Source organism: Paenibacillus sp. BT-177 (assembly GCF_025846815.2).
GTDB lineage: Bacteria > Bacillota > Bacilli > Paenibacillales > Paenibacillaceae > Paenibacillus > Paenibacillus polymyxa_C.
The window spans coordinates 519,043-947,988 of sequence record NZ_JAOYTP010000002.1; the positions used below are offsets into that span (position 1 = coordinate 519,043).

Below are 428,946 nucleotides of genomic sequence, written 5' to 3' on the forward strand. Positions count from 1 at the left end.
TGGCAACAAGAGGTAAATCAAAGAACAACTACGAGGAATGGGGGACAAAAACATAAAACGTATTCAAGGCGGTACGGTCCGCCGAATGCGTATGTTTTTCAATAATTATGCAATGGCTTGACTTGAAAAACACGTCGATTCCACTGATGAATCTAATTAGTTCTATCATTTTATCATTGACCTATTGTGTTAGCAATTCAAAGTTTTTATGATTGTGATAATAAATCTTTTACATTACAGCTTCAACGTATCAATGCAAGAATATATCATTTTTATGTATAAATATTCATTAAAAAAGTCAGCCTTTTCTATCCCTTAAAGAATAGAAAAGGCTGACAAAGGAATTCTGATGTACATACGGACCATCATGTATATTCCCGCAAAGCGATAAACCGTATTAAAATTCGAGACTTTCGCCGGGCTTCAATGCTTTCCCTTCAATACCTTCTTTATGAAGACGGTCACAGAAGCCATCTCCGTCCTGCTCTATACCAGGAAAAGTATTGTAATGCACCGGTATCACGCGGCTTGCCCGCAGCCATTTCGCTGCCAGCAAGGCATCCTCCGGTCCCATTGTATAACCATCTCCGATCGGCAATACTGCGGCATCGATGGAGTTGGTTTCTCCAATGAGACGCATATCGCCAAACAAGCCAGTATCCCCTGCATGGAAAAATGTTTTGCCTCCCATGGTCAATAAAATCCCCGCTGGCTCTCCCATGTAGATGGTTTGTCCGTTCACTGTCAAAGAGGAGCTGTGGAACGCCAGCGTAAATTTCACATGAAAACCGTCAAATTGGTGACCACCACCCAGGTTCATACCGTGAGCTTTGGTTCCCAAGGATGAACAATATTCAGCCAGTTCCGCCACCGCGATCACGGGGCAATCATTGCGCTTGGCAATTTCAACTGCATCCCCAAAATGATCGGCGTGACCGTGTGTCAACAGCACTGCATCCACCTGAATATCTTCGGCCTGTATGGTTGCTTTAGGATTCCCCGTCAAAAAAGGATCGATAATAATCCGTTTCCCCTCTGCCTCCACCAACACAACTGAATGTCCATAATATGTGATTTTCATAACATTTACGCCTCCTTTATCACTTTCATTATTTAGGTTACTTTCCTTTACCAATTATACCTCTTTTGCATACTGGCTTCACCTGCGCACACAAAATACGCTCACAAAGCTGAACCCTGTTGTTTAGAAAGGGCTGTTATTTGTCGCTCATGGGATTTATACAAAATGCTCATTTATAAAAGGTATGATGACCGATTGTCTTCACCTTGGTACGCGAATGATGAACCGTAAGGTCCTGGGCCAACGTAAGCGAAAGGAAAAAACAGGTGTTATCAGGCACGGCTTTATGGCCATTCAAAGCAGCTGTAACTGCACGGATGCTGTCCTGATTAGGCTGAACACGACGAAGACGCCCGTTCGCAACCGGACTAAATTGCGCTTTTTGATAAATCACTGCCTGAATCGTATCGGGAAATGAGGCTGACCGCAGCCGGTTTAAGACAACGTTGGCAACTGCCACTTTGCCTTCGTACGGTTCGCCTTCTGCTTCTGCCATTACTATTTTTTGCAGCAGGAGCAGTTCTTTAGCGGAGACAGGATAGCTCCAGGTAGACAACGCCTTGTCGTTCTGAGTGAGCATTTTTGTCTTCGTAAAGTAGATGGTTGTAGGAGGGGTTAGGATTGCGGACTTGCTATGCTGGACCTCAGGCTTTTTCTTGCCTGTAACAGCGTTATTCCGAGCTTGTTCCACCTGCTTCATCTGGGAAACGGGTAACGGAGTCGGCATGATTTCTTTCCAGCTTGGCTGCCCATGAGCAGCGACAAAGATGGGGCTTGTCCTGTTTGACCCGTTACGGGTCCCCATCCTGTCGCCATATGTAGGAATCGAAGTGTTCCCTGACCAGCTCAGAGATTGCATAGGTGCATTTTTATGATTATTCTGTGTTTGCTGAACCTCAGCGTAGAGGCCTATCCCCAATATACAAACAAGCAGCACACTCAAAAGAGGTGCAAACCAACGATGTTCTTTAACGATTTCCATAATGTTCCTCCCGTTAACTTTAAGCACATTCCTCAGATATGTAACCCAAAATGCGCTTTTTGAATAACGCTGAAACACTATATCACTAAATTTGCTGATAGATCAAGGGTTTCACCTCATTAATGGGAATGTTTGAATTATTTGGTACATTGGTTTTTGCCCCATTCGTGTTGCATATAACACAAATCCCCCCACTTCCCAAGGCTCGCCGCTTCGGTCATTTGACTGCCACACAGACGCTGAAACAGGCTCCCCTCCTGTATACGAACGTGCTACGGTGATATGGGGTCGATAAGGTCGTTCCTCGGGTTTAAAACCCAGCGGCTCGGTAGCTCGAAGTATCGACTGGTGCAACTGATCCAGCGACTCTCGCTGTCCGGTCACCCCCCTCCACAGTACACGCGGAAAGTCTTCACGTCCAAAAAAGCCCGCTTCACCCATGCCAAGCGTGAACGGGCGATGCTCAGCTGCAGCATGAACTAAAGCCTGCTCAAGTTTTGGAATAACCGAGATCTCCACATCACCCAGAAACTGAAGTGTCACGTGATAATCTCTGAAGTCACTCCATTTGCGAAAAGACAAATTGTTTAAATCCTGCTCCACCCAATGACGTAACTTCTTCTTGTGCTCGTCCGGGAGAGCGATCGCTGTAAAGAGCCTTTGCGATTCATCTTTCACCAACCTCTTCTCCTTTCTTATAAATATCCTGTACCTATCCCAAAAAGTAGCTGTATGGTTGGTCCCTGATCAGGTTAAAGCCACTTGTTGTTATATATAATGACACCGCGAGCTTGTTTCTACCCTTATTATGCAAATTTTCCGGCAATCTGTTATCCTTGAAGGGATGGTTCGCCAGAATATATTGGAAACTCCAAGGAATCAAACATCGAGGAGGCTATGAATCATGGGAAGCATTTTAAGTTTACATCAACTGACGGAAGATCAAAAAAAACAGGTTCGTGCAGCGGCTCCGGGCTACGAGTTGATTATTGGCAAAGCCCAGGAATTGGAGTCTGAACAAATCCGTGAGGCCGAGGTTATTCTAGGCTGGTCCAAGCATATTGCCGAGGAGGCATTACATCCAGACAGCAAGCTGAAGTGGATACAAACCTGGTCGGCTGGGATTGATAAGCTCCCGCTTACCGAACTGGAAAAGCGCAACATAGGACTCACGAATACGAGTGGTGTGCATGCAATTCCAATCACAGAGCAGATCTTTGGAATGCTGCTATCGCATACCCGTTATTTACAGCAAGCGGCTCTCTTACAGCGTCAGAAAACATGGCAGCCACCGGAAGGTCAACTGACGGAATTACGTGGCAAAACGCTATTGATTACAGGTGTTGGCGAAATTGGCCGTGAAACCGCTCGGATTGCAGAAGCCTTTGGCATGCGAGTGATCGGGGTTCGCCGTTCCGGCAAGGAAGCTCCCCATGTAGAACACATGTACACAAACGAACAACTACATGAAGCATTGGGCGTTGCGGATATTGTGGTTAATATTTTGCCATTCACTGAAGAGACCCATCACTTCTTTGACGAAAAAGCATTTGCAGCGATGCGTAAAGGCGCCTTCTTCATTAATGTCGGTCGCGGCAAGACTGTTCATACAGATGCGCTGGTACGCTCGCTGGAACAAAAACATATTGCCTTTGCCGGACTGGATGTATTCGAGGAAGAACCGCTACCTGCGTCACATCCACTATGGAGCCTGGAGCATGTCCTGATTACGCCGCATATTGCAGGGGATACAGACCAATATGCTGAACGAGCGGTAGATATTTTTCTTACTAATTTGAAAGCCTATGCTACTGGTCAGGAGCTACCGCTGAATTTGGTTAACTACAAAACCCAGTATTAACAAGCTACTTACAGATCCAGATTTCCCGACTCATACCTGTCTTATAGATACGGCATTGCTCCGTAACGGTCCAGCCTGACTCGGATAGCAATGTTGCCATCGGCTCCGTGCTCACGATCACTGCCCGCGCGGCCAGGCGTCTCAGACTGAGCAGCATTTTTTTTTGTTCGTCAGCAGGGAGCACGGAGCACAGGTTATAGGGCATGTCCAATATAGCCGCATCGTATGTGCCTGCGAGCATATTCATATCTCCCAGTTTCACCAGATCTTCTTCATACCCATAATGACGTAAATTTACTCGTGCCCCACGTACCGCCAACGGATTGATATCACAGCCGCGAATATCCTTGTCCATACTCAATGCCTCAATCATCACATTGCCCATCCCACAACACGGGTCCAGCAGTTTCAAGGAGTTTGACTTTCCCTTAGATGCAAATTGATCATTTGCTGCCAAATTCACAAGTGCTCTAGCTACCAGAACGGGTAGGCCAGTAGAATAGTTTTGCGGTTTCTGACGACGTTCCTGCCACGATCTGTCGCTATACTCGCATATGCCCATTAGCCATCGCTCTCCTACTCGTATGACTCCTAGGATTACATCCGGTGTCTTCATTTGCGCCTGCCCCTGAATACGTGCGCCAATCCGGCGTTCTATCCCACGCCGCTCGTCATAGTCAGCCTCATTGTCCCCTTCTTTAAGGCACAGCACCTTAAAGGTCTTTCCTTCCTCAAGCTGTAACCTGGAAGCCGCTTCGCATAGCTCTTCCAGCGTGTCCGCATCGGTGACGATATCCAGACGAAGATGGATAAACGGACTGGTCCCCGGCTCCAGCCGAAGATGGGACAACAGCATGGAACTATGCACAGGCTGCTGACCGAACAAGCATTTTAGTTCCAATAGACACAACTCACGCTCGGTTTCATGACACGCATAGGTATATATGTAGCTTGGTTTCATTTCATCTGTATTAATTTTGTGTTTATTCATGTCAGATCTCTTTTCATCTTTTCATTTGGAATCAAGACTACAATTCACAGCCTCCGCTATCAGTTGGTAGGAATGAAGCCGCTGCTCATAATCGGGAATGGGCGTGACCAACAGAAACTCATCATTATCATATTTGACCTGCAAGCTACGCAACCGTTCGGCAATAAGCGATGGTGTTCCCACCAGCCAACTGGCCCGTATCGCCGGATCGCCTAATGAAATCTGAGCAGCCCATTGCTGCGCCAACTCATCTGTCGAGGCACATACTGCTCCTACAGCAACCATAGTACGTGGTTTGTCCATCCGTGTGGATGGCTGAAAGCTGGAGCGGTAAATACTTAGCATTTCTTCCGTATGTTGTTCACTCATAAATTGACCGAATACATAGCCCGTTGAATACTGCGCAGCATATTCGGCACTTTTTCGATTGGTACCCAGCATCCACAGCGCTGGCGGCTGTTCTGGCATTGGACGGGCAAACACGGGGGCCTGTTCATATTCATATGTGCCTTCCAACAAAGCCAATAGAGCTTCCATCTTCTGTGGCAGCTCGGTCACATGTTGAAGAAAATTGCCGCTTAGTGCCATCGAAGCATGAGGTCCCCCGCCAGGGGCCCTCCCCAGGCCCAATTCGACTCTGCCCGGATAGAGAGCTGCCAGCAGATGGAACCATTCGGCGACCTTGACTGGACTATAATGCGGGAGCAAAATAGCACCCGCACCCAGTTGGATGGTCGTCGTCACCGCCCCGATATGAGACAACAGCACTTCTGGACTGGAAGAAGCCAGCCCCTCCATGTCATGATGCTCGGAGGTCCAGTAGCGTGTATATCCCCATGCTTCCGCCTGTTTCGCCAGCTTTACCGCCCATTGAACTGCTTGCTCCGGGCGATTGCCAGACAGCAGCGGTACCATATCAAGCACACCGAGATTCAACGAGTTAGTAGCTAAAGACTGAGGTTGCATGTGCGCCTTTTTCTCTCCCTTCTATCCGTTCTAAACAAGTTTCTTCTACTATATAGGGTTAAATTAAAACGTTAGTCCAGGTCATAGATAGAACCTACCTTCAGGCCATATAACTCATTATAAATTTTTTCAGCAAAAGCATCGGTCATGCCTGCAATATAGTCAATGACCATATGCTCCCAAGTCCAAATCGGTTTCGCCTTGGCCTGGTCGCGCTCATAGCGCTGGAGCCAATCGGTCGGAATAATGGACTTGGATGTCTCAGGGTCCAAAAAAGCCAGCCATAGCCGTCTGAGCATCCATTCACTGCGTTTTTGCAGACGCTGTACGCGCAGATCGCGGATCATGGTGACCCAAGCAAAGCTTTTCAATACACTCACCGTGCGCAGCATATCCAAATCTTCGTTTCCATCCCGTACGAAGGTCACCTTTTTCCAATTTCCATCATCAATTACACCTAAGCTGCTGACAAACAGGCTAACCCAGTATGCCTTCACTTCACGGCGGGTGCGAGAATAATCGTGTTCACACATCGGCATCTTGCCATTCCACACCTTCAAAAATTCGCTCAGCACTGCCGCTACCTTCTGCTCAATCTCAGCCAGCTGCCAGCCTTGCCAGAAGCTATCCTCCAACGTGGTGATTTTCTCCGTAATCAGACGAATCAAATATGGATCATATAAGAAATGCTCGTGTACCTCAATTTTCCCTGCCTTAATCCCATCCTCCAGATCATGCGCGGAATAAGCAATATCGTCGCAGAGATCCATGAGCTGGGCCTCCAGCGTTTTTTTTCCGTCAGGGATGCCCCAATCCTCGCGAATAGAACGTATATATTCCCACTCATGCAGGTACAACCCTTTTTTGTTCAGAATTCCTGGGTACGGGTATTTGTTAATCCCGAGCAGCACAGCGTCCGACAAATTCAAGCCATCCACATTCTCACGCTTCTCCAAAAACATAATCAGCCGGAAATTGTGTGCGTTCCCTTCAAAATGCTCATAGATTCGTCGCTCACGCGCATAGGCCTCCTGTCCACGCTTGGACTCTGGCGTGAAGCCTCCGGCGGATGATATCTTTTCTACCTTCGTCTCAATCAGTTGATCCAAGATCCCGTCCAGCACCTCTTCTCCCTTGTGTCCGAACGGTGGATGGCCAAAGTCATGTGCAATCGATGCACACTCCACCACCTCAGGGTCAATGATCAGTCCTGCGTTATCCGCCTGTTCCAACTCTACCTCTGGATGACGGCGCAGCAAGCTTCGTGCTGCCTCACGCGCAATTTGCGCTACCTCCAAAGAATGTGTCAGTCGTGTGCGGTAATAATCGCCTGTGCCTGCGCCAAATACTTGTGATTTCCCCTGCAATCGACGGAAAGTCGGTGAATGGATCAATCGGGAGTAATCCCGTTCATATGCTGCCCGTGAAGCGTCGCTTCGTGTCTGTTCAGCGAATTGCCGATGCTCTCTTTTGTCCTGCCATGTCATAAAGCCCACTCCCTACGTACTCAATTGGAGTGATTATACATTTTTTTCACGCTTCAGGAAAGCTCACATAAGTTTCATTTATATGTAAGCGTCAAACTATCCCCACCTAGCGCATTATCGCCTATGAAGCCAAGCCAGTGGTCAGACGATTGAGTAATAAAAAAACAAGTCCAAAAAAACTTAATATAGGGTAAATAGTATAATAAAATAAAACTAAACTTTATATTTAATGGTTTTGAGTTTGATTATTTTCTACAGCGTTACTTCATAAACGCGCCCGATTGTTGAAGATTATTTATTAACTAAGACCTGTTGAATTGCCCCCTAATGCTATCATTTTAATTATGTACCTAATTATCAGGCTTGTTGTTGAGAGAGATTCTGAAAAATTAAAAACGCCTATCTAGCAAGATAGACGTAAAGTATAACAAGCTTTAAAGAGGTTGATAACTCGCCTCACGCGTTTTTACTTTCACACTAATTTTTGTAATATAATCTTTTTCCTCTTTTGCTGCAATCGAGTGCAGTAAATATTCCTCATAAATATCACCATCTAACGCCAACTGCTCCTCTTCTAAATAAGCGAGTAGCGTATTATAAGTCTCAGTCTGTGAGATTTCATCATAAGGTCCTTGATGATAAATGACCGCGTAGTGTCCAGCTGGTTTCATTCTTGCTGACGGGTCATCTAGGCGACAAAATAGGTAGCTTACGCCTTCAAACTTCTTATTTAAAAAATCTCCTTTTGTATACACAGTACCGTATGCGGCTGTACTTTTAATCCCAAGCTTTTTTAAAAATGGTGTAGTTTGCTCGTAAAGTTCCTCCATTGATAACGACGACCAATCTATTTTCTCGTCGCTATACACAACAGGTTCGGCTGGTAATTGCTTCACCAATACTTCTCCAAATGATACTTCTTCCATCTCTTTTGTCAGGGCAACCGTTCGTTCTAGGAAAAACTGAATATCTTGTAACTTTTGAATTTCCATTGCCACTTTTTCTTGCTGTTCCATTGCTAATTGTTGTAACGCTTGTACGTTAGGCGCGTCAAAATACGTTTTGAGTTCTTTAATCGGTACCTCAACTGCACGAAGCGATTGAATCGCTACAAATTGATCGAACTGCTCAAATGTGTAGTAGCGATAGCCATTATCAAAGGTGCCTGCAGGCTTAAATAAATCGATTTTATCGTAATAAAGCAATGTATCTTTATTGATTTCAAGTAACTTGGCAAATTCGCCTGTCAAATATGTTTTTTCGAATGTATTTTTCATCTCTTTTCACTTCTTTCTTTACTCTGGAGTTACTCCATACCTTACACTATTCCTTGCGAACATAACACGAAAACATAAATGAGACAAGCAATTACTAAGGAGTTGAACGCACTTAGGTTGATGAGGAAGAGTGCCCTGGGGTATATTGATCAATTAATTGAAAACTACGGGTACGCAGCGGTTTTTATTGTGCTTGCCCTCGGGTTATTTAGCCTGCCGATTCCCAATGAAGTGATGGTACTATTTGTTGGCTATTTTACGAAAATCGGGCTGTTACATTATAGTTTTTCTTTCTTAGCTGTTTTTAGTGGGTCACTGATAGGCATGCTTGTTAGTTATGAAATAGGTAAAAGAATCGGTAGTCCACTACTAATTTGGCCTGGTAAATGGTTTGGTTTCTCACTGAAATGGCGTAATAAGGCAGAACGCTGGATTCAAAAATACGGATCCCCGGCCATTATCGTCAGCTATTTTGTTCCTGGCATGCGCCATGTTACGGGGTACTTTTGTGGCATTTCGCATATGCCTCTAAAATCGTACATGCTATATGCTGGGGTGAGTGCTTTACTTTGGAGTCTACTATTTTTAACAATCGGACGAATATTTTAATCAGTTTAAGAGAAAGGTGTTTTAAAGATGACAAAACAAAATGAACAAATTACGATAGCCCCTGTACCGCAGGAAGAGCTAGCAATATTTAAGGAAGAATTACAAGAGGCATTTATGAAAGGGTTACAAGATAGTTTTCAAGAAGCAGAGGATCCAACAGAAATGGGACCAATCCCATCCGATGAGGATTTCGAGCATTCACTTACTGCAAAAGATTCAGTTGTGCGTCAAATTGTACTAAATGGCGAAAGAATCGGCGGCATCGTATTAAAAATTAATCCCGACACACAGCGAAACGAAGTGGACTTCTTGTATACAAAGGCTAATGCACACGGCAAAGGTCTTGGTACAAAGGCATGGGAAGCGATAGAAGCAGCGTTCCCAAAGACGAAGGTTTGGGAGTTACATACACCGTATTTTGAAAAGCGGAACATCCATTTTTATGTGAATAAATGTGACTTTAAAATTGTGGAGTTTTATCACCGAGGCAATCCAGGACCGAGTATTGAAGGAGAAGAGCCTGAATCTGATGCAGATTATGAGTTTTTCCGTTTTGAAAAGGTCATGACAAAAGAAAGCAGTGAAGCGTAATGCAAGGAAAGGTCTCACAGCTTTGGGCATTGATGAATCGCAGTCAAATGGCGAAGGGGCAATTAGTCTTTTTATTTTTCATTAGTTTAGTGGAGGTTGCAGCTGGGCTTGCTGTCCCCCTGTTAACGATGAAGCTCATTAATCAAATTTCAGATGCGGGTTTTGCCGTAACATCACTCTTGCCAGTCATTGCGATTTTAATTGTGCAAGCGATGTTAAGTGCCATTGCGTTTTATCTGATGCGCCGTTTAGGTGAAAAGGTTGTCGCGAATTTAAGGACAGAAGTATGGGAACATATGCTGCATTTACGTTTATCGTATTATGATGCGCATGAATCAGGCGAAACGATGAGCCGCATTACGCAGGATACAAATGTCGTGAAGGAGTTTGTGACCGAGCAGCTCGTGTCCTTTGTGTCAGGACTATTTGCGATCCTCGGTGCCGTTGTTGTTTTACTATGGATTGACTGGAAAATGACATTGCTACTCCTGATTGCTGTGCCACTGACAATTTTTGTGAAGTATCCATTAGGCGAAAAAATGTATGCCATCTCAGTAGAAAATCAGGATGAGCTAGCAGGCTTTGGCGGACGATTAGGACGTATTTTATCGAATATTCGTCTTGTGAAAGCGTCGCAAACGGAGCAGCAGGAGCTAGCAGGCGGTAAAAAGCAAATTCAGCAGCTGTACAAGTACGGTTTAAAGGAAGCGAGGATTGTTGCGATTCTTTCGCCACTGATGACGCTACTCATGATGGTCGTATTGATTGCGATTTTCGGCTATGGCGGCTCACAGGTAGCAACAGGAGCAATCACTTCAGGCGAGCTTGTTGCCATTATGATTTATTTAGTGCAAATTATTATGCCATTTACACAAATGGCGACGTTCTTTACCAATTTACAAAAAACACTTGGTGCGACAGAGCGTATTGTTGAAGCACTCAATGTGAAGCGTGAAGTACAAGACGGGAAACCAGTATCTGCTACACCACTACCTATCCACTTCCAAAACGTATCGTTTAAATATAATGAAAAGTATGTATTAAATGACATGACATTTACGTTAGAACCGAATGAAACGACCGCCTTTGTCAGCCGAAGTGGTGGTGGGAAAACGACGATGTTCTCCCTTATTGAACGATTTTATGACGTGACATCAGGTGCGATACTGTATGGTAACGAAAACATTGAGCAATTTAACTTAACAGAGTGGCGTGGGCTGTTTGGCTATGTAAGTCAAAATGCACCGTTATTAAATGGAACGATTCGTGACAACGTCATGTACGGGACGAATGGAGCAAGCGAACAAGAGGTACTTGCCGCATTAAAAGCAGCCTATGCCTATGATTTTGTCATGCAGCTGGACAAATGCCTCGATACAGAGGTTGGTGAAGGAGGTATTAAGCTTTCAGGTGGTCAAAAACAGCGTATTGCGATTGCTCGTGCGATTTTACGAAATCCGAGAATCTTATTACTTGATGAGGCGACATCGAACTTAGATAACGAATCAGAGCGTGAAGTGCAGCTTGCCCTTCAAGCGTTAACGAAAAACCGGATGACGATCATCATCGCCCATCGATTATCCACGATTACAAGTGCAGACCAAATCCTTGTCTTTGAAGAAGGACGCCTGTCAGGTCAAGGCACACATGAAGCATTACAAAAAACACATCCGTATTATCAACAACTTTGGCATAATGGTCGTTTGACTGAAGATTAGACTATAGGATCATTGCTTCCTTCCATTCCCATACGCTGCGAAGCAGCGGGGAGAAGGTTAGTAGCGTCTCCAGTCGGGTACGGCTCTCCTCTACCAGCGATTCCGCAGGCGGATTGAGTAAGCGATGGTGGGCTTTTAGGTAAGTCCTTCATCCTCCCACTATGGGATGGTCGTCAAGGTAGATATAAAAAGGGATGTACGCCGCTATTCAAGTCCGCACCGAGATACGCAACGTTGGAAAGAACTATACAACAAAAGAACGAGCGTGGAACGTTGTAATTCTCGGATGAAAACCTATTTGACCGCAGATGCCATGCACATCTGGGGAATTCAAAAGGTGACCACTCACCAATACCTAAATGCCATTGTGTTGCTTGCTTCTGCGTTAGCCCTGGCCCGTCCATTAAAGAAAGCTACCGCTTAAATTTTTGATTCAACAGAAATTCTGCAGGTCTGTCCATTTTTGGAATTCAAGGAGAAACCGAGCTAAAATGCTGTTCGCTCAGGCTTAATATACTGATGCCTAATTTTCAAAAACGAAATTATGCAAAATGCTCATGTAAAAAGGTGTCCCCCAGCCATTTGATTCAGGCCAGAGAACACCTCTTTACTCAACTTTATATACCTCACCACTTTTGCCCTAACGCTTCGCTCTTGGGTCCAAAACATCCCGCAGGCCATCCCCCATCAGATTAAAGCCCAATACGGTCAGCATGATAGATATGCCTGGGAAAATAACTGTCCACGGCGCATTTTGGATATATTGCCGCGAATCGGACAACATTTTGCCCCACTCGGGTTCAGGAGGTTGTGCACCCAAGCCCAGAAATCCGAGCGCTGCCGCTTCAATAATGGCCGTTCCGATCCCCAACGTCCCCTGTACGATGATCGGCGTCAGGCTATTAGGCAAAATATAACGGAGTATGATTCGTCTATTATTAGCTCCAAGCGCTCTGGCAGAAGTAATATACTCCTCCGTTTTGACACTCAGCACCTTGGAGCGAACCAATCGCCCATACGTTGGTACATTGACAATGGCAATGGCGTATAACGCATTTTCCAACGAAGGCCCCAGAATGGCCACAATAGCAATTGCCAGCAAAATCCCCGGAAATGCCAGTAAGATGTCGAATAGGCGCGAAATGATCATATCAGCCCATTTTCCATAAAATCCGGCAATTAATCCTAAGGCCGTTCCTACAATCATTGAACCAATAACGGACAAGAAACCGACCCACAACGAGATTCTGGCGCCATACAGCGTACGGGTCAATAAATCTCGACCAAGATCATCGGTACCGAACCAATGCTCTGCGGAAGGAGGCTGCAAGCGGCTCACCAAATTTTGCTCTTTATAGTCAAAAGGAGCAATCCAGGGCGCGATCAAAGCAATGATGACAAAGAAGATAATAATGCTCAGACCGACGAATGCCATTTTATTGTGACGGAAAGCTCTCCACGCATCTCTCCAAGGGCCTGACACCACAGGCAAATGCGCCAATGTACTACGTGTCGTCGGTATGTTATTGGGTTCGATTGAAAATTGTGACATCGGACATGCTCCCCCTTGACCAATTGACGACTTGATTACTGATAACGAATACGCCGGTCGAGAACAGCGTACAGCAAATCGACAATCAGATTAATGATGACGAACAGGAACGCAATGATTAAAATTCCGCTTTGGATAACCGGATAGTCACGCGAGCTGATCGCTTCAAAAATGTACCGTCCGATGCCAGGCCAGGCAAATATGGTCTCTGTCAGTACGGCGCCTCCCAGTAACGATCCAGTCTGAAGACCGATGACAGTAAGCACAGGGATCGCAGCATTTTTAAGCGCATGTTTGTACACGACTTGAAAAGATGCCAGCCCCTTCGCCCGAGCCGTGCGGATATAGTCCGCATCCATAACTTCCAGCATGCTGGAACGGGTAATACGCGCTATGACCGCCATTGGAATCGTCCCCAGTGCGATACTGGGCAGGATCAAATGCTTGATGACGGTCCACACCTGATCCATACGTCCACCTATGAACGCATCAATCACAGCTAGATGTGTCACAGCTTCCACTGGATCACGGGAATTCATGCGTCCGATGGAAGGGAGCCAATGCAGCTTATTAGCAAAGATCCATTGCTCCATCAAGCCTAACCAAAAAATCGGCATCGATACTCCGACTAGGGCAATGACCATGCTGACATAGTCAAACCAGGAATTTCGCTTCCAGGCACTCACGATGCCTGCATTCATACCCACGACAACGGCAAAAAACATGCTTGCTACCGTCAACTCCAGCGTAGCCGCCAGATAAGGGACCATTTCCCGGGCAATCGGCTGCCGGGTGCGAATGGAATCGCCCAAGTCCCCTCGTGCCAGTTCACTTAGATAGGTCCCATATTGCTGTAACCACGGCTTATCCAGCCCTAATTGCTCACGCAGCGCCTGTTTGGACTGTTCCGTGGCCTTGTCCCCGAGTATCGTTTCTGCCGGATCACCGGGAATAGCATGAATAATCGAAAACACGATAAGCGTCATCCCCAGCAATACGGGAATCAATATGGCCAGCCTTTTTACAATATATGAATTCATATGCTTTCACCGCCTGCTTGCGTTTAGGCTATTCAAAATAAATATTACCGTACGCTTCAATACCTGCCGGAGAAGGTACAAAACCCTTAAGATTGGCTTTGCCTGCCATCAACGGTGTGCTGTGAACCAAGGGAATCCAAGGTGCATCCTGTTTAATAATGACTTGTGCTTGTTTATACAATTCCGCACGCTTATCTTGATCAACCTCAACCTGCGCCTTCACCAGTATTTTGTGAAGTTCCTCATTCACATAAAAACTGCGGTTATTGCCTGGGATCGTATCCTTGTCCAGCAATGTGTAAAGGAAATTATCCGGGTCGCCATTGTCCCCATTCCATCCCAACATGTACAGATCATCCTTCTCTCCAGCTTTAAGATCATCCAGATACGTAGCCCATTCTGGAGATTGGATGTTGACTTTGACTCCTATTTTTTCAAAATCAGCTTGAATGGCCTCTGCTACCTTTTTGCCGTCAGGCATGTATGGACGAGATACAGGCATTGCATAGAAGGTTAACGGCTCTGGAAGTCCGTTAGGGAAACCCGCTTCCGCTAGCAAAGATTTAGCCTTATTCAGATCATAAGTGTAGTCCTGAATGCTTTCGTCGTATCCCCATAACGTAGGTGGCATCGGATTGATCGCAGGCTTGGCCTCCCCCGCAAACAATGCATCAATAATGGCCTGTTTGTTCACTGCGTGATTCAGCGCCTGCCGCACCTTGGGATTATTAAATGTCTTTTTCTTTAAATTAAATCCAATGTATGCCACATTAAAGGAGGGACGTTCGATTTTTACCAACTCGCTGTTACCTTCCAACTGCTTCGCATCATCTGGATTCAAATCTTCCATCAGGTCAATTTCCCCGTTTTGCAGAGCATTAAATCGCGCAGTGTTGTCTGGGATAGAACGAACGATGACCTTAGCCAGCTTTGGCTGTCCTTCTTTCCAATAAGTTGGATTCTTTTCTAATGTGATCGTATCGTTTCGTTTCCATTCCTTAAATACAAACGGCCCTGTGCCGACCGGATTACTCTTAAAATCAGCCTTTTTCTCCTTAATAGCCTTGGGACTTGCAATACTAAAGGATGGCATAGCGATATTTTGTAAAAAAGGAGCCTGCGGCTTGTTCAGTGTAAACTGAACGGTACTCGCATCCACCGCTTTAACCTCCTTAATCACTCTACTTCCATCGGGCCCGAACATAGAATCATAATAGTCAAACGAGTCACCCTCAAATTTGTATGGACTTTTCGGATCAACCCAGCGGTCAAAGTTAAACACAACCGCTTCTGCGTTAAAGTCACTTCCGTCATGGAATTTTACGCCCTGACGCAGCTTGAACGTATAGACAAGTCCGTCCGGTGATACTTCCCAGCTCTCTGCGAGCCCCGGCTGAATCTCCGTGGTACTTTCCTTGTATTCCAGTAGTGTATCAAACACCTGCATTCCGATTTTTAACGACTCACTTTCAGTCACAATGGCAGGATCTAGCGCCACGGAATCCCCGCCACGCCCATAAATCAACGTGTCCTGCGCGCCTTCTCCCGCTCCACCTGAAGGTTGTCCTGCTTCTGGTTTTGCTCCTTCACCTGATCCCCCACAACCGGAAAGCACCAAAACAGTTCCTAGCGCAAGTACCAGCAATACGGTCCAGATTTTGTGTTTTACGTACTTTTTGCTCATGCAGCGAACCCCTTTCACACCTTATATATTGTTAATTCGTTGATACCGGATAAATGCCAATTCTTTGGATTGGCATGACAAGCTTGTCCTCAAGCTGTAGCCCCAAGTTCCGAGTTCATCAAATAGGTGTAGTAGTAGGGAAGGTATGAAGGTTCTGGACAGGCTTTTATTGAAGAATACAGGCACAGACAGCATTCATAATCTAGTGGTGTTAGAGGTGCAGTAGGGTAATGGAATAGATGTAATGTCATAAAAGGGAAGAGGATTGTGTTAGGTCATGGAGAATGTGTGATAAATACTCACAGATAGTGAATATTAGTTTCATACAAAGTTGATTATTGGATACTTTACTATAAAATCTGGAAGCAGACAAGGGGGTTTTTCATACATTACCATATGTTTTTATACATCATGTTAATTAATATTACAAATAAACTCACATGTTCATATGAAACAAAAACTCCTGCGTACACATTTCCCCTTTACAATACAATTCCCATCCTTTATATCCTAATTCCCAGGTATGTTCTGAAATAAACAAACATACAGGGGCTGTTACAGCTCGATCTGGCTGGTAGATATGCTGCAGTGACAGCGTGTCAGAATTACCAAAAGCTCAACGCGTTCTTCTTGCTCTTCCAATTGGCGGGTCATTTCAAAAACAATCGTCCTCATTCCGAATATGTATGTCCAAGCTATAATTCAAATCATTGATTTTACGGTTCGTCAGCAGAATGTTCATTTCACACCTTCGGACTTTGAAACTGCTCAGATTAGTCAGGAGGATATTGAGTTGCTTTTCGAATAAAGGTACATTTTGCATTTACCCTTTTTCGGGATTCAGCATATTTGGAGGTCATGAAGAACATCACTTAGCCATAAGGGCAGGCGGCCGCATTTAACCGCCTGTTTATTTAGGCTTCGAACGTAGCTGTTTTACTCATTTTATTTAAAAGTGGGATGGGCAGTGATGAGGTCCTTCGAAGATTACTTGGTTGTTTTAAACGCACCCAGACGGTTCAGCACGACCAGTAAGCGATAAAAATCATAACTGCTTGGCAGCTTCGCATCCACAATCGGACTTGCCGGATTAAATGCAACGGCAGCAACCATCGCTTCCTTGGCCCAGGCCGGTACAGGCATAGCCTGACGCGCCTCCAGTTCAGCTACTCGCTGATCCACCTTTTTAATATAAGCACTCTGTTCATTTAATATTTGCTTGAGCACATCTCTGCTATTTTCAAGGGCAGCGACCTGCTGCTGCAGGGCCTTAAATGCCGCTTTTTCCTCTGCTGTCATTGGCTCTTCCCCCTCTTCTCCTGCAAATGCTTGGCGTAGCTCAGCCTCTGTTCCGGCATATACATTCAGATCAACAGGCCCTTGAATGCCATCAACCCGTCCACTGTCGCTGTATTGCCAGAAGTCCCAGCGCCTCCATGCTGTTGTATCACTGGGTACCCGTGTACTATAACGCGCAATCCACAGCTTATAACTACCCAGTAGGGCTTTAAAATGGGCAGCAAAAGCATTGCCCGTATATACCATCGGCTTGAGGCCGCTTACTCGTTCAAATTCCGTCAAAAATGCCAGCGCTACCTCATGAATCGCGGCCGAATTAAGCTTTCCCGGATTATTTTCATAATCCATCACCGCTGGCAAGTCCAGCGCTTTCGCGCCTCCCACCTGATCCAGCACCTCGGCGAAATGTCTGGCTTCCGCTTTGGCTGCGTTTACACTGGTCGCATCTACAAAATGGTAAGCTCCCAGCAGAAGCCCGGCTGCCTTGATCCCTTTTGCATTCGTAATAAACGTCGGATCAACGTAACGCTGTCCTTGACTTGCTTTAATAAATGCAAACGATTTACCATCGGCTCGCACACGTTTCCAATCAATCGTTCCCTGATATCGGGATACGTCAATGCCTTCGGCAGCATTAGGGCTGCGATTTTGCATAAGGCGCTCCCTCCTTGTCATTCATAATGTTGTAGCACTCTGTCTCTGTTGTATATGCTTGGACCATGGAAACGGTATGGGCTTTTCCACTTTTACGCCGAAAAAAGGCGAAAAGGTAGTCTTCCTTTTTTGTAATGGCGACGGTCAGCACTTTATGAGGCTTTATTTTCTTTGTCGGAGGGGTCGGTTGGCTTTATCTTTTTCCCACTCGATTTGGACTCAAAAATGGCTACCGCATTCCGCAAAATATCCGGCATCGGCACTCCCATTCTGCCCACATTTTCTATAATGGACAACAGCTCGTTCGCCAAATAAAAGAAAACGACGGCATCCCGGAAGTAATGTGCATCCCCGAGAATACCGTCGATTAGATGGGCTACCGTAATGAGCAAAAACACGGTAACCTTGCGAAAAATACCGTAATACCCTTGGCGGCTTTTCAGCTCCCCATTAATCCAGGCCGCTGCCCATCCGGTGAAAAAGTCGATCACGACCATCCACCACAGCAACGTCAACATTGTAGTCCACCCCCCGAAAAAATAACCGATCAAGGTCCCCGTGGAAAACCCCAGCCAAATCTGATCGATCTTTTCATGCATGTTTGTCCCCCCGTATCTGTTGGTCAGGAAAAATTTCCTGACGTAATATAAGCCCCCGATCACGGTGGGGCAGAAAAAAAGCGTATCCAAATTGGATACGCTGGTTAATCTTTTACTCATAACAACCACCTACCACCCGATAGCTGTAAGATAACTTTGATAGTACCAAGTGATGCTGCCCGTAATATCACAGCGCAATTTGACCCCACCTTTTAAGTTAAAGTCTCCTGGGATGTTGATTGATATCGTCGGGCCACCAGTCCCCTGCTGTGCCGATCCCGTATAAAAAATAACACTAGCTGTTCCTACTGCCTTGTCGATTTTGAATCCAGTACAGTAGTAGGTAGAACCACTTTTCCAAGGTTCACGGTGTACTGGAAAGTCAAACCGTCTACCGGAACCATCCAGCATGTAGAATAAAACAGTAGCGTCCTGACTCATGGACATATAAAAAGCCGAACTGAGCCCGGGGCCATATGACAGGAGTGAACCGGAAGCCAGGCTGTTAAACCCAGCAGGCATCGTGAATAGGTCGCCGTTAGCCGTTCCCCGCTGAATCGTTTGAACCTTATATTTCATTTGTGCAGATTGTGCTATTTTCGAGATGAGACTATTAAAGTCCTCTGACATTGTAGCCGATCCTCCATTGGCAATGATTTCGGCTACCAAGCGTTGCTTGTAGTCATTGCCAGATTGAAAAGCCTGTTCGGCCCGATTGTAAGCTTCATTCGCTCGATCATTAGCAGCTTTTACCGCACTAGGCGTTGCTGCCTGATCTGTAGCTGTACTCACTGTGGAAGTATTAAGCTGCACAATCCCTCTCGCCTGTGTTGACGCAGAAGGCAAATCTGATGCAGGGTGACTATGCTGCTTAGGAGCTGCATATTGCTCTGTATACTTCTTGGCATTTCCCTCTGCTGCGCTCCAGGCCGCTTGTTTGGCTGCCGTAACATGGATCTCTGTATTGCTGGCATGATTGTCTAGCGCTTCCTTGGAAGCAACCCCGTTTCCAGCCAGGTCCTTTTTGATATTTTCAACCTGTGCGGCCAATTCCTGATCGTTTGCATAAAGAGTATCAATGGGGACATTCAGAACGTCCGCATGTCCTTGGTCGGTAGTAACAAATCTGCGTGGTTGCTGTATACTCATTATTTTTCATCCTCCTTAATAAATGTCGTCAATTTCGAAAATAAACTCCATGTCACTATCTTTCACTTTATTAGTCATCGTACGGACAGCTGTTAATTTACCAGCTGAATCTACCAGCGCAAGCTCATTAATAGCCTCGCCCACCAATTCATTTTCTGCCAGTGAGCAGGTATAACGGATGGTTGCAGGAGCAATGAATTCTGAATTGGTAATATCCTTCTGAATCAGTTCCTTTTTCAACACCTGTTCTGTTCCCTCCAATGGCAGTGGCTTCCCCGCTTGATCCACACCCCCACTACCAAACGCCATTTTTACCACTTTTGTCAGCATTCCTCCTTCAGCGCGGGCACGTGCCATTTGTTCCCTTGCGTAAGCAGTTGTAACTGTCAGAACTTGTTCTGCCATACTTATCATCCCTTCTATCTTTAAGATAATTTTTTATATATTTAAATTGAAATGACTTCCTCGGTTGAGCTTAACATCTGACTCCCATCCAGCATCATGCTGCCATCTAATTTCCAATAATGGTTTCGAATTTTCACGTTGCCTTCCTGATGATGATCCATTCGATGCTTGATGACTAGTCTCGTACGGTTGAAATATCGCATAGGTTCCTCTGTCCATCCGGACAAAGAGGCTATCCCGTCCAGTAGCTCGACACCATCTAAGTACCATGGCTTCCCACCAAAAAAGCGGACTCTCGAAAGTAATCGAATACGAGAAACCATTTCATTCTCATGAAGAAATGCAAGCCTAGTTTTGTTATTCATATAAAATGCAAGATGAGCAGGCTTAATATCCTCGATGATCTTTTTGAAATCCATCATATTTTCAGGAATACGGTTTTCAAAACTTATACCAAACTTATATTCCATCGGATGAAAGTCTACTTTCCCTTCCACACCAAAAGAGTTCATGATTTTCCGTACTAAGTCTCCTGAAAATTTACCGCTTCCACGGAGTTTCGACTCCACAACAGAACGTCGCTGTTCCAACGGTTTTTCCAAATCGACCAGGATACCTAACTCCATCTCCCAGCTTTCCAGCGCCCAAGTGGCTGTGCGAACAAAAAATTGCGCCAATGTTTCATCCAGCGCGAGATATAGAGCATCTAGTTCGCTACCCTTTGCATTCATATCTGCATACATTACGCGAGAGGTTTCGTAATAGGTTGGCAGATAGGAGAATAGCTCTTGTCCACGCGAACTGCACATTAGATCCATTCTTTCATACATACTCACTCCTCCTTTGAGTACAGGCATTTTTGCTCTGTGCTCTATACCGTCTTACGGAAAATAGAGCTATACCATTTAACCGTTTCTCGCTGTGCACTAGAAACCTCCATAGATGGTGAATACTCTACGCTATCCGATCCCAGATCAGAACGATGGGACAAAATCATTTCCTTCACTTGTTTACGTTGTTTTTCATCTAAAGCGTAGCTTCCAATAATAGTTGCTATATTACCTTCTCCCCGATCATAGCGGGTAACACAAGCATAAGCACAGATACGCAATTGAGTCTCTGTTACAGCAGTCATAGTTATGACTTCACCTCATTTGTATAGATTTTTACAGCTAAACAGGAGTCAGTACTTGGTTATTTTCCTGTGTTACCAAGCATGAGTTGGGTCAGCGTTACTTCGAGATCTGCAATACGCTGCTTCAATTGATCTGTCTCACTTGGTTGTTGCTCTGCTTTTTGTGTCAGTTCCTTAATCGTCTCGGTACTTAATCCTTCACTCCAGAACGTCGTTGGATCTCTTCGTTCTGGAGCTGTAAATGTCTGAGCAAGATATACAGGCTCGTTCCCACGCTCATTTTGCGACGTGTTTTGCCATTCATCATACAGCTTCTGATATGCAGCTTGAGATTCCCTACTAATTTTCTCGTACTTCTTTTGGGCCTTCAACAGTTCTTCAGAGTATGCCCCTTCATAGGCCAGCCAGCCTTGGATATCAAAAAAAGGTTGATATAGACCTGGTGGTACTGGGATTGCTACCGTGTAGCCAGCAGGAATGTTTTCTGAATTCGTTTCACCATTGCTACTAGAACTACTGGCATTAAGCTGGTAGATTTCTAGCTGCTCGTCAGTGTCAGATAGTATGAGTGAAGTTGGGGCATAAAAAGGGACGACACCCGAAAAGGCATCGTCCACTAGCTTGTCCTCCAGATAGAGGCCATCCACATTTACTATAGGTGCTACTTTCATATATTATCCTCCTTAAACTTCTCCTATAAATTGGACAGCATCTAAACGTATCCAACCATAGCCCCCTCTGCCTACTACTTCAACACGTCCGTCAGGGGATATTGCAATTACGGCGGTTTTGTCAGCGGAGACCGCATCAGATGCTGCGCAGGTTAATACCGTTAGGATTTTGGGCCTGTATCCTTCCGGTAACCTAAAAAATGTGACAGTTGCATTTGAAATCGGTACTTTTATTGACCCGTGCATCTTAATAAGATTATTTGACATTTTTAGGTACTGAGGCCACATATCCACTGACGACGTTTCTGCTGTAACGCCATTAAGCAGTGTAGGTGTAATCCACGACGGGTTATCCTTGTCTGCTTTTTTGTTCTCCAGCACTGACACACGCGATGTATTCTGATGTACGCTATCTACCAAGTCAAGTAGTAACGTCTTTTCGTTTGCGGCAAAGAAGCCTGTGAATGGAATAACATGTGAACGATCAAACATTAAGTAGGTAGTACTATAAGACGACGATAAATCGAAATTAGCAGCTAATGTATACACTTGCTCTTTACCATAGGTGGATTGGTATTGATCTGAAACTGTAGCAGTTCTCCATGACAAATCTTTTTTACCATCTTTATAAACGGCTAGGATTTTATTTACTCTATTTTTTAAAATACTCGGATCATCTGTACGACCATTAATATAATAGGCCCCATTTGTGTAAACAGCCTTTGACCGTTCACGTAATATAATTCCCGTCCCGACTTCAACCTGATTCTCACCCTCTATAAAGGTTAACTGTCCCTCGCTAACGATAGGTTCAACAATAGGCGCCTCAAGCTGATAAATGAGTTGTTGCGTTGTCCAAATTCCATACCTTGTGTATGCCAAGGAAGCTATCCCTGTTGTTGGTAATGTTGTAACGAAAAACGTTGCAGATGGCGTACCGTTAGCCACATAAATAGAATCTATTGGGCACCACGCCTTGCCTGCTGCTTCGTTATTAAAGGGTTTGCTTACATCCCCTTGTCCCGCAAGATACATCTTCCAACCATTAAAATATGCTTTAATTTCGTCCGGTGTCGGTATATAGCCGTCCCCCCATCCGCTATCTGCAACCGACACGCCTATTTGAAAATTATCGTACGTGCCATTACTACTCGAGGAACCTATATTGAGACTGTCAGATTGACTAGTAACAGTTGCGTAATCCGATTCTTTAATAACCTTGCCGTTAAATTTAACAAATACCCCCGTACCGTCAATCGCCGGGGTGATTCCGTTGTTTGGTGAACCTACCGTTTTAATCCCGTTTACCGCTGTGTAAAACGCATACTCCCGGTTATCATCCAGCACTAGGGTTTTCCACTTCTTAGACTTAAAGTATTGGCCCTCCCGCTCAAATACCGTATCCGCATTTTCGCCCGTAACAGGATCGGCATAGAGGTCCGTTTGTAATGCCAGTATGGAGTCTTCACGGGGTTTGAACGGTTTTGCAGTACTTCCGATGTTAAGCATCATTTCTGAAAAGACAAACGTACCAAAAACACCTGTGTCCGCTCCAACTATAATACGCAATCCATGTGTCCCCGCAGGAGTTGTAAACGTCTGTGACAAAGTGTACTCACCGTTAGCTACTGCGTATGGACCAGTGTCTAAGGGTTCCCCAACATAATTCCCGAAAGCATCTAGTGCGCGAATATTATAGTATCCACCTGCACCAATAACTCCACTGATATTAGATACTGACACTTTCATAGATAAGGTGTAAACTTTACCAGCTGTAGCAGGAAGGTTCCAAGCATACAAGCTATATCCCGCCGTACTCTTAGTGATAGTGGCAGCATATGAAGCAGTAATTTTTTTCGAACCTGTGTTCACACTGTGTTCAGCTTCATAAATGCTAGGCAATAAATTCTCCCCATACCGAATCGCATACGGATTACACACAGGCATTATGCTGTCTACATATGGATATTTGATAGCTACCTGTTCAGGTGGCATATTGTTAATTGCTATGGCCTCAGAAGGACTCAGTTCGTATACAGCTATTTCATTAAAGTAAGCATACTGCCCAACAGATCCGCGAGAAACGGCATAAGGGATAGGTGCTTTAGTCGCTTTTCTAGCATCATATACTGCATAACAAAAAGTAAATCCCTCTGAATCCGTAGTACTCATATCTACCGCATATGCAATTTCGTCAGTCAATTGAATATACGCTCTAGCATCATTGCCTGAAAGATTCCCATTTTTAACATAACCACGGATCAAATAAAACGGCGCCCCCTCTCCAAATTTAAGAGGCACACCATAAGCTCCAGCTATCCCAACTGGTGTTGAACCTACGATAACCTTAAGAGCATTGTTACCTGAAAGATTATTACTTGAGCTTAGTTCCAGCTTTGCTGTGTTGTTTACAACTGACCAACCTGTCAGGCTTTCCATCCCTCCAGAGCGTCCCAACAAATTCACCAACGTACGCCCGCTCAGCCCCGTCAATGAAAATGGGGCAGCCTTTTCCGCATGAACAATCTGTACCCCAGGTTCCAAAGTTACCGCCTTGCGTTCCGTCGTATCGAGACGCTTCTTAATCTCATTTACACTGTTGTTCACACCACCAGCAAATTTATCAATAGCCCGCCAGTTTTGATCCAAATACTTTTCCAAATCAAAATATGTGGTTTTGGGTGATGTGCGGTCAATTTGATTTAAACCAAGATTCGGTGTTTTTTCGCTTGCCATGTTATGCGCCACCTCCTAAATACCTATCCTGTGTTGTATGTTCATTTTCATAGAGGGTCATAGACTCTACTTCGGCAATGGTCAGGTAGCGTAATTTGTACTCCACCGCCATATGAGCAGGCTTGATCTCCTCAATGGCTGCTTTAAGATCCTCCACGTTGGGTGGAATCCCAATGGTATCTATAAATTTGACCGTAAATCCCCATTCGGCGAGGTGAAAAGTAACATCTACCGTGCCTCCGTCATACGCTTCAGCTACGTTTTTTACAAGACGGCCGGAAAAAGTTCCTGCCCCTCGCAGCTTTGATTCCACCACTGCACGCCGTTGATCCAATGGCTTCGCCAGGTCGATTTCGATCCCCAGCTCCATTTCCCAGCGTTCCAACCCCCAGGTGGCAGTACGTACGAAAAACTGTCCCACCGTTGCATCCATTGCAAGATACAAGGCGTCCAATTCGCTTCCTTTAGCATCCATATCGGAACGCATCACACGTGAGGTTTCATAATAGGCGGGCAAATAGGAAAGCAGCTCGCGTCCCCGCTCGCTGCTCATTTGATCCACTGTATCTCCCGCTATTGCTACCCTGTTAGCAAAAGTGCCACTACGGTTTGCGCGTTTTCCCTGGTCTGTGTTATTTAATAAATCTTCAAAACTGTTCGTTTCATCGTTACTCACTGACGCTCACCGCCCCCAGCACGGCTACCTGACCTGATCCAATCTCAATATTCTGATTGCTCAGTCCATTGATTTTCAGTTCAGAGAAATCAATAATAATTGGAATGTCCAGCAGCACAGCGGAAATCCGGGTGTACCGTACCAACGGATCTGCCTTATAAAAAGCAAGCTGCTTCAAATACGTCCGCACACCGTTTTCGATCAGCTTTTTGATTTCATCCAGCGTGGATGGCTTCTCTTTGGTGCGCTGTACCTTGACCGAAATGTTTATTTCTACTTCAGCCGCTGGCATGACTGTCACCACGGGGCCCGCTGGTGCTAGCCCTTCGCCTTGCCCATCCTGGGTCGGATCAATATACTTTTGCACTGCAGCCACGATATCCAGACTGGCTGCTCGTTTATCCGTATCCAGCACATATAACCCCACTGTTCCTGGCCCTTTCCAGAGCGGAACAACCTCCACGCCACCAACGCCAGCTATCTCATTCGCCCACTGGGTATACTGCGCCTTGTTACCGCTTGTGCCCTGATTCCGCACCTTGGCATAAAAACGCTCCAGCAACAGTTGGTCGCTCTCAACGTCTGTGCCGCTTTTGGTTTCCTCCGTATTGATCACGGAGGAAACCCCGCTAATCGGAGTGGCCATTACCTGGATGACACCCGCTGGCACGTTGCCGCTACGTCCGGGATTGACCGCCCGAATGATTGCTTCTCCTGTACCCTGTTCATCCAGCGTGACCGATGCCGTGGTCGTATACTCAATGGAGGCTTCCCCGGATACATCATCTGCCGGAGTCGCCACCAACGTTCCCGCTGGGACAGTTGTTCCCGCTGTGCCTGTGAACCTGACCTTACCTGAAGCCGCAACGGCTTCCCGCCGTGTCACTCCATGTTCTGCTGTCCGCAAATCCAGCTCCGGCGAGCGAAAGTCCAGGTTGTCACTGGCTGCTGTGCTGGCAAAACCCCGACGCAACAGCTCCTGTGCCCAGATCGCCGCTTCAGAGAGCATAAATGCCACCGGCGCCTGCGCATCCCAAATAAAAGAGCCCTCAGACTTATCGATGTCCGAGGGCACTTTTTCCAGCATCCGATTTAAAATTTCTTCTTCCGTCTGGTCTACCAAATATTCCGGCAAGTCTGCCATTAGATCACCACACTTTCCACAATTTCCATTTCATCCCGCACGTTCGTAATCTGGCAGCTAAAATAGCATGCCTCGCCTTCCCAGCGAAACGTGAATTGATCCACACTAGCCGTACGTGCATCTGCTAGCAACGCCTCTGTGACCATGCGTTTAATTTCACTTTCCTGCACAGCGTGCCCATAGCTGCTGCCAATCAGCTCCTCCAGCTCACTTCCATAGTCAGGTGAATAGATCACATGACGGTAGCGAGGAGTGCGAATCGCTTTTTCACACCACTGTACCCAGGCTTCTTTCTCGCCTGTAGTCACGATTTTACGGCTAGGGCTCATAACAAACTCGCCGGCTTCAAAATCAAACCTCCAGCTTCGCCCAAATACCGCACGATTATCCTCCAGCACATCTGGATCGGTCACATCTGTGTCTGTCCAAATCATATCGTCTGTTTCTGGAAACAAATTAGCCACGTCCATTCACCACCTTGCACACGACCACCACATCGTTGCCACTATTCACTCGCACCGCCAGTACACGATCCCCAGGCTTAAGTCCTTTGTTCAGACTCAGATTTACATCCTCCAGCTCATCTTCCCCGATATAAAAGGAAGTTTTCAGCTCTTTGCCTTCCCAATTTTCTGATTCCACCGAGGTTGAGGTACCTTTGTACATATGACGTGGTACAGATAGCAGTCCCGGCAGCTCGGCGACTAGATAATCCTGAAGCTCATGTTTAAAATCGTCCAACTTGAGTCCTGTGGAGGTGATGGTACCTAATACTGCACCTACTCCACTCAACGCTTGCTTGGTATGTTTATGAAATGAAGATTGCAGCGCAGTGGCTAAATGCCCGTAGGGGTCCTTATTCAAGGTAAAACCTCCTTTTTACATCGTCATACGTTCCGAGCTCCAGCGACATACTGCCAGGGTTGCCCAATTCCCTGCTTACTGAAATTACCAGCAGCTTCATGGTCCCTAACATTACCGCGTCTCCTGCTCGAATCGTGTTCATATCTGGCGCATTTACCGATATCGTTTGTTGTATGCCTCTCAGCTTACTTTTGGCCAACTCACGTGCCGCCGCACCCGATTTCACCTCGTCATCCTGTACGATCACCTGAAGTGTTCCATATTTGGCAATGTCCTTTTCCTCAAGCGCCATCACCTTGGAAGGAACCTCTTTCCCTGTTTCACTGGCCGCCGTAGCCAACACCTTTACTCTCGTGGCTGCGCCTTCCAACGTTCGGGATTGTGTCGTATCGGTCACTCTCTCCAAGACGTACACATCTTTGTTCGTGCCCAGTTCGTACAGCTCCAAGCCGGAAGAAATCATACGTGGATGATACAGCTTCCCCCCCGCCTTGGCTGTCTCCCGCAGATCGCCCAGCATCATGGAGTAAATGGACTGTGTTCGGTATACAGCGCGCCCGAGCTGCTTTTTTGTGTCCGGCAAAGAAGCGATTTTCAGCTTCCAATCCCTCGCATATTTCTGAAAACGCTGGGTAGCCGTCTGCTTGGCAGGGAGCAAATATTCATCCTCTGACTTGTCTAAATACACCGTACGGTCATATAGCGTCAGCGTCATACGCTTGAGTCCGTTGTTGGAGGTTTCCACTTCCCAGATCACCGCTGGAGACAACAGAGGAACATAGTCTTTTTTACCATAAGGAATACCGCTAACCCGGATTGACATCCCTGGAGAAATGGCAGGCATATCGGACGTAACGACCAAATTGACCGTCCCCTGATAGGCGATTTGCTCCAGCGAATCCCTCAAATTAATGTTCTCCACAAGCGGCGACAGATCATATTTATCTTGTAAAATGACTTTATAGCTCATGATAGCACCAGCTTTTGCCCCGGTTTAATCGCATTCGGATTTTTCCCGATGATCTTTTTGTTAAGCTGATAAATACGACTCCATTGGGAGCTGTCTCCCAGCTCCAGTTTGGCAATTTTGGACAAGGAATCTCCCGATTTAACCGTGTAAGTTTTCTTTTTTTCTTTCATATCCGTGCGAGGCTTTTTGTTGACTGTCGTGGACTTCGAGCCAGCGCCAGCTTTTTTGGCTACTTTCATTTCACTCCAGGTTCGTAGTGACAAATCAAAATTCACATCCCCATATTCCCCGCCCCGAAAGGTTGAATTATGAGAAGCCACAATTACCGGCACATTCACGGCTGTCTCCGTAATGATAAAGCGTAGCGGGCTCTTGGATAACAAAAAGCCATTCAACGTATTCATGGCCTCCTGCGGATCAGGGATGTCTTCGTATGTGCAATACGCTGGATTGTATTCTTTCGGAAAAAAAGAAGAGAAGGAGATTTCCTTCACCTTCTCTCCTTGTGGGAAGTCAAACTCCCCATAGGATAAAATCGTCGTTGTATCAAATCCCTTTTGCCGTGAGATCGTCACTTCCTCAGGATTTACTGGAAACTGAAACTTTTTTCCCTTACCATCCGTCAAACTAAATTCCATCTTTCTCCTCCTTCCCTATTGCTACCATCTACTGCATTACATAGCTCCAGCGCCCGTTGGCTTGGTGTTCTGCGTTGCACGCAAAATTTCAGCTTTGAGACGGTAGCCAATCTGCGTAATAAGCCCATCTACATCCAGCTTGTTCTCATGCACAGTGACCTGTACAGCCCCCGCAGGAAGATTAAATTGATTGGTGGTTTCGGTTTTAAAATCCTTCAAAAAGCCAGACAATGTTCCCATTTGTTCAGGACTGATCTGTACTACTTGATGAGTGGGATTACCGTTGGCCTTACCTTTAGCTTTGGCGCCATTGTTAGCATGCGCCGCAGTGTTCAATAATGGACTTGGGTTTACACCCTGGTTAGCGATAGCCATCGGTCCATAAGGATTAGGGACGCCTTTGGCACCCGGTTGTGGAGGTCCATACATTACTTGAGAGCCGGGTGGTAACCCCGGAAAAGGTGGCATAGGTGTTAACGGTTTGGTAACCACAGCCACAGCAGGTTGAGGCGGTACGACAGGTTTAGGAGCCTCAGGTGGCTTAGCTGGCTCTTTCTTAGGTTCATCTTTTTTACCGAAAGAAAAGAAATTAGAGATGCTATCACCAAAGGCTTCGCTCTTCTCAGAAAGCCAACCGGTTACTTTGGATGCCTTCTCCTTAATTTCAGAACCATGGTCTGATATCCAGCCGCCCACTTTTCCCCCTAAAAAGTCACCCGCTAAACCGCCTACATATGAGCCAACGGCAGTACCAACACCCGGAAGCAAGAATGTTCCTATAGCTCCGCCTACCGTACTCCCAACCGCTCCACCTACGGTGGAACCAATCGCTTGTGCACGTTCCTTGCCCGGAGCTGCTGTAGCTATGCTTGCTGCATCTGCCAGAACCCCAAGAGGCCCACTAATGAACTTTTTGCTTACACCAAGACCTTTACTCACTTTTTCAACTAATCCGCTATCACTTACCATATCCAGAACAGAAGAAGCATCTATATCTGTTCCACCAGCTAGCAAGTCGCCTGCAAAGCTAAGAACGCCACGCGACTTGGAAGAGCGGCGACCATGAGGACTTCTCGGATTATTTCTTGGACTTGGGACTCTTCGGTTAGGATTAATTCGTGGATTGGATTCTGCAGAACCTGCGCTTCGTCGTCCGTTCCTGTTTCCTGGTGTTGAGCTCCGATCTCCAGTATTAATCCTTGCAATCTCTCCGGCTCTTGAATTAAAATCTCCTTGACCACCTGAGGATCGACGACCACCGCCTCTATTTCCGGACCTTCTGCCCCCTGAACGTTTGTTCCTTCTTCCCGGGCTATTTCCGCCGCCACCGCCAAACCCGCCAGTAGATTTATCAGAGGTAACTTGAATTAATTTCTTTATTAATTCTTTAATCTCCGAAAGGTCCGTGTTACCTGTCGCACCTTCCGTGTTACCTTCTGCAGCTTCTTCTTTTTTTGAAGAAAAGAGAGTTTTTATTGCACCTTTTGCTCCACCTTCTCTCCAGGCGTCTTTTGTTGCCGTCCACTTCTCTTTTCCTTTTGAAATTGTTTCTGGAATTTTTAGGATGGTTTGAGCACTTAAATCCTCACCTGTCACCCCTTTGTATACTTCCTGTACAACCTTGGCTGGTTCATTATACTTTTGCAGCGCCTCAGCCCAATCAGGAAGCTTTTTCTCCTCTGCTTTAGGCTTGTCTTCTTTAAAGAAAGCATTAAGTTTAACTGCTTTTGTGTTATCTTCTAGCGCCTTTTTAAGATCAGCAATGCCGTCAATGGAAACACTACTGCTGCTCTTCACCTTTAAATCTACATTCCCCGAGGCGTTAATAATCTGGGATTTGACCCGATTAATTTTGTTCAACAGATTATCCAAGCCTTTGGAGGCCATATCGTTCAGTACAATTTCCGGAGCCATTCGGGTACGTCCGATTTTCAAAACACGGCCTTGAATCCGCTCAAAATAACGTTCCATTGCACGCAATTCTCTGTTCGCCTTAATGACGTTTTTGGGATCGATCACAAGATTCATGCGGTAATTTAATGCTTCTGCCATTTATTATGTTCACCTCCTTGTTTATGCTTTTGAAGCTGCTATGCTATCCATTTCCTGTTCGGCAAACGCCAGCAGCAGCATGCGCTCACCGCGGGGAAGCCGCCAAAAGTCTCCGGGACGGAGGTGGTGCCGGACCCACAAGTGGTACAGCATCGTCGTCATTCCCCCGGAGCCGATTAGTTTTTTAGATCAGCAATCTCAACTCCAAAACCGGACAGTTCCAATACCTTATCCCCTACTGCGTCCAGTTCACCCGCCAGCAGCATACGGCGGACAGACTGTTCGCCACCGGACAGCTTCAAGCGACTTGTAATCCGGGGATCTCCCCAACCGTTAAGAGACAGGCCCTTCACTTCCAACTTTCCGGTAGCTTCCGAAATCAACAAGGCGTTGAACGTCTCGGTATCTACCTTTTCATCCACAGCACCCTTCACGGTACGACGAATCGTGCAACGTTCACGAATGCTGTCTACTTTGCTAGAGGTCAGTCCGTGCAGCACAATTTTCATATCCAGGCGCTTGATACGAACGGTTTCCTCGGGCAGTTTTTCAGCGGCTTCAAACAGACTGTCCAAAATTTGTTCTTCTGTCATATTCTCATTCAAGCTCATAAGTCATTCTCCCTTATTGTTAATTTCAGAATTTCGCAAATTCTTATTTGTATTTGGGGAACGGGACACCTGACAGTATCCCATTCCCCGTTAACCAATTTAGTTCGCTACAATCGGATCCAGCAGCTCATATCCTTCGAAAGTGAAGGTCGTTTCTTCCTGCACTTCCTCGCCTGCTGTCCAGTTGGCCAGCTGGATTTTGTCAGCAGTGCAACGGATGAGACGAATACTTTCATGTCCAAAGGCTTCTGGATCATCTAGTTTGGTAATAATCTCAAAACGATTAAAGCCACGACGAATCATGTCGGACGTAACCTTGTAGCCACTCATCGTTCCTGTTCCCTTTTTGATACCACGCTTGTGCACCTTCCACTCATTGCCCACGAGATTCAACTCACGTTTTTCCATTTCCACGCTGGCTTCCAGCTTATTGATATTCGTCTGCCACACCCCATCCACATGCGCCTGACCAAACGTACCTAAAATAACTCTTGAAGCATCCAACATTTCTTTTTCCTCCTCAAAATAATTCATAATGTAGTTCGGGATTTCACAAAATCCTCGTTATTAAAAAGCGACTTTAATCCTGCTGATCGCCTGCGAAATGCTTATACACGTAAAATGCTTATTTATTGCACGTAAAATGTGCCGAACAGCTGCTCCATCACGTCGGTGAGCTTCACATTCCATTGCAGGAACACTTGATCCGGCTCCGGTTTGATGACTGGCGCATCACCGTAGTAGGCTGGGTCGAGAATGACATCGTAGCCATCTGCCTCGATCACGTTGCTCAGCGACAGCTGTGCCAGGTATTCTTTGATAGCACCGATGAGTGCCAGACGGCCTTCCACCGTGTTGTTGATTTTGCCAATGTAAGTCTCTTCGGCTGCACGCTGCAAGTCAGCGTTAATGGCATCCATGACACGGATGGAACGAATTTTCTTCCATGCGTTGTTTTGTCCGGCAGACGGGTTCACCAAGCTGTTGATTCCACGCAGCGCTTTGACCTGACGGCCGTCGAAGAACAGGAGGAACACCCCGTTACGGACAGCCTGTTCCTGCTCGGAACGTGTCCAGCGGCGGGTTACATCCTCAAAAGGCGTAACCGCGTACGTTGCGGATTGGTTCAAACGTTGGCCTGCAATCAGCCCGGCTACATAGGCAGCCGTTTGGGCGGAGCTGTAGTCCGTACCTGCCAGGCGTACACCTGTACCCACATTCACGATGCCTTCATGGTTCAGCGCCAGGGAACGTGCAGAGGCCAAGCTGACAGCTGTTTTGGACACATCGTCTGCCGCAGAACCGCCGAATACAGCGATGACGCCTTTGCCTTCGCTCCGCACACGTTTGATCCAGGCAGCAAAGCTTTGCAGCAATGCCAGATCGGCTGCATAATCGAGGGCCAGCACATTAAACTCCTGTCCTTCAAGTGCTTCCTGCATGGCGATGTAATCGGCATTAACCAGCTTGCTATTGCCGCTATTGCCGCCTGTCAGATGCACGCCGCTAACATCCGCTGGAATGCCACCTTCGCCGACAACCTCGGCCTTCACCCATACGTTTTCGCTATTTTCGTTCAGCGCTTTGGCAATCGAAGCAGCCGTACCGTCACTGCCTTTGTACGTACCCAGCAGCTTGGTTCCTTCATAAAGGCGCACCTCACGAGCTTGCTCGTCACCCAAAGTTGGCTGTACCGTTACGGCAAAACCATTACCGCGGCTTCCTGTGTACAAAGCCTTCAAACGCAGCACGTCGGTCGGGGTCTCGCCACCGCTTTTCAGCGTTACAGACGCTTCAGCAGCCGTGTCATCTGCCAACCGGTAAGCGAGCAGTTTTTTCGGACCTCCCAGCAAAGCCAGATACAATGTGGAATATGCTGTCGCACCGTTCTCACTGTCGCCGGAGAAGATTTGGCTAATAGCCGTTTCACTGCCAACCTCTACAAACTCACGTACAGGGCCCCAATTTGCCTTGACAGGTACAACGACCGTACCACGTGATCCACCTTGAATCGCTGAAGCTGCTGCTGCCTGAAAATTCATATACAAACCCGGCAATACCGGTTTATTCGTGTTTTCCCATGTTCCGCCTGCCATAATTAATCCACCTTCGCTTTCATAAATTGTTCGATTTTAGTGTGTGCTTCTGCTACCGTGAACAGCTTGTCTTGTGCGCCAAAAAAGGCGCCTGCCAGCACTTCTTCTTTCACAGAAAACAATGATTCTGCGTGCTCCTTTAGTTCCTCCAGCGTGTAGCGTGGGCCACTCGCTTCCTGCCCGTCATGTACCGGGGCCTTTTCTTGGTTTTCCAAGGTCACTCGGACCACCTCATTTCAAAATAGGATGAATTTCCACTCTGCGAATCAATGCCGCTTCCTCAGCCGGACGCATACGCCGCTGTACCAGCGTCAGCCGAAGCTGACCGTCTAAAATGGCATCTGCCTGCAAATCGGCTGATGCTTCAGCCGTAGACATATAACGGCCCTTGTCCTGCTCCAGAGGAAGCTGGATTTGAGCGGCAAAGCCTTCGACCAGCGCGGAAGCTGCGCGATTCTCTTCGGTTGTATCCGGGGCGGTAATATGCCCGATGAACCGTTTGCGGAGCTCATACATGGAAGCTCCCGCCATCCGGGTTTCGCAGCCGCTCAGCCGCCATAATACCGCGTGGCTTCCCGGCTGTGCAGGCCATGCGTCGGCGTATACCGACCACGATTCGCCCAGTTGCTTCTGCGTCCAGCGGACCAGCGCTGCCAGCCATTCTTCTGGCTGTGCTGCACCAGGTGCTGGAGTAGCCGAACCGCCTTCCGTTTCAGGCACATACACGCCAAAACGCAGCGTTCTATAGGCCTTGCCCGTAACCGTGTCCAGCTTTTCTGCATCCCGCACGCCCAAATAGTGTGCGGTAAAAGCCGACGTGTCCTCACCTTTGCCTGTCACCGATGCCCGGTGCAGTCCGGCAATCAAGGCATTCGCCCATACATCGGCCTGCGCCAGCCCCGCTTGTCCTGCGTACAGCTTGATGCGGACAACCTGCCGGTAACCGGCCCAGGAAGACTTCCAGATTTCCTCGCCTAGCGCCATAACTGCATACGGCTCCTCTGCCGTCTGTGATGGGGGCTGAACATCGTATACACGCCCTTGCAGTGCTGGAATAATGTCAATGAGCTTTTGCTTAAAGGCTTGTCTCATCCTGTGGCATGCCACCCTTGCGTATCCTGCGCTCGCATGTTGTGACTGTTTAGCCAGGCTTTTTTCCACTTCCATGTTCTCATCCGGCGCAGTCTTGTACTCATGCATTGCAGCATCCCTTGCTTAGGCAACACGACTCCTCCTTTCTATCAACGAATTCCCGGGAAGTGACAGAGACGATCACCGCATGAAAAAACCGGCCCTATTGGCCGGCTAACGTTTGACTGTGTGTGTCTTCGGTATGTCCTCTTGTCTTGATTCCCGATGATATAATCTTACACCCTTATAACGAATGCGTTGCCGGAGAACTGGACGATAAAAGTAGAGACTAGGGATGAAGTTAGGCGACATTTTGCGAACGTTTGTTCCTATGTTTAAAAATGCGTTTAATCTGATTATTGATGCTGTACACAAAAAAATAACCGCCCTTTAAAAAGGCGGTTATTATATCGTTCAATTCAATGAATTATAAATATTTACAGTGTACCTAGTAATGGCTTCATCGTATTCTGGATACTCATATTTCAAACTGCTTGCCACAGCCTTAGCGTATGTTCTAAACAATGAATAACAAGTAAGTAAAGACTGCCACATTTCTTGATAGCCGTTCTCTGAGTAAGTCGATAGTAGGCTTTTCCAATCTTCATTAGGAAGATACTGATTTATAAATTTATAGTTTTTTCCTACACTAAAGGTGTACCCTTGCTCTGATCCAATCTTCCAAGCCATCATTCGCAACAAATTAGGTCGTGCAATCTCGTTCAAATGGTCAATAGCAAACAGGATTTCTTTTCTCGCCAATCCTTTTACGATATAAGTTGAAACCATCCAAAATTCATTACAGCAATCATCAAATTCCCTTGCAGTGGGCTTTTTAATCCAATATTGATGATCGTTTGCGATCACTTCCTCTTGGATCAGCACATCCTTGTCGAGCAGAACCTCAACTAAACCATCGCTATTCGTAAAATAATCCTCTACCTCGTTTATAGGGATCAGTGTCAGATCTAATTTGTTTCCATCCTCAAAAAGAATGATATATGAAAACCAGTTACCTAGTTCTGATGGAAAAAGCTCCATATCCTCGGGTTTTTGCATCATAAGCCTATCCCCAAACACGTTCAGCCATTGATCACTTTCCTTGAAAGAATCCATATTTGTTACAAAGTAAGAAATATCATAATCTTGAAATGAATCAGGAGGAACATTGAAGTTTGTACGTGATCCTTCCATCGTGACCAATCGTATTCTTTTATCGTTCATAGCAAACTTTACAAGCATATTCATCATTTCTGGTTCACTTCTCACTACATCCGTCCTCCGTTCCCATTTTAATTGAGACCTATGCTTCTTATTCACCTTTATGGTTCATACTCCTTGCTGTCTAAGTTAATAGAGCCACAGACTGTGACCCCTATGCATTTACCGAACCCAGTCTTCGATCCGCGCCCTTCTGCAAGCTTGCCAGATTCAAAACGCCTTGGTCTGCCAGCGCTAGCGCCATTTTATAAAAAGCACGCGTGCGAAGCTTCGTATACGTATCCTTGCTGACTGGTGGGTCCAACACATAATTATAAACCTTGTAATCGAACACATCGTCATCTTTTAAATAACGTTCACGGATGAGTAGCTGTTCACGTTCATTCAAGCGGCTCACTACAGCATCCACCATTTGGCAATAGGCCAAGCGGGCTGCAGGAGCATCTACATTATATACAGCAGTCCGGGCCGTTGGATCGCTTGTCACATTCGTGGGTCCGTTCGGGCGGTCCGTATAGCCAGCAGTAATAAAGCTTTCCCGATCCATAAAGGTTATTGTTTTATAAATCCGGTATTTCTCAAATACACCCTCCAATGCATTCTGCGTTTTGCGACGGTCTAATTCGGGTAAGTTATTTCTCATGAAAAGCAACACTCCTTATATTATGCCTTTTGACAATGATGTATTTTTAAATAAAAAACGCACTTGTTTACATTTTGTTCCCCTTTTGTTCGTATCTTGAGTATAACATAACATTATTTAGGATAGGTATCCATCGTGAAAAAAAGCAATATAGCCCCAAAATCAGGATATTCGCTCTACTTTTCTATGCCTTTTGGCATATTACGTGCTTTTACTATTTACCTAATGGTATAATAGAGCTGAATCTATGATTCTATTGCAGAAAGGAGCTCCATTGTGGAACAGCCAGCATTCGGAACCTACCTAAAACAGCAGCGTGAGCACAAGCAATTGAGCATCAACCAATTGGCAGATGCCGCAGGTATTAGTAATTCACAAATTTCCCGCATCGAAAATGGACTGCGTGGAGTTCCCAAACCCTCCACCCTCCGCAAAATAGCGGACGCGCTCAGCGTATCCTATACCGAAATGATGAAGGCCGCCGGATATTGGGCAGATGATGATTCTATAGAGCAAAATCCGCATGAGCTTTATCGTTCTACTGTACCAGAATGGGCAAACTCCAAAGACCGCCGCGATTTTAAAAAAATGCTGGAGGAAGACGACGAATTAATGTTTGATGGCATTCCGCTCGATGAAAAAGACCGTCAACGGATCAAGGACGTACTGACAGGCCTGTTCTGGGAAGCCAAGCAAATGAACAAACATAAAAAGCCCGCAGACCCCGGGGCGAGCAAAGATCAGGGATAGCAGGTGAACGCATGAACGAACTCATTCACAAACTTGTCCGAAAATACCGTACCAATTGTCCCTTCGATATTGCGAAAGCCCTAGGCATCCATATCCGATATTGCGATCTCGGTTCCACAACCAAAGGGTTGTATTATCACAAGCTGCGCAGAAGATTTATCGTCATTCACAACGGCCTTACACCAGAATGGGAACGGTTCGTCTGTGCGCATGAATTGGGACATGACCGACTGCATAAAGGCTTTAGCCGCTTTTTTATGGAGGAACATTCCTACTTTTCTCCAGGAAAATTTGAACAACAGGCTAATCGCTTTGCCGTGCTGTTGCTGAGTGCAGGGAATCCACCGTTGGCTGACGAAACATTGGATCACTATTTACCCCGGATCGGGCTGCCCAAAGAGACTGCCCTTTTTTTTAATCATAAAACAGAACAATAGTTCCTATTCTATGAGTTGCTGTCTATTACTGCCTCTACAATATAGGTAACTAGATGGTGGATTTAACAACCGATATCTCAAAAAAATGTAGTGCTTTGATATAAAATAAGAGTTATTTTTACAATCATCTGATAAAATGTGGACGTAAGCGGTTTCTCTAATTCATTCATTTTATGGGAGGTTGAAGGAACAACATGAACTCATGGAAAAAACTCTCGTCGATCTTGACGACCGCCGCGCTTCTACTTGGTTGTCTCGGCACAGCAGCAGCGGACCCAGTTGCTAATGCGGGAACAGCAGGAACCGGAACAACACCGTCTCCAGTCAGCGGTAAACACATCACCATCCTACATACGAATGATACCCATGCCCACGTGGTCGCCAACGACAAGGAAATGGGCTTCGCCAAGCTGGCGGGCATTATCGATCAATATCGCGCCGCCAATCCTAATACATTACTGCTGGATGATGGGGATACCGTTCATGGAACAACCTTCGCTACTTTGGTCAATGGTGAAAGTATCGTAAAAGTAATTAATAAGCTGCGCTATGATGCAATGGTTCCGGGTAACCATGAGTTTAATTACGGCTGGAAGCATCTGGTTGAGCTGAGTAAAGAGATTCAGTTCCCTGTACTGAGCGCCAACATTAAGCAAACGGACGGAACACGTTTGTTCCAACCGTATACTATTAAAGAAGTGGATGGCGTTAAAATCGGTATTATCGGCCTAACTACGCCTGAAACGGCATATAAAACCAATCCTAAAAATGTGGAAGGCATTCAATTCACCGACCCTGCGGCTGAAGCCAAAGCGGCCGTAGACGAAATCCGCAGCAAAGTGGATGTCGTTGTTGCTCTGGGTCACCTGGGACAAGATGCATCCAGTAAAGACACCAGCCTCAAGGTCGTGAAGGAAGTGCCTGGCATTGATATTTTCATCGACGGACACAGCCATACCGTGTTGGAAAAAGGCTTGATCGGTGACAATGGCACGTTGATCGCTAGTGCAGGTGAATACACCAAGTATCTGGGTGTAGTGGATCTATGGGTAGACGGCGGTAAGGTTGTCCAAAAGCAAGCGAAGCTGATCGATTCGACTCAAGCTGCTGACGTTCAGCCCAACGCTGAAATTGCTGCATTAATCGCCTCCATTCAGAAAGAACAAGAACCTATTCTTAAAGAGGTTGTAGCACAAACAAGTGTAGGTCTGGAAGGGGCGCGCGAAAAGGTACGTGCGGGTGAAACCAATCTCGGCGACCTGCTCACCGATGCTATGCGTGACGTTTCGGGAGCAGACGTAGCTTTAACAAACGGTGGCGGCATCCGGGCTTCCATCAAAGCAGGCACGGTTACCAAGGGAGACGTCATCACCGTACTGCCTTTCGGTAACCAAATCGTTACCCTGAAAGTGAAAGGCTCTGACCTTCAGGCCGCACTGGAAAATGGCGCAGCCTCCTACCCGGAACCGAGCGGGGGCTTCCCACAAGTATCCGGCATCTCGTTCAAAATAGACACCTCAGCAGCCAAAGGCAGCCGTGTTCACTCCATCCTGATTGGTGGAAAGGCCCTTGATCCTGAGGCAACATACACATTGGCTACCAATGATTTTACTGCTGTAGGCGGTGACCAATATACGATGTTCGCTAAATACCCACAGGCAGGTATGTTCGGATCGCTGGATGAAGCGTTAATCCGCTATATGCAAAAAGTGGGCTCTGCTAGCCTGCAAGCACAAGCGGCCGGCCGTATTCAAGAAGCCAAGGCAGACGGAAAAACTTCTGTCCCTGCCACACAAGCTGTGCCGTCTGCTCCGACCACGACGCCAGCACCTCTGCAGGAGATACCGCAATCCGATTCCATAGCGGCTGCGAAACCAGCACCTGCAAAGTCTCAAACTAGCAAACCACAGCAGGCATCGACCACTGCACAAGCTGCAAATAGCCATGTGTATGTTGTGAAATCCGGGGATACACTGTATGACATTTCCCGCAAACACGGCACTACCTGGCAACAGCTTCAGCAGTTGAATAAGTTGAAGAATCCTCACCGCATTTATCCGGGGCAAAAGTTAGACCTCCCGGCCTAATTCAATAGCTAGCAACAGCAGCGTTCGGAATCCAAGTGGTTTCGGATGCTGCTATATGTTAGGAGTTTTTAGATATGCGATAGTCCAAGCCCATTTGGACATCGCATATTTTTTTTGAAAGCAAGCCTTTTAACCGCTGACAAGTTGTGAACCGAGAGGTATGATGGAGAAGAGTTATTCGGGCAGAGAACATTTGTCCCGGTATCCATCGGGATCAGTTATGTGTGTGGAAGGAGTCCTTTAAATGCAATACATTATTTATGATCTTGAATTTACCGTTAGCCGTAACGCCAGATATTCCTCTGAAATCATTGATATCGGTGCCGTCAAAGTTATTCATGGAGAAGATGGTCTATTCGTGGCGGATACGTTTCACAGTTTTGTGAGACCATCGAATCGGCCTGTAATCTCTACAGATACTGTTCAATTTACGGGTATTACTCAACGAGACATTGATGCCGCTCCACTCTTTCCTGAAGCTGTGAAGCAATTTATTGCCTGGCTAGGCACGGATTCGACCTATTATTTATGCGCATGGGGCCCGGATGACCGTCAGAAGCTGGTATCCCATTGTCGTACCCATCATGTAGATCTCGGTTGGATTCATAATACAAATGATATACAGAAGCAAATTTCCCGTCTGTTTAGTTCCAATGGAAAGTATCGTCAGTTGAGCCTGTCTCAGGCGTTGGAATTGTGCAACATTGACTTTGACGGTCAACAGCATCGGGCACTGGATGATGCTGTGAACACTGCTCAGGTTTTCATGCACCATTTTGATCGTCTTACATTAGTTCATAATGCTGCCGATGATGAAGAAAGTCGCGGCTCGAAGCTCGTCTACTCTTCACCAGAAGAAGAACAGGAGCAGTACAGTCCCTTCGGCAATCTCGCCAACCTGTTTAAGGACCGTTAAGCAGATAGCTCCCCGGCTCGTTCCGGGGGATCTTCCCCCCTGTTATTCTTGATTTCCAGCCTTCTTATCGAAGTAAAACGCCCCCCAGGTTCGCAGCATTTCTTGCATACGTTTGCGGTACCGTAAAGGTTCCAGAATCTCGGCTTCAGCTCCATAGGATGTGAGCCAATCCAGAAATTCACGGTCATGATTGACCGTCACCTCAAACAACAAACTTCCATCCGGCAAATCCTTGAGAAGAGGCTTGATGAACAGTTCCTCTTCTTTGACCCGATATACAGAATCGGCAGAAAAACGTACCACAAACCGAATATTTTGATTTCCTTTGGTCACCGACCAGGTACCTTTAAAAAACATTTCCATTTCAGATGTATTTTTTTGAAACGTATACGGCAAAATCCTCATATTCCGAAAGCGGCTGATCCGAAAGGTTCTCATGGCGGATTGCTTATGACAAAAACCAAGCATATAGAACCGCCGGTCTTGAGGAACCAAACAATAAGGATCTACTTGCACCAATGATACATCTTCATTTTGAGGCGAGCTGTATTCCGCTTCAATTGTCTGCTGCGTAAGACTCGCCAAAACAATCAGCCTGAGCAGATAGGGCTGGTTTTCCCGATCAAGTGTCGAGCCGAGCCGGATGATATTTTTCATTTCCTGCGCGAAGCTCGTCTGGTCCATCTTTTTTTTCTGACTAGAGGCCATCACTTTCTCATAAGCACTTTCAAAAGCTGGCGGTAAAAGAGGCTTTATCGTTTCCATCATCTCTCCCAGCTTGGTAAAAGCCTCTGCCTCTTCTTCTGTCCAATTCAGAGGATACAAAGCAAAATTGCTAATAAAAATGTACCCCTTGCCATGCCCCATATTCGCGATCGGAATATGCATAGCGCTTAGCGCCTCCATATCTCGGTATATGGTACGTTCTGATGTTTCACAACGTTCGGCAAGCTCTCTTGCCAATATCCCCGGATTTGCCTGAACAATAGTAATAATCCGCATTAAACGTATCAACCGATCAGTCAAGGAAGTCTCTCCTTTACAAAAAGATAGTAAATTAGACTCACTAATTTGCTCAAATAAACTAGCATAATTATCTATCTCAGCCTATCATTCTCCGTAAAATGAACATCTCCTATCGATATTTCCTTATTAAAAAAGACCTTAGAGCTATACGCTTTAAACGATACAAAAGGCCCACTCCATTTATTGCGTAGGGACAAAAGTAACTCGGCTTCCTCCAGATAGTCCATGTCTTCGCTTCTGGCTGCACATATAAGCAATTCATCTGCTTGTCTCGTAAGGATGAACGCTCCTCGCTCAGGTTCCCCTTTCTCGTACATACGCAATGCCTTTTTCACAATTGGGGACGTCTCATTCAGCTTTATGTATTTTTCCACCTTCGGGTTGGATGGCATGCTCAGCAAACCAAGATGATGTGTGTAATGGATATAGAGCTGGTCCGTCCGGATCAGCGTTCGCTTTTCCTGCGATGGCTTGCGCCAGCTCCACTCGATCATTCCAATCGTATGTCTTCCGGACGCGTGAGCAGGGATAGAAAACGTCAAAATAGCTTGTCTATATTTTCCCCGCCGTACATCACCACAGTGAACAAACATGCAATCACCGTTTTCTGATTCTTTAAACCCGAGTCTCACCCCTTCAACTTTTAATAGATTTACCCCGTTTTCTGGATTGAACTGAAGTTGAAGGTCACATCCCGCTGCCTTCGGTATTAGGTTCCCTTTTCTTTTACGTATAGCTCCATAGCCCCATTCTATCAGTAGATTTACTTGTTTGGACCCATTCGCCGATATAGACTCTCTGTCCCATGTATACGTTACATTGAGCATTGACTTCACCACTGGTAAATTCCCCCTAAAAGAACATGTAACTCTAAATTAACAGTGTTATCTGACACTATATTGTCAGGGAACATATGTTTGATTGTGAAAATTATACATGGTAATCTTTATGAAAGGGGACCTAATTCGCGAAATAACATTTTAATCCTTTCCAATTGCATAAATACGCAAAAATAGCCCGGCGTATGCCGGGCTACATGATAGTCTACTTCATATATTTAAACTTATGAAATTGAAGTTTCCGTTAAAGAAACATTCGTCTTTGTGCAAACATCGGATATAGGAGCAAAAGTAGTGCTGTCCACGATGAGCTCCTTTGATAATGGCTTTCCATTAACAGTAATTTTTAAAATGGTATAGTTTTGCTCTCTGTCGTTCATCTTTCAAAATCTCCTTCTATATCTATTTTTAATATATTTCAGCTCATATATTCCTATTCAAGCCCTGATCAGGTGCGGGTTGTTCTTTACTCGTTTGTTGTGAAAACTGCCGGAATGTTGCCGCTTCCTTGATATACCCGTTTTAAGGTACACTTAAACTAATATATCGAGTTTTTTTGATAATCTTTTCCCGTATTTGTCGTCTGTATATTCTAAAACCTGCATCCAAATCATTATATTGTACGTAACCATGTGATATGGGTAATGATCTGTAACATCTAACATCTTGGTTTATCAAAAGGGGGACATCTCTTGGCACGAGCAACTTGTCGCTTGGCTTTGTACCGCCGCATTGTCTGCGCTGCTATAGTACTTTTGTTTATTTTTGGGGTAACTCGTGTACCCGAAGTTCATGCTGCTTATTGGGATGATGTATATCAAGGCTTTGAGCAGTTTTCGCGGTTGCCCGGCGATGTGTACCAGCTCAAGGAAAGCTACCGACAAACACAGGAAGATCTGGAAAAGGCCCGCACCAGCATTGAAACCTATCAGAAGCAGAACGCCCAACTGCTGGAGCAAAACCGCAAACTGAACGACACTGTTACAGAATTAAAAAATCTTCAAATCCAGCGCGATCAGGCTTCACACCGAAATAAAATGCTCATCATCACGGCTATCATTCTGCTGGCCGGTTATTTTATCGGTATCCGACTGTTGCGTTACGGGATGCGTCGACGTTCGGGAAGATACTAACTGCCTGAAAGGATGAAAGGTCTGAATGGACATACAAGCAGGACAACACCATGATGAAAGCGTCGGTTCAGTCGTAACGCTCGACCTGACTGAAGGGGAAAAGCTGCACGTTCTGCATCCGCAGCAAATTATCGCCTATCGCGGCCCCAGTGCAGGCCGTAGTGATAAGCTGATGAATATTAAAGGCATGTACCGCAAGCACAAACTGATTCAGGCCGATTTCACAGGGGCTTGCCGGCTAATTGCCGCACTCCCTCCTGGCTTTAGTCTGAAGATGATCAAGCTTGAAGGAAGCGATGATCTGTTATACGATTTTCGCAACCTGTTCTGGTACAGCGCCGGCATCCAAATGCGTACCAAGCTACTAAGCATGAAAAACATGTTGTTTAGCCGTGATGTCATTAAAATGAAATTTGACGGTATAGGTTACATTGGTATTTTGACACAGGGATTGGTATGTCAAGAACAACTTCATCCCTCAGAGCCGATCTATGTCGATGCGAGCAGCGTCATAGCCTATCCAGAAAATGCCAAGCTGGAGTTAACCGTATACGGTAACCATCTGGCCAGCCAGCATATGAACTATCATTTTAAAATGACGGGGCACGGTACCGTACTATTTCATGCCGGTGAGCATCATCGGCGGCTTCAGCAGGATATGAACGACGATGGCGTAATCAAACGACTTTTAAGGGAAATCATTCCGTTTGGTGGAGTGTTTATCAAATAGTCCTGCCATGCTATAATGGCAATGCTATCAATGAAGCTGTCTGTCCTCGTGGCAGATGCTAATGAAGAAAATCCATGCATAACGCATGGGAGAGGTTCGCGAACTCCCTCTATAAAAAACTAACGATGCTTTGTCCTCCGCATATGAAAATGAACTTGCGGGGCAAGGTCTGTTTTTTGTTGAAGCCGGTTCAAGAACTCTCTTTCTTCCACGTGACAAGACGCTGTGTCTTACACCATTCCAAGAAGATCGAGAGGTTTTTTTATGTTTACAAACGAAAAAGCAGTCGTCGTATTCAGCGGCGGCCAAGACAGTACAACCTGTTTATTTTGGGCAAAAAAACATTTTGCCGAAGTAGAAACTGTGACGTTCGATTACGGTCAACGCCACAAGCAGGAAATCGAAGTTGCCGCCGGAATCGCCAGCGAGCTGGGTGTTCCGCAAACGGTACTGGATATGAGCCTGCTCAACCAACTTGCCCCGAATGCCCTCACACGCACCGACATTGACATTACTCAAGAGGAAGGCGAACTGCCTAGCACATTTGTAGACGGTCGTAATCTATTGTTCCTGAGCTTCGCAGCAGTTCTCGCCAAGCAAAAAGGAGCGCGCCACATCATTACAGGCGTTTGCGAGACAGATTTCAGCGGCTATCCCGATTGCCGGGATTCCTTTATTAAATCGCTGAACGTCACACTGAACCTTTCGATGGACTATCCCTTTGTGATTCATACCCCGCTCATGTGGTTGAACAAGGCCGAAACCTGGCAAATGGCCGATGAGCTAAAAGCTTTTGAATTTGTAAGAACCCGTACACTAACGTGCTATAACGGCATCATTGGCGATGGCTGTGGTGAATGTCCTGCTTGCAATCTTCGTCGTGCCGGACTCGAGCAATATCTCGCGGTGCGCGGAGCTTCGTCCCAAGGAGCTGAAGGCCATGCGTGAGCCAGGTACCTTTCGTATTGTCGACAAGCTCCAGCAGTTCGGAACAGACATTGAGCGTTCTCAGCTGCGTTATCACCGCAAGCGTGTACTCGTTAGCAAACAATTTACGTTCGATGCAGCACACCATTTGCATTGTTACGAAGGCAAATGCAAAAATCTGCACGGACATACTTATATCGTCGTATTTGGCATAAGCGGTATACCGGGCGAAACAGGTCTAACGCTGGATTTTGGAGATATCAAAACGATCTGGAAAGAGCGAATTGAGCCTTTTCTGGACCACCGTTACTTGAATGAGACGCTTCCTCCAATGAATACAACGGCGGAAAATATGGTCGTCTGGATCTTTGAACAAATGGAGTCTGCCTTGACCTCGGATGCATACTGCAATCGTGTTGAAGGTGGACGTACCGAATTTGTAAGGTTGTTCGAGACACCTACCAGCTACGCCGAGTTCCGACGGGAGTGGATGTTCGATGAGTAATACTGTAACTGCTAATACCGTAAATGCTAATACCGTAACTACTCACCAACCTACGATAACCCTCGATAGGGCTAAAGCAGCCCCTATTCCTGTGCTTGAGGTGTTTGGTCCCACCGTTCAGGGCGAAGGTATGGTCATTGGTCGTAAAACGATGTTTGTTCGTACCGCAGGTTGCGATTACCATTGCTCATGGTGCGACTCCGCCTTTACCTGGGACGGCAGCGCCAAGGATCAAATCCGTCGTCTCAGTGCCACAGATATTTGGCAGGAACTAAAGTCCATCGGCGGCGAACGGTTCTCGCATGTGACCCTTTCCGGAGGCAATCCTGCCCTGCTGCCACAGCTCGGGACGCTGATTACCCTGCTACGCAGTCAAGGCATTGCCACCGCTGTCGAAACACAAGGCTCCCGTTGGCAGGAATGGCTGTACGATATCGATGAAGTGACCTTATCCCCGAAGCCGCCCAGCTCTGGCATGACGACCAACTGGGAGGTGCTGGATGATATCGTAACCCGTCTGTCAAACCAAAAGATGGCTGGAGCATGCAGCCTGAAGGTCGTCATCTTCGATGACACCGATCTTGCCTATGCCCGCACCATTCACGAGCGCTATCCACATATACCGTTGTTCCTCCAGACGGGTAATCCAGATGTGAACACGGAGAACACCGGACAGATTGCGGAGTCCCTACTCCATCGTTATGAATGGCTTATCGGCCGTGTCATGGACGATTCTCGACTAAACGATGTAAGAGTACTCCCGCAGCTCCACACCCTCGTATGGGGCAACAAACGCGGCGTATAACACGTATATACAATATATTCCATGCGAGCTGTATGTGATACACAAGCTACACCAAATTAGTCGAAGTACACCCTCGACACCCAAAGCTATAAAACAAGAGAAACCCTCGTCCCAAGGACGGGGTTTCTCACAGTATATCGCTCCTTTCATATAGGAGCGCACATTATTCTCTTCTGCCCAACCCACAGGTAAACGAACAGGGACTTTATGGTGATGACGGCGGTCGGCCAGCGGAGCGGAGGATTTGAAGCTGGAGAAGCGTTAGCGTTCGCCTTTGAAATGGGATTCTAACCTATAGATCTTTTATCAGAAAGAATCCCATTTCAACAGCGATTGGAAGCTCAAATCCTTCGCGAAGCGTCGCCTAACCGAACCGAACCTCCCCACCATAACTCCCTCTCCCTTTTACCAAACTAAACTAACTTTAAGGAGCCTCACTCAACATGACCGGAAGAAAACCTGAAGAAATGACCGACGTTACCCTACTTGGCAATCAAGGCACACAATACACTTTTGCCTATGATCCCGCCATTCTCGAAAGCTTTGATAATAAACACCCGTACCGCGATTATTTTGTAAAATTCAATTGTCCAGAGTTCACCAGCCTGTGCCCGATCACAGGACAACCTGATTTTGCAACCATCTACATCAGCTACATTCCTGATATTAGAATGGTTGAAAGCAAGTCCCTTAAGCTGTACCTGTTCAGCTTCCGCAACCACGGTGACTTCCATGAAGACTGCGTCAATATCATTATGAATGACTTGATTAAGCTGATGGACCCTCGCTACATTGAAGTATGGGGCAAATTCACGCCACGCGGCGGCATCTCGATCGACCCGTATACCAACTATGGCAAACCGGGAACCAAGTATGAGCAGATGGCAGAGCATCGTATGATGAACCATGATATGTATCCAGAGACGGTGGATAATCGTTAGGCTGATCCTCTCTGTGCACTTGCATACAAATAAACAAGGGGCTGTCCCAAAGGTCACAAAATGACTCAGGGACAGCCCCCATTTTCTAGTCTATTGAAATCATCCATAAAAGGATTACGCTTGTGTCGTTTACACACTCAGATCAAATTTTGATTTTTTATATTCATAAGGGGTTTTCCCCATAACTTCCTTAAAAGCTTTTCTAAACGATTTTTCGTTGGGAAAGCCCGCCTCGTAAGAAATTTCTGTAAGTGACTTATTCGTTGTTTCCAATAAATCGATTGCCTTTTCCAAACAAAGAATTTGCTTGTACTCCGTAAACGTCTGACCTGTATATTCATGAAACATTCTCGATAGATACGCCTCCGAATAGCCGCAGATTCGGGCTGTTTTCGCCAGACTAATATTTTCGGCGTAATGCTCTTTAATAAAATCCATGATCGTCTTTATCTTTCGCTGCTTTTCGCTAAATACCTCTGGCTGTATGTCTGCTGCCTGACTAAAATGATTAACGAGCAAATACTTAAGTTCAATAATTCGGCTTTGCTCTAAAATATAGTCATATTTCCCTATGGAAATATGCAGGTTATATATATCCATAAATAACTCTCTTAATTTAGAAAGTATAGTATGTTCAACTTGTCTCTCTTGCGTGTTTAATTGGATGAATACTTGTTCATTGGCAAAAAAGGTAGTTGGAAATTGCAATACAACGACTTGGTTTTCCGTAATACTTTGTGTGGAGTGCGGTACATTGCTATTAATAAACAGTGCATCCTTTTCCATCAAAATGGTTATCTTTCCTTCATGCCACACCTTGAGGCTTCCACTTGTACAATAGATTAATTCCATATTGCTGTGAAAATGCATGGGGATGACTCTTTCTGTATCTGTCGATTGAAACATAAAGAGGTTAATCATTTTTCTTCTGTCTATTTCAATATGTTCATAAATTTTTTTCATACGACACCTCATCAACCAGCTATGAGTAATCAACAGTAATTTATATTCAGTCATATACTCTAATACTCATACTATACCGATAGTAAAATGCCTACACAAGCAGAAATCTCTTCAGCCGACTAAGACAAAAAAAGGCAGTTCTTCTCGCAAACGGAGAATGAACAGCCTTTCCTTGCCTGTTTGTAGCTCTGCAGGTAAAAGATAAAGAATATCGTTTTAATGATTGATTATGGCTCCACATTCCTGCAGCTGATAAAGCTCAATTTCCCCTTCATTGTCTCCTGCGTCAAGCATCACACTGCGCTGTTCCGTATCTTCCAAGAAATAACGCAGAGAAAATACTTCCTCGCCTTCGTTCACAAAAATCTCCAGACTTGAGCTTTCTATAAATATTTGCATGTCTACAAGTTGATTGGCTAATGTTGCTTTTCTGTACTCCCTCTGGTTCGTCAACCAGTTGGTTCTCCATACGGTTAAACTGTTTTCTTCTGAATCATAGTCAATTTCCACCGCATTTCTGACTATCATTTTGAAGTTCTCTGTAAGCTTCGAAAAATGAGCAATGCATTCCACCTGCAAGGAAGGCAGCATCCAAACCCCATTTTTGTGAATGTTCTCCTTAGAATGCACACCATCCAATCTTAACAACTGTAATTCCGGCAATGGTTTCTGGTATAGCACACCGTTAGACAACACTATTTCTCTAGGAAGGGTCAGCGCATGAATCCAGCCTTCCTGAATGGTTGGAACAGCCCTCTCTGCTTCTTCATTCATGGCGCTCATCCATCCGAACATAATGGTTCTATCATTCACCTTAAATGATTGTGGCGCGTAGAAATCAAACCCCCGATCGAGCTCTTTAAAATGGGCAAAGTTCCCGCTGAATTTTCCTGTATCCATGAATTTCCCAACAATATATCCCGATTGGTTAGGGTTTCTATAATATTCGCCTGCCTCTGGTAAACCCTGAGGAGAGAAGACAAAAATATCATTTTCCGCAAATTGAAGTAGATCAGGACATTCCCACATATATCCGAATTCATGACCATGATCCAAAAATGATCCTTGGTATTCCCAATCAGACAAATCTGTAGATTTGTAGATAAGCGTATCTCCAGTCAAATCCTCTCTTTGAGCGCCAACGATCAGCCACCAGCTCCCGTTCCGGTCTCTCCATACTTTCGGGTCTCGGACATGTCTGGTATAGCCTTGTGGATGTTCAAACAAAGGACCTATTTTATGGAAATTATCCCCATCTTCCGAAATGGCTGCGCATTGATAGCTTTCCTTGACTCCATCATTTCTAATTACATTTCCTGTGTAAAACAGATACAGCTTTTCATCATGAACTATAGCGCCTCCAGAATAAATGCCATCCTTGTCATACCATTCCGAAGGCTCCAGCGCTACACCCTTTCTTTGCCAATGCACCAGATCGCTCGAAACAACATGGCCCCAGCATTTATTTCGATGTTCGGTTCCTTTGGGGTTCCACTGATAGAAGACATGATATTGTTGATTGAAAAAGGCAAGTCCATTAGGATCATTTAATAGTCCGTAAGGAGGAGTAATATGATATTTAAGATGATAAGCGTCGCTTTTATTCATGTCTATCCTCCGGTAACAAAGTAAAACTAAAGCTTAGCAAAATGTCTTGTGAGCTTGAACCGATATAAACCTCAAATTCGCCTGGCTCACTCTTATACTCCATTTCACGTCCATAAAATTTAAGCATGTCCTCATCCACTGAAAATTCCACAATTGTAGTCTCGCCGCTTTGTAAAAATACTTTTTTAAAGTCTTTTAATTCTTTAACGGGTCTTGCAACACTTGCAAATTTATCGCGAATATATAATTGAATCGTTTCTTTCCCAGCATACGTTCCAGTATTGGATATAGAAATACGGATATCCACTGACTCATTTGTTTTCATTTCCTTTTGGCTGACGGTTAACAGACTGTATTCAAATGAGGTATAGGATAGGCCATAGCCAAACGGATACAAGGGTTCGTTCACTTCATCTATATATCGGGACGCAAAGCGATAAGAGCCATTTTCCTTTAAATTCGGTCTTCCTGTATTCAGCTCATTGTAGTATACCGGAATTTGTCCAACGCTACGTGGAAAGGTCATCGCTAATTTCCCAGACGGATTTACTTCCCCATACAGTATATTGGCCAGCGCTTCTCCGCCCATCGTTCCCGGATACCAGGCCTGAACAATGGCGTCCACTTTTCCAGCAACATCGGTAAGGATCAAAGGTCTTCCACTATATACGATCAGAACAATCCTTTTGCCCAATAAGCTTAATTCATGAAGTAATCTCAATTGTGGCTCTGGCAGCGTCGGATTCGTTCGTGATCCACCTTCTCCGCTCTGATATATACTTTCTCCCAAGGCAAGGACTATGACCTCTGCTTCATTTGCATTCCTAATGGCTTCTTGCAGTAGAACTTCCTCAGAGCTTGTTTCAACCGCCAGTTTGTCCGCATATTTATCGAAGGTTTCCCTTGCATCAAGAGGTAGCAGATAACTTCCTCTACATACCGAGAGATTGTCGGGGCCAACAAGCTGTAACAACCCCGTTTTCAAATTAATAGTGTCTGTCTGCTCTCCCTTAATCGCCCACATGCCCAAGGTAGAATTTTCTTCTGCATAGGGACCCATTAAAGCTACCTTCGTTTCCTTTGACAACGGCAATACATTATTTTCATTTTTCAGCAGCACAACGGATTCTTCTGCCAAGGACAGTGCCGCTTGTTTATGTTCGTCTGACAGAATACTGCTTGTTGAACGTTTAACGATTTCCTGTAATCCGCGGTATGGGTCCTCGAACAGCCCCAAATCATTTTTCAGCTTTAAGACACGATATACAGCTTCATTCAGAAGCTCCAGCATATAGCTATTATCAGATATTACATCTTTCAATTGATTTGCGTACACTGCCGTCTTCATATCCACATCTACACCTGCCAACAGTGCCAGCCTAGCGGCGGAAGCCTCGTCTTCGGCATAACCATGCATGATTAACTCTTCAATAGCGGCGTAATCCGAGATCAATACACCGTCAAAGTTCATTTCCTGTCTTAATACACTACGGTTAAGCCACTCGTTTCCAGTCGCAGGGATACCATTCAACGTATTAAAAGCCGTCATAACAAGCTTGGCACCCGCTTCTATTGCAGCTTGATATCCAGGCAAATAATATTCTCGCAATGCATGCTCCGATAGATCCACGGCATTGTATTCACGTCCAGCGACAGGCGCTCCATAAGCAGCAAAATGTTTGACGCAAGCGGCAATTTTATTGGTTGGCACGGCTGTACCTTTCAAGTTGCTGCCCTGGATTCCCAGAACTACCCTCTGGGCATATTTCTTTGCCAACAATGTATCCTCTCCTGGCGATTCCATCACCCGCCCCCAGCGAGGATCTCTAACCATATCTACCATAGGGGAAAAGGTTACATGAATGCCTTCATCGTAGCATTCCTGAGCAGCAATCGAAGCCGCATTCTCTATCTCCTCATAGTTCCAACTACATGCTTGAGCAATCGGAATCGGAAAAATGGTTCGATATCCATAGATAATATCTGCCATGAATAACAGCGGAATTTTATGAACCGATTTTTCCAAATAATCGGTTTGCAACCGGATTATTTTTTCCGGGTTGGTGATGTTTAATATGGAGCCCGTATTATAAATATTATAATCCGTATTTAGCCCTAGTTTTTTCAAAGGGCCAGTCACAACCGTATCCATGTCACCTTCAAAAAAATCACCGGTTAGTTGGATGAGCTGGCCAATTTTCTCTTCTATTGAAAGACTGTTCAATTTTTCAAGCAATGTTTTGTTGTCCATGATTTTCTCCACTAAATTTTATTTGTTCTCTATTTTTTCTTTAAATCCAAAGATCCACGTCAACGCAAATGCTACACCAAAACCGATTACACAAACTAAAGCATACAGAAAAATCTGATTATTCAGATACAATAACAAACCAGGTATAGCTGTAATCGACATGCCTGTTGCTTGAACATTAAAGATACGTGCGAAGAATCCTCCAACCGCTCCCCCAATCAAGCCCATCACGAATGGTTTGCCATATCGAATGTTCACCCCAAAAATAGCGGGTTCTGTAATGCCGAGCAGAGCAGACACGGCAGACGGGTAGGCAATAGATTTGGTTTTTAATCTTTTGGATTTCAAGCCGACAGCTAACGCCGCACCCGCTTGTGCACAAATAGATGCCGAACTGATCGGGTTAACCATATTCCAGCCGCCATCCACCAGCATCTGTATTTCGATCAGGTTCAACGCATGGTGCAGTCCGGTAACGACAATAATCTGATTAATGCCTCCATAAATAAATCCGCCAATGCCAAACGGCAATTTCAAAATAGCTGTAACTGCCGATAATATTAAAACCTCTACTTCATGGAAGATGGGACCAATCACGAACAAGCCCAGTACCAGTGTGAGCAATAATGTCAGAAACGGTGTCAAAATCAAGTCCAGTGCTTCGGGAACGGATTTCCTGATTCTCTTCTCCATCATCGCTCCCACGATCCCTATAATGAACGCCGGCAGAACTGAACCCTGATAGCCTGCGATTTTGATGAAGCCCAAAAATAAAAGAGGTTCCTTCACATGTTGAGCGACATCCCAGGATGTAGGTAAAGAAGGACTTACCAGCATGAGTCCGAGCAATATCCCCAAGATCGGCGACCCGCCAAATACTCTGAACGCTGACCAGCATACCAGCACAGGCAAAAAGGCAAACGCGGTATCGGTCAGTATTTGTGTAAATAATATGAAATTCGCAGAAATATCATCCGGTGTAAGTCCAAATAACTGAAGCAGTGCAGGCTGAGTTACCAAGCCCCTAACTCCCATAAACAAACCGGTAGCTACCAATGCAGGGATAATAGGAACGAATACATCCCCAAAAACCCGGATCATTCTTTTGAAAAAGTTATCATCTTGTGTTGAGGCCTTCTCTTTCAGCTCTGCCTTTGATGTCGCAGATACGTTCTGGCCGACCATTGCTTCGTAAACCTTGTTCACGGTACCGGTTCCAAAAATAATTTGATATTGTCCGGAGGTAAAAAACACCCCTTTTGCCTTATCAATATTCTCAATAAATTCATCATCAATAATGTCCCTGTCTTTTACAATCAATCTCAACCGTGTAGCACAATGTGCCATAGAAATAATATTGTCTTCTCCGCCAAGCCCTTTAATGACATCCTGGGCTATTTTAACGTATTCTTTCTCAAGACTCATCAGTCTTCTTCCTTTCCTCTGTTCCTCTTAGTTAGTCTGTACCTTTAAAACTTGGACTAATATGCTTCTTAAGAATAACATGACTGCGCTTTCAAACAGCGCGATTATTTTACTACATTAAGGTCAAATTTTGACCTCTTTATACCCTTGGCTATAAATAACTCTGAGAAATGGACTTTTTACGGGAACAAAAAATGCACCTTAAGAATGGGCACTGGATAACTTCATGGTTTATCCGGTGTATTCCAAAGGTGCACCTTAAATTGTCCTATTTGGTTACTTCGTGACTTTTAACTGAACACTATTGGCTGTATAGACAACCTTCACTTTATAATTGCTTGGTAGACCTGCTGCTTCAATGGAAGAAAATGCCCCATTGCGTTTACCGTAGGTTAAAATGGTGGCACCGCTAGCTGGTACATATTTGTTAGAAAAATTCAGACGTAATTTACCGTTAAGTTGGGCTGTTCCCTTAATTTTAAGTACGTCATTTTTACTGCCTAGGTTGAGTTCAAGTTTTCCCTTGGCAGTTTGTTTGTAATTCCCGCCAACAATCAGCTTTCCAGAGTTGTTTTTAAGAAGAGTTCCCCCGTTATTTGTAATTGCACCACTTCCGAAAGCTGTCTCCGAATTACCTTCAAGTATGCCTTGATCGATCTGTGTACCGCCGGAATACGTATTGCTACCCATAAGCTTCAACGTACCTGTTCCCTTTTTAGCCAGCATTCCAACACCGGAAATATTGTTGCGCCAGCGATCCAATGCGTTGAAACCACCTTTGGAAGCATCCATATTCACCGTAACATGATTGACGAAAGCACCATAGCCATCCGCGGCGGAAAACAGGTTTAATCGTCCCCATCCTTCGGCATCGTCAAGCACAGGATAGCCGGAAGGAATCCCCGTGGTAGCCAATACCCAACGACGTTGTGTGCTGTCAAGGTAGGGTAGGCGTGTCTCCAACAGCACCTCCGCTCCCTTAGGCACTGTCATTGGCTTCGTCGTTGGATTAATCGGGCTGAATCCGTACGTTAATCGTTGATTATAATTTTTCTTATTTGTAGCATAGTTGCTGAAACGATCTGGGGCTGTACCTTTTTGGGACAGCAATTGTGTATGAGCATCCTGATAAGCTGCTTTCTTCAAGCTGCTATTGGCTGGATCAGACAGGATAGCAGCAGCCATCGCTGTTGCCATGATACGCCCTCCCATGACATCAAGCGGGGAATGCATACCAGCAACAACACGATTATTGCCCAGCTCCGAAGCTCGTGTCAGCAATTCCTGATAACGCTCCGGCATGGCATAGGCCATGGCAATAGAACTGAGATACGCAGCATTGGTATGACCGCTTGGAAAGCCGCCATCATTAGTAGCATCAGATTTGAGCGCAGGGACCAGGCTCGGGACAACCACTGAATTATCGCTCCAGCGAAACGGACGAGGATAACTAAAGTAAGACTTAGCCGGGTTCGTCGTAGAGTAGTCCCCGCGCAAGGTATTGACCAAATTCACGACGTTGCTGAGACTGGAGCTTGTATCCCCTGCATTTGTTCCCTCATCTTCATATTTTTTAGTTGTAGCATCGGCCGGGACGTCGTTGATTGTTGTCGTGGCGCCTGCCTTCTTTCGATATACATCAGTGAGCGAACCCAGACCGTCGATTACACTGTAGCTCTGATTTCGACGATCATCCAAATAAGCCGCATCGGCCTCACTGGAAGTGCGACGGGCAGCGATATCAATTACCTTTTGAATATTAGCATCCAGTACACTGCTGTTTAATTTGGTGCCCGTGTCCCAGGTAGCACCGGGAGTCCAAAGCTTATTAAATTCAGAGAGCAGCCCGAGAGTCGGATTGGAGCTTTCCGTCTTATTAGCAGCACTATTATTTTTATAATGATCTACAAAATATCCCCATGACGGTTCTGTTGGAGTTACTGTCGTTGGCAGCGTGGCCGCACTCGCATAACTTCCACCTAGAGAACCTAGAAGTAAAGGTAAAGATAATAATGCAACTGATAGTGGTTTCCTTAGCAATTTCATTCTCAAATCAGATCCTCTCTTCTCTTGTGCTCTTCATACTGTTTCTACGGAGCTATTGTCTATACAACAAGTTGTATGACATAAAGAATCATATCTTAAGTTTGTTAAATAAAGAGCTTAGTTTTGTTAAATTCTTCTTGTTTATTTATATGTAAAAGGAATATCAGCAACATTCAACATAGAAATAGTTTTATGGTGTTTGTAATACTTCCACCATATTGATATGTCCTTATGATCAATATAGTTGGAGCAGTAGAGCATAAAATTTAATTAAGGTAGGTTGTCTTATGAACGAGGAAACTATTGCTTTCAAGTGTGGAGCGTGTCAACAGGTACCAGATAAACCCCTATTAGAAAACAAAGATTTTGAGATTGTAGCTATCGAAGATGCTATGGACTGGGCAGATTTCAAACATGATATTCCAGATCTAAATAGTGAAATATGGGAAAGAGCATTGATACCTCCCACAAAAGGTGACTTAAGAAAAGTACAAGTAAATTTTCCTTTTCATATGTCCGTTGGAGAAACTTTTTGGACTTTATTCAGACCTGCTTATTCACATTTTAATGGTTGGGAAGAGCAACCTGATGAGATCAACTTCTCTGCGTTTATTAAATGTAGATTTGAAGACATCATATCCAAAAATGAAAAAAGAGCTTGGATCCATGTCAGAGTGGAGCAAGTCCTTTTTTTGAAAAATGTATGTAATGAAATGCCGCCCCGTGATGGAACAGGCTATTTGGATTCATTTCATATGTTTGGAGAGGCTCAGCTGTTTCAATACAAGGATTGGATTCTTCTTGATGCAAACGCACAAAGTAATCTTGGGATTTGGGCATTAATTAAAAGAGTTAAGGATGATAACCATTTACCCATTTATGCATGTTAGAGAGTAAAATGATAAGTAAAGGATATCTTATACAGATACAATGCACTCAGAGCAAGATAATCTATTGTGAATTAGAGGATCGAGTAATAAAGAGTATCCAGCAGAATGGGCAAGCAGCGATGAGTAAAGGGGGACTTTATCCCACTTTCAGCCATTTGCTGCAAACGGATTGCTTCCTATATCTTAAAATATACATACATATCCGGAGGTTGCCATGACTACTAAATCTGCTACAAAAAAAGAAACGGGCCAATCGCTCCCCCTCCCCGGGCCGCAAGCGAAAGGCACCGTTTTTGCGATTCTGATTGCAATCAGTTTCGTCCATCTGTTCAATGACTCGATTCAATCGGTCATTCCAGCGATCTTTCCGATCTTGAAGGAATCTATGAGCCTGAGCTACACGCAGATCGGCTGGATTTCATTCGCCATCAACTTTACAGCATCAATTATGCAGCCTGTAATTGGCTTGTTTTCGGACAAACGGCCTACACCCGCTATCCTTCCTATCGGTATGGGCTTTACGCTCACTGGTATGCTGCTTCTCGCCTATGCAGCCGATTATAAAGCGGTGCTGATCGCAGTCATCTTCGTGGGTCTGGGCTCAGCCGCCTTTCACCCCGAAGGCTCGCGCGTATCCCATATGGCGGCAGGATCACGCCGGGGATTGGCACAATCCATTTTCCAGGTCGGCGGCAATGCAGGTCAATCGCTGGCACCGATGCTCACAAGCTGGATTTTTATCCCGTTGGGGCAATTTGGCGCCATCTGGTTCACGGGTATTGCGGCAGCCGGAATTGTAGTGCAATCATTCATTGCCCGCTGGTACGGTAACGTCCTGCGTACAGAAGGCATTGCACGCAAAAAAACGGTGACACGCCGCATGAAACCCGAAGTGCGCAGCCGTATTATGTTTGCCATGATTGTCCTCATTCTGCTGGTATTTGTTCGTTCATGGTATTCGACCTCGGTCGGCAGTTACTATTCGTTTTACCTGATGGAAGTATTTAAAATGCCATTGGCTGACGCACAGCTGTACATTTTCCTGTTCCTCGGAGCTGGAGCGCTGGGCACCTTTTTTGGCGGCCCGCTGGCAGACCGTTTTGGTAAACGCAATATGATTTTTCTGTCCATGGTATTAGCTGCACCGCTGGCGCTGCTATTGCCTTATGCCAACCACTTCTGGACGGCGATCCTGCTGGCGATTATCGGATTTATTATGTTGTCCAGCTTTTCGGTCACAGTCGTATATGCACAGATGCTCGTGCCTGGCAAAATCGGGACGGTGTCCGGTCTCATTACAGGCCTGGCTTTTGGTCTGGGCGGTGTGGGCGCACTCGTGCTCGGCAATTGGATCGACAAAGTAGGCATCACCAACATCATGTTCCTGTGCGGCTTTTTGCCACTGCTCGGCATTTTAACCTTCTTACTTCCTACAGACAAAACCCTGAATCGCTGGGCGGAAGAAAATGGAGCCGAAGTGTAACAGGCAACCGTGTGGCGGCCATCATTGGCCGCTGCACACCTTCATAAACAACTAACTCAAGCTCCATTCCTCATTTCTACCCCACTCTTCATCTCTCCTCTATTCCTTACTTCTACTCCAACCCATTCTCTACTTCTGCTAAACGCATTAAAATACGACGCTTCCGATACAGCATTTTCCCCGCTTCAGCTACGTCACTAATCGCACTTCGATTGGCAATGGAGCCAAACAAAATGCCTGCAATCGGGACCATTTGCAGCAGCTTTTTCCATCCAAACTGATCGCGATAGGTGTTAATGACCTCTTTCCATCCCTGCATCTGGGAAAAAACCTGTGCCTGACGTGAAGGATCATCGAACAAGGCCAGTTCCTCTAATACAGCCTTTTTACCCACAATATCGGATGAAGCAAATTGCATACATTTAATAATAAAAATGCGTTCCTGCTTATCATGGGGGTTAAAGCCATAGCACAAAGCGATTTCCTGAAGCACCTTGAGTGACAAGCCGAGCAAAATAGGGATATCCGCCGCAATCGTAAACACACCGCCAATCCCCGTGGTTGCTCCTTGAGCAGTGGCAAAGGCAATGCGACCCGACGTCATATCGTCCGCAGTCTGATCCATGATCGTTAACGGGAGCTCAGCCGTCTGCTTCAAAACCCACGTGGATTCGGCGCTATGTTCTGCATCTGCGTTTTCCCCGGCACGGAGCTGATCCTCCGTATCCGAGGCGGAATCTGCACCATTTGGCTGAATCATATATTCACGGGCCGTCTTGTTCAGCCTGCTCAGAACTGTTTCTTCTTTCACCAAATATTTACCGCCATTTTGAATGAAACTACCCATCTCATTAAGCAGTTGCTCCAGCTTGTCTTTAATGATTTTGGGCGTCAGCCGATCCAGCAGCATAAAGGGCCATCTACCGATTTTTTCCCAGAAAAAAATATCCTTCTGCTCCTTCTCCCACTTCTCAATATGCTTCAGCTCTTGGTGCAATACATCCTGACTTTCCCGATATTCTATAAGCGGCTTCATAAGCGTAGATGTCTCCTTTTGACTATGCTAGTTTATGTATGGATAATACGTAAGTAAGGCGAGTTCAGGTTTCTTTTTTTAGTAAACGAGATTGATATAGTAGATTAAAATTTGTCCAGATCGGAGTGTAATGATGAATAATGTAGAGCTTGTCCCTTACCATTGTGAGCATGATGCTATTTTACATACCTTTTATTTGCCTGAGGAGCAGAAGCAATTTACTGGAATGCCAGCTGAAATGCTGACACTAGCCAAGGAAGATCCACACCGCCATCCCGTCGTCATTACGGCTACTGGAAGACCGGTTGGATTTTTCATTTTATACGATGGAGATGAATTAGCAGACTATACGAATACTTCTGAGGCACTGTTGCTACGTGCGTTTTCTATTCATTATGCAGATCAAGGACAAGGGTTCGCTAAACATGGGCTGCTTCTGCTACCACAGTTCATCTCTAGACACTTTCCACATATTCGCGAGATTGTACTGGGCGTCAATGCCCGTAATCAAGCTGCCCAAAATCTGTATCTCAAATGCGGCTTTATCAATGAAGGTAACACTAAAATGGGACAACACGGCTTACAGCATATTTTTAAAATGAGCCTATAACGCTGACTTCAATTGCCCTCGTAAACAAAAGCTTTCGGCACAAATGCCGAAAGCTTTTATTATTAAATTACGCCAATTGAAAAGCTCAATTTGTAGTTACCAAACTTCGTAAGTTCATCCAGCATGGTATTTAACTCTGACTGTGATGACATGCGAACCCGCATCCAATAACAGCCCTCCCCACTTACCCGATGGATTTCGACAATAGAGGGATGCTCCCGTGCAAAAGTCTGAAAAGCACTGTGAGTCGTGCCTGAATTCAGAAAAACCGTAATAAAGGCATGAATCGTCTGCCCAATTTTCTCAGGGTTCCAGCGCAGTGTATAGCCTTCAATAATACCTGCATCCTGCATTTTTCGAACACGTGCCCCTACTGCTTGGCCTGTCAAATGAACAAGCTGACCAATCTCCTTGTGCGTTAAAGAGCTGTCTTCAATTAAATGATGAAGAATGCGCAGGTCGGTCTCATCAGGTACGGTTAGTTCCATAGTTATTTTTCCTTTCATGATGAAACGAGAATGCTGGTTTTCCTTTCAGCAGGCCGTAGCCTGCATCTTCTTGCGTCAGATATGATTGTAGCAGAAACAAAGAACGGCCGAAAATACATTCGGTCAAAAAACATTTACGATCAAAGGAGCTGACCATATATGAAAATCACACTAATCCGCAACGCAACCTTATGGATCGAATACGCAGGAGTAAAATTTCTGATTGATCCGATGCTGAGTGATGCTGGCGCAAATCCACCGGTTCCCAATACGGAAAACACTCTCCGCAATCCACTGGTTCCCTTACCACCACAATGGCAGTCGCTTGGACAGCCTGACGTGGTCATCGTCACGCATTTGCATCCAGACCATTGGGACCCGGCGGCAGTACGCTGGCTGGACAAACAAATTCCTGTCTTCTGCCAGCCCGGAAATGAAGAACAAATCATGGCTGACAGTTTTACACAGGTTACTCCGATTTCGGTGGCTGGCTCAGTCGGGAAAATCGAGATTACCCGTACAACCGGGCATCACGGTACCGGAGAAATCGGGGAACAGATGGGACCCGTATCTGGCTTTGTATTTCAGGCTCCAGGTGAGCCTGTCGTCTATGTGGCCGGGGATACCATTTGGTGCAGTGAAGTCGCGGAAGCACTGGATAAATTCCGCCCTGACTGGACGATCGTGAACGCTGGAGGAGCGCGGTTTACGGTGGGTGATCCCATTATTATGACTGCCCAAGATGTAACGGCTGTTGCACAGCATGCCCCTTACACACAAGTCGTTGCTGTCCATATGGAAGCCATCAACCATTGTGTACTGACTCGCTCCGAGCTTACGGAACATATCAATCATGAAGGTCTGGAGAAGCGTGTCCATATTCCGGCAGATGGAGCGACGATTTCGGCATAAGGTGATAACTCCCGATTCACCGTTTGCGCCCATTTCGAATATATTGGATTTCAAAACGCCTAAAAGAAGGGATTATTAAATGAATTGCCAATATCAATATCCTTATTATGGTACAGAAACCCAATGTAAAGAAGTTCCGATTGCTTTTCCTCCCCAGCATCAATATAGACAGCCGGGGTTGGAATACCTGGTGGTTCCACGCCCTATATTTGATAATCCAAAGTATATCGGCACGGGAAAGCTTCAGGATCGGGTGGCTATTATTAGCGGCGGGGACAGCGGCATTGGTCGCGCGGTTGCAGTCGCTTTTGCCAAGGAAGGAGCCGATGTGGTCATTGCCTATCTCGATGAGCATCGAGATGCTATGGAGACCCGTGATGTCATTCACAGGCTTGGCCGACGTTGTTTGTTAATTCCGGGTGATCTAAGGCTAAGAAGCAACTGCTGTCTGGTTGTTCAAAAAACGATGGAAACCTTCGGTCGTATTGATATCCTCATTAATAATATGGGTGTTCAGTTTGTGCGCGAATCGTATCTGGATATCAGTGAACAGCAGCTTCGTGACACGTTTGACACGAATATTATTTCGTTCTTCCATATGACTACAGAAGCATTGCCGTATATGCGGGCTGGGGCCAGCATCGTTAATACGGCATCGGTTACAGCCTATGTTGGACAAAAGAATCTGATTGACTATTCAGCTACCAAAGGCGCTATTGTCAGCTTCACGCGCGCTTTGGCTAATAATCTGGTCGATCAGGGCATTCGCGTGAATGCCATTGCTCCCGGTCCGATCTGGACTCCGCTGAATCCGGCCACACAGTCGCCTGAAGTCATTCGTACCTTCGGCAGCAATACACCAATGAAGCGTGCCGGGCAGCCTTATGAATTGGCTCCTGCCTATGTGCTGTTGGCTTCGGATGACGGATCCTACATTACGGGCCAAACGCTGCATGTGAACGGCGGACAAATGGTGACGACTTAGTTGGGCTGGCTAATAGCCATAAGGCCTAACATACAACAAACCTCCAGCATCCACAATTTCAAGTGGGACTGGAGGTTTGTTTATTTTACAATATTGAATATAAGCTTAGACTGATCTTTTGTTTTTGTTGTAAATATCGAAGGCAACCGCCAGCAGCAGTACCAAGCCCTTGATGCCTTGCTGCCAGTCAATACCGAGGCCGATCAGAGACATACCGTTATTCAGTACGCCCATAACCAAACCACCGATAATCGCTCCAAAAACCGTGCCGATCCCGCCGGACGCCGAAGCTCCACCGATAAAGCAAGCTGCGATGGCATCCAGTTCAAAGTTCGTACCCGCTCTCGGCGTAGCCGCGTTCAGACGTGCAGCAAAGATGAGACCGGAAATGGCAGCCAGTACACCCATGTTGACAAATACCCAGAATGTCACTTTTTTCGTTTTGACACCGGACAGACCCGCTGCCTTTTCATTTCCACCCAGCGCATACACATGACGACCCATAATCGTACGGTTCATGACAAAGGAGTATACCACGATCAGAATGAACAGCAGGACAAGAATATTCGGTATCCCCGCATAGCTCGCGAGCATGAAGGTGAACAGATTAATCACAGCAGCCACTACGATCAATTTGAGTATAAATAACGCCTGTGATGGAACCTCAAATCCATATTTAAGCTGAGAACGGCGTTCACGAATTTCATTCACGATAAACCATACTGTAAGTGCAATGCCGACAATGATGGATACCAGGTTATAACCGGTAGCTGAGAAATCCGGCAGGAAACCTGAACTGATTTTCTGAAATCCTCCCGGGAAAGGAGAGATCGACTGGCCTTCCAACACGATCATTGTTAATCCGCGGAAGAGCAGCATCCCTGCCAAGGTAACGATAAATGCCGGAATCCGTACATAAGCGACCCAGAACCCTTGCCATGCCCCAATTAACGCTCCGACCAGCAAAGCTGCAATCACTGCAATCCACGCTGGAAGCTGCCAATCGACCATCATAATGGCGGCAACCGCACCGACAAAAGCGGCTATGGAGCCGACGGACAAGTCAATATGCCCAGTGATGATAACCAGCACCATCCCGATGGCCAGCACGAGAATGTAGCTGTTTTGCAAAATCAGATTGGTAATATTGATCGGCTTCAACAGCAAGCCGCCTGTCAGCACCTCGAACAAGATCATAATGACGACCAGCGCAATCATCATTCCATATTGGCGGATGTTATTTTTAAATAGTTTAGTTATGGTTTCCATGCTTCACGCCTCCTGACTTGGTCATATATCTCATCAACGTTTCCTGCGATGCGTCCTCACGGCTAACCTCTCCGGTGATCCGCCCAGCATTCATGACATAAATCCGGTCACACAAGCCTAGTACCTCTGGCAGCTCAGACGAAATGACCAGCACACCCTTACCCTCAGCAGCAAGTCGATGAATGATCGTATAGATTTCATATTTAGCACCCACATCTATGCCGCGCGTCGGTTCATCCAGAATCAGAATATCCGGTCCGGAAAAAATCCATTTGCTCAGTACTACCTTCTGCTGATTGCCGCCACTCAGATTACCGGTTTTCTGTAAAATGCTCGGCGCTTTGATGTTCATGCTTTTTTTCATTTCCTCTGCAACGACGACTTCCTCCTGCTCATTGACCACAGCGCCCTTCGTCAGCTTGCTCAGACCAGTTAACGAAATATTACGCTTGATATCATCCATTAAAATGAGGCCATACTCCTTGCGATCCTCCGTCACATAGGCAAAGCCGTTGTTAATCGCGTCCGTAACCGTGTTGTTCTGGATCGGCTTACCGTCCTTAATCAGTTGACCCGAGATATTGCGTCCGTATGACTTGCCAAAGATACTCATCGCCAGCTCGGTCCGTCCTGCTCCCATCAGCCCGGCAATACCGACAATTTCACCGCTGCGAATATTCAGATTCACCTGATCCAGCACCTTGCGGTCTGCATGATGCTCGTGATACACCGTCCAGTCCTTCACTTCCAACACAACTTTGCCAATCTCGGCATGACGCTCTGGATAACGGCTGGTCAAATCGCGTCCAACCATCCCGCTAATGATCCGATCCTCTGTTACCTCATCCTTTTTCATATCCAGCGTCTCAATCGTCTTCCCATCCCGCAAAATCGTAATCGAATCCGACACCTTTGCGACCTCATTCAGCTTGTGGGAGATGAGAATGCAGGAAATGCCCTGTTTTTTAAACTCCAGCATCAAATTAAGCAGATTTTCACTATCATCCTCATTCAATGCCGCTGTTGGTTCATCCAGAATAAGCAGCTTCACCTTTTTAGAGAGCGCTTTCGCAATTTCGACTAGCTGTTGCTTGCCGACCCCGATGTTCGTAACCAATGTATTGGGATTTTCACTCAAACCGACCTTAGACAGCAGATCGCGTGTCCCCACAAAAGTCTCTTTCCAATCAATCACGCCGCCGCTAGCGCGCTCGTTACCCAGATAAATATTTTCCGCAATCGAGAGATACGGGATCAATGCCAGCTCCTGATGGATAATGACGATGCCCAATTCCTCACTCTGCTTGATATCCTTGAACTCACACGTTTTGCCTTGGAAAATAATATCCCCTTCGTAGGTTCCATGCGGATATACACCGCTCAGTACCTTCATTAGCGTCGACTTGCCCGCACCGTTCTCGCCGCACAGCGAGTGAATCTCGCCTTCCTTGACCTTGAGATTTACATTTTCCAATGCCTTTACGCCAGGAAAGGTTTTGGTAATTCCCTTCATTTCCAAAATGATTCCAGTCATGGGATACGCTCCTTTCGGTTGGATTCTTACTCTTATTTGAGACCAATTTGCTCTTTGGTGTAATAGTGACTGCCGACAATATCCTTCTCCACATTCGTCCGATCCACCGAGATCGGATCAAGCAAGTACGCAGGAATTACCTTTTTACCGTTGTTATATGATTTAACGTCATTCACTTCCGCTTGCTTGCCCTGTAAAATGCTGTTGGCCATCACGACCGTTTGCTCAGCCAGCTTGCGGGTGTCCTTAAATATGGTTTGGGTCTGCTCACCAGCCACAATAGATTTAATTGAAGCCAGTTCTGCATCCTGTCCCGTGATGATCGGCAGTGGCTTATTCGCAGATCCATATCCGACCCCTTTCAGGGATGAAATGATACCGATGCTAATGCCGTCATACGGGGAGAGCACCGCGTCCAGATTGGCCCCTGAATAGTAGGCACTCAGCAGATTATCCATCCGCGATTGTGCTAAAGCTCCATCCCATCGCAGTGTAGCGATCTGCGCCATCGTCATCTGTTTGCTGCGCACAACCAGCTTACCGGAATCAATGTATGGTTTAAGTACAGACATCGCACCATTAAAGAAGAAATAGGCGTTATTGTCATCCGGCGATCCGCCGAACAGCTCGATATTGAAAGGGCCCTTGCCATCCTTGAGACCCAGCTTTTTCTCAATATATGCCGCCTGTAGCACGCCTACCTTGAAGTTATCAAAAGTCGCATAATACGTCAGATACGGTGTGTTGCGAATCAGACGGTCGTAAGAAATGACTTGAATCCCTTGGTCGTGTGCCTTCTGAATTACATCCGTCAGCGTGTTTCCGTCGACCGAAGCGATGACCATAACATTGACGCCCTTGGTGATCATATTTTCGATTTGGGAAATTTGATTTTCCACCACGTCCTCGGCATACTGTAAATCCGTTTTATAGCCTTGCTCCTGAAACAACCGAACCATATTCTCCCCGTCCCCTACCCAACGCTCGGACGATTTGGTCGGCATGGAAATACCCACATAGCCTTTTTCCTTGCTGCCCGTTCCACTCTCCGCCAGATTGCAGGCCGAAAGCATCAGGGCCAAAATCAGAAGCCAAACGACAACAGCTCCTTTTTTCATATGAAGTTCCCCTTTCCTCATGTGATGCAGGTCATTTGAAGGTAAGGATTTTGTAAAATCCTCAGTCAGTGCTAATTAGACTAGAAGTTAGATAGCGCTTACATAAGTGAGGCAATGAGTACCTCTCCTTTTTTTATGTGCAAACACATGGTATCATTCCAGGCCGGGAAAGGTCTTTGCAGGTTTTGAACTTTTTTTATAAAATTTTAACCTTTGTGTGGGGGAAGGTATTACTTTAATAAAAAACAATGAGGGGCAATGGAGGGTAGTTGCAATTGATTGAAAAGCTATTTTAGATGCGGAGCCAACAGATTTACCCCGAAGGCATGTTGTATTCCAGCTATAAGCTCATCCGCTAAGTTATCCGAATGAGCTTGACGTTAAACTTCATCGACATCAATTAAGAACACCCGCTCCTGGAATCCGCCTCGGGCCTCGGCTTTGTCCGCCCGCAGCTTGTCCAGCTCGGGTACGTTCGCTCCATGTACTTCTGCCAGCGCTCGGATGACTTCCAGCATATCCGCCAGCTCTTCCAGCGCATCCTGATCTTTATCTGCTGTAAAATATTCCTCAGTCTCTTCACGAAGCTTCGTTCGCAGTTCCTGCTTATATTCCTCTGGGTCCAAAATGCGTGTCCGACATTCCTTGCCCTGAGACATAATGATATGCGGAATCCGGTCCCGCACCAGCTTGTTGTATGTAGACATATCAAATAACATCTTTTCTGATGTGGAGATTAAAAAATTTAACAATTTAATTGAACGGGTTTTCTTTAAAAATAGACGGATACCGCTTCGATGGATTAGCTACAATGCGCCGCGACAGACGCTCTAGAATAGAGTCTGTTTTATAAAGCAACATGTCTACTTCCTCCAGCTTCATCGTCTCCCTGGATGCTTCTTCCTCTCCGGAAACCAGATAATGCATGGTACCCATAAACAACACCATATCTAAACACGGCTCAGCATCCGAGCGAATTAGCCTGAGCAGATCGTTCATGGATAGGCTGATGGATAAAGGTATGATTTGATTTCGATGTACATAAATGGCCTTCGCCATTGAAAACATGGCGCGATCACAAAGAATGAGGCAGTTTTGCCATTGATCATGATCACGCATCATCTGGGCAAGCTGCATTTGGTATTGGGCAAGCTTTTGAAAGTCCATCATGCAATTCAATATGTGGGTGTCACTATACTTAGGCAATTTGAAATCAGCTTCACTATGTAGTTGGTTGCTTAAGGAGTAGTGTTTCATGGGGGAATCAACTCCTGAATTAGAATTTCATCAACAATGTGAGCAACGTAGCATATCATTAGACCACTAAAATGTATAATTTTCTAGCTATCGGACAAGCTTCATAATGAATATTACTATATAGTAGTTTTTAATTCAATTTACTTACTAACGCATATTAATTAGATGTAACTCTTTCTCTACACTTCTAACTATAGAGAGGTGTATTCATGTCAGAACTTTTAGAATTAGTTGGTACACGTATCCGAGATATTCGAAAGTCCAAAGGGCTTTCGCAAGAAGCTTTAGCCGAACAAGCAGGATTCAATTCGAGTTATATTGGTTTCATCGAGCGTGCGGAGAGAAATATATCTTTGAAAAATCTGGAGAAAATAGCGAAGGCATTGAACGTGGGCGTCTATCAATTGCTTACATATGTGAAGGAAAATGATGAGCTTACCGAAGAAGACTCGAGTATAAAAGCCATTTTGTCTCTCCTAAGAACTCGTGAATCCAAAGATACTGAGCTGGCCTTAAAGATTCTTACGGATATATTTATTAGAATGGATGAACGATGAAACAAAAAAAAGGAACTGCACTCTGCAGTTCCCTACCTACCTCTTAAGACAACGCCAGCATCGCTTTCATATCTTCCTCTGCGGTCGTAATGAGCTTCAAGCCAAACATCTCCACCAACACATCCAATACACCAGAAGAAATAAACTCAGGCGGTTTCGGTCCGATGCGAATATCCTGGATGCCAAGACTGAACAAGCCTAGCAGGATGGCAACCGCTTTTTGCTCAAACCAGGACAGCACAATGCTGACAGGCAGCTCATTCACTGTGCATCCGAAAGCATCGGCTAATGCCAGAGCGATTTTCACAGTAGAACCGGAATTATTGCATTGTCCCAAATCAATATAACGCGGAATGCCAGTATCCCCAACGGTGCCGTAGTCCACATCATTAAAGCGGAACTTACCACAAGACGTGGTCAAAATGACCGTGTCGTTCGGCAAGGATGTAGCCAGCTCGCGGTAATAGTTACCGCCTTTGCCTGGTGCGTCGCAGCCTGCGATGACGAAGAAACGGCGGATATGTCCATCTTTGACTGCCTGAATGATCTCAGGTGCCAGCCCAATGACTGTCTCATGATGGTATCCTGTCGTAAGCACCTGTTCAGAGTCTACATCTGCGGCTGGCAGAGCCAACGCGCGTTCAATCAGTGGAGAGAAATCGTCGTTCACAATTTTGGCAACACCCTCCAGCCCTGCTACTTCATAAGAGAAGAAGCGGTCTGCATATGTGCCTTTAATCGGCATAACACAGTTCGTCGTGGCAAGAATCGCACCTGGAAATTCTTCGAACAATCTGCGTTGATCGTACCAGGCCTTGCCGATATTGCCCTTGAGATGTGCATATTTCTTCAACGCCGGATAACCGTGGGCAGGCAGCATCTCCGAGTGAGTGTAGATATTGATGCCCTTTCCTTCGGTCTGACGCAGTAATTCTTCCAGCGCGTACAAATTATGTCCGGTCACGACGATGCATTGGCCTTCGATTTTATTTTGGCTGACGGTAATCGGCTGTGGAATGCCAAAACGATCCGTATGCGCACGATCCAGCACATCCATGATCCGTACAGCTGCATTTCCGACCTTCATCGCCATTTCCAAATGCTCTTGTACATTAAAGTTAGAATTGGTTAAGGTCATATATAACGCTTCATGCGTGATCCGATCCACCTCAGGATCGGTATATCCCAACTGACGAGCATGTGTCGCATAGGCAGCAATCCCTTTTAATGCAAAAATCATTGTATCTTGCAAGCTTGCTACCGTCTCATTTTTCCCACATACTCCGATGACTTTACACCCGCCGCTCGGCGTCTGTTCACACTGATAACAAAACATATCGTTTTCCTCCAAATATTGATAGATATTTGTTCGTTATCTACAGGGTAACAAACCCCTGAACGTGCGGGTGTGATTACACACACACTTTTTAGTACAGATTATAATGAGACGGTGCAGGCACTTCGCAATCCAATCATTCCTATTCCGACGAATTTTCCTGAATTCCCCCGCCCTTACGGTACTGCACAGGGGACACGCCCATGGTCTTTTTAAAAGCAGTGCTAAAATAGTGCTGGCTGTCGTATCCCGTACGTTCTGCTATTTCAAGCACAGACAACGTCGTAGAGTCCAGCAGCTGCACTGCTTTGCGGATACGGGCACGCGTGACGAGGGTCACGAAGCTGTCATTGAGCTCCTTTTTGAGCACACGGCTGAGATATACAGCGGACACCTGTAGACGCGAGGCAAGAGCTTCCAGCGTCAGCTCCCGATCAGCATAACCTTCCTGAATAAGCTGCCGGGCCCGGCGTACGATGGGAGATAGCTGCGATTCACCATACACCCGATCCCGGCTCACCCGGTACGCATCGATTGCGCCTTCCAGCCCACCCGTGTTGGACTCCACATGTGTGTGAACCGCTATATTCAGATAGCGGCCAATGGCCTGCTCTATGGAAGCGCCGATCGTCTCGGGTGCCTCCTGCCACAGGCATATGCCGATCAGCCCGTTCGCATCGCGGAACAACACATGCGATCGGTTCTCCAGCAGTTCGCCAATAATATTTTCAGCGGCGAAAAGAAACAACTGGCGATCATTCTCGCGCATAATCGTCTGCCGCGCCTCTGCCGCTGGCCACCGTACCACACCGATCTGAGCAGGTGGCCGGGATGGAAGACGTAAAAACGTCAATTGCTCCATAACGTCCTTTCCCGTGTGCTGTCCTTCCAGCCATTCCAGGCAAAATCGCTGGCGCAGCAGCGGAATATTCCGTTCAATCTGCCCTGCGGCTTGTTCTACATAGGCGGCACGTTTGTACTCCTCGTCCAGTCGCTGACGAAGGCGCGCCAACGCAGCGTGAAGCTGATTCGCATTTACCGGCTTCAGAATATAATCCTCTACGCCAAGTCGGACAGCCTCCTGCGCATAAGCAAACTCATCATGCCCGGAAATGATCAGGCAACGGCATTCCGGACGTTCTTCCCGCAGCCGCCGAATCAGTTCAATCCCATCCATGAACGGCATATTCATATCGACCAGCAAGATGTCGATGCTAAGCTGATCAACCAGCTCCAGCGCTTCTTCACCGTCCTCGGCCTCGGCTACAACCTCCATGCCCAGAGCTGCCCAGTCGAGGCAATCCCGAATCCCCTCACGAATGATCGGCTCATCATCTGCGATCAATACTTGATAACATTTGGCCGTGGCTATGCTTACTTCTGGTATGGCCTGGTCAATCAGACTCGCCGTTGTCGCGTTGTCTGTTCCCTTGAATTTCGTCATCCTGACCCTCTCCTCTGTCATAAGGCTTCTTCAGTTGCGCCATATCCAGCAGCAACGGATGAGTGATTGTAACGCAGGTACCTGTCCCTTCTTTACTGTCCAATGTAATTCCATATTCCTCGCCAAAAGACAATCGGATACGCGCTTGTACATTCAGCATGCCGTAACTTCTGCCATTTGTACGAACTCCCTTTTGTTTCTGTCTTCCTTCCATCGCCTCCAGTGGTCTTTCCAGCCATTCACGCAGCTCACACAGACGTTCCGCCGTCATCCCTGCACCGTCGTCACGTACCGACAGCAGCAGCTTGCCGTCCTCGGCTTTAGCTTCTACCCAAATTGTGCCTGGACCGCGTCTGGCCTTAATACCATGGTAAATCGCATTTTCCACTACAGGTTGAAGCATCAGCTTCAATACAAACAGATCCTTCAGCTTGTCGGGAACATTCAATTCCCAGCGAAGTCGATCACGATAACGGGTTTGCTGGATTTGCATATAGCTCGTGATATGCTCAACCTCAGAGCGCAGCGGAATAAAGTCATCCCCTTTGCTGAGTCCAAGGCGGAACAATCTCGATAACGCCCCCACCATGTCGGATACGTCGTCTGCTCCATTTTTCCGAGCCATCCAATGAATTGTATCTAGCGTATTGTATAGAAAATGCGGCTTAATATGCTCTTGGAGACTGCGCAGTTCGGCATCCCGTTTTTGCCGTTCCCTCAGTTCACTAAGCAACATGAGACGGCGGATCTGCTCCAGCATCCGGTTAAAGCTACGGCCCAGCATTCCGATTTCATCCCCGCGCTCACTCCACTGGCGAACCGTAAGATCCCCTGTCTCTGCCTTACGCATATAAGACATAAGCCGGAAAATCGGCTGCGCGATGGAACTGGACAATCGCAAGGATGCCGTTAAACCAAACAGACATACAATGAAAACAAAACAGACGACGTAGAACTGAATTTGCCGCACTTCCAGTGTAGATTCGCGTGCCGGGAATACTCCCACTGTTCTCCAGCCCGTGAACTCGGAAGCCTGGAACATGAAGAGCAATTCCCTACCTCCGGCTTCACGGGTAAACATTCCGCTATCCTCTGTCCCGAACCATTGCGGCGGAATGCGCTCAATCAAAGGCATATCTGGCATATATACACTGCGTCCCTTGGCATCTGTCACCATGACATACCCGCTTTTGCCCAAGGTTACATCTCTGGCGGCTTGCGACACAGCCCGCAGCTTGAGATCGATCATAATCACGCCCAGTACATGTCCTGTCTCTGGGTCCGTGACCGAGCGAACGACAGAGACAATTTCACTGTCCTTATACCGGACATGAGTGGTCACATTACGGTGACTTGGCTGTCCCAGCACCGTGAATATACCTGCATGCTGCGCCGCTTGTGTGTACCAGTCTTCTTCCGTTAGGCTGCGCGTGCTTCGAGCATACATTTCATTGCTGATATAATCGCCTTTTTCGTTCACGATCAGAATCCCTGCAATTTCAGGATATAAGGTGGTAAACCCCTGCAAAAATTGCTTCATTTTATACAGCGTATCCTGCTCCTGTACGGAACTTACTGCCTGCTTGGAGCCGGGAGCCTGGTTTTGCAGAGGCTTCTGGGCTCGCTCCTCCTGATTTTCTGGCATTACACTACTCGTATGAACCGCGTGGCCATCGGCCAGCGTCCGCCCTTTCCAAAACTCGCCAATATCAGGATTAAAGGCAACCAGATACGTCATGTTCTGCAAATTTTCCATTTTGGTATCCAGTGCTTCGTTCACCTTGCCAATCAACTGCATCGTATGATTTTCCACCTGCCGCTCAATAATCCGTTCCACCGTCCAATTCACCAGCAGGCCTAGTCCCAGCGAAGGCACGATGCCAAACAGCAAGAACAGCACCATGAGCTGATAACGTAAAGGCATATTAAGCAAGCGAAGCCGTGGCATCATTTGGTGCAATCCTAAGTAGAAACGCTTCCAAAATTTATTTTGCATAATAATCATCTACATTCTCTCGGGTGACGACGGAAATCCCAGTATCTACCCGCACGGGCAGCGGAGTATTGTCTCCAGAGGAAGAAGGTGCAGGAATCGTCAAATGATGATGCAGATGGAACAGATATTGAAGTGACCAATAGCCCATATTCCATGTCCCTTGGGCAATTGTGGCCGAGATCGTCCCATCACGAATCATATCCAGTGTCGCTTTATTCGTATCAAAAGAAATAATCTTCAGCGGATGACTGCTTTTTTGGCTCAGTGCTGCCTCACCCACACCTGTTCCTCCGGTGGCTTCGGTCACAAAAATACCCGCCAGTTTCGGATAAGCTTTCATCAGCCTTTGCGATTCATCCCTAGACACCATCACGTCAGCACGACCATCTACCACTTCCACCACCTTCATGGCAGGATACTGCCGCTGAATGGTATCGCGAAAGCCGCGCGAGCGTTCCTCATGATTTTGCTGCCCAGGCAGTGTGAGAACAGCGACTTGGCCTTCACGTCCCAACAGCTCTGCCATTTTTTCCGCAGCGGTCACGCCCGCCTTATAATTATCTGTGCCCAAAAAAGTATATGCCCGGCTCCCCGGCGCTCCGGCGTCAAACAGCACTACAGGGATGTCGGCATCCAGTGCCTTATTAATGACCGGGATCAGGGAGTGGGGATCAATCGCTGATATGGCAATGCCTGCGGGTTTACGGGCAATCGCCTGCTCAATGACCGTCGTCTGCTCCTGTGCATCATACCGGGTAGCCCCCCGATACTCCACTGTCACCCCCAAGGCATCCCCAGCATCCTCGAAGCCCTTGAGCCCGCTTTTCCAATACTCCAAACCGGACTGGAAGGTAATCATCATATACGTTTCTCCGATACTGCCTCGTAGCCCTTTTTCCTCCCAAGCTCCATTCAACCGCCCGGTTTGTTCATATCTGAACACATAGAGAGCAAAGGCTGCAATCAGCAGCATGTACACCAGCAGCGTTTTCTTCATCCTTCCTCTCCTCTTCCTGTGCGTATCCTTAAGTTATAAATTCACTTTAATTTATTCTGGTTTCACTTAGATTGTAAACGCAATCATATTAAATTGGAACTACTTACTCTTCTTACTTTCAGGTGGCGTTAATCCTGCACTAATGTTTCTACGTTACAATACCTACAATTGTGCTAGGGAAAACATGTGCGAATCTTGAGGAAAAGGAGTGATATGGATGAGCAAGCCACGTATTGCGGAATGGACAGAACTACGGGGTCTTGCCTACCTCGCTGTCGTGCTTCAGCATTGCATTGGCGAATATATTTATCGCAGCGACATCCAACAGCCGGATTCCGTTATGCTCGCGATGCTGTACCATTTGACACGTTTTGGCACACCCACGTTCGTCTTCCTGTCTGCGGCGCTGCTATTTTATAATGGTAACAAACCGATTGGCTATTCCCGTTATATTGGCAGACGGTTTCGAGATATTTATGTTCCTTTTCTCTGCTGGACCATTGTTTATTGGGTATGTACTCAGAACTGGTCAACGGCGCAGTGGGGAAATATATATTTTTACAAAGGCATGTTTGAAGAAATGATCATCCCCGTCAGCGGATATCATCTATGGTTTGTGGTCATGATCTTTCAGTTTTATATTTGGTTTCCTTTATTTGCAAAAGCAACTGAACAGATTCGGACGTTTCTACGTCGTTATAGCACCAAAAGACGCAAGCAGCTTGTTTTGGCTGTGATGCTGATTGCCGCTGCGGCTTACGCTTTGCTGTTACAATGCTCCTACTATGACATGTCTGCATGGAGCACTGGGTTGCCGTCCTTTTGGCAGACTCTGTTAGATTACCGCACTTATAACTTTGTTATGTACTTTTTCTATTTTATGCTGGGCGCAGTATGCGCCTATATGACGGACACCTGGCGGGGATTGGCCCAACAGACGTTGCCGTGGAATGTATTTGTCTTTATTGGTCTGTTCATGCTCATGGGTCACACGATGCTGATCCAGTCTGGCGATACAATCAATCTCAATATTTCTACCTATCTGAAGCCAAGCACTTTCGTGCTGATTGTCTCGCAGTTACTTTTGTTGTACGGACTACTGCTTCATTTGCAAAAAGACCAGCGATCCGAGCCGTTTCGCCGTATGCTTAACTGGATTGGACGCTACTCATTCGGAGGATATCTGGCCCATGCACTCGTGCTATCCTTCATATCCTATTACACTCGTCCGCTTGCACTGGGTGATCATCATTTTACAGCTACGCTCATTACGTTTGTCGTCGTGGCAAGTGTTTCTCTGGGCATCAGCTGGCTCTTTGCCCATCTGCCTGGTGGCAACTGGATTGTTGGCTCCAAAGGCAGACAGCGCTTGAACTGGCGGCCTAATTTTCAGTTCCTTTCCTCCAAACGTGCTTCCAAAAGCACACAGGAGCTTGGCTAATCTTCTGCTTCAGCGTTCAATATGGGGGATTCGAACACCCTCAAGGACTTTCGCAGGGCTCACATATTGAGCTCTGCTTTTTTTTGTTGTCTAAGCATGCTGAATCATGTCCGTAACTGATTAACATTTTATGACATGGATATGTATTTTGTTTTAAAATAAGTCATTATATAGAATAATTATAAGCATTACGTGGGAGAAGTCACAGTTTTGCATAATAAGAATGGGGGGATAAACTGAACATACCATCGTCGTTGTTAAGGATCTGGTCCAAAACTGGGTGAGGCTGCTTCCTGGTCTGAAACATACGGTTGAACTGATTAATCAGTTCATCCAAAAGCATAGACTGCTCCAGTACACAAGCATGTCCTAAGCCATACTCTGCGTAAAGATCAAGCAAGTGTTGTCTGGCATGTTCGATTTGTTGAGTTAACGTTACCGTTTCATCCTTGTTCATCCTACATACCTCCTACTGAATCTCATTTTAAGAAGGGATGTACAAATACGTCAGGATCAATTTTGAAGCAAAAAATTACAAAATAATACAAAAAGAGACCAGCAATAAGCTGGCCTAAATTAAATGAATTAGTGCTCGATCAAGATCCACCAACGTGTCCTTGAACTTGGATCGTGCCATGGCTTAGATTTGCAGTTTGAGCTGGTACTGTGAATACCAGTAAAAAACTAGTTACTACCAAGCAGAAAGCCATCCTTTTGATCATTTTTCTCCCACACCTCCTCATAAATAGATTGGAACTGAGCTTGTGTTTTAGGAGCCGCATGTGTTTTGAAATGAAGAAATAATCCAAAACAATTGGCAATAAGTAGTACATGATTAATTGTAACAGCTTTTTCAAAGGCGATTAATAAACATTTGAAACCATATGTATATCTGCCTTTATTTAGGCTGTACTTGGCTATCTTGTACCAGAATCGTACGTATTCTTCTGGTAACACTTGTTGTGTGTACATGTCCGAAGAAGATGACTCCTGATACGCTGCAATTTGCGATTCAAACCGCCGGAGAATATGATCTACATCTACATTATAGCGATTAGCCACTTCAAGGACGTTTAGTAGCTCGGAAAAGATCTCTTTTTCGGCAGCTATATGCTCTACGTAATCTGGCAGAACACTAATATCACCAGACATAAGCCTGTTGACGTAAGTATTAATTTTTGCCCATTGTTGATACTTCTGTTTCCAATAAAGTGTATCAGGGTCCTGCTCTTTTACCCAATTTAAATCAGCATAACCACGAATATGTTCTAATGCCTGTGCATGATCTCCTTTTGCATCACAAGCGTTAGCACACAACAATTCGGCGTAAACTATGTATACAAACAATGGTCTGCTTAGCTTTTTTCGTGGCTCTGTTCCTTTTCGCTTGGAATTGTGAACCAAATGATATTGGAGTTGTCCTAACTGACCCATCTGATGTGCAAATTCATACACCTTGTCCCACATACTTAATGACCTATAGACATTTGCCAAATCTTTTAAAGCATCCAATTGCTCTATCTCGTCTAAACGATCCACAAAAGGGGCAAATTCGATGGCGGCCTGAAGGTTTACAGCCCGATCCTGTCCGACGTTGATTTGGAACAAGCGATACTGGCAGATTGCCAATCGCTCTGAATGCTGCTGCTTCTCACTTTCAGCTACCTTTTTGTATAAGTAAGCGGCTGCTTCGTTGTAACCGTCTTTGTATACATTTTCGGCGACTTCAAAAAGCGATGGCAGATAATTAGGGTTATCCAATAACAGTATGACAACTCGCTGCAAGCAGTCCAATCGCCCTAGCTCAATGCATCGGTACAGGAACGGACTGATTTTTTTCCAGTTGAGCGGACATTCTTCAATGCATTCTTCAATGTATCGTTCGTAAAAATAATCCGGTGGTAAATTCATTCCCGCAGTAATACTATCCAGTTGGTGAACAGACATAGACCGGTTGCCCGTCACAATACCACTAACTGTACCTACATTCAAATCGATCGTGTGACCAAATTCGGTCATGGTTAAGCCTTTTCGTTTCAGATAGGTTTGAACTTCTGCCTGTATCGTAGGTGTGATTTCCATGGATAAACCACCCTTTCAGCATCTTCATAGATTCCCATTTTCAATAATTCATATAGTTTTGAAACAAATAGTATAATTACTGTTTTTTCATTCATGATAATACCATCTTTTGGAACATCAATAAATACTTTTACTTTATAGATTTTTATATTTTTATTAGGAGATCATTGGATGATAGATTATTATGATAGGAGAAGGTCACTTGAAAAATACAGGTATGACACGTCCCTTGGACACGTTAGGCCGGATTGTTATTCCAAAGGAATTGCGAACCTCTATGGGTATTCAAGCTGGCGAGTCTTTAGAATTTTATTTGGATGTTGAAACCGGATTGTTAAGTATGCGGAAGTATATTGGAGTCTGCTGCCACTTATGCCATTCGGTCCAGGATTTAAGCTATTTCAGACATTCATTTTTATGTAAAAAATGCATACAAGATTTGAAGGGAAACATCGAGGTATGTTCAGTACCTGTTCCTGCTGTCAACGAAGCTGTGGGCAAGGAAAATAGTCTGAACCGATCGTCTTCACAACATTTGGTTGAACATCTAAGAAGACTTATGCGTGAGTATCCAACAGCCCAGCAAGGCGAATATGCTGAATGGCTTGGCGTGTCACAAAGCCGTATTTCCCAGCTTAAAAAGCTATTATAGGTGTTGATTAACTTGATCCCAGTAAACTCCAATAACCAGTCGCTGTTTATTTCAAGGCGACTGGTTATTTTTTAACTTCGAAACCATACTTATCAAAATTAAACAAGTTAAAATCACCAAAACTTCTAAATGATATTGCTGTAAAATATGGATTTAAACTCGTCAAGATGATATATTCGGTCTATATACAAACTTTCTAAACAGGCATTTCCCAGACTCGAAGCTAAAAAAATTAACGTTGTGAGTAGGTGTTCAATGAAGTCACATGTTCTAATTTATGATGGTTATGTTAGTTTTGAAATTATGCTAGCAACCTATTTTATGAAAACCAAAGGGGATATTGTTACGATTGGAGTAACCAAAGATCCTGTCATTTCCTATGAGGATTTTAAAGTTACGCCTTCAGTAGCCCTTGATGAAGTGTCTGCGGAGGACATTCAACTCCTAATTATACCTGGTGGAGATAACACTCAATTAAAGACAAACAAGCAACTTCTAGCTCTCATTAAAGCACTAAATAATGATCATAAAGTGATCGCAACCATTTGTTCTGCCACTGAACTGCTAGAGCTAGCAGGTGTTTCCCCTAAAAATCATGTGAGTCATCCATCGGGCCTGGAAATACACAAGAATATCATATCTGCTAAACCCAATAAGTATGTAGATTTTGCAATCGAAATAGGCAAGGTCATGAACATTTATACGGATGATGAAGATTTTAATGAAACCATCGATTTTTTTAAGCTCTTTAAAGATAGCTGATTCTCCTCACAACAATCACTTTATGCATGGTGGTATTTGGGATATTATTAATAAATAAATTTACATACATAAAAGGGGTAATTAGAATGAATGACAAATTAAAGGGGCTATTCGTGGGCTTAACCGTAGGTATGATGATTACGGGTGCAACCGCAATGGCTGCATCTGGAACAAGTGTACATGCTGTTGTGAAAAAGTTTGATGTATTTTTAGAGGGTACAAAAAAGAATACTGCCGAGGGCTTAATTTACAACGGAAACACGTACATCTCTGTTAAGGATATTGGAATTGCAGAAAGCAGACAAATCAGCCTCGTTGGTAACAAACTGTATTTAGGTAGACAACAAAATATTATTACAGAAAATCAAGCACTCGATATTCTTTTGGATAAAATAAAAAATGAAGCCGCTAAATATAATTTACACGTAATGGTTGAAGGGATCGAAGGAACAAAATACTCTTTAAGAGCTTTCGAAGATTTCCCTGATCACATTGCAACTTATGGATTCTATTACGTAGACAAATACACTGGTAAAGTAACTAAATATGACATCGTAAATGATAAGGAAGTTGAAATATAAGGATGGGTTCTCCCCATCCTTTTTTATTGTAAAACAATTTTACTCCCAGACTATTGCTTCAATTGAGCTTCATTCGAAGTTCCAGATTTACGGTCAAATGTAATCGGACCTTTACGGTTCACAAGCCGTTTCAAATCCACGGTCATTTCGTTCTTCAATTTATCAATGAGCTGATCCTCTTGAATGCCTTTGCTTTTAGCAACCTCGGCTAACGATTTCCCCTGTCCTAGCTCTTTCTCTAACTGGACAGGAGTGATGCCCAGCAGCCTAGCTACTTTCTCGTTGAGATGGTGATTCAAGCCGCCAGGCCTTTTGCCATGTCTATGTCTATGTCTGTGCACATGTCCGTGCCCGTGATCGTCCTGTGGTTCAACATTCCACTGTTGGGCTTCCCCTTGGACTGAATTATTGGGAGTGCGAGCTTGCAACGAATGCTCTGATTCCATACTGGATGCTCCTGCGGCACTTGTAGCACCAAACATCATTACTCCTCCATATAGGATAGCAGCGGTCAATTTCCATTGTTTTTTCATGTTGTGGACCCTCCTTTCACCCTTTTTCATCTATATTTTCTCTTTCAGCTTTTTTTATTCGTATTTCGCCTGTTAAGTAACCATAAGACGGGAAAAAGAGCTCATGAGCATTGCTATCACAATTACACCCAACCTTCGATCTTCACGCGCTCCTTGAGAACCCTATCGTGTAGAGTGAGCAAAAATAAACAACTAAACTTTCTACAATATAACTTGAAGTTTTTCAGGTTAAATATGAAGGGTAACATGATAATATTAATTTGTAATCGATTACAACTATATTTTTGGAAATAAATGGTGTATCAAGCTACTACAGAATGCATTGCATCACCGTCAGACTACACGCATTTACACATAAGGAGGAAAGTCCAATGAAACAAAAAGAATACGGTTATTTTTATCCATTTTGATTTGTTTTTCGCTTATCTTACCCGCATGCACAGGCGGCAACAACGATTACCTCTAACCAAACCGGTACCCAAGACAACTACTACTTTGAGTTGTGGAAAGATTTCGGGAACACAAGTGTGACTCTTAATAGTGGGGGTGCGTTCAGTGCCCAGTGGAGTAACATTGGAAATGCATTATTCCGTAAAGGCAAGAAATTCGACGAAACCAAGACACACCAGCAAATCGAAAATATTTCTGTAACTACAGCGCCAACTACCAACCAAATGGTAATTCTTATTTATGCGTCTATGGATGGGCAGTTGACCCGCTCGTAGAATATTACATCGTCGATAGCTGGGGAAGCTGGCGTCCACCTGGTGCAACACCAAAGGGCACCTTTACCGTTGACGGGGGAACATATGATATTTATGAAACCACTCGGGTTAACCAGCCTTCTATTAAAGGAGACATTACAACTTTTCAACAGTATTGGAGTGTCCGGACATCCAAACGCACAAGTGGAACCATATCGGTCAGCGAGCACTTCAAAAAGTGGGAAAGCATGGGCATGATGTATGAAACTTCACTTACTGTAGAGGGATACCAAAGCAGCGGCAGTGCCAATGTAACTAATAATACCATTACGATTAACGACAGATAATCCTAAGGGCGGAACGACTCTAAAATCAACTAACCTTACTGTTTATTAAAATTGTTAGGAGGAAGAACCTTGTCTATAGCTAAATTAGGAAAATGGACGGCGATTATGTCAATCACCGTGTCTTTATTCACAGGGTCGCTGGTAATCTCCAACAATCAGGCGCATGCGGCTGATTGCTCGAACGGTTATGTAGCGTTAACCTTTGACGATGGCCCCAATCCCTCTAATACCAGAGCACTGCTTAGTGCCCTGAAGCAAAACGGATTACGCGCAACGCTCTTTAATCTTGGACAAAACGCGCAGAATAATTCTTCGCTCGTACGTGAACAACAAGCAGCAGGCATGTGGATCGGTAACCATTCATGGTCACATCCGCATATGACGCAACTGAGCGCATCACAGATGTCATCGGAAATTACACGCACACAGCAAACAATACAGTCTATTACTGGCACGGCACCAAAGTTGTTCCGTCCTCCGTATGGCGAGACCAATGGAACCCTCAAATCCATTGAGAACCAAAACGGTCTTACCGAAGTGTTATGGAACGTTGACTCCCAGGACTGGAACGGCGCCTCCACCGCACAGATCGTAGCTGCCGCAAGCAGACTTAAAAACGGCGATGTGATCCTTATGCATGATCAGTATCAGACTACACTCCAAGCGATCCCACAAATCGCACAGAATCTCAAAAACCGTAACCTTTGCTCTGGTATGATCTCTCCAAGCAATGGCCGGGCGGTAGCGCCTGACGGCAAAAACAACGAAACACCGCCAAACACGAGCACAAAAATCGAAGCAGTAAATATGACGAAGAGCGGTCAGTACACTTCAAATATCAGCTCGCCGTTCAACGGAGTGGCTTTATACACGAACAATGATTCGGTGAAATTCACACAGAATTTCACCAGCGGTACCCATAGTTTTTCACTCCGGGGTGCTTCAAATAATTCCAACATGGCCAAAGTTGACTTGAAAATTGGTGGACAAACGAAGGGTACCTTCTACTTCGGCGGGAGCAGTCCTGCGGTCTATACTTTAAAAAATGTCAACCATGGCACCGGAAATCAAAAGATTGAGCTTGTTGTAACAGCCGATGATGGGACATGGGATGCTTATCTTGACTATTTGGAGATCATCTAATTTTAAAAAAACAAAATCCCGGCGGGATCTTCCCGACCGGGATTTTTGTTGATATCTTTTTCACATAATTCTCAATGTAAAAATAACATAATATTGCAATATCGCAATCTCTTATATAATGGCGGGTAACAACTAGAAGTCGCTACAAAAACATTTATAAGAGATGCGGGTGGTAGCCATGGAATGGTATTTTGCATACAAAGAAGAATTGGAAAAGGTATTCCGCCAAGCGGAGGAACGGACGGCCACATTTCCGGTTCCCTTTCAGCAAGAGGGGTTAGACTACCTGGCGCGGTTTAATCCGTTGCGGGAAGACAGTACGCGTAATTACATATGCTATTTGCTTCCATTTTGGCTGCAGGAACTGACCGGACTGTCTCCCGAAACATGTCGCAAGCTGTCACTCGGCAACGTGTTCGTCATGGCTCATTATTTAATTCAAGACGACGTGATGGACACAACAGTAGACAACCGCAAAACGCAACTTGCCTTAAGTCAGCTTTTCTATACCGAGTGTCTAAACATTTATCAGGAGCTTTTTCCGGCAACCTCTCCTTTTTGGTCATATGCCCGGACGTATGTGGACGAATGGGCCGTTAGTGTGATATCCGAAGGAACAGAGGACTATTTTCAAGGTGAAAGAAATAAGGTCGCACTAAAAGCCAGCCCATTAAAAATGGCCGGGACGGGTGCCTTATTGCTCGCAGGTCATGCCAATCTGATCCAGACTGTTACCCATATGACAGATTTGAGCTTGCTCGTGCTCCAAATGTCGGATGATTGGGCAGATTGGTCAGAAGACTTGGTGGAACATAGCTATAACTGCCTATTGTCCCATATCAGCGCCGAACAAAAGACGGCGTACTGTGAAGGACTAGGACCACAACAAATTCAGGAAGCGATTTATGTACGCGGGGCGCTCGCCAGCTATGTGAACATTGCGAATCAATCAGTCCAGGAGCTAGAGACGATGGAGCCTTCCATCCACGGTCTGCATAGGTTCGCACATTCCATCGCAACAGAGCTCAGCGAAGAGGCAGCAGAAATTGAAGGCGGACGCTCACATTTGCGAAGAGGCGGGCTTGATTATTGGCTCTCCAAAAATATGAAATAATGCTAGATTTTTCTGAGTCTTACGTGGTATACTGACTAGGTAATTATAACCAATTGAATGAGAGGGTGATTTTTGATGGCTACTGAAGTTCTTCAAACACAAGTCATTCAAAAAGCTTGGGAGGATGCCAGTTTCAGGGAGAAACTGATGGCAGATCCCAAATCTGCAATTCGTGATGTGTTAGGAGTCGTGATCCCCGATCATATCCAAATCAAAACGGTAGAGGAAACGTCTGATCAATTTTATCTGGTTATCCCTCCAAACCCTTCAGGCGTGCTCGCTACATCCCAGAAACCTCGCGCGATGTGGTAGATTGGTTCTTGTAGCTTATTTAATCTATACTTTTTAATCTCAAGCGGGTGGGCTCAGCAAGCTTCCCTCCGTTTTCTCCGAACGCAAAAAAGCCGGATGTTATCCGGCTACGGGGAAGCGGATGGTCGCTTCTGTTCCCACCCCTTTTGCACTTGTAAAAGATATTTTACCATTCATCGTTTCAATAATCCGAAAGGTCACCATCATCCCCAAACCCGTGCCTTTAGTCTTATTCGAAAAATAAGGCTCACCTAGTCTGGATAAGGTCTGAGCATCCATCCCTTCACCATTATCCCGAATATGAATGACTGCTTCTCCATTGTCCACATAAGCCCATATATGAATATGTCCCTGTTCTCGCAACGCTTCAATACTGTTTTTGATAATATTGATAAATGCCTGCTTGAATTTGGAGGAATTCCCGCGCACTTTGATTTCCTGGGGAATATCCAGCGAAATTTTACCACCTTGCAGATTTGCCATTGGACTGATAATTCCTTCAATATGCTTGAACTCATCCAATATGGTCAACGTTTTGGTATGGTCAAACTCCGGCTTGGCAAAAGTCAGAAAATCGGTAATAATTGCGGACGCTCGATCCAACTCCTCCAGAGCGATATGCAGATAGTCTTTGTTCTTACCATCCTCCTGCTTGCTCATCAACTGAAGAAATCCACGTGTAACCTGAAGCGGATTGCGTACCTCATGAGCTACAGATGCAGCCAAATCGCTAATAATCTCCATTTTCTCTGAACGTTGAAGCTCATTATTGAACATCTCCAGTTCTCTGGAATACCGAACCACCTGCTTGTGCTTTTCCGCCAGCCTTCTGCCCAAGATCGCAATCAATGCCAGGACAAAACCGAACACGCCCCATTTCCATAAAAACATATTGTAGTGTCCGTCCCGGATAAAGAACCAGCTGAGTTCTGCGATCGTGATGACTGCAAAAAATGCAAAGCCTGTCGATAAAATGATCGCTTCGTGGTCTCCCTTAAGCGCCATGCGAATCGAAGCAAATACCAAAAGTACCATCAAAGCTACAAGCAATATACCGAGGACGATTACACTGAAGAAATAATATACATCGTTGAGTCGCTCCTGTGCTCCTAAATTCACAATCATGATGATGAAGCAGAACAAAGAGTAGGCGGTTAACAATTTTCTGAATTTCCGAATCAGTAAAATTGAATTGATATTTTGCTCAAAAAAGAAGGCTAATGAAGGCAACAGAATAAATAGCGCCACATCAAAAAGTTGTAAATACAGCTTGCCATAGCCGCGATAGAACGTATATAAAAACGGTGAATACGTTACAATCATCAGACCGATCGACAATACAATCGCGCTTAGGGACAGCCACATGGCCATACTTGGACGGAACAGGAAAAACGAGCAGATCAATAGCACCAGGGCGATAAAGATAAATGTACTGCCCAGTACAATATCCAAGACATCCATTCTGACCAAGTTTCCTAACAAGTCACGATAATCACCAGTCATCACATTTCCGATAATGCCCAGTCTATTTTTACTGCTTTCCGTCCATATGTATAATGTTTTACCACTGTCTTCTGGCTTCAGCGGAATCAGAATACGATTATTCTCATAATTATAGCCACGGTACGATTCATAAAAATTGGTGCCATCCTTATACAGTGTAATGTGCCTGCCATAAATATTTTCAAAAAGCACCGCTGGTGTTTCATCATTTAACGAAGGTAGCTTAATACGAATCCAGGCGGTGCCTCTATTGCCCAGCTGCTTGAGCAGCTGTGTATCATCTTCAATATGCATCCAGACCTTACTGTGATCAGTTACCTCATCTAAAGAGCCATCCTCGTCTTCTGCTCCCCATCTCATATCCCAGGAGGGTATCTTATACTCCCTTTCCGGGGTCATTTTGGCCGCATAGCCGATGTGGTCCAGCGACAATAGTATCACAATGACCGCTAGCAGAGCGGCGACAGCTTTGGGCACATGCCTCATATTAAGCACCTCAAAGTTACGTAGTAGGATTTACAAATTTGTATATGTTTTAACATTTTTATCTTCCTGAAACTATATTATTCTATACGATGATGTTCATACCTTCTTCAAAATAAGGGTATCATGTTCTTTTTAATCATTATTTGTAAAATCTTCATATTGGTTAATGATCATTTCCTGTTCGCGTTGCTCCATCTGCTCTCTAAGCCCTATCCAAGGTTCACATTCTTCATCCTCATAGATCGTCCAAATATCGGAGAATAAATAATCGCGTATTTCTACTATTTTTCCGGCCTGTCCGCCGTCTGTCCAGTATAAACCATCCGGACACCGAATAACGGTACGCGAATAGCCTGGGGTAGATGCCTTTTGACCTACTCGGATTCGACTAATCATCGGACCAAACATGTACCATTCCAATTCATATCCCTCCAACTCCTCTTTATCATATCACAGCAGTTACCAAAAAAACGCTTATTGGGAAAGAGCATATCCCTATTCGCATGATTTTAACTTTTTACAGACACACTAACTCTAAGTTTAGCCGTTCTGCGGTTTGGGTAAGGTCGAAATAAGCAACAAAAAGCAAAGGAGCTGAGTTAGATGGCAAATCGCGACAATCAAAAGACTGAGCTACAGGATCATGATTTTGAGCCTTCCCTGCAAAATGCAGAAACAAACTGGGAGAATCTGATCGAGGGGCCTGATACTCCTCTGGAGGACGTACCTGATGCCGATGAACTGACACCGAACAGTCCTGTTGATCCCTCTGCGCCTGCTGAATTCCTGCATGGTACAGATTTGCTGAATGGTACCGATGGGGATGAAGAGGAGCAACTGGATAGTGACGAAATTCTGGATTAATTACTGCATGTTATAGGAGATAAGAAAGCGGTTTCTCATCTTGCTATGCGGGTAATGAAGTGTATATACCGAAAGGAGTTGACTAATCTCCTATGTATAAAGATCCGATGTCTCAAGCTGATATGGAGTACAAACGCTATAAAGCCTTGAATCCTGTAGAAGAGGATGACCGCAGGACTGCGGACAAGATCCATACGGACGATGGCATAGCCGAAGATAACCCACGAGGAGTCGCATCAGCGAAGCCCGAACCCAGAGATCAAGCAAGATGATAGCACAGATAGGGAATGCAAAAACTAGAATCGGAAATCAGGGCTTGCCTTCTGCATCCACTTTGTTTAAAATAAGGTCAAATCTTTTGAATACCATGAACAAAGACATAGACGGAGACAAGTAAGCGTCATCGGATTCCCACAGAAAGGTACGTATTGCTGAGAGCGTGCCGCAATCCCGCGTTGAAATTCACTCCCGAGTCGAGCCTTGAACCGACGACAGAAGGATTCATTCCTTTGACCGCAGTAGAGGTTTCCGGAAGCCCCCGTTACGGGCATCAAGCTCAGAGGTTACTGCCGTCGATTGAATAACGTTGACGACTTGCATGTATACTTCTGTAATTAGGGTGGTACCACGGCATTCGTCCCTTGCGACGAGTGCCTTTTTGTGTTATTTTCTGCAAAAAGTCTATGGGCTGAAAGAAAAACAATTTTTAAATCGGGAAGGGTGTACTGTATGTCAACCAATGAAAATTCTTTGGAGCTGTTGCGGGAACAGCTCGATGCTACAAACTTGCAATTGCTGGAGCTGCTGTCCCAACGCGCTGAACTGGCAGGACAGCTAGGAAAATTGAAAGAAGCTCAAGGAGTACCTGACTTTGATCCAGTGCGCGAGCAACAAATGCTGGACAAGCTGATCGCAGCTAATCGCGGACCTTTCGACGATGCTACGATTCGCCAGCTGTTCAAAAATATTTTCAAGGCTTCTCTGAACTATCAAAAAGAAGAACACAAAAAACATCTGATTGTCAGCCGCAAAAATCAGCCGGATAGCACGGTTATCAAGGTTAAAGATACACTGGTGGGCGGCAAAGCCTCCATCATGGTTGCAGGTCCTTGCTCGGTGGAAAGCTACCAACAAACTCGCGAGGTAGGTGCGGCTCTCAAGGAAGCCGGTGTGCCGATTCTGCGTGGTGGCGCGTTCAAACCGCGTACATCTCCGTATGATTTCCAAGGGCTGGGTATTGAAGGCCTGCAAATTCTCAAACGCGTTGGCGACGAGTTCGGGCTGGCTACAATCAGTGAGATCGTCGATCCAAGACATTTGGAGGAAGCCATCCCGTACATCGATATCATTCAAATTGGCGCGCGCAACATGCACAACTTTGAATTGCTTAAAGCTGCGGGTGAAACCAGAACTCCGGTTCTGCTCAAACGCGGATTGGCTGCCACAATGGAAGAGTTCCTTCATGCTGCTGAATACATCGTTTCCCGTGGCAATACACAAGTCATGCTGATTGAACGCGGTATTCGTACGTATGAAAAATGGACACGTAACACGCTGGATATTTCCGCTGTTCCGATTTTGAAAAAGGAAAGCCATCTGCCTGTACTGGTGGACGTAACTCACTCTACAGGACGTAAGGACATCCTGGCTCCTTGCGCCAAGGCTGCCCTGGCAGCTGGTGCCGACGGCATCATGGTAGAAGTTCACCCGAACCCGGCAGTCGCTTTGTCCGATGCTCAGCAACAGCTGAACATACCTGAGTTCCACAACTTCCTGTCTGAAGTTAAAGAATCCGGTTTATTCAAAGCGTAAAACTAGTTTTATGCCAAGAGTCATAAACCGCTTTCATTTTCTCGGATTATGATGTAGAATTTAATCAGGATTGTGACTGATCATGCAGGCAAAACCTAAATATATATATGCTCGACTCTTGTTGAGACATATATATGTTTAGGTTTTTTTTATGCCAAAAATCTTGCATAAAAAGAATACGTTCATAGTTATAATCCTAAAAATCATCATAGGAACGTTCAGAGAGGGGAACAGAAATGAGAAAAAGAAAAGGGTTAAGCATTTTTTTATTAGCTATGATATGTATTTTGATCATAAGTGGTTGCGGTGCTAAGGCCCCAGCCGTCGTAAAGAATGAAAGCGCTGCTCCAACAAAACAACCAGCGGAAAATAAAGTGGAAAATAAAGCGACCAAGGCTAGAACGGTTATTACTACTGACGGAGAAGTAGATGATATGAACTCAGTCATACGCTTTCTTCTCTACTCTAACGAAATGGATTTGTCCGGGATTGTACTGACTAGCTCCGTATATCATTATGCAGGTGATGAAAAGGCCGGCATCAAGCCATTCAGATGGACTGGAACCCAATGGGTAATGGATATGATTGATGCCTACGGAGATATTTACCCCAACCTAATCAAACATGCTGAAGGGTATCCAAAACCTGAATATATTAAAAGCGTTACCAAGATAGGAAATATTTCAAACAAAGGTGAAATGGACAAGGAAACGGAAGGTTCGAATTTCCTGAAAACACTTTTCATGGACGATGACAAAAGAGATCTGTATGTACAAACTTGGGGTGGAACTAATACCACAGCCAGAGCTCTAAAGTCCATTGAAGACGAATATAAAAATACAGATCAATGGGAAACGATTCGGAAAAAAGTAAGCGATAAACTCGTTCTGTACATCATTTTGGACCAGGACGATAGCTACAATAATTACATCGCCAAAAATTGGCCTGACATCAGAATTATCAATGATCAATCTAACTTCTGGCATTTCGCTTATGCTTGGAAAATGCACACGGAAGAAGTAAACAGCAAGTTGCACGGGGAATGGAACTTCAAAAATATTAAAGACGGTCATGGCAAGCTGCTGAATATGTATGCCTTGATGGGCGATGGCAATATCATCAAAGGTGAATTGGATGAAGAACAAAGAGGCAGTGAAGCCTACTTAAAGAAAAATCCACAATACGACAAGTATGACTTTATTTCTGAAGGAGATTCTCCATCCTTCTTCTATTTAATTGATAACGGATTGCGGAGCATGGAAAACCCAACCTATGGTGGCTGGGGAGGTCGTTTTGGTGTCGTTAATGATAAATTATTTAGAAATACCGTACTAGATTATGATGTGCATACGAAAAAATTCGAAGCAGAGTATTCTCTGATGCGTTGGTTTGATGATATTCAAAATGACTTTGCTGCCCGTGCAGATTGGGCTATTGCATCCGACTATAAAGATGCCAACCATAATCCAACATTGACCATTAAAGAAGGATTAGATCTAACAGCTAGTCCAGGGGAGAAAATAACCCTGCATGCAGAAGGAACAGATCCTGACGGTGATGCATTGACCTATAAATGGTGGAGATATTTTGAAGCTGACACCTATGAAGATTCTAAGGTCGAACCCGCGCAAGTTAAACCTGAAATGCTGGGTGATATGCAACTTGGGCTTCACCGAGAATTAGCTAAAGGCGAGAAAGTAAACACAATTGATTTGCAAGGTAGCGGCACAAATACTGCAAGTTTCACAGTTCCGGCAGATGCGAAGTCTGGAAATACGATTCATATCATTGCAGAAGTACAGGACAATGGTAAACATTCTTTGAAACATTATCAGCGTGTGATTGTAACCGTAAAATAACAGAAGACAGCATTCAATAAATTAGGCTCATGGAAAATACTCCATGGGCCTTTTTATTTTTGCATATCGGACCTCGAACAATCTCTATACACGTTTAATGCTCTTTTCAGTCAAAGGAACATAATATCCTTTTCCATTCGGACCCATAGCAAATTTATTGCGAAGATGGATTAGATTAGGGCCGAATTTTGCCTCCAATTCTTCACGGAACTCATATAGGATTTCCATGATATAAATATCATGAATAATCACTTCCGTAATCGGCATTACAAGGCCTGGGTGTAGCGTCCATGCAGCGCGGCTGTCATCACCAAGTGAAAGTATGCCAGCTACAACCTCCCGGTCATCCACGCTAAGCACAATCCACCGACCACCGATTTCGGATGTAATCTCCTCACTCATATCATGGCGGTAAACAGTAGCAAAATCAAAGTTAAGATCACCATATGCTACAAGGATCACCTCAATTCCTTGTTGAGCAGCTTGCTCTAAGGCATCTCGGAACACCTCGGCATCCTCTTTCCAAATTTCCAGTAAAATTCGGTGTTTTGCCCCCTTCACACCTTCGTTGATGCGATTGATAATGGCTTCATAACCCGAAATATTCCAAATATTCTCTCTATTTTGAAACGATGCTGTGTACTGCTCCAAACTCTCTTGCGCCACATTAAAAATCTGTTCTGCTTTGCGTTTTCTCTGGGCAATCAATTCATGTGGAGGAAGCGGCACATACAGAGGTGTATTTTCTTGACTTACCATGATGTCCCCACGGTTGACCATCCCCGACAAAACCTCATAAATTTTGGATCTCGGTACTCCAGAGTTCAATGAAACGGCATATCCCGAAAGTGGAGAGCTTTCCAATAAGGTCACATAAGCCTTGGCTTCATATTCACTAAAATTCAAATCACGTAGAATTTCTAATATGTTTGGTTTTGATTTCATGACGTCTTCTCCTCAATTCATGTTCTTCCTTACTATATCACTTCCCCTTGACAAAAACTGATATACAAATTATCTTTTTAGTAGTATTTTCATAGTAGTAACTATAGTAGCTACTATGATACTTTCATAGGGGATGAACTCAGGGAGGATACAACTTGAACAAAGTCATAGCTCATCACAGCGAAAGCAACCGGATTTACTATACTTCTACGATTCTAGCCCTATTGATCTGGAGCACATCGTTTATTGCCACCAAAGCAGCCTATACGACGTTCCCTCCTCTTACCTTGGGTCTATCCAGATTTATCATAGCTTCCATCGTACTAGGTATCGTTTTGCTAATCAAAAAAGAACATATCAAAGTAAAGCCAAAGGATTTGGCTACGATTTCGTTTAGTGGGGTTTTGGGAATCACTCTTTATTTTGCAATGGAGAATATAGGGGTTAGCCTGACAACCGCTTCCAACGCAGCATTAATTGTCGCATCGTATCCGGCAATTACATCGCTGCTTGAATTTATTTTGTATAAAGTTAAATTATCCAAATATAAAATCTGCGGCATAGCACTGGCCATGATCGGGGTATATTTCTTAACCTCAGTTGGCGAAAGCTCGGATGGTAAGAATCAACTCATCGGAAATTTAATCTTGATTGGAACCGGATTTGCGTGGGCGTTTTACACTTTCATGACGCGCAAGGTTGTGGACAAATATCCGCCGGTGACGTTATCTTTTTATCAAACCGTTGCAGGTAGTATCTTTTTCATACCGTTAGCCTTATTAGAAAAGGATAGTTGGCAAGCTCCGACAACAGGATCGTTTATGTTGCTCATGTATCTGGGTGTGTTCTGCTCTGTTATCGCATTTTTGCTTTATAATTACGGATTAATCAAGCTGTCACCGAGCAGTTCCGTTTCTTTAATGAACTTGGTTCCGATATTTGGGGTGTTGTTCTCTGTCTTACTATTGCACGAAACGATTACATGGCGCCAAATCATTGGCGGTTTGGTCGTTATTATAGGGGTCTTGATGAGTGCACATCAAACAAGCCGTACCTAAAGATATTGCAGTCCTACAATACTAGAGCGAGTAGCCTTTCTAAAAGTTCTCGCCCAGTCGGCTATATCTAGGCAGTCGGCTTTTTTTCTTTTATATAAAAAAGGTGGTTATATTGATTGATGAGGTTATCCATAATTACAGACTGTTTGAGCACACTAGCATGATTAAAACCATGTTTTGCTTGCAAAATATACAGCTTTTGACGAGCATTCTCAAGCTGTTGACGCAAAATGTCGTCTCTTATCATAATATATCCCTCCCTGTCATATGATCAGTGTAAAGGGTTATGAATAATATACTAAAAATAAGGGTTTGGGATAATTATCTAATTGGCCTAACCGGCAGAATGAATATTCTGCTCCGTAGCGTTATTTTTGGCTGAAATCGGGAAAACGTTTTTTCCCTTCGCCCATAGCAACAACGCTGCAACCAGCAAGATGCCACCGTTTAATACGAAGATCCAGCGAATGGGCATCCAGCTACCAAGCATGCCGCCAATCAGCGGTCCCGCCATCGTCGCGAGCTGGGTAGCTGATTGATTCAGGCTAAAGGCTCGTCCGCGAAACTCCGGCTTGGTTACTTCCACAGTCATTGCATTGATCGCCGGCATGACAGACGCATAAAACAATCCGTATCCAAACCGAAGCGCACCAAAACCAATAAAGTTGGTTACAAAAAACTGCAAGATGTTCCCGATCCCCGAACCGATCAGCCCAATCAGCAGCACTTGGGCAAAGCCGATTTCCCCTCCAATCCGGCCCCATCGGGGAGCCATCAGCACCGCCGCGATGCCTACAGCTGAGAATACAATCCCGGAACTTAAAGACGCATGGCTGCGATCCACGCCCATTTCAAGCACATACACCGTAATTAACGGTTCCAAGATCATGACGGAAAAGGTACTTAATCCAGCCAGAATAAGCAAAAAGTACAACGGCCGATTAGCAATAGCCTCTTTGATATCATCACGAACATGCGAGCGGGTACTGGTGCCCTTGAAGCTATCCTCTCTAGCGCCAAATGTCGCGATGAACGCAGATACCAATACAAGAGCCGCAGAGAAATAAAAGGCATTCCGATTGCCATAATAATGACTCACCACACCGCCAATCAGCGGCCCTATAATGCTGCCCGTCGCTCCAGCAGTCGCCATAATGCCAAGGGCGTAGCCCGTTTTTTCTTCAGGCGATCCCGTCCCGACCAGCGCAATCGCCGCAGGAATAAATCCGGAGAGGAGTCCTTGAAACAAGCGAACTCCTACAAATACATATGGGTCTGTCACCAAAGCACATACCAGATACAATACAGCCAGGCTAAAGCCTGATCGAATCAACATCGGCTTACGCCCATACTTATCTGCCAGCGAACCCCAAAACGGAGCAATCAACGCGCTCGCTAAAAAAGTAACTCCAAAGGCAATCCCCGACCATAGTTCCAGATGATCGTTAACACCCAATTCCGTATTCAGAAAAATAGGTAAAAACGGAATCGACACGGAATAGGCCATGCTGCAAAACAATACTCCGATCCACAAAACAATCAGGTTTCGCTTCCAATATAGATGCATGCTGCCACACGTCCCTTCTGTTCATTCCATTATTACCCTCTAAATTAGAAAAGTCTATCGTAGACCTTAGCCTTTCATCGTGGAACAACCACGAAGAAGCTGATATAATCGAATGGAATGGAGATGATGACATGGCTAAAAAGAGAAATTCGTCTTTCGCTGCTCCTGCGGCTCAGGACAAACCTGCTACGTTAAAGGATCTGTTGAGTCAGGACGTGCTGAACAAGCTTAAGGCTCAAGCCAATGAAGCGCAAGCAGAACAGGACAAGCGTAAAGAAGACGAACGGCAACGTGCCCTCGAAGCAAAAAAAGCTGAACAAAAGAAGCTGGACAACAACTTTGAACACCTGTTGAATAACAGCGATTTGGACTGGCACAAATATAAATAAGCCAAAACCATTGCGGTTTTGGCCTATCTTTACACTTTATGTTATAGCCAGTCACGAATATGTTGTACTGAATACAGCACCCCTACCCAAACCGGCAGACTGAACGCCATACCCCATATGAGACCTTTAGCCAGTTTTTTGTCTACCTCCATCATGATCCTGCCCCTTTCCTTGGGAATAGCAGCAGTATGGGTCAAGAATACGGCTTTCAAACCCGTATTTCCTTATCCCCAACAAAAAAGGTATGATAGTAAATGGAAAAGTGTTCTGCGCTGTCCCCAAACTATAAATTAGGATGTTACACCATCCAACCTTTCAGGAGGAATATTAATGAACCGAAAATCGATACGCCCATGGTACACATTGTGCCTGCTGGCCATCATGCTCGTGCTGGTTGCCGGATGTGGCACAAAAGCGGCCGACGTGGAAGCCGCAAGCCGGACAAGCACTACAACGCCCGCTGCAACTAAAGACAAAAGCAAGACTGTTTCACATCCAGTTGTCACGATTGTCATGAACGATGGCAAGAAAATCAAGCTTGAGCTGTATCCGGAAGTAGCACCGAACACGGTTAACAATTTCATCTCCTTGGTGCAAAAGGGAGCTTATAACGGTACCATTTTCCACCGCGTCATCCCAGGCTTTATGATTCAGGGTGGTGATCCGCAAGGTAACGGTACAGGCGGCCCCGGCTACAGTATCAAAGGGGAATTCAAGAGCAACGGCGTTAACAATACACTCAAACATACACGTGGCGTATTATCCATGGCCCGCTCGGCAGACCTGGATTCGGCCGGATCGCAATTTTTTATCATGGTTGCCGATGCGGACTACCTCGACGGTCAATATGCCGCTTTCGGTAAAGTAACGTCCGGAATGGACGTGGTCGACGCTATCGTCAACTCCAAACGGGATAGCAATGACAAACCTACCAAACCAGCTACAATGAAAAAAGTTACTGTAGATACGCTGGGTAAAAAATATCCAGAACCCGTCAAAGTAAAATAACCTGTTTTTCAAAACGGGATAACAGCAACGACCTTGTGCATACGCATGAGGTCGTTGTTGCTTATCCCCTGATGCTTTCTAAGCTGCTGACTCTGTGATGTAGTAAGAGTATATACACAAAAGGAAGCGTTTTCAATCATTATTTTTAAAGTATTTTACTGTTAAATGAGTCTGTCAGCGTTCGACAAAAAAGATACTAAATGAGCCGTAAAGTCGTCTAATTGGATTTGGTCTCGACTGAACGGATACCTTCCATCTCTTGCAGCAGTGACAACAATTCCTCCACTCCCTCTGACCGGGACAGCTTTAGAAGCATATGAACCATCAACTGCTCACCGTTATTGATACGCTCGGCGTGAAAGCTGTGAATGGTCAGTTTTTTGTTCTCCAGCAGTTCTTTAATTTGATTCAGTACGCCCGGCCCATTTTCAACCTGAACAACTACTTGCCGTGTGGACGGGGTAGCCATCTGATAAAAACGACTATGGAGCAAGGACTGAGCCGCCAAAATAAACAGCGTTACACCCGCGCCAAGCCCATACATTCCTGCACCGACAGCAATACCAATCCCGGCGGTAGTCCAGATGCCCGCAGCGGTGGTAAGCCCTTTGATTCTATTTTTTTGTGTAAAAATCATTCCTGCGCCGATAAAGCCGACTCCACTTATAACCTGTGCTGCTATTCTGGAAGGGTCCAGCGACAGGTTGGACCATACAGTCTGATCCTGAAAACCGTATTTGGATACCACCATCATAAGTGACGCCCCGATCCCGACAATGAAATGTGTACGAATGCCGGCCTCCTTCATCCGACTTTTGCGTTCATAGCCGATTAACGCGCCGCACAATCCGGCAAACATGACCCGAATCAGGTAATCCCAATCCCACATACCTTTTTCACTCCACTATTGTTTAAGTTATGAAAAGATGTTGCCTTAATATATATAATTCATGATGCTCCGGCAAATGAGCCGTTATACAGCTGTTATTTTGTTATTACCCAAATTTTAAGGAACCTTCACTTCATGTTCGGGAAGATTGCGATGTGCCTTTCTCCCCTTGAATAGCCACAGCTCTGGTGTATCCTGTACACCGTCTATACGCATACTAAATGCCCTTGATGGTAAATTGCGTATACGGAGCAATAGACGGTTTCCGTCTGCTGCTGCATCCACAAGCTCTAGCAGTGTTAGTGAATCATTTGTTAGCTTGCGGTTCAAAGCGCGAGTTAAATCTGCGTTGTCCTCCCGGCTCCAAATACGCAGCTCATCTAAAGACGGCGTAGTAATTCGCTTACTGAAAGAAATAACCACCTCATCTTCGGCTGAACGTTCCGCCCTAAGAGGTACTGGAGGATCATCGTACATGTAGCCTCCCAGATGGTATTCATAGGCAGTCCAGGCGGTATAGTCGCCCTCCAGGGCGGTAGCCCCGAACTGCCGCGTCCACTTGCGGTTCCGAACCATCCGCGCAAGTGAACCGATATCCGCCTGCACTCCGAGGGACAGGTCCGGATAAGCGGCGCGTATGGACTGCGCGATGCGAGCATAGCCGCGAATATACTGTGGCGGCAGACGGCGGCGCATCCAGTCCGGCCAATGGGTCTGGAGTACGTGCATATCCGGAGCTACGCTCCCGATCATGGCTACCGCATCCAGGCCCTGCCATTCCCGCAGCTGACCGGGAATATCGCCACGCCCGCTCACAGCGAGCGACCATGTCGCCACGCAGATGTCCGGCCGGACATCACGCACACCGCCTGCGCCGTTCACCAGCTCATTGATGAGACCATTCACGGCGTCCACGCGCAGATCGACCCACTGCACGTACAGCTTCGGGACCTTCCGGTAGTAATTCCGCGCATGCTTATCGCGGAAATTTGGAATGTCCTCACCGCAGCGTGCACGGAAGACACGCTGTGCATGTGGTCCAATATCCCCGTACACTCCACTGCGCAGCCCGTTCCATTCGGGGAAATAAGGCTCCGCCACCTCAAAGCCGTCAAACGGAATATCGGTGACGAGCCGGGCAGCGGCTTTCTTTTTCCATTCCACATATTCGTGGGCAAAATGCGAAAGCCGCTGAAAGCCGTCGTTGGGCTCGCGCAGCAACTCCATACGCCATTCCTTCCACGCTGGCGGCAGCTGGGACACGCCAAAAGAACCGTTGCCCAGCACCATCGCCCAGACTGCGATGCCTCTACGCTGGAAAGCAGCAACAAGGGCTCCATCCACTTCATTTTCACGTACAACAAAATAATGCACGGTCTGGTAGCCCGCAAGGGCGATCTCATCCGCTATGCTATCCCGCGACCGATTGGCGTAATAGGGAAACAACGGATCAATTTGAATACTGGGACCGTTCAGAGCCCAGGGTTTCATTTTTCCGATTCGTGCTATAGAGTCTGTCGATCCGGATCGCTCCTCTCTCTTATTGTCCAATTCGATCCACCTCCGTCACTCACGTTTTTCCGATACTTGCTCAGAATCTACAGGTTTGGGCTATATGTTCCTACTGGTTCGCCTATGTTACCATATTTCGCAAATGGGGTGAAATGCAGCAGCTACTGTTTCATCATTAGCGTTCAGAGGTATTGGAATAACGAGTCAGGTTTAGCTTATGAACGGAATGGGAGGAATAGTCAATAGCAGAGCAGAGATTGCAAGGAAAGATAGCAGTGGTCAGTGGTGGAGGTTCAGGAATCGGTAAAGCAACTGCAATTCGTTTTGCAGAACAAGGCGCCAAGGTGGTCTTGCTGGATCGGACACCCGAGCATGCAGAGGAAACCAAAGCAATCATTGAACAGGCTGGCGGTGAAGCATTTGTGCTGGAATGTGATATTTCCAAGCCAGACATGATTCAGCAGGGGTTCGCTAAAGTCGCGGAGACATATGGAAAGCTGGATATCGTATTCGCCAACGCAGGCATTAATGGTACTATGGCCCCTATTGAGACCATGGAGCTGGAAGAATGGGACCGCACGATGAACATTAATCTACGCGGCACCTTCGCTACCGTTAAATATGCCGTTCCATACCTGAAGGAACGAGGCGGCAGCATTATCATCACCAGCTCCATCAACGGTAACCGAACCTTTTCGGGTATTGGGTTCTCAGCTTACGCTTCCACCAAAGCGGCTCAGGTTGCTTTTATGAAAATGGCAGCGCTGGAGCTGGCACGTTACAAAATTCGGGTTAACGCGATATGCCCAGGAGCCATCGACACGAAAATTGATGATAACACGTACCCTACCGAAGACTTGAAGAAGGTACAAATTCCAGTCGAATTTCCGAAGGGCGGAGAGCATCCGCTGGAGGATGCTCCCGGTGAACCAGAGCAAGTCGCTAATCTGGTTCTGTTTCTCGCCTCAGATGAATCATCTCATGTATCGGGTACGGAGATCTATGTAGACGGAGCAGAATCGCTGCTGCGCTAAGCATAAAGGGGATCGTTCTCCCCATATAAACTACTGTTTAGGCATTCCTAGCAGCCTTATCCCAAGTCATTACTAGTGGAAAAGGCTGCTTTTGCATGACTTGTGCATCGTTTCACAACAATTCTATAGCGCCCTGTCAGCACCATGCACAGCTCCTTTGCGAAGGCGGACATACAATCTCCCTCCTGGCAGCACCTCAAACAACAACATCAGAAGAGAAAAAAACAGCAGTGCAATGGCCTCTTCTGCCAAAATATAAACAGGGTATGGTCCCAAAACATCCAGTATCGATGGTGTCGACGGCTTTCCGGTCAGAAACATGTAGTTGGCACCGAGAGCACGATCTACAATCCACACCATCAACGCCAAGCCATTGAGAAATAGCATAACTTTCCCTACACCCTTCCACGTCGGTCGGAGCCCTGCGATCCAGGTCATATATAGGGCAGCCAAAATAATAGCACTATGAGCTACAAAAAAATGGATAAAACGATAGTGAGGAAAGGCATAAGCCAAATTAGGCGTGAGTACGGCTTGAAGCGCTCCTCCAATTCCGGCAAAAAGGACCACCGGGTATAACCAGCGGCTGCGGAAAATAAGCATGAGGATGGACAACAGCAGTGTCACACTGCACAGCTCTAAGGGCAATGATGTCTGGACATCCCAAATATGCTGTGCCACATACCATATATTCAAAGTCACCTCTGAGAGAACGAGGACCGTAATTAATAGCCAGCGAATTCCCTCACTTACAGGCTTATTCGACCGAATCCAGCCCCGCGTTAGCCACTGCAGCACAGCGCATACAATGAGTCCCAGTATAGCCAAGCCATGTGACGGAGTAAAAGCCTCGAATCCTTCCGGCGCGTACGCATCGAACCAAGACCCTGACCATAGCCAGTCCATAGAAAGCCCCCTTCGATCTCTTTCTTTTTTCGCACCTTCTATTTTATACCAAATAGTCGAATATGTTCTAGCCATCTTTCTTGCTTGTTCAATACCTTAACCTTTATGATAAAAGATATTATATTCAAAGGAGAACACTCATGCCGATTAATCGCCGACTAATTACAGATCAGGATTTCAGCGAGGCACTGGAACGTCATCTTCGTATCCGGGTATTTCAAGATGACCAATTGATTGGCTCAGGCGGGACTATAATCCGTTTTGACGATCAAACCATCGTTGTGCAGTCTAGCGTCAGTGATCTGGCTTACCATCCCAGAAAACAATGTGAGTTTTTTGAAATTAAAAAATAGCCACCACGCACCGGAGAACCCGTTTGCTTCGTTTTCCGGTGTGTAGCGGCTAAGTTTTATGGGTATGCATCATGCCTCACATGACGGTTTTAGTTATAGTTGATTCCACGTGTCTTCATCATGAGTTTATTCGTAAGCACTTTCAAGTCCTCGGAAGAGGATGAAATTTCCTGCATAATAGCCGTCTCCTCATGAGCAGCCGTATAAATTTTGTGAGCACCTTCAGAGAATGCCCCTGACATTTGCTGAATACGATGAATCTGCTCAAAGGTTTGATCCACCCGATTCGTCTGCTCTGTTACGGCTTCTTCCATGGTACGAATGCTTTCGACAAATTCACGTACAATAGCGTTCAAACGGTTCAGCGTCTGATCGACAGAGCTTGTCCGTTCCGCCTCAGCACTGACCAAAGACGTTTGCTGATGCATCAACTCCACAGTCTCTACGATTTGTGACTGTACACGGCTAACGATAGCATTAATTTGCTGTACAGACTCCGTACTTTGGGCGGCAAGTGCGCGAATTTGGTGCGCTACTACAGCAAAGCCGTTCCCTTCTTCTCCCGCACGTGCCGCTTCTATGGAAGCATTCAGCGCCAACAGATGGGTCTGTTCGGCAATATCCTTCACGGTGCTTGTAATCGCTTCAATTTGTGAAGCTTCTTTTTCCAGTCGTGCAATCACCTGCTGCGAACGACTATGTGAAGCTGTCAGCTCTCCCATTCCATCCATCAGGGATGAAAATACAGTCTGCGTCGAATCCACTGAATGCTCCATATGGCCTGACAATTCCAGCATATGTCCTGATTTGTTACGCATCATTTTAAAATCGCCCAGCATTCGATCCGCTGTTTTAATTGATTGGGCAGATGCTTGCTTTTGCTGCTCCACGCCATCCAAAATATCTTCTACCACCGTAGACATGGACTCGATTTGCGCCGTAGCTTGTACAATAGCCAAGCTCAGATTTTCTGCACTTTGCGAAGTTGTTCTGGTGCTATACGAGATCTCATTGAACATATCTTTAATGTTCAGCATCAGATGCCGAAATGCATCGTACAGCACTTTGATTTCATCATCTGAACGGCGCTCTGGAATTACGACAGACAGGTTGCCTGACGAAGCTTCCTCTGCCGCCTTGGCCAATCTAACAATTGGCCGTGTAAGTAATTTTGAGATCAACCAGCCCAAAATGCCACTCCACAGGACACCCAATAACAAAATGATCGAGGTGTATACCCATTCCTGTGTACCATGAGCAAGCCAGTCCTTGAGTACAAAAATAAAAAAAGCGCTTGTTCCATAGGTTATTGCTGAAATTGAGACAAATGCAGTAACCATTTTCGTACCTAGTGACATCTTCATGTACTGTAGCCCACCCCAAAAAACTCAAATTTGATTCCATTTTACCATAAAATTGCTACATTTCTAGTAGTATTTTTCACAGACACCTATATTTATAAGCATAAAGATGCAGAGCCTTAAGTCTCCTGACCTAACTACAAAAACAACATGCTATTCAGGCAGCAAACTGCGTCAAAAAAAGTGGACGAATCGCGCTGCCGCTTACGTTGCAGGCCCATTCGTCACATCTAAATCGATCTATTTCTTTGTAATCCCATTTTCCATTATTGATAATAACTGCAATTCTTTTGTTCAACATCCGCCTTTTTAACCGCTTCAATTGTGTCTATTTGGTGACTGTTTTTTTCCAGTACAGTAAACTCCCATGATCCGCTGGTCAGCTTGTCTCCTTGCTGGATATCAAAACGTTCTGAAAGCATCCAACCGCCAATCGTATATACGTCCCCGGCCTCAATATCTGTCTCCAAGCGCCGATTGACCTCATGGATAAGCGCCTGTGATTTGAGTATGTAACGATGATCATCTGTTTTTGTAATGAGTGGTGTTAGCGCTGCGGGGGTTTCGGTATCCGTATAGGAAGGAATGTCTCCAACAATCTCTTCCATAATGTCCTCTAGGGTGACAAGCCCAGACGTTCCACCATATTCATCCACCAGCACCGCTACTGGAATACGTCGTTTTTGCATCTGAATCAGCAGATCCCGAGCCTGTACCGTCTCAATCACCTGAAGTACCGGATGAATGTAAGAAGCCATCGTTGTATTTCCTGTGCTATGCCCACGGGCCAAATCATGCAGAGCTTCCTTAACGCGAATCATCCCGATAATACGATCCCGGTCCCCATGTTCAGCTACAGGCAGAAAATTGTAAACCTTGTCCTCGATCAGCTCCATAAACTCGGCTACTGTTGCCTGATGAGAGATGGAACGGATGTGGATGCGTGGTACCATAATTTCCTGCGCCGCACGGTCATCAAAATCAAATACATTATTCAGGTATCGATATTCTGTCGGTGTAATTTCACCACTACGAAAGCCTTCAGATAACGCTAGTCGAAGCTCAGCTTCACTGAGTGCTGCATCTTCTTCAGATACCTTTTTCAGCCCAAAAAGCCCCGTAATGACACGTGAAGAACGACTGAGCACCCAATTCAGGGGATACGTTATTTTATAGAATACCGTAATCGGACGGGCAAAAAACAATGCCATCGGTTCGGCAATTTGTATGGCGAAGGTTTTGGGTACCAGTTCCCCGACGACCACCTCGAAATAAGTCAAAATCAGAAACGCCAGCAAAAAGGAGAGTACTCCCGTTAGTCCAGCCGGAATATGCGCCAACACAAACAGGGGATGTAGCAGCTTCTCAACTGTAGATTCCCCTAACCAGCCTAGCGCCATTGAAGTTAGTGTTGTACCAAGCTGACAAGCGGATAAGTACTCATCAAGCCGAGACAGAATATTTTTAACGGCTTTCGCGTTTTTATTGCCCTCTGAGGCCAATTGATTGATACGAGATACCCGCACACGAATAATGGAATACTCTGAGGCCACAAAAAAAGCAGTTAAGGTGATAAGTAAAATAACTAGAATGATATTTATCGTTTCCATAGCCCTCTCTTACTCCGTTGATGACGAAGCAAGAAGCACCCCCTTTGACATTCATTTTTGGATGGAATCATAACAAGAGTAATGATGTCCATAATCGTGTATTACCCAAAAATGACAAGGATGTAGACTATGTACGACTTGGTTAACGAATCGCCAGTGGACTCTTTTGCACAATATCTATCCATTGATCAGCTATCAACTGATGCCCAACCGCTGTCGGATGAACCCCGTCATGCAGCCAATAGGAGGCGTCCGCCTTGGTAGCAGCTTCGTTCAACATGCTCTGGAGCGGCACAAATACGGCCCCATATTTGTCGGCAAGTTGACGTACAATACGCTGGTAGCCCGTTATTTTTTCTTGCCAAATGTCCCAGCGCGCCTCGGTAGCTCCCGTTTTCAAAATAAACGGCTCACACAGCACCAGCCCGGTATCAGGCATCACTTCACGTGTCTCCTCCAGCAGGTGGCAATAGGCTCGTTCAAATCGGTCCGTCACCCCGGACGGCTCCTGCTCCACGATCCGCCAGGCATCGTTCACTCCGATTAGAATACTGAGCAAGTTCGGCTGTAGACTAAACGTGTCTTCATTCCAACGTGCATACAAATCCGAAACCCGATCCCCCGAAACTCCCCGGTTGACAAATTCCGGCTGTGTATCAGCCAGTCGACTCCCAAGTGCCCCAGCGATCAGATACACATAGCTCTGACCCAACCAATGGTTCGCGTCCTCATTCCGTCCCCTTCCTCCGTCTGTAATGGAATCTCCTTGAAAAAGAATACGTGTGTGTCCTGTACTCGACATTTTCGATTGTCCTCCTCATAATTTCCAATAATACCCTTATCATACCTTGTATTCTCCAAATTGGAAAGCGGTTTCAGGAATTGGGAGAGTTATAGACACTACTCAGGTGGATGGTGCTTCCCATTGCTTGTACAGCACCATTCCACCTACTCCGTTTTTATGTTGATTTTTCGATTTCAGACCGCTCGGTACTTACACACCTCGCGAAAATTACAACCCCCGCATACTCTGCGAGAAGGCATCGGTGTGAAGAAAGACTCGGGCTTGGGTCGATTATAGTAATCGTCATCAAGGCAGGACTTCATTTCCTCGATGTAACGTCCTACATTGCCAACTACCTTGTCGATATCCTCTGGTGTGGGGCGATATACTTCATGCTCTCCTGTCATCAAATACTCCACACGTACCTCGATCTTCTCCAAAGGAAGCTGATAGTGCTCCTGTACATAGGAAGCATACAAAAAAAGTTGGTCGGAAAAATCGCCTTCCTTACCTGTTTTCCAATCCACGATGACCATGTCTCCATTGTCTCTACGGTAGAGCAAATCCATTTTGACATATACTTTCGTCTCATGAAGGAGCATCGTATCCCACTTCTCCACTTCTACAATTCGAGCCTTTCCCTGTTGCAGTTCACGCCAAACCGCAGTACGGTACAAATTGTGTACCACCGCGTGCTGTCGCTCCTTAATCCGGGCAATCCGTTCCGGAAGCACTTCATCGTCGTAATAAATCTCTGCCAGCATAACCCGATTTTTGGGATCTTGCAGCCATACCTCACGGTGTAATGATTCCTTGTAGCTGTCATTCAACATGTTCTTCATAGCTGTCTCCAGAAATGCTGTGCGCGGGACAGCCCCTTTTTCCATCCACCCGCGGATGACCGATTCACACATTTGGTGCGTAATATTCCCGAATAAAATATATAAGTTGCTCAGTTGCTTAAGCCGATACAACGTAACTTGCTCTTCAGTGCCCTGTGCCGAATTCCAGCCGTTATGCGAGCCGTAATAATGATAATAGTATTTGCGTAAGCATTCGTCGAACGTTTGGGCCCTCGATTGTGAATAGGACCAGGACGGATATATTGCCATGACAGGCCCTCCTACATTAGAACTTCCATCTCTTTATTATAACGCATGCCTAAGCTGTATCGGTCATAAAAACGACAAAAGACTTTAACCCATAGGTTAAAGTCTTTGACTGACTAGTTAGTATTCTCGCTACGAGTCCGTTCAGCATTGATCAATTCACTTACATTAACAGCACCATCCTCACGGACGTTGACTACGAGTACTGGAGTTCCCAGCATTCCGCTGATCCACTCCTTGTAATCATCCACATGATCATTGGGAAGAATCGTCAAGATCACACCAGCAAAGCCACCACCATGTACCCTGCATGCGCTATTATCAATTGATTTTAAATACATTTCCGTTAAAGCCAGGGCAACCGATACGTCTTGTTCCCGATCCATCGCACTTCTATATACATTCTGTAGCCATTTCCATGAAGAATTACCGGATTCGGTAATGAGCTTTAAGAAATCAGAAAAGCGCCCTTCCTCCAGCGATTTCACCTGCTCATCCACACGCTTATTTTCTTCAAAAAAATGCAAAGCACGAAGCACTGCCCGATCCCCAGCCTTTTCCCTGACCATCTTGAGATTGGCATACAGATTCTCAGGCGATAAGTCACGGCAAACCGAAGCGCCCAAAGACTGAGCCACTGCACGCATTTCGTTCGGCACCGCTGCGTAATCATCGGTTAAATCAGCATGATTTCCACCTGTATTTACAATAACCAGGGAGTAGCCGTTTTGTTCAAAATTCCAATGGACTGGATTGATGATCGGTTCCTTGGGATTTTCAAAATCAATGGAAATCAAACCGCCATATGCGCAAGCCATCTGATCGAGCAGCCCTGAAGGCTTGTTCCAATAGACGTTTTCCGCATACTGGCCAATTTTGGATTTAGCAACAGTATCTAACGCTCCCTCGTTATAAAAATGATTTAATATCGTGCATATCAACATTTCAAACGAAGCGGAAGAGCTTAATCCTGAAGCAGAGAATACATTACTTGATATATAAGCTTGGAAGCCTCCGATGCGATACCCGAATTCAAGCAAACCAGCTGCAATACCACGGATCAGCAACATCGTACCGTCATCCTCCGGTTTTGGCGCCAAGTCGTTTAAATCAATGACGTATTTCGTTTTGTAGCCTTCAGAAAAGAATGTTATAACGGATTCCTCTACTTTAGCAGCTACAGCGATCGTATCAAGTGTAATACTGCCTGCCAGCACCTTCCCGTGGTTGTGGTCTGTATGATTCCCTCCAATTTCGCAGCGCCCCGGAGCACTAAACAATTCAATATCCCCTACACCAAAATGCTCCTGATACGCCTGTATAAGTGATTGATATCGAGAGGTTTGCTCGGAAATTTGTTGTTGGCCGTACATCCGTGCGAGAACAATCTGTCCCTCGCTAGAATTCAATAGCTCCATATCTTTCATCGTATATCCCCCTACTTGTATGTCTGTTTCCACGCAGAATGATGCTTTAATTATCTCAATTTTTCCTGTGTAAAAGTATGGCACAATTTCAATCTGTAAGCGCTTATTTTAATCGCTTTTATGAGCATTTTACCAATATAACTAAAAAAGAACCAGCCCCTAATCCGGGCTGGTTCCTGTATTTACACCTGATTCATTCCATACACTAACCGTTAAGAAGAAGAATGGTGTTCTGGATTTCTTTTTTAATCGCGTTTCAGCACATATTCTCCAGCATTGTTACGAGTTACAGTAGCGCCAAGTGCCTCTGCAACAGATTTGAAAGGAACATACAATGTGCCATATTCATCCGTATATGGAGCTTGCGGCAACGTCAATGTGCTTCCTTCCAGTACAGCCTGCTTGGAGCCACTTTTCAGCTTAATCGTCTTACCAGTAATATCATCAATTACAGTTGTTTGTTTGGCAGCCGCATCCCATTTTAATTCTGAGCTCAATTCGCCTGTCAGTTCACGCAATGGGATGAAAGCCGTACCTCCACGATTCTCCAATACGTAGTAATCGTCTTTAGGATCGAAAATTGTTTCTACTTTTGTAATTTCCAAATCATTTTTTAAAATGTTGTAGATCGGAGAATTCGCTTCAAAATTGCGCAGTGTCGCTCCCGGTGTTAATTCAGCTTGTGCATTCAAGTCAATAACGCCGTTAGAAAGATCTACTTTATCGGCCGTTACACTACCATTGACGTTCCATGATTGGGTCTCGGTCAGAACGGTAAAGGACTTCACCGGAAGATCGTCTACATCTGGCAATGCAACTGTCAGGTCTGTCAGCGCTTTGCGAACATTTCCTTTTTCATCAAAATACATGTCGCTTTTCAGCACAGTGTTTGCACTCAAAACTGTTTTGATTTCAGGTGCCTCTGCATACATAGTGCTGACTCCTACATCATACTGTGCCACAGCCAGGTCCAAATACTTTTTAACTTCAGTGTAAGCCTCGTTGACCAGCTTTTCTTTGTTTTCATTCAGTTCCGTTGTTACTTTATCACTACCCTCAATAGCTATGCTGGAAGCGATAGTTTTAGTCATATCAATAGCTTGACCGATCAATTCTTTTAAGCCAGCTTCATCCTTGGCCAGATTCGCCAGGAATGGTTTTACCAATGCAACCAGTTCATCACCGCGCAGTTCTGTATGGAGACGAGTCAGTTTCACCTTGTCTTTTTCACCGTATACTTCTTCGGTTACAGACGTTGCAGAAATGGTCGAAGGGTTAGGAGCATGCTTGAGCATAAGTGCAGCAGCTGTTTTGGTCAGATCTCTCACGTCTTTGGAATATACATACGGATCAAACCCGGCAGGCAGACCACTCAAACTCTCTTGCGAGTTCAAAGATATGTAATAAGGTTTTTTGGCACCTTCCAGATGAATAGCCATACCTTGGCGATCCAAAGCAAGCTCAAATGGCAAATTATACTTATCAATGTGCAAAGTACCCTTGGCGGAAGCAACTTCCTCCGATTGTACCTTGGCTTCATCTACAGTCACCGAAATCGAATTAATCAAATCTATGATTTGTTGATCTCCTTGCGTGATACCTTCTTTTGGAGTCAATTTAAGAGAAATTTTCTCCGTTGACTGCTGGGATTTCACATCAAGTGTTCCCAATAAATTTTTACTTACATCAAATCCGCCTACTGCCTGGCAACCTGTCAAAGCTACCATTAACAGAATAAGAGGGACGGCAATCCATTTTTTTATATTCATATTAATCCCCTTTCAAGATATTTCCGTTATCTCTTCTATTATCTCAGTGTTAATACGCATTGTAAATGAGTAGATTGGAAAATAGAGCTAGTTATTTAGGATCAATTTTCAGCCTGAAGCATCCGGTAAGCCAGAAGTGCCATTTCCAGACAGCGACGTTTGTCAGAGTCTGCCAAATTGCCTTCTACGATTTCATTAATTTTATCTAGTCGATTATAAAGAGTCTGCCTATGAATATACAAAATTCCGGCGGTATCACGCTTGGAGCCATGGCATTGAAAGTAGGCATCCAGGGTATCCAGAAGCTGCATATGATGCTCACGATCATGCGCAATCAACTCACCCAAATGGTCCTGTACAAATTCTTGTAGAAAAGGAATTCGAGGCACCGCCTTCAACAATTGATAGATTCCGATGCTGTCGTAAAATAGCCGATCCTTCATGACCGGGACGCTTCGCGCGACTTCAATGACCTGATATGCCTCTTCAAAACTGCGGTCCGTCCCTGTCATGCGGTGCCTTACCTTACCAAAGCCTGCATGAATGCGCACTTTATCAAGCTGTCCTGCGGCATAGTTCTGAATATATTGGACCGTATGGGCCAGCACTTTTTTCATCTGCGCTATGGAACGCAGTGTTAATTCCTCCTTTGCACAAAGGATGTAGCATTGACTTCCCTTCATCATCAACAGATTGTGCAACGCTTCTTTTTTCAACAGAGAACGAAGCAGCACTAATACATCCTGATTGATGGATTCCTTGCGCACCTGACTTGCTTCCTTGTCCTGATGCTCTACCTCGATAACCCCTGCCCAAAATAAATACCGCCCCTTCGTTAACAATCGCAGTCCCATCCGGGTCTGGGCCTGTTCTTCATTGGGAAGCTGGCCGTTCAATACATCCTGAATCAGTTCATTTTGATTACGTAGCAACCGGTCTTCAAGAAACTGTGTTCTCAGTACCAATGTAGCGGCCGCCTTGGCTGTGTAATCAATGAGCAGCGACATTTCTTCCGTCGGCATTTCATTATGCAGTACCACACCTACAGCGGAAAACACCTGACCGAAGCATACAACAGGCTGAAACAAGACAGCAGTGGATTCATTCAGGTGAAACAGCAGGTGCCCTTCACGATCGGCAGTCATACTTGTTTCCACTTCATTGGCATAAAAATCTGCAATATGGTCTGCCACATCCGGCTGGACGGAGGGCACAAATCGATTGGTATCAATGGAGGACATGTAGATGACCTGCCGGGCAGCATAGTCATGAAGCACACGCAAGAGGGCGTTCATATCGGTGCTGCGTAGGGTTTCCTGCTGAAGCTGACGTGAAAATCGCTCCAGATCTTTTAATAGTTCATGATGTCGGTTAATAAGTAGAGAGTGAATATCTTGTGTAATTTCAACAAAACGCACCGGCTGCTCAAATACGATGACCGGGAAGTGATGCTGTTCCGCCAACTCCAGTATTTCAGGGGGGATCTCATAGATGCTCGTGCCCAGCTCCACACACAATCCCGCGGCTTCCGAGCGGATCAGCTGCTCCATATACTCGGCGCGCTCTTCCCCCTTCCGGATCAACCACAGGCCGGTCGTCAAAATCAGGTCATGACGGCTCACAAAGGGGGATACATTTGTGATTTCTAGCACATGGACCCAACCCACACGGCGGTTTACGCCCTGTTCCCCCGCTGCCAGCTTCGCCCGCCGGAAAACAGGACGTTCCAGCACATCCGCAATGGTAAATGTTTTTTTACCTTTCATCGGCATTCTCCTTATGTGTATGTTTCTATGTCATTTTATATGACATATATTCATCAAAAAGTCGAGCCTTTAAGTCAGATAATCCGACAAAATGTATGATGCGAAGGAGTCGCTCCCCTTGTAAACTGTACCTAATCTAACACGAATTGCATTTATCGGCTTGAGTCCATGTAACTAATCAGCAGACTGCATACAAATGATAGTGCCATTTTCTGCACTCGTTTGGTCGCATCCAACACTAAAACATAGCAGGCATAGCTGCCCTAGAACAATGCTTGGCTGTTGGACAACACGATCAACAAACATTGATTCTGCAGCGTAGCTGCCCTAAAAACAATCATTTGCCGTTGGATAACAATTATTTTTAGGAGAGGTGAGACGAATGAGAATTGGGATTCCAAAAGAGATTAAGAACAATGAAAATCGTGTCGCTCTGACACCTGCGGGTGCTGCTCAAATGATTCAACACGGACATCAAGTGTTTGTAGAAAGCCATGTAGGGGTTGAAAGCGGCTTTACAGACGGAGATTATGCCACTGCGGGTGCAACCCTTGTACAGCAAGCCGCAGATGTGTGGTCCCAGGCGGATCTGATCATCAAAGTAAAAGAGCCGCTCCCCTCTGAATACGGGTATTTTCGGCCAGGTTTGATTTTGTTCACCTATCTGCATTTGGCTGCCGAGCCCGCACTGGCCCGGGCTTTAACAGACAACGGCGTAGCCGCCATTTCCTATGAGACGCTAGATGTGGAAGGAAGCTTACCGTTGCTTACCCCCATGAGCGAGGTTGCAGGCCGAATGGCTGTACAAATCGGAGCACAGCTGTTGGAAAAACCAAAAGGCGGTAAAGGCATCCTACTGGCAGGTGTGCCGGGGGTCAAACGCGGTAAAGTGACTATTATTGGAGGAGGGGTGGTCGGCACCAATGCTGCCAAGGTCGCTATCGGTCTCGGGGCAGATGTGACACTAATCGATCTGAGCCTGCCAAGATTGCGCCAACTGGACGATATTTTTGGCAATCAGCTCCATACGCTGGTGTCCACCCCCTCCAACATTGCTGAAGCCGTGGCGCAAAGTGATTTGCTGATCGGTGCTGTCCTGATTACCGGTGCCAAAGCCCCGCGGCTTGTCACAGAGGCCATGGTGCAGACGATGCAACCCGGTTCAGTGATCGTCGATGTCGCCATTGACCAAGGTGGCATTGTTGAGACGGTTGACCACATCACGACACATGATCAGCCAACCTATGTAAAGCATGGCGTCATTCACTATGCAGTGGCGAACATGCCAGGCGCGGTACCGCAAACCTCTACGCTCGCTCTGACCAACGCAACGCTCCCCTTTGCTCTCCAACTTGCAGATCTTGGTGTGCAAGAGGCGCTTCGCAGAAGCAAGCCGCTGCTTAGCGGTGCCAATGTCCTGAATGGACATATTACCTACGAAGCAGTTGCCCGTGATCTGGGGTATCCTTATGTTCCTGTGGAACAGGCATGGCAGACTAAAACCTTGCAATAGAAAAAAAGCAGCACAAAGAACCATACACTTTTCCCAGTAGGGATTGAAGTGTATGGTTCTTTGTATGCTAACTGCATCTAACATATTTAACCGCATTTAGATGGCTTCTGACGAAAGGAACGTTTGGAGACGGCGATAAATATCCGTGATTTCTTCCAACGACATGCGCACCAGTCCACTAGACGAAGGTGCCACAAATTCATGCATTTCGGGGATTAGCGGTTCAGGCTGGAATCCCCAATCCGCTTTGGATTTTTACTATATTCGGTGTACACGCCTTTGCCGACAAAGCAAGCGACCTTCGGGCGGTATTCCATTAGCTTTGCATGCAGCTTCAGACGTCCTTTAGCGTATTCCTCACGGGTAATGTCCTCCACTCCCCTGGTGGGGCGGGAAACAATGTTTGTAAAACCGAAACCCAGCTTCAACAGCTCCCGATCTTCCGATGGATCGTATAAGCGAGGCGTCAAGCCGGCCCCCTCCAGTATGCGCCAAAAGCGGTTGCGCGGATTAGCGTAATGATGTCCTACCTCGCCTGATTTCAAGCTGGGATTAAAGCCGATAAATACAACGGATAATCCATAGTCGAGATGATCATCTACCTCGTGTAGTTCTGTCTCTGGTTCTGTCATCGGGCCCCTCCTTCCTCAAACCATATCCAGCGGCTGCTTCCTCGTTGGCGGAGGAAAAGCTTCGTCTATTTGTTGAAGTTGCTCAGGGGTGAGCTGAATGCTCGCCGCCGCTGCATTTTCTCGTACATGCGATTCTTGTACCGCCTTGGGAATTGCCCATACATCACCGTCCCGTATGACCCATGCGAGTGCGATTTGCGATGGAGTTACTCCATGGCTGGCAGCAATGTCTACCATAACAGGATGGTCCAGCAGTCCTCGTCGCAGGCGTCCCCCTTGAGCAATCGGGCAATAGGCCATTACAGGTACTCCATGCGTACGGCTCCAAGGAAGCAGATCATATTCGATACCTCGCGAAGCCGCGTGATACAACACTTGGTTGACAGCACAGGCTTCGCCATTACTCAGGCTCCATAGCTCCTCCATATCGGACTTGTCCAGATTGGACACGCCCCAGCTACGGATTTTGCCTTGCTCACGCAGTTTTTCCATGCCTTGTATTGTTTCTTGCAGTGGAATATTTCCGCGCCAATGCAGCAGATACATATCCACGTATTCGGTTCCCATTCGGGTTAGGCTCGCTTCGCAGGCTTGAGCCAATCCTTGACAGTCCGCATGATGAGGGTAGGCTTTGCTGACGAGATACACATTATCCCGGCGGCCCCGAATGGCCTCCCCGACGATCTCTTCTGCGCCGCCCTCCGCATACATTTCAGCCGTGTCCACCAGCGTCATACCCAGCTCGAAGCCAAGTTGAAGCGCACGCACCTCCTCCTGCCGAAGTGAGGCTTTTTCGCCCATATTCCAGGTCCCCTGCCCGATGAGTGGTACTTCACGACCGTCCGTCCATGTAATCGCACTTTTCTTATGTTGACTCAACTACATTCCCTCCTTAGGAGCCTGGTGTCACAGGCTTGTCAAATACATGACTCTGCGTCCAGTGCTGACCGCCATCCGAGGTGGTATATAGGATCGGGGCCTGCTCTGAATCCGAGAAAATAGCCCAGCCTTCCTTGGCATTGGCCATCCCGATTTGCTGATTGCCATAACCCTCAAAGCCTTGCTTGCCATTGTTCCACGTCTTGCCACCGTCAGTTGTCCAACCAATCGTATTAGGCTTGTCGCACGGTGCACAATAGCCTCCCATCAATGCGGTACTGCTGTTAACTGCATAGAGCATACCTGGTGCCGTCCCTTCATTTTTGGGAACCTGATTGTCTTGCTGGCCAATACCCGGTGCCGGACCGCCGCCAGCGGTGGAATTTGCCAGTACAGTGCGCCAGCTTTGTCCACTATCAGCCGTATGCCAAAGCGAATACGACGTCTGATTCATCCCCGTGTCTCCAACCAGCTCAATCCATGCGTTGCCCCGTTCTACCGAACGAATAGTTACTCCGTTCAGAGGCCCTTCGGTTGTTCGTGACATGACAGGGGTCCAATTTTGGCCCCCGTTAACGGTGTGTAAAATCTGGAATGAGCGTTCTGTGCTCTGAGTTACCGCCCAGCCGTTTTGCCGATCATGATAATATGGCTGTCCTACTATGTGGCTAGGTACGGGGAGCGAAGACCAGCTTTGTCCACCATCTTTGGTATATTGATTGCCACTGAATCCTTCCTTGGATGATACAAAGTGTAAAAAGCCCGCTTGTCCTTGCTCAGGCACAGTCCCGACAGCTTCCCAACGCTTGCCGCCATCGAGAGTTGCCAGCAGTGAACCGCTATCTTCCATAACAGCCCAGGCCTGCTGTCCATTCAAGGCAAAAATCTGTTGAACCGTACCTTTTCCTTGATACTGCACATTCCAAGCTGAACCGACTGAACCGGATGGAGCCGCATCTGTTCGGGCAATCCATCCATTACCGCCGATCCAGCCGGATTGGCCGTCGATTAATCGCAGCGCGGTAATATTGTCCATGCGGACGTTCGCTATACTAGCATCTGTCGTTGATTGCCCTCCTGTCTCCACTGATTTGTCAGTGCTGGACGGAGATGTGCTATTTTTACCGTCAGAAGTAGTCTGTTGTTCCCGTGTATCCACAGTGGCTCCCGAACCATTGACTTGTGACGCTGCAGAATCCTTTGGTTTGTTCTGAGCTGTTTGTCCTGTTTGTGAATTTGATTCACACCCCGCTGCTACTAGGGCTACGGCGAGCAAAAGCACCCAAACCGATGTTTTTTTCTTCATTTTGTTCATCCCCTTATGTTGTTGATATACTTGCTGCGCGGGTATGGTACTCACAGCAAAGCATATTCTATGTATTACTCTGCTGTATTGGTTTCACTCTTGCGGTGAATATACGATACTGACTGCATGCGAATCCTGTATGCGAATCGTTATAGGATTACGAGTTTACAGGAACAAAGCCGCCTTTTTCAATAGCCCGAGTTCCTTCTTCGCTTTGCAGCCATTCAAGTAATCGTTGCATCGAAGCACGTGGTTTCTCACCTTCGCGTGTAACTACAAACAGTTGGGCTGTGAATGGATATTGTTTCGAACGAATGTGTTCTTTGTCAGGCTCCACTCCATCAATAGATAAAAATTTGACCTCTTGACGATTATGCATCACATTTGCGAAATAATAAAATGAATAACCGAGCGCATTGTGATCCTTGTTAAAATCAGCAACTGCATTAATCATTTCACCCATTATACCAATTCGGAGTTCCCGAGGTGGTTCAGCCATGTCATGACCTTTCATCACTTTCTTCTTCATATATGTTTGACTTCCTGAATTTTCCTCTCGCTGATAAGCAACGATCGGCTGATTCTTTCCCCCTACTTCACTCCAGTTACGAATAGATCCTTCATATATGCTGCGTACCTGCTCCGAAGAAAGTCCGTTAACCGGATTGCCTTTATGAACGAGAAAAATAAACGCATCCCACCCGATGGGTGTGAGCTTCATTTGAATTCCCCGACTTTTCGCCAGGCGCAATTCCTCATCGGATGGACCCGCCACCAGTATCAGATCCGCCTTCTTTTCAATCAGATTGACATAAGCCTGATGTGTTGTGTTGAATCTCAGTTCGTGAGCCGCACGAACCTTGCTCATTCCGGTCAATTCATGCAGCATATCCTGCGCGAATGGAATGGCCGCTGTAGCTCCATCTACTACCGGGAAATCCCTTTCCGCAATGTACGGACGTTGAGGAAGCATGAGCGTAATCGTCAGTACAATGATGAGCGCAGCAGATATCGCGGCAACAACCCATTGCCATCTATGATCCACCTTACCATTCTTGTCGGTTAGCGCTGGATAACGATTCACCCCAACTCCTACTACCATGCCAACTATCGGCAGCAGTGCAGCCAGTAGAAACCAGAATTCACCATGCTGTGTATATGGGCCCAATACCTCTAACACAGGCTCCGCCCAAGCATGATAGAGTGAAAAGAGCCTCCACGCCCCTCCCGACACTTCAGCAGGTTGACCACCTGACCCTTGTATTCCTACAATCCACAACCACAGCCCACATAATAATGATAATAGCCCTGTCAGCATCAACGGAAGCTTGCCCATGTTGCACATACGCGCACTCAAGGCACCATAAGCTGCAAAGATGAGACCGATAATCCATGCATATAGAAGCAGTATTACAATCACAGTTGTATCCGTTACACCTTCATGCCTCAGCAGAAGCTGCACTTGGGGTGCCACAACCATACTCCAAACTACATTAAACATGACTGAAAACAATCCAAACATAAACGTACCGCCCAGCCATGGCCAAAACCATGCGAACCGCACAGACTCATCCTTTTTCGGCTTGCTTATAACTTCCTTTGGTTCAGACATGTACATCCCCCTATATCTTAAAAATGAAAATGAGACTGTAAGCCATTGCTTCTTCATTGTACAATTATGGTAAAGATTAGTATACGAAAGGATGGTAAACATGGCAAAAAGGCCTCCCCTACAGGAAAGGCCTCTTTGGTATCGAATCTTCTCTATATCGCTCTGGCATGGATCAAAAAACGATGCTGCTTCACGTCCCAATACCCATCACGTTTAATGTCCAAATACAGACCATACAGCTGTTCTATATATTTCTCTGGCTGGAAGTCTGCAATCTGCCATTCAATGACTTTTAAGTAATAGACAATCGCTCCAATATCGTAAAATCGCTGTATCGGAAACTGTTCCCGCTGCTCTACGATTTCAAAACCATTGCTTTTCAAACCTGCAAGTGCCCGAGGAAGAGTCCAGTCCGCATACACGTAATCAGGTGCTCCCAAGCGAGCGTTAAGGCCTGCACAATCCAGGCCTCCCGCCTGTTGAGTCAAAAACGTACCTCCAGGACGCAAAATACGGCGCACTTCCGCTGGCGAAAATGACTCATGCTTGTTCAGCACAAGATCGAACCCGGCATCGCCAAACGGAAGGGAATCGTCATCATGTATAGCCATCACGTGCACACCCAGCGGCTCCAATCTTTGCTTGGCAATAGATATGTTCGGTGCATATGCCTCTGTCGCACATATGATCTCTGGAAAAGGGCGAAACTGCGACAAGAGCTCTCCCCCGCCTGTTCCCATATCCAGCATCGCCTTGGTGGAATGGATCAACGCCAAAGCCTTGCTGGCATAAGACCAGTCCAAAGGCTCGCTCGCCACTCGTCCCGTATCCGAGATGAATGAAAAATCCCATCCGGAAAACGACTGTTTATGATGCTCCAACAACTGTAGAAATTCATGATCTTCTGTATATTTCATATTTTTTGCTCCTCCACTATTGAACTGTACACGCATTGGTCTCTATTTATATCAGTTCTAATGTGGAGGAGCTCTTGCCAGTCGATCAGGTTGTTATATGTCGTGTCCCAACCATCCCATGTTCATCTACCTCCGTCCATTTGCCATCTAAACCAGACGCTCTCCCTCGTTAGAGCTTAAGGAATTGCCGGTAAAGCCTTTGCAAGCTCCGGTGTCATGTCGCTTGGAGTTAAATAGTAATAGCCTGTGTGGGGATCTGAGCTAAATAAAGGTTTGATCTTGACCTGAAGCAGGTAAGTACCCTTCGCCATATTAGGAGTAAAGTTATAGGATCTACGCTTTTCCAGTACAGTACTCCAGAGCTTCGGATCTTCAATCGTTATTGCTTTGTGCTTCTGTTGGATTCTTCTAAATAGCTTATAGTCTTCAATATACTGATTGGGTTGATAAGGTTCAAGCTCTTCAGTAATAATAGGAACAGCCCGTATCGAAAAAATATCCTTGGCATCAATGATCACCTTATCCGCATAACCTTTTTGCTCTAGCCAACCTGTAAGCTTGTGATAGGAAGCCGGCCAACTAAATGAAATTTCACGCTTCCAGCTCGGTTCGTTATTGGTAGAGGATGACTCTTTATTTGTAATAGAAACATTCCCCAGAGGATATCGATGTGATTGCATTTCGCTATAACTCATATTTAATACTTCTTCTCTGAGTATATCTTCAAATTCACGAGTTTCTTTGGGATTGGTCAAAACCACTCGTCTTTCATTATCATCTATGGATTGGATATTAATCGTCTCTGCTTTTCCTTGCAGCTTATCCAGTTCATATCTTACCGTTTTATAAGGCTCTGCTTCCATCACCTTAGTAAGTTCTGTCCTGAAAGGCTTTTCCGGGAATGTATAACGCCTAGTCATAGTGGAACCATCATCCAAACGGTAGACTATGACTGCCCTTTCAACGGCCAGGTTTTTGGACAACGATTTCTCGCCAGCTGCATGTGCACGTACGAGTTCACGATGTAAATTCAGCACAGAGGCGATATAGGCCCTGTCTTGGGAGTAATAAGCTTCTTTTTCTGCATCTCCCCCTAGAGGCTCCTCTTGCCCCACATAAACTTTTTCTACGGAGTGTGCTGTTGGAATCCGTCCCTCATAACCCAACCAACCTGAAATCGGGATATATAGTACTAGCCCCATGATCACACCGTAAACGACCATTTCCACCAAAGCACGAACACGCACAATTTGCCACGTCTTGCGGACGACCGTCTCTACAACGATATAGCCTAGAACAGCTCCAAGTGCATACCCAAAAATCGACCAATTTGCTCCTCTTGTACCTGCATTATAAAAATAATCGCCTATTACAAGCATGGCGCATAATGTGACTCCTGCCTTGAACAAAGGCTGTAAGAAAGGAAATGCTATGGCCTGAGTCGCCTTCTCGACCAAGCGTTTACGATACAAACCATAACTCAAGGCAACAAATAACAGAGAGACACCTAAATAGGCAAGTAGCTCCATGTAGGAAAAGGCGCGCTGCGGCAAATTGTCCATAATGCGTACAAACGGCGATAAGTTATCCCAAACATTATTACTGCTGCGAAACTCTCCACCATTAATATATTGAACAACGGTTTCTCGCACTTGCACATAACCGTATAAATTACGTTCCAGAAAACGCCCTATCATCATGGATAGAAACTGAGGCAATAGCAGCAAAACATACACTACTACGGTCTGTAGCAACGATTGCCCCACACAAATCCCTACAAACACAGTAAAAGTAAACAGGAAAATCGTAAGGACAGATACGACCAGTGCCCATGATCCAATATCATTAATATGAAAAATATAAGGCAGTTCGACTGACGTGTTAACCCAAGCAGTTACTCCCGCAGTCAGCCATACAGGTACAAGTAAAAGAATAAGACCGCTAATTACATGTGATGTTAATAAATGCTCCCTACGCAAAGGTAGGCTGTGATACAAATCGGATGGCCCCTGTCGCTGAACAAAACGAAGCAGCATCACACCTGCCAGCACGGGTACGGTCGTTAAGATTAATTTTTGCAATTCATTACCTGAGCTTGTGCTATCAAACAAGCTTTTTAAAACCACTCGTGGTTGTTCATCACCAATGCTCATAAACAATGGCAGCAGTACTGTAAACAGCAATCCTACCAAGTACAATAGACCGATCCAGCCATGCTGTCTCAGGCATTGGCGAATTACGCCGCCGCTACAGAAGAATCGGTTGGATGTCATAACCTGCGTCCTCCATTTCATAAATGAAAATTTCTTCAAGCGTCAACGGCAGCAAATCGAATACATGCGGCTCATACGCTTCAATCGTCTCCGCAATCCGCTCTCGCTCACCCCGGATAATAAGCAGCAGAACACTGCCCCTTCGCTCCTTATGTACGACCGAAAGTTGGCTACAGACAGCTTCCTCATGCATGCTGTCCCGAAAAGCAACCTGTACCTTATGCGTATCGGATTTGAGGTCGTCTACCTCTTTTTCCAATAGCATCCGACCTTGGTGCATAATGCCGACATGATCACACATGTCTTCAATCTCACGCAAATTATGCGATGAGATCACGACGGTCATCTCACGTGCAGCGGTTTCTTGGAACAAGAGATTTTTGATCATTCTACGCATCACCGGGTCCAGACCATCAATGGGTTCATCCAAAACCAGCAGCTCAGGCATGCAGCTCAAGGCAAGCAAAAAAGCGGCTTGGCGCTTCATCCCTTTGGAAAAACGGTGAAGTTTGCGCTTCGGGTCCAGCTTGAAAATATCCGTAAGCTGTGTGTAGCGTTCCTCACTCCAACTTGGATAAATGGAGCGGTAAAACCGGGCCATCTGACGAATTGTCGCTTGCGGGAAAAAATAAGGGGTATCCGGTAAAAACAGAATGTGCTGCTTGACTTCAGGCTGCTCATACACTGGCTGACCACCGATTAGCACCTTGCCAGTATCCGGTCGGTAAATCCCGGCAATGATTTTGAGCAAGGTCGTTTTCCCTGCCCCGTTCGAGCCCAGCAGTCCAAAAATGGAGCCCTTCTTTACCGTAAGGGCAAGCTGATCGACAGCCTTTTCTTCTGTAAATGTCTTTGTGACTTCCCTTAATTCAATCAAGGGACATCCCCCTTTCCTTTGTTTGCATAGCTTCCACGTATATGTCGTCCACTTCCTGCTGTGTAAAACCGAAATGGACAGCTTCGATCATCAGTTTTAACAATGCCGCCCGAATCTCATCCCGCTTTATTTGTTGCGGCTGCTGCTGGGTAGGCGTGACAAAGCTGCCTTTGCCCTGAACGGAATAAATATATCCTTCGCGTTCCAGCTCGCGGTACGCCTTCTGAATCGTATTCGGATTCACCGTAAGTTGAGCGGACAATGCCCGTACAGAAGGCAATTGCTCATCCGGCTGAAGCGATCCGTACACGATCATTTCCTTGACCTTCTCCATAAGCTGTTCGTAGATCGGCTTACGGCTGCGGATATCCAGCTCGAACACATGGACTTCCTCCTTTCAACACTGGCTCAAATTCATTTATACATGTTCAACTGTTCTAACTGTACTATCATTAATAGTACAGTTAGAACAGTTTGTCAATCTTTTCTTTGGACATTTCTTACAAAAATAGCCGTGATGCAGGATGCATCACGGCTATGTCTTTTTAGCCTTCCTTTGAATCATAAGGCTGATCACGGCTTATATTGGCAAGCTTTTGCCCTTCCGGCAGTTTAAGATCCAGCTGGAACCGGAATGTTGCTCCTCTGGCCTCGTCGCTATCCACACCAATGGAACCTCCCATTAGCTTGACCAGGTTTTTGCAGATGGACAAGCCTAGGCCTGTCCCTCCATATTTCCGGTTCAATGCCGGATGAAGCTGGGAAAAAGGCTGAAACAACAAATGCTGACGGTCTGCCGGGATGCCGATTCCAGTATCAGTTACACTAAACTCAATCAGGCATTTCTTTTTACGGCGGCTGTAAGCCTTTCTCTCCACAAAAATATTTACATGCCCTCGCTCCGTAAATTTGATCGCATTGCTCACCAAGTTCACCAATATCTGTCGGATACGCACATGATCACCGACCAGCATCCCTGGCATTTCCTGATCTACATGCCATTCTAGCTGGATGCCTTTTTCCATAGCCTGTGTCATAAATAGGTCAGCTACACTGCCAACCACATCCTCCAGTCCAAAAGACTCATGCAGCAACGACATTTTGCCAGCTTCGATTTTGCTCAAATCCAGTATCTCATTCAATATCTGCATTAAAGCGTTGCTACTGCTGGTAATAATATCGATATAGCTACGTTGCTCCTCATCTAATTCCGTGTCTGCCAGTAACCCGGCCATGCCTATAATGCCGTTCATCGGTGTACGGAGCTCATGACTCATCACAGAAAGGAATTCTGACTTGGCCCGATCGGCGCGTTCGGCAGACTCCTTGGCCCGAATAATCTCCTTTTCATTCGTCCTGTCTACAAAAACCATCACAGCTCCTTTTCGCTCGCCGTTATCCATCAAAGGGCTGATTCGATAAGAGGCCAGAAAACTGGACCCGTCTTTTTTCCAAAATACAGCTTCCTCTGCCTGATAAGAAGCGCCGCTGCGAATCGCTTGGAGAATAGAAGCCTGCTCGTCCGGAAAATGGCTGCCTATTTCGTCAGCATGGCGAATCACGTCTATACATGAACCGTTCAGCGGGTTGGCTGATCCTATGCCGAACATCTCAACAGCTGCCGGGTTCATAAAGCGGACATGTCCTTCGGTATTCAAACCCACAATTCCTTCGGATACTGCATTCAAAATAAGCGAATGCTCGTTACTGAGCTTTTCAATCTGAGCAATGTAGTTTTTAAGAGGGGTAACATTTTCTATAATCCCGTAGCAGCCTACAATTTCTTCTTGCACGAAAATCGGGATATTAGTCATTTTGATGAATAGACGCTCCCCCTCCTTATGTATGAATTCCGATTCATAGGTCTGTGTCTCCCCCTGCTTGGCCATTTCGATATGTCGTTTGATTTTGTCCTGTTCCTCAGAGGAAGCCATTACAAGTATTTCAGCTCCAAGCAGCTCATCCCTCGTATAACCCGTAAGCTTCTCCAGACTCGGATTCACGCTCAAAATATGACCTTCCATATTCATGGCGCATATCCCGAGTGGATTATGCTGAAATAGTGACTTATAACGGTTTTCACTTTCACGAAGACGCTGCTCGATTTCCCGGTGCTCTGTAACATCCTGTATCATCCCGACTACTTGAACAGGCTTGCCTGCATGCTCGTCCATCTCAGCTTCCCAGATCGAACGCAGTACCTTCTGTTCCCCATTGGGCAATACAATCCGGTAAAAGGTTTCTTCGTGAATTCCCTTTAGGATGACGTTGTTGATAATCTGCTTCATCCGTTCAGTATCTTCGGGATGAACTGCTTTCATGAAAGCGTCAATACTTGTTTCAACCGGCTTGACACGATAGCCAAATATGCTGCGAAATTCCTTGGAAAAATGCATAACATTGTTGACCAGATCCCAGTCCCATGAGCCGAACATCGCCAACTGTTGAGCTTTTGCCAGGTTCTCCTCGCTCTTCTGGCGCTCTGTGATATTTCGTCCGATGGATAGAACTCGCTTGATCTTGCCCTGTTCATCCCGAATAATACGGTACGATACTTCCAGCCACAAATAATGCCCGTCCTTATGACGTACACGCCGCTTCATGATGCCTGTTTCCTTGAACATTCCATGTACACGCATGTAATCGGCATCTTCGATATGGTAAAATTGAAGCCGTTTTTTGCCGAGCATTTCCTGCTTCGTATAGCCAAGGAGTTTTTCCACCGAAGGGGAAATATATTGAAGTATGCCGTCTGCCGTGCTGTAAGAGATGACATCCGGCGTATTTTCGGTAATCAACATGTACAAATCCTCATTGTCCGAAAGCACCTGCTCCATGTCCTTTTTCTCCGTGACATCCATTGCATACGCAATCAAATAAGATTGTTCGGTAGCCTCATCATCAAATATGGTTAATTCCAGCGATAGCCAGACAGTTGTTCCCCGTTTATGCTTTAAACGCAGCTCTGTCTTGTAGACTTGATCCGTAGCCTTTAGCCAACCTGCATAGGCTTCCCTCAGCCCTTGCTGATCCTGAGCCTCATTATACAAGAGATGGTAATATCGGATATCCAATAATTCCTCCTGCTCATATCCGACCATTTTGCAAAAGGCGGGATTGACATACAGACACTTCCCCTCCCTTGACAAAATCACGATTCCTGTCGGGGCATGATTATACATATGTTCCAGCAAAGGCAGTCGTTGAGCAGCAGAAAACACAATGAATCTCCTCCTCTGTGGTCCGGCAGTTTTTCTAACTATACCTATTCTAACATGATATGGGATTTTTACTGAGGAGAGCCCTCCTCTAGATGAAAGCCCTTAAAAACATGTATGCACAAAAGATTGCCGATGCAGGTTCATCGGCAATCTTTAGATTATTTTTTTATACCACCCGGCTAAGAAAATGACGCAAAAATCGCTCAGCGTCTACTTTAAGTGCCACATCAATCGTAGTCAGCGTTTGAGCTTCAGTCTCATTTTGTACCTCTCGGGTGCGACCAACCTCGGTGGAATCCCCTACCTCAACGGCAATGTGCATTGGACGCGTCTCCACAAAACTGGAGTCAATAGCTAACCCTACGGCTAGTGGATCATGCAATGCACAGCCTGCAATACCAGGTCTGAAATTGCGATAGGCTTCCATATAAAAGTCGGTCATATCCGCCATAAACATACCAAGCTCAGTCCCTTGCTCACGCCACTTGTCCACTTCCTGCTGGGGAAGCAGGGTTTGCATGGTAACGTCCAGCCCAACGAGCGTAAGCGGAAAACCTGCTCCCAGCACATAGGCTGCTGCCTCTGGATCGGCATAAATATTGGCTTCTGCCGTTGGAGTTACATTCCCTTTCACCGTGACCGCGCCGCCCATAATAATGAGGCGGTCAAGTAATTGAGGCAATTCCGGACAACGATCCAGAGCAATCGCTAGATTGGTGAGCGGGCCCACAGCTACAAGTGTAAGCTTGCCTTCATAGCGACAAGCCTGTCCAATGATAAAATCAGCCGCATCTCCAGACGCTGCCTGACGGGACGGCGCTCCTTTTAGCTGGTTGCCAATGCCGTCTTCACCATGAATATGACGGGAATATGGCTTGAACAGCTCACGGGCATACGGCTTGTGAGCGCCCGACACGACCGGAGCCTCTACCCCCAGTTTTTCCAGCAGGATCAGTGAGTTACGTGTTGCCTCCTCCACCGAGATGTTGCCAAAGGTGGTTGTAATACCAAGTAGCTCCAATTCCGGCGAATGGACCGCGTACGCAATAGCAAGCGCATCGTCAATGCCAGTATCTACATCTAAGATTAACTTTTTGCTCATGATGACCTCCACAGTAGAACAGCATTCTTTTTTTCATTATACACAATTTGAATGCTTATTCCCTTGGTCATCGAATTCTTTATTTGAAGACGTTAAAAAAAGGCTACGACAGTTATGCCGTAGCCTTCTTTTACCACTTTTTAATCACTCAAAGGCACATGTTCTGGCCAAATCCTAAGGCTCGATTCCCCATACCAGCTTATCGTTGTGGAACAACGTTACTTTGTTCCATTCAGCATAAGAGGTTTTGGTTGGATCGAAGGAATAGTCATTGGATTCGTTCAGATTAGACCAGTCGCTATTGTTCATGCGGATCTGAATATCACCTGTTTGCGCTCCAGCAGCAAGCGTGCCGGCTGCCGCACTGAATCCAATTTCAATATAGTTGTCTTTAATGGTGCGCAGCACATTATCATTACCTACTTGCGCCCAGTCTACCGCAGATTGCAGCTCTTGGCTGCCATCTTTCGTGAAGTAATAGCGGATTTTCAGCTCGCTCAGCTTCACGGGTGTTGTACCTTTATTTTTCAGGTTAAAGAAAGGCTTGGCAGCGTTATTCGCTGGATCCGTATCCCCAGCACGATACATTACAACCAAATCACCCGCTGGATCTGTAGGGTCGGTTGGATCTGTCGGCGTACCTTTTGGTTCAGCGCTTACCGTTGCTGAATCCTTACTTGTTCCTTTCGCATTCGTAGCACTTACAACATAGAAGTACGTTGTTCCGTTCGTCAGTCCCTTATCCGTGTACTCTCTTGCCGTTACAAGAGGCGCCACGGCTGTAAAAGGGCCTGCTTCGCTAGTGGCGCGTTTTACGGTGTAGCTGTCGGCACCCGTAGACGCATCCCAAGTCAGCGTTACTTGTGCATTACCTACAGTAGCCTTTAAGCCTGAAGGTACAGCTGGAGCTGTAGGCGCTGGGTCCACACCACCACTGGAAGGCACGATTGCAGGGTACGCATTTTGTACCAGCATCACAAACTGATCATGGAACCATGCTCCTGAAATAGGTGCATTCGGCAAAGCATCTGTTAATGTGCCATCCTTGGTTGTATAGGTAGGATCACACATACGATCAAAGCCTTTACCCTCATCGTTCGGAATGAGTGAGCTGGAACCATCGGAATCACCCGGAGGTTTCGCCCAGACATAGGCATCGATATGGCCAGCTGGAGCCGTTTGTGGCGGTGTTCCCATCCCTGCTCCGCTGCTATTACACCAGTTACCACGGTGCGAACGTTTGTCCACACGACCTGAGTTTACATAGGAGTTAATATCATTGCCGACTGCGGAAGTCGGACGGTTAGGTCCTCCCCATCCATTACGGCCGGTATCAATTAACATGCCGAGCGAGCTTGGCCAGCCTGCATTGACAAAATCTCTATGCAAAGACTCAGCGAAATCCGATTCATCGAAATTAGGATTCCATTCGTAGAATTTGGACGATTTGATCGGCTGCCCGCCAATATTCAGGTTGGGATCAGGCAGATTCGGTTCTGTCAACGGTGAAGTATTGGCTGTATTCGTGATAAAGCCATCCACACTGGCCAGACCTTTGCTAGTATCTTTGAAGATAGTTGTAAACAGAGATACCGTTGCTGCACGGTTGTTATCCCAACCTAACCAGCCAGAGTGACCGATATCCACGTATTTGTACACATTCGGAATCTCGTTCAGCTTATTCATTGTGTATTTAACGCCAGCCTCATAAATTCCTGTAGATTTGGCTTGTCCACATTGGGGAGTATCCAGATTGGTTACCAGATTTGGCAAACTGTCCGGTTCAATGATCGCTACGATGCGAATATCCTTATATTTGGGATTCGCAAAAATAGAAGCGATTTTGTCAATATAATCTTTTTTGTACGTTTCCAGACCTGCCTGGGTCAACGGCAATTCACCATTGGAAGCCAAGGCATGACAATCTCGTCCGGGCAGATCATACACAATGAATTCCGCCGTAATCGGTGTGTTGCCTTTCTTTTGCGCCAATACTTGGTCCAAATGCGCTTCCAAGCCAAGCTTGCCCCCACCGCCGTTAATAGCAGCAATACGATCAAGCCATACGGCTGTCGGGAACGTTTTGACCGTTTGCATTTTTGCCTTCAGGTTCGCATCCGTAACCTTGGCAATCGATGTGTCGACACTAGCCGCATAATCAGGGTTAACGTATTTTGTCGCTCCTTGGTAAGGATTATCGACATGGGATTCTGCATGTATTTTATCCGTAAATCCTGCACCTGGTAGAAAGCTGCTTGCGACGAGTGATAGCGCAAAAGCATACTTCATTCCTTTACGAAGCACTTGCTTTGTTTTCAATTGCTTCACCTATCTTTCCGTAGATTTTATTGAATCTTCCTATGTCGGCACCTGATTGTTATATGATTAAATGTGTGTTACGCCTACTCTCTCCCTAGAAAAAGTAGCGTTCATAGCTGTGAAAGGTAAGCGCTTTCTATTTGTTCATGCGCTCACATTTTCCCCTTTTTGTCACCTCCTATGTTAGATTATAGTGAGCTGGAAATCTGCTGTAAATTGAATAAATTAAGGACTACAATTATTAATTAGGCATTTGAATTGCCACAACGACGGTCCGGCAGGGTGCCTTTTTTTCTAAGATCGGTTCTATCACTTGTTGAACTTCCCTGCTATGACAAGCTCTCAGGAGATTCAGAGTCGACAGTAAAAGAGTGGATTCATAAAAAACAAGACTGTATTCTTTAATTTCCGCCAGCCCAAATCGACAATGATAAACCTCAGGTTGCCAGCTACGCCAAATCGTTAAATCTATCGACAGCAAAAAGGGTGTTCCAGACCTACGGTCATGAAAACACCCTATTATTGTTGTTCCATCCGTCTCTGCTCATTAACAGGCCATAGAATGAGCGTTACTGCAATTGTACCAAGTAGCTGTTACGCCTTGCTGTTCTGCACTTTTTCGCGATCCTTGCCTTTGTCGGATTGTCCTGCATTTTTATTAGCAGCATCCCGGTCCAGCTGCATTTCTTCAACCGTCTTCACCTTAAGCCGCGCTGCTCCCTCATAAGGTCGGGTTGGAATCAGATCGCCTGCAGCCAAACGTTGGCGCGCCTCGGCAATCGCTGCTCCATATTGCGGCAACCATGCCTCCTGTACCACCAGCATCTCATCGACCATCTGCCAAATTTCTTTCGGATTACACACCGCACCCACTAACGGGTCCATCATAAACGCTTGGCGCAGCAGCTTGTCGTCTCCATGTACAGCCGCTTCGACAGCCAAACGCTGAACGGAAATACTAACATTGCACACGGCAGCAGGACCCAGCGGGAGTTCTCCAACTTGCGGCATAGAAATACCGTTCCGATCCACATATCCAGGAGCTTCAATAATCGCATCTTCCGGCAAGTTATAAATTACACCGTTATTCACAACATTAAAGTGCCCCCGGTATATACGTCCTGTTTCCAGGCTTTCGATAATGTATGAGCCGTGCTCTTCACCGCGATTTTCCGCCTTGTACTCCAGTGGGTCTTCCTTCATCCAGTTGGGGAAATCTGTTTCAAACCAGTTGCGCCCTTCCGTACATACACGCAGATAACCGCCCGTTTCTCCGTTGATCCAGCTACCCAGATCAATCCAGTCCAGAATTTCATTCGGACGCTTCCGATACCAAGGCACATATTCACTAAGATGACCATTCGATTCTGTGCTGTAGTAGCCAAAACGACGAAGCATATCGATGCGTACCTTTTCGGTGCGGCTAAATTCAGGATGTTGTTCAAATGCCTCCAGCAGTCCGGCTGTCAGATCCTTGCCCTTATGTGAGGCCTGAATGTACCATGTTTGGTGATTGATTCCGGCGCATACGATGTCCACATCCTGCTTCTCCAGACCGTACACCTCGGCAATTTGGTGATGCCCATTCTGGACGCCATGACATAGACCAACCGTGCGCACGCCGCCGTACTTGTTGCAGGCCCAGGTCATCATTGCCATGGGGTTCGAGTAGTTCAGCAGCAGCACATCCGGTGCACTTAACTCGCGGATATCCTTGCAAATCTCCAGCATTTCAGCGATACCACGCTGACCATACATGATGCCTCCTGCACATAATGTATCGCCCACGCATTGATCCACACCGTATTTTAGCGGAATATCCACATCGGTCGCAAAAGCTTCCAGACCGCCGACACGGATTGTACAAATGACGTATTTGGCATCCTTCAAAGCTACTTTTCGATCCGTAGAGGACTGTATTTGTATGGACAAACCATTCTCACGAATATCCCGTTGACACAGTTCAGTAACCATATCCAGATTGTGCTGACTGATGTCCGTAAAAGCCACTTCAATATCGTTAAACTCCGGTACCGATAACAGATCTCGCAAAATTCCACGGGTAAAACCGATGCTCCCTGCTCCAATAAAAGCTACTTTAAATGACACGGCATTCAACCTCCGGTAATTAGAATTGTAATATACCGTCATTTTAACAATATGCCTGTAGAAAGCGTTATCAAAATCATGACCAGTTTCGTACTTAAGTGTCAAAAATCCTAACTTTCGCGTTAGCAGAGGGTTTCCCTTTTCCACTTCGTTCCATCCCGTTTCTCTCTTTCTGTGTAATGTTTCTTCAGTTCAGTATGTACTTTAAGTGCGGTAAATGTAGTAACATAAAAGAAAACATTGGAGAGCAAGGAGCAGCCCTAAAATGAACAAAAAGATTATCTTTTTAGATATAGATGGAACGCTAGTGGATGATGACGGTATGATTCCCGAATCTGCAAAAACAGCATGTATCGAAGCGAGAAAAAACGGACATCTGATTTATTTATGCACTGGCCGATCCAAAGCGGAGATTTATGATTTTATCATGGAGATCGGTTTTGACGGGATCATCGGAGCTGGCGGTGGCTTTGTAGAAATTGAAGGTGAGATGTTATATCACCACAAAGTATCGGATGAAGATGTTAGACATATGGTCGATTACTTTGATGAGCATGATTTGGACTTTTATTTGGAATCGAACGGGGGGTTGTTTGCGAGTAAAAACTTTTTGCCCCATGTAGAACGGCTTATCTATGGAGATGTGGACAATGATCCCGTAGCCAGAGAAAAAAAAGAACAACGCCCGCATCCTTTTATCACCGGCCTAACTATAGGCGAGGACAACCTATACCGCAGTGACGTGAACAAAGCATGTTTTTTGGAAAACAAAAATGTTCCTTTTGAACAAATCAAAAAGGAATTCGCAGGGAAATTTGAGGTTATTCAATGTACTGTATCTGCTTTCGGGCAAGACAGTGGTGAGCTAATGATTCCCGGTATTCATAAAGCCGTAGCTATTGAAAAGCTTATTGAGCATTTGGGAAGATCCCAAGAAGACACCATTGCTATCGGAGACGGGATGAACGATGCTGAAATGATTGAATATTGTGCGCTAGGAATTGCCATGGGAAATGCCAAACCGGGCCTCAAAGCCATTGCAGATGACATTACGGATGCTGTGGATGAAGATGGACTGTTTCACAGCTTTAAAAAGCATAGTCTGATTTAGCGATGTTATTTTTTAATGAGTTGTGTCTCTAAATATTCCCAAAGGAGCAAGACATGTCAAACCGTAAATGGACATTTATCCTTATTCCCGTCTTCCTGCTATTTGCCTGGCTGCTCTTTCAGTTCACTCTGTCTTCTCTTCAAATTCACCAATTTACAGAACAATTGAAGACGGTTTCACCAAACGACAGGGGTTCCGATACAAAAGTGGTATTGATATCGCAAGAGCTGGACAATTATTACTGGCGGTCAATCGAACAAGGAGCTCGAAAGGAAGCGGAGCAGTACGGTATGCGGCTCGATTATATCGGACCGGACCGCATTAATCCGTCCGAGCAGATCAAACTGCTTGATAAAGCGATCGCCGCCAAGGCGGATGCGATTCTGGTTCAAGGGATAAATGATCCGGAGTATCGCCGATTAATCGACAAAGCGGCCGGCCTTGGCATACCTGTCATCACGATCGATACGGATGAGCCGGACTCCCGAAGACTGGCTTACGTTGGAACAGATAACGAAGGAGCAGGAAAACAGATGGGCATGCTGTTGGCGAAAGCCTCTGGGGAGCGTGGCGATATTGGAGTGATGATCAGCAGCGAGCGCGTCGAGAATCAGCGGCTCAGGCTTGCCGGATTTCGTTCCGTGATCAGACGCTATCCCAAGCTCCGCATTGTGGAGATTCGCTCCTCAAATATTTCACGGCTTCAGGCAGCCCAGCAAGCTCAGAACATGCTCACCCATTATCCGCAGATTCGCTACATGGTCGGATTCAGTGCGCTGGACGGCCTTGGCATTCTGGAGGCTTCGGAACGGCGCGGAGCACAGAACTTGCAAATTTTCGCTTTTGACGATATGGCCGAAACGTTGAAAGCTATTAAAGATCGCAAAATCGAACTGACCATTGTGCAACAGCCAGAGGAAATGGGGGCCAAGGCCATAAAATCGCTGAATGATTATCTCAAGGGGAGTCATCCTCAGGAATTAACATATACCAGAGTTTATGAAGTGCATGCAGACACTCCCGATGACATGTCTGGAGATGACAGGCGATGACGATCAGAACGAAGCTGCTTCTGTTCATCCCTCTTCTAGTTGTGTTTGCCAATATCATCGCTTATTTCGTATTCCAAAGTGGAAAGGTTGTACAACAGAGCTACGATGAAATGCTTGGCCGCATTCTCCTCATCGAGCAAACCTCCGAATCGGCGGAGGGCAACTTAAATCTCCTATATGCCTATCTGCTCAATCCAAGAGACGATAAGGATGTGCAGGGCCTGACAGAATACCAATTGAAACAGCTAAAAGGCAGAATCCAGGAAGTCTCCGACTCAACCGATCCTTCTTTTGCCGAGGAGGACTACATGAATCTGTTAGCCACATTTCTTGAACAGAAACAAGCCGCAGTTCTGGATGCAAAGGCACAAAATCCTCAATCGGCTTTTGAACATTATATTGAAGCGGAGAAAACCGTCAGCTATATTCATGAGGAGGGCCAGCGACTGATCGATGCTGAACTGGCTTATTACCGACCGATCATCGAGAACATCCGGAACAAGAATGAGCAAATGAATGGATTGGGAGTGGCGTTGTTCGGCATGAACGCGCTGATGGGTGTTTTGCTTGCCATCTGGATCTCGCGCAGCATTACTGGCCCTGTCGGCAGACTTGTCGGACTGGCGAAGCGAATCGCCACAGGTGACCTGAATATCGAGCCCCAACCGCGACGGGATGACGAGCTAGGCGTATTGGCGGACGCCATTTCGCAAATGTCTGCTGATTTGAGCATCCTTATCGAAAAAGATAAACAGAGTCTGGAAATGCGGCGGCTTGTGAAGGAGCTAGAACTTTTGGCTCTGCAAAATCAAATTAACCCGCACTTTTTATTCAATACCTTAAATGTGCTCTCCAAACTGGCGATCCTGGAAGGGGCGGAGAAGACCAGCGACCTGATCGTTTCGCTGTCCAATCTACTACGGTACAGTCTGCAAAAGCTGGACAAACCCGTAACGCTCCGGGAGGAACTGGATCATATAAACGAATACGTGACCATCCAGCAGGCGCGCTTCCGGGACAGAATTCGCTTTGATCTTCACTTTGACGCTTCCGTACTTCAGCAGCAAATTCCGGCCTTGACGATCCAGCCGTTTATTGAAAACGCCTTTCTTCATGGTGTAGCAGATATGGAAAACGGGGCCATTATCACATTGACGCTGTCGAGAGCGGGCGAGGATGTGCAAATTGAAATTTCGGACAACGGAAAGGGCATGACAGAAGAAACCCGACTGTCCGTGCTCCGTCTTGAAGGCGGAGCTGAAAGCAGCAGTTCAACGGGACTTGGAATGCAAAACGTGTTTAGGCGGCTGCAGTTGTTCTACGAAAAGGAAGGAATGGTTGAAATCCGTAGCCATACCGGACTAGGTACTACCATAACAATACGAATCCCAGTCAAGAAGGAGAGTGAGCAGACGAATGTATCGGTTGTTGATCGCGGATGACGAAGCTTTGGAGAGGGAAGGACTGGAATTGATAGTGGAACGCGCGATGCCGGGAGTATTTCGGTTTATTCATGCCGACAACGGCCGCATGGCGATCGAATGCGCAGAAGAGCACCGTCCCCATATTGCCATTCTGGATATCAATATGCCCGGAATCGATGGACTTGAAGCGCTTCGTGAATTAAAGGAGCGTCTTCCCGATACCCGCTTTGTGCTTGTCACCGCCTATGATTATTTTGCTTATGCACGTGAGGCGCTCTCTTTGGGTGTAAAAGAATATATTCTGAAGCCGGCGAAGCGGGAACTCATCATCGGTACACTGAAACGACTGATTGAAGAAATTGAATGCGAGAAGCGGGCACGCACGGAAGAATTGGAGCTTAGACACAAAATCTCACAGCTGATGCCGCTCGCAGAAAATGAACTGGCTTTAATGCTTATGGTCGACCAGACGGTGGATTCGAGCGCTTCTCAGCTATCGGAATGGCTGGGCTTTCCTCTTGATCAGGGAAGCGTCATCATTGCTGCCTTTGAAGGATATGCAGACGAGCAGGACAAAAAGAAAATTTACGATCATTTCCGAAGCTATGTAAAAACACATGGTCCAAATTCCATTGTGAGCTCCCTGATTGACCATCATGTAGCCACTTTTTTACAAAAGCCAGCTGCCACCAGCGAAAACGACTGGCGCCAACTGATTAAACACCTTGTTCAGCAGCTCTCCGAGCTGGCCCAGCAGCAATTTGGCATGAAGACGGCTATTGGAATCGGCTCATTGCATAGCGGCGAGGAAGGACTTCGCAAGTCCTATTTTGAAGCCGTTTTTGCCTCCACACTACGCAAGCGTGATGGAGGTTACTGCCACTTTGACGAACTGAAGTCGTCAGAGGCTGGAAACGCCTCTGAGCTTGCCGTCAAAGCGGAGAATGGAATGCTTCAGCAGACGTACGTCATGTCAGCACTGCAACGGATACGCGAACAGCGGGAGGTTCAAACACTGACTATGCTGGGCAGAGCAAAAATGTATATCGAGGAACGCTTCAACGATGAACTTTCGTTGGAAGAGGTGGCTGATTTCGTCCATTTGAATCCCCACTACTTCAGCAAAATCTTCAAACAGGAATACGGAGAAACGTTCATCGACTTCGTAACCCGGCTACGGATTAATAAAGCTATTTCTCTGATCAAGGAGGGCAACCTTGCTCTGAAGGAAATCAGCTTTGAAGTGGGTTATAAGGACCCGAACTATTTTAGCCGCGTCTTTAAGAAGATCACGGGCGTTCCTCCCACAGAGTTCAAAGGCCAAAAATAGCAGAGATTCATCCATGTCGACCATCGACATGGATTTTTTTAAGCTCGAATGACAAGGTAATGCTAGGTTTAGCCCCTTCATCTCCAATTCGGGAATCGAAGTCAAAATCGTGCATGAAAAGGTCCGTTTATTGAAGACGATCACCGACCTTTCTTTTACAGGTGCATGTTATACTTCTCCTCGAAGAACGGAATGAGGTTCTGGAATCTGAGGGGAGATGATCATATGGGAGTAATCATCCATAATGAAAGCGCTCAACAGAAAGCGCTTCAATCAGAAAAACCCAGTATGCTGTTTGTGACGTTGGTATCCATCGTAGCCGCGCTTGGAGGCATACTGTTCGGTTTTGATATCGCGGTAGTTTCGGGAGCAGTTGAATTCCTACAGCAGCGTTTTTCGCTGAGCGAATTTCAGGTTGGTTGGGCGGTGTCGAGTCTGATTGTAGGGAGTATCACGGGAGCGGCTCTCTCCGGCTACATGAGTGAAAGGATCGGTAGAAAAAAGGTATTGCTGGCCGCCGGATTTTTATTCGTCGTCGGCTCAATCTGCTCTGCACTTCAAGATACGTTCACCGGGTATGTTATCTTTCGCATGATCGGCGGCGTCGGCATAGGAATCACTTCCACCATTTGTCCGGTATACAATGCGGAGATCGCTCCTGCCAAATACCGAGGCCGTTTGGTTGCTTTAAATCAGCTGGCGATCGTAACGGGCATTTTCCTGGTTTATTTTCAAAATTCATGGATCGTCAGCCTGGGAGATGAAGCTTGGGGTGTCTCAACAGCCTGGCGCTGGATGTTCGGTGTGGGAGCTGTTCCGGGACTGATCTTTATGCTCCTGATGCTCTTCATACCCGAAAGCCCGAGATGGCTTATCAAAAAGAATCGGCCTTATGAAGCGCTGCCAATTCTGCTGAAAATTCACGGTGAAGAAGCCGCTAAACAGGAAGTACTTGATATCAAGGAATCGTTCAAAAATGAGAACGACTCATTAAAACAATTGTTCGCTCCCGGTATTCGGGTCGCTCTCTTTATCGGTATTATGCTCGCCATTATGCAGCATATTACCGGCATCAATGCCATTTTGTATTATGCGCCGGTTATCTTTAAAGGAATGGGACTCGGTACGGACGCGTCTTTGACCCAGACCATCTGGATCGGGTTGATCAATGTGTTGTTTACCATCGTATCCGTATGGCTGATCGACAAAGCGGGACGAAAAGTTCTGCTGATGATCGGTACCTCGTTGATGACCCTCTGCTTGGTCATTATTGGAGCCGCATTCAAAATGGGTTTAACTACCGGACCGCTCGTGCTGATCATGATATTAATCTACGTGGCCTCCTACGCTATATCGCTTGGGCCAATCGTATGGGTCATGATCTCGGAGATCTTTCCGAACCGCATTCGCGGCAAAGCTGTCGCCATTGCTTCGATGGCATTATGGGCCGGCGATTATCTGGTCTCCCAGGCATTCCCTCCCCTGCTAAGTTCAGCAGGTCCCTCCAATACCTTTTGGATATTCGGAGCCATCTCGTTGTTCGTCGTAGTCTTTATATGGCGCAAGGTCCCCGAAACCAAGGGGAGATCACTTGAACAGATGGAAAATATGTGGCTCGGAAAATAATCCAACTTTAGCTCTCAAGAAGCCCAGCACCTGTTATAATGCTTCAAAACATACGACCTCTGAAGCCATACCGACCTAAATCGGCAATGGTTCAGAGGTTTTTTATGATCAGCTCCCACCCTCCTCCGCGTAATTCCTCACATCGCGCTCCACAGCAGAGCGGTATTCAACAGGGGTTTGACCAGTGTGCTTTTTGAACAACATATGAAAATACTGTCTGCTGGCCACGCCAACATAATCGGCAATTTCTTGAATGGGAATGTCCGTTTGCTGAAGCAGCATACGGGCCTTGTCCATTCGCAACATCGTTAAATACGCGGTAAGCGTTAGCCCCGTATGTTTTTTGAAAATTCGATGCAAATACCCCGGATGCAGATTGACGGCTGCGGCCATGTCCTTGACTGCAATATCCCGGTCATAGTTCAGATGGAGAAATTCAATGCATCGCTTGATGTATACATCTGTTTGCTGCGTATTGCTGCGCTCTGCCTCTTCCCGCAGACGTGCAATTCGTACTAGCAATTGCATAAAAAGCATTTCTGCCATGGCACCCGGCTGTTCTTTTCGTTGATCCAGCTCCAGCACGAGACTTTTCAGCGCATAATATACCTCTTCCGGGTCCGATAGCACCAGATACGGGAATGGGCGGGACATAAAGGCCGTGACCTCCTGTTCCTCCGCTGCTATTTGTTGGATAGACGGTCCTACCCTCACCCCTTCCTTAAATCCAAACTCTACATTCAGCATCCGGCACGGTTGTTCACCTTCCACCACCAATCGATGTGGGATGCCTGCATCCAGCATAATAAACTCGCCTTTGCGCAGCGTAATGCTTTCTTCCGTATCTTCTCCGGTTTGTACATCTACCCTGCACAAACCAGAAATCATATACATAATTTCAGTGGAATAATGATCGTGGTAAGACATCGTATAGTCACGCCATTGCTTGTAATAGTAAGCAAAAAAACGGGGAATATAATCCCCGTCCCGCAGTCCTGGCTCAAACAGACTTCCGTTCATCCCCGCACCTCCGCGAAATAGATCAAGCTAATATGGCAACGTATATGTAACCCGTTCTATTTTCACAGTTTAACAGACTGAGCCGTGTTATTCTATTTCGCTTTATCGGACACTGAAATCCCTTGGAATACGGTGAGCGACTCCTACCTAATCACTTTCTGGACTTAAATACTGAATCAGCATCCCTACAAATCGGTTTGCAATTTGTACATCCTGAAATTCACTATTCCAATCTTCCTTGGAAGTTAGGCTCATTTTCTGGAGTAAACCCATCATAGACGTGAAGATAAAATGCGCAGTCTTTAGGGGTTCAGCATCCGACTTTAATGATCCATCCTGGATTCCAGCTTCCAGAGCATCTATCAGGAAATGTTGTTCCTTTTCGCGGCTAACAAAATTTTTGTACTGTTCTTTGAGTTCTTGATTTGAATCATAAGCTTCATAATGCAGATCGAATAACAGAATAAACTTGATGTAATCTGGATGTTGCCAAGCATAATCAATCCATGCATCAAGCATCGAAGTAAGCATCTGCTTACCATTCATTTCGGCTGAAGGTGCTCTTCTAACAAATTCGGTCATACTCTCAAGGATTTCCATTTGGACCTCAAAAATCAGTTCGTTCATGGACTGAAAGTGCTTATAAAATGTAACCCGACTTACACCGGCCACATGGCATACATCCTTAATATTAACTTTGAGAAAGCTCTGCTTCATAAAAAGTTCCTTCGCAGCCGCAATGAGTTCTTCCCGATTTTTGTTTTTCAAATTCTGGTGCCAGTTCTCAGTCATTAGCAACCATCCCTTTCTCATTTTTTGATTTTTGAAAGGTTAAGAAAAGGGCAGATGCAAGGATTAGTGCACCAAAAATATAAGGAATATGAATGTGTTTGTCAAACAATAAACCTGCTAAAATGGGTCCCAATATATTGCCTAGGCTGGTATACGTCGTATTCAGTCCGGCGGCATACCCTTGACGATCTCCAGCCGAGTTAGCGATCATTGTACTTACTGTTGGCCTTAAGAAAGCATTAAAGGCAAAAAACAGAGCCGATACCACCAGCAGATAACCTAAATTGATCTTAATGAGCATGAACAGTAAAGCAATGGCTGTCATGATCAAAGAGAGGCGTATGAGCTTCATCTCGCCAAGTCTCTTGATGAGATAATCAAGCAGCCATACTTGCACCACGATGCCTATTACGGCACCAACCGTAATGATCATTGAGATTTTAGTGGCATCAAAACCGTATTTTCGTTCCACAAAAAGAGCATACACCGTTTCGTAATTCATCAAACCTAATGTCATGATCAATATGAGGAGAAGATAACGAAAATAGGACGTCCGAAATGAATCCAGTATTTGCTTTCGAATGGGCTCCCGTCGGACCCATTGGTCAACTGATTTTCGTTGTTCCTTAGGCAGTGTCTCTGGCATATATAAGCTAAGCAGCGTTGCTACAAGTCCAAGTCCACCAGCAAAAAAATAGGGCACCCTTATACCAAACTCAGCGATCATACCGCCTAGCCCCGGACCAAGCACCATCCCCAAATTCATGGAAGCACCCAAGTACCCCATTCCTTTAGCGCGGGTTTCAGGAGTGGTAATATCAGCGACATAGGCCATATTGGAAGGTACCATTAATCCAATACCCATCCCCCCAATAAACCTGGCAATATATAGAAGGGGCAATGTCGTAGATACCGCAAACATCAAATCCGAAATAACGGTTAAAAACAGACCAATAATAATCATCGATTTTCGCCCGTATCTATCCGAAAGCTGACCACCTAAAGGTGAAAAAATAAACTGTGCTGCTCCAAAAGCGGCAATAAGATACCCCGCAGCAGCTCCTGCCGCATTAAATTGTTTCAGATATTCAGGCAAAATGGGAATCACCATGCCTTGACCCAATAAAGCAATAAACAGATTCAGCATCAAAATGAAAAGTGGAAATTTAGCAGACTTAGGTAAGCTGCTCATGTTTGTAGCCCCCTCCAACGATTTACACCGTGTAATCCTTTACTATGTGTAAACCATATTAGTTGAACTAGGGGCCATTGTAAATAAATATATAACCTAATTGAGCCAAGCTAATATGGAAAGAGACCTTTTTATGCTGGATTTACACATGAGGCTCCCGTTTTGCAAACTCTTGCAGCATACCTCTTATTTGTTCTACCAATATAGCAGGTGCTTTCTTGGGTGAACCTGTGTCAAACGGAGGCTGAGGATCGTATTCCAAAATCAACTGGACTCCCTTACTCATATCTTCTCCCAGTTCCCATGCGATTAGCTGGAGTGCCATATCGATACCAGAGGAGACACCGGCTGCTGTAACGATTTTGCCCTGACGAACTACTCTCTCATCTGTTGGAATGGCTCCAAGATATTGGAGCAGGTCTAAGGAACCCCAATGACTTGTGGCTATGATTCCATCTAACAAGCCTGCGGCGCTTAAAATCAGAGAGCCATTACAAACCGACGTGGTCCATCTTGTAGTTTCATGTATTTGACGAATCCAATTTAGCGTTTCTTCGTCATTCATTGGAGTTTTATAATTTGGCGGACTGCAACCTGGAACAACAAGAATGTCAGCTGAAGGTACTTCAGAAAAACTGTAATCGGCATGCAAATAACCCATGTTTGAGTCCAGTTTGACTAACCCTTTTTTCTTAGCGACAAACTTCACTTCACATTTCAGTGTAGCAGCAAATACATCATATGGACCTATGGCATCTAATGCTGTGATTCCATCGAAAAGCATGATTGCGACTTTCATGATGCTATCTCTCCTTTGATATAGTATTTTATTTTTACACCTCAATTCTAACATACATATACGGGGTATGGGTATATTTAACGTTACGTAGCTGTAAAAAAGGCATACTTAGAAAAGGAGCCCCAGAGTAGTCCTTTCTAAATATGCCTGTAAATCTGTTGATCAAGCCAGCTTATGAGCTTTGTTTTCTCAACTGACCATAATATAAATTACTGTAAAAGCCTTTGTGAGCCAGCAACTCCTCATGAGAACCTTGCTCCTCCAAACGACCGTCCTTTAAGACCAAAATCCGGTCAGCCTGACGAATGGTATTCAACCGATGTGCAATAACGAAACTTGTTCGCCCCTGCATGAGCCGTTCCAGTCCTTCTTGAATTTTCATCTCGGTGATGGTGTCAATGCTGCTGGTCGCCTCGTCGAGCACCAGGATAGAAGGGTTGGCCAAAATCGCACGAGCAATCGCCAGCAACTGCTTTTGCCCTTGACTGATGCCGCTACCGTTCGCTTCCAGCACCTTGTCGTACCCGTCCTTCATCCGCATGATAAAGGAGTGGGCGTTGGCCAGTTTCGATGCTTGTTCAACCTCCTCATCAGTGGCATCCAGCCTGCCGAAGCGGATATTTTCACGAATGGTCCCCTGAAACAGGAAGGTGTCCTGTAGCACAAACGCCATACGGGAGCGCAAGCTTTCACGCTCTATGGTCGTAATGTCACGCCCGTCCAGCGTAATCGTTCCCTTGTCTGGGCTATAGAATCTGGAAAGGAGCTGGATCAGTGTCGTTTTTCCTGCCCCGGTCGGGCCGACGAGCGCGATCATTTCACCAGGTTTAGCTTCAAAAGAGATGGCTTCCAGCGTAGCGTTTCCCTCATCATAACCGAAGAAAACATCCGTAAACTGTACAGCTCCCTCCACATGCTTCACCTTTACTGCGCCGCGTTCATCCTTGGACTCTTCGTCTTCGTCCAATATTTCAAATACGCGCTCAGCTCCGGCAATGGCGGACAACAGTGTATTCCACTGGTTAGCCAAATCGTTCAGCGGTCTAGTGAACTGACGAGCATATTCTACAAATACGATAATCGTCCCTATCGTAATCGAGCCGCGAATGGCTAAAATCCCGCCAATCCCTGCTACAATAGCAAAGCTGAGATTATTCAGTCCGTTCATCAGTTTAGGGATAAAGCCTGAAATCGTTTGTGCCCAGAAACCCGACAGCCGAATACGGTCATTACGCTCACGAAAACCACGGATGACTCTCTTCTCCTGTGAAAATGCCTTGATAATCTGCTGACCGGACAGCGTTTCTTCAATGTATCCGTTCAGTTCGCCCAAGTTCTTCTGCCGTTCCTTATATAAAGGCCCGGTGCGGCGTGTAATCCAGCGCATCCCGGCTGCCATTAACGGCACCACGATAAAGGTTAACAGGGTCATCAGCGGGCTTAACCACAGCATCACAGTGAGTGTACCGATTAACGTCAATATGCTCGAAAAAATCTGAATGGCTGAGCTGTTCAGCGTAGAACTGACATTTTCGATATCATTGGTCAGACGACTCATAATTTCTCCCTGCTGACGTTTGCCGTAGAAAGGAATGGGGAGTCGATGCAAATGTGAAAACAGATCGAAACGCATGCGGTACACCGTCTCTTGGGCAATCTCGATCATCCAAATATTTTGCAGCCAGGAGGTCAGCGAGTTCAGTAGATACACAGCCCCTAAACCTATGAGAAAATAAATCCACGTGCGTCCACCCGGCCCTTCGAGAAAATCATCCACCGCTACACCGACCAGATATGGAGCCAACAGCGACAGCCCGGAGCTGAGCAACACCATGAACAGGACCAGCATTAGCTTGGCCTTGCGACGGGCCAGATAAGCCCATATTCGCCCTACCGTGCCAGACCAGTTCTTCGCTTTGGCCTTGCGTCGTCCTTCAGCGCCAGCCGGGTTTCGCAGCACACCGGACGGCGGTGTAGGCTGACGGAACGGTTCAATGAGTTCCTTGAACATGCGACTCCTCCTTTCCGTATTGTGATTCAAAGATTCGTCGATACAAATCCGAGCTATCCATGAGATGATCATGGTTTCCACTAGCTATCAGGCGCCCTTCATCCAGCAGTAAAATCTGATCTGCTGATGCAGTTGAGCTGATCTTCTGCGTGATGAGAAATGTCGTACAGGACAGGCCATCGAGTGCATTCAGCAATGCGGTTTCCGTCCCCACGTCCAGCGCACTTGTGCTATCGTCCAGAATCAGCACTGCCGGCTGGCGCACCAGTGCGCGGGCAATCGACAGCCGCTGCTTCTGTCCGCCAGACAGATTAACGCCACGCTGTCCGAGCATGGTGTCATAGCCTTGTGGCAAGCGTTCAATCATATGATGGATTTGCGCCATGCGCGCGGCTTCCTGAATCTGCTCCAGACTGGCATGCTCCAGCCCCCAGGCAATATTATCCAGAATCGAGCCAGTGAATAGCAGTACCTCTTGAGGGACATAGCCAATCGCCTCACGTAGTATGGAACCATCCAATTCACGAGCGTCCTTTCCGTCAAAACGCACATGACCTTCATCTTCTTCATACAGACGTGTAATCAACTGTACAAGTGAGGATTTGCCCGAACCAGTAGCTCCCATAATAGCGATCCGCTCACCCGGCCGTGCCTTAAAGGATATATCCTTTAATACAGCCAAATCACTGCCCGGATAATGAAAGCTCACCCCATCCATTTCCACCTGTCCCTCAATCCGTATGTTAGGTGTTGGAACAGCCTCCAGCTCACGCCCCTCTTCATTAGGTGTTTCCAAAACCTCTCGAATCCGTCCTGTGGATGCAGTAGCCCGGGAAAATACCACAACGATACCGGACAAGGCAGACAAAGCTCCAATCGTCCGCAAGGAATAATTGACGACTGCCACCACCTGTCCTACACTGGCATCTCCAGTGAAAATTTGACCGCGCCCAAACCAAAGTACTGCAATGATCCCTGCATTCATCGTAAACAAAATGAACGGCATCGTCGTTTCTGTCCAGCGTAAAGCGGACACCGTCCCTTTCATCAATTCGCTTCCATAATGGGCAAAGCGTTCAATTTCATGCCGCATCCGCACAAAAACCCGGATAAGCCGAATGCCTGTCAGATTCTCCTGAATTACTCCATTAACATCATCCAAGCGCCGCTGGACACCCTTAAACAAAGTGACAGTCCTCCGCATCGTCACCAGCACAAATACGAACAGCACCGGGGCCATAACCGCCAGTAGCAGCCCAAGCCTAAAATGTACAATCAAGGCCATCACAATACTGCCGATGACCACCAACGGAACCCGTGTCATAAATCGCAAGCTCATAAACACCGTATCTTGTACTTGCGTGACATCTCCCGTCAGGCGCGTAATCAGCGACGAAGTAGCAAACCGTTTGAATACCGGATAGGAAAAGGATTGCACCTTTTGATACAGCTTTTCCCGCACATCATAGCCAAAACCCTGACTTGCATGCGAAGCAAAAAAGGAGCTCGATATCCCTGCCATAAAAGCGATAACGGCACTGCCCACCAGTACACCGCCCCATAACCAGACGACAGGCAAATCCTGCTGCCGAATGCCCTCATCTATGATTTTGGAGATCAAATACGGCTGCGATAACTCTACCGTCAATTCCAGTAACATCATCACGAGCGCCGCGATGGCTGGAACCCGATATTTTTTTAGAAAAGAGAACATCATCCCCACAAGCATTCCTCCAATTGCCTTAGCCGTCCTTCCAGATCAGCGTCTAATGGTTATATCAATCAAAACCTGCTGTAACACCATATATACGCACTTTATATAGCACTATATTTTATTATACCCTCCTGCAGGTCTTCGTTTAACCAGCAATTTGCAGGCTCCGGCTAAAAAAGACGCAAAAAAGAGAGCTCGTAAAATACAGCTCTCTTTCAAAAATACGAAATTCAAATCAGACTTTTTCGACCCTTACATTTTGGTAAAAAGCTTGCCCTCCAAATACATTAATGCCAAAATGCCCTGCGGCAAACGTACCATCTTCCAAGTCGATTACCTGTTCATCGTCTATCTCTATACGAAGGCGTAATCCTTTTGCTTGGATTTTGATATGATAGGTTACTCCCGGAAGTACAAATCTTGGAACCTTGCTCAGCACCTGCTGCTGCTCAAATCGACCCTCTTTTTTATAAAAAAGACGAATCGATTTCATGTTCGGATCCAAATTGAAATAATAGCCACTCGACCCGTCCGCGTTGGCACGGAAAATCATGGAGCCAGCACTCCCATTTCCATGCAGCTTCATATCAGCCTCATACGTAAAATCTTCCGCCTGCTCAGAAGCCATATAATTCGCATCGCTGATATAGCTTCCGCGCATACCATCTGCCGTCACCATCCAGCGGGATGCAGAGACATCCGGCTTCCAACCTGAAAGGTTGGTATAAAACATCCCGCCGTGTACGGTAACAGAGGTACTTGCTCTTACCGTATCTCCCGGGATGGAGGCTGTAACAACGGCTTCTCCAAGGGAAAGTGCCTCAACGATCGCGCTACCCTCATTTGACACGATCACCTTGACGACTGCAGGATTGCTGGATTCCCAATTCAGCAAATGTCCTTTTCTCCCGGAATGGTCCTCCACACTCGCATACAGACGTTTGGACTGTCCTTCCGCAAGCTCCAGCTGAGTGTAATCCATCATCAGTCTGATGGGTGAAGCCTCTGTAACCCTCCAGCTATTGCGTAGCGCATACACTCGAAGAGAAACAACTTTTACTTCACCACCTTGGGTATAGAAGCTCATCCCTCTACGCGCCGAATCTGGAAAAATGAGATCAGAAAATACGACTTCCCCATGATTACCAAACACCTCAACTGAGGATTCGTCCACAAATATACGCATTTGAATCCGATTCCCGACGGGTGCCAGCGATGCTTCATGAAACGTTGAAAACAGGGGAGAGAAATCGGCAAGCCCTGAATCAGCACGGTTTACAAACATCTGTTGTACATCTGTTTTATAGCCGACTGCCGTTCTTTGCTCACCGCCTTCCCGTACGTAAAATCCAAAAGTCGATGCCATCCCAACGGAAGGGAATTCGAACTCTGCTTCAATCTCATAGGCCCCCGCATTCAAGCCTTCCAGTATATTCGGAGAAGATTCCGTGATACTCTCATGGTCTAGTGAAAATAAATGGGAACGCAGCGAAGTCAGTTCGGATATCGGATGCTGTATCAAGCGGATACCTTCACGGGTCGTTTTTAGCGATAACTCTCTCGGGATGCTGAACTGCCCCTTCCAGGGCGAAGTAGGAAAGCTGAACGGGTAGTCCCAATTCGTCATCCATGCCAGCATGATACGCCGCCCGCCAGGTACATTGGTGAAGGACATCGAGGCATAGAATTCCTTGCCCCAATCGGTTTTCAGCACCTTCCCCGGCGGAAGATCATTTTGAAATTTTCCATCAGACGTCAGTTCACCGATAAAATATTCCGCATCCGAGCCTTGAGTGTTCGTGCTGGCTCCAGTGCTAATCATCAGCACCCATTTAGAGGTGTTGCCTTCGTCTACCGGAAGCGGGAATAAATCAGGACACTCCCATACCCCACCCCGTATATAATCACCGTAGCCAAAGTTATCCGTCCAATTCCAATCTATCAGGTTCGTGGAAGTAAAAAAACGAATATGATCTCCTCCGGACACCACCATGATCCAGCGCTGATGGGTTTCGTCCCATACTACTTTCGGATCACGAAAATCCCAGTTGCCAGGATCGTTTTCACTTTGGCCCGGATTCTCTACTACAATCGAACGGTCTTCTGAGTATTGCCATGTCCGTCCTCGGTCTGTGCTGTAAGCAAGGCCAATTCTCTGGTTTCCCTTGGGCTGATCGGGATTATAGGAGGTGTAATAAGCAACCAGCCCTTTCCCGCCATAGTCGCTGAACAAGCCGGAAGTATTGGTGAGATCAGCTACAGCCGAGCCGGACCAGATATGGCCCAAATCATTCCACTTTAATGCCAAAGGAAGCCTTCTCCAATTCAGCAAATCCACACTGACCGCATGTGCCCACTGTCCACCATCCTGATGGAACAGGTGATATTCCCCCTCAAAATAAACCAATCCGTTCGGATCACTGGCTGAACCTCTGGCAGGAGAATAATGATACTGCGGACGATATTTTTCGGTATAGTAATTCGAGACAGGGGTAAGGTAGATATCCTGAAAATAAGCCGTTCCCCCAGTTGCCTTTATACCTATAAAACCACTGGAATAACTGTTATCCACGATGTCAATCGCCGCAGGCGTGTAGCCATCTACAAACACGCGAATCCGCTCTCCATGTGCGATGATTTCCAAACTGTGTTTACTGCCCAATGTATCCAGATACGGCATGGCCGAGCTTGCAACCAACGTTCCGTTCGCCTTTTTCAGATGTATCCGAACCTGATGACCCTCACCTTGCACAGAAGTAACATAACCCTTTGTTCCCTTCTGATTCCCTCTGAAAAATAGTCCCGCTTCCATTCCCGGTTGAGAAGAATTCAGCGTCACACTGCCTTCCATCACCAGGTCAGCAGCTGCGGTATCGTATATTTTGAGCGCACCTTCCATACTTGTTTCCTCGGCTCTCTGCCCTTTTAGGTCCGGTTGCCATTTCCCACGGATCAAAAGCAGTTCACCTACATTCGTATCCATATCACTGACTTGAATGTTCTGAAATAATGCCGCCCCATTCCAGACATTCAGTCCCAAATATCCTGATGCATACGTCGTATCGACCACATCTATAATCGGGTGATATCCTTCATCCCAGTACACTTTAAGATGAGGACCTTCCACCTTCACCTTGAGATGGTAAATATCCCCTTTTTGTAATTCTACTGGCCGTTCCTCTTTGAGCCTTTCGATATCTCCAGCAGCATCCCGTAGCCGCACCAACCCGGCGGACGGCACAATTTGAAGCATATAGGAAAAACATCCATCCCTACTGGAACGAAATACTAGGGCAGCATCCGCCTGTAGGTCTGTGACCATTACATCTGCTTCAAAAGTAAAATCCTCAGACATGGTTGCAGACATAGCCAGCACATTTTCCTGTGGCTCCGATCTTAGCAACAGTCCCTGAACGTTATCTTCAATATGTCCCTGTCCTTTAATCTGCCAGTCCGTCAGGTTCGTTCGCGTGTTTGTGAGCTTTATCCTCATCGCCAATTTCCTACCTTCCAGTATGGATTATGAAGAAAATCTCATTTCAGCGCATAAAGCTCCAGCGAAAATAAAGTTACCTGCTCTTCCGATGGGAATATTTCAAGCCCCTTAGCTTCTGCGTCAGGAAATATTAAATCGGTAATGGCTACCTGTCCGCGATCGAAAAACACTTCAATAGACGAGCGATCCACATAGAGGCGGATGTCCATTCGATCTGGTAAGATTCCTAGTGAGGTCCCATGTCTGACTGCAAAGTCTTCATGAAAATCCGAACAGCCTGACCGTGTCCGGTCGACGTATACTTCCTGCGTGGCGGAAGTATAACCGACGAGTGTCTCTTGTTCATCCGATACCCGCACCTTAAAGCCAAAGTCTCCGGTAGTTGCAAATTCAGCCACAAGTTCGTAGCAATCCAGTTGCAAAGCAGACAATGCGTTCCGCACTTCCTCCCAAGATGGCTCTGTGAGTGACAGGACAGGAGTTCTTAATCCCTCCAGTTCCCGAACAGGGCGCTGAATAAGTGCCACTGTGCCCTTTCTCGTTTCCAGTGCGAGTTCACGCGGAATGGACATGGCACCTCTCCAGCGTTCCGTCGGGGTCTGATTAGCATATCTCCAGTTGCTCATCCAGCCCATAAACAGGCGTCGTCCGTCCTCTGCCGGGATATCCGACCAGCACACACCTGCGTAGTTATCTCTGCCATAATCAAGCCAGCGGACTCCTTCACTTTCCACATCCGCCACAAATGTCGTCCCATCAAATTCACCCGTAAAATACTGTGTTCTCGACCCTTCCCGAATCTCCGGATGATCACCGATACTTACGAGCATAACCCACTTTACCTGTGACCTCTCCCCATCAACCCATAACGGAAATAAATCCGGACATTCCCACACCCCGTCATGGCTACCGATGCCGTGTCCAAATTCACTGGCAAACACCCATTCCTTCAGATTCGGAGAATGATAGATTCGAACCGTCTGACCGCAGGCCAGCACCATCACCCACTGCTCTGTAGGCTCATGCCAGAACACTTTGGGGTCACGAAAATCAATGCAATGCTCATCCTCCAGTACCGGGTTGCCCGCATATTTAATCCAGCTTTCACCTGAATCTGTACTATAGGCGAGGCTCTGGTATTGGCGTATCTGATCCGTGTTTGGAAGCGAATAATGATGAGTGAAAATAGCTACCAAACCCGGCTTGCCTTCAAAAAAACCGGACGTATCCTGCTCATCCACCACGGCGCTCCCGGAAAAAATCGTTCCTAGCCCATCCGGCTCCAAAGCAATCGGCCGCTCCTCCCAGTTCACCAAATCAGTACTGACCGCATGCCCCCAATGCATAGGACCCCACGTTGTGCCGAATGGATGATGCTGATAAAACAAATGATAACGTCCTTCAAAATAAACCATTCCATTCGGATCATTCATCCATCCGTTTTTCGGTGAAAAGTGATAGGATGGGCGGTATTTCTCTTGCCTAACAACGTTCATATATTCCATCTCCCTCGAAAAAAGAATCATTTACTTGCGTTTCTGTCATAGCCCGCCTGTTTGATTTGCAACCATTCCTGTAATCCCAAACTGTTCAGTTCCTGCAAATATTCCGGCCACTCCTCTTCGACCTTGCCATTCTGGTACCATTCCGTACGTTTGCGGAGAACGTAGGCGAATAGATCGGTTTCAATGGTCGATAAGCGGTCCAGCTCATCTATAGAGAAAAACACTTTAGGGTAATTATGATCTGCTTGCATATGGGGAACCATCACCTTTTTGAGCAAACCCAATCGCCATGTCGCATCTTCTGGCTGGGTTGTGTATTTTCCGTAGTATTCATCCAATACAGCTAACGGTCCGCCAATGTTCGTCTTTTGTCTGATTTCCACCGGAGCCGAGCCTTCCAGCGGCAGATGCTTCAACATTCCCTTTGCCTCATCATACTCAAAGATATTTTTCTGCTTCGTATCCCCATAAGTTCCCCAGTTGTTCTGTATGGACTGGATCGGATCATACAGCTGGTCAATCCACTTGGCGGTCGCTTCCAGCTTCTTATTGGCACTGGTGATCACCATGCGCCCGCGATCGAAGCCGATGCCATTCGTCCGTGTAACATTCACATGTCCATTCGGTCCAGCCAGCGGCGGCATGAGATCGTATTTTTTATTCGGGCCTGTAATATTAGCCTTATCCCATGTAAAGTACAGACCATAGCGGTGATCCTTCCCTTTGGCCAGATAAGTGTTCCAATCCTGCTGGGAAGACTCTATGTCCACCAGCCCTTCCTTGTATAAGTCATGAATATATTTGATGGCTTCCTTATATCCGTTATCCGCTGCCGTAAATACGACTTTCCCATCGTTCGTCACTACTGTATGATCCCAGTTCTCTCCAAGCCCAAACGCCCCGTATAAAAAGGCCAAATCCTCGCCGCCGGGTTTATCTATAAACGATAACGGAATCTCGTCCGCCTGCCCGTTGCCGTTGGGGTCCTTTGTTTTAAAGGCAATCAAGACCTGCTTCAGCTCTTCGGTCGTTGTTGGCATGGACAAGCCCAGCTTGTTCAGCCACTCCACATTAATCCACGGCAAATCATCTACGGACTGGATCGCTTCTTTTCCTGTTCCCAATTCTTCAATCCACGGAAAGGAATAAATATGTCCATCCGGCGCAGTCAACATCGCTTTATATTCCGGGGATTGCTCCAATACCTTTTTAAAATTCGGCATATGTTGTTCAATCAAATCCTCCACCGGAATAATGACACCGTCTTTGGCCAGCTTGAGTAAGTCATAATCCGAGTAGCCCGCGTCGAACACTGCATCCGGTAAATCACCGCTGGCAATAGCCAGATTCCTTTTTTCCACAAACTGATCACTGGTAAAATTCTTCCAACGAATATGAATGCCTGTTTTTTCTTCCAGCCGTTTGTTGATCAGCTTGTCGTTCGGGTCTGCCGGAGCGAGTGGAGAGCTTTGGGTTAAAAAGTTGAGCGTCACTTTTCCATTCACATCTGTTGCATCGCTCTCATTAGAGGAATTGCTGCTGCCGCAACCGGAAAGAACTAAGATCGCCGCCAGTGCGGCAAATGAGGCAGTTTTGACTGTTTTCATCTGGATGACCTCCATCGGATAAAGGTAAAATGCACGTGTAGCAAATAAAGTTCGCGGCATCTTTTATTTTAAGGAGCCGACCATAACACCCTTTTCAAAATACTTTTGGAAAAAGGGATACATCACAAGTAGCGGAAGACTGGAGATGACAATTGATGAATATTTGATCATTTCCGAAAGACGTTTCAGTTCTGCCATTGCCAATTGATCACTAATCATGCCAGGCATCGTCTGATTTTGGATCAGGATGGATCTCAGCACCAATTGAAGTGGATGCAGCTGTGCATTATCCAGATAAATCATGGCATCAAAATAAGAATTCCACTGACCGACAAAGGCATATAGCGCAATGACAAAAATAATGGGTTTGGACAGCGGGAGCACGATTCTGAAAAATATGGTCCAGTCCGAGGCTCCGTCCACGTTGGCAGCTTCTTTTAATTCATTGGGTACACCTTTAAAGAACGTTCGGGCCAAAATCAGATCCCACACATTGATCGCACCGGGAAGAAGGATGGCCCATACGGTATCCAGCATCCCTAAATTTTTGACCAGCAAGTAAGTTGGAATCAGCCCTCCACTGAAAAACATAGTGATGATAAACAATGTCATAAAGAAATTCCGCCCTACCAAGCTGTTCACCGATAAGGCATAGCCAGCACAAATCGAAACCGTCACAGAGATCAAGGCGAAGCATGAAGAATAGAACACCGAATTGGCAAATCCACGGAGCATCGCCGGGTTGGACAAAATTTTCCGATATCCCTCCACACTCCAATCCGAAATACGGAAGGATAGCCCTTTGCTTAACAAAACGGTCGGGTCCATAAACGATGCTATGACGATATAACCTAAGGGAACTACGATAATCAATACAGCTAGAGTGAGTACAATATAATTCACACCTAGGATGAAGCGGTCCAGATTAGAATGTTTGACATGCATAAAGAGGCTCCTTTCCTAATAAAGCCCTTCTCCCTCATTGAGCTTCTTGACGATAAAGTTAACGGTCAGCAGCAAAACCACATTAATCACCGAATTGAACAGCCCGACCGCTGCAGAATAGGCGTAATTACCGGATTGCAAGCCGACTTTATACACATAGGTGGGAATGATTTCAGATGTAGGCAAATTCATGGATGTCTGCATGAGATACGCCTTCTCAAACCCGATCGACATGATTCCTCCTGCTGCCAAGATAAAAACAATCGCCATAATGGGTTTAATCGTCGGCAAATCAATATGCCATATGCGCTGAAGCAGGTTGGCTCCGTCCAGACTTGCTGCATTATGCAGCTCGGGATCAACATTAGCTAGCGCAGCTACATAAATGATTGAAGACCACCCCGCCCCCTGCCAAATTCCAGACAGGATATATATCCAGCGAAAATATTCAGGCTCTGTCATAAAGATCACAGGGTTGCCGGTCACCGACGCAATGATTTGATTCAGGGGCCCTGTCGGAGACAAGAAAATAAACAGCATACCCACAATGACAACGACCGAAATAAAATTAGGAGCGTACAAAACAAGCTGGATATTCTTTTTCAATCCCGCCTTGCGGATTTGATTCAGCATGACCGCCAATAGGATCGGTACAGGAAATCCGAGTACAAGTCCATAGAAGCTCAGTTTCAGCGTATTGAGGAAAATATCCGTAAAATTGGGCGAGTCTAAAAATTTAGTGAAGTATTTTAGTCCAACCCAGTCACTTCCCCATATCCCTTTAAGCGGGCTAAAATCCTTGAATGCAATAATGGCCCCATACATCGGAACATACTTGAAAAGAATCGTAAGAATCAGTGCAGGCGCCAGCAGTACGTAAAGAAAATAGTTTTTGCGAATATAGTCTAACTTGCTGCGAATGGACTTTTGCTCCCCCAGTGCGGCATTCCTCTGAGCTGCCTTAGCCAAGTTTGCCATTTGCATTCCCCCCATCTGTAATAGCCGTCTGTACAACATATTTGAAAAGGCTTACAATTTTCATCTTCAATTTACCAAATTGATTTATCATTCGTCAACAACTTTTGTAAAATAATTTATTTACATTTGAACAAAATAATATTGTCAATTTGAATCTTTGTAACAAAAAATAAAATAATCATACCCAATAATCCAAATATGAAAGTTCCCCATTCACAATGACCGCTTCACTTATACGGCACTAATCTCCCCTCTATGTTTCAATGAGCATTTTTTTATCCAGCTTATATAAATTTGAATTTCAGTTCATTTTTTGATCCGATGAAGATAAATATAGGCTATTAAGCAAACTTCACAAATGTAAAAATAATTTAGTCATTTGCAATGTTAACATTGCTATTTTATGCGAACTATTATACATTTAGGATACATTTTAGGTCTGAACGGAGAGCTGGCAGAGGCAACTGTACCTCTCAGGCAATCCATTTATTAAGTGAAGGTGGAACCTGTCTATGAAGAAAGAAAAAGTCACCATTCAAGACATTGCTGACGCTTTGGGAATCTCCCGAAATACCGCCTCCAAAGCGATTAACGGTAGTGACAGCATCCCGGTTGATACTCGGAACAAGGTCATTAAAAAAGCGATCGAGCTCAAATATAAGCAATTTGCCTATGTGGAAACAGACAGCATCATCCCTAAGAACCAAGGTAACATTGCCCTGTTTACATGCAATCTGCCGAACAGCTCGCATTTTGGCTCCTTTCTGATCAGTGGGCTGGAAAAAAGAATAAGTGCAGAAGGGTATAATTTGTCAATTCATATTGTGCGGGAAAACGAAATCCAAGCGAGAACACTTCCTAATAATTTTGAGGCCTCCAAGGTTGACGGAATCATTTGCATTGAAATGTTCGATCCACAGTATAGTGAGCTCGTTACGAGTTTGGGACTACCCACAATCTTTATTGATTGCTCGGTGGACATTTTTTGTCCTGATTTGAAAGCGGATTTATTGTTGATGGAAAATGAACATAGCGTTTATTCTGTTACCAAAAGCCTGATTGATCGTGGATTTGCGCGGATTGGTTTTGCTGGGGATTATAAACATTGCAAAAGCTTCAACGAGCGGTGGGTTGGATATAACCGTGCTTTAATCGAAGCAGGTCTAAGTGTGGATTTATCTTGCTGCATCGTTGATCAGGACCGAAATTTTTTCTCCGAATCGGATTGGATGGATAAACAATTGGAAGGTATGAGCGCGCTTCCGTCCGCGTTCGTATGCGCCAATGATTTTATCGCCGTCAGTGTCATGAAAGCGCTCAAAAATAAAAACTTAAAAATCCCTGAAGATATTGCTGTGTTTGGGTTTGATAACGCTCCTGAATCCCGGATTGTGGAGCCTCATTTATCCACCGTGCATATCTACAACAACGAAATGGGGATTACGGCGGCTGAGATGCTATTAGCACGGGTCAAAGATCCTTCCAGACCTTATCAGATTACGCATATCAGAACAGAGCCGATATTTAGAGAATCGACTCCGACATTGCAGTAGATGGTGAGTGTAAAAGAGGTATTCTTGCGAGGCTCCGCGAACGGAACGTTGCTTCAATCGCCGTTGTATCTGGATTTTATTGAATAGCTTAGTGGTAAAATACGGATACAACGGCGACCCTGACGCTTTTTCGCAATCGTTCCGTCCTCTCCGCTGCTTTCAGCAGATTGCTATTTTAAAGATGTTCTAAAAACCATCCATACAGACCTTAGATAAACCTTCTATACTCTTAAACTTTAATAATACAAAATGGCAAGCCTCTAAATCATCAGAGACTTGCCATTTTTCTAAGTCTATTAAACTGATAGATGCGGAGATAGAGTCTTAGTCTTCAGCTAGTCGTTTATAGACCCTCTGCTGGAACTACAGGAACTACTGGAGTTGCTGACTCTCCCTCTATTTCCTTCGCTCCTATTTCCGTTTCATCAACTTTCGTTTCATCGATGCTCGTTTCTTCAACTTTCATTTCATCGACTTCTTTTTCATCTACCTCCGTTGCCTCTACCTCATCCGCTTCGTCACTGCTCTCTTCATTCATCAAGGCTCTTGGTGTGTAGAGCTTGGGAATGGGCACGTTCGCCCAATCCATATCGGATGCAAAGTAAAAGCTTGTGTAGGACGGCTGGTTATAGCCGGTATTTTGACGCGCCACATCCGCACGATACTGCGGGTCATGCATCAACGTGTACAATTTATGCGTTGTGGGCTCGGTGCTCAAATAGATACGAATCGCCGAGCTATCCGCTGTACGGACAAGCATTTCCTCACGCCAATCTCCGAAAATGTCAGCGACCAACGATGGCGTTCCTTTGGTATAATTGTTCGTTTTGGTGCCTGATGCGGTTAGTAATGTGCCTCGTTTCCAATCTTCAATGGTTGGGGTTACGTCGATCGCCCCGTTCACGATTTGTGTGGTCATATCAGCCGCCCATTTGATACTCATATTGGTACCCGGCATCTTCGTATCCAATTGTTTGCCCGCAGCGGTCCACAAGCCTATGGCCCAAGTCTCCAGTCCTCGCTGTTCAGGGTCTACGTCCCCAACCATCCCCCGGCCTGTATCCTTGCCGGAATATCCACCGTAGATGACTTTGCCCGTTTTGGCATCCCGCAGCGAATAACCATACGGGGCATAGGTGCCGCCTTCATGCACCATAAAGATTTCTTTTCCTGGCCGATCAGGGTCAATATCGGTCACATGCAGTGCGTCGCCGTGTCCCAATCTGGCGGTTTGGCCCGGAATTGCGCTTTCAGGAGGCATAACATCAAATGAGCTGTACAGTAGGCTACCATCATGGTCAATCGTGGCGGAGCCATATACAATTTCGTCTTTGCCATCTCCATCCACGTCTGCGACACTCAGCGAATGTGCTCCTTGTGTAGTCAAAGTGCCGAATTTCGGGTCCGTTCCATCCCGTCCGTGTGGGCTATCATTAAACGGATTGGTCATTGGCGCCCAACCACTGTCCACCATCCAATGTTTTTGGAGATGACGACCATCCCACGTGTAAGTGACCAAGGTGGAACGCGTATAATAGCCACGTGCAAATACGGCATATGGTTTACGTCCGTCCAGATATGCTACCCCTGCCAGAAAACGATCCACGCGGTTAGCAGGTTCAATCCGGGCCATAGCATAGTCTCCCCACATAAGACCGTCGTCATGGCGCTCTGGCTCATAGCGAATCGTCTCCAGCTCAGTCCCCGTTTTTCCTTTGAAAATGGTCAAATACTCCGGCCCATCCACAATGAAGCCTTCAAATTCTCTCAGCTTGTTTTTGTCGCTCCGCGCAGGAGCATACACATCCATAAAGTAATCCGTCAGGCTTTCCGCATCCTTTCGGGATAACGGGTAGCTGTACTTTGGAGAAATACCAAAGCACTCCTCCAGCGTAGCAGGCCACTGCCCCTTGACCACTTCTTCATGCTTCGTCCAATTCATAAACATGTTCACCACATGCTCATAATAATCCGTGCGGCTCAAACGATAATCATCCTTATGTGTAATTCCAGCTTTGCGATCCTCACGGGGCAGGGTAATATATTTTTCTTTCTTGGGTTTGCCCTTTTTATCAAAAGTAATCGTTTTGGTCCCTGGAGCCGTCTTGAACATCAGCTCGGCTTTGCCATCGCCGTCAAAATCATACACCATCATCTGTGTATAGTGCGCACCTGAGCGAATATTCACACCGAGGTCAATTCGATAGAGCAGCTTGCCCTCGAACGTATACGCATCGACATACGTATTTCCGGTATAACCCTTCTGAGATACATCTTTGGAGTTAGATGGGTCCCATTTTACAAAAAATTCATATTGGCCGTCTCCGTCTACATCCCCCACACTCATATCGTTGGCCGAATACGTATAGGATTCACCTGCAGGTGTTACGCCATCAGCAGGCTTTTGCAGAGGAAGCTCATAATAACCCTGCTGCCATGGCTTCACTTTGGCACTGCGATCCTTCTCTTTCCCTTTAACGACTGAAGCGACCCTGTACACCGCATTTCCGGTTCCTTCCTTATCCAGATAATTGGTGCTGTCCGTCACCGTTGCGATTTTCTTGCCATCACGGTATACGTTAAAGTCCGCTCCTGTCAGCCCTGTTGAACCGTAGCCGTTCACTTCTTGGGCCAATAACCGCCAGCTTAAAAATACACCCTCTTGCGTCGCCGCAGCCACCAGTCCGCGATCTAGCTTTTCCAACTGAATGCTGCCGCTACGATTCTGTTCTACTGCAATTGATGATTCTGCCTGCAGCGTGGGTTCGGACAAGTCTTCCGCAGCCACTCCTCCAGTCGTGCCCGTCATCGTCAGCATCGCTGCCAACGCGGCGGTCAAGGTTCCCTTTCGCCATGCGCCTTTCCTTTGAGCCATCCAATTCGTCCTCCTCAATTGTATTGTGATGACAAGCAAATACAGAAAATGATTGCGCTTACATAATTTAAATTCCTTATTATTATAGTTTTGCTGTTCCTCCAAACGCGTTTAAATATCCGTGCATTTCTCTACACAAATCCGTGTTATTGTTCGTTTTCATTGAAATGTCCCCATTAGCCCCCGTACTAACGGTTCATTTCGTGAAACGACCATGTTAGTTGAAGTGGGCATATCCGAATATCATAAGATGATAAAATGGACGAGCTGTGATCAAAACATACATACCTATCAAGGTTTCACAAAAATGATGTCACAAAACGCCCCGTTGCGATTGTTATATAGACATAAATACAAGGAGGTGAGCTCTTGCAGGCAACCATCCCCGGGGATCAACAGGATAAACACAGCCAGATTGAGCTGGCCGTAGAGCGCGTCAAGGCTGGTGAACAGCAGGCTTACGAAATCATTATTCGACAATTCGAGCGGCAGATGTACACCTACTGCTTCTATATTTTGAAGAATCATGAAGCCACAGAGGACGCTGTTCAGGACATTTTCATCAGAGCCTATGAGAATCTTCATCAATACAGCAGACAAACCAGCTTCTCGGCATGGCTATACAAAATGGCCTACCATCACTTAATGAACATCAAAAAGAAGCACAGCCGCTGGCTCAGACTGGTTCAACAAGTCAAGGAACAAAATCCAATCGTCCAAGCATCACCTTATAAAAGCGTAATTGAAGAACTCCTGACTTATCTTACACCGGAAGAGCGTCATATTCTGCTACTGAAGGCTGTTGAGCAATACAGCTTTGAGGAGATTAGCAACATCATGGGTTTGAAGTCGGCAACCATCCGCAAAAAATATGAGCGGCTTCGGCGCAAGCTGCTGGACCACAGAAGCAAAGGAGGACTTGTTAATGGACAAACGCCCAACACCACCTTATGAACGCGAAATGGACCAGTTGGAGGATTGGATCAATGAATCAGTCATGCCCAGAGGCAGTATGAGTGATCAAATTATGAAGCAGATTGAAAAAAGAGCCATGCAAAGAAAGACGACGAAATCGAAATTTGCAAAACGGGCTGTTCTGGCGGCATCCGTAGTTGGCATATTAGGGGCAGGAGTGGTAGGCGCCGGGTTTGTATCACCCACAATGGCGGCCACACTCAAGCAAATTCCCGGAATCGGCAGTATTTTTTATGGATTGAGCTCGGATGAAATTCAGACTGCTGTAGATAAGGGCATTCTCAGTCATCCTAATGAAAGTGTGACGCATGACGGAATTACGCTGACATTAAGCGATGTTTTGTATGACGGTACACGCCTGTCCTTCTCCATTGAGCGTCAAGGCGAGAATATGCCGGAAGGCTCTGTGAGTCCCTATCTGCCTACAGATGTCAAAACTGAAAGTAACGATAAGGAATGGTTAAAGAAGCATAAAGTGCCTGAGAAGGATCAGCTTAAGGGGTACTTTAAATACTTCCCCGAAGTCTTGATTAATGGAAAAAAAATAGACTCTCACCTAAACTCGTATGGTGATGATCCGGAAAAAAAGAATTCAGTCGTAGGGGAATTCATGCAGTTGGACTCCCTGCCGGACGAGTTTGAGTTGACGATCAAAACTTCGATGACGGGTGTTGACGAGCCCTATGAATTCAAGGTTCCGGTGAAAATAGACAACACCATGATTACTGTCCAGCCGAATGAGACAAAAACCAGCGGCAACTTCAGCTATACCGTGAAGGAGCTGAAATCCACCTCAACAACGACTCGTCTGGTGCTGGACAGTAAAGGTGAAGTGCCTGCTTCTCCGGAGCAAACGGGAGAGTATGCGCCAACAATGATGTATTACGACATTGTAGATGATCAGGGCAACATGCTTAAGCAGCGCCAATTCGGTTATTTCCACAGCAAGCCTAGGACAGAATACCATGTGGATGAGCTGTATGATGCTCTTAAGCCGGGTACGAAATACGTGACGATTAAGCCATTCACCTTGACCGTCAAGCCGGCTGATTGGAGCATTGTTGGTGAAGGCATGGGATCTGACGGCAAGCATAAAAGAGGAGATAAAACGTACATCAAGGAACTCGAAATGAAGATTCCCCTGAATAACTAATCACCAATTTTTCAATACATGAATTTCATTTCATGAGAGGAGAACATATCTAATGAAACAAACAAACTTAAAATTAACATTCCTAAAACGGGTATTACTTACAACTTCGGCTTTCGCGATAATAGGAACAGGAGCAGCCATACCAAAAAACATATCCCCCATTGCAGCAGCCACTAGTGACGCGAAATCCGCGCAAGCCGCTTCTTCCAATCTGAGCCTAACGCAGGACGGGGTTACACTGAAGCTTGGCGATGTGTTTTATGATGGCACACGCTTGTCCTTCTCCATCGAACGTGAAGGCAAAAATTTACCTGAGGGAGTCATGAGCCTGTACCTCCCAGTAGATGCCAAGGCCAGTAAAAGCCTCAAGAAGTATATGGTTCCTGAGAAAGATCAAAAGAAGGGCTATATCAAGAGGCCTGAAATTCTGATTGATGGGAAGGCATTTAAAGGCTTTGGCTCGTTCGGAGACAAAGTATCTCAAAAGAACGCCGTAGAAGCTGAATACAATCAGTTGGATGCACTTCCAGACGAGTTTGAAATGACTATCCAGGTAGGGGTTACCAGAATCAGCAAGCCTTTTGAGTTTAAAGTCCCTGTTAAAAAGGACGGTAATATGGTGAGTATCAAGCCGAATAAAACCCAAAAGAGTGGGGATTTCAGTTATACAGTCAAACAGCTCGATATTACCTCCCATACAACCCGGCTGGTGCTGGATAGCGAAGGTCAAGTGCCTGCATCTTCCAAGCAGACAGGAAAATACGCTCCATCCATGATGTATTATGACATCGTAGATGATCAGGGGAAAACGCTTCAGCAACGGAAAGTCGGCTTTTCAAACAGCAAGCCTAGAACGAAGTACCATATTGATGAACTATACAATGCTATAGGCAGCAGACCCCAATATGTGACGATCAAGCCATATACATTTACAGTCAATCCCACTAATTGGAGTATTATAGGTCAAGGTAAAGGAGCGGATGGCAAATTTAAAAACGGAGATAAAACATACATCAAAGAACTAGAAATGACCATTCCCGTGCCAGCCCAATAACATCGATGCAAGAAGCGAGCAAGCCTGAAAGAGAATCCAGGCTTGCTCGTTTTGTTTACTTTACGTTAAGCCATTCCTTCCCCTGCTTACTTTACTGGTTCTACTGAGTATACTAGTGCTGAAGTGGCTTCAATTATCCGCTCACATTGCACCTGCACAGTAAGGGAGCATCGGTAAAAAAGCTGGAAAGCGACCGAGCGCTCTACACAGGAGCTTGTCAAGCTTGTACAACATCGTCAAAGATAAGTTTAGGTTATCCTTAATTTGTATACCCCAATTAGTGAGGGACAAAGGAATTGAAGTCGTCCCGACTAGACTGGTCTGCATGATAAAATACTATATCCCCATCCTGTAAATGAAAGGTGTGTCCGTATGGGTCCTTTATCTCTCTGCGATATCCTTCCAGTTGCCATTGGTTCAAGAGCGGGCCATTGATATATTGCAAATGTGGATGCTCGGTGTCCCCCTGACGGAGCGATTCCAAATTAAAACGAACCACTATAAAGCCTGTCTTCTTGAATAGATCTGTATGTTCGTTTAGCTCCCTTTCTCGGCTTACATTACGTAAATCCGTTCCTTTGGTGACCGCGTACACATCGGCAGGCAGACTATACTCGCCATACCAGCGCTGAATCGCCGCATTCGCACGATCGGCATCCACCCCCTCCGGCAGGTCTGTCTTTGGACCGATCAAGGTACGTACAGCCGCAGGCAGCACCAGCCAGTCGTAGCGCCCAACCCAGGTCTTGCTGCGTGTGATACGCTGGGCATACTGCGCCACATAACGTTCCAGCGTTAACTGACTCCGCTCTGCTTCTCTCAGTCCATGTTGATATTGGTAGGCTGCTGTATCCTGCATTTCCTCCATCGGGACATTGCGTAGCCGTTCGTTCAAAATAACATATCGCTTCTCCCGGTCCTCCGCCGATCCTACACGGATAAACTTTCGGCTGCCTGCATGTGTATACAGATCTACCTCTTCCCGCTGTCGCCCATCTTTGCTCACCCAATAAAATGAAGGGGTAATACGGATCCCATCCTGGGCGCTGAACATATTGCCTTTGGTTTTGAGGTCAAACTTGAAATGATAGCCTGTCTTGACCGCCACATTTGCGTAACCTTCAAATGGGTGACTGCCGGGGCGAATGGGCAATGTGAAGGGCTCCGGGTTCCCTCTAGGCAACCCGTCAATATTGCCAAGCCCTGTCCAATAGGACAGGCCGCTATGCAGTGGGCTTCCTTTTTGCAGTCGAAATACACGCTCCCAATGGTAATCTGCAATATCCGTGATATGAAAATCATACATCCGTCCGATGACCTCAATATTCACCACATCATTGGCAACATGATGAGCGAGATCCGTGTTGGCATGGCGCTGCTCGGTGAATCCATCCGGTGCATTTTCGGCAATGGTGCGGAACTCGACTGTATAATTGCCTTCATCGACCCATACGGGCAAATAAAAGTCTGTGTCCAGTTGTAGCACCGGAATGTCGATCCAGGTACCTCGCGGATAAAAATGCGTCTTTCCTTTGTTGTACACATCGAACGGAAAGCGCACCTGCTTGATTCGTACATATTTGGCATACTCCCGATCACCATAGCCGGGAATATTCAAATGCGGACCTGCTGTCGAAATCGTCACCCGGAAAGGACGCTCCAAAATAAGTGCGGATCGTCCCTTCGTAGGTTGGGTTTTCTGATTATGAGCAGCATCATCCGACACTGTAGACAGATTCACTACGGGAGTGTGGACAGTCACTGTATTGATCCCCTGTATCGGCAACGTTTTATCCGCACCTCCATTGATATTTCCTTTGAGAATAGCGTAAGTGATGTCACCACTGCTGGGCGTGTTGGGCTTATTCATCTTATGCTTATCAATCACATGATTCGGACTGTACAGCACATCGGCCCCAATCGCTCCAGAAGAGGGAATCACACCTGGTTTAGGGCCATTTACCTTGACGCGCTCTGGATTCATAATAATCTTGTTTTCAAAGGTCAGAGTATCGTTCTCCACTTCGATTTCCTTAACTGCCTCCACTGCCTTAGATTTCAGTACACTGCGATCATCAGGCACACTGGGCTTGCTGCTGCCGCCGTTTTTGCTACGACTCCCTCCATCCACTGTCCCTGGTGCAGGGGGCGGATAAAAGTTACCCTGGGTAGCCGCAATATAGGAAGGGGGAGTATAGGATTGCGGAAGCAGGGTGATTGCTTCATTGGGTAACGCATAGTTTCGGAGCGTAGCCTCTTTAATGCCATATACCTCCAAATTGTCTATCTTCCAATAGGAGTACGGACGGACGATTTGGTAAGTATAAGTTCGCTTCACCGTCTCATTCCGCCGAGACTTTTTCTTAGGCCGCCAGGTCAACCGATATTCCCGTTTTACGTTCACCGTATATGTACACTGACCCGTCATGTTTACAAACTTATGTTGAAAAAGATATCTCTTGGCTTGCACATGACCATACAGGCTTTCAGAGGTAGGAATACCTTTGGATACGTCAAATCGTTCCCGACCACGCTGGTCCGCTTTGATCACGGCAGATACTACTGGGTCCAACTCGGTAGTTTCCAAGCGCAGACCTGGAACGGGACGGGAGCAGACAACACCTTTCGTTGGCTGTTCATTATCTTGGCAACTTGAGGGCGCTCCCTCTTGGCTTTCTCCAGGCTTCGGACAGCCCTGAGCTTCTTTGTAATACAAATAAGCGGTAAACTGCTCAAAAGAACCGTCATAGGTAAACCCGGGTACAATCCCAGGCAAAATATCTCCGCTTGGCGGTTTACCTGTCGTGCTCTTCTTGTAACCTACATACTCATATTTCGGGTTGGTTGGCGGGATGAAATCATATGGTTGATTAGGTTTTAGCTCATCTTCTATTGGTGTAAATACGTTGTTAAGTGATTTCCCGTCAATTGTAAAATGCTTGACGATGAGTGCGCTCTCTAGTTCGATTTTGAACAGGATGGGTTGGTAGATGCGGTATGCTTCTACTTCCTTGGCACAGGTAGGGCAGCTCTCTTCCTTGATGTTTTTAGGTTGAGTTATCGCATTCAATTTTATATTCACCGTGATTGGAATAATAGTTGTATCCGTTCCAATTCCATTTATTTTGAAGGCACGAATGTCGTCTTCCTTCGTGCCATCACTTACATAATCTACATACTCAATGTATTCATCAGACCGAGACTTGGAAAAATACTTTTTATAATCAGGATTATTTTTGTTGACTTCTGCTGCTGGATTATACAATTTTGCTGCTACGCTCTTAATCTTACGACCAGGAAAATTAAATTTGTACGTGAACTTCGCCTCACCGTGCATCCCTTTTCCTGGCTCTTTGCCACCATCGGTAACCCATTTACCAGCAGTGTTCATCCACATGTCGAAGTACATCATGCCAACAAAGTAGCGAGCATTCCTGTCTGCATAGTAGGACAGCGGTGTTATTTCTGTTTCGGCTACTGCCTTATCTGCGGGAAAAGAAAAAGGTGGGAGCTGCAAGAACAGCAGTACCCCCACCAGCAATACGGCCAAAATGCGTTTTGTGTTCTTCATTTGCCTAATTTCCCTTCCACGGGTTAACCATCAGCGGAATATAACCATTGCCTTGCAAGCGAAATCCTATGTACTCAATGTCTTCCAACTTGAAAGACTTATAATCTTTAATTCCCTGGAAAAGCTCATCTGCAGACGAATAAATCGGGTAATAAATCATTTTTGTACCATCACCGTTGTCCTCTGTCAGCTCATCCAATGGAGGACGAAGACGTGCATTCTTGTTCTTAGTCAGGTAGAAAATACTGGATGCTGTACCCGAACTTGTTTTTACTCTCATTCGTAGATAAGGAACACTTTTAGGTGTCGTGTAAGATTCAACAGAATAAATTTCTCGTAGAAGCTTAGTAGGCAGATCAGATTGTTTGAAAATAACCACTTTCTCGTATCTAGTACCATTAACCACGTTCTTCATAAGATTGGGAATGGTCCCAATCGCCTTTTTATACGGCTCAATACTCACCGCCTGATGCCCTGTATCCTCTAACGCAGCGATTTCCTTCTTCCCAATCCAGACCCAGCGGCTGACCTTATCCCATTCTACCGACTGTCCCAAACCCTCACTCACTAACCGCAGCGGCACAAAAGTACGGTTTTGCTTCAAAATAATCTTCGTTTCATACGTTTTGGTCTGCCCATCCACGGTAGCGGTGTTTTGCCCCACTGTCATGTTAACGGCATGTGCATCATTTTTTATCGACACAGCTAATTGGCCGCCTGTTTTCTCCCAGCCCACCTTAGCACCCAATGCCTCGGATACAAACCGGATGGGAACCATTACATAATCGTTACCATCCGGTTTGTATCCGGGAACTGTATTTTTTTCGCATTTAATAAGACTTCAATTGGTTTGGTGCTACTTGCCGCCTCCGTCGTTGGAATCGTACTTGTCCCGCCCCATAGCAACGCGACTGCGGTCAAACTCAACACCCATTTTTTCATACTCATCTCTCGATCCCCTTTGCCTGCTTAAACTTTTAAACTATGTATATCATCTCTAATCTCATAAACTTATCGCATCCCCACTTTCGGAAAATACTGGATACAATTTATATATTATAGGGTTTCCCAATTACAAAATCTATAAGAAAAATAACTAATATAACTACTCTAAAAATGATTTCTTATGAGAAATCTCCCGCTCTAAATCATAGAATTGCCTCCTTATATAACTTATATTTTCTGCAAAATCTCATCAAAAAAGGGCTGCCTCTCCCCTCTGAAGGAAGAAACAGCCCGTGTGCTTCACGCGCAAAAACTATGAATATATCAGTTCATATCCTATGGATTGTTCCAGCATCATCCAATATTTCTTACATTCTAAATCATTATTGATTAAAAATCAAACGTTACTTTTTTCTCACGAAATAGCCAAAAAATCACCCATGTGCACCTGGACTCCCAGCTTGATATAGCTGCTCATACACATCCTGTTTGACCATCCTCAGCCCAAACAATCTGCGGATACGCTGTCCAGGCTTGGCTTTGAAGGTCACTGTGGCTATATCCTTACCCTCCAGATATGCAGCCGGAATAGCGGCGTTCACGTTGTAAAACTTGTCAGCCTCATCAAAGCCTTTACTAAAATGCTCAAGCAGATGACCGTTAATCAAAATGTCAAAATCGCAGTTTGGCATTTCTAGCGTAGCCGTGTAGGTGATCACCAGCAGCATTGGAGCAATCGGATCTGTCTTCAAATCGAAAGAGAACCAGCCGTCAATTCCCGCATTCCGGTAAGGTCGGTTATTCACATATCCGGTGCGAGTCGAAGCATCTCCTTGAAAGTTATGATCCCGCTCCGGCTGCATTTCTCCGGGTTGGGCAAAGTCAATCGTGCACTGCTCCAGAATCGCCAGCTTTTCGCGTGCTGCTGTGTATTCCTTTTCCGCCTCCTGCCATGCTTCCTTCGTAAAAATGTCCCAATAGACTGAATAGGTACGGTCATAGATTTTATACAGCGGAGACAGTTCCACATCTCGGGGATGCCCTGTATTTAAGGTACGGAATGTATTCTTTTTGCCCTCCACGGGCTGTATCCAATCATCCAGTTCTTCTGTTGGAGGGATGAATACCGGGGTGTACAGGAACTCTTTGGCTTTAGGATCTTCTAAGGGGCCCAGATCACCTGCCAGCACCAGCGGTCCATACATGACAGCCGCCCGATCCGGGTTATCTGGCATCTGCTCCAGTCTGAGCGACATCGGAATTGTCACCTCAACAACATCACCATCAAGCCAGGTTCTAGCGATAGAGACAAAGCTGCCAGGTTCTGATTCAACCGACTGTTCCTTGCCGTTTACACAGATAGTGATCCCTTTTTCAGCCCAATAAGGATAGCGGATGAGCAGCATAAATGGTGCAGGTTGATCACATTGAATTTCCAGCGTGGTATGATCCGTGTCTGGATAGGACGTAGTTTGTTTTAGCGTAACACCTGTGTCCTTCCATGCCAGCGTAGAAGCAATGAACTGATTGACATACAGCTTATCGTGATCGTGAAAATATATGCCACTGCCGTAGCTCGCATGGTTTTCCATTCCTGTGCCGACACAGCACGTAAAATCATCGAATTTACTTTCAAAATGCTTGTGTCCGCCCATAGCGAGCGACAGAAAATAAGTAACGCCCCCGTGGACCGGGTCCTGCGAGGCTAAAATATGATTGAATAGACCCCGCTCATAAAAGTCCGCTTCCTTGGCGGAAACATTCCACTGGAACAGATGATTAGTCAGCTTTAGCATGTTATAGGTGTTACACGTCTCCGTCGTATGCGGTCCGATTCGATCATTCAAGCCATCTGGCGCGCCAAAATATTCCCCAAAGCTATTGCCCCCAATGACATATGAATGATGATCCACCACCCGCTTCCAAAAAAACTCCACTGTCTTCCGGCGCTTCGTGTCATTCGTGAGCTCATATTCCTTGGCAAGTCCGATTAGCTTCGGAATCTGTGTATTGGCGTGAATGCCCTGTAAACAATCCTCCTGTGAGCTAAGTGGGTCCAGCACCAGCTTGTGCCAGAAGCTCTCAGCCAGCTGCAAATAGCGCTCTTCCCCGGTATCTGCATACAAATCCGCCAATACCTCATTCATGCCTCCATATTCGCAAAACATCATCTGCTGCATTTGCTCATTGCTCATCGGCTTCAAAATTCCTTCGAGCCAGTCCGCCAGTTTGCGCTCTACACCTAATGCCTTGTCACAGCCTGTCAAATGATACGCGTCACGCAGGCCAGCGAATAACTTGTGTAATGTATACAAAGGAGCCCAGGCACCGTTCAGGTCAAATCCCTTCGAACGAATATTTCCGGCAGATACCTCTTCAAAAAGTTCCTTTCCCCCGGGAATACCGGATACATATCCGTCACCATGCGCCGCCTGGCAAACATTCAGTTCATCCGTAATGTAATGTGCGATCTCCTTAAAACGCTCATCGCCCGTTGAAGCAAACATCATAGAGCAAGCGGACAAATAATGTCCCAGCGTATGCCCGGAAATAGTCATCGCTTCCCAGCCTTCATATTGAGGCGCTTTGGGCGCAAGCCCGGCATATTCCCGAAACCGCGCCAGCAGACGATCAGGCTGAAGCTCCAACAGATAAGATCGGTTGAGCTCCATCGCCTGTTTGAATGGACCTTCAGCCAATACCACCTCGTTCAATGCGAACGGCCTCGCTTTCATATGGGCCTTTGCTTTAAGAGTCATCTTCCGTTCCTCCCTTTAAGGCGAATTTGGGATAAAAAACGTATATCCAACCTCACGAGCCGTTACGCACCGCTGCCAGAAGAGAAGTGCTCCCACTGCTGGTACAGCTGTGTTCTCGCTTCTGTTATGCCGGGATGAAACTGAATCAGCGCATGTTTCCGTGCAAAATGAACCCCACGGATCGCTTCCTGTAGCCGTTGTTCCCCGCCTGCTACGCCAAGTCCAGCGGCATGGATCATAGAAGCGGCTGCTAATCGCCCTTGAGCCATGGCGACCAGCCCGCTTTCGATACCGGTAATATTGCCGGCAACGTACAGCCCTTTGAGCGAGGTTTCCATTCGCTCACCATGTAGTGGAACATGCCCGCCCAGTTCAGGGCTGTACACGAATTTGCATCCAGCTACCGCCGCCAGCTCGGCGAGCGGATACAAACCGCCGCTCAGCGCCACAAAGTCGGCGGGTTCGACGCGCTCGCTGCCGGCAATCGGCGAGCCATCTGGTCTTACATGGACCAGGGTCACGGATTCGACCCGGTCTTGCCCGTTGACGGACTTCACTGCTGTCCGCAAACGGATCGGGATATCCCACAGACGGAAACCTCTGTGGGGATAGCAGCGCGCGATGAGCTTCTCCATCCGCATCGTCGCTGCCAGCTTGCCGCCGGCGCGCATCCAGGCGGCCGGGGCCAGCCCCGACAGCTGAAGCAGCAGCTTCGCGGAGGCTGTCGGATCTGCTGCTGCACCAGCCAGCGGACCCGCGCACGGCAGTGTAATCGCCGCCACCTTCACCCCGGCGACGGACAGCTCGCGGGCAATCGCCATAGACAATACGTTCATTCCTACGATGATGCCGCGCTCTCCTGGTTTGACGTAATGAACGTTAGTCAGCACCTGCGCAGCCCCGATGGACATTACACCCGGCAGCGTCCAGCCATCCAGCGGAACAGGAATCTCAGCAGCTCCGGTCGCCAGCAATACGTACTCAGCAGTGAACAATCCATAGGAAGTGGATATTTCCCACGTAGTCGTATATTCCATACCATGTACGGACACGCCACAGCGAATGTCCACCCCAAGCTCCTCGCAACGGGTAATCAGCTCATCTGAAACATGCTTTCCGATCCACCAGCCTTGACTGCCTTCCTCATGATATTGCCCGGGCATACGTCCACCCGGCTCAGTAAACTCATCCAGTACCGTGACTGGCAATCCTTGTTCAGCAGCCGATGCCGCTGCGGATAGTCCTGCCGGACCTGCGCCAATGACGATGAGATGTGCCATTTTATTCATGTCACAATTCTCCCTGTGATTTCATTCGAAAGCTGCCGTCCGGTTTCCACCACCATACCTTCTTCCAGCTTGGTCAGGCAGGAACGAACCGTACCGAACGGATGAACCGTCAGACGGCATTCGTTACAATGCCCAATGGCGCAGTATACGCCCCTGGCTGTACCGGATTCCTCATGCCTTCTCAGCAAACGGACACCGCTGGCGAGGAGCGCTGCCGCTAGCGGTTCTCCAGCCAATCCCTGCATGGGACGACCATCAAACATGAAAGATACCTGCCGCCGCTCTGGCTTGGGTCCCAAAATCGGATGATTTACGATACGTGCACGGCTCATGGGGAACCTCCTTCTGCCAGCTGACCGAACGTTACGGGACGCACCGGAGGCCTTTGTGATAACAGCTCTGCCTCCCGGCGGGCGGCAGGAACCTGATTGTAAAACCATGACTCCACCAATTGTCGGCATACCCTGCCCTGGCATGCCCCCATGGTCACCCGTGTAACCATTTTAAGCTGACGCACGGTGTCCACGCCCATGCGGCAGGCCTGCTCCATCTGTGCAATACTCACTTCTTCACATCGACACACAAGCACATGACCTGACGCGCCAAACGTTTTTGATTGCACATCCGGAGATTCAGCATACTGATTTTCTGCGTATTGATTTTCTGCATACTGGGTCTCTTCCCCCTGCACTTCCGTCCCAACCGTTTCACTTTGTCCCGTCGTGCGTTTACGCATAGCTGATAGCACAGGTTTTAATCACTGAATAAAAATCCAGCGCCGCCTGACCCTGTTCCCGGGTATGTGAGCTTGACTGCTTCAGACCACCAAACGGAGCCTGATATTCAACACCTGCCGTCTCCTGATTGACTCGTACCATTCCCACATCCGCTTCATCCAGAAATCGATGAGCAAGCCGCAAATCGCGGGTGAACAGGGAAGCGCTTAGCCCGTAAATAGAATCATTGCACAGCCGAATCGCATCCTCGAAGTCGCCCGCCTGCATGACACTGGTGACTGGGCCAAAAACCTCCTCTTGAATCAAAGGGTGGGACGAATCTAGTCCAGTCGTCAACAATGGACGCACATAATAACCGTTATCTGTCCCGGCGACTGCTCCACCTTCCGCCAAAATGTCGGCTTCCCGGCGGGCCAGCGATACATAAGACATGACCTTCTCGTACTGACTCTTCGATGCCACAGGTCCAAGATAAGCACCGGGGTCGAGCGCTGGGGCGACCTGGATTTTTTCTACCGCTTGGCATAACGCTTCCGTGAACGTCTCATAGACAGACCGTTCCACAATCACTCGGCTGGTGGCTGTGCATTTTTGCCCAGCTGACCGAAAGGCACCGCTGACAATCATCGCCACTGCCTGCGACACATCTGCGTCCTTCAGCACCACAGCGGCATTTTTACCGCCCATCTCGGTCTGGTATTTAATATTCCGACGTGCGCACCGTTCGGCAATGCCCAAACCTGTAGCGGTAGAACCCGTGAAGCTGACCGCCTCCAGCGCTGGATGCTCCAGCAAGGCATCGCCTATACGATTCCCCTGCCCAATGGCGAGATTCAATACGCCAGGCGGAAGCTGCACCGCCTCGAATAGCTCAGCAATCCGTACTGCGGTTAATGAAGCATGTTCAGCAGGCTTCCAAATGACCGTATTACCGCACAAGAGTGCAGGGGCTATTTTCCACAGCGGAATCGCTACCGGGAAATTCCACGGCGTTATGACAGCCGTTACGCCCAGCGGAATGCGCTTTGTGTATTGGAGCACTCCCGACTCATTCGAAGGAATAACTGTACCGATGGAACGTACACCCTCTGCCGCATAGTATCGGAGCAGGTGGACACCTCGCATCACCTCTCCGCGCATCTCGGTAATTGGCTTGCCCATTTCCCGGCTGGCCAGCTCAGCCAGTTCAGGTACGGCTGTCTCCAGTAATCCGGCTGCTTTGAACAAATAAGCTCCCCGTGCTGCCGGACTTAATGCTGCCCATCCTGCTTGCGCCAGTCGTGCGGCTTCCCCGGCCTGTGTAATATCGTCCTTACCGGAAAAGTGGACAACTCCCACCTCTTCCTTTAAAGCCGAAGGATTACGAACCACCATTGCGTCGCCGGAAGGACTTAGCCACTCACCGCCAATCCAATTTCGGCTCTCCATCGTCTTCACCCCCATTCAAGATGAAACCCCGCTCGGACCAACCGCCACCTCAAAAGCTTCGCGAATACAGTCATAATCCGCCTGCGGCAACGCAAGTCTGGGTGGACGTGTTGGGCCGACCGGAAATCCAGCCAGCTCCATCATATATTTGATGGACTGCACCAATTGCGGACTGGCATCATAGTGGAACAGCGGCAATAGCCTGCGGTACAAGGCGGACGCTTCCGCCACATTTCCCGCCTGCGCAAGCCGGAACAGCTCTACTCCTTCTTTCGGTAACGCATTAGGTACCCCCGAAATCCAACCTGTCGCGCCGAACAATGCTCCCTCCATCGCCAGATTATCTACTCCGACCATGACCTCCAGCTCTGTCTGGTCCAAAATAGCGTGAATACGCCGTACATCACCGGAAAATTCCTTGACTGCTACGATATTTTCAATTCGCGACAAGTCTGCAAGAATATCTGGAGTCAAGTCAACCTTGTAATCATGGGGGTTGTTATACGCAATAATCGGCAACCCCACCTTCGACAATGCTTCATAATGAGCCGTTACCTCATGGGGCAGTGGATTGTAATTAATGGGCGGCAGCGCCATGACACCCGCTGCTCCGGCATCCTTGGCATGCTGTACCCAATGCACCGCCTGTTTAGTGGATGGAGCGGCCGAGCCGACTACAACAGGAACACGTCCCGCCGCAGCGTCAATGACTCTATGCACCACCTGCGACCGTTCCTCTGGCGATAAAGCAGCATACTCTCCCAGCGAGCCTGTAGGTACCAGGCCGCTAATGCCGCTTGCAATCAGATAATCGCACAGCTCGGTCAGACGCTTGTAGTCGACCTCCAGCTCTGCCGTGAACGGTGTAACCAAGGCCACATACACACCTTCAAAACGTGCCATATGCTCACCTACCCTTTCCCAGTTTTATTTTCTTATTTAATTGCAAAATGCTCATATCAGCAAAAATCCTTCTCTCAGCGGGTCCTCAGGGTCCAGCACAAATTGATGATGTCCCGTCACCCATGCCGAACCTGTAATTTGCGGAATCACTGCCGGGTAAGGACCTACCTGCGTCTCGCCCATAATTTCAGCCCGAAACATGGAGCCTGTGATGCTTTCATGCACAAACACCTCATGCAAGCCCAGCTTTCCCTTGGCATGCAGCACCGCTACCTTAGCCGAGGTTCCTGTACCACAGGGAGAGCGGTCGATACCCCCTGGCGGAATGACGACAACATTGCGACAATCAGCCTGCGAGGCTACGGGTTCCCCGTAAAATTCAATATGCGTCAATCCTTGAATAACCGGATTTTCAGGATGTACTACCTCAACAACTGCATTCACTGCCTCCCGAATCTGTACCGCTGTTCGTACAATTTTTGCTCCATTGCTCTGATCCAGTACAAGACCGATAGAAGCCGCCTCTATAATGCCGTAAAAGTTGCCTCCATAGGCAATATCAAGGGTAACTCGACCGATGCCCTCTACCTGAACCTTCACCTCACGGCGGTACACAAAGGAAGGGATGTTTGTGAACGTTACTTGTCTCACCTTACCCCCATCTACATCCAGCCGTGCTTGAACCGGGCCTGCCGGAGTGTCCAGCAATATAGATTTTTTATCCGCAGCAATTAGTCCGCCTTCCACTAGTGCCGTGCATACGCCAATCGTATCGTGACCACACATTGGCAAATAGCCGCCTGTTTCTATAAAGACCACACCAATATCTGCATCTGGATGACAAGGTTCTGTTAAAATGCAGCCTGACATCACCTCATGACCACGCGGCTCGAACATCAGCAGACGGCGAAAATCATCATGATGCGTTGCCATATAAGTCATCTTTTCCAGCATCGTATGACCTACCAGTTTAGGCGCACCGTGGATGACTGTCCGCGTCGGATTGCCTCCCGTATGAGTATCAATCGTAGTAATTCTGCCCGCTACGCTCATCCTGTTACCTCCCCATGAACCTCGTGGCTGGTAAAAGCCTCTCCAAATCGGTCATAACGCAGCGGCTCTACCGGAATACAAGTGGGTTCGCCGCGTACCATCTCGGTCACCAGCTTCCCCGTAACCGCCGCAAGACTAATACCATCTCCTTCATGGCCTGAAGCGATGAATAGCCCCGGCACTGCATCCACTGCGGATACGATGGGCAAATGATCAGGGGTCCATGGACGCAAACCGGTATACGCCCTCATCAGCGGTACATTTGCCAAAGCAGGAAAAAAGCGAATGGCTCTGCGAGCGATTAAGCGAATCACCTGTTGATCGACACCTGTATCCATACCGACAAACTGACGGCTGCTGCCAATCAGAACGTTCTGTGATGCGGTGGGCTCGAATACCAGCGCTATACCGTATTTTTCATAAACCTCATCTACACTCCGCTGACCTCCGAACTTGCTCATCAGATAACCGAACTCCATCATCTTGCGGTTTCCGATTGAAGGCATTCGGGCAGACACCAGTATATGTCCTTTGCGCGGTATAATCGGAAGGTCTAAACCTAGCAAATGACCGATGCTGCGTGTCCATACACCTGCGGCCAACACTACTGCATCAGCATGGATCACACCATTAGGCGTCTCCACTCCGCAGGCGTTCCCCCTTTCGTCCTTGAGAACCGACCGTATCGGCATGCGCGGTAATAATCTGGCTCCCCTCCGACGCGCGGCCCTGGCCAGTGCATACGTCATCTGCACCGGATTCACGGTAGAATCTGTCGCACACTCCAGCCCACCCGGTAAATCTTTGGCCAAATGCGGCCATTCCTCTCGCAAATCCTGCTGATCCAACATGCGAAACGGAAGCCCTTCCTGCTGCTGGCGGGTGACCCATTGCTCTGCGGCCTGCATCTCCTGGTCATTTTCACAGACTAGAATACTTCCAGGCGCACGATACTCGAATTCATCTTCCAGTTCCATAGCCAACTCTGCCACCAGCTTCTGCGATAGCAGTGACATCCGACTGTCAAACCCAGGCTCTTTGTCGATTGCCAGTATATTTCCGTCACAACGGGAAGAAGTGCCTCCAGCAATTTCCCCTCGTTCAGCCAGCACGACCTTCATACCAGATTTAGCCGCATAATAAGCGATGGCTGTACCGATGATTCCGCCGCCTACAATGACCAGATCCGCCGCATCGTGTTTCATTCGTTTCCCCTCCCTTCAACCATTTCAATCAGAATGCAAAAACAGTCAGATGGCTTGCCCCTAATGTCAGCCGCGTATAGGGGCACTCATTACAGCTTGAGCATAAAACTTTGTGTCACAGGCTTGCTCAGCTCGTCATAATCCCGCAGCTGTATGGTGAACGTATACGTCTTGTTGGCTGCTCCGCTGTCTGCTTTTCCGCTAATCGTTCCTGTAAAGCGGTCCAGTGTGAAGCCTGCGGGCAGTTGACCGCCTGTCACCGTCCAATCGTAAAAAGGTACGCCTCCCTTGGCTTCCAGCTTGGCTGTGTACGTTTTCCCTTTGACGGGTGCTGGCAGTTTCTTCGTCAAGATTTCTGGCGCGAGAAAAGGAGTGAGGTCCTTGCGCAGCGGCCAGCCTGCCTTTTCTGCTACGAGCAGCGAAAGCTTCGTGTTCATCCAGCGCCGGGTCGGGAACAGATGGCGCCAGCCTCCATTTTGTCCGCTCAATCTATCGACTTCTGCAAGCTCTCCGGAGAGATGATAGCTGTCGTCCAATGCAGCCGGTCTGTGCTGATAAGCCATAATATCCGGGTCATTGCCAGCGGCTTCCTTCAGCGCCTTGACGCCTGGGAACGTGTCACTGAACACAATTGCATGACCGAATTCGTGCATGATCAGCCCATGCACATCCGTCACCTTGGACAGATCGGATTGATACCATTCTTCATCGTCCACCGATGTAAATGGAATGGCATCATCATAGAAATCCAGAATCAGACTATAGGAACGGTTTAAGTTCCCCGGAACGGTCACACCGTTACGTGTATGGTAATGACCGTTAGCTGCCGGAAAGCCCGTAGAATACGGCCCGTTCAGGCCTCTCATAAATACCCACATGCCTTTGTAGGGTTTATCATTCGTCACCTGTATTTCATTTTGCCAATCATCTCCTGGCAGATGGTTTACTTCCGCGTTGGCAGGAACCTCATCAAACGGCTCCAGATCAAAGAAATAGAACCAGTCCTTCACCGCCAGCTCTGCGGCTTTTTTGGTAGCTGCATCATTGAAATAAGGCCTGATCGTATCGAATCTGTAGTCAAAATGGAGGGGGATTGTGGGTTCTTCATTATCGTCCTGATCCAGCACACGAATCGGAATGGACTGAGTGGTCGTGTGACCATCATTTCCGGCAACGGACATGGACAGTGTATAGTTCTCTGTTTCACCGTTTCCTCCAATCCGATCAGGATGGATGGCCAGCCGGAAATCCTTTTCCTCCTGCGCATTGGCAAAGGTCAGCGTTTTGCTTGCTCCTTGGGCCGACAACGTACTTGGCAAATCCATCATCAGCCGGGACGTGCCTTGCGCTTTTAACGTAACGGTTAACGGAAAAGCGGCATTTGCAGGCGGCTTCACTTTTAGCTTCACATAGGGGTTTGCCAGATACCCTTGCCAATCGACCAGATCTATACCATAATCGTTCACCGTCCGGCTAAAGATGTCGATGACTTTTACATCCGACTCTGCCTCGGCATAAGCCTGTTGCCCCGGAAGAGCTGGCGTCAAAGCCACAATGAGAGAAGTTGCTAGTGTGGTCAGCCATACTTTGGTTTTCCTTTTATGCGTGTTCATTTGATCCCTCCATATCGTTTTGGGTTGACTTGCAAACTATCGATAGTTTTATAACAAAAGCAGCTCCTTGGGCGAGGAAGTCAGCACCTGGGCACCGTCATCTGTGATCAGTACATCGTCCTCAATCCGAACTCCGCCGAAACCCGGAATATAAATGCCCGGTTCCACGGTAATCACATGTCCCGGTACAAGCACAGATTGGCTCTCACGGGACAGCCGCACCTGCTCATGAATCTCCAAGCCAAAGCCGTGGCCCAATCCGTGACCAAACTGCTCTCCATAGCCATAGGAGGCAATCACATTCCGTCCCAGACGGTCTCCCTCCCGACCGCTCATGCCAGGCCGAAGTCCTGCAATCGTCGTCATATTTGCTTCCAGCACAATAGCATACAATTCCTCATGACGTTCTGACGGATTGCCGACAAATACGGTACGCGTAATATCAGACAGATAACCGCACACATTGGCACCAAAATCCATCGTGACAAACTCGTTCTGACCAATTTCCTTGTCGCTGGCCAATCCATGGGGCAGTGCCGAGCGTTCACCTGAAGCGACAATGAACGCAAAACCGCCTGATTCCGCGCCTGCGAGCCGGAGCTGATATTCCAGTTCCGCCGCAATCCGCCGCTCTGTAACTCCAGGCTGAATATAATTCAGCACTTCCGTAAAGGCAGCATCGGTAATGCGCGCAGCTTCACGGATGGTGCGAATCTCTTCCTCGTCCTTCACATCACGCAGCCGTTCAATTACATCCTCCGTTTGCACGTACTCCAACGAGCCTATTGCGGCTTGAAGCTGTCCCGACTGTTGAAGTGAGACATGCCGGCTCTCCAACCCCAGTCTACGAACACCCAATTTACTTGTGAGATCAGCGATGGTCTGGAAGATTTGTGCCTCATGCCGAATAACTGAATATTCTGCTGCTTGATCTGTTGCCTGCAACATATAGCGGAAATCCGTCACCAAAAAAGCCTCTTCCTGCGTAACGAGCGCAATTCCGGCTGAGCCTGTAAATCCGGTCATATATCGTCGGTTGGGACCATGTGTAATAAGCAGTGCATCTATCCCTAGAGCCGGGAATTCCGAGCGTAACTGAGCCAGTCTGCCCGGAACACCCTGTAACCGTTTTGCTGAACCGTTGGGTTTATCCAAAGCTACATCAGCCTCCTTTTAGCCTTTAATTCCTGTCAGTGTGATGCCTTCAATAAAATAGCGTTGTCCGATAAAAAATATCAGGACGATCGGAGCCAAAATCGTGCTGGATGCTGCCATCAAGTAAGGCCAATTGGTATTGTTCAATCCCCGAAAAGTCGCCAGCCCCAGCGCCAGTGTAAAATGCTTTTCGTCACTCAAATAAATAATCGGGCCCAAAAAATCGTTCCACGCATCAATAAATGTAAATATCCCGATCACGATCAATGCAGGCGAAGATAAGGGAACAATGACGCGCCATAATACAGTTAGCGGTGTACCTCCATCCATATAAGCTGCTTCGTCCAGATCGCGCGGAATCGTCAGCATGAATTGTCGCATCAGAAAGATGTTAAATGCCCCTCCACCAAACCATGCAGGAACAATCAGCGGCAGAAATGTATTCAGCCCACCCAGCTCACGCCACATAACAAAAGTAGGTATGAGCGTCACCGCATAAGGCAACATCATCGACCCGATCAGCAGGGAAAAAATCAGATTGCGGCCAGGCCAGCGCAGACGGGCAAAAGTAAAGGCCGATACAATCGAGGTCAGCATCACTCCTGCCAGTACACACACCTCAATGAGGAACGTATTCAGAAAATACCTGCCGAACGGTACCGAAGTCAGCGCTTCCGGGTAATTGCTCCATTGAAAAGGAGAGGGTATCCACTCTGGAGGGAACACGAAAATTTGCGATGTCCCCATCAAAGAGCTGCGAATGAGCCATACGAATGGCAACAGCATTAAAACACTGCCCATAATTAAAACGATATACAGCACGATACGGCTGATTTGGAATGGTTTGGAACGGGTGGCGGTAGCAGGACTTCGGGAGCGTTCAGGCTGTGGAAGTGGATGTTGCGGTGTATCTGAAGGTTTGACAGAAGAAGTGACCTGATTCATGAACGTTCCCCCCCTTCATAGTGAACCCACTTTTTGGACGTGGAGAAAATCAGAACAGTTAGAACCATAATGACGAAAAATAAAATCCAGGCCAGCGCTGAGGCGTAACCGATTTTAGTCTCCGTAAAGGCTGTTCGCCACAAGTAGAATACATAGAACAGCGTTGAATTGTTAGGTCCCCCGTTGGTCATGACATACGCCTGATTGAATGCCTGAAAGGTGCTGATTAAAGACATGACAAGATTGAAGAAGATGGTTGGTGTCATCGAAGGAATCGTAATATGAAAAAATTTATGCAGCCTATTGCCGCCGTCTACCTCAGCTGCTTCATACAGATGGGTGGGCACCGACTGAAGTCCTGCCAAAAAGATAATGACCGTGTTCCCGATTCCCCAAGTACTCATCATAATCAGCGAGGGGATCGCAGTCTTCTCGTCATAAATCCATTTGCTCCCCGGTAGTCCAACGCTCTCCAGCAGGGAATTCAACAGACCAAAATCCGGATTGAACATCCACAGCCACAGCATCGTGTTGGCAATACTCGGCACAATGGTAGGTAAATAATAAATCGTGCGAAACACCGATAAACCTTTTACCTTTTGATTTAATAACAACGCAATGATAAAAGCCGCCGCCAAGCCCAGAGGTACGCTGCCCAGTGCATAATACGTGGTCACAAACATGGACTGGGAAAAGGTAGTATCCTTGGTCAAAATGGTTCGGTAATTATCTAATCCAATAAAGGTCATCTGTCCGCCAATTGTCCAATCGGTTAAGCTGAATACGAACGAGGCCACGATCGGTCCAATCGTAAATATCATTAATCCCAGGATGGCAGGTAGCGCGAATAGCAGACCCCAGTTTCGCTCCATGCGCATCATTCCTGATTTTGGTCGCTTCATGGGCTGTTCTCCTTTCGCAGCTGTCCTGCCGCATTATTCATCCGGGTATACTCCTTGAAGCAGTGGCTGAATAATGGGTTCCAGTTCATCCAGCGCCTGCTGCGGTGTCTTCTTGTTCGTCCAGATCAGATCCAGCCCTGGGGTCAGCTTGGAACCAATATCAGGCCAGTTACGCAGGGTAGAAGTTGACGGCTTGATTGCATAATCTCTGGCATACTTGATGCCAGCCTGCTGAAATTCCGGTGGATGTGCGGCATTATTCGTCCACGACTGGATAGCCTGCTCGTCGGTATAATATTTCTCTTCGATAGGCATCCACAGACCGGACTTGAACAGATCCACCTTTTCGGGATCGTTATGGTACAAATAAAATTCGAGCGCTTCTTTCGGGTGCTTGGTGCTCTGGAAAATGACTGTGGCCCCCGCAACGATCATCGTTTTGGGCTCTTTAAGCTTTGGTAAAACGCCAATACTCCATTGCAGCTGCTTGTTGTTTGAAAAATCGAGCAGAGACCATGTTCCGTCTACCACCATTGCAACCTTTCTCGTCTGGAGCCGAATCGTATTGGACGGCATGTCCTGCTGCTGGATCAAATCAGGAGAAACATGCTCCTTGAAAACTAAATCCTGCAGCTTCTGGAATACCTCCACCGACTCAGGACGGTTCAGGGTGTACTTCTTGCCTGTTTTGTCGGTTAAACCTCCGCCATTGCTCGCTAAGAGCGGCCCCCATGAACTGCGGTCGTTGCCGAAGGCAAAGCCGTATTGCACAATATTTTTTGGATCAAATCCGCTGTCTCCCGGATGCTTGCCGTTCTGATCCTTGGTTAGCTTTTTGGCAATCTCCAGAAATTCATCCCATGTCCACGCTTTTTCAGGATCAGCCGGAGGAACGGGTACCCCTGCTTCTGTAAACAACTCCTTGTTGTAAAATAGCTGCATCACTTCCAAGGCAGTGTAATTACCGATAGACTTGCCGGGTTCGCTGTAAAGATAGGAGGATTTGAGCTTGTTTTTTAATTCGGGATATTCGTCATAATAGGAGGATAAATCTAGGAGTCTGCCTTCACTTGCCCATTTCATCGTGAGCGAATCGCCCAGGTAGGCGATATCAGGAAGCTGATTGGCAGCCATTAACGTGTTAATTTTCGTAGTGTAGTCACCAGGGACATGCTCGCCCTTCACCCGAATGTTCGGATGGGATGCATTAAAGCTTTGAATCATCTTTTCCATCGCTTGCTTCTCGTCATTGCTCCCCCAGTACATAAACTTGAGTTCGACCGCATTGGGATTAGCCGGTTCGCCAGCGTTACCACTGCAAGCCGTCAGCCCTGTCAGCATCGCCGTCATCACCAGAGCCATCCATGTCCGTAACCTTCGTTTCCGCAAATCAACCGGCCCCTTCCTGAACTGGTTTCTCCTTACAAGCCTATTATGCGCCGAGAGCCCGTAGCCGACCACCTAACGACTCCAGACTCTCTTTGTTTTGGTATGATTTTTTTAACAGCGCGTTTACAAAAATGTTTTTCGGAATTCTGTTGGCGTTAATCCGGTATGCTTTTTAAAGGCAATGCTAAAATAGTTCGTATCTGCGAAGCCCACGGCTTCCGCTACCTCCGCTACCTTGCGATTCGGGTCCAACAGCAGTTCTCGGGCTCGCTCAAAGCGCACACGCGTCTGGTAGTCAGCGAAGCTTTCACCTGTAACCTGCTTAAAACGGGCACTCAAATATTTGGGACTCATGTTCATGTACTCTGCAAGACGGTTCAATCCGCCATCCTCCTGAAGGTGCTCACGAATCCATTCTTTGGCGCGTTGGAATTTGCGCGGAATCCCCTTCTCGCGCGATTCCCGGACTTGGCGCCCCACCCGGACAAAATAGCGCGACACGTAATCAATCATCTCAGGCCCGTGCCGCAATCGGGACAGTTCCAATAATGGGTCCTGCTCCTGTATGGATGTTTGTCCTTCGAATGCATCGCTCTGAACGATGCGCATAACGAACAGGACGAGCTGAGTGACGATCATTTTCACCTGATTGACAGGCAAGCCCGCTAATTGTCCAGACCATTCCTGCAAAATCGCATGTACGGCAGCATCATTGCCTGCTCGAATTTCCGTAATCATGAGCAGTTCCTTCTCCAGTAATTGACTGCTGTTCGGCTCGGCCGCCTGAATACTCTCATAGGGGATGATCTGGCTATAGCCCACCCACCCCCGATGCTCCGCCGCTTGCACAGCTTGCTCATAAGCTTCGGAAAGTTGCTCCATCCGTTGTACGGGACGGCTAATCCCGATGGACATCCCCTGGCTCAATCGTTCCTGCACCGCCTGACGAATCTGCTGTGCCGTCCGCTCCGCCGCCCTGCAAGATGCCGTCGCCAGCAGCACAACACGCCGATCGCGGGAAACCGCTGTACTGTGCGCCTTCGCCCCGGCTGCTACCGCAGCCTCTTCCGCCAGTCCGGCGAATACATGGCTGCTTCCATACATGGAACCGTGTGGTGTATTGCTAGTAGCGGCTGTCTCCTGCTGCGGCGCCTCCTCTAGCTCGCAACACAGCACAGTATAAGGCGGCCCACTCGCCTCGATGGAAAATCCTAGCCCGTCCATCTCCTGAATGACCTCGGCTGCTGGGCGTCGCTGCTGGAGCAGATCCAGCAGCAAGTGCTCCCTGTACAATGGCTCCAATGAACGGTGACGGTGAATAGCTTCCTCCTCGCTTCTTCGCCATTGCGCAATGCGATCCTCAGCCCGTCTCAGAGCCGCTTCAAAATCCTCGCTTGTCACCGGCTTGAGCAAATAATCAACCGCTTGAAGCGAAACCGCCTGACGTATATACGTCATAGATTCGTACCCTGTCAGGAATAATAATGGGGTCTGTTGATCCTTTTCCCGAATGGTTTTTGCTATGTCCAGCCCACTCATATCCGGTAAATTAATATCCAGTAAAATGATGTCCGGTCGCCGCTCCATATACAAACGTAATGCCGTTGCGCCGTCCCCCGCCACATCACTGACTTCCACTGACAGGTCACTTTCCGCCACCATCAGCCTCAGTCCTTCCCGAATATGATATTCATCGTCCACAATCAGCAGCCGGTACATGCCATCCTCCCCTTTCTTATTCGGTTCGAATGGGTGCCAGTAAGGTAACCGAGGTGTACTGACCCAGCTCGGTTGTCACAGACAGACCATATTGGGGACCATAATGTCGAAGACGTTCATGCACATTACGCAGTCCAAAGCCAATCGCACTCCCCCGCTCGGCATCTAGCGACTTCCGAATATCGTCCAGACGCTCGGCTCCAATACCGCCCCCATCATCACTGACCGTTAAACGCAAAGCATCGCCTTCCCTAGCACCGGATAACATAATATAGCCGCGGTCGGTACGACCTTTTAAACCGTGGTAAATAGCATTTTCAACGAGTGGCTGGAGAATCAGCTTGGGTACGTAAAACCCGCAAATATCCTCCTCGACTTCGCAAATCCATTCGAACGAATCTCGAAACCTGAACTGCTGTACCTTCACATAGGCGCTTACATGCTCGACTTCCTGTCCCAAACTGATTTGCTCTCGGCCATAACTTAGCGAAATACGAAAGCATTTACCGAAGGCACCGATTACCTCTGCCATATCCCGTTGCCCATTCGCCAATGCCATTCCCTTCAGTGACTCCAGCGTGTTGTACAAAAAATGCGGATTAATCTGCGCCTGAAGCGCGCGAAACTCGGCCTGCTTGCGCGACAGCAACGCTTCGTAAACCTGCCCGTACAGCTCATGATTTTTTTGCATCATATGAAGAAATCGCTCCCCGATCTGCCCCACCTCATCCTTAGGGTTAAACACAACGGAAGCAGGAGCTTCAAAAGTTTGGGCTGAGGCTGTGGTGGTCACACTCCCATCCACCGCCATTAATCGGCTCAATTGAAGCAGGGGGCGGCGAATCGTATCACTCAGCCGATAAGACAGCATCCAGCCCAACACCAGTGCAATCAAAAAGGTCCAGATGGTCCAGGCCCCGATTTGCCGCGCATCCTCGAATAACACGGACTGATCGACTTTTTGCAGGAGCGTCCATTGTCCCTCATTTAACGGGCCATAGGAAATCATCGTCTGGCGGCCGTTCCATGTTCTCCAGTCCTTCGTAAGCACGGGTCTATCTACAGCAGATTGGGCGATTTGTCGCAATAGCGATGGGTCCGCAGCACTCTGCTCCGGCAATCGGTATACAGGCTCGCCCTCCTGATCCAGCACCCACATCTGGGTATTGCTATCTGTTTCATGAAAAGCAAGCCCCCGAAACAGACTGGCCTTATCGATTTCTAACAGCAAAAATCCAAGCGGCTCATAGTCTCCAGTCGTTTTTCGCAGCAGCTTCCCGACGTATATACGATCCTCCGCCATCCCGCGTCCTGATTTAAACGGCGGATGAGCCATCCACATCATAGGTCGCTCAGCGAGCAGACGGCGGTAGTACACACGTGCTTCCTCTAATGTAGGAAGGCCGCCAAAACGGACCGAAACATTCCCTTGATAGAGTGAATGCTTGAGTCCGCCATTGGCGGCATAGATGAGGGAGGACGTGATATACGGCTTGGTCTGGGTTTGCGTACGGACGACCATGCTGAGTGTTTCGTCGTTCCGTAAGTATTCATAATCATCTTCCGGCTTGGTCTCCAGTGTGGACTGCACATCAGGATTGCTGAGAATGGCATTGGTTAGATCATTCAGATCGGAGAGTGTCGCATTAACATAATTCTCGCTCATTTGCCGGGACTGCATTGCTAGCGCTTCCGACTTCTCACCAAGAGAATGGGCCGCGATCCGGTAAAAGGTAAAGGTCAGCACTACCATCGGAATGACGGTCAGCACCAGCGTCAATACGATAAATTTCCCACGGATCGTAGGAATCCCGGCGAACTTTTGACGCCCCCTGCCCCCCATTCATCTGCCTCCCCTACACATAAGCTGGAAGCCACGTCCCGTGCGCTGCAATCAGGTCGTCGCACAGAGAAACGATATCATCCATGGATAACTCTGCCGAGGTGTGCGGGTCCAGCATAGCGGCGTGGTAAATGTGTTCTTTTTTTCCCGTCATTGCAGCTTCAATCGTTAACAGCTGGGTATTAATATTCGTCCGGTTCAGTGCAGCACATTGAGGCGGCAAATCCCCGACAAAGGTCGGTGTAACCCCATTACGATTGACTAGACAAGGTACCTCTACACAGGCTTCCTTCGGCAGATTGGTAATCAAACCTGTATTCATCACATTCCCGCCAATGGCAAAGGGCTGATTGGTTTCGATTGCCTCAAATATATAAGAAGCATATTCATTCGACCGTTCATGGCGCAGATCCTGATCGCCCAAAAGTTCCTCACGCATTGTCTCCCAGCGTTCAATCTGGCTCACGCAGCGGCGCGGGTATTCATCCAAGGGAATATTGAAGCGTTCAATTAGCTCAGGATATGCCCGTTTGATAAAATACGGATGATACTCTGCATTATGCTCGGACGATTCCGTAATGTAATAGCCGAATTTCAGCATCATTTCAAAGCGTACCATATCATGATGCTTTTCCCGCTGCTTGGCGACAGCCCGTTTTTTAATCTCAGGATACAAATCCACCCCATCCTTGCTCACTTCGAGCAGCCACGCCATATGATTGATGCCTGCGATCTTTGCCTTTACACCTTCCTGCTCCAAGCCGAGGCTTTTGAACAACTCGGGTATACACGCCTGTACGCTATGACACAGCCCTACTGTACGGACACCACCGTGTACGTTCATCACGTTCGTCAACACAGCCATCGGATTGGTATAGTTGAGAAACAGTGCACCCGGGCACACCTCGCGCACGTCTGCCGCAAAATCGAGCATCACCGGAATCGTTCTTAAATTGCGGAAAATACCGCCAATACCAACCGTATCAGCAATCGTTTGGCGCAGTCCGTATTTTTTGGGAATCTCAAAATCTGTAATCGTACACGGATCATAACCGCCCACCTGGATGGCATTTACTACATAGGCCGCTCCACGCAGTGCTTCCTTGCGGTCAGTGTAGGAGCGGATCACACAGGTACTCCCCGTTGTTTTTTTCAAATTGGATAAAATATTTTCCGAATCCTTCAGCCTAACAGGGTCAATATCGAACAACGCCAGTTCAAAGCCCTGCAAAGCAGGTGTCAACATACAATCGCCAAGCACATTTTTAGCAAACACCGTACTGCCTGCACCCAGAAATGTAATCTTGCTCATACTTTGTCCCCCATTCACATTTTGTTCGCAGCTGTGCACCTCAAATGCAAGGATACCCATCGCCACTCTCCCCCTTTGCAGGAAGAAAGTGACGATGGGAAAGATTAGCCATGACTATGCGTTGTTGCCTCTTATTCAGGATACTCCCACTGATTTAGCTGGGCTGATAAGCCGAGACGGTAAGACAGATGTTACCGGGGATGTCGTAGTTGGCGGGGTTACTGAAGTCTCCGGGCTAATCGGAGTTACCGGTGAAGTCACTGCCCCTACCTCAATCACAGTCACCTTGGCCATTGCCTTTAACTCTGTCCCTTCCACTTTGCCCTTCAATTCAAACGAACCTGGAGCAGCATATTGTGCAGAGTCTATATCCTCCCATTCCACAGCCACCCATTTGGTGGAGCCTTCTCCATACGTAGCTTCCACTACGCTTGGCAGTTCAGGTTTTTCACCGACATGAGTTGTTATATTCACCTCTTTTAACGCAGTGATGTTCTCAGTTGCCGTCAGACTCTGTGCTGTACCGGAGGCCAGACCTGCCACCTCGTTTGCATTCAAAGCACGGCTATAGATCCGGAATTCATCCACCAGACCATTGAAATACGGATCAGGGTACTGGGACTTACCGATAAAATTATTTTTCGTCTGTCCCAGACTGGTTGGATTCAAGGTCAGGTTGGTATTGCGTCCCACTTCTTTCCCATCCACGTACAAAATACCTGTGGAGCCCGAAAGCGTGACTGCAACATGCTTCCATACGCCTGTCGGCAATACAGGGGCATCAATCGTCTGCTCCTGTCCTTGCCCGTTACCTTGATTCGTAATGGCAAATAGCATCCGGTTCCCGGCTTTAGGAGTCAGGAACATATATTCATTGGTCCCGGAGCCGAAGTCAAAAATCCGCACATAGTCGCTCAGGCTGTTCGCTTTGACCCAGCCGGATACGGTCAATTGCTGTGCCCGGCTGACAATCCCCGCCGGAAGCTGCACATAGCTGTCCTTGCCGTTCAGGCTCACAGCGTTGCCTCTTTTCCCCGCAGCCCATGCCGCAGTTCCCTTAACGGTAGCATCATTGCCGCTTTCCGATGAATCCGCAGCAACAGCACCGCTGGCTTCGTCGAACTTGTAAACTGCAAGCTGTTCAGGTAACGGTGCCGCCGGTTCAGCTATCACAGTTACTTTAGCCTCTCCTGATAACTGGGAGTCGCTGGCTGTCAGCTTGAATATATACGTTCCTGGTTCGGAAACGTTCACCTTCGAGCGTAGTGATGTTTTGCTGCTGAATGTAACCTTCGCATTCTGTGGTCCTTCAACCAGACTCCACTCGCTGGTCACCTTTCCTTGCGGAAGTCCATCATCTGTAACTGTACCTTTCAGAATAATCTGATCAGGCAGCTTCACCTTGGAATCCTTGCCTGCATCAACGACAGGTGCTTTGTTGGGATCAGGTGTGGTGGGTGTCAGCTCTACTGTATAGGAGGATGCTGTACCCATTTCCAACTTAAGCTTATTGGTTGGTGCATACGCATTAAACTTGCCTTGTGATTGACCACCCACTTTAACCAGGTACGTTCCTTTCTTTAAGCCATCAAATGTAACGTACGTAGAATGAGCTTGGCCCGGCGTTTGATTTTTCAATTGGAGCCATACATAATCCTTGGATGTTGCCAGCTTGGCTTCTGTATACTGGTCCTTTTCCAGCTCGATATACAGCTTTTCCGTAATCAGGTTGACTCGTTTGAACAAACCGTCCAGCGGCTTGATCGTATAAACGTTACCGCTTTTACTCACCTCTGCACCGTAGCCCGTCAATCCAAAAATCGGATCAATCGCGATATCCGCGCTTAAGGTTTTAAGTGCACCAAACAATCCGAGGTCAGCCTCACCGCTCATGCCTCGCCAGCCGTTAAAGAGCGGAACATTTTTACCGCCGCCGGTGCCGTTTGTACCGTTATTGCCTTTTTCTGCTTGATACGTCCATGCAACCGCCCCGATGTTCTCAGGGTCCGAGCTGATTTGCCCGGAGTTAATCGCTCCAACATTGGCAATTTTGGCTGCATAGGACAGCCGTTGTTGCTCCTCGCGATGATTGTCCTCATGATGACGAATCCAGTCATCCATCGCATATCCCGCAAGTGAAGTCGTGTACTGGAAGTTAAACCAGTTCTCCCCGGTAATCGTCACCGGATCGGTATAGTAGTACCATACAGGCATATGGCCGCGTGATGCACGAGTTTTGGCATTGATTTTACCCATCATTTCCAGGGCTTTACTTTGCTCACCCTCTGTATCTATATTCTGCTTGGCTAACGTATATACAGCCTCTTCGCCTGTATTGTCGTAGCTATATTCAGAACCATAAGGATACTTTGTATTTTTAAAATTATTATATTTGCGGTCCATTTTTTCCTTGAGATCGTTCGCTTCATCATCGTAGCCTTCATCATGAAGGGCCTGAATAATATCCGGCGTGGTCAGCTCGCCCATCAAACCTGTTTCCCAGTTGTACGCAACGGGTCCTTCATACAATGCTTTGAAAATGTTATAAGCCCGCAGCAAATAGGTTTCCTTCGGATGCTTGTAAGTGACTAGGTCCGGGTATTCCTTGGCAATCTTATACATGCTGAAATACGTGTTGTATACATGCGGGTATGCATATCCCCGATAGGTCGGTGTATCATTGGGCTCCGGCATCAGGAAATCATGAATTAAATAATCCTCATGATGTCCATTCATCAGATTCGTCCAAATTGCCGTCTCCAAATAATCGTCTACGGCCCGCACCTCTTTGGCGACTGGAGAGAGTGTGTTTTTCTCAGCCAGGAACTGTCCGTGGGTCAGACCCCAATCGTCCCCCCAGCCCCAATAGCCATTGAAAATGTTGCGTTTGGATTTGGTATGCATCATCCAATCGTCAAATACCTTATCACGCAGATCACCTGGCACGTTCCACTGGGTTTTGTCTACCATAAAAGTAGCGTGCCGTTGCAGCGCCTGATCAATCGGCTCAATGGCATAGAATTGTAAAACCGTTTTGTTGCCATTGCCGTATTCTACCGTTATGAAGTTCGGACCCAGCTTAGTAAATTTCAGTTCATAAATCTGATGTCCTCCAGCCTTGCTATCCGTCTGCGGAATAACGGTTCCGTCTGGATAGGTCACCTTGTTAATCGTTTGCTTGGTACGCAGATCCACTTTCGCCTTTTGATTCGTAGGCACAATCATGCCCGGTACGACTGTAGTATCCACCAAGTTTTCTTGATACAACGTATCTTTTACATCATGCTCGTCCTTTACCGCCAGGAACTTGAAGCCATAGTTTTTGCTTTGTCCTGGATTCAGGATCAGGCTTGTATTGGGCAAATACCCACGGTTGGTAGACTTGATGACATTGGAATGAATATAAAATACATTCAATCCCTCCAACCACTTGCCTTCGTTGGCCGGGTTCCAGGCCCACTTGCTACCCGGATGCTCTTCATCCCGCCAGTGATCCTGATACTCAAAACCAGCGCCTGTTGTGGAATCAGGGATCAATAGCAGGGAAGAACCAATGCCGCTGGGACGCCCAGCTGTAATATAGGAGCTGTTATTGCCGACAAAGGAATGCGTCACGACTCTCGTTTCGTAAATTGCATCACCATAAGTCCACTGCTCATTAAAAGGTAGGGGCAATCCAAAATCACCAATCTCCAATTTTTTGCCGCTGGTATTCTGTACCTGTATATTCCACAACACTGAACCATTCGACTCCGCCGAATAGGTTTCAATAACTTTAAAATTGCGTATGCCTTCTGCGTTACTTGAGTTCTCGTACGTGACCGTAACGCGGTTGCCGCTGGTCGTGATCTTACGCGCGTCTGCCGACTTATTCGTCCATGCCTTCGTCCAGCTACCTCCATCCAGTCGATACGTGAACATCAGCTCCCCTAGCCACTGATGATCTGCCGTGTTCTGCTCAGGTGTCACCGTTGCGTTCATGACATATTCGGTCGGAAAAGCATCTCCCTTGATACGGATAGATGAAATCTCGCCATGCTCGCCTGTCTGAATCGTCAGCTTGTCATTGGATAGTTCATGGGCCTCTGCCGTATGCGTCCCAAACAACACGGACGCTGTGGTTAAAAACAAAAATGCCGCCAATATTCCCTTAAATTTCATCAACACGGCCTCCTTTTCGATCTCGGGGTCCTGATTTGCTTGTCAATCAGCTGAAGTCTCTTCATTTCGCCGCAACCTCCTTGGAAATGTAAGCGCTACAACTCTATTGTACAAATCCTTGTCCATTGGTAAAATCAACATTTTCAACCGATTTATATAGGATTTCAACCTAATCGGGGGATGAATCATTTATACCAACAGACACCATGTTTTGGATTAATGAATGGACAAATCGGAAATAATTCACTCATACCGTCTGTAGGAGGGAACAACTTCATGAATTCGAATGATAATCCACCAGAGCAAAACGCTTATTTGAAAGAGCTGAATGCATTATTTATCCCATTGGATGGAATGGAGAATCTGGACCGCATGGTTAAGGCCATCGGAGATGCAGATATTGTGCTGCTCGGTGAGGCGAGCCATGGGACTTCTGATTTCTACCGAGTTCGGGCCGAGCTTTCGAAGAAGCTAATTACAAGCAAGGGTTTTAACATTATCGGTGTGGAAGGAGACTGGCCCTCTGCTTATCGGGTGAACCGGTATGTTAAAGGGATGGAGGGGGCCGATTCCTCGGCAGCCGATGCACTGGGTGATTTTACCCGCTGGCCGACATGGATGTGGGCGAATACGGACATTCGTGATTTCGCGGAGTGGCTCAAGGAGTACAATGAGGCGAATCACGGCTGCGGCAGTGTCCGTGCGAAGGTTGGATTTTATGGCATTGATATGTACTCGTTATGGGAATCGATGGAAGCGATTATCGGTTATTTGGAGGAGACCAATTCTCCCCAACTGAAACAGGCCCGCAGGACATACGCCTGTTTCGATCCATATAGCAGGGACCATCAGTCTTATGGCATTGCGGCAGGACTGCTCTCGGAGAGCTGTGAGAAAGAAGTGGTTGAGCTGCTACAGCAGATGCAGAGCCGGCGCATGGCGTATCCGGGAAGTGAGGAAGAGCTGAATGCAGAGGTGAACATGCTCGTCACCTCCAGCTCGGAGGCCTACTATCGTACGATGGTCCGGGGCGGCCCACAGTCCTGGAATATACGGGACAAACATATGGTTGAATCCCTCAAGCGAATCATGTCCTATTACGGGGCCTCGGCAAAAGCCATTGTCTGGGAGCATAATACGCATATCGGTGATGCGCGGGCAACGGATATGATGGCGGATGGCATGGTTAATGTGGGTCAGCTGCTGCGGGAGGATCCAGAACATCGGGTGTTTGCCATTGGCTTCGGGACCTATCAGGGCGAGGTACTGGCTGGAAGAGCTTGGGGATCTCCGGTTGAGAAAATGACCGTCCCGCCCGGACAGCCGGGAAGCTGGGAGTATTACATGCACCAGGCGGGAGGCAGCCGAGATGGCATGATAATGCTCTCCGATGCATCTTCCATGCTGCATACGACCATTGGCCACCGTGCCATCGGTGTGGTGTACGAGCCTGCTCATGAGCGGTTCGGCAATTACGTGCCTTCCAGCATGGCAGATCGTTATAATGCGTTTGTTCATCTCGATCGGACCACCGCCCTTCAGCCACTGCCTATCCTTCAGCCGGTTGCAACGGATGCTTTATTTTCAGAATAACAGCTCGCAAGAAACATCTGTGGGATGCTGGATGGCGGGGTAACGTTTACCGTCAGGCTTCGGATAATAACTATGAGACTGGCTCCAATACAAAAAGTGGCAGGCACGGACTTTATTTTTATTAATCTGGGCCTGCTGCTTTTTTATTGAACTAAACGGTCCGTTAGTTTTTATGCATCTATCAAAAAAGGGATGTCCCCATCACGGAAATCTGGAGAAACACCCCCTATCTCCTGTCTTTCCGTCTGGTGCATATGGCGGACGGACGGATGTGCCTGATTCCTTGCTCATTCCACAATATTCGGTCCTGTCGGTCTTGGGAAGTGATCGCTAAAACGCAATACATTTATGTCGTAGGCCTCTATTTGATATTGGTATTATTATCAAAAAACACGGCATTTCTTTTCCTTTATGCAATTTGCGTAATAACAAGGTGTGCGGAAACTGGCCTTGTTCCTCCAGCTAATGGAGTGATCGTGAGTGCCGCGGCATTACCAGCAGGATTTCGAACTGTGAGCACTGAATTTATGACCGTTGTTTGCACAAGAGCCATTCCTACTATTTGAGAAGTACCTGTTGCACGCCCGACCACCGTATAAGCCAGGTCAGCGCCGTTGAGTGTTAAAATGAGTTGACCCGGTTCATTTACACCTACCTGAAACAGAACCTGATAAGTACCAATTGCAGCCAGGTTAAATGAGCTCGCATTTACACGCGTAATTTCAGTCCCACTGATTGGACCATCTTGCGGAAAACTTACGTCCGTGTCGGGAGCAACAGTTGCTGCATTATCAGGAGGCATCAAGGCAAAAAAGTCTGCAAAGCCTAATACTCCACCTGCCGGCCCTGCGGGTCCCGCTGGGCCTGTTGCTCCTGCTGGTCCTGTTAGTCCTGTTAGTCCTGTTGCTCCTACTGGTCCCGCTGGTCCTACCGGTCCTGCTGGTCCTGCTGGTCCTGCTGGTCCTGCTGGTCCTGCTGGTCCTGCTGCTCCCGCTGGTCCTGCTGGTCCCGCTGGTCCTGCCAACCCAGCTGCGCCAATTGCTCCTGCAAGCCCTGCCAATCCTTGGGGGCCAAGTGCTCCTGCAAGTCCTTCGGGTCCGAGTGCCCCTATCGCTCCTGCAAGCCCTGCCAATCCTTGGGGGCCAAGTGCTCCTGCAAGTCCTTGGGGGCCAAGTGCCCCTATCGCTCCTGCAATCCCTGCCAATCCTTGGGGGCCAAGTGCTCCTGCAAGTCCTTGGGGACCAAGTGCGCCTATCGCTCCTGCAATCCCTGCCAATCCTTGGGGGCCAAGTGCTCCTGCAAGTCCTTCGGGTCCGAGTGCCCCTATTGCTCCTGCAAGCCCTGCCAATCCTTGGGGGCCAAGTGCTCCTGCAAGTCCTTGAGGTCCAGCTTCTGCAATTGCTCCCGCAAGTCCTTGAAGTAATTGCTGACCTTTAGGTGGGGGACACGGTACCCGCACTATTTTTTTAATAACTAGAAGACGTCGTTTCTTTTTTTTCCCTTTTGGATGGCAAACAAATGCGGTTTTCTTTTTGCACGATTTTCTTTTATCCAGAAAACTCAACAGTTTCTTTTTTCTTTTCTTTTGGATGACAAACAAATGTGGTTTTCTTTTTGCACGATTTTTTTTATCCAGACAACTCAACAACGACACCTCCCTATAAATATAGTTCAGTGTACGTGAGTTGTTTATTTTAGGCATGGACGAATGGCCGGTTATTCGCTAGACTAAAAACCATTTTTAGAATATTGGGTGTTTAGTAGGGTGATGTTATACCACAAACCACAACACTCTTTCAGTATGATTACATAATTTAAATCATCCTTCACTGCGTCAACCAAAATCACATTTGGGTCTTTTTTTGTACCTCACAGTTCCCAACATCCGAGAAGAGCCAAGAAAACCTTAATGATTAAACTATTCTGCCCGTTACTTCAATGGAAGAGGGAACATTTGCCGCGACAGTGTATCGTTTCCCGTTAGTTGAATCATTTCTGTGATAAATACAACAAACATCGTCTCACGACTATATCGAATACCGCATAGATTTAACTAAATGCTCCATTTTGTCTAGAAATTCAAGTACCACAACGAGAAATCTATAACGCTTCAATTCCTCTTCAGACATGTTTCATTCCTGACCGATAGAAGGATTTCACTATCCTTCTTTTTCTTTGTCTTTCACTTCACTTTATTTAAGTAGAATTACGTATAATCAACGAAGTCTTGTAAATTTTCGTTATAGGAGCAGATCGCATCCCCTTCAATCGCTGGGCAAGACATTCCGTAACATCCCTTACCATATCAGGAATACGATTGGTTAATGTGGTCAGTTCCGGATTAGTCATTAATCCTACAGGGTGGTTATCAAATCCGATGAGGGACATCTCTTGAGGCACAGATATCCCCCTCTGCTTTGCTGCTTTCAATAAACCAGTAGCTACAAAGTCACTACCTGTTATCACTCCATCCGGCAATTGATCAGAAGTAAATAATTGTTCTCCCAAGGCATAACCATCTTCCATAGTCATCAGACCCGTATAACATTGTGATTTCGTACAGGCAAGACCGAATTGTTGGTGAGCCAGTTGAAACCCATTCCATCTTTTCTCTTGCAATTGTGTCAGGTGATCCATACAGAAAAACAGATGACGGCGCCCCTTGGACAGCAAATATGCTGTCGCTTGAAAGACCGCATCTTCTTCATCCAATCGAAAGACATCAAGAAACTCTCCGTCCATCGCTTCGTTGCATATAATTCCAATGTAAGAGCCTATATATTCTTTAATTTCTCTCTCTGAGAAATGGGAATGCGCAATGACCACGGCATCCATTTCTCGGCGTGCCAATCGGGCATACACATCACGTTCATACTCCCGGGATAATTCAGTCTGATAGATGACAAGTTGATACCCCATTGAGCCTAAAGATCGACTTAATGCACTAACAAGCTGACTGAAATAGGGATGTTCCACATCCGGGACAAGCACACCGATATGATTGCTTGCCTGTAAACGCAACTGAACCCCCTGCGTATTGCGGACATATCCCAGCTCCGTAATGGCTTTCTGTACTTTTTGTCTGCTTTCAATAGATACATGAGGATGGTCATTTAAAACACGTGATACCGTCGACTTGGAGAGACCACTTACACGTGAAATATCAATTATGGTGGGCAAAATTAACACCTCATCTAAAGTATTGACCTGGGAACGTTCCCTGCAACTATGATATCGTTAACAAACTATAGGAGGAGCTACACTCATGAAAGTCATATATACCCCCGCTGTAACCGAATATCTGATATTGTTTGATTTTGACGAAACTTATTATCCGCATGAATGTTTGCCTGAACAACTCAAAATGGTGTACGAACTGGAACAATACCTCCAGCAGCTTGCCAGAAATCATCAGGTAAAGATAGCTTGGGTCACCGGAAGTAGTGTTCAGCAAATACAAGCAAAAATGAATATAGCCGGTATGACGCAGCTCCCCCATTTTATAGCGAGCAATCTGGGCACAGAGTTGTGGGAAGTCGAGCCTGACGGACAACTGGTCGCTGTTCCATCATGGGCAAAGATCATAAGGGCCTCCGGATTCTCTCGACGAGATGTAGAAGATTTAATTAGCGAATTAAAATCAACATTCAACATTGTTCTTCACGAACAGACTCAATTGGGTCAATCGCGATACAAAATAAACTATTATTATTATCCGGTATCAGCAGTCAAAACCCAATATGATATAAGTATCATCAGGCATCTGGCTGCAAATCATGGGATCGGAATTAATATCAATATTTGCAATCCCAAGGCGGGTGATCCGGAGCACGCATATGATGTCGATTTTATCCCCGCAGGAACTGGAAAGAAAGCGGCTGTGCAATTCCTGATGGATTATAGTCAGGTACCCCTGTCCAAAACATTGGCTTTCGGTGACAGTGGAAATGACATCGAGATGCTTCAGATGGTTGCCCATGGCTATCTTCTCCAGAATGCAACAGCAGAGGCAAAGTCATTCCACAACAACGTTGCCCCTTATGCTTACGCCGAGGGAATTTTGCATGTATGCAGAAATTTCTTTAGGGAGTAATTCATATTATGGCGTTTGCCCAGCTATATTTAGCCGATCTAAGTCCCGGTAAATCGTGCGAACCGGCACTCAAAGAGCATCGCTAGATCTTGCGCACGAACTTGATTTGTTCGTTTTTAATTTTCTACACAAAAGTCACTCCATCCTGCCCATTAGTTAAATAAAGGCAGCCAATCACTTTGATCGGCTGCCTTCTTGTTTGTATTGAACTATCGTATCCCGTTAGCGTAATGGGTTCATTGTCATTAGCCTCAACCGCTTACCTGTTTGCTCAGACTCCTGGCAACAGCTGGGGCATGATGCTTTTGCCATAATCCAAGACGTACTTATTAATCTCTGAGACAAGTTTTGTGTCCTTAGTTTTGTAGTGCACCTTATTAATTACGAAGTAACCTGTACTAGAATATTGCTCATCACTCGAAAACATCAACGTAAAACGATAAAACAAAAAAGCCGCTAAAATAGCGACTTCAAATGGGACTATGCTCTTGTCCCCCGACAGTTAATCCAGATACAAAATCTCAATCTCGCCCGGAGCGAAGGATTGCTCTGCGTAATTCCCCCCCCAATCACAAAGCGATCTCAAAATGGGTTCAAGTGATTGACCCAGTTCCGTCGTTGAATATTCCACCTTAGGCGGTACCTGATTGTACATCTTTCTGCGAATTAATCCGTCTGTTTCCAGTTCCCGAAGAGTTTGAATCAGCATCTTTTGCGATATATTATGAACGAGTCGCTTAAGCTCTCCCGTCCGTTTAGGTCCTTTTATTAAATAGTACAGAACAAGCCCCTTCCACTTTCCTCCGATAACCTCTAGTGTAACTTCCAGTTCACAGAAAAATGTTTTCATATCAATGCACCATCTCCCGATCTAAGAATATCCCCTTCATGTATCGCTTGATCCTTCAAGGATCACTGAAGGAAAAATTGAACGTTACATGGAGGGGATAATACAATCGCATTTAAGTTGATTTAAAAATCTTTGTCGTTTGAAAATTATTATGTCCTGGTTAAACTTGAGCTACTCCGCCATCTACGAATAATTCAACGCCGTTCATATAGCTGCTTTCATTAGAGGCTAGGAACATGACAGCATTGGAGATCTCTTCAACCTGCCCCACTCTGCCGAGCGGAATATCATTTTTTGCCTGTTCCAGGAAATGATCTAGTTCAGAGCCAAATAACTCATCGTACGCCGGCGTTACGATTGTTCCCGGACTAAGGATGTTTATACGAATTTCGGTCCCTCTCATATCAAGAATCCAGCTGCGGACGAGCTGTCTGATCGCTGCCTTGGATGCACCATAGATACTAAACGCTGGTATCCCCGTCGAGCCAGCAGTGGATCCCGTTAGAATAATCGAACCTCTTTTATTTGGAAACAAAGCTAATGCCTTTTGTACTGTAAAGATGGTTCCTTTCACGTTGACATCGAAAGTCTTGTAGTATTGTGCTTCTGTAATTTCTCCTAATGGAAGCAATGACCCTAGTCCGGCATTTGCAAAGAGAATGTCCAAGTGTCCCTTTTCTCGCTTAACTGTTTCGAATAATATATCTAGATCTTCCGATTTAGATATGTCACCTCGGACACCTGTAACATTCTTTCCGATCTGCTTTACTGCTTCATCCAGTTCACGTTGTCTGCGTCCCGTGATAAAAACGTAAGCCCCTTCTTTTACGAACTGTTGTGCCGACGCGAGACCGATGCCGCTTGTACCTCCGGTTACAACTGCTACCTTCCCGTCAAATTTCCCCATTCTATTACACTCCTTTTATAATGATTTATATGGTATAGGATGCTCTGTCTGCTTCATGAACCTCCTATGAACGATAGTATGGGGGAAAAGTTACAAGAAAAACAGTACCCACTTTTTTGTGATATAGTCACCAAAAAGTGATAATTGAGGCGGCACAAGCGTTTGTTTTTACAGCCTAACAGATGGAAGTGAGCTCCATTAAGTTTGAGATTGTATATGTGCTTTTAATTTCTGCCGGACTTATTTGTCCGGTTCTGTTGACCCAACAGGTGTCAATGCCCGACTGAAGACCACCTTTGATATCCGTATTTAATGAATCTCCAATGACAAGCGCATCCTTTCTATTAAATTCTGAAAAATGACTTATGACGTAATTGGAAAATTATTCCTTCAGTTTTTGATAACCAATGCTTTGCGAATCAAAGATATCCTCGAAAAACTTATATAGCCCAGACTGCTTCAAGCGTTTGATTTGCGTGTAAGTGATACCATTCGTGATTACGAACATTCGATGGGTCTTTGATAAGCGATGACAGACATCCATTGCGCCTTCCATAAGCAATTGGTTTCCATCTCCCAACAATTCTCTATACAAACCTTCCCATTCCAAGCCGACCACGATTTCCCCCATTCTCAACATTGTAAAAGAGGGCTCCATTAATTACTCACCACATGATACCACGTATTTGAACTATCCTGCCCGTTAGCTTAATGATTCGTCATCAGTCTAGAATTTTATTTTCTTCTGACACCGATATAATAAAAAAAGCCGCTTAAATAGCGACTTTCAATAGGAAATGTCTATGTACATACTATTTTCAATCTTCCCTTTTTACCGGATAGCCTATTTCCTGGATATCCTCTTCAAGATCAGCGAGTTCTAATTCTTTATCTAGACCTTTAAGCATTTCCCAATCCAAAGGCTCTATATCGAATATTCGCTGTACGAGCGACCGGTCCAGTGAAATCTCGTAATACTCCGTTGCCCAAGCATAATAATGATCCGCTTTGCCGTTTAAAATATGCAACAGGTGGTAGGCCTCGGCATCCAGTTCCTTACTTGCGGACCATGCCTGGTTGCCTTGCAACTTCCATGTGCAAAATGTAGCCACATCCATAATAAACGCTGGTTCCTTTAGAAATCCCTCAAACTCGTTAGGCACGCCTTGCAGCACATCATGTGGCCCATGCACCCGATTAAACCGCTGGTCAAACCCTTTGATGATCAGTCCGGTTGGCTGAAACAGCGCAAAATAGTGATCCCCTTCGCCGTCCCTCATCGATGCCATTTGTTCATTCTCATCCCAATGAGCGTTGTACGAATAATATCGGTATTCCCACTCCGGCATAAGGATAGCGTCCAGGATGATTTTTCCTGCGACTTTTGATTTTATGGTGATTATTAGGCCCCGTTAGAGCCTCGTGAATGTGATGTAATCGACTTGGGCAAGCTCTGCCGATTCGATTCGAAGTGCCCGGTTGATCTGTCCCCGGTGATATTGCCCATGTAAGAGGACCTGCGACAGGATGTCCCGGGCGGACGTTCGGAACGGAACCCCACTCTGATTCTCATAGTCAATCATCTCATCCAGCTCGAATTCCTTGAGCCCTTCGATATAGACGCGATATTGCTCAGCGTTTTCTTCGAACATCGTCCGAATCGCCGTCAGGTCTTCCGTTTCCTCCCACAACGAATATTGCGCGCTACCCTTGCCCTGCAATCGGTCCAGCCAGACTCGTTCCGCGACCGCAACGTGCCGAACCAGCTTCAGAAGGTCCTTGTTCTTCGTCTTACTCTCCTCGAGCGCGTCCAAGATGCGTCCGTCCGCCCAGTATAGGTGGTCCATCATGCACTTGATTGTCTTCATTTCGGTCTCCCCCTCTTCTTTTCATCGATTACTTATACCTAATGTATCACGTTAGTTTAACCTTCATTTGTTGTTCTTGTTACGACTATTCTCTACGAGCTGCACAAAACCCTTGATCGGGACTAAAGCCATTTGAATCAAACTTGACTCGGAAAGATATCTCGTTGTTGCAGACCTACCTGTAACGTTTAGGATAAGGTTGTTTGTAAGATTTGTAAGAAGTCGGCCAAGTTGAACAGGAACGAAGTGGAGAATGGTGCTGTACAAGCGATAGCGTTCGCTTTTGTGCCCCAATGCCAACCTTTTTAGTAAGATTAAAAAATCCAGGCACAACAGCGATGGAAAGCACTCCGACCGCGAGTGGCGTCTATGGAGATGCTGAAAATAAATTACCAGAAGACGATTTTGAGCAAATTGAAGTCCTGTTTGATTTATTAAGCGAGTCCAATTCCCTACACTCCGCAGCAGCGTTCATCCATGGGTATCAAATCCCTAATTATCAATCATCCAGTTTAGATTTTTTGTAGGCTAATGGTGTCATATTCATCGCTTTTCTGAATCTTTCTATAAAATAGCTCGTACTGTTAAATCCAACCTTATAGGCAACTTCTGTAACGTTAGATTCTGCTTGTTGCAATAAGACTAAACTTTTTTGAATCCGATAATCCATGACATAATTCAACGGAGTTACCTTTAAAATTCGTTTGAAATATCGGCAGCACTCCGAACGACTCAATTGACCCGCTTTTGCAATATCATCTAATGCGACTTTTTCAGCATAATGCAAATAGATCCAGTTTAACATTTGTTTGATCCGTTGACTCTTTACCATTTCCACCTGGTCGTATTCTAATGGAAAGCCATTCATGACTAGGTTTTTCCAAATTAATGTTAAATACATCGTAATATCGATTTCATAGTATGGAGATTTATGTTGAATACATTGATTAATCTTCAACATAGCATCTACGATGTTTTTCCCCCAAAGCTCGTCAGAATCTATGTATACATAAGGTAAATTCGTCGCTTGAATGTAAGGAGCTACGTAAGGTGTATAAAGCTCTTGTGATAAAACGAAATGAGGAGAAACATTCAAACAGACATAGACGCAACCCGATTCATTCTGATCTTCCGCCATATGTAGGCAGCCACTATTTATAAATAACCCATCACCTTGTCGTACGATTTGTCTATCCTCATTTATTTGAAAGATCGCTTCCCCTTTTACAACCAGAACAAATTGAATTTCATCATGCCAATGCAGGGGTATATATCCATGTATATTTTGGTTAATCGTTGTTTCATAACATGCAATCGGTAGTACGACCGTCCGATGCTCGGTTAGTTCTTTTAGGTTTTGGCCAATCATGAAATTTTTTATTTGCAAATTATCAAGACCTCAATATATTTATATTTTATCATCAAATTCAGGTATAATTTAAAATATTTTTCACCTATTATAACACTATTATTATATTTCAAGGTGGAGAATATTCATGGATAAACCAGCTAGAAAAACAGGATTATTTCTCGTTATCACTGGAGCTATATTTTGGGGGATCAGTGGGACCGTTGCAAAAAAACTTTTTCAACAAATCGATGTAAATTGGCTTGTAACAACACGTTTGCTCATAGCTGGTGTTTTACTCTTGGCCCTTCAATTTTTAATAAAAGACCGTACACAAATATGGGCTGTATGGAAAAATAGAAGGACTGCTTTCCAACTCATTGTCTACGGTTTGGTTGGTATGCTATCGGTTCAATATACGTATATGGCATCGATCCAACGTGGTAATGCTGCTGTTGCGACACTATTACAGTATTTAGCGCCTATAATGATTATCATCTATTTAACTCTGCGAAAGCACACTGTCTTCACACGAAAAGATTTATCAGCTATTTTCCTTGCTGTAGTGGGTTGTTTCTTCTTGCTAACAAACGGTTCCATTTCTCAACTATCCGTTCCGAAGATCGCAATCGTTTGGGGTCTTTTATCAGCGATAGCCCTAGCTTTTTATACCTTATACGCAATTCCTCTTTTGAAGCAATACGATTCCCTTGTTATAGTGGGTTGGGCGATGGTCATTGGCGGTTTTGGATTAAGCTTAATCCATCCCCCCTGGCATATCGATTTTAAAAGCTTGACCCTAGAAACCTATTTATATCTAGCATTCGTTATTATATTCGGCACAATGATAGCATTTTGGTTCTATATAGAAAGCTTACAAAGCCTTTCACCTAAAGAAACAAGCTTTCTAAGTAGTTTGGAACCACTAGCTGCTGTTTTAACAACTGTATTTTGGTTAAAAGAACCCTTTGGTTTTTTCCAATGGATTGGTGTATTGTGTATCATCGGACTGATATTGTTACTGGCATTCAATAAAAAGTCTTCTTCAAATAACCAATCAAGAAAAGATATCCCGCTCTCAGAGTAAGCTAAGCTTATGGAGAGGCATTAGGATAAAGCTGCTTCTTAATGGAGAAAACGGCAGCCGTTTTTATGGCTGCCGTCTCATTATATTGGTGAAGCTACGGTTTGGGTTTCGTTTAATAATACATCCGAACGTTAATTTGTTTTTTGGGGAGGTTGCATAATCATAAAAGGTATATTTTGTACTCCAACCATTCGTACATACGTAAATAATTGGCCTTTATGGTGAATCTCATGGTCTTTCGCCGTAGATAGCCAGAAGCTCCCAGTGCCAAGGAAGTTTTTAAATTCAATCTCCTTTTCTAGCTGCTGAGCATTTAATTCCTTCAATTCTCGGATTGTTTCCTCTGTCAATTGAACGACTATGCTGCGTACATCGGCTATTGTGTGATATTGATCTATTTTTGACGGTGGAGTGAAAGTACCATTTTTTACGGTTTTCACGAACATTTCCATAGAACTGGCTATATGAACAATTAGGGAACCCATAGGCATCGCATTGTCCCAGGGTTTAAAGTCAATATGTTCATCCGGAATCACTTCAACCAATTCTTGCAACACCAATCTGTGCCTTAGCCATTCCTGAAGATATTGAGCTACTACAGACATGCTACCAACCTCCAAAATTTAGTAGTTTTCTAAGGTATTCATTCTATACTCGCAACCAATTACCTTCTTCATGAAAAGGATACAGATGAAACAGGAACAATTTATTATCCGATGGGCGTTCCATCAGGTAGTTTAATATCTGGTTTCAATAAAACCACGTCCTCCTTCTCGGGGATACCCCCAAGGACTAATACCTCTGAATTAAAGCCTGCTATCCGTCGAGGAGGAAAGTTGACTACAGCTATGATTTGTTCTCCTATAATCTCTTTGGCCACATATCTTTTTGTAATTTGTGCACTCGATTTTTTTATTCCAATATCTTGTCCAAAATCGATTTCAAGTTTAATAGCAGGTACTTTAGCTTCTGCAAAAAACTCAGCGTTAATTATGGTTCCAACCCGAATATCAAGTTTCAAAAAATCATCAATCGTTGCCATGCAAGTATTCTCCTCATCCACTATTTTCTTAAATTTCACGATAATTCGTAAACAATTTTAATATTTTGCAAAACACAATATACCATAACTGAAATAGCCCAGAGAGTGGGCTTCAATCACGTAAATCACTTCATTCAGTCGTTTAAAAAACATTATAATAAAACACCTAAAGAATTCCGCAAATTTAGAAATGATTCATGAATAAAGAAATGACGTAGCTGATATTAGATCCATTGGTATACCCTGCAACTGCAAAAAGAGAGAATTTTATGTGAATGAGCTACATTATACCGTTAGATCAGCAATCGACAAAGATGCGGCAGATTTATCTGAATTAAGATTACAAATTAATGGAGAGACAGAAAATTTAGATAGAGAGCAAGGGGAAGCATTTATAGATACATCAAGGTTCAAACAAATCATACAAATGGACGCTGTAAAACCAAGAAATTTATTTTTAGTTGCTGTAAAGGACAAAATTCTTACCGACGGTAAGTACCACAATACGGTTATAATGGGACGTTTTAATGAATAATTCCAGTAATAAAGCTCCTGTAAATCATCACGGGAGCTTTATTACTGGAAATTATAATAGGTCGTTTGCGAGATTTGTAAGAAGTCGGCACCAAGTCGAACAAGAACGAAGTGGACAGAATAGTGCTGTTCAAGCGATAACATTCACCTTTGTGCCCGAATTTCAAACTGTTTAGCTTGATTAAGAAATACGACCGCGTAGTGGCACCGCATGTACATTTTTAACTCAGCTTGTATACTAAAAAAGTTTTATGCGAATAACGCATAGATATCAATATGTATCTTCCATATGTAGTAAACTTTGCTTGGATGATAGATTTACGTGATAACAAAGACTTAACACAACAGTATTCATAGGAGGCAGGATAAAAAAATGATTTTGGAGGATATGTATTATGGGAACTGGCGTCCCAGTGAACAAATAAAGTCAAACGACCCCGAATCTCAAAAAGTGAATCAAAAAATTTGCGATCTTATGGAGATGTTGAAAAATAAATTATCGGCAGTCGATTTTGAGCAAATTGAAGTCATGTTTGATTTATTAAGCGAGTCAACTTCCCTGCACTCCGCAGCAGCGTTCACCCACGGTTATCGGACGGGGGCATTAACAATGATTGAAGTATTTAGCAGTGAGAAAGAATGAGCTGCTGGTCATAAACGATAAGGAAAATGATTGAGAAAAGAGTGCTTTATCAGCTTAAACAAGCCCAGTTTTGCAGTACGCCCTGCAACTGCAAAAAAGGGAGATGGCGCTTTGCCATCTCCCTTTCTATTATTCCTACTCACACTTTCTGCTTAAAAACATATTACAGTCACAGGTGGTCGGTGAGCGGAGCGGGCAGAATTGTTCTGAAGAAGCGGAGCGTTCGCCGTTGCAACAGCGATCGGAAGAACAATCTGCACGCGCAGCGCCTCCCCTGGAAACAACTATGTTTTTAATCCCCCACCCGATTCAAAAACACCTTCGTCCGCTCCAACTGCGGATTGCCAAAAATCTGCTCCGGTGTACCGGATTCCGCAATTTCTCCATTGTCCATAAAAATGACGCGATCTGCCACATCTCTTGCGAAATTCATTTCGTGGGTCACGATGACCATCGTCATATGCTCCTCAGCCAGCTTTTTGATCACTCGCAGTACCTCGCCTGTCAGCTCAGGATCAAGCGCCGAGGTCGGCTCGTCAAACAGTAAAATATCAGGGTTCATCATCATTGCCCGGGCAATCGCCACCCGCTGCTTCTGTCCCCCCGACAATCGGGACGGATACGCATCCGCTTTATCCGCCAAGCCGACTTTAGCCAGCAACTCGGCGCTCTGGCGTCGCAACTCAGCCTTGCTCACCTTTTTCACCAGCTTTGGAGCCAGTTCCAGATTATCCTGCACCGTCAAATGAGGGAAGAGATTAAAATGTTGAAACACCATGCCCATTCCGGTAGTAATGCTCTTAATGTCGCCTGCCGGAGCATAGTGACCGTTTTCCACCAGGGCTTTATCATGGATGCGAATCGTCCCGCCCGTCACATCCTCCAGATGCACCAAGCTGCGAAGCATGGTACTTTTCCCTGAACCTGAAGGACCGATGACAGCTACAACCTCGCCCGACTTCACGTTAAAGCTCACTCTTTTCAGAACGTCGAGCTGGCCGAATGATTTTTTCAAATCGGTTACTTCTATTGCGTTAGTGTTCATATCCCGACATTCCTTTTACTCGAATTTAAAACGTTTTTCCAGTGCTCTGAAGAATATTGTAAGCACCAAAGCCATCAACAAATAAATAACTGCCGCTACAACATAAGGCACAATCGAGAAATCACGGTTTACAGCCGTATTGGCAAAATGCAAAAGTTCCGGTACTGCTACCGCATACAGCAAAGCCGTATCTTTCACCAGGGTCGTCGCCTCATTGGTTACCGCAGGCAAAGCAATCCGTACCATTTGCGGCACGATGACTCTAATCAACGTCTGCGACTTGCTTAAGCCCAGCACTTGCGAAGCCTCGTATTGCCCTTTATCAATCGACAACATCCCGCCTCTAAAAATCTCTGCAAAATAAGCCGCATAATTCAGTACAAATGCCAGTACCGCAGCCGTTGTCCGGTCCAGTACCAGATATTCCCCAATGACAGGCAACATCGGCAGACCAAAACAAAAGAACAATAATTGCAGCAAAAGCGGCGTGCCTCTAATAACATAAATGTACGTGTGCATCAGCCAGGCAATAGGCTTAAACCGACTTTTGGCCAGCAGCGTAACGATAAACCCGAGCGGAATAGACAAGATGAGCGTAATGAAAAATAAAATAACCGTCATCTGTGCCCCTTCAAGCATAGGCTTCATAATTCGTAAAATATATTCCATACTCATAACCTTCGACTCCTAAACCCTTAGTTCATTACATTACGTATTAATTTAATACTTTATCTTCACCGAACCATTTTTTCGAAATCTCAGCCGCTTTTCCGTTCTTGTGCAGCTCATCCAAAGCAGATTGCAGCTGCGTCAACAGCTCTTCATTCCCCTTTTTCACGCCGATGCCATATTCCTCAGGAGCCAGTGATTCATCAAGCAGCTTATACGTCCCTTGCTCCTTGGACATATAATACTTGGCAACAACTTCATCAATGACAACTGCATCCAGGCGACCAGTTTTCAGATCTGTCAAAGCAAGAACGTTATCCGGGTACTCAGACACTGACTTCAATTTACTTTTAATCGGATTCGCATCTAATGCATCGGCTGCTGAGGACAACGTTTGGAGTCCCACCGTTTTGCCTGCCAGATCAGCCAGCTTGGAGAGACTGGAGGTAGCTGGAACAACAATGACCTGACTGTTTTTCAGATATGGCTTCGTGAACAGTACTTTTTCCTTACGCTCATCTGTAATGGTGTATCCATTCCAAATGAGATCAATACGTCCACTGTTCAGCTCGGATTCTTTGGCAGACCAGTCAATCGGCTGGAATTCCACTTGCTTGCCCATTTGTTCCCCGGCCGCCTTCGCATAATCAATATCAAAACCGGTCAGCTCATTATTTTCATCTCTAAAGCCCATCGGCGCGAATTTATCATCAATTCCAATAATCAACTTGCTGCTATCCTTAGCGCCGGAACATCCGGCCAACACGATCATAATCAACCCAATCATCATCGTAAACATGGCTGCTTTTCTCATCTTATTCCCCTCCAACAATGGTGACCCCCGATTCAAGAACAGGTGGCAAACGCTTTAGTTCGTTAACACGTTATCAGAGTATCATCATAACATACCGCAGGATACTCGTCGAGAGGAATCAGCGGAATCTTAGCCTTATAAAAATGGAAAACTTGTGACGGAAATTTGACCTGTGTTCTATAATGTAAAACCTTACCTTGACATGTTACCTTATCCGTTTTATTATTTCCTAGTATTCTTATATACTTTTATTAATTTCAAAGATTCAGCAGCAATAGAATGTAAATCAGCTTGAAAGACAGGAGAAATATAATCCCATGTACATTTTAAAACGTCTTTTCACGATGCTCATTACGTTATGGATTATCGTCACTTTAACGTTTATTATCATGCACATCATTCCGGGTGATCCGTTCTCGAACGATTCCAAGACCATTCCGGAGGCTGTATTACAAAACATGCGTGCCAGGTACAATCTGGACAAGCCGCTCGCTGTGCAGTATGTATTGTATCTCAAAAATCTGCTCGTGCTGGATATGGGTCCGTCTATTCAATCGAAAACAACCGACGTAAATATGCTTATCGCCAGAGGCTTTCCACCTTCTGCACTGCTGGGTATTCAATCCATCGTGGTTGCGATTATAGCCGGTATTTCACTCGGAACATTGGCTGCTTTACACCATAATCGACCACTGGATTATATTTCAATGTTTATCGCCATTGTGGGTATTTCCGTCCCCAGCTTCATATTAGCGCCATTGTTAATCAAGTATGTTGCCGTCAAATGGCATCTGCTTCCTGTCGCCTCATGGGGAACCTGGCAGCACACGGTGCTTCCATCGCTAGCTCTCGCTGTTTCACCTCTTGCTGTTATCGCCCGTTTTATGCGGACAAGTATGCTGGAAGTCATGCATGAGGAATACATACGCACCGCCAAAGCGAAAGGGTTGTCCTCTTGGGCAATAGTCATTCGTCACGGACTACGCAATGCATTAATTCCGGTGCTGTCCTTTATCGGACCGCTATTCGCTTCTGTGATTACAGGTACCTTTGTCGTCGAAAAAATATTCGCCATTCCCGGCATCGGTAAATATTTCGTAGACAGTATCTTTAACCGGGATTATCCAGTCATTATGGGTACGACCATTTTCTACAGTGCCATTCTGGTCGTTACCTTATTTCTAATTGATATATCCTATCGCCTTGTCGATCCGCGAATCAAATTAGTCAGCAAAGGAGATTAACATGAAAGCAGCACCTACTGTCGAAAAGGACAGTCTGTTTAGTCTTGTAGACCGCAGCCAGATACCCACCCCCACGTTGACCAGACCCCAAGAGTCACCATGGCGGGATCGGCTTCGCAGACTTTTTAACAACAAGCTTGCTCTGTTGGGGTTTTCTCTACTTATCATTATTATTGTGCTAGCGATTGTCGGACCTTCCATGGTTCCTTATGCACCCAGTGATCAATCCCTTTTGAAAACGAACCTCTCTCCTTCGAAAGAGCATTGGTTTGGCACGGATGATCTGGGGAGAGACATATGGGCACGGACATGGGCCGGAGCTAGAATTTCACTTATGATTGGTTTTGCTGCTGCTGCCATTGATTTGGTGCTTGGCATTCTCGTCGGCTGTGTAGCTGGTTATTGTGCGGGACATGGTAAAACGGGCGACCGAATCGACAATGTCCTGATGCGTATTATTGAAATTTTGTACAGCATTCCTTATCTGCTGGTCATCATTCTGCTGCTCGTCATTATGAAGCCCGGCCTGCTCACGATGATTATTGCTTTATCAATTACCGGATGGGTCGGCATGGCTCGGGTGGTACGTGGGCAAATCCTACAGCTCAAGCAGCAGGAATATGTGCTGGCCGCCCGCAGCTTGGGGACATCTCATTCACGCATTATTTTCAGGCACCTGCTGCCGAATGCAGCGGCCATCATAATCGTGAACCTGACGTTCACTATCCCGTCGGCTATCTTTGCCGAATCGTTCCTGAGTTTTCTCGGTCTGGGGATTCAGTCACCTTCAGCAAGCTGGGGAACAATGGCCAACGACTCGCTCGGCGTTATTTTAAGCGGTCAATGGTGGCGCTTATTCTTCCCCGGTCTGATGATATCGCTCACCATGCTGGCGTTCAACACACTTGGAGACGGGCTTCAGGATGCACTTGACCCGCGTTCACAGCATTAACAACACAGATATCCAAATTGGACAAGGAGGGGTGTCACCATGATCCGCAGCTTCTCGCCTAACCGCAGAAAAAACGGCAGTTCCTTTATGGAAGTGCGCACACGCGGCATACCTGCCGGAAAGGAGGTTGAATAAATCCCGGCTGATCGTTTAACTAACCATAATAATGGAGGAAAACCACGATGAAAAAAATGCATTGGATGACGATCATCTTACTTTTAGCCGTAACGGCTTTGGCAGGATGCTCTGGCACTGCAGGCAAGACAGCAAGCAACGACTCGTCCGCTGCGTCTCAAGCAGATGTCCCGCAAGAAATTACAGCCAATCTGGCAGGTGGCGAGCCTTATACGCTGGACCCTGCCTTCGCATCAGATACAACGTCCTATTTTGTCATTGATAACCTGTATGAAGGGCTGTATACATACGACAAAGCCGGTAAAATCGTAGAAGGTGCTGCCAGCAAAGTAGACGTGTCTCCTGACGGCAAAACATACACCTTTACCATTCGTGACGGCGCAAAATGGTCGAATGGTAACCCGCTGACAGCTAAGGATTTTGAATACTCCTGGAAACGAGTCCTGAATCCGAAAACGGCTGCCTACGATCCTTCTGCCCTCTACTACATCAAAGGTGCCGAAGCGTACAACACAGGCAAAGGTAAAATTGAAGATGTAGGTGTTACAGCTAAAGATGATAAAACGCTTGTCGTTGAGCTAAAATCACCGCTGAGCTTCTTCCCAACGATTGCTGTCGGTCACGCCTATTTACCCGTGAACCAAGCTGTTGTGGAGAAAAGCGACAAATGGGCAGCAGAAGCTAACACGATTGTCGGCAACGGCGCGTATGTAGCCAAGGAATGGAAACATAACGAGCAAATTACGCTGACGAAAAACGATCAATACTGGAACAAAGATGCCATAACAATGGCAACGATTAACTTTAAAATGGTTCAAGACTCCACAACCTATTATCAAATGTACAAAACAGGCGATCTGGATCTGATCTTGAGCCTCCCTGTGGATACACTGGATCAGGAAAAGAGCAGCAAGGAATTCCTGTCGCACCCATCCTTCAGTGTGTACACGTATTCTTTCAACGTAAAACAAAAGCCATTTGACAATAAAAAAATCAGACAGGCCATTGCCTACGCCATTGACCGTGAAGCACTGGCTACCAACGTAACCAAAGGTGGCGAAACTCCTGCATACGGCTATGTTCCATACGGAACGACAACACCGTCTGGCAAAGACTTCCGTGATGAAGCGCCGAAAAAATACTATGAGTTTGATGCAGCAAAAGCAAAACAATTGCTGGCTGTAGGACTGAAAGAAGAAGGTTTGACCAAGCTGCCACCGATCACCTTCAAGTACAACACGTCGGACAAGCATAAAAAAGTAGCTGAAGCCATTCAAGAAATGCTAAAAACGAACCTGGGCGTTGAAGTGACGCTGGAGAATCAGGAATGGAAAACATACATTGATACCTTTAAACAAAAGAACTTCCAGATCGCCCGTATGGGTTGGGAAGGAAACTTCCTTGATCCGCTTGGCGTATTGGGACACTATACTTCCAAAAATTCGAACAACTTTACCAACTGGAGCAACCCGGAGTATGACAAGCTGATCGAATCCTCAACCTTTGAGCTTGATTCGGCAAAACGCTTTGAACAGCTTCATCAGGCAGAAGACGTATTGATGGAAGATCTGCCGATTATTCCGATCCAGTTCTCTGCGGATACCGCATTAATCAGCCCTAAAATTCAAGGCATCGTATTTGATGCTCGTTCGAACCCAGATCTACGTTTTGCAAAACGGGTCGAAAAATAATGATTTTACGTTTCGGGATCACTGCCCTGATTGTCGGTACCTTAGGATTTTTATACGCCGCACCCCATCTCATGTATGGTCGTGAAAACCTGGCTACCGCAAATCTGCTATTTCTGTTAGGATTGCTGGGCTTGGTGATTGGTGCGATCTTCCATGTTCTGCAAAGTGGCTTTCTCACCCTCTTTCTGCGGGGATTTGCCGACATCGGGCAGTTGTTCATTCGTCAATCCAAGGCATTACAGGAAGAAAATGAACGTTTGCGTTCCGATGAATCTCTGTCTGCCTGGAAAACATCCATGTTCCGCCACCTCAAGGTATATACTTCGGGGTGCGGGACGGGACTTTTACTTTGCTCGATAGTATTAATGGGGATGAGTTAAGGAAATGAGAAGCTTTCTTGCGGTTGGTGGACGCTGCGCGTGCAACCGCCATAATGCTTCTATACGTTTTAGTGATTGGTAAAATGAAAAGAGAGAGTTCCGCAAAGCGTTTGCTAGCAGAGCTCTCTCTTTTTTCATTTTTTATATTAAACTTTGAAAAGTTTCTCATAGTACAAGACTTATTAGCCTTAATAAATATGCTTTTCCTTCGCTTCTTGCAGCCATGACGGGAACTCGTTAAGTAATAGTTCGTACAGTTGATTGTCTTCCATAGATTCGATATCTTGTATTTGAAAGAAATTGGCGTTATCTACCACACGACTTTCTATGTTGTCGAGCTTCTTTAATACGCCAAAATCGGATTCACCCACACCGATAAATTGCCAGAAAATTGGCTCTCCTGATGAATCAATGACTGCGTTGTCAATATTGTCCCCTTTGCCACGCTTCACACCGCCATCATTAATAAAAATAACAAAAGCCGGATCTGAAGAGGGTTCTTCCTTGGTGTACTTGGCGATGACATCACGCATCACTGGAGGCTCATCATTTCGGCCAAACTTGGGCAAATAATCATTGGACAAAATATGTTTTTCAACATAGTTGTCAACGTCATTTTCGGTAACGGATGGCAACCGTGAAAAACGGTGATCATACACCCATACATCCAGTACACCATCATCATCCAAAGAACTTGCTACCGCAACAATTCGCTCCAACACTTTTTGAACGGTACCATTTTTGTACAAACTTCTCATAGATCCTGAAATATCGAGCACTAATCCAACTCTCGCGGTCACATTCGTTAGATTCTTTTTAGTCAGTACCAATTGCGCATTCTTTTTAAGTAAAGAAATACCGCTCATGTTCCCCACGCTCCTCTATGATGTTTTCACTAGTCCATCTAATCTACCATCTGCGTCGTCGCTCGTCGCCACTTAGGGGAAAGTCGCTCAATTCTCCGAGTTGGTCATGTGCAGCCTTATAAATGCGGAGGATAGCTTGCACCTTGTTAAAATCATTGTCTTCCGGTCCGAATCCTTCCATATACATCCTTTGGATGATGTTTTGGAAAAAATCGATACGTTCGCGGACAGAATCCTGCTCGATTTGCAGCACATCTTCAAAGCTGTGTGTCTCAGCAAATTCAGACAGCTCATCAAATTCCTGTTCCTGATATCGCTCTCCCCGAGTTTCGGGATTGAGGTCAATAGAGGTACGCAGGGTTGACAATAAAATATTTTCGCGTGCCAGCATGACATGAAAATCTTTGTTCTTAAACAGATCTGTAACGATCAGACGGCACATTTCCTTGTTCTGCAACAGAATCCCATCAAAGGGATGCAGCGTCCACACACCGTAATTAAAAAATAAATTAAAATTGAAGCTACTGCTCCCATACTGATATACAATGTTGATTTTCGATTCATCGATGATTTCAAATGAAAATTCCAGCATGCATTCTCCTTTGGGATTCCAATATTTAACTCTATCCTATCAGAAAATGCATGATTTTCAATAAAAAATTTTATTTCACAGTTTCATTTAACTCCACAATAGAGTCTGCTTTTTCGCTACTGGCAGCCACGAGTAAAAAGACAATCACACACCCTAAAATAAAGGACATCATACGCTCATTCTCTCCTTTGTCATTTCACTTTTTAAGAGTTTATGCACGAGAATGCTATATATGTTCATCATGTCCTTTATTGTCCACTGCCAAACCAAAGAAAGACGCCCTTGGGACTCACCCTGGCGTCTTTTTTCATAGATTATTATATTATTGTATATTAGCTATCAGTTCAAAAACGAACTTAGACCCTCAGAAGAATGGTTATCCTTCAGTGGTTTCGATTGTTCTTTCCCTTCGATGCCCAAACGTTGGCTAAGGTTGGCATTGATTGCTGTCATTTTACTTGTATAATCATGGCAGCTTTCAATAATCCGACGGTTTGATTTTTCAGACAGATCCAAAGCAGATACCAAATCGCCAATCGCCTGATTCACAGCTTCCAATGACATCGATGGCTTGCTAAGCAGATCTGTCGTTCTTTCGGTCGTCGTTTTGAGAAGCTTCGCATTTTCCTTGAATTGATCCTCAATCGTACGGTTAGTCGCATCAACGGCTGAAATAATTTTATCTTGATCGGCCAGTGCCATCGCGATCATAGCCGATACGGTGATTAGATTCGATGTTTTATCAATCGCATTATTGACAGAATCAATCAGTTTATCATTGTTATCATTAATAATATCCGTTGCTGCAATGGCCTGATTGTATAACAAGATCATTTCAGTCATCGACTGTGTACGAGTAACTACTTTGCGCAATCCCCGCTCCAGATGAGGCTTGCGATTTTCATTTTCCGGCTTGGCAATCTCGGCTTCGAACAGCTCTTTCAAGCGATTACCAAAGGCAATCTTCGTCTGCAAATTGTAGATTTCTTCAATGGAAGCCTTCTTCAACTGTCTCATGCTGACGATGTTTTCTTCCAAATTATCCTTGCCATCTCTCAAGGCAGTAATGATTTTTTCGATGTTGGTCTTCACCGACTGATACTTATAAATGTAGTTTTTCAACGGGCTTTTACGCAGGAGTTTGCCAAAAAAACCTACATCTTTACTCTGCTGAAGCGTTTCACATTCATCTCGGAGTTTTAAGATCATATTCGAGACCTCAGCCCGATCACCGGACATGAGGTCGTTTACCGGACGATCCAACATTTTAAGGGTTTGTCCCGCCCGTTCCTGCGTTTTAACCCCCAGCTTACCAATGTCATCCATTAAGGTATCCAGACTCATAACATCGCTTTGCGATACCTTTTGAATCAGCTGCGAAGCCTCCTCAGTCACCTTTTGTTCATCTTCTTTTTTCAATTCAGCCCATGGGGTCGCCATCATGCTAACCTCCTATTCTGAAAACAACTGTTGCTGAGAGCTAATAGTTATTGTTCAGAGCAGCTATGCTGCTGATTTTTATTCTTTAAAGTAACCTACAGTTCGGAACTGCTGTATCGCTGGTGAATAAGCTCTGCTTTGCTCTGTAATTCCATCAGATCCTTATGCTCCACCGTGGATACAATCACAGATATTTTGCTATCCACATCTCGCAATCCGTTTAGTAGCGTCCTCCGGTTGGTCCGTTTCGCATCGCCACTAAGCCGAAGAAACGGGTTAATCAGTCCGTTCAAGTCCTTCAAAATCAATCTCCGAACCGTGTGATTCACTTCACTGTTGTTCAACTCATGCAAAAGCGGGATGACCCGCTGCAAACGTGCAAATAGAGCCAGCGCCTTCTCGACAATCTCGTTATCTAGCGCATCTTTCTGTCCCTCGGAGATCACCATATCCTCCAGTACCTCCAAATACTCCATCACCTGAGCAAATTCACTGCTCACCTGATCTGGTTGACGTACTTGTCCTGTTATAGACTCCGGTCGAACGGCATCTTCCTTTTCATGCTGCTGTGTCTCACCGACCTGCTCCTGCACCACCGGAATCACGGAACCAGTCAGATTAGGTCGAGGATGGCGAACAGCCATGATAAGGCTGTATCCTCCCAGACCAATGATCGGAATCGCCAAACACACAAACAACGGCAACCAAGAACTTAGTAAAAGCGCAATCAGGTAGCTGACCACAGCAATCGTGGCACCCCACATTTTAGAAGTCATAGCTTGTACCTCCTGACGTAAACCCTTACCATATTGTAGAAAACAATATTTGCCTATGTCAATGTAAGGATTGGCGTATCGTGATCGGCTGCTCGATATGACTGGCTAGAATGTCGTATTGCGGGTGCAGTGAACCGATTTCATGACCCACAGCCGATTTCACCGCCAGGTAAGGAAAATTAATGCCTGACAAACATGATACATGAAGACCTCCCGACATCCGTGGATTGATCTCTAACAGCTTAGCCCGCTCGCCGTTATATTTCACTTGAATGTTATAATTGTACGGAATGTGATACGCCTCAGCGACCTTCTCTGCCACCTTCAACAGTTCAGAATGCTGCTCCAGTAGCCGTAATCGCCCTCCTGCCTTCCTACGCGGAACTGCTGCTAACAATTTTCCGTTTCGGTCAGCCAAGCAGTCGATACTGTATTCGTATCCCTCCAGCAGTTCCATCACCATCAAATTGGGAAACGTCTCTGTGGAAGACAATACGCGATAGGCCTCCTCGAACGAAATATGATTCAGCGCATGACCGAACAGTTCCTCCAGTGGATTGCGTTCATTATCGATGATACGAAAGCCCATTCCACCTTCTGCATTACAGGGCTTGAAGCATACCTTGTGCCCAAGCGCTATTAATGACTCATACGCCTGTCTAAACTGCTCGGCATTACTGGCAATGGCATAATCGGGAATGGTGACAATATCTTTTTGACGAATGGATTCATAAAATAGGTCTTTTTCCATCAATTGCTCCAGCAGTTCGGTATCCCGGCACACCATTACTTCTGTACCAATATCGTCGAACAAATAAAGATGCTTGCTAATATCGAGCATATTCCACCGTGGAATAAAGACATCAATTTCATGTCGCCTGCAAAAATCAGCACAAAACTGTGCATACTCGACACCGCTCGTGCGCGGCTCTACTTCAGCTACATCACTGGCCTGTAGTGCCATGTGCTGCGGATCCGAATGTGTGGCATAGATCTCGAACGGAATACCGTCCTCATTGTTACGAATAGCGTTCATATAATGATACACCACCGAAAACCAGCGGTTAAAATACACTTTGACCTTCTTCACTGCGCCACGTCCCCTACTATTTTAATCATGAAGTACGAGCCGCTGATATGCTCCCATGCACTTCATAGACATATTCCATAATTTCATCCGCTGCATAAACCCCCGACACTTCCGTAAATCGGTAGTTGACCTCTAGCTTATCCCGCAGCTGTTCCCGATACAATTCACCATGACGCGGGGCAATCGCATAGTCGGCATAATCCAGCAGACAACGGTCCAGTAAAGAGTCACCGGATGCAACCACAGCTCCCCCATTGGTAAGGTTACGGATATGCTCCACAGCTGTCTGTTTATTCACGGCCGCAGGCACCAGATATACTTTACGGCCTTGAATGGATACCTCCCAGCCCATTTCATGCATCATCCGCGCCTTCTCCAGCACCTGTTCCAGCGGCATACGATCCCTTTCAATCACGAAAGCATAAAATAGTTCATCGCAAAAACGTTCGCTTACGACCCAGTCCTCATGCAGCACCTGTCCGAACACCTGACGTGCTTCTTCCGCATGAGCACCATCGCGGCGTACTTGTTCGTGAATACGCCGATTCCACTCTCGGTCCACCTCGCCTCCGACGATGATGTTTCCGCCATTACTCGTCACGGCATATGCGGGAATCAGCTCCGTCTGAAACACGGTGATTCGTTTATACTGTTCCATGGTCCGAGTCGTCACAGGCATAAACATGACATCTGCCGGTAATGTCTTGAGCCATTGTAAAGCTTGCGCAGAAATAAAGGCCGACGTCGCCCCGTCGATCTGTTCCGCAGGCAGCAGACCAGGGGATTCCAGCGGCATGCCAAGCGAACGTTTGGAATAAATCAGTGTCTGATCCAGATCACTTGCATAGATCATTCTTGTCCCCCTTTAAGCGGCTTGATGATCCCGCAACAGGAATAGGTCAATCCTTTAAATACCTCTACAGGCACTCCACGATCCTTGGCCAGCAGCATAATATGCTGAAGATTCGGATTATCTTCACGGTCAATCAGAATTTTCCACGGCACCCTGCGGAGCAATACGCGAGTCGTCTCCCCCACTCCCGGCTTGACCAGATTGATATCCCGAATACCAAATGCCTGCTGAATCGCCTCAATATCCCGTAAGCCCTGCCACGTCACGACCGGCGGATTCAATGTCATCTGTTCCGCATGTGCAACCGCCGCTTCAGCCACGGCTTGAAAGTAACCGGATACTGTATCCACAAACGTATTGGATTGATCCACTGAACGCCAGGATTCATAAAATTTAGCCCCATGAAAATCGTCCGCACCTATCAGATCGTCCCGAAGTACCGTCCGGCTCATCAGACCCGATACGGTCGAATTCAGACAAGCGCTCGGGATCAAATAATCTTCTCGTGTACCAAAGGTCTCCGAGCAGCTGCCCGGATCGGCTAGCACCGCCAGATCATCATTTAGGCGCAGCCCGTAATCCGCATTCATTTCACGGCAGGCCTCGATCAACACCTGACGAATGGCGCCTTTCCCCGTCCAGCCATCGACAAACTGAAGTTCAATCCCCAGCCCATGCTGCTGTAGAATGTACAAAATAGCATTCCGGTCAATACCTTTGCCACGAATAATAGAAATACTGTAATGCGGTAAGGATACGCCATACTTCCAGTCAATATAACGCTTGATCAGGATGCCAATGGGCGTTCCCGCTCTGGCAAGAGAAACAATCGCCGTGTTCAGACCTCTTTTTCTCACAATCATCTCAGCCACAGAAGCTGCCGCTAATGCAACCTTTTGGGCAGATTGGGCAAGCGTTTCGTGAAACAATCCAATATACTCTGCTGTGGGCTGGTATTCCACAGGCAGCATTTCTGAATAATGGACTCCAGACTGTATCGCCTCTTCCCGATCCTCTGTCCCTTTTTCCAACGCAACCCGGCTCAAATCCTTCAATAAAAAAGTGACATCCGAGGCAGGATAACTGCCTAGCGGTACGGGCGGATGAATGTTCTTCTGCTGTATTTGCTCCATGAGTGCTTGCTTCATATCCGCGCTCCTTTACTCTCCTGCTTAGTTAAACTGTTAAAATAAACGACATGCACTTTATCACAGCCCAGACCGCTCAATGCATCCAGCATGGGCTTCATTCGCTCTGGGTCCGACTCTCTTTCCAGCAAAACGAATATTTCGTTATACTGACCGGGCTCTACATTATAAATAAAATTGCGTACCGTACTGTCCTCAGGCGAGGGATAGGTCACACCACAAGCGACGCCATACTCTTCTTCCCGGTGGGGATACACCGGGCTGCGTGTCGTCGATTGGTAATAAACATCCGGGCCTAACTCCGCAGCAATGCGCATAGGAATGTACATGAATTCACCCGTACCCATTACCAGTGTGCGTTGCCCTGAACGAAGTTGGTTCAGTCGTTCAGCTGTACGCGTGATTTCTGCATCCAGCGCTGGGTTATCAGCGGATTGTAGACCAAAACGACCTGTATATTTAAGATAAGGAGTTGTATTGGCGTACCCGTCGGTTGATAGGGAGCTATGTGATACTCGCTCAAAAGCGGAAGCATCCTTTTCAAAACAGTGGTCAATTGTTCCAGAAAAATCCTTATTAACCTCTGCGGTGCTAGTGGCTGCATGCTCTGCGTTCCCGGTCTGTCCGACATATTCTGCGTGATCCAGTATCGGTGTTCCCTGTATTTCTATCTTTCCTTTGAGCAAACTTAGAGGCGTAATCCTAATATCTAGCTCTGCTTCCAGATCGGCAAAAGCTCGCTCGTCGCTGTCTGTCCGCCAGTCCAATAACGAAGCTATCACATACTGTTTGCGTGGAAAATGTTCCTGAATATCCCGTATAATATTAAGCGTTGTTTTTCCCGTCGTAATCTCATCATCTACCAGCACAATGGGTCCATCTCCGGCAAAAGCATCTTCATTCAGTGCATAACAACGATGATCAACAGCGTGCGAATGCTCTTCTTCAAACCGAATAATAGGCCGAAGGCCCGGAATATCCTCGCGTGTCGTATGAATATATGTAGCACCGTCATCAAATAACCGATACATGCTGTGCCCCAGTGCTGTAGCCGTCTCGGCAAAACCAACAAACTTGATTGGCTCTGGAAAAGCAAAAGCCAAACGTTCATCCATCAGCTTTTCATAGGCCTCTTTCGCATAATTCGAATCAAGAAGTCCTCTAACGGCCTCTCTAATCAGTTTATCCATCTGTTGTCCTGACTGTGGGACAAGCTCTTTATATAGCAGGATTGCCAGTGCTGCCCCACTTAACAGAGAGGTGTATGGATTTACCGGAATATGCTTGCCCAGCACCTTGCTGACAAACAAAAACGAACGCTTTTTGTTGACCCGTGCCGCCATCGCAAACAGCTTGTCCACAGGAAGACGGAATGGATTATGAGTCTCCGTAATTTTAACGCTGAACTGCTCCAGAATTGGCAGCAGATGTGTTTTCGTAGTTGGGTAAGAGACTGACAAAATGTTGTTGTTCATGTAACACCCCGTATACTTTAGATCTATTTATAATACGATAAGCCCAATTCAAATGAGGCTTAATTTCATTCATTTTGTTGGCATAGGTGCTCTTGAATACACCCAGACTACCGTCGTTACGTTCAACAATCTCAAGTGCATCCATATACTCTTCATGAGTCACCGCATACATGGCCTGTACCGGCTTAATGTGGGACGGATGAATGATCGTTTTGCCGATAATCCCATTCTCTTTATCCATCATAACTTCGCGAATCAGCCCATCCACTGCATCTGAGATGAAGTCCATTCGCAAGTAGCGCCCCGGCTTCCCAAATGCGTCTTCAAAAGGCGACACTCTTAATTGAGGTTTAAAGATACGTTCCCGGTGAGAGAAATATTCCCATACAGGACCGGAAATGACATAGTCCGAGTCCACGCGTCCGAACAAGTTAATAATATCTGCGATGCAGTCCCGAATGACGGCAATCTCATAAATCGTAATATCCGGGCTGCGTCTCAGCCCATACAGACTGGAGAAATCAGTGGCCCCAATTCGTACATTCAGCACATATTCCTGAACCTCGTCCAAAATTTCTTTTATCGCCAGCAGCTCTTTCCAACGGGTTTCCCGATAAATAATTTTAGAGCTTTCAAGAATCGGCAATCCATACAACACAGGCGTGCGGCTTGCGTCTCCTGCCCCTGTATGCATAGTCCGGTTATATTCAGCAATGAGTGCAAAATACGCCCGTCCATTATCAGAGGAGAACTTGGGGAGGACAAAGCCCGTAAGCAGCTCCAGGGTTTCTCCCAAACTGTTCAGCAGTCGTTCCAGCTGTTCCACAGATCGCACACGTACAAACAGCAAAGGTAATTGCTGTTCACTCATCATCCCTGTCCGTACATAGGACAATAGTTGAAGCAGTTGCTGTGCCAGCGATTCTTCAGCCTGTCCGACCTGCTGATCCCCTATAGCATCCTCCAAATCCAGAATGACCGTTGTTAGTCCTTCATGCTTTCCATTCTTGATCTCTTCCGCTGCTTCCAAGCGAGTCGCCGGCATGTACAAAGCCGCTCCTATGGCATAAGCCAATATACTTTTGGGTGAACGGTTATGAAACTCCATCGGTGGAGTACAAAAGATCGCTTCTACTTCCTTAGAGGTTAAATCATTAAAATATTTCAGGGCCCTTCCCCTCCTCTTGCTCTTTCTTGCCTGACTGAAGCCCTGTGCCTCGGGTATAAAAGAAATCCCCCCTTAGTTTCAGGAGGGATTTCGCTATACTTTGTACATTAAGCCTCTTTGTCGGCCTTTTTCTTTCTTTTCGCCGAGCTAAGAATCATTGTGCCTACAAAGACGGCAATCAAAATGCCGAAGAATAATACTTGCGACATGTGAAAGCCAAAAGCAGCAGCCAGCATTTTACCCCCGATAATGGCGATCATAATAAAGGCTGTCTGTTCCAGTTCCGGAAATTTATCAATGAGCTTGAGGAACACTTGTGCAACACCACGCATCATCAGAACGCCGAGTATACCACCCAGGAACAGAACCCATACTTTCTCGCTCACACCAAAAGCGGCAATGACACTGTCAATACTGAAGGCAATATCCATCAGTTCGACCATTAATACGGTTTTCCAGAAAGAAGTAGGTTTGTTTTTCACTTCTCCATCACCCTCGGACTTGAATAAGCCCTTATAAGCGATGTAGAGCAGATAAGCCGCACCCAGTACCTTAATCAGCGTGAACTTAATCAGGAATGTACCCAAGCCGATGGCCAGGAATCTGAATATATACGCACCTAAAATCCCGTAAAATAAGGCTCTCTTTTGCTGCTCCTTCGGTAAATGCTTAACCATAACTGCGAGAACCAAGGCGTTATCCGCCGATAAAAGACCTTCCAGCAAAATGAGAGTTCCAATAATCCCCCAACTCACCGGGTCAGTAAGCGTACCTACCACATCACTCCATGAAAAGAAATGGCCGTAGTTCTCGCTGATATTTTTAAATAAATCATTCAACATGAAAAGAGTGCCTCCGATAATTCAATTTATTTACTCCCCTGCGTCCAGCGCATGCCCCAGTTATATGCCTGATCCATTTCACGATGACCGCCATAAAACTGTACGAGTCTCTCAATACTGAACGTTTCATCGTTCACATTTTGGATCATTGCAATCGCACACATCCCTTTGCGATTGTCATGTTCATTCATATGAACGATAATGTCTGGCCCGTCCTTCTGGTACAGCGTGACTACCCCGTCTGCTTGTGACCAGTTCGTGACTCCTTCATAAATGAAGGTAAACACCAAAATTCGCTTAATTTCAGAAATTTTGGCACCGTTAATACGAAGATTCTCCCCTGTTTTCACAGAGCCCGTACGGTCGTCACCATCCAGAGCAATGTACGGGAAGCGATTCAGAGAACCGAAAACTTCCCCAAGCGCCTGAACGACACCTTTATCCCCGTTCTTCATCTCATACAAGCAGCCCAGGTCCAGATCGACACCCTTGGAGCCACGACTGAAAAAGCCCTTACTCTGCTGTACCTGATTCCAGTTCAGATTGATTAGGATTTCACCTAATCCGCCTGAGCCCTTTTTCAGGTTAATGGTGTCGCCCTTTTTCTTCAGCTCAATTTTCCGCAGATTCAGATTCACCGGAGTTGCAGATGGCTCTGGCTTTGGAACAGGAGGTGCAGGTGGCGGTGTTGGTGCTGGCCGAGGCGCTGGAGGTGGTGTAGGCCCTGGCGCCGGAGGAGCCGGATTATTTTCCACTTCAATGCCGAAATTTTCACACAACGCATCCAATCCACCGGAAAAGCCTGCGCCTATCGCGTTAAACTTCCATTCACCGTTATGGCGGTACAGCTCGCCTATCACAATGGCCGTCTCGACTGTAAAGCCACTATCCAAATTAAATCGTAAAACCTCTCCATTAACCGGATGAACAAAACGTATAAATCCACCTTGAACCTGTCCAAAATTTTGCCGTTTCTGATCCGCATCATAAATGGTCAGCGTAAACGCAATCTTCTCGATATGGGAAGGTATTCTGGTTAGGTCCAGCGAAAACTGTTTCTTGTCACCAAACTGTTGTCCATCTGAATAGGTGATAAAGGGTGTGGTCGGATTATTGTAAAAGATCAGATCCTCATCGCCCGATACCTTCCCACCAGGGCCTAACAAAAATGCAGAAGTATCGAGTTCCAGAGCCGCTGAGGACTCCCAACCGATCCCTATGTTGACATGGCTCAGGCCCGGATTCGTTTTGGTCAAATCCACCTTCTGCCCTTTTACTACGATAACAGCCATGATTGTGTCACCTTTCTGTCCGTTTGTCGTGTTCAGCGTACGTTCTTCAATGGCTTAAAAAGAAAGGGGTAGCGCCCCTTTGGACACCACCCCAAGTGGATATTATTGAGCGTCCAAGCCATAGTTTTTAGCAAGCGCACCCAATCCACCAGCAAAGCCACTACCGATAGCCTGGAATTTCCAGTCCGCATTGTGACGGTAAAATTCACAGAATACCACAGCTGTTTCGGTGGAGAAATCTTCTCCCAAATCGTAACGCAACACTTCACGATCCGTTGCCGCATCTACCACCCGTACAAAAGCATTGGACACTTGTCCAAAGTTTTGCGCACGGGCCTCATAGTCATAAATCGTAACTGTAATGCCGATACGATGGATGTTTGCAGGAATCTTTGCAAAATCAATAATAATTTGCTCGTCATCCCCGTCGCCCTCACCTGTGCGATTATCGCCTGTATGAGTAACAGCACCCGCACCACCTGTCGGGTTATTGTAGAATACAAAATCGTCAGCTGCCTTCGCTTTACCATCCTCATATAGCAGGAAAGCCGAAGCATCCAAGTCAAATTCAGCGCCACCACTGTATTTATTGGTATCCCAGCCAAGACCTACGACCACACGAGTCAAGCCTGGATTCGTTTTGGTCAGATCAATCCGTTGTCCTTTCGAAAGACTAATCGTCATACTGCATACCTGCCTTCTTCGTGTAGATTTTTTTAAGCTAAGCCGTAATCACGTGTCAACCCTGCAAGACCATCCTGGTAGCCGCTACCAATGGCATTAAACTTCCACTCACCGCTATGGCGATACAGCTCGCCTACCACGACGCCTGTTTCGATCGAGAAATCTTCTCCCAGATCAAAGCGAACCAATTCTTCGTTGTTTGCCTCATTTACAATACGCGCATAAGCACGGGACACTTGTCCAAAGTTTTGGCTGCGTTCTTGTGCATCATAGATCGTAATCGTAAAAGCGATCTTTTCTACGTTAGCAGGTACATTGCTCAGATCAACTTTAATTTGCTCGTCATCTCCGTCACCTTCACCTGTGCGGTTATCTCCGGTATGAACGACAGAACCGTTCTCGTTTTGTGGATTATTAAAGAAAACGAAGTTCTTTTCCGTTTCTACTTTGCCGTCCGCATTCGCCAGAAATACAGATACGTCCAAGTCAAAATCCTTACCACCATCGTACTTATTGGTGTCCCAGCCGAGACCAACCATAATTTTGGACAAACCTGGGTTTGTTTTCGTCAAATCAATTTTTTGACCTTTAGATAAGTTAATTGCCATGAGTAAGTACCCCGTTTCTCATTAGTTTTGTATGAGCAACCTAAAATTACATGTAACGCTCAGCCAGCACATCAATATGTACGGCATGGGTGCCTGCACCGATTGCAGCAAACTTCCATTCGTCATTGTGGCGATAGAGCTCCCCGCAGATCAGCGCAGTCATTCCCTCAAAATTATCAGATAAATTAAACGTCACCAGTTCCTTGGAATTGGCACCGTCCAGAATGCGGATATACGCTTTCTCGATCATGCCGAAATCCTGTTTCCGGTTTACGCAATCATATATATTCACAACAACCAGCACTTTATCGACATTGGCCGGAATCCGTGCCAGGTCAATCATAATTTGTTCATCATCGCCGTCACCTTGTCCGGTCAGATTATCGCCGGAATGCACGACTGAGCCGCACGGGCTTTTTTTATTATGGAAGCATACTACATTGTCAGACTGAGTTAGTTTCCCGTTAGCATCCAGCAAAATGGCAGAAGCATCACAATCAATATTGGGTTGCTTCTTGAAGCCAAAAAATCCTTTGGACTGCACTGGGTCCCATCCCAATCCGGCTATAACCTTGGTTAGTCCTGTGTTTCCCTTGGTTAAATCAATTTTCTGGCCCTTGACCAGATTAATTACAGCCACTGATTAACACACCTCCCTTCCGTAAAATTTACAGACTAAATTCAGACGGATTCAAACCAAGCGCTCCACAAATCTCAGCAACAATCCGTTGCTCATTGGCATCAAAGTCACCGTCAGCTGCACCAATCGCACTGCATACGCCGACGACAAGTCGACCTACTTCAGGCTTGCCTTTCAATTTACCAATCGCTTTCAATGCTTCCTGTTTGCCGATTTCAGGTGAAAATTCAAAGTTCGCTACATAGTGATTGAAACGGTTGATGACCTCACCCATATCAAAAACTTTCAATTCTTCACTAATATTTATGTATCCGGCCATTTTTGTTTTCTCTTCCGGACTAATAGTACCGTCGGCAAATGCTACTAATGCACAACCTGCAACAACAGCTTCCATAAAATCTTTATTCTTAAATTTCTTAACCTGGTCTCCAAGTCCTTTTTTAGTTGTATTCAACCAATTTTTAAATGTACTCATATTTCCCTCCACAATTACGTATTTGGGTATAATCTATCCTAGTTAATTTCTTCCTTTACTATAACCTGAATTACGATCTTATTCTACAATAATATACAAAAATGCGGTAAATCTGATCTACCTTTTATAGGTATCCTCTCTATCTTTAGCCCTATTTTCTGTCGAAAGTATCCCTTCCATTATCCCCCATTAGATAGTGCAATTGCAAGTTTGTAGATTGGTAGACTTCTATGGATATGCAACAAAATACAATTGCTGTTCTACATATACGGTTTTGCTAAGGTAAACGTTGCGCATACTTGCGGATCAACAGCATACAAAAATAGCGTCGACCAAATTTAGGACGACGCTATTTTCACTTCAATCTATTAGGTTCGGTGGTATGACATACGCTGGTGTCTACATACCTTGCTTTTATTAAGAGTCTGTAAGCAACTCTGTTTTAGCTTTTTCAATTGCTTCGTCACGACTCTGCACTTGCATTTTTGAGTATATGGTCGAAATGTAGTTTCGAACAGTTCCTTCAGACAAGTGAACCTTGCTTGCAATTGCTTTATAACGGTGTCCTTCAGTTAAACAATGTAGAATTTCCAACTCCCGCTCTGTCAGTCCATAAGGATTCTTCATCGTCCCCGTCATTTGCTGAAACAGTGTACCTGCTACTTCTTGGGTTATCATCGTTCCTCCGTGATGCACTAGCCGTATCGTATTAGCCAGCTCTCTTGGATCAATTGTTTTTAGTACATAACCTTCAGCACCCAAAGCAAGTGATTTCGTAGCATACGAAATGTCATCAAAGGTTGTGATCATAATTACACGTATGTTAGGCCAGCTTTCTTTAATTAACTTCGTCGCAGTAATACCGTCCATCTGGGGCATATGTACATCCATTAATACAACGTCTGGCGGATCGCTGGCACAACGATCTACAGCAACGTTTCCGTCTTCTGCCGTTTGAATTCGAAAATCAGGTTCGTTTTTGAGCAACAGGCCTAAACTGTCCCGAATGAGTAATTGATCATCCACCAGCAATACCTTGATCTCTGGATTACTAACATCTGTATCCTGAAGTAATGGTATAGAACAGGTCACAATCGTTCCTTCGCCTTCTTTGGAATGAAAGTATAGCTTGCCTTGAAGGGACGAAAGCCGCTCTTTCATTCCTGAAAGACCAAACCCGAACTTTATTTCGTCACTTCCCTTCCCATTGTCCTGCACCTGCAAAATGATCTGGTTATGGTCGTAGTGAAGAAGCACCTGAATAGAATTGGCATGCCCATGTCGGCTGGCATTAGTCAATAATTCTTGTAAACAGCGGTACAAGGTCAGTTTTGACTGTTTTAGTACAGGAAGCGGCTCCCCCATCGTTCTGAACACAACACGAATGGCAGTATTTTTTTTGAATTCATTAATTATATTGAGCAAGGATAAATCCAAAGAGGGATCTTCCTCCATAGGGTCCATCTGATGAACTTGCTTTCGGATATCTTCGAGCCCTGTTCGACCAAGTTGAAGAACAGATTGCAATCTTTCAATCCCCTCTTCAGAAGAGATATAAGGACGTAATGTTTCCATACTTAAGATAATGGAAGTGAATGTATGACCAATCGAGTCATGAAGTTCGCGTGACATGCGATATCTTTCTTCCAATAGTGTCATCTGTTCAACCTGAGTTGAATACTGCTCAAGGGTTTGATACTGCTTTTTTATTAATTCGAGTTTTTGTTTGATCCGATCTATAGAACGAAATGCCATTTGTAATCCGAAACCAATACCGTATACAAACGAAGCATCCACTAAGTTCTGGAATACGTCCTCTATCGTCCAATGAAACGCCCCTCTTCCTCCCAGACAAAACATCAACAACGCAAGAGGAAAAGTTACCGCATGTGAACGGCCGCGGCTATAAAACGCAATCGTAAAAACAGCTGGCAAAAATAGCCGGACAAGCTCATATTGATGAGCAAATAGCAAAGAAATTCCACCCACTAGAAATACTTCAGCCAACAAATACCAGAGATAATGGCTTCGATCAATGAACAAAGGTAGTGAATAGCAAACGAGAACAGTGATAAATACAACAGTGAAAGGGAAAGATGGGCGGTCTTGATACGATAGCAAAACAAAGCAAATCAACCACAAGATTCGGAATACAGCAACAATCCATTCCTGCCAAGACCAGCGCATATTGCATCCAAACATGTAAGTACCCCATTCTTCTTAAATTAAGGTAATTTTTTCAATCTTTTCACATCATAACAAGGTCATGACATTTTGTCACTAGGGAGTATGACTGCACTCCTGATACTTTATAGACAATCAAACTGCTGGCGGGGAGGGAATCGTTGTTGTCACTATTACAGATTCGTAATTTAAGTAAAAAGATTGGGAAGAGAACCATTGTTGAAGGATTGTCCTTGGATGTGAAGGCGGGAGAAATCATGGGTCTTGTTGGCCCAAATGGAGCGGGCAAGACGACCACTATTCGGATGATCGTAGGTTTAAGTTCAAAATCAGGAGGCCAGGTATTTATCCACGGCCAAGATATCGATCGCTCCTTCGAAAAGGCAATGAGACATGTAGGGGTTATCGTCGAAAATCCAGATCTGTACAAATATCTATCCGGCTATGACAATCTGATTCATTTCTCAAGAATGTCTCCAGGGGTTTCTTCGGAACGTATCCAGGAAGTAATCTCGCTCGTTGGACTTGAGGACAGCATTGATAAGAAAGCGGGAACTTATTCTCTTGGCATGAAGCAGCGACTGGGATTAGCCGTTGTACTGGCCCATAAACCTTCCTTACTTGTGCTTGACGAGCCTACCAATGGTTTAGACCCAGCAGGAATAAGAGAGCTTCGGGAACATTTAATCAATCTGTCTCAAAAAGAAGGCGTTGGTGTTCTTATTTCTAGCCATCTTATGGCTGAAATGGAACTGATGTGTGATCAGGTAGCGATTTTAAATAAGGGAAAACTGATTGGTATCCATAATGTAGCTGAGATGATGGATAATCGGCTTGCTCCTGTTCGGTTTGAAGTAGATAGACCCGAATTGGCTCTTCCGGTATTCCAGTCCATGCTGGCGGGGAAAGAAATTATTGCAGATCAACAAACTCTACAAGTTGACATTACAAAGGATCAAATTCCGGGTATTACAAAAAAACTTATGGATACGGGGGTGAACATATACAGCGTTCAGATCACGAAACAGACACTAGAGGATAAATTTATTGAAATCACAGGGGGAATTGAAAAGTGATTCAGTTAATTCGCAATGAAAACATGAAGATTTATAAGCGTAAACGTACCTGGTTTATCATCATACTGCTTATTTTGTATGTATTAATCCAGATGGCCAATTTAAAAAGTTCTGGTATGACTGAGTACAATGAAGGCTGGAAAACACTTTTACAGCATGAAAATTCGAAGCTAACGAGAGATGCAGCAAAGTCAGACGCTCTACCCATTGAGAAAAAAATGGCAGCAGAAAAAATTTTGATGAATCAGTATTATTTGGACCATAACATCGCTCCTCAATCCAATGCTTGGAGTTTTACAGTGAGTCAATCCAGAAATTTAATTGTAGGTATCTCTCTTTTAGCTCTTATCGTGGCTGGCGATATTGTTGCCTCTGAGTTTTCTGCCGGTACAATCAAATTTTTACTGACACGTTCAGCTACACGCTCGAAAATTTATTTTTCTAAATATATTGCAACTCTCTTGTTTGGGATATTTTTGGTTCTGCTCACTTTTCTGGCTGCCATATTTTTCGGTGGTTTAATGTTTGGCTTTAAGGGGATCGGCGATCCCTACTTATTCGTCAAGGATCAAACCATTCAGCAGGCAGATATGATTCAAGCCTTGTTAGGTGGGTTTTTATTTAATATACCTTTTATGGTTATCGTGTTGACATTTGCATTTATGATTTCTGCAGCATTTCGCAGTGTTACATTTTCTATTGTATTCTCTATGCTGGCAGCTATAGCAGGATTCGTCTTGAGTATCACCATGAATGGATGGCCTTGGACAAAATATTTTGTGTTTTCCAGCACAGATCTCAATCCTTATTTTTTTGGAACGACGCCAGTGGAAGGAATGACCCTGGGCTTCTCACTGTTCCTCCTTCTACTTCATCTGGTCGCTATGCATCTCGTTTCATATCCTATTTTTACAAAACGGGATGTAATCTAAATCTATACTAACTATTCTGAAATGGAGTGATTGAAATGAAATGGCTCACTACTTTAGTGATGATCTCAATGTTACTGTTAACTGCGGCCTGTTCATCCAAACCTGCAACATCTTTAAACAAGGAACTTGAACTATCATCTGCCGGTATTTCCAGCTTAGTTTTAGATAATAGCAACGGTCAAATTGAAGTTGTCGGAAAAAACAATACAGATAAAATACAAGCCAGTGTCGTTGCTAATGGCAGCAACATGGATAAGCTAAAATTAAGTCTGGAGGGAAAAGATGGTGTAGCTACGCTTAATACTTTTTTCGAAGGCCAATTCATGTCAACAGGTCCCCAAACAGTTGATGTCAAGCTCACCATTCCGGAACAAATGAAACTAGAAATTAAACATCCGCATAGAGATGGAGATATTCAAGTAACGAATTTAGCCTCGGATGTAAGCATTGAAAATGTGAATGGTAATATCACGCTTAAAGAAATCGGTGGAGCCATTGATTTAACCAACAGAGATGGGGGAATTACTATTCAAAATAGCTCATCCGATGTCAATATTGAGAATGTAAACGGACATATTCAAGCAGATAAAATAGGGGGTACTGCATATATTGAGTTAGGTGACGGCTCTCTGGATATTGATCAAGTTGCAAAAGATGTTGTCATTATTCAGAGCGGCAATGGAAAAGTAAGCATCGGTGATGTGAAGGGGAAAGTAACTCAAAGCAAAAAATAACTGAAAGACCAAAAGGCCAACTTAAGTTGGCCTTTCCATTAACATCAGGTCCTTCAATCACATCATAAGCAGAAATTCAGTTTATAATGCTGATACCCGTTCTTTTTCACCTACGCTATTAAGGACTGGTTCGGGATTTTGACTGAAAAAGTTACGTAATTCTTTGTTCTTATGAGCCATGATACCCATCACCAGAGCAACTATTCCCGAAGCCAGAGGAAGGTATACCCAATGGATTCTATCCAATAGTATTCCGTACAACCCGATTCCGAGCGGAGTTGCTAGCATAGTGATCGAGCTGATTACACCAAACACCCCGGCTCTGATATGTTCTGGAGTATACAGTTGCACATAAGAAATCATGGGGACATTGCTCATCGAATTAAAAAATCCGGTGACTGCCAAAATCATAATGAAGATGAACGTCATCTGTATAAGGCTTCCTGCTGTTGAGGGAAACAATAATGGGAAACACCATGTCAAGAATAAGATGGCTTGAAGCTGAAACAGGATAAATATTTTGGTAATAACAAATTGATGTACTTTCCGACGTGAAACCACAATGGCTCCTGCAATGACTCCTACGAACCAGGCTCCTTGAATAACAGACAGTTGCTGAGCTGAAAGTTGAAGTTCCTGATAAGTCACATACGGCAGTACAACCTGGATTAACGGAGCCAGCATAAAATTGATGCCAACAAAGATGACAAGTAAATACATGATGGCTTTTTGCTTGTTTATATACGCAAACACGTCTTTTACGCTGTCTAAATAACTTGAGGATACCGTTTGTTCATCAGATTTCCTGAATTGTAACCATAGTTGCATTAATCCAGCCGAAATAAATGTTATTCCGTTAATCATTACAATCGTTTCCAAGCCCCAAGCTCGATAAGTAATTGCACCCAGGATCGGGCCAAGTACATTTATGATTGCTCCTATGCTTTGATAAGAAGAGTTTGCGCTATGAACTTTTTCTCTTTCCACTAAGTTAGGAATTGACGCATTCAGCGTTAGGAACGTAAATGATTGAATTAAGCTTAATATAACGGAAAACACAGCAAGCAACATAACATTGGTTGAGTCCAACAAGAAAATGGGTAAAAAGATTAGTAGCGCTATGCCGCTTAATATCTCGGTAATGACAAGCACTTTTTTCTTATTACTCCGGTCTATAACTACACCTGCAAAAATATTGACAAATACTCCGGGCAGAATGGACAAGCCTAACACCATTGAAAATACAGTGGCCGATCCGGTGATGTCCAAAATATATAGACTTAAAGCAAACTTAAAAATCGAACTTCCTAGCTCGGATATAAGCCTGGTCACAGAAAAAATAAATAGATTCCGGCGAGCATAAAACGAGAATTCCTTTGGCTGATTCATGAGATCCCCCTATTCGGTTAGGGCAAGAGTTACAGAACGGTTGCCCAGCGTCTTTCCAATTGCTCCAAGGCACTTTGTAAATGATTCCGTACTATACTTTCGTCTTCTGAAAAAGGTAGAGTTAGTGCCATAAACAGATTAGACTCGCTATCATGCCAAACTTCGCATAAGATTCGTGATCTTCCTTCAACATTGACATTACCCATATCCACCGTTTGTAGGAGTTGATGCTCACTTCTCAGCTCACCAAGGAAATTAAATACAATTGGCATTCTATCCAAAGCCTGCTGCAAGTATCCTCCAGATAAAGGATAATCGTTCTGTACATCCGGGTTATACATTAAGTTAGCAAAGCTGATATTATGTTCAGCTGCCCATTGAACACTTTGACGAACCTGCTGTTCTAGAGATACCAGGTTTTGGTCTAAATTTGTTAGTATCGGAATATGATCCACAAATTCACCAATAACATCATAGTAACGCTTCTCTCCAAAGCTTCGGCCATACTGCGTTACCCAAATGGGTACCTGACTAAGCTCGAAATACATTTTACAAAAAGCAGTAAACGTAAAGAATGCGATCTCCCAATGACTAGTGTTGTCCAAGTGAACTGCTCTCTCGGAAGATTTTAAATCCCACATAACGGTTGTATGCCCTTCAAGTACTGTTTTTTGATCGACAAAATTGGTTATACGACCCATTGCACGATCAAACTTATCTAGACTATAGATAGTTACTAGTTCCAGATCGTCAACACCCTGAGGTCCTTCCATAATATGAGCAGTAAAATCAGAGTAACGATTTTTGCTCCCTTCAGGCGTTTCCTTTCCAGCTCGAACACATTCATAATAAGTGTTGAACTGGTGCTTAATAATCTCACTGCTCATAAAGTCAAAGATTGAGTGCGAAAAAGGTAGTATAAGCAGGGAGTCTTTCAGATTCTTTTTCACAATCAATATCCGATATAAGAGTGAATTGCTCAATTCATGCTTTTTGTAAAAATAAGGCCAGATGATATTATTCAGAATCACTTGCTGTGCATCTTCGTCATACATAGAGATATCCACCAGTGGTACAGGAAGATGATCCGGTGCTTCCCTTACTTGCCATTGCAATTCTCCGTTTTCTTCACACAGCGTACTTCTCATCAAATCTTGATCTCGAATAATCTGCAGAATCGCTTCTCCCACATACTCCATGTTCATATGTTTTTCTAGCGGAATAATCGTGCCAGAAATATCACTGTGTTGGAGATGGTAGCGTTGTGTTGGAGATACTGGCAGTCTCTCGATCACTCTTGGGCTTAGAATAGCTTTGGAGAAAACGTCCAAATCATTGTCAATTCTTTCTGTCCATATGCTCTTAATGTCTTCAAGATTGACCTTTTCTAGTCTCAGAGTTTCTTCTCCATGCCAAGTGACGTAATGAGGCTGGATCGATTCATCGCAATTCATGTCCAACAGTTCCATAATCTCTTTTTCGAAAGAAATGGCTCCCTCTTCTAAATGTAGAACAATATAAGATTTTCCATTGAATTGCTCTTGTTGTATCCATCCCTTAACGTTCAGCTTTTGATGCAGCAACGCTATAATCTGATCAAATTGTTGAGCAAGTACAGAATGGTTCTCTTCCATTCTTTCCACATGTAGTGCCAACTCTCTGACCGTAGGGTATTGATAGATACTGCTCAACCGTAATTCACTACTCAAAATCCCCTGTAACCGAGATGCAAGCTGAATAGCCGTTAAAGAATGTCCTCCCAGTTCAAAGAAATTGTCGTCGATACCCACATGTTCAACACCGAGTACACTCATCCAGATCTCGACTAATTCCTTTTCCAGCTCGTTGCTGGGCTCTACATATTCTGTTCCGGTACCAAACTCCAGCTCAATTTCTAATAGCATACGACGATTAATCTTACCACTCGACGTGAGCGGCATCTGATCCAAGAATACAAAATAAGCTGGAATCATATACTCTGGAACTGAGACAGATAGATTTTGTCGCAACATTGCCGTTGTCACATGAGGTTCGGCAACAAGATACGCACCCAAACTAGGCGTCCCCGTTCGGTCATCAGCACGGGCAAGCACTGCCGCTGCCCGAACTCCATCATGTGCAAGCAAAGCCGCCTCAATCTCACCCAGTTCGATCCGATACCCGCGGATTTTCACCTGATGATCGATTCTGCCCATATATTCGATATTTCCATCCGGCAACCATCTGGCCAGATCTCCTGTTCGGTACATCCGTCCTCCCGGCTCGTATGGATCTTCTACGAATTTCTCTTCCGTCAATTCCTCCCGGTTGACATATCCTCGCGCTACACAGTCGCCCCCAATATGCAGTTCCCCCGGTATCCCTATCGGTTGCAAACGGTCCTTCTTGTCCAAAACGTACAATTTTACGTTATCAATCGGCTTCCCGATCGGAATGCTCTCCGGTTCATGCTCGGCAGGACAGTCATAATACGCCACCTCCACGGTCGCTTCCGTTGGGCCATACAGATTATGCAGCGTGGCACCGCCGCCTCCTATCAGGCGGTTAAACCGACGAACATGCTCTGTCATCAGCGCTTCTCCACTGGCAAATACACGTCTTACACTGTGCATTTTCCCCGCAGCTCCGCTGTGTTCCATGTATTCCAGAAACGCTCCCAGCATCGACGGCACAAAATGCAATGCCGTTACCCGGTTAGCCTCAACCGTTTCAGCTATTGTTGCCGGGTCCTTCTCTCCTCCTGGCTCCAAAAAGCATACCGTTGCCCCTTGGATGGCCCACGAGAATAATTCCCACAACGATACATCAAAGGTATACGGTGTCTTTTGCAGGATCACATCCTCCGCTCCAAACGGAATCCGCTTTTGCATCCAGTGCAGACGATTGATCAGCGAGGCATGCTCAATCATGACTCCTTTGGGCTTACCCGTAGACCCCGAGGTGTAAATCACATACACCAAATCCGTCGAGCGATTGATCGATTCCGGATTCTTTTCTCTTCCTGTTTGCTCCTTTTTCTGTACCAGCATATCTTCGATAGCGATCAGTTCCCGGGTTGTTCCATGACAACGAAGCTGCTCCGCTAACTCTTGCTGGGTCAATAAAATGGATGCTCCACTGTCCTCCAGCATGAACGCCAGTCGTTCTTCAGGGTCCTCTGGATTCAGCGGCAGATAGGCTCCACCTGCTTTCAAGATTCCTAGTAATCCGATAATCATCTCCAACGACCGGTGAACCGCGATTCCCACCACACGATCAGGTCCTACTCCTTTTTCCCGCAGCACATGAGCCAACCGATTCGCTTCGCCATTCAGCTCCTGATACGTTAGTTGCCGTCCTTTATAAAGGGCTGCCGGATGTTCCGGTGTTCGCTCCACCTGCTCCTCAAACAATTGATGGATTGTCTTCTCTCGCGGATAGATCGCCGTCGTATTGTTAAATTCATTCAAAATCACTTCTTTCTCTGGTAAAGAAGTTACTTCAATTGAGGATATACTCATCTCCGGATTATCCACGATTTGTCGGACCACGCCATTTAAATGATTTTTTATACGTTCCACAAATTCTCTACTTAAGGTATCAGCGTTGTACAGAAATTTAATGTTCAGTTCTTCTTTCAGGGAAACAATAAGATTAAAGTCATAGTTTGTCTGTTCATAAAAGGCCATATCTCGCACGTGAATTTTCAGATTGTGCTTCTGCAGCGCCTCTTCTTCGCCATACTCAGGGTAATTTTCAAACACAATAATATGATCTAACAGGCTTTGCTTCAGTGTAGATATGGATTGAATGTCTGCTAACGATGTGTACTCATACTTAACCGATTCAATGGAGCTTTGTTGAGCTCTCTTGGCCATTTCAATGAAGCTTTCATTCTCCTCGCCATAAATTCGCACGGGAATCGTATTAATGAAAATACCTACCATGCTCTCAATGTCCGGGATTACTGGCGGTCGCCCTGAAACGACTGCTCCAAATACTACATCGTTGGTATTGTTATATCTTTGAAGCAATGCCCCCCACATGGATTGGAACAACGTGTTGACCGTAATCCGATTATGAGATGCAATCTCTGTTAATCGTCGTGTCAGTGTTTGGTCTAACGAAAATTCCAGCTGACTCGTCTGGTAACCACTTTCTTTAGCCTGCAGTTTGGACGTCTTTGGTATAACTGCATATTGCGTATATCCATCCAAAGCCTGTTTCCAATATTGCATGGACTCCTCTTTGTCCTGCTTTTCCAGCCAACGAATATAAGTTGAATAAGCAGGGGCTGTTTCAGACTTAAGCGGTCTACCATCTTTCAATTCTAGATACATGCTCATAAAATCGTGGTAGACAATTCCTACGCACCATCCATCCATAATCATATGATGGAAGGTCCACATCATAAGGAACTTATCAGGAGTTGTTCTTAATACATTTATACGTATTAGTGCCTCATTGGATAAATCAAATCCACGCAGAAGATCTTGTTTTTTGTAATCCTCTAGATAAGCGGTAATTTCTTGCTCATTCATCCCGGTAAGGTCATAAAACCGAAACTCTGCATGTTGATGTTTACGCACTACTTGCCGAGGTTCACGTATACCGGTAAACACAAAATTCGTACGCAATACTTCATATTTTGCCAACAATTCTTGAAAACTCTGTTCCAGAAGTTCCTGCTGTAGTTCACCTTCCATTTCAATCGCCACTTGTTCAACATAAGCTGTAGTTTCTGGCTCCATCATGTAATGGAACAGCATTCCCTGCTGCATAGGTGTTAACGGGTAAATATGCTCTACCTGTTCAGTCCCACCAAACTGTGTGAGAATCTGATCTAATTCAGGAATAGAGAGAGTATGGTCTTGGTAATCAGATGGTGTGAGAACCTTCTGTGAAATGCTTGTACAGTGATTAATTAACATTTTTAAATGCTCTATATACATAAGGGATAATTGTTCAATAGCATGGTCTTCATGCTCGCCGCGAATATATCCAAATTCAAGTAACAGTTGGTCTTGGGAAACAATACTGTTGATGTCCAGTGTAAAATGGCTTTCTGCCCCTTCACCAACAGAACGTCCAGGAGATAACGGTGACGATTCAAAGCTTCCCTCTTGCGTACCATCCATAAATTGTCCCAGATAATTAAAACTGATTTGTGGCTGTATGTTAAAATCTAAATCTTGAATATGCTCCACATCGGTCAAATACCTCAGAACTCCGTATCCAATCCCTCGATTAGGGATATGCCGAATCATTTCCTTAGTTCGCCGAACAACAGATGAAATATCCTCACTATCCCTCATATCCAGCACAACAGGAAACATCGAAGTAAACCAGCCTATGGTTCGAGTAACATCAATCTCCTCCATAATCTCTTCCCTGCCATGTCCTTCAAGATTAATAGCGAAGATTTTACTACCCGCCCATTGCTTAATAGCCAATCCAAGTGCTGATAACAATAAGTCATTAATTTCGGTATTATAGGCCTGATGAGCAGTTCCAAGCAGTAGCTGTGTATCTTGCTTGTCCAACCGGACAGCTATACTCGTTCTTTCTTTTTTCACTCCACCCTCTTCAGTAACTGCTCTCTTCTGAGGAAATGGAGACTCACATTGAACACCTTCAATTTGCTGCCAATATGCCTTCTCCTTTAGTAAAGCCCGACTATTCGAATACTCTGCAAGCCGGTCGGACCAATACTGAAAAGAGTCTGTTTTATCCGGCAAAGTGATAGCCTCACCTTGTAATGCCTGGGTATATGCGCTCTCCAAATCCTCTAATAAGATTCGCCAGGAGACCCCATCAATAACTAGATGGTGAATAGCAATCAGCAAATGCTGACCTTGATCTGTTTGGAACAAGCCAACCCGGATCATCTCGCCTGCTCTTAAGTCCATGGTAGCCTGTAGCCGACTAGCCTCTTCTTCAATCTTGCTTTCAGCATCGTTATTTCCTTGTAGATTATAAATATTTAAATGAAGAGGCTTTAACTGCGTTTCCATATGGCATTGGCTAACAGAACTCTGACCGATCTCATACACCATTCGTAGGGCATCATGGTGAATAATAATATTCTCCAAAGCAGTTTTTAGGGCTTCTTCATCAAATACACCACTAGTAAACAACATAACTGCTTGATTAAAATGGTTCCGATCATCCTGTACATTTTCGAAGAACCATCTTTGGATTGGAGTTAGCTGTACCTCACCTGTTACCGCCTTCTGGTCAATGATTCTGGAACGACGTTGGACATATGGTGCTACTTGCTGAACAGTAGGGTGCTGAAATATGTCCTTCATATCCAGCTTTAATCCCTCTTGGCTCAACCTTGCGATAACTTGAATGGCCTTAATTGAGTCTCCTCCAAGGTCAAAAAAACTGTGACTAATTCCAATTCCCTCTTGTCCCAGTACGCCTTCCCAAATTTTGATCAACTTCTCTTCCGTAGGGCTTGTCGGTGGTTCATACAGCGTACTTAAGTCTAAGTTGATATGAGGCTCTGGCAATTTCTTCTGATCCACCTTGCCATTAGCGTTCAGCGGCAAACTGTCCAGCAGTATTAAGCTGGATGGCAACATGTAATCTGGTAAATACTTCGCCAAGTAACGGCGAATAGCTGAAGTATTTAATTCCCCGTCTGTCACCATATATGCAGAAATACGATTTTGGCCGGATTGATCCGGTTTAGCTACAACTATTGCCTCTTTAATGCGTTCATGGGATAGTAGTTGATTTTCAATTTCTCCAAGCTCTATACGGAACCCCCTAATTTTCACCAGATGATCTTGGCGGCCTACAAATTCAATATTTCCATCTGGAAGCCATTTTGCAATGTCACCTGTTTTGTACATTTTCTCGCCTGGATTAAATGGATTGTCTATAAACTTTTCGTTTGTAAAATCAGGTAGGTTCAAGTAGCCCTGAGATAGTGCATCCCCTGCAATACAAAGCTCTCCCGGTATACCAATAGGCTGCAATTTAAGATTTTTATCCAGAATATACACAGTAGTACCTGTAATCGGGGCTCCAATCGGAATTGTACCTTTCCGTTCATGAATCTGATCTACACCATAACAGGTAGCAAAGACCGTGCTTTCGGTAGGACCGTACATGTGCAGCATTTTATGGGGTCCGATATGTTCAAACAACTTGCTCACATGCGGTAGCGAAACCCGCTCTCCACCAAAAAGTACTTTTCGAACTGTAGTAAAACATTCAATATTGGTTTCTATCAACGTATTAAACAAGGCGGTAGTAATAAAAAATACCGAGACATTTTCATTTCGAATTAAGGAAGACAGTTTTTCTGGATTCAGCATATTCTCTTTACGTAAGAGAACCAGCTTAGAACCATTGACCAGAGCGCCGAATATATCGAAGACTGACCCATCAAAGGCATAGTTGGATAACTGCAAGAGAATATCCTGTTCCGTAAGATCGATATAATTGGAGTTTTTAATCAATCTTCCCACGTTATAATGCATGGTCAGATTCCCTTTTGGTTTACCTGTTGAGCCAGAGGTATATAGCACATATGCCAAATCATCCGGTTCATTCACATAAGGTAAGTTACTAGAATCCGAATCCTTAACGATCATATCGAGCTGATCCAAATCAAGGATTTCCCCTGCAAATCCATCTGCTCCTGCCTCTTTTATGAAAGTTGATTCATTCAGAACATGATGGGAAGCCAATAATAGTGTTATCTTGCAATCGTATAGCATCAGACTAATTCGCTCCGCAGGATAATCTGGTGCCAGAGGAACATACGCACCCCCAGCCTTTAAAATCCCTAGGATTCCGACTATCATTTCAAAAGATCGCTCTACCATTATGCCTACAAGCGTATTGGCCTGTACTCCTTTTTCTCTAAGCACTCTGGCAAGCTGATTCGCTTTATCGTTTAACTCGCTGTAAGTCCATTGTTGTTCCTCGAACGATACTGCGACACGCTCCGGCGTCTTCGCTACCTGCTCTTCAAAGAGCTGATGCAGCAATTTTCGGTTCTCTTTCTCGTTAGAAGCGGGTACCGTATTAAATTTCGTTAACAGGATCTCTTCTTCGGATGCAGTTACCATGTTTACGTCGCTAATCCGGAGATCCGCAGAGTCCACAATAGTCTGCAAAATCTGCAAATAATGCTTCGACATTCTCTCAATACTTTCTTTGTGAAACAGCTTGTTACAATAATCAATTCGAAAAGAGAGTCCCTCTTGATCCGCTTCTGCTGTTAACGTTAAATCAACTTTGGCTATGCCAGCTTCAACAGAATACGGTGATATGGATATCCCGTCAGCTTGCAGGCTTACCGAATCGGTATTTTCTAGAGAGAACATCGTATCAAACAGAGGATTTCGGCTTAAATCCCTGTGAAGTTCGAGCTTATCTACAAGATCTTCTATTGGATAATCCTGATGTTCGAAAGCTTCCAGGTTGCTTCTTTGCACCTCCAGTAAAAATTGCTTGAGCGTTTTGTCAGCAGCTGGACGGTTGCGCAGTACTAGTGTGTTAACGAACATCCCCATAATATTTTCTAAATCTGTATGATTACGACCTGCTATTGGAGACCCTACCACGATATCTTCCTGGCCTGAATACTTATGCAGCAACACGTTGTAAGCCGATAGCAGTACCATAAATAAAGTGGTCCGACTTTCTGCAACAAATTGCTGTAGACCTTCACGAAGTGTCTTGTCAGCTTGAAAAGAATACCGGTCACCTTCAAAGCTTTGTACTTGAGGCCTCGTGAAATCAGTTGGTAGATTAAGGACAGGAAGCTCATCCGAAAACAAGTCTAACCAGTACTGTTCCTGCTTCATCAAGTGTCCTTCTTTGATCCACTCACTGTTCCAAACGGCGTAGTCTTTATATTGAATACGCAATGGTGGCAGCGAGTTCCCGTGATACAATGTCGTGAAATCATTAGCCAAAACGCTCATGGAAACACCATCTGCAACAATATGGTGCATATCTACCATCAAAATATGCCTATTGTCCGAAATACGCACCAGCTTCGCCCGCAATAATGGAGCCTGACCTAAGTTAAACGGTCTTACGAACGATTTGAATATCGCTTGAATCTGTTTGTCCTGTGCTTCTATTTCGATATCATCAGCCTGTTGGAAACTCAGTTGAAATGGAACCTCACTATGAATTTTTTGTACTGGCTCCTCTGTGCCCCACTCAAATGATGTCCGCAATGCCTCATGCCTATCTATTAGATCCCTGAACACTCGCTCCAGCCGCTGGATGTCCAGTTCTCCCTCCATCAGTAAGGCAAAGGGCATATTGTATGCTGTTTCTGCTCCTTCAAACTGATGTAAAATCATTTGTCTCTTTTGAACGGATGTCACCGGATAAGAATCACGTAGCTCGGCAGGAGCAATATCCATCATCGTCCCGGCTGCAACCTCTGATCCGCAGATCAAAACACTCATTTCTTCGATGGTCGGATGTGCAAAAATATCACGGAGTGGAATTTCAACTTGCAGCAACTTATTGATTCGAGACATAAGTCGAGTCGCCGTTAGTGAATGTCCACCCAGTTCAAAAAAGTTGTCATGTATACCGATGGAGGATATGTCCAGCAACTTCTCCCAAATCTCGGCTAGTTTTCTTTCCGTTTCGTTTCTTGGTGCAACATAGCTGGTGGCTCGCATCCCATGATCTGGTTCGGGTAGCGCTTTACGGTTAACCTTGCCACTGGACAGGTGCGGCATAACATCTAGCCGAACGAAATGACTTGGCACCATGTAATCCGGTATGAGTGCCTTCAAGTGCGCCCTTAAAATAGATGTGTTCAAACCTTCTCCGCTTTCAAAATATGCGCATAAATATTTACCACCATCTCGATCATCAAGGGCAAGTACTGTAGCCGCCTTGACACCTTCGTACGCGAGTAAGGCCGCTTCAATCTCACCCAGTTCGATCCGGTAGCCCCGAATTTTCACCTGATGGTCGATCCGCCCCATATATTCAATGTTTCCATCCGGCAGCCATCTCGCCAAGTCTCCCGTCCGGTACATCCGTCCCCCCGCCGCATATGGGTCCGCTACGAACTTCTCCTCCGTCAGTTCTTTCCGATTCACATATCCCCGGGCTACGCAGTCCCCTCCAATGTGCAGCTCGCCCGGTACACCTATCGGCTGCAATCGGTCTTTACGGTCCAAAATATACAATTTCACATTATCAATCGGCTTCCCGATCGGAATGCTCTCTGGTTCCTGCTCGGCAGGACAGTCGTAATACGCCACCTCTACCGTTGCCTCTGTCGGTCCATACAGGTTGTGCAACGTGGCTCCTTCGGCTCCCAGCAAACGGTTAAACCGGCGGACATGTTCTGTCATCAGCGCTTCCCCGCTGGCAAATACTCGCCGGACACTGCGCATTTTCCTAGCGGCTCCGCTGTGCTCGATGTACTCCAGGAATGCTCCCAGCATGGATGGCACAAAATGAATCGCTGTTACCCCGTTGGCCTCCACCGTTTCGGCTATCGTTGCCGGATCTTTCTCGCCTCCTGGCTCCAGAAAGCATACCGTCGCTCCCTGAATCGCCCACGAAAACAGCTCCCACAACGATACGTCAAAGGTGTAAGGCGTTTTTTGCAGGATCACATCCTCCGCTCCAAACGGAATTCGTTTTTCCATCCAGTGCAGACGGTTGATCAGCGATGCGTGCTCAATCATGACCCCCTTCGGCTTGCCGGTGGAGCCTGACGTATAAATCACGTACACCAAATCGGTTGAGCGGTTAACGGGTTCCGGGTTCTTCTCGCACTCTTCTCCTGTAAGCTCCATCCCCTCCATCAGCAGATCTTCGATAGCGATCAGCTCGCGATCGGCTCCGTGCGGACGAAGGCGGTCCAACTGATCCCGCTGGGTCAGCAGGATAGATGCCCCGCTATCCTCCAGCATGAATCCCAGCCGTTCTTCCGGGTCCTCTGGATGTAGCGGCAGATACGCCCCGCCTGCCTTCAAAATCCCCAGCAGGCCGACGATCATCTCCAGCGATCGATGAACTGCGATGCCCACCATCTGGTCGGGCCCGATCCCTTTCTTCCGCAGGACGTGAGCCACCCGATTCGCTTGGGCATTCAGCTCCCGGTACGTCAATTGCCGATCTTTGTATAGGGCTGCCGGATGTTCCGGTGTTCGCTCCACCTGCTCCTCAAACAATTGATGAATCGTCTTCTCCCTTGGATAAGGCGCAGCCGTCCCGTTGAATTTCTTCAAAATCAATTCTTTTTCTTCTGGCAGAATAATATCTATTTCGTTCAAAACTACATCAGCAGATGAAACCACAGTGCGGGCGATTTCCTCAACATGCCGACCTAATCGATCTATATATTCTGGTTCGTATAATAGACCGTTATAGCTGAATTTCATCCGCAGTTTCTCACCGGGGACAACGTTAAGATTGAAGGAATAATTAGTTTGTTCAAAGCCAGCCATCTCCGAAACCGCTAAACTGTTTTCGTCCGCGTGATCGGAGGCTTCCTCCATACCCGGGAAGTTTTCAAAAGCCAAAATATGGTGTATCAGATTACTCTTCAACAAACTCCCCGCCTGAATATCAGCAAGAGGCACATAATGGTGCTCTCCCGCCTCCATAACCGAATGTTGTACATGCTGGACGAATTCCGAAAAAGCAAGATGATCCTCTTCACTTGATATACGCACTGGAATAGTATTGATAAATAGGCCCACCATATTTTCTGCTCCCGGAATATCTGACGGACGACCGGAAACGACAGAGCCAAATACCACGTCGCGGGTGTTGTTGTATTTCATCAATAGCAGACCCCAGATGGAGTGAAACAATGTACTCAAAGTAACCTTGAGTTCTTTGGCCAGTGATTCCAACTGACCTGTTAATTGCGAATCAAAGCTAAAGATTTGCTGCTGTGGATCGTAATCAACGTGGCTCCCTTTACCACTCGTAGGCAAGATGCTTTGCTGTTCAAAACCATCCAAATATCGCTCCCAAAACATAAGCGCTGTATCTGTATCCTGCTTGTCCAGCCATTTGAGGTATTTTTCATAAGAAGGAGCTTCACCTAGCTGAACTGGCTCATTTTTTTTCAATGATGTGTAGATCTGGAACCATTCTTTCAGAACGATTTCTAAGCACCATCCATCCATAATGATGTGATGGAAGCTAACGATCAGCTTGTATACATCAGACGCACACTGCAATATGGAGACCCGGAATAACTCATCCCGGGTGATATCAAATCCGTTGGCCTTATCACGTTGAACAAACTGTTCTATATAGGCCACCTGGTCAGATTGCGTTAGTGAAGAAATGTCTTCAAAGTGAATGGATGGATGCTTCTGCCGGAATACGATCAATTTAGGCTCTTCAATATTGACGTGAAAAACATTGCTGCGCAATATCTCATGGCGCTCAAATAGAACAGAAAGACTTTGGTCCAGAAGCTCTACCTCGAGTAAGCCGTTCAGGGTAAGACTCACTTGTTCAAAATAGGCGTACGAAGTTTGATCTAGCAGGCTATGGAACAAGATTCCTTGTTGCATCGGAGTTAATCGGAATATACTTTGAATTTGCAGATCTTTACTCATAAGCCACCGCCTAGGAAGATGTATTATTTTTATAGTAGGCCATAATCTCATCCAAATCGTTAATTGAAAGATTCTCATCGCTCACATCTGCGGGAGTCCATTCCTTCTCCTTCTTTTCAGAGCAATGCTCAATAATTTCTAGCAAACGACTTTGCAAGAAATTTCCCAATTTTTGAATACTCGATTCAGCATATTCACGACTGCTATACTCAATCCCGAGGGTTAATATCCCCTGTTCGATACTTCCATTAATATCAAGCACAAATGGTGTCTCGGTCTCCTCACTTACTGTTCGACCCGCAGAATACTTTGATTCGACAAATAAAGGCGCAACGGAGCCTGAATCAATCTGGCCGTGATAATTAAAGCGAATTTCAGGTGCAAAATTTCCCTGATTAGTACTTTTCAAATCGTGTAGGGTCATATATTCCAGAATTCCGAAGTCAATGCCCTTATTAGGAACACGTCGCAACGCTTCCTTGGTCAGCTTAATTTGGTAAGCTAAATCGGTATTATGCTTCATATCCAGATGAATAGGATACATCGTAGTAAACCAGCCGACCGTTCTGGTTATATCTATATCATCAAAAATCTGTTCCCGTCCGTGTCCTTCCAACAAAATGGTAAATTCGTCATCATCAGTCCAGTCTCTCAATGCCAGCCCAAAGGCTGTCAACAGTAGATCGTTTACATTCGTACTATAAGCCTTGTGTACATCCTTCTGTAGACGATCTGTTTGTTGCTTGGAAAACCTTACGTTGCAGATTTCCAGGTCTTTCCCTCTTCTGTCAGCGGCCGGATAGTCTTTATGAAGCGGTTTACTGGCATGACGGATTACATTCTCCCAATAACGTTTGTAACGAGCTGGACGCCCACCCTTTGCATCATCACCAAGGCGATGGGTCCAATCCTTCCATGAATGGGTCTTCGCCTGAAAGAGGATTTCTTCATTATTAAGTGCCTGCATATACCCCTGCTCCAAATCTTCCAATAGAATTCTCCAAGAAACTCCATCTACCACCAAATGATGAATCGCGAGTAGTAAGTGATCACCTTGAGCGGTGTGAAACAACCCCGCTTGCACAAGCGGACCGTTTTCTAAATTCATGCGCCGCTGAATCGCTTCGCTGAGGGTCTGGATTGCTTCTTCAATGGATGACTCATGGCTTACATCCAGAGCAGTAAGAGCATATGCCTTTCGATTCGTACCATGAATGATGGGAATAATTTTGTCCTGATTCGCTGTATATGTCATTCGTAAGGCATCATGATGCTCAGTCAGCTTACACAACACCTGATCGACCAGTTCTTCCTTCCACCCATTTTGGCTATACAACATAACGGCCTGGTTCCAATAGTTGGATTCCGTGAACTTTTGCTCAAAAAACCATCGTTGGATAGGGGATAGCTCAGCCTCTCCTTCAATAATCCCTTGCTCGGCTTGAACACTGACTGCTCTTAGATCTGGAGTCAGGCTACCTATCGTTTGATGACGGAAAAGGTCCTTAATTTCCATGCGATATCCGTGCTTGCTTAGACGTGTGGAAATTTGAATAGCTTTAATCGAATCCCCGCCCAATTCAAAAAAGTTATGATTCGTTCCGATAGGAGCATAGCCAAGAACCTCTTGCCAGATTTCCGCCATCAACGTTTCAACCTTATTGGATGGAGGAATATAATCTACCTCAATCGACAGACTGTGATCAGGCTCAGGCAATGCTTTTCTGTCGATCTTGCCGCTCGATAGATAAGGCATAGCTTCCATAGATACGATATAAGCAGGCACCATATACTCGGGAAGGACTTCTTTAATACGAGCCTTTAATGCTTGTACATTGAATTCCTGGGCATGTTCAACATAGGCGCATAAATAACTTCCCCCAGAACGGTCATCACGAGCAAGCACTACTGCCGTCTGGACCCCTTCGTAGGCCAGTATTGCCGCTTCAATCTCACCCAGTTCGATCCGGTAGCCCCGAATTTTCACCTGATGGTCGATCCGCCCCATATATTCAATGTTTCCATCCGGTAGCCATCTCGCCAAGTCTCCCGTCCGGTACATCCGTCCCCCTGCCGCATAGGGGTCCGCTACGAACTTCTCCTCCGTCAGTTCTTTCCGATTCACATATCCTCGGGCTACGCAGTCCCCTCCAATGTGCAGCTCGCCCGGTACACCTATCGGCTGCAATCGGTCTTTATGGTCCAAAATATACAATTTTACGTTATCAATCGGCTTCCCGATCGGAATGCTCTCCGGTTCCTGCTCCGCAGGACAGTCGTAATACGCCACCTCTACCGTTGCTTCCGTCGGTCCATACAGGTTATGCAATGTGGCTCCTTCGGCTCCCAGCAAACGGTTAAATCGGCGGACATGTTCTGTCATCAGCGCTTCCCCGCTGGCAAATACTCGCCGGACACTACGCATTTTCCTAGCGGCTCTGCTATGCTCGATATACTCCAAGAATGCTCCCAGCATGGACGGCACAAAATGGATCGCTGTTACCCCGTTGGCCTCCACCGTTTCGGCTATCGTTGCCGGGTCTTTCTCGCCTCCCGGCTCCAAAAAGCATACTGTCGCTCCCTGAATCGCCCACGAGAACAGCTCCCACAACGATACGTCAAAGGTATAAGGCGTTTTTTGCAGGATCACATCCTCCGCTCCAAACGGAATTCGTTTTTCCATCCAGTGCAGTCGGTTGATCAGTGAAGCGTGCTCAATCATGACCCCCTTCGGCTTGCCAGTGGAGCCTGACGTATAGATCACGTACACCAAATCGCTCGAGCGGTTAACAGGTTCTGGGTTCTTCTCGCATTCTTCTCCTGTAAGCTCCATCCCCTCCACCAGCAGATCTTCGATAGCGATCAGCTCGCGATCGGCTCCGTGCGGACGAAGGCGGTCCAACTGATCCCGCTGGGTCAGCAGGATAGATGCCTCGCTATCCTCCAGCATGAATCCCAGCCGTTCTTCCGGGTCCTCTGGATGTAGCGGCAGATACGCCCCGCCTGCCTTCAAAATCCCCAGCAGGCCGACGATCATCTCCAGCGATCGATGAACTGCGATGCCCACCATCTGGTCGGGCCCGATCCCTTTCTTCCGCAGGACGTGAGCCACCCGATTCGCTTGGGCATTCAGCTCCCGGTACGTCAATTGCCGATCTTTGTAACGGGCTGCCGGATGTTCCGGTGTTCGCTCCACCTGCTCCTCAAACAATTGATGAATCGTCTTCTCCCTTGGATAAGGCGCAGCCGTCCCGTTGAATTTCTTCATAATCAGTTCTTTTTCTACCGCTGTTAACAAATCTGTATCACCTATGGTTTGTGTGCTATTAGCTACAAACGACCTTAGCACCACCACCATATGATCCAAGAAGCGTTCGACAGTTTCCTTTTGGAACAAAGCACTGTTATACTCCAAATTTAAATGAAGGTAGCTACCTGTTTCTTCCGCACTCAAGGTTAAATCAAATCGGGATACACCTGGATTGAACGGAAATGGTTTGAATTCCAATCCACTAGATTGTAGCGGATGTCCTTTTGTATTTTGCATGACAAACATGGTGTCGAAGATCGGGCTTCGGCTCACATCTCTCCGCAGCGCAAGCTTTTCGACCAATTGTTCAAAGGGATATTCCTGATGCTCAAAAGCAGATAAAACCGTTTCCTTAACTTCGTCCAGAAAAGCTGAAAGACTCTTCTCCGCTGAAGGGCTAGTACGTAGTGCCAACGTATTAACAAACATGCCGACGATCTTTTCCGTATCTGGATGTCTTCTCCCAGCAACCGGTGTACCGATGACAATGTCGTCTTGTCGTGCATGCTTGGACAAAACAACGTTATATACAGCCAGTAAAATCATGAACAATGTACTTTGAGTTTCAGCTGCAAGTTTGTGAAGTGGCTCTGTTATATCATCGCCCAGGATTCGGGATACCGTGTTACCTTCATAGCTTTGAATAGACGGTCTTGGGAAATCCGTTGGTAGCTCCAGTACAGGCGGCTCATGTTTAAAGAGATCCAGCCAGTAGGATTCCTGCTCTTTAATAAATCCATGATTTATTTGCTCATTATGCCAGTTAGCATAATCTTTGTACTGAACGGATAGAGGCGGAAGCGCCTGTCCATCATATGCTTTTACAAATTCATCCATAATAATAGACATAGAAACGCCGTCCGAAATAATATGGTGTAAATCAATCAGCAGCATATTTTTGTTCTCTGCCAACGGGATCAGCTCGCCTCTTAATAAAGGGGCACGGCTCAGGTCAAACGGTTGGACGAATTCACTTAGCACCGTTTCTATATGCTGTTCCTCTGAATCCTCTTTGCTGGTCAGACTATGAATTTTCAACTCAAATTCTACTTCGTCATGTACGCTTTGAACCGGCTCTCCGTTGATCCATGAGAAAGAAGTGCGCAATGCTTCATGCCTGTGAATCAGAGTGTTGAAAGCCATTTTCAACCGTTCCTGATCCAGATGGCCTTGAACGAGCATGACAGAAGGCATATTGTAAACCAGTTCCGCTCCTTCAAGTTGATGCAATATCATCTGACGTCTTTGCGAGGAGGAAACTGGATAATAGGTTTGATCAGAAAGTAGAGCAATTTCGGTAAATGTACCTGCCCCTCTCCCGATTGTACGTTCAATGAGTTTGCTCATGCTTTCCACAGTTGGGTACTCAAATATTTCACGCATAGGCAACTCGACCTGGAATTCTCGAATAATTTTCCCGATCAGTATTGTAGCCTTCAGCGAATGTCCACCCAGTTCAAAAAAATGGCTGTGTACACCTATGGGGCTCACATGCAGAATATCCTCCCACAAACGTACTAGACGAGTTTCTGTATCTGTTCGAGGAGCTACAACCCCCTGCTCCCGAATCACATGATGGGGCTCAGGAAGCGCTCCTCGGTTCACCTTTCCATTAGGCGTAAGAGGTATCGTAGCCATCTGTATCAGATGAGCAGGTACCATATACAAGGGCAGAGACGCTTTCAAAAAAGATCGTATTTCCTGTGTTAAGAGTTCATGGTCCGAAACAATATAAGCGCATAAATACGTTTCGTCCTCTTGGTCTTTTCTAGATAGAACAACGGCTTCTCTGATGTCATGATGAGAGAGCAGGACCTTTTCGATTTCTCCAGTCTCAATACGATATCCACGGATTTTCACCTGGTGGTCTGTTCTTCCGAGATACTCCACATTGCCGTCGGGGAGCCACTTTGCCAAGTCCCCTGTCTTATACATGCGCTCTCCGAAAACGAATGGACTATCCGTGAATCTTTCGTCCGTTAGATCGGGTTGATTAATGTAGCCTAGGGCTACTCCTGTACCAGCAATATAAAGTTCGCCCGGAATACCAACAGGAAGCAATCTCCCCTCCTGATCCAAAATGTACAACCGGGTATTGTCAATCGGCTTACCAATTGGAATACTCTGCAAATCATCTCCATCCGGGCAATCAAACCATGTTGCATCCACTGTTGCCTCCGTTGGTCCGTATAAATTATGCAGAGTTGTGCCATTCGGCTTTCGAAGCAGAGTATTAAACCGTCTGGCTTGCTTTACTGTTAGTGCCTCCCCGCTAGCGAAAACTCGTTTAATACTGCTGAGTTGCCCCTCTGCTTGGTGCTGCTCAACATACTCCAAAAAAACAGACAACATGGAAGGCACAAAATGAAGGGTTGTAATTTTCTGTTCTGCCACCGTGTCCACCAGTAGCTTGGGATCCTTCTCCCCATCAGGCGGAAGAAAGTAGACTGAAGCTCCGGCTATAGCCCACCAAAATAGTTCCCATACAGAAACATCAAAGGTGTAAGGCGTTTTCTGTAAAATGATATCGTCCACACCAATCGGATACTTTTTTTGCATCCAATGAAGTCGATTCACTATAGAGGTGTGACGAATCATAACTCCTTTAGGCTTACCTGTAGAACCGGATGTATAAATTACGTAAGCTAAATCTTCCGGCCCACTGTAAGGTTCAAGATTAGTTTTTTCAGTTGGCCAGTCTGCTCCGATCGCAAGCACGCTGATATTCGCTGAAATATCCTTCAATGTAGTTTGGATTTCCTGTTGCACCAGCAGGATGGAAGCACCGCTGTTACCCGCTATATATTGAATTCGTTCCAGAGGATCCTCTGGATTGATTGGCAAGTAAACTCCCCCTGCCTTAAGAATAGCCATGATCCCGACTAACATCTCGGGTGAGCGATAGGCTGCAATCCCAACAATCTGGCCGGTTTGCACCCCTTTCATCCTCAAGACGCGAGCCAAACGGTTAGCCCGTTCGTTCAATTCCAGATAAGTTAACCGCTCATCAGCGAATGCTGCTGCCAAACGATTCGGCGCCAGCGCCACCTGCTCTTCGAATAGCTGTTGAATCGTTTGACTTTGAGGATATAAGGCATCTGTATCATTAAAATCTCGCAGGATTCTGTGTTTTTCCTCGCCAGAAAGCAAATCAATATCATCCACATTCATATGCGGATTAGAAACTACCTGTTCAGCTATTTGTTTTAGGTGCAGTTCAATTCTTTCAATATCTGAAGCTTGATAAGCAATACTGTTATAGCCAAACTTAACTTTCAATTCTTTACCAGGAATGACTCCAATATTAAAATCATAATTCGTTTGCTCAAAGCCCTCGGTTTCCACAATTGAAACAAGCTGTTCTCCTTCACCACCAGCAAGCTCTTCAGTAATTGGGTAGTTCTCGAACGCTATGATATGGTGGATTAAGCTCTTGCCCAGTGGGGTTAGCATCTGAATATCAGCCAAGGATAGAAAATGGTACTTCCCCGATTCCATCATATTCTGCTGAAATTGCTTGATTATCTGGGAAAATGTTTGTGCTTCTTTATGACAAATACGTACAGGAATCGTATTAATAAATAATCCAACCATTTTCTCCGACCCTTCCAGCTCTGCTGGACGGCCGGAAACAACGGAACCAAATACCACATCCTTGGTGTTATTGTATCTTTGCAGCAACAGACCCCATATCCCATGAAATACAGAACTTAAGGTTACCTGATTTTGTTGTGCTATCATTTCCAAACCACGGGTTAACTGCTCGTCCAAGGTGAAAATATGGTTGTTCAGCTTGTAGCTTCCATCCTCAGTTGACTTGCTGCTAAGAGGTAAGCCACTTTGCTCTTCCACACCTGATAATTGTTGTTCCCAATAAGTAAGAGCTGTCTTTTTATTTTGCTGCCCTAACCAACTGATATACCGGCTATATGGAAATACTGCGTCCAATTCTGGCTTCTTCCCGAGGGAAGAAGCTCTGTAAATTTGGAACAGATCCTTCGCAATTGTACCAATACACCAGCCATCCATAATGATGTGATGAAAGCTTAGAACCATTTTGCAGCTTGTATCACTTAATGCAAGAATACTTATCCGAATAAGGAGATCCTTTTCAAGATCAAAACGCATTTTCCGATCATTAATCGTAAAATTATCAACATATAAACGTTGTTCTGCTTCATTTAATTCTGTAATGTCTCTATAATCAATCGTTGCCTCTTTATTAGCTAGCACGACTTGTAACGGTTGGTCTGTTTCTTTATAAACAAACACAGTCCGTAATACATCATAACGGTCAATTAGGGTTTGGAAGCTTTCTTTCAGCGTCTCTACATTCAACCGTTCATTTAAGGTAATGACCGTTTGATCAAAATATGCTTCTGAGTGCTCGTCTAAAATGGAGTGATATAGAAGCCCCTCCTGCATGGGTGTCAATGGATAAATGTTTTGAATGAGTGCGTTTCTCATACGGCTCACCACTTTGCTACAAGTTTAGTTTGTTACTTAAAAGTTGGGACAGGTTCTGAAACTCATCGATTGACAATTTGTCATAGAGAAAATCAGTTGGACTTTGTTCCGTTACTTGTTTGCTGCAGCAATGGTCGATTAGATTCGTCAAATGTTTTTGGAATAAAAACAATATTCGTTCAATGGTTTGTTGCTGGTATTCTTGCTTGTTATAGTTGCATGTAATAATTAACTGTTCATTCTCATTAATAATGCAGTTGATATCTAACGCTACGGATCTTTCCGTAAAGGGACTAGCCTCTTCTCCTGAAGAAAATTTAGAAAGTGTAAATACATCTGTATCTAGTTCCGTATCAAAACGCCCCATATAATTAAAGGCAATTTCAGGAGCGGCTTGAAAGGCAGTCACACCAGACTCATTCACTTGAGCATAGTTTAATACCCCATACCCAAAGCCCTTGTTCGGTATCCTTCTAAGGCTATCTTTGATGTTCTTAATCTGATATGAAAGATCATGCGCATTGTCCACATCCAGTAAAAATGGATACATTGTTGTGAACCAACCAACGGTTCTGGAAATGTTCATTTCCTGAAACACTTCTTCTCGCCCATGCCCTTCAAGATAGATCAACACACGAGACTGCTGAGTCCATTCTTTGATACTTAATCCAAGAGCAGTGAGCAAAATGTCATTAATTTCAGTATTGTAAGCCTGGTGCACCTGTCTTAATAATTTACTAGTGTTCTCATTATCAAGTGAGACACTTACATTTTCGCTATCACGTAACATATTGGTTTCATAGGAGCTATCTTTAGGTAAAGTTCCAGACTCGGTTTGCTCCAGCTGTGTCCAGTATTCCAGTTCCTGCGCCAGCTCCTCGCTTGTTGCATATTGGCTTATTTCTTGTGCCCAAGAGCGGTACGAATCTGTTTTGTCTGGCAAGAGTAGTGCTGCCCCTTGCTGATATTGCTGATAAAGGGACGTAAAATCTTGTAAAATAATTCTCCACGAAACCCCATCAACTACCAGGTGATGAACCGCAATGAGCAGGTGATCTCCCTCAGCAGTCCGGAATAATCCCAGCTTCATTAAAGGGCCGGTTGTGAGATCGAAGCTACTTTGAATAGCCGTTGCTTCTTGCTCAATCCATGCTTCTGCTGGTAGACCTTCAGGCAGTGATTTTATCGTCAAGGATAGTGGTTGATTGTTTAGCCCTTCATTGTATTGAACGATGCGATCTTCTCTCTGACAGAATGTCATTCTTAAGGCATCATGCTGTTTAATGATGCAGTCAAATGCAGCCACAATCCCTTGCTCATCAAAACCGTCTTCAGAAAATAGCATGACGGACTGATTAAAATGCTGAGGACTTATCTTCTGTAGATGGAAGAATCGCTGCTGTATTGGCGTTAAAGGCAGCTCTCCCTCAATAGCTTCCTGACTAATCTTCCGACGGATCACCTTAACGAATGGGCTCAATTGTCTAATCTGAGGGTACAAAAATAATTCTTTAATGCTTAGCTTGTAGCCATGTGTGTTCAAACGCGAGACGATTTGCAAACCCTTAATAGAGTCTCCTCCCAAATCAAAGAAGTTGTGAGTTGCACTCACGCCTGTTACGGCAAGCACTTCCTCCCATATTTGGGCCAGCAATACTTCAGTCTCACCTGTTGGTTCCACATACTCCACTTCTAAGGCACCGCTCCAGTCAGGTTCAGGTAATGCTTTACGGTTAATCTTTCCGCCAGGTGTAATGGGGATCACGTCAAGCGGAACATACACCGAAGGTATCATGTAATCAGGAAGCTCCTTAGCCAACTGCATTTTGATATGATCCGTATCTAATGGATTAGCTGAAACCACATACGAGCATAAATAAGAACTTCCCTTATTCTCTTTGACCATTACGACAGTTTCCTGAATATCAGCTATGCCTAAAAGATGATATTCAATTTCACTAAGCTCAATCCTATAGCCGCGAATTTTGACCTGAAAATCGGATCTACCCAAGAATGCAATATTACCGTCAGGCAAGTATTTAGCTAAATCTCCTGTTTTATAGAGCTTTTCATAGCCAGGCATTGAATAAGGATTATCTATAAAGCTGGCCTTCGTTTTAGTCGGATCATTCAAATATCCAATCCCAAGTGGTGTACCTGCAATATACATTTCTCCTGCGATTCCTACGGGAACCCTTTTTAGTCCAGGGTCCAATATATAAATCTTGGTATTGGCAATTGGCTTTCCGATAGGAATTCTGTCTTCATCTCCTGTCACTCGATAAGCAACACAGCCTATACTTGCCTCCGTTGGACCATACAGGTTCGTGATTTGAACATGAGGAAAAATGGTTAAAAACGTATGAACCGTCGATGGCGTAATTTCTTCACCACCAAGAATAACTTGTTGAAGAGAATCCAATTGCTTGGTTCGAGTTGAATTTTGGTCCAACTGGTTGACAATAGCATTAAATACGGATGGAACGAAGTCTGTAAAAGAAATACGCTCCTGTTCAATGATATTCGTCATGTACGTAGCATCCACGGTCATGCCTGTTTCCGGCAACACGGTCGTTCCGCCGTTCATTAATGGCCAAAACAATTGCCATACCGCGCTGTCGTATACATGATGAGTCGTCTGGAGAACACTTTGTGCAGCCGATGTTCCAAAATAGTCGTTCATCCATAGAAAACGATTGGTGATTCCTTTATGGGCAGCAATAACTCCTTTGGGTTTGCCGGTTGAACCCGAAGTGAAGATTACATAGATTGGTGATTCCATATCTACATCTACTGCCGGGTTACTGATAGCGTTACTCCTCTTTTCGACTACAGAGCAGTCTATAACTAGATACTCTTCAGCATTTATTTCTGAACTGATAGGTGTACTAGGATTGACCAATAGGGTAGAACTTCCCAAATCCTGCAGGGCGCTCTGTAAGCGGTCAATAGGCCACTCTGTATCAAGAGGCGAAAAAGCAGCCCCTGTTTTCATAACAGCCAGTATGGATACTACCAGTTCCAGGCTCCGTTCCATGAGTATAGGCACATAACTTCCAAGTCCAATTCCTGTAGCCAACAAATTGCTTGCTATCGCGTTCGCCTGATCATTTAACTCCTTGTAGGTCAGCACCTGATCTTGATAGATAACAGCTTTAGCATCCGGTCTTCTATCAGCCTGCTCCTCAATATAATGATGTATGGGTCTTGGCTGTGGATAAGCTGTATGAGTGCTGTTATACCGTTCCTCCATAGCAGCCGCTTCTGTTGCGCTTAGAAGATTAATATCAGTCAATGCCATATCAGCGTTTTGGACTACTTCCTCCAATACATTCAGGTAATGCTCGACGAGAAGCTCAATTGTTTCTTTTTTATACAGTTTTGTACTGTACTCAAATTCCAGATGAACTCTCCCAGCCTTTTGTTCGGCATTCAGTACAAGATCGAATTTGGAAATCCCCGTTTTAAACGGATATAGCTCAAAATTAAGGTTATCGGCTTGCCACTGCTGTGCATCCGTATTCATAAAGGAGAACATCGTGTCAAACAACGGATTTCGACTCAGGTCTCTCTTGATGGACAGCTTATCAACCAGTTCGGCAAATGAATACGATTGATTTTGCAGAGCTTGCAGCGTGTTTTCTTTTACTTCGTTCAAAAAGGTTTTGAAGCTCTTATGACTAGCCGGATGGTTTCGAATAGCCAGTGTATTAACGAATAACCCTACGATCCCATTGGTATCTGCATGCGTCCGTCCAGATGTTGGAATGCCGATTACGATATCTTCCTGTCCCGCATATTTCCCCAGCAGCACATTATAGGCAGCAAATAGAAGCATAAAGAGTGTGCTATCTGTTTGAATACACGTGAGATTCAACTGTTCTATAAGCTTTTCGGACAGTTCGACTTTCACCATATCTCCAACAAAACTCTGCAACTGTGGCCGCTGATAGTCTGTAGGCAGATCTAGAACGGGAAGTTCTCCTTTATATTGATCAAGCCAATACTGTTCTTGCTTTGCATGAATTTCTGTATTCGATCTGAGCCAAGCAGAGTAATCTTTGTATTGAAGCGGTAAAGCGGGAAGTTCTTCTCCCTTGTACAGCTTGTTCCATTCGTTAATAATAGTGTCGATAGAAGTACCATCAGCTATCAAATGGTGCATATCAATAAGAAGCATAAACTTATCACGATCCATTTGAAGAAGCTCTGCCCGAAATAGTGGGGCTTTACCAACATCAAAAGGACGGATGAAATTATGGATCAATGTATCTATGCCCTTTGTCGTAATATCACCAGCAGCCCGGGCAAAGCCAAGTTCAAAGCTTACCTCTGGTTGTACAAATTGCACCGCTCTATCATCCACGTATCCGAACGAGGTCCGAAATGCTTCATGCCGGGCTAATAATTGTTCAAAGGTACGCTCCACTCTTCTTCGATCTACATTACCCTCGATCATCAATGCTGCCGACATGTTGTAGGCCACACCCGTCTCATCTAACGGTAGCACGGCCAACAATCTGGATTGTGCTGGAGAAACCTCATAATAAGCTCCCTCAGTCACTGCCTCAATTCGTTGGTAATCTGTGGGTTTGGCAGCAAGAATCTTCTTGGAGAGCGCTTCGATTGTTGGTGCCTCAAATATATCTTGAGTTGAAATTTCGATATGAAAGACCTCGTTGATTTTCGCAGTCAACAGGGTCGCTTTCATCGAGTGCCCACCTATTTCAAAAAAATGATCGTGTATACCAATCGGAGAAATCTCCAGCAGATCCTGCCACATTTCGATCAATAGCTGCTCCGTTTCATTATTGGGCCCAACGTGCTGTAATTCTTTGCTAGAATGCTCCCCTGGTTCAGGTAATGCACTTTTACTAACTTTGCCGTTTGCTGTCAGCGGCATCGCATCCAACAAGAATACATGGGCTGGTACCATATAATGAGGCAGGCTTGACGACAGATAGTCTTTCAAAACATCTACTGTAACCGATTCCCGCAAAACGGCATAAGCGCATAAATACGGATTGTCATCTGTTCCTTTAATCACTACTGCTGCCTCTTTTACCGCTCTATGAGCCAACAATGTGCTTTCAATTTCACCTGGCTCAATCCGGTAGCCCCTGATTTTAACTTGTTGATCTGCGCGGCCAAGATACTCTAGCGTTCCGTCAGGTAACCATCTCGCTAAATCTCCTGTTCTGTAGAGCTTCATATTGTCCAAATAAGGGTGTGGGATAAATTTCTGCGCCGTAAGCTCAGGACGATTACGATATTCTCGCGCAATTCCTTTACCCCAAACGCATAATTCTCCTGAAAGCCCTATTGGCCGCAACTGCAAGTATTGATCCAGAATGAGAACGCCCGTATTAGGAATCGGCTTTCCAATACATCCCACTTCTTCAGGCCCCATATCTCGTAACATCGTTGTAACTACGCTATTTTCTGTTGGGCCATATTCATTGAACAATTGAATGCCAGGATGTTTGGCTTGGCTGGCTTCTACCAACCGTTTCGTTGCTTTCTCACCGCCTAACGTTACAACCTTGAGAGACATGGCTTCATCTGGAGCCAGACCCTCTATAACAGACATGTACATGGAAGGAGTACACACGAGATGTGTAATATGACTTGATAAAATTAAGGTCTTCAGAGCCGATAATTCACTCAATTCCTCATTTGTAGGCAGCACCACCGTACTTCCAGACAGCAGCGGAGTAAAAAAGGCACCCACAAAAGCATCAAATGAGCTAGACAGCAATGGCAGGATGCGGTCTGTTGCTTCTAGTGCGTATTCATTTATTCTCCAAGATAACGTATTTAATATCGCTCGATGCTCAATACAAACTCCTTTAGGAGTACCGGTTGAGCCTGATGTATAGATCACATATGCCAAATGACTTGAATCCGATTCCCACTTGGAAGACAACTTGCTTTCTGTTTTATACCACTCATCATCGTCCATATTTAGGACTAAGCCTTCATAAGTTGTAGCATTGTAATTAGATGAGTCATTCAACAACAGGAGCGGAGCCCCGCTATCCTCAAGCATAAAGTGAATTCGTTCTTCTGGATAAGAACTGTCGATTGGAAGATAGGCACCACCGGCTTTTAAAATAGCCAACATACCCACGGCCAAATCTAATGAACGGCCCGCCATTAATCCGACTACAGTTTCTGCCCCTACTCCCCGCTTCATTAATGCCCTCGCCAGCTGATTTGATTTCTCGTTCAGCTCTTTATAAGTAATCACATGTCCCTGATGAACTACAGCTACATGATCCGGACTTTTGAGAGCTTGCTCTTCGAATTGCAAGTGCAACGTTTCTTGTTTCTCCACTATAGATGAAGAGGACAGATCAAAAGTGTTAAAGCCGTGTATTAGCTGCAACTTCTCTTCCTCAGGTAACCATTCCAACTTCCCAATCTCGCTCCAAGGTTGTTCTAAAATAGAGCGTAATATTTGTATATAGAGGCTAGCAAGGCGATCAATCGTTTCTGATCGGAACAATTGGGTACAATAATTGAAGCGTAAGGCTAGACCCTCCTGCCATTCGTCAGCACTTAGTACCAAATCGAATTGGGAAATCCCTGGATTGAATTCACTTGGATGAAATTTTACTCCATTGGCTTCAAGAGAACTCATTTCAAAATTCTGCATGACAAACATCGTATCAAACAAAGGATTGCGTCCTTGGTCACGGCGGATATCCAGTCTCTCAATCAATGCTTCAAAAGGATAGTCTTGATAATCCATAGCTCGCAGAGTCGTTTCCTTGACCTCTTGCAAAAACGAATGAAAACTCCGCTGAGGAGACGGACGGTTCCGCAAAGCTAACGTGTTAACAAACATTCCTATCATCGTTTCCGTGTCCGGATGCTGGCGTCCTGCCACCGCTGTTCCTACAATAATATCTTCCTGACCCGTATACTTTGCGAGCAGTATATTGTAAGCCGCAAGCAGGATCATAAAGGCCGTAGTCCCCGTATTTTTGGCAAGTTTCTTTAATTCCTCTGTCATTGCTGAAGTGATGTTATACGACAATACAGCCCCTTTGTAGCTTTGATGTAATGGTCTAGGGAAGTCCGTAGGCATTACCAGTACAGGTAATTCTCCGTTCAAAACATTTTTCCAATAATGTTCCTGTTCAAACAAACGATTGCTGGTATATTGTTCCTTTTGCCATGCAACAAAATCTTTATATTGAATTTGGGTCGGAGCTAACATTTCACTCCGATACAGCTGTACGAGTTCATTAAGGAAAATGGATAACGAAAGCCCATCTGCTATACTGTGATGCATATCCATGACCAACATATGTTTATTAGCTTCAAAGCGAAACAATTCTGCTCTGAAAAGTGGCCAATGGCGCAGATCAAACGGACGGACAAACAATCGACTCATCTCGTCTGCATCTTTCTCCAATATTTCTGTGACTTTGATTTCAAAAGCCGGCTCATCATGAATGACTTGTACAATTTCGCCATCCACGATATTAAAAGAAGTACGAAATGATTCATGACGCCGAATCAAATCCAGGCAAGCCTTCTGAAGACGGGGGATGTCTAGATCCCCATCAATACGCACCTGGCCCGTAATATTGTAAGCTGTACCTATCCCCATATCCTGCAAGACAAACATACGTCTTTGGGCATCAGATACTGCATAATGCGTACATTCTTCGAGCTTTTTAATAGAAACGGCTGTACCTTGTTTGGCTCCTTCGATCACCTTGGTCAAGGCCGAAACTGTCGGTGAATGAAAAAGTACATTCAAGGGGATTCGTTTGCCAAACTCTTGATGAACTCGGGCAAGCAAGAGAGTCGCCTTCAACGAATCTCCTCCTAGATCAAAGAAATTGTCATCAGATCTAACACGATTCAATCCCAGCACCGTTTCCCAAATTTTCCCTATTTTTCTCTCCGTGCTACTAACTGCCTCAACAGGTTTTTTGCTAACAGCTTGTTTCATAGTAGAAAGTTGCGACAAATCTACATATCCCTGCGAATTTAAGGGCATGTTTTCAAGCTGAATGATCTGTTGAGGTACCCATTGGTCTTGCAAATGATTTCGCAATTGCTTGCGTAGGATTTCCTCTATTCCATCATTAAGACTCGTAACATATGCAACCAAATGGGTGTCTGCTCTGTCCTCTGTACTCTGAACTATCACTTGGCACTCGCTAATTTGTGGAATAGAGGTAATAAATCGTTCAAGCTGTTCAGTATATATGGCATGTCCTTTTATATAGGCTCGCTTCTGAACAGGTCCCAACAGTCGCAATTCACCGTTTGCGGTTCGCAAAGCCAGAATTCCTGTCGGTAAATACACTGAATTTTCGGAAGGAGATTCGTTTTCCTGTACTACATGCAATTCCCCGATCGTCCCCACAGGCGCAGGTTGCAGATAATGATCCAGTAAATAGATGGCTCTTGGTGAATCGTTGTCCGTGATGCCGCTGGGTTCGAGTTCCACATAGTCCCTGTAGTTTTTAACCCCATATTTCAGTTCATCCTGATTTAAGAGGGAGATATCTACAAAATCCCGTTCCTGCCCATCAGCAATCGTATTCAGGATGTGTAAAAAATACTCTGCCCAAATCTGCATTGTTTCCGGTGCGGCCAAGCTGGCTTTAATATCAAAATCAAACCAAAGCTCTCCCTCGACCTCCATCACATTGAGAAACATGTCATATTTGGAGTACAGGATCGGCGTCGGTATCAATTCGACGTCCAGTCCATGAAAATGAAAATTCTGCATCGGTCGGTCCATATTGAAGATGACATTCATCTCAGGTATCCGTATGTTCTCAATACGCTCAATCAGATCAGCAAAAGAGTAGCTTTGAAGCGGTTCGACCTCCTGCATGACTTGCTTAACTTGTGCCATATACTTAAATAAAGAATCTTTACTGGCAATATGGCTCACAATCGGCAGCATGTTAACACAGTTTCCGATCAAATTAATTTGTTCCATTCTAGACTGTCCAGAGATAGGAATACCTACTACTATCGTTGTGTTTCCAGTTAAGCGGTGCAGAAACACCTTATATGCACTCAGCAGTGTAACAAACAAGCTGTTACCCGCTTTAATGCTAAGCTTTTTCAACTTTCTCGCCAGCGTACTGTCTACCCGAATATTTATTCTTCTTCCTCTATACGATGGTTTCTTCATGCCACCGTCCTCAGACGGAATGTCCATGGCGACAGGGACGGAATCCAATGTCCGTGCCCAGTAAGAAACTGCCTCACTCACTCCTGCATGTTCTAGCTCCAACTGTTGCCAAGCTTGAAATTCTCTGAATTTTGGCGGTACAGGCAACGTGACTATATTTTCACCTTTGCAGAAAGAAGTGTAGGCTTGCTCCCATTCACGGATAAACACTGCCATCGACCAACCATCAGCAACAATGTGATGAAATGTGAACACCACAATATGTTCTTCCGGTTGTAAACGTAAAATGTGAGTTCGGAACAGCGGATCTTTGGACGTCAAATCAAACGCCCTTTTTCCCTCTTCCTCAAACCATTGCTTGACCTTTTCTTCGTGCTCTGATGGAGGAGATCCTGAGAAATCACTCAGTGAGATGACCACATTCACGTTGTCAAGAACATGCTGTTCTTCGCCATCGAGGTCAATAACCGTCCGTAGCGAATCATGCCGGTTCACAATTGCTTGAACTGAACGTTTTACAGTATCAAGCTGCAGTTGACCCTGCATCCGCAAAGCTGCTATTTCATTGAATGCAGTGGATGAATCACTTCTGGATTGCGTAGCAAACCAAATTTGCTGCTGCTCCTTTGTTAAAGGGAACGATGAGGATTCGATGGGAACCACATTATTTTTTCGGTTTCCATTTCCATCCGGTGATGGCGTATTGTCAGGTAAGAATCCCCCTTTTCTCAATTCCTCCACGCTTTCCTTTACAGCCTGTGTAATTTGTTGAAGGTCCTCATCTGTATGAGCAGTCGATAAAAAGCAATTGCGACCTTCCCAAATGTAAATTCCCTTGTCAATCAGCAGATGGAAAAAGAGCTCAATGTCGCCAAACGAAACAAACCGGAATAGTGAGCCATAGTTCACCATGTGGATAGGGACACTATTTTGTTTAAAATAAGTATTCAGCTCTGCTACCCATTCGTTGGTTCTTCGGTTCAGTTGTTCCTGAAGATTCGGCCCTTCAGACTTCAAATATTTCAAAGTCGCTAGAGCCGTGTGCATGGTCAGCGGATGTGTGCAGAAAGTACCGCCTACAAATGTTTTAATATTCGTATTTTCCGGATAGGAGTCATCTCCGAACGACCACACACCTCCATCTACAGTGTCCATAAACTCTGAGCTTCCGGCAACAATGCCAACAGGCATACCTCCACCCGCCACTTTTCCGTAAGTAACTAGATCAGCTTTAATTCCAAACCAGGCCTGAGCACCTCCTGGATGAATTCTAAATCCTGTAATTACTTCATCAAAAATAAGTGCCGTTCCCGAATTTGCTGTGATCTCGCGAATTTGCTTCAAGAACTCCTTTGGTTGCAAATCCGGTCTGCGACTCTGTACAGGCTCCACCAATACGGCAGCAAGTTCATGTGCATAATGTTTGATAGCTTTTATAGAATCCGGGTGATTATAAGGGAGTACAATAACATCCTCCATCATGCTCGAAGGAATTCCCGGTGCCATGGGTAACGCCTCTCCCCCGCTTGAGTTCGGATCGGACACAGCCAGTACACCATCGAACGTTCCATGGTAAGAACCAGCAAACAGCACTATTTTGGAGCGTCCTGTAGCCGCTCTAGCCAAACGTAAAGCGACCATAACAGCTTCTGACCCCGAATTATAAAAGGCAACCCGCTCCACACCTGTCAGCTCGCTAATCAAGGCAGCAACCTCACCTGCTGTATTTGACATAGGGCCGATCGAAGGCGTACGGTCGTGCACATTGCTCCGCAAAGTATCGGTTAGCCAAGCTGGGTTATGACCCAGTAAATGAACCCCGAAGCCCATAGTTAGATCAATGTACTCATTCCCATCTACATCCCATATCCTTGAACCCGAAGCGCTCTCTGAAATGATAGGATATACGATTTCTTTCCAATAGGACCGGAACCCAGACACATGACGATTATTAGCATGAACCAATCGACTTTCCTGTGTGTATTTCTTGGACCCGAGGGTTCGTTGAGTATATCGTTTAATAAAACGCTGTAAGAAATCATTTTGCCGCGCACTGTATCCACTTTCCTCACCGATCAGTAGAGGTTGATAGGGTACAAAGGGTTTGGATTCAGTAGTTGTATTCACTTTAATTGTAGAAGTGATAGGCACGTCAGTTGCCACAGCATGCAGAGTTGTAGGCTGAACACTGACTGTGTCTTTGTTTGTTGTTAACGGTGCTGCCTGAATAGTTCCTCCTTGACCACCACCAAGCATCTCTAGTTGTTTGGTCAACACTTGAGTAAGTCCAAGCTGTTGGTTGTTCAGTAATTCAATTTGTTGAGAGAGTAACTTTTCCAGGCCACCAAACTCGGACGAAGACTTTGTAGCAACCGTATTTTCTGGATTGACTTCTGTCCGATCAGCGACCGTACTTAGAGCATCAGCAGCCGCTACCGATTGGGTGGTATATGTCAAATCTGAAATAAACGTTGTTAGACGATCCAGGTTTGTAACACTTTCAAAGAAGTGGTTCATGGGAACATCCACATTAAATTGTTCTCTAATTTCTTTTTGAACTTGAACTAGCATAATTGAATCCAAGCCCATTTCGAGAAAATGCATCTGCTCATCCAGTTGTTCCACCGTAAAACCGGAAACTTTACTGATTACATCTTTTAATACTTTGGAAATCTTCGCTGTGTAGTCTAGCTGATCTGTAGCTTGCAGTTCTTTTGGATACGCGGACTCCATACTTTTCTCCTCCCTGCCTACGTTACTTATCTGCACTACTTTTGGAGTAAACCAGCAACGATTTCGTTCAAAAGGGTACAAAGGCAGCGACTGGATTATTTTGATATCATCCGCATAAAGCGCTTGCCACGGAATAGCCATACCTTTGACGTACAGTTCACCCAATTGGCGTAGAGCGTGAATATCTGTATGTGCACTTGCTCTAATGGCTGTAATCAATCGACCTACCGTATCATCTTTTTCCCGTTTATGATCAACGCTCTGTTTATGAGAACCTATATACATATCAGGTGCATTCTCTTGTTTGTTCCCGGAAGTCCATCGCTTCAACTTGTGTAATAAATCCTCTGGACTGGAAGTAATAACTGCTAATTTATGTTCCATATGAGCTCTACCGATATGTGTGGTATAGCACATCTGCTCCAAGGAAACCGCTGGATTTTGGCGTAAATAGTCCACAAATTCCTCAACCAAATGATGCAGACTTCGCTCATTTTTTGCAGAAACCGTAAAAAGATGAACGCCATCCGGCGTGTTTACAGAATCATCATCTGTTCGCGTTTCTATAAACTCTTCCATAACAACATGAGCATTTGTTCCACTGAAACCAAAAGAACTTACTCCGCAGCGAAGTGGGGCATCATTTGAACTTAAATCCGCTACTTCTGTCGTTAAATAAAACGGCGACAATTCAAAATTAATACGGGAACTAGGCCTCTTAAAATGAACCAACGGAGGATTCTTCCTCGTTTGCAGCATCAGAACTGCTTTAATAAGACTGGATATTCCTGCTGCTTCAAATAAGTGACCAATATTGGGTTTGACAGAACCGATTGCACAAAATTGTTTTTTATCCGTATATTTTTCAAAGGCTTGTGTCAATCCCGCGATCTCAATAGGGTCCCCTAGTTTAGTTCCCGTTCCATGAGCTTCGATAAATGATAGAGTTTCCGGGTGAATAGCCGCATCATTCCAAGCGGCCTCTACCACTTCTGCCTGTGCGGAAGGACTAGGTGCAGTAATACCTACCGTTGTACCATCCTGATTCACCGCACTTCCTTTAATCACAGCATAAATACGATCTCCGTCTTGCAATGCTTGATCGAGAGGCTTCAACAGGACCGCTGCAACCCCTTCTCCCACACCTGTTCCATCTGCCTCTGCATCAAAGGTACGAGCTCTGTAATTTGGCGATTCCATATCTAGTCCCAGCTTCACTGGTAATAGCATCGTTCGGATTCCTCCGGCAATTGCCATCTTACAATCGCCCGTCGCTAACGCCTTACAAGCCATATGAATCGCGACAAGTGAAGAGGAGCACGCCGTATCTACTGTTACTGCTGGACCTTTTAAATTAAGAAAGTACGAAATCCGACTTGCCAGCACTGACGGCAAATTTCCAACAATATACTGGTGAAATTTGTCCGGTTCTCCTTTAGAGAGCATCCGCTCATAATCGTAGCCCACTTTTGAGAAGCCGACGTAAACTCCTACCTTTTGTCCATGAATCCGATCCCCTGCATAGCCCCCATCCTCAAGTGCATGCCATGCGGTCTGAAGGAATAATCTCTGATTTGGGTCCATATAGCTTGCTTCCACAGGACTCAGCTTGAAGAACGCATAATCAAATTTATCAATTTCTTCTAGGAAGCCGCCTTCTATAAACTCTTCTTCTCTCTTCCTTTGATCCACAACTGATAAATAATCGATGGCGTCTTGCTTACGTTGAGAGCTTAGGTTCCCGATACAGTCCTCGCCTTGAACAATATGATCCCAATACTGTGAAGCAGATGAAGAACCAGGTAAGTCCAAAGAAAGCCCAATAATAGCCACGTCCTTGCTATGATTGTGATCTGTATCATCTGTAGGAATATGCTGTTGTTCAGAATCGGCAGGGCTCGCCAAAAATTCTGCCAAGTGAGCTATTGAGGGGTGATCAAACAAATCGGTAACTGCAAGCTTAATCCCCAGCTGATTTTCAATTTTGTCTGTAATCTGAACCAGTTGTAGGGAATTGGCTCCTAAATCAAAATAGCTATCTCTCGTATCAACCTCTTCCCTAAGTAATACCTCGCAGCAAATATCGTGAAGTACTTTTTCGATCTCAAACGAAAGTGTAGGCAATTTTTGATTTTTGTTTTCTTGCTCCATGATCCCTTTTAAAACTATCGAAGTCTCCTGATAATGTCCCGCTTCATACTGAGCCGCAAGCTTATACCTCTGTAACTTCCCACTGGTCGTTTTGGGCATTTGCTTAATAGGTATAATATCGTGAACCGCCCATCCTCCATGACGATACAAATGTTTTTTTAATTGAGATGCAATTGGAGAAAATTTTTCTATCGTCTTTTTAGATACGACAAATACCACAATTTCCTCTGATTCCATCCCATTTACACGAACTCCACACGCCGCCACACGATTAAGTTCGACTCCTTCTACTTCCTCAGCGATACGCTCGATGTCATGAGGGTAAACGTTCTGTCCATTTACAAATATGATATCCTTTGCTCTCCCTGTGACGACTAATTGACCTTCACGGAAGAACCCCAGATCGCCAGTTCTCACCCATCCATCTAACGTCAAAAGTTCGGATGTCGAATCTTCGTTGTTATAGTATCCTTTTGTAACATTTTCACCTTTGATTTGTATGTGCCCAATAACGCGATCCGCGACTTCTGCATCCTCGTCATCGCATATTCTGATTTCACAATAATCTAACGACTGACCGACCACAACAAATGGCAAAGCATTATGAAAAGTCTTGTCTACCTCCAAGACGGACTCTCCAATGTTTAAGTGCTTACGATCAACATAAACGGTTATATATTCAGTATCGATTGGCGGGATAGCAACTGCAACCGATGCTTCTGCTAAACCATATGATGTTCGCATAGTCGTTCTTTTTAATCCAAAAGGAGCTAATTTGTCAAGAAAGGTGTCACACAATTCAGGAGAGATAGGTTCAGCACCATTAATGATGGCACGGATCTTGGACAGGTTCCAGTTATTCACTTTTTCAGGTTTGAAAAATTGCATGAAATACTTGTATCCGAAGTTTGGCGATGAAATAATGCTTACTTGATGTTCACTAGCTTTTTTTATCCAAAGTACTGGCTGACGAATGAACAGCGAAGTTGGCATAATATACTGATTCACTCCAGCAACTAATGGGGTAATATGATTGTAAATTAAACCCATATCGTGGGTTAGAGGCATCCACTGCAAGAATGAATCTTGCTCTGTGACGACTGTCCTATTTATAATTCCACTTGTGTTATGAATGAGATTATGATGTGTAAGGATGACTCCCTTAGGATCACCTGTGGAACCGGAGGAGAACTGAATAAATGCTATATCCTCCAACTGAGGGGTGTGTATCTTTGCAAAAGATTGCTTGGGTTGTTCATAGTCTTGAAGAAGTAATTGATGACGATGGCGGATATTTTCGAATAGGTCATCTTGGTTGCTTTTCAATGTATATTTCTCAAGGTCTTTTAATATTTTGGGCTCGATGAGTAAAAAAGGATCGTTAAGAATATCCCAAATTTTAAAAAGTTTCATTCTATGCTCATCATTGTTACCGATGCTGACAGGTACCGGGATCATACCACCAAGAATGCAAGCCCAAAACGCTTTCACAAAATGACGATTATTTTCTATTTGAAATACGATTTCCTGTCCCTGCCTAACTCCTGCATCCTGAAGATTCCCCAGAAATACTAGAGCTTCCCAATATAAATCTTTATAAGTAAGTGTTGTTTCGTTTTGATCCGATTCAATAAAAGTAATAAATTTATGATCACACTTTCCCCGTTCTGTAATAACATCAACCAGTGTTTTGAAACTATTTGTATACATGCTATTCCCCCGTATATCGTAAGATTTATTAGCTTCCAGTTAATAAATTTACAATTTCCAACATCATTGATGAATCTTATTCAGAACATATTAAGAATCGTCTGTTGTTCTTGATCGGGCACTTGCTTGGTAGTGAGAATAGTACGAATTAGCTCTAACACCTCTGTATTAACCGCATTATAAACGGTGTCATTTTTATGACTTTGAAGTTGATTGATCCGATTTCGAATCTGCTGACTAGGGTAAACAACCCCCTCCATATGTTGTTTGTAATCTCCATTTCGATTTCGTGCAATAAGCGCTGCTGCAAAGCCTTCCTCCAGACGCTCAAGTGTAACTTTGCGTGTAGTTTGCTGCTTACTTAGCCATTTGTCCACTTCTTTTAAAGAAGAACTGGTATTAACAGAAAAAGTGGAGATAGTCGGATATCTTTCTTTCATCAGCTGTCCAAGTACTTTTCTCGGACCTAATTCTAACGCAACGGTAATACCGTTCTGATATAAATAATCCATCGTATCTGTCCAGCGTACGGGGCTTATCATTTGCTTGTACAGCAATTCATAAATCGAGAATTCATCATGTGGTAAGGCTGTTACATTGGAAACAACCGGCCACCTTCCCTTGCGTAGCGGGAATTTCTTTAGTTCTACGGCAAGCTTATCTGCTGCAGGCTTCATCAGAGTACTGTGAAAAGGCCCGCTTACTGTTAAATAGTTAACCTTACTATGTTCTAGACGTTTGATTTGCTCCACTATTCGAGCCATAGGTTCTGTATGTCCCGATAGCACGTACTGATTGTCCGAATTGTGACATGCAATAGATATAACATCACGATCCGTAGATATCTCTTGACATAAGCTCTCCAGAATAGAAGCAGAAACATTCGCAACAGCAACCATAGTCCCTACCCCGTTAGCTGTAGTCTGCTGCATGAGCATTCCTCGTTTTCTCACGATTTGAAGTCCATCTTGAAAAGAGAAAAAACCGCTGCACACCAATGCTGAATATTCTCCTAAACTATGCCCGGCCAACAGTTGAGGTTCCAGTTCCAGTATTTCTCTGCTAGCATAATATGCAGCAAGGCTGGCAGTAAGTAAGGCTGGCTGGGCATTCATGGTCTGAAGAAGCTCTTGGGAATCTCCCTCAAAACAAAGTTTTGAGAGTTTTACACCTAAGGTATCATCCGCTTCTTCGAATAAACGCTTTACCACATTAAAATTATCCCATAGTTCTTTACTCATTCCTACATATTGCGAACCCTGCCCAGGAAAAATAAAAGATACTTTATTCATCTGAAAACCATTCATCTGAAAACCTCTTCTCCAGTGAGCTTCCTGAATATGTGTACTTTTTAAATTTAACTTCTGTTGCAAGTTATAACCTTTATAGTATTAAAGCAGAAATTTATGATCGACATAATTAATGAAAAAAGGAATCATTTAAAAACAAATTAATCATATGTAATCACCGTGTACTAGCATTTAATCAGCTTGTATTAATAATTTATAAATCGTTATTCCAACCCATGTTCTACTCCTTTTACGAATTAAAATAACGATTTATTTCAACAAAGTCAATGAATAAGTCAACCTCCAAATGTTACATTTTTGTAAATAAAAGGTCGTAAAATGTAGAATTTTGTTGATTGTCATTACATAAAGTCGTTTTCCTGAAAGAATAGCTCTTTTCATTATTTTCACTACATAAAAATAAATAAAATTAAATTATGCAATTGTTAAATATTTTTAAAAGATTTATATAAATACATTTTTATTACATTTTCTCATTTATCCAAATTATGATAATACAATCTTTTTTTGAAGCTTGATCTTAAGCTCAGATTACTCTACATTTGAAAAAAAAAAATTAAAGACACGATATGAGTCAGATGTCCTTTACTTCATGATGTTGCTGCTTAAATCATAAATACGATGTAACAATTAAATAACTCAAATATAATTTTAGAAATATGCGCACTAAAAAATCTACAGATTTTACCAACTGGTGAGTTTTGCAGTCTTCCACTGCCGCTCGCTTAGTCTTGAAAAAGTCTGTAGATGTGATAGATATTGCTATTCGCTTTACTAAAATCATTTCCCACTCAAGTTCTAGTTATAATCCTCCCAATAGCGATACTTCATTTCATTTTCACCTTTGGTGACGATGATCATGTTCTCCACATGCCCAGTTTCTTTATTTGTTCGGTAGATCATGGTACGGGTTTCTCCCTCATCGGGGACAGAGAATAGCACCTTGTCACTGATCATGCCGCCACCAATGCCGACAACGTGTTCTCCCCAGCCGGAGGCTGCGCCCGAACCTGCTCCACTGACGCCAGTCCCGCGCGACAAAATAAGACCCATTCCATAACCGGTAACGGTCTGGGCCGTTTTACCTAGAGCGTGCTCTCCAGCTGATTGAGTATGCTTTTGGACCCAGTAATCGTATTTGTCCGTATTTTGCTCATAACTTATAATATTTCCTTTTTTATCTATAGATATATCCGTTTTGCTTCCGTCTTTACCTGTCAGTTCAGTGACGGCAACAAGGGAATCGGATGTGATCTTGGAGGTCGCTCCTGTATTATAATCTGTACGGATAACCGAGTCCTCGTATTGCAGCCGCAGGACATTCATCTGGTCGTGGATCTTCTGCATGACCTGCTTGTCGCCGATGGTCTCTGCGTTTTTCAATAGTTCCTCATATTGATGATATTTATCCGCGTCTGCCTGCTCCCACTCGTCTATATTTTGGGGTGAATCCACGATATCTCCAGTATGATTTCCACCCTCTCCGCTGCCCGCCAGCGCTGCACTGGCGTTCATCGCTGCTGCCAAGGCTGACCAGAAGCCACGTGTGCTCCCACCATCCGCATTTCTAAACTTCAAAGCAATACTTTTTAGCTCAATTTCAATGGATTGAACCTTATTTAATATAGAAGAAAGCGTATATTTAGCTGTACGATAGTCATTATAAAAACGATTTCTCTCCATACCATCCCACTGGCTGTGAAGGTGGTTCATTGTGCTATCCAGACCGTTTAGCTGGTTATACAGTATGCCGTGGGCATTGGCAAATTGGGAGGCCACGTTATCCAGCTGCTCCGGTGTGACTTGGATTTTTGTCATGGTGATCACATCCCATCTTCGAAAATAGGAGATAGACATTATAGTTTACAGTAATCCTTATTTCATATTGTAAGCTATAGAAGTCGGACATTCATGAGGATTTATACGTATTTGTGTATTCAGAAGCAGTTCCTTTGATATAATGAATCCATATGAGTTTATTTCGACAATATATTATTGAAAGTCAGGTGTAAGGACATGTCAGACAAAAAAATTATTTTTTTCGATATCGACGGTACATTACTGGACGATGACAAGAAAATGCCGTTAACCGCCAAAAAGGCTGTCTTTGCTTTGAAAGAGCAAGGACATGAGGTAGCCATCGCAACAGGACGTGCACCTTTTATGTTCAAGGATATCCGTGAGCAGCTAGAAATTGATTCCTACGTTAGCTTTAATGGGCAATATGTCGTGCTTCGCGGGGAAGTCGTCGCTACCAATCCGCTGAATCGTGAAGCCTTGCAAGCAATGACCGATCTGGCACTCACCCATAATCACGCTCTCGTATATATGGATCATCTGGACATGAAAGCCAATATTCCTAACGATGAACTTGTGGAGAAATCGGTCCAAACACTTAAGGCCAAGATTTCAGTCGGATACGATCCGCTTTACTTCCAGGGAAGAGATATTTATCAGACGCTGTTGATGTGTACGGCAGAAGAAGAGCCTTACTATGAAGCGGTGTTCAAAGCATTTGACTTTGTACGCTGGCATCCAAGTTCAGTGGACGTTGTTCCTCACGCTGGCTCCAAAGCAAAGGGAATTCGCGAAATTACGTCCAGACTGGGCATTGCCGATGAGAATCAATACGCTTTTGGCGATGGATTAAACGATGTGGAGATGCTGACAACTATACATAACAGTGTCGCGATGGGGAACGGTTGTGATGAAGCCAAAGCCGCTGCTAAAATGGTCACAAAACGCGCAGACGAAGACGGAATTTTATACGGACTGCAAAAGCTTGGTTTGTTAAGCTAACAGAATTGTTTGACACGCTGAGCATGTTTCGGGAAAAATCAAGTCGGTTTAATGACTTAGATATGAGAAAATAGGAGGTTGTCGTTGGTATGGAAACGGAAGGCTTACGCAATGTCGAACAACTAGCCCTGAAGAAATACAAAATTTACAAGCAAAGCCTGCTCCGGTATTTGGCGCGTTCCATGCTGGCGAGTATGTTTATCGGATTCGGCGTTATTGTCGCCTTCAAGACGGGCAACTTTTTTTACATGGAGCATTCTCCATTCACTTATCCCATGGCGGCGCTCACGTTCGGGGCAGCCATCATTCTGATCGCGTACGGCGGCGGGGATTTGTTTACTGGCAACACCTTCTATTATACCTATGCTGCACTCCGTAAAAAGCTGCGCTGGGGTCAGGTGCTGCGGCTATGGACTGCCAGCTATGGAGGCAACTTGTTAGGTGCTGGGGTTTTCGCACTCCTTATATACCTGACAGGGCTGTTTGACTCCTCCAACGTGAACAGCTTTCTGCTGAGCGTGGTTGAACATAAAATGGAAGCGCCTGCAATGCAGCTATTCTTCCGCGCAATTTTGTGTAATTGGCTGGTCTGCCTCGCCTTTTTTGTGCCGATGTTTATGAAGGAAAATGGTGCAAAGATGTTCGCTATGATGCTGTTTGTATTCTGCTTTTTCATTTCGGGATATGAGCATAGTATAGCTAATATGTGTACTTTCGCCATTGCGCTCGTGCTGGATCATCCGGGTACGGTCTCTGTCGCTGGCGTCATCCATAATCTCGTTCCGGTTACGCTTGGGAATCTGGTGGGTGGCGTGCTGCTTATGGGGGTTATGTACTATTCGGTCAATCTCCCGTTTTTGGACGAGGAGGAACACTAAAAAAGAAGCCGTGGAACCTAAGTTCCATGGCTTCTTTGCATTAATTTCGAAAAATTGCGTATGCAGTGTCTGCAGATGCTTCTTTGCTGTTTATTCTGTTTGAGCAGGAAAATGAATAAATTCCTCCAACTCCTTGAACAGCTTTTTGGGATTGACGTTGTCAGGTACAACCAGAGTTAGCGGCTCATCCAGCTTGAGCACATACATGCCTAAAATGGATTTGGCATCTGCCATACCGCTTTTGCCATGAATCCAGATGTCATACGTATAATTGGATACGATTTGATTGATCTTCTCAATATCCTTAACGTTTTTTACCTTGATGGGTGTCATCATTGCACAGCACTCCCCTGCGTTGAATTGGGGCTTACGAAACAAGCCTTAACATCACTATACCCTATTTATAAAGAACGTTGCACAAACTTATTTAGAAAATGACATGCGGCGCGGAGCTGACCTTCCAGTAGCTACCGACCTTTTCAAAATTCACGGTGATTTTCTCGTTCGCCTGCTTGGTTTCTGCCGGATAAGGCACGGTCAGCAGGTAGCTGCGCTTCACCGGAGTCATGGTTACCATTTTCGCCGTAGCCCGGCTGAACTCTAGCAAATTGCCGCCATCTGCGTTCAACTGAGCTAGTCTGCCGTTGACTTCAACGAAAAATTTGCCGACAAATTGCTCACTGGCCTGTTTCGTATAAGCCTGCGTTAGATAGTTGATCAATTTGGTCTTCGTACCGATGTCCTCGGACAAATAGCGGTAGCTTTTACCGTTCAACTGGAACGCTTGGCCCAACGATTTGCCACCGCTGATGGCATACTGATAACGAGACTGCGCCTCCAGCACAAGCGGAATCGCACTCTCATGGTTCAGCTTGTCCAGCTGGGTTGGATTCACGCTAGTAGCTGTAGCTGCGGCTGGCGCCGAAGTAGACGGCTGATCCGGCTTGGACGGCTTGGCAGTCGATGGTACAGACGGAGCTGCCGCTGGTGCTACCGACGCGGATGGGCGCGGTGCTGGTGCAGACGGAGCTGCTGGTGTGGCCGCTTGGACGGAACCTGCGGCTGGAGCAGTTGTTGCTGGAACTGACGGCGCTTGCGCAGGGGCTGGCGTCGCAACAGACGCTGATGCTGCTGGTGCAGGCACCTGGGTCGGTACAGTTGCTGACGGGACGGCAACACTCGGTTGCGCCGCGTTCGCTGGACCGGACACGGCGGGCGCAGCAGCAGCGACCTGTGCCGCGCTCAAAAGTGTGGCCGCAACACATAGTGCGGATAGTTTCGTATTTATTTTCATACTCAAATACACCTCCATAATCATATGTCTGCATAAACTGCACACGTTTCTATTATAAGAATTTCGGTGCTCGATTAGGTTGCTAAATTGTTTCTATTTGCCTTTTTTTGTTCATTCTGCACGAAGTTTGTCCGTATTTGCCGGGAGCGTAGGTTCTGACCGTTTCTCCTGCTTTGCCTCGATCTCTTCCAAGGATCGTGACATTTGCTTCACAGAACGGTCCAGCTGCTCCAATCTACGGTTAAGGGTGACGAGAATGTATTTTAACAGAATCAGGCTTAATGCTGCAGGGAATCCGACATTAGTTACGAGCTCGATCATGCTTTCAGTCGTTAAAGAACTCACAGATTCCGCCTCCTTTATCATACACATGTATTACCTTTGTAAGAACTAGCGTTCCCATCTATATGGAAAACATACGTTCCCCTCTGCACCCATAACAAAAAGAGCCCCGATTAGCATGGAGCCCTTTCTGATTATATTCATTTAACTAGCATTCAACCCACTACCGAGCTGCATATCAAGGAGTGTATATGTTCGGCTACTGGGGCTTGGACATCCCTTCTCCCAGATAAAATCCGGTGTGCGGGGGCTGATTATAGGCTACGTTTTGCCAGGCCACACTCAGGCGATACACCGGATCATGCATAAGCGTGTAGAATCGGTGTTCTGACTCGTAAGGTGTTGTGTAGATACGCAGCGCCGAATTATCACTTTTGCGCCAAATGACTTCCTCCCGCCAGTCACCGAACAGATCAGCCTGCAACGACGGTGTTCCTTTGGTTCCGTTATTGGAACTCGTCCCTGTGGCCGTAAGCAAGTTGGAAGTCGTCGAGTTCGTATAGTTCCACTTGTCAATTTTACCAGCGCTTGAGGAGGTATGATCCAGCAGTTCACGGAGCAGATCTCCATCCCACCAGATACCAAAGTTAATGGAAGAAGGCGTCGTATTGGTAATGAGCTGCCCCTGGGCTGAACGTAACCCAATGCCTGGTGCCCATTGCTCATTCCCCTTCGTACGCGGATCAATGTCTGCCGACATGCCTCGTCCGGTATCCTTGCCTGTTTTTACGCCCCATAAAATGTTGCCATTGCGCGGATCGTACATAGCTGCTCCGTAGGTGGCATTTTTATCCTCGTTCACCTTAAACACTTCATATCCTGAACGGTCCGGGTCCAAATCCCCGACATGAAGCGCATCTCCATGTCCCATTCCCGTGTTAGCCAGCTTCGCTCCGTTATCGTCTACAACCAGTGAGCCATACACGATCTCATCCTTATCATCTCCATCCACATCTGCCACACTCAAACTGTGATTCCCCTGTCCAGCCGTCCCGGCATTGGTGGAGCTGTTGCTGTCAAAGGTCCAGCGGCGGCTTAGATTGCCGTTCCGCCAATCATATGCGACTAGAACGGTACGCGTGTAGTAACCACGTGCCATCACTATGCTGGGTCTCACGCCATCCAGATAAGCAACCCCGGCAAGAAAACGATCCACACGGTTACCATAGTTATCTCCCCAGCTGGACACCGTTCCGCGCGGTGGCACATAGTCAATCGTACTAAGGGCCTTGCCTGTATCACCTGAGAACACAGTTAGAAACTCGGGGCCCTTCAAAATATATCCACTCGTGTTGCGATGATCAGCCGAAGCGTCGCCAATCTTTACACCTGTACCATCTACCGTGCCGTCTGCTGTCTTGCATACAACCTCTGCTTTACCATCTCCATCAAAATCATAGACGAGAAATTGCGTATAGTGTGCACCAGCCCGAATGTTCCGTCCCAGATCGATTCGCCATTTGCGTGTTCCATCGAGCTCATATCCGTCCAAAAATACATTTCCCGTATACCCGGATTGCGAATTATCCTTAGAATTGGAAGGGTCCCATTTCAGCACAATCTCATACTCGCCATCCCCATCAAGATCCCCCACACTGGCATCATTGGCATTATACGTGTAGTTCATATGATCCGGGGTTGTACCTCCCGCAGGCTGCTGTATGGGAACGTCCAGATAGTTGCTGTTCCACGCCTTTACCGCTGGAGAAGCGGCCTGCTCTGCTCCGTTAACCACGGCACGAACGGTATACGAAGATGAGGTCGTACCTGCCTTGTCCAGGAAGTTGGTTCTCGATGTAATCGGCGCATCATTCACCTTGCTTGCCCCTCTGTACAGATTGAAACCAACCGAATCCGCTTCCGTACCCAATAAGCGCCAGCTCACCAGTACACCCTCTGGTACCTTCACTGCGACAGTTCCCCTGTTCAGCTTCTCCATTTGCCTTGTAGAGGCAGCTGAGATTGGGCTATCCATCGGAGTGACCACTCCACACAACATGACACCGAGACAGAGCAATACAGCATGCCGAAACCTTTTGTTCATCTGATCATTAGCTCCTTTCATGGTTTGTATTTTCAATAAATTTATTTTATCTGACTGATAAGTTATTGTTGTTTAAATCTTATGATAGCGCTTACATGAATGTAAAGGGACGAATTCGTCCTTTTTGTTCAAAAATCCGGGCTAATACTTTAAAAATCAGAGGTCCATGAATAATCGTTCTTCGTCAGCTATGCTTTGGATATCCTCTGAGCTAATACTGATATATTGATAGCCTTCTGCCTGCTGTTTTTTCAATGCCAGTTCCTTCATAAAACGTGGGCTACCCTCTCCGGCATCCTCGTCATACACAAGCAATAAACCGTCTGTTTTGCGGAAAAGGAGTTCATCCCGTGCCTTGAGTTGCCATATTCCCTGATACGGCTGGCGGCTAACTACTCCCACATAGTCAACTTCGGCACAAATCTGCTGAAAGTATTCCTTTTTATCCTCCTTCCATTTTTCCTCCATATTTTGATAAGCCATCATAATAGAGCATTTTAGGTCGGGGTATTGCTGTTTTAATGCAATGACGACCTCGCAAGCCCACAAGTCCACCCCGTATTGGCCGGGGGTAATCACCCATTCCAGCCCATCTTCGATCAGGGGAATCAGCCTGCTTGTAATCGCCTTTTTAATGTATGGAATGCCTTCGTGCTTTTGACTGAAAATATTCAGCTCATGGGCACGATAGCCAGAAACGAGCAAGTTTTTCATCATCTCATCGTCCTTCTGAAATTATCATAAAGATTATTGTAAAAACGAACCTCTGCCCTATGGGCTAAAGAAGGTTCGTCTTTTGGGAATTTAGTATTCAATCAAAATTACTTTATGATGCTTAATGAATTCCTATCACGCCCGCATATCACCCCTCGGAGTTTACACGCCGATCTTGAATTCTAACATTGCTACTCAACACACCAGCATCGCTACTTATTTTGAACGACGGGTAACTAGGATCTGCCTCAAGCCGCATTTTGCTATCGAACTGCTGCTCCTGCTGCCGATCTACCCAAAAAGAATAAGAATCGGACTGAACTGCTATATCGGTTGCATTCGGTGCATCGATCACCAAGATGACAAGTACGCCGTTGCATCCACAATCTTCTGTATCATAAAACAACTTGAACATGCCTGGCCGTCCTGAAAGGACCATCGCTAGCCTTTCAACCGACAAGGAATCCAACTCTAAATGTATACTCATGAAATGAACTCTCTCCTTTGTAATTGAGATGTTTGGACATATTTGGACTCAACAACTTCAAAAGTCTAAATATAAACTATATTTTCATTATAATCATCTCAAAACTTTAAGTACAAGGAGATCATTAATGATGGCATTTATAAAAGAGACCGTTTGTTTCTTCGCGGAGATTCTGCTGAATGCACATCTCTACTTGGTTCCTTTGTGCCCAACGATTCAAATCCACCCTTACATTTGTATTAATTTGTTTGGTATTTATCAAGTTTGAACCATTTTTGAAATTCACTCTGGCTAATTTTTTTAACAGATTTCACCTTTTTTCTGTCCATGGAGTATCTGTATAATTTCTTTTGATCAGATGGATACTCACTTATATAGTCTAAACTTTTTCCATCTTTATGCCATAAAATCAGGCCAGTGCTAATATAATCCGTTTCTCTAGGAAGATATATAAAGCCATCCTTCTTCGTATTATAAATGGCTAGGGAGCTGCTTGATGTATCACCGAACGAAAAGACAATTTGATCTTCTTTTGGTGACCAATTATAAGCAGTAATGGATTCTACATTTTTTTTGCCTTTAGCCTTTAATAGATCATTTACAATGGTAGATTTTCCGGTTGTAAGATTGATTAGTAATAACGTATCGCCTGCACTACGCTGTGCCTGTATAGCCAACCATGTATTAGAAGGAGATAATACTGCACTCGATATATCACGCAGTTTATCATTATATCCATCTGTTTTAAGGGTGTAACTCTTTTCTCCTTTTTTGATCGTTATGGATGTAATGACACTTTTCTCAGAACTCGGAACATTTTCCAGCTCGACTTTTTTTGCCAATAACGTAATGTTTTTTTCCTTCCACATTACTTGATCTGGAGTCTCGTTCTTTTTAAACTTAGTTATGGACTGATATACAGATGGATTTACAGTATTAACTGAACTTTGAACATAGGTATTAGGCTGTAATGTACTATTAGCGTTAGTGATAGAAAAGCCACTTATACTTCCCACCAACACTATACTCGACAGGAAAGCAATAGCGTATTTTAATCTTAGATTTTTCATTTTAATGCTCCTTTGCAAAAAGTTTATTGTTCTTAGGAGTCGTTATTGAAAGAGAAAGGATAGGTGAATCTAAATATGAACAAACCTGCTCAATTTATTTCTATTCTTATACTTTCTATAAGTGTAAGTGTGTTTGCTGGTTGTGGAAAGCAGGAGACAACAGGAACCTCCACTAATGAAACAGTACCGGCAGCCTCAGAATCAGCAATTCAAGAAGGACCAGAGTTATCAACCGCACACCAAAGCTTGGACGAGATCAAATGGAATGAAATTAAAGATCCACTAATTGAGTATGGAATGATAACGAAACTCAAAGCGGCAATATCCGCCTTCGTATCAAACGATTTGGATCAATTCCATGCTGCCCTCAGTCCAAGGGTTGGAACAGCTCACGATTATCTCTTCGACTATCCGGTGAAGTTTACTGGTATTGCTGAAGCTCTACAAGAAAATGATCGGATATTGGTTCCCATTGTAGGCGAACGACTTAATAAAGAAGAAGGCTTCTCTCCCGATATACGGTATACCTTCTATTTTGAAAAGGATAAAGATGGTGTATGGAAAATTGTCTCAATTGACTGATTAGTTTCTCCTTCCAACCGAAAGAAAACGTTCCGATAAAATCAGAACGTCTTCTCTTCTTTAAAATTTATTTGAATAAGTTCTGCAGCAAGAAGCGTACACAAGAAAACCAGCTAATGTTTGTCATGAGGGTCCACTTGTACAGGGAAAATAAAACATTAGACTGACACACCTAACTTTGAAAAGCTTTTATATACCAAGCATCCATAGCAGAGTGTTCAGAACCTGGTAGAGGTTCATGTAAAAGTGTAAATCCAAACTTTTCATATAATAAACATGCAGTTTTTAATTCATGCATTGTTTCTAAATAGCATTTTTCATAATGTTTAGAGGCAAAAGACGAAGCTGTTTCCATAAGTTTCTTGGAAAGCCCTAAACCTTGAGCTTTTGGACTTAAGTATAGCTTTTGTAATTCGCAAACTTTATCATGTTCGTTAAACGGCGCTATGCCAATTCCACCAACAACTTCTCCCTCCATTTCTACTACCCAATAGTTCGCATGTTTTAAATTATTATAGTATTGGTGTAGGTCATTAAGTTGAGGGTCAAAATAAGCTGTTCCAGGAATCGCTAATCCAAGTGATTTTAATGAATCTTGTATAATTTCTTTTACTTTTGCATTGTCTTCTTTTTTCATTTCTCGAATAACCATATACGATCTCCTTCAATTAAATCTAAAATTCGGGAGCATACTGCCGGTAGTCCTTTCGGTCTGTGGTTCAGTATTTCAGTTCGTGATTCGCCGGACAAACGAACATATTTCGCTCGGCGTCAAAGGTGAATTTCCACTTTGGAAACAATCCTTGCTTGGGATGAAATCTCCGGTGAGCAATCACCGCAAAGGTCTTCCAGCTTTGAAGTCCTTTGCAAATTGACGTTGTTAAATAACCCGAATCAAGTGCTACGGCTTCGACCTTAAATTCAAAGCGTTTTTGCTGGCGGCCAAAAGCGACAAATAGGGCACGTATCCAAAGAAAACACTTTATTTTCTTTCAACACAACTAACATACTAACAGAAAAACACGCCAAGGACATGGTCGTGTTTCTCTAAAAACTGAACGGTATGATCGTTTAATATGGTATATTTTTTGTGACTATGCACTGATGTTACCTGTTGGTAAATGGAATAATGTAACTAAACAGGAAATACAACTCTTGAAATATATGTTATCTACGCACCGCCTGAGCATCCATTTGGTACAGTTCATCAAACAAAAGAAATGGCCATGTCTACTGAGAGATAGATAAATCCAATTAATTAGACATTTGCACATAAGATGGGGATGAGGTGATTCAATTGTTTAGCTCAAATACGATAGACACTGCACGAATTTAGGGAGATCATGATCTTGCTGTCATGATCAACTAATTCAGCTGGCCTATCCCGGATTTCCACGAACGACGGTAGCCCATACGAAACATCGGTAGCCGTATCGAACTATCGGCTGACGTATCCCCCTATGTCAGAACAAGGAAGAAACCTTCTCTGAAAATATGTTTGTACCAAACTATGCCATGCATGAAGGACTTCCAGTTCTGCTAACGAGAAAACGGAACTCCCACCTGTTGTCTTACGTTTTTTGATGGAACACCAGAAAATGAACGCCTATCTTGTTGGTTCGAAATCAACCATTTCCCGTGAAGTAGAGGCGGAGTGGGACAGTTTTCTTGACGGGTTTTTTATTCCCCTAAAACCACCTAGTTCTCCCCCGGCTATCATCATCTTAAAACACCTATTAAAATAGGCCGCCCAAATTTTGGGTTGACCTAATAATACGAAATCATACTTGAGAGAAAACCGCCTTTTACTCATATCGAAATCAATCTTTAATAAGAAGCTCGCCTAGCCGCTGTTGCAACTGATGGGCATAGAACGATAGTTCTGCTTCAGCGGCCAAATCCCGCAGCAATGCCTGGATCAAAAACGCTCTAGGTGCCTTATTTTCCAACTCTTCCTCAAGCAACACGGTCACTTGCTGAAGTTCCTTCTTTCTGGCATTTGGGATATATAGATCAGGAATGATCGACAAGATCGCTTGAAACAAAACGGAAATCCTCGCTGAGCTTGTCGGGACAAGTGACTCTAAATCCACTTCCTCATACTCTTTCATGAACTCATAGGTTAGCAGAGGCTGAGGTGAACATTTACTCAAACCTTGAACCAAATCATCCATACGTTCCGCGATAAATCCTGCTATTTTTTCGACGGTGATTGGTTTGTAGGCAAATAGCAGATGAAAAGTATACTCCCGGATCATGCCGCTAAACATGGCAGTTACGTCCCATTTCCAATCCAATATGGCAGAGCCGTATTGGCGCATCAGCAGGTTTTGGTAATAGCTGAACATCTGAATCTGAATCTGATGAATGAGGGTAGAGATGTTGTCGTTGCTCGCCGAGGGAAATTCATTGTAATCTCGGGAAATATAGTAGCCGTGACGGCCAAAAAATTGGAATAAACCCATAATTTCGGCCAGATACGTTTCCCGACGCGGTAATGCCATTTCCCGAATTCGCTCCACCTCATCCATCATATACTGCTGGCGTTGCTTCAATATACTGACGAACAACTCTTCCTTGGACTCAAAAAATTTATACAAGGAACCTTTGGCGATACTGCAATCGTCGGCGATATCCTGAATTGAGGTTGCTCTATAGCCTTTCTCCATAAAAAGGCGGATAGCAGATTGGACGATTTTTTCCTTTATTAAACTCATGCTTATGTCTCCTTATCACTTGTTACGGACAGATGTGATTTTTTCAAAGTTCCTTGATCAAGTATAGCCAATATCCAGCGAGCAAAAAAGAAGGCGTCGTGCCAAAATGAGGTGTCCGGTCCACTCCATGGTACTCAGTAAAAGCGTTCTCCCTTACATTAGAGCGATACATAGCATACAAATATGGAGTAAGACCAGCACATAAATAAGCCTCACAACAGTGTCAAGCCAATTTCGGATTATGAGCAACACGGTCATCAAGGCTGGAAAACCAAAAAGACCGCCCCATCGACTGACGAACCTGTCGGCTTGTCCATTCATGAAATGAACAGGGATCTCCAGAGGAGCAGACCAGACCACTATCATGGCGGCAAGCCACGCAAGCACCGTGACAAAAACGGTAGTTTTAGGATGAAAGAGAATCTTAATCAATGCGTTGCCTCCTTTTGTTCTATCTTATTTGGGAGTAGTAAGCCAGAAAGTCCAGTGCCAGTCTACGAATTCACCCAACCGGCCGGATAGTACCATACTTAGCGCGGGAGCGAGAAGCATTGGAATCCCAAGTAAACTGATGATTGCCCCTCGCTTGTCAGGTGAAGCAAGGGGATATAGCATGGCCATTCCAATCGGGGAAACCATGTCTCCCCCTAAACCTTGAATGATCCGAAAAAAAATCAGTTGTCCAGAATTTTGCGCGAATGCAGACAATATGGAACCTAACATGAATAATCCAATAGAACAAAGAAACACCTTCCTAGCACCGCATTTGTCCGAAAGCCATCCTGCCAACGGAATGACCGCAGAAAGTGAAAGTGTATAGGCGTTTACCGACCATTGAGTGGTCTGGAGCGAAACACCAAATTCCTGAACCCAGGTCGCGAGGGCCAGGTTAAGAGCTGTGCTGTTCAAAATCACCATAAACGTCCCAATGACGATCGCAAGCGTTGGTAAAAAATATAGACGGAATATAAATGACCCTTCCTTAGAAGATTCGTCAATAACTGCATGATGAGACATATACAAATACCTGCTTTCTCTAGAAATGAACGAAGGTTGAGGACTAAGCTAAGCCTGCTTCAGTCTAGCCCGTCAAGATCCTATTCGACCAATTAGTTTTATTAAAAACTTTTTGGTTTTCAATTCATCATATCCTTGAGAGCCAGGTGTGTCAATCCTCGATATAAAAAGATTTATTCGGATTATGAACTATTAGTTCTTTACAAAACTAAATAGTCAAAATAAGATAAATGTCAGGGGTCGAAATATACAGCATTGATTTAGTCATGAAAAAACAGGGATTTATAAATGAACGGAAGGAAAAGAATATGCAAAAAAACAATCATGAGCACACCGCTGCACTCTATTTTGATGGCTTGACCAACTTCAGGGATTTCGGAGGCTATGCCACCACGGATGGGAAGAGAGTAAGAAAGGGAATCCTGTTCCGCTCCGACGAATTGTCAAAGTTATCGAGAGCCGACATGGCACGAATGGATCAAATCGGCCTTAAGCTGATTTGCGACTTAAGAACGGAAACGGAGCAGAAATCGAACAAGAGCCGCATGCTGAATCAGGGAGTCGAAGTAAAGAATTTGGCCATGCAGGATAAAAGTCAGGAATTTACCCGTCTCGAATTTATAAGGTATTTAATTAGACATGGCAAGGATATCGATTTTGAGCAAACGATGAAAGACATGTATGATCATATGGGAACTGGCTCTAAGTCTACGTTACAGAAACTTTTCACTCTGTTGTCCGAAAAAGAGAAGTTTCCTGTCCTGATTCATTGTACTGGGGGCAAGGATCGAACTGGATTCATCGTGGCGATTATTCAGCTGTTTCTGGGAATTCCCTACGAAAGCGTGCTTGAGGACTACTTGCATTCCAATATATGCATCGGGCCACGTATGAAAAAAGCCGAGAAAATGATCCGACTGATGAGCTTTTACCGAGTGCCTGCAGAGCGAATCAGGCCCATGCTGGAGGTGAAGCGTGATTATCTGGAGGACGTGCTACAGGGAATTATGAGCCGGCATGCGAACATTGAAGGATACTTAAAAAACGAATGCGGCGTTTCGCAGCAGCACCTGGAACGCTTCAAAGAGCTCGCTCTAGAGTAACGAAATTGAAGTTACCTTGTCCAATCTACTATGGGGTATTCTGGTATTTAACCGAGGACTGATCAAGGGAAACTATATGTACATTCACCGATGGAAGATAAAATTGACTCTATACTTAACTATAGTGTTTATAATTGGTGACGCGAAACAACAAGAAAAGATTTAGTGAGGGGATTTTAAATGATATACGTGGCGTGAGAGCTGTAAGACGGAACATCTCCTGCAGAGGAAATGAGCCTTTGTCCGGAAATGCTCGAAGGCAAGCTTGATGAAAGAATTGTTTCTGGGAACACAGTCGGAGATGAGGAATTTGTCTCCCAACTGGCTTTCACTACAAAGAGTAGAGGTCTCAGACAATATACACAATTAAAGTGTATGCCTGCCCACATATTGATAAGTACCTTCGGGTAAACAAGCCACTCATCTTGCTGATTAAAAACGAGCGAGCCACATGTTATACCTTGTTTACGAACAAATGTCCCGCCTTGAGGAAACAATTGATCCTGCGAATGAGGCTCTCCAAGCACATCTGCCACAGTTCCATGATATTTTAGTACATATGCGACCGTCTCCACCATCGACATATTGTGAAAAGAACAAAAGAAATACCTCCTGTGGTTCCTGATAAACCTGGAATATAGTCGCTCTGCCAGGCGGTACCACTAAATACAACGTGAATGTCCAACTTTGTAACATCTTAATTACGTCAAAGTTGAGCTATAAGTAGAGCCAGTGACTGTATAGGTGAAAAACACGCTCGCTCTACCACCTTTTCCATCCTCTGCTGTCACAAACACCTGTGTGCTTCCTGCTGATTTGGGCTTTAACGTAAGCTGTTGACTTGTTACTTCTGCTTCTACTACGTATACATCTGAAGTGATCACATGATACGATAGTTCATCCTGATCACCACCAAAAAATACATTTTTTAAATCCACTAGTGTATCTCCAGAACCCACAATGCCATATTGATCGGGAGGAACTGTGGCTGTGACAGGTACATGGTTAGGTGTGGGTGTGGACGTTGGTGTTGGATTCGTTGTAGAACTGCCACCGCCGCAATGCGTCAGTGGTTCATCTGGGCGAAATGAGCCATCCGGATAATCAGTGATCGCCCCTTGCTTCACAGCCTCCTGTACTGCCTGTAACGCCTCGGACGACATATTTTTGGATTGATCGGTAAAAGATACTGTATTCGCTTTAGTCATAATTGCTGATGTGTCCCCTTTCTTTTCCACATGAACAAAGCTGTGGTCCCCATGCTATACCTGCCAGCAACGTCTCGATTAGCGCTTTCTACCATTCTTTATTTGTTCTTAATTCACCAGTTTCTCCCTGTACATGGTTCATTCTTTTGTTAGGAAAAGATCTTATCATCCACTTCTGAACCGATTCTGAACAATCTTAAAATTTTATTTATTCTTAGTTGGAACTTGGTAGAGAAAAAAAGAGCACTTAGCCAGATAGGGATAAGCACTCTAAAATTTTTATAAACATGGATGTACAGGCCCTCTCAGGAAGTTGTAGGCTTCCATTGAAAGGTAGCTGCTGACTTAGATGGAAGGGTTGATTTGAAAACTTGATTTCCCTGCCGAACCTTAAATGTTTTTGTGTTCTCTCCCGTATTGGCGGCAATCAGGATTAGCGTACCGTCGGGGTTACGATAAGCGACCGTTTCAATACTTCCACTATAATGAGTAGAATCAATACGTACCGCACCAGGACGGACAAATTTGCTGGCATGTCCAATCGCATAATATTCTACATTTTTCGTAACGGCACCGCTTAACGGGTCGATGGTCACTACACCTCTACAGTTGGTACATCCACCATTGGTCGGACCGCCGGACGGGTCAAGTGCAATATTCCAAAAGAGGACATTTTGCGACCAGTTTCGGGGTGCGCCAATAATCAGCTTGGACATATCCCAGCTTAAATCATCTCCAAAGCCCGGACTCCATGCTCCTCCGCTGCATTCTGTCATATAAACAGGCTTATCCGGAAAAGCATTGCGCACGTCTGACATCGCTGTCGGCTCTCCTTTGTAGCAATGAAAGGCCGTTCCGTGCGTGTAGCTTCGAGCCTGTTCGTCTCCCAGCACGGTCTTGGCATATTCACTCCCAGTATCCCAGTTATGGTCAAAGGCAATAATATGGGTAGACAAATCGTTTCGACTTAAAGCAGGGCCTAAATATTGCTTAATAAATTTCGCCTGCTCTACTGCTCCCATACTCATGCTGGGATACTTGGACGTGGTGAATTCCGGCTCATTTTGAATGGAAATCGCCTGAATGGGAATCCCCTCATTCGCATAGGCCTGTATATAACGAACAAAATAGTCAGCATACGCCTGATAGACACGCGGATCGGTATAGTCCAAATACCAACCGTTATATATCTGCTCACCATATTTCATCCAGGGCGGGGCCGTCCATGGAGTCCCCATAATCCGTAAATCCTGGTTTCTTCTCAGAATTTGCTTCAGCACATCGATCACATCCCGATCCTTGGCAATGGAGAAATGATTTAGCTCATAGTCCTTGCCTGTGGCCACATCATCGTAGGTATAGTTGCTAGGCTGTCCCTGTTCATCCACTGAATAATCTGATGCTCCAATGGTATGGCGAATATAGCTTAATTGAATACCGCCGGCTGTAAACAAGTCATTGAGCAACTGATCACGCTGATTGGCAGACATGCCATGATTCATCAGATATGCGGACGAACCGGAAACTGCTGCGCCAAACCCTTCCATCGTCTGGTAACGAATATCTGGTCTAATCTCAACCGTCAGTGTATCCGCATTCGCTGCAACTTCGTTACTGTTGTCTTTTCTCCATGGGATTGGGGCTTGCTGTGTCAGACGATTCGCCGGGTCTGGTGTGGTTAGCCACATACTGACATTCCTTTCGCCTGCCGTGTTCACACCATTCTGCATAGCCAGACTGATCAGAATAGCACCAATCAAGATGATAGCTGCAACTATAAGCAGGAAGAAGTCAGAACGTCGTTGTTTTGGGAGTTTCTTCATCTAAGGTCCTCCTCTCTCCATAATCAGACTGTCCCCTATATTTCCTTCTATTTCAGCTTTCACTTGGGTTTCCCTTTGCATACCTACTGAATGTTACATATCTATAGCAAAAAGAGAGCCGGTGTTAGTGCCCGTGCTCTCTTGAAATTTAACCACTTTAAAAGGAATATAACGGGATTACTTTTTTGCCTTTTCTGTAGAGGCTGCCGGAATCGTAACAATTCCTGTCAGTCTTGTATCCTGAGAGGAGCTGCCTACATAAATCGGAACTTCACCAGATGGCATAACCCATGCTTTGGATTTTTCATCCCAATAAGAGAGAGCTTTCGGGTCGAGCTCAATGCGAACCTTCTTCTCTTGGCCCGGCTTTAACTCTACCTTGGCCCAACCTGCCAATTGACGTGATGGAGTCTCTACATTGGTCGGAAGCTTACCGCTGTATACCTGCACAACCTCAGCTCCGGCTGTTTTGCCAGTGTTTTTTAATTTAAGCGAAACCTCGACAGAACTTGTACGATCGGATTTCTTTCCACTCGCATGCTGTTTTACCTTCAAATCACTGTACCCGAAAGTTGTATAGGATAAACCGTGTCCAAAGGAAAATGCAGGTTGAATACCCGATTTCTCATATCCACGGTAGCCTACAAAAATACCGTCTGAATAGTCACCGACTCCATTGACACCCGGAAATTTCTCCGGTGAGGATACAGGTGTAGACTGCTCGTTAACCGGGAAGGTTACTGGCAGCTTGCCAGAAGGATTCACATCCCCAAACAAGACGCGCGCTATGGCATTCCCTTGCTCTTGACCAGCAAACCATGCCTGTACGATCGCAGGAACTTTGTCCTGCCAGGTGTCCATTTGCACAGCTCTGCCGCTCATTTGTACCACAATGGTTTTCGGGTTGGCAGCGGCAACCGCACGGATCAGCCGATCCTGATTGTTCGGCAGCTCCATATCGGAACGCTCCACATAGCCTTCACTTTCATACGTACGTGTGACCACAATCGCAACATCCGATTTTTTAGCCAGCTTTACAGCATTGTCAATCAGCTTGTCTGTCGTATCTGCCGGAGGCTCCCAGCCCAGACGAACCATACCACCAGAATCGCGACCATTCGTTGGATAATCGGCACGATATTCAATTCGTATCTTATGCTTTTCCCCCGCTTGGAGCGAGATGTTTTTCTTCGTTGTTCCCAGCTTCGTACCTTGATTATCTACAAATAGCTTGTCATCAAGATACAGCTTGCTTGATCCCAAACTGGTTAATGACAATGCATAGTCACCATCCTTGGGAGCTGCAATGGCCCCTGTCCAGCGTGCAGATATCAAACCATTTAGTGTTGTTGGGGTATTAGGAACTTTAGGGGACTTCGCATTGAAGCCCTGATAATTATAAAAGCCAAGATTCATATTGACTTGATCATCATTGCGCACAAGAATCGGATTGCCTTCCATCTTGTTATTCGTCCAGTATTCGCCTCGCAGTCCCTGCTCAGCATCGCCATAAGTCGCATATCCAACACTGACATTCTCTTTCTGATCGGATGTGGTCAGCAACGAAGACGGAACAGCTGATGGACCTGGCATAATGTCTCCCGCAGAAACAGGGTCCGTGCCCGGTGCATACTTGACGGTAACTCCTTTGCCTACACGATTACGGATGCCTTCCAGCGGACTCACCGTGTACGTCGGGTTTACCAACGAACTGCCTCCGCCTGCCACTGTGCCGCTATCTGCATCTGGACCAATCACAGCAATGGATTTGAGTTTATCTTGAGATAACGGTAATACGTTGTTTTTATTCTGAAGCAGTACCATACTTTCCTCAGCCAATTGACGGGCTGTTTTACCATGGTCACGGGCATCAATTTGATTATTTTGAGCCGGGTGATCAAACAAACCTTTACTGAACATTTGCACCAGAATGCGCTTAGCCTTATCATCAATCGTTTGTTCACTTACCTTGCCATTCTTGACAGCATCCAGCAGCTGGTCTCCCCATTTACCATAAGGTGTTCCGGGTGTTTCCAGGTCCAAACCGCTATTTGCCGATTCGACTGTACTCAGATTTGCGCCATAATCACTCATCACGAAGCCTTTGAATTGCATTTCCTTTTTCAAAAGGTCTGTCATGATGGTCTTGTTCTCACATGCCGATTCGCCGTTGACCTTGTTAAAGGAGCACATAGCTCCGCCCAAGTCTGCCTTAGCAATAGCCTCCTCAAACGGGCGTATGTAAATTTCATGTAGCGCACGGTCACTGACTTTGACATTTGTCGTGAAACGCTCCGTCTCCTGATTATTCATAAGGTAATGTTTCGCAGTCGCCAAGACAGGGTGGCTTTGCACACCTTTGACATAAGCGGTCGCCATTTGCGATTGCAGTAGCGGGTCCTCGCCCATAGATTCAAAGTTCCTCGATCCCCATGGAATACGGGCAATATCCATCCCCGGTCCAAGCACCACATTATGAGTCGTATTAAAAGCCTCGTCTCCAATCAAATCTCCATACTGTTTGGCAGCCTGGGTATCCCACGTTGCAGCCAATGCAATAGGGGCCGGCAACGCAGTTGATTGCTTGTCCTGCACATCCGGATTGGCGATCCGAACACCCGCAGGTCCATCTGCCATCTTTAACGCCGGAATACCCAACCGTTCCATCGGATTATTATAAAATCCATAATAATTGTTGACCTTACCAGTCACCAGATCTATTTTTTCTTCCAGCGTCATTTCTTGTAACAGCAATGCTGCCCGTTTCTCAGCCGACAGGGATGTGTTCATCCAAGGCCGATCTGTCCGGCTTCCTGCCGCTTCTGCAATATGCATAGGTCCGATCACAACAGCCGCAATGACTGTCATCATCACCATACGGAACAACCATGTTGTTTTTACTTTCACGTTTGTAATTCCTCCTTGATGTTTGGTCATGAGGTGAATACCTATTCAACGCTCACAGGCTTGCAAAGGCTCTCGACCCTGCGAGCTCCAACAAGAATCCAGAGCCACGGGGTAAGCAAGCAAGTCAGCAAAAGCCGCAATGGCTCAAGTGACACGTTTACCACCCTACCGCACATTTTCGGAAATTTCATTGAAAGTTTTTGGAAGAAGAATACTAGGACCTTCATTCTTTCTCATATAAAGAGAGCGCTAACAATTCAGTTAACCGATTATAAGATTACACTTTTGTAACTTTTTAATGACTGTTTTTTAACTATTTATAATCCTAAAAAATGATTCATATGTCCCACGCTTTGACATGCATCTATGATCTTTTTTAGCGTGCGACCAAAGCCTCTATTTTAGGAAATTGGAAATACTTATGTATAAAAAAGAAAGGATAATAAAAAAACAGAGACCTGAAAGGTCCCTGGAAGCAATGTGAATCCATGTGATTATTCAAACGGATACTGAAGTCCCCACTGTGAACGAATCTGATCCATCAATTTCATAATTCCTAATGATTCATCCAAAGAAATAGTAGAACTTTCGAGTAAACCTTCGTTCAAGCAGCGCCCGACTTCTTCTGCTTCAAAGGCATAGCCTGTAGAGGAGCGATCATCCTGAAAGTTTTGCACCTCTTTACCATCCACAACTAAAGTAGCCGATGTACTATTCAGGAATGACGGAATGTGAATATAGCCCTTGGTTCCATGGATATAAGCCTCATTCGTCAGCCCGAGACGAACCGCCCCGTTAAGCATAGCCGTGCGTCCTTTTCCATAATCCAGCATGATCGAAAATGTCTCATCAACGCCCGTTTCCCCGATATGGGCGGTACTCCATACATGCTCTGGCTCGGGACCAAAGATCATCGAAGCAAAAGAAACGGGGTAAATTCCTGCATCTAATAATGCCCCTCCGCCCAGCTCGGGATTCAATAATCTTCCCTCTGGGTTCCAGTCTATACGAAAACCGAATTCCGCCTTCACCAACTTCACTTCACCAATACGTCCCTCATGTATCCACTCCCGCACTTGGCGAATCGGTGGCAAAAAACGTGTCCACATTGCTTCCATCAGGAATAGCTTATGATCACGCGCATAGCTGATTAGTTCCTCCAGCTCTTTGCTGTTGACGGTGAAGGGTTTCTCACACAAGACGGCTTTGCCCGCTCGAAGAGCCGCTAGAACATTCTCTTTATGAAAAGGATGAGGGGTTCCAATGTAAATCGCATCGACTTCGGAATCTTGCACTAATTCCTCATAGCTACCGTATGCCTGTGCTATTTGATGTTTGGTTGCAAATTCGGTAGCGCTTTCAATATTGCGTGATCCAACGGCGTATCCTTCTCCACTCGTAACATGCTGCAAATCAGCAACAAACTGATCTGAGATCCATCCCGTACCGACAATTCCCCATTTTATCTTTTTGCTCATACTTGTATCCCTCCCAGTTGTATAGTTAACGTAGACTTACACGATCTTCTTCATTCTAGCAAACACCTGCCCTAAACAAAAGAAATTCCTGTTCGCCGACAGTTTGTATTGCAGCTCGGCAGAAAGGCAGCGAGGCGAGCACGAAGTCAGTTTTGAGCAGGAATTTCCTTCAGGATCGTCTTGGTTCAGGCTATTTATTGAATGGTGTATTTGTAAAATTTTGTATCCACTTTCATAATTGGAAAGTCCATTGGCAATTCATCAGGAGCAATACTAACAAATTCATTCTTCTCATAAAATCGATGAGCTGCAACGAATTGCGGTGTTGTTCCAAGATAGATTCCTTCAACAGACCGTTTCTTGGCCCATTCTATAGCATACTGAAGTAATTGATTCGAAACATTGAAGGCTTTGCCTCTATAGTTTTGTTTGACAAACATTTTTCTGAGCGCCGTCTTATGGTTTCCGATATCTAGCAAGGCAACCGTCCCTACTACGATTCCTTCACTAAGAGCCACCCAGAAGTTTCCGTTACCATGCTGATAGAAGTTTTCAATATCAAGTAGATCAGGCTGATCTTCTTTAGTTATGGCGATATTATATTCGTTTTGTTGAATATGTAAAATTAAATCGACAACTTGCGATTGATACTCAGTTGCGTACTCTTTTAAAAGGATGCTATTTACCATCGCTGTATTCTCCTATTATCGTCAATTGTGATGTCGTAAGCTTCCCGCCAAAACACAGAGACAACCTTTTATGTATATCTCCTTATTCGTGCTTGATTCGTACCTTGTATTAAATAACTCAACCTCCGCAGCTAAACTGAGCTTCCATCTGTATAGTCGATTGAAACCTTGTCTAGGTGCGAACGTTGAGTTAATTATGATTTTCTCTATATTATAATTTCTATCCTACGCTTGAAGCTGTGCAAGAATTTGCGGATCCTTGATCTTCTGATCCTCAGCCAGCAACGCTATTTTGGATAGAATCTCGGCTGTTCTTGGATCCTCATCCAGAAACGGTAGGAAGATGCGCCCACGATGCTGCGAATGCACCGGAATAATGTGCAGTGCTCCCTTCGCTTGCTTGTAGACCCCACCGCTTCCGAGGTGGACCGCATACTCGCCAAGATTCCCATCTATACGCGCATAATTCCCATCTAAGCGTACATTGCTAATTTTCAGCAGACGAAGAGATTCCTGTACAATGACCTTACGCATTTCAACGGTCGTCAGACTAGCCTCTGGATCAACGCCGCCTACATGAGCAACACTGACAACCAGATCCACGTCCCGCATAACTTCAGAGAACAGAACAGGGGGAACCTCCTCCAAAGGCACGCTCTTATATGTTGTCCGATCAAAGAACTGCACGGTCTCCAGTGTAGGAGCCTCAGTGTCCGCTGGTGAGAACCAGTCGGCCATGGCATACAGGTTCGCAATCAGATTCTCGGCATAGAACACCTTTTGGAGTCCGTCCTCATAGCTGACCGTCCATTGGCGACCTTTTAGTAGAGATACCGTTTTATTCGGCTGTACCTGGTGTCCCGCATACCGACGGGAAACTGTCGCGTTAGCACGTTCATCAGCATTCAGCAGATACAGCTCACGGAACACCTGTTTAAATGGCTGGCGTATCTGACGGTCGAATAGGTCCTTCTGGAATTCACTCCAACGACCACTTTCGTACAAATGAAGTGGATGTGCGATAATCAGCTTATCTTCTTCTCCAATAGTATGCTGTTCAGCAGAAGGAGCAGTCAACGCTAACGTATCCCCGTTAAAATATCCAAGGTGATCGCCAGCCTTGAAAACCAGTGTCCGCACCAGCGGAGCAAGCACAGGATTGCCTAGCAGTCCTCTCAATTCCTTTACCATAAAGGTCGTACCAGACTCCATAGAGCGCTCCAATTCTTTGCGAGCTCTGCGATATTGGTCTACCAGATCTCCTTTAAGTTCTTTTAACGACGTAACATACTCATCCTTCTTGAAACGAGCCGGAATGGATTTCAGCGTCTTCCCTTTGCTGACAATTTCAATATCTGCTGCTCCTTCATCATCAATAACGAGTTGTATCGTTGTAACCTCATCCAAGGCCTGGGGCTCAAAATAAGAGCGGAGATCATCCAGCTTGCGAGCTTCCATGTCCCAGACGAGACGGGTTACGTCATCATAACCTGCGTTACGTGCCAAATTCCCGAGCGCAATCCGTGAAACCAGTGCCTCACTAGCCTTACGCTGTGCCCCGAATTTTTTGCTTTGTTCCAGAAACTTCTGGATAAAATCATAACGTTCGCGGACATCTGATTCAGGCGGCTCTGCAAGTGGAATCAGACTATAGGTCAACAAATGGTCTTTGTTTCGCTTGTCTTCCACTGATTTTTCCATTTCACTCCGTTTCAGCTTACCCAGCGTCGCATCCGCAAACAACTGGGAGCGACGATGATTGGCTCCAGCCGAAATATACTTGGCACAATCGTACAGCAGATCAAATCGTTCCTCGCCCAACGTCTCATAGGCCTCATGAAACCAGTGAATATCGAAGGCACCATCATTAAAATCCTGCGGAGCTATCGGTGAGTAATGAGCTACAATCGTTTCTTTCTCAGCCGAAAAGCCTTCATTGATATGCGCATGGAAGTACCATGCCGCACTGCGAAGACCTTCCCATCCGAGATAACCTGCTACAATCTCAATCCACTGCGGGGCATACATTGCCGCCTCCAGCAGACGTTTATCTGTAATTTTAGTGTGTTTCAGCTTTTCCTTGAGCAATGCAGCATCCTCGCCATCACTTGGATAACATGCCTTGAGCAAGTGGCTGAACGATTCCTTTTTAGTAATACGATCACCGTAGCCATACACATAACCACGCATGAACGTTTCCTTGTCGAGACCCTCCAGAATACGGATAAAATAATCCATGCCTTCAATCCGGCTCAAACCCATCACCTTTGGTGTGGCCTCGGTAGGCAAGTCGCCTCGAACCAATTCAACCTCCAGCAGTCGATCAATAACCGTACGACGTATCTCCAAAAATTCTGGTTTGCTGGAAATCCATGTATTACGGGCATTGGTTAAGGTACTCATATGACTTCTGCTATCACTACTGGCCAGCAGCTCCCGATACACTTCACCTACACCAATCAGCCCTTTTTCATAGGCTTTGAAGTAATCCTCCAGATCCAGCGGAGAATAAAAACGATTTTCCATGCCTGGCCATTCTGCGTAGTTCACAAAGGTATGGAAAAAGCGCTTAAAGGACTCATTATCATGGACTCGCCCTTTCTCCAATGCCACCCACGGGCCGGACAATAAATGAAACATTCCCATATCCTCTACAGGTCTATCCTTAGGCATGCTCTGCATTAGTGAATTGAAGGCAAGGTCGATTACGTCAAATGTTTCGGCTCCGGCTGTGTCCATAAAATAAGCATTAATTAATGTGCTTACCTGATCGGTATAGGTCAGCTCTGCCATCCACTTTTGAACCTCGTTAATCCGCTCTAAAGGATACATTTGCTCGGCGAAGTCTTTACGCCATCCTTCCAGCAGCTTGTGCTTGCTTTGTTCTGAATAGCCAAAGTTAAATGAGAAATATCGATAGTAACGATCCAACGTTCGGTCCATAGGCTCCAATCGATCATAAAAAACAAGCTCCAGCAGTTCACGCGCTTCTATGCCGCATTCCTGCAAATAACGGTCCCATTCCTCGTAAAGAGGATATAAAGACAGCCTGGAATCTACTTCTTCATCGACCTGAATCATCCGTAGAGGGCGAAGGTTCGTCCCAATAAGCAATGTATCTTTGTAGCCTGAATAATACTCCGCAGTATATTCCACATCACGATGATGATGAACCAGTTCATCCAGTCCATTCAAGAACTGCTTGAGCTTCTCCAATGGGCTAACAAAAACATCGGCCATTCGGAAATCACCCAGATCAACTTTCTCTTCCAACCAAGCTTCCTTGACATTCGGATCGTACAGGCCAAACCCGTTTGTCCCTGTATAAGCATCCTCCTGTCCCAACTTGGACAGCAGTTGCTCCTCTTTGGCGGTGGGTTGCTGAATGATATCCGCCAAAGACCGCAGGCTTTCATATTGCTCGGCACGATCAGGATCTGCATATATCTTCGTCAAAATTTCCAGGCCACCCAATCGTTGCAGTTCCGCCTTAGCACGAAGCAAGCGCTCCAAAGAGCCAGCAAGCGGCTCTTCCGATTGTGAAAGCAACACACCGATGACACTTTGTCGCAACGAGCCTGTCTTGAGCTTTAATAAGGCTTCCATTTGCTGCATTTCTGGTTCCGACAGCGTCAGCTTACGCGCCTTAGCCACAGCGAACTCACGGATACTCATACTTTTGTCAGACAAGCTGGAAAAAATAAAATCACGCTGTACCGCATCCTCAGGATTCTGCACAAAATGATTCAATATCTCGCCGCGCAGATTAGGGCTAATCTGATCCTTTAAGGCTATAATTTCCCCAATCCAGGAAGCGTCCATATCATAACCAGCGAGATACAGCATTTTTTGAATAGCTGCATCCGAGCGGTGATACAGATTTACATAATCCAGTACCTTGGAGGGCTCGGTAGACTCTCCCTTTTTCATATGTACAAACAGGTTATGAAGTCGTTCAAAATCCTTACGACGCTCCTCTTTGCTCTCCAACAAAGGAGTGCGCGCCACTTTAACGATTCGATCCGCGACCGTCCCGCCTTCTACCCATTCATAAAAATAATCAGTTGTATAGTTCGTGAGTATCCAATAGCGAAGCTCCGGATCCGTCTCATCCAGATATTCTCTAGCAATTCCGAGGCGCAGATCCTTGTTTTTAGTATTAGACAGTACATATTGTGCTACGATCTTCTGGTAAGCTGCTCCCTGCTCCATAAGTTGGCGAACCTGTCCATACAAGTCACGTTCCTCATGTACTGCTGTAGCCCACAAACTCGTATACAGTTCGTTAGCATTTGAGCTGGTCAGCCATTTCTGGCGCAATTCACTGCGAGTCAATGCTTCATATGCCTGCTCGATCAGTTGGCGAACGACCCGCTGATTCGCGGATTCCAAGCCCATGCCCGTCCAGACTGCAAGCGCCCGCACCACCGAACTGTAACGAATGAAGCCTTGGTCGATGATCACCTTTAACAGATAAATGAGAGCCTCTGGAGTTCCTTCATCCATTTGCTCCACAATGCTTTGGCGCAATCCCTCCTGAAGCTTGGCCGCTGCCAGCAGCTCGCCAATCATATGATAATTCTCTTCTTGATGGCTCAGCAGCATGCCTTTAATCATATTGCGCGTAAGTAGCGCCGCCTGATTATCCCCATAAATAATAGCTTTTAGCGCCTCAAGCACCTGTGAATTGCCGTTGTCTAGCTCGTAAGCAATCCAATCACCAATCGTTTCCTGAATTCGGTAATCCCTGCCTGGTTCATAGTCTTTTTTCGTTAAATAATCCATTATAGAGAATCCGATACAGTCCATTCGGATCAACTGCACCATTTTTTTATAAATTTGGGAAGTATGAGCGGTAATATCCGAAGTGCGAAACGGTCTGCGCTCATATCCGGTGCTGTATGGATATTCAGTCACATGCTCTGTTAGATGTGCGAACACATTGCCGGCTGTTTGTCCAATTAGAGCACGCAATACCTCTGCCAGTGGCTTGAACAGCCGTTCTCCGCTTTCTGCCGCCCGTTCTTTCAATATTCGCTGACATTCGATAAATGGCTCCTCGACCTCTTGTATGTAATGAAGCTTACCCAGTTCCACAACATACTGAGCCAACTCCTGTTGTTGTCCACCCAGTTGCGCCGCGCGCTCTTTCAGTGTGGCGAAATATTCTTGCTCATTGTTCTCCTGATGCATATTTCGTCTCCTCCTCTACCATAAGCCTCCAGCCAACATTGTGAAGCGTATAAATACAATCTCATCCCCTGCATGAAGTGACAAAGGAGCATCCAGTTCAATCGCTTCCTCATCACATATAAAAACTCTGTATAATCCATCTTCAAAGGCCTGCATCGCCGTGTTCACGGCATCCTCAATATCAGGAACACCATCATTATATATGGAACCAAATCCTACTTTGCCTTTCTCGCCTTGTGCCTGAATTTCCTCTCCCGTGAGGAACGGAATCAGCGCGACACTCTCCTGCTTTTCCCGTAGTTTCTGAACATTCAGGGCAACGTTTGCAGTAATCAAATCTCGCAATGTTTCTGGAGTAGGGTTCAGCTCTATTTCGTGTCGTGCGAGTGCGGGCTTGCGCTTTCCCAAACTTTTTACAGTTACAAACAGCTTCATATCGTTTCCCTTCCTTGTTTATTCACACTTTTTACCCGTTGTCTGCTGAATTTCTCGACCCTCATACAAACATCATTAATAAAACGAAAGACGAATGTTTGTTCGTATAATTATTTTAATATGTTCCTTATCATTACTCTATCGCCCTTAATGACCAAAATTCACAGCGTTGTAACACCCCAAATCTTAAAAAACAAGACTTTGTACCCTGTTTTCGATGAAATTTATCCATATTAAGGGTGAAAAAGAAAAAGACCTGCACAAGGGAGACCATCTGCTTTTCACAGACTTCACTCCATTATACAGGTCAAATATCATCATAAAATAATGTTTCAATACTTATTTATTTAAAATGCTGGAACAACGCTATCTTTGTAATTGTCCTCAAAAAATTTACGTACTTCCGGTCCGGTCATTCGTTTTGCCAGCTTTTGAATGGCATCAGAATCTGCATTATCCTTACGTGCTACCAAATTAATGGCAAAGTGCGTATCATCTTTTTCGGTAATCAGTGCGTCCTTCTTCGGTGTCAGACCGAGCGGCTTGGCATATGCGGGATACATGGCAGCCATGTCCACATCATCCAGCGACCGCGCCAGCATCAACAAATCCACTTCTCTAAACACAAACTTTTTCTTATTCTCAATAATATCAGCCTGTGTAGCATTATAGCCTACGCCTTCTTTAAGCTTGATCAAACCGTTTTGCTCCATCATTACCAAAGAACGTCCCGTATTGGCCGGATCATTGGCAATGGCAATCGTCGCACCTTCGGGCAGGTCTTTAACGTTCTTGTATTTTTTGGAGTACGCGCCATAAATGGCGTTATAAATTGGTTTTACTGCTACCAAATCAGATTTGTTGCTTTCATTATATTGTTGCATAAACGGTGCATGCTGAAAGAAGTTAGCATCCACTTCGTGGCTTGCCAATGCGTTGTTCGGTTGAATATTGTCTGACAGCACAACAATTTCCAGATTGACTCCGTCCTGTTTAAGCAGTGGCTTCACGATATCCAGCACATCTGTCATCGGTGGGATTAGCGTTGCTACTTTCAAGGTTACTTCTTTTTGGGAAGCTGCTTCTTTAGTTGTTGTTTCTTGTGTAGCCTGCTTTTGACCACCGCATCCGGCAACCAGCAGCATAACGACTGCAAATAGTGTAAGTAACTTCAAGTTCGTTTTCATGTTGTTTTTCCGACTCATTCGATGATGAACCTCCAAATTAGTTGTGATTGGGAAGATAAAAAATGAGTTACAGTGGGAGATTGAGCCGCTTCGCGTGCAGATTGTTCTTCCGATCGCTGTTGAAATGGGATTCTCATTTAAAGTGATGATAGGTTAGAATCCCATTTCAAAGGCGAACGCTAACGCTTCTCCAGAACAATTCTGCCCGCTCCGCTTTTGAGGTACTGTAAAGTCATTTTTATTTCCCATAGTGAGTTGTGCAAGTGTTAATGAAGAGATTCATAAACCTCTTACCGCTTATCAATCCGGCGGGATATGGTGCTTCCTGTGAACTGGATCGTTTGTACGAAAATAATCATGACGACGATGGTGAACGCCATCAAGCCTGTTTCGAACCGCTGGTAACCATAGCGAATGGCAAAATCGCCTACCCCGCCGCCGCCCACAATGCCCATCACCGTGGAGTAGGAGATGAAGCTTATGGTGGACGTGGTCAAACCCAGTACTAGCCCGGAACGGGCTTCCACGTACAGAAATTTAAAAATAAGCTGGAGGGTGGATGCTCCCATAGAAGTAGCGGCTTCAATCACACCCTTGGGCACCTCAAGCAATGACTGCTCCACCAGCCTCGAATAATAGGCGATGGCCACCACTGACAAGGGAACCGTAGCAGCCATCGTGCCCAGCGCCGTCCCTACGACCAGACGTGTAAATGGAATCATAAACACGACGAGCAGCAAAAACGGGAATGAGCGGATGACATTGACCACACTGTTCAGAATGGTGAAGAGCAGTCGGTTTTCATATTTTTGCCCTTTGCCGCACAAATACAAAATCGTTCCTGCCGGAAGCCCTAACAGTACAGCTGCTGCGATGGAAATCCCCACCATGATAAACGTCTCTCCGATGGCTTTCCATATCTCAGACTGATATTGCGCAATGATGCTTAGCATTTCATTCATCAGCTTCACCTGCTTTCGCTGTTGAACCTACCGCAGCATCAGCTACACGTTGCGTTGAAAGCAGCTGTCCGTCCCGCATTTCTGATACATGGGTACAAATGTTGCGTACCACGTCCATATCATGCGTGACGATTACAATGGTAACTCCCAGTTCACGGTTGATCTCCCGTAACACGCCTAGAATATCCGCAGTCGTCTGCGGATCAAGGGCCGAGGTCGGCTCATCACAAAGCAGCACCGCAGGACGATTCGCCAGTGCTCTGGCAATCGCCACACGTTGCTTTTGGCCTCCGCTCAGTTGTGCCGGATACTGTTCTGCCTTATCCGCTAAACCGACGAATTGCAGACATTCGCGCACGCGTTCCGCTCTCTCTTTTTTCGCGACACCTGCCAGCTCCAACGGCATTGCTACATTTCCACTTACCGTCCGATTGTGAACAAGATGATAATGCTGAAAAATCATCCCTATGGATCGCCGAGCTTCACGGAGACGTTTTTCCGGCATGCGAGTCAGATCTTCCCCGTTCACAACCACGTTTCCCTCATCCGGTCTTTCCAATACATTCATCAACCGTAGCAACGTAGATTTGCCGGCACCGCTGGCACCTATGATACCGTGAATTTCCCCCTCCTCCACTTGAAGGGACACGGATTGAACCGCATGAAATGGGCCGCTTGAGGTGGTATAATGCTTGCTTACCTGATGCAGCGTAATCATGTAACTTTGCCTCCTGATGATCCATTACTGCGGGAAAATGTAATAAGCCCGCCAGCCCAGGCGGGTCTGTACGAGCCGTCAATTCCCATTGCATTAATATACCACAGAGCAGAAATCGGGCAAAGCCTTTTGCAACAATTAACGTACATCCCATACCCCTACATAAGGAAAGCAGGTACCAAGTCCCCAAGCCAACATCAGCAGCACCACAAAATAAAAAATAAATATAATATCTACAGCCGAATAGCCGATCGCATAATAATACGTGCGCTTGGTTTCATTAGCAAAACCCTTCGCTTCCATGGCAATAGCAATGCGCTGTGCACGCCGGATACTTTGAGCAAGTAGCGGAATGGCGTACCTGCGGAGCGTGGCGTACATATTCCATTTGGACACATGCTGGTGTAAACCTCGAATACGGTGGGCATGTCTCAAAGCCTGAAATTCCTCCAGCATCATCGGCATCAACCGCATAGCTGCCAAAAAGCTGTATGCATACTTGGGAGGGAGCTTCCATTGCTGCATCAGTGAATAAAAAAGGCTCACCGGACGAGTCGTTAAACCAAACAGCAACCCTGCCGCGGCCATACTCAGTGCACGAAAGCCCAGATGCATGCCTCGGAAAAAGCTTTCCTGCGTAATATGGATCAGGCCCCATGTCCACCAGGTCGTCACTCCCTTGCCAAACATCATCATGCCTGTTGAGGTTGAAATAAACACCAATATAAAGGGGGATCCGTACAGGAGCAGCCGCTTCCATGGATGGCCTGACCAGACAAGCAACAGCAGCATAGCACATGCAACATTAAACATAACGTTCGGATCATGGATGACTATAACAATCACAAACAGCAGGGAAAACATCACGAGCTTTAGGCCCGGGTTTACGCGATGCAGCCATGTTTCATGATGAGGAAAGGACAGGCTCATACTGTAGTTCCCCTTTCTGAATCCGCCATACATCGGTACAATATCGACGGACAATTTCCGGGTCATGCGTAACCATCACAATGGCCGTGCCTGCCGCTCTCAGCTGCTCCAACATATCCAGCATGACAAAGGTATTACGCGCATCCTGCCCAAAAGTCGGTTCGTCCAGCAGCAGCACTTCCGGCTCCCGGATCATAGCCGTAGCAATACTCAACCGCCTTTTTTGACCCAACGAAAGCTGATACGGATGGCGTTCATCCAGCCGCTCCAGTCCGAACTGTATAAGCATTCGATCCACTCGTTCCCTACACTGTTCAGCTGTAAACAGGCTCTTGGGTAACGAATATTCCAGTTCACTTCGTACGGTGTTCGCTACAAATTGCAGCTCTGGATTTTGAAATGCAAACCCAATACGCTCAGCCAGTTGCTCCGTATTGCCTGCCTCAGCTCCGCACACGCAATAACGACCCTGCGTGTGAAGTAAACGCATCATAGAGAGCAGAAGCGAGCTTTTGCCAGCCCCGTTTTCACCGACCACGCCAATCCAGTCGCCAGGCTTCACCTGCGCTTGCTCCACATAAATGACTGTGCTCAAACCCCGGAGTCCGCTAAAATGTTCTAGCTCCAGCAAATCCGTTGTAGGTGCTGAGGTGGACGGACTATCCGTATGCCCTCCATCTTTCTGCTGCGTCACAGACTCTCTCCAACGCGGCGAAGACGATTCATCCCATATCCCCGGATACCACACGCCATACTCGGATAATGCCTGCCGATGCACATGAAATACTTCTTCCGCCCTTCCGTCCGCAATCATTTCTCCTTGATCAGAAAGCACCACAATCCGATCCACATCCTGGACAATTTTATTGATTTTATGCTCTACAATCACCAGCGTCTGGTCTGCCGAAATGTTGCGAATGGTATCCCACACCTGTGTCGTGCCCTCCTCGTCCAACAAAGCTGTCGGCTCATCCAGAAAAAGCACTTCCGGCTCCATAGCCAGCACAGATGCAATCGCCAGCCGCTGTTTCATTCCCTGTGACATGCTGGCAATGGGCAAGTGTATATCATCCGTCGATAGACCAACCTGCATTAGCAGCTCGCGAATACGGGATGGCATCTGCTCCCTTGGAACCTGTTTATTCTCCAACACAAAAGCCAATTCCTCGTCTACATACGACATACAAAACTGCGTGTCAGGATCTTGAAATACAATACCAGAGAGACTCGGGATCACAGCAGCATCGTATTTCATAGGCACTTCTATCGTGCGTGGAATCAGTCCGCTCAGCACCTGAAGCAGCGTTGATTTGCCGCATCCGCTTGGACCCAGCAGCAGTAGCTTTTCCCCTTTGCGGACAGATAAGGACATATTGTGGAAAAGCAGCTCTTGCTCACCGGGAAATTTCAAACGAAGACGGGTGATCGAAGCCACCATATCTTCGTTGGCCGCGCTCATCAATCCAGCCCCTTATAATCTTGTTCCGTTGCCGGTCTCAAACTTCGCGTAACTCCGGTTACCTCCAGCGCCTTAGCCAGATAGAAAGCGAATACCCCAGCAATCACAATACTGCCAATCATCCGAAATCCAATATACAAAACATAGTTCCAGGTCGATAGCTGATCAATATACCCATAGCTGAAGTCTAAAATCAAAGAAGTGACAGCCGCCCCTGCCGCAGCTAATGAAGCGACCCACAGGTTTGCGTTCCGATACAGAAAAGCCGCAAAGAACAGCTCCGCTCCCAAGCCTTGCAGCAGACCATAGTACAAGGTGGACATGCCCCATTCGCTTCCCAAAAAAGCACTGACTGTGGCCGCGGCCACTTCTGCCAAAATCGCAACTCCCGGCTTGCGAATGATAAGATAAGCGAACGTGCCAGCCATAAACCACATCCCATACATCAGTTGCTCAGCGTGTAGACCGAATGGTTTCATTAAATCATAGGCAGGTCCCCATATTTTGTAGACCAGCCCGAACACCACGGAGATTACAATCGTGACCAAAATATCAGTCAGCTTCAACCCTTTGGACGCTTTTACATTCGTATTCATTGTTGATACGCTCCCCTTTTTCGTTAAAATAGGCCTTCTGGCCATAAAAAAAAGCCTGTCCGGAGCTGAATCTCCAGGCAAGCTTTATGCGCAGTCATAAAATGATCACCATACATTATCAGTTGTCGACATATCTCATATAGCACAGTAGTCTACTGCACTGAAACCAAGCCAAAGCCAGGTACAAAACAAGACACGTTTGTCCGTGCAACTTTTTACAGACCCGCAGCTCGTTAACTTGATATATGATATGAAACGAATCCATCGACTAGCCGCCACCAATAGGCGGTAATCCTGTTTCTTGTATAGTGTTCTAGGTTTCTCTACGCTGGCATTACCCAGATCAGATTTCACGGTCGGCGGCAAGGGCCACCCTCTCAGCCTGACTATCTCAAGCTCCCGACAATGCTTTTTAATTCACTATAATATATACCACATCTAGGGCTTTGACAATCCTATAATCCGAAGAAACGTTTGGCTGTTTCTGTCGTCGCGATTTCGATCTCCATCATGCTCCGGCCTGTGCACTCAGCAATCGTAGCGGCGATGTGAGCGAGATACATCGGCTCATTACGCCCTTCTTTGGGCTTCACAGGCAGATTACGCGGGGTCAGAAACGGAGCATCCGTTTCAATCATCAACCGGTCGAGCGGAATATCCCTCACCAACTCACGCAGATGCTTGCCGCGCCGCTCATCACAGATCCAGCCTGTGATACCGATATACAGTCCCATTTCCACATACGTATGCAATTCCTGAGCAGTGCCAGTAAAACAATGCACCACCGCTTTATCGACAAGCTCTTGATGCTCTCGTAACATAGAGACAAAATCCTCATGCGCATCTCGTTCATGCAGAAATAACGGCATATGTAGCTCACCCGCCAGTTGAATCTGCTCTCCAAACCATCGGCGCTGTACATCACGCGGAGAAAAATCACGGTTATAGTCCAACCCGCATTCTCCTATGGATACGACCTGCGGCTGAACCGCGAGTTGGCGGAGCTGTTGAATCGTATCTATGCTGCAATTTTTGGCATCATGGGGATGCACGCCAGCTGTAGCATACAGCTGACCAGGATAACGCGCTGCATACTGAGCGGCCTCTCGACTACTGCGAACACTGGTTCCAGTAATAATCAACGGTGTAATCCCTACAGCCGCTGCTCTCTCGACCACCTGTTCCCGATCTGCATGAAACGAACGGTGCATCAAGTTCACACCAATATCAATTAACGGTGTACTCCTATCCATCTCAATCCCTCCTTTCGCAAACTACAATCTCGGATCAATCGGCTCCGATTCCAGAGATAGCGCGGCCAGGACGCATTCATGAATACGCTCCACCGTATCCTTGCGGACAAAACGTTCCACGCCCTCCATGCCAAGCGCTCCTTCCATCAAGGCATGACGCTCCTTTTTGTTCGTTCGACGCTGCTTCAGACGTTTTAAATTCTCAGGGACAAGATAATCCATACCGTAAATGATGTGCAAGTACTTCCGGCCTCTCACCTTGATTGCAGGCTGAATCATCTTGTCCCGATTTTTCATCAAAAAGCGTTCCGGCTTGATCACAATGCCCTCATGACCATCCTCTGTCATCTCATTCCACCAGCGAATGACCTCTTCCTCGCTTGTTTCATCCGTGATGACACGATACTCTGTCTCCATAAACAGAGAGGACAGTCCTGCCAGCTCCCGGTTGTGCTCCATATGCCAAATATGAGATTGGTCAAAAAACGTCTGTCCGCTGTGGGCCAGTGTATGAAACGGTGCAATACGAATTTCATCCAGACCGTCCACATCCCAGCAATATTTTTGAAAAGCCTCTTGGAACGTTACGGCATTGCCATATTTCCGTTCCATTTCCTCCAGCCAGTCTCCAACCTCTCGGCCTGCAACCTTCGCCTGCTTCAGCTTGTCTACCAGCTTACTGCGATCCAGCAGAGCTGCTTCACCCACATGCGCATACTGTGCAGCAATCAGTTCCCGAGCCTTGAGATTCCACGGTACAATCTCTGCATCCAGCAATACAAAATCCGTCTGGTTCTGTTCAAAATATCCGGCATCCACTAGATCCGCATTCAGTTTCTCCAGCACCTGCTTCCCAAAGCCTGACTCAAAGAAGGGTCGTCCGCTTCGGGTGTAGATCGTGCCCAATGTCGGGTAGCCTACATATTCAACAGCAGCCTGTTCGTTTTTGAATAATAGCAAAATCGCCCGACTACCCATATGCTTTTTCTCCGCTACCATCGTTTGTACGCCTTGACTGCGATAATAAGCTAGCGCTTCACGCGGATGCTCCAGATAACCTTCCTCTTCGGAAACCTTGGGGGCAGGACTCATAGTGGGCGGAATGTACACCAGTTCCTCCATCGGTACCGTCACATGTGACACGGTATCTATAGCGGTTTTGACCGATTCTCCTTGAACGCGCACTTCGCCATACGATTCCGTCAGCACACTGTAACCAGCGATGAGCTTACGTAAATTCGGCGGGGAAAACCGTTTTCTCTGCCACCGGACAAGTGGGCTATCGGGATCATTCGCATAATTCTCATGAGCCGGAACGCTGACAAATTCCTTTTCCGGATAACGATAAGCGGTCAGCATACCACCAAATACCACACCTTGATCAATATTCACCGTCTGATTGACAAGGGTAGGCTGCGGTCTCGGATCATGTCCCCATACTACTATTTCTCCCGATTCATGGTCTACGAACCAATCTTTGCGGATTGGTTTTCCGTCTGCATCCTGACCTTCCGTATCTCCATAACGACAGTAATCAGAAATACGTGCCGACTGTTTGCCAATAAAATGATCCTTGATCCCCGCATGAGTCACAACTACGTGCCGCAACCCGTTTCTGCCGAAAATAAGATGAGAGGGTGCATGCAGCAGAAAATCCCTCAACTCGCCTCTAAGCTGTTCCGCTGCTGCCTTGCCCGCTTTTTGTTCATATTGAACCATTTCCTCTGCAAATCGTTCATCTCCATGATTGAGAGTTACTTTTCTTCCATCAAGGTAACGACCGATTTTCCAGCCATGATTGCTGTCAATCATGTAGGCGAGTCCAGCATCCACGTGCTTTTTCCAGAACTGCACCGCTAATAACGATTCTGGGCCACGGCTCATCACATCTCCGACAGACACCAGTCTTCTGCCTTCTGGATGATGGTATAGTCCTTCCGTATCTTCCATATATCCGAGCCGCTCTAGCACTTCCAGCATCTCCCGGTAGCACCCGTGGATGTCACCAATGATATCAATGCCTGCACCCATATCATGAAACAGCGGCTGAGCACGGCGGGCGAAGTTAAGCTTTTCTACATCCTTGAGGACATAACAAGCGTTAAAACCTTCTTCCCGGATACCGCGCAGGTTCCGCTTTAACAGCTGTGCCTGCTGCTTGACCCGTTGGCGACCACGCGGATGCGCCCTACCTGCATCACGTTCCAGCAGCACAGATTCGGGCACATCCAGCACCAAGGCCATCACTGGTACATGCGCTTTGGCTGCCAGCTGTACATATTTCTGGCGGTCCTCAGCATACAGATGGGTGGCATCCACAACCGTCAGCTTATTCAGACGACAGCGCATTGCCAGAATGGTATCCATCGCTTCAAACGCCTTGGCTGACATCTGCTGGTACTCATAAAACAGCACGTCCGATTCCAGCCTTGGAAGTCCGCGCCAGTCTATAAATTCCGTATCTCCGACCAGCTGGCGAAAATGATCTGAGGATACCACTTCCGTTTTCAATAGAATCCCTTCGCTCACCAGCCTGTCCAGTAAAGTGGTTTTGCCACTATTCGAGGCCCCTACCAACACAACCAGTCCAGCATGCGGTAGATTAATCGTTCGTTCGGATGAAATGCTCATGAATTCTTCGGCTCCTTTCTGCGCGTAAATACAGCCATTTGGGTCGGTTGTCCAAAGCCTTCGACCTCTTCTCCGATCCCTTCCAGCGCTAATGAATAAGGAGCTTCCTCAATCCATTGCTCGCATCGTTCACGAAACTCGTTTCTGCTCCATTCAAAACGGTGATCGCCATGCCGCAGCTCTTGCTGATCCATACGATACACTTCATTATATTCGCGATTGGGAGTCGTCACGATCAGCATACCTGGCTGATATTCTGTCATAATCGTATTCATCACCCGGTTCAGACGATGCTCATCCACGTGCTCAATGACTTCACACAGGATCATCACATCTTTCCCTCGCAATTGTTCATCATAATAAAAGAGAGAGCCCGTCATAGGTGTAGGGCGAATTGCGTCGGCATGCCTTTCCAGCTTGGCAAAACGCTCCACAGCCCTCACCTGTGCATATGCAGACGGCTCCACAGCCCAAATCTCTTCAATGTCCTTCATTCGGGCCAAGCGAGCCGAAAGCTTCCCTTCCCCTGAACCAAAATCCACGATTTTCTGTCTTCGGGGCAGCTTGCGAATCACATCCATAATGGCTTGATACCGCAGCTCATTGAGCCGTACAGTAGGCTGTTGCGTCCCTTCCTCCTGTGGCTGTTCTTGCTTTTGAATCTGTTGGTGCTTATCCTTTTGAGCTTGGACAGTATCCTTTTCAATATGTTTTTCAGTACCTGTTTTAGTAGAATCAGATTGCTCAAATTGCTCAATCAGATTGGTAAAATGAAGTGTGCGTCGAATGATGAGCTCGCGTAGTGGATGCGCTGACAACCAGCCTTCACCGTAACGTCTCAGCTTATCAAACTCTTCTTCGCTAATATAGTAGTGCTTATAATTATCCAACACTGGAATCAACAGCAATAACTGACGCAGCGCATATTGCACCGTCTGATGACCACTTAGCGTGACATATCTGACGGTGCTTCGATTTTTCAGCTGAAAAGAATAATCCGCTTCCCCTCGTTCTATGGTCACTTGATAGCCCAGCGGCGCAAATAGCCCCTCCACCACAGCATCTGGCAAATCCGACGCAACAGGCCCAAACGATAACTCCAATGCAAAAGGATGCTTCACCCATGCTGCATAGTCTTCCTTGGGTTTGCCGTTCAGGGCCGTGCCAAGCGCGCCGCGAATATAGGTACAGAACAAGCTACTGGTTACAAACTCCCGGTCATTAATATATTGTGTAATATCATAGCTATCTGGACTGTTTTTGACCAAATCTATCGAATCTGGCGAAGCCTGAATGACGATTTCTGCCTCTTCCTCGGTAAACACGGTGTACACCATGCGTACACGCGCACCCTTTTCCGTGCGATCATACGTATTATAGGGATTTTTGGCAAGCAAATGTGAAATCATCCCGGCATTATTTCCGGTTGCTTTTAGCGTGATATGCATACTCTACTTCTCCCTCCCAACTTATGTTTTCCATACTTCATTCACCGCAGCGCGGAACATATCATCCAACTGTTGATCCCGTCCGCCCTCCATATGCTGAAGCAAAGGCGCCTTCTGTTCAAAGTAAGCAATTTGCTGCTTGATAAAATCATTCACCACCGAAAGCTGTGGCTCCACATCCAGCTCCTCGCCCGCTTTTTTACGTTCCAGCAAATGTTCGATCACCTGATAAAGTTCGGTATCAGCCGGAATGAATTCCTCCAGCAAGTCTACGAATTCCATCGGAGGCATGCTGTTGTATCGTTCAATCCAGCCACAGGCCAGCAGCGGGCGCAGCACGTAAAAATACTTTTTAATCTTCACCTGTTCACCTTGCAAATAATCCCGATAATTTCCCCGCGCCATATTCAGATAATGGTACATACAGGACTTCGGAGAGAAGGTTAACGGCGAGATCGCACGAATCTGATCAGCCACTGAATACTGCTCCAGATAGGGAATCGGAGATTGCAGCCATTCCAGCAAAGGCGGATTGGATTTGCGAAACAAATTGAGCGCCTTTTTCAAATCCCAGCCGTTTATATCCAGCAAATCGCTGATTGGCCGTTCAATCACATCCCGCTTATCAAAAATAGATAAATACCATTCTATGGGTCTTACATAGATAAATCGTACATCATAGTCACTGTCCTGTGAAGGAAACCCCCATGCCCGACTGCCTGATTCACAGGCGTATACAATGCGCACCTGTTCCTCCTGCTCCAACGCCCGCAGCTCACGCAAAATCGTTTCGCGCATTTCCGGTTGAATGAAACCCTGCCCATGCTTCACATCTGTCATGTTGTTCCCTCCCTTATCATTAAAGTAATTCCCGAATCTGTTCTCTAATCGACTCCTCCATTTCAGCTACCGATAAGCGGCGAAGACGCTCTGTCGTTTCCTCTCCCCACATCTCAGAAGGCCATTCCTTGAGTACATGAAGCGCTGCATGACGATTGGAGGTCACTGGACTCCAGAGTCCGGCAGCAACTAGCTCTTGCCCCATTCCTTCGTAAGAAGACAATTGCTGAAGCAAAATACCCAGACACTGATGCGCTTCATACTCCGGTCCAAAGCCTGGCACATCAGCAGGACCAGAAGCAATCTCTTCCAGAGGCAAGCGCTTTTCTGCAAAAGCCACCAGCTTACGAGCCCGTTGTTCATCCTCTGTCCTGATGAGTTCAAAGTACAGATTAGGCTTGACTGGGTATTGGCTTAATTGATCAAATAGCACGGGCCATACATCTAGTGCTAGCATTCGAGCTACACGAATGGCATAGTGGAGATGCGGTGAATTTGCATGCTGTAGCTCCTGTTCTACCGGCTTTACCCACTGTGGATCGTCCATCATCTGCTGGCATATCGACGCGTAACGTTTACGCAATTCCGGCGTCCATTCATGCTCATAACGTGCCTCCCATGAATCGTCTTCTTCACCCAGAAAATCCGCAATATCCATGATGATCGTAAAATGCTTCACAGTCGTACACATGGCCTTAGCATGGCGAAGGTAGTTGCCTATGACCATAGCGGCATGCTCATAATCATCTATACTTTCCGCAGGTCCGCCTGCTGCCAGCAAAGCTGATAGAATATCACCCGCCCCGTCAAACAAATCCTGATCAATGTGCGGTACAGCGATGGCTGTATGCAGTTCGCCTTTATGAGCGCACTCATAAGCAAGATACTCATACATGACATTGTTGCGGAATCCTTCCCGTAATAACCAATCACGTATTTCCTGCCGTGTCGGCTCCAGCCGTTCTACTACGTGAATACGTCCCCAGCCATGTACCTGTGACGCTAACCTATACAACTGCTCGTTGGCCTGCTCCGAAATATTACGGATAGCTACAGCCGCATATAGCGTGAATTCATCATGCTTGGCTAGTGTTAAAATAAGCTCGTGGTGCTGATCCGTCTCCAGCAATCCAAGCAATGCAATGCCAAACTTCACCACATTACGATGTGCTCCGTGTTCAGCCAGCCAACGTGCTTCTTCATACAATCGATCCGGCTGAATTGCTGGATGCTCCCGCACCGCATCTAGCAGCGGATCAATCAGGCTGAGTGCATTTTCCTCCATCAAGCGTACATACGTCTCACGTCTCGTCTTCATCCCTGGCTTGCGGCATTGTCTGGACAACAACTGCGCCAGATCCTTAATTTTGTCAGTCTCTCCATCTCCGCCAGCGCCGTGATGCCCAAACGCTCCATCCAGCCCTCCTGCCACCCAACGCATCTTGTGACCTGCCCAGTATTCTTCATCATCTGGCAAATGATCATCCGTAAGCCTGCCCTGAGGGTCCAGTCCCTGCTTAATCGTTTCATAAATCGAAAGCTTACCTACCCATGGATATAACACTTCATTTTTGAATCGTCCAAACATGTTGTATCACCCTTCTGTTATGTATTGCTTCTTACTTATCGTGCTACCTTATATCCCTATAATCCTTTATTTTGGAAGTCATGAACATGGTGAAAGTATTACAAAGATGAATAAATTACCTTTTTCCTGCATCCCTACCCTGTTAGAATAAAGGGATACTTATTTTCGGAGAACGGCTACAGAAACGGGGAATGCATCATGGCGAGAGAGAGTTTTGATAAAGAAATTCAATTCCTGCGTATGCTCACACTGACAAGCGGCGCTTATAATCGGCAGCAATTTGCAGACAGACTTGGCATTTCGGTACATACCTTTGATAAAACGATCCGGCGCCTCAAGGAAATCGTCCAATCCGTACAACAGCAGTTGCCTGCGGAACAGGGACATGATTTTAATGAGATGCTGCGCTTTAATTATTACGAATCCGCTGATCCATTGCTGTTATTTCTATTTCGGGCCAAATCGCTCAAGGAATCGGAAAGCGTCCGCTTATCCCTTCTGCTGACAGCGCTACAGTCACAGCCTATGACCACCATGGAACTGTTGGATGCTTGCTGCAATGGCCTGCCTTCCGACAGTTCACTGCCAGATGAGAAAACAATCCGTTCTGATCTGAAATATCTGGTCGAAGTCGGCGTGGTTCGTAAGGAGCCTGGCGGCAGACCTTATCGCTATGCTGTCCGCAATGATCTGGTGACAGAACTGACGGATGAGGAATTACTGGACTTATATGATTTTGTGGACATTATGGCCAACACCCAGCTCCCCTCTGTGCAGGGATATCTGCTACGAGATCATCTTAAAAAAGCTATGCGCCGTCAGCTCGGAGATCGTGAGATGGCAGAGCCTTTTTTATATAAATACCATTATTATTCACGCATTCTGGACGAAGCCCATATTCATCCGCTTCTGCATGCCATTCGGCAACGTCGCTGTGTAAGCTTTTTATATTTTTCGGCGTCCAAACGAAGCATGTACGGGTCACAGAACACAAACCCACGGTTTGAAAAAGAGACCGAAGGCCGTGAACATACCATTCTACCCCTGCAAGTCATCTATGATCATCAATACGGACGTTGGTATGTGCTTGGTCATGTAGGCGGCAAAGGAATCATGAAGTTTCGTATGGAGGGCATGACTCAATTGGTGGAGGGCAAGCCTGTCCCAGAGCAGCTTTATGCCGACCTGTTAGCCGTGCTGGAAGAAAAAATGCGGTACAGCTGGCTTGTTGATACGGGTCGTCCCGTGAAGGTACGGGTACGTTTTTTTAATCCTGAGGGTGCAAAGCGCAACTTTATCCGGGAACGTGTACTGTCACAGGGACAATGGGGTGCGATTACGGAGGAAGAAAGTGAATCCTTTATCTATGAAATCACAGTGAATGGAATCACTGAGATCAAACCATGGATTCGCAGCTTCGGATCAAGCTGTGAGGTATTGGAACCCCAGCGGCTGCGTAAGGAATTCAGACAGGAATGGAAGGAGCTGCAAGCCTATTATGAGCCTATTCGAGAAAATATTTAACTATCAGATCGTTTCACGACTGGATGAATCGGGCGCTTTTGCTACCACATCGCAGGAAAGAGTCTGGCTTAAGTCCATGCTTGCAGACTCGGCAGCGACAGAGGCTTTTACCCCCTCTACACTTGATAAGCTTCGGCAATTACTTGCAGACGACGAGCCTCTGGAGGCTGATGGCAGCCTGCGCGAAAAAGCAGGGGTTCCTGCTGCTTCAGTTTATCATCCACTCCTGCGTGAATTGCGTTCCATTCTGCGATCCCGTTCAGGCATCTGTATGACCTACAAACTGCGCAATGGACGCCTGCATGAGCGAATGTTCGGATTCCCATATAAGCTGGAGTTTTCCATGGTCAAAAAAGAATGGAGTCTGCTGTGGTATAATCGCCGCCACCGCGCATTTATGTCCACCAAACTGTCCAACATCGTAACCGTTACGGAGGATGAGATCCGACCTGAAGAAGCCGAGACGTTTACCCAACGAATACTCGGTATACTGGAGTCACGCAAAGAACAGGGCATCATCGAAATTATTCCTGTATATAACGGTGAAATGTCTCGTATTTTATATGCTTTTTCCTGTTTTGAAAAGGAGGTCGAATATGATCAGGAAGCAGATACCTATCGTATTACGCTCACTTTCCAGGCAGACGAATGTGAATATGTGTTATCCAAAATCCGCTTCCTCGGCAAACGTGTCAAGGTCGTTCAAGGCTCTCGATTAATATCGCGAATGAAGGAAACAACAGCCAAGGCCCTCGCACGATACGAAGAGGAATAGCTGCTGAAGAAATATAGGATGAATCCAAGTAAAGGCCCTCCCTCCGTCTGCTAATGAGACGAAAGGAGGGCCTGTTAAACGAGTTATGGCAAGGCTTGTCCGCGTGCACTGACATACAATTGATACCATTCCTCACGGGTCATCAGCTCGCTCTGGCGTTCTGCATCCTGACACGCTTTGATTCGTTCAGGATTGGCGCTGCCAATGACAGCCTGAATCCGTGCCGGATGCTTCATCAGCCAGCCCAGGACGATCGCTTCACGTGTCGTCCCCTTTTCAGAAGCTAGCTTCTGCACCAGTTCTGCCGTCTTACGGATGTGCTCAGGCTCTCCTTCCAGAGAACCTCCGCTAAAACGTCCCTGCGCCAGCGGTCCCCAAGCCTGGAGCTGAATATCCTTAGTTTGGCAATATTCCAGCAATCCTTCGCCAAAATGTACATTCGTCCCTGCCTGCTGGTTCACGTGTACGGTCTGATCTATAAAATGCAGATGTGCCAGGCTCATCTCCAGCTGATTAACAATCAGCGGCTCCGTTAGGCTACGCTCCAGAAAACAAATTTGGCTTACATTCATATTGGAAACGCCAAAATGCCGTACTTTGCCGGATGTCCTAAGCTCACTGAACGCCTTCGCTACTTCTTCCGGCTCTACCAGCGGATCGGGACGGTGCAGCAGCAGAATGTCTAAATACTCAGTACCCAGACGCTTCAAGATACCATCTACGGACTCCATAATATGATCATATGAGAAATCAAAACGGCCTGGGAGCGTGCCATCCGGCAAAAAAATGCCGCATTTGGACTGAATGACGATTTGTTCACGCAAGCCGGGCTGTCCCTTTAAAATCCGACCGAAAATTTCTTCCGCTTTTCCCATACGATAGATATCCGCATGATCAAACATCGTAATCCCGATGGATTGTGCAGCTTCTACAGCTCTCTCCGCTTCAACGACATGCTCCTGTGTATACGGTGCATGGCTCCATTCTCCACCAAAAGGCATGCAGCCAAGCACCAGCCGACTATCGGAGATTCCACGTTTCTGTAAAGGCATAATTTTCATGCTGCTCCTCCTTGAACCCTCAAAGTATTCCTTGCTTCATCTACATTCGAATAGTTCGTGAAACCGCCATCACACACCTATTTTACCACTTACTTACGGTCGTGTATCCCTTTGACCCCGATTCGCATCTTTTTATCCGAATATCCCCATGCTCAGATAACGCTCTCCGGTATCCGGGGCAATACAGAGTACCCGTTTGCCTGCTCCCAAACGCCGAGCTTCCTGAATGGCCGTCCATATTGTAGCTCCGCTGGAGGGCCCGACAAGAATTCCCTCCTGTGCAGCAATCGCCCGTGTCATCGCAATCGCATCCTCATCGGAAACCTGTACGATTTCGTCATACACTTCCGTATTCAGCACGGTAGGAACAAAGCCCGGACTCGTTCCCACCAGCTTATGCGGACCGGGTTTTCCCCCAGACAGTACGGGCGAACCTTTGGGCTCGACCACAACAATCCGCAGATCCGGCAAATGCTGGCGCAGCACTTCACCTGTACCCGTAATGGTACCACCCGTTCCCGAAGAAGCGACGAACACATCCAACCGCCCCTCCGTCTGCTCCAAAATTTCAAGTGCCGTGGTTGTACGATGGATATCAGGATTTGCTTCATTTTCAAACTGATGCGGGATAAAACTCCCTTCAATTTCTGCCCCCAGTTCGAGAGCTTTACGAATCGCTCCTGGCATCCGTTCTTCCGCTGGTGTCAGTACGACCTCAGCCCCATAGGCTTTTAAAATATTGATCCGTTCCTTCGTCATATTCGAAGGCATGACCAAAATCGCACGGTAACCTCGAGCTGCCGCATTCATCGCAAGACCAATCCCCGTGTTGCCACTGGTTGGCTCAATAATGGTGCCTCCCGGCTTGAGATGTCCCGCCTTTTCCGCCTCGGCAATCAGATTGCCCGCCGCCCGATCTTTAACACTGCCGCTTGGATTAAAATACTCCAGCTTCACATACACTTCCGCATCCTGCGGTCCTGTGAGCCGTTGCAGCCGCACACAAGGCGTATCTCCGATTAAGTCCGTAATACTATGTACCACTTTAAGTGTCATTGTTATATCCTCCCCGGATCATTCCTTACAACGTCATTTCCTATCTTCATATCATACTATCATACTACCAAAATAACATAATTGGCTCCTTCCAACCTGTCGCTTTTGTAAATTACACAAACCTTATCAACTTAGTATGTAAAATTCTTGCAAAATGGGTCGCCAGATGTCGCCTGGAATGATATACTCGCATTACTATTTTTTCAGGAGGATACAAGAAACTTATGAGTACTCAAGAAAATATGACAGCTAACCGCTTCCCCCCCTCCTTGCTATGGTTAACCCTTGGTGCCTTCGCCATCGGCATGACCGAATTCGTCATTATGGGACTTCTGCCCAATGTAGCCCATGATCTTCATGTTACGATTCCGCAAGCCGGACAATTAATCACCAGTTACGCGCTTGGTGTGGCCATTGGCGCACCTGTGCTTACTGTATTAACCCATAAGGTTCCGCAAAAAAAGCTGTTGTGTCTGCTGATGTCTATATTCATTTTAGGCAATCTTTTTTCCGTCATTGCTCCTAACTACGAACTGCTGATTGCGGCCCGTATGGCTACTGCGTTATCGCACGGAACCTTCTTGGGAGCAGGTTCCCTGATCGCTGCCCGGCTGGTTCGTGCTGATAAGCGGGCAGGAGCCATCTCTATGGTGCTGACCGGATTGACCGTGGCGAATATTATTGGCGTGCCCTTTGGCACCTTTATCGGGCAGCAGCTCGGCTGGCGCGCTTCCTTTGGAGCCATTGTTGTGATCGGCTTGATTTCTCTCTTCGGTATTATTCGTTACATTCCGGTGATTCAGCAGGACAAACCTTCCAGTCTCAAGCAAGAAGTCAAAAGCCTGTTTAATCCAAAAGTGCTGCTGATGCTGCTCACAGGTGCAGTCGGCTGTGGTAGCCTGTTCACTGTCTTTACGTACATTACGCCTTTGCTTACGGACATTAGCGGCTTTGCCGAACACAGCATTACCTGGATTCTTGTCCTGTTCGGCCTAGGCGTCACAATTGGGAACATCGTTGGCGGCAAGCTCGCAGATTGGAAGCTGCTTCCCTCCTTGATTGCAAACTATGCTGTACTGGCCATTATTCTGGCCATTCTGACGTTTACACTTCAAAGCCAAGTACTGGCCGTTATCACTGTATTCATCTGGGGGATTGCTGCATTCGGCATCATGCCAGGTATTCAGGTTCGCATCATGAATCTGGCCTATGAGGCTCCTTTGCTAGCCTCTACCTCTAGCCATTCCGCATTGAATCTGGGTAACGCAGGTGGTGCTTTTATCGGGGGAGTCGTGATTAACCAAATGGGGCTGTCCGTCATTCCATGGGTTGCATCACTCATTACTGTCGGCGGTCTGCTGCTGATGCTGGTCAGCTACATGATGGATCGCAAGACGGCTCATACTGAAGCGATAGCAGAGATACAGTCATAAGAAAAGGGACTTTCGTTCATTAGAGCGAAAGTCCCTTTTTTAAGGTCTAAATCCACGCAACCTGTCTCGGCGTTCAGCTTAACCAACCATCGAAAAAATCCCTATATCCCTGCTTCATCACCTGACTTGAAAACTGTTCCATGGCGTATGCCTGGTTTTCTGTAGAAACCCGGCGAGGTGAAGCCGCAGCCATATTGACCAGTTCGAACCAGTTCTTCTCATTCCCCGAAAATGAATGTGTAGAGCTGATGTGCCCATAGCAAGGATGCTCCGGCTTGACGACGATTTTCCCCATGGCAAGCGCTTCGGTCAGCGGCATCGCGAACGTGTCGAATTTGGAGCAGCTCCAATACACCTTCGCCGTATTCATCAGTGCAAACACCTCGTCTTGCGTTAATGCAAATTGAAGTTTTACATTGTCCGGGATGTCGTACTTCTTCATGCTTTCCTTGTAGCGTTCACCGCCAAATACCATATAGACATCCTTATCAGGATTATGCCGTGCATACTCCAGTACCAGATCCGGACGCCGATTCTCTTCATCTCTACCAATCCACATCACCCGGTTCTCTACCACTTGTGAGGGATCAAAATGCTTTTCCACCAACCGCTCATTAAATCCGATCGGGATGACTGTCACATCGGTTACACCAAACTTCGAGGCCATCTCCTGCTTGAGAAAGGCAGTCTGTACGATAGCCTTGTCCACGATCTGATAAAAAGGCTTCATCATCTCATAGCCTGTCAGTGCCGGGTCTGGAAAACTATGTGGAAAGAGCACGCTGTTTTTAAAAAACATATTCAAATAGGTAAAGCCAGATACCGTATAAATAACGTGCTCAATCTGCTGCTCATGGAGTTGGTCCAGCACGACGTCATAATTGACCAGGTCACCCTTTTCGTGCTCATAGCCCGGAAGCCAGTCATGGCTGCTTACATGGCGCTCCGGTGATACAAATACAATATCCACCCCCAGTTCCAATCCGATCTGCTTCAGACGTTCTGCAAAAATACGAGGACCCTGCGCTTCAGCAAATTGTATTTTTCTCATGACCAAACCGACTTTTTTCATGGATTTATTTCCCTACCTTCTTTGGCTAACTATATAGAATCTAGGCCTTAAACCGACTACTTACATGGTTGGGCTTGTTCCCAATCCATCATCGTTGTACATTGGTTTAAACAAGCTAACGTTTCATCCAACTGGGACTCTAATTGCTCTTTTGACCATTTGTTGCTATTTCTATGCAGCTCCGTTTCAATCCTTTGCAAATCACTTGTGATTAGCAATAGCATCCAAAGCGAAAATACCACAGCAAACATACCATATTCCTGTATAAATGCCGTTCGATCTACCTGTATCCCCGACAGCTCCAGCTGTTCCAGATAGGTGTCTAGCATACGAATACGCAATTCAGACGTCATGTGTCGGGGGAATAACGGATGGGACATGTCGATCAGGTGATATACATCCCACAGCGGTGTGTTTAGATGAACATGCTCCCAATCCAATACCTTTAACTGCTCCCCACTCAGCGCATAGTTCCCCGGATGAAGATCACCATGAGACAGTACAAGCTGGTGTGAAAAAGATAGGTGCTCCAGTTGTGCATAAATACGCTGCATGTGTTGCTTGGAAAAACCGAGTGAGCTGCAAAGCTCTAATATATCTGGCTTGCGTATGTGCAGTTCAGAAACCATCTCCTGAATGAGCGGCTTCGGTCCCCGCAATGGCATTCCTGCAAAATAATCCAGTGGCAAAGCATGCCACCTTGCAACAAGTCCTACAGCTTCCAATAGGGTTTTGTCTGCGTGAACATGATGTAACGGACCAAGGTCCTCAAATACCATCCATTCTCCTCCGTCATCTGCGTCTGCATCAGACCAAGCTAGCAATTGGGGATAGATGGGTGGTAATGCGGGAAGCACATGCTCGTACACCCATCTCTCGTGCCCCTTCTGATCGTCATTGGTTAGTGGTTTAAATATATAACTTTCAGAGGAGGACACGTAAAAACGTTCCACATGCCGGCCATTCGTACCTGTATATAAAATTTCACGATCGCGCACCAGCGTATCATTCAAAGTACCGTCTACATTCACATATTGATGAAATAGATTCATAGCCACCCAACTCTTTTTATATAAAATGTAATAGCACGATCATATCATAGTCCTCGTTCCGAACGAAGCCCAGATCATCTTGGGGTAACTCACTGCACCCAAAAAGGGGCTTGCCCAGCAGATCACGCGACCTGTTGGCAGCCCCTTATCACATCCATACTCCTATCCTTACTCTATTCTATACCGATTAATATTGAGTATTGCCGGACTCGCTCGTATTGCTAGATTTAAAACCTTTGAACAATTGTTTTACATTATGATAACGAGTATTCGTAATTTTAGCTTTGCTGTTAGGACCGTCCGATCTGAGGATCGAATCCTTGACGTTGGAAATATCCGAGTTATCCAAAGTCATATTCACCCTAAACGTAGAGCCCCCAAGTTGGCGAACCAGCTTACCGATATCATCGGCTCTAAAGTTTTTAATGTTAATCGTGCCTTCGGCATTGATTTGGAATACTTTATCATATGCATGAAACGCTCCACCACCTGTAATGTTCACCGTGCCTGGTTCTTTAAGCGTCAATGCATCTTCACCGACATCCTCCCACGTTACGTTGGAAATGGTGCCATTGCCATATACATGCACACCATCCGCAGCAGGCGCAGCGATGATCACATTTTTCAGCGTTGCATTATTTTCTAGCTTAAAGATAGGCTTTTGAGCCTCTTTCTGGCTTCCATCTCCCAAGGTATCGGGGTCAGCCACTACGGTCTTGCCTTTACCATCGTATACTTCTCCAGCTTTAACAAGTATGGTCTTGTGAACGACCTCTGGAGCTGCATGGGCAGAGTAATTGCCGACAAATAACGCGATTAACATACCGGATAAAGCGATACTCATTCCCTTTTTCAATACTTTAGCTGTGTTTGTTTTCATTTCAATTCATCCCTCTCCTAGATCGTTTTTTATTCTTATCTCCAATTCTTCGTTGACTAGAGCGCAAGCGCGTAGACCGTATCACCACCTTCGTACAATGAACCCATTGACCGATACATGTCCGTAAAGTGATATTTAAATATTTGCATATGTATACTTGGTTTTTGGTTCAAAGTAGCTTCTTTTTTTATAAATTAAATCAATCACAAATTGTAAATAGAGCGATTACATTTACAATTTGCATAACTCTATTATATTCCTACTTCCAATAATTTCAATACGTTTTTCGGCAAAATATGTCCTTTTTTTCAATTAAGTACACAATATTGCCTCTTTTATACTTGTACAAGTTTGTTTTTCTTCCATTTACGCATTAAATAACATTTGAATACCTCATCTCGTTTACATGCTGTTTATCACTCCATTGGTAATCAGAGTCTCTTTTATCGTATACCTCATTGCTGATGTGCTCTATACTATTGAATGACACGGTTGATGAACGTATAATGTATTTAGTGCTTTGAAGCGTTACATCTCAACATTACTGGTGAGAAAAGAGTGGTTATGTGCAAAACAATAGTGAGATTCCATTAAAAGAACAAAATATTGTGCTCATCGGCTTTATGGGCGTGGGCAAAACAACGATCGGTTCCCATCTAGCGCGCAAGCTGTATCGCGATTTCGTGGATATTGATCAGGAGATTGAACAAGAGTACAACATGCCTACAACAGAAATTTTCAAAACTTACGGAGAGAAGCGTTTCCGTGAGATTGAAAAAGAGCATATTTTGAAGTTGTGCAGCAATACGCGTCTTAAAATCATTTCTGTTGGCGGTGGCGCGTTTCTACAGGAAGAGGTGAAGCAGGCTTGTTTGGCTTCCTCCATTGTGTTCTTCTTGGATTTAAATTGGGATTCCTGGAAAGATCGACTCAAAATGCTGATTGACACCCGCCCTAATTTGCAAAACAAGACGTTAGGGGAAATTGAAGATCTTTTCCGTTCCAGACAGGACATTTACGCGGTGAATCACTCCAAGATCGATACCGATCAGTTGGATGCGGAAGAAGTCGCAGACTATATTATTCAAACGCTGAATCTGGGTTGGGAATTGTATGAACCTACTCGGGGATTGAATTAAGCATTACAAAAAGGAGGACCCAGCATGCTTATCGCATGGGGTCCTCCTTTTGTGTTCACTATGAATTCCTTGCTCGCTAGTGGGTAGTATTTGCATCTTTTAAGAGTGGCTATGCAGCACCTGCAATATTTCTCTCAGTTCAGTGACAGGAATCTGTCCCGGCGCGGAAGCTTTCTTGGCAGCACCAAAAGTCAAAGCTGAACCAAAGAGTTCTCCGGTCAGACGGCTCACGACACCTTTTCCCGCCATCGACATTGTGATAATTGGCCGATCCGCATACTCCTCTGCCATGGTGCGTGTGGCGTCCAACAAGGTCAATACGTCGGCTGTATTGGTTGGCATCACCGCTATTTTAGGTAGATCGCCGCCCAATTCCTGCGCCTTACGCAACCGGGACACAATTTCCTCCTTCGGCGGTGTCTTTTGAAAATCGTGGTTAGAAATAATCACATACACGTTATGCTTATGTGCCGCTTCTACCAGCATCTTCACATCAGCTTCCTCATTAAAAAGCTCTACATCAATCATATCTACTTGTCCCGTTTCGACTATTGTACGATTCAATTCTACATAGCTTGCCGCACTGATTTCTTTTTCTCCACCTTCTCGGGCGCTACGGAACGTAAATACGAGTGGAATATTGGCTAAAATAGACCGAATCTCATGTAAGGCGGCCTTTACCTTTGCCAAATCCTCCACATGCTCGAAAAAATCGACTCTCCACTCTACGATATCCAGGTCGAGTGTACGTAAATAGGCAGCCTCTTCCTTCAACTGCTCCAACGTTTTTCCCACCATGGGGACACATATTTTAGGCGCTCCTTCACCGATCCGTACATCTTTTACCTTTACGATTTTTTCCATATATATCTCACTCCCCAATTACAGTTTCAAGTCGAACATTCACAATAATTCATAGTATAACGCATTCTGAATAAGCATGCAGATGATTAGGTTCAGTCGCTAGTTATTTCGTATCCAGTACAATTTGAGGAGACAATTCTCGTTTGGTAGGAAAAACGGCACTGTAGCGAAAATTAACAAACACCGCCAGTGCGATTCCAAGTGCATTCACGATAATAGCCAGCATAAACACACTGGAAATCTGAGAATGCTTCAAAAGAAAGCCTGTAAACACGGGAATGAGTGTATATGACAGCGAAGTTGCGGTATAAATAAACCCGGTAATCTGTCCTTTTCGTTGACTAAAAAATTCACTCATTACGGTTAACGTCAGCTGAAGTACACCCGATATTGAAAACCCGATGACACTCGCACAGATAATGGCGGCAGCCCCAGATTTGAAAAGAAGAAGCGCTCCAAAAGCCAACAAGGAAATGCAAGGATAAATAAGGATGATATGAACAGGTTTAACCCATTTTCTCAATACAATGACCAATACAAATACGGAAACCAGCGAACCCATATTGTAATAAACTAATAGCCTCAGAGACTCTGATTCCGTTATGCCGATAAACTGTTGCCCAAAAGTAGGCAGCCATAACTGCACAATATACAGCAAGGTAGGTCCTGTAAATCCAAGCAAGATAAGACACACACCTTCCTGCCAAAACCGCGGTTTACTCGGATCATTTGCCTTTAAATTCCCCGTCTGCTTGGCGCTAGATACAGAAGTACCGCCACTTTGCCCCTTGGCGGGCTGTACGCGCATGTCTGGAAACTTCATTCTGAACAAGTAGATCGCATTCAATGCAAATATCAGTGCTGGTATAAAGAAAGAGAACCCGTAAAAAATATCGTGATTCATAAAAAAGATAATCATTAGCGGTAAAAATGCCGCCCCAATGGATATAAAACCTCTCACCAACACTGTAGCCGAACCAGAGGATTGGGGAAAAGCCTCGATCAGAGCTGGATAAGTACCTGAATCAAGAAAAGAATTCGCTACACCTGCCAGCACAGCCAGTACCATCGCCATCTCAAAGGTGGGACTCAGCGGTATACCGGCCAAGAATACGGCCATCAGCAGCCCTGCGGCCACAATAAACGGTTTGCGACCATAGCGGTCGGAGAGCACTCCGGATATGTACAGCGTAAACAGTCTGCCAAACCCCATCGCGGAAACCAAGAGACTGATGCCTGCCTGATCTGTATGCAAATGCTCTGTTAAAAAGGACATGTGTGACGCCAGCATAATATTAAACATGCCGAACAAAAGATAGTTCACATAAAGACCTGTCGCCACTGGAATAGAAGAACGTTTCATCATGAATTCACCTGCTTTTGTAAGTAAGTCTTGTAGTATCAAAACGTGAATCATTTCACATTGCTTGTGTCGATGATGAAGTATAGAACACAATTTAAAATTTATCAAGTTTAAAAATTGCGAGACTCCGGCTTAGACACGCTGATGCGTTTTCAGATAAAACTCCTTGCCATAACTTAGGGAAAAGTTCCGAAACTCTACTACTGCCGGGGATAAGTATCTATTTTTAATGCTGGCTAGGTAGATAAAACGCTCGTATTCTGGATTTACAATAGGCAATGTTTTGACGTTAAAATAATCTAACGATGAAATGCGGGGCATAACTCCGATTCCATAATTGATAGACACCAGTCCTGCCATTGCCGTATCTTCTTCAATCTCGCAAATAATCTGTGGCGTAACGCCTGCCTTGGCGAACAAATTTTCAATAATGGGCCGAATCCCACTCTTTTTGTTGAAGAAGATCACCGGGTAATCCGCTGTATCCTTAAGATCAATTTGGTCCAGAGAAGCCAGCGGATGATCAGGGGAAACAATGACCACCAGTTCCTGCTGAGCCAGCGGAATAAACTCCACTTCTGGTTCATTTTCCACGTGAGAGCAGAACGCCACGTCATAGTGTTCCTGCTTCAGACCTTGAATAATATCGTTCGTATTCCCTTGGTGAAACGAAAAGGAAATGTCTTTACGGGCATCTTGAGCTGAAAAAGCTTGGATTATTGCTGGAATGAAGTGTGAGCCTAACGTGTAAATGAACGCCAAATCTATATTCCCATGGCTTGGACTCACTAATTCCCGTAAGTTATGCTCCCCCTTTTCCAATTCATCCATCGCGTGCTCCACATATTTCAGAAAAAATCGCCCGTATTTGTTTAGTCGAATATTTCTCCCCTGCTTTTCAAACAGATGAACGCCCAAATCCTTTTCTAATTCTGAAATCGCATGACTTAAACTGGGTTGAGTGATACATAGCCGCGCAGCTGCCTGGGTAAAATGCTCCATCTCTGCAAGTACACGAAAATATTGTAAGTGCTTCAGATTCATAAGAATGTACGCTCCCTCTTTAATTCATATTTTAAATTATAGATTTAAACTATGAAAAACGATAAAAATATGCATTGGATTTATAATAACACCCCTTATATAATTAAAACATAGACATTATGTGAATATTTTCACTTGTTTGTGGGCGTACTTTAATAGACCTGGACGATGCCTATCTAGGCCATTGATCTAAAATTTAAGTTGGGAGTTACACTTATGAAAAATCCTTATATCAGAATGGCAACAGGGCTTTATATCAACTATTTTCTTCTGGGTATGATTAATGTTATTCTCTCGTCGAATATGAGCTTTCTGACCGTGCAATTGAACACGGATAAAGCAGCCATCGGCTATCTGGTGTCAGCGATTGGAATCGGTAAACTGCTCGCTCTCGGAGTAGCCGGAAAAATGTCAGATAAATACGGAAGGAAACCACTCATTGTTATTGCATCATTTGCTTATTTAATCTTCCTAATCGGTATTCCGCTTGCACCTAACTACACGTTGGCATTCGTGTTTGCCATTATCGCAGGGCTCTGCAACTCAATGATGGATGCGGGGACTTATCCCGCACTCATTGAAGGGTTCGGAAAAAAAGCCGGGTCTGCAACCGTCCTGGTCAAAGCATCCATCTCGATCGGTGCCATTGTTATTCCGTTCATGATTGCATTTTTTATTAATCACGATATGTTCTATGGATATTCCTTCTTTATTCCAGCAGGAATTTATCTGCTGAACGGGATCTTCTTGTCGATGACCGCTTTCCCCAACCACAAAGCAGAGGAACAAAAGGCTCCAGCCGAGGCTGGTCAATCAACGGATTTGTTCCACAGCGAGCCTAAGTTTTGGCAAGAAGGCTTGTCTCTGATTATTATCGGTTTTACTTCAACTGTATTGTTCATGATCGTTCAGCTATGGCTTCCTACCTTTGGACAAGATGCTCTTGGCATGGACAAAGCCAGCGCCATTAAGCTGCTTAGCTACTATAGTATAGGTTCACTAGTTTCCGTTATTTTGTTGGCTGTGGTACTTGGTAGATTCATTAAGCCTATTACCGTCATGATTGTGTATCCGCTTATTGCCCTGCTTTCTTTGCTGGCTTTAATTGTATGGCACAATCCTGTCGCTACCTTGATAAGTTCATTCTTAATCGGCTTGTCTACTGCGGGTATCTTCCAAATTGCCCTTACGGTCATGACAGAATTTTTCCGCAAGAACAAAGGAACTACGACTTCTCTCGTAAACATAGCAGCCAGCCTATCGTTCATCCTGATGCCTTTGGCTACCGGGAGCATGTCCAAAAGTCTGGGAATTACCTCGGTATTCATTCTAGATATTGCGATTGCCGTAGTCAGTATTTTGCTGGCCGTGTTTGTTGCTTATCGATATAAAAAAGTGTTTCATTAAACTACACAGATAACTTGGAGGCTTATTATGAAAAACGCTGGACGTATTGACGGAAGAACACAATTAATCGGACTGCTAGCTACACCGATCGGACACTCTTTGTCCCCGGCTATGCATAATCTTGCGTTTGAGAAACTGGGGCTAAACAACGCATATATGGCCTTTGAAGTAGGCAATGAACAACTTGAAGAAGTAGTACGGGGGATGCGCGCTCTAAACATACGCGGCTACAATGTGTCCATGCCCAACAAAACAGCCATCTTACAGTACCTTGACGAGCTGGACGACAGCGCTAAATTTACAGGTGCCGTCAACACTGTCGTGAATACGGATGGTAAGCTGAAAGGCTACAGTACAGATGGATCTGGTTATGTTCGCAACTTGCAGGAACACGGCATTGATCTGAAAGGTAAGAAAATGACACTCGTCGGCTCAGGCGGTGCTGCAACGCCGATTGCTATTGAAGCCGCTCGAGCTGGTCTTGCTGAAATTTCAATTTTCGCTCGTAATGACCAGTTCTTTGCCCGGGCGGAAGAGAATGTTCGTATTATTAATGAAGAGATGAAACATGCTCAAGTCAAGGCGAACATCTATGCATTAGAGGATCAGGAGAAGCTGCGTGAAGAGATTCTTACAAGTCATATTTTCGCTAATGGTACAGGTGTGGGTATGAAACCGCTGGAAGGCAAAAGTGTCATTGAGGATGTGTCCATGCTTCGTTCCGATCTGATTGTGACCGATGTAGTATACAGCCCAGCTAAATCCAAGCTGATGGAACAAGCTGAGTCCGTAGGTGCTACCGCTATTAACGGTCTGGGCATGATGCTGTGGCAGGGCGCACTTGCCTTTGAATTATGGACAGGGCAAGAAATGCCTGTCGCTTATATTAAAGAACAGCTTTTTGCTGATCAACTGTAAGATTTAGAGCTGCTAACAAGCACATCAAGCCATGAGTTCCTTCTATTATATATGCATATATGTGCTTTAAAGACGATGCTCGGCGAATGAAACTTCTGCCGGGCATCGTCTTTTTTATGGGTACACACCATTCTTCCTTCTCTTTTCATTAATCCTTATATGGGTCAAACTCATTGGCCCCAGCCATGCATACCCCGATTGGCTTCAGCACATGCATAACTTCAACAGTCTCGGAATGAGCGTCCAGCACCTCACGCAGTTTGCGGTAGACAAACGGGCTTTCGTCTGTACCTGCTCCGCGCAGCTCGACACCGTAGTTTCGAACAGCCTCCTTCATCTGTAGGTCCGTAATCTGACCACCGCTACGCGTACGGGTTTTCCAATTCATTTTACCGGCCGCCTGAGTACGACTCATAATACGACCTGCGCCATGGACTGTACTATAGTAGGAATCCCGATTTTCTACCGAATCTTTCCCACGCACAATCACCGAGATATCCCCCATGCTTCCTCCAATAAAGCCCATTTGACCAGGGGCCGAGGGGGTTGCGCCTTTGCGGACCACAATGGTGTCGCGTCCATCATGCAGTTCTTTCCACGCGTAATTATGGTGATTATGCACCGTAAAGTCCGCTTCGGTCCCCATAATACCAAGCACTTGTTCTATCACATGGTCACGTCCTGCATAAGCATAACGTCCGGCAAGACGCATTGCACGATAGTACATATCCCCCAGCTCACTGTTCATATCCAGTAGTACAGGCGGCTGATCCATATGTTCTCCCGGCGCCTTTCCGAGAAACTCCCGTCCTGCGGCCAAATTTAGAAACCCGCTTGCTGTTTTGTGCCCAAAGCCCCGGCTGCCGAAATGATTGGCAATCCAGACCTGTCCTGTCGCTTCCTCTACAAATACATCAACAAAATGATTGCCACTCCCTACTGTACCCAGCTGTTCTCTCGCCAAGGACTTCAGTTTGTCATGCTCTTGCTTCCCAATCGCTGCATATACCGCCCAATCCGGGTCATCAAACAGCTCATGGTCCACTTGAATCTCATTCACACGACCTACGCCAAATGAAATCTGACGTGCAATCTCATCCATCACGGTTGAAATACGCGGCATAATGTCTGCGGCAGACAGCTTGGTTCTTACTGCCTTATTTCCGCAGCCGATATCATACCCTACACCTGAAGGTGAAATTTGTCCGTCATACACCATCACACCGCCAATGGGCTGACTGTAGCCTTTATGATGATCTGCCATCAGTAGCGCCTGAATCACATTACCATTTTCGGCACATGTGCGGGCTTGAGATAATGCCCCCGGATCAGGTGCTCCCCATACGCGTACTCCATTGATTTCTTGATAAGCCATCGTTTTATCCCTCCATATTTTGCAAGAAAATTTCTATATGTAAAAGTGAGCATTCTATTTTTAAACTTTGGATCTCTTAATAGCATTATGTACGGTTTACCCGCTTCCGAACAGGGCGTAAGTATTACAAGCACAACATCAGACGTCTCTATAAGAAAGTCCCTAAGAAAATGAAAAAGGATATCCATGCAGCCAAAAAGACTGTAGGATATCCTTTTATGATCATTTAGAAACCATTAATCAATTTTACTGATATTTTTTGATGATTCCGAATTGATCCACAATAAAAGGTTTGGCATCATTTTTGTTTTGATCAATTTCGTACGTTACGGCTGTAAGTTTATTTTCGTCGACAGTGATGCCAACAAAATTCTGCACCTGTCCTCGTACAGGTCTACGATTGTCACTCGGATCTGGGCCATATACTGCCGCATGATTCTCTTCAGCTAATTCAAAGAGGTTATAGTACTTATCTCCAAGCTTTTCACTCGGGTTCTTGTAGTAAACTTTAGGGCCAGCAGTTGCTGGGATGACATAGATACTTCCATCCGGATTCACACTATATTCAATCGTCTTTTCATTTAATCTATCTTTTAATTTGGTTGGCGTTGTTGCTTTACCCTCTTGGTTGATTGGTTTCGTCCGAGCATAAATATGATCATGCCCCTGCACGACAAAGTCGATATCAAGTTTGTCCATGAGTGGAGCGATTTGGTTACGAACTCCATTATTATCCATGATGTCAGCATCTGTTGCATGGTTAGAGGTAGTGTAGGGACCTTTGTGAATATTAACAATGATCCACTTTGCACCTGCCTTTTTGGCTGCCGCAGCATCTTTCTTTAACCATTCAACTTGATCCTCAGAAAAATTGGCATATTTCTCTGAGTCCTCATTGGAGTTCAGCACGATAAAGTGAGCATTGCTGTAATCAAAGGAGTAGTACGCTCCTGTTTTAGTAGCAGAACCAGCTGGTTGATTAATATTAAAGTGATCATAAAAAGCGTAGTTCTCATCCTCGTGATTACCTGCTGAGGGAACAATGGTTGTATTCAAAAGACTTTTTTGTGAATGTCCCAACAACCAGTTCCACTGCTCTTCTTTGGTACCGGTATCTACGATATCTCCGTTGTGAACTACAAACTGAGCATTAGTTACGGTTTGAAGTGCTTTTTCGAGCGTCTGTGAAGACAATATGGCTTCATCTTCGCTTTTCGCTTGTGTATCAGCTAAATCAATGAAGGTAAATTCACCGTTCTTAGGAGCCGTTTGAAACGTACCTGTTTCGCTCCATATCCCGCGCGCTGCATCACCCACACGATAATAATAAGCTGTGTCCGCTTGAAGACCTGTAGCTACAGCTTTATGGACAAGCTCTTCTGGAGAATTGGTCGATGGAGAGGAAGTGCCTTCAAATGTAAGAGCATTCGTAAAATCAGCTTCAGAAGCCGTTTTCTTGGTTACTTGAACAGTGCTCTTCGTGAAAAGCTTTGAAGTATACCAGGTAAATCCTTTGGAGGCTTTGGTGTCTCCATAAAATGTAGCTGTAACTTTACTAATACCTTGATCTGTGTTCACTGGTGACTCAGCATGAACAGGTAAGGCTGACAGGCCCGTAATCAAACCTAGCGCAAGAGCAACAGACATAGATGTTGCTGACCACTTTTGAAACTTCTTAAACATGTGTACACTCCTCTGTGCAGTTAATATGTAAAAGTTATAAATATGATCATAACAATCAATTGTTAATACGTTATTTGCTGAGATGTAGTGCTTTGTAAAAATGAGGTTAGGTATATAAACCAAAAAAGGCCTACCGCATGTTTGCAAAATTTGCGAAACCGGTAGGCCTTATTCATGTTCTAGGTACTCTTGACACATAAAACTAGACTGCCCCATATAAGAAGCAGTCGCGGAGTCTTGGAAAGCTAGTAAGGGTTTTGTTAAATCACTAGCCAACTAATGTGCAGAAGTATTTTTCAAATCGGCTTCATAACGAAGACCAAATTGTTGTCTTGCCTTCTCCATCACTTCAGCGACTGTCAGCGAACACTCCAAAGAGTTAATGGAACTGTTGCGTTCCCCACTCTTGATCAGATCAATAAATTCCTGAATTTCATAATACATGGGCTCACGCGTCTGAGCCTTGGTCAAATCCTCAATCGTGCCGTCCCGATAATGAATTTTCACCTCATAGGGCTGGCTGATTTTGTCGATCACCATCGTTCCATACTCACCCTGAATTTCGGCAGGCAAATAGGAATCTGTAATTTTGGAATGCATGACGATAGCATCCATATCCGGGTACTTCATCACGATACTGCCCTCGCCGTCGACACCAGAGGATAACAGTACACCCACCGCCCGGATCTCATCCGGTTTGCCGAACAATGCTACCATTGGATACAAACAATACACTCCCAGATCCATCAAGGAACCATTCGAAAAAGCCGGATTAAAGGCATTCAGCACCTTGCCCTGCTTAAAAGCATCAAAGCGTGAAGAGTATTGACAGTAGCTTGCAAAATAACGCCGAACCCGGCCTATTTTATACATATGATCCTTTATAATTTTAAAGTTGGGCATAAGCGTGGATTTAACGGCCTCCATCAACAGAACATCATTGTTGCGCGCGGCTTCGATCATGCTCTGCACCTCTGCTGCATTAGAAGCAAAAGGCTTCTCACACAGCACATGCTTTCCATGGTTCATACATAAGATCGCTTGCTCCGCATGTAAAGAATTGGGACTGGCAATATATACGGCATCCACCTGATCACTTGCAGCCATTTGTGCCAAATCTGTAAAAACCTCCGGCTGGCTGTTATATTTGGCAGCAAAGGCTTGGCCTTTCTCATCTGTTCGTGAGTACACCGCGGTCAGGGAAAATTCGTCTGTCTCTATCGCAGCTTGAATAAATCTTTCCGTTATCCAATTCGTTCCAACGATACCAAAACGCATCACAGTATCCCATCCTTTCCCGTGAGTCATTACAATTAATATATGTTCCTATTCTCGCATTCCTGCCAAGACTTGTCCACTATACCGCTTGTCATCTCCCATGCTTCCACATATTAAAAAGGACTGCGGTCTATCAGCTTAATTTATACTGATTGTACCACAGTCCTTGTATGCTTTTTGAGGTTATATCTCTACTTTTTGGAGATCACCTTGCCCACTTCTACCAAAATGGCATCCATGGAAGCAGGGTCGTGTACATCGTACTCATCAATGTTGAGACGCAGTACAGGACAGGCATCAAAATCGTTGATCCAATCGGAATATCTGCGATGCATTTGCTCCCAGTAGGATCGCTCGGTCTGAATCTCCATTTCGCGGCCGCGTTCTTCGATCCGACTCAGTATGGAGGGCAGGCTGCCTTCCAGATAGATCAGCACATCAGGGTGTGGAAAGAACGGGGTCATGACCATCGCCTCAAATAGGCTAGTATATGTTTCATAATCGGTAGGGTTCATTGTTCCCTGATCGGCATGCATTTTCGCAAAAATGCCTGTGTCCTCATAAATGGAACGATCCTGCACAAAACCTCCACCAGACAAGAAAATGTTCTTTTGCTCCTTGAAGCGTTCCGCGAGAAAATAGATCTGCAGATGAAAGCTCCATCTTTCGAAATCGTGATAAAACTTCTCCAGATACGGATTATGATCGACTTGCTCTAACGAGGTTTTAAAACCAAGACGACTGGCCAAAGCGCCCGTTAACGTAGACTTACCTACACCCACCGTACCCGCTACCGTAATCAGGGCATTTGCAGGAATGTTGTAATTATTCACTATATAAGCTCCTTTACATCGGAAACAATTTGTTCAAATTGTGCCTGGTTTTCTACAAAATCAATTTCATTCCCGTTTACGGTCAATATACGAGGGGCAGGTGACTGTTCGGCGAGAAACTGAATACCATTATCATAATCCGTAATCAATTGCTCCAGATAGGCAGGGTCCATCTCCTGTTCAAAGGAGCGTCCGCGCTTACGAATTCTGCCCAGCAAGGTATCCAAATCTGCTCTAATATAAACGATAATGTCAGGCTTGGGCATGTCATCTGTGAGCAAATGATAGATTTGGCGATATTTTTCGAGCTTCACACCCTTAAGCGTACGTTCAGCAAAAATCAGATTTTTATAGATATGGTAATCTGAAATTACAGGCTGGGCTTTCTCGATGTATTGCAGACCAGTATCCTCTAGCTGCTTATACCGATTGCAGAGAAAGAACATTTCCAACTGAAAGCTCCACTCATCTATATTTTGATAGAATTTATCGAGAAACGGGTTTTCCTCGACAATCTCTTTGATCATCGGCAAATGTAGCTCGGTTGAAAGCATCGAAGCCAACGTCGTTTTACCTGCTCCGATCGGCCCTTCAACGGCTATAAATGGGGCTTGTTTCATGCGGTTCTGCTCCTCCTTGTACTCCAGGTCCATCCTATGGACAACTATCCTATTGTATCACAAGGAACTACACTAGAGGCATAGCAAATCTATGGATAAAACAAAAAAACAGAGCAACTATGTTTGGCTTCATAGCGTCCCTGTTCTGCTTTAATTTTTTTGCCTGCCTCTCATTTAAACCAACCTTTTTCATTAAAACGTGTAATCGCCTCAATCCGGTTGCTGACACCCAGCTTATCGAGAATGACTGAAATATAATTACGCACCGTCCCTGTTGTTAAATACAGTTCACCAGCAATCTCTTTGGTGTTCTTTCCGTCAGCAATAAGCGCCAACACGGTCTTTTCACGCTCCGTTAGCGGGTTGACCTCGGCATAAGCATCATCAACCAGTTCTGGAGCGTAAATACGTCGGCCTGCCATAATACTGCGAATGGAGGAAGCCAGTTCTTCACTGGGACTGTCCTTGAGTAAATAACCGTGTGTGCCCGCCTTGATCGCTCGTTCAAAATACCCAGGGCGAGCAAACGTTGTTAAAATAAGCACCTTGCAATTCAAGCCTCTGAGTTCCTCTGCCGCATCCAATCCGCTTTTTATCGGCATTTCGATGTCCATAATGCATATGTCTGGCTGATGTTGCTTCACCAGCTCTATAGCTTCTTCCCCGTTGCTTGCTTTTCCGACTACTTTCATGTCTTCTTCCAAGTCCAACAGGGAGGCTAGAGCACCCAGCAACATACGCTGGTCTTCTGCGATAACGATTCGAATCATGGCCCCACCTCCTCATTCGGCTTTTCAGTGATGTTGGGCACCTTAATGACCAGGGTCGTTCCCTGATCGGAACGCAGTTCCATACATCCGTTCACGAATTCGAGCCTTTCCTTCATGCCTTGCAGACCATGTCCCCGAAAGACTGCATTTTCTCCCATAATACCAACTCCATTATCCTGAATCCGCAGGGTCAATTCCTTACGAGACGGCTCAATGGTGATGGAGCAAGCGGTAGCTCCACTGTGCTTCACTACATTGGTTACGGCTTCCTTCATACACATGCTCAGCACATTTTCATTCATTAATGACGTATGCTCCAGCTTCGGGTCGCCCTCCAAGGTCAGTTCGATGTGAGCAGCCTTTAAAATTTGCCGAATACGTAGCAGTTCATCCTCTAGTCTCATGCCGCGCATTTGAGTAACCATTTCCCGTACTTCTTTTAACGCACTTCTTGCCGTGAGACGAACATCGTTAATTTCGACATGAGCCCGTTCCGGGTACTGGTCCAGTAGCTTGCCTGCCAAATCACTCTTCAGCCCAATGAGTGACAGCTTCTGACCCAAGGTATCGTGCAGGTCACGCGCGATTCTTTGCCGTTCCTCCAGCTTGATCAATTCCGATATTTTCTTATTGGCATCCTCTAATTGGACCTGAAGCCGATCACTCTTGTTGCGATTAAAATTTGTAATCGGAAGGAGGATCACACCGATCAGATTGAGCAAGATAAAAGGAATCTGCTTAATAAAAACAGGATTCTGAGAAACAAACCCATAATTGATTAATCCAATCGTAATAACCATTAAAATAATATACAGGGTCGTAAATGCAGCCTTACTTTTAATATTACCGATCAGATAAGCGATAAATATGGAAAAATACATATAGCTAAATAGCAGCGTCATCGTAATCGATATAGCAATCTGCACACTGGTCCAAAAATATATGAGCCAGCCCTGGGAGACAAAAGCCAGTACATAACAAGCAAAAAACACCAAAATAATCGCGGTACCCAGAATAATATGACTTGTAGATGAAGAGCTAAAATAGTAAAAGGGCAGGATATAAAAGACGACCCACACATAAGGGCTAAGTCCCGTATTTCTTTGGAAAATCTGATACCACTTTTGCATCCTGCCACCCTTTTCTACTTTAGATATCCCTATCTTAACATAGCAATTTCCGTACAACGTCTATTTTCTATCCGTGCCTACAACAGGTGTAGGGATGGGTTTTGAAGCGCCAACACGTTTGCTAAGCAGCGGCTTTACTTGTTTAAAGGTCAGAAAGGTTTTGGTACTTTCATCCCACAGTCGGAATTTCAAAGATTGCAGACTGCTACTCACTGTGATCGTGGTCGCCTTTTGCAGCAACGGTGTGGCTTCATGCGCTTTCTCCAAATTGTAATTTGGCACTTTCGGGCTCAGGTGATGAACATGATGAAAACCAATATTGCCCGTAATCCATTGCAATACTTTAGGGAGCTTGTAGTAAGAACTGCCTTCTACGGCCGCATTAATATAACTCCACTCTTCATCATGCTCAAAATACGAATCCTCAAACTGATGTTGCACATAGAACAGCCAGATTCCCAACATACCAGAGACAAAAAAGATAGGCGTCTGTACCAGAAGGAATGCCTGCCAGCCAATAGCCCAGCACAACAGTGCATACAATGCAACGATGGATATATTCGTCACATAAGTGTTTATTTTTTCCTTACGTTTGGCTGTCTTGACATTAAACCGATAGGAAATCAAAAAAGTATAGATCGGACCTAGCCCGAACATAACCCAAGGATTTCGATATATACGATAGGCCAGCCGTATCCATGTGGAAGCCGCTGTGTACTCTTCTACCGTGAGCACCCACATATCACCTGTGCCTCTTTTATCCAGGTTACTGCTGGTTGCATGGTGGATCGCGTGACTATTTTTCCATTGGTGATAAGGGCAGAGCGTAATAATCCCTGTAATCGTTCCCACAATATCGTTCAGCTTGCGACTTTTGAAAAAAGATTGATGACCACAATCATGAAAAATAATAAACGTCCGTACCACAAACCCTGCCGCAATCATGGTAATTGGAAGCGTAAGCCAGTAAGAAACCGCCAGGCTAAGATAAGCGGCATACCACAATAGGATCAGCGGTCCCAAGGTATTGATAAGTTGCAGAACGCTGGATTTCGTGTTTATTTTCTCGTAGGGAGCCATATTTTTTTTCAATTGAGCTAACGGGAGTTGTGTCATACCCATTATGATCCTCCTTTAAAATGCAGCCCATACCTTGATCCTGTCAGGCGTACATGTTGATCTAAGCTCAGTATAAGGAGACCGCTGGATCTGCTGTAGTCATAAACGTCAGTTCGGGCATATGACATTTGTCATATAGACAACTAACCAAACCTGTTTGCCAAATGTTCGCGGGTTTCCTTTCTGCTGTTTTTTTGTTAAAATGTAAGATATATAACGCTGTATGTGACTGGCGAAGTCAGTGGAATCAACCACGAGGGAGCATACAAACAAAGCGTACCGTTCGCCTGGGAGAAGTATTTGCAGAGGATTCGTCTGTCTTGACGACCTTGTGCAAATACTTTTTTTCGTTTTTTAAGACCATGACACCCTGTTGATTCTATTATGCGATAAATTCAGAGGAGGCTCGGACTATGGCTATTATTATGAAATCCAAAGAAGCAGCTGAGCAAGTGTATGCAACGATCCGTTCCCAAGTAGAGCAAATGAAACAGCAAGGACACCGTCCCCATCTGGCAACCCTGTTGGTAGAAGGTGATCCGGCATCTGCATACTATGCACGGACCAAGCAAAAAATAGCAGAGAAGCTGGGCATCTCATTTCATCTCCATACTTTTAATCGTCATGTAAGCGAAGCCGAGCTTCTGCACCTGATCAGCACCCTAAATGATGCATCCCATGTACATGGCATTATGCTGGAACTCCCGCTTCCTCAACATCTTTCCGCCTCCGTTATTAAACAATCCATCGCCCCCTACAAGGATATTGATGGAATTACACCTGATAACAAGCTGGCTACCGTTACGGGTGACGCAGGGCTGTACCCCGCTACACCTCAAGCCTGTATTGAACTGTTGAAGCATTACGGCCACTCCTTGGCAGGCAAAAATGTCACTCTCGTGGGCATCGGGCAGACAGTAGGACTTCCCCTTTTCCACATGCTGCAAAGAGAAAATGCCACCGTCACCGCCTGTCATGCAGGTACGCGTGATATTGCAGAGCATCTGAACCATGCAGATATTGCCTTCGTCGCAGTTGGATGCCCTGATGTGATTACGCAGGATATGGTGCATCCAGGTCTAATTCTGGTGGATGCAGGAATTAATGAGACGCTGGAGGGAAAAATTGTGGGTGATGCTGCTCCGGACGTTGTAGAAAAGGTACATGCTATTTCTCCCGTTCCCGGCGGCGTAGGTACCTTAACGACCGCCATTTTGTACAAAAACTTGCTCAAAGCGATACGTCTGCAACAATACTCCAGAGAGGTGGTTTATTCATGACTGAACTGTCGTGGAATCAGTCCATCGCACATTTTCTGAAAGAAGCTGCAAGTGCAGCGCCTACCCCCGGCGGAGGAAGTGTATCCGCGCTGGCAGCGGCACTAGGCGCAGCTATGACCTCCATGACCGCCAACCTTTCACAAGGAGAAAAATACGCGCAGTTCCGTGAACAATTCGCGCAAGTCATTAGCAGCATGGAGAGATTGTCTACACATTGTGAGGAACTGATGGCCGCAGACATCCAATCCTTTGAACAGTACATGACCGCGTTGCGTTTGCCCAAAGAAACAGACGAAGAAAAGCGCTATCGTACCCATTCCTTACAAACAGCGGTGATTGCTGCCATTGAGGTCCCTATGCGCCTGCTCGAAGTATGCCGGGACGGACTATCACAAGCCTACAACATTGTTGAAATATCCAATAAAAATGTGATTTCTGATCTGGGCATCGGCGCGATTTTGTTTGAAGCAGCCGCTCAATCGGCCTTGCTTACCATTGATATTAACCTTGCCTCGCTCAAGGACTTGGATGTCAAACAATCCTACGAAGCCAAAACAGCCGTACTCCTCCGTGAAATCGGACAAATTAAAGAGCAAACCTTATTGACTGTGCGCAGTCGAATTGCTAATTAATCAGCTCATAACTGTGCACAAGCTGTAATAACCAAAATATTTTGCCTATTTGCTAATTACAAATAACCTCCAAACCCATCTTTAATCGTTGGGTTTGGAGGTTTTTTTATTACGATTCATTATTTATGGAAAACTTTTCTATCCTTTCTTCGTCTATGGATAAGGGATATTCTTTAAGAACATTTTTTTCTCTTATACACATTGATCAAGAAATGAGGAGAATCTTATGAAAAGACGTGCTCTATTACTGAGTATAATCACGTTATTGCTGCTCAGTCCCAGTGTGTGGGCGGCCGGAGATGATTTCACATCCCATATTCGCTCCTATGATTCCGGAAGTCTGATTCAATCCGATGGAAGCTTGTGGCTGTGGGGCTATAATCAATCCGTACCGACTCGTATAGAGGGCAAGCCGAACGTTGTAAAAACATTCTCTAATATTATCAACGAAGGCGATCTGGTATTTACCTTGCAAGACCACTCTGCTTGGTATGTGCCTAGAAACAATATTTCTGAATCCGTGAAATTTGTTCCTCTGGAAGGACTACAGAACCTCGCAACTGTAAGTAGTTTGGGTGATCATATGCTCGCTCTTAGCAACGAAGGGAATGTATTTTCAGCTGATCAACTCGGAGATAAAAATATCTTTAGTCGTTTTCAACCCCTGTCTGGCATCGGCGAGGTTGCCCATATAGATAGTTACTATGAGGAAAGACCGGATTATGAGGAACGCTGGATATTCCTAAGAAAAGACGGAAGTGTATGGAAAAACACAAAAGCATTGCAGGGCTTCGAACCTATTTCATCATTAAAGGATATTACGGCAATTGCTAAAAACATAGCTTTAAAAAAAGATGGTACCGTGTGGACGTGGCCCAAAGAATTTGATAAAAATGTAGCTCCGTCCGAAACTCTATCCGTATCACAAATTCATGCCTTATCAGGCATCAAGACAATCAAGGCCAATAGGTATTCCAATCTCGCCATTGATCAGCAAGGTCGGCTATGGTTCTGGGGGGCTACCGTTACAGGTGCCTTAGACAATACAACCTACCACAATGCTAATACTCCTATACTGCTAACAGGAGTAAAGGATGTTAAAGACGCCTTTTTCGTTGAACGCTCCATCCTTGCTCTAACCACATCTGGTAATGTATATGTTGCATCTCTAGATGGCGAAAAGTTATCCTCCAATGCCTCCTTTACATTACTTGCCAAAAATATTCAAAGCATCAAAGCAGGACCACGGCACATCATCATGCAAAAAACAAACGGCGACCTGTGGGGGTGGGGCGTTAACAAGCACGCACAACTCGGTATCGGCGACTATGAGTTTCTTTATAGTTCACCGGTTGCTGTACAAAAGCCGATTCTCGTCCGTCTCAACAATACACCTGTCCCCCTAAGTAACGGTGTGATTACCCGCAACGGCCAGGCATTTATTCCCCTCCGCTCCGTATTTGACAAACTAGGGGCAGAGGTCACATATGATTACAATAGCAAAATAGCGAAAATGAATCAGTCCAAGGCAGGTGACCATCCCGTCTCTCTAGAAATAAATTTTAAAACCAGCCAAACAAAAGTGAACAGTAAATCTGTAGAACTCACTAATCCGCCCTTCATGGTGAACGGTATTGGTTATCTTCCACTAAGGCTCATCAGCGAGACACTGGGAGCCAAGGTAGATTGGATACAAAAAGAAGATACTATCGTAATTACGACGAAATAAAAGAATTGATTAGTGAATACGCTGCAATTCAAAATTGGCGGCCTCAATATACAAAAACAACCGGTCGAAATATGACTGGTTGTTTTATGCTTTACCGAAGTTGTACTGCAAGCTGCATCCTTATTGGTTGATACTCGCAATTTCCTTAAAGCTCTCGTCACTTGTCAGAGGGCATGACAGTTCGTTACAACGTCGGATCTTGCCATCTTTAAATTCAAAAATAGCAATCAACTCCACCTGTCCCATCATTCCATTTTTCTTCGTAATATCTACGATATAGCGTAAAGTGGCACTTTGCAGCTCATCATCATACAAAAAATCATTAAATGGTGAAATGGTGATGTTGTCGATCAGGCTTTTTAACGTGGTAATATGCTGAGTAAATTCCTCCAAATTTGTGGGGACTCCATCTGTAACTTGAATATATTCAGGTACAAAATAATCAGGAATCTTCTCTACCTTTAAACCCACGACTATGTCATTATACATACAAGTTAGAAATGCTTTTGCCTCTGCTCTGTTCATTCTGTTCTCTCCACATCTTTATAGTAGTCGGGACCATGCATGCAGAAATCGGATGACTACGTCTAATTCATCTTCCGAAAAAGCATCAAATAATTGCTCGTATTGTTCCTTTAATTGCCGGTGCATCTGATCATGTACAGCAGCTAACTGCCTGCCCTCATCCGTTACGTTATAGTATAATTCCTTATGATTATCCGACTTTTTTGACGTCAGCAACAAATGGTGTTCTATAAGAATATTCACGGCTTTGGTGACCGCCGGCTTGGATATATTCAGTTCAGCAGCCAATGATGTGTTATTCATACTTCCCTGACTGCTACATACCAGAGAGAGAATATGAAGCTGGGTAATCGTCCATCTCCGCTTCTCCCTCACCACTTCTTCTGTTAGAGTCTCTAGTAAAGCTTGACGTCTCTGTGCATTTTTTTCTCTTTCCAGTATAAAATGTTGGATAGCCTCAAATGTCCGTTCGTGTTTGGATTGACTCATAAATCCTCCATGTTTTTTATTAACCGGTTAATAAAAATAGTTTACCGGTTAACAATATAATTGCCAAATTTCATCTCATGATTCCTTGGTACAACCTTTGTATCTGCTCAACAAATCAACAAAAAAAGCACCTCACTGCGGTCCATTGACCGTGTAGTGAAGTGCTTATTCCATGTGAATCTCACACCTATTTTTTAGCTTTATTCTCTTTCTCTCTTTCAACCAGCATATCCACAATCATATCAATCTGTCCAGTAATAGCGATCGGATCGTAGCGATAGTACGTATCAAAATCATTAAAGAACACTTTATTCTTCTTCACCGCAGGCAGATTTCCCCACACAGCGGACGATTTCAGTTGCTTAAGCGCGGTTCCCTTCTTGTCTGGATCATACGTAGTCAGGAACATGTAATCTGCGTCATACTGCGGCAGTACCTCCATTGAAAGCTGTATGGTTTGTTCCTTGGAATTAGCTGTCTTTTTCGGCATGTTCAGTTTGAGCGCATTGTATACGGCTTGTCCGCCTCGTCCCGCATTGTCGCCAAAGATCCAAAGTGCGTTCTTGTCCGTCAGCTCATACAAACCGAAAGTTGCCTTTTCGTCAATAACACCCTTCAGACGAGCACGGCCTTCAGCAGCCTTTTTATCAAATGCAGCAATAAATTGCTCAGCCTTCTCCTTTTCCCCAGTGATATCCCCGAACAGCTTGACCGTATCATAGATATTAGTCGTCGTACCGTACGGAATGTACAGGGTAGGTGCAATTTTAGACAAAGCCTCATAATTGGTATCCTTCATAACCACGATCAGATCGGGTTTGAGTTCCAGTGTCTTTTCCAAATTGGTCGGATCCCCCACCTCTTTGGTTCCTTTTTCCTTTAGCAAATCGGTCAAAAAAGGATTTTGAAACGCAGTCGGCTCTACACCCACCACGTTAGCACCCACGGACAGCAGCTCTCCGCCGTAAAAATCCGTTACAATACGCTGCGGCTTAGCGGGAATTTGAATATCCCCTTTAACCGTTTTAAAGCTTCTTGTCTCTCCAGTAGAAGCCGACTCTTGCTTATCTCCTGAAGTTGAAGCGGGATTATTTCCAGTGTTATTTCCGCCGCATGCGCTGATAAATACAGCCAATACAAGCATCAAAGTAGCCAGCATAAAAATCGATTTGTTCCTCAACCTATTAGCCCCCTATGTAATATGGAAATAGCCTTATCTCAACATGATAATGATTATCAATATCGTAAGAAATATATCAAGCGCCATCCTTGCTGTCAACTAAAAAGCGAACTTTGTATTATTTCACTACTAAAATAAAAAGACCTGCCAAAATATTGGCCAGGTCTTTTCGTGAAGCCGTCTCAAAAACCTACACATTGGGGCTAGGTTGCTGGAGGCTGCTTGCTGGTGATCGCTGTTTTGTTTTATATTCTTCTCCCCAATCCTTCATCAAGTTAATAATCGGGATCAGTGTTTCCCCAAATTCGGTGAGAGAGTATTCGACCTTAGGCGGAACCTGTTGGTAGACTTCACGATGAACGACACCATCCTCTTCCAGCTCGCGCAATTGAAGTGTCAGCATACGCTGGGTAATTCCCGGACAGATCCGCCGAAAATCACTAAATCGCTTAGTCCCATACATGAGATGGTATAAAATAATCCCTTTCCACTTGCCCCCAATCACATCCAACGTGTACTCAACAGGACACGCCTGATCATTTCCAGCGGTACACTCACCAAAGCCGCCTTTCCGATTGCGCATTGGCCCTTCTCCTCCTTGGTATCATTTTATATACTACAGCACATTAATGTGCGTACTTCCAAAACGATTATATATATTCTAATATTAGTCATGCACTTGATAAGCGTCAATTTCAATCACATCCATAAGGAGTGGAATCACGATGGAAACCCTAACAACCACTAAAGATCAAGTCTTGGCTGCATACAAGTTCAGACATGCTACAAAAGAATTTGATAGTCATAAGAAAATTAGCGATTCTGATTTTGAGTTTATTCTTGAAACCGGTCGTTTATCCCCAAGCTCGTTTGGCTTTGAACCCTGGAAATTTGTTGTCGTCCAAAGTAAAGATATGCGTGAGAAACTGTTGCCCTATTCCTGGGGGGCCACAAAACAGTTGCCAACAGCAAGCCATTTCGTACTTATTCTCTCCAGATTGCCTAAAGATATGGTAGCTTCATCCGATTATATCAAGAATATGATGGTAAACGTGCAGCAATTACCTGCTGAAGTGATGCAAGGCAAAGAGAAGGTATATGACGCCTTCCTAAAATCAGATTTTGCGCTTGAGGAAAATGAAAGAGCTATGTTCGAGTGGGCATGCCGACAAACCTATATCGCACTGGGCAATATGATGACTGCCGCAGCTCAAATCGGCATTGATTCCTGCCCGATCGAAGGTTTTAATAAACAAGAAATTGAACGCATCCTTTCCGAAGAAGGCATTATGGATGCCGAGCATTTCGGCATTTCTTGCATGGTGGCTTTTGGCTACCGCCTGAACGAACCGCGCGACAAAACTCGGCGACCTGTAGATCAGATTGTGGAGTGGGTATAAAACGCGGAATATCCTTCTTTAAAGCAAAGGGCGCTCCACAGCCATTTCCATGGCTATGGAGCGCCCTCTTTTCATAAAACTCAGGTCCTACAAGTTTTATCACTTCATACGCTTACTGATAGTTCACTTCTTCCACGAAATAGATGTCCTTCAAACGAGCTTTCACGCGCTGAATTTCATCTGCTGTTAAAGGAGCCGTTGGACATAGCTTGAAGTTCCTTCCGGTGACATAGCTTACGTCCGTGTGACCATCCAGGTTGTAATCCATCTTCGGAACCGGTTTTTGGGTATAATCGGTAAAGTCAATAATAGACCATGCCGCATCTCCATCCTCTTTGGATAAAATAATCCGCTGTGAGGCATTTTCAGTCCACAAATAGCGCAGATTTGCTGGTGAATTATTGGAATCCATAGCCGTCTTAATACCTGAGCCTCTAAACATGAGCGTAAACTCGGTATGATCATTATTGGATCTTGCTACCGATTCATAAACCTGTTTCAGCCCGTCCACACCCACAATCTCGACCTTGCGATCAAGCGGGAAATGATTCACAAAGTTCTCCCATATTGGACCCATATTATGGGTGTTGGCAAGTGCGTTAATGTCCAAAATAATGGACAAGTAGTTTACCGTATTTATACGTTGATAAGGGTTATCCAAATATTGCTGTACTATATACAGTTGTGGTGCCGCATCCGTCTCCGTCACATAGGGGTCACCCGGATGAAGAGTCCAGCGTGAGGAATCTTTGGTATAGCGTGATCCAATCGGATCAATCGTAACCGAGTTCATGAATACGGTACCGCTATTATCAGCAATTCCTTGTGCGGGAACAATCGGATTGTCTTTATTAGACCAGTAAGGCATCAAAGGTGAGCCCTCACCATACATGCCGTTGACATTATATTGTGTAGCCGACCATCCCATCGCGGATGTAATTCGATAGTGATCTTTTAACCATTGAGTCTGTTCAGGATTCACCGTAAAGCTGGTCAATGATTTCGGCAGATACTTCCGATATTGGTCTGTATCCATGCTTTCAAACACGGATGGTGATCCCATCGAACCAGATTGGTGTAGCTCATTGAATGCATTGTAACGGTACATGTACAGCCACTCATCCATCTTTACTTCCCAAACAGGAAACTTCTGCTGGTTCGGATACCCGGCCAGTATCCCGACTTCATCTCCATACTGATCGACGTAATCCAGAACCTGTTTAAGCTGCGGTCGGTTCGATTCCACAAAAACAAATCCGTTTTCCATCGCCCACGTCACTTTGATGTTGGGACCAAAGTGATCCATCAGCAATTGACGAGATTGCTTGATTTGGTCTACGGTAGTCACGCTTCCCTGCAGCATGATGGAGACAGCAAAATATTGCTTCTTGCGTTCTCCGGGTTCTACCCTTAATTCCGCATCAGATGTGAAGTGAATCCCCTGGGATGGTGACTCAACCACAATTTTTAATGGAATGGCTGAGTTCACTGCTGGAATCAAATGCAGATTGGCAATCTTTCCATCCTCGTCAAATATTCCTCTGGAATCCTCTACCCGAAGTATCAAGTCGGACGGCAGCATTTCAGGAGCTATAACCTCTCCTTTAGCATTATGAAATACGTAGGACATTTTCCAAGCAGCGGGATCTAAAGCAGCAGCCTCTGAAATAGTATACGTAGACAAGTATACGGACCTGATTACGTTCGGTGGCTCTGCCGGCGGAGTCTTCCCTTTCACGATCAGCTTGGTCTGAGCTGTAAGGACCTGATAAGGTTTGGCAATAGTGACCTTCATCTCTACAGGAATGAAGCTGTCCGCAGCCGGAATATTTTCGGGATGTGCGATTTTCCCTTGTACATCAAACACACCTAACTCATCACTAAATGTGTACGTAACATTTGTGACGCTGACAGCAGGAATGCTTACTGGTCGCCCTTCATGGTAGAGCTGAAAGGATAGCTGATACGAAGGGTACGTTTCTGGCTGATTTACCAGCTCCTCCGCCTTGATTACGACTTCATCTACCAAAAAATCCGAAGAATGATCCGATGGATCTACTGGAGTTACTGGTGGTTTGGGATTAGGCACCGGTGGTGTGACTGGCGAGTCCGGTCTCGGTTTCGGTGGTATCACCGGCGGTTCCGGTTTCGGCTCTATTGGTGTCACCGGGGAGACTGGTGAATCAGGTCTTGGGCGATGCCTTTTAGGCTCCTCAATTTCCGAATTCACAGGTTGTTGCCTAATTTCCGGTGTCAAATCGGCCTCGATCTTCTTCGATTCTTGTTGGCTGGCCGTCTGAGGCAGCGTTGCAGCTCCATTTCCTAATGACTCCAGCAAACGCTTGGCACGTTCTTTCAGAACGTCACCGCCTAACCATATCCGATAAGCAACCAGCGTGGCGTCCTGCCGACTCACAGACTCTTTAGGGTGGAAATAATGATTTGTATCCCCCTCAATCAGTTCCAACCGTTCCATCAGCCATACGCTCGTTTGTGCATAATTTGATATATTAGGTTGATCCACAAAACTGGATATTCCAGCAGATCGGGTATCATCAGTAACACCAAAATACCGGGCATACCAAACGGCCATATCCTGACGGGTCATATTGTGCTTGGCACCAAATAATTGATCGCTAATCCCTTTCGTAATGCTCTCTTCCTGCAAGGCCTGTACATAAGGTAAGGCCCATGGTGACACATCCCGAAAAGAAGTTACGCCTCTGTTATTCGATGTTCGCTTTAAGGTTTTAGCAAAAATGCTTGCCCATTCCTGACGCGAGATAAAATGTAAAGGTCGAAAGCTCCCATCCTGATAACCTGTAACATAACCTTGAGCAGCCATGGCCTCAATCGCATCAGCTGCATAGGAATGTTCGATATCGTTAAAGGCTCTGTTCGCAAAAACAGGCGCACTATGTATACAGAACAACCAGACAGCCAGTAAACCAGCCATGTAATGCCTAATTTGTTTCAACCTTTTTTCACAGTTCATTATTTGAGATCATTACACCTCCTTTACGAGATGGCACTGGGCCACTTTCACCTGTACCTTCATATCAACTTTGAAAATAAATCTCTTTTGTTTTCAAACGGTTTTTCATTACTGTTAACACCAAACTGTATATACTTGGTTTATCGGAATAATCTCCCTAGGATTGAATAAAGCCAGCAAAAAAAGTGGTTTGAGCAATCTGCTGTCCTGCTCATTCAGCATGTTTTTTTAAGCCGTAATTCCCTATTACTAAACAATGGTTTTCATTGGTAATTAAATATTTATCACCTTTGGGTTATCATTTTATTCATGTATACAAACAAAAAAAGAGATGACACCTGTATCCGCATTCGTCTGAATACAAAATGTTATCTCATTTTTTGTGTAAGATGCACTTATTAAATTCTGTCTTCTCTTTTAATCCTTTTTCAACTCAGAGCCCTTATAAATATAAAAGTAGCCCTTTAAAGATCCGTTTTGTGGATAAGCAGCAGGATCTTTGTCTTTTATTTGAGCTACCCACTCTCGGTTTATAAGCGTAGAGGGGCCTTCCTCAACTAGTGCTTCAGCAGACATTCCAGTGATTGGTTTTGCTGCGCTGGACCAGAATGCAACTAAGTATACATCGTCAGCATTAAAATGATAGCGTCCTTCACTTGGAGTTCCCTCATAAAACAGCTCAGCCAACGAAGCTGCCTCAGATCCTCTCATAAAAATTCGAATCTCATCGGTTCCGTTCCATGTATGAGAAATTCCGTCTTTTGGATTAACATATTCTACAGTTTCTGGCTCCTTGTCGGTATTAAAATCAACAACTGCATATTTATAAACCTCATCCGTTACACTCTTGGTTGCAAATTCAGTTGTTTTCTCTGTTCGGTAGCCACTGAACTTTCCATACACATTCGGGGTTTTGCTAATCGCAGCAAAGGCCTTTTCCTGATCCATAAATCCAGCTCTACCAGCTACCGGTGTCAGCCTGTAGGTCTTGATTTCAGTCCCCTTGTACTGATCCCAAGAGTATTCGTAATAATATTTTGCATAAGATATTCCACTGTTCCACCCTACGGATACCAGCATGATAATACCTATCATGAATACTACTGGCCATTTTTTCAACATCATACCCACAACCTCTTTTCTTCAAGTACAATCAAATCATCATTAGAATTATAGCTTTTCAATAATTCTACTAACAGTTAAATATTAGAAGGAATTGTGGATAAATTATGTCTTTTCTATTTTTCTGTCTTCTGCGGATCAGTTGCTGCTTTGAGACGTTTTTCCATTTCCGTAGACACCATAATGTTCAACAACCCCATGAGATTATTGGTCTCGTTTCTTGCTTTTTGATAGGCGGCAGCAAAGGCCTTTTCATTCGCCGCAGGGTTTTTAATATCACTCAGTTTCTTCCACTCTGGTTTAACTTGTTGATCATACATATTGTACAAACTAATGTCTGTGGGCGTCTGTGCAACAGGTATCATAGACTCAAATTTCGAAGCAACCTTAAAGAAGCCCAGCGTATTTTGGACTGATGGAGTAGAGTAATCATGCGTCTTCATCGCTTCTTCTAAAATAAGAAGTCCCTCGCGTGACAGGTAGAGCATTTTGATGAGCCCTCTTTCTGTATTAGAAGTTTCCTCCCATTTCTTGTAGGTCTCTCCCGGAGCAACTCCCTCTGTAAAATAAGTATAAGCCTCATGAATAAACTCATCCGTATTCGGGTGAATTGGCTTTTCTGTATATAAATTGACAACAGAGTCGCTGTAATTTGCGATGTTGATATGTTTTCCGGTTGGATCGGAAACCCGCCGAATGGGATGGTTTGGCACCCGTACCAGCCCATAACGATCTGCAAAGGAAAGGAGCTGCTCTTGTGTTGTATTTAGTCCTATTTGGCCTGCTTGCTGGTCTGGTTTCGTTGCTTCTTTAGCCATGTCTGCATACGTTTTTGTGTTGGTCTCAGCTTTTGCCGCTTTGTCCACTGTACTGCTCGCAGTAGCTTCCGCACTCGCTTGTCCCGCAACATCACGATCCACTTTGGGTGTCTGTGTAGCTGTGGCAACTGTAGACGTAGTCGCTCCAGTTGTAGCCTCGCCTTCATTTTGTTTCTTAGAGTCACCGCATGCTGCCAGCATAGCAGATAAACTCATGACAGCAGTCATCAAAATAATGTACTTTTTCACCTTCATCTGATGTTTTCCTCATTTCTTGGTGTATCATTCTGTCATCCATACCTACGATAGACTAAGCTTCACATGTATCCTCGTAGGCCAATGGTATCTTCAATAATATGGAATTCATCTTATCAGAAATAAAAATGAGGGAATACTGGACCATCCTCCTGATTAAGCTCGGTTTGTTTTATAGTAATACGTTGTTTTCTGAACTAAAGACGTGATTACCACGCTGAAAATGGGCAAATTTCCTGTTGACTTTTAGAATACTGCGATCCTCGGTACTACTCCTGCACGCTTATAATTTCTAACCCGAAAGCGAAAAACGAAGCTCATGACCTAGGAACTTCACACACATCTGAATGGTCCTTGTTTTATCTAGCAGCATTCTGCCCACTCCTTTTTTTCTATTTATTTGAAGTCCCACGGTCTGACCTTTAGAATAGATAATACACTTGGCGTTATTTAAGGAAGGGGGCACTTATCTATGTTCAAGAAAATGGATATCTACCGAATTCTCACTGTAATATTTGCTGTAGTTGCTATGGTTTCGTCCCTTTTATCCCTCGCATACCCGGATACTTATAAGCACGCATACACCATCGCACAATTTTTTATAGGACTTGTGTTTTTATTGTCCGGCATTTCAGAATTTAAGGCTCATCGTAAGAGTATGGCAATAATGAACTTCTCCGTTTCCCTTCTCACTTTCTTTGTATTTATATTCACCCTTGTAGTGCGAACAGGTTAGCCACACACTTTTTCACCTCACTTACAGCCTTTCCATTACTCTATTCCTCTTCATATAAAAAGAAAAGCCGAGCGCAACTCAGGTAATCTGAATTACGCTCGGCAAATAGTACATCTTGAGCAGCCTATTCGTGTTTCTCTAATTCTTCAATTCTCTGCCGCTTTCCTATACCAAAGACAAAATATCCAACAACGACGATCGCCATGAAGGTTGCCCCGACAATCAACGACAAGCGTGTGTCCGGGTTAAACCACATTCCAACAATTACGAGCAACAGAAAAATAATCGTGATGTAATTACTGATCGGGAAAAAACGAGACTTAAAGTTATGACCTTCCATTTCGTTTTTCCACTTTTTTCGGAATTTAAATTGACTGATGGCTAATGCAAACCACGGTACCATACCTGGGAGAACACTGGCGCTGTAAATATACAGAAACAGTTTGGAATCAGGCATTAAGTAGTTAAATAACACCCCTACCAGCAGCAAGGAAATGGTCGTTATTATACTATTTCTAGGGACGCCGCTTGCCGAAACTTTTCCGAAGAACTTAGGAGCTTGTCCATTCTTAGCCAATGTATATAACATTCTGCCCGCACTATAAATACCACTGTTGCAACCTGACATCGCAGCTGTGAGTACAACAAAGTTAATAATACCCGCAGCAGCCACAATTCCTACCTTGGCAAAAGTCAGAACAAACGGGCTGCCAATCTCGCCAATTTGGTTCCAAGGATAAATCGTAACAATGACAAAGATTGCCCCTACGTAAAAAATCAGAATACGCCAGATGATGTTTTTAATGGCTTTTCGCAGGGTCATTTTCGGATTTTCTGCTTCACCCGCTGTAATGCCCACCATCTCAATCCCCTGATAAGCCGCCGTTACAATACAGAGTGCAAATAGGAACCCTTTTAGCCCTCCTGCAAAAAAACCACCATGGCTGACTAGATTGGATAGACCTATCGGCTGTCCGCCGTTACCGAGGCCAAAAAAGATAATCCCCGTACCAACCACTAGCATGAAGATAATAGCGATAATCTTAATCATCGCAAACCAGAATTCAAATTCTCCATAAAATTTCACAGCCGCCAAATTGGCCAGCGCAATAATAATTACACCTGCCAAAGCCGGCAACCATTGCGGGATATCCGGGAACCAGTAGCCCACATATACCCCAATCGCAGTGACCTCCGCCATCCCTACAGTAACCCATAAGAACCAATAGCTCCAAGCGGTCAAGAAACCAGCCAAAGGGCTGATGTATTTATGAGCAAAGGTAGCAAATGAGCCCGTCACCGGTTCAAGAATCAGCATTTCCCCCATGATCCGCATGACAAAAAACATAATAATCCCAGCTAAGAGATAAGCCAACAGCACCGAAGGACCTGCCCATTTTATCGTACTTGCCGATCCCATAAACAAGCCAACGCCAATCGTGCCCCCAAGCGCAATCAACTCAACGTGTCGTGGCTTCAGCCCTCTCGTTAATTGTTTCGATTCCAAAAGAACGCTCCCCTTCGTATATGTTCGTCATCAAATGCTAATGATCCGGAAAACTGCCCCCAAACATTATTAATTTTCAGACTGACGTGGTTGATCGAACGACTACACAGTAGTTCCACGATTCGTAAATATACAAAGAAACCACGTCCTATTTACCGTCTAAAACCTTACTGTTTCTAAGACCGAGTCCGTAGCATTAGATGCATTGTATGACAAAAAACGTCTAAATACAACTGCTAATTAGCAGACATTTTTAGACATGAAATGGAAAGGAAGGAGATTCATTTTTCTGAACATTGGTCAATTCAATGTAATGCATTAGAGCGTTAAACATGCGTATTTTTTCAATGATAAATATCACGATATTAAGCTTATTTAAAACCTGTATCCCTACAGTGCAAAACATGAACTCCGAATGAAAGAGCAACATTTCAAACATTACCTTGTGCTATAACTATGCGTGAATTCCAAACAAGGAGATGAAGACATGAGTAAGTTAAAAGGTCAAATCGCTTTAGTAACTGGTGCAAGTCGAGGAATCGGTCGTGGCATTGCATTACGTCTGGCTCGGGAGGGGGCCATTGTCGCAGTGCACTACGGAAGAAGGCATAAAGAAGCAGATGAGGTGGTTCATCAAATTGAGCAACTTGGAGGGGCTGCATTTACGATCGGTGCTAACTTCAGTGCCCTGAACGGCGTTTATGATTTATATACGAAATTGGATAAAGCGCTTCGGGAACGTACAGGCGATAATCGGTTTAATATTCTCGTCAATAACGCTGGAATGGGTCAAATTGTCCCCCTAGAAGAGACAACAGAAGAATCTTTTGACGAAGTCATGAACATGAATGTCAAAGCACCTCTTTTTGTTACCCAGCAAGCTTTGCCGCGTCTAAAAGATGGGGGCCGCATTATCAATACAGAGATGAATAGCGGAACATTACAAGATCCCAACGGGCAGAAATTTGCCGCTGGCCTTTCGACCTTTAAACGCTGGGGCGAGCCTGAGGATGTTGCAGATATAGCTGCCTTTCTTACCTCATCGGATAGCCGTTGGATCACTGGTCAATTGATTGATGCAAGTGGTGGATCTCATCTGTAAATGGACAGGTTCAAAATAAAAGCAAAATGCGTTGGTGAGAGAAAGTCGTTCTTCTCCACCAACGCATGAAATAGATTATCAGCCAGTTGTTCAACATGACTACTACAGATCAGGTACCACAGAAGGTTCGGTAAGGACAAGTGGATTCCTCAGGCAATGTAGAGTAAACCTCCTGTTCGGTAGAATAAGCATAAGGGTCCGAAAGAACTCCAAGAAGCTGCTCCATCACACGGTAATCTTCTCGTTCCACCGCAGCTTCCAGTGCTTCTTCTACCCGATGGTTGCGCGGGATGATTGCAGGATTGCTGCTGCGCATCAGCTGATGCGAGGAGGCTTGGGATTCCTGTTGTCTGTCCAGCCTCGCCTGCCACTGCTCGTGCCACTGGGTAAAATCCGCAGTGCTGAACAAATCCGCATCCTCCAGCTTGTTTAAAGTTAGGGCACGGAAGGTATTGGTGTAGTCCGCGCGATGCTTCTGCATGATTTTAAGAAGACCCTCAATCAGGGATTCATCCTCTAGCTCCTCGTTAAAGATCCCCAACTTGGCTCGCATTCCCGTAAGCCAATGATGGCGAAACATGTTTGCAAAATCTGAAATTGCATCCTCGGCCAGTTGGACAGCCTGCTCTCTGTTGTCATGTAGCAGCGGCAAGAGGGTCTCCGCAAATCTCGCGAGATTCCACGCAGCAATATGCGGCTGATTGCCATAAGCATAGCGGCCCTGCATGTCGATGGAACTGAACACCGTCTCAGGATTATAGGTATCCATAAAGGCGCAAGGACCATAATCAATGGTTTCTCCGCTAAGGGTCATATTGTCGGTGTTCATCACTCCATGAATAAAACCCACCAGCTGCCATTGGGCGATTAACTTCGCCTGACGCTTAATCACTTCCTGAAGCAGTGAAAGGTAACGATTTTCGTCATTGGCAACTTCCGGATAGTGTCGTTCCAATGTGTAATCAGCTAGAGTACGCAGATCTTGGGACGTGCCCCATGCTGAGACATATTGAAAGGTGCCGACACGAAGATGACTGGCAGCCACACGAGTCAGAATGGCACCGGGCTGCTCTGTTTCCCGGACGATCGCCTCACCCGTGGTTACCACCGCCAAGCTGCGAGTGGTAGCGATACCTAGCGCATGCATCGCTTCGCTGATGATGTATTCGCGGAGCATCGGCCCAAGTGCCGCTCGGCCATCACCACGACGAGAGTACGGCGTTCTGCCTGAGCCCTTGAGCTGAATATCAACCCGTTTACCCAAGGGAGTGATCTGCTCGCCAAGCAGTAGAGCACGACCGTCTCCTAGCATGTTAAAGTGCCCAAATTGATGCCCTGCATAAGCTTGTGCAAGAGGTGTAGCACCTTCGGGAACCTGATTGCCGGCCAACATTGCTACGGCGTCATCTCTTTGCAGCGCATTTTCGTTCAAACCCAGTGAGACTGCCAACGGATGATTTAAAATGATCAGCTTTGGTGAGCGAACAGGATTTGGATTGAGCTTCGTAAACATGGATTCCGGCAGACGAGAATAACTGTTGTCGAAGTTCCATCCTATTTTGTCTGCTATTTCTTTTTTCTCCGTCATAGTGTCTCCTTTTCTGCTATGGTATCTTGGATTTTTCCGTTTTAGTTTTTACTTCTATCCATTTATTATCCACTTTTCACCATGCTGTTGTGCTTTTTAACCTACTTTTTTATTGTAACCGATGATCAAACATGAATTGTATTTGAATACCGAATGGGTCTTTAATAATACCATAGGCTTGGCTAAACACATTACTAGATAAAGGTACAATGATTTTCACTCGATCATCTGTTATTAGATTATGATAAAAATGTTCAATTTCTTCTATGTCGGCACTTTGAATACATAATGAAGTGTTATTCCCTACTGTATATTTTTCATTGGGGTTCATTGGGTCTTCTGCTATCATAACCTTTGTTCTTCCGATGGATAAGACAGAATGAGAAATATAATCTTTATTTTCAGCGGTAAGCTGTATTGAGCTGTCACGTTTGGCCATATCTTGATAAGTAACGAGAAATCGTTCCTCTGCGTTAAAATGTTTTTTGTAAAAAGTTATAGCTTCCTTTGCTTTTCCGTTCATGGATAAGAAAATAGCTATTTCCAGTGTTGTACTCATGGGTTCAATCTCCTTTTATATCAAGCTTTTAGGTAGATATCTTATAGATTTGATATATCACCTTGAACCTATTATCATATGTAAAGGGTTCAAAACATGACACCTTTTATAAGGAGATTTATGTATGAAGAAAACCGAAAGATTAAATGACATGATTAGGTACTTAAACAGTCGAGAGTACTTTAATTTAAATGATCTCATGGATAAATACCATATTTCAAAAAGTACAGCCTTACGTGATATTAGTTCATTAGAACAATTAGGTATGCCTATTTATTCGGAACATGGCCGACATGGACGATATGGTATCTTAAAAAATAGACTGTTATCCCCTATTATTTTTACGCTGGATGAAGTGTATGCTCTATACTTTGCAATGCTAACCTTAGAAGCTTATCAATCTACACCCTTTCATTTGAGTGTTAATAAACTCAATGAAAAGTTTGAACACTGTCTTTCTAAAATACAAATAAACCAGATTCATAAAATGAAAAAGGTTCTACAATTTGAAATATATCAACATAATCATGTTAGTCTCTACTTGGACAAAATTCTAACCAGTATTCTTAATGAGACGTACTGCAAGATTCAATATTCAAAAAATAACCAGAACAAAAGTTACCATGTTCAATTTTTCAAGATTTCCGCTAAGTTTGGCCAATGGTACGCTACTGGAATAGAGTTAAATACGAATAAATATAGGGTTTTCCGATGTGATCGAATCACCTTGGTAGAAGAAGAGGAAATCCATTCTCACTTTTCGATAGATGAACTCCTTAATCGTTCATTAGAAATGTATCAATCTGAGAAGAGCATTGACTTTGAAGTAGAGATTGTAGAACAAGCCAAGGATATTTTTTATAAAGAACATTATCCCTCTATGAAACTAGAACAGGGTCATAAAACAGTCATCAAAGGATTCTATAATCCTGGAGAGGAGGAGTTTATCGCTCATTATTTTATGAGATATGGTCATTATGTACAATCAGTGAAGCCTGAATCTTTAAAACAGATTATTAAGGATAGAGTTGAGCACCTCTTAAACCACTATCAAAAATTATAAGATCATCCAAGGTTTGTTTAAATTTTTTTCTACATTTAGCAAGAAAAAGAAGCCTCAAGCTCCTTTTCCCTGCTAACGATGACATTGGAATTATGGCTTCCGTTTGGCGATAACAGCATAGGATACCGTTCTTGTGAATCCCGTTGGATTCCATGCAGTAAATACCCATCTGTCTTCGGCCGCGGAATAATTATTGAGAAGAAATCCTTGTTCATTTCCAGAGAAAGTCCAAGAACCGCTAATCAGGTTGTAGTCGTTACCGTTAATCGTAGTGCTTCTAAAACTATTGGGAGAAAGAGTGACCGGAGCGAAAGTAAAACGTGCGAATCCATCTCCAAGTTGAGTTACACGAATGGCTTTTCTAACATTCATAACCACATGGCTTCTTTTTTTCAGTTTTTTCCCCAATTTTGCTTCCGCTTTTCTAATTTTCACTAAAGTCGCCTTTCGCAAAGAAATCATCTCCTTCATTGTTATACTTATAGTTAATGAAGGACTAAATGCTTTTGAATGGACAAAATCCCCGGTAAATTGGCTGGATTTTCTGGAGATGTTGAAACAAAAAGCCCTTCCTTACAATAAAGGAGGGCTTGATACCGCTACTTCTTATTTCCTATACCGATTTTGTTAAGCCGATATGGGTGATCATGGTGTCATATGGCTCTAACTCCATGGTTTGTTTGCCAAATTCCGTTTCAATCGTTGTTCTTTGCAGTTGATCACTATTGTTAATAACAACCAACATTTTACTTTCTGGATAATAAGCACATTCTGTATATAAGTTATCTGTAATATACTTCGTTTCATTTAGCTCATTACCCGCAAAACGGATTATATTCAGCAGCAATCTTGTGTTTTCCCAGCTGAATTCGAATGAAGGAAGGTAAATTCCCTTTCCTTTACCGAAGACATGATTGGATAGTGTTATCATTCCATTCGTTTCACCCGCTATTGCAGCTGACCCATCCGTAAGATAAATCCTATTTTTTGGCGTTATACTTGCCCCTTCAGGCACCAAACCATACTCATCCCTAACCTCATATGTCCATCTTCCATGACCTACCCTGGAGCCTGTATCCTCATCCAAACCGAGAACATGTGCCATTCTGAAAAAGCTGTCGTGACCTTCTACCGCCGAAGGCTGATTGATGCCAATAAAGGTACCACCTTCGTAAACCCATTGGGTCAGTAAGTCCACACACTGGTTGTCATTCCAATGCTGTCCACCACTCCATGCTGTACCGGCAGAGCCTGCATTGATGACTACATCACAATCCTGTAGTATTCCCTGACGGATATCTTCAAAATCGATGAACTGAACTTCAACCGGCAATCCGGATAAAGCCTCATTGATATGAATCAAATCATGCATATACGTTTCGTGGAAATGGCCAGACAAGGTCCACGATCTCAATTTTCCCCAGCTATGCAAAACAGCTACTTTCGTCTTCATGTGATAGGGTTTGCCTTCATGATGCAGTTCTTTGATTTCTCTGAACTCATTGGCAATCTTTTCGATGTAATCGCAAAAATCCGGGTAAGGCTCTACAAGATGCAAATATCCACCCAGTCCAATTCGGTCAATAGGCTCCCTCAACAGGGCGCGCCGGATATTAATCCAATACTTTTTGGCATCCAGCGTGGGGTCGCCCCCCTCCATAAAGGTAGGAAGCCCGCCTAAGCCAACCGGAAATAAGTATGGATGCAGCCGAATCTCATGCGTATTCACTTTTACACCTGAACACAGCCTCGCCTCATAACCTGAGAACACACATTTAATCAACCCGTCAAATCCAAACTCTTGAAAACGGTCATTATAAGGCTCCATACCAACCCAACTGTCATCATAAAACACATAGGCCAGCTTGTCGTGCTGATGCACAATATCAATTAATTTCTTGCCAAATTCGATTACAAAATCATTGATAAATGCCATCCAGTCCAGCTTGCGTTGCTCAGCCGGGATATGTGTGACGCGGTACTTCCCGCCATTCACAAAATCCTCGGCAGTCATCGAATACCCATATCTCTTCGCAAATAGATCAAGCGCTCTTGAGCTTACCGTAAAATCGTATGACCCCCAATCAGAGAACAGATGGCGATTGCGCTCATTGCTGCCCCAAATCCAGGCGAAGTTATAAAATAAGGAGGTAAACCGGACAACCGTGGTTTCCTTATGATGAAGACACCAATCCTCCATCCAATTCAGCAGATACTGTTGCGTTTCTGTATACATGGGATCAATCTGCATTAAATGCTCTTTGTCCCAATGATTCGTGGTGTGATTGTACATGGAAATCTCTTCCCAGATACGGTAGACCATGAAGCTTACCGTGTATTTATGCCAAGGAGCAATTCCGGTAATGACCACATTTCCGGATTCCCTTTCATAATTCCATTGTTCTCTTGGAACTTCTTCCCCGGTCGTTCTGTCAAAAACCTGCCAGTAGTTAAGCGCCTCTTTAGAATCATTCACTTTGAATTGTTCTGCAAAAAAATCCTCCATCAGATAGATGGATACATAATCCTGTACAGCTACCTTCGGATTCGTAATTAAAAAACACTGTTGCAGCTTATCCAGATTGCGGGACGCCCACTCGTTATGATCTCTGATGATACAGATTGTAGAATAAATGCCGTACCCAGCGTTTATAATCTCATCGGATAACTGCGTGCCGTCACTGTCACGGATGACATCAGCGCCCCATCGTTCAGCTAATTTCAGGGTCAGCGCCTCATAACCAGATTCTCCTGGTAGCGTAAAGGCCCCCGTTGTTTGTTTAGACAACTTCGATCCCTCCTAATTCAACATATCGGATAGAAAAGCCAACGCTAAGCCTTGTCCCCAGCCCTGAATCCAGTCTTTTGGAATATTGCGATACCCTTCCCGATCTTTCATAACCGCTGTGCCGCCCGATACACCCAATACCCGTCCGTCTTCGCTAATATGGTTCAAGATGCCCTCCAATGCCTTTTGCACGTATTTGGTATGCAGTGGATTGCCGTTATTGATCATGGCCGCCGCAATACCGCAAGATGCAGATACTTCTTCATAGGACTCCTCGTCATCCAGTACCGTCCGCCACAAGCCATTCTCTGTTTGAACACCCTTCAATGCAGCCAGTTGATCCCGAAGGGAACATTCCACGTCCATACACGGCGGATACAAATACCAGTCTTTCAAATGAATTTTGACTTGCGACATGGTATATGCTCCCCAAGCATTCGCTCTTCCCCAGAAAAATCCGGACATGTGATCCTGTTTGACATTATTGTAGCCATGGTACCAGAAGCCGCTACTAGGGTCTTGCAGGTATTTGATATGCCAGTAATATTGATTTAAGGCATCCTGGATCATTTTCTCGTCCTTTAATTTGGTTCCTACACGCAGCAGAAAGAATGCCGCCATAAACAACGTGTCTGCCCATGCCTGTTCTGGAAAATCATTAGCAACGGATACCGTATGCTGCAGAACATGGTCTCCGAACCTGAGAGCATTGTTTTGGATGTAATCCACCTTGCTCATCACAATATCCCAATATTTCTGGTCCCCTGTTTCTTCATACAATGTGATCAGCATATGACCCATGGCACATGTGTTAACCGTCCAGTGCGGCAGACCCAGCTCGATGTATTCATCTGCCCACTGGGCAAGCATATTTAGATACTCTTTATTCCCTGTTTGGGTATAGGCTCTGGATACACCATAATAAGCCACACCGCAGGGCCAATCCCACGTTAAATCCATCGCCATGGTTTTTCTGACGACTTTGTCGATGACTCTTAATATTTCTTCCTTGTCATAAGTTAATTGAAGCATTGTTATTCCCCTCTCCTAGTGCACACGCCCCCAAAGGCGCTTGAGAGCGGTTTGTCACTGTTTTGGAAACGCTTTACTTATTCCATTGTACGCAGTAAAATAGTCTCAATCTAAGCATATCCGCAACAAAACTGCGCAATTTCAACCATTTATATGTATACCTGCTGGCTAAGCTTGACGTAACGTTGACCTATAATCAACTCAAATCCAAGTTATGGGAGTATCGAATATGCCCAGAAAAAAGAAGCCCATTATAGAATACCGACATTACAGCTTGCCTATAAACTTCCCTGTCTTGCTGTTAAGCGGTGAACGTTGGAAGATTTCAGATATTAAAAGTGAGCATCTCCATTTTCATAACCATTTGGAGATTGGTATTTGCTATTCGGATAGCGGCTTCATGGAGATCAAAGGAGAATCTGTCCCCTTCAAAGCCGGGGATGTAACTTTCATTCCCAGGTATCTTCCTCACACCACGTATAGTTCGCCAAATACAGCCAGCCTTTGGTCTTATATCTTTTTTTCGCCAGAGGACCTTTTCCAACATTCCTTTAAAAGCGCTTACAGCAACTTTAAGCCCAATTTGTGGGTGATGAAGGGAACGAACTGTATATTAAACAAGGAGCAGCATCCCAAGGTGTATACACTTGCGACTTCGATCGTAGAGGAGTTACAACAACAGAATCCTTACTATCAGGAAAGCGCCTACGGCTTATTGTTATCCCTTTATATAGAACTTCTCAGAATTCACTCCAGGAATGAATCATTGAAAGATGCAGAAACAGTACATAGCCGGAAAAGCGATTTTGCCATTTCCCCGGCTTTGGAGTACATCACTAAAAATTATATGACACCTGTTAACATTGATTTTTTGGCTGATCTATGCCATTTAAGTACAACTCATTTTCGCCGAAAATTTCATGAGATTATGGGAACGTCGCCTCTTGATTTCCTAAACAGCACCCGAATCGAAGAGGCCTGCAAGCAGTTAAAAAGCACAGATGACTCCATTCTTTCCATCTCCGAGCAAGTCGGTTATCGTTCCATTTCCAGCTTCAATCGATGCTTCTCCAAGCTTATGGGAGAGCCGCCTAAAGAATGGCGTAAAGGAGCGCAATCCGAAGCACAATCAGCGAAAGCGTCTATACTGGAGTTTACGGGGTGGGTTTAATTTTACCAAACTGAATCAAGCAGCGCGTCCACTTCCTGAATTCGGGTTACCGATGGTGTTGGTATAAGATTGCCTCTCACCATAACCATTGCTACATTCGACAAAGCTTTTATGTCGTCCAAAGGGTTGTGCTCCAGCACGATTAAATCTGCCTGTTTTCCGATATCAATGCTACCTGTAAGATGATCAATACCTAAGATTTCCGCATTAGATTGAGTTACCCGTTCGATGACCTGACCCGCATTCAGTTTCGTTTGTCTCATATAGTGATCCAGTTCCCGCCAAATATCATAGTGAGTGACGTAAGACATGGCAGCATCCGTTCCAATCCCAATTTTGATATCATGTTCTACAGCCTGACGCAATCCCTTTAGCATGGAGTCGTACACCAGTCGCGAATTTTCCTTAACCGTTTCATTCACCTTCGTTAGGCTCGTGTCCAATTTCGCAATGGGATACCCAGCCTGCAAAGTAGGAATCAATGCAGTATAGCCCGATATAAAAAACAGGGAAAAGACATGATAATGGAAGCCGGTTTGCCCTGTTTTCCACTCCACTTTTCCCCGATTTCTTTCAAGTCTTCATTCATGTTTTCAGTGAGAACAACCCTGACACGAAGTGTCCCCATTATTGAAAGTTATTTTTTTCATAACGTACTGCGCCGTAACTCATAAAAATACTGCACAATCGGATGCTTTAACTTCATCTTCTCAGACATGTTTAAAATTCGCTTTTTTCCTACTCGTCTGTCCACTAAAGCTAGAATATTCAATAAGATATCATTACTCTCTAAGCTGTCCTCTATAGAAGTAGTTAAAAATTTATTAGCTACAACATTAAAATTAGACTTGCTTAATAAGGCCTGTGCTGACAAAAGCTCCTTTGCATGCTCTGATATTTTTCTACCTCTTGCTATTACTTGTAGACGATCCTCCGGAACATTCCCATTAGTATCTTTTCTGATCGCTTCAATTTCTTCATTCCTGATAGGAACTTGGATATCTGGATCATTTTTGATTTCCAACTCCGTCTGGTACCATTTGATTGAACTAGTGATATCATTCATATTGAGTATGTTCTTCTTATCTACAGTTATATAACAAGTTCCAGATTTATCAGGAAAATAACGGTAACTGGTAGATCGGTATTCGACCCTTCCGTCTAACGCAGGACAGAGAAAGCTCTCCAGTTGTTGCTTCAATTTACTCCAGGACATATATCCTCCTATGTTTTCAATGCCTACTAACAGCCCGTCCCCAACTTGGCAATTTAATTTCCACGGTCCTCTACCTCATCATGATCCTTGGTTCCAAATTCATCAAGCAATGTACGCACTTCACTTGTTGATTTGGCGTTCATTAAGCTGTTTCTGAGTTCACTTGCCCCTCGGAATCCACGGACATATATTTTGAAGAAGCGGGCGAGAGGGCTGAACGAACGTGGCTCCTGCACTGAATAATGATCATGGAGATCTAGATGAAGCCGCAGCAGATCAAGCAATTCCTCACTGCTGTGTTCCTTCGGCTCCTTCTCAAACGCAAATGGATTCTGGAAAATACCACGCCCAATCATAATGCCATCCACTCCATATTGCTCAGCGAACTTCAAGCCAGTCTGACGGTCCGGAATATCTCCGTTAATGGTCAGCAGTGTATCTGGTGCCACCTCATCACGAAGTTTCTTAATCTCCGGAATCAGTTCCCAGTGAGCGTCTACTTTGCTCATTTCCTCTCTTGTCCGCAGATGAATGGACAAATTCACAATGTCTTGTTTCAAAATATGGGTCAACCAGTCGCGCCATTCGTCTACGGTAGTGAAACCGAGCCTTGTTTTTACACTGACGGGCAGTCCCCCGACTTTGGCGGCCTGAATGATATCTGCTGCGATTTCGGGACGGCAGATTAGGCCGCTTCCCTTCCCATTCTCGGCTACATTCGCTACAGGACAACCCATATTAATATCGATGCCTTTGAAGCCTTCTTTCGCCATACCGATGCTCATTTCACGGAAATATTCCGGCTTATCTCCCCAGATATGGGCCACCATGGGCTGTTCATCCTCTGTAAAAGTCAAACGCCCGCGTACACTTTTGTTCCCCTCCGGGTGACAATAACTCTCTGTATTCGCAAACTCCGTAAAAAACACATCCGGTCTAGCTGCTTCACTTACGACATGGCGAAACACAACATCCGTCACATCTTCCATCGGTGCTAGTATAAAAAAAGGTCGCGGCAAATCACGCCAAAAATTATTCGTCATATCAAAAACTCCTCTATAATTACCAGGACAAATCTTTGGTCCCAAAATGGTAAAGCTAACCTGCTCATGTCCTTGCTTCTTCTTCACATATCACATGTTTAAGCAACGTAGTTCAAACGGCAGTATATGTTAAGCATAGACATCTAAATGAGTATATCATACTCAATAGAGGAGCATACTCCCCAAAAGACTCGCAAAAAAAGGAAGAGCGCCGCCCCTCCTGCCATCTTCTATAACGTACTGCGCCGCAGTTCATAGAAATACTGCACGGCATAACTTCCCCAGCCTACGCCGTTCCCAAGCGATTTTAAAAAAGAGCCGAGGAATAATATCCTTGACCCTTTTCGTCAATTTCTACACATGAATACCCAAAATTTTCAGCTGTTCATTGATCTTAGCTTCAAGTTCCGCGATTTCTTGTTTATCTTGTTCTAAAAGCTTACTCACTTCGGCAAGGTCAATAACTTGTTCTTCTTCAAACGTATCCACGTAACGAGGAATATTTAAGTTAAACTCATTTGCTTTGATTTCTTCAAGTGGTGCCACATGAGCATATTTATCAACATCTACACGATTTCGGTACGTTTCGATAATCTTATTGATGTTTTTATCAGTAAGTTTGTTTTGATTTTTACCTTTTTCAAACTCATTGCTTGCATCGATAAACAAGATGTCTTTTGTTTTACGATTTTTCCTGAATACTAAAATCGTAGTTGGGATGGATACGCCGTAAAACAAGTTGGCAAGTAAGCCTATAACGGTATCAAGATAGTTTTTCTCAATGATCGTTTGGCGAATCGCACCTTCCGCTGCACCACGGAACAAGACTCCATGCTATTTTAGCTTTATTAAATCTTTCCGCCTACTCCTTTAAACTTATCTACAAAGGCAGAGATTTTCTGAAAAACGCTCTGCTTTTTTGTTAAATACTGAGGATTAAGAGGACTCATTTTAGGAAGAATTTCATTAAGCTCCGTTCCATTTTCACTAGCATATTCTTTTTTCAATGAATTTAAAATATATCTTTTTGCGGCCTCTTCACTAAGGCTTTCAGTAGTAATCAATTCTTCTGCTTCACGTTTTTGCTCAGTTTGAGCAAATGAGAAGAAGGCATCAATAATACTTACTTTATCTTGAATATTGTCTAAATCTGTTTGATTGATAAAATCGACTACTAAGCTTTCTTTCGCACGGTTCCCCACACTAGAACGAATTAAACGACGTACCTCTTCAACCAATAAACCCTTATCTATTACTTTTTTGTTATTTTCAAAAATAAGTTCAAGAATGTAATCTAAATTGATCTCTTGGGATTTTAAAAGATCTACTTCAAAGACAACATCATCCCAATCAATAGAGGAATTATCTTTTCCTTTTCCTGTTTTTTCACGACGAAGCCAATCACGAATATCATTATAGGATGAACGATAATCTTGAATTGTTCTTTCTTCTGGTACGTTAATTTCTTGCATGGCAGCTATATCTTCATCACCCATATAGTGAGTAGATTTAAAATTTTCCAAAGCCTCAGAGTCATTGAGATCTACTGTTTGTAAAACTTTTAGACTTGAAAACTCATCATAATTCTGCAAAATATTTTCAACACGCAAATATTCACCAAAAAGCTTGGCAAACTCTTTCTTATCCTTTTCAGTAACAATCTCATCAACATTAGGAAAACGTTCCTTTAATTCTTTTACTACGTCTACATAACCACGACGGGCTTCACCCGTTGCCACATCAGTGAATCCTTCCATATACTCTTTGTAGCTTTTTTCCAGCACCACATTTTTAGTGTTTTTATCCCCAAAAAGAGTAATGGCATCTATGGTTGCTTGTTCTAAATCTCTAAAAGTAACAATATTTCCAAAGGTTTTGGTGGAATCATAAATACGATTGGTTCTCGAAAAAGCTTGCATTAAACCATGATACCTAAGATTTTTATCAACAAATAAAGTATTTAATGTAGGTGCATCAAAACCAGTTAAAAACATTCCAACAACAATCAACAAATCAATCTCTTTGTCTTTTACTCGTTTAGCAAGGTCACGATAATAATTTTGGAATTCCTTACTTTCTACGCCATAATTGGTTTTAAACATGGCATTATAGTCTTTAATGGCTAAACTTAAAAACTCTTTTGCACTACTATCCATTGCTGAAGGTTCAAAAGTTTCATCAAGAATTTCACCTATAGCATTTTGCTCTTCATTAGCAGCAAAGGAGAAGATTGTCGCAATCTTAAGGGGTTTACTGCTTCCCTTTTGTAAGTTATTTAATGATTCATAGTAGAGTTTGGCTGCGTCAACACTGCTCACAGCAAACATGGCATTAAATCCTTTTCCATTCGCATTTAAACGATGGGTTTTTACTCTAAAATTATTAAGAATATATTGAGAAATTTCTTTAATCCGTTCAGGATGTAGTAATGCTTCTTTATTTTCTGCTGCCAATAGCTTTTTCTCGTCCTGTTCTTTTTCAATCGTTTTGAAGTTGGGACGTACATCGTTATAATCTACTTTGAACTTTAAAACTTTTTCATCTCTAATGGCATCCGTAATTACATAAGAGTGTAACTCTCGACCAAAGACAGAAGCAGTCGTTTCAGAACCTAACGCATTTTCTGGGAAAATAGGTGTACCTGTAAATCCAAATTGATAGAACTTCTTAAACTTTTTATTGATATTTTTTTGAGCTTCACCAAATTGTGAACGGTGGGCTTCATCAAAAATAAATACCACTTGCTTATTATATATAGGTAACTCTGTTTCGTTTTTAATTAGGTTATTCAGTTTTTGAATCGTCGTCACAATAATTTTATTATCATCTTTTTCGATGTTACGCTTTAATCCTGCGGTACTTTCTGAACCATTAACACTATCAGGAGAAAAACGCTGATACTCTTTCATCGTCTGAAAATCTAGGTCTTTCCTATCTACAACAAAAAATACTTTATCTATAAAATCAAGTTCAGTCGCCAAACGAGCTGCTTTAAAACTCGTAAGCGTTTTCCCCGAGCCTGTTGTATGCCAAATATATCCGCCACTTTCAGTGGTTCTCCAATATTTGGATAGGTATGAACTTTCAATTTTCCATAAAATTCTTTCCGTGGCAGCAATTTGATAAGGACGCATAATCAGCAGGTTATCGCTCACATCAAAAACGGAATATTTTAGTAGTATATTCAACAAAGTATTTTTCTGGAAAAATGTAGCTGTAAAATCTTTTAAATCTTTAATCAGGGTATTATCCGATTTTGCCCAATTCATAGTAAAATCAAAACTGTTTTTATCACGTTTAGTCGTATTAGCAAAATAACGGCTATCTGTCCCATTAGAAATCACGAAAATCTGTAAATACTTAAACAGAGAGTTTTCTGAATTAAAGCTCTCTTTACTATATCGATGAACCTGATTAAAGGCTTCACGAATGGCAATTCCACGCTTTTTAAGCTCTACTTGTACTAAAGGTAAGCCATTGACTAAAATGGTAACATCATATCTATTGGCTTGCGTTCCTTTTTGTTCAAATTGCGAAATTACCTGCACTTTATTGTTGGCAATATTCTTTTTGTCTACTAGGTAAATGTTTTGAATATGCCCATCATCAAAAACAAAGTCATAAATATAATCGTTATGAATTTTACGGGTTTTATCGATATGGTTGTCGCTGGGTTTATCTAAAAACTGCTCGCAAAATCTTATCCATTCCGCTTCTGAAAATTGTACATTATTAAGTTCTTGTAGCTGCACTTGGATATTAGCAAGCATTTTTTCAGGAGTATTTAAGTTTGGGAAATATTTATAACCTTGATTGTCCAAATCTTGAATCAGTTCTCGTTCCAAATCAGCTTCTGTCTGATAATCAGCTCCTTGCTGATCGATCTTCGTATATTTATCCAGAACGATGAAGTTGTTTGATTCTACAATGGGTTTGAAATCGCTCATTCATTTCCCCCCTTAATTAATTTTTTAAACCTATATATCTCTTTAATTTCACTAATAAGATGCCTTAAAACATTCTTGTCATCATTTGTTAGCTCAACAATTTCTTCACCTGAATGCTTTGAATGACTGGATAAGTTTAGAATCCTTTTTTCATATGCAGTACGACTTCCTTCAACAGGTAATAACAAATCTCCCCAATCAGAATAACCTAAAAAAGTGGACATTTTCTCTAAAACATTTCGAAGAAAGTTAAAATGATATTTATATATTTGATTAGATTCAATAGCTTTTTCGATTTCATTTATTAGAAAAAGATGATAAGAAAACGGCGAATCATTAGGCTGAGTTATTAGTTCATAAGTGCCCTCTTCTTTCTTTTCTAACCTGTGCTTTTTAAAGTGTTTATTGTTGTTGTAACCTGTTTTTTTGTTAGAATTGTTAAATTCATTACAGAGTACATTATAAAAAAGAGGATTATGTGTAGTTATAATAAATTTAAGGTCTGATTCACTGTGTTTTATTAATTGTGCTAAATTTACTGCTAATTCAATCACGTGATTATCATCTAATGAACTTACAGGGTCATCTATAAATACATACTCCAGCTGGTCAAACTGATTTGTTTCTCTATCACTTGGTTCGGCTACGTTTAATGTATCAGTAACTTGTTCAATTAGAGAATAAAAAACACACCATATAAAGTTACTCTCTTCACCCTTTGAAATTTTAATGTTATTTGAACGCTTATCATTACCACGCTCATATGAAAAAGTTATTTCTGTAAAAGCTCCTACTGTTATATCTTTCCCATCCTTATCTGTAATAATATATTCTTCATTAAAACGTGGAGTTAATTTTTCATCGACATAATTTTGGAAATTTGTAATAACATTTCTGTCTTGTCCTTGCTCTTCAAATATCCATTTTGTAAAAGAATTCGGATAGATTTTCAGTTTTGGTTCAGTATCATTTTCTAGATCATTATCCCAATAAAATAAATCTTCCGTAAAGGCATTATAGTATAGGAATTTTTTATCAAACACCTCTAATTCCTCAAACTCGGCGTCCCGCTCTACCGTCGGTGCAAATAACAATTTGAACTCCCGTGAAAGCCTTGTTTTACCCGTTCCATTAAAGGCATAAATTAATTGAACTTTTTTATTGCTAGCTTTTAATTGTTGTGCAATTTCATTTAGACTCTTCCCCATACTATGCCTTTACCTCACTTTTCGGAAATGAAAGTAGCAAATTACGGTAATATTCATATTGTTTTTGACGCAACTCTATTTCACGTGGTAAACCCTCGGTAATCGAGAATCTCAAAGTGTCGAATTTATCTAAAATAGATACGATACGGTTTTGTTCAGCAAGAGAAGGGATGGGAATAGTTAATTTGTGTAATTTACTACCTTTTATCCCTTTTACAGTAGACCCAGTAGCTGCTTCATGTAGTTTTTTTTGGAATTCATCGCCCATTAAGTAATGCTTTAGAAATGAGTTAGTAAAGCGTTCATCTTTACTTCTGTATTTTATAACCCTTTGTGCTAAAGCAATATTTTTTTGGTCAACTTGAGCTACAAATCCACAAGGGGCTTCTGTAGTTATAAGTACATCGCCTATTTCCGGCAAACCGCGTCGCATGACTAAATTGTAATCATCTTCAGAGATAAACTCTTGCGACGATTGATAATCTATATATCCCATCCTAATGTTTTTTGCAGTTACCAAAAATATTCCATTTGATGTTTTTTTAGGGGTTTTCCCTCTATAATCAACGTAATCGCAAACCTCCCCCAAGGCCTTCCACTCAACTTTACCCTCTTCAAAAGTCAACAACTTATCACGGTAATAGGTATATTGCTTTTTACGAGCTGCAAGCTCTGCTGCAAGCTCTGCTGCAAGCTCTGCTGCAAGCTCTGTGAAGGCGTCCAATATACGGACGATTTCCTCTTGTACTTTAAGGGGTGGGATGGGGATCTCTAAAGATTTGATAATATCTGAGTTTAGATTACTTACCGAACCACTGTTAATCTTACTAATCCAATAGCTTTGAACTAAATCTGAAGAAAGGTAATGGTATAAATAGTCGGAATTCAATTTATCCCCAAAATCACTAATTGAAGCCCATCCATCGTGAATAGCCCCATCAATATTTAGAATGTAAGGTCGTCCAAAGCTCATAGAGTTGGACATTATGAAATCACCTTTTTTTAACATTCTTGATTTCATAGCACCTTCTGGTGTAATTCTTTGTTCTGTCTTATTCACATATTTTGAATTAGGTAAAGTATCACCTATTTTTATCCAAGGAACACCATCTTCTTTATCAGTAATAAACTTCGCTATAGGTCGAGGTGAAGCACCTCTTTGGATTTTAGCAACATTCCCCAACGTCTTCCACTCAACTCCAACCCCATCAAGGAGTTTCTCCATATAATTCGGCTTAATCATGATTCAATCCCCTCGATTATGTCATCAATTTCAGCACGAAGTTGGTCTATCTTTGCTACAGTCGTTTTGATCTCTGCATTCAGCTCATTTATATCAATGACTTCCCTAGTGTCTTTTGCTGCTATATAAGAACTTACAGAAAGGTTATAATCATTTTGAACGATTGCATCATAATCAACGGATTTTGCAACATGGTCAACATCTTCTTTGCTGTCAAACATTTTCATAATTTGCTCAATGTGTTCATCTGTAAGTATGTTATTATTCGTTTCTTTTTTATAGAAATCTACTCCACTTGCATCAATAAATTGAGTTTTATTATCGGTTTTATGCTTAGAAAGAACCAAGATATTAACCGCTATTGAAGTCCCATAAAAAAGGTTAGGTGCTAATGAAATAACCGTTTCAACAAAGTTATTATCAATCAGATACTTTCTAATTTTTTGCTCTGCACCACCACGGTAAAATATACCAGGGAAACAAACTATAGCAGCACGACCTTTACTTGAAAGGTAACTAAGCGTATGAAGGACAAAGGCAAAATCAGCTTTGGATTTTGGGGCTAATACGCCTGCAGGAGCAAATCTTTCATCATTAATAAGTGTTGGGTCATCACTACCAATCCAATTTACGGAATAAGGTGGATTAGATACAATAGCATCAAAAGGTTTTTCATCACCAAAGTGAGGGTCTAATAGCGTATTTCCTAAAGCAATATTAAACTTATCGTAATTTATGTTGTGTAAAAACATATTCATACGAGCAAGGTTATAAGTTGTATGGTTAATCTCCTGTCCATAAAAACCATCTTCGATAATATGAGCATCAAACTGTTTTTTTGCTTGTAATAGCAATGAACCTGAACCGGCTGCAGGGTCATAAATTTTATTAATGGTTGTTTGCTTGTGTATTGCTAATTGAGCAATAAGTTTAGATACACACTGCGGTGTGAAGAATTCCCCTCCAGATTTTCCAGCATTGGCAGCATAATTAGAGATTAAAAACTCATAGGCATCACCAAAAAGGTCAATTTGACTATCTTCAAAACCACCAAAATTAAGCCCTTCAACTCCTTTAATCACAGCAGCTAAACGACTGTTTTTGTCCTTTACAGTATTTCCTAATCTATTGCTTGTCGTGTCAAAATCAGCAAATAATCCTTTAATATCCAATTCAGAAGGATAACCATTTGCTGAACTTTCAATAGCAGAAAATATAGTAGCTAAATCTGTATTCAAACTTTCATTTGTGTTGGCAGTTTTTGCAATATTAGCAAACAGTTGACTAGGATATATGAAATAACCTTTTGTTTTGATTGCATCCTCTTTAATTTCTTCAGTTATAATACTATCGTCAAGTTCTGCATAATTGATGCTTTCGTCGCCACCTTCAATATAACTAGAAAAATTCTCACTAATAAAACGATAAAAAAGAGTCCCCAAAACATATTGCTTAAAATCCCATCCGTCTACAGATCCACGAACATCATTGGCTATTTTCCAGATTTGAGATTGTAATCCTGCACGTTGTACTGCACTTGACATTTGTATACCTCCGATTTTTACAATGAGTACTCTCATCATTCTACAATACTAATTTTGCTCTGTTTTTCTGCTTTTTTAGGCGCTGATCTTAATATTTTCTTCTTTTACATCTATTATCTCTTAGGGTCCCTAAGTTAGAAAAGAGAATTTCATTCGAATTTTTTATACCAAATTAAACGAGATGTCTTCGACCTTTCACTGTGGGCTGCTAATGAGAGCTGTTGTGTACAGCTTCCACGGATCTGCGAAATGCTCCAAAAAACCTTGGACGCGGGATGCTACATCCTATTGAAACCGAGGCAGAACGCTTGATGATCCGAACCGACGATAGCCCTCAATTCTTGAACGGAATCTTTGGAGCGACTTGCAAAGAATAAGAGTGCAGTACGAACAAATTCCACCAGCGACGCCAAATTTGAATGCGTACTTTGAGCCGTTTCACAGCACTTTGGAGTACAACCTATTTCGCCGATGCGAGTATTCGTCATTGGATGACTAAATAAAGTTTTACAATTACAGATGCATGCACGGCAATTTAAAACGAATAGCCCCTTACGCTTTAGCATGACTTTACCTGACTGCAAGGCATTTTAATGAAAAGCGTAAGTCAGAGCAAAACTACCAACACGAGTTTAAGCGTAAAAGTCTTCAGTATTAAAGGCTTGCGTTTGTACTTTCTTTTTTATTCAGCGACTTACAAAACTCTTATAGAATTACCGGATATATGCGAATCTCTAATCTTGCTCATAATTTTAATTTTCACCTATCAAACTACTAATCCAAGAAACAAGTAAGCATACAAAATTAGACGCGTCCCCAACTCACCGATTCATTTACTCAACCTCCACCGCTCCAACAGCGCAACACTCTCCACATGAACCGTATGCGGGAACATATCTACAGGCTGCACTTCCACTGTTCTATACCCGCCATCCTCCAATATCCTTAAATCCCGCGCCAGTGTGCTTGGATTACAGGATACATACACCACGCGCTCTGGCTTCATTTCCAAAATGGTGTCGAGCAGGCGTGGATCGCAGCCCTTGCGAGGCGGATCTACGACAATAACGTCAGCGGTGATGCCTTGCTCTTTCCACGCAGGAATGACATCTTCGGACGCGCCTACCTCAAATTTCACATTGCGCATTTCATTCAATAGCGCATTACTCCGTGCATCGTCGATAGCTTCTTTGACGATCTCCACCCCATACACCTGGTCTGCATGCTGAGCGAGGAACAAGGAGATCGTGCCGATGCCACAATACGCATCGATTACCGTTTCTTTGCCTGTGAGCCCGGCATATTCGACGGTTTTGCCATACAGCACTTCCGTTTGTACGGGATTCACCTGATAAAAGGATCGCGCGGAAATCGCAAACTGGACGTTTCCAATGTAATCGTAGATCACGTCACGACCCCACAGTACACGAGTCTCGTCGCCAAAAATAACGTTCGTTCGCTTCGTGTTCACGTTCTGACATATGCTTGCCACGTGTGGGATGTGCTCACGAATACTGCCGATCCACGCATCTGCGTGTGGAATATCTCGCCCATTCGTGACGAGCACCAGCATCATTTCACCTGTGCGAAAAGCGGTCTTCACCACGACATGGCGCAACAGCCCGCGTCCGGTTTCTTCATTATATGCACTGATGCCTAGCATTCGGCCAATCTCTTTGACACGTGCGACCACTTCGTCATTACGCTCGTCCTGAATGAGACAGGTATTCATATCCACGATGCGATGACTGCCGCGTGCATAGAAGCCGCCGACTAGCCCGCCCTCGGTGACACCGATCGGCACCTGGGCTTTGTTGCGGTACCGCCAAGGCTCACTCATACCAAGTGTAGGATGCACGACTACGCCTTGTACACGCGACATGTGGTTTGCATTTCCATCCGCAGATGTAGCCAAAATCTCTGCAGTATGCTCACTGGACTCCGTAGCCACACTCAGCTTCCCGATACGCTCCAGCACATCCACGACATGCTGGCGTTTCCAGCTGAGCTGCGCTTCGTAGCTCATATGCTGGAGCTGGCAGCCACCGCATTGATCGTAGATGGCACACGGAGCTGCAATTCGGTCCGGGCTAGCCTGCGCAATATCCAGCAGTTTAGCATAGCCATACTGCTTTTTCGTTTTCAGCACCTTGACCCGTACTTTTTCACCCGGTAAAGCACCCGGAACGAACAGCGTAAACCCCTCGACACGCCCCACACCCTCGCCATCGTGGTTCATGCCGATGATGTCTATTACGACCTCATCGTTCTTATGCACAGGCAGATCCAGATGCTGTGCACTAGGCCGGTTGCGATTGGAAGCTGCTTGAGTCTGTCTAACGCTGGAAGAACGACGGGAACCTCGTTCGCCTCTTTTCTTCCGATCCGAATCATTCACATTTCCATCCGTATTTCCATTGCTATTCCCATTTCTTCTTTCGACTTGAAGCATTCTATTCCCAACTCCAACTCGTGACTGTTCCAGTTTTCTGTCTTTTTTCGCCTGTATGGTCTTGTTGTGCTGCTTTCCTTGAACTGGAGTTGCTGTTGCTGTATTCCGGCGGCTTTTTCCACGTCCGCTACGGTTATTCGTCATGATGGTCACTTCTTTCTGTTCTTCTTTTCATGCTTATCCTCATTCAGCCATATCATTCAAATCGTCATCTAGACGACATTTAAACCTCAACTCGAAAATGCCGTTACTCCCCACGGAGAACGGCAAGGACCGATATGTTCCCTACAAAAAACAACTATCTACTCTGCGTTCCGTATTTCACACTGCTCAACCAACCGGAAATAAAATCACTACCGCTCATTTCTTTACCGAAACACATTCAAATGATGCGGCAGATTCCGGAAGGTCGCTGGCAAGGTGCCTCCTAATTCGCCATCCAGGTTAAGCTGGACATAGCCAGGTGAGGTCACTTCCATATAATCTGTTCTGAAATAAACGATTTTCTTGTCCTGCAAATGCTCCCCTCGCAGCGCAAGTGTAACCAAGCGGATCATTTCCGCCAGATTGCATTTGCGCACAGCGATGACATCGAGCAGTCCATCATCTATTGTCGCCCCAGGAGCAAGCTTTTCAAACCCGCCGACCGAATTTGTATTCGCGATCAGGAAAAGCATAAATTCGTCGTGGATCACTTCCTGACCCGATGCCTTGATGATCAACTCCTGTGGAGCAAGGCTGACCATTTTCTCCATACCTTTAAAATAATACGCCAATTGGCCAATCATCGTTTTGAGTTTGCTTGGAACTTCATACGTAAGCTCGGTTAAAGTTCCGCCGCCTGCGATGTTGATAAAGTAGCGGTCATTGGCTTTTCCGATATCCAGTGGCTTCGGATTTTGACGAATAACGAGGTCACAATAATCCTCCCAGTGCTTGGGAATGCCCAGTGCTCTGGCAAAATCATTCGTCGTTCCCAGAGGAAACACACCCAGAGGCGGGCGGTTTTCCCTTTCAGCCATCCCATTAATGACCTCATACAATGTACCATCGCCACCAGCGGCAATAATCATATCATAGCCACGCTCGACGGCCTCTGTTGCGGCACGCGTTGCGTCCCCTTCCCCTGTAGTTGCATGGCAAGAGGCCTCAATACCACCTTCATCCAGGCGCTGCAAGACATCCGCAAGGCGACGCTTCATTTCCTCACGCCCAGAGGTCGGGTTGTAGATTAATCTAGCTCTTTTCATTCCATTACGCCACCCGTATATTTAATGATATTTATATTCACATCGCAGTTCATCACATTCAGTCTGTACAAAATATCATCATACTGGAAAAAGACCTCTTTTACAATAAAAGAAGCCATTCACTATCCAAATAAGGGAATTTCAGGTTCGGAACACTATCGCCAAATTCAGGTTAATTATTATCGGTCCTTGCTTGCGTCTTCATGCTCTGTAACAGCTCACGAATTTGTCTGTCCATCCAGCTTGTGAGCAAAGGATGCGGCAATATAGGGTCTCCTGAATAACGGTAATCCAGCCCCTGTAAGCGTTTAGGAATCATATGACTTGTAAAATATCCCGAACTCAAAAACAGCGGTGCCACAATAACATCATGACCCCGCTCCTGATTCCAGTACGCCGCCTTGTCATGCACACCCTCAGGATTTAACAAAGCGTGGTCCGTAATGATGCCACTCACGTTTTGCACCGTACGAGCCAACGAGGAAATCCCTTGCTCCCAGCGCTGAAGAAAGCCGTTGTGCGCGCTGCCGTGTCCTACGAGTAAAATGACCTCTCGCGCAGGATCGACCGACAACGGGCGAACCTTGTCCCACACCATGCGGGCAACATCTTCGCCGTCATCCAATGGACTGCCAAAATGCACACGTGCCTTCAATCGAAACGGCTCCAAATCTGTTTCTTTGTCTGGCGCAGCTTTGACTCCCAGCGCATAGCTAATTTCATCTACATGCGTACTGCCTGACGACACGAACAAAGGAATAACCAGTAAATCTGTTACCCCCAAGGCTTCCAGACGGTCAATCCCATTTTGAATCAATCTTCCTTTAACCGTTTCCAAAAATGAAACCTCTATCGGCATTTCTTCCAGCAATTGAAGCTTTGCAACTGCCTGATCCACCTGTTCCACCCAATATGGCTCTCTAGAGCCATGGCTGATGACTAGTATCCCAGGGCTCCGCATTAGCGACCCAGACGTTCCAGAGTCATTTTATACCCGTCATTCCCATAGTTCAGACAACGCTTCACACGTGAAATGGTGGCTGTACTGGCTCCTGTCTCAGCTTCAATCTGATTATATGTGCTGCCTTTGCCAAGCATACGGGCAACTTCCAGACGTTGGGAGAGGGATTGAATTTCATTAATTGTGCACAGATCATCAAAAAATACATAACACTCTTCCAAATTTTTAAGAGTTAAAATAGCTTCAAACAATTGATCAATACTTTTATCATTAAGCTTTTTAAGCTGCATAGATTATCATCTCCCAAAGGTTACAATCTCTCCTCATTGTACTCGACAAATAGTCAGTTTTTCAAGCATTAACGGTTTCACGCATTACAGAACAACATTACATGATTACAGAAACATACTGTGCGAATGCCCAAATCCGCTTTTATACCTAATATCAGGACACGCGCCTAAACCCACTGTGCGTTTGTAACATACAGTAGAGTATCAATCTGCAAAGGAATGTGATCTCATGCCTGGACATTACTATCATCGGAGGGCGCAAACGCGTTCCATTTCCGATCCGTATAGTTCAACTCCTTATCCTGGACTCGATCCATACAGCGAGGTTCCGCAAGTCGATTCCTCCGCCGTGGTGCCTTATGAGGCACCAGCGAGTATAACAGATTCCGCCGTGGTCACGCCAGACCCCGCCCCAGCCAAAGGAGGGCTACTTGGCGGTCTTGGTAATCTCAACGATATTAAAGGTATTATTGACCGTATGGGCGGTATTGACGGGATTGTTGCTACGGTCGGCAAGGTACAAAAGATCATGTCTAGCGTGCAGCAATTTGCTCCGATGGCAAAACTGATTATGGGCTCGCTCCCAGCATTCAACAAAAACGCAAGCAAAAAAACGACAATACCAATTACTGAGGAACTGGATGAATATACACCACCACGCCGACGCCGGAAAAAGACACAGCGCAAAAGTACCACTACCCCACGCAGACGTCCGCGCAAACGCACAAGGAAGTAGGCTATTTTATTTAAACCAACCTCGGCGCATAAACCACACCACCATCGCAACACTCAATAAGAACATAAAGAACAGTACGCCAAAATATCCATATTTCCAGCCCAGCTCGGGCATATTCGAAAAATTCATACCATAAATTCCTGCAATCAGCGTCAAGGGCATAAAAACGGTCGTAATTACGGTCAGCGTCTTCATAATTGAATTCATGCGATTGGAATTAAGCGATATGTAACTGTCTCTCAGGTCGGCTGTCATCTCGCGGTCGGCCTCCAGCATGTCCGTCAGCTTCAATAAATGATCATAGATATCAGTAAAATAAGCCATATGATCCCCCTGACCCTGCACATGCTGTGAATTCAAAACTCGGTACATCAGATCACGCATCGGTACGATCGTGCGGCGTAGCTTGAGCAACCTGCCACGCAGGTCAAATACCTGCTTCATTAATTCCTCTACCGATTCGTGTGCGCCCAAACCTTCCAGTTCGGCTAATTCATCCTCAATGATGAAAAGACTCGGAAAATAGTTGTCTACCAGCTTGTCCATCACCGTATAAGCTGCAGCCAGCGGTCCGCGAGACCATATTTTGCGTTCATTCGCATGCTCGACAATCCGCTCCCAGGCCTGATCCAGCTCCTCTAGTTCATGATGGTGATATGTAACCAAAAAACGGCTGCTAATAAACATATCTACCTCTTCCGCCTCTAATGTATCTACATCAAGCGCATGTACCACCAGAAACTGTACATTCTCGTAATAATCCAGCTTGGGACGTTGCAGAACATGCATACAATCCTCTACAGCCAGCGGGTGAAAATGAAAATAACTCGTCAGCAGCTCCGACTCTCGATCTGTAGGCTCGTTAAAGTCAGCCCAGATCCATATGTAATCTTCCATGACAATCTGCTCTAACGGTTGTCCCACCGTCACCTGATGATCGTGCCCTATAGTCAATGTGCGTATCACCGTACGTCCCCCTCGCTTATACTGCCGTCTTATATGTTATTTATATTGTATATAAGCCATTCAACATTATACAAATCTCACACTCTATATTCCCATACACTAAATAAGAAAAGGATATCTCCGGGCCAGCACGCTCCCGAAGATATCCTTATACAATAATCCACGCATTATATTTTTCAAAAAAACTATGCTTGTCGCTTCATACCCTAATCGGCGATAAAAATGATGTGCATTCAGTCGTTCACCCCGATAGTCATATGTTGCTTGTATCGCTATTTCCCTCGGCGCAGCAAGCAAAGCGCTGCGCCAATTCCCTCTGCCTATACCCACCCATTTAAAAGTGGGACAGGCTTTTGCGAAGAAAGGAGTAGGTTCAGCAAGTCGTAGCGTAGCGGTCCATTTGAATCTGGAGAAGCGAAGCGCTCGCCTTTGCCCCTGAATTCTAACCTTTTTATGTGTTATACAATCCAAAAAAATTCAGGGGCGACAGCGATCGAAAGATCAAATGGAACGCGGAGCGGTCTCCTATGTCTTCACCTGCACTCCCGGCAAACCCTGCCCCATTTACAGTACTTTTTCTAAGAAACTTATAGTCCGCTCGTTTTTCGGATTACCAAATACCTCTTGCGGTGTTCCTTCTTCCACGATGTAACCACCGTCCATAAATACGACACGGTCACTTACTTCACGCGCAAAGCCCATCTCATGCGTTACGATCATCATCGTCATGCCTTCGCGAGCCAGATCTTTCATTACGCCGAGCACTTCGCCCACCATTTCAGGATCAAGCGCCGAGGTTGGCTCGTCGAACAGCATAATGTCTGGGTTCATTGCCAGCGCACGTGCAATCGCCACACGCTGCTTCTGACCGCCGGAAAGCTGTCCTGGCAATGCATCTGCCTTATCGGCCAAACCTACACGATCCAGCAGCTTCATAGCTGTCTCGCGGGCCTCTGTCTTCGTCTGTTTGCCCAGCTCAGTCGGCGCGAACATAATGTTCTTGAGCACCGTCATATGCGGGAACAGATTGAAATGCTGAAACACCATACCTATATTTTCACGGACCTTGTTAATGTCCACGTTTTTGTCACCCAATTTGTAGTCATCGACGATGACCTCACCAGCTGTAATTTCCTCCAGCATATTCATACAACGTAAAAACGTACTTTTCCCTGAACCAGAAGGACCAATGACGCATACAACTTCGCCTTCCCGCACTTGCATGTCAATGCCTTTCAGCACCTGGTTACTGCCATAGCTCTTCTTCAGGTTTTTAACGATAATCTTACCCACGGCGAACTCTCCCTTCAAGACGGTTGGAAATTTTGGTCAGGACTGTAATGACGATAAGATACATCACCGCAACGACCAGCCAAATATCAAAGGATTGGAACGTCCGCGCAATAATGATTTTGCCCGATTGGGTCAATTCAACCAGACCGATAACTGACAAAATTGACGTATCCTTCAACGTAATAACCAACTGATTGATAAACGACGGGATCATGATTTTCACTGCTTGTGGCAAAATGATCTTCAGCATGGCTGTCCGGTATGGCAAACCAAGCGAACGAGCTGCTTCCATTTGTCCTGGATCAATGGACTGAATACCCCCGCGGATAATTTCGGTCACATAAGCACCAGCGTTTAGGGATAACGTCAACACCGCCGCGACAAAAAGCGGCATTTTAAAATCGAGTGCCTGTGGGATACCGAAGTAAATAAAGAATGCAAGTACGATCAGTGGAATACCACGGAATACATCAACAAAAACAGTTGCAATACCGCGGAACACCTTGTTATGGCTAACTTTCATAAAGCCAAACACTAGTCCCAGCACAAAGGCTACGAGCAAGGATACCAGGGTGTACAACAGCGTATTCCCCATCCCTTTAATCAACGCAGGCAGCGAAGCGGAAATGAGCTCCCAGCGGCTACGTTCTACAGGGGCCACACCTTTGCCGGATTCGCCAAGATATTTGGACATAATTTTGTCATATTCCCCGCTGTTGCGAAGATTCACAAGCCCTGCATTAAATTTTTCCAGCAGCTCCGCATTTTTGCCTTGGTTGACAGCAAAACCGTAAGAACCGCCTTTTTCCTTATCAGTCACCAGCTTAAGACCATTATTCTGAGTCACACCGTATGCCAGTACCGGATAATCATCAAAGCAGGCAACCGAATTACCTGTTTTAACTTCATCATACATCTGAGAAGAATCGTCGAACGGAACTGTAGTAAAGCCATATTTGGCCTTAATGGATTCCGCGAACGTGTAGCCTTCTGTTCCTGTTTTGACAGCGACACGCTGTCCTTTCAAGTCCTCATAGCGTTTAATCGTATCATTATCCTTACGGACCGCCATGACAACACCTGAGTCAAAATAGGGTTCAGAAAAATCAAATTTTTGCTTGCGTTCATCGGTAATACTCATCCCAGCAATGACACCATCCACTTGATTCGTTTCAAGGGCCTGCACTGCCGCGTTAAAGCCAAGCGGCTTAATGGTATACTCAAAATTCTGATCTTTAGCAATAGCTGCCAGTAAATCCATGTCGATTCCGACAAATTTCCCATTTACATCTTCAAACTCAAAAGGCGCGAACGTTGTATCCGTGCCGATATCATACTTTGTTTTATTTTCTGCGTGAGCCACTACACCGAAATTACCGGCCAGGGCAACCACAGAAAACAAACAAATCATGAGTGCTATTAGTTTTCTTGGTTTTTGCATAAGATCCTCCAGTCAGTTGAACGGTTCAAAGTTTTCTGTTTATTCTACAGGAGTTATTAAAAATTGACTACTTTGATGTCAGGTATTTTTTAAAAAACATCTCGTGGAACTATCTGGATGTGTAACCTTTGAACATGTATTTTTGCCCCAGAATGCCAATAAGCCCCTGCCGCAAAAAGCGGACGGAAGCTTATTGTGTATCCTATATTGTATGTTCTTTTTCAGGGATTCATGAAGAAAACTAGAAAAGAATTTTGAAAATTAAACCTGACAACAGCGCAGAAATTGGAATCGTTATTACCCAGGTTATTACAATACGACCAGCTAGTGACCAGCGAACTGCGCTAAAGCGCTTCGCAGAACCAACACCCAGAATCGCCGAAGTAATGGCATGAGTGGTACTTACTGGTAAATGAAGCATGGTAGCTGTAAAAATAACAGAAGCTCCCGAAACGTCGGCTGCGAATCCATTGATTGGCTCAATTTTAAAAATCTTGGTTCCCATCGTTTTGATGATCTTCCAACCACCAATAGACGTACCCAGTGCCATAGCGGTTGCAGCTGAAATTTTCACCCACATGGGTACTTCCAAATGGTCTTGATAACCTGCGGAGACGAGTGCGAATGTGATAATCCCCATCGCCTTCTGAGCATCATTCGTACCATGCGTAAACGACTGGATAGCTGCCGTAATGACCTGCATGGTGCGGAAACCTTTGTTCACTGTATGCGGACTACGATAAGCAAAGATGTATTTCAAAATCATCATCACAATGTAACCGACAACAAAAGCAATCAACGGGGAGAAAATAAGCCCCTCAACAATCCCGATGAAGCCGCTCCAATTTAATTTATCCTGTCCCGCACCTACATACACCGCCCCTGCCAACGCACCAATCAATGCATGAGAGGAGGATGAAGGAATACCAAACCACCAGGTTAGAAGATTCCAGATAATCGCAGCGATCAGCGTCGCAATGACGATATCAATACCGTTTGTAAGCTTGGTAGGGTCAGCGACACTTCCACCAATGGTCTTGGCAACCCCGGTAAACAAGATAGCTCCGAGAAAGTTCATAACCGCAGCCATAATAATCGCACGTCGCGGCGTCAATGCACGGGTCGAGACCGAAGTAGCAATCGCGTTCGCCGTATCATGAAATCCATTAATAAAATCAAATGCCAGAGCAAGAAAAATAACAATACCTAGTACCAGTAAACTTGTATCCATGTAAAAGGACTCCCTTACGAGTTACGCATAATGATGGATTCCAGCATATTTGCAACATCCTCGCATGAATCCGTTGTCGTTTCAAGGCGTTCGTACAATTCTTTACGTTTAATCAGTTCAATAGGATCAGTTACAGTTGCAAACAGGTTTTTGATGCAAATACGCAATAATTCATCCCCCTGATTTTCCAAATCATTTAGGCGAATGGTGTATTCACGAATAGCCAACAATTTTTTCTGTGAAAGCAAATGTACAGCCTTCTGAATTTCGTAAGCTGATTGACGCAAAATATCAGCGAACTGCACAATATACTCGTCCGGCTCTGTAATGTTGTACATATAAAAACGAGAGGCTGTCGCTTCAAGACCGTCCAGCACATCATCCATGGTCGTTGTCAGTTCCATGATGTCGTCGCGTTCCAGCGGCGTAATGAAGGTCTTGTTCAACTCAGTAATAATCGTGTGTGTGTAATCATCACACTTATTTTCATACTTCTTCATCTCATTGGTAAACAAAGTCACATCTTGTAAATTTGAAGTATGTTGGGCAAAATAATCGGCTGCTTGCACGATCGTATCTGCCATATTTTCCAACGTCTCGAAGAATATATCCTTTTTCTTCAATCTCATAACGATTACCCCTTTACGAAAATATCCGCAACCTGTTTCGACTGCAATAGACAACCTTTGCTATCTTATCACACTCATCAATGTTTTTGTAATGTTTGTAAAAGCAAATTTCTAGATATACGTATACAATGCCCGACATAGAGAGTCATTATCCGACAATTTTTTCCTAATTAGGTGTATTACGTTTTCTAATTCGCTTCAAACGTTACATGTTCCGTTAGTGAAGTATCTGCAGGTACTACATGTATATAGGATGTACCTGGTGTTAACGGGATTTCAACCCCATTTTTCATAAACCGAATCGCATCGCCAGATGTATGCTGCCATTCAGCACGTATTAACTGTCCTTGTTGAAACACCATGGCCTCTCCGCTACTGTCCAGTTCAACACTTAGTCTGCCTACATCATCTAGCGTTCGATGCCTCGTGCTCATCACAATAACATTAGCCGCTGAGAGCTGTTGGTTATTATTTTGATCTAGATGTGACTTTTCGTTCACAAAACGCTTATATCGTTGATCGGCTCGATCATAGGTATAAGATACGCGATAGCTTTTCAGCAAAAACCGGATGTGCACAGATGCGGCACTCTCGTCCACCATAACTGGAGTTTCGCCGGTTTTGAGATAAGGATACACTGGAACTTCCGTCTGCTTGGTATATCCTTTGCTTTCGCTTCCTTTACGTAGCCTGCTCACATCTGTGTATAAATTATGTGGTGGACGACGGTCTTTGCTTCGCCAAAAATAAGCCCCTCCATTTGAAATCTCATCCAGATGCTCCTTCCGTTGCTGCTGTAAAATCGCATAGGCATCTGTACTTCCCCCTGCATGTATCGGCAACGCACCATAGGTTTCGCCCAGTTCAATCAAATATGGCCGAATACTGCGGACCGGACCGATCTTCACATCTCCACCATGACTTTGGAAAAAAGCTACCAAGCGGGTAATTCCACCTTCTGCAAGAACCTCATATACCATATCTGCCTCGCTAAGCCCTGCCTGTGGACGCGCAGCCGGGGCATTGTTAATCATGACAGCCAGTGGCCGCTCCAAAACAGGCTGCTCCACCGGAAGCCCGGTAAGCGGAGCTGTAAATGCCGGAACAGATGGCTCCTTAGGCGGTTCAAGCACCTTCTTCTCTGTTTCTTGCTGGGTCGGTTGGGGAACGGATTTAGATTCACCCGTATTGGACAAAGCAGAACAAGATATCATTGTCATGCATAACAGAGCTGAGGCCATCACACGTAACCAATGATTTCGTTGAAATATGGGCCCGGACAAGTTCATCCCTCCACATCGTTATTTTTCTCATTATAAGCTTTATTTCCTGTTTTTGTCTTGATTGAGGCATTACCTCTCTATAGAATACTTATCTAAAGACATTAAAATTTAAAAAAATTTTATAGTTTGTGATTTTTATCACAAATAACTGTAACTGAACCTAATACAATAAAGGTGTAGCAAAGATGATCATCCCAAACAAAATGAAATACAACCCATCATTATAGATTAAGAAAGAGGAGTGATTTGAATGTTTAACAACTGGTTACGTGAGAACAAAGTAGCAATGTGGCTGCTGACTGTAGTACGGGTTTATCTAGGTTATGAATGGATGACCCACGGACTTGAGAAGCTGACTGGCGGATTCGATGCAGGTGGATTTATTTCGGGGGCCATTGCTAAAACAGGCGGAGATCACCCCGCTGTACAAGGCTGGTGGGGATCGTTCCTTGAAGCCTTTGCCCTGCCGAATGTCGGTTTGTTCAACGTCCTGATCCCATTGGGTGAGTTCTTGGTCGGGGTTGGCCTGCTGCTTGGTACATTGACTACACTGGCTACTTTGATGGCTATGGTTATGAACTTCTCGTTCCTGTTCTCGGGTACAGTAAGCACCAATGCAATCTACCTGCTGGTTGAAATCTTCCTTATCGTTGCTGGTGCAAATGCCGGAAGAATCGGCTTTGACCGTTGGGTACTGCCCTTCCTGCGTGGACTGTTTGGTAAAAATAAAGATACTTATCAAACGGATCCCAATCGAAAAATAGCTTAACTATCCAAAAAACAACCGTTATCCTCTGGAAAATGGTTGTTTTTTTGTTCAGCCATGCTGCTTCTCTTTAATGTATGGCTATGCTGCACCCTCATCTATTTAAGTGAACAAAGGAGTCCTCAAGTCCATCCTGACTTGGAGACTCCTTTTTCGGGTTCATCTTTCCCCCGAACGTTTACAAGTTGGATACAACATGGAATGTTCACGATACATTTACCCTGTACACTACAGTTACATCAAAGAACCTAATGGAGGGTTATACCATGAAAAAAATCACCAAAGCCTATCTCATGCTCGCAGCAGTAACTTTCACAGTACAGACGATCGGATTGGGATCTACGACATCAGCCAAAGCAGCGACATCTACTACAATATCTCAAGCAGAAGTTGTACAACATATTTCCAAAACCTTCGAGCAGCTACTTCGCCAACCAGGTAAGCTACCTCAGGCATTCATTTATTTGCAAAAACATATTCAATCCATTCCTGCCTCTCAAGCTACCATCCTAGTGCTACATTTAGAAAATGCACAGAAACAGCAATTGGATTCATATGCACAGACCTTATATCCGACCTCTGTTCAAACTAAGATTAATCAAGTCTATAAACCCGGTGATTCGTTCACTAATGTAATCAGTCGGACAAACGATGCAAAACTGAAAAAATTACTCACTCAATCCAGAGATGCCGGCTACAAACTTGAAACCGCAGAAGGCATGTTTTACCCAGTCATCAACTATGAAAAATATAAAGTATTCGGAAATGACATTACCGCAGATATCCGCAGCTATATTGACATCATGGCAACGGAATCTGGACAGCCGGCTACCAAGGATGCGGCATTACACATCGGTTATCAACAGTTAGCCGGAAGGGTGCTGGCGCAAGAGTCATTTATAACCCAATATCCACATTCCAATCGTACACAGGCAGTGAAATCATTACATGATCTCTATTTCTTCTATACTTTTTATGGTACGAACAATACACCACTATTCGATGATGACACCGGGAAGATTCGCCCCAATGCCAAAAAAGGGTATCAGCTCGTCGTTCAACGCAACAGGGATTCGAAGAGTACCTACATTCAAAAGCTGAAGGCATTTATGACACTATTGGATCAAAATGAAGATAAGCGAACTCCGCAAGTATCCGCCTGGCTAAAAAAGAACGTGCCTGCTAATTAATCACAGAAGAACACACCAAAAGAACTTCCAACCCCACACACCATGTGGTTTCGGAAGTTCTTTTTCTTACATTTACAGATCATTTTCTTGACCAAAAGCCCAACAATTGAGGCTCAATGAGCCAAGGACATACGACTGAAAAAGCTTACGCGCGGAGCGATCATGATCGGCAGCCCCCATCACGTAAAACAAAGGCGAAAAGTGCTCTATTCCATACGAAGGAACCGCCTGCTTGGCATATGGAGCCTTCTTGTCATATTGGAACAGATGACGCAAATTCCAGTCTTGAAGCTGCTGTGCAATCCAGTCATCATATTGAACGGCCCAATCGGCTGGCTCACTCGTCTGCTTGAGTGTCCGCAAGTTGTGGACCAAGCCTCCACTACCAAGGATCAAAATCCCTTGTTCACGCAGTGGCGCCAGCATCCGTCCAATCTCATATTGCTCCTGAGGATCGCGCCGTGAATCAATGGATAAGGGTACGACTGGTATGTCCGCATCAGGATATATATGCCGCAAAACCACCCATGCTCCATGATCCAGTCCCCGGTTCCGAACCGGCTGGTGGAACAGGTTATGCTGACTGAACAGATGCCCTATCTCCTCATACAGCTTTGGATCGCCTGGTGCAGGGTAATCAAGTGAGTACATTTCTTCGGGAAAGCCGTAGAAATCGTGCAACGCTGCATGCTGATCATCCGCGCCGATACATTGATCGGGGCTATCCCAATGCGCGGAAAAAATGATGATTCCTTTGGGTCGGGGCAGGCTCGCGCCCAGCTTTGCAAGAAAGCTGGTATATGCGTTATTTTCTACAGCCAGTGTCGGTGAACCATGCGCAACAAAAATTGAGGGTAATGTCATCGCTGCCAACCTCCACACGCCAGTATAGTGTTACTCTTTCATTTTACTCCGGCGGAGGCGCAATTTCCAATACAATCCGTTACACCCTGCAATCAGATCATCCAGTGCTGCCAATCCCGTTGAATATTTTCCTGTTCATCCAGCCATTCCAGTGTGCGGTCAATCAGCTGTTGCCGCTCTTTACCTGACGAGAAAGTGTGATCTCCCTGGAAAATAATCTCCTTATCACAGCGTCCCTCTGGACGCATCCAGAATACCTTTTGAAACAGAAATGCATAATCCACAGGAATGATATCATCCGAGGTGCCATGAATAACGAGCACATCACCGTTAAATTTAACGGCCTCTTGGAACGGTTGGAATTGAGCTAATGACTCAAAATAAGCTGGTGTGAACTTATAGCCCAAGTAGTCTGCATGACCGGTTTTAACAGACTCGTCGTACACGCTTCGCTCCGTAATTTTGACAATGTCGTTGAACGGATAGCCGACAGCTGACCAAAGGACCAGGTTTTGTACTCTCTTGTCCCGAACGGCTGTGAGCAGGGCAACCGCGCCCCCCAAACTGTGACCGATCAGCGTCACCTTAGTCGGGTCAATGTCCGCGCAATTCACGGCGTAATCCAACACGGTGCGTGTCTGGTTAATCATGGACTCAAGCCCCTGCTTGCCGTATTCACCCGTACTTTCCCCACAACCGGCAAAGTCAAAGCGCAGTACAAAATATCCACCTTCGGCCAATTCACGCGCAGTCTTGACGAACAATCGATCGACTCCGATACGATTGCCCACAAAACCGTGACAAATGACAACGAGCGGAACTCGTCTCTGACGTTCTCCCTCATTCGTACGGTTTGGATAATGAATTGTTGCGGCCAGCTCCTCATGTTCAAAACGAATTCCAATTTGCCGTTCCATCCTGATTCCCCCTGTTTCAAGCTTCACTACAGCATTTTATCATTCAAACTCATATAGTAACGTGGAATATCCATCCAGAATATTCATTCACTTTAATTCCGATAAGTTTAATAAGTTTTATAGTAAAGTCAGTCTATCATCGCCCTGCTTCCTTGTCAACCTGTCAGTTCATACCGGGATGGAAGTAAACAAATGGCGCTCCCCGATGTGATGCCGGAGAACGCCATACTACTCGCTTATTAGAGTGCATCCGCTACATTAAAGTAGACGACTTGCTACTCGTAGCTGTGCCTGAACATTTGGTGGGTTTCGACTCGTCCCTCCCACTCCAGTTTACAAGAGGCGCCGTTATTTTGATCCTCATGCCACAGGCTGCGGTAGCTCTGTTCACCCAGTTCACCTGCAAATTCTGTGTCCTCAGCCAATTCAGTATCGTCCAAAATACGGTACGTTGGAGATGTCCCTTGAACGCTTCGGTGACTCACGTTTGCAAGTAAGGCTTCCCCGCTGTTCCCGTTCGGAGCACCTGTCAGTCGTTTTTGGACCGAATAATCTGCCTGGTTCTCCAGTTTCATGATGCCACATCCTCTCAACGTTTTATATTCAGGTTGCTCCATGTGCTCACCCTTTATCCAGTTTGAGGAGAATGCAGCGGTAATATACATAATGGATAAAGCCTTTTGCCATCCGGCGTATCCTCACGTATACTGTCTTTGTTACAAAATGGCGATTCTAGCAGCTTGGGATACGATCATAAAGCAGGAGGAAGCAATGAATAAAGCAAAAAATTATACGCTTATTGCATGGATTGCCTTGTCCATGTTTTTCTTGACACAGGCGATTATTGGTTGGTTTATCACGTTTACAGGCGGGGATATCAAACCTTTTGAAAAAATTAGCCTTTCCACCCTCATCATCATCGCCGCAGGTGCCATTCTGCTGGTTGAAGCACTGATGAATTTCATGGATCGTCCGGAAGAAGGCGAGGAGACTCAACAGCCAGACCATGCTCCCGCGAAGCCCCAAATGAATTTCAAATCCATCTTGATGTATGTAGTACTGGTTGTTGTCATTCTTGTCGCCGGACTTGCGCTACGCAGTGTGCTGCCGGTATTCAAATTCTCACCTTGGATGAATTTAGTGCTCGCGGCTATTGGCTTTATTGGACTCAAACCGATTTTTCTGCGTAAAAAACGTTCATAACCTCGCAATTCTCATAGTGCTGGAGCTGCCTCATTACGGAATCGTAGCAGCTCCTTTTTTATTTGCAATCAGCCATCTGACTCGAAGCTTGGGAATCGTCAGAAAAGCCGTATCCCCACCTGCAAGAAGATGCATGGGGAATACGGCTTGATGTACTTTCGCATTTATTTGGAAAATAGTTGTTCTGCATTATCCAATGCAATTTTGTGCCCCATCGCGGAATAGTCCAGCCAAGGCTGTCCGTCCAACATGTAGACATGACCTTGCTTCACAGCTTTGAGTCCTTGCCATACTGTATTTCCCTCCAGCTGCTTATATACCTTTTGGGCATCCGCACCTTTACTGATAATCACCAGGATGGCATCAGCATCGTAATCTGGCAAAACCTCTTGAGACACAACCTGGTAGGCCTTATTAATCTTTTCCACACCTTTAGCTGGCTTCAAGCCCAAATCCTGATACAATAGCGGTCCTACTGGACGCTTCATCCCCATGACACGAACTTCTTTCGCTGTGACACGTACAGCCATGACAGTCCCGTCTCCGATTTTGGAATGAATGAGCTTTTTGACCCGTTCCCTCTGTGTATCATAATCTTTCAGAAAAGTGTCTGCCTGTGCTTCATGTTTAACCATAGCAGCTATTTTTTTCAATTGATCTTTCCATGTACCTTCATCCAAATCAAAAACCTCGGTCGGTGCAATTTTTTCAAACTTGGCCACATCGGTTCCCGAATATTTTTTGTCGAGAAAAATATGATCAGGTTGAAGCTCCAGTACCGCTTCCATATCGGGGTCTGTGACAACCCCCAGCTTACGAGTATTTTGAAGACGATCTTTTACATGGGGCAAAAAATCCTTCACATCTCCACCAATAACCGAACCCGCTGGAGTAATGCCCAATGCTAGCAGATTGTTCGTCAAATGAATAGACATGGAAGCAATACGCGAATCCGCACTCATGGTGGTTTGGGCACTATCGGCTGCTTTCGTACTACTAGCTTGTTTGTCTGCTGTTTGCCCACAAGCAGACAGCATGATCATGCATGCAACAAGAAACAGGGCTATCCACGAACGTTTAAACCCTGAACCCTCAAATCTATTTTTTCTCATGAATATTCTCTCCTATACTATAGAAGCTCTACTTTATAATGTTCAATCCTCAACGCTTCTATTTCGTTGTTGTTTAGCATGCTGCATCATGTGCAGCTTTGGGTTTCATATGTAACCTAATCCTATTGTCATTTGGTTCGGGACAACAAGAATAAAAAATACGGAGCTCCTACCACAGCAACCACTACACCTGCTGGAATCGCATTCGGCTGAAATACCGAACGACCAATCGTATCTGCCGTGACCAGAATGACGACTCCAACCAAAGCGGCTACTGGCAACAAATGCTGATACATCGGTCCAACCAAACGGCGAGCCAGATGAGGCGCAATCAGCCCAATAAAACCGATGCCTCCAGCCATGGATACGCTGGCGCTCGATAGAGCCACTGCTGCGCCCAGCAGTATCAAGCGCTGGCGTTTTACACTTGTACCGATTCCAGCTGCGGCCTCATCACCCAGCGACAGATTATTCAGGCTACGTGTCTGCGATAGAACGTAGGGCAATACAATGACAATCCATGGCAGTAAAGCCACTGCATGTATCCAGTCCCGTCCCCATACGCTGCCAGCCAACCAACGTGCGGTAAATGCGTACGTATCCTCATCCAGCCGCAACGACCAATACAGCGTTATGGCGCTGAGCCCTGAGGCTACACCGATACCGGACAGGATTAGCCGCACAGGCACGATTCCTCTGCTGCCACTATAGGACAGCATAACTATCAGCACCGCTGCGACGACACCTCCTGCAAAGGTAAACAAGGGGATGAACAAGGCTGCTGATCCTTCCAGATCGCGAAAAAAGCTGACATACATCACCAGTCCTAAAGCAGCTCCCGCATGAAGGCCCAGCACTCCCGGATCTGCGAGTGCGTTTCGCGATAAGCCCTGCATGACCGCCCCGGCTGCACCCAGTCCCGCTCCAGCCAGTACCGTTACAACCATCCGCGGCAGCCGGTATTCAAACAGGACCATATGGTCACGTCCGCTGCCTCCGCCAAAAAGTGTATCCAGCACGCGTAGCGGTGGAATACGAATCGTTCCGGTATTCAAACCCAGAACAAGGACAGCAAAACTGATTCCAGCCAATACGAAGCAAACGAGCCAAGCCTTGGTCGTTCTTGTATCCCCTGCCCCTAGAGAGCGTCTCACTATAATTCCCTCCTTTCCTTACGGGCGAGAAAGAGGAAAAAAGGTACTCCGATAAAAGACACCATAATTCCAATAGCTAGCTCCTCTGGCGGATTCGCCATTCTCGCTCCCAAATCAGCCAGCACTAGCAGCACGGCTCCCAATAATGCAGACAATGGTACGATCTGGCGATAATCCACACCGATCAGCTTGCGAGCAATATGTGGCACGACCAAACCTACAAAGCCGATGGCCCCGGCAGCCGATACAGAAAGTCCAGCTAGGACCACCACAGTCAGTAGCCCCAGCAGCCGGATACGCCAGAGATTTAATCCCAGATTCAGCGCTACCTCATCGCCCATTGAAATCAATGAAATGGAGCGTGCGAGCCCCATAGACCAAGCGATCACAATAAGCAAAATCGGTGCAAGAATCTCGAGCTGCGACCATTTGATTCCGGCAACACCACCCGCATACCAGTAGGCTAGATCCTGACTTAGATCAAAATAAATCGCAATTCCCGAAGTCATGGAACCTAACAAGGCTGCTGTCACAGCTCCAGACACCGTTAGTCTCATGGGTGTCAATCCTCCCGGCGCGGAAGCTCCTAGTCCGAATACCAGTAAGGTACTCATCAGTGCCCCCAGGAACGACAAAACAATTAACGTCCCATAAGGTAGATCAGGGAAAAAAGCAAAGCTCACTGCAACTACAAACATCGCTCCTGCGTTAATGCCCAGCACACCTGTATCCCCTAGCGGGTTGCGCGTGATTCCTTGAATCAGAGAGCCTGCAACCGCCAGCGCAGCCCCAATGACAGCTGCACCGAGCACACGCGGCAATCGCAGTTCATGAATGATCTGATGGGTCGTCAGCGAACGATCATAGTGAAACACTGCTGACCACACCGTGCTTATGGTCAGGTCCTTGGCTCCTAAGGAAATGGCAGCGAGCATGGCCAAAGCCAATAATACAGCCGAAGCTGTGAACAACAACACCTGCCGAATCCTGCCCGCTCGGAACACCGGACGGGCTATAAAGGCTACTTCAGGAGCGTTCCTCTCTGTCGAAGCTGTATGTTTGTCCATGCTGTCTTTAGAGTGCATTTGGTGAGGTCACTCCCTCCATACCTGAAAGCCATTACGACTTTCATTACAATAAACACCAATGATAATGATTATCAACTCGATTCATAATAGCATGTTTCTACGAACTTGCAAGCCAAAAAACTGTTCCCCCGTGGGAGGAACAGTTTTTTGATATATCTATGTGAGATCGTTACAGGGATAGTTTCAATTAACCCTCTCTTTAATACGTAGGCCAACCTGCCGAATCCCATTTCAAATCACTAATCAGAAGCTTTGGATTTCCGCCATCAGTGGCATCATAGGCATGACGCGCAATCACACTGTTGTTATAGACAGATTGTCCACCTGGTCCCCTCCAGCGGTCATTCCCCGCATCCAGTATTGTTCCACCGCCGTCCATCAGACTTTTTCCGCTCTTATCCACATACGGCCCGGTAATACTGGTGGAGCGACCATAAATGATTTTGTAATTACTGTCTACGCCCTTGCAGCAGTTATCAATGGAAGCAAACAGATAGTAATAGCCGTTGCGGTAAGTAACATGCGGTGCTTCCAAACCACCAGCTGTACGTTTAGCAATAGAATAAATCTGGCCCGTAGGCTTCATCGTATTTTTATCCAGTCGAGTCACTTTCAAGCCCGAATTCCATGAACCGAAGGAAAGCCATGGGTTACCGGAAGCATCAATAACCAGATTCGGGTCAATAGCATTATAATCGTCAGAATCCGTCGTACGCAGCACTAGTCCATCATCTCTCCAGCTTCCCGCGCCAATGCTCGTTGCTGAAGTTAAGCCAATGGCCGAAGTGCGCGATCCAAACGTAGAAATGGAATAGTAAACCCAGACACGTCCATTGTACTTTTGAGCATCCGGTGCCCATACATCATTAGTCTTTTGCTTAGGTACATACGATTTCCACCAAGATGGTGGCGACAAGAAGATTTGCGGCAATCTGTAAAAATTGCGTCCGTCATCCGATCTTTGAACCTGTATCCCCTGCCCTGTGGAGAAAATATACCATGCATTGCCTTCCTTGGTGATGGACGGATCATGTACTGCCACATCGCCTGTTAACGCCCAATGCTCGGCCGATGTGGACGGCACCACGGACAGCAACAAAGCAGCCGAAGTTACGGCAGCAAATGCTGTTCGGGCGAATTTACCCTGTACTGATTTTTTCCATGCTTTCAACATTCTTTCGCACCTCCGAATTAATATTTTATGATAAAAATCAGGTGATACGCTTATTACATTAGTGTTTATACTTATGAAGTTACCCATATATTAACCTATCAACTTCAGTTTTGTAAACGCTTTATTTCAAATAAAAAGAAATTTATAAACTACGCATAACATTGCATATACAAAAAAAAGAGCCCGTAGGCTCCTTGTTAGATAAGCATATTAAACAAATTCTCATTTTTGTTCAATTCCGTATAGTTAAGCCCTTTGCGATTCATTCGTTCAATTAAAGGAAGATAGTCTTCCTTGTGTAACAATTCAATACCGACCAGCGCCGGGCCATTTTCTTTATCATTCTTTTTCGTATACTCAAATCTAGTAATGTCATCGTCCGGCCCAAGCACTTCCTGAAGAAACTCACGCAGTGCCCCTGCTCTTTGCGGGAAATTCACCATGAAATAATGTTTTAGCCCTTCGTATATCAGGGAGCGTTCCTTAATCTCCTGCATACGATCAATATCGTTATTGCCACCACTGACGATACAGACTACTGTTTTGCCTTGAATCTGCTCACGATACAGATCAAGTGCTGCTACAGGCAGCGAGCCCGCAGGCTCCACAACAATCGCATTTTCATTATACAGCGCCAGAATCGCTGTACATGCCTTGCCTTCCGGTACCTTCACAATATCATCCAAGGTATGTTTACAAATGTCATACGTTAACTGACCCACTCGCTTCACCGCAGCCCCGTCAACGAACTTGTCTATTTGCTCCAGTGTAACGACCTTGTTCAAACGCATCGCTTCCGTCATTGATGCTGCGCCCAGGGGCTCTACGCCGATTACTTTGGTGGTCGGACTCACAGTTTTAACATATGTGCTTACGCCTGCCGCCAAACCGCCGCCGCCAATCGTCACGAACATATAGTCCGCAGGTGTATCCAGACTCTCCATCACTTCCATCGCAATCGTACCATTACCCGCGATAATTTTCGGCTGATCGAACGGATGGATGAAGGTCATTCCCTGCTCGCTACACACCTTCATAGCCTCGTCATAAGCATCGTCAAATGTATCTCCGGTCAAAATAACCTCTACACTGTCTCCGCCAAAGCGACGTACCTGCTTCACCTTCTGATTAGGCGTTGTGCTCGGCATAAATATTTTACCATGGATGCCGAGCGCGTTACATGAAAAAGCCACACCTTGTGCATGATTACCCGCACTCGCACACACGATCCCTTTTTCCATCTGCTCAGGAGTCAAACTGCGGATCATGTTGTAAGCTCCACGGATTTTAAAGGACCGCACAACTTGGAGATCCTCTCGCTTCAGATACACATTACAGTTATATTTGGCCGATAGGACGGCATCCCTCTGTAAAGGTGTACGAACAATCACCTCACGCAGCATATGATGCGCTCGTACAATATCCTCCATGCCAACGGTTGACGCCGTGGCCGGTTCTGTTTTCTGGGTTTCTGTTGGTTCCATAGGTTCTCCACGCTCCGCCTGAATATTTCTGTATTTGAAATCTTTCAAACATCATACCACGTTTACCTATAGCTTGTGCAGTTGATAGCCATGAAAATGAGAATGAAAATCATTGAATCCATAAAAAAAGCAGGTCGAGACAATGCCCGACCCGCCTTTCCTGACTCTATACATTTCAGTATTCAATCGACTCATTCAGCACCGTAATGATTACCCTTTTACCCCGCCTGCAGTCATCCCTTCAATAAAGTAACGCTGGAAGAACAGAAACACGACGAGAATCGGCAAAATAGCCAGGACTGATCCGGCAATCAACACATCATAATTGTTGCCATATGGCGTCAGCAGACTGGACAGACCGATTGGCAGTGTCAGCATGTCGTTAGTACGCAATACGATCATCGGCCACAGGAAGTTATTCCAACTGTTCATAGCCTGTAAAATAGCCATTGCCGCAAAGGCAGGTGCCATCAGAGGCATCATAATCCGCACAAAAATACCATACTCTGAACAGCCGTCAACTCGTGCAGCATCCATAAAGTCCTTGGGTACTCCGCTCAAATATTGACGGAAGAAAAAGATCGGAATCGGTGCAACGACAAACGGCAAAATCACACCCCATACCGTATTGATCAGCTTCATACCGATCATTAGTTTGTAAAGTGGCAGCATGATAATTTCTACCGGGATCATCATCACGACCAGCACCAATGTAAAAATCACATTTTTCAGTCTAAAACGATACATCTCCAGACCATACCCGACCATTGCGGACAATATCAGACATAACACCGTAAACAAGACGGTAATGACAAGACTATTCCAGTACCATTGAAAATAATCCGTCGTCCCCTGAAAGATGAACGCATAGTTTTTCAAGGACATGATGGCCCACTCCAGCTTGAGATTCAAGCCATAGCGCAGCAGCTCCGTTGATGGCTTGAATGAGGCAAGCGTCACGGCAAATAGCGGAAACAGGGCGAACCCGGCAAACAGAATGAACAGGACAACGAGAAATGCGGATAATGGGCCTTTTTGTTTCTGAGCCATCGCTTAATCCTCCTTCCGAAACATGCCAAAAAATTTGAGCTGGATCAGGTTCAGTACTAATGTGAATACGAGCAATACAATGCCCACTGCCGCTCCAAAGCCCATACTATTCTGTTCCAGACCTTGGCGATAGAGATAGCCAACAATCGTTAACCCAATATCATTCGGGGAGTTATTTCCGTTCCACAACATATAGCTCTCGGTGAACATGGATAACCCGGCATAAATACTAATCGTAAATACGTAGATCGTCACGGGTTTCAGCATAGGAATCGTAATCCGCCAAAATGAATCGAAACGACTGGCTCCATCAATCTGTGCAGCTTCATACAACTCGGGAGGAATGTTCTGGAGTCCCGACATGTAGTACAGCATATTTACGCCTAGCCATCTCCATAAGGCCAGCACGATCAACGCTAAAAAGCCGGTGTTCGCGTTCATTAGCCATTTGTAAGGCTCAAGACCGAATAACCCCAATAGAGAGTTCATCAGCGAGCCGTCCAACTCCCCGAACATGAGTCGGAAGATTGTTCCTGCTACCACCACTGAGGTTAGTGCGGGTATAAACATCACGGAGCGAAACAGCCCTCTGCCCGGCATTTTAGGCGAATTCAGCAATACCGCCAGTACCAGTGGCAGAGGAATCAGCACGACCAGTGTAAGCAGTGTGTACAGGACGCTGTTCAATATCGCTTTTCCAAATGTAGGATTCATTAAATCCTTATAATTTTCCAGGCCCACGTAAGTTGTTATCCCCGGCAGAACTTCCTGAAAGCTCATAATGACCGTCGAGATGACCGGATACGCAAAAAACAGTGCAAAGGACAGTAAAAATGGAAGGACAAATACATACGGTGCCGTACGACTGGAATGAATAAATCGGCTCCATTGACTTCTGGTCGGACGCTGAGTTTTTGGCGGCTGACCTGTCGGTACATTAGCGTTCGTATGAACGGGCGTTGCCATGAATCTCACTCCCTTTCCTGTTGGGGTCTATCTCAGTTCATCTGCTAGCTCATGCAGCACCGTGGCTGGATCTTCGCCACTCTGTAGTGTCCGATAAAGTATTTTATTGCGTACAGCACTGGCGATGTCAGGCGTTTTCGGTCCGATATGCACCGCATTGATCTCATCTTTGACTTCGATCAGCGTGTCAAAAATATTCGTTCCGAAATACTCCGTAAATTTATTTTTGGCTTTGGCTTCCGGCATTGTCCACACTTCACTGCGGATGGGATCAAACCCTAGCTGCTTCCAAATCTCCACATTCCCTTGCTTGGACAGCTTGGCAAAGGCTAGAAAACGCATCGCCAAATCCTGGTGCTTTGACTGGTTCGTGACTACCGTTCCGGTCCCGCCCATACCTGCTGAGCGATAGCCGCCTTTTTCCCACGCCGGCATCGGTCTAATGATGATTTTTCCTTTCAAGTCAGGCATGTAATCCGTAAAACGTCCCATATACCACATCGGCATCCACACCGAAGCGGCCCCGCCTTTGTTCATAAACCCGTAGTATTCCTCCATATGATGCCCGCCGCCCGGTGCGGGAATAGCGATCTTGTCTTTTATCATCTGTTGGAGAAACTCAAGTGTTTTAATATTGGTTTCGTTATCCAGCGTCAACTCGCCCTTATCATCCAAAAAATCTGAATTTTGCTGTGAGATCATCGGCCAGTAGCTCCACAGGTCATTGGTCTCCAAGGTTGCCATCGGCTTGCCCGTTTTTGCCAGCACTTGCTTGCCAGCAGCAGCATAGTCTGCCCAGGTAACGATGGAATCCGGGTCTACCCCCGCCTGATCCATAATCTCTTTATTGTAATACATCACTTCGGCTCCAACGTGGAAGTCAATACCGTAATACTTACCGTCTTTGCCGTAAATCTGTACTCTGGAAGGCACAATGTTATTGATCTCATGGTCAATCACCGGATTGAGCGGGACCAGTTGCGGTATTCCTTTGAGGAAATTACCAATCTTGTTCACCTCAATATCCGCGATATCCGGCGCTCCCACCCCTGATTGCAACGCAATCGAGAGCTTGCTGTGGTGGTTGTCATAAGGAAATGTATTCGCTTTCAAATTAATCAATTGATCAGGGTGCTGTTGGTTCCATTGGTCAGCCATTTGCAGAAAAAACTTCTCATGCAGTTCATTGAAAGTCCACAATACAAGTTCTGTTCCCGGCCCATCCTTTTCATCGCTCTTGAAAGAACAACCTTGCAGCAGTCCAGCCATCAAAACCACCGCCATAAGCATCAAAGCCATGCTTTTTCTTCGCAGCAGCATATCCTTCCCCCTTCGCATGATGAAATCCTAATTCGTAAATGATTGCGCTTTCTTTTATTATTTAACATCAATACAAATTAGTTTACAACAACATTATTCAAAAAAAATTCGTTTTTGTGTAAAACAGATCTCATTGCATTATAGGGGGAAAATGAATTGGATGGGAATATGATGATTTCTGCATAAAAAAAACGACCCAACTTCAATTGAAACTCAAAGTTGGGTCGCGCTATATTAACTACTCTTGCGAATGTGCTGCTTCGTCTTTCACTTCTTCTCGAAATGATCTAATACTTTGTTTACGACGATTATTTTTTTCTTCGATCTGCTTACGCTCCTCATTGCTGATTTCAGAGGAAAATTCGTTTAGGTATCCTTCAGCCTCATGAAGATTCTGCAATGTATTCTGAATATTTTGTTGCAAATGCTCCACATTATCTGCTCGATTATCCGGTTTTGCCATCGGTTTAACGCCTCCTAATCATAGAATCGCTCACTAGAGCGCTAAACCGTAGCTTGATCGTTATCGAGTTATTTTATACATTAAAATGCTTTCCAAACCATTGGCCTGCTGCTTCGGCTTCAGTGCGAGTCAATTGATGACCATTGCGTTCCAAGTAGGCTTCCACCTGCGCTCCGGCCCCCTCCAGCAGGGCTTGCAGCTCCTGAGATTCCGCCGCTGGAACAATCGGGTCATTTTCACCAGAAGACAGAAATACAGGGACACCGTTCAAGTCCGGCAGTTGCAGCCCTCGCAATGGCACCATGGCATGATGGAGAATGGCCCCACGTAGCGCTTTTGCATCATGAAAGAGCATACTGGCCGCTATGTTGGCTCCATTGGAATAGCCCAGAGCCACCACGTTGTTACGGTCAAAATCATATTGCTCTGCAGCTGAATCTACAAATTCGCTTAGTTCTTTGGTACGAAATACGAGATCCTCAATATCGAATACCCCCTCAGCCAAACGGCGAAAGAAGCGCGGCATCCCATTTTCCAATACATTACCTCTCACGCCCAGCACAGATGCTCCCGGTGCTACCATATCAGCCAAGGGTAGCAAATCTTGTTCATTCCCGCCGGTACCATGCAACAGCAAAATAACCGGGGCTTGCGGATCATTTCCTTTACGGAAAATGTGTTTCATATCTATCCCTCCTCTAATTAACTTTAAATTAAGAATCTTATTTTTTGTATAAATTGATTATAGCCCATTTCACTGCTTTACACAAACATAATTGACCTCGTTCATTTTTTCTAAAATGATGTCTTGTTCCATTGACATGTAGTATAGCTGTATTTTACTATGGTGTTAGATATTTAGAATATTATCTAAATATCTAAAGGAGGAAATGTATTTTGAACGATGCCTTCAAAGCTTTGGCTGATCCGACCCGGCGTACAATCTTGCAGCTTTTAAAGGAAAAAAGCATGAGCGCAGGCGAAGTAGCTGAACATTTTCAAATTAGCAAACCCAGCATCTCCCACCATCTCAATATCCTGAAGCAGGCTGGGCTGGTGCTGGATGAACGACAGGGGCAAAACATTATCTACACCCTGCATACAACGGTTGTGGCGGATGTGATCGGTTGGATGTTCAGTATCGCCCACTCCGATACCCCTGCGAAAAAAAATAGGAATCATATTAAGGATGGGGAGGAATCTGAATGAAATTTCGAACACGTTGGAGCTTGACGGATGTTTTGACAACTTTGATTGCCTTATCACCCGCCATAGGCGCGATACTGCTGTACGACCGACTTCCCGATGTTCTAGCCTCGCATATTAACTTTAACAATACAGCAGACGGGTATACGAGCAAAATTGGTTCTATTATCATGCTCGTGCTGTTGGGCTTGGTCCCGCTGGTCATTCGATTGGCACGCTACATGGACCCCAACAAAGCTAATTATGAGAAATTTTCAAAAGCCTATGAAGTTACGCGTGCAGGGGTTTCTGTGGTTCTCGCTGTAGCTGGATGGGGAATGCTGCTGTATAACCTGAACATACACCTACAAATGAATGCTATAATTTTAGGGTTAATAGGCCTGATGCTGATAGTGATGGGGAATTATATGACTCAGGTACAGCCGAACTATACGTTCGGTATCCGCACGCCGTGGACTCTGTCTAATCCCGAGGTATGGCGTAAAACGCACCGTTTCGGGGGGCCTATGATGATGCTTGGCGGTGCTTCAGCGTTGGTGGCGGCATGGGTCGGTGGAATGGCGGGAGTAGTCATTTTCCTAACCGTACTGATCATATCCGCTATCTCTCCTGTACTCTATTCTTACTTGTTGTATCGTAAGCTAAACAAGTAAATAGACAAAGCCACACCTGAACCTAAAAAAGGAACCTCCCAAACCGCAATAAAAGCAGAATGGGAGGTTCTTTATACATCTACATATTCAATTAAAACAACAGTTTATCGGGATGGGTGCCTACACGCTCATCCAGATGAAGACCATTGATTCGGTCAATATCCTCAGTCGTCAGTTCAAAATCGAACAAATCGGCATTTTCGCGGATACGATGCGCGGTAACCGATTTGGGAATCGTCACAATCCCCCGATCCAGATGCCAACGCAAAATAACCTGAGAAGTCGTTTTCCCGTATTTAACAGCAATCTCAACAATGTCTGCCTGCTCCGTCAGTTTCCCCTTCATCAGAGGACTCCACGATTCAAGCTGGATCTGGTGCTCCCGGCAGTATTGATGCAGGTCTTGCTGTGTCAGACGCGGGTGAAGCTCTACCTGATTGATAACAGGCACAATATTGCTGTCTTTCAGGAGGTCTTCGAGATGGTGAATTTGGAAGTTGCTCACTCCGATTGCGCGTACGCTTCCTTCTTCATACAGCCGCTCGAACGCCTTCCAAGTTTCCTTGTACTTGTCCTTGCCAGGCCAATGAATGAGATACAGATCAATAATGTCCAGGCCCAGCCGCTTGCGGCTTTCCTCGAAGGCACGCAGTGTTGAATCGTAGCCCTGATCTTGATTCCATAGCTTAGTGGTCACAAACAGATTTTCTCTGGCCGCTCCACTGTCACGAATGGCTTGTCCGACCAGTTCCTCATTGCCGTAGATCGCCGCCGTATCAATGTGACGGTAACCGACCTCAATGGCTGTTTTGACTGCTTCGTAGACCTCATTACCTTCCGCCTTGTACGTACCAAAACCAAGCCAAGGCATCTGAACTCCGTTATTTAGTAAAGCTGTATCCGCAATATTCCCCATGTCTATCTCCTCCTATTCCTAGTTATGAATTATCCAACGGGATGATTACAGTTTAGTCGCATCCTGAAAAGCATTCACTTCAAGCGGCGCAGCCAACAATTCTTTAGCTGCAGCAACAAATGCCTGGAAATGGGCAGACTTGTTATGGAAATCTACAGCTGCGGCATCCTTCCACTCTTCAACCATCGTAAATGCGTTGGGATCATTCAAATCCTGCATTAACGTATAGCGTACATTGCCTTCTTCAGCTTGGGATGCGCTGATCAACCCTTGGGTTTGTTGCAAAAAGCTCTCTCTCTTTTCTGGTAAAACTTTCATATCAGCATGAATAATAATCATAATATTTTCCTCCTCGTATTATGTAACTATTTCTATTATAGACCATTCTTTCGATAGATTAAAAGTGCGGCCGTTTCTCGAATACAGTAAAATGAATTGTATTGGGGTGTTTATCGGCTGATCAACTGCTCCTATATTTTGTTTAATGGCGGTGAAGGCATGTGCGTTTTCAGACGAAATTAATGGTATTCATATCCCTTTTAGTGCTGGTCGTTACCGGGCTATTGGGATTATCCCTGCGCTATATGATTACCTCCGCCTTGTACGAAGAGATTGGGAAAAGGGCACTGACCGTGGCCAATACGCTTGCGGTAGATGCACAGGTCAGGGAGGCTCTAGAACAGACCGATACAACGCAATTACGTGCTCGAATCAACGAAGCAGTGAAGCCTGTCCAAGCCAGCAGCGGCGCTGATTTTATTACGATTGCAGATCGTCATCTCATTCGTCAATGGCATGTTAACCCGAAACGCATCGGGCAGCCTATGATGGACCCGCTGAATACTAAGGTGCTGCAAGGGCAGTCCTTTATTACGGAATCCACCGGCTCTCTCGGACCGTCACTGCGAGCCAAAACCGCAGTCTATGATGAACAAGGCCGAGCTATCGGACTCGTCTCTGTAGGTTTCCTGATGACAGATGTGGCGCAAAATATTCGTACATACACATATACATGGCTGTGGTTCATGGTAGGCGCGCTGATGCTCGGCATTTTAGGAAGTCTGGTTATAGCACGACGGGTTCGGCGCGAACTGCATGGGCTGGAGCCAGTAGAGATTGGACGGTTGTATCAGGAAAAGCAAGCCATTCTCGAATCCATAGGCGAAGGGATTATCGCGGTTAATAGCAGTGGACAAGTCACACTTGCCAATCCACAAGCCGTCCGTTTGCTGGGCCTTCCCCCGGAAACTAGCCTCTATGGATGCGAGCTTCGTCACTTGGCGGGCGCTGCAGATCAACTAGCAGATGTACTTGCTACAGATTTTATCGAGAAGAGTCCAAGCATGAAGCCCGATCAGGAACAGAACGTATTCAATGAGGAAATTGAGATCCAACAACGAGTCGTAGTCGTTAGCCGTGTGCCGATCAAGGATCGATTCGGACGAATGCTAGGCACGGTTGCCAGTCTGCGCGACAAAACAGAGTTGCTTCGCATGACGCGGCAGTTGACGGAGGTCAAGGATTACGCGGATGTGCTGCGATCACAAACACATGAATATACCAATCGGCTATATCTCATATCCGGTCTGATTCAGTTGGAGTGTTATGACGAAGCAGTGGACTTTATTACTCAGGAATCGGAGGAGTATCGTGTACATCGTTCCGTTTCCTCTTCTCTTTCACCTGATTCAATCATCGCCAGCCTGCTGATCAGCAAGAAAAAACAGGCATTGGAAAAAGGGATTGTACTCCATTCATATATTAAAGGAGCATTTTCAACTCCGTCTCCTACGTTGGAGTGGTCGCTTCTTGGTGCCATTGCCGGAAACCTGCTGGACAATGCTATGGAAGCAGTTGCGATAGGCTCTATACCTGACGGACAGGTCTGGTTCCGGCTTGAAGAAATGACTGAAGCCATCATCGTCGAAGTTGCAGATAATGGATCGGGTATTTCAGAGGATATCCAGGAAAAACTGTTCGTTAAGGGAGCATCAACCAAAGCAGAGGCAGGACACGGATATGGCCTCGCTCTCGTGCAGGAGTACACCGAACGAATGAGTGGCTCCATAAAAGTACATGAACGGCCTGGTGGTGGTAGCATTTTTGAAGTATACATTCCTTTAAATAGGACAGACACGGGGAGCAATAATGCAAAAGGAGGTTACGTCCATGAATGAGCGGGTTTTATCTGACATTGAGGTTCTTATTATTGAAGATGATCCGCGAATTGCGGAGATTAACCGACGATTTATTGAAAAGGTGGACGGGTTCACTGTATGTGCAATAGCAACGAACGAATTTGAGGCAAAGCTCCAACTAGATGTTCTGCGTCCGTCTTTAGCCGTGCTGGATGTTTATTTTCCCGATACGAATGGTCTAACCCTGCTATCGTTCATCAAGCAACACTATCCGGGTACAGATGTCATTATGCTGACTGCCGCCAAAGAAGCTGAAACTGTGGTACAAGCGGTTCGCGCAGGCGTATTTGATTTTATCGTAAAGCCGCTCGTATTCGAAAGATTGCGAGCGACCTTAGAGGAATATGCCCGTTTTCGGCGCCAGGTCACAACATGGCAAGAGGAACAATCTACGGTGGAGCAATCGGAAATTGACCGTCTGCTACAAAGCGCGGGCACGGGTCGGATGACGGGTAACGGAGTCGGAGAGCTATGGGCCAAAGGCATTGATAAAGTCACTTGCGAAAAGGTGCTTGATCTCCTGAATCGACAAGGTGAAGTTACTACGGGTACAGTGGGAATTGAGCTAGGTATGAGCCGATCTACCGCCAGAAGGTATCTGGAATATTTAGTTGAAAGTGGCGATGCGCACCATGATCAGGTATACGGAACCGTCGGCAGACCGGAGCGTATCTATCGCAGACGGCAGGAAAATGCATAAACCACCAATTCTGCCGTTCGGTCCTTCCTTCCTCTCTCCTCGGTTGTGATTTTAATGAACTTAATTCGCTTAATAGGCTAAAATGGTTTAAATGATCACATTATTTACGTCCCCCTTCCCGGTTGCTAGAATGATCAACAGTTAGTTGATTGATAATGATTATCAGTTTCTCTGGTAAGCATATTTGGAACGGGGGACAATACATGGCAACACCAAAACAGCCACTACCACTACGCACAGGCATGCTGCTTGCAGCGATTCTGGTACTACTGACAGCCGTTATGGCGGGATGTGGAGGCCAATCACAAAATAATAATGCAGCAGCACCTCAAACCACAGGCGACACTCGAACGATCAAACATGAGATGGGAGAAACCAAAGTTACAGGCAAACCTAAAAGAATCGTAACGTTGGAATTCTCTTTTGTCGATGCCGCTACCCAACTGGGTGTGATGCCTGTCGGCATAGCTCAGGAAAATGAGGATGATATCGATGGTCTGCTTGGTAAAAAAATCGACTTTACACCTGTCGGCACACGCAAACAGCCGAACCTGGAAACGATTAGCTCCTTGAAACCCGATTTGATTATTGCTGATCTAAACCGTCATAAGAGCATATACAAAGAACTAAGTGAGATTGCTCCTACCATTGTTCTTAAGAGCCGCAATTCCTCTTATGAACAAAACCTGGCATCCTTCGGCGTTATCGCTGACGCGTTGGGTGAGAAGGAAAAGGGTGAGCAAATTCTGGCAGCACATAAAGCTACCATGGCAAAGCTGAAAGAAGGCATCCAAGCTGGTGAGTCACGCAGCGTATTGCTTGGGGTATTCCGTTCGGATTCACTATCGGCTCACGGCGCTTCATCTTTCGATGGACAACTGCTGGAGCAAGCAGGCATCCACAATGCGCTTCAAAATACAAGCGAGCCTACAGTCAAGCTGACACTGGAGCAGATTGCACAAGCTGATCCAGATGTGATCTTCTTGGTGGAAGCCGATGAGAAGCTGCTTGCGGAATGGAAGCAAAATCCGTTATGGCAAAACATTACGGCCGTGAAAAAAGGGGAAGTTTACGAAGTAAACCGGGCACTGTGGACCCGGTACCGTGGACTCGGCTCTGCCGAGAAAATATTGGAGCAAGCCATTTCGCTTCTGTATCCCGCGCAAAATAAAGGAGACGGCTCCCGTTGATCGGACAAGCCTTACGCGACCGGCTAAATAAGCCGGTCGTCTTTGCACTTCTATTCGCGCTGCTGGCTGGACTGCTGCTGAGCGTGGCAATTGGCCCAGTCAGGATGGACATCCCCACCATGCTGACTGCGCTGTTCACCGAGCATCCGTCCAAGGATCAGCTCATTATCTTGACGATACGCCTACCACGTGCCGTCATTGGGCTGATCGTCGGCGCCGGGCTTGCCGTGGCCGGAGCGCTGATGCAGGCTATCACACGCAATCCGCTGGCTTCGCCGCAGGTTTTTGGAGTCAGCTCTGGTGCTTCGCTGGCTGTCGTTCTGTCGGTCGTGCTGCTGCCGAATATCGGGTCGTCCGGCAGCATTTATTTTGCTTTTGCCGGAGCGATCGCAGGCGGCTCCTTCGTATATGCGCTGGCCGGAACGGCGGGCATGACGCCAGTCAAGTTGGCCCTTGCCGGGATGGCAGTGCATCTGCTGCTGGCCTCTGTCACTCAGGGACTGCTCGTGTTTAACGAGCAAATATCCGATGTACTGTATTGGCTCGCCGGAGCCATCGACGGGTCCACTTGGGCCGATACGCGTCTGGTGCTGCCCTGGTTCGCCGTCGGTATGATCCTTGCACTGGCACTGGCCCCCTCGCTATCTGTGCTTAGCCTCGGTACAGAGGTCGCACAGGGACTGGGGCAAAATGTACGTCTTGTCCGCTTACTGGCCTCAGCCTCAGTTATTATGCTGGCAGGCTCTGCTGTAGCGGTAGCCGGGTCTATCGGCTTTGTGGGCCTGATGGTGCCGAATATCATCAAGGTGTTTACAGGCGATAATTACAAACGGGTCATCCCCCTGTCTGCAATCTGCGGAGCTCTGCTGCTGACATATGCAGACGTGCTTGGACGATTTATTGCCTTTCCTTATGAATCGCCCGTTGGTATCGTAACTGCGCTGGTGGGCGCGCCATTCTTTTTATATCTGGCGCACAAGAACGGGAGGGCTTCACGATGAAAAAGCTGTGGATTTTACTCGTGTTAATGCTGTGTGTTTCCTTTGTAGCTATCGGCGTGGGCAGCACCTACATTACACCCGCTGAGCTGATCGCCGCTCTGACTGACCGAAATGCCTCTTCCTGGTTCATCGTTCACCATTACCGACTGCCTCGTGGCCTGCTGGCCATCATGGCCGGTGCTGGCCTTGCATTAGCTGGCGTGCTGCTGCAAGGCATGATACGCAACCCACTGGCTTCGCCGGATGTGGTGGGTGTATCCAAGGGAGCCGGCTTTGCTGCGGTTCTCGTCATCGTGCTGCTCCCCTCCTCCCCCGTGGCGCTACTGCCTGTAGCTGCCTTTGTCGGTGCCGGATTAGCTGCACTACTGCTCGTACAGCTTTCGATGAAGGGAGGCATGCGTCCTAACATGCTAGCCTTAACCGGGCTGGCGGTAGGTGCTATTTTTCAGGCTGCAACCGATTATATTCTGATCAAATATCCACTTGAAGCCAGCGATACGCTGACTTGGCTAGCTGGAAGTCTGTGGGGCAAAGGCTGGGATGAAGTATATGGACTTTTGCCGTGGTTAATTGTATTGCTGCCTCTCGCCTATACGCTACAGCGCAAGCTGGATATTATGAGTCTGGATGAGGAAAGCTCCGCTGGCTTGGGACTTAGCGTGAAGCGTATGCGCACAGGACTGCTGGCCGTATCCGTGGCCTTAGCTGCTTCCTGTGTCGCTGCCATCGGCTCCATCGGCTTTATAGGACTGCTGGCACCACATCTGGCGCGGCGTTTGTTTGGCAATCGCCACCGCTATCTATTGCCCGGCGCAGCCATGATCGGTGCCCTGATTCTCGTCCTTGCCGATGCGCTTGGACGGGGGCTGAAGCCGCCGCTCGAAATTCCCGCTGGCATCGTGACAGCCGTGATTGGCGCGCCCTATTTCCTGTATCTCTTGCTACGGGAACGCAAGCAAAAAAGCAGCGGATAAAGGACATGTTCTCCATTACAGCTAAACGCTGCACGATAACGTAGCGTTTAGCTGCATTACCTCCCCACCTGTACACTGATCTCAGATAACATAAAAAAGGAGAGTCAGCCTGTATATAACACAGGCTGACTCTCCTCACCCCTCAACACTTACGCTGGATAGGGTACTTCTGTTCCATTCAAAATGAGGTGCATCCGAATTTCCGCTTTTAAGGAGTCGGATACTGCACAATATTTTTCCTTACCCATCTGAATCGCTTTCCATACACGGTAGTCTGGAATATCTCCGTCCACGTGGAATGTCAGATCAATCGCTGTAAACCCCGTTGGCATTTGTTCCTTGCGCGTACCTTCTGCATCAATATCAATTCGCTGAATGTCCGACAAAAAACGATCCAAAATCATCGTAATATCAATACCGATACATCCCGCCAGACCCGCAAGCAGCAGTTCCATCGGTGTCATCCCTTTACCATCACCGCCATAAGCCGCCGTAGCATCCATCCCTACGGAATAACCGGATGGTCCTTCCGATGTAAACGCGCGTTTGCCATGCCAAGTTGTAGATACTTTCATAATCAATTGCCTTCTTTCCATCTTAGTGATCTATGATTTATTCTCGATCTAACTTAAAATTCGCTAATTTGACGCAAAAACTTTTGTGTCCTCTCATGCTGGGGAGCATCAAAAAATGCCTGTGGCGCAGCCTCTTCCACAATGATTCCATCTGCCATAAATACAACCTTGTCGGCCACCTCGCGGGCAAATTTCATTTCATGAGTCACGACGACCATCGTCATTCCGTCTTGAGCCAACTCCCGCATAACTCCCAGCACTTCACCCACCAGTTCGGGATCAAGCGCCGATGTAGGCTCATCGAACAGCATAATCGCTGGGTCCATCGCCAGTGCACGTGCAATAGCTACCCGTTGCTGCTGTCCACCGGACAGACGAGTTGGATGCACATCCTGCTTATCCAGTAAGCCCACTCGCTTCAATAGCTGTTGTCCGATAGACATAGCCTTATCGCGCGGCATTTTCTTTACTGTCAGCAGTCCTTCAATGACATTGCCGATAGCTGTTTTGTGAGGATACAGATTGAATTGCTGGAACACCATCCCCGTCTGCTTGCGAATATCACGAATGGCCGCTTGGCGGGCACGAACAGGAGATGTAGCATCAACCTCAATCCCGTTCACCTCAAACTTGCCGGAAGACAGCTCTTCTAGACCGTTCAGACAGCGCAGCAAGGTACTTTTACCAGAGCCGCTGGGACCGAGCAATACGACGATTTCACGAGCGGCAACCTGAAAATCTATGCTTTTCAGAACCTCTACCTGTCCGAATCGTTTACCTAATCCGTTTGTTGTTATCATCATCTATCATCTCCACCTTAATAAGCTCGAGCCAGACGCTTTTCTACCCGCTCCAGTATAGCGGAGAATCCAATGCTCATAATCCAATACATCAGGGCAATTTCGAGCAGAAACGGCATGTAGAGCAAATACTGCGCCTGTAAAAGCTGTGCCTGCCGCATCAATTCACTGACCCCGATAACTGACACCAGCGACGTTTCTTTAAGCATACCCACGAACGTATTCCCCATCGGTGCAATTGCAATGCGTACCGCCTGCGGAAGAATGATACGCCACATCGTTTGACCAGGCGACATTCCCGTAGCATAAGCGGCCTCGGTCTGTCCCTGCGGTACGGCTAAAATAGCTCCACGGAACGTCTCCGATAAGTACGCCCCTGTATTAATACTGAGCGCGAGACAAGCAGCCGTTAACGATCCAAATGATATTCCGTAATCATCCAGACCATAATAAATGACCGCAATCTGCACCAAAACCGGCGTTCCCCGGATGATCGATACATACATGCGAGCCAACCAACGAATAGGTCGATTCCCCTTCAAGCGCGCTACTGCAACAATCAAACCAATAATTAGACCAAACAACATAGAAACAATCGTTATATACAGCGTATAGTAAGCACCCTTCAATAAAAAAGGGACGTTCTCCCACATTAATTCAAGCATCGTTTATATATTCCCTTCTTTCAGACGAGTAGCCCCATGTCAGCATAAAAGCCATGACTGGAGCCAGACGCCTGTAACAGGCTTACGTTATTCTTTTGGCTCCTCGCCAAACCATTTTTTGAAAATTGTTTTGTAAGTGCCGTCTTCCTTCATTTCCTTCAGAGCCTTGTTCAAAGCTTCCTTCAGCTCAGGAGTTTTCTGGTTAATAGCTACAGCCGCCTGATCCGATTTAATCGGCTCGCCTACAGCTTTAATTTGAAATCCGTTTTTGTCGATAATGGGCTTAAGAGCATACAGATTGTTAATGGTTGCATCAATACGACCAGAGTTTAGATCCTTCAATGAAGTAATAACATCATCATATGTTTTGATCTCAAAATCGCCTATCTTTGGCAGCACCTCGTTGCGCAGATAAGACTCATCATTTGTTCCCAAGCCGACACCAATGGTTTTGCCTTTAAAGTCTTCCAACGTCGTAATGTCATTGGTTTTACTGTTCACGATAATATTCACATTATTGGTGATATAGGGATCTGTGAAGTCAATGGCCTTCTTACGATCCTCTGTAATCGCCACCTGGCTAACCACTGCATCGAATTTTTTCTTTTGCAAACTTGGAATCAGTCCCGAAAATTCTTGTGCCGTGAACTCCGCTTTTACTCCAATCCGTTTCGCCAATTCTTTGGCAATATCCACATCAAACCCGTCCAACTCCTTGTTGTCGTTCAAGAAATTGTACGGCGGGTAAGTACCCATCATGCCTACCTTCATTACACCAGCCTTCTTGATGGCTTCGAGCTGATTGGCGGCTGCCTCGTTACTGCTGCCTGCTCCATTGCTAGTATTCGAAGCTTCTGGCTTTGTACCGCAAGCGCTCAGCACAAGGCTGAACAATGCCAGAGCCATGAGTGTGGTCACCAAGAATCCTTTTTTACGTGTTTTCATGTATCGTTCTCTCCTGTCTAGATGTAAATGTTTAAGTTTGTATGTGTAATTGGGCTATATTATTTGTTGCCCACTACTCATTCATGCGATGTTGATCGTCTAGCTTTGGCCTAATAGTCCGTAAAATTCAAAATTAGCAGCCTCTTCTGCCAATCTTGTAGCGGATACCTGCTTGATATGGTCATGTGTTCCCTCTGAACCGAATAGCCAGCGTATAATGACACCTTCGATCATGCTCATGAGTAGTGCTGCCCTTAATTCGACATCTAATTCGGCAGGCAACATGTTCAGCTCGATCGCTCGCTCCATATTGCGCCGGAATGCAAGCTCCATCGCAGTCCTTGTTTCACGGATGCTCTGCCTCACTGGTTCATCGACACCACTGCCGATCAGCAGCAAACCCATCAGATAACGGTTCTCGAATGCAAAATGAAATAGCCGAACAAACAGCGCTTCCGATGCCTTAACCATATCAGCCAGTGTTCCCGCATCACGGCGATACCCCTGCCCGATCGCTGACAAAAGCTGTTCACGACCTGTAGCGATAATCTCCAGCGCCAAGGCCTCTTTACTTTTAAAATGCCAATAAAATGTGCCTTGAGCTACTCCTGCCTCCACCACGATATCTGAAATCTTCGTTTGGTGATAACCCTGCTCAGCGAACCGCTTTAACGCAATGTGAAGAAGCTGTGTTCTGCGGTCTGTTTCTTCTCCCCCGTGGTCAACAGGTGAGTCATTCGAAAGGGTTTTGGGCTGCTTCGCCTTGCGTGGCTGCATGGGTTTCCTCCTCCCGATTGATCAGTCAGTCAGTTTTGTATTTTTAATCCTATAGGATAAGTATACTTTTGTCAAACGAAAAAGAGGACCTCCGAAGAGGTCCTCTGTATCCTATATATTGCTGTTATAGCAATGCTTTTGCCGCAATGTCTGTACGGTTTTGCTTGCCTTCAAAGGTAATATGAGCAGCCTGTTCGTAAGCTTTGTCCCGTGCCTCGGCAATGTCACGTCCCAAACCAACCACGCCTAACACGCGTCCGCCGTTCGTGACCCACTCACCCTGTTCGTTGATGCCTGTTCCGGCATGGAAGACGATAGCTTCGTTTGCCTGGTCCAGTCCGTGGATAGGTACTCCTTTGGCGTAAGCTGCAGGGTAACCCCCGGATGCCAGCACCACGCACACCGCAGCTTCATCCTTCCACTCGATCTCCACCTGATCCAGTGTGCCGTTCACCGCTGCGAGAAAAATATCGAGCAAATCGGATTTTAGTCGAGGTAATACGACTTGTGTTTCTGGATCACCAAAACGTGCATTAAACTCAATGGTCTTCGGCTTGCCGTCCGGCGAAATCATCAGTCCAGCAAATAAAACACCACGGAACGGGCGTCCTTCAGCAACCATAGCCTTGGCCGTCGGCTTAATAATCGTCTCAATGGCTTCCTCAATAATGGAATTGGCTATGTGAGGCAGCGGGGAATATGTTCCCATGCCACCTGTGTTCGGTCCTTTGTCACCATCAAAAACCGGCTTGTGATCTTGCGCCGCTGCCATCGGCCGTACCGTTTCACCGTCAACAAAGGAAAGAATCGACATTTCCTGTCCAGCGAGGAACTCCTCGATCACGACCTGTGCGCCCGCTTCTCCAAATACCTTTGCCACCATAATATCGGACAGAGCCCTTTCCGCTTCCTCCATTGAGTAAGCGACTGTCACGCCTTTGCCTGCTGCCAGTCCATCGGCCTTAATGACCACCGGAATCGGCTGGTCCTTTAAGTAGGCATGTGCTGCCTCATAGGTATAAAATTTGCGATAAGTTGCTGTCGGAATTTGATATTTATGCAGCAAATCTTTCATGAAGATTTTGCTACCTTCAATTTCCGCCGCATTTTTACGCGGTCCGAATACTGGGATGCCTTTGGCTTCAAAGGCATCCACAATGCCGTCTGCCAGCGGATCATCGGGGCCTACCACGACCAGTCCGACTTTTTTGGATTCCGCCAGTTCTGTCAGTGCGTCAAACTCACTCACCGGAATCGGCACACACTCCGCTAATTGTCCAATACCAGCATTACCTGGCGCACAATAGATTTGTCCGGCCTTGGGGCTTTTCTTCAGCGCCCATACAATTGCATGTTCGCGGCCGCCCCCTCCGATAACCAAAATATCCATTCAGGTGATTCCTCCCGCTCCCAGTATGATCGTTCAGGTGTGCTGCATCCACAACTCACGCAACTTAGTGCTTGAAATGACGTACGCCCGTAAAGACCATAGCAATGCCATATGCGTTAGCAACCTTGATGGATTCTTCGTCTTTGATGGAGCCGCCCGGCTGAATGACTGCCGTGATGCCTGCTTTAGCTGCCAACTCCAGCGTATCGCCCATCGGGAAAAATGCATCCGATGCCAGTACCGCACCTTTTGCTTTGTCACCGGCCTGCTCGATTGCAATCTTGGCTGCTCCGACACGGTTCATTTGTCCTGCGCCTACGCCAATGGTCATATTATCTGCCGCCAGTACGATGGCGTTGGATTTCACATGTTTAACCACTTTCCAGCTAAACAAAAGTTGTTTCAGTTCCTCCTCGGATGGCGCGCGCTCTGTTACAACCGTAAGTGCATCCGGGTCTACAGCATGAACGTCATTTTGCTGAACAACCATGCCACCTTCAATGGAAGTCACGACGAAACGGCTCTTCGCCTCAGACGGGGAAAGCTCACCCAGATCAAGCAAACGGATATTTTTCTTTTTCGTTAAAATCTCCAATGCTTCTTTCGTGAAGCCCGGTGCCAATATAATTTCCAAAAAGATTTCACTCAGTTTGTTCGCTGTATCACCATCAATAATCCGGTTAGCCGCAACGATGCCGCCAAAAATCGAAGTTGGATCTGCTGCGTAAGCTTTGCTGTATGCTTCATAAATACTGCCGCCAATTCCCACACCGCAAGGATTCATATGCTTAACTGCAACTACTGTCGGCTCGCTGAATTCTTTGACGATTTGCAGGGCTGCATTAGCATCATTGATATTATTGTAAGACAACTCTTTACCGTGAAGTTGCTTTGCTGTTGTCAGTGTACCCTTGGCCGCCAATGGCTCACGGTAAAATGCCGCCTGTTGATGAGGATTTTCGCCATAACGCAAATCCTGAATTTTTTCATAGGTTACAGTGTAACGCTCAGGCAGCGGGTCGCCTGTCACATTCGACAAATAATCGGAAATCAAAGCGTCGTATGACGCCGTATGACGGAACACTTTTGCAGCCAAACGCTTACGGGTATTTAGCTCCGTGTCGCCATCCTTACGTATTTCCTCCAGTACAGTGCTATAGTCATCAGCATCGACCACTACACTGACAAAAGCATGGTTTTTTGCCGCTGAGCGGAGCATCGTTGGACCGCCGATGTCGATATTTTCAATCGCGTCCTCATAGGTTACACCGGGTTTGGCGATCGTTTCCGCAAAAGGATACAGGTTCACAACGACCAGATCGATATAATCCAATCCAAGCTCCTTCATTTGACGCTGATGCTCTTCATTATCCCGAACAGCCAGCAAACCGCTGTGTACCGCAGGGTGGAGTGTTTTAACACGTCCATCCATAATTTCTGGAAATCCCGTTACCTCTGAAATACCGATGACAGGAATACCCTCCTTCGACAGCAAGCTGCTCGTTCCCCCTGTCGAAACGATCTCCACACCCAATTTGGACAACTCACGGCAAAACTCTACGATTCCCCGTTTATCTGATACGCTGACGAGCGCTCTTTTAATACTCACCCTGTCTCCTCCTTTAGCTCTTTCAGAATTTTGCAAATTTCTCTTCTATCAATTTATTTCCCGAGAAATATCGGAAAATGCCTGTACAGTATCCTTGTTAGGACAATGATATGACAAATTACAGTTATCTTTAGAGAAGTGAGTTCACCTTGCGGCCATTCAATTGGATTTTGCCTTGGGCCAGTCTGCCAACTACCTCAGGATATAGCTGACGTTCCACGGATTGAATAGCTGTGGATAAGGATTCCGCTGTATCATGATCGTGAACTTCCACGACACGTTGGGCAATAATCGCACCAGTATCCATCCCCCCGTCCACAAAATGGACGGTGACCCCACTTACCTTGACCCCATAGGCTAATGCCTGTCCAATAGCATCTTTCCCTGGAAATGCCGGAAGCAGCGACGGATGAATATTAATGATTTTCCCAGCGTACGCATCAACTATAACACTAGATAGCAAACGCATATAGCCTGCTAACACGATGAGATCAATCGATTTCTGCTCCAGCAAAGCCACTAATTCACGCTCATAGTCTTCTCGGGCAGGATAATCTTTAGGACGAAAAGTATGACAGGCAATTCCAGCTTTCTGTGCTCTAGCTACAGCAGGAGCCGCAGGCTTGTCACAGATGAGCAGTTCTACCGAGGCGCCGCCCAGTTCACCCCGCGCGGCCGCATCCACCAAAGACTGAAAGTTCGTCCCTTCGCCTGATGCAAAAACAGCAATCCGGTACTCGTTCATTACACCTCGGCTCCTGTAAAGGTCACGATAGAGCTGCCTTCCGTTACTTTTCCGATCACATACGCAGCTTCACCCTGTTCCTTCAGAACTTCCAGTGCGGTCTGTGCGTGCTCTGCACCGACAACGATCACCATTCCAATCCCCATATTGAAAGTCGTAAACATGTCTTTGTTGGAGATTTCGCCTTTTTCCTGCATGAGCTGGAAGATCGGAAGAATCGGCCAAGTGCCGTATTGTATATCAACATTGACGTGATCCGGTAACACTCTAGGGATATTTTCAATAAAACCGCCACCAGTGATATGCGCCATGCCTTTTACTCTTACCTTATCCAGCAATGCCAACACAGATTTCACATAAATTTTCGTAGGCTCCAGCAGTACATCGCCCAGTTTGCCATTCAAGCCTTCGATTTCATCATGCAAATCATAACCTTGCTGTTCCAATAACAGCTTGCGAACCAGTGAGAAACCATTACTGTGAACGCCACTGGAAGCTAGTCCGATTACGGTATCTCCAGGAGCAATGGAACTGCCGTTAATGATTTTGCTTTTATCTACAATCCCTACCGTGAATCCGGCAATATCATATTCGCCCTCGCTGTACATCCCCGGCATTTCTGCGGTTTCACCGCCGACCAACGCACAACCTGACTGGTGACAGCCCTCGGCAATACCGGCGACAATCGCTTCGATTTTCTCAGGTATAACCTTGTCACAGGCGAGATAATCGAGAAAAAAGAGTGGCTCCGCGCCCCCTACGACAATGTCGTTTACGCACATCGCAACTGCATCAATGCCGATGGTGTCATGACGATCCATTGCGAAAGCAAGCTTCAGCTTCGTGCCGACACCGTCAGTACCGGACACAAGTACAGGCTCCTCGTACTTATCTTTATTCAGACCGAACAACGCACCGAATCCGCCCAAGTCCGTGAGCACTTCTGGACGGAAGGTACGTTTAACGTGCTTTTTCATCCGTTCTACTGCTTCATTACCAGCAGCGATATCTACCCCTGCGTTTTTGTATGCTTCGGACATTCATGAACACTCCTTCAAATGATTGACCCTCCTAAGTCCTCCCTAGCAGGGAGGATTCCATGGGGATGCTCCCCCTGGACCCCTCAAGATTCGGTCAGATGCGTAGGATTGGGTGCTGCTTGGTGGTGGTTCGTGCTGAGCGTCGCGTGTTTTCCTTTGTGAGTTGCGGATCTTCCCGCAATTCACAAGGACACGCTTTAATGCGTGGCCGCCTTTGGTAGTGACGGCGGCAGGGGCACGTCCCGGGCTGTTTGCTTCGCAAAGGCGGGGACGTGCCGGTCAAAGAAGTGAGCAGCGCCAACGGGCGGCTTACTTCTTTGACCCTTGAGGCAGGCTGCTTCGCCCTGCCTGTTAAAAACTCATGGCATGAAATAGTTATGCCATGAGTTTTTAACGGCCTTACCTATCCTCTTCCCTGTGGGAACAGAAGAGGTACAGGCACTGCTGCAAAATGCTGCACACCTGAGGAACGCAGCGATCGTAAGAACCTCCCACACGCGGAGTGGTTCCCTCAGAACCGCCATCCCATGCCTCCATGCACCTCTGTACCTCTTTTGTTCCCTATATTAACAACTACACCCGAACTTTTCTTCGCCTTTAAAATCTACCTGTGTCGGATAATCATTATCGAAACAAGCCATGCACAAACCGCCCTTGTAATCCTGTTCGTTATGTCCGCCTACCGCGGCAATCAATCCCTCGGCGCTCATAAAATAGAGCGAATCGGCGTTAATCTCTTGCCGAATCTCCTCCACGGTTTTGGACGAAGCGATCAGTTCCCGACGGTCCGGCGTGTCGATACCGTAGAAGCACGGGTTTTTGAAAGGCGGTGAGGTAATTCGTACATGTACTTCCAAAGCGCCCGCATCCCGCAGCATATTTACGATTCGACGAGATGTGGTGCCCCGAACGATAGAGTCGTCGATCATAATGACCCGTTTACCTTCAACAACACGGCGTACGGCGCTCAGCTTCATTTTCACACCCTGCTCGCGCAGCTCCTGACTCGGTTGAATAAAGGTACGTCCAGTGTATTTATTTTTAATCATGCCCAGCTCATAGGGAATACCTGTTTGCTCTGCATAACCAATTGCAGCCGAAATGCTGGAATCCGGTACACCGGTAACCAAATCAGCATCGACAAAAGCCTCCAGCGCCAGTTGGCTGCCCATCCGTTTGCGTGCAGCATGAAGATTAGCTCCGTTCAAATCACTGTCAGGGCGAGCAAAATAAATATACTCCATCGCACACAGCGCTTTACGCTGCTTATCTTCCGTATAGCGGTCTTCGTGCAGTCCATTTTTATCAAGAATCAACAGCTCACCTGGCTCGATATCGCGCAACAGTTCTGCACCAATCGTTTCCAAAGCGCAGGATTCGGATGCAAACAGATAAGCATCTCCCAATCTGCCCATCGTCAATGGACGCAATCCGTTGGGATCAGAAGCCACAAGCAGCTTGTCATTGGTCATAATAAGGAAAGCAAACCCTCCGACAATACGCTTTAATGCATCCTTGGCAGCCTCCACTAAATCCTTGGACGACCGGGCGATCAAATGTGCTACTACTTCGGTATCGCTGGTTGTTTGAAAAATAGACCCACCCTGCTCCAGCTCATGCCGAATTTGCAAAGCATTCACGATATTTCCGTTCGTCGCTACCGCCAAATCACCATCACGATACTTGAACACCAAAGGCTGTGCATTCGTCAGCTTACTGTCTCCACTTGTCGAATAGCGCACATGTCCTATGGCAATATCGCCTGTCAACGAAGCCATTAAGTCTTTATTAAATACTTCTTTGACAAGTCCCATTCCACGATGATAATGGAATTCGTCGCCACTGCTCACACAGATACCTGCACTTTCTTCACCACGATGCTGAAGCGCGTGCAAGCCGTAATACGCTAGGGAAGCGGCATCGGAGTGTCTGTACACCCCGAATACGCCGCATTCCTCTTTTAATTTATCGAACAGCCCCTCTTTACCCGAGCCTTCATTATAATAATCTCCAGTCCACAACGTCCGTGCTGTTATTTCATCAGACATGGAATGACATCCTCCCAGATTTGCTTCAAACTGGCGACTGCCTCGTTCAAAGCGGGTTGTCCGTTCACCTCAACTGTCAATTGTGATCCTTCAACTTTTCCCAATACGGTAACTGGTACTTCCACTCCACGCAGATGTGCTTCCAACGCAGACGCTTTATCCGGTGATGCAGATAACAAAATGCGGGATTGACTTTCGCTGAATAAAGCATGATCAGGGCGCAAAGACGTTTCTACGTTAACCTGCACTCCCAATCCGCTGCTAATGCCGGATTCGGCAAGCGCTACAGCCAATCCGCCCTCTGCGAGATCATGTGCGGATTGTACCAATCCGGCCTGAATCGCTCCTAGCACCGCTGTCAGCAGTTTTTTCTCTACATTCAAATCGAGCTCAGGCGGACGTCCTTCGGATACACCGTGCACGACAGCCTGGAACTCACTACCTCCTAGCTCAGCCTTCGTCTCTCCCACTAGGAAAATGACATCGCCTTCGGCTTTGAAGCCTTGTGTCGTAATATGATCTGTATCATGTACCAGACCGACCATTCCGACTACAGGCGTCGGATAGATCGAACCTTTGGCATTTTCGTTGTACAAGCTAACGTTGCCCCCGATAACAGGTGTATCCAGTACACGGCAAGCTTCTGCCATACCGTCTACGGCTTTTTCCATTTGCCAGAAAATATCCGGTTTTTCAGGGTTACCAAAGTTCAGATTGTCCGTAATCGCCAAAGGCTCTCCACCAGAGCATACAATGTTTCGAGCTGCTTCGCTGACTGCAATCCGTCCACCTACCTCAGGGTCCAGATATACATAACGTCCGTTACAGTCCGTAGTCATTGCAAGTCCCTTGCGGGTGCCACGTACGGTCACTACAGCTGCATCCGAACCCGGACGAACGGCCGTACTGGTGCGAACCATGTAATCATATTGCTCGTATACCCATTTCTTGCTAGCTACACTTGGTGAAGATAGCACCTTTTTCAGCGCGCCGTTCAAGTCCGTTACTTCTGCATACCGAAGTGTGTCAATCGCAGCATTTTGCTCATAATAAGCAGGGACTTCGGAAGGCTTGTCATAGATCGGACACTCGTCAACTAGCGCCGTCACTGGCATATCACCCACCACTTCACCGTGATGGAACAAACGCAAACGACCGTCATCCGTCACTTTACCGACCTTGGCACAAATGACGCCCCAACGCTCGAAAATTTCAAGCGCCTGTGCTTCATCCTTTGGCTCAACCACGAACAGCATACGCTCCTGTGATTCGGACAGCATCATTTCATAAGGTGTCATGCCCTCTTCACGCTGCGGTACCTGATCCAGATACAGCTCAAGACCGTTGCCCGCCTTACTTGCCATTTCGGCACTGGAGCAGGTAAGTCCCGCTGCGCCCATATCCTGAATACCCAGTACAATACCGCTGTCGATCAGTTCCAGACATGATTCCATAACCAGCTTTTCCATGAATGGATCGCCCACTTGAACAGCAGTCCGATTCGCTTCGGATTCCTCTGTCAGCTCAACCGATGCGAAGGTAGCTCCATGAATCCCGTCACGACCTGTCGGAGGTCCCACATAAAACACCGGATTGCCGACCCCTTTTGCCACACCGCGCTGAATTTTATCATGGTCAATCAGTCCGACACACATGGCATTGACGAGCGGATTGCCCTCATAGCTTTCATCAAATACAACCTCGCCGCCTACGGTTGGAATACCGATACAGTTTCCATAGCCCGCAATACCGGATACCACATGCTCGAACAAATATTTCACACGGTCGCTCTCCAGCTTGCCAAAACGCAAAGAGTTCAACACAGCTACAGGTCTTGCGCCCATGGAGAAAATATCACGGATGATGCCGCCTACCCCAGTCGCTGCCCCTTGAAAAGGTTCTACAGCGGATGGATGGTTATGACTTTCGATTTTAAATACAACCGCTTGGTTGTCTCCAATATCTACAATCCCTGCTCCTTCACCCGGTCCCATCAGCACTCGCGGACCGCTCGTCGGGAAACGTCTCAACAACGGCTTGGAGTTTTTGTAAGCACAATGCTCTGACCACATAACACTGAACACGCCAATTTCCGTATAATTCGGCTGACGCCCCATGAAATCACAGATCAGCGCATATTCACTGTCCGACACACCCATCTGCTGATACAGTTTATGTTCGGCAACCTGCTCTGCCGTCGGTTCCTTAGCGGACACTTGCTGCGCCATGACGATCCCTCCAAGCATTCAAAATAGATGTAAACATACGTTTGCCGTCATCCGTGCCAAGCAATGCATCCACCGCACGTTCCGGATGGGGCATCATGCCCAGCACGTTACCTTGTTCATTACAAATCCCCGCAATATCCGTCATGGAACCATTGGGATTATCTTTATACGTAAATACGATCTGATTGTTCGCCTGCAAACGAGCCAGCGTCTCATCATCACAGTAATAGTTGCCTTCACCATGTGCGATCGGAATAATGATTTCTTCACCAGCAGTATAATCTCTTGTAAAAGGCGTATCGTTATTCGCAACCTGCAACACCGTATCACGGCAAAGGAATTTCATCGACAGATTACGGCGCAAAGCTCCTGGCAACAGCCCGGCTTCGGTCAAAATTTGAAAACCGTTGCAAATCCCCAAAATATATTTGCCTTCAGCAGCCGCTTTGGCTACTTCCTTCATCACCGGGGCAAACCGGGAAATCGCACCGCACCGCAGATAATCCCCGTAGGAGAAGCCTCCCGGAACAAGAATACAATCGTAAGGTGACAGATCCGTTGCAGTATGCCAAACATAATCGACAGGTTCACCGACCGTGTCCTCTATCGCCTTATAGCAGTCAATATCACAGTTGGAGCCCGGAAAAACCAGAACTGCAAATTTCATGGAATCAGCCCTCCAGTTCGTAGCGGTAGTCTTCAATGACCGTGTTGGCCAACAGCTTTTCACACATCTCGATGACGCGTTTCTCTGCACTCTCGCGGTCTGTTGTATCCAGATTGAGTTCCATATACTTACCAATTCTGACGCTGTCCACTTCTCCGAAACCCATAGAATGCAGTGCGCCTTGCACCGCGACCCCCTGCGGGTCCAAAACGCTTTGCTTAATCGTGACATAGACTGTTGCTTTCATCATGTTCCTTCAGTTCCTCCTCCGAATGAGTGAATCCTATTGGTTGAATTATGATTACTATTTACTGTGCCGTCAGACGCCGCCAAATATCCGTATATCTTGCAGTTGTTTCTTCTACGACCTCAGCAGGCAACGGATCGGGCTTGCTGTTCTTGTCCCAACCGGATGATGCCAAATAGCTTCGTACCGGCTCCTTGTCCATGCTGTCAATCTCCACATCCAGCTCATACTTTTCCTGCGCCCAAAAACGGGATGAGTCCGGGGTGAAAATTTCATCAATCAAAATCACCTTGCCATCAACAAGACCAAACTCAAACTTGCAATCCGCTAAAATGATTCCTCGCTTTTCGCAGAAAGCACGCGCAAATTCGTACAATGCCAAGCTTTTTTCCTCAAGCTCACCGGTTAGCTGGGCCCCGACCAGCTCTTTCATTTGGTGAAGGGAAATGTCCTCGTCGTGACCGACATCATTTTTTGCAGCCGGTGTAAATAAAGGCTTGGGAAAGCGTTCATTCTTACGTAGCCCCTTGGGCAATAGAATACCGTTTACCTCGCCGGTCTGCTCATACTGACGCCAGCCGCCTCCGGTAATATATCCGCGCACCACACACTCGATGTCGATGCGTTCAGCCTTCAGCGTAACCATGATCCGGTCCTTTAGCAGCTCTTTATGCTGTTCGTCGATGACATGTCCGAGCTTGTCTACATCGGTATGCACGACATGGTTTTCCAGCAGGTCTTTCGTCTGTTCAAACCAGAAAGCACTGAGCTTGTTCAATACATTTCCTTTTTCCGGTACGGGCGGCTCCAACACATAATCAAAAGCCGAAATCCGGTCCGTCACGACAATCAGAAAATGTTCTCCGAGATCATACAACTCACGCACTTTGCCTTTGTACAAGAGCGGCGCATGAATCAGACCTTCGGCGGTAGACAATGACATTTCATTACACCTCTTTCATAGAAGTTGCCCCTCCTAAATCGAACCTTTGCCCCTCCTAAATCCTCCCCTCGGGGAGGACCCCCAGGGCTGCTGCCCTCGGGACTCCCGCAAGAGTTGGCTGGTGAGCCGGGTGAGGGCGTCTATTTTGTAGCTACGGTCGGGTGAGCGCGCTCCGCTGGATGAAGCTTGTTGGCACAAGCCTCATCCAGCAACGCTTTTACGTCGGCGCGAACGGCTGGCTCAAGGCTTCGCTTCTTGAGCCTGTGCGTGCTCGTAAGGACTGCGGGCTGTTTGCTGCGCAAATTCGGCAGCCCTCACGAGCACGTGGTCTGCGATAGAAAAGCAGTGGAACACGCTTTTCCATCGCTCTTGGGAAGGTGCGGCATCTTATGTGCCGTACCTTTTCAAGTTCTGCTCCCACATGAGGGTTGGTGCTGGAAGCAGCGGAGCAGACGGAATCGTTCTGGAGAAGCGTTAGCGTTTGCCTTTGCCCCTGGATTCCAACCTTTACAGGTTTTCCAATTCAGGAATCCAGGGGCAACAGCAATCGGAAGAACGATCCGTTCGCGCAGCGGTCTCATCACGCTCCTGATCCTCTCCCAAGCGCCAACCTTCCCTCTTACTCCCCTAATCCCAGCTTTTTAAAGATCGTATCCACGTTTTTCAAATGCCAAGCTGGGTTGAACGCATCCTCGATTTCATCCGGACTGAGCACGTCAGTAATTTCAGGAGTCGCCTCGACGATTTCGCGGAACTGGCGTTGTTCTTCCCATGCCTGCATAGCACGCGGCTGCACGGTATCGTAAGCTTTTTCACGACTAAATCCCTTGTCGATGAGCTTCGTCATAATACGGCCAGAGAATGGTACACCATACGTACGCGCCATATTGCGCTTCATATTTTCAGGGAAGACCGTCAGATTTTTCACGATATTGCCAAAACGGTTCAGCATGTAGTTCAACAGCATTGTTGCATCTGGCAGAATGATGCGTTCTACAGAAGAATGCGAAATGTCGCGCTCATGCCACAGCGTTACGTTCTCATACGCCGATACCATATGCCCGCGAATCACACGTGCCAGACCGGAGATGTTTTCACTTCCGATCGGATTGCGTTTATGCGGCATTGCGGAAGATCCTTTTTGACCCTTAGCAAAAGCTTCTTCCACCTCGCGGAATTCACTCTTTTGCAATGCACGGACTTCTGTAGCAAACTTGTCCAACGATGTGGCGATCAACGCCAACGTGGCCATATATTCAGCATGGCGATCACGCTGAAGCGTTTGTGTAGAAATCGGAGCAGGCTTGGTGCCCAGCTTGCGGCATACGAATTCTTCCACAGCCGGGTCAATGTTGGCATATGTTCCGACTGCACCGGACATTTTACCGTATTGCACCTGGTCAGCAGCATAGCGGAAACGTTCCAGATTGCGCTTCATTTCCTCGTACCACAGGCCCATTTTCAGTCCGAATGTGGTCGGCTCAGCGTGCACTCCATGTGTACGTCCCATCATCGGTGTGTGCTTGTAAGCCAATGCCTTTTCCTTCAAAATCTCAATAAAATTCAGAATATCTCGTTCCAGAATTTCATTCGCCTGTTTTAACAAATAGCCCAGTGCTGTATCGACCACGTCTGTGGAGGTTAGACCGTAATGCACCCATTTGCGCTCGTCGCCAAGACTTTCGGACACTGTGCGGGTAAAAGCAATGACATCATGTCTTGTTTCCTGCTCAATTTCATAGATCCGTTCAATATCAAAGCTTGCATTTTTGCGCAGAGCCACGGTATCTTCTTTTGGGATAACACCTAACTCAGCCCATGCTTCACAGGCACACAGTTCTACTTCCAGCCAAGCTTTGAATTTATTTTCTTCCGTCCAAATCGCTCTCATTTCCGGTCTGCTATAGCGTTCGATCATGACTATTTATCCCCCCAAATATTGGTTTGATCAATCCATTCCAGCGCTTGTTCCGTATCCTGGCACAACAGATTAATATGTCCCATCTTCCGGCCTGGCTTGGCTTCACTTTTTCCATACAAATGCAGCTTCGGTACAACACTCAATCTTTCAGCTTCAGCATCTGTTCGTCCGAACCGCCGAATTACGTTCTCCAAATGCTCACCTAGTACATTGACCATCACGACCGGAGTCAGAAGTTTCGTGTTGCCTAGTGGCAAACCACAAATCGCACGTATATGCTGCTCAAACTGCGATGTGGCGCATCCCTCCATCGTGTAGTGGCCGGAGTTATGGGGACGTGGTGCCAACTCATTAACGTACAATTGTCCATCTTCGGTGACAAACATCTCCACAGCGAGCAGCCCCACCGCATCCAATGACTCCGCCACAGCCAGCGCCAATTTGCGTGCTTCTTCCTGGACAGGTTCAGGTACGCGTGCGGGTACAATCGACGTGTGCAAAATGTTGTTCACGTGAATGTTTTCCGCAGGCGGAAAGGCTTTGGCTTCACCGTTCGTGCTGCGAGCTACAATCACCGAGATTTCGCAGCGAAAACGGATGAACTGTTCCAACACCAGTTCCGAACCGCTTCCAGCCAGTTGCTCGTAGGCATTCGTGGCTTCCTCCGATTGGCGAACGACCACTTGGCCCTTGCCATCATAACCGCCGACTGCTGTTTTGAGCACACACGGTACACCCAGTTCGGCTACCGCTTGAACCATATCGGCAGAACTGCTAATTTCACGATATGGAGCGACAGGAACACCAGCTGCTTCAATAGCACGTTTTTCACGCAGACGATGCTGTGTCGTGTACAAAAGACTACTGCCCTGCGGTACACTGGATTCCTGTTCCAAAAGCGCGGCTACACCTGCATCCACATTTTCAAACTCATACGTGATCACATCACACCGTGCAGCCAGTTCTCTGGCCGCGCGTTCATCATCATAGGCAGCACGGATTTGTTCTGACACCTGTCCACACGGACTATCCGGTGCAGGGTCCAGTGTTACGAAGCGATAGCCTAGGTTTGTTCCTGCCAGTACAAGCATTCTTCCTAGTTGTCCGCCTCCCAAAATTCCAATCACTGTGCCAGGAGGGCGGATTCGGCCTGCCGATTCACATGCTTCATTCATAGCGAGTCACTGCCTTCCAGTACCTCGTCACGGATACGGTCGCGTCTTGCCACAACCCGCTGACTTATCTTTTCGTCAAAAGCACCTAATATTTGTGCAGCCAGCAACCCTGCGTTGGTAGAGCCTGCCTTACCGATTGCCACAGTGGCGACTGGAATACCACCCGGCATCTGCACAATGGAGAGCAGGGAGTCCAGACCATTCAGAGCCTTCGACTGGACAGGCACGCCAATTACTGGCAAGGATGTCTTCGCAGCCACCATTCCCGGCAGATGTGCAGCCCCGCCCGCTCCAGCAATAATGACCTTTAATCCGCGCCCGGCGGCCTCTTCTGCAAAACGAAACATTAAATCCGGTGTACGATGGGCTGAAACTACTTTTTTCTCATATCCGATTTCAAGCTCGTCCAGCACAGCACATGCATGTTGCATGGTGTCCCAGTCTGATGTGCTGCCCATAATCACAGCGACCTGCACTGACATGTCCTTCACTCCCTGTTTATCAATAAGCGCCAAAAATCCGGCACTCGAAAATAACGTTATTTTCAAGACACCGGACTACGAAAAAACAAACGACAGAGCCTCTTAAAGGCATGCCAAAAGCAAGCCTGTTCCACCGCATCCAATGCGGCTTCAGCCGTATGTCTCCCGTAGTCCGGAAATTTAAGGTTTCCAGGTAGAAACTTCCGGGCCATATCCCCGGCATTATACGAGTCAGGATTGTGCTTACTCCATACCCAACGATATACTTTCCTAGCGTAATCGTGGTGAGTTTCGGCTCCAACATGCGTACCTAATTAAATTGTACCTAAAGTTCATTTTTTATCGACAATACACTTCATAGTTTAACAATTCCCTACACCCTGTGTCAACTTGAAAACGAACATTGTCATAATGATACAATTTAATGTTCGTGTTTAACAAAAACCAAGCCCTTTATATGCACACCTCGGGACTATTGTATTACATTTAGCTATCTCTCTACCTACACTGATAACGGCCAGCAATACATCTTACTAACAAAAATAAAAAGCCGGCACTTCCTGTACAGGTAGTGATCCGACTTTTACTTTTTTTATTTCGTTATTTTACGACCAGCACGGGGATACGTGCATGCTGCACCACATTGTGACTTACGCTACCTAAGACAAATTCACGAATACCACCCAAACCGCGACTGCCGATCACAATCACATCGAAGCCATTCTCATTGGCATAATCCAAAATGACTTCGGCCGGCGAACCTTGAATCAGTTCCACCTTGGCATCTACACCTTGCTCAGCAAGCCGCTTTTTAACTTCATCCGTAGTTTGCTCAGCCAAATCATAATACTCTTTATTCACCGAAGCTGGAATTGGAGCCAAGCCTTCGCCCATAAAAATCCGCGGGAAATCGAATGCTGTTACGACCTCAAGCTTCGAGGAGGGTGATGCCTTCACCAATTCAGCCGCCTTCAATAAAGCTTTGTTGGATGCATCCGAACCGTCATAAGCAAGCAACACTTTTGAAAATAGCATAATACGCACCTCTTCCGAATTCAGTTTGTTAAATCAAAGCCTGAAATTATGTATTCCTGTAGTTGTTCACTTTCATTACATCATGTAATGGCTGAGAATAGTCTTCTCAATCATCATTAAACTTCCCTATGGGAAGCTAAACTCCCAGCCTTACCGTAAAAAATACCCATAGAGCAATGCGTTAATGAATAGCAACGCAGGAATACCTAATCTGAAGGTCATATGCCGTGTTTTATGGCGCTTGCGGTACATCGCAATGAGTACACCCAATGCGCCCCCGATCAGGGCCAGCAAAAACAACGTCCGTTCAGGTACACGATCACGGTGTTTACGTGCTCTCTTTTTATCTTCCGACATTACCAGATAGCCTACTGCATTGATGAACAGCAGCCATACCAACAAGCCTGTCTGCAATGTCTCCCCTCCTTTTGCACACCGTACCAGTTTCAGGTATTAGGACTTATATAGAGCTCTCTCCTTCATTATAACCTCACCCCTTTTATAGAAACAACGCCTTCTCTGACTGGGAAAACGTTTTTGCGGAAATAGTAACGGTGTATGAGGGCAATTCCCGAGTGCATCTATTTTGTCTTAAAGGAGGAACTACGATGGAAAGCACCCATGAGTACGTTGAAAAGCTACGAGAAAATGCAAAAAAGGCAGAACGTAACCGTAAACAAGGAAAAGGAACCCCCAGCGCCAGCTTGCCAACAAAACAGCACAGCAAAAACCCCTGATCATGGGAACTGTATTCAACTGTAGAACCATGTAAATACCGTAAGACATCAACTTCATCTTGTCACTCTCATTCAATGAAATTAAAGGTAGGTAAACTCAGTTGTTCACCTTTTATCAAAAGCAACAAGCAGACTCCTTATGAGATTTCTGCTTGTTGCTTTTGTTTTCAAATCTTTTCCATCCAGGTATAATTAAAGCGATTACATATAATAAAGATGAGTTTTAGAGTCATATTATCTAACATATATATTGACTAAAGGCGATTTCACACCCTATAATGCGTGATATTAACGTTATTCGACAAAGTATTTGTCAGTTAATCTATCATTAAATTTCGAGGTTTAAGATTGGAGAGGAGCTTTATATGACTAACATGAAAAAAATGACAATGATTCCCCTGTTGGCCAGCTTTATTCTCGGAAGTACCTTATGGAGTGGTGGATTTACTGCTAACGTTGCGGCAGCAGCTACAACCAATACCACGTTATCTACTTCTAGCACTACAACTTTGGACAAATCTGATAAGCCACAAACTAATCACTTGCCCAATATTAAAATACTGGCCACAGGAGGAACCATTGCAGGGTCATCCTCCGTCAACACAGATACAACCGGCTACAAAGCAGGCGCATTAGGTGTTGAAACCTTGATCAATGCCGTTCCTGAGATGAAAAGTATTGCAAATGTCAGTGGTGAGCAAGTGGTTAACGTAGGTAGCCCCGATGTTAATAATGAAATCCTCTTAAAACTTGCCAAACGCACCAACGAACTGCTTGCCAGAGACGATGTGGACGGTATTGTCATTACCCATGGTACAGATACATTGGAAGAAACGGCATACTTCCTCAATCTTGTCGTTAAGAGCGATAAGCCTGTAGTTGTTGTTGGCTCTATGCGCCCCGCTACTGCCATCAGTGCCGATGGTCCATTCAACCTTTATAATGCTGTAAAAGTTGCCGGAGCTTCGGCCTCCAAAGGCCAGGGTGTACTCGTATTGCTGAACGATCGCATCGGTGCAGCAAGATATATCACAAAAACGAATACAACAGCAGTCGATACGTTCAAGTCTGTAGAGCAGGGATACCTTGGAGCTGTAGTAGGCGATCAGGTATACTACTACAACAAATCTACTCATAAGCACACGACTTCTTCTGTATTCGATATCTCTAATCTCACCCAGCTACCACAAGTAGATATTTTATACGAATATCAAAACAACGGTCGCTACCTGTATGATGCAGCCGTAGCAGCTGGTGCCAAGGGCATAGTGGTCGCTGGTTCCGGTAATGGCTCCTTGTCCAAAACCTCCTCAGAAGGCGCAGAGGCCGCAGGTAAAAAAGGAGTGATTATTGCCCGCTCTACCCGCGTAGGAAGTGGAGTTGTGTCCCCGTCGACAAAAGACGCAGCTTCGAACTTTGTGTCCACTGATTCGCTCAATCCGCAAAAAGCACGGATTTTGCTCATGCTCGCTTTGACCCAAACGCACGATGTGAACCAAATTCAATCTTTCTTTAATGAATACTAAGAGCAGTCATTCCAAGTCAAATAAATACAACTTCCTTATTATGAAAAAGAAGCAGCAGTTACGGTTGACCGCCGTACTGCTGCTTCTTTTATGCAAGAAAATAGAGTCTGGGACCGATAACTAATTTATCTGGTTTCCAATCGTTCTGGTCTTATACAGCCATTCGTTTTCCCTTACAGGCAGCATCAAGACTGCTGTTTGGGAATCCCATTCAAGCTTGGAGGATATTTAGCTTGCTTCTCTGGATGGGCAGCGATTTCTTCCTCCAGTATACTTGATTTATTTTGCTGATTATTGATTTTAAGCGGCTTATGCTTGGGCATAAATACTCACCTCCTCGGATTACCATGCCAAGGAGTAAGCTTTTTTATACCGACATACGCCTGCTAATTGTGTAGCTTATAGCACGTTCTGGCCAATCTTTATTCGCCCTGCTTTTGCTCCATTGCTGCTTTTAACAAATCCCCCAAACTGGAGCCAAAGGAATCCTTCTTTTCAAACTGTTTTACTAGCTTTTGCTGTTCCCGTTTGTTTACCCGTTGCTTGTCCTTATCCAGCGTCTCCGTAATGCCGCAGGGTAAGCATCTTACATACAGACCTGCTTTGCCCTCTTTCATTTCCATTTTTTTATGACACTGTGGACAACGTCGATTGGACAAGCGTTTTTCCCCTGAACGACGGTAACCACAATCCGCACTTGGACATACAAGGAACTTGCCTTTCTTCCCTTTTTTCTCCAACAACTTTGTACCACAATCCGGACAATGGCTATTCGTTACGTTATGGGGTTTGTACTCCGCGCTGCTATTTTTCACAGTAGAAACCAATTCTTTCGCCATAGCACGGATAGAATTCAAAAATGGCTCAGGTTGTCCTTGACCACGGGCAATCCGTTCCAACTCCGCTTCCCAACGTGCCGTCAATTCGGGCGTTCGTAGCTGTGGAGCCGCCAATTCGATCAGTTGCTTGCCTTTGCCAGTTGGATGCATCACGTTCCCCTGGCGCTCTATCGTATCAGAGCTGACGAGTTTCTCGATCAGATCTGCACGAGTAGCTGGTGTACCCAAGCCATGCTTTTCCATCTGAGCGAGCAGGGCTGCTTCTGTATAACGCTTCGGCGGCAACGTTCGTCCAGCTCGTACAATACAACGCTGCAATTGGACGGAGTCTCCTTTTTTCAGCTCAGGCAAAATAACGCCCCGTCCATTATTTTCACGATCTTCTATCTCTTCATCGTCCAATTCATAATGACTTTCGTCATATACAGCACGCCAACCGCTATCTTTTATGGTTGTACCTTTGACCTGAAATGTTTCCTGCCCCACCATGACCGATACAGCTACAGCATCATAACGTGCAGGTGGGTAGAACAGACTGATAAAACGGCGCGCAATCAGATCATACAGTTTACGTTCCTCTGGGCTTAGCTGATTAAGCAATAATGTCTGCTCAGTAGGTATAATCGCATGGTGATCTGTGACTTTACTATCATCCACAACTCGCTTTGTGATTGGCAATTTGTTACGCAATAGCGGACGTGCTAAGGAAGCATACGGACCCACTGCTACGCTACTGAGTCTTTCCTTAAGTGAATCCACCATATCGGATGTAAGATAACGGCTATCTGTACGTGGATAAGTCACCAGCTTATGCTGCTCATACAGACGCTGAAGAACATTGGACGTCTGTTTGGCTGAGAAGCCATAGCGCTGGTTAGCATCTCGTTGCAGCTCAGTTAAGTCATACGCCAGCGGGTGAGGCTCGTTTTTTTCACTCTTTTTAACACTCACAACTGTACCTTTGGCCCCCTCAAGCCTGTGGCGCAAAGTCTCTGCCTGAGTACGGTCAAACATACGTGAATCCCCATTTTCTGCCCGCCATGTTGCCTGAAAATGACCAAAATCCGCCGTCAAAGTATCATATTCCTGAGAACGAAACTGAGTGATCTCTTTCTCACGTTCCATAATCATCCCCAGTGTCGGTGTCTGTACCCTTCCAGCCGAAAGCTGAGCGTTATAACGAACCGTTAACGCGCGGGTTACATTGAGACCAATCATCCAGTCTGCTTCAGCCCTACAGCGAGCCGATTCATATAAACGATCAAACTGCTGGCCAGGCAATAATTTCGCGAAACCTGCCTTAATTGCCTTATCCGTCTGCGAGGAAATCCATAAGCGTCGGAAAGGCTTTTTCCAGTTTGCCATTTGTATAATCCATCGTGCCAGCAGTTCTCCTTCACGAGCAGCATCTGTTGCCACGATAAGTTCTCCAATGTCCTGTCGTTTCATAAGCTGCTGTACAGCTTTGAACTGATGATTACTTTCCCGCAATACCTTTAACTTGGAGTTCTTCGGAAGAATGGGTAAGTCCTCCAAGTTCCAAGTCGCATACTTAGAATCGTAATCCTCAGGCTCTGCTAATCCGACCAAATGACCCAAAGCCCATGTCACTACATACTTAGGTCCTTCTATATAACTTTTATGCTTCTCTCGGCTGCCCATCACACGTGCAATCTCTCTGGCCACGGATGGTTTTTCTGCCAATACCAATACCTTCATGTTACGCTCCTTTCTCTCATAATGTTAATTATACCATCCTGCCATCTTACGATAAATCTAATGCCAACCAACGTCTCTTTATCAACATGATCTTTACACACTATTACTATTGCTTATGCATTAGACAGCTTATAAATCAGGCACACTCCATTTTAATAGCAGACCCGCATACGTCAGGCCTCCCCCGAATCCATATAACACCACATGTTGTCCATATCTTAAACGCCCATCATCCAATCCACACTGTAAAGCCAACGGAATGGACGCCGCCGAGGTATTGCCATAAAACTCTACACTCGTCAGCGTTTTTTCTAAAGGCACTGTACTTTTTTCACATATGGACTCAATCATTCTCAGATTAGCGCTATGAGGTACAAACCAGTCAAGTTCTTCCTTCTCCATATTTGCCTTATCCATTAATCTTTCGATGCCAGCTGGAACAGAGCGTACAGCCCATTTATAAACCTCACGTCCATTTTGAGCAATAAAACCATTATCTTGCAGCTTCTCTCCATCCAAATAGTTAGATAATCCTGCGCGGTAAAGATGTGCTCCACCTTGCCCAAAGGTTCCTATATCTGCGGTCAAAAATGATCCTTCATCCTCGTCATATTCAACAAGTGCGACTCCTGCTCCATCTCCAAAAAGAACACATGTCGTCCGGTCGGTATAATCTGTAATTTTGGATAATGTTTCGGCTCCAATCACTAGAACCTTACGATGTAGACCACCCGTAATAAGACCATTCGCCAAATGAAGTCCATAGGCAAAGCCTGCGCATGCAGCACTAACATCCATTGATCCTGTATTTGGAATATTAAAATAAGCCTGAATACGGGAAGCCGTACTTGGAAAATAGTAATCAGGTGTACTTGTCGCTACAATGATCATGTCAACATCGTTCACATTTACGTTATAAAGGTTAACCATACGTTTAATAGCTTGTATACATAAATCAGATACGTACTGATCTTCAGCCGCGATTCGTCGTTCCCGCATACCCGTTCGTTGTACAATCCACTCGTCACTAGTTTCCACAAGTTTCTCCAAGTCGGCGTTTGTTAAAATCCGTTCAGGTACATAAGTGCCAAGGGCCGTTAACTTTGCTTTTGAATTCAACATTCTGATCACTCTCCTTTATAATCCTTATTTATATTATAACACCAGATACTAATACCTGGTACTAATTTTCTTGAAAAAATGTCTATCTATTTACTAGCTAATATCCACAGATTCAGTCGAACTTATAACTAACTTACTCTAATAAAAAATTCTACTGATATTTAACACAAAAAAAGATCATGATCTCAGTGAGATCATGATCTTTTTTACTTGTTGCTTGGCAACGTCCTACTCTCCCAGGACCCTGCGGTCCAAGTACCATCGGCGCTGGAGGGCTTAACGGTCGTGTTCGGGATGGGTACGTGTGGAACCCCTCCGCTATCGCCACCAAACATGAATTTGCCTCGCAAATTCTAACTTCAAGGTTACACCCTGAAAACTGGATCCGAAACTTCCTTGCGCCTTATCTTAGGATAAGCCCTCGACCGATTAGTATTGGTCAGCTCCATGCATTACTGCACTTCCACCCCCAACCTATCTACCTCGTCGTCTTCAAGGGGTCTTACATACTGGGAAATCTCATCTTGAGGGGGGCTTCACGCTTAGATGCTTTCAGCGCTTATCCCTTCCGTACATAGCTACCCAGCGGTGCTCCTGGCGGAACAACTGGTACACCAGCGGTACGTCCA

348 protein-coding genes, 2 rRNA genes, 10 pseudogenes, 3 riboswitches and 1 other annotated feature are annotated in these 428,946 nt (G+C 45.6%); of the genes and pseudogenes, 94 read left to right on the forward strand and 266 right to left on the reverse strand.

What is annotated here, in order from left to right; genetic code table 11:
- Positions 1-397: 397 nt before the first annotated feature.
- The 3 genes from OIU26_RS08705 to thpR form a co-directional block, all read right to left on the reverse strand.
- The gene (locus tag OIU26_RS08705; RefSeq protein ID WP_040101915.1) at positions 398-1,081 is read right to left on the reverse strand and encodes a metal-dependent hydrolase; all 684 of its coding nucleotides are present in this window, start codon (positions 1,079-1,081) and stop codon (positions 398-400) included.
- A 169-nt stretch (positions 1,082-1,250) separates the two neighbouring features.
- Positions 1,251-2,063: a cell wall hydrolase gene (locus OIU26_RS08710; protein WP_264216556.1), complete on the reverse strand. Its 813-nt coding sequence runs from the start codon at positions 2,061-2,063 to the stop codon at positions 1,251-1,253.
- Positions 2,064-2,174: 111 nt separating this feature from the next.
- Positions 2,175-2,741: an RNA 2',3'-cyclic phosphodiesterase gene (thpR, locus tag OIU26_RS08715; protein WP_264216557.1), complete on the reverse strand. Its 567-nt coding sequence runs from the start codon at positions 2,739-2,741 to the stop codon at positions 2,175-2,177.
- A gap of 226 nt (positions 2,742-2,967) precedes the next feature.
- Between thpR and OIU26_RS08720 the strand changes: the two genes are divergently transcribed.
- Positions 2,968-3,924, forward strand: coding sequence for a D-2-hydroxyacid dehydrogenase (locus OIU26_RS08720; RefSeq protein ID WP_264216558.1), 957 nt, complete (start codon positions 2,968-2,970; stop codon positions 3,922-3,924).
- Between the two features lie 4 nt (positions 3,925-3,928).
- Here the strand turns inward: OIU26_RS08720 and OIU26_RS08725 are convergent, their stop codons facing one another.
- The 4 genes from OIU26_RS08725 to OIU26_RS08740 all read right to left on the reverse strand — a co-directional run bounded on the left by OIU26_RS08725 (position 3,929) and on the right by OIU26_RS08740 (position 8,645).
- On the reverse strand, positions 3,929-4,915 hold the full coding sequence (locus OIU26_RS08725; protein WP_264216559.1) for an RNA methyltransferase: 987 nt from the start codon (positions 4,913-4,915) through the stop codon (positions 3,929-3,931).
- A gap of 21 nt (positions 4,916-4,936) precedes the next feature.
- Positions 4,937-5,881: an MsnO8 family LLM class oxidoreductase gene (locus OIU26_RS08730; RefSeq protein ID WP_264216560.1), complete on the reverse strand. Its 945-nt coding sequence runs from the start codon at positions 5,879-5,881 to the stop codon at positions 4,937-4,939.
- Between the two features lie 71 nt (positions 5,882-5,952).
- Positions 5,953-7,368 (reverse strand): dGTP triphosphohydrolase, encoded by a 1,416-nt coding sequence (locus tag OIU26_RS08735; protein ID WP_264216561.1) that lies wholly within the window; start codon positions 7,366-7,368, stop codon positions 5,953-5,955.
- 434 nt (positions 7,369-7,802) lie between these two features.
- Positions 7,803-8,645: a MerR family transcriptional regulator gene (locus tag OIU26_RS08740; protein WP_264216562.1), complete on the reverse strand. Its 843-nt coding sequence runs from the start codon at positions 8,643-8,645 to the stop codon at positions 7,803-7,805.
- 78 nt (positions 8,646-8,723) lie between these two features.
- On the opposite strand from OIU26_RS08740, the gene OIU26_RS08745 reads away from it, so the two are divergent.
- Genes OIU26_RS08745 through OIU26_RS08755 form a run of 3 tightly spaced genes read left to right on the forward strand, consistent with a single transcriptional unit; the run spans position 8,724 to position 11,563 of the window.
- Positions 8,724-9,254 carry a DedA family protein gene (locus tag OIU26_RS08745; RefSeq protein WP_264216563.1) on the forward strand — a complete coding sequence of 177 codons (531 nt, stop codon included), beginning with the start codon at positions 8,724-8,726 and terminating at the stop codon, positions 9,252-9,254.
- 27 nt (positions 9,255-9,281) lie between these two features.
- Entirely contained in the window at positions 9,282-9,845 is a 564-nt protein-coding gene (locus tag OIU26_RS08750; RefSeq protein ID WP_264216564.1) for a GNAT family N-acetyltransferase, read from the forward strand.
- Complete coding sequence (locus OIU26_RS08755) at positions 9,845-11,563, forward strand: ABC transporter ATP-binding protein (protein WP_264216565.1); 1,719 nt, start codon at positions 9,845-9,847, stop codon at positions 11,561-11,563. Before OIU26_RS08750 ends, OIU26_RS08755 begins: the two co-directional genes overlap by 1 nt.
- A gap of 13 nt (positions 11,564-11,576) precedes the next feature.
- Here the strand turns inward: OIU26_RS08755 and OIU26_RS08760 are convergent.
- Positions 11,577-11,711 (reverse strand): annotated as a pseudogene (locus tag OIU26_RS08760) (ISL3 family transposase); the annotation flags it as partial.
- Here OIU26_RS08760 and OIU26_RS08765 point away from each other — a divergent pair.
- A pseudogene (locus tag OIU26_RS08765) lies at positions 11,712-11,987 on the forward strand (transposase); the annotation flags it as partial.
- Positions 11,988-12,203: 216 nt separating this feature from the next.
- Here the strand turns inward: OIU26_RS08765 and nikC are convergent.
- The 26 genes from nikC to OIU26_RS08895 form a co-directional block, all read right to left on the reverse strand.
- Positions 12,204-13,115: a nickel transporter permease gene (gene nikC, locus OIU26_RS08770; protein ID WP_264216566.1), complete on the reverse strand. Its 912-nt coding sequence runs from the start codon at positions 13,113-13,115 to the stop codon at positions 12,204-12,206.
- A 35-nt stretch (positions 13,116-13,150) separates the two neighbouring features.
- Complete coding sequence (locus OIU26_RS08775; protein ID WP_013369795.1) at positions 13,151-14,155, reverse strand: ABC transporter permease; 1,005 nt, start codon at positions 14,153-14,155, stop codon at positions 13,151-13,153.
- Positions 14,156-14,183: 28 nt separating this feature from the next.
- A complete protein-coding gene (locus tag OIU26_RS08780; RefSeq protein WP_264216567.1) occupies positions 14,184-15,839 on the reverse strand; it encodes an ABC transporter substrate-binding protein in 1,656 nt (551 codons plus the stop codon).
- Positions 15,840-16,826: 987 nt separating this feature from the next.
- The gene (locus OIU26_RS08785; RefSeq protein WP_264216568.1) at positions 16,827-17,792 is read right to left on the reverse strand and encodes a glycoside hydrolase family 25 protein; all 966 of its coding nucleotides are present in this window, start codon (positions 17,790-17,792) and stop codon (positions 16,827-16,829) included.
- Between the two features lie 152 nt (positions 17,793-17,944).
- Positions 17,945-18,391 carry a phage holin family protein gene (locus OIU26_RS08790; RefSeq protein ID WP_013369788.1) on the reverse strand — a complete coding sequence of 149 codons (447 nt, stop codon included), beginning with the start codon at positions 18,389-18,391 and terminating at the stop codon, positions 17,945-17,947.
- Between the two features lie 129 nt (positions 18,392-18,520).
- Entirely contained in the window at positions 18,521-19,540 is a 1,020-nt protein-coding gene (locus tag OIU26_RS08795) for a phage tail protein (protein ID WP_264216569.1), read from the reverse strand.
- Between the two features lie 15 nt (positions 19,541-19,555).
- Positions 19,556-19,945 carry a phage tail-collar fiber domain-containing protein gene (locus OIU26_RS08800; RefSeq protein WP_264216570.1) on the reverse strand — a complete coding sequence of 130 codons (390 nt, stop codon included), beginning with the start codon at positions 19,943-19,945 and terminating at the stop codon, positions 19,556-19,558.
- 41 nt (positions 19,946-19,986) lie between these two features.
- The gene (locus OIU26_RS08805; protein ID WP_264216571.1) at positions 19,987-20,775 is read right to left on the reverse strand and encodes a YmfQ family protein; all 789 of its coding nucleotides are present in this window, start codon (positions 20,773-20,775) and stop codon (positions 19,987-19,989) included.
- A 41-nt stretch (positions 20,776-20,816) separates the two neighbouring features.
- Positions 20,817-21,080 carry a hypothetical protein gene (locus tag OIU26_RS08810; protein ID WP_264216572.1) on the reverse strand — a complete coding sequence of 88 codons (264 nt, stop codon included), beginning with the start codon at positions 21,078-21,080 and terminating at the stop codon, positions 20,817-20,819.
- A gap of 59 nt (positions 21,081-21,139) precedes the next feature.
- Complete coding sequence (locus OIU26_RS08815; protein WP_264216573.1) at positions 21,140-21,751, reverse strand: hypothetical protein; 612 nt, start codon at positions 21,749-21,751, stop codon at positions 21,140-21,142.
- Positions 21,752-21,763: 12 nt separating this feature from the next.
- Positions 21,764-24,487: a hypothetical protein gene (locus OIU26_RS08820; RefSeq protein WP_264216574.1), complete on the reverse strand. Its 2,724-nt coding sequence runs from the start codon at positions 24,485-24,487 to the stop codon at positions 21,764-21,766.
- A gap of 1 nt (position 24,488) precedes the next feature.
- Positions 24,489-25,040, reverse strand: a complete 552-nt coding sequence (locus tag OIU26_RS08825; RefSeq protein WP_436449104.1) for a YmfQ family protein — start codon at positions 25,038-25,040, stop codon at positions 24,489-24,491.
- A 115-nt stretch (positions 25,041-25,155) separates the two neighbouring features.
- The gene (locus OIU26_RS08830; RefSeq protein WP_264216576.1) at positions 25,156-26,307 is read right to left on the reverse strand and encodes a baseplate J/gp47 family protein; all 1,152 of its coding nucleotides are present in this window, start codon (positions 26,305-26,307) and stop codon (positions 25,156-25,158) included.
- A complete protein-coding gene (locus OIU26_RS08835) occupies positions 26,307-26,777 on the reverse strand; it encodes a DUF2634 domain-containing protein (protein ID WP_264216577.1) in 471 nt (156 codons plus the stop codon). Before OIU26_RS08835 ends, OIU26_RS08830 begins: the two co-directional genes overlap by 1 nt.
- Complete coding sequence (locus OIU26_RS08840; RefSeq protein ID WP_013369781.1) at positions 26,764-27,171, reverse strand: hypothetical protein; 408 nt, start codon at positions 27,169-27,171, stop codon at positions 26,764-26,766. Before OIU26_RS08840 ends, OIU26_RS08835 begins: the two co-directional genes overlap by 14 nt.
- Positions 27,164-28,141 (reverse strand): XkdQ/YqbQ family protein, encoded by a 978-nt coding sequence (locus OIU26_RS08845; protein ID WP_264216578.1) that lies wholly within the window; start codon positions 28,139-28,141, stop codon positions 27,164-27,166. The genes OIU26_RS08840 and OIU26_RS08845 overlap by 8 nt, the downstream gene beginning before the upstream one ends.
- Positions 28,138-28,779 (reverse strand): LysM peptidoglycan-binding domain-containing protein, encoded by a 642-nt coding sequence (locus OIU26_RS08850; protein ID WP_264216579.1) that lies wholly within the window; start codon positions 28,777-28,779, stop codon positions 28,138-28,140. Before OIU26_RS08850 ends, OIU26_RS08845 begins: the two co-directional genes overlap by 4 nt.
- 36 nt (positions 28,780-28,815) lie before the next feature.
- Entirely contained in the window at positions 28,816-30,831 is a 2,016-nt protein-coding gene (locus tag OIU26_RS08855; RefSeq protein WP_264216580.1) for a hypothetical protein, read from the reverse strand.
- 21 nt (positions 30,832-30,852) lie between these two features.
- Positions 30,853-30,984 (reverse strand): hypothetical protein, encoded by a 132-nt coding sequence (locus tag OIU26_RS08860; RefSeq protein ID WP_019686368.1) that lies wholly within the window; start codon positions 30,982-30,984, stop codon positions 30,853-30,855.
- 23 nt (positions 30,985-31,007) lie between these two features.
- Complete coding sequence (locus OIU26_RS08865) at positions 31,008-31,442, reverse strand: phage tail assembly chaperone (RefSeq protein WP_007429164.1); 435 nt, start codon at positions 31,440-31,442, stop codon at positions 31,008-31,010.
- Positions 31,443-31,541: 99 nt separating this feature from the next.
- On the reverse strand, positions 31,542-31,949 hold the full coding sequence (locus tag OIU26_RS08870; RefSeq protein WP_016821317.1) for a phage tail tube protein: 408 nt from the start codon (positions 31,947-31,949) through the stop codon (positions 31,542-31,544).
- A gap of 122 nt (positions 31,950-32,071) precedes the next feature.
- Positions 32,072-33,538, reverse strand: a complete 1,467-nt coding sequence (locus OIU26_RS08875) for a phage tail sheath family protein (protein WP_025678600.1) — start codon at positions 33,536-33,538, stop codon at positions 32,072-32,074.
- A 2-nt stretch (positions 33,539-33,540) separates the two neighbouring features.
- Entirely contained in the window at positions 33,541-33,759 is a 219-nt protein-coding gene (locus OIU26_RS08880) for a hypothetical protein (RefSeq protein ID WP_013369774.1), read from the reverse strand.
- A gap of 10 nt (positions 33,760-33,769) precedes the next feature.
- Complete coding sequence (locus tag OIU26_RS08885) at positions 33,770-34,738, reverse strand: hypothetical protein (RefSeq protein WP_264216581.1); 969 nt, start codon at positions 34,736-34,738, stop codon at positions 33,770-33,772.
- Between the two features lie 345 nt (positions 34,739-35,083).
- A complete protein-coding gene (ant(6), locus tag OIU26_RS08890; RefSeq protein ID WP_264216582.1) occupies positions 35,084-35,938 on the reverse strand; it encodes an aminoglycoside 6-adenylyltransferase in 855 nt (284 codons plus the stop codon).
- A gap of 106 nt (positions 35,939-36,044) precedes the next feature.
- Entirely contained in the window at positions 36,045-36,533 is a 489-nt protein-coding gene (locus OIU26_RS08895; RefSeq protein WP_013369770.1) for an ArpU family phage packaging/lysis transcriptional regulator, read from the reverse strand.
- A 276-nt stretch (positions 36,534-36,809) separates the two neighbouring features.
- Here OIU26_RS08895 and OIU26_RS08900 point away from each other — a divergent pair, with 276 nt between their 5' ends.
- From OIU26_RS08900 to OIU26_RS08915, 4 genes are all read left to right on the forward strand, one after another.
- On the forward strand, positions 36,810-37,283 hold the full coding sequence (locus OIU26_RS08900; RefSeq protein WP_013369769.1) for a helix-turn-helix domain-containing protein: 474 nt from the start codon (positions 36,810-36,812) through the stop codon (positions 37,281-37,283).
- Between the two features lie 11 nt (positions 37,284-37,294).
- Positions 37,295-37,720 carry an ImmA/IrrE family metallo-endopeptidase gene (locus OIU26_RS08905; protein WP_264216583.1) on the forward strand — a complete coding sequence of 142 codons (426 nt, stop codon included), beginning with the start codon at positions 37,295-37,297 and terminating at the stop codon, positions 37,718-37,720.
- A 194-nt stretch (positions 37,721-37,914) separates the two neighbouring features.
- Positions 37,915-39,807, forward strand: a complete 1,893-nt coding sequence (locus tag OIU26_RS08910) for a 5'-nucleotidase C-terminal domain-containing protein (RefSeq protein WP_264216584.1) — start codon at positions 37,915-37,917, stop codon at positions 39,805-39,807.
- A 244-nt stretch (positions 39,808-40,051) separates the two neighbouring features.
- Complete coding sequence (locus OIU26_RS08915; protein WP_064962412.1) at positions 40,052-40,723, forward strand: 3'-5' exonuclease; 672 nt, start codon at positions 40,052-40,054, stop codon at positions 40,721-40,723.
- Between the two features lie 42 nt (positions 40,724-40,765).
- On the opposite strand, the gene OIU26_RS08920 is transcribed toward OIU26_RS08915, so the two are convergent.
- The 3 genes from OIU26_RS08920 to OIU26_RS08930 all read right to left on the reverse strand — a co-directional run bounded on the left by OIU26_RS08920 (position 40,766) and on the right by OIU26_RS08930 (position 42,968).
- Positions 40,766-41,749, reverse strand: coding sequence for a helix-turn-helix transcriptional regulator (locus OIU26_RS08920; RefSeq protein WP_013369765.1), 984 nt, complete (start codon positions 41,747-41,749; stop codon positions 40,766-40,768).
- 71 nt (positions 41,750-41,820) lie between these two features.
- Positions 41,821-42,588: a hypothetical protein gene (locus tag OIU26_RS08925; RefSeq protein WP_264216585.1), complete on the reverse strand. Its 768-nt coding sequence runs from the start codon at positions 42,586-42,588 to the stop codon at positions 41,821-41,823.
- Between the two features lie 224 nt (positions 42,589-42,812).
- Positions 42,813-42,968, reverse strand: a complete 156-nt coding sequence (locus OIU26_RS08930; RefSeq protein ID WP_013369763.1) for a hypothetical protein — start codon at positions 42,966-42,968, stop codon at positions 42,813-42,815.
- A 312-nt stretch (positions 42,969-43,280) separates the two neighbouring features.
- Here OIU26_RS08930 and OIU26_RS08935 point away from each other — a divergent pair, with 312 nt between their 5' ends.
- The 6 genes from OIU26_RS08935 (at position 43,281) to queF (ending at position 47,629) form a co-directional block, all read left to right on the forward strand.
- Complete coding sequence (locus OIU26_RS08935) at positions 43,281-43,721, forward strand: hypothetical protein (protein ID WP_264216586.1); 441 nt, start codon at positions 43,281-43,283, stop codon at positions 43,719-43,721.
- Positions 43,722-43,746: 25 nt separating this feature from the next.
- Positions 43,747-44,451 (forward strand): AIM24 family protein, encoded by a 705-nt coding sequence (locus tag OIU26_RS08940; RefSeq protein WP_013369761.1) that lies wholly within the window; start codon positions 43,747-43,749, stop codon positions 44,449-44,451.
- 85 nt (positions 44,452-44,536) lie between these two features.
- A riboswitch (PreQ1 riboswitch) is annotated at positions 44,537-44,580 on the forward strand.
- A 135-nt stretch (positions 44,581-44,715) separates the two neighbouring features.
- On the forward strand, positions 44,716-45,399 hold the full coding sequence (queC, locus tag OIU26_RS08945; RefSeq protein ID WP_016821332.1) for a 7-cyano-7-deazaguanine synthase QueC: 684 nt from the start codon (positions 44,716-44,718) through the stop codon (positions 45,397-45,399).
- Positions 45,392-45,883: a 6-carboxytetrahydropterin synthase QueD gene (queD, locus tag OIU26_RS08950; protein WP_013369759.1), complete on the forward strand. Its 492-nt coding sequence runs from the start codon at positions 45,392-45,394 to the stop codon at positions 45,881-45,883. The genes queC and queD overlap by 8 nt, the downstream gene beginning before the upstream one ends.
- Positions 45,876-46,688, forward strand: coding sequence for a 7-carboxy-7-deazaguanine synthase QueE (gene queE / locus OIU26_RS08955; protein WP_264216587.1), 813 nt, complete (start codon positions 45,876-45,878; stop codon positions 46,686-46,688). The genes queD and queE overlap by 8 nt, the downstream gene beginning before the upstream one ends.
- 443 nt (positions 46,689-47,131) lie before the next feature.
- Positions 47,132-47,629: a preQ(1) synthase gene (gene queF, locus OIU26_RS08960; protein ID WP_264216588.1), complete on the forward strand. Its 498-nt coding sequence runs from the start codon at positions 47,132-47,134 to the stop codon at positions 47,627-47,629.
- A 129-nt stretch (positions 47,630-47,758) separates the two neighbouring features.
- Here queF and OIU26_RS08965 read toward each other — a convergent pair whose 3' ends face one another.
- The 5 genes from OIU26_RS08965 to OIU26_RS08985 form a co-directional block, all read right to left on the reverse strand.
- Positions 47,759-48,592, reverse strand: a complete 834-nt coding sequence (locus OIU26_RS08965) for an AraC family transcriptional regulator (protein WP_264216589.1) — start codon at positions 48,590-48,592, stop codon at positions 47,759-47,761.
- 216 nt (positions 48,593-48,808) lie between these two features.
- Positions 48,809-50,200 (reverse strand): glycoside hydrolase family 32 protein, encoded by a 1,392-nt coding sequence (locus tag OIU26_RS08970; RefSeq protein ID WP_264216590.1) that lies wholly within the window; start codon positions 50,198-50,200, stop codon positions 48,809-48,811.
- Complete coding sequence (bglX, locus tag OIU26_RS08975; protein WP_264216591.1) at positions 50,193-52,451, reverse strand: beta-glucosidase BglX; 2,259 nt, start codon at positions 52,449-52,451, stop codon at positions 50,193-50,195. The genes OIU26_RS08970 and bglX overlap by 8 nt, the downstream gene beginning before the upstream one ends.
- 18 nt (positions 52,452-52,469) lie before the next feature.
- Positions 52,470-53,876, reverse strand: coding sequence for a sucrose-specific PTS transporter subunit IIBC (locus OIU26_RS08980; RefSeq protein ID WP_013369753.1), 1,407 nt, complete (start codon positions 53,874-53,876; stop codon positions 52,470-52,472).
- 276 nt (positions 53,877-54,152) lie between these two features.
- On the reverse strand, positions 54,153-55,922 hold the full coding sequence (locus tag OIU26_RS08985; RefSeq protein WP_264216592.1) for a phosphatase PAP2 family protein: 1,770 nt from the start codon (positions 55,920-55,922) through the stop codon (positions 54,153-54,155).
- 287 nt (positions 55,923-56,209) lie between these two features.
- On the opposite strand from OIU26_RS08985, the gene OIU26_RS08990 reads away from it, so the two are divergent.
- Entirely contained in the window at positions 56,210-56,812 is a 603-nt protein-coding gene (locus tag OIU26_RS08990; protein ID WP_264216593.1) for a hypothetical protein, read from the forward strand.
- Positions 56,813-57,026: 214 nt separating this feature from the next.
- Positions 57,027-58,295, forward strand: coding sequence for an MFS transporter (locus OIU26_RS08995; RefSeq protein ID WP_264216594.1), 1,269 nt, complete (start codon positions 57,027-57,029; stop codon positions 58,293-58,295).
- Positions 58,296-58,407: 112 nt separating this feature from the next.
- On the opposite strand, the gene OIU26_RS09000 is transcribed toward OIU26_RS08995, so the two are convergent.
- A complete protein-coding gene (locus OIU26_RS09000) occupies positions 58,408-59,331 on the reverse strand; it encodes an EcsC family protein (protein WP_264216595.1) in 924 nt (307 codons plus the stop codon).
- Positions 59,332-59,464: 133 nt separating this feature from the next.
- Between OIU26_RS09000 and OIU26_RS09005 the strand changes: the two genes are divergently transcribed.
- Positions 59,465-59,941 (forward strand): GNAT family N-acetyltransferase, encoded by a 477-nt coding sequence (locus tag OIU26_RS09005; protein WP_080771859.1) that lies wholly within the window; start codon positions 59,465-59,467, stop codon positions 59,939-59,941.
- A 62-nt stretch (positions 59,942-60,003) separates the two neighbouring features.
- On the opposite strand, the gene OIU26_RS09010 is transcribed toward OIU26_RS09005, so the two are convergent.
- Positions 60,004-60,429, reverse strand: coding sequence for an Lrp/AsnC family transcriptional regulator (locus OIU26_RS09010; RefSeq protein WP_264216779.1), 426 nt, complete (start codon positions 60,427-60,429; stop codon positions 60,004-60,006).
- A gap of 159 nt (positions 60,430-60,588) precedes the next feature.
- Between OIU26_RS09010 and OIU26_RS09015 the strand changes: the two genes are divergently transcribed.
- Positions 60,589-61,341 (forward strand): MBL fold metallo-hydrolase, encoded by a 753-nt coding sequence (locus OIU26_RS09015; RefSeq protein WP_264216596.1) that lies wholly within the window; start codon positions 60,589-60,591, stop codon positions 61,339-61,341.
- A 79-nt stretch (positions 61,342-61,420) separates the two neighbouring features.
- On the forward strand, positions 61,421-62,326 hold the full coding sequence (locus tag OIU26_RS09020; protein WP_107734078.1) for a glucose 1-dehydrogenase: 906 nt from the start codon (positions 61,421-61,423) through the stop codon (positions 62,324-62,326).
- 105 nt (positions 62,327-62,431) lie between these two features.
- Here OIU26_RS09020 and mmsB read toward each other — a convergent pair whose 3' ends face one another.
- The 5 genes from mmsB to OIU26_RS09045 all read right to left on the reverse strand — a co-directional run bounded on the left by mmsB (position 62,432) and on the right by OIU26_RS09045 (position 67,504).
- Positions 62,432-63,595 (reverse strand): multiple monosaccharide ABC transporter permease, encoded by a 1,164-nt coding sequence (mmsB, locus tag OIU26_RS09025; RefSeq protein ID WP_040101955.1) that lies wholly within the window; start codon positions 63,593-63,595, stop codon positions 62,432-62,434.
- Positions 63,579-65,129, reverse strand: coding sequence for a multiple monosaccharide ABC transporter ATP-binding protein (mmsA, locus tag OIU26_RS09030; RefSeq protein WP_264216597.1), 1,551 nt, complete (start codon positions 65,127-65,129; stop codon positions 63,579-63,581). The genes mmsB and mmsA overlap by 17 nt, the downstream gene beginning before the upstream one ends.
- Positions 65,130-65,161: 32 nt before the next feature.
- Positions 65,162-66,247 (reverse strand): multiple monosaccharide ABC transporter substrate-binding protein, encoded by a 1,086-nt coding sequence (gene chvE / locus OIU26_RS09035; RefSeq protein WP_058829081.1) that lies wholly within the window; start codon positions 66,245-66,247, stop codon positions 65,162-65,164.
- A gap of 380 nt (positions 66,248-66,627) precedes the next feature.
- A complete protein-coding gene (locus OIU26_RS09040) occupies positions 66,628-66,954 on the reverse strand; it encodes a nucleoside triphosphate pyrophosphohydrolase (protein WP_264216598.1) in 327 nt (108 codons plus the stop codon).
- A 46-nt stretch (positions 66,955-67,000) separates the two neighbouring features.
- Complete coding sequence (locus OIU26_RS09045) at positions 67,001-67,504, reverse strand: hypothetical protein (protein ID WP_264216599.1); 504 nt, start codon at positions 67,502-67,504, stop codon at positions 67,001-67,003.
- A 209-nt stretch (positions 67,505-67,713) separates the two neighbouring features.
- Here OIU26_RS09045 and OIU26_RS09050 point away from each other — a divergent pair, with 209 nt between their 5' ends.
- Positions 67,714-68,061, forward strand: coding sequence for a helix-turn-helix domain-containing protein (locus OIU26_RS09050; protein ID WP_025678887.1), 348 nt, complete (start codon positions 67,714-67,716; stop codon positions 68,059-68,061).
- Positions 68,062-68,104: 43 nt separating this feature from the next.
- On the opposite strand, the gene hcp is transcribed toward OIU26_RS09050, so the two are convergent.
- The 4 genes from hcp to OIU26_RS09070 form a co-directional block, all read right to left on the reverse strand.
- Complete coding sequence (hcp, locus tag OIU26_RS09055) at positions 68,105-69,397, reverse strand: hydroxylamine reductase (RefSeq protein WP_017426382.1); 1,293 nt, start codon at positions 69,395-69,397, stop codon at positions 68,105-68,107.
- 142 nt (positions 69,398-69,539) lie between these two features.
- Entirely contained in the window at positions 69,540-70,841 is a 1,302-nt protein-coding gene (locus tag OIU26_RS09060) for a response regulator (RefSeq protein WP_264216600.1), read from the reverse strand.
- Positions 70,792-72,792, reverse strand: coding sequence for a sensor histidine kinase (locus tag OIU26_RS09065; protein WP_264216601.1), 2,001 nt, complete (start codon positions 72,790-72,792; stop codon positions 70,792-70,794). Before OIU26_RS09065 ends, OIU26_RS09060 begins: the two co-directional genes overlap by 50 nt.
- A gap of 34 nt (positions 72,793-72,826) precedes the next feature.
- Positions 72,827-73,834 (reverse strand): substrate-binding domain-containing protein, encoded by a 1,008-nt coding sequence (locus tag OIU26_RS09070; protein WP_264216602.1) that lies wholly within the window; start codon positions 73,832-73,834, stop codon positions 72,827-72,829.
- A gap of 217 nt (positions 73,835-74,051) precedes the next feature.
- Here OIU26_RS09070 and OIU26_RS09075 point away from each other — a divergent pair, with 217 nt between their 5' ends.
- Positions 74,052-75,275 (forward strand): acyltransferase family protein, encoded by a 1,224-nt coding sequence (locus tag OIU26_RS09075; protein WP_264216603.1) that lies wholly within the window; start codon positions 74,052-74,054, stop codon positions 75,273-75,275.
- Positions 75,276-75,477: 202 nt separating this feature from the next.
- Here the strand turns inward: OIU26_RS09075 and OIU26_RS09080 are convergent, their stop codons facing one another.
- Positions 75,478-75,732, reverse strand: a complete 255-nt coding sequence (locus tag OIU26_RS09080) for an aspartyl-phosphate phosphatase Spo0E family protein (RefSeq protein WP_264216604.1) — start codon at positions 75,730-75,732, stop codon at positions 75,478-75,480.
- A gap of 227 nt (positions 75,733-75,959) precedes the next feature.
- Positions 75,960-77,357 carry a helix-turn-helix domain-containing protein gene (locus OIU26_RS09085; RefSeq protein WP_264216605.1) on the reverse strand — a complete coding sequence of 466 codons (1,398 nt, stop codon included), beginning with the start codon at positions 77,355-77,357 and terminating at the stop codon, positions 75,960-75,962.
- Positions 77,358-77,541: 184 nt separating this feature from the next.
- Between OIU26_RS09085 and OIU26_RS09090 the strand changes: the two genes are divergently transcribed.
- The 3 genes from OIU26_RS09090 to OIU26_RS09100 all read left to right on the forward strand — a co-directional run bounded on the left by OIU26_RS09090 (position 77,542) and on the right by OIU26_RS09100 (position 79,352).
- On the forward strand, positions 77,542-78,009 hold the full coding sequence (locus OIU26_RS09090) for an AbrB/MazE/SpoVT family DNA-binding domain-containing protein (protein ID WP_058711174.1): 468 nt from the start codon (positions 77,542-77,544) through the stop codon (positions 78,007-78,009).
- Between the two features lie 255 nt (positions 78,010-78,264).
- A complete protein-coding gene (locus OIU26_RS09095; protein ID WP_137077996.1) occupies positions 78,265-78,771 on the forward strand; it encodes a DJ-1/PfpI family protein in 507 nt (168 codons plus the stop codon).
- Positions 78,772-78,857: 86 nt separating this feature from the next.
- Positions 78,858-79,352: a hypothetical protein gene (locus OIU26_RS09100; RefSeq protein WP_264216606.1), complete on the forward strand. Its 495-nt coding sequence runs from the start codon at positions 78,858-78,860 to the stop codon at positions 79,350-79,352.
- 50 nt (positions 79,353-79,402) lie between these two features.
- Here OIU26_RS09100 and OIU26_RS09105 read toward each other — a convergent pair whose 3' ends face one another.
- Positions 79,403-79,885: a hypothetical protein gene (locus OIU26_RS09105; RefSeq protein WP_264216607.1), complete on the reverse strand. Its 483-nt coding sequence runs from the start codon at positions 79,883-79,885 to the stop codon at positions 79,403-79,405.
- Positions 79,886-80,270: 385 nt separating this feature from the next.
- Here OIU26_RS09105 and OIU26_RS09110 point away from each other — a divergent pair.
- The 4 genes and pseudogenes from OIU26_RS09110 (at position 80,271) to OIU26_RS09125 (ending at position 83,505) form a co-directional block, all read left to right on the forward strand.
- A pseudogene (locus OIU26_RS09110) lies at positions 80,271-80,936 on the forward strand (glycoside hydrolase family 11 protein).
- Positions 80,937-81,041: 105 nt separating this feature from the next.
- Positions 81,042-82,079 carry a polysaccharide deacetylase family protein gene (locus OIU26_RS09115; protein WP_419185403.1) on the forward strand — a complete coding sequence of 346 codons (1,038 nt, stop codon included), beginning with the start codon at positions 81,042-81,044 and terminating at the stop codon, positions 82,077-82,079.
- 178 nt (positions 82,080-82,257) lie between these two features.
- Positions 82,258-83,193 carry a hypothetical protein gene (locus OIU26_RS09120; protein ID WP_264216608.1) on the forward strand — a complete coding sequence of 312 codons (936 nt, stop codon included), beginning with the start codon at positions 82,258-82,260 and terminating at the stop codon, positions 83,191-83,193.
- Positions 83,194-83,268: 75 nt separating this feature from the next.
- Entirely contained in the window at positions 83,269-83,505 is a 237-nt protein-coding gene (locus tag OIU26_RS09125; protein ID WP_013369723.1) for an NHLP leader peptide family RiPP precursor, read from the forward strand.
- 99 nt (positions 83,506-83,604) lie between these two features.
- Here OIU26_RS09125 and OIU26_RS09130 read toward each other — a convergent pair whose 3' ends face one another.
- The gene (locus tag OIU26_RS09130; protein ID WP_264216609.1) at positions 83,605-85,494 is read right to left on the reverse strand and encodes an ATP-binding protein; all 1,890 of its coding nucleotides are present in this window, start codon (positions 85,492-85,494) and stop codon (positions 83,605-83,607) included.
- Positions 85,495-85,626: 132 nt separating this feature from the next.
- Positions 85,627-85,914, reverse strand: a complete 288-nt coding sequence (locus OIU26_RS09135) for a hypothetical protein (RefSeq protein WP_264216610.1) — start codon at positions 85,912-85,914, stop codon at positions 85,627-85,629.
- A 183-nt stretch (positions 85,915-86,097) separates the two neighbouring features.
- Between OIU26_RS09135 and OIU26_RS09140 the strand changes: the two genes are divergently transcribed.
- The 4 genes from OIU26_RS09140 (at position 86,098) to OIU26_RS09155 (ending at position 90,029) form a co-directional block, all read left to right on the forward strand.
- Entirely contained in the window at positions 86,098-86,358 is a 261-nt protein-coding gene (locus tag OIU26_RS09140) for a hypothetical protein (protein WP_264216611.1), read from the forward strand.
- Positions 86,359-86,465: 107 nt separating this feature from the next.
- The gene (locus tag OIU26_RS09145; RefSeq protein ID WP_264216612.1) at positions 86,466-86,630 is read left to right on the forward strand and encodes a hypothetical protein; all 165 of its coding nucleotides are present in this window, start codon (positions 86,466-86,468) and stop codon (positions 86,628-86,630) included.
- A gap of 99 nt (positions 86,631-86,729) precedes the next feature.
- Positions 86,730-87,003, forward strand: a binding site (T-box leader).
- Between the two features lie 84 nt (positions 87,004-87,087).
- Positions 87,088-88,170, forward strand: coding sequence for a bifunctional 3-deoxy-7-phosphoheptulonate synthase/chorismate mutase (locus OIU26_RS09150; protein WP_013369718.1), 1,083 nt, complete (start codon positions 87,088-87,090; stop codon positions 88,168-88,170).
- Between the two features lie 236 nt (positions 88,171-88,406).
- A complete protein-coding gene (locus tag OIU26_RS09155) occupies positions 88,407-90,029 on the forward strand; it encodes a DUF1593 domain-containing protein (protein ID WP_264216613.1) in 1,623 nt (540 codons plus the stop codon).
- Positions 90,030-90,113: 84 nt separating this feature from the next.
- Here OIU26_RS09155 and OIU26_RS09160 read toward each other — a convergent pair whose 3' ends face one another.
- A complete protein-coding gene (locus tag OIU26_RS09160) occupies positions 90,114-90,974 on the reverse strand; it encodes a TrmB family transcriptional regulator (RefSeq protein WP_013369717.1) in 861 nt (286 codons plus the stop codon).
- Between the two features lie 155 nt (positions 90,975-91,129).
- On the opposite strand from OIU26_RS09160, the gene OIU26_RS09165 reads away from it, so the two are divergent.
- Positions 91,130-92,032, forward strand: coding sequence for an EamA family transporter (locus tag OIU26_RS09165; protein WP_264216614.1), 903 nt, complete (start codon positions 91,130-91,132; stop codon positions 92,030-92,032).
- A 67-nt stretch (positions 92,033-92,099) separates the two neighbouring features.
- On the opposite strand, the gene OIU26_RS09170 is transcribed toward OIU26_RS09165, so the two are convergent.
- Both OIU26_RS09170 and OIU26_RS09175 read right to left on the reverse strand, forming a co-directional pair.
- Positions 92,100-92,279: an aspartyl-phosphate phosphatase Spo0E family protein gene (locus OIU26_RS09170; RefSeq protein WP_013369715.1), complete on the reverse strand. Its 180-nt coding sequence runs from the start codon at positions 92,277-92,279 to the stop codon at positions 92,100-92,102.
- Between the two features lie 87 nt (positions 92,280-92,366).
- Positions 92,367-93,599, reverse strand: a complete 1,233-nt coding sequence (locus OIU26_RS09175; protein WP_264216615.1) for an MFS transporter — start codon at positions 93,597-93,599, stop codon at positions 92,367-92,369.
- 131 nt (positions 93,600-93,730) lie between these two features.
- Between OIU26_RS09175 and OIU26_RS09180 the strand changes: the two genes are divergently transcribed.
- Entirely contained in the window at positions 93,731-93,988 is a 258-nt protein-coding gene (locus OIU26_RS09180; protein ID WP_013369713.1) for a YqkE family protein, read from the forward strand.
- Positions 93,989-94,318: 330 nt separating this feature from the next.
- Positions 94,319-94,996 (forward strand): peptidylprolyl isomerase, encoded by a 678-nt coding sequence (locus OIU26_RS09185; protein ID WP_013369710.1) that lies wholly within the window; start codon positions 94,319-94,321, stop codon positions 94,994-94,996.
- A gap of 217 nt (positions 94,997-95,213) precedes the next feature.
- Here OIU26_RS09185 and OIU26_RS09190 read toward each other — a convergent pair whose 3' ends face one another.
- Together OIU26_RS09190 and OIU26_RS09195 are read right to left on the reverse strand one after the other, a co-directional pair.
- Positions 95,214-95,885, reverse strand: coding sequence for an MgtC/SapB family protein (locus OIU26_RS09190; protein WP_264216616.1), 672 nt, complete (start codon positions 95,883-95,885; stop codon positions 95,214-95,216).
- 117 nt (positions 95,886-96,002) lie between these two features.
- Complete coding sequence (locus OIU26_RS09195) at positions 96,003-97,436, reverse strand: N-acyl-D-glucosamine 2-epimerase (protein ID WP_264216617.1); 1,434 nt, start codon at positions 97,434-97,436, stop codon at positions 96,003-96,005.
- A gap of 203 nt (positions 97,437-97,639) precedes the next feature.
- Between OIU26_RS09195 and OIU26_RS09200 the strand changes: the two genes are divergently transcribed.
- On the forward strand, positions 97,640-98,431 hold the full coding sequence (locus OIU26_RS09200) for an SDR family oxidoreductase (RefSeq protein WP_264216780.1): 792 nt from the start codon (positions 97,640-97,642) through the stop codon (positions 98,429-98,431).
- A gap of 123 nt (positions 98,432-98,554) precedes the next feature.
- Here OIU26_RS09200 and OIU26_RS09205 read toward each other — a convergent pair whose 3' ends face one another.
- A complete protein-coding gene (locus OIU26_RS09205; protein ID WP_264216618.1) occupies positions 98,555-99,337 on the reverse strand; it encodes a YwaF family protein in 783 nt (260 codons plus the stop codon).
- Positions 99,338-99,477: 140 nt separating this feature from the next.
- Between OIU26_RS09205 and OIU26_RS09210 the strand changes: the two genes are divergently transcribed.
- A complete protein-coding gene (locus tag OIU26_RS09210) occupies positions 99,478-99,690 on the forward strand; it encodes a hypothetical protein (RefSeq protein ID WP_025675499.1) in 213 nt (70 codons plus the stop codon).
- A gap of 89 nt (positions 99,691-99,779) precedes the next feature.
- On the opposite strand, the gene OIU26_RS09215 is transcribed toward OIU26_RS09210, so the two are convergent.
- From OIU26_RS09215 to OIU26_RS09245, 7 genes are all read right to left on the reverse strand, one after another.
- Entirely contained in the window at positions 99,780-101,054 is a 1,275-nt protein-coding gene (locus OIU26_RS09215) for a methyl-accepting chemotaxis protein (RefSeq protein ID WP_025675498.1), read from the reverse strand.
- Positions 101,055-101,317: 263 nt separating this feature from the next.
- Complete coding sequence (locus tag OIU26_RS09220) at positions 101,318-102,661, reverse strand: hemolysin family protein (RefSeq protein WP_264216619.1); 1,344 nt, start codon at positions 102,659-102,661, stop codon at positions 101,318-101,320.
- A gap of 142 nt (positions 102,662-102,803) precedes the next feature.
- Positions 102,804-103,463 carry an SGNH/GDSL hydrolase family protein gene (locus OIU26_RS09225; RefSeq protein WP_040101980.1) on the reverse strand — a complete coding sequence of 220 codons (660 nt, stop codon included), beginning with the start codon at positions 103,461-103,463 and terminating at the stop codon, positions 102,804-102,806.
- 176 nt (positions 103,464-103,639) lie between these two features.
- Positions 103,640-104,557 carry a RecB family exonuclease gene (locus OIU26_RS09230; protein ID WP_025675495.1) on the reverse strand — a complete coding sequence of 306 codons (918 nt, stop codon included), beginning with the start codon at positions 104,555-104,557 and terminating at the stop codon, positions 103,640-103,642.
- 113 nt (positions 104,558-104,670) lie between these two features.
- Positions 104,671-105,981, reverse strand: coding sequence for a galactokinase family protein (locus OIU26_RS09235; RefSeq protein ID WP_264216620.1), 1,311 nt, complete (start codon positions 105,979-105,981; stop codon positions 104,671-104,673).
- Between the two features lie 245 nt (positions 105,982-106,226).
- A complete protein-coding gene (locus OIU26_RS09240) occupies positions 106,227-107,750 on the reverse strand; it encodes a copper amine oxidase N-terminal domain-containing protein (RefSeq protein WP_013369695.1) in 1,524 nt (507 codons plus the stop codon).
- 101 nt (positions 107,751-107,851) lie between these two features.
- Positions 107,852-109,516, reverse strand: a complete 1,665-nt coding sequence (locus tag OIU26_RS09245) for a PucR family transcriptional regulator (RefSeq protein ID WP_264216621.1) — start codon at positions 109,514-109,516, stop codon at positions 107,852-107,854.
- Positions 109,517-109,898: 382 nt separating this feature from the next.
- On the opposite strand from OIU26_RS09245, the gene ald reads away from it, so the two are divergent.
- A complete protein-coding gene (gene ald, locus OIU26_RS09250; protein WP_264216622.1) occupies positions 109,899-111,029 on the forward strand; it encodes an alanine dehydrogenase in 1,131 nt (376 codons plus the stop codon).
- A gap of 96 nt (positions 111,030-111,125) precedes the next feature.
- On the opposite strand, the pseudogene OIU26_RS09255 reads toward ald, so the two are convergent.
- The 12 genes and pseudogenes from OIU26_RS09255 to OIU26_RS09310 form a co-directional block, all read right to left on the reverse strand.
- Positions 111,126-111,661, reverse strand: a pseudogene (locus OIU26_RS09255) (mismatch-specific DNA-glycosylase).
- A 15-nt stretch (positions 111,662-111,676) separates the two neighbouring features.
- Positions 111,677-112,540 carry an aldo/keto reductase gene (locus OIU26_RS09260; RefSeq protein WP_264216623.1) on the reverse strand — a complete coding sequence of 288 codons (864 nt, stop codon included), beginning with the start codon at positions 112,538-112,540 and terminating at the stop codon, positions 111,677-111,679.
- A gap of 13 nt (positions 112,541-112,553) precedes the next feature.
- Positions 112,554-113,846, reverse strand: a complete 1,293-nt coding sequence (locus OIU26_RS09265) for a hypothetical protein (protein WP_264216624.1) — start codon at positions 113,844-113,846, stop codon at positions 112,554-112,556.
- Positions 113,847-114,003: 157 nt separating this feature from the next.
- Positions 114,004-115,458: a substrate-binding domain-containing protein gene (locus OIU26_RS09270; protein ID WP_264216625.1), complete on the reverse strand. Its 1,455-nt coding sequence runs from the start codon at positions 115,456-115,458 to the stop codon at positions 114,004-114,006.
- Positions 115,459-115,610: 152 nt separating this feature from the next.
- Complete coding sequence (locus tag OIU26_RS09275; protein ID WP_165080316.1) at positions 115,611-116,375, reverse strand: class I SAM-dependent methyltransferase; 765 nt, start codon at positions 116,373-116,375, stop codon at positions 115,611-115,613.
- A gap of 176 nt (positions 116,376-116,551) precedes the next feature.
- Positions 116,552-118,648: a DUF6449 domain-containing protein gene (locus tag OIU26_RS09280; protein ID WP_264216626.1), complete on the reverse strand. Its 2,097-nt coding sequence runs from the start codon at positions 118,646-118,648 to the stop codon at positions 116,552-116,554.
- A complete protein-coding gene (locus OIU26_RS09285) occupies positions 118,623-119,525 on the reverse strand; it encodes an ABC transporter ATP-binding protein (protein ID WP_029516088.1) in 903 nt (300 codons plus the stop codon). Before OIU26_RS09285 ends, OIU26_RS09280 begins: the two co-directional genes overlap by 26 nt.
- Positions 119,518-119,907: a GntR family transcriptional regulator gene (locus tag OIU26_RS09290; protein WP_016821396.1), complete on the reverse strand. Its 390-nt coding sequence runs from the start codon at positions 119,905-119,907 to the stop codon at positions 119,518-119,520. The genes OIU26_RS09285 and OIU26_RS09290 overlap by 8 nt, the downstream gene beginning before the upstream one ends.
- Before the next feature lie 163 nt (positions 119,908-120,070).
- Complete coding sequence (locus OIU26_RS09295) at positions 120,071-122,746, reverse strand: PAS domain S-box protein (RefSeq protein ID WP_264216627.1); 2,676 nt, start codon at positions 122,744-122,746, stop codon at positions 120,071-120,073.
- A 166-nt stretch (positions 122,747-122,912) separates the two neighbouring features.
- Positions 122,913-123,848, reverse strand: a complete 936-nt coding sequence (locus OIU26_RS09300) for a nucleoside hydrolase (protein ID WP_264216628.1) — start codon at positions 123,846-123,848, stop codon at positions 122,913-122,915.
- Positions 123,849-124,022: 174 nt separating this feature from the next.
- Positions 124,023-126,176: a glycoside hydrolase family 6 protein gene (locus OIU26_RS09305; protein WP_013369681.1), complete on the reverse strand. Its 2,154-nt coding sequence runs from the start codon at positions 126,174-126,176 to the stop codon at positions 124,023-124,025.
- 585 nt (positions 126,177-126,761) lie between these two features.
- Positions 126,762-128,276 (reverse strand): alpha-glucosidase/alpha-galactosidase, encoded by a 1,515-nt coding sequence (locus tag OIU26_RS09310; protein WP_264216629.1) that lies wholly within the window; start codon positions 128,274-128,276, stop codon positions 126,762-126,764.
- A 265-nt stretch (positions 128,277-128,541) separates the two neighbouring features.
- On the opposite strand from OIU26_RS09310, the gene OIU26_RS09315 reads away from it, so the two are divergent.
- The 5 genes from OIU26_RS09315 to OIU26_RS09335 all read left to right on the forward strand — a co-directional run bounded on the left by OIU26_RS09315 (position 128,542) and on the right by OIU26_RS09335 (position 134,819).
- Complete coding sequence (locus tag OIU26_RS09315) at positions 128,542-129,387, forward strand: Cof-type HAD-IIB family hydrolase (protein WP_264216630.1); 846 nt, start codon at positions 128,542-128,544, stop codon at positions 129,385-129,387.
- A 53-nt stretch (positions 129,388-129,440) separates the two neighbouring features.
- Positions 129,441-130,439, forward strand: coding sequence for a substrate-binding domain-containing protein (locus OIU26_RS09320; protein WP_264216631.1), 999 nt, complete (start codon positions 129,441-129,443; stop codon positions 130,437-130,439).
- Positions 130,436-131,881 (forward strand): sensor histidine kinase, encoded by a 1,446-nt coding sequence (locus OIU26_RS09325; RefSeq protein ID WP_264216632.1) that lies wholly within the window; start codon positions 130,436-130,438, stop codon positions 131,879-131,881. Before OIU26_RS09320 ends, OIU26_RS09325 begins: the two co-directional genes overlap by 4 nt.
- Positions 131,856-133,193: a response regulator gene (locus OIU26_RS09330; protein WP_264216633.1), complete on the forward strand. Its 1,338-nt coding sequence runs from the start codon at positions 131,856-131,858 to the stop codon at positions 133,191-133,193. The genes OIU26_RS09325 and OIU26_RS09330 overlap by 26 nt, the downstream gene beginning before the upstream one ends.
- A gap of 225 nt (positions 133,194-133,418) precedes the next feature.
- Positions 133,419-134,819, forward strand: a complete 1,401-nt coding sequence (locus OIU26_RS09335; protein ID WP_165080299.1) for a sugar porter family MFS transporter — start codon at positions 133,419-133,421, stop codon at positions 134,817-134,819.
- A gap of 108 nt (positions 134,820-134,927) precedes the next feature.
- Here OIU26_RS09335 and OIU26_RS09340 read toward each other — a convergent pair whose 3' ends face one another.
- The 11 genes from OIU26_RS09340 to OIU26_RS09390 form a co-directional block, all read right to left on the reverse strand.
- Positions 134,928-135,839 carry a helix-turn-helix domain-containing protein gene (locus OIU26_RS09340; RefSeq protein ID WP_102163326.1) on the reverse strand — a complete coding sequence of 304 codons (912 nt, stop codon included), beginning with the start codon at positions 135,837-135,839 and terminating at the stop codon, positions 134,928-134,930.
- 147 nt (positions 135,840-135,986) lie between these two features.
- The gene (locus tag OIU26_RS09345) at positions 135,987-136,631 is read right to left on the reverse strand and encodes a TetR/AcrR family transcriptional regulator (protein WP_165080297.1); all 645 of its coding nucleotides are present in this window, start codon (positions 136,629-136,631) and stop codon (positions 135,987-135,989) included.
- Positions 136,624-137,823, reverse strand: coding sequence for an MFS transporter (locus OIU26_RS09350; RefSeq protein ID WP_264216634.1), 1,200 nt, complete (start codon positions 137,821-137,823; stop codon positions 136,624-136,626). Before OIU26_RS09350 ends, OIU26_RS09345 begins: the two co-directional genes overlap by 8 nt.
- Positions 137,824-137,965: 142 nt before the next feature.
- Complete coding sequence (locus tag OIU26_RS09355) at positions 137,966-138,622, reverse strand: DJ-1/PfpI family protein (protein WP_264216635.1); 657 nt, start codon at positions 138,620-138,622, stop codon at positions 137,966-137,968.
- Positions 138,623-138,794: 172 nt separating this feature from the next.
- The gene (locus tag OIU26_RS09360; protein ID WP_031463012.1) at positions 138,795-140,633 is read right to left on the reverse strand and encodes an ABC transporter ATP-binding protein; all 1,839 of its coding nucleotides are present in this window, start codon (positions 140,631-140,633) and stop codon (positions 138,795-138,797) included.
- Entirely contained in the window at positions 140,614-142,350 is a 1,737-nt protein-coding gene (locus OIU26_RS09365; protein WP_264216781.1) for an ABC transporter ATP-binding protein, read from the reverse strand. The genes OIU26_RS09360 and OIU26_RS09365 overlap by 20 nt, the downstream gene beginning before the upstream one ends.
- A gap of 232 nt (positions 142,351-142,582) precedes the next feature.
- Positions 142,583-145,840 (reverse strand): GH32 C-terminal domain-containing protein, encoded by a 3,258-nt coding sequence (locus OIU26_RS09370; RefSeq protein WP_264216636.1) that lies wholly within the window; start codon positions 145,838-145,840, stop codon positions 142,583-142,585.
- 41 nt (positions 145,841-145,881) lie between these two features.
- Positions 145,882-147,339, reverse strand: coding sequence for a glycoside hydrolase family 32 protein (locus tag OIU26_RS09375; RefSeq protein WP_264216637.1), 1,458 nt, complete (start codon positions 147,337-147,339; stop codon positions 145,882-145,884).
- 26 nt (positions 147,340-147,365) lie between these two features.
- On the reverse strand, positions 147,366-148,955 hold the full coding sequence (locus tag OIU26_RS09380; RefSeq protein WP_264216638.1) for an ABC transporter substrate-binding protein: 1,590 nt from the start codon (positions 148,953-148,955) through the stop codon (positions 147,366-147,368).
- Positions 148,956-149,018: 63 nt separating this feature from the next.
- On the reverse strand, positions 149,019-149,900 hold the full coding sequence (locus OIU26_RS09385) for a carbohydrate ABC transporter permease (RefSeq protein ID WP_013369666.1): 882 nt from the start codon (positions 149,898-149,900) through the stop codon (positions 149,019-149,021).
- A gap of 15 nt (positions 149,901-149,915) precedes the next feature.
- Entirely contained in the window at positions 149,916-150,878 is a 963-nt protein-coding gene (locus tag OIU26_RS09390) for an ABC transporter permease subunit (protein ID WP_264216639.1), read from the reverse strand.
- Between the two features lie 512 nt (positions 150,879-151,390).
- Here OIU26_RS09390 and OIU26_RS09395 point away from each other — a divergent pair.
- Positions 151,391-152,431: a substrate-binding domain-containing protein gene (locus tag OIU26_RS09395; RefSeq protein ID WP_264216640.1), complete on the forward strand. Its 1,041-nt coding sequence runs from the start codon at positions 151,391-151,393 to the stop codon at positions 152,429-152,431.
- Between the two features lie 343 nt (positions 152,432-152,774).
- Here the strand turns inward: OIU26_RS09395 and OIU26_RS09400 are convergent, their stop codons facing one another.
- Complete coding sequence (locus tag OIU26_RS09400) at positions 152,775-155,306, reverse strand: rhamnogalacturonan lyase (RefSeq protein ID WP_264216641.1); 2,532 nt, start codon at positions 155,304-155,306, stop codon at positions 152,775-152,777.
- Between the two features lie 369 nt (positions 155,307-155,675).
- Here OIU26_RS09400 and OIU26_RS09405 point away from each other — a divergent pair, with 369 nt between their 5' ends.
- From OIU26_RS09405 to OIU26_RS09415, 3 genes are read left to right on the forward strand one after another with little or no spacing between them, the layout of a single operon-like run.
- On the forward strand, positions 155,676-156,260 hold the full coding sequence (locus OIU26_RS09405; RefSeq protein ID WP_165080271.1) for an RNA polymerase sigma factor: 585 nt from the start codon (positions 155,676-155,678) through the stop codon (positions 156,258-156,260).
- Complete coding sequence (locus OIU26_RS09410; protein ID WP_264216642.1) at positions 156,232-157,434, forward strand: DUF4179 domain-containing protein; 1,203 nt, start codon at positions 156,232-156,234, stop codon at positions 157,432-157,434. Before OIU26_RS09405 ends, OIU26_RS09410 begins: the two co-directional genes overlap by 29 nt.
- 52 nt (positions 157,435-157,486) lie before the next feature.
- Positions 157,487-158,488: a DUF5643 domain-containing protein gene (locus OIU26_RS09415; RefSeq protein ID WP_264216643.1), complete on the forward strand. Its 1,002-nt coding sequence runs from the start codon at positions 157,487-157,489 to the stop codon at positions 158,486-158,488.
- Positions 158,489-158,765: 277 nt separating this feature from the next.
- Here OIU26_RS09415 and OIU26_RS09420 read toward each other — a convergent pair whose 3' ends face one another.
- From OIU26_RS09420 to OIU26_RS09510, 19 genes and pseudogenes are all read right to left on the reverse strand, one after another.
- Positions 158,766-162,059, reverse strand: a complete 3,294-nt coding sequence (locus OIU26_RS09420) for a DUF5704 domain-containing protein (protein ID WP_264216644.1) — start codon at positions 162,057-162,059, stop codon at positions 158,766-158,768.
- Positions 162,060-162,063: 4 nt separating this feature from the next.
- Positions 162,064-163,007: pseudogene (locus tag OIU26_RS09425) on the reverse strand (copper amine oxidase N-terminal domain-containing protein).
- Positions 163,008-163,438: 431 nt separating this feature from the next.
- Complete coding sequence (locus OIU26_RS09430) at positions 163,439-165,763, reverse strand: glycoside hydrolase family 127 protein (RefSeq protein WP_264216645.1); 2,325 nt, start codon at positions 165,761-165,763, stop codon at positions 163,439-163,441.
- A 62-nt stretch (positions 165,764-165,825) separates the two neighbouring features.
- A complete protein-coding gene (locus OIU26_RS09435; RefSeq protein ID WP_264216782.1) occupies positions 165,826-167,043 on the reverse strand; it encodes an FAD-dependent oxidoreductase in 1,218 nt (405 codons plus the stop codon).
- Positions 167,044-167,048: 5 nt separating this feature from the next.
- A complete protein-coding gene (locus tag OIU26_RS09440; RefSeq protein ID WP_017426336.1) occupies positions 167,049-167,384 on the reverse strand; it encodes a (2Fe-2S)-binding protein in 336 nt (111 codons plus the stop codon).
- A complete protein-coding gene (locus tag OIU26_RS09445; RefSeq protein WP_238791357.1) occupies positions 167,381-167,800 on the reverse strand; it encodes a (2Fe-2S)-binding protein in 420 nt (139 codons plus the stop codon). The genes OIU26_RS09440 and OIU26_RS09445 overlap by 4 nt, the downstream gene beginning before the upstream one ends.
- Entirely contained in the window at positions 167,781-169,217 is a 1,437-nt protein-coding gene (locus tag OIU26_RS09450) for an aldehyde dehydrogenase family protein (protein WP_264216646.1), read from the reverse strand. The genes OIU26_RS09445 and OIU26_RS09450 overlap by 20 nt, the downstream gene beginning before the upstream one ends.
- Positions 169,218-169,232: 15 nt before the next feature.
- Positions 169,233-170,120: a dihydrodipicolinate synthase family protein gene (locus OIU26_RS09455; RefSeq protein WP_264216647.1), complete on the reverse strand. Its 888-nt coding sequence runs from the start codon at positions 170,118-170,120 to the stop codon at positions 169,233-169,235.
- A 51-nt stretch (positions 170,121-170,171) separates the two neighbouring features.
- Positions 170,172-171,173 carry a proline racemase family protein gene (locus OIU26_RS09460; RefSeq protein WP_264216648.1) on the reverse strand — a complete coding sequence of 334 codons (1,002 nt, stop codon included), beginning with the start codon at positions 171,171-171,173 and terminating at the stop codon, positions 170,172-170,174.
- Complete coding sequence (locus OIU26_RS09465) at positions 171,170-172,378, reverse strand: NAD(P)/FAD-dependent oxidoreductase (RefSeq protein ID WP_264216649.1); 1,209 nt, start codon at positions 172,376-172,378, stop codon at positions 171,170-171,172. Before OIU26_RS09465 ends, OIU26_RS09460 begins: the two co-directional genes overlap by 4 nt.
- An 89-nt stretch (positions 172,379-172,467) precedes the next feature.
- Entirely contained in the window at positions 172,468-173,991 is a 1,524-nt protein-coding gene (locus tag OIU26_RS09470; RefSeq protein ID WP_264216650.1) for an Ig domain-containing protein, read from the reverse strand.
- A 48-nt stretch (positions 173,992-174,039) separates the two neighbouring features.
- On the reverse strand, positions 174,040-175,146 hold the full coding sequence (locus OIU26_RS09475) for a M24 family metallopeptidase (RefSeq protein WP_165080248.1): 1,107 nt from the start codon (positions 175,144-175,146) through the stop codon (positions 174,040-174,042).
- Between the two features lie 18 nt (positions 175,147-175,164).
- Positions 175,165-176,091: a carbohydrate ABC transporter permease gene (locus tag OIU26_RS09480; RefSeq protein WP_165080246.1), complete on the reverse strand. Its 927-nt coding sequence runs from the start codon at positions 176,089-176,091 to the stop codon at positions 175,165-175,167.
- Entirely contained in the window at positions 176,088-176,993 is a 906-nt protein-coding gene (locus tag OIU26_RS09485; protein WP_129548783.1) for a carbohydrate ABC transporter permease, read from the reverse strand. Before OIU26_RS09485 ends, OIU26_RS09480 begins: the two co-directional genes overlap by 4 nt.
- A gap of 33 nt (positions 176,994-177,026) precedes the next feature.
- Complete coding sequence (locus OIU26_RS09490; RefSeq protein WP_264216651.1) at positions 177,027-178,382, reverse strand: ABC transporter substrate-binding protein; 1,356 nt, start codon at positions 178,380-178,382, stop codon at positions 177,027-177,029.
- A gap of 123 nt (positions 178,383-178,505) precedes the next feature.
- On the reverse strand, positions 178,506-180,101 hold the full coding sequence (locus tag OIU26_RS09495; protein ID WP_264216652.1) for a response regulator: 1,596 nt from the start codon (positions 180,099-180,101) through the stop codon (positions 178,506-178,508).
- A 16-nt stretch (positions 180,102-180,117) separates the two neighbouring features.
- Positions 180,118-181,944 (reverse strand): cache domain-containing sensor histidine kinase, encoded by a 1,827-nt coding sequence (locus OIU26_RS09500; RefSeq protein ID WP_165080240.1) that lies wholly within the window; start codon positions 181,942-181,944, stop codon positions 180,118-180,120.
- A gap of 13 nt (positions 181,945-181,957) precedes the next feature.
- Complete coding sequence (locus OIU26_RS09505; RefSeq protein WP_165080567.1) at positions 181,958-183,256, reverse strand: alpha-glucosidase/alpha-galactosidase; 1,299 nt, start codon at positions 183,254-183,256, stop codon at positions 181,958-181,960.
- A gap of 135 nt (positions 183,257-183,391) precedes the next feature.
- Entirely contained in the window at positions 183,392-187,417 is a 4,026-nt protein-coding gene (locus OIU26_RS09510) for a DUF5695 domain-containing protein (RefSeq protein ID WP_264216653.1), read from the reverse strand.
- Between the two features lie 276 nt (positions 187,418-187,693).
- Between OIU26_RS09510 and OIU26_RS09515 the strand changes: the two genes are divergently transcribed.
- Positions 187,694-189,010: an erythromycin esterase family protein gene (locus tag OIU26_RS09515; RefSeq protein WP_264216654.1), complete on the forward strand. Its 1,317-nt coding sequence runs from the start codon at positions 187,694-187,696 to the stop codon at positions 189,008-189,010.
- A 409-nt stretch (positions 189,011-189,419) separates the two neighbouring features.
- Here the strand turns inward: OIU26_RS09515 and OIU26_RS09520 are convergent, their stop codons facing one another.
- Together OIU26_RS09520 and OIU26_RS09525 are read right to left on the reverse strand one after the other, a co-directional pair.
- Positions 189,420-190,577, reverse strand: a complete 1,158-nt coding sequence (locus OIU26_RS09520) for a collagen-like protein (RefSeq protein ID WP_436449108.1) — start codon at positions 190,575-190,577, stop codon at positions 189,420-189,422.
- Between the two features lie 629 nt (positions 190,578-191,206).
- A complete protein-coding gene (locus OIU26_RS09525; protein ID WP_264216655.1) occupies positions 191,207-192,190 on the reverse strand; it encodes a LacI family DNA-binding transcriptional regulator in 984 nt (327 codons plus the stop codon).
- Between the two features lie 85 nt (positions 192,191-192,275).
- Here OIU26_RS09525 and OIU26_RS09530 point away from each other — a divergent pair, with 85 nt between their 5' ends.
- Positions 192,276-193,103, forward strand: coding sequence for an HAD-IIB family hydrolase (locus tag OIU26_RS09530; RefSeq protein WP_264216656.1), 828 nt, complete (start codon positions 192,276-192,278; stop codon positions 193,101-193,103).
- Positions 193,104-193,605: 502 nt separating this feature from the next.
- Here OIU26_RS09530 and OIU26_RS09535 read toward each other — a convergent pair.
- The 6 genes from OIU26_RS09535 to OIU26_RS09560 form a co-directional block, all read right to left on the reverse strand.
- On the reverse strand, positions 193,606-193,953 hold the full coding sequence (locus OIU26_RS09535; protein WP_019685981.1) for a winged helix-turn-helix transcriptional regulator: 348 nt from the start codon (positions 193,951-193,953) through the stop codon (positions 193,606-193,608).
- Between the two features lie 160 nt (positions 193,954-194,113).
- On the reverse strand, positions 194,114-194,860 hold the full coding sequence (locus OIU26_RS09540; protein WP_264216657.1) for an SDR family oxidoreductase: 747 nt from the start codon (positions 194,858-194,860) through the stop codon (positions 194,114-194,116).
- A 175-nt stretch (positions 194,861-195,035) separates the two neighbouring features.
- Positions 195,036-195,227, reverse strand: a complete 192-nt coding sequence (locus tag OIU26_RS09545) for an HAD hydrolase-like protein (protein WP_264216784.1) — start codon at positions 195,225-195,227, stop codon at positions 195,036-195,038.
- 15 nt (positions 195,228-195,242) lie between these two features.
- Positions 195,243-195,500, reverse strand: a complete 258-nt coding sequence (locus OIU26_RS09550; protein WP_264216658.1) for a hypothetical protein — start codon at positions 195,498-195,500, stop codon at positions 195,243-195,245.
- A 178-nt stretch (positions 195,501-195,678) separates the two neighbouring features.
- Positions 195,679-196,209, reverse strand: a complete 531-nt coding sequence (locus tag OIU26_RS09555) for a hypothetical protein (RefSeq protein ID WP_240664125.1) — start codon at positions 196,207-196,209, stop codon at positions 195,679-195,681.
- Positions 196,210-196,272: 63 nt separating this feature from the next.
- Positions 196,273-196,728, reverse strand: a complete 456-nt coding sequence (locus OIU26_RS09560; protein WP_264216659.1) for a DinB family protein — start codon at positions 196,726-196,728, stop codon at positions 196,273-196,275.
- Between the two features lie 293 nt (positions 196,729-197,021).
- Between OIU26_RS09560 and OIU26_RS09565 the strand changes: the two genes are divergently transcribed.
- Entirely contained in the window at positions 197,022-197,255 is a 234-nt protein-coding gene (locus tag OIU26_RS09565) for a DUF6809 family protein (RefSeq protein ID WP_436449037.1), read from the forward strand.
- Here the strand turns inward: OIU26_RS09565 and OIU26_RS09570 are convergent.
- Positions 197,228-198,115: an AraC family transcriptional regulator gene (locus OIU26_RS09570; protein ID WP_264216660.1), complete on the reverse strand. Its 888-nt coding sequence runs from the start codon at positions 198,113-198,115 to the stop codon at positions 197,228-197,230. The genes OIU26_RS09565 and OIU26_RS09570 overlap by 28 nt on opposite strands.
- 109 nt (positions 198,116-198,224) lie before the next feature.
- Here OIU26_RS09570 and OIU26_RS09575 point away from each other — a divergent pair, with 109 nt between their 5' ends.
- Positions 198,225-199,163 carry an EamA family transporter gene (locus tag OIU26_RS09575; protein ID WP_264216661.1) on the forward strand — a complete coding sequence of 313 codons (939 nt, stop codon included), beginning with the start codon at positions 198,225-198,227 and terminating at the stop codon, positions 199,161-199,163.
- Positions 199,164-199,294: 131 nt separating this feature from the next.
- Here OIU26_RS09575 and OIU26_RS09580 read toward each other — a convergent pair whose 3' ends face one another.
- Positions 199,295-199,768, reverse strand: coding sequence for a DinB family protein (locus OIU26_RS09580; RefSeq protein ID WP_264216662.1), 474 nt, complete (start codon positions 199,766-199,768; stop codon positions 199,295-199,297).
- 104 nt (positions 199,769-199,872) lie between these two features.
- Positions 199,873-200,205 (reverse strand): chaperone CsaA, encoded by a 333-nt coding sequence (gene csaA / locus OIU26_RS09585; RefSeq protein ID WP_264216663.1) that lies wholly within the window; start codon positions 200,203-200,205, stop codon positions 199,873-199,875.
- A gap of 60 nt (positions 200,206-200,265) precedes the next feature.
- Between csaA and OIU26_RS09590 the strand changes: the two are divergent.
- The 3 genes and pseudogenes from OIU26_RS09590 to OIU26_RS09600 all read left to right on the forward strand — a co-directional run.
- A pseudogene (locus OIU26_RS09590) lies at positions 200,266-200,406 on the forward strand (AraC family transcriptional regulator); the annotation flags it as partial.
- Between the two features lie 37 nt (positions 200,407-200,443).
- A pseudogene (locus OIU26_RS09595) lies at positions 200,444-200,689 on the forward strand (GNAT family N-acetyltransferase); the annotation flags it as partial.
- Between the two features lie 423 nt (positions 200,690-201,112).
- Positions 201,113-201,382 carry a DUF6809 family protein gene (locus tag OIU26_RS09600; protein WP_264216665.1) on the forward strand — a complete coding sequence of 90 codons (270 nt, stop codon included), beginning with the start codon at positions 201,113-201,115 and terminating at the stop codon, positions 201,380-201,382.
- 292 nt (positions 201,383-201,674) lie between these two features.
- Here OIU26_RS09600 and OIU26_RS09605 read toward each other — a convergent pair whose 3' ends face one another.
- The 3 genes from OIU26_RS09605 to OIU26_RS09615 are packed head-to-tail and all read right to left on the reverse strand — an operon-like array spanning position 201,675 to position 203,910.
- On the reverse strand, positions 201,675-202,427 hold the full coding sequence (locus tag OIU26_RS09605) for an amino acid ABC transporter ATP-binding protein (protein ID WP_013369637.1): 753 nt from the start codon (positions 202,425-202,427) through the stop codon (positions 201,675-201,677).
- Positions 202,428-202,442: 15 nt separating this feature from the next.
- On the reverse strand, positions 202,443-203,102 hold the full coding sequence (locus OIU26_RS09610; protein WP_025676166.1) for an amino acid ABC transporter permease: 660 nt from the start codon (positions 203,100-203,102) through the stop codon (positions 202,443-202,445).
- A 40-nt stretch (positions 203,103-203,142) separates the two neighbouring features.
- A complete protein-coding gene (locus OIU26_RS09615) occupies positions 203,143-203,910 on the reverse strand; it encodes an amino acid ABC transporter substrate-binding protein (protein WP_016821455.1) in 768 nt (255 codons plus the stop codon).
- Positions 203,911-204,227: 317 nt separating this feature from the next.
- Between OIU26_RS09615 and OIU26_RS09620 the strand changes: the two genes are divergently transcribed.
- From OIU26_RS09620 to OIU26_RS09635, 4 genes are all read left to right on the forward strand, one after another.
- Positions 204,228-205,154: an ABC transporter permease gene (locus tag OIU26_RS09620; protein ID WP_013369634.1), complete on the forward strand. Its 927-nt coding sequence runs from the start codon at positions 204,228-204,230 to the stop codon at positions 205,152-205,154.
- A 1-nt stretch (position 205,155) separates the two neighbouring features.
- Positions 205,156-206,106 (forward strand): ABC transporter permease, encoded by a 951-nt coding sequence (locus OIU26_RS09625; RefSeq protein WP_264216666.1) that lies wholly within the window; start codon positions 205,156-205,158, stop codon positions 206,104-206,106.
- A gap of 182 nt (positions 206,107-206,288) precedes the next feature.
- Positions 206,289-207,932 (forward strand): peptide ABC transporter substrate-binding protein, encoded by a 1,644-nt coding sequence (locus tag OIU26_RS09630; protein WP_264216667.1) that lies wholly within the window; start codon positions 206,289-206,291, stop codon positions 207,930-207,932.
- Complete coding sequence (locus OIU26_RS09635) at positions 207,932-208,312, forward strand: DUF3899 domain-containing protein (protein WP_216975694.1); 381 nt, start codon at positions 207,932-207,934, stop codon at positions 208,310-208,312. The genes OIU26_RS09630 and OIU26_RS09635 overlap by 1 nt, the downstream gene beginning before the upstream one ends.
- 188 nt (positions 208,313-208,500) lie before the next feature.
- On the opposite strand, the gene OIU26_RS09640 is transcribed toward OIU26_RS09635, so the two are convergent.
- From OIU26_RS09640 to OIU26_RS09715, 16 genes are all read right to left on the reverse strand, one after another.
- Positions 208,501-209,178, reverse strand: a complete 678-nt coding sequence (locus OIU26_RS09640; RefSeq protein WP_264216668.1) for a vWA domain-containing protein — start codon at positions 209,176-209,178, stop codon at positions 208,501-208,503.
- A 43-nt stretch (positions 209,179-209,221) separates the two neighbouring features.
- On the reverse strand, positions 209,222-209,770 hold the full coding sequence (locus tag OIU26_RS09645) for a hypothetical protein (RefSeq protein WP_013369629.1): 549 nt from the start codon (positions 209,768-209,770) through the stop codon (positions 209,222-209,224).
- A 339-nt stretch (positions 209,771-210,109) separates the two neighbouring features.
- Positions 210,110-211,210, reverse strand: a complete 1,101-nt coding sequence (locus OIU26_RS09650) for a toxic anion resistance protein (RefSeq protein ID WP_264216787.1) — start codon at positions 211,208-211,210, stop codon at positions 210,110-210,112.
- A 95-nt stretch (positions 211,211-211,305) separates the two neighbouring features.
- Positions 211,306-211,986, reverse strand: coding sequence for a hypothetical protein (locus tag OIU26_RS09655; protein ID WP_058829016.1), 681 nt, complete (start codon positions 211,984-211,986; stop codon positions 211,306-211,308).
- 58 nt (positions 211,987-212,044) lie between these two features.
- Positions 212,045-213,076 carry an ATP-grasp domain-containing protein gene (locus OIU26_RS09660; RefSeq protein WP_264216669.1) on the reverse strand — a complete coding sequence of 344 codons (1,032 nt, stop codon included), beginning with the start codon at positions 213,074-213,076 and terminating at the stop codon, positions 212,045-212,047.
- 25 nt (positions 213,077-213,101) lie between these two features.
- Positions 213,102-213,929 carry an HAD family hydrolase gene (locus OIU26_RS09665; protein WP_040102022.1) on the reverse strand — a complete coding sequence of 276 codons (828 nt, stop codon included), beginning with the start codon at positions 213,927-213,929 and terminating at the stop codon, positions 213,102-213,104.
- Complete coding sequence (locus OIU26_RS09670; RefSeq protein WP_264216670.1) at positions 213,926-215,077, reverse strand: cysteine protease StiP family protein; 1,152 nt, start codon at positions 215,075-215,077, stop codon at positions 213,926-213,928. Before OIU26_RS09670 ends, OIU26_RS09665 begins: the two co-directional genes overlap by 4 nt.
- The gene (locus tag OIU26_RS09675) at positions 215,074-216,420 is read right to left on the reverse strand and encodes a phosphoribosyltransferase family protein (RefSeq protein ID WP_264216788.1); all 1,347 of its coding nucleotides are present in this window, start codon (positions 216,418-216,420) and stop codon (positions 215,074-215,076) included. The genes OIU26_RS09670 and OIU26_RS09675 overlap by 4 nt, the downstream gene beginning before the upstream one ends.
- A gap of 52 nt (positions 216,421-216,472) precedes the next feature.
- Positions 216,473-217,660: an HpcH/HpaI aldolase/citrate lyase family protein gene (locus OIU26_RS09680; protein WP_264216671.1), complete on the reverse strand. Its 1,188-nt coding sequence runs from the start codon at positions 217,658-217,660 to the stop codon at positions 216,473-216,475.
- Positions 217,661-217,827: 167 nt separating this feature from the next.
- Entirely contained in the window at positions 217,828-218,562 is a 735-nt protein-coding gene (locus tag OIU26_RS09685; RefSeq protein WP_013369621.1) for a TerC family protein, read from the reverse strand.
- Between the two features lie 26 nt (positions 218,563-218,588).
- Entirely contained in the window at positions 218,589-219,854 is a 1,266-nt protein-coding gene (locus tag OIU26_RS09690; protein WP_064962509.1) for a TerD family protein, read from the reverse strand.
- A 102-nt stretch (positions 219,855-219,956) separates the two neighbouring features.
- A complete protein-coding gene (locus tag OIU26_RS09695) occupies positions 219,957-220,538 on the reverse strand; it encodes a TerD family protein (RefSeq protein WP_013369619.1) in 582 nt (193 codons plus the stop codon).
- A 32-nt stretch (positions 220,539-220,570) separates the two neighbouring features.
- Complete coding sequence (locus tag OIU26_RS09700) at positions 220,571-221,146, reverse strand: TerD family protein (RefSeq protein ID WP_013369618.1); 576 nt, start codon at positions 221,144-221,146, stop codon at positions 220,571-220,573.
- Between the two features lie 46 nt (positions 221,147-221,192).
- Positions 221,193-221,786 carry a TerD family protein gene (locus OIU26_RS09705; RefSeq protein WP_013369617.1) on the reverse strand — a complete coding sequence of 198 codons (594 nt, stop codon included), beginning with the start codon at positions 221,784-221,786 and terminating at the stop codon, positions 221,193-221,195.
- A 28-nt stretch (positions 221,787-221,814) separates the two neighbouring features.
- Positions 221,815-222,261 carry a tellurite resistance TerB family protein gene (locus OIU26_RS09710; RefSeq protein WP_013369616.1) on the reverse strand — a complete coding sequence of 149 codons (447 nt, stop codon included), beginning with the start codon at positions 222,259-222,261 and terminating at the stop codon, positions 221,815-221,817.
- 417 nt (positions 222,262-222,678) lie between these two features.
- Entirely contained in the window at positions 222,679-224,463 is a 1,785-nt protein-coding gene (locus tag OIU26_RS09715; protein ID WP_264216672.1) for a helix-turn-helix transcriptional regulator, read from the reverse strand.
- Positions 224,464-224,609: 146 nt separating this feature from the next.
- Between OIU26_RS09715 and OIU26_RS09720 the strand changes: the two genes are divergently transcribed.
- The 3 genes from OIU26_RS09720 to OIU26_RS09730 are packed head-to-tail and all read left to right on the forward strand — an operon-like array spanning position 224,610 to position 227,187.
- The gene (locus OIU26_RS09720) at positions 224,610-225,521 is read left to right on the forward strand and encodes an ABC transporter ATP-binding protein (RefSeq protein WP_264216673.1); all 912 of its coding nucleotides are present in this window, start codon (positions 224,610-224,612) and stop codon (positions 225,519-225,521) included.
- On the forward strand, positions 225,518-226,453 hold the full coding sequence (locus OIU26_RS09725) for an ABC transporter permease (RefSeq protein ID WP_016821476.1): 936 nt from the start codon (positions 225,518-225,520) through the stop codon (positions 226,451-226,453). The genes OIU26_RS09720 and OIU26_RS09725 overlap by 4 nt, the downstream gene beginning before the upstream one ends.
- Positions 226,454-226,488: 35 nt before the next feature.
- Positions 226,489-227,187, forward strand: coding sequence for a DUF4097 family beta strand repeat-containing protein (locus tag OIU26_RS09730; protein ID WP_040102028.1), 699 nt, complete (start codon positions 226,489-226,491; stop codon positions 227,185-227,187).
- A gap of 81 nt (positions 227,188-227,268) precedes the next feature.
- Here OIU26_RS09730 and OIU26_RS09735 read toward each other — a convergent pair whose 3' ends face one another.
- From OIU26_RS09735 to OIU26_RS09760, 6 genes are all read right to left on the reverse strand, one after another.
- Positions 227,269-228,576: an MFS transporter gene (locus OIU26_RS09735; RefSeq protein ID WP_264216674.1), complete on the reverse strand. Its 1,308-nt coding sequence runs from the start codon at positions 228,574-228,576 to the stop codon at positions 227,269-227,271.
- Positions 228,577-228,605: 29 nt separating this feature from the next.
- Positions 228,606-241,148: a non-ribosomal peptide synthetase gene (locus OIU26_RS09740; RefSeq protein WP_264216675.1), complete on the reverse strand. Its 12,543-nt coding sequence runs from the start codon at positions 241,146-241,148 to the stop codon at positions 228,606-228,608.
- A gap of 10 nt (positions 241,149-241,158) precedes the next feature.
- Positions 241,159-248,925 (reverse strand): non-ribosomal peptide synthetase, encoded by a 7,767-nt coding sequence (locus OIU26_RS09745; RefSeq protein ID WP_264216676.1) that lies wholly within the window; start codon positions 248,923-248,925, stop codon positions 241,159-241,161.
- A 16-nt stretch (positions 248,926-248,941) separates the two neighbouring features.
- Positions 248,942-264,691, reverse strand: a complete 15,750-nt coding sequence (locus OIU26_RS09750) for a non-ribosomal peptide synthetase (RefSeq protein ID WP_264216677.1) — start codon at positions 264,689-264,691, stop codon at positions 248,942-248,944.
- Positions 264,692-264,771: 80 nt separating this feature from the next.
- A complete protein-coding gene (gene fabD / locus OIU26_RS09755; RefSeq protein WP_264216678.1) occupies positions 264,772-265,998 on the reverse strand; it encodes an ACP S-malonyltransferase in 1,227 nt (408 codons plus the stop codon).
- Positions 265,999-266,799: 801 nt separating this feature from the next.
- Complete coding sequence (locus OIU26_RS09760; protein WP_013369606.1) at positions 266,800-267,819, reverse strand: WXG100 family type VII secretion target; 1,020 nt, start codon at positions 267,817-267,819, stop codon at positions 266,800-266,802.
- Positions 267,820-268,017: 198 nt separating this feature from the next.
- Here OIU26_RS09760 and OIU26_RS09765 point away from each other — a divergent pair, with 198 nt between their 5' ends.
- Both OIU26_RS09765 and OIU26_RS09770 read left to right on the forward strand, forming a co-directional pair.
- Positions 268,018-268,800, forward strand: coding sequence for a Cof-type HAD-IIB family hydrolase (locus OIU26_RS09765; protein ID WP_264216679.1), 783 nt, complete (start codon positions 268,018-268,020; stop codon positions 268,798-268,800).
- Positions 268,801-268,889: 89 nt separating this feature from the next.
- Positions 268,890-269,678: a formate/nitrite transporter family protein gene (locus tag OIU26_RS09770; RefSeq protein WP_264216680.1), complete on the forward strand. Its 789-nt coding sequence runs from the start codon at positions 268,890-268,892 to the stop codon at positions 269,676-269,678.
- 90 nt (positions 269,679-269,768) lie between these two features.
- On the opposite strand, the gene OIU26_RS09775 is transcribed toward OIU26_RS09770, so the two are convergent.
- From OIU26_RS09775 to OIU26_RS09805, 7 genes are all read right to left on the reverse strand, one after another.
- A complete protein-coding gene (locus OIU26_RS09775; protein WP_264216681.1) occupies positions 269,769-270,014 on the reverse strand; it encodes an HPr family phosphocarrier protein in 246 nt (81 codons plus the stop codon).
- A 91-nt stretch (positions 270,015-270,105) separates the two neighbouring features.
- Positions 270,106-270,972 carry an IseA DL-endopeptidase inhibitor family protein gene (locus OIU26_RS09780; protein ID WP_264216682.1) on the reverse strand — a complete coding sequence of 289 codons (867 nt, stop codon included), beginning with the start codon at positions 270,970-270,972 and terminating at the stop codon, positions 270,106-270,108.
- Positions 270,973-271,083: 111 nt separating this feature from the next.
- On the reverse strand, positions 271,084-271,317 hold the full coding sequence (locus OIU26_RS09785; RefSeq protein WP_102163335.1) for a hypothetical protein: 234 nt from the start codon (positions 271,315-271,317) through the stop codon (positions 271,084-271,086).
- Positions 271,318-271,513: 196 nt separating this feature from the next.
- Positions 271,514-273,358, reverse strand: coding sequence for a rhamnogalacturonan lyase (locus OIU26_RS09790; RefSeq protein WP_436449042.1), 1,845 nt, complete (start codon positions 273,356-273,358; stop codon positions 271,514-271,516).
- 156 nt (positions 273,359-273,514) lie between these two features.
- Positions 273,515-274,075, reverse strand: coding sequence for an SLOG family protein (locus tag OIU26_RS09795; RefSeq protein WP_025679708.1), 561 nt, complete (start codon positions 274,073-274,075; stop codon positions 273,515-273,517).
- A 145-nt stretch (positions 274,076-274,220) separates the two neighbouring features.
- Positions 274,221-274,559: an iron-sulfur cluster biosynthesis family protein gene (locus OIU26_RS09800; RefSeq protein ID WP_025679706.1), complete on the reverse strand. Its 339-nt coding sequence runs from the start codon at positions 274,557-274,559 to the stop codon at positions 274,221-274,223.
- 239 nt (positions 274,560-274,798) lie between these two features.
- Entirely contained in the window at positions 274,799-275,629 is an 831-nt protein-coding gene (locus OIU26_RS09805; protein ID WP_264216683.1) for a hypothetical protein, read from the reverse strand.
- Between the two features lie 75 nt (positions 275,630-275,704).
- On the opposite strand from OIU26_RS09805, the gene OIU26_RS09810 reads away from it, so the two are divergent.
- Positions 275,705-276,211, forward strand: a complete 507-nt coding sequence (locus OIU26_RS09810; RefSeq protein WP_165082689.1) for a hypothetical protein — start codon at positions 275,705-275,707, stop codon at positions 276,209-276,211.
- 172 nt (positions 276,212-276,383) lie between these two features.
- Here the strand turns inward: OIU26_RS09810 and OIU26_RS09815 are convergent, their stop codons facing one another.
- Both OIU26_RS09815 and OIU26_RS09820 read right to left on the reverse strand, forming a co-directional pair.
- Positions 276,384-276,863 carry a GNAT family N-acetyltransferase gene (locus tag OIU26_RS09815; RefSeq protein WP_025679703.1) on the reverse strand — a complete coding sequence of 160 codons (480 nt, stop codon included), beginning with the start codon at positions 276,861-276,863 and terminating at the stop codon, positions 276,384-276,386.
- Positions 276,864-276,933: 70 nt separating this feature from the next.
- Positions 276,934-277,175: pseudogene (locus OIU26_RS09820) on the reverse strand (IS5/IS1182 family transposase); the annotation flags it as partial.
- Positions 277,176-277,300: 125 nt separating this feature from the next.
- On the opposite strand from OIU26_RS09820, the pseudogene OIU26_RS09825 reads away from it, so the two are divergent.
- Positions 277,301-277,455 (forward strand): annotated as a pseudogene (locus OIU26_RS09825) (cupin domain-containing protein); the annotation flags it as partial.
- 576 nt (positions 277,456-278,031) lie between these two features.
- Here OIU26_RS09825 and OIU26_RS09830 read toward each other — a convergent pair.
- The 3 genes from OIU26_RS09830 to OIU26_RS09840 all read right to left on the reverse strand — a co-directional run bounded on the left by OIU26_RS09830 (position 278,032) and on the right by OIU26_RS09840 (position 279,945).
- Complete coding sequence (locus OIU26_RS09830) at positions 278,032-278,928, reverse strand: TetR/AcrR family transcriptional regulator (RefSeq protein WP_264216684.1); 897 nt, start codon at positions 278,926-278,928, stop codon at positions 278,032-278,034.
- 153 nt (positions 278,929-279,081) lie between these two features.
- Positions 279,082-279,360 carry a DUF1648 domain-containing protein gene (locus OIU26_RS09835; RefSeq protein WP_264216685.1) on the reverse strand — a complete coding sequence of 93 codons (279 nt, stop codon included), beginning with the start codon at positions 279,358-279,360 and terminating at the stop codon, positions 279,082-279,084.
- A 24-nt stretch (positions 279,361-279,384) separates the two neighbouring features.
- A complete protein-coding gene (locus OIU26_RS09840) occupies positions 279,385-279,945 on the reverse strand; it encodes an MFS transporter (RefSeq protein WP_264216686.1) in 561 nt (186 codons plus the stop codon).
- Between the two features lie 308 nt (positions 279,946-280,253).
- Here OIU26_RS09840 and OIU26_RS09845 point away from each other — a divergent pair, with 308 nt between their 5' ends.
- Positions 280,254-281,048 carry a tyrosine-protein phosphatase gene (locus tag OIU26_RS09845; protein ID WP_058829602.1) on the forward strand — a complete coding sequence of 265 codons (795 nt, stop codon included), beginning with the start codon at positions 280,254-280,256 and terminating at the stop codon, positions 281,046-281,048.
- Positions 281,049-281,749: 701 nt separating this feature from the next.
- Here the strand turns inward: OIU26_RS09845 and OIU26_RS09850 are convergent.
- The 18 genes from OIU26_RS09850 to OIU26_RS09935 form a co-directional block, all read right to left on the reverse strand.
- A complete protein-coding gene (locus OIU26_RS09850; RefSeq protein ID WP_264216687.1) occupies positions 281,750-282,256 on the reverse strand; it encodes an S-layer homology domain-containing protein in 507 nt (168 codons plus the stop codon).
- Positions 282,257-282,561: 305 nt separating this feature from the next.
- On the reverse strand, positions 282,562-284,079 hold the full coding sequence (locus OIU26_RS09855) for a glycoside hydrolase family 30 beta sandwich domain-containing protein (protein ID WP_264216688.1): 1,518 nt from the start codon (positions 284,077-284,079) through the stop codon (positions 282,562-282,564).
- Positions 284,080-284,256: 177 nt separating this feature from the next.
- Complete coding sequence (locus OIU26_RS09860) at positions 284,257-286,986, reverse strand: beta-glucosidase (RefSeq protein WP_264216689.1); 2,730 nt, start codon at positions 286,984-286,986, stop codon at positions 284,257-284,259.
- Positions 286,987-287,480: 494 nt separating this feature from the next.
- Positions 287,481-288,464, reverse strand: a complete 984-nt coding sequence (locus tag OIU26_RS09865; RefSeq protein ID WP_264216690.1) for a Gfo/Idh/MocA family protein — start codon at positions 288,462-288,464, stop codon at positions 287,481-287,483.
- Between the two features lie 194 nt (positions 288,465-288,658).
- Positions 288,659-289,153 (reverse strand): GNAT family N-acetyltransferase, encoded by a 495-nt coding sequence (locus tag OIU26_RS09870; RefSeq protein ID WP_264216691.1) that lies wholly within the window; start codon positions 289,151-289,153, stop codon positions 288,659-288,661.
- Positions 289,154-289,378: 225 nt separating this feature from the next.
- On the reverse strand, positions 289,379-294,346 hold the full coding sequence (locus OIU26_RS09875) for a DUF4132 domain-containing protein (RefSeq protein ID WP_264216692.1): 4,968 nt from the start codon (positions 294,344-294,346) through the stop codon (positions 289,379-289,381).
- Between the two features lie 15 nt (positions 294,347-294,361).
- Positions 294,362-294,781, reverse strand: coding sequence for a hypothetical protein (locus OIU26_RS09880; protein ID WP_264216693.1), 420 nt, complete (start codon positions 294,779-294,781; stop codon positions 294,362-294,364).
- A gap of 347 nt (positions 294,782-295,128) precedes the next feature.
- Positions 295,129-295,986, reverse strand: coding sequence for a MetQ/NlpA family ABC transporter substrate-binding protein (locus OIU26_RS09885; RefSeq protein ID WP_013369586.1), 858 nt, complete (start codon positions 295,984-295,986; stop codon positions 295,129-295,131).
- A gap of 272 nt (positions 295,987-296,258) precedes the next feature.
- Positions 296,259-296,930, reverse strand: a complete 672-nt coding sequence (locus tag OIU26_RS09890) for a methionine ABC transporter permease (RefSeq protein WP_013369584.1) — start codon at positions 296,928-296,930, stop codon at positions 296,259-296,261.
- Positions 296,923-297,648: an ATP-binding cassette domain-containing protein gene (locus tag OIU26_RS09895; RefSeq protein WP_264216694.1), complete on the reverse strand. Its 726-nt coding sequence runs from the start codon at positions 297,646-297,648 to the stop codon at positions 296,923-296,925. Before OIU26_RS09895 ends, OIU26_RS09890 begins: the two co-directional genes overlap by 8 nt.
- A 138-nt stretch (positions 297,649-297,786) precedes the next feature.
- Positions 297,787-298,578 (reverse strand): energy-coupling factor transporter transmembrane component T family protein, encoded by a 792-nt coding sequence (locus tag OIU26_RS09900; protein WP_013369582.1) that lies wholly within the window; start codon positions 298,576-298,578, stop codon positions 297,787-297,789.
- A complete protein-coding gene (locus tag OIU26_RS09905; protein WP_264216695.1) occupies positions 298,553-300,037 on the reverse strand; it encodes an ABC transporter ATP-binding protein in 1,485 nt (494 codons plus the stop codon). The genes OIU26_RS09900 and OIU26_RS09905 overlap by 26 nt, the downstream gene beginning before the upstream one ends.
- Positions 300,037-300,633: an ECF transporter S component gene (locus tag OIU26_RS09910; protein WP_040102053.1), complete on the reverse strand. Its 597-nt coding sequence runs from the start codon at positions 300,631-300,633 to the stop codon at positions 300,037-300,039. The genes OIU26_RS09905 and OIU26_RS09910 overlap by 1 nt, the downstream gene beginning before the upstream one ends.
- Before the next feature lie 455 nt (positions 300,634-301,088).
- Positions 301,089-301,886 (reverse strand): TatD family hydrolase, encoded by a 798-nt coding sequence (locus tag OIU26_RS09915; protein WP_264216696.1) that lies wholly within the window; start codon positions 301,884-301,886, stop codon positions 301,089-301,091.
- A gap of 21 nt (positions 301,887-301,907) precedes the next feature.
- Complete coding sequence (locus tag OIU26_RS09920) at positions 301,908-304,517, reverse strand: polynucleotide kinase-phosphatase (RefSeq protein ID WP_264216697.1); 2,610 nt, start codon at positions 304,515-304,517, stop codon at positions 301,908-301,910.
- A complete protein-coding gene (locus tag OIU26_RS09925; protein ID WP_264216698.1) occupies positions 304,514-305,965 on the reverse strand; it encodes a 3' terminal RNA ribose 2'-O-methyltransferase Hen1 in 1,452 nt (483 codons plus the stop codon). Before OIU26_RS09925 ends, OIU26_RS09920 begins: the two co-directional genes overlap by 4 nt.
- Positions 305,966-305,986: 21 nt before the next feature.
- On the reverse strand, positions 305,987-306,805 hold the full coding sequence (locus OIU26_RS09930; protein WP_264216699.1) for a nucleotidyltransferase domain-containing protein: 819 nt from the start codon (positions 306,803-306,805) through the stop codon (positions 305,987-305,989).
- Positions 306,806-306,824: 19 nt separating this feature from the next.
- Positions 306,825-308,393 carry a limonene hydroxylase gene (locus OIU26_RS09935; RefSeq protein ID WP_264216700.1) on the reverse strand — a complete coding sequence of 523 codons (1,569 nt, stop codon included), beginning with the start codon at positions 308,391-308,393 and terminating at the stop codon, positions 306,825-306,827.
- 198 nt (positions 308,394-308,591) lie between these two features.
- Between OIU26_RS09935 and OIU26_RS09940 the strand changes: the two genes are divergently transcribed.
- The gene (locus OIU26_RS09940) at positions 308,592-309,917 is read left to right on the forward strand and encodes a WYL domain-containing protein (RefSeq protein WP_264216701.1); all 1,326 of its coding nucleotides are present in this window, start codon (positions 308,592-308,594) and stop codon (positions 309,915-309,917) included.
- A complete protein-coding gene (locus tag OIU26_RS09945; protein ID WP_264216702.1) occupies positions 309,892-310,692 on the forward strand; it encodes a WYL domain-containing protein in 801 nt (266 codons plus the stop codon). Before OIU26_RS09940 ends, OIU26_RS09945 begins: the two co-directional genes overlap by 26 nt.
- An 83-nt stretch (positions 310,693-310,775) precedes the next feature.
- On the opposite strand, the gene OIU26_RS09950 is transcribed toward OIU26_RS09945, so the two are convergent.
- Together OIU26_RS09950 and cysK are read right to left on the reverse strand one after the other, a co-directional pair.
- A complete protein-coding gene (locus OIU26_RS09950) occupies positions 310,776-311,753 on the reverse strand; it encodes an aldo/keto reductase (protein ID WP_264216703.1) in 978 nt (325 codons plus the stop codon).
- A gap of 132 nt (positions 311,754-311,885) precedes the next feature.
- A complete protein-coding gene (gene cysK, locus OIU26_RS09955; RefSeq protein ID WP_264216704.1) occupies positions 311,886-312,809 on the reverse strand; it encodes a cysteine synthase A in 924 nt (307 codons plus the stop codon).
- 224 nt (positions 312,810-313,033) lie between these two features.
- Here cysK and OIU26_RS09960 point away from each other — a divergent pair, with 224 nt between their 5' ends.
- Positions 313,034-314,242, forward strand: a complete 1,209-nt coding sequence (locus OIU26_RS09960; protein WP_264216705.1) for an MFS transporter — start codon at positions 313,034-313,036, stop codon at positions 314,240-314,242.
- Between the two features lie 73 nt (positions 314,243-314,315).
- Here OIU26_RS09960 and OIU26_RS09965 read toward each other — a convergent pair whose 3' ends face one another.
- From OIU26_RS09965 to OIU26_RS09975, 3 genes are all read right to left on the reverse strand, one after another.
- Positions 314,316-315,314 (reverse strand): glycosyltransferase, encoded by a 999-nt coding sequence (locus OIU26_RS09965; protein ID WP_013369569.1) that lies wholly within the window; start codon positions 315,312-315,314, stop codon positions 314,316-314,318.
- Between the two features lie 56 nt (positions 315,315-315,370).
- Positions 315,371-316,366: an aminoglycoside phosphotransferase family protein gene (locus OIU26_RS09970; protein WP_264216706.1), complete on the reverse strand. Its 996-nt coding sequence runs from the start codon at positions 316,364-316,366 to the stop codon at positions 315,371-315,373.
- Between the two features lie 187 nt (positions 316,367-316,553).
- Positions 316,554-317,246: a pectate lyase gene (locus tag OIU26_RS09975; protein ID WP_126666048.1), complete on the reverse strand. Its 693-nt coding sequence runs from the start codon at positions 317,244-317,246 to the stop codon at positions 316,554-316,556.
- A gap of 566 nt (positions 317,247-317,812) precedes the next feature.
- Here OIU26_RS09975 and OIU26_RS09980 point away from each other — a divergent pair.
- On the forward strand, positions 317,813-318,385 hold the full coding sequence (locus OIU26_RS09980; protein WP_029517614.1) for a shikimate kinase: 573 nt from the start codon (positions 317,813-317,815) through the stop codon (positions 318,383-318,385).
- Between the two features lie 99 nt (positions 318,386-318,484).
- Here the strand turns inward: OIU26_RS09980 and aroD are convergent, their stop codons facing one another.
- The 3 genes from aroD to OIU26_RS09995 form a co-directional block, all read right to left on the reverse strand.
- Positions 318,485-319,249 (reverse strand): type I 3-dehydroquinate dehydratase, encoded by a 765-nt coding sequence (gene aroD, locus OIU26_RS09985; RefSeq protein ID WP_264216707.1) that lies wholly within the window; start codon positions 319,247-319,249, stop codon positions 318,485-318,487.
- Positions 319,250-319,352: 103 nt separating this feature from the next.
- Positions 319,353-320,615: an MFS transporter gene (locus OIU26_RS09990; RefSeq protein ID WP_264216708.1), complete on the reverse strand. Its 1,263-nt coding sequence runs from the start codon at positions 320,613-320,615 to the stop codon at positions 319,353-319,355.
- 129 nt (positions 320,616-320,744) lie between these two features.
- Positions 320,745-321,656, reverse strand: a complete 912-nt coding sequence (locus OIU26_RS09995; protein WP_264216709.1) for a LysR family transcriptional regulator — start codon at positions 321,654-321,656, stop codon at positions 320,745-320,747.
- Between the two features lie 216 nt (positions 321,657-321,872).
- Here OIU26_RS09995 and OIU26_RS10000 point away from each other — a divergent pair, with 216 nt between their 5' ends.
- Together OIU26_RS10000 and OIU26_RS10005 are read left to right on the forward strand one after the other, a co-directional pair.
- A complete protein-coding gene (locus tag OIU26_RS10000) occupies positions 321,873-323,063 on the forward strand; it encodes an MFS transporter (protein ID WP_264216710.1) in 1,191 nt (396 codons plus the stop codon).
- A 27-nt stretch (positions 323,064-323,090) separates the two neighbouring features.
- Entirely contained in the window at positions 323,091-323,981 is an 891-nt protein-coding gene (locus OIU26_RS10005) for a shikimate dehydrogenase (RefSeq protein ID WP_013369561.1), read from the forward strand.
- A 148-nt stretch (positions 323,982-324,129) separates the two neighbouring features.
- Here OIU26_RS10005 and OIU26_RS10010 read toward each other — a convergent pair whose 3' ends face one another.
- From OIU26_RS10010 to OIU26_RS10045, 8 genes are all read right to left on the reverse strand, one after another.
- Positions 324,130-325,356 carry an RtcB family protein gene (locus OIU26_RS10010; protein ID WP_264216711.1) on the reverse strand — a complete coding sequence of 409 codons (1,227 nt, stop codon included), beginning with the start codon at positions 325,354-325,356 and terminating at the stop codon, positions 324,130-324,132.
- Positions 325,357-325,602: 246 nt separating this feature from the next.
- Complete coding sequence (locus tag OIU26_RS10015; protein ID WP_264216712.1) at positions 325,603-327,039, reverse strand: purple acid phosphatase family protein; 1,437 nt, start codon at positions 327,037-327,039, stop codon at positions 325,603-325,605.
- Positions 327,040-327,315: 276 nt separating this feature from the next.
- Positions 327,316-328,317 (reverse strand): Gfo/Idh/MocA family protein, encoded by a 1,002-nt coding sequence (locus OIU26_RS10020; protein ID WP_436449111.1) that lies wholly within the window; start codon positions 328,315-328,317, stop codon positions 327,316-327,318.
- A 191-nt stretch (positions 328,318-328,508) separates the two neighbouring features.
- Positions 328,509-329,150 (reverse strand): deoxynucleoside kinase, encoded by a 642-nt coding sequence (locus OIU26_RS10025; protein WP_264216714.1) that lies wholly within the window; start codon positions 329,148-329,150, stop codon positions 328,509-328,511.
- Entirely contained in the window at positions 329,150-329,770 is a 621-nt protein-coding gene (locus tag OIU26_RS10030) for a deoxynucleoside kinase (RefSeq protein WP_264216715.1), read from the reverse strand. Before OIU26_RS10030 ends, OIU26_RS10025 begins: the two co-directional genes overlap by 1 nt.
- Before the next feature lie 170 nt (positions 329,771-329,940).
- Entirely contained in the window at positions 329,941-330,540 is a 600-nt protein-coding gene (locus OIU26_RS10035; protein ID WP_090736755.1) for a response regulator transcription factor, read from the reverse strand.
- A complete protein-coding gene (locus OIU26_RS10040; RefSeq protein ID WP_040102072.1) occupies positions 330,537-331,670 on the reverse strand; it encodes a sensor histidine kinase in 1,134 nt (377 codons plus the stop codon). The genes OIU26_RS10035 and OIU26_RS10040 overlap by 4 nt, the downstream gene beginning before the upstream one ends.
- Before the next feature lie 60 nt (positions 331,671-331,730).
- Positions 331,731-332,792 carry a fatty acid desaturase gene (locus OIU26_RS10045; protein ID WP_436449061.1) on the reverse strand — a complete coding sequence of 354 codons (1,062 nt, stop codon included), beginning with the start codon at positions 332,790-332,792 and terminating at the stop codon, positions 331,731-331,733.
- Positions 332,793-333,004: 212 nt separating this feature from the next.
- Positions 333,005-333,089: riboswitch (ZMP/ZTP riboswitch) on the forward strand.
- 113 nt (positions 333,090-333,202) lie between these two features.
- On the opposite strand from OIU26_RS10045, the gene OIU26_RS10050 reads away from it, so the two are divergent.
- The 3 genes from OIU26_RS10050 (at position 333,203) to OIU26_RS10060 (ending at position 336,430) form a co-directional block, all read left to right on the forward strand.
- On the forward strand, positions 333,203-334,069 hold the full coding sequence (locus tag OIU26_RS10050) for a bifunctional 5,10-methylenetetrahydrofolate dehydrogenase/5,10-methenyltetrahydrofolate cyclohydrolase (protein WP_264216716.1): 867 nt from the start codon (positions 333,203-333,205) through the stop codon (positions 334,067-334,069).
- The gene (locus OIU26_RS10055) at positions 334,066-334,701 is read left to right on the forward strand and encodes a cyclodeaminase/cyclohydrolase family protein (RefSeq protein WP_264216717.1); all 636 of its coding nucleotides are present in this window, start codon (positions 334,066-334,068) and stop codon (positions 334,699-334,701) included. The genes OIU26_RS10050 and OIU26_RS10055 overlap by 4 nt, the downstream gene beginning before the upstream one ends.
- A gap of 226 nt (positions 334,702-334,927) precedes the next feature.
- Positions 334,928-336,430, forward strand: a complete 1,503-nt coding sequence (locus OIU26_RS10060) for a stalk domain-containing protein (RefSeq protein WP_264216718.1) — start codon at positions 334,928-334,930, stop codon at positions 336,428-336,430.
- A 120-nt stretch (positions 336,431-336,550) separates the two neighbouring features.
- Here OIU26_RS10060 and OIU26_RS10065 read toward each other — a convergent pair whose 3' ends face one another.
- From OIU26_RS10065 to OIU26_RS10080, 4 genes are all read right to left on the reverse strand, one after another.
- Positions 336,551-336,955: a nuclear transport factor 2 family protein gene (locus OIU26_RS10065; protein WP_264216719.1), complete on the reverse strand. Its 405-nt coding sequence runs from the start codon at positions 336,953-336,955 to the stop codon at positions 336,551-336,553.
- A gap of 18 nt (positions 336,956-336,973) precedes the next feature.
- The gene (locus OIU26_RS10070) at positions 336,974-337,444 is read right to left on the reverse strand and encodes a MarR family transcriptional regulator (RefSeq protein ID WP_264216720.1); all 471 of its coding nucleotides are present in this window, start codon (positions 337,442-337,444) and stop codon (positions 336,974-336,976) included.
- A 187-nt stretch (positions 337,445-337,631) separates the two neighbouring features.
- Positions 337,632-338,624 (reverse strand): ABC transporter substrate-binding protein, encoded by a 993-nt coding sequence (locus tag OIU26_RS10075; protein ID WP_126666038.1) that lies wholly within the window; start codon positions 338,622-338,624, stop codon positions 337,632-337,634.
- 190 nt (positions 338,625-338,814) lie between these two features.
- Positions 338,815-339,207 (reverse strand): winged helix-turn-helix transcriptional regulator, encoded by a 393-nt coding sequence (locus OIU26_RS10080; RefSeq protein WP_013369546.1) that lies wholly within the window; start codon positions 339,205-339,207, stop codon positions 338,815-338,817.
- A gap of 142 nt (positions 339,208-339,349) precedes the next feature.
- Between OIU26_RS10080 and OIU26_RS10085 the strand changes: the two genes are divergently transcribed.
- Positions 339,350-340,024, forward strand: a complete 675-nt coding sequence (locus OIU26_RS10085; RefSeq protein ID WP_264216721.1) for an NAD(P)H-dependent oxidoreductase — start codon at positions 339,350-339,352, stop codon at positions 340,022-340,024.
- 112 nt (positions 340,025-340,136) lie between these two features.
- Here the strand turns inward: OIU26_RS10085 and OIU26_RS10090 are convergent, their stop codons facing one another.
- From OIU26_RS10090 to OIU26_RS10100, 3 genes are all read right to left on the reverse strand, one after another.
- The gene (locus tag OIU26_RS10090; RefSeq protein ID WP_264216722.1) at positions 340,137-343,019 is read right to left on the reverse strand and encodes an S-layer homology domain-containing protein; all 2,883 of its coding nucleotides are present in this window, start codon (positions 343,017-343,019) and stop codon (positions 340,137-340,139) included.
- A 417-nt stretch (positions 343,020-343,436) separates the two neighbouring features.
- Positions 343,437-344,144 carry a hypothetical protein gene (locus OIU26_RS10095; RefSeq protein ID WP_264216723.1) on the reverse strand — a complete coding sequence of 236 codons (708 nt, stop codon included), beginning with the start codon at positions 344,142-344,144 and terminating at the stop codon, positions 343,437-343,439.
- 113 nt (positions 344,145-344,257) lie between these two features.
- Positions 344,258-345,214, reverse strand: a complete 957-nt coding sequence (locus OIU26_RS10100; RefSeq protein ID WP_264216724.1) for a hypothetical protein — start codon at positions 345,212-345,214, stop codon at positions 344,258-344,260.
- 472 nt (positions 345,215-345,686) lie between these two features.
- Between OIU26_RS10100 and OIU26_RS10105 the strand changes: the two genes are divergently transcribed.
- Positions 345,687-345,950 carry a DUF3953 domain-containing protein gene (locus tag OIU26_RS10105; RefSeq protein WP_264216725.1) on the forward strand — a complete coding sequence of 88 codons (264 nt, stop codon included), beginning with the start codon at positions 345,687-345,689 and terminating at the stop codon, positions 345,948-345,950.
- Between the two features lie 124 nt (positions 345,951-346,074).
- Here the strand turns inward: OIU26_RS10105 and OIU26_RS10110 are convergent, their stop codons facing one another.
- Positions 346,075-347,457, reverse strand: coding sequence for an amino acid permease (locus OIU26_RS10110; RefSeq protein WP_264216726.1), 1,383 nt, complete (start codon positions 347,455-347,457; stop codon positions 346,075-346,077).
- Positions 347,458-347,944: 487 nt separating this feature from the next.
- Here OIU26_RS10110 and OIU26_RS10115 point away from each other — a divergent pair, with 487 nt between their 5' ends.
- Positions 347,945-348,559, forward strand: a complete 615-nt coding sequence (locus OIU26_RS10115; RefSeq protein WP_264216727.1) for an SDR family NAD(P)-dependent oxidoreductase — start codon at positions 347,945-347,947, stop codon at positions 348,557-348,559.
- Positions 348,560-348,668: 109 nt separating this feature from the next.
- On the opposite strand, the gene OIU26_RS10120 is transcribed toward OIU26_RS10115, so the two are convergent.
- On the reverse strand, positions 348,669-350,147 hold the full coding sequence (locus OIU26_RS10120; RefSeq protein ID WP_264216728.1) for a protein adenylyltransferase SelO: 1,479 nt from the start codon (positions 350,145-350,147) through the stop codon (positions 348,669-348,671).
- A gap of 109 nt (positions 350,148-350,256) precedes the next feature.
- Positions 350,257-350,706, reverse strand: a complete 450-nt coding sequence (locus OIU26_RS10125; RefSeq protein WP_264216729.1) for a VOC family protein — start codon at positions 350,704-350,706, stop codon at positions 350,257-350,259.
- Positions 350,707-350,830: 124 nt separating this feature from the next.
- Between OIU26_RS10125 and OIU26_RS10130 the strand changes: the two genes are divergently transcribed.
- Positions 350,831-351,769, forward strand: a complete 939-nt coding sequence (locus OIU26_RS10130) for a helix-turn-helix transcriptional regulator (RefSeq protein WP_264216730.1) — start codon at positions 350,831-350,833, stop codon at positions 351,767-351,769.
- 90 nt (positions 351,770-351,859) lie between these two features.
- Here the strand turns inward: OIU26_RS10130 and OIU26_RS10135 are convergent, their stop codons facing one another.
- From OIU26_RS10135 to OIU26_RS10145, 3 genes are all read right to left on the reverse strand, one after another.
- Positions 351,860-352,204, reverse strand: a complete 345-nt coding sequence (locus OIU26_RS10135) for a hypothetical protein (protein ID WP_264216731.1) — start codon at positions 352,202-352,204, stop codon at positions 351,860-351,862.
- A gap of 178 nt (positions 352,205-352,382) precedes the next feature.
- On the reverse strand, positions 352,383-354,557 hold the full coding sequence (gene gnpA, locus OIU26_RS10140) for a 1,3-beta-galactosyl-N-acetylhexosamine phosphorylase (protein ID WP_264216732.1): 2,175 nt from the start codon (positions 354,555-354,557) through the stop codon (positions 352,383-352,385).
- A gap of 12 nt (positions 354,558-354,569) precedes the next feature.
- Positions 354,570-355,589, reverse strand: a complete 1,020-nt coding sequence (locus tag OIU26_RS10145; protein ID WP_264216733.1) for a glycoside hydrolase family 88 protein — start codon at positions 355,587-355,589, stop codon at positions 354,570-354,572.
- A 229-nt stretch (positions 355,590-355,818) separates the two neighbouring features.
- Between OIU26_RS10145 and OIU26_RS10150 the strand changes: the two genes are divergently transcribed.
- Positions 355,819-356,760: an AraC family transcriptional regulator gene (locus OIU26_RS10150; protein WP_264216734.1), complete on the forward strand. Its 942-nt coding sequence runs from the start codon at positions 355,819-355,821 to the stop codon at positions 356,758-356,760.
- A 2-nt stretch (positions 356,761-356,762) separates the two neighbouring features.
- On the opposite strand, the gene OIU26_RS10155 is transcribed toward OIU26_RS10150, so the two are convergent.
- The 12 genes and pseudogenes from OIU26_RS10155 to OIU26_RS10210 all read right to left on the reverse strand — a co-directional run bounded on the left by OIU26_RS10155 (position 356,763) and on the right by OIU26_RS10210 (position 371,914).
- Positions 356,763-357,317 (reverse strand): amidohydrolase family protein, encoded by a 555-nt coding sequence (locus OIU26_RS10155; protein ID WP_264216735.1) that lies wholly within the window; start codon positions 357,315-357,317, stop codon positions 356,763-356,765.
- Between the two features lie 89 nt (positions 357,318-357,406).
- Positions 357,407-357,976 (reverse strand): SF0329 family protein, encoded by a 570-nt coding sequence (locus tag OIU26_RS10160; protein ID WP_264216736.1) that lies wholly within the window; start codon positions 357,974-357,976, stop codon positions 357,407-357,409.
- Between the two features lie 53 nt (positions 357,977-358,029).
- A complete protein-coding gene (locus OIU26_RS10165) occupies positions 358,030-359,019 on the reverse strand; it encodes a tRNA dihydrouridine synthase (RefSeq protein WP_264216737.1) in 990 nt (329 codons plus the stop codon).
- Between the two features lie 354 nt (positions 359,020-359,373).
- Positions 359,374-359,853 (reverse strand): annotated as a pseudogene (locus OIU26_RS10170) (N-6 DNA methylase); the annotation flags it as partial.
- A gap of 14 nt (positions 359,854-359,867) precedes the next feature.
- Positions 359,868-362,966, reverse strand: coding sequence for a type I restriction endonuclease subunit R (locus OIU26_RS10175; RefSeq protein ID WP_264216738.1), 3,099 nt, complete (start codon positions 362,964-362,966; stop codon positions 359,868-359,870).
- Positions 362,963-364,174, reverse strand: a complete 1,212-nt coding sequence (locus OIU26_RS10180; RefSeq protein WP_264216739.1) for an AAA family ATPase — start codon at positions 364,172-364,174, stop codon at positions 362,963-362,965. The genes OIU26_RS10175 and OIU26_RS10180 overlap by 4 nt, the downstream gene beginning before the upstream one ends.
- Position 364,175: 1 nt before the next feature.
- Positions 364,176-365,417: a restriction endonuclease subunit S gene (locus OIU26_RS10185; protein ID WP_264216740.1), complete on the reverse strand. Its 1,242-nt coding sequence runs from the start codon at positions 365,415-365,417 to the stop codon at positions 364,176-364,178.
- The gene (locus tag OIU26_RS10190; RefSeq protein ID WP_264216741.1) at positions 365,414-366,961 is read right to left on the reverse strand and encodes a type I restriction-modification system subunit M; all 1,548 of its coding nucleotides are present in this window, start codon (positions 366,959-366,961) and stop codon (positions 365,414-365,416) included. Before OIU26_RS10190 ends, OIU26_RS10185 begins: the two co-directional genes overlap by 4 nt.
- Before the next feature lie 829 nt (positions 366,962-367,790).
- Complete coding sequence (gene rlmD / locus OIU26_RS10195; protein WP_264216742.1) at positions 367,791-369,557, reverse strand: 23S rRNA (uracil(1939)-C(5))-methyltransferase RlmD; 1,767 nt, start codon at positions 369,555-369,557, stop codon at positions 367,791-367,793.
- Positions 369,558-369,781: 224 nt separating this feature from the next.
- Positions 369,782-370,663, reverse strand: coding sequence for a diacylglycerol kinase (locus OIU26_RS10200; protein WP_264216743.1), 882 nt, complete (start codon positions 370,661-370,663; stop codon positions 369,782-369,784).
- Between the two features lie 172 nt (positions 370,664-370,835).
- Positions 370,836-371,624, reverse strand: a complete 789-nt coding sequence (locus tag OIU26_RS10205; RefSeq protein ID WP_165082790.1) for a sirohydrochlorin chelatase — start codon at positions 371,622-371,624, stop codon at positions 370,836-370,838.
- The gene (locus OIU26_RS10210) at positions 371,624-371,914 is read right to left on the reverse strand and encodes a YerC/YecD family TrpR-related protein (protein ID WP_007428885.1); all 291 of its coding nucleotides are present in this window, start codon (positions 371,912-371,914) and stop codon (positions 371,624-371,626) included. Before OIU26_RS10210 ends, OIU26_RS10205 begins: the two co-directional genes overlap by 1 nt.
- 229 nt (positions 371,915-372,143) lie before the next feature.
- Between OIU26_RS10210 and OIU26_RS10215 the strand changes: the two genes are divergently transcribed.
- Complete coding sequence (locus OIU26_RS10215) at positions 372,144-372,650, forward strand: tyrosine protein kinase (protein ID WP_264216744.1); 507 nt, start codon at positions 372,144-372,146, stop codon at positions 372,648-372,650.
- 6 nt (positions 372,651-372,656) lie between these two features.
- On the opposite strand, the gene corA is transcribed toward OIU26_RS10215, so the two are convergent.
- The 6 genes from corA to OIU26_RS10245 all read right to left on the reverse strand — a co-directional run bounded on the left by corA (position 372,657) and on the right by OIU26_RS10245 (position 379,493).
- Positions 372,657-373,616 (reverse strand): magnesium/cobalt transporter CorA, encoded by a 960-nt coding sequence (gene corA, locus OIU26_RS10220; RefSeq protein WP_216975800.1) that lies wholly within the window; start codon positions 373,614-373,616, stop codon positions 372,657-372,659.
- A 564-nt stretch (positions 373,617-374,180) separates the two neighbouring features.
- Complete coding sequence (locus OIU26_RS10225) at positions 374,181-374,909, reverse strand: amino acid ABC transporter ATP-binding protein (protein ID WP_013369518.1); 729 nt, start codon at positions 374,907-374,909, stop codon at positions 374,181-374,183.
- Positions 374,902-376,350 (reverse strand): amino acid ABC transporter substrate-binding protein/permease, encoded by a 1,449-nt coding sequence (locus OIU26_RS10230; protein WP_064962574.1) that lies wholly within the window; start codon positions 376,348-376,350, stop codon positions 374,902-374,904. Before OIU26_RS10230 ends, OIU26_RS10225 begins: the two co-directional genes overlap by 8 nt.
- A 241-nt stretch (positions 376,351-376,591) precedes the next feature.
- Complete coding sequence (locus OIU26_RS10235) at positions 376,592-377,581, reverse strand: inorganic phosphate transporter (RefSeq protein ID WP_013369516.1); 990 nt, start codon at positions 377,579-377,581, stop codon at positions 376,592-376,594.
- A gap of 14 nt (positions 377,582-377,595) precedes the next feature.
- Positions 377,596-378,210: a DUF47 domain-containing protein gene (locus OIU26_RS10240; protein ID WP_007428879.1), complete on the reverse strand. Its 615-nt coding sequence runs from the start codon at positions 378,208-378,210 to the stop codon at positions 377,596-377,598.
- Between the two features lie 188 nt (positions 378,211-378,398).
- Entirely contained in the window at positions 378,399-379,493 is a 1,095-nt protein-coding gene (locus OIU26_RS10245; RefSeq protein WP_264216745.1) for a DUF3048 domain-containing protein, read from the reverse strand.
- Between the two features lie 250 nt (positions 379,494-379,743).
- On the opposite strand from OIU26_RS10245, the gene OIU26_RS10250 reads away from it, so the two are divergent.
- Both OIU26_RS10250 and OIU26_RS10255 read left to right on the forward strand, forming a co-directional pair.
- Positions 379,744-380,262 carry a DoxX family membrane protein gene (locus tag OIU26_RS10250; RefSeq protein WP_013369513.1) on the forward strand — a complete coding sequence of 173 codons (519 nt, stop codon included), beginning with the start codon at positions 379,744-379,746 and terminating at the stop codon, positions 380,260-380,262.
- 263 nt (positions 380,263-380,525) lie between these two features.
- Positions 380,526-381,449: a hypothetical protein gene (locus tag OIU26_RS10255; protein WP_264216746.1), complete on the forward strand. Its 924-nt coding sequence runs from the start codon at positions 380,526-380,528 to the stop codon at positions 381,447-381,449.
- A gap of 72 nt (positions 381,450-381,521) precedes the next feature.
- Here the strand turns inward: OIU26_RS10255 and OIU26_RS10260 are convergent, their stop codons facing one another.
- From OIU26_RS10260 to OIU26_RS10270, 3 genes are all read right to left on the reverse strand, one after another.
- Positions 381,522-382,313: a dioxygenase family protein gene (locus OIU26_RS10260; protein ID WP_013369511.1), complete on the reverse strand. Its 792-nt coding sequence runs from the start codon at positions 382,311-382,313 to the stop codon at positions 381,522-381,524.
- A 92-nt stretch (positions 382,314-382,405) separates the two neighbouring features.
- Positions 382,406-383,230, reverse strand: a complete 825-nt coding sequence (locus OIU26_RS10265) for an alpha/beta hydrolase (RefSeq protein WP_058710743.1) — start codon at positions 383,228-383,230, stop codon at positions 382,406-382,408.
- A 275-nt stretch (positions 383,231-383,505) separates the two neighbouring features.
- Positions 383,506-383,805: a hypothetical protein gene (locus tag OIU26_RS10270; protein WP_025677308.1), complete on the reverse strand. Its 300-nt coding sequence runs from the start codon at positions 383,803-383,805 to the stop codon at positions 383,506-383,508.
- Between the two features lie 196 nt (positions 383,806-384,001).
- On the opposite strand from OIU26_RS10270, the gene OIU26_RS10275 reads away from it, so the two are divergent.
- Positions 384,002-384,433 carry a hypothetical protein gene (locus tag OIU26_RS10275; RefSeq protein WP_264216747.1) on the forward strand — a complete coding sequence of 144 codons (432 nt, stop codon included), beginning with the start codon at positions 384,002-384,004 and terminating at the stop codon, positions 384,431-384,433.
- Between the two features lie 164 nt (positions 384,434-384,597).
- Here OIU26_RS10275 and OIU26_RS10280 read toward each other — a convergent pair whose 3' ends face one another.
- The 10 genes from OIU26_RS10280 to OIU26_RS10325 all read right to left on the reverse strand — a co-directional run bounded on the left by OIU26_RS10280 (position 384,598) and on the right by OIU26_RS10325 (position 394,929).
- Positions 384,598-385,545 (reverse strand): ABC transporter substrate-binding protein, encoded by a 948-nt coding sequence (locus OIU26_RS10280; RefSeq protein WP_025677304.1) that lies wholly within the window; start codon positions 385,543-385,545, stop codon positions 384,598-384,600.
- Between the two features lie 128 nt (positions 385,546-385,673).
- Complete coding sequence (locus tag OIU26_RS10285) at positions 385,674-386,699, reverse strand: iron ABC transporter permease (protein ID WP_264216748.1); 1,026 nt, start codon at positions 386,697-386,699, stop codon at positions 385,674-385,676.
- Positions 386,699-387,784 (reverse strand): iron ABC transporter permease, encoded by a 1,086-nt coding sequence (locus OIU26_RS10290; protein WP_264216749.1) that lies wholly within the window; start codon positions 387,782-387,784, stop codon positions 386,699-386,701. Before OIU26_RS10290 ends, OIU26_RS10285 begins: the two co-directional genes overlap by 1 nt.
- Positions 387,785-387,986: 202 nt before the next feature.
- A complete protein-coding gene (locus OIU26_RS10295) occupies positions 387,987-388,961 on the reverse strand; it encodes a glycoside hydrolase family 43 protein (RefSeq protein ID WP_264216750.1) in 975 nt (324 codons plus the stop codon).
- 197 nt (positions 388,962-389,158) lie between these two features.
- On the reverse strand, positions 389,159-390,445 hold the full coding sequence (gene ilvA, locus OIU26_RS10300; protein WP_025676833.1) for a threonine ammonia-lyase IlvA: 1,287 nt from the start codon (positions 390,443-390,445) through the stop codon (positions 389,159-389,161).
- A 210-nt stretch (positions 390,446-390,655) separates the two neighbouring features.
- Positions 390,656-391,495 carry a carbohydrate ABC transporter permease gene (locus OIU26_RS10305; protein WP_013369500.1) on the reverse strand — a complete coding sequence of 280 codons (840 nt, stop codon included), beginning with the start codon at positions 391,493-391,495 and terminating at the stop codon, positions 390,656-390,658.
- Positions 391,496-391,498: 3 nt separating this feature from the next.
- Positions 391,499-392,461: a carbohydrate ABC transporter permease gene (locus OIU26_RS10310; protein WP_013369499.1), complete on the reverse strand. Its 963-nt coding sequence runs from the start codon at positions 392,459-392,461 to the stop codon at positions 391,499-391,501.
- Positions 392,462-392,488: 27 nt separating this feature from the next.
- Positions 392,489-393,781 carry an ABC transporter substrate-binding protein gene (locus tag OIU26_RS10315; RefSeq protein ID WP_264216751.1) on the reverse strand — a complete coding sequence of 431 codons (1,293 nt, stop codon included), beginning with the start codon at positions 393,779-393,781 and terminating at the stop codon, positions 392,489-392,491.
- Positions 393,782-394,019: 238 nt separating this feature from the next.
- Positions 394,020-394,244 (reverse strand): small acid-soluble spore protein Tlp, encoded by a 225-nt coding sequence (gene tlp / locus OIU26_RS10320; RefSeq protein ID WP_013369497.1) that lies wholly within the window; start codon positions 394,242-394,244, stop codon positions 394,020-394,022.
- Between the two features lie 73 nt (positions 394,245-394,317).
- Positions 394,318-394,929, reverse strand: a complete 612-nt coding sequence (locus tag OIU26_RS10325; RefSeq protein WP_264216752.1) for an alpha/beta hydrolase — start codon at positions 394,927-394,929, stop codon at positions 394,318-394,320.
- Between the two features lie 212 nt (positions 394,930-395,141).
- Between OIU26_RS10325 and OIU26_RS10330 the strand changes: the two genes are divergently transcribed.
- Together OIU26_RS10330 and OIU26_RS10335 are read left to right on the forward strand one after the other, a co-directional pair.
- On the forward strand, positions 395,142-395,453 hold the full coding sequence (locus OIU26_RS10330; RefSeq protein WP_025676831.1) for an autorepressor SdpR family transcription factor: 312 nt from the start codon (positions 395,142-395,144) through the stop codon (positions 395,451-395,453).
- Entirely contained in the window at positions 395,450-396,103 is a 654-nt protein-coding gene (locus tag OIU26_RS10335) for an SdpI family protein (protein ID WP_264216753.1), read from the forward strand. The genes OIU26_RS10330 and OIU26_RS10335 overlap by 4 nt, the downstream gene beginning before the upstream one ends.
- Positions 396,104-396,194: 91 nt before the next feature.
- Here the strand turns inward: OIU26_RS10335 and OIU26_RS10340 are convergent, their stop codons facing one another.
- Positions 396,195-397,019, reverse strand: coding sequence for an aldo/keto reductase (locus OIU26_RS10340; protein ID WP_264216754.1), 825 nt, complete (start codon positions 397,017-397,019; stop codon positions 396,195-396,197).
- A gap of 45 nt (positions 397,020-397,064) precedes the next feature.
- Positions 397,065-397,358, reverse strand: coding sequence for a putative quinol monooxygenase (locus OIU26_RS10345; protein WP_264216755.1), 294 nt, complete (start codon positions 397,356-397,358; stop codon positions 397,065-397,067).
- Between the two features lie 161 nt (positions 397,359-397,519).
- On the opposite strand from OIU26_RS10345, the gene OIU26_RS10350 reads away from it, so the two are divergent.
- The 5 genes from OIU26_RS10350 to OIU26_RS10370 all read left to right on the forward strand — a co-directional run bounded on the left by OIU26_RS10350 (position 397,520) and on the right by OIU26_RS10370 (position 403,082).
- Complete coding sequence (locus OIU26_RS10350; RefSeq protein ID WP_264216756.1) at positions 397,520-399,196, forward strand: sensor histidine kinase; 1,677 nt, start codon at positions 397,520-397,522, stop codon at positions 399,194-399,196.
- Positions 399,189-399,917: a response regulator gene (locus OIU26_RS10355; RefSeq protein ID WP_013369490.1), complete on the forward strand. Its 729-nt coding sequence runs from the start codon at positions 399,189-399,191 to the stop codon at positions 399,915-399,917. Before OIU26_RS10350 ends, OIU26_RS10355 begins: the two co-directional genes overlap by 8 nt.
- Before the next feature lie 203 nt (positions 399,918-400,120).
- Positions 400,121-401,107 (forward strand): ABC transporter substrate-binding protein, encoded by a 987-nt coding sequence (locus OIU26_RS10360; protein WP_025676827.1) that lies wholly within the window; start codon positions 400,121-400,123, stop codon positions 401,105-401,107.
- Positions 401,104-402,108, forward strand: a complete 1,005-nt coding sequence (locus OIU26_RS10365; RefSeq protein ID WP_013369488.1) for a FecCD family ABC transporter permease — start codon at positions 401,104-401,106, stop codon at positions 402,106-402,108. The genes OIU26_RS10360 and OIU26_RS10365 overlap by 4 nt, the downstream gene beginning before the upstream one ends.
- Positions 402,105-403,082, forward strand: a complete 978-nt coding sequence (locus OIU26_RS10370; protein WP_264216757.1) for an iron chelate uptake ABC transporter family permease subunit — start codon at positions 402,105-402,107, stop codon at positions 403,080-403,082. The genes OIU26_RS10365 and OIU26_RS10370 overlap by 4 nt, the downstream gene beginning before the upstream one ends.
- Positions 403,083-403,231: 149 nt before the next feature.
- Here the strand turns inward: OIU26_RS10370 and OIU26_RS10375 are convergent, their stop codons facing one another.
- The 19 genes from OIU26_RS10375 to OIU26_RS10465 all read right to left on the reverse strand — a co-directional run bounded on the left by OIU26_RS10375 (position 403,232) and on the right by OIU26_RS10465 (position 422,788).
- A complete protein-coding gene (locus OIU26_RS10375) occupies positions 403,232-403,657 on the reverse strand; it encodes an OsmC family protein (RefSeq protein WP_013369486.1) in 426 nt (141 codons plus the stop codon).
- Positions 403,658-403,710: 53 nt separating this feature from the next.
- Positions 403,711-404,460, reverse strand: coding sequence for an amino acid ABC transporter ATP-binding protein (locus OIU26_RS10380; protein WP_436449086.1), 750 nt, complete (start codon positions 404,458-404,460; stop codon positions 403,711-403,713).
- 14 nt (positions 404,461-404,474) lie between these two features.
- The gene (locus tag OIU26_RS10385; RefSeq protein ID WP_264216758.1) at positions 404,475-405,122 is read right to left on the reverse strand and encodes an amino acid ABC transporter permease; all 648 of its coding nucleotides are present in this window, start codon (positions 405,120-405,122) and stop codon (positions 404,475-404,477) included.
- An 87-nt stretch (positions 405,123-405,209) separates the two neighbouring features.
- Positions 405,210-406,067, reverse strand: a complete 858-nt coding sequence (locus tag OIU26_RS10390; protein ID WP_129548715.1) for a transporter substrate-binding domain-containing protein — start codon at positions 406,065-406,067, stop codon at positions 405,210-405,212.
- 99 nt (positions 406,068-406,166) lie between these two features.
- Positions 406,167-406,844, reverse strand: a complete 678-nt coding sequence (locus OIU26_RS10395; protein WP_090736855.1) for a TetR/AcrR family transcriptional regulator — start codon at positions 406,842-406,844, stop codon at positions 406,167-406,169.
- Between the two features lie 124 nt (positions 406,845-406,968).
- A complete protein-coding gene (gene purD, locus OIU26_RS10400) occupies positions 406,969-408,234 on the reverse strand; it encodes a phosphoribosylamine--glycine ligase (protein WP_165082820.1) in 1,266 nt (421 codons plus the stop codon).
- 64 nt (positions 408,235-408,298) lie between these two features.
- Positions 408,299-409,843 carry a bifunctional phosphoribosylaminoimidazolecarboxamide formyltransferase/IMP cyclohydrolase gene (gene purH / locus OIU26_RS10405; RefSeq protein ID WP_040102112.1) on the reverse strand — a complete coding sequence of 515 codons (1,545 nt, stop codon included), beginning with the start codon at positions 409,841-409,843 and terminating at the stop codon, positions 408,299-408,301.
- A 130-nt stretch (positions 409,844-409,973) separates the two neighbouring features.
- Positions 409,974-410,588, reverse strand: a complete 615-nt coding sequence (gene purN / locus OIU26_RS10410; protein WP_264216759.1) for a phosphoribosylglycinamide formyltransferase — start codon at positions 410,586-410,588, stop codon at positions 409,974-409,976.
- Entirely contained in the window at positions 410,588-411,628 is a 1,041-nt protein-coding gene (gene purM / locus OIU26_RS10415; RefSeq protein WP_264216760.1) for a phosphoribosylformylglycinamidine cyclo-ligase, read from the reverse strand. Before purM ends, purN begins: the two co-directional genes overlap by 1 nt.
- A gap of 566 nt (positions 411,629-412,194) precedes the next feature.
- On the reverse strand, positions 412,195-413,676 hold the full coding sequence (gene purF / locus OIU26_RS10420; protein WP_264216761.1) for an amidophosphoribosyltransferase: 1,482 nt from the start codon (positions 413,674-413,676) through the stop codon (positions 412,195-412,197).
- Positions 413,661-415,904 (reverse strand): phosphoribosylformylglycinamidine synthase subunit PurL, encoded by a 2,244-nt coding sequence (purL, locus tag OIU26_RS10425; RefSeq protein ID WP_165082828.1) that lies wholly within the window; start codon positions 415,902-415,904, stop codon positions 413,661-413,663. The genes purF and purL overlap by 16 nt, the downstream gene beginning before the upstream one ends.
- The gene (gene purQ / locus OIU26_RS10430; RefSeq protein WP_040102116.1) at positions 415,882-416,571 is read right to left on the reverse strand and encodes a phosphoribosylformylglycinamidine synthase subunit PurQ; all 690 of its coding nucleotides are present in this window, start codon (positions 416,569-416,571) and stop codon (positions 415,882-415,884) included. Before purQ ends, purL begins: the two co-directional genes overlap by 23 nt.
- Before the next feature lie 4 nt (positions 416,572-416,575).
- Positions 416,576-416,821, reverse strand: coding sequence for a phosphoribosylformylglycinamidine synthase subunit PurS (gene purS, locus OIU26_RS10435; RefSeq protein ID WP_007428837.1), 246 nt, complete (start codon positions 416,819-416,821; stop codon positions 416,576-416,578).
- A gap of 58 nt (positions 416,822-416,879) precedes the next feature.
- Complete coding sequence (locus OIU26_RS10440) at positions 416,880-417,761, reverse strand: phosphoribosylaminoimidazolesuccinocarboxamide synthase (protein ID WP_264216762.1); 882 nt, start codon at positions 417,759-417,761, stop codon at positions 416,880-416,882.
- 619 nt (positions 417,762-418,380) lie between these two features.
- On the reverse strand, positions 418,381-419,679 hold the full coding sequence (gene purB / locus OIU26_RS10445) for an adenylosuccinate lyase (RefSeq protein WP_013369469.1): 1,299 nt from the start codon (positions 419,677-419,679) through the stop codon (positions 418,381-418,383).
- A gap of 2 nt (positions 419,680-419,681) precedes the next feature.
- Entirely contained in the window at positions 419,682-420,857 is a 1,176-nt protein-coding gene (gene purK, locus OIU26_RS10450; protein WP_264216763.1) for a 5-(carboxyamino)imidazole ribonucleotide synthase, read from the reverse strand.
- Entirely contained in the window at positions 420,854-421,339 is a 486-nt protein-coding gene (gene purE / locus OIU26_RS10455) for a 5-(carboxyamino)imidazole ribonucleotide mutase (protein WP_013369467.1), read from the reverse strand. The genes purK and purE overlap by 4 nt, the downstream gene beginning before the upstream one ends.
- A 148-nt stretch (positions 421,340-421,487) precedes the next feature.
- A riboswitch (purine riboswitch) is annotated at positions 421,488-421,589 on the reverse strand.
- A 350-nt stretch (positions 421,590-421,939) separates the two neighbouring features.
- Positions 421,940-422,374 carry a universal stress protein gene (locus tag OIU26_RS10460; protein WP_013369465.1) on the reverse strand — a complete coding sequence of 145 codons (435 nt, stop codon included), beginning with the start codon at positions 422,372-422,374 and terminating at the stop codon, positions 421,940-421,942.
- A gap of 150 nt (positions 422,375-422,524) precedes the next feature.
- Entirely contained in the window at positions 422,525-422,788 is a 264-nt protein-coding gene (locus tag OIU26_RS10465) for a DUF1294 domain-containing protein (RefSeq protein WP_013369464.1), read from the reverse strand.
- Between the two features lie 194 nt (positions 422,789-422,982).
- On the opposite strand from OIU26_RS10465, the gene OIU26_RS10470 reads away from it, so the two are divergent.
- Both OIU26_RS10470 and OIU26_RS10475 read left to right on the forward strand, forming a co-directional pair.
- Positions 422,983-423,111 (forward strand): DUF4023 family protein, encoded by a 129-nt coding sequence (locus tag OIU26_RS10470; RefSeq protein WP_013369463.1) that lies wholly within the window; start codon positions 422,983-422,985, stop codon positions 423,109-423,111.
- A gap of 365 nt (positions 423,112-423,476) precedes the next feature.
- A complete protein-coding gene (locus OIU26_RS10475; protein ID WP_165082836.1) occupies positions 423,477-424,637 on the forward strand; it encodes a type II asparaginase in 1,161 nt (386 codons plus the stop codon).
- A 185-nt stretch (positions 424,638-424,822) separates the two neighbouring features.
- Here OIU26_RS10475 and OIU26_RS10480 read toward each other — a convergent pair whose 3' ends face one another.
- The 5 genes from OIU26_RS10480 to OIU26_RS10500 all read right to left on the reverse strand — a co-directional run.
- Positions 424,823-424,960: a hypothetical protein gene (locus OIU26_RS10480; protein WP_016819760.1), complete on the reverse strand. Its 138-nt coding sequence runs from the start codon at positions 424,958-424,960 to the stop codon at positions 424,823-424,825.
- A gap of 99 nt (positions 424,961-425,059) precedes the next feature.
- Positions 425,060-427,195: a DNA topoisomerase III gene (locus OIU26_RS10485; protein ID WP_264216764.1), complete on the reverse strand. Its 2,136-nt coding sequence runs from the start codon at positions 427,193-427,195 to the stop codon at positions 425,060-425,062.
- A gap of 129 nt (positions 427,196-427,324) precedes the next feature.
- On the reverse strand, positions 427,325-428,317 hold the full coding sequence (locus OIU26_RS10490; protein ID WP_264216765.1) for a ketoacyl-ACP synthase III: 993 nt from the start codon (positions 428,315-428,317) through the stop codon (positions 427,325-427,327).
- Between the two features lie 215 nt (positions 428,318-428,532).
- Positions 428,533-428,649, reverse strand: a 5S ribosomal RNA gene (gene rrf / locus OIU26_RS10495).
- A 77-nt stretch (positions 428,650-428,726) separates the two neighbouring features.
- Positions 428,727-428,946, reverse strand: a 23S ribosomal RNA gene (locus OIU26_RS10500); the annotation flags it as partial.

Bases quoted from the DNA above. Each gene is read 5' to 3' on its own strand.
- OIU26_RS09560 (WP_264216659.1), bottom strand. From the start codon at position 196,728: ATGAAGACAATCAAGTGCATGATGGACCACCTATACTGGGCGGACGGA.
- OIU26_RS10095 (WP_264216723.1), bottom strand. From the start codon at position 344,144: ATGATGTTGAAAAAATGGCCAGTAGTATTCATGATAGGTATTATCATG.
- OIU26_RS10085 (WP_264216721.1), top strand. From the start codon at position 339,350: ATGGAAACCCTAACAACCACTAAAGATCAAGTCTTGGCTGCATACAAG.
- OIU26_RS10100 (WP_264216724.1), bottom strand. From the start codon at position 345,214: ATGAAGGTGAAAAAGTACATTATTTTGATGACTGCTGTCATGAGTTTA.
- OIU26_RS09960 (WP_264216705.1), top strand. From the start codon at position 313,034: ATGAGTACTCAAGAAAATATGACAGCTAACCGCTTCCCCCCCTCCTTG.
- OIU26_RS09500 (WP_165080240.1), bottom strand. From the start codon at position 181,944: ATGGGGGGCAGGGGGCGTCAAAAGTTCGCCGGGATTCCTACGATCCGT.
- OIU26_RS09915 (WP_264216696.1), bottom strand. From the start codon at position 301,886: ATGGATAGGAGTACACCGTTAATTGATATTGGTGTGAACTTGATGCAC.
- mmsA (WP_264216597.1), bottom strand. From the start codon at position 65,129: ATGACTGGAATCATTTTGGAAATGAAGGGAATTACCAAAACCTTTCCT.
- OIU26_RS09740 (WP_264216675.1), bottom strand. From the start codon at position 241,148: ATGAGTAAAGATCTGCAAATTCAAAGTATATTCCGATTAACTCCGATG.
- OIU26_RS10390 (WP_129548715.1), bottom strand. From the start codon at position 406,067: ATGAAAACACGTAAAAAAGGATTCTTGGTGACCACACTCATGGCTCTG.
- OIU26_RS09380 (WP_264216638.1), bottom strand. From the start codon at position 148,955: ATGAAAACAGTCAAAACTGCCTCATTTGCCGCACTGGCGGCGATCTTA.
- OIU26_RS09830 (WP_264216684.1), bottom strand. From the start codon at position 278,928: ATGAGTTTAATAAAGGAAAAAATCGTCCAATCTGCTATCCGCCTTTTT.
- OIU26_RS09790 (WP_436449042.1), bottom strand. From the start codon at position 273,358: ATGAACAAAAGGTTTCGGCATGCTGTATTGCTCTGTCTCGGTGTCATG.
- OIU26_RS09775 (WP_264216681.1), bottom strand. From the start codon at position 270,014: ATGATGACACCCATCAAGGTAAAAAACGTTAAGGATATTGAGAAGATC.
- OIU26_RS09850 (WP_264216687.1), bottom strand. From the start codon at position 282,256: ATGACTAAAGCGAATACAGTATCTTTTACCGATCAATCCAAAAATATG.
- OIU26_RS09575 (WP_264216661.1), top strand. From the start codon at position 198,225: ATGGATAAACCAGCTAGAAAAACAGGATTATTTCTCGTTATCACTGGA.
- csaA (WP_264216663.1), bottom strand. From the start codon at position 200,205: ATGGCAACGATTGATGATTTTTTGAAACTTGATATTCGGGTTGGAACC.
- OIU26_RS09940 (WP_264216701.1), top strand. From the start codon at position 308,592: ATGGCGAGAGAGAGTTTTGATAAAGAAATTCAATTCCTGCGTATGCTC.
- OIU26_RS10460 (WP_013369465.1), bottom strand. From the start codon at position 422,374: ATGCTATTTTCAAAAGTGTTGCTTGCTTATGACGGTTCGGATGCATCC.
- OIU26_RS09450 (WP_264216646.1), bottom strand. From the start codon at position 169,217: ATGGAGAGCCGAAATTGGATTGGCGGTGAGTGGCTAAGTCCTTCCGGC.
- purL (WP_165082828.1), bottom strand. From the start codon at position 415,904: ATGGCGCAGCAAGTGTCCGCTAAGGAACCGACGGCAGAGCAGGTTGCC.
- OIU26_RS09335 (WP_165080299.1), top strand. From the start codon at position 133,419: ATGGGAGTAATCATCCATAATGAAAGCGCTCAACAGAAAGCGCTTCAA.
- OIU26_RS10005 (WP_013369561.1), top strand. From the start codon at position 323,091: ATGAAAAACGCTGGACGTATTGACGGAAGAACACAATTAATCGGACTG.
- OIU26_RS09160 (WP_013369717.1), bottom strand. From the start codon at position 90,974: ATGAAATCAAAACCAAACATATTAGAAATTCTACGTGATTTGAATTTT.
- OIU26_RS09710 (WP_013369616.1), bottom strand. From the start codon at position 222,261: ATGAGTACATTTAAAAATTGGTTGAATACAACTAAAAAAGGACTTGGA.
- OIU26_RS10060 (WP_264216718.1), top strand. From the start codon at position 334,928: ATGAAAAGACGTGCTCTATTACTGAGTATAATCACGTTATTGCTGCTC.
- ilvA (WP_025676833.1), bottom strand. From the start codon at position 390,445: ATGGAACCAACAGAAACCCAGAAAACAGAACCGGCCACGGCGTCAACC.
- OIU26_RS09615 (WP_016821455.1), bottom strand. From the start codon at position 203,910: ATGAGAAAAGCAGCCATGTTTACGATGATGATTGGGTTGATTATGATC.
- OIU26_RS08860 (WP_019686368.1), bottom strand. From the start codon at position 30,984: ATGCTGTACCACTTGTGGGTCCGGCACCACCTCCGTCCCGGAGACTTT.
- OIU26_RS08940 (WP_013369761.1), top strand. From the start codon at position 43,747: ATGGACATACAAGCAGGACAACACCATGATGAAAGCGTCGGTTCAGTC.
- OIU26_RS08735 (WP_264216561.1), bottom strand. From the start codon at position 7,368: ATGACATGGCAGGACAAAAGAGAGCATCGGCAATTCGCTGAACAGACA.
- OIU26_RS10270 (WP_025677308.1), bottom strand. From the start codon at position 383,805: ATGAAACTGGAGAACCAGGCAGATTATTCGGTCCAAAAACGACTGACA.
- OIU26_RS08790 (WP_013369788.1), bottom strand. From the start codon at position 18,391: ATGCATGAAAAGATCGATCAGATTTGGCTGGGGTTTTCCACGGGGACC.
- purF (WP_264216761.1), bottom strand. From the start codon at position 413,676: ATGTCTGATGAAATAACAGCACGGACGTTGTGGACTGGAGATTATTAT.
- OIU26_RS09765 (WP_264216679.1), top strand. From the start codon at position 268,018: ATGTCAGACAAAAAAATTATTTTTTTCGATATCGACGGTACATTACTG.
- OIU26_RS09270 (WP_264216625.1), bottom strand. From the start codon at position 115,458: ATGTCTGAACCAAAGGAAGTTATAAGCAAGCCGAAAAAGGATGAGTCT.
- fabD (WP_264216678.1), bottom strand. From the start codon at position 265,998: ATGAATGGTTTTCAGATGAATAAAGTATCTTTTATTTTTCCTGGGCAG.
- OIU26_RS09975 (WP_126666048.1), bottom strand. From the start codon at position 317,246: ATGAAAACAAACACAGCTAAAGTATTGAAAAAGGGAATGAGTATCGCT.
- OIU26_RS09505 (WP_165080567.1), bottom strand. From the start codon at position 183,256: ATGAGCAAGATTACATTTCTGGGTGCAGGCAGTACGGTGTTTGCTAAA.
- OIU26_RS10375 (WP_013369486.1), bottom strand. From the start codon at position 403,657: ATGAAAGTATCTACAACTTGGCATGGCAAACGCGCGTTTACATCGGAA.
- OIU26_RS08835 (WP_264216577.1), bottom strand. From the start codon at position 26,777: ATGGACGTGGCTAATTTGTTTCCAGAAACAGACGATATGATTTGGACA.
- OIU26_RS08830 (WP_264216576.1), bottom strand. From the start codon at position 26,307: ATGGCAGACTTGCCGGAATATTTGGTAGACCAGACGGAAGAAGAAATT.
- OIU26_RS09130 (WP_264216609.1), bottom strand. From the start codon at position 85,494: ATGAGGCATGTGCCCAAAGCTGTCGCCGCTCTGCTAGCGGTCATTGTG.
- OIU26_RS09610 (WP_025676166.1), bottom strand. From the start codon at position 203,102: ATGAGTATGGAATATATTTTACGAATTATGAAGCCTATGCTTGAAGGG.
- OIU26_RS08855 (WP_264216580.1), bottom strand. From the start codon at position 30,831: ATGGCAGAAGCATTAAATTACCGCATGAATCTTGTGATCGATCCCAAA.
- OIU26_RS10290 (WP_264216749.1), bottom strand. From the start codon at position 387,784: ATGCACTCTAAAGACAGCATGGACAAACATACAGCTTCGACAGAGAGG.
- OIU26_RS09365 (WP_264216781.1), bottom strand. From the start codon at position 142,350: ATGATGTTCTCTTTTCTAAAAAAATATCGGGTTCCAGCCATCGCGGCG.
- OIU26_RS09460 (WP_264216648.1), bottom strand. From the start codon at position 171,173: ATGAGCGTAGCGGGCAGAATTACTACGATTGATACTCATACGGGAGGC.
- OIU26_RS08995 (WP_264216594.1), top strand. From the start codon at position 57,027: ATGACTACTAAATCTGCTACAAAAAAAGAAACGGGCCAATCGCTCCCC.
- OIU26_RS09095 (WP_137077996.1), top strand. From the start codon at position 78,265: ATGAAGTCACATGTTCTAATTTATGATGGTTATGTTAGTTTTGAAATT.
- OIU26_RS09795 (WP_025679708.1), bottom strand. From the start codon at position 274,075: ATGATGAAAAACTTGCTCGTTTCTGGCTATCGTGCCCATGAGCTGAAT.
- OIU26_RS09395 (WP_264216640.1), top strand. From the start codon at position 151,391: ATGAAGAAAGAAAAAGTCACCATTCAAGACATTGCTGACGCTTTGGGA.
- OIU26_RS10125 (WP_264216729.1), bottom strand. From the start codon at position 350,706: ATGAGTACAACACTGGAAATAGCTATTTTCTTATCCATGAACGGAAAA.
- OIU26_RS09905 (WP_264216695.1), bottom strand. From the start codon at position 300,037: ATGAGCGCGGCCAACGAAGATATGGTGGCTTCGATCACCCGTCTTCGT.
- OIU26_RS09805 (WP_264216683.1), bottom strand. From the start codon at position 275,629: ATGAAAAATCTAAGATTAAAATACGCTATTGCTTTCCTGTCGAGTATA.
- OIU26_RS09760 (WP_013369606.1), bottom strand. From the start codon at position 267,819: ATGACAAAAATCCAAGTCACACCGGAGCAGCTGGATAACGTGGCCTCC.
- OIU26_RS10240 (WP_007428879.1), bottom strand. From the start codon at position 378,210: ATGAGATTGAAGAAAAAGGATATATTCTTCGAGACGTTGGAAAATATG.
- OIU26_RS09275 (WP_165080316.1), bottom strand. From the start codon at position 116,375: ATGAAATATACAGAAGATCATGAATTTCTACAGTTGTTGGAGCATCAT.
- OIU26_RS10020 (WP_436449111.1), bottom strand. From the start codon at position 328,317: ATGCGTTTTGGTATCGTTGGAACGAATTGGATAACGGAAAGATTTATT.
- OIU26_RS10355 (WP_013369490.1), top strand. From the start codon at position 399,189: ATGAATGAGCGGGTTTTATCTGACATTGAGGTTCTTATTATTGAAGAT.
- OIU26_RS08720 (WP_264216558.1), top strand. From the start codon at position 2,968: ATGGGAAGCATTTTAAGTTTACATCAACTGACGGAAGATCAAAAAAAA.
- OIU26_RS09400 (WP_264216641.1), bottom strand. From the start codon at position 155,306: ATGGCTCAAAGGAAAGGCGCATGGCGAAAGGGAACCTTGACCGCCGCG.
- OIU26_RS10150 (WP_264216734.1), top strand. From the start codon at position 355,819: ATGCCCAGAAAAAAGAAGCCCATTATAGAATACCGACATTACAGCTTG.
- OIU26_RS08730 (WP_264216560.1), bottom strand. From the start codon at position 5,881: ATGCAACCTCAGTCTTTAGCTACTAACTCGTTGAATCTCGGTGTGCTT.
- OIU26_RS10000 (WP_264216710.1), top strand. From the start codon at position 321,873: ATGAAAAATCCTTATATCAGAATGGCAACAGGGCTTTATATCAACTAT.
- OIU26_RS09235 (WP_264216620.1), bottom strand. From the start codon at position 105,981: ATGAAAGATATGGAGCTATTGAATTCTAGCGAGGGACAGATTGTTCTC.
- OIU26_RS09340 (WP_102163326.1), bottom strand. From the start codon at position 135,839: ATGAACGGAAGTCTGTTTGAGCCAGGACTGCGGGACGGGGATTATATT.
- OIU26_RS09910 (WP_040102053.1), bottom strand. From the start codon at position 300,633: ATGAATACGAATGTAAAAGCGTCCAAAGGGTTGAAGCTGACTGATATT.
- OIU26_RS09810 (WP_165082689.1), top strand. From the start codon at position 275,705: ATGAACAAACCTGCTCAATTTATTTCTATTCTTATACTTTCTATAAGT.
- OIU26_RS10440 (WP_264216762.1), bottom strand. From the start codon at position 417,761: ATGTCATTGTCTACCGCCGAAGGTCTGATTCATGCGCCGCTCTTGTAC.
- OIU26_RS08755 (WP_264216565.1), top strand. From the start codon at position 9,845: ATGCAAGGAAAGGTCTCACAGCTTTGGGCATTGATGAATCGCAGTCAA.
- OIU26_RS08870 (WP_016821317.1), bottom strand. From the start codon at position 31,949: ATGTTGGATGCTTCAAGAGTTATTTTAGGTACGTTTGGTCAGGCGCAT.
- OIU26_RS09180 (WP_013369713.1), top strand. From the start codon at position 93,731: ATGGCTAAAAAGAGAAATTCGTCTTTCGCTGCTCCTGCGGCTCAGGAC.
- OIU26_RS09685 (WP_013369621.1), bottom strand. From the start codon at position 218,562: ATGTTGAATGATTTATTTAAAAATATCAGCGAGAACTACGGCCATTTC.
- OIU26_RS09360 (WP_031463012.1), bottom strand. From the start codon at position 140,633: ATGTTCAAGGAACTCATTGAACCGTTCCGTCAGCCTACACCGCCGTCC.
- OIU26_RS09550 (WP_264216658.1), bottom strand. From the start codon at position 195,500: ATGTTGAGAATGGGGGAAATCGTGGTCGGCTTGGAATGGGAAGGTTTG.
- OIU26_RS09855 (WP_264216688.1), bottom strand. From the start codon at position 284,079: ATGAAGAAACTCCCAAAACAACGACGTTCTGACTTCTTCCTGCTTATA.
- OIU26_RS10490 (WP_264216765.1), bottom strand. From the start codon at position 428,317: ATGTTGAATTCAAAAGCAAAGTTAACGGCCCTTGGCACTTATGTACCT.
- OIU26_RS08985 (WP_264216592.1), bottom strand. From the start codon at position 55,922: ATGAAATTGCTAAGGAAACCACTATCAGTTGCATTATTATCTTTACCT.
- OIU26_RS09185 (WP_013369710.1), top strand. From the start codon at position 94,319: ATGAACCGAAAATCGATACGCCCATGGTACACATTGTGCCTGCTGGCC.
- OIU26_RS09350 (WP_264216634.1), bottom strand. From the start codon at position 137,823: ATGAGCAGCTTACCTAAGTCTGCTAAATTTCCACTTTTCATTTTGATG.
- queF (WP_264216588.1), top strand. From the start codon at position 47,132: ATGACCGGAAGAAAACCTGAAGAAATGACCGACGTTACCCTACTTGGC.
- OIU26_RS09215 (WP_025675498.1), bottom strand. From the start codon at position 101,054: ATGAAGATGTCACTAGGTACGAAAATGGTTACTGCATTTGTCTCAATT.
- OIU26_RS08705 (WP_040101915.1), bottom strand. From the start codon at position 1,081: ATGAAAATCACATATTATGGACATTCAGTTGTGTTGGTGGAGGCAGAG.
- OIU26_RS09515 (WP_264216654.1), top strand. From the start codon at position 187,694: ATGAATTCGAATGATAATCCACCAGAGCAAAACGCTTATTTGAAAGAG.
- OIU26_RS09170 (WP_013369715.1), bottom strand. From the start codon at position 92,279: ATGATAAGAGACGACATTTTGCGTCAACAGCTTGAGAATGCTCGTCAA.
- OIU26_RS09510 (WP_264216653.1), bottom strand. From the start codon at position 187,417: ATGAAATTTAAGGGAATATTGGCGGCATTTTTGTTTTTAACCACAGCG.
- OIU26_RS09665 (WP_040102022.1), bottom strand. From the start codon at position 213,929: ATGATCTATGCAAGTGATCTGGATCAGACACTGATTTATTCCAAACGT.
- OIU26_RS08970 (WP_264216590.1), bottom strand. From the start codon at position 50,200: ATGAATAAAAGCGACGCTTATCATCTTAAATATCATATTACTCCTCCT.
- OIU26_RS09205 (WP_264216618.1), bottom strand. From the start codon at position 99,337: ATGGACTGGCTATGGTCAGGGTCTTGGTTCGATGCGTACGCGCCGGAA.
- OIU26_RS08745 (WP_264216563.1), top strand. From the start codon at position 8,724: ATGAGACAAGCAATTACTAAGGAGTTGAACGCACTTAGGTTGATGAGG.
- OIU26_RS08980 (WP_013369753.1), bottom strand. From the start codon at position 53,876: ATGAGTCTTGAGAAAGAATACGTTAAAATAGCCCAGGATGTCATTAAA.
- OIU26_RS09935 (WP_264216700.1), bottom strand. From the start codon at position 308,393: ATGTTTGGACGATTCAAAAATGAAGTGTTATATCCATGGGTAGGTAAG.
- OIU26_RS09620 (WP_013369634.1), top strand. From the start codon at position 204,228: ATGTACATTTTAAAACGTCTTTTCACGATGCTCATTACGTTATGGATT.
- OIU26_RS09120 (WP_264216608.1), top strand. From the start codon at position 82,258: ATGGAATGGTATTTTGCATACAAAGAAGAATTGGAAAAGGTATTCCGC.
- OIU26_RS09900 (WP_013369582.1), bottom strand. From the start codon at position 298,578: ATGAGCCTGTCCTTTCCTCATCATGAAACATGGCTGCATCGCGTAAAC.
- OIU26_RS09925 (WP_264216698.1), bottom strand. From the start codon at position 305,965: ATGCATATCACGCTAAAAGCAACCGGAAATAATGCCGGGATGATTTCA.
- OIU26_RS08815 (WP_264216573.1), bottom strand. From the start codon at position 21,751: ATGAAAGTAGCACCTATAGTAAATGTGGATGGCCTCTATCTGGAGGAC.
- OIU26_RS09385 (WP_013369666.1), bottom strand. From the start codon at position 149,900: ATGCATGTCAAACATTCTAATCTGGACCGCTTCATCCTAGGTGTGAAT.
- OIU26_RS09480 (WP_165080246.1), bottom strand. From the start codon at position 176,091: ATGAATCAGGTCACTTCTTCTGTCAAACCTTCAGATACACCGCAACAT.
- OIU26_RS09650 (WP_264216787.1), bottom strand. From the start codon at position 211,210: ATGGCGACCCCATGGGCTGAATTGAAAAAAGAAGATGAACAAAAGGTG.
- OIU26_RS10315 (WP_264216751.1), bottom strand. From the start codon at position 393,781: ATGCTGCTGCGAAGAAAAAGCATGGCTTTGATGCTTATGGCGGTGGTT.
- OIU26_RS09320 (WP_264216631.1), top strand. From the start codon at position 129,441: ATGTCAAACCGTAAATGGACATTTATCCTTATTCCCGTCTTCCTGCTA.
- OIU26_RS09070 (WP_264216602.1), bottom strand. From the start codon at position 73,834: ATGAAGAAAACGCTGCTGGTGTACATGCTGCTGATTGCAGCCTTTGCT.
- OIU26_RS09750 (WP_264216677.1), bottom strand. From the start codon at position 264,691: ATGTATACAAATAGTTTCAAAACACTGGTTGATGTTATTACAGAACGG.
- OIU26_RS09690 (WP_064962509.1), bottom strand. From the start codon at position 219,854: ATGGCTGTTATCGTAGTAAAAGGGCAGAAGGTGGATTTGACCAAAACG.
- OIU26_RS09080 (WP_264216604.1), bottom strand. From the start codon at position 75,732: ATGAACAAGGATGAAACGGTAACGTTAACTCAACAAATCGAACATGCC.
- OIU26_RS09100 (WP_264216606.1), top strand. From the start codon at position 78,858: ATGAATGACAAATTAAAGGGGCTATTCGTGGGCTTAACCGTAGGTATG.
- OIU26_RS09845 (WP_058829602.1), top strand. From the start codon at position 280,254: ATGCAAAAAAACAATCATGAGCACACCGCTGCACTCTATTTTGATGGC.
- nikC (WP_264216566.1), bottom strand. From the start codon at position 13,115: ATGTCACAATTTTCAATCGAACCCAATAACATACCGACGACACGTAGT.
- queD (WP_013369759.1), top strand. From the start codon at position 45,392: ATGCGTGAGCCAGGTACCTTTCGTATTGTCGACAAGCTCCAGCAGTTC.
- OIU26_RS10335 (WP_264216753.1), top strand. From the start codon at position 395,450: ATGAAATTTCGAACACGTTGGAGCTTGACGGATGTTTTGACAACTTTG.
- OIU26_RS09060 (WP_264216600.1), bottom strand. From the start codon at position 70,841: ATGACGAAATTCAAGGGAACAGACAACGCGACAACGGCGAGTCTGATT.
- OIU26_RS10235 (WP_013369516.1), bottom strand. From the start codon at position 377,581: ATGGATACAAGTTTACTGGTACTAGGTATTGTTATTTTTCTTGCTCTG.
- OIU26_RS08930 (WP_013369763.1), bottom strand. From the start codon at position 42,968: ATGAACGACAGAGAGCAAAACTATACCATTTTAAAAATTACTGTTAAT.
- OIU26_RS09005 (WP_080771859.1), top strand. From the start codon at position 59,465: ATGAATAATGTAGAGCTTGTCCCTTACCATTGTGAGCATGATGCTATT.
- OIU26_RS10255 (WP_264216746.1), top strand. From the start codon at position 380,526: ATGAAAAAAATCACCAAAGCCTATCTCATGCTCGCAGCAGTAACTTTC.
- OIU26_RS09390 (WP_264216639.1), bottom strand. From the start codon at position 150,878: ATGGCAAACTTGGCTAAGGCAGCTCAGAGGAATGCCGCACTGGGGGAG.
- OIU26_RS09945 (WP_264216702.1), top strand. From the start codon at position 309,892: ATGAGCCTATTCGAGAAAATATTTAACTATCAGATCGTTTCACGACTG.
- OIU26_RS09675 (WP_264216788.1), bottom strand. From the start codon at position 216,420: ATGGCGGCACGGGTCAACAAAAAGCGTTCGTTTTTGTTTGTCAGCAAG.
- OIU26_RS09300 (WP_264216628.1), bottom strand. From the start codon at position 123,848: ATGAGCAAAAAGTTAATCTTAGATGTAGATACTGGCATTGACGATGCG.
- OIU26_RS09930 (WP_264216699.1), bottom strand. From the start codon at position 306,805: ATGACAGATGTGAAGCATGGGCAGGGTTTCATTCAACCGGAAATGCGC.
- OIU26_RS08775 (WP_013369795.1), bottom strand. From the start codon at position 14,155: ATGAATTCATATATTGTAAAAAGGCTGGCCATATTGATTCCCGTATTG.
- OIU26_RS09635 (WP_216975694.1), top strand. From the start codon at position 207,932: ATGATTTTACGTTTCGGGATCACTGCCCTGATTGTCGGTACCTTAGGA.
- purN (WP_264216759.1), bottom strand. From the start codon at position 410,588: ATGAACGAGTACCGGATTGCTGTTTTTGCATCAGGCGAAGGGACGAAC.
- OIU26_RS08785 (WP_264216568.1), bottom strand. From the start codon at position 17,792: ATGCAAAATCGCAGCCCTAATGCTGCCGAAGGCATTGACGTATCCCGA.
- OIU26_RS09155 (WP_264216613.1), top strand. From the start codon at position 88,407: ATGAGAAAAAGAAAAGGGTTAAGCATTTTTTTATTAGCTATGATATGT.
- OIU26_RS09735 (WP_264216674.1), bottom strand. From the start codon at position 228,576: ATGAATCAGCCAAAGGAATTCTCGTTTTATGCTCGCCGGAATCTATTT.
- OIU26_RS10180 (WP_264216739.1), bottom strand. From the start codon at position 364,174: ATGGGGAAGAGTCTAAATGAAATTGCACAACAATTAAAAGCTAGCAAT.
- bglX (WP_264216591.1), bottom strand. From the start codon at position 52,451: ATGGACAACAAAACATTGCTTGAAAAATTGAACAGTCTTTCAATAGAA.
- OIU26_RS08750 (WP_264216564.1), top strand. From the start codon at position 9,282: ATGACAAAACAAAATGAACAAATTACGATAGCCCCTGTACCGCAGGAA.
- OIU26_RS09995 (WP_264216709.1), bottom strand. From the start codon at position 321,656: ATGAATCTGAAGCACTTACAATATTTTCGTGTACTTGCAGAGATGGAG.
- OIU26_RS09625 (WP_264216666.1), top strand. From the start codon at position 205,156: ATGAAAGCAGCACCTACTGTCGAAAAGGACAGTCTGTTTAGTCTTGTA.
- purD (WP_165082820.1), bottom strand. From the start codon at position 408,234: ATGGATATTTTGGTTATCGGAGGGGGCGGCCGCGAACATGCAATTGTA.
- OIU26_RS10260 (WP_013369511.1), bottom strand. From the start codon at position 382,313: ATGACATTACCCTCAATTTTTGTTGCGCATGGTTCACCGACACTGGCT.
- OIU26_RS09465 (WP_264216649.1), bottom strand. From the start codon at position 172,378: ATGAAACACGATGCGGCGGATCTGGTCATTGTAGGCGGCGGAATCATC.
- OIU26_RS08990 (WP_264216593.1), top strand. From the start codon at position 56,210: ATGAACGAGGAAACTATTGCTTTCAAGTGTGGAGCGTGTCAACAGGTA.
- purB (WP_013369469.1), bottom strand. From the start codon at position 419,679: ATGATCGAACGCTATAGCAGACCGGAAATGAGAGCGATTTGGACGGAA.
- OIU26_RS08845 (WP_264216578.1), bottom strand. From the start codon at position 28,141: ATGAGCTATAAAGTCATTTTACAAGATAAATATGATCTGTCGCCGCTT.
- OIU26_RS10480 (WP_016819760.1), bottom strand. From the start codon at position 424,960: ATGCCCAAGCATAAGCCGCTTAAAATCAATAATCAGCAAAATAAATCA.
- OIU26_RS09230 (WP_025675495.1), bottom strand. From the start codon at position 104,557: ATGGCAATATATCCGTCCTGGTCCTATTCACAATCGAGGGCCCAAACG.
- OIU26_RS09645 (WP_013369629.1), bottom strand. From the start codon at position 209,770: ATGCTGGAATTTTCATTTGAAATCATCGATGAATCGAAAATCAACATT.
- OIU26_RS10050 (WP_264216716.1), top strand. From the start codon at position 333,203: ATGGCTATTATTATGAAATCCAAAGAAGCAGCTGAGCAAGTGTATGCA.
- OIU26_RS08905 (WP_264216583.1), top strand. From the start codon at position 37,295: ATGAACGAACTCATTCACAAACTTGTCCGAAAATACCGTACCAATTGT.
- OIU26_RS10065 (WP_264216719.1), bottom strand. From the start codon at position 336,955: ATGAACAGAGCAGAGGCAAAAGCATTTCTAACTTGTATGTATAATGAC.
- purS (WP_007428837.1), bottom strand. From the start codon at position 416,821: ATGATGAAAGCAACAGTCTATGTCACGATTAAGCAAAGCGTTTTGGAC.
- OIU26_RS10130 (WP_264216730.1), top strand. From the start codon at position 350,831: ATGAAGAAAACCGAAAGATTAAATGACATGATTAGGTACTTAAACAGT.
- OIU26_RS10340 (WP_264216754.1), bottom strand. From the start codon at position 397,019: ATGGGGAATATTGCGGATACAGCTTTACTAAATAACGGAGTTCAGATG.
- OIU26_RS09345 (WP_165080297.1), bottom strand. From the start codon at position 136,631: ATGACTGAGAACTGGCACCAGAATTTGAAAAACAAAAATCGGGAAGAA.
- OIU26_RS09140 (WP_264216611.1), top strand. From the start codon at position 86,098: ATGGCAAATCGCGACAATCAAAAGACTGAGCTACAGGATCATGATTTT.
- OIU26_RS09435 (WP_264216782.1), bottom strand. From the start codon at position 167,043: ATGGCACATCTCATCGTCATTGGCGCAGGTCCGGCAGGACTATCCGCA.
- OIU26_RS09420 (WP_264216644.1), bottom strand. From the start codon at position 162,059: ATGAAGAACACAAAACGCATTTTGGCCGTATTGCTGGTGGGGGTACTG.
- OIU26_RS10360 (WP_025676827.1), top strand. From the start codon at position 400,121: ATGGCAACACCAAAACAGCCACTACCACTACGCACAGGCATGCTGCTT.
- OIU26_RS10385 (WP_264216758.1), bottom strand. From the start codon at position 405,122: ATGCTTGAATTAATGTGGGAGAACGTCCCTTTTTTATTGAAGGGTGCT.
- OIU26_RS09240 (WP_013369695.1), bottom strand. From the start codon at position 107,750: ATGAATATAAAAAAATGGATTGCCGTCCCTCTTATTCTGTTAATGGTA.
- OIU26_RS08825 (WP_436449104.1), bottom strand. From the start codon at position 25,040: ATGAGCAGCGAGCGGGGACGCGAGCTGCTTTCCTATTTGCCCGCCTAT.
- OIU26_RS09000 (WP_264216595.1), bottom strand. From the start codon at position 59,331: ATGAAGCCGCTTATAGAATATCGGGAAAGTCAGGATGTATTGCACCAA.
- OIU26_RS08780 (WP_264216567.1), bottom strand. From the start codon at position 15,839: ATGAGCAAAAAGTACGTAAAACACAAAATCTGGACCGTATTGCTGGTA.
- OIU26_RS09455 (WP_264216647.1), bottom strand. From the start codon at position 170,120: ATGGCACGTTTTGAAGGTGTGTATGTGGCCTTGGTTACACCGTTCACG.
- OIU26_RS09605 (WP_013369637.1), bottom strand. From the start codon at position 202,427: ATGAACACTAACGCAATAGAAGTAACCGATTTGAAAAAATCATTCGGC.
- OIU26_RS09145 (WP_264216612.1), top strand. From the start codon at position 86,466: ATGTCTCAAGCTGATATGGAGTACAAACGCTATAAAGCCTTGAATCCT.
- OIU26_RS09125 (WP_013369723.1), top strand. From the start codon at position 83,269: ATGGCTACTGAAGTTCTTCAAACACAAGTCATTCAAAAAGCTTGGGAG.
- OIU26_RS08965 (WP_264216589.1), bottom strand. From the start codon at position 48,592: ATGAAAAAAATTTATGAACATATTGAAATAGACAGAAGAAAAATGATT.
- OIU26_RS10035 (WP_090736755.1), bottom strand. From the start codon at position 330,540: ATGATTCGAATCGTTATCGCAGAAGACCAGCGTATGTTGCTGGGTGCT.
- OIU26_RS09950 (WP_264216703.1), bottom strand. From the start codon at position 311,753: ATGAAAATTATGCCTTTACAGAAACGTGGAATCTCCGATAGTCGGCTG.
- OIU26_RS10380 (WP_436449086.1), bottom strand. From the start codon at position 404,460: ATGATGATAACAACAAACGGATTAGGTAAACGATTCGGACAGGTAGAG.
- OIU26_RS08805 (WP_264216571.1), bottom strand. From the start codon at position 20,775: ATGTATGAAAGAATGGATCTAATGTGCAGTTCGCGTGGACAAGAGCTA.
- OIU26_RS09535 (WP_019685981.1), bottom strand. From the start codon at position 193,953: ATGAAAACATTTTTCTGTGAACTGGAAGTTACACTAGAGGTTATCGGA.
- OIU26_RS10105 (WP_264216725.1), top strand. From the start codon at position 345,687: ATGTTCAAGAAAATGGATATCTACCGAATTCTCACTGTAATATTTGCT.
- OIU26_RS09245 (WP_264216621.1), bottom strand. From the start codon at position 109,516: ATGAAAGGTAAAAAAACATTTACCATTGCGGATGTGCTGGAACGTCCT.
- OIU26_RS09190 (WP_264216616.1), bottom strand. From the start codon at position 95,885: ATGTGGGATTGGGATTACCTGATTCGGGTCATGTTTGCCGGATTGTGC.
- OIU26_RS09075 (WP_264216603.1), top strand. From the start codon at position 74,052: ATGAGCAAGCCACGTATTGCGGAATGGACAGAACTACGGGGTCTTGCC.
- OIU26_RS10485 (WP_264216764.1), bottom strand. From the start codon at position 427,195: ATGAAGGTATTGGTATTGGCAGAAAAACCATCCGTGGCCAGAGAGATT.
- OIU26_RS10265 (WP_058710743.1), bottom strand. From the start codon at position 383,230: ATGGAACGGCAAATTGGAATTCGTTTTGAACATGAGGAGCTGGCCGCA.
- OIU26_RS09370 (WP_264216636.1), bottom strand. From the start codon at position 145,840: ATGAGGATAAAGCTCACAAACACGCGAACGAACCTGACGGACTGGCAG.
- OIU26_RS09415 (WP_264216643.1), top strand. From the start codon at position 157,487: ATGAAACAAACAAACTTAAAATTAACATTCCTAAAACGGGTATTACTT.
- OIU26_RS09440 (WP_017426336.1), bottom strand. From the start codon at position 167,384: ATGAGCCGTGCACGTATCGTAAATCATCCGATTTTGGGACCCAAGCCA.
- OIU26_RS09010 (WP_264216779.1), bottom strand. From the start codon at position 60,429: ATGGAACTAACCGTACCTGATGAGACCGACCTGCGCATTCTTCATCAT.
- OIU26_RS10210 (WP_007428885.1), bottom strand. From the start codon at position 371,914: ATGCAGCTTAAAAAGCTTAATGATAAAAGTATTGATCAATTGTTTGAA.
- OIU26_RS10190 (WP_264216741.1), bottom strand. From the start codon at position 366,961: ATGTCAAGTGCAGTACAACGTGCAGGATTACAATCTCAAATCTGGAAA.
- OIU26_RS09540 (WP_264216657.1), bottom strand. From the start codon at position 194,860: ATGGGGAAATTTGACGGGAAGGTAGCAGTTGTAACCGGAGGTACAAGC.
- OIU26_RS09115 (WP_419185403.1), top strand. From the start codon at position 81,042: ATGTCAATCACCGTGTCTTTATTCACAGGGTCGCTGGTAATCTCCAAC.
- OIU26_RS10145 (WP_264216733.1), bottom strand. From the start codon at position 355,589: ATGCTTCAATTAACTTATGACAAGGAAGAAATATTAAGAGTCATCGAC.
- OIU26_RS09970 (WP_264216706.1), bottom strand. From the start codon at position 316,366: ATGAATCTATTTCATCAATATGTGAATGTAGACGGTACTTTGAATGAT.
- OIU26_RS09325 (WP_264216632.1), top strand. From the start codon at position 130,436: ATGACGATCAGAACGAAGCTGCTTCTGTTCATCCCTCTTCTAGTTGTG.
- OIU26_RS10175 (WP_264216738.1), bottom strand. From the start codon at position 362,966: ATGAGCGATTTCAAACCCATTGTAGAATCAAACAACTTCATCGTTCTG.
- OIU26_RS09875 (WP_264216692.1), bottom strand. From the start codon at position 294,346: ATGCATCAGGAGAACAATGAGCAAGAATATTTCGCCACACTGAAAGAG.
- OIU26_RS09410 (WP_264216642.1), top strand. From the start codon at position 156,232: ATGGACAAACGCCCAACACCACCTTATGAACGCGAAATGGACCAGTTG.
- OIU26_RS09890 (WP_013369584.1), bottom strand. From the start codon at position 296,930: ATGAATGAAATGCTAAGCATCATTGCGCAATATCAGTCTGAGATATGG.
- OIU26_RS10310 (WP_013369499.1), bottom strand. From the start codon at position 392,461: ATGGCAACGCCCGTTCATACGAACGCTAATGTACCGACAGGTCAGCCG.
- OIU26_RS09680 (WP_264216671.1), bottom strand. From the start codon at position 217,660: ATGGAGTTTCATAACCGTTCACCCAAAAGTATATTGGCTTATGCCATA.
- OIU26_RS09265 (WP_264216624.1), bottom strand. From the start codon at position 113,846: ATGAAGAAAAAAACATCGGTTTGGGTGCTTTTGCTCGCCGTAGCCCTA.
- queC (WP_016821332.1), top strand. From the start codon at position 44,716: ATGTTTACAAACGAAAAAGCAGTCGTCGTATTCAGCGGCGGCCAAGAC.
- OIU26_RS08885 (WP_264216581.1), bottom strand. From the start codon at position 34,738: ATGCATGAGTACAAGACTGCGCCGGATGAGAACATGGAAGTGGAAAAA.
- OIU26_RS10395 (WP_090736855.1), bottom strand. From the start codon at position 406,844: ATGCAGCCACGCAAGGCGAAGCAGCCCAAAACCCTTTCGAATGACTCA.
- cysK (WP_264216704.1), bottom strand. From the start codon at position 312,809: ATGACACTTAAAGTGGTACATAGTATTACGGACTTAATCGGAGATACG.
- OIU26_RS09655 (WP_058829016.1), bottom strand. From the start codon at position 211,986: ATGACTTCTAAAATGTGGGGTGCCACGATTGCTGTGGTCAGCTACCTG.
- OIU26_RS10115 (WP_264216727.1), top strand. From the start codon at position 347,945: ATGAGTAAGTTAAAAGGTCAAATCGCTTTAGTAACTGGTGCAAGTCGA.
- OIU26_RS09105 (WP_264216607.1), bottom strand. From the start codon at position 79,885: ATGAAAAAACAATGGAAATTGACCGCTGCTATCCTATATGGAGGAGTA.
- OIU26_RS09770 (WP_264216680.1), top strand. From the start codon at position 268,890: ATGGAAACGGAAGGCTTACGCAATGTCGAACAACTAGCCCTGAAGAAA.
- OIU26_RS09430 (WP_264216645.1), bottom strand. From the start codon at position 165,763: ATGACTCTTAAAGCAAAGGCCCATATGAAAGCGAGGCCGTTCGCATTG.
- OIU26_RS09485 (WP_129548783.1), bottom strand. From the start codon at position 176,993: ATGAAGCGACCAAAATCAGGAATGATGCGCATGGAGCGAAACTGGGGT.
- OIU26_RS10370 (WP_264216757.1), top strand. From the start codon at position 402,105: ATGAAAAAGCTGTGGATTTTACTCGTGTTAATGCTGTGTGTTTCCTTT.
- OIU26_RS09695 (WP_013369619.1), bottom strand. From the start codon at position 220,538: ATGACGATTAGTCTTTCGAAAGGACAACGGATTGATCTGACCAAAACG.
- OIU26_RS08800 (WP_264216570.1), bottom strand. From the start codon at position 19,945: ATGGCAGAACAAGTTCTGACAGTTACAACTGCTTACGCAAGGGAACAA.
- OIU26_RS09700 (WP_013369618.1), bottom strand. From the start codon at position 221,146: ATGGCAATTAACTTATCTAAAGGTCAAAAAATTGATTTGACGAAAACA.
- ald (WP_264216622.1), top strand. From the start codon at position 109,899: ATGAGAATTGGGATTCCAAAAGAGATTAAGAACAATGAAAATCGTGTC.
- OIU26_RS09640 (WP_264216668.1), bottom strand. From the start codon at position 209,178: ATGAGCGGTATTTCTTTACTTAAAAAGAATGCGCAATTGGTACTGACT.
- OIU26_RS09580 (WP_264216662.1), bottom strand. From the start codon at position 199,768: ATGTCTGTAGTAGCTCAATATCTTCAGGAATGGCTAAGGCACAGATTG.
- OIU26_RS08810 (WP_264216572.1), bottom strand. From the start codon at position 21,080: ATGACTGCTGTAACAGAGACTCAATTGCGTATCTGTGCTTATGCTTGT.
- OIU26_RS08725 (WP_264216559.1), bottom strand. From the start codon at position 4,915: ATGAATAAACACAAAATTAATACAGATGAAATGAAACCAAGCTACATA.
- OIU26_RS09045 (WP_264216599.1), bottom strand. From the start codon at position 67,504: ATGAAACACTACTCCTTAAGCAACCAACTACATAGTGAAGCTGATTTC.
- OIU26_RS08740 (WP_264216562.1), bottom strand. From the start codon at position 8,645: ATGAAAAATACATTCGAAAAAACATATTTGACAGGCGAATTTGCCAAG.
- OIU26_RS09175 (WP_264216615.1), bottom strand. From the start codon at position 93,599: ATGCATCTATATTGGAAGCGAAACCTGATTGTTTTGTGGATCGGAGTA.
- OIU26_RS09870 (WP_264216691.1), bottom strand. From the start codon at position 289,153: ATGGTAAATAGCATCCTTTTAAAAGAGTACGCAACTGAGTATCAATCG.
- OIU26_RS09015 (WP_264216596.1), top strand. From the start codon at position 60,589: ATGAAAATCACACTAATCCGCAACGCAACCTTATGGATCGAATACGCA.
- tlp (WP_013369497.1), bottom strand. From the start codon at position 394,244: ATGGCAAAACCGGATAATCGAGCAGATAATGTGGAGCATTTGCAACAA.
- OIU26_RS08865 (WP_007429164.1), bottom strand. From the start codon at position 31,442: ATGAGCTTGAATGAGAATATGACAGAAGAACAAATTTTGGACAGTCTG.
- OIU26_RS09495 (WP_264216652.1), bottom strand. From the start codon at position 180,101: ATGTACCGGCTGCTGATTGTGGACGATGAATATCATATTCGGGAAGGA.
- OIU26_RS09630 (WP_264216667.1), top strand. From the start codon at position 206,289: ATGAAAAAAATGCATTGGATGACGATCATCTTACTTTTAGCCGTAACG.
- OIU26_RS09990 (WP_264216708.1), bottom strand. From the start codon at position 320,615: ATGATGAAACGTTCTTCTATTCCAGTGGCGACAGGTCTTTATGTGAAC.
- mmsB (WP_040101955.1), bottom strand. From the start codon at position 63,595: ATGGAAACCATAACTAAACTATTTAAAAATAACATCCGCCAATATGGA.
- OIU26_RS09040 (WP_264216598.1), bottom strand. From the start codon at position 66,954: ATGTCTACATACAACAAGCTGGTGCGGGACCGGATTCCGCATATCATT.
- OIU26_RS09555 (WP_240664125.1), bottom strand. From the start codon at position 196,209: ATGCCGGAGTGGGAATACCGATATTATTCGTACAACGCTCATTGGGAT.
- OIU26_RS09355 (WP_264216635.1), bottom strand. From the start codon at position 138,622: ATGAAAGTCGCAATCATGCTTTTCGATGGAATCACAGCATTAGATGCC.
- OIU26_RS09865 (WP_264216690.1), bottom strand. From the start codon at position 288,464: ATGAGCAAAAAGATAAAATGGGGAATTGTCGGTACGGGATGGATCTCA.
- OIU26_RS09895 (WP_264216694.1), bottom strand. From the start codon at position 297,648: ATGATTACGCTGCATCAGGTAAGCAAGCATTATACCACCTCAAGCGGC.
- OIU26_RS10070 (WP_264216720.1), bottom strand. From the start codon at position 337,444: ATGAGTCAATCCAAACACGAACGGACATTTGAGGCTATCCAACATTTT.
- OIU26_RS10205 (WP_165082790.1), bottom strand. From the start codon at position 371,624: ATGCGGAGCCCTGGGATACTAGTCATCAGCCATGGCTCTAGAGAGCCA.
- OIU26_RS08910 (WP_264216584.1), top strand. From the start codon at position 37,915: ATGAACTCATGGAAAAAACTCTCGTCGATCTTGACGACCGCCGCGCTT.
- OIU26_RS09840 (WP_264216686.1), bottom strand. From the start codon at position 279,945: ATGTCTCATCATGCAGTTATTGACGAATCTTCTAAGGAAGGGTCATTT.
- OIU26_RS09730 (WP_040102028.1), top strand. From the start codon at position 226,489: ATGAAATGGCTCACTACTTTAGTGATGATCTCAATGTTACTGTTAACT.
- OIU26_RS09085 (WP_264216605.1), bottom strand. From the start codon at position 77,357: ATGGAAATCACACCTACGATACAGGCAGAAGTTCAAACCTATCTGAAA.
- OIU26_RS10280 (WP_025677304.1), bottom strand. From the start codon at position 385,545: ATGAGAAAAAATAGATTTGAGGGTTCAGGGTTTAAACGTTCGTGGATA.
- OIU26_RS09885 (WP_013369586.1), bottom strand. From the start codon at position 295,986: ATGAGTCGGAAAAACAACATGAAAACGAACTTGAAGTTACTTACACTA.
- OIU26_RS08850 (WP_264216579.1), bottom strand. From the start codon at position 28,779: ATGGAATTTAGTTTGACGGATGGTAAGGGAAAAAAGTTTCAGTTTCCA.
- OIU26_RS09220 (WP_264216619.1), bottom strand. From the start codon at position 102,661: ATGGAAACGATAAATATCATTCTAGTTATTTTACTTATCACCTTAACT.
- OIU26_RS10305 (WP_013369500.1), bottom strand. From the start codon at position 391,495: ATGGCTCAGAAACAAAAAGGCCCATTATCCGCATTTCTCGTTGTCCTG.
- OIU26_RS10045 (WP_436449061.1), bottom strand. From the start codon at position 332,792: ATGGGTATGACACAACTCCCGTTAGCTCAATTGAAAAAAAATATGGCT.
- OIU26_RS10080 (WP_013369546.1), bottom strand. From the start codon at position 339,207: ATGCGCAATCGGAAAGGCGGCTTTGGTGAGTGTACCGCTGGAAATGAT.
- OIU26_RS09565 (WP_436449037.1), top strand. From the start codon at position 197,022: ATGCCAACCTTTTTAGTAAGATTAAAAAATCCAGGCACAACAGCGATG.
- OIU26_RS09280 (WP_264216626.1), bottom strand. From the start codon at position 118,648: ATGACATCCAACCGATTCTTCTGTAGCGGCGGCGTAATTCGCCAATGC.
- OIU26_RS09065 (WP_264216601.1), bottom strand. From the start codon at position 72,792: ATGATGCCACGGCTTCGCTTGCTTAATATGCCTTTACGTTATCAGCTC.
- OIU26_RS09470 (WP_264216650.1), bottom strand. From the start codon at position 173,991: ATGAACACGCATAAAAGGAAAACCAAAGTATGGCTGACCACACTAGCA.
- OIU26_RS08795 (WP_264216569.1), bottom strand. From the start codon at position 19,540: ATGAGTATACAGCAACCACGCAGATTTGTTACTACCGACCAAGGACAT.
- OIU26_RS10040 (WP_040102072.1), bottom strand. From the start codon at position 331,670: ATGCAAAAGTGGTATCAGATTTTCCAAAGAAATACGGGACTTAGCCCT.
- OIU26_RS09150 (WP_013369718.1), top strand. From the start codon at position 87,088: ATGTCAACCAATGAAAATTCTTTGGAGCTGTTGCGGGAACAGCTCGAT.
- OIU26_RS08895 (WP_013369770.1), bottom strand. From the start codon at position 36,533: ATGAGAAATAACTTACCCGAATTAGACCGTCGCAAAACGCAGAATGCA.
- OIU26_RS10250 (WP_013369513.1), top strand. From the start codon at position 379,744: ATGTTTAACAACTGGTTACGTGAGAACAAAGTAGCAATGTGGCTGCTG.
- OIU26_RS10230 (WP_064962574.1), bottom strand. From the start codon at position 376,350: ATGCAAAAACCAAGAAAACTAATAGCACTCATGATTTGTTTGTTTTCT.
- aroD (WP_264216707.1), bottom strand. From the start codon at position 319,249: ATGGAAAAAATCGTAAAGGTAAAAGATGTACGGATCGGTGAAGGAGCG.
- OIU26_RS10120 (WP_264216728.1), bottom strand. From the start codon at position 350,147: ATGACGGAGAAAAAAGAAATAGCAGACAAAATAGGATGGAACTTCGAC.
- OIU26_RS10345 (WP_264216755.1), bottom strand. From the start codon at position 397,358: ATGATTATTATTCATGCTGATATGAAAGTTTTACCAGAAAAGAGAGAG.
- OIU26_RS10030 (WP_264216715.1), bottom strand. From the start codon at position 329,770: ATGAAACAAGCCCCATTTATAGCCGTTGAAGGGCCGATCGGAGCAGGT.
- OIU26_RS09965 (WP_013369569.1), bottom strand. From the start codon at position 315,314: ATGAAAAAAGTCGGTTTGGTCATGAGAAAAATACAATTTGCTGAAGCG.
- OIU26_RS08915 (WP_064962412.1), top strand. From the start codon at position 40,052: ATGCAATACATTATTTATGATCTTGAATTTACCGTTAGCCGTAACGCC.
- purM (WP_264216760.1), bottom strand. From the start codon at position 411,628: ATGTCCGAAGCATACAAAAACGCAGGGGTAGATATCGCTGCTGGTAAT.
- OIU26_RS08710 (WP_264216556.1), bottom strand. From the start codon at position 2,063: ATGGAAATCGTTAAAGAACATCGTTGGTTTGCACCTCTTTTGAGTGTG.
- OIU26_RS09530 (WP_264216656.1), top strand. From the start codon at position 192,276: ATGAAAGTCATATATACCCCCGCTGTAACCGAATATCTGATATTGTTT.
- purK (WP_264216763.1), bottom strand. From the start codon at position 420,857: ATGAATGAAGCATGTGAATCGGCAGGCCGAATCCGCCCTCCTGGCACA.
- OIU26_RS10090 (WP_264216722.1), bottom strand. From the start codon at position 343,019: ATGAACTGTGAAAAAAGGTTGAAACAAATTAGGCATTACATGGCTGGT.
- OIU26_RS09880 (WP_264216693.1), bottom strand. From the start codon at position 294,781: ATGAAGCTGTTTGTAACTGTAAAAAGTTTGGGAAAGCGCAAGCCCGCA.
- OIU26_RS10470 (WP_013369463.1), top strand. From the start codon at position 422,983: ATGGAAAGCACCCATGAGTACGTTGAAAAGCTACGAGAAAATGCAAAA.
- OIU26_RS10475 (WP_165082836.1), top strand. From the start codon at position 423,477: ATGACTAACATGAAAAAAATGACAATGATTCCCCTGTTGGCCAGCTTT.
- rlmD (WP_264216742.1), bottom strand. From the start codon at position 369,557: ATGACGAATAACCGTAGCGGACGTGGAAAAAGCCGCCGGAATACAGCA.
- purQ (WP_040102116.1), bottom strand. From the start codon at position 416,571: ATGAAATTTGCAGTTCTGGTTTTTCCGGGCTCCAACTGTGATATTGAC.
- chvE (WP_058829081.1), bottom strand. From the start codon at position 66,247: ATGAAAAAAGGAGCTGTTGTCGTTTGGCTTCTGATTTTGGCCCTGATG.
- OIU26_RS10295 (WP_264216750.1), bottom strand. From the start codon at position 388,961: ATGTTGAAAGCATGGAAAAAATCAGTACAGGGTAAATTCGCCCGAACA.
- OIU26_RS09920 (WP_264216697.1), bottom strand. From the start codon at position 304,517: ATGAGCATTTCATCCGAACGAACGATTAATCTACCGCATGCTGGACTG.
- OIU26_RS09745 (WP_264216676.1), bottom strand. From the start codon at position 248,925: ATGAGAAACGCACTCATTCAAAACATTTATCCATTGACACCCATGCAG.
- OIU26_RS10215 (WP_264216744.1), top strand. From the start codon at position 372,144: ATGCCTGGACATTACTATCATCGGAGGGCGCAAACGCGTTCCATTTCC.
- OIU26_RS09050 (WP_025678887.1), top strand. From the start codon at position 67,714: ATGTCAGAACTTTTAGAATTAGTTGGTACACGTATCCGAGATATTCGA.
- OIU26_RS09210 (WP_025675499.1), top strand. From the start codon at position 99,478: ATGCCGATTAATCGCCGACTAATTACAGATCAGGATTTCAGCGAGGCA.
- OIU26_RS09375 (WP_264216637.1), bottom strand. From the start codon at position 147,339: ATGAACGTTGTTAGGCAAGAGAAATACCGCCCATCCTATCACTTTTCA.
- OIU26_RS10160 (WP_264216736.1), bottom strand. From the start codon at position 357,976: ATGTCCTGGAGTAAATTGAAGCAACAACTGGAGAGCTTTCTCTGTCCT.
- OIU26_RS10185 (WP_264216740.1), bottom strand. From the start codon at position 365,417: ATGATTAAGCCGAATTATATGGAGAAACTCCTTGATGGGGTTGGAGTT.
- OIU26_RS10010 (WP_264216711.1), bottom strand. From the start codon at position 325,356: ATGGCTTATCAAGAAATCAATGGAGTACGCGTATGGGGAGCACCTGAT.
- OIU26_RS09020 (WP_107734078.1), top strand. From the start codon at position 61,421: ATGAATTGCCAATATCAATATCCTTATTATGGTACAGAAACCCAATGT.
- OIU26_RS10015 (WP_264216712.1), bottom strand. From the start codon at position 327,039: ATGTTTAAGAAGTTTCAAAAGTGGTCAGCAACATCTATGTCTGTTGCT.
- OIU26_RS08875 (WP_025678600.1), bottom strand. From the start codon at position 33,538: ATGGCAGGCGGAACATGGGAAAACACGAATAAACCGGTATTGCCGGGT.
- OIU26_RS09090 (WP_058711174.1), top strand. From the start codon at position 77,542: ATGATAGGAGAAGGTCACTTGAAAAATACAGGTATGACACGTCCCTTG.
- OIU26_RS10165 (WP_264216737.1), bottom strand. From the start codon at position 359,019: ATGACGAATAATTTTTGGCGTGATTTGCCGCGACCTTTTTTTATACTA.
- OIU26_RS09780 (WP_264216682.1), bottom strand. From the start codon at position 270,972: ATGAAAATAAATACGAAACTATCCGCACTATGTGTTGCGGCCACACTT.
- OIU26_RS09800 (WP_025679706.1), bottom strand. From the start codon at position 274,559: ATGAGTATACATTTAGAGTTGGATTCCTTGTCGGTTGAAAGGCTAGCG.
- OIU26_RS09815 (WP_025679703.1), bottom strand. From the start codon at position 276,863: ATGGTTATTCGAGAAATGAAAAAAGAAGACAATGCAAAAGTAAAAGAA.
- OIU26_RS09600 (WP_264216665.1), top strand. From the start codon at position 201,113: ATGATTTTGGAGGATATGTATTATGGGAACTGGCGTCCCAGTGAACAA.
- OIU26_RS09715 (WP_264216672.1), bottom strand. From the start codon at position 224,463: ATGTTTGGATGCAATATGCGCTGGTCTTGGCAGGAATGGATTGTTGCT.
- purE (WP_013369467.1), bottom strand. From the start codon at position 421,339: ATGTCAGTGCAGGTCGCTGTGATTATGGGCAGCACATCAGACTGGGAC.
- OIU26_RS08820 (WP_264216574.1), bottom strand. From the start codon at position 24,487: ATGGCAAGCGAAAAAACACCGAATCTTGGTTTAAATCAAATTGACCGC.
- OIU26_RS10325 (WP_264216752.1), bottom strand. From the start codon at position 394,929: ATGAAACACATTTTCCGTAAAGGAAATGATCCGCAAGCCCCGGTTATT.
- OIU26_RS09315 (WP_264216630.1), top strand. From the start codon at position 128,542: ATGAACAAAAAGATTATCTTTTTAGATATAGATGGAACGCTAGTGGAT.
- OIU26_RS10055 (WP_264216717.1), top strand. From the start codon at position 334,066: ATGACTGAACTGTCGTGGAATCAGTCCATCGCACATTTTCTGAAAGAA.
- OIU26_RS10275 (WP_264216747.1), top strand. From the start codon at position 384,002: ATGAATAAAGCAAAAAATTATACGCTTATTGCATGGATTGCCTTGTCC.
- queE (WP_264216587.1), top strand. From the start codon at position 45,876: ATGAGTAATACTGTAACTGCTAATACCGTAAATGCTAATACCGTAACT.
- OIU26_RS09670 (WP_264216670.1), bottom strand. From the start codon at position 215,077: ATGAAGCAAGCACTCATGGAGCAAATACAGCAGAAGAACATTCATCCG.
- OIU26_RS09330 (WP_264216633.1), top strand. From the start codon at position 131,856: ATGTATCGGTTGTTGATCGCGGATGACGAAGCTTTGGAGAGGGAAGGA.
- hcp (WP_017426382.1), bottom strand. From the start codon at position 69,397: ATGTTTTGTTATCAGTGTGAACAGACGCCGAGCGGCGGGTGTAAAGTC.
- OIU26_RS09225 (WP_040101980.1), bottom strand. From the start codon at position 103,463: ATGTCGAGTACAGGACACACACGTATTCTTTTTCAAGGAGATTCCATT.
- OIU26_RS10200 (WP_264216743.1), bottom strand. From the start codon at position 370,663: ATGAAAAGAGCTAGATTAATCTACAACCCGACCTCTGGGCGTGAGGAA.